389 protein-coding genes, 3 tRNA genes, 4 pseudogenes and 2 riboswitches (1 of these 398 running past the window's edge) are annotated in these 433,813 nt (G+C 67.4%); of the genes and pseudogenes, 160 read left to right on the top strand and 236 right to left on the bottom strand.

Annotated features, from left to right (window positions below; all coding sequences use genetic code 11):
- The 5 genes from ACE3OK_RS00205 to ACE3OK_RS00225 form a co-directional block, all read left to right on the top strand.
- Positions 1-268 carry the 3' portion of a hemerythrin domain-containing protein gene (locus tag ACE3OK_RS00205; protein WP_374247495.1) on the top strand. 143 nt of this gene lie to the left of the window's left edge, so 268 of the gene's 411 nt are visible here — the last part of the coding sequence; its start codon lies beyond the left edge, outside the window; its stop codon occupies positions 266-268.
- Between the two features lie 40 nt (positions 269-308).
- Positions 309-731, top strand: coding sequence for an Rnf electron transport complex subunit RnfB (gene rnfB / locus ACE3OK_RS00210; RefSeq protein WP_374247496.1), 423 nt, complete (start codon positions 309-311; stop codon positions 729-731).
- Positions 732-841: 110 nt separating this feature from the next.
- Complete coding sequence (gene uvrA / locus ACE3OK_RS00215; protein WP_374247497.1) at positions 842-3,736, top strand: excinuclease ABC subunit UvrA; 2,895 nt, start codon at positions 842-844, stop codon at positions 3,734-3,736.
- Positions 3,733-4,149: an acyl-CoA thioesterase gene (locus tag ACE3OK_RS00220; RefSeq protein WP_374247498.1), complete on the top strand. Its 417-nt coding sequence runs from the start codon at positions 3,733-3,735 to the stop codon at positions 4,147-4,149. Before uvrA ends, ACE3OK_RS00220 begins: the two co-directional genes overlap by 4 nt.
- 21 nt (positions 4,150-4,170) lie before the next feature.
- A complete protein-coding gene (locus ACE3OK_RS00225; protein ID WP_374247499.1) occupies positions 4,171-4,929 on the top strand; it encodes an enoyl-CoA hydratase/isomerase family protein in 759 nt (252 codons plus the stop codon).
- 29 nt (positions 4,930-4,958) lie between these two features.
- On the opposite strand, the gene arsC is transcribed toward ACE3OK_RS00225, so the two are convergent.
- From arsC to ACE3OK_RS00245, 4 genes and pseudogenes are all read right to left on the bottom strand, one after another.
- Positions 4,959-5,306, bottom strand: coding sequence for an arsenate reductase (glutaredoxin) (gene arsC / locus ACE3OK_RS00230; RefSeq protein ID WP_374247500.1), 348 nt, complete (start codon positions 5,304-5,306; stop codon positions 4,959-4,961).
- Positions 5,307-5,308: 2 nt separating this feature from the next.
- Positions 5,309-6,157, bottom strand: coding sequence for a sulfurtransferase (locus ACE3OK_RS00235; RefSeq protein WP_374247501.1), 849 nt, complete (start codon positions 6,155-6,157; stop codon positions 5,309-5,311).
- Positions 6,157-6,979 (bottom strand): annotated as a pseudogene (locus ACE3OK_RS00240) (CoA pyrophosphatase). The gene ACE3OK_RS00235 and the pseudogene ACE3OK_RS00240 overlap by 1 nt, the downstream one beginning before the upstream one ends.
- An 84-nt stretch (positions 6,980-7,063) precedes the next feature.
- Positions 7,064-7,792 carry an FKBP-type peptidyl-prolyl cis-trans isomerase N-terminal domain-containing protein gene (locus tag ACE3OK_RS00245; protein ID WP_374247502.1) on the bottom strand — a complete coding sequence of 243 codons (729 nt, stop codon included), beginning with the start codon at positions 7,790-7,792 and terminating at the stop codon, positions 7,064-7,066.
- Between the two features lie 209 nt (positions 7,793-8,001).
- Here ACE3OK_RS00245 and ACE3OK_RS00250 point away from each other — a divergent pair, with 209 nt between their 5' ends.
- Genes ACE3OK_RS00250 through nth form a run of 3 tightly spaced genes read left to right on the top strand, consistent with a single transcriptional unit; the run spans position 8,002 to position 9,896 of the window.
- The gene (locus ACE3OK_RS00250; protein ID WP_374247503.1) at positions 8,002-8,784 is read left to right on the top strand and encodes an enoyl-CoA hydratase/isomerase family protein; all 783 of its coding nucleotides are present in this window, start codon (positions 8,002-8,004) and stop codon (positions 8,782-8,784) included.
- A gap of 42 nt (positions 8,785-8,826) precedes the next feature.
- Positions 8,827-9,210 carry a hypothetical protein gene (locus ACE3OK_RS00255; RefSeq protein WP_374247504.1) on the top strand — a complete coding sequence of 128 codons (384 nt, stop codon included), beginning with the start codon at positions 8,827-8,829 and terminating at the stop codon, positions 9,208-9,210.
- A complete protein-coding gene (gene nth, locus ACE3OK_RS00260) occupies positions 9,207-9,896 on the top strand; it encodes an endonuclease III (RefSeq protein ID WP_374247505.1) in 690 nt (229 codons plus the stop codon). The genes ACE3OK_RS00255 and nth overlap by 4 nt, the downstream gene beginning before the upstream one ends.
- Before the next feature lie 71 nt (positions 9,897-9,967).
- On the opposite strand, the gene ACE3OK_RS00265 is transcribed toward nth, so the two are convergent.
- Positions 9,968-11,161 (bottom strand): porin, encoded by a 1,194-nt coding sequence (locus tag ACE3OK_RS00265; protein WP_374247506.1) that lies wholly within the window; start codon positions 11,159-11,161, stop codon positions 9,968-9,970.
- A 266-nt stretch (positions 11,162-11,427) separates the two neighbouring features.
- On the opposite strand from ACE3OK_RS00265, the gene pstS reads away from it, so the two are divergent.
- The 9 genes from pstS (at position 11,428) to rnt (ending at position 18,622) form a co-directional block, all read left to right on the top strand.
- On the top strand, positions 11,428-12,426 hold the full coding sequence (pstS, locus tag ACE3OK_RS00270) for a phosphate ABC transporter substrate-binding protein PstS (RefSeq protein WP_374247883.1): 999 nt from the start codon (positions 11,428-11,430) through the stop codon (positions 12,424-12,426).
- 63 nt (positions 12,427-12,489) lie between these two features.
- Positions 12,490-13,461, top strand: coding sequence for a phosphate ABC transporter permease subunit PstC (gene pstC / locus ACE3OK_RS00275; protein WP_374247507.1), 972 nt, complete (start codon positions 12,490-12,492; stop codon positions 13,459-13,461).
- The gene (gene pstA, locus ACE3OK_RS00280) at positions 13,458-14,321 is read left to right on the top strand and encodes a phosphate ABC transporter permease PstA (RefSeq protein ID WP_374247508.1); all 864 of its coding nucleotides are present in this window, start codon (positions 13,458-13,460) and stop codon (positions 14,319-14,321) included. The genes pstC and pstA overlap by 4 nt, the downstream gene beginning before the upstream one ends.
- Complete coding sequence (gene pstB / locus ACE3OK_RS00285; RefSeq protein ID WP_374247510.1) at positions 14,314-15,150, top strand: phosphate ABC transporter ATP-binding protein PstB; 837 nt, start codon at positions 14,314-14,316, stop codon at positions 15,148-15,150. Before pstA ends, pstB begins: the two co-directional genes overlap by 8 nt.
- A complete protein-coding gene (gene phoU / locus ACE3OK_RS00290; RefSeq protein ID WP_374247511.1) occupies positions 15,150-15,854 on the top strand; it encodes a phosphate signaling complex protein PhoU in 705 nt (234 codons plus the stop codon). The genes pstB and phoU overlap by 1 nt, the downstream gene beginning before the upstream one ends.
- A gap of 76 nt (positions 15,855-15,930) precedes the next feature.
- Positions 15,931-16,392 (top strand): EF-hand domain-containing protein, encoded by a 462-nt coding sequence (locus ACE3OK_RS00295; RefSeq protein WP_374247512.1) that lies wholly within the window; start codon positions 15,931-15,933, stop codon positions 16,390-16,392.
- A 6-nt stretch (positions 16,393-16,398) separates the two neighbouring features.
- Positions 16,399-17,223 carry a DUF692 domain-containing protein gene (locus ACE3OK_RS00300; protein WP_374247513.1) on the top strand — a complete coding sequence of 275 codons (825 nt, stop codon included), beginning with the start codon at positions 16,399-16,401 and terminating at the stop codon, positions 17,221-17,223.
- Positions 17,220-17,972 (top strand): DUF2063 domain-containing protein, encoded by a 753-nt coding sequence (locus ACE3OK_RS00305; protein ID WP_374247514.1) that lies wholly within the window; start codon positions 17,220-17,222, stop codon positions 17,970-17,972. Before ACE3OK_RS00300 ends, ACE3OK_RS00305 begins: the two co-directional genes overlap by 4 nt.
- Positions 17,969-18,622: a ribonuclease T gene (gene rnt, locus ACE3OK_RS00310; protein ID WP_374247515.1), complete on the top strand. Its 654-nt coding sequence runs from the start codon at positions 17,969-17,971 to the stop codon at positions 18,620-18,622. Before ACE3OK_RS00305 ends, rnt begins: the two co-directional genes overlap by 4 nt.
- Before the next feature lie 79 nt (positions 18,623-18,701).
- Here rnt and ACE3OK_RS00315 read toward each other — a convergent pair whose 3' ends face one another.
- The 3 genes from ACE3OK_RS00315 to rnr form a co-directional block, all read right to left on the bottom strand.
- Positions 18,702-18,965 (bottom strand): hypothetical protein, encoded by a 264-nt coding sequence (locus tag ACE3OK_RS00315; protein WP_374247516.1) that lies wholly within the window; start codon positions 18,963-18,965, stop codon positions 18,702-18,704.
- Positions 18,965-19,711, bottom strand: coding sequence for a 23S rRNA (guanosine(2251)-2'-O)-methyltransferase RlmB (gene rlmB, locus ACE3OK_RS00320; RefSeq protein WP_374247517.1), 747 nt, complete (start codon positions 19,709-19,711; stop codon positions 18,965-18,967). The genes ACE3OK_RS00315 and rlmB overlap by 1 nt, the downstream gene beginning before the upstream one ends.
- Positions 19,712-19,929: 218 nt before the next feature.
- Complete coding sequence (gene rnr / locus ACE3OK_RS00325; protein WP_374247518.1) at positions 19,930-22,353, bottom strand: ribonuclease R; 2,424 nt, start codon at positions 22,351-22,353, stop codon at positions 19,930-19,932.
- 108 nt (positions 22,354-22,461) lie between these two features.
- On the opposite strand from rnr, the gene ACE3OK_RS00330 reads away from it, so the two are divergent.
- Positions 22,462-22,546 (top strand) — tRNA-Leu (locus ACE3OK_RS00330).
- A gap of 130 nt (positions 22,547-22,676) precedes the next feature.
- Positions 22,677-23,672, top strand: a complete 996-nt coding sequence (corA, locus tag ACE3OK_RS00335) for a magnesium/cobalt transporter CorA (RefSeq protein ID WP_374247519.1) — start codon at positions 22,677-22,679, stop codon at positions 23,670-23,672.
- A gap of 17 nt (positions 23,673-23,689) precedes the next feature.
- Here corA and ACE3OK_RS00340 read toward each other — a convergent pair whose 3' ends face one another.
- The 3 genes from ACE3OK_RS00340 to ACE3OK_RS00350 are packed head-to-tail and all read right to left on the bottom strand — an operon-like array spanning position 23,690 to position 28,602.
- Positions 23,690-24,472, bottom strand: coding sequence for an FHA domain-containing protein (locus ACE3OK_RS00340; protein ID WP_374247520.1), 783 nt, complete (start codon positions 24,470-24,472; stop codon positions 23,690-23,692).
- A 39-nt stretch (positions 24,473-24,511) separates the two neighbouring features.
- On the bottom strand, positions 24,512-26,578 hold the full coding sequence (locus ACE3OK_RS00345; RefSeq protein ID WP_374247521.1) for a prolyl oligopeptidase family serine peptidase: 2,067 nt from the start codon (positions 26,576-26,578) through the stop codon (positions 24,512-24,514).
- A 38-nt stretch (positions 26,579-26,616) separates the two neighbouring features.
- Positions 26,617-28,602 carry an OPT family oligopeptide transporter gene (locus ACE3OK_RS00350; protein ID WP_374247522.1) on the bottom strand — a complete coding sequence of 662 codons (1,986 nt, stop codon included), beginning with the start codon at positions 28,600-28,602 and terminating at the stop codon, positions 26,617-26,619.
- A gap of 138 nt (positions 28,603-28,740) precedes the next feature.
- Here ACE3OK_RS00350 and ACE3OK_RS00355 point away from each other — a divergent pair, with 138 nt between their 5' ends.
- The gene (locus ACE3OK_RS00355; RefSeq protein ID WP_374247523.1) at positions 28,741-29,664 is read left to right on the top strand and encodes a peptidylprolyl isomerase; all 924 of its coding nucleotides are present in this window, start codon (positions 28,741-28,743) and stop codon (positions 29,662-29,664) included.
- A 70-nt stretch (positions 29,665-29,734) separates the two neighbouring features.
- On the opposite strand, the gene ACE3OK_RS00360 is transcribed toward ACE3OK_RS00355, so the two are convergent.
- The 3 genes from ACE3OK_RS00360 to ACE3OK_RS00370 all read right to left on the bottom strand — a co-directional run bounded on the left by ACE3OK_RS00360 (position 29,735) and on the right by ACE3OK_RS00370 (position 34,706).
- Complete coding sequence (locus ACE3OK_RS00360; protein WP_374247524.1) at positions 29,735-32,212, bottom strand: TonB-dependent receptor; 2,478 nt, start codon at positions 32,210-32,212, stop codon at positions 29,735-29,737.
- 86 nt (positions 32,213-32,298) lie between these two features.
- Positions 32,299-34,350 carry a sulfotransferase gene (locus ACE3OK_RS00365; RefSeq protein ID WP_374247525.1) on the bottom strand — a complete coding sequence of 684 codons (2,052 nt, stop codon included), beginning with the start codon at positions 34,348-34,350 and terminating at the stop codon, positions 32,299-32,301.
- Between the two features lie 2 nt (positions 34,351-34,352).
- Positions 34,353-34,706, bottom strand: a complete 354-nt coding sequence (locus ACE3OK_RS00370; protein ID WP_374247526.1) for a GFA family protein — start codon at positions 34,704-34,706, stop codon at positions 34,353-34,355.
- Between the two features lie 97 nt (positions 34,707-34,803).
- Between ACE3OK_RS00370 and ACE3OK_RS00375 the strand changes: the two genes are divergently transcribed.
- Genes ACE3OK_RS00375 through ACE3OK_RS00385 form a run of 3 tightly spaced genes read left to right on the top strand, consistent with a single transcriptional unit; the run spans position 34,804 to position 38,565 of the window.
- A complete protein-coding gene (locus ACE3OK_RS00375; protein WP_374247527.1) occupies positions 34,804-36,999 on the top strand; it encodes a M1 family metallopeptidase in 2,196 nt (731 codons plus the stop codon).
- A gap of 11 nt (positions 37,000-37,010) precedes the next feature.
- Positions 37,011-37,901 (top strand): hypothetical protein, encoded by an 891-nt coding sequence (locus tag ACE3OK_RS00380; protein ID WP_374247528.1) that lies wholly within the window; start codon positions 37,011-37,013, stop codon positions 37,899-37,901.
- Positions 37,902-37,959: 58 nt separating this feature from the next.
- Positions 37,960-38,565: a PleD family two-component system response regulator gene (locus tag ACE3OK_RS00385; protein WP_374247529.1), complete on the top strand. Its 606-nt coding sequence runs from the start codon at positions 37,960-37,962 to the stop codon at positions 38,563-38,565.
- Between the two features lie 46 nt (positions 38,566-38,611).
- Here ACE3OK_RS00385 and ACE3OK_RS00390 read toward each other — a convergent pair whose 3' ends face one another.
- Positions 38,612-39,256 carry a glycine zipper 2TM domain-containing protein gene (locus tag ACE3OK_RS00390; protein WP_374247530.1) on the bottom strand — a complete coding sequence of 215 codons (645 nt, stop codon included), beginning with the start codon at positions 39,254-39,256 and terminating at the stop codon, positions 38,612-38,614.
- Between the two features lie 278 nt (positions 39,257-39,534).
- Here ACE3OK_RS00390 and fusA point away from each other — a divergent pair, with 278 nt between their 5' ends.
- Positions 39,535-41,598 carry an elongation factor G gene (gene fusA / locus ACE3OK_RS00395; RefSeq protein WP_374247531.1) on the top strand — a complete coding sequence of 688 codons (2,064 nt, stop codon included), beginning with the start codon at positions 39,535-39,537 and terminating at the stop codon, positions 41,596-41,598.
- Positions 41,599-41,850: 252 nt separating this feature from the next.
- Positions 41,851-42,417, top strand: a complete 567-nt coding sequence (locus ACE3OK_RS00400; RefSeq protein WP_374247532.1) for a hypothetical protein — start codon at positions 41,851-41,853, stop codon at positions 42,415-42,417.
- Positions 42,418-42,426: 9 nt separating this feature from the next.
- Here the strand turns inward: ACE3OK_RS00400 and ACE3OK_RS00405 are convergent, their stop codons facing one another.
- Positions 42,427-42,891 (bottom strand): SET domain-containing protein, encoded by a 465-nt coding sequence (locus tag ACE3OK_RS00405; RefSeq protein WP_374247533.1) that lies wholly within the window; start codon positions 42,889-42,891, stop codon positions 42,427-42,429.
- A 77-nt stretch (positions 42,892-42,968) separates the two neighbouring features.
- The gene (locus ACE3OK_RS00410) at positions 42,969-43,220 is read right to left on the bottom strand and encodes a hypothetical protein (protein ID WP_374247534.1); all 252 of its coding nucleotides are present in this window, start codon (positions 43,218-43,220) and stop codon (positions 42,969-42,971) included.
- Positions 43,221-43,384: 164 nt separating this feature from the next.
- Here ACE3OK_RS00410 and ACE3OK_RS00415 point away from each other — a divergent pair, with 164 nt between their 5' ends.
- From ACE3OK_RS00415 to ACE3OK_RS00440, 6 genes are all read left to right on the top strand, one after another.
- The gene (locus tag ACE3OK_RS00415) at positions 43,385-44,338 is read left to right on the top strand and encodes an alpha/beta hydrolase (RefSeq protein ID WP_374247535.1); all 954 of its coding nucleotides are present in this window, start codon (positions 43,385-43,387) and stop codon (positions 44,336-44,338) included.
- Positions 44,339-44,401: 63 nt separating this feature from the next.
- Positions 44,402-44,851, top strand: coding sequence for an SUF system Fe-S cluster assembly regulator (locus ACE3OK_RS00420; RefSeq protein ID WP_374247536.1), 450 nt, complete (start codon positions 44,402-44,404; stop codon positions 44,849-44,851).
- 9 nt (positions 44,852-44,860) lie between these two features.
- The gene (gene sufB / locus ACE3OK_RS00425) at positions 44,861-46,306 is read left to right on the top strand and encodes a Fe-S cluster assembly protein SufB (protein ID WP_374247537.1); all 1,446 of its coding nucleotides are present in this window, start codon (positions 44,861-44,863) and stop codon (positions 46,304-46,306) included.
- A gap of 51 nt (positions 46,307-46,357) precedes the next feature.
- Positions 46,358-47,113 (top strand): Fe-S cluster assembly ATPase SufC, encoded by a 756-nt coding sequence (gene sufC, locus ACE3OK_RS00430; RefSeq protein ID WP_374247538.1) that lies wholly within the window; start codon positions 46,358-46,360, stop codon positions 47,111-47,113.
- Positions 47,110-48,363, top strand: a complete 1,254-nt coding sequence (gene sufD / locus ACE3OK_RS00435) for a Fe-S cluster assembly protein SufD (protein ID WP_374247539.1) — start codon at positions 47,110-47,112, stop codon at positions 48,361-48,363. The genes sufC and sufD overlap by 4 nt, the downstream gene beginning before the upstream one ends.
- A 32-nt stretch (positions 48,364-48,395) precedes the next feature.
- Complete coding sequence (locus tag ACE3OK_RS00440; protein ID WP_374247884.1) at positions 48,396-49,634, top strand: cysteine desulfurase; 1,239 nt, start codon at positions 48,396-48,398, stop codon at positions 49,632-49,634.
- 73 nt (positions 49,635-49,707) lie between these two features.
- On the opposite strand, the gene ACE3OK_RS00445 is transcribed toward ACE3OK_RS00440, so the two are convergent.
- From ACE3OK_RS00445 to pmbA, 4 genes are all read right to left on the bottom strand, one after another.
- A complete protein-coding gene (locus ACE3OK_RS00445; protein WP_374247540.1) occupies positions 49,708-50,049 on the bottom strand; it encodes a DUF4870 domain-containing protein in 342 nt (113 codons plus the stop codon).
- An 88-nt stretch (positions 50,050-50,137) separates the two neighbouring features.
- Positions 50,138-51,289, bottom strand: a complete 1,152-nt coding sequence (locus ACE3OK_RS00450) for a DUF1501 domain-containing protein (RefSeq protein WP_374247541.1) — start codon at positions 51,287-51,289, stop codon at positions 50,138-50,140.
- A 2-nt stretch (positions 51,290-51,291) separates the two neighbouring features.
- A complete protein-coding gene (locus tag ACE3OK_RS00455; protein WP_374247542.1) occupies positions 51,292-52,698 on the bottom strand; it encodes a DUF1800 family protein in 1,407 nt (468 codons plus the stop codon).
- A gap of 83 nt (positions 52,699-52,781) precedes the next feature.
- Positions 52,782-54,146 (bottom strand): metalloprotease PmbA, encoded by a 1,365-nt coding sequence (pmbA, locus tag ACE3OK_RS00460; protein WP_374247543.1) that lies wholly within the window; start codon positions 54,144-54,146, stop codon positions 52,782-52,784.
- A gap of 38 nt (positions 54,147-54,184) precedes the next feature.
- On the opposite strand from pmbA, the gene yjgA reads away from it, so the two are divergent.
- Positions 54,185-54,754, top strand: coding sequence for a ribosome biogenesis factor YjgA (gene yjgA, locus ACE3OK_RS00465; RefSeq protein WP_374247544.1), 570 nt, complete (start codon positions 54,185-54,187; stop codon positions 54,752-54,754).
- 113 nt (positions 54,755-54,867) lie between these two features.
- On the opposite strand, the gene tldD is transcribed toward yjgA, so the two are convergent.
- The 4 genes from tldD to ACE3OK_RS00485 are packed head-to-tail and all read right to left on the bottom strand — an operon-like array spanning position 54,868 to position 62,295.
- A complete protein-coding gene (gene tldD / locus ACE3OK_RS00470) occupies positions 54,868-56,307 on the bottom strand; it encodes a metalloprotease TldD (RefSeq protein ID WP_374247545.1) in 1,440 nt (479 codons plus the stop codon).
- A gap of 42 nt (positions 56,308-56,349) precedes the next feature.
- A complete protein-coding gene (locus ACE3OK_RS00475; protein WP_374247885.1) occupies positions 56,350-60,174 on the bottom strand; it encodes a YhdP family protein in 3,825 nt (1,274 codons plus the stop codon).
- A gap of 30 nt (positions 60,175-60,204) precedes the next feature.
- Positions 60,205-61,698 (bottom strand): ribonuclease G, encoded by a 1,494-nt coding sequence (rng, locus tag ACE3OK_RS00480; protein ID WP_374247546.1) that lies wholly within the window; start codon positions 61,696-61,698, stop codon positions 60,205-60,207.
- A gap of 12 nt (positions 61,699-61,710) precedes the next feature.
- Complete coding sequence (locus tag ACE3OK_RS00485) at positions 61,711-62,295, bottom strand: nucleoside triphosphate pyrophosphatase (protein ID WP_374247547.1); 585 nt, start codon at positions 62,293-62,295, stop codon at positions 61,711-61,713.
- A gap of 120 nt (positions 62,296-62,415) precedes the next feature.
- Here ACE3OK_RS00485 and ACE3OK_RS00490 point away from each other — a divergent pair, with 120 nt between their 5' ends.
- On the top strand, positions 62,416-63,147 hold the full coding sequence (locus ACE3OK_RS00490; RefSeq protein ID WP_374247549.1) for an SIMPL domain-containing protein: 732 nt from the start codon (positions 62,416-62,418) through the stop codon (positions 63,145-63,147).
- Positions 63,148-63,286: 139 nt separating this feature from the next.
- Here the strand turns inward: ACE3OK_RS00490 and ACE3OK_RS00495 are convergent, their stop codons facing one another.
- From ACE3OK_RS00495 to ACE3OK_RS00525, 7 genes are all read right to left on the bottom strand, one after another.
- Positions 63,287-64,324, bottom strand: a complete 1,038-nt coding sequence (locus tag ACE3OK_RS00495) for a sulfate/molybdate ABC transporter ATP-binding protein (protein ID WP_374247550.1) — start codon at positions 64,322-64,324, stop codon at positions 63,287-63,289.
- Positions 64,325-64,326: 2 nt separating this feature from the next.
- On the bottom strand, positions 64,327-65,193 hold the full coding sequence (gene cysW / locus ACE3OK_RS00500; protein ID WP_374247551.1) for a sulfate ABC transporter permease subunit CysW: 867 nt from the start codon (positions 65,191-65,193) through the stop codon (positions 64,327-64,329).
- Entirely contained in the window at positions 65,186-66,010 is an 825-nt protein-coding gene (cysT, locus tag ACE3OK_RS00505) for a sulfate ABC transporter permease subunit CysT (RefSeq protein ID WP_374247552.1), read from the bottom strand. The genes cysW and cysT overlap by 8 nt, the downstream gene beginning before the upstream one ends.
- Before the next feature lie 119 nt (positions 66,011-66,129).
- Positions 66,130-67,152 (bottom strand): sulfate ABC transporter substrate-binding protein, encoded by a 1,023-nt coding sequence (locus tag ACE3OK_RS00510; protein WP_374247553.1) that lies wholly within the window; start codon positions 67,150-67,152, stop codon positions 66,130-66,132.
- Positions 67,153-67,219: 67 nt separating this feature from the next.
- On the bottom strand, positions 67,220-68,638 hold the full coding sequence (locus tag ACE3OK_RS00515; protein ID WP_374247554.1) for an OprO/OprP family phosphate-selective porin: 1,419 nt from the start codon (positions 68,636-68,638) through the stop codon (positions 67,220-67,222).
- 107 nt (positions 68,639-68,745) lie between these two features.
- Complete coding sequence (locus ACE3OK_RS00520; protein ID WP_374247555.1) at positions 68,746-68,931, bottom strand: DUF2292 domain-containing protein; 186 nt, start codon at positions 68,929-68,931, stop codon at positions 68,746-68,748.
- A gap of 13 nt (positions 68,932-68,944) precedes the next feature.
- Positions 68,945-69,385, bottom strand: coding sequence for an Rrf2 family transcriptional regulator (locus ACE3OK_RS00525; protein ID WP_374247556.1), 441 nt, complete (start codon positions 69,383-69,385; stop codon positions 68,945-68,947).
- A 358-nt stretch (positions 69,386-69,743) separates the two neighbouring features.
- Here ACE3OK_RS00525 and ACE3OK_RS00530 point away from each other — a divergent pair, with 358 nt between their 5' ends.
- Positions 69,744-70,436: an energy transducer TonB gene (locus tag ACE3OK_RS00530; protein ID WP_374247557.1), complete on the top strand. Its 693-nt coding sequence runs from the start codon at positions 69,744-69,746 to the stop codon at positions 70,434-70,436.
- A 78-nt stretch (positions 70,437-70,514) separates the two neighbouring features.
- On the opposite strand, the gene ACE3OK_RS00535 is transcribed toward ACE3OK_RS00530, so the two are convergent.
- Positions 70,515-70,862 carry a ComEA family DNA-binding protein gene (locus ACE3OK_RS00535; RefSeq protein ID WP_374247558.1) on the bottom strand — a complete coding sequence of 116 codons (348 nt, stop codon included), beginning with the start codon at positions 70,860-70,862 and terminating at the stop codon, positions 70,515-70,517.
- 252 nt (positions 70,863-71,114) lie between these two features.
- On the opposite strand from ACE3OK_RS00535, the gene ACE3OK_RS00540 reads away from it, so the two are divergent.
- Genes ACE3OK_RS00540 through ACE3OK_RS00550 form a run of 3 tightly spaced genes read left to right on the top strand, consistent with a single transcriptional unit; the run spans position 71,115 to position 75,561 of the window.
- Positions 71,115-72,953 (top strand): assimilatory sulfite reductase (NADPH) flavoprotein subunit, encoded by a 1,839-nt coding sequence (locus tag ACE3OK_RS00540; protein ID WP_374247559.1) that lies wholly within the window; start codon positions 71,115-71,117, stop codon positions 72,951-72,953.
- 60 nt (positions 72,954-73,013) lie between these two features.
- Entirely contained in the window at positions 73,014-74,819 is a 1,806-nt protein-coding gene (gene cysI, locus ACE3OK_RS00545; RefSeq protein ID WP_374247560.1) for an assimilatory sulfite reductase (NADPH) hemoprotein subunit, read from the top strand.
- Between the two features lie 25 nt (positions 74,820-74,844).
- Positions 74,845-75,561, top strand: coding sequence for a phosphoadenylyl-sulfate reductase (locus ACE3OK_RS00550; RefSeq protein ID WP_374247561.1), 717 nt, complete (start codon positions 74,845-74,847; stop codon positions 75,559-75,561).
- A gap of 12 nt (positions 75,562-75,573) precedes the next feature.
- Here the strand turns inward: ACE3OK_RS00550 and ACE3OK_RS00555 are convergent, their stop codons facing one another.
- Complete coding sequence (locus ACE3OK_RS00555) at positions 75,574-76,542, bottom strand: LysR substrate-binding domain-containing protein (protein WP_374247562.1); 969 nt, start codon at positions 76,540-76,542, stop codon at positions 75,574-75,576.
- Positions 76,543-76,695: 153 nt separating this feature from the next.
- Between ACE3OK_RS00555 and cysG the strand changes: the two genes are divergently transcribed.
- Positions 76,696-78,153 carry a siroheme synthase CysG gene (gene cysG / locus ACE3OK_RS00560; RefSeq protein ID WP_374247563.1) on the top strand — a complete coding sequence of 486 codons (1,458 nt, stop codon included), beginning with the start codon at positions 76,696-76,698 and terminating at the stop codon, positions 78,151-78,153.
- Positions 78,154-78,184: 31 nt separating this feature from the next.
- Positions 78,185-79,144 (top strand): cysteine synthase A, encoded by a 960-nt coding sequence (gene cysK, locus ACE3OK_RS00565; RefSeq protein ID WP_374247564.1) that lies wholly within the window; start codon positions 78,185-78,187, stop codon positions 79,142-79,144.
- A gap of 208 nt (positions 79,145-79,352) precedes the next feature.
- Here the strand turns inward: cysK and ACE3OK_RS00570 are convergent, their stop codons facing one another.
- Positions 79,353-80,756 (bottom strand): mannose-1-phosphate guanylyltransferase/mannose-6-phosphate isomerase, encoded by a 1,404-nt coding sequence (locus ACE3OK_RS00570; protein WP_374247565.1) that lies wholly within the window; start codon positions 80,754-80,756, stop codon positions 79,353-79,355.
- 42 nt (positions 80,757-80,798) lie between these two features.
- Between ACE3OK_RS00570 and ACE3OK_RS00575 the strand changes: the two genes are divergently transcribed.
- Together ACE3OK_RS00575 and murU are read left to right on the top strand one after the other, a co-directional pair.
- Entirely contained in the window at positions 80,799-81,803 is a 1,005-nt protein-coding gene (locus ACE3OK_RS00575; protein WP_374247566.1) for an aminoglycoside phosphotransferase family protein, read from the top strand.
- A complete protein-coding gene (gene murU / locus ACE3OK_RS00580; protein ID WP_374247567.1) occupies positions 81,800-82,498 on the top strand; it encodes an N-acetylmuramate alpha-1-phosphate uridylyltransferase MurU in 699 nt (232 codons plus the stop codon). Before ACE3OK_RS00575 ends, murU begins: the two co-directional genes overlap by 4 nt.
- On the opposite strand, the gene hda is transcribed toward murU, so the two are convergent.
- The 3 genes from hda to ACE3OK_RS00595 are packed head-to-tail and all read right to left on the bottom strand — an operon-like array spanning position 82,495 to position 85,460.
- On the bottom strand, positions 82,495-83,202 hold the full coding sequence (gene hda / locus ACE3OK_RS00585) for a DnaA regulatory inactivator Hda (RefSeq protein WP_374247568.1): 708 nt from the start codon (positions 83,200-83,202) through the stop codon (positions 82,495-82,497). The two genes, murU and hda, sit on opposite strands and share 4 nt — an antisense overlap.
- A 3-nt stretch (positions 83,203-83,205) precedes the next feature.
- Positions 83,206-84,360, bottom strand: a complete 1,155-nt coding sequence (locus ACE3OK_RS00590; RefSeq protein WP_374247569.1) for an AI-2E family transporter — start codon at positions 84,358-84,360, stop codon at positions 83,206-83,208.
- Between the two features lie 2 nt (positions 84,361-84,362).
- A complete protein-coding gene (locus tag ACE3OK_RS00595; RefSeq protein WP_374247570.1) occupies positions 84,363-85,460 on the bottom strand; it encodes a DUF2066 domain-containing protein in 1,098 nt (365 codons plus the stop codon).
- Between the two features lie 133 nt (positions 85,461-85,593).
- Here ACE3OK_RS00595 and purM point away from each other — a divergent pair, with 133 nt between their 5' ends.
- The 3 genes from purM to ACE3OK_RS00610 are packed head-to-tail and all read left to right on the top strand — an operon-like array spanning position 85,594 to position 88,011.
- Positions 85,594-86,658: a phosphoribosylformylglycinamidine cyclo-ligase gene (gene purM / locus ACE3OK_RS00600; RefSeq protein WP_374247571.1), complete on the top strand. Its 1,065-nt coding sequence runs from the start codon at positions 85,594-85,596 to the stop codon at positions 86,656-86,658.
- Complete coding sequence (gene purN / locus ACE3OK_RS00605; RefSeq protein ID WP_374247572.1) at positions 86,658-87,302, top strand: phosphoribosylglycinamide formyltransferase; 645 nt, start codon at positions 86,658-86,660, stop codon at positions 87,300-87,302. The genes purM and purN overlap by 1 nt, the downstream gene beginning before the upstream one ends.
- A 34-nt stretch (positions 87,303-87,336) precedes the next feature.
- Entirely contained in the window at positions 87,337-88,011 is a 675-nt protein-coding gene (locus ACE3OK_RS00610; RefSeq protein WP_374247573.1) for a DUF3108 domain-containing protein, read from the top strand.
- A gap of 18 nt (positions 88,012-88,029) precedes the next feature.
- On the opposite strand, the gene ACE3OK_RS00615 is transcribed toward ACE3OK_RS00610, so the two are convergent.
- The 4 genes from ACE3OK_RS00615 to surE are packed head-to-tail and all read right to left on the bottom strand — an operon-like array spanning position 88,030 to position 90,891.
- On the bottom strand, positions 88,030-88,806 hold the full coding sequence (locus ACE3OK_RS00615) for a peptidoglycan DD-metalloendopeptidase family protein (protein ID WP_374247574.1): 777 nt from the start codon (positions 88,804-88,806) through the stop codon (positions 88,030-88,032).
- An 8-nt stretch (positions 88,807-88,814) separates the two neighbouring features.
- Positions 88,815-89,429: a YqaA family protein gene (locus tag ACE3OK_RS00620; protein ID WP_374247575.1), complete on the bottom strand. Its 615-nt coding sequence runs from the start codon at positions 89,427-89,429 to the stop codon at positions 88,815-88,817.
- On the bottom strand, positions 89,429-90,106 hold the full coding sequence (locus ACE3OK_RS00625; RefSeq protein WP_374247576.1) for a protein-L-isoaspartate(D-aspartate) O-methyltransferase: 678 nt from the start codon (positions 90,104-90,106) through the stop codon (positions 89,429-89,431). The genes ACE3OK_RS00620 and ACE3OK_RS00625 overlap by 1 nt, the downstream gene beginning before the upstream one ends.
- Positions 90,103-90,891 (bottom strand): 5'/3'-nucleotidase SurE, encoded by a 789-nt coding sequence (surE, locus tag ACE3OK_RS00630; RefSeq protein ID WP_374247577.1) that lies wholly within the window; start codon positions 90,889-90,891, stop codon positions 90,103-90,105. The genes ACE3OK_RS00625 and surE overlap by 4 nt, the downstream gene beginning before the upstream one ends.
- A 71-nt stretch (positions 90,892-90,962) precedes the next feature.
- Here surE and ACE3OK_RS00635 point away from each other — a divergent pair, with 71 nt between their 5' ends.
- Entirely contained in the window at positions 90,963-91,520 is a 558-nt protein-coding gene (locus ACE3OK_RS00635) for a Smr/MutS family protein (protein ID WP_374247578.1), read from the top strand.
- 39 nt (positions 91,521-91,559) lie between these two features.
- Here ACE3OK_RS00635 and truD read toward each other — a convergent pair whose 3' ends face one another.
- The 8 genes from truD to ACE3OK_RS00675 form a co-directional block, all read right to left on the bottom strand.
- The gene (gene truD, locus ACE3OK_RS00640) at positions 91,560-92,594 is read right to left on the bottom strand and encodes a tRNA pseudouridine(13) synthase TruD (protein ID WP_374247579.1); all 1,035 of its coding nucleotides are present in this window, start codon (positions 92,592-92,594) and stop codon (positions 91,560-91,562) included.
- On the bottom strand, positions 92,594-93,073 hold the full coding sequence (ispF, locus tag ACE3OK_RS00645; protein WP_374247581.1) for a 2-C-methyl-D-erythritol 2,4-cyclodiphosphate synthase: 480 nt from the start codon (positions 93,071-93,073) through the stop codon (positions 92,594-92,596). The genes truD and ispF overlap by 1 nt, the downstream gene beginning before the upstream one ends.
- A complete protein-coding gene (gene ispD / locus ACE3OK_RS00650) occupies positions 93,070-93,759 on the bottom strand; it encodes a 2-C-methyl-D-erythritol 4-phosphate cytidylyltransferase (RefSeq protein ID WP_374247582.1) in 690 nt (229 codons plus the stop codon). Before ispD ends, ispF begins: the two co-directional genes overlap by 4 nt.
- Entirely contained in the window at positions 93,756-94,112 is a 357-nt protein-coding gene (gene ftsB, locus ACE3OK_RS00655; protein ID WP_374247583.1) for a cell division protein FtsB, read from the bottom strand. The genes ispD and ftsB overlap by 4 nt, the downstream gene beginning before the upstream one ends.
- Before the next feature lie 12 nt (positions 94,113-94,124).
- On the bottom strand, positions 94,125-95,417 hold the full coding sequence (gene eno, locus ACE3OK_RS00660) for a phosphopyruvate hydratase (protein ID WP_374247584.1): 1,293 nt from the start codon (positions 95,415-95,417) through the stop codon (positions 94,125-94,127).
- Between the two features lie 21 nt (positions 95,418-95,438).
- Positions 95,439-96,272 (bottom strand): 3-deoxy-8-phosphooctulonate synthase, encoded by an 834-nt coding sequence (kdsA, locus tag ACE3OK_RS00665; RefSeq protein ID WP_374247585.1) that lies wholly within the window; start codon positions 96,270-96,272, stop codon positions 95,439-95,441.
- A gap of 8 nt (positions 96,273-96,280) precedes the next feature.
- Positions 96,281-97,942: a CTP synthase gene (locus tag ACE3OK_RS00670; RefSeq protein WP_374247586.1), complete on the bottom strand. Its 1,662-nt coding sequence runs from the start codon at positions 97,940-97,942 to the stop codon at positions 96,281-96,283.
- 126 nt (positions 97,943-98,068) lie between these two features.
- The gene (locus tag ACE3OK_RS00675) at positions 98,069-99,112 is read right to left on the bottom strand and encodes a glucokinase (RefSeq protein ID WP_374247587.1); all 1,044 of its coding nucleotides are present in this window, start codon (positions 99,110-99,112) and stop codon (positions 98,069-98,071) included.
- Between the two features lie 102 nt (positions 99,113-99,214).
- Here ACE3OK_RS00675 and parE point away from each other — a divergent pair, with 102 nt between their 5' ends.
- Entirely contained in the window at positions 99,215-101,104 is a 1,890-nt protein-coding gene (gene parE / locus ACE3OK_RS00680; protein WP_374247588.1) for a DNA topoisomerase IV subunit B, read from the top strand.
- 91 nt (positions 101,105-101,195) lie between these two features.
- Positions 101,196-103,157, top strand: coding sequence for an alpha/beta hydrolase family protein (locus ACE3OK_RS00685; protein WP_374247589.1), 1,962 nt, complete (start codon positions 101,196-101,198; stop codon positions 103,155-103,157).
- Between the two features lie 49 nt (positions 103,158-103,206).
- Here the strand turns inward: ACE3OK_RS00685 and ACE3OK_RS00690 are convergent, their stop codons facing one another.
- Both ACE3OK_RS00690 and ACE3OK_RS00695 read right to left on the bottom strand, forming a co-directional pair.
- Positions 103,207-104,478: an NAD(P)/FAD-dependent oxidoreductase gene (locus ACE3OK_RS00690; RefSeq protein ID WP_374247590.1), complete on the bottom strand. Its 1,272-nt coding sequence runs from the start codon at positions 104,476-104,478 to the stop codon at positions 103,207-103,209.
- An 83-nt stretch (positions 104,479-104,561) separates the two neighbouring features.
- The gene (locus ACE3OK_RS00695; protein ID WP_374247591.1) at positions 104,562-105,044 is read right to left on the bottom strand and encodes a peptidylprolyl isomerase; all 483 of its coding nucleotides are present in this window, start codon (positions 105,042-105,044) and stop codon (positions 104,562-104,564) included.
- Between the two features lie 62 nt (positions 105,045-105,106).
- Here ACE3OK_RS00695 and ACE3OK_RS00700 point away from each other — a divergent pair, with 62 nt between their 5' ends.
- On the top strand, positions 105,107-105,655 hold the full coding sequence (locus tag ACE3OK_RS00700) for a C40 family peptidase (RefSeq protein ID WP_374247592.1): 549 nt from the start codon (positions 105,107-105,109) through the stop codon (positions 105,653-105,655).
- Between the two features lie 154 nt (positions 105,656-105,809).
- A complete protein-coding gene (locus ACE3OK_RS00705) occupies positions 105,810-106,475 on the top strand; it encodes a C40 family peptidase (RefSeq protein WP_374247593.1) in 666 nt (221 codons plus the stop codon).
- A 64-nt stretch (positions 106,476-106,539) separates the two neighbouring features.
- Here ACE3OK_RS00705 and ACE3OK_RS00710 read toward each other — a convergent pair whose 3' ends face one another.
- The 11 genes from ACE3OK_RS00710 to ssb all read right to left on the bottom strand — a co-directional run bounded on the left by ACE3OK_RS00710 (position 106,540) and on the right by ssb (position 121,058).
- Entirely contained in the window at positions 106,540-107,037 is a 498-nt protein-coding gene (locus tag ACE3OK_RS00710) for an acyl-CoA thioesterase (protein ID WP_374247594.1), read from the bottom strand.
- Positions 107,038-107,216: 179 nt separating this feature from the next.
- A complete protein-coding gene (locus ACE3OK_RS00715; RefSeq protein WP_374247595.1) occupies positions 107,217-108,278 on the bottom strand; it encodes a hypothetical protein in 1,062 nt (353 codons plus the stop codon).
- 151 nt (positions 108,279-108,429) lie between these two features.
- Positions 108,430-109,044, bottom strand: a complete 615-nt coding sequence (locus ACE3OK_RS00720; RefSeq protein ID WP_374247596.1) for a hypothetical protein — start codon at positions 109,042-109,044, stop codon at positions 108,430-108,432.
- Between the two features lie 158 nt (positions 109,045-109,202).
- On the bottom strand, positions 109,203-110,405 hold the full coding sequence (locus ACE3OK_RS00725) for a GIY-YIG nuclease family protein (protein ID WP_374247597.1): 1,203 nt from the start codon (positions 110,403-110,405) through the stop codon (positions 109,203-109,205).
- On the bottom strand, positions 110,398-112,452 hold the full coding sequence (locus ACE3OK_RS00730; RefSeq protein ID WP_374247598.1) for a DEAD/DEAH box helicase: 2,055 nt from the start codon (positions 112,450-112,452) through the stop codon (positions 110,398-110,400). Before ACE3OK_RS00730 ends, ACE3OK_RS00725 begins: the two co-directional genes overlap by 8 nt.
- Positions 112,449-115,220, bottom strand: coding sequence for a class I SAM-dependent DNA methyltransferase (locus ACE3OK_RS00735; protein WP_374247599.1), 2,772 nt, complete (start codon positions 115,218-115,220; stop codon positions 112,449-112,451). Before ACE3OK_RS00735 ends, ACE3OK_RS00730 begins: the two co-directional genes overlap by 4 nt.
- Positions 115,217-115,660 (bottom strand): hypothetical protein, encoded by a 444-nt coding sequence (locus ACE3OK_RS00740; RefSeq protein WP_374247600.1) that lies wholly within the window; start codon positions 115,658-115,660, stop codon positions 115,217-115,219. The genes ACE3OK_RS00735 and ACE3OK_RS00740 overlap by 4 nt, the downstream gene beginning before the upstream one ends.
- Entirely contained in the window at positions 115,653-117,635 is a 1,983-nt protein-coding gene (locus ACE3OK_RS00745) for an integrase (protein WP_374247601.1), read from the bottom strand. Before ACE3OK_RS00745 ends, ACE3OK_RS00740 begins: the two co-directional genes overlap by 8 nt.
- Entirely contained in the window at positions 117,636-119,141 is a 1,506-nt protein-coding gene (locus tag ACE3OK_RS00750) for a site-specific integrase (protein WP_374247602.1), read from the bottom strand.
- Entirely contained in the window at positions 119,138-120,406 is a 1,269-nt protein-coding gene (locus tag ACE3OK_RS00755; protein WP_374247603.1) for a tyrosine-type recombinase/integrase, read from the bottom strand. Before ACE3OK_RS00755 ends, ACE3OK_RS00750 begins: the two co-directional genes overlap by 4 nt.
- 133 nt (positions 120,407-120,539) lie before the next feature.
- Positions 120,540-121,058, bottom strand: a complete 519-nt coding sequence (gene ssb, locus ACE3OK_RS00760) for a single-stranded DNA-binding protein (protein WP_374247604.1) — start codon at positions 121,056-121,058, stop codon at positions 120,540-120,542.
- 144 nt (positions 121,059-121,202) lie between these two features.
- Between ssb and ACE3OK_RS00765 the strand changes: the two genes are divergently transcribed.
- Positions 121,203-122,201 (top strand): polyprenyl synthetase family protein, encoded by a 999-nt coding sequence (locus tag ACE3OK_RS00765; protein WP_374247605.1) that lies wholly within the window; start codon positions 121,203-121,205, stop codon positions 122,199-122,201.
- A gap of 7 nt (positions 122,202-122,208) precedes the next feature.
- Here ACE3OK_RS00765 and ACE3OK_RS00770 read toward each other — a convergent pair whose 3' ends face one another.
- The 4 genes from ACE3OK_RS00770 to ACE3OK_RS00785 form a co-directional block, all read right to left on the bottom strand.
- Positions 122,209-122,991, bottom strand: coding sequence for a dienelactone hydrolase family protein (locus tag ACE3OK_RS00770; protein WP_374247606.1), 783 nt, complete (start codon positions 122,989-122,991; stop codon positions 122,209-122,211).
- A gap of 80 nt (positions 122,992-123,071) precedes the next feature.
- Entirely contained in the window at positions 123,072-124,484 is a 1,413-nt protein-coding gene (gene murD / locus ACE3OK_RS00775) for a UDP-N-acetylmuramoyl-L-alanine--D-glutamate ligase (protein WP_374247886.1), read from the bottom strand.
- Positions 124,485-124,488: 4 nt separating this feature from the next.
- The gene (gene murL / locus ACE3OK_RS00780; RefSeq protein ID WP_374247607.1) at positions 124,489-125,850 is read right to left on the bottom strand and encodes a UDP-N-acetyl-alpha-D-muramoyl-L-alanyl-L-glutamate epimerase; all 1,362 of its coding nucleotides are present in this window, start codon (positions 125,848-125,850) and stop codon (positions 124,489-124,491) included.
- On the bottom strand, positions 125,847-128,492 hold the full coding sequence (locus ACE3OK_RS00785; RefSeq protein WP_374247608.1) for a bifunctional aspartate kinase/diaminopimelate decarboxylase: 2,646 nt from the start codon (positions 128,490-128,492) through the stop codon (positions 125,847-125,849). Before ACE3OK_RS00785 ends, murL begins: the two co-directional genes overlap by 4 nt.
- Before the next feature lie 335 nt (positions 128,493-128,827).
- Here ACE3OK_RS00785 and ACE3OK_RS00790 point away from each other — a divergent pair, with 335 nt between their 5' ends.
- Together ACE3OK_RS00790 and ACE3OK_RS00795 are read left to right on the top strand one after the other, a co-directional pair.
- Complete coding sequence (locus tag ACE3OK_RS00790; RefSeq protein ID WP_374247609.1) at positions 128,828-129,328, top strand: RNA polymerase sigma factor; 501 nt, start codon at positions 128,828-128,830, stop codon at positions 129,326-129,328.
- Between the two features lie 20 nt (positions 129,329-129,348).
- Positions 129,349-130,008 (top strand): hypothetical protein, encoded by a 660-nt coding sequence (locus tag ACE3OK_RS00795; RefSeq protein WP_374247610.1) that lies wholly within the window; start codon positions 129,349-129,351, stop codon positions 130,006-130,008.
- 79 nt (positions 130,009-130,087) lie between these two features.
- On the opposite strand, the gene ACE3OK_RS00800 is transcribed toward ACE3OK_RS00795, so the two are convergent.
- Entirely contained in the window at positions 130,088-131,626 is a 1,539-nt protein-coding gene (locus tag ACE3OK_RS00800; RefSeq protein WP_374247887.1) for a serine hydrolase, read from the bottom strand.
- 219 nt (positions 131,627-131,845) lie between these two features.
- On the opposite strand from ACE3OK_RS00800, the gene ACE3OK_RS00805 reads away from it, so the two are divergent.
- The 4 genes from ACE3OK_RS00805 to ACE3OK_RS00820 all read left to right on the top strand — a co-directional run bounded on the left by ACE3OK_RS00805 (position 131,846) and on the right by ACE3OK_RS00820 (position 135,640).
- Entirely contained in the window at positions 131,846-132,805 is a 960-nt protein-coding gene (locus ACE3OK_RS00805; protein ID WP_374247611.1) for a DMT family transporter, read from the top strand.
- Between the two features lie 318 nt (positions 132,806-133,123).
- Entirely contained in the window at positions 133,124-134,767 is a 1,644-nt protein-coding gene (locus ACE3OK_RS00810) for an AAA family ATPase (RefSeq protein ID WP_374247612.1), read from the top strand.
- 5 nt (positions 134,768-134,772) lie between these two features.
- Entirely contained in the window at positions 134,773-135,390 is a 618-nt protein-coding gene (locus ACE3OK_RS00815; RefSeq protein ID WP_374247613.1) for a general secretion pathway protein GspB, read from the top strand.
- Between the two features lie 19 nt (positions 135,391-135,409).
- Positions 135,410-135,640 carry an RNA-binding S4 domain-containing protein gene (locus tag ACE3OK_RS00820; protein WP_374247614.1) on the top strand — a complete coding sequence of 77 codons (231 nt, stop codon included), beginning with the start codon at positions 135,410-135,412 and terminating at the stop codon, positions 135,638-135,640.
- Between the two features lie 6 nt (positions 135,641-135,646).
- Here ACE3OK_RS00820 and ACE3OK_RS00825 read toward each other — a convergent pair whose 3' ends face one another.
- Positions 135,647-136,720 (bottom strand): hypothetical protein, encoded by a 1,074-nt coding sequence (locus ACE3OK_RS00825; RefSeq protein WP_374247615.1) that lies wholly within the window; start codon positions 136,718-136,720, stop codon positions 135,647-135,649.
- 106 nt (positions 136,721-136,826) lie between these two features.
- On the opposite strand from ACE3OK_RS00825, the gene dbpA reads away from it, so the two are divergent.
- From dbpA to ACE3OK_RS00840, 3 genes are all read left to right on the top strand, one after another.
- Entirely contained in the window at positions 136,827-138,203 is a 1,377-nt protein-coding gene (dbpA, locus tag ACE3OK_RS00830) for an ATP-dependent RNA helicase DbpA (protein WP_374247888.1), read from the top strand.
- Positions 138,204-138,278: 75 nt separating this feature from the next.
- Entirely contained in the window at positions 138,279-139,343 is a 1,065-nt protein-coding gene (gene lipA, locus ACE3OK_RS00835; protein ID WP_374247616.1) for a lipoyl synthase, read from the top strand.
- 35 nt (positions 139,344-139,378) lie between these two features.
- Positions 139,379-139,762, top strand: coding sequence for a YbjQ family protein (locus tag ACE3OK_RS00840; RefSeq protein WP_374247617.1), 384 nt, complete (start codon positions 139,379-139,381; stop codon positions 139,760-139,762).
- Between the two features lie 223 nt (positions 139,763-139,985).
- Here ACE3OK_RS00840 and ACE3OK_RS00845 read toward each other — a convergent pair whose 3' ends face one another.
- The 8 genes from ACE3OK_RS00845 to ACE3OK_RS00880 form a co-directional block, all read right to left on the bottom strand.
- Positions 139,986-140,327 (bottom strand): type II toxin-antitoxin system RelE/ParE family toxin, encoded by a 342-nt coding sequence (locus ACE3OK_RS00845; protein WP_374247618.1) that lies wholly within the window; start codon positions 140,325-140,327, stop codon positions 139,986-139,988.
- The gene (locus tag ACE3OK_RS00850; RefSeq protein WP_374247619.1) at positions 140,327-140,602 is read right to left on the bottom strand and encodes a type II toxin-antitoxin system Phd/YefM family antitoxin; all 276 of its coding nucleotides are present in this window, start codon (positions 140,600-140,602) and stop codon (positions 140,327-140,329) included. Before ACE3OK_RS00850 ends, ACE3OK_RS00845 begins: the two co-directional genes overlap by 1 nt.
- Before the next feature lie 51 nt (positions 140,603-140,653).
- On the bottom strand, positions 140,654-141,859 hold the full coding sequence (locus ACE3OK_RS00855) for a DUF3322 domain-containing protein (protein ID WP_374247620.1): 1,206 nt from the start codon (positions 141,857-141,859) through the stop codon (positions 140,654-140,656).
- The gene (locus ACE3OK_RS00860) at positions 141,856-145,248 is read right to left on the bottom strand and encodes an ATP-binding protein (protein ID WP_374247621.1); all 3,393 of its coding nucleotides are present in this window, start codon (positions 145,246-145,248) and stop codon (positions 141,856-141,858) included. The genes ACE3OK_RS00855 and ACE3OK_RS00860 overlap by 4 nt, the downstream gene beginning before the upstream one ends.
- Entirely contained in the window at positions 145,241-145,849 is a 609-nt protein-coding gene (locus tag ACE3OK_RS00865) for a DUF4194 domain-containing protein (protein WP_374247622.1), read from the bottom strand. Before ACE3OK_RS00865 ends, ACE3OK_RS00860 begins: the two co-directional genes overlap by 8 nt.
- A 94-nt stretch (positions 145,850-145,943) precedes the next feature.
- Complete coding sequence (locus ACE3OK_RS00870) at positions 145,944-147,398, bottom strand: DUF3375 domain-containing protein (RefSeq protein WP_374247623.1); 1,455 nt, start codon at positions 147,396-147,398, stop codon at positions 145,944-145,946.
- Positions 147,399-147,413: 15 nt separating this feature from the next.
- A complete protein-coding gene (locus ACE3OK_RS00875) occupies positions 147,414-151,256 on the bottom strand; it encodes a restriction endonuclease subunit S (protein WP_374247624.1) in 3,843 nt (1,280 codons plus the stop codon).
- Positions 151,257-151,290: 34 nt separating this feature from the next.
- Positions 151,291-151,497 (bottom strand): helix-turn-helix domain-containing protein, encoded by a 207-nt coding sequence (locus ACE3OK_RS00880; RefSeq protein WP_374247625.1) that lies wholly within the window; start codon positions 151,495-151,497, stop codon positions 151,291-151,293.
- Between the two features lie 749 nt (positions 151,498-152,246).
- On the opposite strand from ACE3OK_RS00880, the gene ACE3OK_RS00885 reads away from it, so the two are divergent.
- The 8 genes from ACE3OK_RS00885 to ACE3OK_RS00920 all read left to right on the top strand — a co-directional run bounded on the left by ACE3OK_RS00885 (position 152,247) and on the right by ACE3OK_RS00920 (position 159,231).
- Positions 152,247-152,984, top strand: a complete 738-nt coding sequence (locus ACE3OK_RS00885; RefSeq protein ID WP_374247626.1) for a hypothetical protein — start codon at positions 152,247-152,249, stop codon at positions 152,982-152,984.
- Between the two features lie 119 nt (positions 152,985-153,103).
- Positions 153,104-153,301 carry a helix-turn-helix transcriptional regulator gene (locus ACE3OK_RS00890; RefSeq protein WP_374247627.1) on the top strand — a complete coding sequence of 66 codons (198 nt, stop codon included), beginning with the start codon at positions 153,104-153,106 and terminating at the stop codon, positions 153,299-153,301.
- Positions 153,302-153,315: 14 nt separating this feature from the next.
- The gene (locus tag ACE3OK_RS00895) at positions 153,316-155,142 is read left to right on the top strand and encodes a hypothetical protein (RefSeq protein ID WP_374247628.1); all 1,827 of its coding nucleotides are present in this window, start codon (positions 153,316-153,318) and stop codon (positions 155,140-155,142) included.
- A complete protein-coding gene (locus ACE3OK_RS00900) occupies positions 155,139-156,038 on the top strand; it encodes a hypothetical protein (protein WP_374247629.1) in 900 nt (299 codons plus the stop codon). Before ACE3OK_RS00895 ends, ACE3OK_RS00900 begins: the two co-directional genes overlap by 4 nt.
- Before the next feature lie 516 nt (positions 156,039-156,554).
- Positions 156,555-156,950, top strand: coding sequence for a hypothetical protein (locus tag ACE3OK_RS00905; RefSeq protein WP_374247630.1), 396 nt, complete (start codon positions 156,555-156,557; stop codon positions 156,948-156,950).
- Between the two features lie 72 nt (positions 156,951-157,022).
- Positions 157,023-157,475, top strand: a complete 453-nt coding sequence (locus ACE3OK_RS00910; protein WP_374247631.1) for a DUF2924 domain-containing protein — start codon at positions 157,023-157,025, stop codon at positions 157,473-157,475.
- A complete protein-coding gene (locus ACE3OK_RS00915) occupies positions 157,472-158,815 on the top strand; it encodes a recombinase family protein (protein ID WP_374247632.1) in 1,344 nt (447 codons plus the stop codon). The genes ACE3OK_RS00910 and ACE3OK_RS00915 overlap by 4 nt, the downstream gene beginning before the upstream one ends.
- Positions 158,812-159,231, top strand: a complete 420-nt coding sequence (locus tag ACE3OK_RS00920; RefSeq protein ID WP_374247633.1) for a site-specific recombinase resolvase — start codon at positions 158,812-158,814, stop codon at positions 159,229-159,231. The genes ACE3OK_RS00915 and ACE3OK_RS00920 overlap by 4 nt, the downstream gene beginning before the upstream one ends.
- A gap of 251 nt (positions 159,232-159,482) precedes the next feature.
- Here ACE3OK_RS00920 and ACE3OK_RS00925 read toward each other — a convergent pair.
- The 20 genes from ACE3OK_RS00925 to ACE3OK_RS01020 all read right to left on the bottom strand — a co-directional run bounded on the left by ACE3OK_RS00925 (position 159,483) and on the right by ACE3OK_RS01020 (position 176,749).
- Positions 159,483-159,558: transfer RNA gene (locus tag ACE3OK_RS00925), tRNA-Lys, on the bottom strand.
- 46 nt (positions 159,559-159,604) lie between these two features.
- Positions 159,605-160,294 carry a 7-cyano-7-deazaguanine synthase QueC gene (gene queC, locus ACE3OK_RS00930; RefSeq protein ID WP_374247634.1) on the bottom strand — a complete coding sequence of 230 codons (690 nt, stop codon included), beginning with the start codon at positions 160,292-160,294 and terminating at the stop codon, positions 159,605-159,607.
- Between the two features lie 3 nt (positions 160,295-160,297).
- Positions 160,298-160,984 carry a 7-carboxy-7-deazaguanine synthase QueE gene (gene queE, locus ACE3OK_RS00935; protein ID WP_374247635.1) on the bottom strand — a complete coding sequence of 229 codons (687 nt, stop codon included), beginning with the start codon at positions 160,982-160,984 and terminating at the stop codon, positions 160,298-160,300.
- 9 nt (positions 160,985-160,993) lie between these two features.
- Positions 160,994-161,779 carry a tol-pal system protein YbgF gene (gene ybgF, locus ACE3OK_RS00940; protein ID WP_374247636.1) on the bottom strand — a complete coding sequence of 262 codons (786 nt, stop codon included), beginning with the start codon at positions 161,777-161,779 and terminating at the stop codon, positions 160,994-160,996.
- Positions 161,779-162,300: a peptidoglycan-associated lipoprotein Pal gene (gene pal, locus ACE3OK_RS00945; protein ID WP_374247889.1), complete on the bottom strand. Its 522-nt coding sequence runs from the start codon at positions 162,298-162,300 to the stop codon at positions 161,779-161,781. Before pal ends, ybgF begins: the two co-directional genes overlap by 1 nt.
- A gap of 90 nt (positions 162,301-162,390) precedes the next feature.
- Complete coding sequence (gene tolB, locus ACE3OK_RS00950) at positions 162,391-163,701, bottom strand: Tol-Pal system beta propeller repeat protein TolB (RefSeq protein ID WP_374247637.1); 1,311 nt, start codon at positions 163,699-163,701, stop codon at positions 162,391-162,393.
- A gap of 95 nt (positions 163,702-163,796) precedes the next feature.
- Positions 163,797-164,681, bottom strand: a complete 885-nt coding sequence (locus ACE3OK_RS00955) for a cell envelope integrity protein TolA (protein WP_374247638.1) — start codon at positions 164,679-164,681, stop codon at positions 163,797-163,799.
- 9 nt (positions 164,682-164,690) lie between these two features.
- Positions 164,691-165,143, bottom strand: coding sequence for a protein TolR (tolR, locus tag ACE3OK_RS00960; RefSeq protein ID WP_374247639.1), 453 nt, complete (start codon positions 165,141-165,143; stop codon positions 164,691-164,693).
- 7 nt (positions 165,144-165,150) lie between these two features.
- Positions 165,151-165,939 carry a protein TolQ gene (gene tolQ / locus ACE3OK_RS00965; RefSeq protein WP_374247640.1) on the bottom strand — a complete coding sequence of 263 codons (789 nt, stop codon included), beginning with the start codon at positions 165,937-165,939 and terminating at the stop codon, positions 165,151-165,153.
- Positions 165,939-166,394 carry a tol-pal system-associated acyl-CoA thioesterase gene (gene ybgC, locus ACE3OK_RS00970; RefSeq protein ID WP_374247641.1) on the bottom strand — a complete coding sequence of 152 codons (456 nt, stop codon included), beginning with the start codon at positions 166,392-166,394 and terminating at the stop codon, positions 165,939-165,941. The genes tolQ and ybgC overlap by 1 nt, the downstream gene beginning before the upstream one ends.
- 22 nt (positions 166,395-166,416) lie before the next feature.
- Positions 166,417-167,439 (bottom strand): Holliday junction branch migration DNA helicase RuvB, encoded by a 1,023-nt coding sequence (gene ruvB / locus ACE3OK_RS00975; protein WP_374247642.1) that lies wholly within the window; start codon positions 167,437-167,439, stop codon positions 166,417-166,419.
- Positions 167,440-167,453: 14 nt separating this feature from the next.
- On the bottom strand, positions 167,454-169,379 hold the full coding sequence (locus ACE3OK_RS00980; protein WP_374247643.1) for a potassium transporter Kup: 1,926 nt from the start codon (positions 169,377-169,379) through the stop codon (positions 167,454-167,456).
- A gap of 30 nt (positions 169,380-169,409) precedes the next feature.
- Positions 169,410-169,994 (bottom strand): Holliday junction branch migration protein RuvA, encoded by a 585-nt coding sequence (gene ruvA / locus ACE3OK_RS00985; protein WP_374247644.1) that lies wholly within the window; start codon positions 169,992-169,994, stop codon positions 169,410-169,412.
- Positions 169,991-170,527, bottom strand: coding sequence for a crossover junction endodeoxyribonuclease RuvC (ruvC, locus tag ACE3OK_RS00990; RefSeq protein WP_374247645.1), 537 nt, complete (start codon positions 170,525-170,527; stop codon positions 169,991-169,993). Before ruvC ends, ruvA begins: the two co-directional genes overlap by 4 nt.
- Positions 170,528-170,554: 27 nt before the next feature.
- A complete protein-coding gene (locus tag ACE3OK_RS00995) occupies positions 170,555-171,280 on the bottom strand; it encodes a YebC/PmpR family DNA-binding transcriptional regulator (RefSeq protein ID WP_374247646.1) in 726 nt (241 codons plus the stop codon).
- Positions 171,281-171,313: 33 nt separating this feature from the next.
- Positions 171,314-171,949, bottom strand: a complete 636-nt coding sequence (locus ACE3OK_RS01000; RefSeq protein WP_374247647.1) for an esterase/lipase family protein — start codon at positions 171,947-171,949, stop codon at positions 171,314-171,316.
- On the bottom strand, positions 171,946-172,470 hold the full coding sequence (locus tag ACE3OK_RS01005) for an N-acetyltransferase family protein (protein WP_374247648.1): 525 nt from the start codon (positions 172,468-172,470) through the stop codon (positions 171,946-171,948). The genes ACE3OK_RS01000 and ACE3OK_RS01005 overlap by 4 nt, the downstream gene beginning before the upstream one ends.
- Complete coding sequence (aspS, locus tag ACE3OK_RS01010) at positions 172,467-174,227, bottom strand: aspartate--tRNA ligase (RefSeq protein ID WP_374247649.1); 1,761 nt, start codon at positions 174,225-174,227, stop codon at positions 172,467-172,469. Before aspS ends, ACE3OK_RS01005 begins: the two co-directional genes overlap by 4 nt.
- Positions 174,228-174,533: 306 nt before the next feature.
- On the bottom strand, positions 174,534-174,824 hold the full coding sequence (locus ACE3OK_RS01015) for an FmdB family zinc ribbon protein (RefSeq protein WP_374247650.1): 291 nt from the start codon (positions 174,822-174,824) through the stop codon (positions 174,534-174,536).
- 68 nt (positions 174,825-174,892) lie between these two features.
- Positions 174,893-176,749, bottom strand: coding sequence for an ABC-F family ATP-binding cassette domain-containing protein (locus ACE3OK_RS01020; RefSeq protein ID WP_374247651.1), 1,857 nt, complete (start codon positions 176,747-176,749; stop codon positions 174,893-174,895).
- Between the two features lie 140 nt (positions 176,750-176,889).
- Between ACE3OK_RS01020 and ACE3OK_RS01025 the strand changes: the two genes are divergently transcribed.
- Complete coding sequence (locus ACE3OK_RS01025; RefSeq protein ID WP_374247652.1) at positions 176,890-179,310, top strand: TonB-dependent receptor plug domain-containing protein; 2,421 nt, start codon at positions 176,890-176,892, stop codon at positions 179,308-179,310.
- 112 nt (positions 179,311-179,422) lie between these two features.
- Positions 179,423-181,120 (top strand): YbaL family putative K(+) efflux transporter, encoded by a 1,698-nt coding sequence (gene ybaL, locus ACE3OK_RS01030; RefSeq protein WP_374247653.1) that lies wholly within the window; start codon positions 179,423-179,425, stop codon positions 181,118-181,120.
- Between the two features lie 18 nt (positions 181,121-181,138).
- Here the strand turns inward: ybaL and ACE3OK_RS01035 are convergent, their stop codons facing one another.
- Together ACE3OK_RS01035 and clpB are read right to left on the bottom strand one after the other, a co-directional pair.
- A complete protein-coding gene (locus ACE3OK_RS01035) occupies positions 181,139-181,897 on the bottom strand; it encodes an ABC transporter substrate-binding protein (RefSeq protein ID WP_374247654.1) in 759 nt (252 codons plus the stop codon).
- 5 nt (positions 181,898-181,902) lie between these two features.
- Positions 181,903-184,485, bottom strand: coding sequence for an ATP-dependent chaperone ClpB (clpB, locus tag ACE3OK_RS01040; RefSeq protein WP_374247655.1), 2,583 nt, complete (start codon positions 184,483-184,485; stop codon positions 181,903-181,905).
- A gap of 137 nt (positions 184,486-184,622) precedes the next feature.
- On the opposite strand from clpB, the gene ACE3OK_RS01045 reads away from it, so the two are divergent.
- Entirely contained in the window at positions 184,623-185,930 is a 1,308-nt protein-coding gene (locus tag ACE3OK_RS01045; RefSeq protein WP_374247656.1) for a M20/M25/M40 family metallo-hydrolase, read from the top strand.
- Positions 185,931-185,937: 7 nt separating this feature from the next.
- On the opposite strand, the gene pgeF is transcribed toward ACE3OK_RS01045, so the two are convergent.
- Both pgeF and rluD read right to left on the bottom strand, forming a co-directional pair.
- Complete coding sequence (pgeF, locus tag ACE3OK_RS01050; RefSeq protein ID WP_374247657.1) at positions 185,938-186,693, bottom strand: peptidoglycan editing factor PgeF; 756 nt, start codon at positions 186,691-186,693, stop codon at positions 185,938-185,940.
- Positions 186,690-187,691, bottom strand: a complete 1,002-nt coding sequence (gene rluD / locus ACE3OK_RS01055; protein WP_374247658.1) for a 23S rRNA pseudouridine(1911/1915/1917) synthase RluD — start codon at positions 187,689-187,691, stop codon at positions 186,690-186,692. Before rluD ends, pgeF begins: the two co-directional genes overlap by 4 nt.
- Before the next feature lie 80 nt (positions 187,692-187,771).
- On the opposite strand from rluD, the gene ACE3OK_RS01060 reads away from it, so the two are divergent.
- Positions 187,772-188,614 (top strand): outer membrane protein assembly factor BamD, encoded by an 843-nt coding sequence (locus ACE3OK_RS01060; RefSeq protein ID WP_374247659.1) that lies wholly within the window; start codon positions 187,772-187,774, stop codon positions 188,612-188,614.
- 65 nt (positions 188,615-188,679) lie between these two features.
- Here the strand turns inward: ACE3OK_RS01060 and ACE3OK_RS01065 are convergent, their stop codons facing one another.
- Positions 188,680-190,314 (bottom strand): NAD+ synthase, encoded by a 1,635-nt coding sequence (locus tag ACE3OK_RS01065; protein ID WP_374247660.1) that lies wholly within the window; start codon positions 190,312-190,314, stop codon positions 188,680-188,682.
- Positions 190,315-190,500: 186 nt separating this feature from the next.
- Here ACE3OK_RS01065 and ppa point away from each other — a divergent pair, with 186 nt between their 5' ends.
- On the top strand, positions 190,501-191,049 hold the full coding sequence (ppa, locus tag ACE3OK_RS01070; RefSeq protein WP_374247662.1) for an inorganic diphosphatase: 549 nt from the start codon (positions 190,501-190,503) through the stop codon (positions 191,047-191,049).
- 48 nt (positions 191,050-191,097) lie between these two features.
- Here the strand turns inward: ppa and ACE3OK_RS01075 are convergent, their stop codons facing one another.
- The 13 genes from ACE3OK_RS01075 to ACE3OK_RS01135 form a co-directional block, all read right to left on the bottom strand.
- On the bottom strand, positions 191,098-191,679 hold the full coding sequence (locus tag ACE3OK_RS01075) for a DUF4136 domain-containing protein (RefSeq protein WP_374247663.1): 582 nt from the start codon (positions 191,677-191,679) through the stop codon (positions 191,098-191,100).
- A gap of 136 nt (positions 191,680-191,815) precedes the next feature.
- On the bottom strand, positions 191,816-192,241 hold the full coding sequence (locus ACE3OK_RS01080) for a F0F1 ATP synthase subunit epsilon (protein WP_374247664.1): 426 nt from the start codon (positions 192,239-192,241) through the stop codon (positions 191,816-191,818).
- A 9-nt stretch (positions 192,242-192,250) separates the two neighbouring features.
- Entirely contained in the window at positions 192,251-193,657 is a 1,407-nt protein-coding gene (gene atpD / locus ACE3OK_RS01085; protein WP_374247665.1) for a F0F1 ATP synthase subunit beta, read from the bottom strand.
- 53 nt (positions 193,658-193,710) lie between these two features.
- Complete coding sequence (atpG, locus tag ACE3OK_RS01090; protein WP_374247666.1) at positions 193,711-194,574, bottom strand: F0F1 ATP synthase subunit gamma; 864 nt, start codon at positions 194,572-194,574, stop codon at positions 193,711-193,713.
- 115 nt (positions 194,575-194,689) lie between these two features.
- A complete protein-coding gene (atpA, locus tag ACE3OK_RS01095) occupies positions 194,690-196,240 on the bottom strand; it encodes a F0F1 ATP synthase subunit alpha (RefSeq protein ID WP_374247890.1) in 1,551 nt (516 codons plus the stop codon).
- 60 nt (positions 196,241-196,300) lie between these two features.
- Positions 196,301-196,828 (bottom strand): F0F1 ATP synthase subunit delta, encoded by a 528-nt coding sequence (locus ACE3OK_RS01100; protein ID WP_374247667.1) that lies wholly within the window; start codon positions 196,826-196,828, stop codon positions 196,301-196,303.
- Positions 196,829-196,838: 10 nt separating this feature from the next.
- Entirely contained in the window at positions 196,839-197,312 is a 474-nt protein-coding gene (locus ACE3OK_RS01105) for a F0F1 ATP synthase subunit B (protein WP_374247668.1), read from the bottom strand.
- A gap of 128 nt (positions 197,313-197,440) precedes the next feature.
- A complete protein-coding gene (gene atpE / locus ACE3OK_RS01110; RefSeq protein ID WP_374247669.1) occupies positions 197,441-197,719 on the bottom strand; it encodes a F0F1 ATP synthase subunit C in 279 nt (92 codons plus the stop codon).
- 81 nt (positions 197,720-197,800) lie between these two features.
- Complete coding sequence (gene atpB, locus ACE3OK_RS01115) at positions 197,801-198,643, bottom strand: F0F1 ATP synthase subunit A (RefSeq protein WP_374247892.1); 843 nt, start codon at positions 198,641-198,643, stop codon at positions 197,801-197,803.
- An 11-nt stretch (positions 198,644-198,654) separates the two neighbouring features.
- Positions 198,655-199,050 carry an ATP synthase subunit I gene (locus tag ACE3OK_RS01120; RefSeq protein ID WP_374247670.1) on the bottom strand — a complete coding sequence of 132 codons (396 nt, stop codon included), beginning with the start codon at positions 199,048-199,050 and terminating at the stop codon, positions 198,655-198,657.
- A 271-nt stretch (positions 199,051-199,321) separates the two neighbouring features.
- Entirely contained in the window at positions 199,322-201,097 is a 1,776-nt protein-coding gene (lpdA, locus tag ACE3OK_RS01125; protein ID WP_374247671.1) for a dihydrolipoyl dehydrogenase, read from the bottom strand.
- A gap of 11 nt (positions 201,098-201,108) precedes the next feature.
- On the bottom strand, positions 201,109-202,476 hold the full coding sequence (aceF, locus tag ACE3OK_RS01130; RefSeq protein ID WP_374247672.1) for a dihydrolipoyllysine-residue acetyltransferase: 1,368 nt from the start codon (positions 202,474-202,476) through the stop codon (positions 201,109-201,111).
- A gap of 171 nt (positions 202,477-202,647) precedes the next feature.
- Positions 202,648-203,541 (bottom strand): DMT family transporter, encoded by an 894-nt coding sequence (locus tag ACE3OK_RS01135; RefSeq protein ID WP_374247673.1) that lies wholly within the window; start codon positions 203,539-203,541, stop codon positions 202,648-202,650.
- Positions 203,542-203,589: 48 nt separating this feature from the next.
- Here ACE3OK_RS01135 and ACE3OK_RS01140 point away from each other — a divergent pair, with 48 nt between their 5' ends.
- Positions 203,590-204,072, top strand: coding sequence for a YajQ family cyclic di-GMP-binding protein (locus ACE3OK_RS01140; protein ID WP_374247893.1), 483 nt, complete (start codon positions 203,590-203,592; stop codon positions 204,070-204,072).
- Positions 204,073-204,137: 65 nt separating this feature from the next.
- Here ACE3OK_RS01140 and ACE3OK_RS01145 read toward each other — a convergent pair whose 3' ends face one another.
- The 4 genes from ACE3OK_RS01145 to ACE3OK_RS01160 form a co-directional block, all read right to left on the bottom strand.
- The gene (locus tag ACE3OK_RS01145) at positions 204,138-205,001 is read right to left on the bottom strand and encodes a hypothetical protein (protein WP_374247674.1); all 864 of its coding nucleotides are present in this window, start codon (positions 204,999-205,001) and stop codon (positions 204,138-204,140) included.
- Between the two features lie 100 nt (positions 205,002-205,101).
- Positions 205,102-205,776 (bottom strand): HAD family hydrolase, encoded by a 675-nt coding sequence (locus ACE3OK_RS01150; protein ID WP_374247675.1) that lies wholly within the window; start codon positions 205,774-205,776, stop codon positions 205,102-205,104.
- A complete protein-coding gene (locus tag ACE3OK_RS01155; protein WP_374247676.1) occupies positions 205,773-206,483 on the bottom strand; it encodes a pseudouridine synthase in 711 nt (236 codons plus the stop codon). Before ACE3OK_RS01155 ends, ACE3OK_RS01150 begins: the two co-directional genes overlap by 4 nt.
- Complete coding sequence (locus ACE3OK_RS01160; RefSeq protein ID WP_374247677.1) at positions 206,480-207,520, bottom strand: class I SAM-dependent methyltransferase; 1,041 nt, start codon at positions 207,518-207,520, stop codon at positions 206,480-206,482. The genes ACE3OK_RS01155 and ACE3OK_RS01160 overlap by 4 nt, the downstream gene beginning before the upstream one ends.
- A gap of 146 nt (positions 207,521-207,666) precedes the next feature.
- Here ACE3OK_RS01160 and ACE3OK_RS01165 point away from each other — a divergent pair, with 146 nt between their 5' ends.
- Positions 207,667-208,191: a redoxin domain-containing protein gene (locus tag ACE3OK_RS01165; protein WP_374247678.1), complete on the top strand. Its 525-nt coding sequence runs from the start codon at positions 207,667-207,669 to the stop codon at positions 208,189-208,191.
- Between the two features lie 4 nt (positions 208,192-208,195).
- Here ACE3OK_RS01165 and ACE3OK_RS01170 read toward each other — a convergent pair whose 3' ends face one another.
- Positions 208,196-210,079, bottom strand: coding sequence for an ATP-binding cassette domain-containing protein (locus tag ACE3OK_RS01170; protein WP_374247679.1), 1,884 nt, complete (start codon positions 210,077-210,079; stop codon positions 208,196-208,198).
- A 195-nt stretch (positions 210,080-210,274) separates the two neighbouring features.
- Here ACE3OK_RS01170 and ACE3OK_RS01175 point away from each other — a divergent pair, with 195 nt between their 5' ends.
- Both ACE3OK_RS01175 and ACE3OK_RS01180 read left to right on the top strand, forming a co-directional pair.
- Positions 210,275-210,469, top strand: coding sequence for a hypothetical protein (locus ACE3OK_RS01175; protein ID WP_374247680.1), 195 nt, complete (start codon positions 210,275-210,277; stop codon positions 210,467-210,469).
- A 52-nt stretch (positions 210,470-210,521) separates the two neighbouring features.
- Positions 210,522-210,863: a PDZ domain-containing protein gene (locus ACE3OK_RS01180; RefSeq protein WP_374247681.1), complete on the top strand. Its 342-nt coding sequence runs from the start codon at positions 210,522-210,524 to the stop codon at positions 210,861-210,863.
- Here ACE3OK_RS01180 and ACE3OK_RS01185 read toward each other — a convergent pair.
- The 7 genes from ACE3OK_RS01185 to ACE3OK_RS01215 all read right to left on the bottom strand — a co-directional run bounded on the left by ACE3OK_RS01185 (position 210,814) and on the right by ACE3OK_RS01215 (position 216,051).
- Positions 210,814-211,479 carry an ACP phosphodiesterase gene (locus tag ACE3OK_RS01185; protein WP_374247682.1) on the bottom strand — a complete coding sequence of 222 codons (666 nt, stop codon included), beginning with the start codon at positions 211,477-211,479 and terminating at the stop codon, positions 210,814-210,816. The two genes, ACE3OK_RS01180 and ACE3OK_RS01185, sit on opposite strands and share 50 nt — an antisense overlap.
- A gap of 68 nt (positions 211,480-211,547) precedes the next feature.
- On the bottom strand, positions 211,548-211,916 hold the full coding sequence (locus ACE3OK_RS01190) for a hypothetical protein (RefSeq protein ID WP_374247683.1): 369 nt from the start codon (positions 211,914-211,916) through the stop codon (positions 211,548-211,550).
- A gap of 23 nt (positions 211,917-211,939) precedes the next feature.
- The gene (locus tag ACE3OK_RS01195; protein ID WP_374247684.1) at positions 211,940-212,728 is read right to left on the bottom strand and encodes a LytR/AlgR family response regulator transcription factor; all 789 of its coding nucleotides are present in this window, start codon (positions 212,726-212,728) and stop codon (positions 211,940-211,942) included.
- Complete coding sequence (locus tag ACE3OK_RS01200) at positions 212,721-213,968, bottom strand: sensor histidine kinase (protein WP_374247685.1); 1,248 nt, start codon at positions 213,966-213,968, stop codon at positions 212,721-212,723. Before ACE3OK_RS01200 ends, ACE3OK_RS01195 begins: the two co-directional genes overlap by 8 nt.
- 123 nt (positions 213,969-214,091) lie before the next feature.
- Positions 214,092-214,940: a DNA ligase gene (locus ACE3OK_RS01205; RefSeq protein WP_374247686.1), complete on the bottom strand. Its 849-nt coding sequence runs from the start codon at positions 214,938-214,940 to the stop codon at positions 214,092-214,094.
- Positions 214,941-215,144: 204 nt separating this feature from the next.
- The gene (locus tag ACE3OK_RS01210) at positions 215,145-215,708 is read right to left on the bottom strand and encodes a DUF3016 domain-containing protein (RefSeq protein WP_374247687.1); all 564 of its coding nucleotides are present in this window, start codon (positions 215,706-215,708) and stop codon (positions 215,145-215,147) included.
- A gap of 70 nt (positions 215,709-215,778) precedes the next feature.
- Positions 215,779-216,051, bottom strand: coding sequence for a DUF3297 family protein (locus ACE3OK_RS01215; RefSeq protein WP_374247688.1), 273 nt, complete (start codon positions 216,049-216,051; stop codon positions 215,779-215,781).
- Positions 216,052-216,168: 117 nt separating this feature from the next.
- Positions 216,169-216,247: riboswitch (S-adenosyl-L-homocysteine riboswitch) on the top strand.
- Positions 216,248-216,302: 55 nt separating this feature from the next.
- Between ACE3OK_RS01215 and ahcY the strand changes: the two genes are divergently transcribed.
- The 3 genes from ahcY (at position 216,303) to ACE3OK_RS01230 (ending at position 219,306) form a co-directional block, all read left to right on the top strand.
- Positions 216,303-217,751, top strand: coding sequence for an adenosylhomocysteinase (gene ahcY, locus ACE3OK_RS01220; RefSeq protein ID WP_374247689.1), 1,449 nt, complete (start codon positions 216,303-216,305; stop codon positions 217,749-217,751).
- 158 nt (positions 217,752-217,909) lie between these two features.
- Positions 217,910-218,734: a methylenetetrahydrofolate reductase [NAD(P)H] gene (gene metF / locus ACE3OK_RS01225; RefSeq protein ID WP_374247894.1), complete on the top strand. Its 825-nt coding sequence runs from the start codon at positions 217,910-217,912 to the stop codon at positions 218,732-218,734.
- A 38-nt stretch (positions 218,735-218,772) separates the two neighbouring features.
- Positions 218,773-219,306, top strand: coding sequence for a hypothetical protein (locus tag ACE3OK_RS01230; RefSeq protein ID WP_374247691.1), 534 nt, complete (start codon positions 218,773-218,775; stop codon positions 219,304-219,306).
- Between the two features lie 22 nt (positions 219,307-219,328).
- Here the strand turns inward: ACE3OK_RS01230 and ACE3OK_RS01235 are convergent, their stop codons facing one another.
- From ACE3OK_RS01235 to ACE3OK_RS01260, 6 genes are all read right to left on the bottom strand, one after another.
- Entirely contained in the window at positions 219,329-220,429 is a 1,101-nt protein-coding gene (locus tag ACE3OK_RS01235) for a branched-chain amino acid aminotransferase (RefSeq protein ID WP_374247692.1), read from the bottom strand.
- A gap of 47 nt (positions 220,430-220,476) precedes the next feature.
- Positions 220,477-221,787, bottom strand: a complete 1,311-nt coding sequence (locus ACE3OK_RS01240; RefSeq protein WP_374247693.1) for a sensor histidine kinase — start codon at positions 221,785-221,787, stop codon at positions 220,477-220,479.
- Positions 221,774-222,457 (bottom strand): response regulator transcription factor, encoded by a 684-nt coding sequence (locus tag ACE3OK_RS01245; RefSeq protein ID WP_374247694.1) that lies wholly within the window; start codon positions 222,455-222,457, stop codon positions 221,774-221,776. The genes ACE3OK_RS01240 and ACE3OK_RS01245 overlap by 14 nt, the downstream gene beginning before the upstream one ends.
- A gap of 216 nt (positions 222,458-222,673) precedes the next feature.
- Positions 222,674-223,588 (bottom strand): 30S ribosomal protein S6--L-glutamate ligase, encoded by a 915-nt coding sequence (gene rimK, locus ACE3OK_RS01250; protein WP_374247695.1) that lies wholly within the window; start codon positions 223,586-223,588, stop codon positions 222,674-222,676.
- A gap of 175 nt (positions 223,589-223,763) precedes the next feature.
- A tRNA-Gly gene (locus ACE3OK_RS01255) sits at positions 223,764-223,837 on the bottom strand.
- Positions 223,838-223,908: 71 nt separating this feature from the next.
- On the bottom strand, positions 223,909-225,810 hold the full coding sequence (locus ACE3OK_RS01260) for an autotransporter domain-containing protein (RefSeq protein ID WP_374247895.1): 1,902 nt from the start codon (positions 225,808-225,810) through the stop codon (positions 223,909-223,911).
- Positions 225,811-226,022: 212 nt separating this feature from the next.
- On the opposite strand from ACE3OK_RS01260, the gene trmB reads away from it, so the two are divergent.
- On the top strand, positions 226,023-226,772 hold the full coding sequence (gene trmB, locus ACE3OK_RS01265; protein WP_374247696.1) for a tRNA (guanosine(46)-N7)-methyltransferase TrmB: 750 nt from the start codon (positions 226,023-226,025) through the stop codon (positions 226,770-226,772).
- Between the two features lie 34 nt (positions 226,773-226,806).
- Positions 226,807-228,645: an SLC13 family permease gene (locus ACE3OK_RS01270; protein ID WP_374247697.1), complete on the top strand. Its 1,839-nt coding sequence runs from the start codon at positions 226,807-226,809 to the stop codon at positions 228,643-228,645.
- Here the strand turns inward: ACE3OK_RS01270 and ACE3OK_RS01275 are convergent.
- Positions 228,639-229,049, bottom strand: a complete 411-nt coding sequence (locus tag ACE3OK_RS01275; protein ID WP_374247698.1) for a Rieske (2Fe-2S) protein — start codon at positions 229,047-229,049, stop codon at positions 228,639-228,641. The two genes, ACE3OK_RS01270 and ACE3OK_RS01275, sit on opposite strands and share 7 nt — an antisense overlap.
- Before the next feature lie 38 nt (positions 229,050-229,087).
- Between ACE3OK_RS01275 and ACE3OK_RS01280 the strand changes: the two genes are divergently transcribed.
- From ACE3OK_RS01280 to ACE3OK_RS01295, 4 genes are all read left to right on the top strand, one after another.
- On the top strand, positions 229,088-229,378 hold the full coding sequence (locus ACE3OK_RS01280; protein ID WP_374247699.1) for a hypothetical protein: 291 nt from the start codon (positions 229,088-229,090) through the stop codon (positions 229,376-229,378).
- A 13-nt stretch (positions 229,379-229,391) separates the two neighbouring features.
- Complete coding sequence (locus tag ACE3OK_RS01285; protein WP_374247700.1) at positions 229,392-230,117, top strand: fumarylacetoacetate hydrolase family protein; 726 nt, start codon at positions 229,392-229,394, stop codon at positions 230,115-230,117.
- A gap of 31 nt (positions 230,118-230,148) precedes the next feature.
- Positions 230,149-230,562 (top strand): large-conductance mechanosensitive channel protein MscL, encoded by a 414-nt coding sequence (gene mscL / locus ACE3OK_RS01290; protein WP_374247702.1) that lies wholly within the window; start codon positions 230,149-230,151, stop codon positions 230,560-230,562.
- Between the two features lie 67 nt (positions 230,563-230,629).
- Positions 230,630-232,048, top strand: coding sequence for a M28 family peptidase (locus tag ACE3OK_RS01295; protein WP_374247703.1), 1,419 nt, complete (start codon positions 230,630-230,632; stop codon positions 232,046-232,048).
- Positions 232,049-232,068: 20 nt separating this feature from the next.
- On the opposite strand, the gene ACE3OK_RS01300 is transcribed toward ACE3OK_RS01295, so the two are convergent.
- The 4 genes from ACE3OK_RS01300 to hutU form a co-directional block, all read right to left on the bottom strand.
- Entirely contained in the window at positions 232,069-232,914 is an 846-nt protein-coding gene (locus tag ACE3OK_RS01300; RefSeq protein WP_374247704.1) for a TrmH family RNA methyltransferase, read from the bottom strand.
- 56 nt (positions 232,915-232,970) lie between these two features.
- Positions 232,971-236,105 (bottom strand): efflux RND transporter permease subunit, encoded by a 3,135-nt coding sequence (locus ACE3OK_RS01305; RefSeq protein ID WP_374247705.1) that lies wholly within the window; start codon positions 236,103-236,105, stop codon positions 232,971-232,973.
- A gap of 4 nt (positions 236,106-236,109) precedes the next feature.
- On the bottom strand, positions 236,110-237,186 hold the full coding sequence (locus ACE3OK_RS01310) for an efflux RND transporter periplasmic adaptor subunit (RefSeq protein ID WP_374247706.1): 1,077 nt from the start codon (positions 237,184-237,186) through the stop codon (positions 236,110-236,112).
- A 94-nt stretch (positions 237,187-237,280) separates the two neighbouring features.
- On the bottom strand, positions 237,281-238,951 hold the full coding sequence (gene hutU / locus ACE3OK_RS01315) for a urocanate hydratase (RefSeq protein WP_374247707.1): 1,671 nt from the start codon (positions 238,949-238,951) through the stop codon (positions 237,281-237,283).
- Positions 238,952-239,087: 136 nt separating this feature from the next.
- On the opposite strand from hutU, the gene ACE3OK_RS01320 reads away from it, so the two are divergent.
- The 3 genes from ACE3OK_RS01320 to ACE3OK_RS01330 are packed head-to-tail and all read left to right on the top strand — an operon-like array spanning position 239,088 to position 242,386.
- Complete coding sequence (locus tag ACE3OK_RS01320; RefSeq protein WP_374247708.1) at positions 239,088-239,669, top strand: TetR/AcrR family transcriptional regulator; 582 nt, start codon at positions 239,088-239,090, stop codon at positions 239,667-239,669.
- Positions 239,653-241,089, top strand: a complete 1,437-nt coding sequence (locus ACE3OK_RS01325) for a nitrilase-related carbon-nitrogen hydrolase (protein WP_374247709.1) — start codon at positions 239,653-239,655, stop codon at positions 241,087-241,089. The genes ACE3OK_RS01320 and ACE3OK_RS01325 overlap by 17 nt, the downstream gene beginning before the upstream one ends.
- Positions 241,090-241,144: 55 nt before the next feature.
- Positions 241,145-242,386 carry an ectonucleotide pyrophosphatase/phosphodiesterase gene (locus ACE3OK_RS01330; RefSeq protein ID WP_374247896.1) on the top strand — a complete coding sequence of 414 codons (1,242 nt, stop codon included), beginning with the start codon at positions 241,145-241,147 and terminating at the stop codon, positions 242,384-242,386.
- A gap of 1 nt (position 242,387) precedes the next feature.
- Here ACE3OK_RS01330 and hutG read toward each other — a convergent pair whose 3' ends face one another.
- Positions 242,388-243,338, bottom strand: coding sequence for a formimidoylglutamase (hutG, locus tag ACE3OK_RS01335; protein WP_374247710.1), 951 nt, complete (start codon positions 243,336-243,338; stop codon positions 242,388-242,390).
- A gap of 84 nt (positions 243,339-243,422) precedes the next feature.
- On the opposite strand from hutG, the gene hutI reads away from it, so the two are divergent.
- Positions 243,423-244,646: an imidazolonepropionase gene (gene hutI, locus ACE3OK_RS01340; RefSeq protein WP_374247712.1), complete on the top strand. Its 1,224-nt coding sequence runs from the start codon at positions 243,423-243,425 to the stop codon at positions 244,644-244,646.
- 17 nt (positions 244,647-244,663) lie between these two features.
- Positions 244,664-245,857 (top strand): dipeptidase, encoded by a 1,194-nt coding sequence (locus ACE3OK_RS01345; protein ID WP_374247713.1) that lies wholly within the window; start codon positions 244,664-244,666, stop codon positions 245,855-245,857.
- Between the two features lie 63 nt (positions 245,858-245,920).
- Here the strand turns inward: ACE3OK_RS01345 and ACE3OK_RS01350 are convergent, their stop codons facing one another.
- Both ACE3OK_RS01350 and ACE3OK_RS01355 read right to left on the bottom strand, forming a co-directional pair.
- Positions 245,921-246,091, bottom strand: coding sequence for a 30S ribosomal protein THX (locus ACE3OK_RS01350; protein ID WP_374247714.1), 171 nt, complete (start codon positions 246,089-246,091; stop codon positions 245,921-245,923).
- Positions 246,092-246,164: 73 nt separating this feature from the next.
- Positions 246,165-246,584 carry a MerC domain-containing protein gene (locus tag ACE3OK_RS01355; RefSeq protein ID WP_374247715.1) on the bottom strand — a complete coding sequence of 140 codons (420 nt, stop codon included), beginning with the start codon at positions 246,582-246,584 and terminating at the stop codon, positions 246,165-246,167.
- Between the two features lie 72 nt (positions 246,585-246,656).
- Between ACE3OK_RS01355 and ACE3OK_RS01360 the strand changes: the two genes are divergently transcribed.
- Positions 246,657-248,666 carry a TonB-dependent receptor gene (locus ACE3OK_RS01360; RefSeq protein WP_374247716.1) on the top strand — a complete coding sequence of 670 codons (2,010 nt, stop codon included), beginning with the start codon at positions 246,657-246,659 and terminating at the stop codon, positions 248,664-248,666.
- Between the two features lie 16 nt (positions 248,667-248,682).
- On the opposite strand, the gene ACE3OK_RS01365 is transcribed toward ACE3OK_RS01360, so the two are convergent.
- Both ACE3OK_RS01365 and gltX read right to left on the bottom strand, forming a co-directional pair.
- Positions 248,683-249,168, bottom strand: coding sequence for a transcriptional repressor (locus tag ACE3OK_RS01365; RefSeq protein WP_374247717.1), 486 nt, complete (start codon positions 249,166-249,168; stop codon positions 248,683-248,685).
- A 7-nt stretch (positions 249,169-249,175) separates the two neighbouring features.
- Positions 249,176-250,591: a glutamate--tRNA ligase gene (gltX, locus tag ACE3OK_RS01370; RefSeq protein ID WP_374247718.1), complete on the bottom strand. Its 1,416-nt coding sequence runs from the start codon at positions 250,589-250,591 to the stop codon at positions 249,176-249,178.
- Between the two features lie 81 nt (positions 250,592-250,672).
- On the opposite strand from gltX, the gene lpxH reads away from it, so the two are divergent.
- Entirely contained in the window at positions 250,673-251,395 is a 723-nt protein-coding gene (gene lpxH / locus ACE3OK_RS01375) for a UDP-2,3-diacylglucosamine diphosphatase (RefSeq protein ID WP_374247719.1), read from the top strand.
- Positions 251,396-251,488: 93 nt separating this feature from the next.
- Here the strand turns inward: lpxH and ACE3OK_RS01380 are convergent, their stop codons facing one another.
- The 9 genes from ACE3OK_RS01380 to ACE3OK_RS01420 all read right to left on the bottom strand — a co-directional run bounded on the left by ACE3OK_RS01380 (position 251,489) and on the right by ACE3OK_RS01420 (position 261,201).
- Positions 251,489-252,292 carry a ferritin-like domain-containing protein gene (locus ACE3OK_RS01380; RefSeq protein WP_374247720.1) on the bottom strand — a complete coding sequence of 268 codons (804 nt, stop codon included), beginning with the start codon at positions 252,290-252,292 and terminating at the stop codon, positions 251,489-251,491.
- Between the two features lie 112 nt (positions 252,293-252,404).
- Positions 252,405-253,874 carry an amidophosphoribosyltransferase gene (purF, locus tag ACE3OK_RS01385; RefSeq protein ID WP_374247721.1) on the bottom strand — a complete coding sequence of 490 codons (1,470 nt, stop codon included), beginning with the start codon at positions 253,872-253,874 and terminating at the stop codon, positions 252,405-252,407.
- 27 nt (positions 253,875-253,901) lie between these two features.
- Positions 253,902-254,921 carry an SPOR domain-containing protein gene (locus ACE3OK_RS01390; protein ID WP_374247722.1) on the bottom strand — a complete coding sequence of 340 codons (1,020 nt, stop codon included), beginning with the start codon at positions 254,919-254,921 and terminating at the stop codon, positions 253,902-253,904.
- A gap of 60 nt (positions 254,922-254,981) precedes the next feature.
- Complete coding sequence (gene folC, locus ACE3OK_RS01395) at positions 254,982-256,259, bottom strand: bifunctional tetrahydrofolate synthase/dihydrofolate synthase (RefSeq protein ID WP_374247723.1); 1,278 nt, start codon at positions 256,257-256,259, stop codon at positions 254,982-254,984.
- A gap of 10 nt (positions 256,260-256,269) precedes the next feature.
- Positions 256,270-256,914 carry a histidine phosphatase family protein gene (locus ACE3OK_RS01400; RefSeq protein WP_374247724.1) on the bottom strand — a complete coding sequence of 215 codons (645 nt, stop codon included), beginning with the start codon at positions 256,912-256,914 and terminating at the stop codon, positions 256,270-256,272.
- Between the two features lie 61 nt (positions 256,915-256,975).
- Positions 256,976-259,126 carry a S46 family peptidase gene (locus ACE3OK_RS01405; protein WP_374247897.1) on the bottom strand — a complete coding sequence of 717 codons (2,151 nt, stop codon included), beginning with the start codon at positions 259,124-259,126 and terminating at the stop codon, positions 256,976-256,978.
- A 117-nt stretch (positions 259,127-259,243) separates the two neighbouring features.
- Positions 259,244-260,203 (bottom strand): diguanylate cyclase domain-containing protein, encoded by a 960-nt coding sequence (locus ACE3OK_RS01410; RefSeq protein WP_374247725.1) that lies wholly within the window; start codon positions 260,201-260,203, stop codon positions 259,244-259,246.
- Positions 260,200-260,817: a hypothetical protein gene (locus tag ACE3OK_RS01415; RefSeq protein ID WP_374247726.1), complete on the bottom strand. Its 618-nt coding sequence runs from the start codon at positions 260,815-260,817 to the stop codon at positions 260,200-260,202. The genes ACE3OK_RS01410 and ACE3OK_RS01415 overlap by 4 nt, the downstream gene beginning before the upstream one ends.
- A gap of 3 nt (positions 260,818-260,820) precedes the next feature.
- On the bottom strand, positions 260,821-261,201 hold the full coding sequence (locus tag ACE3OK_RS01420) for a response regulator (protein ID WP_374247727.1): 381 nt from the start codon (positions 261,199-261,201) through the stop codon (positions 260,821-260,823).
- A gap of 197 nt (positions 261,202-261,398) precedes the next feature.
- Between ACE3OK_RS01420 and tdh the strand changes: the two genes are divergently transcribed.
- A complete protein-coding gene (gene tdh, locus ACE3OK_RS01425; protein WP_374247728.1) occupies positions 261,399-262,433 on the top strand; it encodes an L-threonine 3-dehydrogenase in 1,035 nt (344 codons plus the stop codon).
- Between the two features lie 69 nt (positions 262,434-262,502).
- Here the strand turns inward: tdh and ACE3OK_RS01430 are convergent, their stop codons facing one another.
- Positions 262,503-263,213, bottom strand: coding sequence for a TorF family putative porin (locus tag ACE3OK_RS01430; protein WP_374247729.1), 711 nt, complete (start codon positions 263,211-263,213; stop codon positions 262,503-262,505).
- A 164-nt stretch (positions 263,214-263,377) separates the two neighbouring features.
- On the opposite strand from ACE3OK_RS01430, the gene kbl reads away from it, so the two are divergent.
- Positions 263,378-264,592, top strand: a complete 1,215-nt coding sequence (gene kbl, locus ACE3OK_RS01435; protein WP_374247730.1) for a glycine C-acetyltransferase — start codon at positions 263,378-263,380, stop codon at positions 264,590-264,592.
- On the opposite strand, the gene ACE3OK_RS01440 is transcribed toward kbl, so the two are convergent.
- From ACE3OK_RS01440 to ACE3OK_RS01485, 10 genes are all read right to left on the bottom strand, one after another.
- Positions 264,579-264,911, bottom strand: a complete 333-nt coding sequence (locus ACE3OK_RS01440) for a hypothetical protein (protein ID WP_374247731.1) — start codon at positions 264,909-264,911, stop codon at positions 264,579-264,581. The genes kbl and ACE3OK_RS01440 overlap by 14 nt on opposite strands.
- A 1-nt stretch (position 264,912) precedes the next feature.
- Positions 264,913-265,725: a pseudouridine synthase gene (locus ACE3OK_RS01445; protein ID WP_374247898.1), complete on the bottom strand. Its 813-nt coding sequence runs from the start codon at positions 265,723-265,725 to the stop codon at positions 264,913-264,915.
- Positions 265,644-266,114: a hypothetical protein gene (locus tag ACE3OK_RS01450; RefSeq protein ID WP_374247732.1), complete on the bottom strand. Its 471-nt coding sequence runs from the start codon at positions 266,112-266,114 to the stop codon at positions 265,644-265,646. Before ACE3OK_RS01450 ends, ACE3OK_RS01445 begins: the two co-directional genes overlap by 82 nt.
- 197 nt (positions 266,115-266,311) lie before the next feature.
- Complete coding sequence (locus ACE3OK_RS01455; protein WP_374247733.1) at positions 266,312-267,316, bottom strand: class I fructose-bisphosphate aldolase; 1,005 nt, start codon at positions 267,314-267,316, stop codon at positions 266,312-266,314.
- A 121-nt stretch (positions 267,317-267,437) separates the two neighbouring features.
- Positions 267,438-268,916: a pyruvate kinase gene (gene pyk / locus ACE3OK_RS01460; protein WP_374247734.1), complete on the bottom strand. Its 1,479-nt coding sequence runs from the start codon at positions 268,914-268,916 to the stop codon at positions 267,438-267,440.
- A gap of 83 nt (positions 268,917-268,999) precedes the next feature.
- Positions 269,000-270,175 (bottom strand): phosphoglycerate kinase, encoded by a 1,176-nt coding sequence (locus tag ACE3OK_RS01465; protein WP_374247735.1) that lies wholly within the window; start codon positions 270,173-270,175, stop codon positions 269,000-269,002.
- Positions 270,176-270,264: 89 nt separating this feature from the next.
- Complete coding sequence (locus ACE3OK_RS01470) at positions 270,265-271,626, bottom strand: DUF3999 domain-containing protein (protein ID WP_374247736.1); 1,362 nt, start codon at positions 271,624-271,626, stop codon at positions 270,265-270,267.
- Complete coding sequence (locus tag ACE3OK_RS01475) at positions 271,623-274,319, bottom strand: DUF2339 domain-containing protein (protein WP_374247737.1); 2,697 nt, start codon at positions 274,317-274,319, stop codon at positions 271,623-271,625. The genes ACE3OK_RS01470 and ACE3OK_RS01475 overlap by 4 nt, the downstream gene beginning before the upstream one ends.
- Before the next feature lie 90 nt (positions 274,320-274,409).
- The gene (locus ACE3OK_RS01480) at positions 274,410-276,089 is read right to left on the bottom strand and encodes a diguanylate cyclase (protein ID WP_374247739.1); all 1,680 of its coding nucleotides are present in this window, start codon (positions 276,087-276,089) and stop codon (positions 274,410-274,412) included.
- 42 nt (positions 276,090-276,131) lie between these two features.
- Positions 276,132-276,593 carry a group III truncated hemoglobin gene (locus ACE3OK_RS01485; RefSeq protein WP_374247740.1) on the bottom strand — a complete coding sequence of 154 codons (462 nt, stop codon included), beginning with the start codon at positions 276,591-276,593 and terminating at the stop codon, positions 276,132-276,134.
- Positions 276,594-276,738: 145 nt separating this feature from the next.
- On the opposite strand from ACE3OK_RS01485, the gene fdxA reads away from it, so the two are divergent.
- Positions 276,739-277,077 (top strand): ferredoxin FdxA, encoded by a 339-nt coding sequence (gene fdxA / locus ACE3OK_RS01490; protein WP_374247741.1) that lies wholly within the window; start codon positions 276,739-276,741, stop codon positions 277,075-277,077.
- A 53-nt stretch (positions 277,078-277,130) separates the two neighbouring features.
- Here fdxA and gap read toward each other — a convergent pair whose 3' ends face one another.
- Positions 277,131-278,132 (bottom strand): type I glyceraldehyde-3-phosphate dehydrogenase, encoded by a 1,002-nt coding sequence (gene gap / locus ACE3OK_RS01495; RefSeq protein WP_374247742.1) that lies wholly within the window; start codon positions 278,130-278,132, stop codon positions 277,131-277,133.
- Positions 278,133-278,216: 84 nt separating this feature from the next.
- On the opposite strand from gap, the gene ACE3OK_RS01500 reads away from it, so the two are divergent.
- Positions 278,217-279,071, top strand: a complete 855-nt coding sequence (locus tag ACE3OK_RS01500; RefSeq protein WP_374247743.1) for a S1/P1 nuclease — start codon at positions 278,217-278,219, stop codon at positions 279,069-279,071.
- Between the two features lie 65 nt (positions 279,072-279,136).
- Here the strand turns inward: ACE3OK_RS01500 and ACE3OK_RS01505 are convergent, their stop codons facing one another.
- The 9 genes from ACE3OK_RS01505 to ACE3OK_RS01545 form a co-directional block, all read right to left on the bottom strand.
- Positions 279,137-280,465, bottom strand: a complete 1,329-nt coding sequence (locus ACE3OK_RS01505) for a TonB family protein (RefSeq protein WP_374247744.1) — start codon at positions 280,463-280,465, stop codon at positions 279,137-279,139.
- Positions 280,452-280,823 (bottom strand): BlaI/MecI/CopY family transcriptional regulator, encoded by a 372-nt coding sequence (locus ACE3OK_RS01510; protein WP_374247745.1) that lies wholly within the window; start codon positions 280,821-280,823, stop codon positions 280,452-280,454. The genes ACE3OK_RS01505 and ACE3OK_RS01510 overlap by 14 nt, the downstream gene beginning before the upstream one ends.
- 269 nt (positions 280,824-281,092) lie before the next feature.
- Positions 281,093-281,539, bottom strand: coding sequence for a copper chaperone PCu(A)C (locus ACE3OK_RS01515; RefSeq protein WP_374247746.1), 447 nt, complete (start codon positions 281,537-281,539; stop codon positions 281,093-281,095).
- An 80-nt stretch (positions 281,540-281,619) separates the two neighbouring features.
- Positions 281,620-283,701, bottom strand: coding sequence for a TonB-dependent copper receptor (locus ACE3OK_RS01520; RefSeq protein ID WP_374247747.1), 2,082 nt, complete (start codon positions 283,699-283,701; stop codon positions 281,620-281,622).
- Between the two features lie 57 nt (positions 283,702-283,758).
- A complete protein-coding gene (locus tag ACE3OK_RS01525; protein ID WP_374247748.1) occupies positions 283,759-284,139 on the bottom strand; it encodes a DUF2946 family protein in 381 nt (126 codons plus the stop codon).
- Positions 284,140-284,197: 58 nt separating this feature from the next.
- Complete coding sequence (gene tkt / locus ACE3OK_RS01530; RefSeq protein ID WP_374247749.1) at positions 284,198-286,183, bottom strand: transketolase; 1,986 nt, start codon at positions 286,181-286,183, stop codon at positions 284,198-284,200.
- A gap of 172 nt (positions 286,184-286,355) precedes the next feature.
- Positions 286,356-289,046, bottom strand: coding sequence for a pyruvate dehydrogenase (acetyl-transferring), homodimeric type (aceE, locus tag ACE3OK_RS01535; RefSeq protein WP_374247750.1), 2,691 nt, complete (start codon positions 289,044-289,046; stop codon positions 286,356-286,358).
- A 121-nt stretch (positions 289,047-289,167) separates the two neighbouring features.
- A complete protein-coding gene (locus ACE3OK_RS01540; RefSeq protein WP_374247751.1) occupies positions 289,168-291,219 on the bottom strand; it encodes a diguanylate cyclase in 2,052 nt (683 codons plus the stop codon).
- A gap of 45 nt (positions 291,220-291,264) precedes the next feature.
- The gene (locus ACE3OK_RS01545; protein WP_374247752.1) at positions 291,265-293,565 is read right to left on the bottom strand and encodes an NADP-dependent malic enzyme; all 2,301 of its coding nucleotides are present in this window, start codon (positions 293,563-293,565) and stop codon (positions 291,265-291,267) included.
- A gap of 54 nt (positions 293,566-293,619) precedes the next feature.
- On the opposite strand from ACE3OK_RS01545, the gene ACE3OK_RS01550 reads away from it, so the two are divergent.
- Positions 293,620-294,951, top strand: a complete 1,332-nt coding sequence (locus ACE3OK_RS01550) for a hypothetical protein (RefSeq protein ID WP_374247754.1) — start codon at positions 293,620-293,622, stop codon at positions 294,949-294,951.
- Between the two features lie 9 nt (positions 294,952-294,960).
- On the opposite strand, the gene ACE3OK_RS01555 is transcribed toward ACE3OK_RS01550, so the two are convergent.
- Together ACE3OK_RS01555 and rsgA are read right to left on the bottom strand one after the other, a co-directional pair.
- A complete protein-coding gene (locus ACE3OK_RS01555; RefSeq protein ID WP_374247755.1) occupies positions 294,961-296,214 on the bottom strand; it encodes a flavohemoglobin expression-modulating QEGLA motif protein in 1,254 nt (417 codons plus the stop codon).
- Between the two features lie 126 nt (positions 296,215-296,340).
- Positions 296,341-297,459 carry a ribosome small subunit-dependent GTPase A gene (gene rsgA / locus ACE3OK_RS01560; RefSeq protein ID WP_374247756.1) on the bottom strand — a complete coding sequence of 373 codons (1,119 nt, stop codon included), beginning with the start codon at positions 297,457-297,459 and terminating at the stop codon, positions 296,341-296,343.
- Positions 297,460-297,549: 90 nt separating this feature from the next.
- Between rsgA and ACE3OK_RS01565 the strand changes: the two genes are divergently transcribed.
- Together ACE3OK_RS01565 and grxD are read left to right on the top strand one after the other, a co-directional pair.
- Positions 297,550-298,809, top strand: coding sequence for a pyridoxal phosphate-dependent aminotransferase (locus ACE3OK_RS01565; protein ID WP_374247757.1), 1,260 nt, complete (start codon positions 297,550-297,552; stop codon positions 298,807-298,809).
- A gap of 87 nt (positions 298,810-298,896) precedes the next feature.
- A complete protein-coding gene (grxD, locus tag ACE3OK_RS01570) occupies positions 298,897-299,820 on the top strand; it encodes a Grx4 family monothiol glutaredoxin (RefSeq protein WP_374247758.1) in 924 nt (307 codons plus the stop codon).
- A gap of 70 nt (positions 299,821-299,890) precedes the next feature.
- On the opposite strand, the gene ACE3OK_RS01575 is transcribed toward grxD, so the two are convergent.
- Complete coding sequence (locus ACE3OK_RS01575; protein WP_374247759.1) at positions 299,891-300,667, bottom strand: AMP nucleosidase; 777 nt, start codon at positions 300,665-300,667, stop codon at positions 299,891-299,893.
- A 204-nt stretch (positions 300,668-300,871) separates the two neighbouring features.
- On the opposite strand from ACE3OK_RS01575, the gene ACE3OK_RS01580 reads away from it, so the two are divergent.
- The 3 genes from ACE3OK_RS01580 (at position 300,872) to ACE3OK_RS01590 (ending at position 302,916) form a co-directional block, all read left to right on the top strand.
- Positions 300,872-301,813: a DegV family protein gene (locus ACE3OK_RS01580; protein ID WP_374247760.1), complete on the top strand. Its 942-nt coding sequence runs from the start codon at positions 300,872-300,874 to the stop codon at positions 301,811-301,813.
- A 69-nt stretch (positions 301,814-301,882) separates the two neighbouring features.
- Positions 301,883-302,227, top strand: a complete 345-nt coding sequence (locus ACE3OK_RS01585) for a hypothetical protein (RefSeq protein WP_374247761.1) — start codon at positions 301,883-301,885, stop codon at positions 302,225-302,227.
- 29 nt (positions 302,228-302,256) lie between these two features.
- Positions 302,257-302,916 (top strand): ATP-binding protein, encoded by a 660-nt coding sequence (locus tag ACE3OK_RS01590; protein WP_374247762.1) that lies wholly within the window; start codon positions 302,257-302,259, stop codon positions 302,914-302,916.
- Positions 302,917-302,948: 32 nt separating this feature from the next.
- Here the strand turns inward: ACE3OK_RS01590 and fghA are convergent, their stop codons facing one another.
- Both fghA and ACE3OK_RS01600 read right to left on the bottom strand, forming a co-directional pair.
- A complete protein-coding gene (gene fghA, locus ACE3OK_RS01595; RefSeq protein ID WP_374247763.1) occupies positions 302,949-303,779 on the bottom strand; it encodes an S-formylglutathione hydrolase in 831 nt (276 codons plus the stop codon).
- A 13-nt stretch (positions 303,780-303,792) separates the two neighbouring features.
- Entirely contained in the window at positions 303,793-304,902 is a 1,110-nt protein-coding gene (locus tag ACE3OK_RS01600) for an S-(hydroxymethyl)glutathione dehydrogenase/class III alcohol dehydrogenase (protein WP_374247764.1), read from the bottom strand.
- Positions 304,903-305,009: 107 nt separating this feature from the next.
- On the opposite strand from ACE3OK_RS01600, the gene ACE3OK_RS01605 reads away from it, so the two are divergent.
- From ACE3OK_RS01605 to ACE3OK_RS01625, 5 genes are all read left to right on the top strand, one after another.
- Positions 305,010-306,872 (top strand): type I restriction-modification system subunit M, encoded by a 1,863-nt coding sequence (locus ACE3OK_RS01605; RefSeq protein ID WP_374247765.1) that lies wholly within the window; start codon positions 305,010-305,012, stop codon positions 306,870-306,872.
- Positions 306,862-308,118 carry a restriction endonuclease subunit S gene (locus ACE3OK_RS01610; RefSeq protein ID WP_374247766.1) on the top strand — a complete coding sequence of 419 codons (1,257 nt, stop codon included), beginning with the start codon at positions 306,862-306,864 and terminating at the stop codon, positions 308,116-308,118. The genes ACE3OK_RS01605 and ACE3OK_RS01610 overlap by 11 nt, the downstream gene beginning before the upstream one ends.
- On the top strand, positions 308,115-309,083 hold the full coding sequence (locus tag ACE3OK_RS01615) for an Abi family protein (RefSeq protein WP_374247767.1): 969 nt from the start codon (positions 308,115-308,117) through the stop codon (positions 309,081-309,083). Before ACE3OK_RS01610 ends, ACE3OK_RS01615 begins: the two co-directional genes overlap by 4 nt.
- Positions 309,084-309,286: 203 nt before the next feature.
- Positions 309,287-310,477 (top strand): Fic family protein, encoded by a 1,191-nt coding sequence (locus tag ACE3OK_RS01620; protein WP_374247768.1) that lies wholly within the window; start codon positions 309,287-309,289, stop codon positions 310,475-310,477.
- Positions 310,478-310,482: 5 nt separating this feature from the next.
- Positions 310,483-313,689 carry a type I restriction endonuclease subunit R gene (locus ACE3OK_RS01625; protein WP_374247769.1) on the top strand — a complete coding sequence of 1,069 codons (3,207 nt, stop codon included), beginning with the start codon at positions 310,483-310,485 and terminating at the stop codon, positions 313,687-313,689.
- Here the strand turns inward: ACE3OK_RS01625 and ppc are convergent, their stop codons facing one another.
- Positions 313,690-316,404: a phosphoenolpyruvate carboxylase gene (gene ppc / locus ACE3OK_RS01630; protein ID WP_374247770.1), complete on the bottom strand. Its 2,715-nt coding sequence runs from the start codon at positions 316,402-316,404 to the stop codon at positions 313,690-313,692.
- Between the two features lie 171 nt (positions 316,405-316,575).
- On the opposite strand from ppc, the gene ACE3OK_RS01635 reads away from it, so the two are divergent.
- Positions 316,576-316,983 carry a DUF3060 domain-containing protein gene (locus ACE3OK_RS01635; protein WP_374247771.1) on the top strand — a complete coding sequence of 136 codons (408 nt, stop codon included), beginning with the start codon at positions 316,576-316,578 and terminating at the stop codon, positions 316,981-316,983.
- A gap of 57 nt (positions 316,984-317,040) precedes the next feature.
- Here the strand turns inward: ACE3OK_RS01635 and ACE3OK_RS01640 are convergent, their stop codons facing one another.
- Positions 317,041-318,405, bottom strand: coding sequence for a glutamate--cysteine ligase (locus ACE3OK_RS01640; protein WP_374247772.1), 1,365 nt, complete (start codon positions 318,403-318,405; stop codon positions 317,041-317,043).
- A 101-nt stretch (positions 318,406-318,506) separates the two neighbouring features.
- Positions 318,507-319,118 carry a ribosome biogenesis GTP-binding protein YihA/YsxC gene (gene yihA / locus ACE3OK_RS01645; RefSeq protein WP_374247773.1) on the bottom strand — a complete coding sequence of 204 codons (612 nt, stop codon included), beginning with the start codon at positions 319,116-319,118 and terminating at the stop codon, positions 318,507-318,509.
- Between the two features lie 124 nt (positions 319,119-319,242).
- Here yihA and ACE3OK_RS01650 point away from each other — a divergent pair, with 124 nt between their 5' ends.
- The 5 genes from ACE3OK_RS01650 (at position 319,243) to ACE3OK_RS01670 (ending at position 324,513) form a co-directional block, all read left to right on the top strand.
- Entirely contained in the window at positions 319,243-320,010 is a 768-nt protein-coding gene (locus ACE3OK_RS01650) for a cytochrome c (RefSeq protein WP_374247774.1), read from the top strand.
- A gap of 74 nt (positions 320,011-320,084) precedes the next feature.
- Positions 320,085-320,798 carry a thiol:disulfide interchange protein DsbA/DsbL gene (locus tag ACE3OK_RS01655; RefSeq protein WP_374247775.1) on the top strand — a complete coding sequence of 238 codons (714 nt, stop codon included), beginning with the start codon at positions 320,085-320,087 and terminating at the stop codon, positions 320,796-320,798.
- A gap of 15 nt (positions 320,799-320,813) precedes the next feature.
- Positions 320,814-321,647 carry a thiol:disulfide interchange protein DsbA/DsbL gene (locus ACE3OK_RS01660; RefSeq protein ID WP_374247776.1) on the top strand — a complete coding sequence of 278 codons (834 nt, stop codon included), beginning with the start codon at positions 320,814-320,816 and terminating at the stop codon, positions 321,645-321,647.
- A gap of 13 nt (positions 321,648-321,660) precedes the next feature.
- On the top strand, positions 321,661-322,419 hold the full coding sequence (locus tag ACE3OK_RS01665; protein ID WP_374247777.1) for an endonuclease/exonuclease/phosphatase family protein: 759 nt from the start codon (positions 321,661-321,663) through the stop codon (positions 322,417-322,419).
- A 36-nt stretch (positions 322,420-322,455) separates the two neighbouring features.
- Positions 322,456-324,513: a transglycosylase SLT domain-containing protein gene (locus ACE3OK_RS01670; RefSeq protein WP_374247778.1), complete on the top strand. Its 2,058-nt coding sequence runs from the start codon at positions 322,456-322,458 to the stop codon at positions 324,511-324,513.
- A gap of 10 nt (positions 324,514-324,523) precedes the next feature.
- Here ACE3OK_RS01670 and murA read toward each other — a convergent pair whose 3' ends face one another.
- Both murA and ACE3OK_RS01680 read right to left on the bottom strand, forming a co-directional pair.
- A complete protein-coding gene (murA, locus tag ACE3OK_RS01675) occupies positions 324,524-325,795 on the bottom strand; it encodes a UDP-N-acetylglucosamine 1-carboxyvinyltransferase (RefSeq protein WP_374247779.1) in 1,272 nt (423 codons plus the stop codon).
- Positions 325,795-326,028: a BolA family protein gene (locus ACE3OK_RS01680; protein ID WP_374247780.1), complete on the bottom strand. Its 234-nt coding sequence runs from the start codon at positions 326,026-326,028 to the stop codon at positions 325,795-325,797. Before ACE3OK_RS01680 ends, murA begins: the two co-directional genes overlap by 1 nt.
- Before the next feature lie 64 nt (positions 326,029-326,092).
- Here ACE3OK_RS01680 and ACE3OK_RS01685 point away from each other — a divergent pair, with 64 nt between their 5' ends.
- The 13 genes from ACE3OK_RS01685 (at position 326,093) to mgtE (ending at position 337,118) form a co-directional block, all read left to right on the top strand.
- Complete coding sequence (locus tag ACE3OK_RS01685; RefSeq protein ID WP_374247781.1) at positions 326,093-327,079, top strand: KpsF/GutQ family sugar-phosphate isomerase; 987 nt, start codon at positions 326,093-326,095, stop codon at positions 327,077-327,079.
- On the top strand, positions 327,079-327,624 hold the full coding sequence (locus ACE3OK_RS01690; protein WP_374247783.1) for a KdsC family phosphatase: 546 nt from the start codon (positions 327,079-327,081) through the stop codon (positions 327,622-327,624). Before ACE3OK_RS01685 ends, ACE3OK_RS01690 begins: the two co-directional genes overlap by 1 nt.
- Complete coding sequence (gene lptC / locus ACE3OK_RS01695) at positions 327,617-328,192, top strand: LPS export ABC transporter periplasmic protein LptC (protein WP_374247784.1); 576 nt, start codon at positions 327,617-327,619, stop codon at positions 328,190-328,192. Before ACE3OK_RS01690 ends, lptC begins: the two co-directional genes overlap by 8 nt.
- 4 nt (positions 328,193-328,196) lie before the next feature.
- On the top strand, positions 328,197-328,682 hold the full coding sequence (gene lptA / locus ACE3OK_RS01700) for a lipopolysaccharide transport periplasmic protein LptA (RefSeq protein ID WP_374247785.1): 486 nt from the start codon (positions 328,197-328,199) through the stop codon (positions 328,680-328,682).
- Positions 328,682-329,401: an LPS export ABC transporter ATP-binding protein gene (lptB, locus tag ACE3OK_RS01705; protein WP_374247786.1), complete on the top strand. Its 720-nt coding sequence runs from the start codon at positions 328,682-328,684 to the stop codon at positions 329,399-329,401. Before lptA ends, lptB begins: the two co-directional genes overlap by 1 nt.
- 353 nt (positions 329,402-329,754) lie before the next feature.
- Positions 329,755-330,081, top strand: coding sequence for a ribosome hibernation-promoting factor, HPF/YfiA family (gene hpf, locus ACE3OK_RS01710; RefSeq protein WP_374247787.1), 327 nt, complete (start codon positions 329,755-329,757; stop codon positions 330,079-330,081).
- Between the two features lie 24 nt (positions 330,082-330,105).
- Positions 330,106-331,062 (top strand): HPr(Ser) kinase/phosphatase, encoded by a 957-nt coding sequence (gene hprK / locus ACE3OK_RS01715; protein WP_374247788.1) that lies wholly within the window; start codon positions 330,106-330,108, stop codon positions 331,060-331,062.
- A gap of 11 nt (positions 331,063-331,073) precedes the next feature.
- Positions 331,074-331,928, top strand: a complete 855-nt coding sequence (rapZ, locus tag ACE3OK_RS01720; protein WP_374247789.1) for an RNase adapter RapZ — start codon at positions 331,074-331,076, stop codon at positions 331,926-331,928.
- Positions 331,929-331,977: 49 nt separating this feature from the next.
- A complete protein-coding gene (locus ACE3OK_RS01725; protein WP_374247790.1) occupies positions 331,978-332,370 on the top strand; it encodes a PTS sugar transporter subunit IIA in 393 nt (130 codons plus the stop codon).
- Between the two features lie 27 nt (positions 332,371-332,397).
- The gene (locus ACE3OK_RS01730) at positions 332,398-332,667 is read left to right on the top strand and encodes an HPr family phosphocarrier protein (RefSeq protein WP_374247791.1); all 270 of its coding nucleotides are present in this window, start codon (positions 332,398-332,400) and stop codon (positions 332,665-332,667) included.
- Positions 332,667-334,397: a phosphoenolpyruvate--protein phosphotransferase gene (gene ptsP, locus ACE3OK_RS01735; RefSeq protein WP_374247792.1), complete on the top strand. Its 1,731-nt coding sequence runs from the start codon at positions 332,667-332,669 to the stop codon at positions 334,395-334,397. Before ACE3OK_RS01730 ends, ptsP begins: the two co-directional genes overlap by 1 nt.
- A 114-nt stretch (positions 334,398-334,511) precedes the next feature.
- On the top strand, positions 334,512-335,627 hold the full coding sequence (locus tag ACE3OK_RS01740; RefSeq protein ID WP_374247793.1) for an HD-GYP domain-containing protein: 1,116 nt from the start codon (positions 334,512-334,514) through the stop codon (positions 335,625-335,627).
- A 129-nt stretch (positions 335,628-335,756) separates the two neighbouring features.
- Positions 335,757-337,118, top strand: coding sequence for a magnesium transporter (gene mgtE / locus ACE3OK_RS01745; RefSeq protein WP_374247794.1), 1,362 nt, complete (start codon positions 335,757-335,759; stop codon positions 337,116-337,118).
- Here mgtE and ACE3OK_RS01750 read toward each other — a convergent pair.
- The 5 genes from ACE3OK_RS01750 to ACE3OK_RS01770 are packed head-to-tail and all read right to left on the bottom strand — an operon-like array spanning position 337,115 to position 341,350.
- On the bottom strand, positions 337,115-338,041 hold the full coding sequence (locus ACE3OK_RS01750) for an aspartate carbamoyltransferase catalytic subunit (RefSeq protein WP_374247795.1): 927 nt from the start codon (positions 338,039-338,041) through the stop codon (positions 337,115-337,117). The genes mgtE and ACE3OK_RS01750 overlap by 4 nt on opposite strands.
- 28 nt (positions 338,042-338,069) lie before the next feature.
- Positions 338,070-338,531 carry a Holliday junction resolvase RuvX gene (gene ruvX / locus ACE3OK_RS01755; protein ID WP_374247796.1) on the bottom strand — a complete coding sequence of 154 codons (462 nt, stop codon included), beginning with the start codon at positions 338,529-338,531 and terminating at the stop codon, positions 338,070-338,072.
- Between the two features lie 8 nt (positions 338,532-338,539).
- On the bottom strand, positions 338,540-339,109 hold the full coding sequence (locus ACE3OK_RS01760) for a YqgE/AlgH family protein (RefSeq protein ID WP_374247797.1): 570 nt from the start codon (positions 339,107-339,109) through the stop codon (positions 338,540-338,542).
- A gap of 57 nt (positions 339,110-339,166) precedes the next feature.
- Complete coding sequence (locus ACE3OK_RS01765) at positions 339,167-340,297, bottom strand: PilT/PilU family type 4a pilus ATPase (protein WP_374247798.1); 1,131 nt, start codon at positions 340,295-340,297, stop codon at positions 339,167-339,169.
- 15 nt (positions 340,298-340,312) lie between these two features.
- Positions 340,313-341,350 carry a type IV pilus twitching motility protein PilT gene (locus tag ACE3OK_RS01770; protein ID WP_374247799.1) on the bottom strand — a complete coding sequence of 346 codons (1,038 nt, stop codon included), beginning with the start codon at positions 341,348-341,350 and terminating at the stop codon, positions 340,313-340,315.
- A 113-nt stretch (positions 341,351-341,463) separates the two neighbouring features.
- Between ACE3OK_RS01770 and ACE3OK_RS01775 the strand changes: the two genes are divergently transcribed.
- Genes ACE3OK_RS01775 through ACE3OK_RS01785 form a run of 3 tightly spaced genes read left to right on the top strand, consistent with a single transcriptional unit; the run spans position 341,464 to position 343,484 of the window.
- Positions 341,464-342,180, top strand: coding sequence for a YggS family pyridoxal phosphate-dependent enzyme (locus tag ACE3OK_RS01775; RefSeq protein ID WP_374247800.1), 717 nt, complete (start codon positions 341,464-341,466; stop codon positions 342,178-342,180).
- On the top strand, positions 342,177-342,995 hold the full coding sequence (gene proC / locus ACE3OK_RS01780; protein ID WP_374247801.1) for a pyrroline-5-carboxylate reductase: 819 nt from the start codon (positions 342,177-342,179) through the stop codon (positions 342,993-342,995). The genes ACE3OK_RS01775 and proC overlap by 4 nt, the downstream gene beginning before the upstream one ends.
- Before the next feature lie 15 nt (positions 342,996-343,010).
- The gene (locus ACE3OK_RS01785; protein WP_374247802.1) at positions 343,011-343,484 is read left to right on the top strand and encodes a DUF4426 domain-containing protein; all 474 of its coding nucleotides are present in this window, start codon (positions 343,011-343,013) and stop codon (positions 343,482-343,484) included.
- Between the two features lie 5 nt (positions 343,485-343,489).
- Here the strand turns inward: ACE3OK_RS01785 and pdxH are convergent, their stop codons facing one another.
- Positions 343,490-344,086: a pyridoxamine 5'-phosphate oxidase gene (gene pdxH, locus ACE3OK_RS01790; RefSeq protein WP_374247803.1), complete on the bottom strand. Its 597-nt coding sequence runs from the start codon at positions 344,084-344,086 to the stop codon at positions 343,490-343,492.
- A 91-nt stretch (positions 344,087-344,177) separates the two neighbouring features.
- Here pdxH and ACE3OK_RS01795 point away from each other — a divergent pair.
- Both ACE3OK_RS01795 and aroB read left to right on the top strand, forming a co-directional pair.
- A pseudogene (locus tag ACE3OK_RS01795) lies at positions 344,178-344,636 on the top strand (shikimate kinase); the annotation flags it as partial.
- Positions 344,637-344,672: 36 nt separating this feature from the next.
- Positions 344,673-345,773 carry a 3-dehydroquinate synthase gene (aroB, locus tag ACE3OK_RS01800; protein WP_374247899.1) on the top strand — a complete coding sequence of 367 codons (1,101 nt, stop codon included), beginning with the start codon at positions 344,673-344,675 and terminating at the stop codon, positions 345,771-345,773.
- A gap of 22 nt (positions 345,774-345,795) precedes the next feature.
- Here the strand turns inward: aroB and ACE3OK_RS01805 are convergent, their stop codons facing one another.
- Both ACE3OK_RS01805 and ACE3OK_RS01810 read right to left on the bottom strand, forming a co-directional pair.
- Positions 345,796-346,410, bottom strand: coding sequence for a TylF/MycF/NovP-related O-methyltransferase (locus ACE3OK_RS01805; protein WP_374247804.1), 615 nt, complete (start codon positions 346,408-346,410; stop codon positions 345,796-345,798).
- A 174-nt stretch (positions 346,411-346,584) separates the two neighbouring features.
- Entirely contained in the window at positions 346,585-346,965 is a 381-nt protein-coding gene (locus ACE3OK_RS01810; protein WP_374247805.1) for a VOC family protein, read from the bottom strand.
- Positions 346,966-347,067: 102 nt separating this feature from the next.
- Here ACE3OK_RS01810 and ACE3OK_RS01815 point away from each other — a divergent pair, with 102 nt between their 5' ends.
- Both ACE3OK_RS01815 and hemE read left to right on the top strand, forming a co-directional pair.
- Positions 347,068-347,322 carry a hypothetical protein gene (locus ACE3OK_RS01815; protein ID WP_374247806.1) on the top strand — a complete coding sequence of 85 codons (255 nt, stop codon included), beginning with the start codon at positions 347,068-347,070 and terminating at the stop codon, positions 347,320-347,322.
- Positions 347,323-347,377: 55 nt separating this feature from the next.
- On the top strand, positions 347,378-348,439 hold the full coding sequence (gene hemE / locus ACE3OK_RS01820; RefSeq protein ID WP_374247807.1) for a uroporphyrinogen decarboxylase: 1,062 nt from the start codon (positions 347,378-347,380) through the stop codon (positions 348,437-348,439).
- A gap of 228 nt (positions 348,440-348,667) precedes the next feature.
- Here the strand turns inward: hemE and ACE3OK_RS01825 are convergent, their stop codons facing one another.
- Both ACE3OK_RS01825 and ACE3OK_RS01830 read right to left on the bottom strand, forming a co-directional pair.
- Positions 348,668-352,078 carry an ATP-binding protein gene (locus tag ACE3OK_RS01825; protein ID WP_374247808.1) on the bottom strand — a complete coding sequence of 1,137 codons (3,411 nt, stop codon included), beginning with the start codon at positions 352,076-352,078 and terminating at the stop codon, positions 348,668-348,670.
- Between the two features lie 166 nt (positions 352,079-352,244).
- Positions 352,245-352,469, bottom strand: a complete 225-nt coding sequence (locus ACE3OK_RS01830) for a glutaredoxin family protein (protein WP_374247809.1) — start codon at positions 352,467-352,469, stop codon at positions 352,245-352,247.
- Between the two features lie 69 nt (positions 352,470-352,538).
- On the opposite strand from ACE3OK_RS01830, the gene ACE3OK_RS01835 reads away from it, so the two are divergent.
- From ACE3OK_RS01835 to ACE3OK_RS01845, 3 genes are all read left to right on the top strand, one after another.
- Positions 352,539-353,936: an L-serine ammonia-lyase gene (locus ACE3OK_RS01835; RefSeq protein WP_374247810.1), complete on the top strand. Its 1,398-nt coding sequence runs from the start codon at positions 352,539-352,541 to the stop codon at positions 353,934-353,936.
- Between the two features lie 189 nt (positions 353,937-354,125).
- Entirely contained in the window at positions 354,126-357,185 is a 3,060-nt protein-coding gene (locus ACE3OK_RS01840) for a diguanylate cyclase (RefSeq protein WP_374247900.1), read from the top strand.
- 4 nt (positions 357,186-357,189) lie between these two features.
- Positions 357,190-359,376 (top strand): putative bifunctional diguanylate cyclase/phosphodiesterase, encoded by a 2,187-nt coding sequence (locus ACE3OK_RS01845; protein ID WP_374247811.1) that lies wholly within the window; start codon positions 357,190-357,192, stop codon positions 359,374-359,376.
- Here ACE3OK_RS01845 and ACE3OK_RS01850 read toward each other — a convergent pair.
- The 3 genes from ACE3OK_RS01850 to ACE3OK_RS01860 are packed head-to-tail and all read right to left on the bottom strand — an operon-like array spanning position 359,370 to position 362,769.
- Positions 359,370-360,443 (bottom strand): homoserine dehydrogenase, encoded by a 1,074-nt coding sequence (locus ACE3OK_RS01850; protein ID WP_374247812.1) that lies wholly within the window; start codon positions 360,441-360,443, stop codon positions 359,370-359,372. The two genes, ACE3OK_RS01845 and ACE3OK_RS01850, sit on opposite strands and share 7 nt — an antisense overlap.
- Complete coding sequence (gene metB, locus ACE3OK_RS01855; RefSeq protein WP_374247813.1) at positions 360,440-361,648, bottom strand: cystathionine gamma-synthase; 1,209 nt, start codon at positions 361,646-361,648, stop codon at positions 360,440-360,442. Before metB ends, ACE3OK_RS01850 begins: the two co-directional genes overlap by 4 nt.
- Complete coding sequence (locus ACE3OK_RS01860) at positions 361,645-362,769, bottom strand: homoserine O-succinyltransferase (protein ID WP_374247814.1); 1,125 nt, start codon at positions 362,767-362,769, stop codon at positions 361,645-361,647. Before ACE3OK_RS01860 ends, metB begins: the two co-directional genes overlap by 4 nt.
- 66 nt (positions 362,770-362,835) lie before the next feature.
- A riboswitch (SAM riboswitch) is annotated at positions 362,836-362,957 on the bottom strand.
- Positions 362,958-363,149: 192 nt separating this feature from the next.
- On the opposite strand from ACE3OK_RS01860, the gene ACE3OK_RS01865 reads away from it, so the two are divergent.
- On the top strand, positions 363,150-363,947 hold the full coding sequence (locus ACE3OK_RS01865) for a M23 family metallopeptidase (protein WP_374247815.1): 798 nt from the start codon (positions 363,150-363,152) through the stop codon (positions 363,945-363,947).
- Positions 363,948-363,950: 3 nt separating this feature from the next.
- Here ACE3OK_RS01865 and ACE3OK_RS01870 read toward each other — a convergent pair whose 3' ends face one another.
- The gene (locus ACE3OK_RS01870) at positions 363,951-365,060 is read right to left on the bottom strand and encodes an HDOD domain-containing protein (RefSeq protein WP_374247816.1); all 1,110 of its coding nucleotides are present in this window, start codon (positions 365,058-365,060) and stop codon (positions 363,951-363,953) included.
- A 146-nt stretch (positions 365,061-365,206) separates the two neighbouring features.
- On the opposite strand from ACE3OK_RS01870, the gene ACE3OK_RS01875 reads away from it, so the two are divergent.
- On the top strand, positions 365,207-366,805 hold the full coding sequence (locus tag ACE3OK_RS01875; RefSeq protein ID WP_374247817.1) for a peptide chain release factor 3: 1,599 nt from the start codon (positions 365,207-365,209) through the stop codon (positions 366,803-366,805).
- Here ACE3OK_RS01875 and ACE3OK_RS01880 read toward each other — a convergent pair whose 3' ends face one another.
- From ACE3OK_RS01880 to mtgA, 3 genes are read right to left on the bottom strand one after another with little or no spacing between them, the layout of a single operon-like run.
- Entirely contained in the window at positions 366,806-367,234 is a 429-nt protein-coding gene (locus tag ACE3OK_RS01880; RefSeq protein WP_374247818.1) for a CBS domain-containing protein, read from the bottom strand. It abuts the gene before it with no gap.
- A complete protein-coding gene (locus ACE3OK_RS01885) occupies positions 367,209-368,234 on the bottom strand; it encodes a glycosyltransferase family 2 protein (RefSeq protein ID WP_374247820.1) in 1,026 nt (341 codons plus the stop codon). The genes ACE3OK_RS01880 and ACE3OK_RS01885 overlap by 26 nt, the downstream gene beginning before the upstream one ends.
- A gap of 30 nt (positions 368,235-368,264) precedes the next feature.
- Positions 368,265-369,020 (bottom strand): monofunctional biosynthetic peptidoglycan transglycosylase, encoded by a 756-nt coding sequence (gene mtgA, locus ACE3OK_RS01890; RefSeq protein WP_374247821.1) that lies wholly within the window; start codon positions 369,018-369,020, stop codon positions 368,265-368,267.
- A 109-nt stretch (positions 369,021-369,129) separates the two neighbouring features.
- Between mtgA and ACE3OK_RS01895 the strand changes: the two genes are divergently transcribed.
- Both ACE3OK_RS01895 and ACE3OK_RS01900 read left to right on the top strand, forming a co-directional pair.
- The gene (locus tag ACE3OK_RS01895) at positions 369,130-370,032 is read left to right on the top strand and encodes an Hsp33 family molecular chaperone HslO (protein WP_374247822.1); all 903 of its coding nucleotides are present in this window, start codon (positions 369,130-369,132) and stop codon (positions 370,030-370,032) included.
- 134 nt (positions 370,033-370,166) lie between these two features.
- Complete coding sequence (locus ACE3OK_RS01900; RefSeq protein ID WP_374247823.1) at positions 370,167-371,027, top strand: hypothetical protein; 861 nt, start codon at positions 370,167-370,169, stop codon at positions 371,025-371,027.
- A 72-nt stretch (positions 371,028-371,099) separates the two neighbouring features.
- On the opposite strand, the gene ACE3OK_RS01905 is transcribed toward ACE3OK_RS01900, so the two are convergent.
- The 6 genes from ACE3OK_RS01905 to ACE3OK_RS01930 all read right to left on the bottom strand — a co-directional run bounded on the left by ACE3OK_RS01905 (position 371,100) and on the right by ACE3OK_RS01930 (position 378,883).
- Positions 371,100-371,987: a DUF4097 domain-containing protein gene (locus tag ACE3OK_RS01905; protein ID WP_374247824.1), complete on the bottom strand. Its 888-nt coding sequence runs from the start codon at positions 371,985-371,987 to the stop codon at positions 371,100-371,102.
- A gap of 9 nt (positions 371,988-371,996) precedes the next feature.
- Positions 371,997-372,488, bottom strand: a complete 492-nt coding sequence (locus ACE3OK_RS01910; protein WP_374247825.1) for a hypothetical protein — start codon at positions 372,486-372,488, stop codon at positions 371,997-371,999.
- Positions 372,485-373,066, bottom strand: a complete 582-nt coding sequence (locus tag ACE3OK_RS01915; RefSeq protein WP_374247826.1) for an RNA polymerase sigma factor — start codon at positions 373,064-373,066, stop codon at positions 372,485-372,487. Before ACE3OK_RS01915 ends, ACE3OK_RS01910 begins: the two co-directional genes overlap by 4 nt.
- Before the next feature lie 105 nt (positions 373,067-373,171).
- Positions 373,172-376,255, bottom strand: a complete 3,084-nt coding sequence (locus tag ACE3OK_RS01920; protein ID WP_374247827.1) for a TonB-dependent receptor plug domain-containing protein — start codon at positions 376,253-376,255, stop codon at positions 373,172-373,174.
- Between the two features lie 185 nt (positions 376,256-376,440).
- Complete coding sequence (locus tag ACE3OK_RS01925; RefSeq protein WP_374247828.1) at positions 376,441-378,240, bottom strand: phosphoenolpyruvate carboxykinase (GTP); 1,800 nt, start codon at positions 378,238-378,240, stop codon at positions 376,441-376,443.
- A 67-nt stretch (positions 378,241-378,307) separates the two neighbouring features.
- The gene (locus tag ACE3OK_RS01930; protein WP_374247829.1) at positions 378,308-378,883 is read right to left on the bottom strand and encodes a TetR/AcrR family transcriptional regulator; all 576 of its coding nucleotides are present in this window, start codon (positions 378,881-378,883) and stop codon (positions 378,308-378,310) included.
- 169 nt (positions 378,884-379,052) lie between these two features.
- Here ACE3OK_RS01930 and ACE3OK_RS01935 point away from each other — a divergent pair, with 169 nt between their 5' ends.
- Entirely contained in the window at positions 379,053-381,524 is a 2,472-nt protein-coding gene (locus ACE3OK_RS01935) for an acyl-CoA dehydrogenase (protein WP_374247830.1), read from the top strand.
- A gap of 49 nt (positions 381,525-381,573) precedes the next feature.
- Here ACE3OK_RS01935 and ACE3OK_RS01940 read toward each other — a convergent pair whose 3' ends face one another.
- On the bottom strand, positions 381,574-382,914 hold the full coding sequence (locus ACE3OK_RS01940) for an NTP/NDP exchange transporter (protein WP_374247831.1): 1,341 nt from the start codon (positions 382,912-382,914) through the stop codon (positions 381,574-381,576).
- A 121-nt stretch (positions 382,915-383,035) separates the two neighbouring features.
- Between ACE3OK_RS01940 and ACE3OK_RS01945 the strand changes: the two genes are divergently transcribed.
- The gene (locus ACE3OK_RS01945) at positions 383,036-384,628 is read left to right on the top strand and encodes a GMC family oxidoreductase (RefSeq protein WP_374247832.1); all 1,593 of its coding nucleotides are present in this window, start codon (positions 383,036-383,038) and stop codon (positions 384,626-384,628) included.
- A gap of 164 nt (positions 384,629-384,792) precedes the next feature.
- Complete coding sequence (locus tag ACE3OK_RS01950) at positions 384,793-386,151, top strand: serine hydrolase domain-containing protein (RefSeq protein WP_374247833.1); 1,359 nt, start codon at positions 384,793-384,795, stop codon at positions 386,149-386,151.
- Positions 386,152-386,324: 173 nt separating this feature from the next.
- On the opposite strand, the gene ACE3OK_RS01955 is transcribed toward ACE3OK_RS01950, so the two are convergent.
- From ACE3OK_RS01955 to ACE3OK_RS01975, 5 genes are all read right to left on the bottom strand, one after another.
- Positions 386,325-386,990 (bottom strand): histone H1-like repetitive region-containing protein, encoded by a 666-nt coding sequence (locus ACE3OK_RS01955; RefSeq protein WP_374247834.1) that lies wholly within the window; start codon positions 386,988-386,990, stop codon positions 386,325-386,327.
- Between the two features lie 523 nt (positions 386,991-387,513).
- On the bottom strand, positions 387,514-387,909 hold the full coding sequence (gene gcvH, locus ACE3OK_RS01960) for a glycine cleavage system protein GcvH (RefSeq protein WP_374247835.1): 396 nt from the start codon (positions 387,907-387,909) through the stop codon (positions 387,514-387,516).
- A gap of 67 nt (positions 387,910-387,976) precedes the next feature.
- A complete protein-coding gene (gene gcvT / locus ACE3OK_RS01965; protein WP_374247836.1) occupies positions 387,977-389,089 on the bottom strand; it encodes a glycine cleavage system aminomethyltransferase GcvT in 1,113 nt (370 codons plus the stop codon).
- Between the two features lie 87 nt (positions 389,090-389,176).
- Complete coding sequence (locus ACE3OK_RS01970; protein ID WP_374247837.1) at positions 389,177-389,608, bottom strand: NfeD family protein; 432 nt, start codon at positions 389,606-389,608, stop codon at positions 389,177-389,179.
- A 3-nt stretch (positions 389,609-389,611) separates the two neighbouring features.
- Positions 389,612-390,559 (bottom strand): SPFH domain-containing protein, encoded by a 948-nt coding sequence (locus ACE3OK_RS01975; protein ID WP_374247838.1) that lies wholly within the window; start codon positions 390,557-390,559, stop codon positions 389,612-389,614.
- Positions 390,560-390,718: 159 nt separating this feature from the next.
- Between ACE3OK_RS01975 and ACE3OK_RS01980 the strand changes: the two genes are divergently transcribed.
- From ACE3OK_RS01980 to recQ, 5 genes are all read left to right on the top strand, one after another.
- Entirely contained in the window at positions 390,719-391,816 is a 1,098-nt protein-coding gene (locus tag ACE3OK_RS01980; protein ID WP_374247839.1) for a GGDEF domain-containing protein, read from the top strand.
- A 95-nt stretch (positions 391,817-391,911) separates the two neighbouring features.
- Entirely contained in the window at positions 391,912-393,192 is a 1,281-nt protein-coding gene (locus ACE3OK_RS01985) for a nucleoside permease (protein WP_374247840.1), read from the top strand.
- A gap of 1 nt (position 393,193) precedes the next feature.
- Complete coding sequence (locus tag ACE3OK_RS01990) at positions 393,194-394,141, top strand: ribokinase (RefSeq protein ID WP_374247841.1); 948 nt, start codon at positions 393,194-393,196, stop codon at positions 394,139-394,141.
- A gap of 23 nt (positions 394,142-394,164) precedes the next feature.
- A complete protein-coding gene (gene dusB, locus ACE3OK_RS01995) occupies positions 394,165-395,163 on the top strand; it encodes a tRNA dihydrouridine synthase DusB (protein ID WP_374247842.1) in 999 nt (332 codons plus the stop codon).
- Positions 395,164-395,172: 9 nt separating this feature from the next.
- Positions 395,173-396,984: a DNA helicase RecQ gene (recQ, locus tag ACE3OK_RS02000; RefSeq protein WP_374247843.1), complete on the top strand. Its 1,812-nt coding sequence runs from the start codon at positions 395,173-395,175 to the stop codon at positions 396,982-396,984.
- Here the strand turns inward: recQ and ACE3OK_RS02005 are convergent.
- Entirely contained in the window at positions 396,942-397,988 is a 1,047-nt protein-coding gene (locus tag ACE3OK_RS02005; RefSeq protein ID WP_374247845.1) for a metal-dependent hydrolase, read from the bottom strand. The two genes, recQ and ACE3OK_RS02005, sit on opposite strands and share 43 nt — an antisense overlap.
- A 128-nt stretch (positions 397,989-398,116) precedes the next feature.
- Here ACE3OK_RS02005 and metK point away from each other — a divergent pair, with 128 nt between their 5' ends.
- Together metK and ACE3OK_RS02015 are read left to right on the top strand one after the other, a co-directional pair.
- A complete protein-coding gene (gene metK, locus ACE3OK_RS02010) occupies positions 398,117-399,328 on the top strand; it encodes a methionine adenosyltransferase (RefSeq protein ID WP_374247846.1) in 1,212 nt (403 codons plus the stop codon).
- A gap of 96 nt (positions 399,329-399,424) precedes the next feature.
- Positions 399,425-400,666, top strand: a complete 1,242-nt coding sequence (locus ACE3OK_RS02015; protein WP_374247847.1) for a multifunctional CCA addition/repair protein — start codon at positions 399,425-399,427, stop codon at positions 400,664-400,666.
- Here ACE3OK_RS02015 and ACE3OK_RS02020 read toward each other — a convergent pair.
- The 7 genes from ACE3OK_RS02020 to tsaD form a co-directional block, all read right to left on the bottom strand.
- Positions 400,656-401,708, bottom strand: coding sequence for an acyltransferase family protein (locus ACE3OK_RS02020; RefSeq protein ID WP_374247848.1), 1,053 nt, complete (start codon positions 401,706-401,708; stop codon positions 400,656-400,658). The two genes, ACE3OK_RS02015 and ACE3OK_RS02020, sit on opposite strands and share 11 nt — an antisense overlap.
- A 15-nt stretch (positions 401,709-401,723) precedes the next feature.
- A complete protein-coding gene (locus ACE3OK_RS02025) occupies positions 401,724-402,143 on the bottom strand; it encodes a VanZ family protein (protein WP_374247850.1) in 420 nt (139 codons plus the stop codon).
- On the bottom strand, positions 402,140-403,324 hold the full coding sequence (locus tag ACE3OK_RS02030) for a class I SAM-dependent methyltransferase (RefSeq protein ID WP_374247851.1): 1,185 nt from the start codon (positions 403,322-403,324) through the stop codon (positions 402,140-402,142). Before ACE3OK_RS02030 ends, ACE3OK_RS02025 begins: the two co-directional genes overlap by 4 nt.
- Positions 403,321-403,815 (bottom strand): 6-pyruvoyl tetrahydropterin synthase family protein, encoded by a 495-nt coding sequence (locus tag ACE3OK_RS02035; protein WP_374247852.1) that lies wholly within the window; start codon positions 403,813-403,815, stop codon positions 403,321-403,323. Before ACE3OK_RS02035 ends, ACE3OK_RS02030 begins: the two co-directional genes overlap by 4 nt.
- Positions 403,812-404,516 (bottom strand): SDR family oxidoreductase, encoded by a 705-nt coding sequence (locus ACE3OK_RS02040; protein WP_374247853.1) that lies wholly within the window; start codon positions 404,514-404,516, stop codon positions 403,812-403,814. Before ACE3OK_RS02040 ends, ACE3OK_RS02035 begins: the two co-directional genes overlap by 4 nt.
- Entirely contained in the window at positions 404,513-404,872 is a 360-nt protein-coding gene (gene folB, locus ACE3OK_RS02045) for a dihydroneopterin aldolase (RefSeq protein ID WP_374247854.1), read from the bottom strand. Before folB ends, ACE3OK_RS02040 begins: the two co-directional genes overlap by 4 nt.
- 91 nt (positions 404,873-404,963) lie before the next feature.
- Complete coding sequence (tsaD, locus tag ACE3OK_RS02050; protein WP_374247855.1) at positions 404,964-405,980, bottom strand: tRNA (adenosine(37)-N6)-threonylcarbamoyltransferase complex transferase subunit TsaD; 1,017 nt, start codon at positions 405,978-405,980, stop codon at positions 404,964-404,966.
- Positions 405,981-406,085: 105 nt separating this feature from the next.
- On the opposite strand from tsaD, the gene rpsU reads away from it, so the two are divergent.
- The 4 genes from rpsU (at position 406,086) to dnaG (ending at position 409,104) form a co-directional block, all read left to right on the top strand.
- The gene (gene rpsU / locus ACE3OK_RS02055) at positions 406,086-406,301 is read left to right on the top strand and encodes a 30S ribosomal protein S21 (protein ID WP_115647413.1); all 216 of its coding nucleotides are present in this window, start codon (positions 406,086-406,088) and stop codon (positions 406,299-406,301) included.
- Between the two features lie 89 nt (positions 406,302-406,390).
- Positions 406,391-406,834, top strand: a complete 444-nt coding sequence (locus ACE3OK_RS02060; RefSeq protein ID WP_374247856.1) for a GatB/YqeY domain-containing protein — start codon at positions 406,391-406,393, stop codon at positions 406,832-406,834.
- A gap of 3 nt (positions 406,835-406,837) precedes the next feature.
- A complete protein-coding gene (locus tag ACE3OK_RS02065; RefSeq protein ID WP_374247858.1) occupies positions 406,838-407,341 on the top strand; it encodes an N-acetyltransferase family protein in 504 nt (167 codons plus the stop codon).
- A 41-nt stretch (positions 407,342-407,382) separates the two neighbouring features.
- On the top strand, positions 407,383-409,104 hold the full coding sequence (gene dnaG, locus ACE3OK_RS02070) for a DNA primase (protein WP_374247859.1): 1,722 nt from the start codon (positions 407,383-407,385) through the stop codon (positions 409,102-409,104).
- A gap of 4 nt (positions 409,105-409,108) precedes the next feature.
- Here dnaG and ada read toward each other — a convergent pair.
- The 6 genes and pseudogenes from ada to ACE3OK_RS02100 all read right to left on the bottom strand — a co-directional run.
- A pseudogene (gene ada, locus ACE3OK_RS02075) lies at positions 409,109-410,023 on the bottom strand (bifunctional DNA-binding transcriptional regulator/O6-methylguanine-DNA methyltransferase Ada); the annotation flags it as partial.
- Complete coding sequence (gene alkB / locus ACE3OK_RS02080) at positions 410,004-410,648, bottom strand: DNA oxidative demethylase AlkB (RefSeq protein WP_374247860.1); 645 nt, start codon at positions 410,646-410,648, stop codon at positions 410,004-410,006. The gene alkB and the pseudogene ada, both read right to left, overlap by 20 nt.
- Positions 410,645-411,574, bottom strand: a complete 930-nt coding sequence (gene cyoE, locus ACE3OK_RS02085) for a heme o synthase (RefSeq protein ID WP_374247861.1) — start codon at positions 411,572-411,574, stop codon at positions 410,645-410,647. Before cyoE ends, alkB begins: the two co-directional genes overlap by 4 nt.
- A gap of 1 nt (position 411,575) precedes the next feature.
- On the bottom strand, positions 411,576-412,724 hold the full coding sequence (locus tag ACE3OK_RS02090) for a heme A synthase (protein ID WP_374247862.1): 1,149 nt from the start codon (positions 412,722-412,724) through the stop codon (positions 411,576-411,578).
- Positions 412,725-412,738: 14 nt separating this feature from the next.
- Positions 412,739-413,326, bottom strand: coding sequence for a hypothetical protein (locus ACE3OK_RS02095; RefSeq protein ID WP_374247863.1), 588 nt, complete (start codon positions 413,324-413,326; stop codon positions 412,739-412,741).
- The gene (locus ACE3OK_RS02100; protein WP_374247864.1) at positions 413,319-414,071 is read right to left on the bottom strand and encodes an SURF1 family protein; all 753 of its coding nucleotides are present in this window, start codon (positions 414,069-414,071) and stop codon (positions 413,319-413,321) included. Before ACE3OK_RS02100 ends, ACE3OK_RS02095 begins: the two co-directional genes overlap by 8 nt.
- Positions 414,072-414,141: 70 nt before the next feature.
- Here ACE3OK_RS02100 and ACE3OK_RS02105 point away from each other — a divergent pair, with 70 nt between their 5' ends.
- On the top strand, positions 414,142-414,372 hold the full coding sequence (locus tag ACE3OK_RS02105; RefSeq protein ID WP_374247865.1) for a twin transmembrane helix small protein: 231 nt from the start codon (positions 414,142-414,144) through the stop codon (positions 414,370-414,372).
- Between the two features lie 120 nt (positions 414,373-414,492).
- Here ACE3OK_RS02105 and ACE3OK_RS02110 read toward each other — a convergent pair whose 3' ends face one another.
- The 5 genes from ACE3OK_RS02110 to coxB are packed head-to-tail and all read right to left on the bottom strand — an operon-like array spanning position 414,493 to position 418,747.
- On the bottom strand, positions 414,493-415,383 hold the full coding sequence (locus ACE3OK_RS02110) for a cytochrome c oxidase subunit 3 (protein ID WP_374247866.1): 891 nt from the start codon (positions 415,381-415,383) through the stop codon (positions 414,493-414,495).
- 30 nt (positions 415,384-415,413) lie between these two features.
- Positions 415,414-415,995, bottom strand: coding sequence for a cytochrome c oxidase assembly protein (locus ACE3OK_RS02115; protein WP_374247867.1), 582 nt, complete (start codon positions 415,993-415,995; stop codon positions 415,414-415,416).
- A 2-nt stretch (positions 415,996-415,997) separates the two neighbouring features.
- Positions 415,998-416,138, bottom strand: a complete 141-nt coding sequence (locus ACE3OK_RS02120) for a hypothetical protein (protein WP_374247868.1) — start codon at positions 416,136-416,138, stop codon at positions 415,998-416,000.
- Positions 416,139-416,151: 13 nt separating this feature from the next.
- Positions 416,152-417,771, bottom strand: a complete 1,620-nt coding sequence (gene ctaD / locus ACE3OK_RS02125) for a cytochrome c oxidase subunit I (protein WP_374247869.1) — start codon at positions 417,769-417,771, stop codon at positions 416,152-416,154.
- 31 nt (positions 417,772-417,802) lie between these two features.
- Positions 417,803-418,747: a cytochrome c oxidase subunit II gene (gene coxB / locus ACE3OK_RS02130; protein ID WP_374247870.1), complete on the bottom strand. Its 945-nt coding sequence runs from the start codon at positions 418,745-418,747 to the stop codon at positions 417,803-417,805.
- 280 nt (positions 418,748-419,027) lie between these two features.
- Here coxB and putA point away from each other — a divergent pair, with 280 nt between their 5' ends.
- Positions 419,028-422,243, top strand: a complete 3,216-nt coding sequence (gene putA, locus ACE3OK_RS02135; protein ID WP_374247871.1) for a bifunctional proline dehydrogenase/L-glutamate gamma-semialdehyde dehydrogenase PutA — start codon at positions 419,028-419,030, stop codon at positions 422,241-422,243.
- Between the two features lie 118 nt (positions 422,244-422,361).
- Here the strand turns inward: putA and ACE3OK_RS02140 are convergent, their stop codons facing one another.
- The gene (locus tag ACE3OK_RS02140) at positions 422,362-423,723 is read right to left on the bottom strand and encodes an OmpP1/FadL family transporter (protein WP_374247872.1); all 1,362 of its coding nucleotides are present in this window, start codon (positions 423,721-423,723) and stop codon (positions 422,362-422,364) included.
- 207 nt (positions 423,724-423,930) lie between these two features.
- Here ACE3OK_RS02140 and ACE3OK_RS02145 point away from each other — a divergent pair, with 207 nt between their 5' ends.
- Positions 423,931-424,623, top strand: a complete 693-nt coding sequence (locus tag ACE3OK_RS02145) for a rhomboid family intramembrane serine protease (protein WP_374247873.1) — start codon at positions 423,931-423,933, stop codon at positions 424,621-424,623.
- Here the strand turns inward: ACE3OK_RS02145 and ACE3OK_RS02150 are convergent.
- From ACE3OK_RS02150 to gpmI, 3 genes and pseudogenes are all read right to left on the bottom strand, one after another.
- Positions 424,620-425,990, bottom strand: a pseudogene (locus ACE3OK_RS02150) (S41 family peptidase); the annotation flags it as partial. The gene ACE3OK_RS02145 and the pseudogene ACE3OK_RS02150 sit on opposite strands and share 4 nt — an antisense overlap.
- A gap of 111 nt (positions 425,991-426,101) precedes the next feature.
- The gene (locus ACE3OK_RS02155) at positions 426,102-427,310 is read right to left on the bottom strand and encodes a murein hydrolase activator EnvC (protein ID WP_374247874.1); all 1,209 of its coding nucleotides are present in this window, start codon (positions 427,308-427,310) and stop codon (positions 426,102-426,104) included.
- Complete coding sequence (gene gpmI, locus ACE3OK_RS02160; RefSeq protein ID WP_374247875.1) at positions 427,310-428,851, bottom strand: 2,3-bisphosphoglycerate-independent phosphoglycerate mutase; 1,542 nt, start codon at positions 428,849-428,851, stop codon at positions 427,310-427,312. Before gpmI ends, ACE3OK_RS02155 begins: the two co-directional genes overlap by 1 nt.
- A 117-nt stretch (positions 428,852-428,968) precedes the next feature.
- Between gpmI and ACE3OK_RS02165 the strand changes: the two genes are divergently transcribed.
- Genes ACE3OK_RS02165 through ACE3OK_RS02175 form a run of 3 tightly spaced genes read left to right on the top strand, consistent with a single transcriptional unit; the run spans position 428,969 to position 431,855 of the window.
- The gene (locus ACE3OK_RS02165) at positions 428,969-429,652 is read left to right on the top strand and encodes a hypothetical protein (RefSeq protein ID WP_374247877.1); all 684 of its coding nucleotides are present in this window, start codon (positions 428,969-428,971) and stop codon (positions 429,650-429,652) included.
- Positions 429,653-429,690: 38 nt separating this feature from the next.
- Positions 429,691-431,418, top strand: coding sequence for a M28 family metallopeptidase (locus ACE3OK_RS02170; protein ID WP_374247878.1), 1,728 nt, complete (start codon positions 429,691-429,693; stop codon positions 431,416-431,418).
- Positions 431,419-431,462: 44 nt separating this feature from the next.
- Complete coding sequence (locus ACE3OK_RS02175) at positions 431,463-431,855, top strand: MAPEG family protein (RefSeq protein ID WP_374247879.1); 393 nt, start codon at positions 431,463-431,465, stop codon at positions 431,853-431,855.
- Positions 431,856-431,993: 138 nt separating this feature from the next.
- On the opposite strand, the gene ACE3OK_RS02180 is transcribed toward ACE3OK_RS02175, so the two are convergent.
- Positions 431,994-433,613 (bottom strand): phytoene desaturase family protein, encoded by a 1,620-nt coding sequence (locus tag ACE3OK_RS02180; RefSeq protein WP_374247880.1) that lies wholly within the window; start codon positions 433,611-433,613, stop codon positions 431,994-431,996.
- Positions 433,614-433,813: the final 200 nt, after the last annotated feature.

Below are 433,813 nucleotides of genomic sequence, written 5' to 3' on the forward strand. Positions count from 1 at the left end.
GCACCTGGCCATCGAGGACAGGACCCTGTACCCGGCGCTGATGGCCGCCGTCGACCCCCGGATCGCCGCCACCGGCAAGCGCTACCAGCAGGAAATGGGCAACCTGGCCGAGATCTACACCGGCTTCGCCACCCGCTGGAACGCCGCCTTCAAGATCAGCGAAGACCCGGACGCATTCCGCCGCGAGGCGAACGATGTGTTCAAGGCCCTGCATGCGCGCATCCAGCGCGAGGAAAGCGAACTGCTGCCGCTGGTGGAAAGTCTCTGAAGCCCAGGCACCCGCGCAGCCGGCGGGAAACATCCCGCGCATGACCGCCACCCTTGCCGATCGCCTCGACCGCATCCTGCCGCAGACCCAGTGCGGGCAGTGCGGCTTCGACGGTTGCCGGCCCTACGCCGAGGCGATGGCGCGGGGCGATGCCGGGCCGGAACGCTGCCCGCCCGGTGGCGATGCCGGCGCCCGCGCACTGGCGAAGGTGCTGGGTGTCGCGCCGATTCCCTACGACCGCAACCGCGGCGAATGCAGGCCCGGCGAAGTGGCACTGATCGTCGAGACCGACTGCATCGGCTGCACCAAATGCATCCAGGCCTGCCCGGTGGACGCCATCGTCGGTGGCCCGAAGCACATGCATACCGTGCTGGCCGATTTGTGCACCGGCTGCGCACTGTGCGTGCCGGCCTGCCCGGTGGATTGCATCGTGATGACGGCCCCCGCCGCTGCCGCTGCCTGAACCTGAATGCCGCGCAGCGTGCATTTGCCCGCAACCCGCCGGCTGGCTAACCTTCCCGATTGGCCTGCACGCTGTCGCCGGCCGCCCCCATCCGCAGGACGACACGGCACATGGCGCTGGACACCATCCGCATTCGCGGCGCACGGACGCACAACCTCAAGAACATCGACCTGGACCTGCCGCGCGACAAGTTGATCGTGATCACCGGGCTGTCCGGTTCCGGCAAGTCGTCGCTGGCGTTCGACACCATCTATGCCGAGGGGCAGCGCCGCTACGTGGAATCGCTGTCGGCGTATGCGCGGCAGTTCCTCAGCGTGATGGACAAGCCCGATATCGACCATATCGAAGGGCTGTCACCGGCGATTTCCATCGAACAGAAATCCACCAGCCACAACCCGCGCTCGACGGTCGGCACCATCACCGAGATCCACGACTACATGCGCCTGCTGTATGCGCGCGTGGGCACGCCGCGCTGCCCGGACCACCACTTCCCGCTGGAAGCGCAGACGGTCAGCCAGATGGTGGACCAGGTGCTGGCGATGGAAGCCGACGAGGCGCTGGCCGAGCAGCGCTGGATGCTGCTGGCGCCGGTGGTACGCGAGCGCAAGGGCGAGCATGCGCAGGTGTTCGACCAACTGCGTGCGCAGGGCTACGTGCGGGTGCGGGTGGACGGCGTGCTGCACGAGATCGACGCGGTGCCGGCGCTGGCACTGCGCCAGAAGCACACCATCGAGGCGGTGATCGACCGCTTCAAGCCACGCGCGGACATCCGCCAGCGCTTGGCGGAGTCGTTCGAGACTGCGCTGAAGCTGGGCGACGGCATGGCCATCGTGCAATCGATGGACGAAGCCGGCCGCGACCCGCTGCTGTTCTCCTCGCGCTACTCCTGCCCGGTGTGCGATTACGCGCTGCCGCCGCTGGAACCGCGCCTGTTCTCGTTCAACTCCCCCGCCGGCGCCTGCCCCACCTGCGACGGGCTGGGCGTGGCGCAATTCTTCGACCCCGCCAAGGTGGTCACCCACCCGGAACTGTCGCTGGCGGCGGGTGCGATGCGCGGCTGGGATCGCCGCAATGCCTATTACTTCTCGATGATCACCTCGCTGGCCAAGCACTATGGCTTCAGCGTGGACATGCCGTGGCAGGAGCTGTCGCAACCGATCCGCGACATCCTGCTCAACGGCAGCGGCGACGAGGAAATCAGCCTCACCTACGTCAGCGAGACCGGCCGCAAGGTGCAGCGCAAGCATGCGTTCGAGGGCATCCTGCCGAACCTGGAACGCCGCTACCGCGACACCGAAAGCGCGGCGGTACGCGAAGAGCTGGCCAAGTACATCAGCGAGCGCACCTGCCCGGAATGCGCCGGCGCGCGCCTGAACAAGCAGGCCCGCAACGTGTTCGTGGCCGAGCGCCCGCTGCATGACATCGCGGTGCTGCCGATCGACGCCTGCCTGGCGTTCTTCGATGGCCTGTCCCTGCCGGGCTGGCGCGGCGAGATCGCCACCAAGATCGTCAAGGAAATCCGCGAACGGCTGGGCTTTTTGGTGGACGTGGGGCTGGATTACCTCACGCTGGAGCGCAAGGCCGATTCGCTGTCCGGCGGCGAGGCGCAGCGCATCCGCCTGGCGTCGCAGATCGGCGCGGGGCTGGTGGGCGTGATGTATGTGCTCGATGAACCTTCCATCGGCCTGCACCAGCGCGACAACGAACGCCTGCTGGGCACGCTGACGCGCCTGCGCGACCTGGGCAACACCGTGCTGGTGGTGGAGCACGACGAAGACGCGATCCGGCTGGCCGACCATATCGTGGACATCGGTCCCGGTGCCGGCGTGCACGGCGGCGAGGTCGTCGCGCAGGGCAGCTTCGAAGACGTGCTGAAAGCGCCGCGCTCGCTGACCGGGCAATACCTGTCCGGGGCGAAGGAAATCGCGGTTCCCGCGCACCGCAATCCGCCCAACAAGAAAATGCTGCTCAAGCTGAAAGGCGCATCGGGCAACAATTTGAAGCACGTCGATCTGGAAATCCCGTCGGGGTTGTTCACCTGCATCACAGGGGTGTCGGGCTCGGGCAAATCCACTCTCATCAACGACACCTTGTTTGCACTGGCCGCGAACGAGATCAACGGCGCATCGCATACCCCTGCACCGTACAAGGACATCACCGGGCTGGACCTGTTCGACAAGGTGGTGGACATCGACCAGAGCCCCATCGGCCGCACCCCACGCAGCAACCCCGCCACCTATACCGGGCTGTTCACGCCGCTGCGCGAACTGTTCGCGCAAGCGCCGGAAGCGCGTGCGCGCGGCTATTCGCCGGGACGCTTCAGCTTCAACGTGCGCGGTGGTCGCTGCGAGGCCTGCCAGGGCGACGGCCTGATCAAGGTGGAGATGCATTTCCTGCCGGATGTCTACGTGCCCTGCGATGTCTGCGCCGGCAAGCGCTACAACCGCGAGACACTGGAGATCCACTACAAGGGCCACAGCATCCACGACGTGCTGGAGCTGACGGTGGAAGCGGCGCTGGCGCTGTTCGAGCCGGTGCCGACGATCGCCCGGAAACTCGAAACGCTGATGGACGTGGGCCTGAGCTACATCAAGCTGGGCCAGAGCGCGACCACGCTGTCGGGCGGCGAGGCGCAACGGGTGAAGCTGTCGAAGGAGCTCAGTCGCCGCGATACCGGGCGCACCCTCTACATCCTCGACGAGCCCACCACCGGCCTGCACTTCCACGACATCGACGCGCTGCTGGCGGTGCTGCACAAGCTGCGCGACGACGGCAACACGGTGGTGGTGATCGAGCACAACCTCGATGTCATCAAGACCGCCGACTGGGTGATTGATCTGGGCCCGGAAGGCGGCCATCGCGGTGGCGAAATCCTGGTGGCGGGCACCCCCGAAACCGTGGCCGCGCACCCGCGTTCGCATACCGGGCGCTTCCTTGCACCTTTGCTCGAAAAACATCGGGCAGGATCAAGAGCCATCGCCGGCAAGAAACCAGGCAAGCCATGACTGCAAACGAACAGATATTCCGCATCCCCATCCCGCTGCGCTGGAGCGACATGGATGGCTTCCAGCACGTCAACAACGCGCGCTACCTGACGTTCCTGGAACAGGCGCGCATCGAATGGTTCGAAACCATCGACGAGCCGTGGGTGACCGAAACCGCCGCGCCGGTGGTGGCCTCGGCCACGCTCAACTTCAAGCGCCCGATCGAATACCCGGCCCGGCTGTTCGCGGAGCTGTTCACCGAGCGGCTGGGCAACAGCAGCGTGGTGATCGGCCACCGCATCGTCGCCGAAGACGGCACGCTGCATTGCGACGGCCACGTGGTGATGGTGTGGATCGACCGCCGCAGCGGCGCATCCACCGCCTTGCCGGAGTGCGTGCGCCGCGCCGCCGCGCAACTGGCGCAAGATAGCTGACCCGCCCTCCCGGAGCACGCCATGTCACTGGTCACCACCACCGTCTACGGCCGCATCCACGAACTGCGGCTGGCCCGCCCGCCGGTCAACGCGCTGAACCCGGAACTGAGCAATGCGCTGGCCCATGCCGTGCACCATGCCGTCGCGCAGGGCGCCGGCGGCATCGTACTGGCCGGCGGCCCGAAGGTGTTTTCCGGCGGCCTGGATGTCCCGTACCTGATGTCGCTGGGCGGCGATCAGGACGCCCTGTTGCACGCCTGGACCTGCTTCTTCTCCGCCGCGCGCGCCTTGGCCTCCAGCCCGGTACCGGTGGTGGCGGCGATGGCCGGCCACGCCCCTGCCGGCGGCTGCGTGCTGGCGCTGTGCTGCGATTACCGGATCATGGCCGACGGCCCGTTCCGCATCGGCCTGAACGAAACCCAGGTCGGGCTGGTGGCACCGGAGGGCATCCAATACCTGCTGCAGCGCGTGGTGGGCGTGCACCGCGGTGAGCGCCTGCTGGTGGCCGGGGCGATGCCGGAGGCACAGGAGGCATTGCGGCTGGGGCTGGTGGACGAGCTCACCGACATCGACGAAGTGCCGGTGCGCGCCCGCGTCTGGCTGGAAGAATTGCTGCGCTTGCCGCAGATGCCGATGCGGGAAACCCGCGCCATCGCCCGTCGCGACGTGGTGGCGGCACTGGAGGACGAGCGCATCGACCTGCCCCGCTTCGTCGGCCAATGGCTGCATCCCGACACCCAGGACGCCCTGCGCGCGATGCTGGCGCGGATCGGCAAGTAAGCCTGCGCCGCACCAGCGGCTCCGCCGCCCTACAACAGCTCCAGCACTTTCTCCGGCGGCCGGCACAGGCGCACGCCCTTGGGAGTGAACACGAACGGGCGATTGATCAAGATGGGCGTGGCCACCATCGCCTGCAACAAGGCCGCATCGGACAGCGACGGGTCCGCCAGGCCTTGCTGCGCATAGTCCGGTTCCTTGTCGCGGAGGGCCTCGCGCACGGACAAACCGGCATCGGCGATGGCCCGGCCCAGCTGCTCCACGCTGGGCGGCTGCTGGATGTAGTCGACGATGACCGGCTCGATGCCCGCTTCGCGCAGCAATGCCAGCGCCCCGCGCGAGTTGCTGCACGTGGGGCGATGCCAAAGGGTGACGGACATGCTCAAGAATCCCCGCGGGCGATCGGCCGCGCGGGGTCGGCGATCCAGCCGCTCCACGAACCGGTGAACAATTTCGCGCCGCGCAGCCCGGCGCGTTCCATCGCCAGCAGGTTGTGGCAGGCGGTGACGCCGGAGCCGCACATCGCCACCACGTCGGCAGCTGCATGCGTGCCCAGCAGCTCGCGGAACTCCGCGGCCAGCTGCATCGGCGATTTGAACTGCCCGTTCACCAGATTGGCGGCATACGGGCGATTGATCGCACCGGGGACGTGCCCCGCCACCCGATCCAACGGCTCTTCGTCGCCACGGAAGCGCGCCGGTGCGCGCGCATCGACCAGCAGCCCGCCGGCCGCGAGATGTGCTTCCACCGCCGCCGCATCGAACAGACGGGTGGCATCGAAATGGCCCACATAGCGCTGTGGCGCCGGGTTGCGCACCACCGACGAAGCCGGCAAGCCCAACGCCGTCCAGCGCAGCAGGCCGCCATCCAGCACGGCCGCCTTCTCGTGGCCCAGCGTCTTCAGCAGGAACCACAGCCGCGCCGCCATCGCGCCGTCGTCGCCGTCGTAAACCACCACCTGGGTGCCGGGCGCGATGCCCCAACGTCCCAGCTTGTTGCAGAACACGGCGGCATCCGGCCACGGGTGACGCCCCTGCCCCAACCGCGACATGTCGGACAGATCGCGCTCCAGATGCGCGTAGACGGCACCGGGGATATGCGACTGCCGCCAGCTTTGCTCACCCAGCGAGGGATCCAGCAGCGAAAACCGGCAATCCACGATCACCACGTCGGGGCGCTCCAGCGCCATCGCCAGGATGTCGGGTTGCACCAAAGTCGTCCATCCGGCCATCACACCCTCCCATGGTTTGCAGTTGCCAGCCGTTGCCGCAGGTTGAACAGGATCGAGGCGGTGGCCCCCCAGATTCTTTGCGGTGTGTAGCGGTATTGGAACACGCATCGCGTTTTCCCGCCAAACTGGATCACGGTTTGTTCCAGCTGCGCCGGATCCAGCAGCAACGACAGCGGTACTTCGAAAATGTCGGCCACCTCGCCCGGGGCCGGGCTTGGCACATAGTCCGGTGCCACCAGTGCCAGCACCGGCTGCACGCGAAAGCCGGTGATGGTGGCCAACGGGTCCAGATAGCCCAGGGGCTGCACCTGCGCAGGCACCAGGCCAACCTCTTCCACCGCCTCACGCACCGCCGCAGCCGCCGGGTTGGGGTCTTCCGGCTCGATCCGGCCCCCCGGGAAGCTCACCTGCCCGGCGTGGTGGCGCAGGTCGTCGGTACGGCGGGTCAGCAACACGCTGGCACCCGCCGGGTGCGGCACCACGCCCACCAGCACCGCGGCGGCCCGCATCGCGGCGACATCCACGCACCCCTCCAGCTCGGCCAGATTCCAGGGTGCGGCCACCGGCGGCAGCTCCAGGGCATGCGCCGCCGCCCGCAACCACGTCGCCAGCCCGTCAGCCTGCATCGGCACGCCCCCGCAACGCCGCGCGTGCCGGCAGCACCTGCTCCATGAACTGGCGGCGGGTGGCGGCGTCCAACGCCCTCCAGGCCGCGATCTCGTCGCCACTGCGATGACAGCCCAGGCACAGCCCCGCCGCATCCAGCGTGCAAACGCCGGTGCAAGGGCTGGGTACGTCGCGGCAAGACGGGGGCACGATCATCACGGCATCACCTGAAACGCGATGCGCCGGCAGGGCCGGCGCATCGTGGGTCCATCTCATCCGTGCACAGGCACGGATGGTGTATTACTTCACCGCACCAAGCTCGATCTGCATCGCCACCGCCTGCTGCGCGAACTGCTCGTTCTGGCCACCGCCCAGGCCCTTGCCCGGCGGAATCACCACTTCCCAGACCGAGCCTTGCTGCATCAGCGGCAGGGTTTCCTTCAACGCCGGGATCGGCGCCTCGCCCGCCTTGAACGCCGGCGGCGTCTGCACGCCGCTCAGCGGCACGCCCACGGCGGCCAGGAAGCTGCGGAAGGCAATCTGCACTTCGCTGGTGGCAGTGGCCTTGGCACCGGTGCCGGCCTTGGCCACGCGGTACATGATGCCGCTGGGCAGGGTAATCACACCTTGCTGGGTCTTGTACTTGGCCACGAAGTCCGCCGACTGCGCCTGGTTGTCGGCCAGCGCCTTGCGGAAGGCTTCCTGTGCCTTCTGCTCCATGCGCTGCTGGAAGCCGGCATAGGCCGTGCCCAGTTGCTGCTCGGTGTAGGCCGGCTGCTTCTTGGCGAAGGCATCCTGCACGCCGCGCACCACGGTGGCGATGTCGATGGGTTCGCCGGAGTTGGCAAGTTCCTGGCCCAGCTGCCAGCCGAAGGCGTAGCTGACGTGGGTCTTGTCGACTGCCGGGGCGGCAGCGGTCGGCGCAGCCGCCGGCCTTGCCGCAGGCGCTGCCGGCTTGTTCTGGGCCGAAGCGATGCCGGCGGTCAGGGTCAGGGCCGCCATGCTGGCAGCGATCGCACGCAACTTCATCCACAACCTCATTCGTTGATGGGGCCGCCGGGCGGCCCGCGGAAAAACCGGCGTTGTTGCCGGGAAAATGGCCTGCGGGGGTCGAACCCCGTCGGCAGGACGGGCTAGGATACTGGCCACGATCCACGACCGCCACCACAGCCCCTCCCTGCGACACGGGATGGCGTGGCAAGTTCCCTGCCCCCTCGAAACTCCTTTCCGGACCCACCATGACCGCCCCCCTGCTGCAGATCGACACCGCCCACGGCGTCCGCACCATCCGCATCAACCGCCCGGACAAACTCAACGCGCTCAATGCCGCCACCCTGGACGCGCTGGATGCCGCCTTCGCCGACGCCGATGCCGACGCCGCGGTACGCGCGGTGGTGCTGACCGGCGCCGGCCCGAAGGCATTCGTGGCCGGTGCCGACATCGCCGAAATGAACGGCCTCACGCCGGTGCAGGGTCGCGACTTCTCGTTGCGCGGCACCCGCATGATGCGTCGCGTGGAGAAGCTGTCGAAGCCGGTGATCGCGATGGTCAATGGCTTCGCCCTCGGCGGCGGGCTGGAACTGGCGATGTGCTGCCACCTGCGCATCGCCGCCGATACCGCCAAGGTCGGCCAGCCGGAAATCAACCTCGGCCTGATCCCGGGCTTCGGCGGCAGCCAGCGCCTGCTGCGCCTGTGCGGCCGCGCGGCGACGCTGGAGCTGTGCCTGACCGGCGCGCCGATCACTGCCGAACGCGCGCTGCAACTGGGCATCGTCAACCGCGTCGTCCCCGCCGCCGAACTGGAAGCGGAAACGATGAAGCTGGCCGCGCAGCTGGCCAGTGCCGCGCCGCTGGCGCTGCGCGGGATGCTGGACTGCGTGAACATCGGCGGCGAATGCGGCATCGAGGAAGGCCTGGAATACGAGTCCGCGCAATTCGGGCTGATGTTCGCCACCGAGGACATGCGCGAGGGGACTTCCGCGTTCCTCGAAAAGCGCAAGCCGGCATTTGCCGGGAAATGAGCCCCCGCCATTCCCGCCCCGCGCGGGCATGACGAGCCCCCCATGCAGCCGCCCTGTCCGATGTGTACCTGCACGCTGGAGCACCCGGCCCACGCCCTGCTGGCGGCGCTGCGCGATGACGACCTCGACGCCGCGCTGACGCTGGGCCTGCTCGAAGCGCAGCCGTGCCCGTGCTGCGTTCCGGAATGCAACCGCCTGCTGGCCGCAGCCCGCGACGCCCGCCGCCTGGCGCTGGCCGCGCGGCAGCGGCATCACGCCCGTGCCGCACGGCTGGCGCGCATCAAGGCCGAACGCGAGGCCGCCCGCCACCCGGCGCCGGCACCTGCGTCCGCCCCGACGGCGCAGCAGGCCACGCCGGCACTGCCCACGGCAGCGGCCGACGCATTGGCGCGCGCACTGGCGAAAGCCAAGGCACGCCACGCATGAGCTCGACGCCGAAACCGCGCGCGGCGCACGGCAGCAAGCTCACGCCCGCTGCAATCACCGCGCTGTTCACCCGCCTGCGCGATGCCAATCCGCATCCAACCACCGAACTCGACTACACCACGCCATTCGAGCTGCTGGTCGCGGTGGTGCTGTCGGCGCAGGCCACCGACGTCGGCGTCAACAAGGCCACCCGCAAGCTCTACCCCGTGGCCAACACGCCCGCGGCGATCCTGGCGCTGGGCGAGGACGGGTTGAAGGGCTACATCAACACGATCGGCCTGTTCAACGCGAAGGCGGCCAACGTCATCGCGCTGTGCCGGCTGCTGCTGGAGCAGCACGATGGCGAGGTGCCACGCACCCGCGAGGCGCTGGAAGCGCTGCCCGGCGTGGGCCGCAAGACCGCCAACGTGGTGCTGAACACCGCCTTCGGCGAACCCACCATCGCGGTGGACACGCACATCTTCCGCGTCTCCAACCGCACCGGGCTGGCGCCCGGCAAGGACGTGCGCACGGTCGAGGACAAGCTGGTCCGGCTGGTACCGGCGGAGTTCGCGCGCGATGCCCACCACTGGCTGATCCTGCACGGCCGCTACACCTGCAAGGCGCGCAAGCCGGACTGCCTGCACTGCCCGATCCACGACCTGTGCCGCTGGCCCGAGAAGGGCCCGTCGAGCTGGGCCAACTGAACCTGCACACATGAAAAAGCGGCGGACCGAAGTCCGCCGCCCCTGCCACTTCGTCTGGCTGCTTCCGGGGATCAGAAGCGGAACTCGCCCCACACGCCGAACTCGTCGGTCTTCAGGTCCTTGCTGCGCGTGGCGTTGCGCTGGTCGGTGTGCTTGTACACGGTGGCCAGCTTCAGGCCCGGGGCGATCGGGAATTCCACCCCGAGGTTGTAGTAGGTGTCCTGCAAGGTGGGGTCCAGCGTCCTGCTGAGATCGCTCTGGTCATAGCGGCCGAACAACGTCACCCCCTTGTCGTTCAGGCCCACGCTGCCCCACAGCGACCAGCCGCTGGCCTTGTCGCTGGCGGCGGTGAGCACGTTGTTCCAGTTGTTGGCCTGGAAATATTCGACGCCGACGCGGGTGTTGCCGGACATGTAGGCCGCCAGGAAGTCCACGCGGTTGGCGGTGTGCAGGGCATCCACGGTCTGCTTTTCCTTGCCCAGCGTGCCCGAATAGGCGCCGATGGCGACCACGGTCTTTTCGGTCGGTGCAAAGCTCAGCCGGCCTTCGAAATCCAGGCCCTGGCTGCGGCTGGGGTTCTTGTAGCCGTTGCCGTTCAGGGCCGACACCGCGTATTCCAGCGCGCCACCGGCAACCTTGCCGCCCACATGCAGGCCCCAGTCGGCCGAGGTGCCGAACTTCAGGCGGTCGGCAATGGTGTTCTCGATGTAGCGCATGCCGTAGTAGTTCTCGGCGAACGGCACCCACGGCAGGTCGGCGGCACCGGCGCGCAGCACGAAGGCATCGCTGGGCTTGTACTGCACGTAGGCTTTCTTCAGGTAGACCTCGGTGGACGAAAGCGCCGACGAATACTGGAAGTCGGTGGTCAGGTTCATCGACCACTGGTCGTTGAACTTGTGGTCCACGCCCAGGTAGAACCGCTTGATGTCGAAGGCGAAGCCGGACTTGTCGGTTTTCACGCCCTTGCTGCTGTCGGCGATGCTGGTCAGGTCGTAGTACAGGCGGCCACTGATGCGGGTGTCGTTGACCGTCTTCTTCAGTGCCGCCACGTCGTCCAGTTGCTCGTTGGTGCGGGCTTGCGCCACGTTCACTTCCGACTGGGCATCGCTGCGCTCTTCCAGGCTCTGGATTTGCGCCTGCAACGCGGCGATCTGGGCTTTCAGCTCCGCGATGTCATTGGCGGTGGGGGCGGACTGCGCGGACGCTTCAAAACTTGCGCTGGCGATGGCCAGGGCGATCGTGGCGGCCAGGAGGGTGCGACGCATGGTGTGGCTCCGGAGGGGATTGGGGATGTGAAAGGGCGACAAGGCAGCGGCGATGCCCTGGCCCGATGTCGGAAGTCAATTCCACAACCTGCATGTTGCAGTTTCATGTCGGCGGGATGGCGGGGGTGTTGCTTGCACGGCCGGCCGCCCGGCGACTGTCATGCCGATGTCATGAAAGCGACCTGCGGCTGTCACGAATGCGCGCTGCAATGTGCGGCGAATCGGGCGACCCCCGCCCATGTCAGGAGCCCTTCGTGTCCAAGCCCATGTTGTTCCGCTTCGCCATCCTCGCACTGGCCACCAGCCTCGCTGCCAACGCCGCTGCATCGGACGTCACCGGTGCCGGCGCGTCCTTCGTCTACCCGGCGATGTCCAAGTGGTCGTCCGACTACAAAGCCAGCACCGGCAAGCAGGTGAACTACCAGTCCATCGGTTCCGGCGGCGGGATCGCCCAGATCAAGGCCGGCACCGTGGATTTCGGGTCCAGCGACAAGCCGCTTGCGCCGGAGGAATTGGCGCGCTCGGGGCTGGCGCAGTTCCCGTCGGTCATCGGCGGCATCGTGCCCGCCTTCAACCTGCCCGGCATCGCCGCTGCCGCGATGAAGCTGGACCCGGACGTGCTGGCCGACATCTTCCTCGGCAAGATCACCCTGTGGAACGACCCACGCATCGTCGCCACCAACCCCAACCTGAACCTGCCGGCGCTGAAGATCACCGTGGTGCATCGCTCCGACGGCTCGGGCACCACCTTCAACTTCACCAACTACCTGTCCAAGGTCAGCCCGGCGTGGAAGGGACAAGTGGGCGAAGGCACCGTGGTGAAATGGCCGGCCGGCATCGGCGGCAAGGGCAACGAAGGCGTGTCGGCCTACGTCAAGCAGATTCGCGGCAGCATCGGCTACGTCGAACTGGCCTACGCACAGCAGAACCGGGTGCCGTACAGCCGGCTGAAGAACGCCGCCGGCAACTACGTCATCCCCGGCGACGACAGCTTTGCCGAAGCCGCCGCCAGTGCCAACTGGGCGTCGGCGAAGGACTTCAACCTGGTCATCACCAATGCCCCAGGCGCGAATGCGTGGCCGATCACCGCCACCAACTTCATGCTGGTGCACAAGGATTCCAAGCCGGGCACCCGCGCCGCCATCGACTTCTTCCGCTGGGTCTATGCCAACGGCGATGCCGCGGCCACCTCGCTGGGCTACGTGCCGCTGCCGAATTCGCTGGTGCAGCAAGTGCAGGCGTACTGGGCGCAGAACGTCAAGTAAGCCCATCGTCCGGCGGCGCATCCAAGCGCCGCCGGACCACCATGCCCGGCAGGCGCTTCCCACATGCTCGCAACTGAATTTTCCTTGCCAAACCACGCCCGCCGCGACCTCGCGGACGCGCGCCACGACCGCCAATTCCGCTGGCTGCTCACCGCATGCGCGGTATTCGTGCTGGTGACGCTGGCGGGTGCCGCCCTGTCGATGCTGTGGGGCGGCCGCAGCGTGCTGATGCACGAGGGCCTGGGATTCTTCTTTTCCACCGACTGGAACCCGGTGGAGAACAAATACGGCGCGCTGGTGCCGATCTACGGCACCCTGGTCACCGCGCTGATCGCGATGGTGATCGCGGTACCGGTGAGCTTCGGCATCGCCTTCTTCCTCACCGAAGTCGCGCCGCGCTGGCTGCGCGCGCCGGTGGGCACCGCCATCGAACTGCTGGCCGGCGTGCCTTCGATCATCTACGGCATGTGGGGCTTCTTCGTGCTGATGCCGGTGATGCGCGAGCAGCTGATCCCGTGGATGGACGCGCACCTGGGCCCGCTGCCGGTGATCGGCCCGCTGTTCCAGGGCCCGCCGATCGGCGCCGGCATGCTGACCTCCGGGCTGGTGCTGTCGATCATGGTGATTCCGTTCATCGCCTCGACCATGCGCGAGGTGTTCCTGACCGTGCCGGCACGGCTCAAGGAGTCGGCCTACGCGCTCGGCGCGACCAAGTGGGAAGTGAGCTGGGACATCGTCCTGCCCTATACCCGCTCGGCGGTGATCGGCGGCGTGTTCCTCGGCCTCGGCCGCGCGCTGGGCGAAACCATGGCAGTGGCCTTCGTGATCGGCAACAGCGTGACGTTCACGGCCTCGCTGCTGGAGCCGTCGACCACCATCGCCGCGCTGATTGCCAACGACTTCGGCGAGGCCACCGAAACCTACCGCGCGGCGCTGCTGCTGCTCGGCTTCGTGCTGTTCATCGTCACCTTCATCGTGCTGGCGCTGGCCCGGCTGATGCTGGCGAACCTCGCGCGCAAGGAGGGCAACCGGTGAACGCCCCGTCCGCTTCGCTGTACCGCCATCGCCGCATCAAGAACGCCGTGGCCATCGCCCTGGCCTGCGTGGCCGCACTGTTCGGGCTGGCCTTCCTGGGCTGGATCCTGTGGACGCTACTGGCCAAGGGCCTGGCGCACCTGAACCTGGCGCTGTTCACCCAGGACCAGCCGCCGCCGATGGAAGCCGGCGGCCTGCGCAATGCCATCGTCGGCAGCCTGCTGATGTGCGGCATGGGCGTGGCCATCGGCACCCCGCTGGGCATCGCCGCCGGCACCTGGCTGGCGGAGGTCGGCGGCCAGAGCAAGCTGGGCACCGCGGTGCGCTTCGTCAACGACATCCTGCTGTCGGCGCCCTCCATCGTGCTGGGCCTGTTCGTGTACGCGGCCTTCGTGATGACCACCGGCGGCAACTTCTCCGCCTTCGCCGGTGCGCTGGCGCTGGCCTTCATCGTGCTGCCGGTGGTGGTGCGCACCACCGACGAGATGCTGCGGCTGGTGCCGGTGCAGATGCGCGAGGCCGCGCTGTCGCTGGGCGTGCCGCAGTGGAAGGTGACGCTGCAGGTGCTTTACCGCAGCGCGCTGCCGGGCATCGTCACCGGCGTGCTGCTGGCGCTGGCCCGCATCAGCGGCGAAACCGCGCCGCTGCTGTTCACCGCGTTCGGCAACGAGTTCTTCAGCCTGAATCCCGCCGGTGCGATGAGTGCGCTGCCGCTGGCGATGTACAAGTTCGCCGGCTCCGGCTTCGGAAACTGGGAGCAGCTGGCCTGGGCCGGCGCGCTGCTGGTCACCTTGTTCGTGCTGGCCACCAGCCTGCTGGCCCGCTTCCTGCTCCTGCGCAAGCACGCCGCCCATGAATGACTTACGGACCCTCCCGATGCATGACGCCACCCTCGCCACCGTGCACGCCCTGCAAGACGCCGCGGCCCCCGCGTCGCCCGTGAAACTGTCCGCGCGCGGCCTGAACTTCTGGTACGACAAATTCCATGCGGTAAAGGACATCGACATGGATGTCCCGGAAAAGCGCGTGACCGCGCTGATCGGTCCGTCCGGCTGCGGCAAGTCCACCCTGCTGCGGGTGTTCAACCGCATCTACGCGCTGTACCCGAAGCTGCGTGCGGAAGGCCGCGTACTGCTGGACGGCGAGGACATCCTCGCTCCGACCTACCCGATGAACCGTCTGCGCAGCAAGGTGGGCATGGTGTTCCAGAAGCCGGTGCCGTTCCCGATGACCATCCACGAAAACGTGGCCTACGGCATCCGCCACCATGAAAGACTGAACAAGGCGGACATGGATCTGCGGGTGGAGCAAGCCCTGCGCCAGGCCGCGCTGTGGGACGAGGTCAAGGACAAGCTGAAGGACAGCGGGCTGGGGCTGTCCGGCGGCCAGCAGCAGCGGCTGTGCATCGCCCGTGCGGTGGCGCTCAAGCCCGACGTGCTGCTGCTGGACGAACCCACCTCGGCACTCGACCCGATCTCCACCGCCCGCATCGAACAGCTGGTGGAGGAGCTCAAGCAGGAATTCACCATCATGATCGTCACCCACAACATGCAGCAGGCCGCGCGCGTGTCCGACTACACCGCCTTCATGTACCTGGGCGATTTGATCGAGTACGGCGCCACCGAGGAGATTTTCTCCAACCCCGGCAAGCAACAGACCGAGGACTACATCACCGGGAGGTTCGGCTGATGAACGAGCAACACCACCACATCGTCAAGAGCCACGATGAAGAACAGACCGCCCTGCGCGACAGCCTGATCCGCATGGGGCAACTGGCCGCCAGCCAGTTGGACGCCGCACTGGATGCGGTCGCCCGCCGCGACGAGGCCGCCGCACGCCAGATCATCGCTGCCGACCACGGCATCGACATGCTGGAGCAGCAGATCAACCACGACGTGATCCGCCTGATCCAGCGCGGCCCGCTGGCCAGCGACCTGCGCGTGATCCTGGCCGCATTGCGGGTCGCCTCCGACATCGAGCGCGTCGGCGATTACGCCGCCAACATCGCCAAGCGTTCGCTGGCGCTCAACCTCGCCCCGCCGCTGCCGCACACCCGTGGCCTGGCCGCGCTGGGCGGGATGGCCGTGCAGCAATTGCGCGACGTGCTGGACGCCTACCGGACCCGCGACGGCGAGGCCGCGCTGCGCGTGCGCGAGCGCGATGCCGCACTGGACACCCTGTACACCGGGCTGTTCCGCGAGCTGCTGACCTACATGATGGAAGACCCGCGCGCGATCACGCCCTGCACGCACCTGCTGTTCATGGCCAAGAACATCGAACGCATCGGCGACCACGCCACCAATATCGCCGAGAACGTCTGGTTCATGCTGCATGGGGAATCGCCGCTGCCGGTCCGCGACAAGCGCGATGACAGCAATACCGCCGCCCCTTGAAGGGCGGCTGGCGACGCTGCACTGCAAGCGGTAGCATCGGCCCACCTTTCATGCGCTTTCACGCAAGGAGCCCGACATGTCGAAGAACCGCACCCCCATCGCGCTGGCCATCGGCGCCGCCGTCGCCACGGGCGCACTTGCCGCCGGCAGCCTGTTCACGATGGATGCGATGGCCCATGGCTACATGCAGGACAGCGGCAAGGCCAAGCCCGCCGCCAGCGAAGGCAAATGCGGCGAAGGCAAATGCGGGGCGGGGATGATGGCGGACAAGGCCGCCACCCCCCATGACAGCCAAAGCGACATGTCGCACGGCAAGCACGCACATGCGTTTGCCGACATCGACACCGACAAGGACGGCCGCATCTCGCGCACGGAATTCGCCGCCGCGCACGCCGGCAAGGACACGATGTTCCCGAAGGTCGACGGCAATGGCGACGGCTTCATCAGCAAGGAAGAATTCGACGCCCACCATGCCGCCATGGGCAAGGCCATGAGTGAAGGCAAGTGCGGCGAGGGCACGTGCGGCGGCAACATGTAATGCGGCATGGTTGAGCCGCTGCCCCAGCGCAGCGCGGGCCTCGGCTTGCGCCGCGCATTGCTGGACGAACTGATCGGGGCGCCTGCGGGCGCCTTCGATTTTCTGGAATGCGCGCCGGACAACTGGATCGGCGTCGGCGGCGTGCTGGGCGAGCAACTGGCCACGCTGTCGGCACGGCATCCACTGAGCTGCCATGGGCTGTCGCTGTCGCTGGGCGGCCCGGATCCACTGGACCACGCGTTCCTGCAGCAGACCCGCGCCTTCCTCGACCGCCACCGGGCGGTGCTCTACAGCGAACACCTGAGCTACTGCGCCGCCGGGGGTCATCTCTACGACCTGCTGCCGCTGCCGTTCACCGACGAAGCGGTACTGCACGTCGCCGCGCGCATCCACCAGGTGCAGGACGCGCTGGGCCGGCGCATCGCGGTGGAGAACGTCAGTTACTACGCCGCGCCCTTCCGCCAGCTTGCCGAAACCGACTTCCTCCAGGCGGTGCTGGCCGAAGCCGGCTGCGACCTGCTGCTGGACGTCAACAACGTCCACGTCAACGCGATCAACCACGGCTACGACGCGCGCGCCTTCATCGCGGCGCTGCCGACGCAGCGCATCGCCAGCTACCACGTCGCCGGCCACTTCGACGAGGCCGACGATCTCAAGATCGACACCCACGGCACGGCGGTGAAGGACGACGTGTGGGCGCTGCTCGGCTTCGCCTACGCCACCCACGGCGTGCGCCCCACCCTGCTGGAACGCGATTTCAACTTCCCGCCGCTAACCACGCTGCTGGCGGAAGTCGAACGCATCCGCGCGCTCCAGGCCGACGCGCCATGAGCGCGCTGCACGAGCAGTTGCACGCGCTGGCCGCGCACGTGCGCGACCCGGCCACGCACGCCGGTCCGCCTGGCATCGAAGACCGGCGACTGCAGGTCTATCGCGAACTGGTGGTCAACAACCTCGACGGGTTGCTGGCCGGCACCTTCCCGGTGATCCGCAAGACCTTGGGTGACGACGCGTGGCGCACGCTGCTGCGGACCTTCCTCGCCACCCACCGCAGCGAAACCCCGCTGTTCACCCGGCTGGGGCTGGAATTCGTCGCCTTCCTCGAAGCCCATGCCGACCCCGACCGGCCGTGGCTGGCCGAACTGGCGGAATACGAGTGGGCGGAGCTTGGCCTGCAATTGCACGATGCCACCCCCCGCACCGACGACCCGCAGGCCGACCTGCTGGATGGCATTCCGATGTTGTCACCGCTGGCATGGCCACGGGCATACCGCTGGCCGGTGGCAACCCTTGGCCCGGACCACCAACCCACCACCCCGCCGCCCACGCCCACGCTGGTGCTGCTGCATCGCATGCACGATGGCCAAGTGCGGTTTTCGCGGCTCTCCCCACTGCTGTTCGCATTGCTGCGGCACGCCGACGGCAACACCACGGCCAGCGCGCGCGCCCTGCTGGAATCGCTTGCACGCACGGCGGGCCATCCCGGGGCGAGGCCACTGTCGGCGGAAGCCATACCGATGCTGCAACGGCTGCGCAATGCCGGGGTGCTGGCCTGGCGCTCTGCTAACCTTTCCGGATGACAGCAACGCAACTTTCAATCCCGCGCGTCCCGATGGCGGAACGCTTCCGTGGCTACCTGCCGGTGGTGGTGGACGTGGAAACCGGCGGCTTCGACTGGAACAAGCACGCCCTGCTGGAGATCGCGGCAATCCCGATCGAACTGGATGCGGCCGGCCACTACGTGCCGGGTGACGTCGCGCACGCACACATCGCCCCCGCGCCCGGCACCAGCATCGACCCGAAGTCGCTGGAGGTCACCGGCATCAAGATCGGCCACCCGCTGCGCGGCGAGGTGGACGAGCGCAGCGGGCTGGACGCGATCTTCGCCCCGGTGCGCGCCGCGGTGAAGAAGCACGGCTGCCAGCGCGCCATCCTGGTGGGCCACAACGCCCACTTCGACCTCAACTTCCTCAACGCCGCGGTGGCGCGCGTGCAGCACAAGCGCAACCCGTTCCATCCGTTCAGCGTGTTCGACACGGTGACGATGGCCGGCCTGGCCTACGGCCAGACCGTGCTGGCACGCGCGGCGATGGCTGCCGGGCTTGGCTGGGATCCCAACGAAGCGCATTCGGCGGTGTACGACACGCAGCAGACCGCAAAATTGTTTTGCGCGATTGCCAACAACTGGCGCACGCAAGCCCCTCTCCCTCCGGGAGAGGGGTTGGGGTGAGGGTTCGGGGTGGCGACAACTTCGCCGAGCCCTCATCCGGCGCTTCGCGCCACCTTCTCCCGGAGGGAGAAGGCAGTAGCTACTCCCGCAGCAACTTCATTCTGAGCGTCCGCACGATGCCGTAGGCGCTGATTGCCATCCACACCGCCTCCAGCACGAACACCGACACGTTGAACTTGCCCAGCAGCGACACCAGCACACCACCGGAACCGAACAGGTTGAGCAGCTGGTAGACGATGCCGGTGCCGGACAGCTTGCCGGCCTGCAGCAGGAAGAACGCCACCAGCACCGCCAGCGTGCCGGCGATGCCCACCCAGTCGTACCACATCAGGTTCATCGCCATCACGCACCCCGCTGCCGCACGGCTTCGAACAGCGCCACGCCGCTGGCCACCGACACGTTGAGGCTCTCGAAACCGCCCGGCATCGGGATCTTCACCAGCCCATCGCAGTTCTCGCGGGTCAGCCGGCGCAGGCCCTCGCCTTCGCTGCCCATCACCAGCGCCACGTTGCCCTTGAGGTCGATGGCGTACAGCGACGCGTCCGCCTCGCCCGCCAGCCCGTAGATCCACACGCCCATTTTTTGCAGATCGCGCAGCGTGCGCGAGAGGTTGGTGACGCTGAAGATCGGCAGCGTGTCCGCCGCGCCGGCCGAGGTCTTGCGCACGGTGGCGTTGACCTGCACCGCCTTGTCCTTGGGGAAGATGACCGCCGTGGCACCGGCCGCCGCCGCGCTGCGCAGGCAGGCACCGAGGTTGTGCGGGTCCTGAACGCCGTCCAGCACCAGCAGCAGCGCGCGACCGTCGGCGGCTTCGATGAGGGCCGGCAGCTCGTGCTCGTCCCAGGTCTTGGCCGCCGCATAGCGCGCCACCGCGCCCTGGTGGCGCAGCCCGCCGGCCACGCCGTCCAGCGCCTGCTGGGCGACCCGGCGCACGTCGATGTCCTTGCGCCGGGCTTGCTGTTCGATTTCGATGATGCGCGGGTTCTTGCCGCCGGCTTCCAGCAGCACTTCACGCACGTTCTCGGCGTCGTGCTCCAGCGCGGAAGCCACCGCGTTCAGGCCGACGATCCATTGGGAGGCTTTGCTCATGCGGGTATTGTGCGGGACAAGCATCGGTCACGCACGCGGCGGCCGGCCGGGGCTTGCGAAAAGCCGGCCATGGATGGCCGGCGGCCGCGCCTCGAACAGGACGTTCGCAGAAGCGGTGCAGCAAGCCCCGACCGGTCGTCGCGTGCGGCGAGAAGCCTGTTTCACCCACCCGGCAAGCTTTCCAGCCCGCGCTGCACATCGCGTGCAGCGCGACGGCCTCAATACTTCTGCTTCACCCGCTTGGCCGGCTTGCCGCGTTCGGGCAGCGGCGGCAGGCCGGCGTCCTCTTCGGCCAGGCGGAAGTCGATCTTGCGTTCTTCCACGCTGGCCTTCAGCACCACGATGCGGACGCGATCGCCCAGCCGGAACGCGCGGCCGCGGCGCTCGCCGGTGAGCGTCTTGCGCACCGCATCGAACTGGTAGAAATCGCGCGGCAGCTGGGTCACATGCACCAGGCCATTGACCTTGGAATCGTCCAGCTCCACGAACAGGCCGAAGCTGGTGACGCCGCTGATCACGCCGTCGAATTCCTTGCCGACGTGGCTTTCCATCCACGCGGCGCGATAGCGTTCGTCCACTTCGCGCTGGGCTTCGTCGGCGCGGCGCGAACGCTCGGAACATTGCAGCGACAGCGTGGCCATCTCGTGCGGCGAATAGCGGTACGCGTCCTTGCGCCCACCACCCAGCATGTATTTGAGTGCGCGATGCACCAGCAGGTCCGCATAGCGCCGAATGGGCGAAGTGAAGTGCGCGTAGGCCGCGAGCGCCAGCCCGAAGTGGCCGATGTTGTCCGGCGCATACACCGCCAGCGATTGGCTGCGCAGGATCACCGACTCCAGCAGCGCCGCATCCGGGCGCTCGCGAATCTTCTCGAGCAGCACGCGGAAATCCTTCGGCTGCACCTTGCCCCACGGCGGCAGGCGCAGCGTGAACTCCTTCAGGAATTCCTCCAGGTCGGCGTACTTGGATTCCGGCGGCTTGTCGTGGTCGCGGAACGGCGCGGGGATGCCGGCGGCCAGCAAGTGCGTGGCGGCCTGCACGTTGGCGGCGATCATGCATTCTTCGATCAGTTTGTGCGCGTCGTTGCGCTGGAGCATGCCAGCCTGGGTGACGACGCCCTGCGCATCCAGCACGAAGCGCACTTCGCCGCTCTCGAACTCGATCGCACCCCGCTTGGCGCGGGCCTTGTCGAAGATCTTGTAGAGCTGATGCAGGCGTTGCACCTGCGGCAGCAACGGGCCGATTTTCGCCAGCGCGGCGGCGTGCTCGTCCTCGGGAATGCCGTCACCGACCGCATTCCACACATCGGTGTAGGTCAGGCGCGCATGCGAGTGCATTGTCGCTTCGTAAAAACGCGAGTTGGCCACGCTGCCATCGCGCTGCACCTGCATGTCGCAGACAAAACACAGCCGGTCCACCTGCGGGTTGAGCGAACAGATGCCATTGCTCAAGGTCTCCGGCAGCATCGGCACCACGAAACCGGGGAAATACACCGACGTGGCACGCAATTGCGCCTCCTCGTCCAATGGCGTTTCCGGTTGCACGTAATGCGAGACATCGGCAATCGCCACGATCAGGCGGAAGCCGTCGGCGTTCGGCTCGCACCACACCGCGTCGTCGAAATCCTTGGCGTCCTCGCCATCGATGGTGACCAACGGGATGCCGCGCAAATCGACACGCCCGGCAAGTTCGGCCGGCTGCACCTCCAGCGGCACCGCCGTGGCCTGCGCCAGCACCTCGGGCGGGAATTCATGCGGGATGTCGTGGCCGTGGATGGCCGCCTCCACCGCCTGCGAAGCGGTGAGCTTGTCGCCCAGCACCGCCAGCACGCGGCCGATCGGCGGACGGTGCGCGTCCTGCGGCGTGGTGATCTCGGCCACCACCAGCTGGCCCGGTTTGGCGCCGCCGCGCGCATCCTGCGGCAGCATCACGTTGCGCTGGATGCGCTTGTCGTCGGGCACCACATAGGCCACTCCCAGCTCCTCGGCATAGCGACCAAGCAAGCGGGTCAGGCGGCGCTCCAACACCTCGACGATGCTGGCCTCACCACGGCCGCGGTAATCCATGCCGGTGATACTGACCAGCACCCGGTCGCCGTGGCTGACCTTGCGCATCTCGTACGGCGGCAGGAACAGATCATCGCCGCCAGCCTCCGGGCGCAGGAAACCGAAACCGTCGGGATTGGCGATCACGCTGCCGGCCACCAGCTCGGCCTTGGTTGCCGGCACATAGCCGCCGCGCCGGTTCTGCAGCAACTGGCCGGCGCGCAGCATCGCGCCGAGGCGCTTCTGCAGGGCCTCGAAACGGTCCGGCGCAGTCAGCGCCAGCTTCTGCGCCAGCGCCTGGTCATCCATCGGCCCGTCCTGCGCAGCCAGCACCTGCAGGATCATTTCGCGGCTGGCGATGGGATGTTCGTAGCGCTGCGCCTCGCGGTGCGCATGCGGGTCCAGGCGCGGCGCCGTCGGGTGCGTGGCCACCGGCCTGCCCTTGCGCGGAGGCTGGCCCGCCGGGAGCTCCGGCAACCACCCCGGCGCTTTGCCTGCACGCTTGCGTGGCTGATCGCGCGTCGTGTTGCCCGCATCACCTGAAACCGGACCCTTGCCACCACGGCCCGCGCCGCGCTTGCTGGAAGTTTTTCTCATCACACGATGGTACAGGCCCGGCACCGATTGCACCCGGATCTGCAAATTTCCCTCACTCCCCTGTTGACAGCCACCCCGCATCTCAGGAAAATGCGCGGCTCACCACCTGCCCAGGTGGCGGAATTGGTAGACGCACTAGTTTCAGGTACTAGCGGGTAAAACCGTGGAGGTTCGAGTCCTCTCCTGGGCACCACAGTGGTTCCGAAGAAGCCCGCGCAAGCGGGCTTTTTTGTTGCCGGACATCGGGGGTGCCACGCGGCCCGCCCGCATCCCTTCGCTTGCACGCGCTTGCTGGTGGCGACCTGCGGGGGCACGATGGCGGGATGGACCCCACGCCCTCCCTGCCCGCCTGCATCGTCAACTGCGCCGCCTACGACCACAACGGCCACCGCCGCGACATCTCGCTGGATGCCATCAGCGATGTCCTGGCCGTGGACGATGGCAGCTTTGTCTGGGTGGGCTTGTACGAGCCCGAAGAGACACTGCTGGACACGTTGCAGGAAGAGTTCGGGCTGCACGATCTGGCCATCGAGGACGCCCACCACGCGCACCAGCGGCCGAAGCTGGAGAGTTACGAACACGCGCTGTTCATCGCCGCCCACACCGCCCAACACGTGGATGGGCATGTGCGCTTCGGCGAAACCCACATGTTCGTCGGCAGCCGCTTCCTGGTGACCGTGCGGCACGGTGCCTCGCTCAGCTTCGCCAGCGTGCGCCAGCGGCTGGAGCGCGAGCCGGCAACCCTGGCGCACGGCCCCAGCAGCGCCCTGCACGCGGTGCTCGATTTCATCGTCGACAACTACCAGCTGATCGCCACCGACCTGCAACGGGAGCTGGATGCGCTGGAACAGGACGTGTTCGCGGAAAGCTACAAGCGCGGCACCCTCCGCCGCCTGTACGAGCTGCGCAAGGAACTGACCCAGATGCGGATGGCGGTGGCACCGATGCAGGACGTGCTGGCGCAGTTGATGCGGTCCACCGCGCTGAGCATTCCGGCCGAGGTCAAACCGTATTTCCGCGACGTGCTCGACCACGCCGCGCGGGTGGGCGACACCATCGATACCCTGCGCGAAATGGTGGCGGCGGCGATGAACGTCAACCTGTCGCTGGTCACCGTGGCGCAGGGTGAAATCGTCAAGAAGCTGGCCGGCTGGGCCGGCCTGCTGGCCGCACCCACCCTGATCGCCAGCTGGTATGGCATGAACTTCGCGAACATGCCGGAACTGCACCACCGCTACGCCTACCCGGTGTTGATCGTGGTGGTGGTGGCGGTGTGCGTGGGCCTGTACCGCTACCTGCACAAGATCGACTGGCTGTGAGCCGGCGTACTGCCGGTTCAGCGCAAGGCCAGCACCACCCAGGCCACGGCCAGCACGGTGGCGGCCAACCCCGCCCACCACCATAGCGGCAGCCGGAAGCGCGCCGCGCCGCCGGCGGCCACCGGCTCCAGCTCCGAGCGGGTGGTGTCCAGCAGGCGGAAACGCACGGCATCGAAACCGATTTCGTCGCCATGGCCGGCCAATGCCGCCTGGATGCGGCGACCGTTGACGAAGGTACCATTGGTGGAGCCGAGGTCTTCCACGCGGATGCCCGCATCGGCCGGCAGCAGCCGCGCGTGCACACGCGACAACCCCGCCTCGTCCAGTTGCAGCGCGCACTCGGCGGCGCGACCGACGGTGGTGGTGCCGCCGATCGGGTAACTGCGGCCCAGGCCCGCACCGGACACGCAGCGCAACACGTAGCGCGGCACCACCGGGCGGACCGTGGTCAGCATGCCCGGGTCTTCATTGGCCACCGCCGGCAACGCATCGCCACGCGGTACCGCCGCCGGCACCACCGCCGCCATGCCGGCCAGTCGCGCCTGCACGCCATCGATGCCCACGCTGTCGCCGGGGCGCAGCGCGATCACCCCTTCCACCGCCCGGCCATTCACGCTGGTTTCGGCTCCGGGCAGCGTTTGCAGCATCACCCGGTTGTTGCCCACCACCAGCTCGCAATGCCGCGCCTGCACCCCCGGCCGGTCCAGCACCACGGTGCCGTCGGGGTCGGAACCGACCCGGTTGACGCCGGGATTGAGCAGCACCTGCGGATGTTCGCCACCGGGAAATACCAGTTTCATGCAGCCCTCGTCGTCAGTGGTGGAATGGGATGCCGCGCGTCATTGGCCGATGTGCTGCTTCAACCATGCGTTGACGGTGTCATGCCATTGCACGCTGTTCTGCGGTTTCAGCACCCAATGGTTCTCGTCCGGGAAATACAGGAACTTCGACTCCACGCCCTTGCGCTGCAGGGCGCTGAACAGCGCGATGCCCTGCTCTGCCGGGATGCGGAAGTCCTGCTGGCCGTGGATCACCAGCATCGGCACCTTGAAGTTGGCCACATGATTGGCCGGGTTGAATGTCTGGTAGCCCGCCGGGTTGTCGTAGGGCGTGCCGCCGTTCTCCCACTCGCTGAACCACAGTTCCTCGGTGGCATAGCCCATGGCCTGGTTCTCGAACACGCCGTCGTGGCTGACCAGGCACTTCCAGGGCTGGTTCCAGTTGCCGGCGATCCAGTTGACCATGAAGCCGCCGTAGCTGGCGCCCAGCGCGCAGGCCTTGTCGCCGTCGAGGAAGGCGTACTTCTGCTGCGCCGCCGCCCAGCCCTTCTGCAGGTCTTCCAGCGGGCGGTCGCCCCAGTGCCGGCTGATGGCATCGGTGAAGGCCTGGCCATACCCGGTGGAACCGTGGAAGTCGATCATCACCACGGCGTAACCCTGGCCCGCATAGGTCTGCGGGTTCCAGCGGTAGCTCCAGCCATCGCCGAAGCTGCCCTGCGGGCCGCCGTGGATCAGGAAGGCAACCGGGTACTTCTTGCCGGGCTCGAAGTTCCACGGCTTGACCACGTAACCATGCACGGTGTCGTCGTTCCAGCCCTTGAAGCTGAACTGTTCGTAGGCACCCCAGGCAACGTCGGGAAGCATGTCGGCGGCGCTGGGCGTGAGCTGGCGCAGCGGTGCCTTGGCATCGGTGCTGGTGGCGTACAGCACGTCGCCGGTACGCATCGAATTGCGCGCGAAGACCAGCGTGGGGCCGGCGAACTCGAACGCGCCCACCGTGCCATCGCCCAGCAGGCGGGTGGGTTTGCCGGTGGCGATGTCCACCGCGAACAGCGGGCGCTGCCCCATGTCTTCGGCGGTGGTGTAGAGCTGCTTGCCGTCGGCGGACAGGGCGATGCCATCGGCACTGCGGTCCCAGCCCGGGGCCAGCTCCCGACGCTTGCCGCTGGCCAGGTCCAGTGCCATCAGGCCGAAGCGGTCGGCCTCGAAACCGGGGCGCTTCATCGCGCGGTAGTACAGCGTCCGGCCATCCTTCGAGAACACCGGGCCGGCATCCCAGGCCTTGTTGTCGGCGGTGAGGTTGCGTGCCTTGCCGCCGTCGGCATTCACCAGCCAGATGTCGAAGTTGGTGCTCCACGGCTCTTCGCGATTGGATTGGCGCACGCTCATCGCCACCGTCTTGCCGTCCGGCGACCACGCGAAATCCGACAGGTCGCCGAACGGCTTGGACGGGATGTCGCCGTGGATGTCGCCACTGAGCAGGGTGGCCGAGGTGAGCATGGCATCACCGCCAAGCTTCGCCGCGAACACGCGGTTCAGGCGCCCGTCGGCCCAGGTGTCCCAGTGGCGGATGAACATGTGGTCGAACAGCACGCCGGTGTGCTTGCGCGCTTCGATCGCGTCCAACTGCTTTTTCGTGCAGGCCAGGTCGGCCTTGCACTCCGGGAACACCGCCAGCGCCAGCGCCACCTGCTTGCCGTCGGGCGAGAGCTTGTAGCCGTCGACGTCGACGGCGAAATCGGTCAGCCGCTTCGCCGCGCCGCCCAGCGCCGGCATCGCGTACAGCTGCATCGAGCCCGACTTGGCGCTGAGGAAGTACAGCGTCTTGCCATCCGGCGCAAACGCCGGTGAATTGACGTTCCAACCCTGTGGCGACACCTGCATGGGCGGCGCGTTGTCGCGGGTGACCAGATTGCGCACCCACAGCGTGGTGGCGGATTTGTTGGTGTCCTTGTCCACCACGCGCTTGGCGAACACCAGCACGCGCCCATCCGGCGACAGCGTGGGCGAGGAATAGCGGTCGAGGTAGATCATGTCCTGCGGGTTCAGGCCGTGGGTGGCGGCAGCGGCGGCGGCAGGCAGCGCCAGCGCGAGGGCCAGCGACAGGAGGGCGGGACGAAGATTCATGGCAACTCCAGGGAACACGGGGGACACGGAAATGACGCTCAACGGGCGGTGCGGCGCGCCAGCCCGCCCACCCAGCGATACAACAGGCACATCGCCAGCACGAAGGCCGCCCCGCCCACCCACTTGGAGGCGGTGTCGAACCCGTCGCCCACCAGCGCCAGCGGGAACAGGTTGAAGGCGACGATGCCGGCGATCAGCACGCCCACCAGCCCTTCGCCGACGATCATGCCGGACGCCAGCAACACACCAAGCTGCTTGGTGGCCTCGGGCTTGGGGTCGCGTTCGGCGCGATGGTCGAACCAGGCACCGGCCAACGCACCCACCACCACCATCAGGGTGGCCGAGGTCGGCAGGTAGATGCCCAGGCCCACCGCCAGTGGCGACAGGTGCGCCTTGCCGCCGGTGAGCCGGCGCAGAACGGCGTCCAGCACGATCAACACCACGCCGATGCCGCCGCCCAACTGGATCAGGCTCCAGTCGATGTTGTTCTGGATCACCCCCTGCGCCAGCGCCGAAATCAACCCGGCCTGCGGTGCCGCCAGCGCCTTCGCCGGGTCTGCCCCCGGCGCACCGGCAAAGCCGTAGGCCTGGTTCAACAGGTCCAGCACCGGCGGGATCACCGCCGCACCGGCCAGCACGCCGATCAGCAACGCCCACTGCTGCTTCGCCGGCGTGGCATCCACCAGTTGCCCGGTCTTGAGGTCCTGCAGGTTGTTGTTGGCGATCGCCGCGACGTTGAACACCACCGCGGTGACGAACAGCGCGAATGCCACCAGCCCTTTTTCATGCCCCGGTGCGAGCAGCGGCTTCACCCCCAGCACCAGCAACAACGCCGCGCCGATCACCACCAGGATGCCGATGCCCGACAGCGGGCTGTTCGACGAGCCGATCAGCCCCGCCATGTAGCCGCACACCGCCGACACCAGGAAGCTCATCACCACGCAGTACAGCAGGCCGCCAACCACTAGCAGCCACATCTGCGCGCCCAGCCCGCTGCTGTCGGCGAAATGGGCGAACAGCCATGCGATCGGCACGAAACTGGCCAACATGATCGCGCCGACCACGCCGATCGGGATGTCATGTTCGGTGCGCGGCAGTGATGCCAGGTTGCCGGCCTTGCGCACTTTCGATGCCGCCATCGCCGAAGCCAGCCCGTTCCACACCGGCTTGACCAGCTTCAGCAGGGTCCAGATCGCGGCCACCCCGATGGTGCCGGCGCCCAGGAAGCGCACCTGCTGGCTCCAGGTGGCACCGGCGATGGCTTCCGGGCCGCCCGCCAGGTCGGTGGCCAGCGCGGAGAAGTGCGGCACGCCCCAGCCCCAGCCGATCAGCGCGCCCAGCAACATGGCGATGCCCACCCACAGCCCCACCAGATGCCCGACCGCGAACAGTGCGGTGGAGAGTGCGAAATCGAAACCGCTGACGCCTTCACCGACCTTGAAGTACGCCTTCACGTCACTGGCGAACACCTTGGTGGCAACGATCACGGCGAACCCGGCGGAGACGATCGAGCCCCACACCACCGCGCGCAAACCGGCGCGACTGTCCGCCACCCCGCCGGCATCGTCGCCGCTGCCCACTTTCAGCACCTCGGCGCAGGCGATCCCTTCCGGATACGGCAGGTCGGAGCCGGTGACCAGCGCGCGCCGCAGCGGGATCGAATACATCACCCCCAGCACGCCGCCCAGCAGGCAGATCAGGAACGACTCCCAGAACGGGAAGCCGGTCCACCAGCCGATCATCACCAACCCCGGCAGCACGAAGATGATCGACGACAAGGTGCCCGCGGCGGATGCCACGGTCTGCACGATGTTGTTTTCCTGCAAGGTCGAGTCCTTGAACGCCCGCAGCAGCGCCATCGAGATCACCGCCGCCGGGATCGAGGTGGCGAAGGTCAGGCCCGCCTTCAACCCGAAATAGACGTTGGCTGCGGTGAACAGCACGGTGATGACGATGCCCAGCAGCACCCCGCGCAGGGTCAGTTCGAGGCGGGGTGCGTTGCTGATGCCGGGTTGCTCGCTCATGCCGTTTTCACCGAACCGTAAACCGCAACACGCTAAGGGCTGGGACGCGCCAAGTCCAGCCGCCCCGTGCCCGCATCCTCCGTACTCGTCCGGATGGCCGGTAACCGCTACGCTTGCGACACCACCAAGGAGAGCCCGATGCGCGCCAGCCTGCTTGCCACCGCCCTGTTCACCCTGCTTTCGGGCAGCCTGCCTGCGGCCAATCCCCCGCCTGCCAAGCAAAAATCCCCGCAAGCCATCCTGGATGCCGCACCGGCCAGCGCCTGGCGCACGCTGGACCCGGCCAACACCTTGTACATGGAACTGGCCGGCGGCCGCGTCATCATCGAGCTGGCCCCCGGCTTCGCGCCTGCGCACGTGGCCAACATCAAGACCATGGCCAGGGGCGGTTTCTGGGATGGCTTGAACATCTACCGCGCGCAGGACAATTTCGTGGTGCAGTTCGGCGACCCCGACGGCGAGGAAGCCGGCAAAGCCAAGCCCTATCCGGTGGGCACCCAAACCCATCTGCCCGCCGAATTCACCCGCAGCGCCAAGGGCGTGCACTTCGACCGCCTGCCCGACGTGGACGGCTGGGCCGCGCAGGTCGGTTTTGCCGACGGCATGCCTGCCGCACGCGACCCGAAGACCGGCAAGCTGTGGATCACGCATTGCTACGGCGTGCTGGGCGCGGGCCGCAACAACGCCCCCGACAGCAGCATCGGTGCCGAACTCTACGTCGTCATCGGCCAGGCCCCGCGCGCGCTGGACCACCAGCTCACCGTGGTGGGCCGGGTGGTGCAGGGCATGGAACTGCTCAGCGTGATCCCGCGCGGGCCGGCCCCGATGGGCTTCTATACCGACCCGGCACTGCGCACGCGAATTCTCTCGATCAAACTGGCCAGCGACGTGCCGGAAGCGCAGCGCACGCCGTTGCAGGTACTGCGCACCGACAGCCAGGCGTTCAAGGACGCCACCGAGGCGCGACGCAACCGCAAGGACGATTTCTACACCCAGCCGGCCGGCCACATCGACCTGTGCAACGTCACCCTGCCCGTCCGCGCGGCACCGGCGACGAAGTGACGCGGTGGCGGTGACGAAGAAGGCGGCCCGGGGGCCGCCTTCTTCATTGCAACGGACAGCGCGCGAAGGCTCAGAACTCGCGGCTGACGCGAACCCCCACGGTACGCGGCTGCGCGAACACCGTGTAGGACTGCATGCCGCAGGTCGCCGCCGGGCACTCGGCAAAGCGGCTCATCTGCGCGCGAGTGTTGAACACGTTTTTCAGGAACACGTCGAACGACCAGGCATCCTTGCGCCAACCGGCGGCCAAATCGGTGAGCGTGTAACCGTCCAGATCGCCAAACAGCGCATCTTCGGCCAGGCGCAGGTCCACCCGACGCTTGCCGGCATGCGACAACGACGCCTGCCAATAGGCTTCGCCGCCCTTCAGGTCGAAGGTATAGCGCGCATTGACCGAGCCCTTGAACCGCGGCGTGATCGGCAACAGGGTGCCGGCCGGCGCCTGCGGCCCGGTGACCACGTTGCCGTTCGGATCCAGCGTGCCATTCGGGCACACCGTTTCCGGCTTGCCATCGGGGCGCAACCACCCGCAGTAATTGGCCGTCAGCTTGGCGTCGTACCAGGCCATGCCGCCGGTGATCTGCAGGTTGTAGGTCGCCGCCCAATTCACGTCCATCTCGACGCCATTGATGCGGGCCTGGTTGGCGTTGCGGATTTCGGTCAACCCGTTCTGGCCCAGATAGGAGAACTGGAAATCCTTCCAGTCTTCGCGGAACAACGCGCCGTTGAAGGTCAGCGTGTTGCCCAGCAGCGAGGTCTTCCAGCCCAGCTCGTAGTTGGTCAGGAAGTCCGACTTGTAGGGCGGCAGGGTGCTCTTGCGGTTGATGCCGCCGGGGCGATAGCCCTGCGACCAGGTGGCATAGACCATCTTCTTGTCGTCGATCTTCCAGGTCAGGTTCACCCGGCCCAGCGAGTCGTGCTCGCGGGTCGATTTGTCGAGGTTGGTGCAAGGCGCGCCGTGGAATTGCTCGGGCGAGAAACACGCGCCCACGCCGGTACCGCTGCTGAAGCCGGTGCCGTAGCCGAAGAAGCCCTTCAGCGCATTGTTGGCACGGAAGGTGCGGATGCCGCCGGTCAGGGTCAGCTTGTCGGTGAGGTCATAGGCAAGCTCGCCGAACAGCGCCTCGTCGCGATCGGTGCGCCGCTGCGCCGTCAACCAGATGGTGCTGGGCCAGCCCGGCACCCCCACCGAGGCCGCCAACCCGTCGATCATCAGGCGCTGGAAGATGTCGTGGCTCTGCTGCTGCCAGAACAGGCCGGCGGTCAGGCGCAGGCGCTTGTCCTGCGGCGAGGTGATGCGCAATTCGTGGCTGGTGCGCGTGTAACCATCCTTCGCCTTGATGTGCTGCGCCGGGTTGACGAAAGCCCCGTTGTCATCCACGAAATACTGGCCGTAGCCATGCAGGGTGTCGTACCAGTAGCCGTAGTCGCTGTAATCGACCTCCGAATCCACGTCGCGCTTGAGGTGCGAGACCACGTAGGTCAGGTCGAAATTGCCCACCTTGCCTTCCACCGTCATCGCCGCCTGGTACCAGCGATCATCGGAGAACTCGGGGTAGAAATGCTTGACCGCCATGTCGGCGCTCGAGCTGTCGTAGCCCATCGCCGGGTTGCCCACGTTGGGGTCCACGCCGGCACTGCCATAAGCCTTCTGCTTCTGGGTGATCAGCTGCGGGGTCACCGTCCAGCGATCATTGATGTTGAACCGCAGCGCCGCACGCATGCCGTAGGTATCGGCGGTGTTGTAGTTCTTTTCCGCGAAGGCGGCATTGTCGGCGGTGATGCCCGAGGTGGGATAGGTACGGGTACCGTGGAGGTTGTCCACGTAACCGGCGTCATGCTTTTCCCAGCCCACTAGGCGCACCGCCGCGGTATTGGCGTGCACCGGCAGGTTGACGAAGCCTTCCAGCACATGGCCGACGCCGCCACCGTCGATGGCATTGGCCTCCACCGCGAACCCCGCGGAGAAACCGGTCGGATCCGGCTTCCGGGTGATGATGCGCACCGTGCCGGCCTGCGAACTGGCGCCGTACAGCGTGCCCTGCGGCCCGGCCAGCGCCTCGACGCGATCGATGTCGTACATGTGGATGTCCAGCGCGCCCGCGATCGTGGTGATGGGCTGCTCGTCCAGGTACATGCCCACGCTGGGCTGCGGGCCGGAATGGTTGCCATCGCCGCCGCTGGCCACGCCGCGCATGTAGACCTGCACGAACCCCGGCCCCGAGAACACGCCGCCGCCGGCGGTGCCGTAGCTCAGGCTGGGGATCAGCTTGGCGTAGTCGGTGAAGCTCTGGACGTTCTGCTGTTCCAGCTGGGTATTGCCCAGCACTTGCAGGCTGATCGGCACCGTCTGCAGGTTTTCCTCGCGCTTCTGCGCGGTCACCGTGACCGCATCCAGCGTGCGCGTTTCCTTGTCCTTGCCGGCCTGTGCGGCGTCCTGCGCCCACGCGGGCGCGGCAAGCACCAGCGCCACGGCGGCCGCCAGGGGCAGTTTGCGCAGCTGCTGTCGCAGTGCGTACGGGTGTTGGTTGTGCGTGATCGTGGACATGCTGGACTCCCCTCCAGGGAAACGACGTGTTTTTGTGTGGCGTTGCGGCTCGGCGGGCACCGGCCCTCCCCGGTGCATGCGTGTTTTTAACACCAAATCGGCAACACCGCTGCCGGTGGCACGGCGGGATAGTGCGCCAACACCGGCCCCAATGCCTCCTTGAGCGCCCCCAGCCACGGCTCGAAGCGCCGCCACTGGTCCACGCCCTCGCGGTTGATCGGCCGCCGTACCTGCTCCGAACTGGCGGTGCGCACTGCCCGGTTGTTTTCGAAAAACCGCAGGCACCGCGCATCGAACGCCAGCCCGCAATGGTCCAGCAACGCACGCACCTGCGCCTCGGTGTCCTCCACCATGTCCTCGTGGAAGACGCGGTGGATGCGCCCCGGCAGCACGGTGTCGAAATGCGCCATCAATGCCACGTAGTCGGCGTAGTAGTGGCCGAAATCGGCCAGGTCGTAGCTGAAGGCCTGGCCGCGGGCGAAATGCTGCTTGAAGTTGGAGAAGCCGCAAGCCAGCGGATGGCGGCGCGCATCGATGATCTTCGCGTTCGGCAGGATCGCGTGGATCAGGCCGACATGGGCGAAGTTGTTCGGCATCTTGTCGATGAACAGCGGCCTGCCCTCGCGCCGCTGCGGCTGCGCGCGACGCAGGTAGTCCTGGCCCAGGGCCGCCAGTTCCGCCGGCGGCAACCGCGCCAGCACGTCGTGGTAGGAGGTGGTTTCCGGATTGCCGTCGCGCTGCCGCAACTCGCGGGTGATGGCGATGATGGCCGGCAGCTCCATGGTGCCTTCCACCTGCGGATGGCTGGACAGGATCTGCTCGATCAGGGTGGAGCCGGCGCGCGGCATGCCCACCACGAAGATCGGATCGGGCGCGGCACAGCCACTGCCGGCCCGCGCCGCGAAAAATTCCGCCGAATACGTGCGCATGGCGCGACGGGTGCGCTCCCGCCCCATCGCCGCGTCGTAGGGCAATTGCCGACGCCGCAGGGCATTGCCGCGGGCGTAGTGGGCGAAGGCTTCGGCGTCCTCGCCGGCATCCTCCAGCGCCTTGCCCAGTGCGAATTCGAATTGCAGGCGCGCATCGTCGTCGAGGTCGACGCGCGCCAGTTGCGCGCGCATGGCGGCGATGTCGCCGGCATCGAAACGCACCGTCTTCAGGTTGGCCAGGCTCCACCACGCGCTGCCGAACCCCGGTTGCAGCGCGATGGCACGACGATAGGCAGCCACCGCGTCGGGGGTGCGACCGGCGGTTTTCAGCGCATGACCGTAGCCCAGCCAGACCGTCCATTGGGTCGGTGCCTGGGCGAGTACCGCCTCGTAATCGGCCAGCGCCGCATCGAAATCACCCAGCTTGCCCTGCACCACCGCATGCAGGTTGCGCAGCGCGGCGTTGTCCGGGTCCTGTGTCAGCAAGGTATCGAGTTCCGCCAACGCCTCGGCGTGACGGTTGCCGCGATTGAGCACGATGGCCAGGTGCTGCCGCGCCGCGGCAAACCCCGGCGCGCGCGCCAGCACCTGCTCCAGCAGCGCGATGGCCTCGTCGTTGCGGCCCAGCCGCGCCGCCAGTTCGGCCAGCATGCGCAGCGCGGCGACATCGGTGGGGTGCCGCGCCAGCCGCGCCCGCAGCCAGGTTTCCGCTGCGGGCACGTCGCCCTGCGCCAGGGCATCGGCGGCGCGCATCAGGTCCGGGTTGCGGGCGCTGGTCTGCACATGCCGCAGGTACGCGGCATTGGCAGCGTCTTCATCGCCGTCCTCGAAATGCAGGTCGGCCAGCGCCAGCCACGCATCGGCCGCCGCGGGCTGCAACCGCAGCGCGTGCTGCACGCTGGTTTTCGCGCTTGCACGCCGGCCCCGCCCGGCTTGCGCGCGCGCCAATGCCAGCCACGCCTGGGCCGCACCCGGCTGCGCCTGCACCAGCGGTTGCAGGATGCCTTCGGCGCGCTCGAATGCGCCCTGCGCATTGGCGGCCATGCCCTGGATCAGCACGGCCCCGGGATGGCCGGCCACCACCTCGAGCACGGCTTCGGCCTGTTCGGCGGCCAACGCCGGCTGCGTATCGAGCAGGCGCAGCGCATGCGCCAGTGCCGCATCCACCCCGGCCGTCGGTGCCGCCGGCATGGCGTCAGCGGACGGCATGCTCAAAGGCTGGCGCCGTCGAAAGCCACGACCTTCAACGTGGACAGCTCCACGTCATCGAGGCAACGCAGGTTCACCACCGCCATTGCCGCGCCGGTCTTGGGATTCATGCCTTCGCTGTACGGCGCCACCCCGCACACCGGGCAGAAATGGTGGCGGATGGCGTGGGTATTGAAGGTATAGGTGGCCACGTCGGCCTCCGGAGTTTCCAGGTGGAACGCCGCGTGCGGGAAAAACGCCAGCAACCCGCCGCGCCGGCGGCACAGGGAGCAATTGCAGTCGGCCGCCGTGGCGATCTCGCCTTCGACGGTGAACGCGATCCTGCCGCAATGGCAGCTTCCATGATGCAGAGCCATCTCATTTCCTCCGTCGAACCGTGACTTGCGGCATGTTGCCACGTCGTCGCCGTTCCCACATCGTTGGACAATTACGCCAGCCCCAGCCGGAGCCCCCATGCACAGCCACCGGGCGATTGCCGCCCTGTCCACCCTGCTCGCCCTGTCTCCGGTTCCGGCCTTCGCCGCAACGTCCGCCGCCATTGCCGCCCCCGCTGCCACCGGCTGCACGGCCATCCCGCTGGCCGGCCGCGATGCCGGCGCGGTGCGTACCGCCAGTGCCGCCAATGCCTGGGGCGGTGCCCGCAGCGGCAAGGAAGCCACCTTGTCCGATCGCGTGGTGCGCTACGCCATCGATGCGGAGCTTGATCCGGCCAAGCACACCATCACCGGCAAGCAACAGCTGACCTGGCGCAACCGCAGCGCGCAGCCGGTGTGCAGCATCTACGTGCACCTGTACCTCAACGGCTTCGATGGCCCCGGCAGCACCTTCATGAGCGAGCAGCGCGCCAGTGCCGGCGGCTTCCGCAGCAACGTCGCCACTGCCGATGGCGAATACGGCTACATCCGCCTCGACAAGGTGGCGCAGAACGGCGCGGCGGCGAAATGGACCTTCGTGCAGCCGGACAACGGCCCGAAAACCGACCGCAGCGTGGTGCGCATCGACCTGCCGCAGGCGGTGGCACCCGGTGCCAGCACCACGCTGGACATCGCCTTCTTCGACCAATTGCCGCGCGTGGTGGCGCGCACCGGCTATTACGGCAGCTTCCACCTGGTGGGCCAATGGTTCCCGAAGATCGGCGTGCTGGAGCTGCCGGGCGAGCGCGGGGCCACCGCGCCGCGCTGGAACGCCCACGAGTTCCACCTGCACAGCGAGTTCTACGCCGATTACGGCAGCTACGACGTGCGCATCACCGTGCCCAAGGGCTATACCGTGGGTGCCACCGGGCAACTGGCCGGCACGCCGGCAGAGCAGAACGGCAAGGTCACCCACCGCTACCTGCAGGACGACGTGCACGACTTCGCGTGGACGGCCGACAAGCGTTACGCGCCGCCGCTGGTCAAGACCTGGAACGGCCCCCTGGGCCCGGTGGAAGTGAAGGTGCTGTATCACCCGGAATATGCCAGCAATGCCGAACCGGTGGCGCAGGCCACCATCGACTCGCTGGCGTATTTCTCGAAGACCCTGGGTGCCTATCCGTACAAGACCGCCACTGCCGTGGTGCCGCCCTATGGCGCCAAGGAAGCCGGTGGGATGGAATATCCCACCTTCTTCACCGCCGACAACACCACCGAAGTGGCACCCGGCAGCCTGGGCCGCTGGATGCTGGATTTCGTCACCGTGCATGAGTTCGGCCACGGTTATTTCTACGGCATCCTGGGCTCCAACGAGTTCGAGGAACCCATGCTCGACGAGGGCATGAACGAGTACTGGGACCAGCGCATGATGTCCTCGCGCAACCAGCTGCTGAACCTCACCCGGCCGTGGCTGCACGCGTTCGGCATCGGCACCTCGCTGACCCCGTTCGACATGGAACGCATCAGCGCCAACCTGGCCGACCCGGCCGACCCGCTGGGCCGCAATTCCTGGGTGCGGCTGTCCGACGGCAGCTACAACACGGTGTATTCGCGCACCGCCACCACCATGCGCCAGATCGAGGCGCTGGTGGGGACACCGGCGATGGAACGGGGCATGCGGCTGTATTACGCGCGCTGGAAATTCCGCCACCCCTCGCTGGCCGACCTGCGCGACGCACTGGCCGAAGGCACCGGCAAGCCGGACATCGTGCATGCCGCGTTCGACGCCACCATCTACGGCACCGGCAAGACCGACGACCGCATCGACAGCCTGGCCAGCGATGAAGTGTTGCCGCTGCCCGGCTACCACGTGTACCGGGGCAAGCAGGTGCTGCTGAGCCGCGCCGCCATCGACAAGGCCATTGCCAAGCGCCGCAAGGACTGGAAGCAGGCGCACCCGAACGCGAAGGACGGCCAGGGTGCGTTCCCGTACCGGACGGTCGTGGTGGTGCGCCGCGATGCGGTCAAGCCGCCGCAGACCCTGCGCATTGCCTTCGCCGACGGCAGCCATCGGGATTTCCCGGTGACGTCGCAGTCCAGCTGGGAACGCTTCGTGCTGGTCACTCCGGTCAAGGCGGTTTCCGCGCAGCTGGACCCGGACCAGTTGCTGCGACTGGATGCCAACAAGCTCAACGACAGCCGCACGCTGGAACCGCAATCGCAGGCCTCGCGCCGCTGGTTCGGTGATTTCACGGCGATGCTGCAATCCTTCTTCACCCTGCTGGCCACGATCTGAGAGGCGCGCCCATGAATGCCAATACCCGCCCGCTTCGTGCCCGCAGCGCCGCCCCGCGCGCCCTGTTCACCGCCCTGCAATGGCGCCTGTTGCTGCTGTGGATCCTTGCCAGCCTGCTGTGCGCATTGCTGGCCGCCCTGCCGGTGAAAACCTGGCTGGGCAGCCTGCTGGATGTCTCCGTGCACGCCCCCGCCATGGCCGCAGGCCAAGCCCCGGCCTTGCTGCTGGATGGGCTGCTGGCGCGCACCGCCCCGATGCAGGTGCTGCTGCGCGGGGCCCAGGACGGTGCACTGTTGATGCTGCTGCTCTCGCCGCTGCTCACCGGGGCCACCGTGGTGGCCGCGCGCAGTCGCAGCGCGCCGGGTTTCGGCGAGTTGCTGCGCGGTGGCCTGAGCGAGTACGGGCCGCTGCTGCGACTGTTGCTGTGGTCGGCGTTGCCGATCGGACTGGCCCTGGTCGTGCTGTCGGCAGCCGTGGGCTTCAATGAAAAAATCCACGAACACGCGATCCTCGAGGCCGATCTCGAGCACGGCCGCAACATCGCCCTCGCCGTCGGTGGCTTGCTGGTGCTGCTGGCACATGCGGGGGTCGAGGCCGGGCGCGGTTGGCTGGCGGCCGATGCGCGCCTGCGCTCGGCGATCAAGGCCTGGTGGCGCGGCACCGGGCTGCTGGCCCGCCGCCCGCTGGCCGTGCTGTCGGCCTACCTGCTGCCCACCGTGCTCAGCCTGTTGCTGGCGGCTTTGCTGCTGGCCTTGCGCGGCCATGTCGGGGCATCCGGCATGGGCGGCTACCTGCTGGCCACGCTGCTGGGTTGCCTGATCGCCGGGGCCCTCGCCTGGGGCCGGGTGGCACGGCTGTTTGCGATGCGCGCGCTGGCCGAAGACGCCCACGGCCGGCGCTGATCCCGCCGGCCATTCAGGCTAAACTGCTTCCCGGGGCCAAACCGGGAAGTACCTCCACGTGTCCATCTTCGATCTGTTCAAGCGCAAGCGTCCTGCCCCTGCGGCAGCGGGGGTGCCTGCCGTGGCATCGCTTCGGGAGACGTCCGCCGGCACCCCGGAGGACGCACTCGCCGAGCTCGACGCGCACAACGGCAACGACCGTCGTGAAAAGGATCGCCGCAACGCGCGCCCCGGCACCCGCATCCTGGTGATCGACGACTCGCCCACCATCGTGGCCCTGCTCAAGCGCATGCTGCAGCAGAACCATTACGACGTCCTGGTGGCCTACGACGGTGAAAGCGGGCTGGAGATCGCCCGCCGCGAAGTGCCCGACCTGATTTTCCTGGACATCGTGCTGCCGGGCATCGACGGCTTCAACGCGTTGCGCACCCTGCGCCGCGACCCCGCCACCAAGGACGTGCCGATCATCATGATCAGCGGCAACGCGCAGGCCACCGAGCAGTTCTACGTGCAGCGCATCGGTGCCGACGATTTCATGAAGAAGCCGTTCTCGCGCCCCGAGGTGTTCAACCGCATCGAGCACTTGCTGGACGACACCGGCACCCCGCGCCATATCAGCCGCACGGCCGTGCGCGCCGAAGCCATCACGCGCCCGGCCGGCTGAACCGCGCCGGGACGCACGCACTGCATCCCGGCCGCGTCATCGCCCGCTACTCCGGCTGCACGTCCACGCGAACCCGGATGCGATCCCCCGGGTTGTAGCTCATGCGCCGGGTGTAGCGACGCCCGTTGTACTCGTAGGTGACGTCGTAGCCGCCGGCATTGCCGTCGTCATAGCCGGGGTAGCCCGAATAGCCATCGCGCACCGGCACCGGGTCGCACACGCGCACGGTGCCATTGCGGGTGTGGCTCTGGTTGTAGATCTCGCGCCCGGCCATCCCGCCCAGCATCGAGCCCACCGTGGTGGTCACGTAGGTGCCGCTGCCGCCGCCCATCTTGCTGCCCAACACCGCACCGGCGATGCCGCCGACGATGGTGGCGGCGGTGCGCCCGCCGTCGCTGCCGGCCCGGCGCTGGCCACCCGCGTAGCCGTAACCGTCATTGTCGTAATAGGTGCTGGCGGTGGTGGTGTCGTGGCAACGCTGGCCATAGCTTCCGGTATCGCGATAGCCGCCATCGGCCAGGACCGGGTCCACCCGGATCACCCGCGCGTAGTCGCGATAGACATCGCCGCCGGAATTGCCCGCATTGCCGTAATCGCCGCGTCCATAGCCGTCGTAGCTGGACTGGGCCAGCGCGCTGCTGCTGCCCAGGACCAGGCCCGCAGCCAGCAAGGTGATGACGAAACGCTTCATGATGGTCTCCCCGCAACCGGGAAATGGGAAAGGGTCCGGCGCACGCCCACACTGCGGCGCGCCGCTTGACGCAAAGCTGAATACCGGCCGCCACCGAACCCGTGTTCAGCCAACCGACAACTTCCCGCACCCGCATGTTGCAGCGCAAGACGACAACGGCCTTGGCTGCGCTATGGTGGAAGCCCGCCATGACCGCCCGCCGAGCGCCCGCCGCTTCGGCGCACCACGCGGACAGCCATGACGCCACGTCCATTCGCGCGCGAAGGAGGAACGGGCTCATGTCCTACAGCACACACCAGATCCGCAACGTGGCCCTGGCGGGCCACCCCGGCGCCGGCAAGACCACGTTGTTCGAAGCCCTGCTGCATGCCGGCGGCGCACTGCAGACGGCAGGCACGGTCGAACGCGGCAACACGGTTTCGGATTTCGACCCGATCGAAAAGGAACGCGGCCACTCCATCGATGCCGCCATCGCCAGCACCGACCACGCCGGCATCCACGTCAACCTGCTCGACACCCCCGGCTATCCCGACTTCCGCGGCCCCGCACTGGGCGCACTGGCGGCGGCGGATACCGTGGCGGTGGTGGTGGATGCCGATACCGGCATCGCCCACGGCACCCGCAGGATGCTGGAATACGCCCGCCAGCGCGGGCTGTGCCGGGCCATCGTGGTGAACAAGATCGACCACACCGGGCACGATGCCGCGGCCCTGCTGGATGCCCTGCGCGCCGAATTCGGCCCGGAGGTGCTGCCGGTCAACCTGCCCGCCGATGGCGGCACGCGCGTGATCGACTGCTTCGGCAGCCGCGACGGCAGCGCGGCCGATGAGAGCAGCGACCTCGGCCCGGTGGCGGACTGGCACCAGAAGATCCTCGACCAGGTGGTGGAAATCAACGAAACCGTGATGGACCACTTCCTCGACCTGGGCGAAGCAGGCCTGTCCGCCGCCGAACTGCACGACGCCTTCGAGCAATGCCTGCGCGAAGGCCACCTGGTGCCGGTGTGCTTCGTCTCCGCGCGCAGCGGCGCGGGCGTGCGCGAACTGCTGGACATCGCCGAACGCCTGTTCCCGCATCCCGGCGAGGCCAACCCGCCCCCCTTCATGAAGGGCCGCGGCCACGATGCCCGGCCGATCGCCGGCGCTCCCGACCCGGACGCGCACGTCATCGCCGACGTGTTCAAGATCGTCAACGACCCTTTCGTCGGCAAGCTCGGCATCTTCCGCGTCCACCAGGGCACGCTGAAAAAGGACATGCCACTGTTCGTCGACGACGGCAAGAAGCCGTTCAAGGTGGCGCACCTGTTCAAGCTCAAGGGCAAGGAGCACATCGAAATCGCGCAGGCGGTACCCGGCGACATCGCCGCGGTGGCCAAGGTCGACGAACTGCATTTCGATGCCGTGCTGCACGACTCGCACGACGAGGACCACATCCACCTGGCACCGATGCCCTTCCCGCGCCCGATGTTCGGGCTGGCGGTGGAACCGGCCAGCAAGGGCCAGGAACAGAAACTTGCCACCGCGTTGGCGCGGTTGTCCGAGGAAGACCCGGCATTCGTGGTGGAACACCACGCGGAAACCAACGAAACCGTGGTGCGCGGGCTGTCCGACCTGCACCTGCGGGTGATGCTGCAACGGCTGAAGGATCGCTTTGCGGTGGAAGTGAAATCCCACCCGCCGCGCATCGCCTATCGCGAAACCATCAGCGTCCGCGCCGACGGCCACCACCGGCACAAGAAGCAGACCGGCGGTGCCGGCCAGTTCGGCGAGGTGTTCCTGCGCGTCGAACCGCTGCCGCGCGGCCGCGGCTTCGAATTCGTCGATGAAGTGAAAGGCGGCACCATCCCCGGGCAATTCCTGCCGGCGGTGGAAAAGGGCGTGCGCCAGGTGCTGGCCGGTGGCGCGGTGGCCGGCTACCCGATGCAGGACGTGCGGGTGGTGGTCTTCGACGGCAAGCACCACCCGGTGGACAGCAAGGAAGTGGCGTTCGTGGCGGCCGGCAAACGCGCCTTCCTCGATGCCATCGGCAAGGCCCAGCCGCAACTGCTGGAACCCATCGTGGAACTCGAGGTCAGTGCGCCCGAGCAATTCATGGGCGACGTCAGCGGTGGCCTGGCGTCCAAGCGCGCCCGCATCAGCGGTACCGATGCACTGCGTGACGGCGACATCGTCATTCGCGCGCAGGTGCCGCTGTCGGAGCTGGAGGGCTATGCCGCCGAACTGAAATCAGCCACCGCCGGACGGGGCCGCTATGCGCTGGATTTCAGCCATTACGAACCGGTGCCTGCGCAGGTGCAGAAAAAACTGTCGGAAAACTGGAAGCCGCATCCGGAAGAGGATTGAGCCCCGCACGGATGCGTGCCGGCCGGCGCGCATCCGCCTCCGCTACCCGGCGACGCCTGCGATATCGTGGGCGTTTCCATCGCCCCACCGGCACCCCGCATGCACGCCAGGCCCCGGCGCCTCCTGCCCATCACGCTTGCCCTGCTGTCCGCCTGCTCGCGCGCACCCGCGCCGGTTCCGGCACCCGCTGCCCACGCCGCACCCACGGCCACGCCCGCCCCGCGGGCGATGCCTGCGCCGCCCCCCGTGCCGGTGCCCGCGCCTGCCAATGACTGGCTGCTGCCCGGCGAGTTGGGGCCGATGACCACCGAGGCCGAACTGGCGGCCCGTTACGGCAAGGACAACCTGCGCGAGGAAACCCTGCCGGGCGCGGAGGCAGAGCCCATTCCCGCGCTGGTGCTGTTCCCGGACGATGCCGGCAAGCGGCTGGAGCTGGTGCTGGATGCGCAGGACAAGGACGCCCCGATCCAGGAACTGCGCATCCGCGGTGCCGGCAACCAGTGGCACACCGCCGACGGCCTGCATCCGGGCATGACCCTGGCCGAACTGGTGGAACGCAATGGCGCGCCCATCACGTTCTACGGATTCGATTGGGATTACGGCGGCACCGTGCAGGACTGGCACGGCGGCAAGCTGGCGAACCCGCAAGGCGCGCGCCTGTTCCGTCGCGTGCGGCTGGCCGTGCGGGAGGGCGCGGGCGACATCGCCCGGCCCCTGGGCGATGCGGGCTATCGCAGCGACGATCCGCGCTGGCCCGGGCTGGACAAGAACCTGGTCATCGACGAACTGGGCATCAGCTGGCCAGGCGAAGGCGACTGACGGCGCGCTTCAACGCTTGGGCTTGAGCATCGTCCCGGTGCATGTCTTCGCGCCGCAGCGGCAGGCCCAGATCTTCTTCAGGCGCGGCGTGTGGCGCTCGGCCAGGGTGATGCCGTAATCGTAGGTCAGCTCCTCGCCGGGCTTGATCGTGCGGACGGCCTCGATGAACACGCGTGAGCGCTTCGGATCGGCATCGTTTTCCACCAGCACCGCCTCGCAGTTCGGCGCGCAGCTGTGGTTGATCCAACGGGCCGAATTGCCTTCGAAATTGGCATCGATCACCCAATCCTCATTCAGCGTGAACAGGAAGGTGTGGCCGCTTTCGATATCGCCACTGTCGCCGGCATCCACTTCGTCGTGGGTGCGCCGCCGGCCCTTGTATTCGATCAGGCGCTCGCCCTTGGCGATCGCGGCCACGGCGAACATGCCGTTGCCGTGGATGGTGGATTTGCGGGTGGCGATCTTCTTCGGCATCGGGGCAGCGAGCGTTCGGGAAAGCGCATTCTGGCGCAAGCGGAGGCCCGCGTCATCGCCACGGCCACATCCCCCTGTCAGCGCGAAAGCCACCAGAGGGCACCGCTCCAGTACAACGCCATGCCGACGCCGAACAGCGCCCAGAACAGCTTCTTCACGCTGCGCCCCACCCGCCACAGCATGAACAGCGCCCCCCCCACCAGCAGCCATCGCAGCAGCCGCGAGCGTTCCGCACCCGGCGCACTGGTGCTGACACGCTGCATCAGCTCGCCAGCCTGTGCCTGCAAGGTGTCGGCGAAGAATGTTTGCGGCTTGAAGTGGGTTTGCATGGCCTGCTCCTGCGTCCGGATTGGACGCCTCGCATTCTCCGCGGCGTCATCGCCGCCACCACGGCCAACCGTCAGGCATCGCACTTGACACCTGTCACCGATGGTCAACCGGCACCCGTGCAATGCGTTGACAGTGCCATCCCCGACACCACGGAATCCCCGCCATGCGAACCACGATCATCGGCCTTCTGGCGCTGTCCCTGCTCGCCAGCGCCGCCGCGCCTGCACCCGCCCAGCAACGCCTGCGCGAACGCCTCATGCAGCGCATGGAACAGCGTCGTGCGCAAGCGGGCCAGGAGGATCGTGGCCAAGCGTCCGGCTTGCCGGCCGGCACCCGCGTGCAGCGCGACATCGCCTACGGCAGCGACCCCAAGCAGCGCTACGACGCGTACCTGCCGGCGCACCTGCACGCGGATGCACCGATCGTGTTCATGGTGCACGGCGGCGGTTGGCGGCGCGGCGACAAGGCCATGGCCAACGTGGTGGACAACAAGGCCGCCTATTGGCTGGACAAGGGCTATGTGTTCGTCTCGGTGAACAACCGACTGGTGCCGGAGGCCGACCCGCTGGCGCAGGCCCGCGATGTCGCCGCCGCGCTGGCATCCGTGCAGCAGCACGCGCGGCAATGGAACGCCGACCCGGCACGGGTGGTATTGATGGGGCACTCGGCGGGCGCGCACCTGGTGGCGCTGCTCGGCAGTGCGCCCGACACCCTGCTGCGTGCGGCCGGGGCGCAGCGCCCGGTAGGCGTGGTGTCGCTGGACAGCGGCGCACTGGATGTACCGGCGCTGATGTCGCAACCGCGGCTGCCGCAGCTGTATCGGGATGCGTTCGGCAACGACCCGGCGTACTGGCGCGCAGCCTCGCCGCAACAACAACTGGACCGCAACGCCCTGCCCATGCTGCTGGTCTGCTCCAGCACGCGCAACGTCCCCACCTCGCCCTGTGCAGAGGCCCGCAAGTTCGACCAGCGCGCCCGCGACCTGGGGGTGCCGATGCAGGTGCTGCCCGAGGCGCTGCAACACGGCGAGATCAACGCCGACCTGGGCCTGCCTTCGGCCTACACCCGCAGCGTGTCGGACTGGATCGACCGCCGCTTGATGCAGGTCAGGCGCTGAAACTTGGCGGCGGCGGCGTCAAAACGTACAATTTCAGTCCAGATTCAACCCGCCTGCCCCACCATGCTCCGCGTCACCCGGCTCACCGATTACGCCACCGTCGTCCTGACCGTGCTTGCCGCGCGGCCCGATGCCGTGCTCAGCGCACCGGAACTGGCCGACCGCGCCGGGCTGGAGCCGCCCACCGTGGCCAAGCTGCTCAAGCCGCTGGCCGCCGCCGGGCTGGTGGCGGGCTTCCGTGGCGCCAACGGCGGCTACCGCCTCGCCCGCCCCCCCCAGGCCATCAGCCTGGTGGAAATCGTGGAAGCGATGGAGGGCCCGCTGGGCATGACCGAATGCAGCGTGCCCAGCGGCCAATGCGGCATCGAACACAGCTGCGGCGTGCGTGCCAATTGGCGCCGCATCAACGACGTGGTGGCCGAGGCACTGGCCGGCATTTCACTGGCGCAGATGCTGGAACCCCCGCAACGCCCTGCGCGCGGGCGCATCGCCGCCCGCCTGGCGACGGCTTGAGGACAATCCATGAGTGACCAACAAAACGCGCAGATCCACGAACAGCTGGGGCGCAAGTACGACGCCGGCTTCATCACCGACATCGAAACCGAATCGCTGCCACCGGGGCTGAGCGAGGACATCATCCGCGCGCTGTCGGCCAAGAAGCACGAGCCGGAATGGATGACTCAGTGGCGGCTGGAGGCCTACCGCCACTTCCTGACCATGAAGCAACCCGACTGGGCCAAGCTCAAGCTCGGCCCGATCGACTTGCAGGCACTGAGCTACTACAGCGCGCCCAAGGGCCCGAAGTACAAGTCGCTGGACGAAGTGCCGCAGGAACTCATCGACACCTACGACAAGCTGGGCGTGCCGCTGCACGAGCGCGCCAAGCTGGCCGGCGTGGCGGTGGACGCGGTGTTCGACTCGGTCAGCGTGGGCACCACCTTCAAGAAGGAACTGGCCGCGGTCGGGGTGATCTTCACCTCGATGAGCGACGCCATCCTCAACCACCCGGAGCTGGTGAAGAAGTACCTCGGCACGGTGGTGCCGGTGGGCGACAACTACTTCGCCGCGCTCAACTCGGCGGTGTTCTCCGACGGCAGCTTCGTGTTCATCCCCAAGGGCGTGCGCTGCCCGATGGAGCTCTCCACCTACTTCCGCATCAACGCCGGCCACACCGGCCAGTTCGAGCGCACCCTGATCATCTGCGAGGACAAGGGCCACGTGTCCTACCTCGAGGGCTGCACCGCGCCGATGCGCGACGAGAACCAGCTGCACGCCGCGGTGGTGGAACTGGTGGCGCTGGAAGACGCCGAGATCAAGTATTCGACCGTGCAGAACTGGTACCCCGGCGACGAAAACGGCGTCGGCGGCATCTACAACTTCGTCACCAAGCGCGCCGAATGCCGCGGCGCGCGCAGCAAGGTGACCTGGACGCAGGTGGAGACCGGCAGCGCGATCACCTGGAAATACCCCAGCTGCATCCTCACCGGCGACGACTCCACCGGCGAATTCCACAGCGTGGCGCTGACCCACCATTACCAGCAGGCCGACACCGGCACCAAGATGGTGCACATCGGCAAGCGCACCAAGTCGAAGATCGTCAGCAAGGGCATCAGCGCGGGGCGCGGCCAGAACACCTACCGCGGACTGGTGAAGGTCGCCGCCGGCGCCGACGGCGCGCGCAACCACACCCAGTGCGACAGCCTGCTGATCGGCAAGACCTGCGGCGCGCACACCTTCCCCTACATCGAGGTGAAGAACCCCAGCGCCACCGTCGAACACGAGGCGACCACCTCGAAGATCAGCGACGACCAGCTGTTCTACTGCCGCAGCCGCGGCATCGGCCAGGAGGACGCGGTGTCGATGATCGTCGACGGCTTCTGCAAGCAGGTGTTCCGCGAACTGCCGATGGAGTTCGCGGTGGAAGCCAAGAAGCTGCTGGACGTGACGCTGGAAGGCGCGGTCGGCTGATTTTCTCCATCCCCCTGGGGACGGACTCGAAAGAACCTATTGGAAACGCACATGCTCAAGATCACCGACCTCCACGCCAGCGTTGCCGGCAAGGACATCCTCAAGGGCCTCTCGCTCTCCGTTGCGGCGGGCGAGGTGCACGCCATCATGGGCCCCAACGGCGCCGGCAAGTCCACGCTGGGCAACATCCTGGCCGGACGCGACGGCTACGAGGTGACCGCCGGCACGATCGAGTTCGACGGCAAGCCGCTGCTGGAGCTGGAACCGGAAGAGCGCGCCGCCGCCGGCGTGTTCCTGGCCTTCCAGTACCCGGTGGAAATCCCCGGCGTGAACAACACCTACTTCCTGCGCGCCGCCTACAACGCGCAACGCAAGACCCGCGGGGAGCCCGAGCTGGACTCGATGCAGTTCCTCAAGAAGGTGCGCGAGAAACTCGCGGTGCTGCACCTGAAGGACGAGCTGCTGCATCGCGGCGTCAACGAAGGATTTTCCGGCGGCGAGAAGAAGCGCAACGAGATCTTCCAGCTGGCCCTGCTCGAACCGAAGCTGGCGATCCTCGACGAAACCGACTCCGGCCTCGACATCGACGCGCTGAAGGCGGTGGCCGACGGCGTCAACGCGCAACGCTCACCCGAGCGCGCCTTCCTCGTCATCACCCACTACCAGCGCCTGCTGGACTACATCAAGCCGGACGTGGTGCACGTGCTGGCCGGTGGCCGCATCGTCAGGACCGGCGGCCCGGAGCTGGCACTGGAACTGGAAGCACACGGCTACGACTTCCTCAAGGCCGGGGCCGTGCCCGCATGAGCGCGCTGCTGGATTCACTGGCCGCCGGTATCGACGCCGACGCCGATACCGGATGCCGCGCACTGCTGGACGCGGTGCTGCACGACGGGCTGCCGCAGCGCGCGGAACGCTGGAAGTACACCTCGCTGCGCGCACTGGAACGCCGCAGCTTCACGCCGGCGCAGGCGGTGGCCATCGAGGCCGCGCAGTTGGCCGCCATTCCCGCGCCGCGCATGGTGTTCGTCAATGGCCATTACGACACCGTGCTCAGCGACCTGGCCGGGCTCGTGGCCGGCATCGACGTGCGCCCGCTGTCGACCCTGCCGCACGCAGGTGCGCCGGTGGCCGCCGACGCGCTCCCGCACGATGCGCCGTTTGCGCGACTGAATGCCGCATTGGCGCGCGAAGGCGTGGCGGTTGAAGTCCATGCCGCCATGGCGATGGAAACGCCGCTGCACGTGGTGAGCGTCGGCGCCCCGCAGGACGGCGACGCCGCCTGGCACCTGCGCCACCGCATCGTGCTGCACGAGGGTGCGCGCCTCACCCTGGTCGAGCACGAGCTGGCCACCGGCGAGCACGCCCACCTCGGCAATGTGCTGCTGCAAGCAAGCGTGGCGCAAGGCGCACGCCTGGTGCACGTGCGCGTGCAGGACGCCGCCGCGCGCGCCAGCCTGTTTGCCCGCACCGATGTGCTGCTGGCGCAGCAAGCCGATTACCAGCGCATCGACCTGGAACTGGGCGCGGGGCTGTCGCGTCATGAACTGAATGTGCGGCTGGAAGGCGGCAACGCCTCGCTCACCGCCAACGGCGTGCTGCTGGCCGATGGTCGCCGCCACGTGGAGACACGGCTGGGCATCGATCACCTTGCCCGCGACAGCCGTTGCAATCTGACCTGGCGCGGGCTGGCCGGGCAGCGTGGACGGGTGGTGTTCCATGGCGGCATCGCCATCCACCCAGGTGCCGACGGCACCGAGGCGGCGCTGTCGAACAAGAACCTGCTGCTGTCGGCCGATGCCGAGATCGACACCCAGCCGGTGCTGGTGATCGATGCCGACGAAGTGAAGGCCGCGCACGGCGCCACGGTTGGCCAGCTTGATCCCACCGCGCTGTTCTACCTGCGTTCGCGCGGGCTGCCGGAAGCACAGGCGCGTGCCATGCTCACCGGCGCGTTCTGCCGCGAAGTGGTGGGCGGCATCGGCGACGGCCCCACCCGTGCGCTGGCCGACGCCGCACTGGACCGCGCGTTGGCGAGGCTGGGAGCGTGCGCGTGAACGGCGAAGGGCACCCCCTCCCCACCCCTCCCCTGCACGCAAGGGAGAAAGTGGACAACATCGACTGGGCGGCGGTGCGCGGCGACTTCCCGCTGCTGCAACGGCAGGTGCACGGCAAGCCGCTGATCTATTTCGATGCCGCCAATACCGGGCAGAAACCCGAGGCGGTGATCGCCGCCACCGACGATTTCTACCGGCGCCACAACGCCAACGTCAGCCGCGCGGTGCACGCGCTGGGCACCGAGGCCACCGAGGCCTACGAAGGCGCGCGCGGCAAGCTGGCGCGCTTCTTCAACATCCGCAGCGACGAATTGATCCTGTGCAGCGGCACCACCTTCGCCATCAACCTGGTGGCGTATTCGTGGGGCCTGCCGCGGCTCAAGGCCGGCGATGCCATCCTCGTCACCCGCATGGAGCACCACGCCAACATCGTGCCGTGGCAGCTGATCGCCCAGCGCACCGGCGCGACCATCAAGGTGGCGGAACTGCTGCCCGACGGCAGCCTCGACCTCGACGCGCTGCGCGCCGCGATGACGCCCGAGGTGAAGCTGCTGGCGCTGGCCCACGTCAGCAACGTGCTGGGCACCGTCAACCCGGTGGCCGAGATCTGCCGCGAGGCACGCAAGCGCGGGATCACGACGGTCATCGATGGCTCGCAGGCCGCGCCGCACATGCCGGTGGACATCGCCGCGGTCGGCTGCGATTTCTACGCCATCACCGGCCACAAGATGAGCGGGCCCACCGGCACCGGCGCGCTGTGGGCGCGCCGCGAACACCTCGATGCGATGCCGCCGTTCCTCGGCGGTGGCGAGATGATCAAGGAAGTGCGTTTCGACGGCACCGTGTTCAACGAGGGCCCGCACAAGTTCGAGGCCGGCACGCCCAACATCGCCGGCCACGTCGGCCTGGGCGCGGCGGTGGACTATCTATCCGCGCTCGGCATGCCCCGTATCGCGGCGCGCGAACAAGCGCTGCTGGCACACGCCACCGAAGAATTGCAGAAGATCGAAGGCCTGCGCATCTTCGGCAACGCCCCGCACAAGGCCGCGGTGATCAGCTTCGCGATCGCCGGCACGCACTCGCACGACCTCGCCACCCTGCTCGATCTGGAAGGCGTGGCGGTGCGCAGCGGCCAGCACTGCGCGCACCCGCTGCTGCAATGGCTGGGCGTGGGCACCACCTGCCGCGCCTCGCTGGCGTTCTACAACACCCACGCGGAAATCGACGCCTTCATCGTCGCCCTGCACAAGGTGCGCAGGCTGCTGGGCTGAACCGGCCACGCGCCGCAACGGAAAAAGGCCGGGTTGCCCCGGCCTTTTTCTCGTCTGCCACGCAGACGGCGGATTACTTCACCAGACGCAGCGCGAACGGGTAGCGGTAACTCTCGCCCTTGTTCACCGCGATCCCGGCGAGGATGCAGAAGATCAGGTTGGCCAGGATCACCAGCGGGATGATCAGGAAGCCGATCAGGATCGCCATCAGCACCGAGCCGGCCACGTAGGCGATCGCGATGGTGATCTGGAAATTCAGTGCCTCCACCGCCTGTGCGGTGAGCCACGCCTTGTCGGCCTTGTCCTTGTTGGTCAACCAGATGATCAGCGGAACGATGAAGCCCAGCAGGATGCCGGACAGGTGGGTGAGCATGGCAAGGTTGTGGTCTTCGGACGAAGAGGTGACGTCGTTCATTGCGGTGGTTTCCCGGGTCATCGCGCGGATGCGCAGTCGGGGAAGAGTACGCGATTTCGGCCCCGTTCCGGCCATCCATGGCGGCCTCTCATGCGCGCAGCAGACCCGGAAACGCCGGCACCGCCGCGCTGTCCGGAAACACGGTTCTCGCCAGCGTCGCCGCCGCCAGGTGCAGGTGGTCGTGCAGCACGCCCTTGAACAGCCCGCGCATGTCGGTGGTGGCCAGCACGTCGCGGCCCTCGTTGAGTTGCTGCTTGCCCAGCCCGGGCCATTGCCCCGCCACCTTCCCGCCATTGACCGCGCCGCCGGCCAGGAAGGACACGCCACCGGTGCCGTGGTCGGTGCCGCCGGTGCCGTTGATGGCGGCGGTGCGGCCGAACTCGGTGACCACCGCCACCACGGTATTGGCCCAGATGGGCTGCGCGCCGTCATGAAAGGCGCGGATTCCGGCATCCAGCTCGGCCAGTTTGCGGTCCAGCACACCCAGTTCGCCACCGTGGGTATCCCAGCCGGTGTCTTCGACGAAGCCGATCCGCGGGCCATCGGCGGCCGCCATGAACCGGGCGGCCGCCGCCATTGCCTGCGGCAGTCGCAATGACCCGCCGTTGCCGGCCCGCATGCCCTCCTTGCCGGTGTCGATCTCCGCAAAGGTGGAGGCCAGCGCCGGGTCGGCGGCGTACAGCAGCTGCAACTGCTGCCAGAGGATCGGGTCGATGCGGCCACCCAGCGGGGGCGACCAGGTCCCGACATCCCCCTGGCCGCGCATCGCCAGCGGCATCACCGCGGAGATCGCCAGCCCCTTGCCGCCTGGCAGCGCCGCCACGCAGCGGTTCAACCAGCCGGTGCCGCCGCCGCTGCCACTGTTGCCGTTTTCCACGCAATCCTGCGCTTCGAAATGCGAACGCTGCCGATACGGCGGGGCCACCGCCACCACCGGCAGCAGTTGTTGCTGCGCATGCAGCCCGGCCATGAAGCCAAGCGCGCCATGCAGGGCGAAATCGCTGTCCAGCCGCAGGCTCTGCGGCTGCCCCTTGCCGGCCACGAACTCCCCACGCAGCGCGGCATAGGCCGGGTCCCCCGGTACTTGCAGCGCGTGCAGCCCGTCCAGCCCGCCGCGCAGCAGCACCAGCAGGAAGCGGGTCGACGCATGGCCGGTGGCGGCCAGCGCGAACTTCGGCAGCGCTGCCAATGCCAGTGCACTGGCCCCCAGCCCCAGGAAACCGCGGCGATCGAGTTGCATGGTCAGCTCCTCCATTGGAAGGCAGGGCTGGCCAGCAGCAGCGCCACCCCTTGTTGCACGGATTCGGCACGCCGCAGCGCAGCGGCGGTTTGCGCATCCAGGCCGCTGCCCAGCGCCATGCCGCCCAACGCCAGCGGGGTGATGCCCTGGCTGTCCGGAAGCCGTTCCGCGATGGCCTGCGCCGCCTGCACGCGCTTGAACAGCGCATCCGGCCCACCCCAGTCGGCGGCCACGTCGCCAAACCCGGCCGGCGAACGCGGCTGGAACACCGGCTGGCCCAGTTGCGCCTGCAAACGTACCGCCATCGCCAGCACGTCCTGTCCCGACAAGCCGCAGGCACGCAGCGCGGACACGCAGAAATCATCCGGCGTCTTGAACTTGCGCGCGTCCGGCTGCCAGGCGGCATCGTCGTCCAGCATCGCCCGATACACCGTGGGCAAATGCCCCTCGCTGTCCAGCCACGCCTTCGCCATGCGCTGCACCAGCGTGGGCGGCGGCGCATCGGCGATGAAATGGCGTGCCAGTTGCAGCGAGACATGCCGGGCGGTGGCCGGATGCACGGCCAGCATGTGCAGGATGGCGACGCCCTGTTGCTCGCCCTCCTGCCCGAAGCGCCTGTGCAGCACCTGCCGCGCGCCCGGCTGGTGGGCGGCGGCACGGAAGGCGAACACCTCGCGCCCCGGTGCTTGCGGCGCGGCCAACCCCCAGCCGGTGATGGCGCGGGCGAACTCCACCACGTCGCCCTGGGTGTAGCCACCCTCCACGCCCAGCGTGTGCAGCTCCATGATTTCGCGCGCAAGATTTTCGTTGAGCCCGCGCGCGGAGGCACCGGGCTGGCGGCCGGCGCGTCGCCTTGAGGCCACCCCCAATCGGGAATCGGCCCCGATCGACTGCACGTTGTCGAGGTACACCAGCATCCCCGGATGCCGCGTCACCGCCAGCAGCAGGTCGACAAAGCGGCCACACAGCCGCGGGCGGATCGCCTCGCGTTCCATCGGCCCGGCAAACGGCGCGGCACGCCCCTTGTCCACCGAAATCGCGAAATGGTTCGACCAGAACCGCACCAGCCGTTCGCGGAAGCCGTCATCGCAACCCACCGCCACGCCCTGGCGCACCACCAGCTCGCGCTGCAGGGCCTGCCGTGCTTCCCGCTGCGCCGCTTTTTTCGCCGCCAGCAGCGCCGGGTCCGTGGCCGCGCCCCGGGCCTGGCCACGCTGCATCCGCAAGGCATGGAACGCATCCAGAGTGGCGCGGCTGTCGGGCAATTCCGCCAGCGCGGCGGGCAGCGGTGCAGGCTGCAACTGCGTCTGCAACCATCCGCGTGGATCGCTGCCGATGACCTGCCAGTCACCCGGGCGCGCGCCCAGCCCGAACCGGTTGGCCGCGCTGGCCGCCTGCATCGAAGTCATCGCATGTGCTCCAGTGGGAACACCCTGCCAACGCGCCCAGCCGGGTCGCGGTTGACTCCCGCCGGATTACGATTTCGTCATCTTCAGCCGGTGCCCGCCACCGTCATCCGGCCGATCAGGATCGACCCGGTGCGCACGTGCGAGCGCGTATCCACGTCGCTGCCCACCGTTTCGATGGCGGCGAACATGTCCTTCAGGTTGCCGGCAATGGTGATCCCGTCGACCGGATAGGCGATCTCGCCGTGTTCCACCCAGAACCCGGCGGCACCGCGCGAGTAATCGCCGGTGATGGCGTTCACGCCCTGTCCCATCAACTCGGTGACCAGCAGCCCGCGCCGCATGGCCTTGATTTGCGACGCCAGGTCGCCGGCGTTGGCCTTGACCTGGAGGTTGTGGACGCCACCGGCATTGGCGGTGGTGACCAGGCCCAGCTTGCGCGCCGAATAGCTGCCCAGAATGTAACGCTGGACGATGCCATCCTCCACCAGCATCGACCGACGGGTGGCCACACCATCGCTGTCGAAGGACGCGGAGCGGAACCCGCGCGGCAGGAACGGATCTTCCTCGATGGCGAACCAGCCGGGGAACACGCGGGTGCCGACGCTGTCCAGCAGGAAACTGGCACGCCGGTACAACGCGCCGCCGGAGACCGCGCCGATGTAGCCGCCCACCAGCGAGCGCGCCATCTCGGCATTGAACAGCACCGGTACCTGCCCGGTGGGCAACTGCCGCGGGTCCAGGCGCTCCAGCGTGCGCTGCGCGGCCTTGCGGCCGATGGCCTCGGGCGACGCCAGGTCGCCCTGCGCCAGCGCCACGTCGTACCAGCCATCGCGCTGCATCGCCTCGCCGCTGCCGGCGATCAACGTGCAACCGAGGCTGTAGGACGTGTGGCGTTCGGCGCCCAGAAACCCGTGCGAATTGGCATACACGCTGAGCGCGGCGGAGCAACTCATGGCGCCGCCATCGGAATTGCCGATGCGCGCATCCACGCCCCGCCCGGCGGCCTCGCAGGCCAATGCCAGGTCGATCGCCCGGTCGGCATCGAACGCGGCCGGATGCCAGCTGTCGAACTCGCGCAGGGTCTGCGCCATCAATGCCGCATCGGCCAGCCCCGCGCAGGGGTCCTCCTCGGTGTGGCGGGCGATCGCGCAGGCCTGCGCAACCGTGGCAGCCAGGCTGTCTTCGCGCACGTCGGCGGTACTGGCATTGCCCTTGCGCTGGCCGAAGTACACGGTGATGCCCACCCCGCGGTCGCGGGTGGCTTCCACGGTTTCCACCTCGCCCATGCGCACGTTGACGTTCAGTCCGGCATCCTCGTTGCACACCACCTCACACTGGCTGGCCCCGGCGGCGCGGGCGCGCTCCAGCAGCTGCCGGGCCACGACGGACAGCCGTGCCAGCCGTGCGTGGCTGTCGTCGGTGGAAAGGGCGATATCGGGAGAAGACATGGGCAATGGCTCGTTGTTCAATGGATTATCCTGTGCGAATGCGAGGACATGACGAAGAGACCGGTGAATTCCTGAGCCCCAGCCGCAGCGCGCAGCGCCGCGCGGCACTGGACGTTCTGGAACTGGGTGAGCAACTGGCGGCGCTGAGTACGGCGCAGCTGGGACGCTTGCCGATCCCGGAAGAGCTGCTGCCGCACATCCGCGACACCCAGCGCATCACCTCGCACGGGGCCCGCAAGCGGCAACAGGCCTTCCTGGCCAAGCAGATGCGCAAGCTGGACGACGCCGTGCTGGACGCGATCCGCGACGCGATGAGCAAGGACGGCGAAGCCGCGCGCCGCGAGACCGCCGCGCTGCATCGCGCCGAAGCGTTGCGCGATGCGCTGCTGGGCGACGACGGCGATGCCGCGCTGACCGACCTGCTGGCCGCGCATCCGCACGCCGACCGCCAGCAACTGCGCCAGCTGCTGCGCAACGTCCGCGAGGAGCGGACGAAAAACAAGCCGCCGCGCGCGTTCCGCGAGCTGTTCCGGGTGCTGCGGGAGTTGATGGCGGAAGCCGGCGACGCCACCGGCGACGATGACGCATCGCTGGACGACGACGCCTAATGCCGTCATTCCCGCGAAGGCGGGAATCCAAGGACGTTGCTTTTGCTTCCATCCAACCATGGAAAACAAAGTCCATGGATTCCCGCCTTCGCGGGAATGACGGGCAAAAGCACTCACGCCTGCGTCCCGCCCACCGTCAATTCCGAAATCAGCAAGGACGGCTGGCCCACGCCCACCGGCACGCTCTGGCCGTCCTTGCCGCAGATGCCGACGCCGTCGTCCAGCGCCAGGTCATGGCCGATCATCGCCACCTTCTGCATGGTTTCCGGGCCGTTGCCGATCAGGGTGGCACCCTTCACCGGCGCAGTGATTTTGCCGTCTTCGATCAGATAAGCCTCGGTCGCGGAGAACACGTATTTGCCGCTGGTGATGTCCACCTGGCCGCCGCCGAAGTTGACCGCGTACAGGCCTCTCGATACCGAGCGGATCATTTCCTCGGGGTCATGGCTGCCGGCGCGCATGTAGGTGTTGGTCATGCGCGGCAGCACCAGGCTGGCGAACGACTCGCGGCGGCCGTTGCCGGTGGGCGCCATGCCCATCAGGCGGGCGTTGTGGGTGTCCTGCATGTAACCGACCAGGATGCCGTCCTCGATCAACGTGATGCAGGACGTCGGCGTGCCTTCGTCGTCGATGTTGAGCGAACCGCGGCGGCCGGCCAGGGTGCCGTCGTCGACGATGGTCACGCCCTTTGACGCCACCCGCTGGCCGATGCGACCGGCGAAGGTGGAGGTGCCCTTGCGGTTGAAGTCGCCTTCCAGCCCGTGGCCCACCGCCTCGTGCAGCAGCACGCCCGGCCAGCCATGGCCCAGCACCACCGGCATGACACCGGCGGGGGCGTCAATGGCGTCCAGGTTCAGCAGCGCCTGTCGCAGCGCCTCGCGGGCGAATTTTTCCGGCTGGTCGTCAGCCAGCAGCTCGGCATACGAATAACGGCCACCGAAGCCGGCGAAACCCGATTCGCGGCGACCGCCGTGCTCCACGATCACCTGCACGTTCATCCGCACCAAGGGCCGCACGTCACCGGCCAGCACGCCGTCGCTGCGCGCCACCAGCACGGTGTCGACGCCGCCGGTGAGGCTCACCATCACCTGCCGCACGCGCGGGTCCAGCGCCCGCAACAGGCCATCGACGCGGCGCAGCGCTTCCACCTTGGCGGCGTTGTCCAGCCCGTCGATCGGGTCCAGCGCCGGATACAGCACATGGCCATGGCCACGCGCGATCGCCTGCGGCGGGTGTTCGCGGCCATCGCGGGCGATGGCGCGTGCAGACTGCGCGGAGGCCAGCAGCGCCGAGGCATCGAGCTCATCGGAATAGGCGAAGCCGGTCTTCTCGCCGGAGATCGCACGCACGCCCACGCCTTGCTCGATGCTGTGCGAACCGCTTTTGACGATGCCGTCCTCCATGCTCCAGGCCTCGCGGCGGGCATGCTGGAAATACAGGTCGCCGAAATCGATCCCCGGCCCCAGCAGCGCGGCAAACGTGCGCTCCAGCGCAGGGGTATCAAGGCCGGTGGGGGCCAGCAGGCGGGTTTCGGCGATGGATAGATGGGGCATGGGGGTGTCCTGGATGGGAATGTCGTGGCGATCCGCGCGCAATCAATCGCCCTGCCCGCGCTTCGCGTCGGCCTGCACCGATGCATCGCGGGCGATGGTTTCCACTTTCGGTGCCGACCACGGCCCGGTGACGTGGTAGGTCTTGGCGCCGATATTGCGCATCGGCTTGTCCAGCACCGCGTTGGCCACCGCGCCCACCGCAGCACCCACCGGGCCACCCGCCAGCGCGCCCACCGCCGTCAGCAGGCCGGCGGATTTCGGCATCACGTCCACGGTCTGGTCGAAACGCTGGTTGCGCAGGTCGGTATCCCCCCGCACGAGGAGGGTGGCAGCCGGGCCACGCACGGTGAGGTTGTCGGTATGCAGGCTGCCGCCGCCCAGGCGGGCATTGCCCTGGATGCGATCGAAGGCAAAGCCCTTGCTGAAGAAATCGCTGAAGTCCAGCGTCAGCCGGCGACGCAACTGGGCCACGCCCAGCAGGCCCAGCACGCGCCCGGCCCCCGGCTCCAGTTCCAGCAGGTGGCCATCGCGTGCATCCAGCGCCAGTGCGGCATCCAGCGTGACGGGATTGAAATCATCGGGGCCACCACGCCACGCCGCCTGCATGCCGAAGCGGCCCTTGCCGCCCGCCACCTGGCCGCCCATCCCCAGCCCGGCCAGCAGCTTGCCGATGTTGTCGCTGTCCACTTCCAGCTTGAGCTGGCTGCGCTCCGCCGCGCCGCGCCCGCTCCAACCGCCACTGGCGGACAGACGCTGCTTGCCGCCGCTGGTGGAGAACTCGTCCATGCGCAGCCCCCCGGGCACCGGGCTGCTGCGGAAACGCGCACTGCCCATGTCGACGCTGCCGAAGCGCAGGTCCGCCACGTCGAACTGCAAGGGCGGGATGCGCACCGGGTCGATGGCCAAGGCCCCGTTGGCCACCGTTGCGGGGGGTGCCGATGGCGTCGCCAGCGCCATGGCCGGCACGCCCCAGTACAAGCGGTCGAAACGCCCACTCACCAGCGCGCCCTCCTGTGCCGGCACCAGCAAGCTGCCGGCGATGCCATCGCCCTGCACCTGCACCGCGGTGCCATGCCCCACCGGTGCCATCTGCAAGCGTGCCGCAGTGAAATCCGTGCCCAGCAACCGCAAGGTTTGCGCCTGTACGTCGATGCGTTGCAGCGGCAGGTCATTGCCGCCGCGACTGCCGCCCACCAGGCTGATCCAGTCCAGCGCATCCAGCCGGCCCACCTGCCCGGTCACCACCAGGCCGCGCGCCGGTGGCGGGCCCGCCGCCTCGCCGCCCAGCTGCACGCGCAAGCCGGTCTGGCCATTGCTGCTGCGGCTGCGCAACGCCAGCACGTCGCCCAGCCTGGCGCTGATCTCGCCCCCTTCCGGCGGCAGGCGCAGGCTTACCTCGGCCGCCAGTGGTTGTGCGGCAGGCTTGTACAGGGGCGCGGGCAGGTCGATCGCAGTGCCCACCAGGTTCGAGCGCAATTGCAGGCTGGCCGGTGGGGTGGCCGTGCCGGCCGCACGCGGCACCGTCACCGCCACGCTCCAGGCCGAGCGACCGCCAACATGCGGCGCCAGCCAGTCCAGGTTGCCGGCCTTGCGCAGCAGGGCATCGATATCGGCCTGGGTCTGCAGCTGCGCCTCGAAGGCCTGCGCGGCGTCGCGCACGTGCGGCCCCGCACGCAGCGACAACACCCCGGGCGCACCTTCGCTGCGCACCTGCAAGCCCTCGGCCACGAAACCGCCACGGTCGAAGCGCGCCTGCCCATGCACCCGGTCGAAATCCAGGTTCCAGCGGGTTTCGCGCAGGCGCACGCCCGCCAGCGCCACGGTGCCATCGATCACCGGCGGCAACGGCTGGTCGTGATGCAGCGGCAACGCCATCTTGAACGTCGCCTGCGCCAACCCGCCCGCGCGCAAGGCATCCAGCGTGCTGGCGTATTCCTTGTGCAGCGGGCTTTTGCGCAACATCACCAGGAAGCTGGCGGCATCGCCGGCCGCCGCCGCATCCACGTCCAGTTCGGCCTGGCCGAAACGGGCGATGCCGGCCTGCAACCGCGTCACCGGCACACCCGCCAACTGGGCGCTGCCGTTCACGGTGAAGCCATCCGCCACGAAGCTGACATCGGCATGCATGCGCTCGGCCGCCGGCCACTCCGGCTGGAACTTCACGGTGCCGTTGTCGATCCGCGCATCGGCGCGGAACACGCCGGCACCGGCCATGCCGGGTTCGTTGCGGAACGGCCAATCATCCAGGTCCCCCGCCACCACCGCATGGATGTTGCGCAAGGTGCCGGCCTGCAACGCCGCATCCAGCCACGCCACCGTGGCCTTGGGCATCAGGTGGTGGATCCAGAACCCGTGCGCCATCGCCATCGGCGCATCGCCGATGTCGGCGGCGATGTCCAGGTGCGGGTGGGTGCCGTCGTTCTGGAAACCGATTCCCCCGCGCGCATGCACCTGCAACGGCCCGCCGGCGATCGCGAGCCCCGGGGTCTGGACGGTCCAGCCGGTACCCGCGCGCCACACCACCACCTCGCCATCGAGGGTGAACGCATGCGGCACGCCGAAGCCGGCCGGCCAATCGAACACCACCTGCGCGCGGTTGTCGAAACGCAGGCGCAGGCCGTCCTGGTCGGCCTGCAGCCACCCGCCCACGCCACGCATGCCGGGTGCATGCCCGACCGGGTCGAAGCGGAAGCCGCTGATGCGCGCGCGCGCGCGCAGCGCGCCACCGCGTTCGCCCTGCACCACCACGTCCTGCAGCAACGCATCCGGTGCCGCCACCAGCAACCAGCGCCGCGTGCCCGCTGGCAACACGTTGCCCATGCTGGCCAGCTGCAACAGCGGCGCGGCCTGGACCTGCCGGGCCCACAACCCGGGATGACGACCGCCCGCCACCGTCAAGCCATCCAGTACCTGCGGTTGCACGCCGTCGCCGAAGCGCAAGCGCGTGGCGCGTGCGCGCCAATCCTGCACGCTGCCGGCCCAGGCGGCATCCAGCGACAACGTGCCCAGCGCGCGCGTCACCGCCGGCTGGTCCGGGGCCGCAGCCGCGAGCAGGCGCACGCCCTCCAGATCGGCCACCGCACGCAACGCCACGACGCGGCGCGCATGCAACCGCGCCCAGGCCTGCGCCTTGCCCTGTCCCGCCAGCAGCGATGCACCGGCGAATTGGAGCTTGCCGGCCAATTGCGACAGGTCGGCATGGCCGGTGCCGGCGTACAACAGGCCGTTGCCTTGCCGGCGATCGAGGTCTGCCGCCACTTCGAAGGGCGCCGCGCCCGCATCCAGCCACGCCTTCGCACCGGCGCGCACGCGCGCGCCATCCACCTGCAAGCGCACATCGATGCGCGGGACGCGCACGTCCACGCCCAGCTCCGGCGCCAGCACGCGCAACCGCGCCTGTGCCAACTGCAATTCGCCCAGATGGGCCAGGTCGTCCAGCGGGTCGCCGCCGTTGGCTTGCCCCGGCAAGCCGCGCACATGCCACTGGCCGTTGGCCTGCCGCTGCAGGGTGAGGTCCAGCCCGCGCAGCCGCAGTTCGGTGAGCGAACGCCCGGGCAGCAGCCCGGCATAGGGGGAGACCAGCAATTCGGCATCGCCGATGGCCAGCGGCACCGGCCCATCGCCCACCCGCAGGTTGCGCAGCCGCAGCAACGGCCCGCGCCGGGTCCACGCGGTATCAAGGTGGTCGAACGCCACCTTGCGATGCGCGCGCGTGCTCAGCCAGTCGGCCACCTGCTGCGGCCGTTGCTGCAACATCGGCAGCATCTGGCTGGCCACCGTGGCCAGCAGTGCCACCACCACCAGCGCCAGCGCCAGTGCATACCACGCACCACGGCGCAGCAGGCGCAGGCGATGGCGCCAGGGCATGATCACGGGGACACCGCTCCCCACCGCGGATCAGAGCAGCACGACATCGAACTGCTCCTGCAGGTACTGCGCGTCGGCCTGGAAGCGGATCGACTTGCCGATGAACTCCTCCAGCTCGGCCACCGCGTTGGATTCCTCGTCGGTGATCCGCGCCACCACCTTCGGCGAGGCGATCACCAGCAGCCGCGCGGCGTCGAACTGGCGCACCGCGCGCACGATCTCGCGGAAGATTTCGTAGGTCACGGTCTCGCCGGTCTTCACCATCCCGCGCCCGCCGCACTCGTGGCAGGGCTCGCACAGCTGGCGTTCGAGCGACTCCACCGTGCGCTTGCGGGTCATTTCCACCAGGCCCAGCGGCGAGAAGTCGTACACGGTGGTCTTGGCGTGGTCCTTCGCCAGCGACTTCTCCAGCGTGCGCAGCACCTGCCGGCGGTGCTCGGCGTCGTGCATGTCGATGAAGTCGATGATGATGATGCCGCCGAGGTTGCGCAGCCGCAGCTGGCGCGCCACCGCCTGCGCCGCCTCCAGGTTGGTGCGGTACACGGTCTCCTCGAGGTTGCGCTGGCCGAGGAAACTGCCGGTGTTCACGTCCACCGTGGTCATCGCCTCGGTCTGGTCGATCACCAGGTAGCCGCCGGACTTCAGTGGCACCTGCTTGTCCAGCGCGCGCTGGATTTCGTCCTCGACGCCATACATGTCGAAGATCGGGCGCGCACCCGAGTAATGCTCGATCTTGTCGGCCAGCACCGGCATGTACTTGGCGGCGAATTCGCGCAGGTGCTCGCAGGTCTCGCGCGAATCCACCTTCACCTTGTCGACGTCGCGGCGGATCAGGTCGCGCACCGCGCGCAGCGGCAGGCTGAGGTCTTCGTAAACACGGGTACCGTGCTGTGCGCTGGCGGCATTGCGCTCGATCAGCGCCCACACCCGGCCCAGGTAGGCGATGTCCTCGGCCAACGCCTCGGCCGGCTGGCCTTCGGCATTGGTGCGCACGATGTAACCATGGCCGGCACCCGCGGCCGTCAGTTCCACCATCAGCGACTTCAGCCGCACGCGCTCCGCCTCGTCTTCGATCCGCGCGGACACGCCGATCACCTTCGAGCGCGGCAACAACACCAGGTAACGCGAGGGAATGCTGATCTGCGTGGTCAGCCGCGCGCCCTTGCTGCCGATCGGGTCCTTCACCACCTGCACCACGATCTCGGCACCATCGCGCAGCAGTTCGGTGATGGGAATCTGCACCTGCGGCGGCGGCGCGATCGGGGCGTCCTCGCCCTCGCCCACGTCCAGCGGGGCGGCGCGGAAGATGTCGTTGGCATGCAGGAAGGCGGCGCGCTCCAGGCCGATGTCCACGAACGCGGCCTGCATCCCCGGCATCACCCGCTGCACCTTGCCCTTGTAGACATTGCCCACCACCCCGCGCTGGCTGCCGCGCTCGATGTGCAATTCCTGCAGCATGCCGTTTTCCACCACCGCCACGCGGGTTTCACGCGGGGTGACGTTGACCAGCAGATCCTCACTCATGACGGCACGCACTCATGGCAACAGCCCGAACTGGCGCAGCAGGCCCGCGGTGGCATGCAGCGGCAACCCCATCACCCCGGAATAGCTGCCGTCCAGCCGCGCCACATGGGCCTCGAACCGGCCCTGGATGGCGTATGCGCCGGCCTTGCCGCGCCATTCCCCGCTGTCCAGGTAACGGTCGATGGCGGCATCGGACAAGGCCTCCACCGTCACCTGTGAGACAACCACCGCCTGCGCCTCGCGCGCGGCCGACAACACGCTGACCGCCGTGACCACCTGGTGGGTGCGCCCGGAAACACGGCGCAGCATGGCGGCGGCATCCACCGCATCGGCCGGCTTGCCGAACACCACATCGTCCAGCACCACCTCGGTGTCGGCCCCCAGCACGCAGACATGCCCCGCGGCGGCGTCCGGCGCGGCCACGACCTTCAGCAGGCCGGCACCGGCTTTCTCGCGCGCCACCCGGCACACGTAATCGACGGCCGGTTCGGTGGCACCCGGCTGTTCGGGGATGTCCAGGTCAAGGATGCCGAACTGCACCCCGAGGCGGGTCAGCAATTCGGCGCGGCGGGGGGATCGCGAGGCAAGATGCAGCATGCCGGCAGTCTAACCCGCAGTCGTCGGCGCACCCCAGCCCCTCGCCGCCGCCAACCCCGTTCCGGCTCACCGGGCGTTCACCCCCGGCAGGCAATCTTCCATCCCATTCCAACGGAGTCCATGATGATGCTGCGCCCCCTGTTGCTTGCCCTCGCCCTTGCCGCCAGCCTGCCCATGACCAGCCACGCCACGCCCGTCGAAACCGGTATCGCGACGCCCCCCACCCTGCTGTCGATCGCCGCGCATGCCGAGGCCAGCCGCGCCCCCGACGTGGCCCGCATCTCCACCGGCGTGATCACCCAGGCCGCCGATGCCAATGCCGCGCTGCGCGACAACGCCGTGCAGATGGACAAGGTGATGGCGGCATTGCGTGCCGCCGGGATCGCCGGCCGCGACGTGCAAACCAGCGGCATCAACCTCAGCCCGCAGTACAAATACGTCGAAAACCAGCCGCCGGCGATCGTCGGCTACCAGGCCAGCAACACGCTGGACGTGAGGGTGCGCGACCTTGGCAAGCTCGGCAAGGTGCTGGATACGCTGGTGGCGCAGGGGGCCAACCAGATCAACGGCCCCAGTTTCGACATCGACCAACCCGATGCTGCCTACGAAGAGGCGCGCATCGCCGCCGTGAAGAAGGCCCAGGCGCAGGCACAGACCTATGCCACCGCACTGGGCATGCGGGTGCTGCGCATCGCCAGCATCAGCGAAGGCGGTGCCAGCCAGCCGCAACCACAGCCGGTGCTGCGGATGATGGCCGCGGGGGCGCCCGCCGCCTACAAGGACACCGCCGTGGCCGCCGGCGAAAACACGGTCTCGGTGAGCGTGGAAATGGTGTTCGAGCTGGGGCGCTGAACGCCCGCAAGCACTCGAGTGCCGAAGCTTCCTGCCGGCCACCGGGGCCGGGCGCGCAAGAGAACGCCCGATCCACCTGGACCCCGGGCTTGGAAACGCCCCGCCCCTGCGGGGCGTTTCGGTATCGGGAACACGCCACTCAGGCGTCTGCGGCGAACACCCGATGGCGCGCGAGCCGCAGATGCACCGCTTCACCCACCGCGAGCGACAGCGCACCGGAATCGAACGCCTCCAGCTCCAGCGCCTGCCCGCCGGCATCGAGTTCCGCGGTGATGCGCCCGCCCAGCCGCTGCACACCGCGCACCCGCGCCGGCAGCGCGTCCGCACCGGGCTCCCCGACGGCGACATCGTGCGGGCGCAGGTACAGCCGCGCCGGACCATCGACCACGTCGGCGGCATCGAGCTCCAGCCCCGCCATGTGGAAGCGCCCGCCACCCACCTCCCCGTGCAACACGTTGGCGCGGCCGATGAACTCGAACACGTAGGGCGAAGCCGGCGCGCGGTAGATCTCGTCCGGCGTGCCAACCTGCTCCACCCTGCCGGCGCGCATCACCACCACCCGATCGGCCAGCTCCAGCGCCTCCTCCTGGTCGTGGGTGACGAACACCGTGGTCTGCCCGGTCTGATCGTGCAGCTTGCGCAGCCAGCGACGCAGTTCCACGCGCACTTTCGCATCGAGCGCGCCGAATGGCTCGTCCAGCAGCAGCACCGCCGGATCGATGGCCAGCGCGCGCGCCAGCGCAATGCGTTGCTTCTGCCCGCCGGAGAGCTGGTCGGGATAGCGCCCGCCGTGCTCCGGCAGTTGCACAAGCTGCAACAATTCCTGCACCCGCCGCGCGATCGTCGCCTTGTCGGGCCGCCGACTGCGCGGCCGGCTGTGCAGGCCGAAGGCGATGTTGTCGGCCACCGTCATGTGCCGGAACAAGGCGTAGTGCTGGAACACGAAGCCGACGTTGCGCTCGCGCAGACTCAGCCGGGTCGCATCGACCTCGCCGAACAGCACCCGCCCGTCATCGGCATGCAGCAACCCGGCGATCACCCGCAGCAGCGTGGTCTTGCCGGAGCCGGATGGGCCCAGCAGCGCCACCAGCTCGCCGGAGCGGATGTCGAGGTCCACGCCATCCAGCGCGGCCACGCCGGGATAGCGCTTGTGCAGGGAGGAAATCGTCAGTTGCATGGTCAATGCCGCCTGTGGGATTGCGCCAGGGCGTCGCCATGGCGTGCTTCAAGCCAGAACTTCAAGACCAGCGTGACCAGCGACAGCCCTGCCAGCAGCGAAGCCACCGCGAACGCGGCGGTGGCGTCGAACTCGTTGTAGAGGATCTCGATGTGCAGCGGCAACGTGTTGGTCATGCCGCGAACGTGCCCGGACACCACCGATACCGCGCCGAACTCGCCCATCGCCCGCGCGCCGCACAGCAGCACGCCGTACAGCAGGCCCCACTTGATGTTGGGCAGGGTCACGCGGCGGAACATCGTCCACGCGCCCGCGCCCAGCGAGCGCGCCGCCAGCTCCTCGTCCGCGCCCTGTTGCTGCATCAGCGGCACCAGCTCGCGCACCACGAACGGGAAGGTCACGAACAGCGTTGCCAGCACGATGCCGGGGCGCGCGAACAGGATCTTGATGTCATGCGCCTGCAACCACTCGTGGAACCAGCCGCCGCTGCCGAACAGCAGCACCAGGCAGAGGCCGGCGACCACCGGCGACACCGCGAACGGCAGGTCGATCAACGCCAGCAGCACGCGCTTGCCGCGGAAGGCAAAACGCGTCAGCGCCCACGCCGCCAGCACGCCGAAGCCGGCATTGACCGGAATCACGATGGCGGCAGTGAGCAGGGTCAGTTTCAGCGCGCTGCGCGCATCGGGCGTCGCCAGCGCCCGCCACCACGCCTGGAAGCCGTCACCGAATGCCGCCCCCAGCACCATCGCCAATGGCAGCAGCACCAGCAACCCCATCGCGGCGACGGCGGCGAGGATCAGCAGCAGTCGCAACCAGGCAGGCTCGCGTAGCGGATCGTGGAAGGACGCCTTCGCCTGCTCAGCCATCGCGACCTCCGCGCCCGAACAGCAGCGGGATCAGGTTGATCGCCAGCAGGCACAGGAACGAAGTGACCAGCAGCAGCGCGGCGATGGCGATCGCGCCGTCGTAGTCGTATTCCTCCAGCCGGATGGTGATCAGCAGCGGCGCGATCTCGGTCTTGTACGGCAGGTTGCCGGCAATGAAGATCACCGAGCCGTATTCCCCCAGCCCGCGCGCGAACGCCAGCGAAAACCCGGTCAGCCACGCCGGCAGCAGCTCCGGCAGCACCACCCGCCGCAGCGTGGTGAAGCGGCCCGCGCCGAGCGATGCGGCCGCCTCCTCCGGTTCGCGGCCCAGCGTCTCCAGCACCGGCTGCAGGCTGCGCACCACGAACGGCAGGCCGATGAACACCAGTGCCAGCACGATGCCCGGTGTCGCATAGGCGATCTTGATTCCGTGCGCCACCAGCAGCTTGCCAACCCAGCCGGACGGCGCGTAGATCGCGGTCAGGGCGATGCCGGCCACCGCCGTCGGCAAGGCGAACGGCAGGTCCACCAACGCATCCAGCAGACGGCGGCCGGGGTAGCGGTAGCGCACGATCACCCACGCCACCAGCGCGCCCACCAGCGCCGCCAGCAAGGCCGCCACGAACGCGGCGGCGAAGCTGAGCGTCAGCGCCGCCTGCACGCGCTCATCGCGGATCACGTGCAGCCAGCCGCGCGTACCCAGCCCGGCCGCACGCACCGCCAACGCCGCCAGCGGCAGCAGCACCACCACGCCCAGCCAGGCCATGCCCAGCCCGAGGCTCAGGCCGAACCCCGGCAGGGGATGCCTGTCGCGCATCCGCCTCGATGCAAATGCTGTTGCACTCACTGGAAGTCATCCATGCGCTTGGAGGCGCTCGAAAGGATCGCCATCCCCGCCTTCGCGGCAATGACGAGCAAAAAATTCCGCATCCGCGCTTACGGCTTGTAGATGCGGTCGAAGAAGCCGCCGTCGGAGAAATGCTCGGCCTGTGCCTTCTTCCAGCCGCCGAATGCGGCGGCGATGGTCACTTGCCGCACCGGCGGAAACTGCGCCAGCAGCTGCGCGGGCACGCCAGCGGGCTGCGATGGCCGGTAGAAGTTGCGCGCGGCGATCAATTGCCCCTGCGGCGAATACAGGTAGCGCAGATAGGCTTCCGCCAGCTTGCGGGTGCCGTGCCGGTCCACGTTCCTGTCCACCCACGCCACCGGCGGTTCGGCCTTGATGCTGATCGACGGCGCGACGACCTCGAACCTGCCGCGCAATTTCGGATCCTTGAGGGTCAACAGCGCCTCGTTCTCCCACGCGATCAGCACGTCGCCGATGCCGCGCTCGACGAAGGTGGTGGTCGCGCCGCGCGCGCCGGTGTCCAGCACCGGCACGTTCTTGAACAGCCGGGTCATGTACGCCATGACCTTGCCGCCGTCGCGGTATTCGCGCGACGCCCAGGTCCACGCCGCCAGGTAATTCCAGCGCGCGCCGCCCGAGGTCTTGGGATTGGGCGTGATGACGCCGACGCCAGGCTTCGCCAGGTCGCCCCAGTCCTTGATGCCCTTCGGGTTGCCCTTGCGCACCAGGAACACGATGGTCGAGGTGTAAGGCGCGCTGTTGTGCGGCAACCGCGACTGCCAGTTGGCGGGCAGCAGCTTGCCCTTCTCCGCCAGCGCATCGATGTCCGCCGCCAGCGCCAGGGTGACGATGTCGGCCTCCAGCCCGTCGATGACCGCGCGCGCCTGCTTGCCGGAGCCCCCATGCGAAGCGCGCAGGGTCACGGTTTCGCCGGTCTGCCGCTTCCATTCGGCGGCGAAGGATGCATTGAAGTCGGCGTACAGCTCGCGGGTCGGATCGTAGGAAACGTTGAGCAGTTCCTTGTCCTTCACCGAGGCGGCGGACGAAACCGACAGCGCGGCCAGCAGGCCGAGCAGGACACTTCCGAACGCCGTGCGGGGGGTGATGTTCATGCGTGCATTCTCACTGTTCGAAGGAGTCGCTTCGATAGCGATCGTTCAGGGGTCGATAACCGATGCATCAGAAGGCCAGTTGCGCGCGGGTGAAAAACACACGTTCATCCGGGCGATCGGTGCCGGTGGCCGCGCCGCCGTCGAAGATCGTCTCGACGTAATTTGCCGCCAGCTTGAAATTGCGGTTGAGGTACCAGTTGAGGGCGATGCCCCAACTGCTTGCCGCGCGCGCCGCCGTCGGGCTGGCGAACAACGGGAACGCGTGCTCGTCGATGGCCAGCCTGCCGTAACGGGCAGTCAGCTCCAGCGCGCCCCAGCCGTCCTGGCCGATGGCAAACGGCGAAGACGGCTGCTGCACGCCGCGGAAACTCGCATCCTCGCCGCTCACCACCCAGCCCGCGACGATCTGCCAGGCGCGGTGTTCCAGGGTAGCGCGCGTGCCCGCACCGGTGCCGCTGGCGACGCGCACGTCCTGCGCGCTGCCGATCCATTCGCCCAGCAGCCCGAACGGCCCGCGGTACCAGTAGCCCTGCACGGTCCTGCGCAGGCGCTGGCCGTCGGCAACGATATTGCTTGCATAGCCGAAGAACTGTTCCTGCCCCGGTGTGCGATAGCGCGGCAGAGCGTTGCTGCCGCTGCCGGAGGTATCGCCGACGCTGGCGGCGACACCCAGCCCCAGCGTGCCCGGATCGCCGCCGGCTTGCTTGAACGGCTCCCAGAACAGCCGGCCAACGTATTCGAATTCGCCGTCGGGATTGGCAGTGGCTGCGTCGCGCCCGTCGACCGCGCCGTTGAACGCGCCAATGCCGTAGCTGAGCGCGCCGCCCAGCAGGTCGCCCTGCAACTGCACGCCGAGGTCGCGGCCCGGCGCGAGTTCGGACGGCAGCCCCAACTCCACCTGCGCGGTGGCGGCGCTGGACTGCAGGCGCTCCAGCCCCAGCGGCGGCTTGGCCTTGCCGACGCGCAGGGTGGCACGCGGGTCGAAGCGCAGGTCGACGTAGGCGTCGTTGAGGGTGACGCTGTCGCCGGCGAACTGCGGATTGATGCGGAACGCCACCAGCTTGCCCCAGCTGCCTTCGAGGGTCGGCTCGACCCGGCGCAGCAGGAAGCCATCGTTGTGCGAGCCCCTGCCACTGAAGAAGCGGCCGTCGGCCTGCACCAGCACGCGCAGCTTCAGCTCCACCGCGCCATCGGCGGATTTGATCGACACGCCCTTGGCGCTGGCGGCCACCACCGGCGCGGACGCCGCTTTCGCTTCGGCCGCCTCGTCCTGCAATTCGAGTTTGCGTTCGATGATGCGCAAGCGTTGGTCAAGATTCGCGCCCTCGGTCGCTTCGCCCGGCACGATGCCGAGCCGCTGCTCCAGTGCAGCGATGCGCGCCAGAAGATCGTTGCCGGTGGGCTCGCCGGCGTGCGCCACCGGCATGGCGGCGACAAGGGCGAGGGCAAGCGCGCTCAGGCGGGCGCGCGGGAGCCGGGACCGCACCGGCGGAGGTTGGAACCACAAGAACGAGGACGGCATGGCTTCGAATCCTGCATGGAAGAGGGAAGGCATGCCTCCGGTTGTCCGGTCGGCACGGGAGGACGACGCGCTCAGCGTGCGTCGTGTTGGGGCTGGTCGAACCGGACTTTCTCGCTGCGGGTGATCTGCACGATGCGGGACTGGTGGACGACGACCTCGACCGTCCCGTAGGCGGTGTCGCGGATGGCACGCAGGACTGCCGCCTCCGGCGGTGATGCCTGCGCGCACATCGGCGTGGATTCGGGCGGTTGCTGCATGGCGGGACTCCGGTCAGTGGCGCATCCATGCTTCGTGGCGCGCGCGCTGCGTGAGCGCGGCGAGACTGCGGTGATCGAGCACGCCGCACAGCGCCTGCCGGGTTTCCCACATCAGCGCGCGCACCGCGCAGTTGTCGGGATCGGCGCAGTCCGCGCACGGTTCGTAGGCGGTCATGCTGGCGCAGCGCACCGGTGCCAACGGGCCGTCGATGGCACGGATCAGGTCGCCGACCATCACCTCACCCGCCGGCTTCGCCAGCGCATGCCCGCCTTGCGCGCCGCGCCGGCTGTCGACGAAGCCCGCGCGCCGCAGGTCGACCAGGATCGCCTCGAGGAACTTGACCGGGATATTGGCGCGCGCGGCGATCACGTGCGCCTGCAAACGCTCGCCGTCGGGCAGCGCCGCCAGTGCGCACATCGCGCGGAGTCCGTATTTGGCCTTGTTCGTCAACATTTCCTATCTTTTTTATAGGAACAGATCCCGGGCTGTCAACGGGCGTTCCGGCGATGGCCCCATGCCGTGCCGGCATCTGCCGCATCGGTCCTTGTGCGCCCGGCGCATCGCCAGCATCAGCGAAGGAGGTGCCAACCCGCCACAACCGCAACCGGTGCCGCAGAGGATGGCCGCGGGTGCGGGTGCGGGTATCGTCGCCTCCGGGGCGATGCGCTGAACGGCACGCAAACGCCGGACGCCGTCGGCATTGCCGATACCGCAGCGGCAGGCGCAAGTTGGTGGCGGGCATCGACCGGGCCTTGACCCCGTTTCCCGCGCCCGGCCGTTGCATGGATCACCCACCCGCAAGGAGGTTGCCATGGTTCACGCGCACGCTGCCCCACGCCCCGCCGGTTTCGTCCTGCACGCTCCCGCCGCCCGGCCGGATGTCACCCGCATCCTCACCCTGAGCAGCACCATGACCTTCAACCTGCTGGTGTTCGGCCTGTTGATGCTGCCGATGTCGGTACCGCTGCCGGACACTTCGCCGCCCGCACGCAACCCGGAGGTCCGCCAGATCCCGCGCCCGCCGCAGGTGGTGGAGATCGTCACCCAACCGTTGCCGCCGCGCCCGCCGCAGGCCAGCACGCCCGCCGTGCCGCACCCGCCGGTCGCCCCGGTGACGGCCACCCGCACGGAGGCCACCACCGCCACCAGCACTACCGCCGTGGAAACGCACTCTGACACCGTCATCCCGACCACCGACCTCACCCCGCCGGGCAATCCCGCCCCCACCCCCATGCAGCTGGCCTACCGCGCCGCACCGGCCCCCGCGTATCCACGCGCGGCCTTGCAGCGCGGATTGACGGGCACGGTGCTGCTGCAAGTGCTGGTGGATGAGAACGGCCACCCGCTGGACGTGCGCGTGGCCCGCAGCAGCGGCTACCGTGAACTGGACGAAGCGGCGCGCCTGCAAGTGCTCAAGCGCTGGAGCTTCCAGCCGGCCACCGAGGCCGGGCGCGCGGTGCAGGCGATCGGGCTGGTGCCGATCGAGTTCAACTTGCGCCACTGACGGCGCGCAACCGCAACGCCGCACGCACTGCGCCGCGCCGGACATTCCCGACGTGGCGCAGCGCAGGCGCGTCGCGCCTCAGCGCCGTGCCACCGGCCTGGGCTGCGCCACGGCCACCTGCGGGCGGGCCACCGCTGCCGGACGGGCGGCCACCGCGCCACCCAGGCTGATGCGATCGCGGTTCTTTTCCACCGTCTTCAGGCCCACGCCCTTGACGCCGACCAATTGCTCGGCGCTGCGGAAGGCACCGTGCGCCTTGCGGTAATCGACGATGGCCTGGGCCTTGGCCGGACCGATGTTGAGCAGCACCCGGTCGAGGGTGGCGGCATCGGCGGTATTGATGTTGACGGTTTCCCCGGCGATGGCGGCACCGGCCAGCGCGAAGGTCAGGACGAGCGAGGCCAGCAGGGTGTTCAGGCATTTCATGACAGGCTCCTTGGAGGTGAGTTGATCCGGTGACGCGGCTTGCGAACCGGCAGTGACAGGTTCGCCTCATCCACGCTTCGACGGGATCGGTGGGCACCGCACCCAAGGCCACGGGTTCGCCCCGCCGGCGGGTAGGAAAACCCCGCCAGCGGCCCGGATCGCATCGCAGCCCATGTCTGCATAACCGCGCATCCTTTCCCCGGCGGCCACGCAGTCCCTAGCCTGCGACGGCATCTTCCAGCCATTGCCGCCATGTCGCATCTTCCTGCCAGCCCATTGCCAACGCCCCTGACCGGCCCGCAGGCGCACCTGCTCACGCAATTTGCCGCCACCGCAGACCACGGTGCCTTGCTGTGGGCCTCCGGCTATCTGGCCGGCATCGCGCGTGCACCACTGCCGACGGAGCTGGCGCTGGCCACGGCCAGTGCCGCACCTGCCAGCGTGCGCCCGGCCACCATCATCTTCGGCAGCCAGACCGGCAATGCCAAGCGCGCGGCCGATGCCCTGCACGCGCAACTGGAAGCCGCCGGCCTGCCCGCGCGCCTGTTGCGCGCCGATGCTTACGCCACCCGCGAACTGGCCCACGAAACCGTGTTGTTCGTGGTCATCAGCACCCAGGGGGAAGGCGATCCGCCGGACGACGCGATCGGCTTCACCGAATTCCTGCTGGGCAAACGCGCACCGAAACTCCCGCAACTCAAGTACGCGGTGCTGGGGCTGGGCGATGCGTCCTACGCCGATTTCTGCGGCATCGCGCGCAAGCTGGATGCGCGGCTGGCCGAACTGGGCGGCACGCGCGTGCAGGCGCTGGGCGAGGCGGACCTGGACATCGACAGCGTGGCCGCGCCGTGGCGCGAACAAGCGCTTGCGCACGCCAGGACGCTGCTGAAGCCGGCATCCGCCCCGCATCTGGCCACGGTCACGCCGTTGCGCCCGCACGCCGCCCCGGCGTGGACGCACGAACATCCGTTCATCGCCAGCGTGTTGGCCAATCAACGCATCACCGGACGCGAGTTCAAGGGCACCGGGTTCCGGCGTTACGCTTTGGTGGACAAGGACGTTCGCCACCTGGAAGTGTCCCTGGAAGGCAGCGGCCTGCAGTACGAACCCGGCGATGCGCTGGGCATCGTGCATCGCAATCCCGCCACCGTGGTGGACGCCGTGCTGGACGCCACGCAGCTGGCGGGCGACGCGGCGGTCACGTTCGGCGGCCAGACCCTGCCGCTGGCGCAATGGCTGTCGGATCACCGCGAATTGACCCGGCTGGCCAGACCCGTGCTGGCGGCGCTGGCCGAGCGCGCGAACGCGCGCGAACTGGCGCAGCTGCTGGAACCCGGCAACAGCGGGCTGGCCCCGTTGCTGGGCGACCACCAGCTGATCGACGCGCTGCGCCGCTGGCCCGCCGCATGGGACGCGCAGGCGCTGGTGGCCGCGTTGCGCCCGCAGGCGCGCCGCCTGTATTCCATCGCCTCCAGCCGCAAGCGGGTGGGCGAGGAAGCCCATCTCACGCTCGACGTGCTGCGCTACCAGGCGCACGGCCATGACCACATCGGTGCCGCCAGCGGTTTCCTGTCGGCACTGGAAGAAGAGGCGGCGCTGCCGGTCTACATCGAGCCCAACGAACGCTTCCGCGTGCCGGCCGATGCCAGCCGCGACATCATCATGGTCGGCCCCGGCACCGGCGTGGCGCCCTTCCGAGGCTTCGTGCAGGAGCGTTCCGAAACCGGCGGCACCGGCCGCAATTGGCTGTTTTTCGGCGCCCGTCACTTCAATACCGAATTCCTCTACCAGACCGAGTGGCAGGAGGCGCTGGCCAAGGGCGAACTGCACCGGCTGGACCTTGCCTTCTCGCGCGACCAGGCCCAGCGCATCCACGTGCAGCAGCGCCTGCGCGAGCAGGGCCGCGCCGTCTTCGACTGGCTGCAAGGCGGCGCGCACCTGTACGTCTGCGGTGCGATCCAGATGGGCAAGGACGTGCATGCCGCACTGCTGGACATCGTCGCCGCGCACAACGGCGGCGATGCCGAGGCGGCAGCGGACTATCTGTCTGGCCTGCAGCGGGAGGGGCGCTATGCGCGGGATGTTTACTGACATGGCATTCCGAATGCCCGCACCCGTTCATGCCCGCCGCTCCCGCGAAGGCGGGAACCCATGGACGTGGCCCTGCTGTCGCCGCGAAAAGCAACGTCCCTGGACCCCCGCTTTCGCGGGGACGACAGCACAGAACAAGCCGATGAGACCACGCCCATGAGCCACCCTTCCGTCGAAAAAATCAAACTCGAAAGCCGTCGACTGCGCGGCACCCTGGTGGAGGGCTTGCATGACGCCAGCACCGGCTCACTGAACTTCGAAGACCAGCGCACCATCAAGTTCCACGGTAGCTACCAGCAGGACGACCGCGACCTGCGCGACGAACGCCGCCGGCAGAAGCTCGAACCCGCGCACCAGTTCATGATCCGCATCCGCGCGCCGGGCGGCGTGTTCACGCCAAAACAATGGCTGGGAATGGATGCCATCGCCACCACGTATGCCAATCATTCGCTGCGCGTGACCACCCGGCAGACTTTCCAGATCCATGGCGTGGTCAAGCGCGACCTGAAGCAGACGATGCAGGCGATCAACGCCGCCACCCTCGACACCATTTCCGCCTGCGGCGACGTCAACCGCAACGTGCTTGGGGCCAGCAACCCGCAGCGCTCACGGCTGCACGCACAGGTGCACGACTGGGCGCAGCGGCTGTCCGCGCGCTTCAAGCCGGCCACCCGCGCCTATTACGAAGTGTGGCTGGACGAGGAAAAAGTGGCGGAAAGCGGCGTCGAACACGAGCCGCTGTATGGCGATGCCTACCTGCCGCGCAAGTTCAAGATCGCCATTGCGGTGCCGCCGGACAATGACGTGGACGTGTTCGCCAACGACCTGGCGCTGATCGCGATCGTCGATGCGCACGGCGCGCTGGCAGGCTTCAACGTCGGCATCGGCGGCAGCATGGGCGCCAGCCATGGGATCAAAGCGCACTACCCGCGGGTGGCCAACGTGATCGGTTTCGTGACGCCAGGGCAGGTCTTCGCGATTGCCGAAGCCGCGATCAGCGTGCAGCGCGACCTGGGCGATCGCGAGGACCGCAAGCACGCGCGCTTCAAGTACACCATCGACGACCACGGCGTGGAAAAGATCGTGGCGCTGATGCAGGAGCGCGCCGGCTTCACCCTGCAACCCGCGCGCGCCTACCGCTTCGAACACAACGGCGACCGCTTCGGCTGGGTGGAAGGCGAGGACGGGCTGTGGCACCTGACCCTGTCGCTGCCGTCCGGCCGCATCGCCGATTTCGAGGATGGCCGCCCACTGCTGACCGGCCTGCGCGAGATCGCAAAAATCCACACGGGCGAATTCCGCCTGACCTGCAACCAGAACGTGATCGTCGCCGGGGTGCCAGCCGGCGCGCGCGCGCAGATCGACGCGCTGGTGGCGCAGTACGCGCTGGACGTGGAAAACCACGCGCCCAGCGCACTCGCGCGCAGCGCGGTGGCCTGCGTCGCCCTGCCCACCTGCGCGCTGGCGATGGCCGAAGCCGAACGCTACCTGCCCACGTTCCTGCGGGTGGTGCAGCCGCTGCTGGACAGACACGGCCTGCGCGAACAACCCATCGTGCTGCGCATTTCCGGCTGCCCCAACGGCTGCTCGCGGCCCTACCTGGCCGAGATCGCGCTGGTCGGCAAGGCGCCGGGGCGCTACAGCCTGTTTCTTGGCGGCGACCACCGCGGCACCCGCCTCAACACGCTGTACCGCGACAACATCGGCGAAGCGCAGATCGTCGAGGCGCTGGACCCGCTGCTGGGCCGCTACGCCGGCGAACGCGAACCCGGCGAACACTTCGGCGACTTCCTGCATCGCGTCGGCATCGTCGCGCTGCCGCCCTATCCCACCCACGTCCGCGTCGATCCGGCGGAAGCCGGTTGAACCCGTCTCACCACGACCTGCCCCGATGAGCCCACTTCACCCACACACGGTTTCCGTGGCTGCGCTGGCCGACATCAACGACCAGCTGGCAAGCCTGTCCGCCCCGCAGCGCATCGCCTGGGCGCTGCAACACCTGCCCGGCACGCATGCCCTGTCCACCAGCTTCGGAGTGCAGTCGGCGGTGACGCTGCACCTGTATGCCGGCATCCGGCCAGGCATCCCGGTCATCATGATCGATACCGGCTACCTGTTCCCGGAAACCTACCGCTATGCCGACCAGCTGACCGACCTGCTGGCCCTGAACCTGAAGGTGTTCCACCCGGGCATCGGCAATGCGTGGATGGAAGCCAGGCTGGGAAAACTGTGGGAAGCCGGCAGCGACGGCATCGCCCGCTACAACCAGTTGCGCAAGGTGGAACCGATGCAGCGCGCGCTGCGCGAGCTGGAGGTGCGCTGCTGGCACGCCGGCCTGCGCCGCGAGCAGGCGGCCACGCGCAAGGACATCGCCTTCCTCGAGCTCAAGGATGGGCGCTTCAAGTTCCATCCGATCGCCGACTGGTCGGACCTCGACATCGGCAGCTACATCCTCATGCACGACCTGCCCGAACACCCCCTGCTGCGCCAGGGCTACGTCTCGGTGGGCGACGTGCACACCACCCGCCCGTTGCAACCGGGCATGGATCCGGGCCAGACCCGCTTCTTCGGCCTGCGCCGCGAGTGCGGGCTGCACTTCGACCTGTGAAGGCGGGCCGCGTCAGTCCTGTGCCTGCCAGCGCGGTGGCTGCGGCCAACTGGGCAACTGGTTGCCTTCGAGGATGCGGCGCAGATCCTGGCGGTCGATCTGCGGTGCCAGGCCTTGCAGCAACTCCAGTGCGTATTCGCGCAGCACGCGGCCGCGCGGCACGATCGCCCAGGTGATGCACTCGGGCAATTCCGGCGGTGCCGGCACCACCCGCAAGTCATCGTCCTCGCGTACGTTCACCGCCATTTCCGCCAGCAGGCCCGCACCCAGGCCGGTGCGGACATAGGTCTTGATGAGGTTGGCATCACGCGCGGTCATCGCGATCTGCGGGGTGACGCCGGCGGCGGCGAACGCGCGCTGCAACGACGACTCCGGCAGCGTCGACGACTCGTAGGAAATCAGCGGATAGCGCGCCAGTTCGACCAGCGACGGCGCGCGCCCCAGATTCGCCAGGGGATGCGTCTTCTGCACCAGCAACACCCGCTGCCAGCGGAACAGCGGCACGCTCATGCCGTTGGCGGCGGGCTCGCTGCCCGCCGTGCTGATCAAGCCGAAATCGGCTTCGGCCAGTTTTTCCAGCACCTCGGCATCGCCCGCCGCGAACAGGTCCACGCTGACCTGCGGGTAACGCCGGGTCAACGTGGCGATGACGCTCGGCAACACGTAGCGCGCCTGCGTATGGGTGGTGGCCAGCAGCAGGCGGCCACGGAATTCACCGCGCTCGTTGGCAGCGTAGCTGCGGATGTTGGCGGCCTCGGCGAGGATCCGCCGCGCGTGCTCGATCACCTTCACCCCCGCCGGTGCCACGCCTTCCAGGCTGCGCCCGCGCCGCAGGAACAACTGGAAGCCCAGCTCATCCTCCAGCTGCTTGAGCTGCTTGGACAATCCGGGCTGGGTGGCATGCACTTTTTCCGCCGCCTGGGTGATGTTGAACCCGGAATCGGCAATGGCGACGAGGTAGCGGAGCTGGGTCAGGGTCATGGTGGCGGCACTCGTTATATCGCTATATCTGCATATAGCGATGAAGTATACAGGCTGGTGAGCGCATTTCCTCGCAAGGCTTATGCTTTTGCGGCATAAGCAGACATCCTGCCACCATTTCCCCCCGCCGGTCACGCCGCCTAGCGTGTCGGCATGCAAAACGCTGCTGCCCATGCCCTGTTCCCGCTGTTCCTCGACCTGCGCGGCCGCCGCGTGCTGGTGGTGGGCGGCGGCAGCGTGGCCGCACGCAAAGTCCCCGCGTTGCTGGAAGCCGGTGCCGAGGTGGTCGTGGGTGCGCCCGCCCTGGGCGAGGCGCTGGCCGCACTGGTGCAGCAGGGCCGGATCCAGCACCGGGCCGGCACGTTCACCCCGGGATGGCTGGATGCCGCGTGGCTGGTCATCGCCGCCACCAACGATGCACCCGTCAATCGCGCCATCGCGGCCGCGGCACAGGCACGGCGCATCTTCATCAACGTGGTGGACGATGCCGACCTCGCCAGCGCCCAGCTGCCGGCACGCGTGCAGCGCGGCCCGTTGCAGGTCGCGATCTCCAGCGGCGGCGCCTCTCCCATGCTGGCGCGGCATCTGCGCGAACAACTGGAAGCCCGCTTCGATGCCTCGTTGGGGTCACTGGCGCAACTCCTGGCCGAGCTGCGCACGCGCATCCGCAACCAACTGGCCGACCTGGGCCAGCGCCGCGCCTTCTTCGAACGGGTGCTGGCCGGCCCGGCGCAAGCCTTGCTGCGGCGCGGCGAGGCGCAAGCCGCACGGCATGCCATCGAAGCCGAGCTGCACGCCACCCCGCCGCCACGTACTGGCCGCGTCGCGCTGGTCGGTGCCGGCCCCGGCGACCCCGGCCTGCTGACCCTGCGCGCGCTGCGCCTGCTCAACGAGGCCGACGTGATCCTGCACGACCGGCTGGTGAGCGCGGACGTGCTGGCGCTGGCGCGCCGCGATGCGCTGCGCATCGACGTGGGCAAGCGCGTGGGTGGCGACCATGACGCCACCCAGCAGCGCATCCACGCCCTGCTGCTCGAACACGCCCGTGCCGGCCACCACGTGGTGCGGCTGAAGGGCGGCGATGCGTTCGTGTTCGGACGTGGCGGCGAAGAACTCGAAGCGCTGCGCGAGGCCGGCATCGACTATGAAGTGGTGCCCGGCATCACCGCCGCCACCGCTTGCGCGGCCTATGCCGGCATCCCGCTGACCCATCGCGAACACGCGCAATCCGTGCACCTGCTCACCGCGCAGGCCAAAGGCGGCGACGCCGACCACGACTGGCGCGCGCTGGCGAAACCCCACCAGACGCTGGTGTTCTACATGGGCGTGCAGGGGCTGGCGCAACTGCGTGACAGGCTCATCACCCACGGACGCGCAAGCTCCACTCCGGTGGCGCTGGTGGAAAACGGCAGTCACCCGCAGCAGCGGGTGATCGCCGGCACGCTGGCGCAGCTGCCGGAATTGGCGACTGCGCATGGCGTGCGCGCACCGGCCCTGCTGGTGGTGGGCGAGGTGGCGGCACTGGCCGCCCGCCTGCACTGGTTCGGGCCGCCGCCCCTCACGCTGGCCGACGCCCGATGTCCGGGCGCTGCCCTCGCCCACGCCGCCTGATCTCCCCGCCGCATTCCAAGGATCCATCGCAATGACCATCTACAACAGCATCACCGACGCCATCGGCAACACCCCCGTCATCAAGCTCAACCGGTTGGCCCCCAGCCACGCCACCGTCTACGTCAAGGCGGAATCGTTCAACCCCGGTGGCTCGGTCAAGGACCGGCTGGCGCTGGGCATCGTCCTCGACGCCGAGCGCCGCGGCGTGCTCAAGCCCGGCGACACCATTGTGGAAGCCACCTCCGGCAACACCGGCATCGCGCTGGCGATGATCGCCGCCGCGCGTGGCTACAAGTTCGTGGCGGTGATGACCGAAACCTTCTCGATCGAACGCCGCAAGGCCATGCGGGCCTACGGGGCCAAGGTCATCCTGACCCCCGCCGCCGCTCGCGGCACCGGCATGGTGCAGAAGGCCAGGGAGCTGGCGGAAAAACACGGCTGGTTCTGGGCCAGCCAGTTCACCAACCCGGCCAACCCGGCCTACCACCGCCAGACCACCGCGACGGAAATCCTGCGCGACTTCGCCGGCAAGCGGCTGGACGTCTTCGTCAGCGGCTGGGGCAGCGGCGGCACCCTGACCGGCGTGGGCGAGGTGCTCAAGCTGGCACGCCCGGACACCCGCATCATCGGCACCGAGCCGGCCGGCGCGGCGCTGCTGAAGGGCGACGAATGGAAGCCGCACAAGATCCAGGGCTGGACTCCGGATTTCGTGCCGGCGGTGATCAACCGCAATGCGTATGACGAACTGCGCACGGTCACCGACGAAGACGCCATCGCCACGGCGCGCCGGCTGGCCACCGAGGAAGGCATCTTCGTCGGCATCTCCGCCGGCGCCACCGCCGCCACTGCGCTGGCGCTGGCGCAGGACGCGCCGGAAGGCAGCGTGCTGCTGGCGATGCTGCCGGACACCGGCGAGCGCTATTTCTCCAGCCCGCTGTTCGCCGACATCAACGAGGGCAGCGACGACGAGTGGCTGGCCAGCCTGGGCTGAGCCAGCCGCACGCCGCAGCGCACGTACCCTCCCGCGATGCGGGAGGGCTCTCATTACAAGCCCCGCCTAGCCCCAGCCGCCTTCCTGCGGGCGCTGCCTGCAGCGAAATCAAGGAGGAGGCATTGGCCCCTGGCCAATGCCGGAGGACATTCGCGGAGGGCAGTGCCCGCAGGAAGGCGGCCGTGAGAAAACGTGGCCGCACACACCATCACGACCGCCCGTACACATCCTCGTAGCGGACGATGTCGTCCTCGCCCAGATAGTCGCCGGACTGCACCTCGATCAGCTCCAGCATCTCGCTGCCGGGATTCTCCAGCCGGTGCTTGGCGCCGATCGGGATATAGGTGCTCTGGTTGGCGAACAGCTCGAACACGTCGTTGTCGCGGGTCACCCGCGCGGTGCCGCGCACCACCACCCAATGCTCGGCGCGGCGCTCGTGCGACTGCAGCGACAGCCTAGCGCCCGGCTTGACCTTGATCCGCTTGACCTGGAACCCGTCGGCCATGTCGATGGAGTCGTAGCTGCCCCACGGCCGATGCACCTCGCGATGCAGCACCGCCTGCGAGCGCTGCCCGGCCTTCAGCCGCGCCACTACGTCCTTGACCTGCTGCACTTTGTCCTTGCGCGCCACCAGCACCGCGTCATCGGTTTCCACCACCACCAGATCGTCCACGCCCACCAACGCCACCAGCCGCCGCGCGTAGGCGTAGCTGTTGCGGCTGTCGATGGACACCACGTCGCCGTGGTGCGCGTTGCCGTCGGCGTCCTGCTCGCTCACCTCCCACAGCGCCGACCACGAACCGACATCGTTCCAGCCGATGTCCACCGGCAGCACGCAGGCGGCATCGGTCTTCTCCATCACCGCATAGTCGATGGAATCCGACGGACAGGCGGCGAACGCGGCCTTGTCCAGGCGGATGAAATCGCCATCGCGTGCGGCCGTATCGAACGCCGCACGCACCGCCGCCACGATGTCGGGGCGGAAGCGCTGCAACTCATCGAGGTAACGCGAGGCCCGCAGCAGGAACATGCCGCTGTTCCAGTAATAGCCGCCGTCGTCCAGGTAGCGCTGCGCGGTGGCGGCATCGGGCTTCTCGACGAAGCGCAGCACCTTGCGCACGCCATCACCGGGCGCCGCCTGGATGTAGCCGAAGCCGGTTTCCGGCGCGTCCGGCACGACCCCGAAGGTCACCAGCGCGCCCGCCTCGGCTGCCGGCATCGCTTGCCGCACGGCGGCACGGAAGGCCTCGCCATCGCGTACCACGTGGTCGGACGGCAGCACCAGCAGCAGCGGATCATCATCGCCGGCCAGCGCCTGCAGCGCCGCCGCCGCGATCGCCGGCGCGGTGTTGCGGCCCAGCGGCTCCAGCACGATGGCCGGGGTGGGGGCACCGATCTGGCGCAACTGTTCGGCGACCAGAAAACGATGATCTTCGCCAGCCACAACGATCGGCGCAGCATCGGCAATGGCCGCCACCCGCTGCCAGGTGGCCTGCAGCATGGTGGCGTCGCCCGCCAGCGGCAGGAACTGCTTGGGATAGGCCTCGCGCGAGAGCGGCCACAGGCGGGTACCGGAGCCGCCGGACAACAACACGGGCTGCAACGTCGCCATACCTGCCTCGCTGGAATCGAAGCGGCAGTTTACCCTTTGCACATGAGCAGCCCTGCAACCGACGACCGCGCCATCCTCCGCCTGCACTGGGCCCGCCACGCGCTGGGAAATGCCGATGCGGGGCTTGAACGGGCCTCCACCGACGCCGGCTTCCGCAGCTACTGGCGCAGCGTGGGCGCCACGCCGTCGCGGATCGTGATGGACTCGCCGCCGGACCGGGAAGACGTGCGCCCGTGGCTGCGCATCCGCGACCTGCTGGACGCCGGTGGCGTGCGCGTGCCGCAGGTGCTGGCGCGCGATGTCGACGCCGGCTTCCTGCTGCTGGAAGACCTCGGCGGCCCGACCGTGGCGCAGCTGATCAACGACACCAACGCCGATGCGCACATGGACGCCGCGATCACCCAGCTGCTGCGGCTGCAGTCGCTGGCGCTGCCGGCGGATGTCCCGGTGTTCGGCGAAGCCCTGCTGCAACGCGATGCCGGGCTGTTCGAGGACTGGTTCATCCGCCGCCACCTCGGCGTCGAGCTGGGCTGCGGCGACAGCGAGCGGCTGGAGCTGGTGCAGCACCGTCTGATGGACAACGCGCTGGCGCAGCCGCGCGTGCCGACGCATCGCGACTACATGCCGCGCAACCTGATGCCCGTCGAAGGCGGCCCGGCGGTGCTGGATTTCCAGGACCTGGTGCTGGGCCCGATCGCCTATGACCCCATCAGCCTGCTGCGCGACGCTTTCCTCAGCTGGCCGGAGCCGCGCGTCGACGGCTGGCTGCACCGCTACCACGCGCGCGCCGCCGAGGCGGGCCTGCCGGTGCCGGCGCTGGAGGTCTTCCTGCGCGACGCCGACTGGTGCGGCGTGCAGCGGCACCTCAAGATCCTCGGCATCTTCGCCCGCCTGCACCATCGCGACGGCAAGCCGCGCTACATCAAGGACGCGCCGCGCTTCCTCGGCTACCTCGACGCGGTGGTGCCGAAGTACCGCCAGCTCGATCCGCTGCGCGAGCTGCTGGAGCACACCATCAAGCCCGCGTTCGCAAGGATTTCGACATGAAGGCGCTGATCTTTGCCGCCGGCCTCGGCGAGCGCATGCGTCCGCTCACCGACATCACGCCGAAGCCGCTGCTGCGCGTCGGCGGCAAGCCACTGATCGAATGGCATCTGGAGAAGCTGGCGGCGCTGGGCACCCGCGACGTCATCGTCAACACCTCGTGGCTGGCAGATCAGTTCCCCGCAGCGCTGGGCGATGGCACGCGCTGGGGCCTGCGCATCCACTTCGCCTTCGAAGGCGATACCCCGCTGGAAACCGGCGGCGGCATGTGGAACGCACTGCCGCTGCTGGGCGAGGCGCCCTTCCTGCTGGTCAATGGCGACGTGTGGGCGGACGTCGATTTCGCCGCTCTGCCGAGCGAGCCGCGCGGACTGGCGCATCTGCTGATGGTGGATCGGCCGCCGCAGGCGACCCACGGTGATTTCGCGCTCGACGCCGACGGCTGCGTGCGCGCCGAGGGCGACCCCAAACTGACCTATGCCGGGATCGGCGTCTATCGCCCGCAGTTGCTGGACGGCTGGCGGGACGTGATCCACGCACCGCTGCTCGCCAACGGCAAACCGAAGTTCCCGCTGGCACCGCTGCTGCGCGCGCACATGGCCAGCGGCGCGATCACCGGCGAACACCATCGCGGGCGCTGGACCGATGTGGGCACGCCGGAGCGCTTGCAGCGGCTGGACGCGGAACTGCGCAGCTAACCCGGATCGGCTTCCAGTACCTGCCGCAAAAACGGCACGGTCAGCCGGCGCTGCGCGGCCAGCGAGGCGCGGTCCAGCCGTTCGAAGATCGCGGTCAGGCTGCCCAGGTCGCGGCTGGCCCGGCGCAGCAGCCACTCCAGCGCAGCCTCGTCGAACTCCAGCCCGCGTGCGGCGGCACGCTGGCGCAGCAGCTCGGCGCGGCCGCCATCGTCCAGCACCGGCAGCGCCCAGCGCGCGCATTGCGCCAGCCGCGAACGCAGGTCCGGCAGCACCAGCGGCAGCGCGTCCGGTACGGCGGAGGCGGCATACAGCAGGCCGCGCCCCGCATCGTGCAGGCGGTTGTGCAGGTCGAACAGCGCCACTTCGTCGTCGCGGTTGCCGGCGATGGCGTCCACGTCGTCCAGCGCCAGCAACCCGGCCAGTTCCAGCCCGTCCACCGCCGCTTGCACGCGCCCGCGCAGGCCGCGCAGCGACAGGTAGGCAGCCGGCCGGCCGGTTGCCTGGGCTTCCGCACAGCTGGCCAGCAACAAATGGGTCTTGCCGGTGGCGTGCACGCCGTGCAGATACACGCCACTGCGTGCGCGCGCCTGCGCCAGCGTGCGCAACTGCGCCAGCAATCCCGCCGGTGCCTGCACATAGCGGTTGAAACGCTGGTCCGGTGGCGCTCGCAGCGCCAGCGGCAGCTGCGGCCCGAGGCTGCTCATGGCTCAGGCCGCGTCGGGGCCGTCGATGGACGCATCACCCGACCCGCCGGCATCCAGCAGGATCGCCGGGGTATCGCCGGCATACAACCTGCTCTGACGATAGCGTGCCTGCGCATAGCGCAACAATACGTTCACCACCGCCGCCACCGGCAACGCCAGCAGCATGCCGAGGAACCCGAACAGGGTGCCGCCGGCCATCACCGCGAAGATCACCGCCATCGGGTGCAGGCCGATGCGATCGCCCACCAGCATCGGCGTCAGCACGAAGCTTTCGATCACCTGCCCCACGCCGAACACCAGCCCCACCCCGGCCAGATGCTGCCAGTCGCCGAATTGCACCAGCGCGGCGATGCCGCCGAACAGCACGATCGACGCCGGCCCCAGGTACGGCACGAAGGTCAGCAGGCCGGCGATCAGCCCGATCAGGATGCCCAGATCCAGCCCCACCAGCCACAACCCCAGCGCGTAGAGGATGCCCAGGATCAGCATCACCAGCAGCTGCCCGCGCATGAAGCCGCCCAGTACCTCGTTGGACTCCAGCGCCAGCCGGCGCACGGTGTCGATGTGATCGCGCGGCACCAGCAGGCCGATGCGCCCCACGATCAGGTCCCAGTCGCGCAGGAAGAAGAACGTCAGCACCGGCAGCAAGGCGATGTTCGCCACCCAGCCCATCAGCGCGAAACCCGACCGCGACAGGTAACCCAGCACGTTGGCCGCCACCCCGCCGGCACTTTGCCAGTGCTCCTGCAACAGCTTGAACAGGCGATCGGGGTCCAGCCAGGTCAGGAGTTGCAGACCGGTGCGGTGCTCCACCCACGGCAACGCCGTGCCCACCAGCCAGTCACGGTAATGCGGCAGCGACTGGATCAGGGTCAGCACCTGGTCTTCCAGCACCGGCACCAGCAGGATGGAGACGATCACCAGCACCAGCACCATCGCCCCGAACACCAGGATCACGGCGGTATTGCGGCGGATCTTGCGCGCCTCCAGCCGATCCACCATCGGGTCGCCCAGCCAGCCCAGGATCGCCGCGAACACGAACGGGCTGAGGATCGGTGCCAACAACCAGATCGCCCACGCCACCCCAACGCCCAGGGCCACCCACTGCACGCGCCGGTAGAAGGTGGCGATGGTGGCCAAATCTTCTTCGCGATGCATCCTCAGCCCCCCGTCAGGCGGAATGTCGTCGGCTGGCCAGCGTCCGCACTCTCCGTCACTGCTTCCAGCACCCCGCCACGCCCCACGTACTTGCCGAAGCTGGCAATCCCGGAGGCCAGCTCCAGGCTCAGTTCCATGCCGTCCGGCGTGGCCGCCACCGGCATCATGCGACGGACGATGGGCAGGTCGTCCAGATACCCGGCCAGCCGCAGGTAATCGTCGCTCCCCTGAATGCCAAGGATGCGCACCCGGTACACGCCCGGCGTGCCCCCGCTGCCGGCCCTGGCATAGCGCTTGAACAAGGCGTCGGCGGTACCATCGGCGCCCGCGGCCATCGCCCGCCGCGCATCGGCATTGCTGGTCTGCCAGCTCGACAAGACCTTGCCGTTGTCGACGAAGGTCCAATCCGCCGTCCAGCCGCCGGGGCTGCGCCGCAACTTGCCGATCAACTGCATCGGCGGGCTGTAGCGCCCGGACAGGGCGGCAATGGCCGCCCTGTCGCCACGCCAGATCGCCCCGACCGCCGCCTGTTCCGCGGCATTGCCCGCCGGCAGCCCCAGCGCGAACCCGCGCGCCTTGGCCTGGCCCAGGATCGCGCCGGCCGCGTTCACCTGCGCCAATGCCACCAGTCGCGGCCCGCTGCCGTCATCGATCGCCAGCCACAGCACCGGCTTGGGGCGCGGTTGCGGCCAACTGGGCAGGCCCAGCATTGCCACCAGGTCATCCACTTCGGGTTGCTTGAAGCGCGCCACCAGCATGGTCTGGAAGCTGGGGGCCCCGGTGGCGGCCACACCCTCGTCCTGCCGGTAATCGAAGCCGTCCAGATAGTCCTTGGCCTTCGCCAGTTCCTCGCGCACCCCGCCGCGCTGGAGGACGTCGCGGTCGCCGGTGACGTTCACCAGCACCTGCGCCAGCGCACGCGCCAGCGCCTTGTCACGCTCGCCGTCGGTCTGGTTGCGCACCACGACCTCCGCCGCGTATGCACCCTGCGCCACCGCCCGGTCGCCTTCGGTGCGCTGCGCATGCGCCACGCCGGGGCCCAGCAGCCCACCCACCAGCAGCGCCAACGCCAACATCCACCGAGCCATCGCTTGCGGCATCGCTTGCATCATCGTTCCTCGCCGGAAACCCCGGCCCACACTGCGGAATGGTGCCGCAGGCAGGCCGGCACGTCCATGACCGGGGCCGCCGGCTGCTAAAATCGCGGGTTCCCGCGCCTTCAGCGAGCTTGCCGTGACCGCCCAATCCAACTCCTCCCCTGGCCTGACCTACCGCGACGCCGGCGTCGACATCGATGCCGGCAACGCGGTGGTCGAGCGCATCAAGCCGCTGGTCCGCCGCACGATGCGCCCGGAAGTGCTGGGCGGAGTGGGCCTGTTCGGCGGCCTGTTCGACCTCGCCGGCCGCTACCGGGAGCCGGTGCTGGTGTCCGGCACCGACGGCGTCGGCACCAAATTGATTCTGGCCAAGCAACTGAACCGCCACGACAGCATCGGCCAGGACTTGGTGGCGATGTGCGTGAACGACGTGCTGGTGCAGGGCGCCGAGCCGCTGTTCTTCCTCGACTACTTCGCCACCGGCAAGCTGGACGTCGACACCACGGTGAACGTGGTCGCCGGTATTGCCAGGGGCTGCGAGATCGCCGGTTGCGCGCTGATCGGCGGCGAGACGGCGGAAATGCCCGACATGTACCCGCCCGGCGAATACGACCTGGCCGGCTTCACCGTCGGCGCGGTGGAAAAGTCGAAGCTCATCGACTCCAGCAAACTGCGCGCGGGCGACGTGCTGATCGGCATCGCCTCCAGCGGCCCGCACTCCAATGGCTACTCGCTGGTGCGCAGGATCCTCGAGCGCGCCGGCGTCACCCCCGACAACGGCCGGCTCGACCTCGACCTCGGCGGCGTCACCCTGGCCGACGCGCTGATGGCACCCACCCGCATCTACGTCAAGCCGGTGCTGGAGCTGCTGGCCAAGCACGACATCCACGCCATGGCCCACGTCACCGGCGGCGCGCTGGTGGAAAAGATCATCCGGGTGGTGCCGCCGGGCCTCGGGCTGGAGATCGACACCGCCAGTTGGCCGCTGCCGGCGGTGTTCGACTGGCTGCAGCGCGAAGGCAACGTGGCGCGCGAGGAAATGTGGCGCACCTTCAACTGCGGCATCGGCTACGTGCTGATGGTGCCGCCCGCCGCCGTCGCCGCGATCGGCGCCGATCTCGACCGCATAGGCCTGCCGCACTGGCAGATCGGCCAGGTGGTGGCGGCCCCGGGCGAGGGCGAACGGCTGCACATCCGCTGATGCCGGCCCGCCTCGCCATCCTCGCCTCCGGGCGCGGCAGCAACCTGCAAGCCATCCTGGATGCCATCCATGCAGGCACGCTGGATGCGCAGGTCGTCGGCGTGTTTTCCGACCGGCCCGACGCGCACGCCCTGCAGCGCGTGCCCGAGGCCCTGCGCTGGACGCGCAGGCCGAAGACGTTCGCAGATCGCGCCGCCTTCGATGCCGCCCTGGCCGATGCCATCGCCGCCGTGGCCCCCGACTGGGTCGTCTGTGCCGGCTACATGCGCATCCTGGGTGCGGAAATCGTGCAGCGCTTCGCCGACCGGATCCTCAACATCCATCCCTCGCTGCTGCCCCGGCACAAGGGCCTGCACACCCACCAGCGCGCACTGGACGCGGGCGATGCCGAACACGGCGCCAGCGTCCACTTCGTCAATGCCGAACTGGACGGTGGCGCGGTGATCGCGCAAGCCACGGTGCCGGTGCTGCCGGGCGATGACGCCGACACCCTTGCCGCGCGCGTGCTTGCCGTCGAACACCCGCTGTTCCTGCACGTGCTGCAACTGGCGGCCGCCGGCCGCTTGCGGGCATGCGACGGCCTGCCGCTGATCGATGGTCAGCGCCTGTTTACGCCACTGTCGCTACAGTTCCCGGCATCCTGACAGCGTTGCCTGCCGCCCACCAAGGGGCCTTGTGATGAATCCACTGCGCGCCACCCTCCTGCTCGCCACCCTGTTGCTGGCCACCACGCCGGCATGGGCGGTCAAACCGTTCGTGGCCGACTACGACGCCAGCTGGAAAGGGGTGCAGGCCAACGCCCGCATCACCCTGAACAACACCAGCGGGGACCGCTGGAATTACGAACTGAGCATCAGCAACCCACTGGGCAGCTCGCGCCAGCTCACCGTGTTCGAGGAACGCGGCGGCATGTTCCGGCCGCTGTCGGGCAGCGATGTCACCCAACTGCTGTTCAAGAAGTCGCAACGCGATGCCGTCTACGACTGGGGCCGGCACGAAGCACGCTGGAGCGGCGACGTGAAGCCGGACCGGATGGGCCCGATCAGGCTGCAGGACGGCGACATGGACGGGATGCTGATCAACCTCGCCATCGTGCGCGACGTGGCCGCGGGCAAGCCGCTGTCCTACCGGCTGGTCGACAACGGCACGGCGCATCCGCAGACATACCAGAACATGGGCAAGGACACCGTCACCATCGACGGCCAGCCGCGCACGGCCACCAAGGTGGCGCGCAACAGCGACGACAAGCAGGTCATCGTGTGGATCGTCGATGGCCTGCCCACGCCCGCGCGCATCCTGCAACGCCGCGACGGCAGGGATGAAATCGACCTGACCCTGCGCACGGTGCGCTGAAGCAGGACGCCCTGCCGGTTACTTCGCCGGCAGGTACTGCTGCGGGTCCACCGGCTTGCCGTTGTAGCGAATCTCGAAGTGCAGCACGTCACGGGTGGCGCCGCTGCGCCCCATCTCGGCGATCTGCTGGCCGGCCTTGACCAGCGCCCCCTCGTTCACCAGTCGCGCGCGGTTGTGCCCATACGCGGACAGCCACTGGTCGCTGTGCTTGATGATGACCAGCTCGCCATAGCCCACCAGCCCGGAACCGGAATACACCACCACGCCGTCGGCGGCGGCACGCACCGGCTGCCCGGCCTTGCCGGCGACATCGATCCCCTGGCGGGTGGGGTCGCCCGCCGCGAACGTGCCCACCACGTTGCCGTCGGCCGGCCAGCGCCATGCCAGCGTGCTGGCCACGACGGTCGGCACCGCCGGCACGACCGCTGGCGACGGCGTGGCCAGCGGCCGGGCGGCCGCGCTTGTCGACGCGGGCGGAGAGGCCGGCAGTTCACGCCGATCCGACGGATACAAACGCAGCGACTGCCCCGGGTAAATGGTGTACGGCGGCGGGATGTTGTTCCACAGGGCCAGGTCCAGCGCGGTGATGCCATGCTCGGTGGCGATGCGATAGACCGTCTGCCCCCGGGCCACCACCACCGTGGTGCCGTATTTCGGCTGCGAGACCCGCACCGGCGGCAAGGACGATGCCGCCATCCGCGCAGGACGCGGCGAACGCACCACCCGGCTGTGCCCGCATGCGGCCAACGTGCAACCAGCCACCCCCATCAGCAACAACAAGCGCGTGGTCTTCATGACCGCAATCATGCCGCAGGCCCCTGCAACACGAACCAACCGACCAGGCCGGCCAGCAACACCAGCGCGCCCCAGCCGATATGTTCTATCCAGCGATGCAATGCCCGTTCGGCACGCTCGCCGCCCAACCGGATCGCCAACGCCAGCAGGTAGACGCGCTTGCCGCGACCAATCAGCATGGCCAGCAGGAACGCCGGCATCGGCACGCCGACAATGCCGCTGGCCCAGGTGAACACCTTCATCGGGATCGGCGCGAACCCGCCCAGCACCAGCAGCCAGAAGGCTTTCCACGGCGATTGCGCCACCACCTCGCGCAGGTGGGCCACTTGTGCGTCGATCTTGTCCAGCCAGCCCAGCGCCGCCAGCGCCGGCTTCACCAGCTCGTAGGCGTAATGCCCCAGCAGATAGCCCACCACCGCGCCCAGCAGCGAGAACAGCAGGCTGATGGTGGCGAAGCGGAACCCGCGCCGGGGCTGCGCCAGGCACATCGGCCCCAACATCACCTCCGGCATGACCGGGAACACGATGGCCTCCACGAAGCTCAGCCCGCCCAGCAGCGCCGGCGCGCGCGGATGCTTCGACCATGCCAATGCACGCTGGTAAATCGGCCCGAACAGCTTCATCAATCGGTCATCCCCGACAACAGCGGCACGAACACCACCGCGCCCAGGTCTTCCTGCGCGATGCCGCCCTCGGCATCCTTGCGCAGGCACAGCAGCGCCTGCCCGCCGGACGCGCCCACCGGCGCCACCAGCACGCCCCCCGGTGCCAGCTGGGCAAGCAATGCGTCCACCAGCGCCGGGCCGGCGGCGGTGACGATGATGGCGTCGAACGGTGCCTCTTCCGGCCAACCGATGCGGCCATCGTCGTGCTTGCTGCGCACATGCAGGCCAAGCGCGCGAAAGCGCTTGCGGGCGGTGCGCAGCAGGTCGCCGATACGCTCGACGGTGAACACTTCCAGCCCCAGCGCAGCCAGCACCGCAGCCTGGTAGCCGGAGCCGGTGCCGACCTCCAGCACCCGCTTCGGCCCGTCGCGCAGCAGCGCCTCGGTCATCTTCGCCACCACCAGCGGCTGCGAGATGGTCTGCCCGTGGCCGATCGGCAACGCGTTGTTCTCGTAGGCGCGCGACGCCAGCGCCTCGTCCACGAACTGGTGGCGCGGCACGGTGCGGATCGCATTGAGCACGCGCTCATCGGCGATGCCTTCCCGGCGCAGGTCCTCGATCAGCCGGTCGCGCACGCGCTGGCCGGTCAGGCCCATGCCGACGTCGGCCGGTTGCAGGCGCATCCGCGCGATCATGCCCGCGCCTCCAGCGATGCGGCCAGCCCGCCCACCCAGCCGGCCACCTGTTCCAGCGCCTGGTAGCGGGTCAGGTCGACGTGCAGCGGGGTGATGGCGATGTGGCCGCTGCGCACGGCGTGGAAATCGGTACCGGGCCCGGCGTCCTGCTCGACGCCGGCGGCACCGATCCACCACCACTGGCGTCCGCGCGGGTCTTCCTGCTGCGTGCACGGCTCCGCACGGTGGCGGTGGCCAAGACGGCTGGTCTCGACGCCGCGGATCTCGTCCCACGGCAAATCCGGCACGTTGACATTGAGGATGGTGCTGGCCGGCAGTGGATCGGACCGCAGCCGGGCGATGATCTCCACCGCCGCGCGCGCCGCGCTTTCGTAATGTCGGCCCTTGTGGCCATCCGTCACCAGCGACACCGCCACCGAGGGCAGGCCCAGGAAGCGGCCTTCCATCGCCGCGGCCACGGTGCCGGAGTAGATGACGTCGTCGCCGAGGTTGGCGACATTGTTGATGCCGGACACCACGATGTCGGGTTCCAGCCCCAGCGCCTCCAGCATGCCGGTCACCGCCACGTGCACGCAGTCGGTGGGGGTGCCGTAGACCTTCCAGGTGCGCGCGTCGAGCTGCACCACCCGGATCGGCGCATCCAGCGTCAGCGAATTGCTGGCGCCGCTGCGATCGCGGTCGGGTGCCACCATCACCACCTCGTGGCCGGCATCGCGCAGGCCGTTGGCCAATGCGTGGATGCCCGGGGCGTCCACGCCATCATCGTTGCTGACCAGGACCCGCATCACGGCATCGGAACATTGTGCATGCAGCCATGATACCGGATGCCGGCACGCCGTCGCGGTACCCTTTGCGCATGCGCAAGCCGCCTTCCACCCCACCCGACGACCACGACGATGCCCGCTTGTTCCGCACCGCCATCGGTGCCGACGAAGGCAAGGTGCGCGCGTTGCCGCAGGCCGCCCCACCGCCGGCCGTACCCAAGCCGAAACCCGCCGCGAAGATGGCCCGCCGCGACGAGGACGCCGCGCGCGAGGAGTTCCGCCACATGCTGGTGTCCGCGCTGGAAGCCGGCGATGCGCTGCGCTACCGACGCGAGGAAATTCCGCCACGGGTGTTGAAGAAACTGGCGCGCGGCGAGTACGCGGCGCAGGAGGAACTCGACCTGCACGGCCTGCCCGCGCAGGCGGCCGAAGCGCTGCTGCGCGAGTTCCTGCGTGATTGCCGCGCGCACGGCCTGGGTTGCGTGCGGATCGTGCATGGCAAGGGCCGCAACTCCGAAGAACGGCTGCCGGTACTGAAGAACCTGGTGGACCGCCTGCTGCGCCAGCGCGCCGACGTGCTGGCGTTCCATTCGCCACCGGCCGCACAGGGCGGCACCGGGGCGGTGCTGGTGCTGCTGGACAAGCGCTGAGCGATCCTGCGCGGCCCTCCCCGCCTGGGCGGGAGGCCGTCAGTCCGTCGGCGACATCGCGTCCACGACATCGCCCAACTCGCGCAGCACGGTCGTGGCATAGCAGCCGGGCGGCAGCGTGAAGTGCAGTTCCAGCGCGTCGTCGTCGCGCCAGTGCCACGCCAGCTCGGCGGGACGCAACCGCAATGCGCGGCGCTCCTGCTTCAGGCCGGCCTTCTCCAACCCCCTGCACAGGCGTCCCGCGGTATCGCCGGCCAGCGCGGCCAGCTCGGTCGCGCGCGCGGCATCGGTACTGCGCAGCTCGCCCTCGCCCCACAGCGGGCCGCTGGGATGAATGTCGAACGTGTCCAGCCGCGTCTGCAGTTCCGGAGTCATTGGCTCGGGGCCGAACACGCTGCGGCTGCCGTCCAGCATCCACACTTCGCCATCCAGCGGCGCGTCCCAGTTGCCCGCCTCGACCCGCGCGGACAGCACCCGATTGAACAGCTCCGACCGTGCCGCCGACAGCAGCAGCGTGCGCTCCTCGCGTTTCACGCGCCGGCCGGCGAACATCGCCACCGCCTGCTGCACGTTGTCGCCCTTGCGGCCGAAGCGCTGTTCGCCGAAATAATTGGGAACCCCGCGCGCAGCGATCGCGGCCAGCCGCGCCTCGATGTCGGCACGCGTGCCTTGCACATCGCGCAGCACCAGCACGAAGCGGTTGCCGGCCAGCGCGCCGCGCGGCAGCTTGCGCGCATGCCAGGCGTGGTCCAGCACGCGCAGTGCGTCGGTGTCCAGAGCGGCGAGATCAGGCGCAACCCGCTTCGGCAGCCAGACCGAAAACCGCTGGCGGGTGACGGCGTGGCGGTCCTTCAAGCCCGCATAGCCGATCGCCGATTCGTCCACGCCCGCCCACTGCGCAATGGTCTTCGCGGCGAAGGCGGTATTCATGCCGCGCTTCTCGACGCTCAGCAGCAGGTGTTCGCCGGCACCGCTGGCCTCGAAGCCCGGCAGTTCCTCGACGAAGAAGTCTTCCGCGCTGCTGCGGATGCGCGCGGCCAGCGCCGGCGCGCCGTGGGCGCGTGCGACCGCCATCACGCACGCACCAGCAGGCACGCCGCCTGCGCCGCGATGCCCTCGCCGCGCCCGGTGAGGCCGAGCTTCTCGCTGGTGGTCGCCTTGACGCTGACCGCATCGACGGCGATGCCGAGGTCGGCGGCAATCGCTTCGCGCATCGCCTGCGCATGCGGGCCGACCTTGGGTGCCTCGCAGATCACGGTGATGTCGCAATTGCCCACCCGCCAGCCGCGTGCGCGGATCAGTGCATCGCAATGGCGCACGAAGGCGCGGCTGTCGGCATCCTTCCAGCGCGCATCCGACGGCGGGAAATGCGTGCCGATATCGCCCAGCGCCAGTGCACCGAGGAGGGCGTCGCACAGCGCGTGCAGCGCCACGTCGCCGTCGGAATGCGCCAGCACGCCACGTGCATGCGGAATGCGCACGCCACCCAGCATCACGTGGTCGCCCTCACCGAAAGCGTGTACGTCGAGCCCCTGGCCGATGCGGATGTTCATGTGTGCCTCGTCAGCAGGAATTCGACCAGCGCCAGGTCCGCCGGCGTGGTCACTTTGATGTTGTCTTCGCGACCTTCGACCAGGCGTGGGTGCAGGCCCAGCCGCTCGACCGCCATCGCTTCGTCGGTGACGGCAACGCCTTCGGCCTGTGCTGCCTCCAGCGCGCGCCGCAGCAGCGCACGGCGGAATGCCTGCGGGGTCAACGCACGCCACAGGCGCTCGCGCGGCTCGGTGGCCTCGATGCGGTCATCGACGCCGGCACGCTTGAGGGTATCGCGCACCGGTGCGGCGAGGATGGCGCCGTCGGCGCAGGCCGTCGCGGCGTCGACCAGCTTGCCGATGTCGTTCGCGCGCAGGTGGGGCCGCGCCGCGTCGTGCACCAGCAACAGCGTGTCTTCGGCGACGCCCGCCGGCAGCGCACGCAGCGCGGCCAGCACCGAATCGGCGCGTTCAAGGCCGCCCATGCAGGCCATCACCGGCTTGCCGTGCAGCGACGTCCAACCCGGCCAGTACGGATCGTCTTGCGCCAGCGCCACCACCGCACCGGCGGTACCAGGGTGCGCCAGCAGCGCGTCCAGCGCGTGCGCGATCAGCGGCTTGTCGGCAGCGCACAGGTACTGCTTGGGCATGTCGCCACCGAAGCGACGACCGCTGCCGGCAGCGGGCATCAGCACCCATGCGCTCATGGCGTGACCGCAGGCTCCGCCGCCGGCGTCGCGTCGGCGGCAGGCGGTGGCGCCGGCGCAGGGATGGCCGTCGCGTGGTCGATCACCCGGTAAAACGTCTCATCGGGTTTCACCAGGCCCAGCTCGCTGCGCGCGCGTTCTTCCACCGCCGCGCCACCACTTTTCAGGTCGGCCACTTCCGCCGCAAGCGCGTCGTTGCGTGCTTGCAGCTTGGCGTTTTCCACTTCCTGCGCAGCGACCTGCGCGCGCAGGGCCACCACTTCGTGCTGCCCGCCGTTGCCGTACCACAGCTTGTATTGCAGCGCCGCCAGCAGCAACGCCAATGCCAGCAACAGCACGCCGAAACGCTTCATCGCGCGCCGGGGTCAGCGCTTGAGCGACACGAAGGCATCACGGCCGGCATAGCGCGCGGCGCTGCCCAACTGCTGTTCGATGCGCAGCAATTGGTTGTACTTGGCCACGCGGTCGCTGCGGCACAGCGAGCCGGTCTTGATCTGGGTGGCGGTGGTCGCCACCGCAATATCGGCGATGGTGGTGTCTTCGGTTTCACCGGAGCGGTGCGAGACGATCGCCGCGTACTTCGCCGCGTCGGCCATCGCGATGGCTTCCAAGGTTTCACTGAGGGTGCCGATCTGGTTGACCTTGATCAGGATCGCATTGGCCACGCCGCGCTCGATGCCGTCCTTGAAGATGCGCGGATTGGTGACGAACAGGTCGTCGCCGACCAGCTGCACCTTGCCGCCCAGACGATCGGTGAGTTGCTTCCAGCCGTCCCAATCGTCCTCGGCCATGCCGTCTTCGATCGTGATGATCGGATACTGCGCGCACCAGTTGGCGAGGAAATCGACGAACTGTTCCGACGACAGGCGCTTGCCTTCGCCGGTGAGGTTGTACTTGCCGTTCTCGTAGAATTCGGTGGACGCCACGTCCAGGCCCAGCAGCACGTCCTCGCCGGCCTTGTAGCCGGCCTTGCCGATGGCTTCGAGGATGGTCTCCAGCGCCTCTTCATTGCTGCGCAGGTCGGGGGCAAAGCCGCCCTCGTCGCCCACCGCGGTGGACAGGCCGCGCGCCTTCAGCACCGACTTCAGCGCGTGGAAGATCTCGGTGCCGCTGCGCAGCGCTTCGCTGAACGAGTCGAAGCCCACCGGCAGCACCATGAACTCCTGCAGGTCGACGTTGTTGTCGGCGTGCGCGCCGCCGTTGATGATGTTCATCATCGGCACCGGCAGCACCGGCGACACCCCGCTCAAGCCGGACAGGTATTGCCACAGCGCCAGCTTCTTCGACGCCGCCACCGCGTGGGCTGCGGCCAGCGACACGCCCAGCAGCGCGTTCGCGCCCAGCCGGCCCTTGTTCTCGGTGCCGTCGAGGTCGATCAGGCGCTTGTCCAGCCCGGTCTGGTCGGCCGCATCGACGCCGCGCAGGGTTTCGGCAATCGTGCCATTGACGTGGCCCACTGCCTTCAGCACGCCCTTGCCCAGGTAGCGGGTCTTGTCGCCATCGCGCAACTCCACCGCCTCCTTGCTGCCGGTGGAGGCACCGGAGGGCACGGCCGCGCGGCCAAGGCTGCCGTCGGACAGGCAGACTTCCGCTTCCAGCGTGGGGTTGCCGCGACTGTCGAGGATCTCGCGGGCGTGGACGTGGGTGATCGTGGTCATCGTGAAGTCGTCATGGGGAAATTAAAGGGAGTTTTCCAGAAAACCGCTGCGCTTTGTGACCCTGTCCAATTCCAGCAGCGTTTCCAGCAGGGCTTCCATCTTGCCCAGCGGCCAGGCATTGGGGCCGTCGGACAGCGCCTTGCTCGGGTCGGGATGGGTTTCCATGAAGATGCCGGCCACGCCGACTGCAATCGCGGCACGCGCCAGCACCGGCACGAACTCGCGCTGGCCGCCGCTGGAGCTGCCCTGCCCGCCCGGCAGCTGCACCGAATGGGTGGCGTCGAACACCACCGGGCACCCCGTTTCGCGCATCACGCTGAGCGAGCGCATGTCGGAGACAAGGTTGTTGTAACCGAAGCTGGCACCGCGCTCGCAGACCATGATCTGCTGGTTGCCGGTGGATTTCGCCTTCTCCACCACCGGCTTCATGTCCCAGGGCGACAGGAACTGGCCTTTCTTGATGTTCACCGGCTTGCCGGTGGCGCAGACCTTGGTGATGAAGTCGGTCTGCCGCACCAGGAAGGCCGGCGTCTGCAGCACGTCGACCACCGAGGCCACTTCGTCCATCGGCGTGTATTCGTGCACGTCGGTCAGCACCGGCACGCCGACCTGCCGCTTCACCTCGGCCAGCACCCGCAGCCCCTCTTCCATGCCGGGGCCACGGAAGCTGTTGATGGAGGTGCGGTTGGCCTTGTCGAAGCTGGACTTGAAGATGAAGTTGATCCCGAGCTTGCCGGTGATCTCCTTCAATTGCCCCGCCACTGCGACCTGCAATTGCTCGGACTCGACCACGCACGGGCCGGCGATCAGGAACAACGGTTGGTCCAGGCCGACTTCGAAGCCGCAAAGTTTCATGGGTGCGCTCACTTCTGCTGGGCCGCCTTGCGTTCGCGGGCGGCGCGGATGAAACCGATGAACAGCGGATGCCCGCTGCGCGGGGTGGACAGGAATTCCGGGTGCGCCTGGCAAGCCAGGAACCACGGATGCGCGGCCTGCGGCAGCTCGATCATTTCCACCAGCAGATCGTCCATCGACTTGGCGGAGATCACCAGCCCGGCCTCCTCCAGCTGCACGCGGTAGCGGTTGTTGAATTCGTAGCGGTGGCGGTGGCGCTCGCCCACCACGTCCTTGCCGTACAGCGCGTGCGCCAGCGTCCCCGGCTTGATGCGCTGCTCCTGCAACCCCAGGCGCATGCTGCCACCGAGGTCGGAGTCTTCGTCGCGGCGCTCGATGTCGCCGCTCTGGGTGCGCCACTCGGTGATCAGGCCGATCACCGGATGCACCGCACCCTTGTCGTTTTCGGTGCTGTTGGCACCAGCCAACCCGGCCAGGTGGCGGGCCACGTCCACCACCGCCGCCTGCATGCCGTAGCAGATGCCGAAATACGGCAGCCCGGTTTCGCGTGCGTACTGCGCGGTCAGCACCTTGCCTTCGAAGCCGCGATCGCCGAACCCGCCCGGCACCAGCACGCCATCGACGCCGGCCAATACCTTGGCCGCGCCGTCGCGCTCCACGTCCTCGGCTTCCAGCCACTTCAGGTTGACGCGGGTGCGCTGGCGGATGCCGCCATGCTTGAGCGCCTCGCCCACCGACTTGTAGGCATCCTTGTGGTCGACGTATTTGCCGACCACCGCGATCGTCACTTCGTCCTGCGGATTCTGTGCCGCATCCACCACCGCGTCCCATTCGGACAGGTCCACCGGGCCGGCGGCCAGGCGCAGCTGGTCCACCACGATCTGGTCCAGCGCCTGCGCGTGGAACCAGCGCGGGATCTTGTGGATGTTGTCCAGGTCGATGGCCGACACCACTGCCTTCTCCGGCACGTTGGTGAACAGCGCGATCTTGCGGCGCTCGCCGTCCGGCAGCGGCTGCTCGCTGCGGCAGATCAGCACGTCCGGCTGGATGCCGATACTGCGCAGTTCCTTCACCGAATGCTGGGTGGGCTTGGTCTTCAGCTCCCCGGCGGCGGCGATGTAGGGCACCAGGGTCAGGTGCATGAACATCGCCTTGTCGGCGCCGCGCTCGGTGCGCAACTGGCGAATGGCCTCCAGGAACGGCAGCGATTCGATGTCGCCGACGGTGCCGCCGATCTCGACGATGCCGACGTCGAAGCCGCGGGTCGCGGCGTCGATGCAGGACTTGATCTGGTCGGTCACATGCGGGATCACCTGCACGGTGCCGCCCAGGTAGTCGCCGCGGCGCTCCTTGCGAATCACCGCCTCGTAGATCTTGCCGGTGGTGATGGAGTTCAGCCCGGACAGGCGGGTGTTGACGAAGCGCTCGTAGTGGCCGAGGTCGAGGTCGGTTTCCGCCCCGTCGTCGGTGACATACACCTCACCGTGCTGGAACGGGCTCATCGTGCCCGGGTCCACGTTGAGGTAGGGATCGAGCTTCATCATCGTGACCTTCAGGCCACGGGCTTCGAGGATCGCCGCAAGCGAGGCGGCGGCAATGCCCTTGCCAAGCGAGGACACCACGCCCCCGGTCACGAACAGAAGGGGCGTTTGGGAATCAGGGGAAGTCATGTCGGCAGCGCGGCGCTGGAAACCCGCATTCTAGCGGCAAGCGCGGCAAAACCACAGACCCCCGCATCAAAACCCCTTGATTCACAAGGGGAAACGACTTTCCAGACGGCGCTGGATGACGCGCCGTCAATCGACTTGGCGCGCCTTGTACCACGCCGCCGCGCCGATCAGGCCCAGCAGGCCGTGCTCGAGCGTGTATACCGGCACCTCGCGCAGGGTATCGGACAGCACGCCCTTGTCGAGGAAGCGCTGCATGAAGCCGCCCTGGCACAGGTAATGCCGCAGATGCCCGGTCAAGCCACCGGCAAGGCAGACGGAACGCGCGCGGAAGGTGGTGGCCAGGTCACCGGCAAAACTGCCGAACCAGCGGCAGAACAAGGCCACGCACTCGGCAGCCAGCAGATCATGGCCGGCATCGGCGGCATCCACCAAATCCGATGGTGCATGCCAGCGTGGCTGCACGCCGCGCAATTCGCAGCAGGCCTGGTACAGGTTCACGAGGCCCGGCCCGGAAAATACCCGCTCGCTGGCCACATGACCGAAGCGCGCCTGCAACAGGCGCACCACGTCCAGCTCGAACGGCGTGTTGCCGGCCAGCGCCGCATGCCCGGCCTCGCTGGGCTGCACCCCGGCACGCCCGCCCTGATCGACCACCAGCGCCGCCCCCAACCCGGTGCCAGGCCCCAGCAGCAGCACCGGCAACGGCAAACCACTGCCATCACCCGCGCCCACCACCTGCAAATCGGCCAACTGGATCTGCGGCAAGGCCCAGGCCACGGCCTCGAAATCGTTGATCAGGTGCAGATGCTCGATGCCGGCTTCGCGGCGGGTCGCAGTCAGCGACACGCTCCACGGCAAGTTGCTGTTGAGCAGCACGTCCCCTTGCAGGACACCGGCGATCGCCACCACGCAGGTCGCCGGGAAAGCGGCGGCGGCGGCGGCCGCATCCTCGCGAAACCGGCGCAGGATGGCGGCCAGATCGGGGAATTCCGCACAGGCATAGCGGCGGTGGAACCCCACCGTGATCGCATCCCCCGCGACATCCACCATCCCGATCCGGGCGAAGGTACCGCCCACATCGGCGGCGATCAGCTGCATCACGGCCGCGCCCGCGTCGGCACGGCCCACACCATCCACCACAAGAACCCCCTCGCCCGACTTGCCGGTCACGCCGGCACGACCCTGTGCCCGCATTGTACGGGCATGCGTGCAAAACCGGGCGCGAAACGACACACTGGCGGGCTTGAGCCCCCGGAATACCTGCCGCTTCGCATGAACACCCGCTACAACGCCGCCGACATCGAAGTCCTCTCCGGCCTGGACCCGGTCAAGCGCCGGCCCGGCATGTACACCGACACCAGCCGCCCGAACCACCTGGCACAGGAGGTCATCGACAACGCGGTGGACGAGGCGCTGGCCGGGCACGCCAGGAGCATCGGCGTCACCCTGTTTGCGGACGGCAGCTGCGAAGTGGCCGACGACGGCCGCGGCATGCCGGTGGACATCCACCCGGAAGAGAAGATCCCCGGCGTCGAACTGATCCTCACCCGCCTGCACGCGGGCGGCAAGTTCAACAACAAGAACTACACCTTCAGTGGCGGCCTGCACGGCGTGGGCGTCAGCGTGGTCAATGCGCTGTCGAACAAGGTCGACGTGTTCATCAAGCGCGACGGCAGCGAATACCACATGGCCTTCGCCGACGGCGACCGCATCTCGGCGCTGTCGGTGGTCGGCAGCGTGGGCAGGAAGAACACCGGCACGCGGCTGCGCTTCTGGCCGGACCCGAAGTACTTCGACACGCCCAAGTTCAACCTGCGCGCGCTCAAGCACCTGCTGCGCGCCAAGGCGGTGCTCTGCCCCGGCCTGACCGTCAGCCTGTTCGACGAGGCCAGCGGCGAGCGCCTGCAGTGGCATTACGAGGACGGCCTGCGCGACTACCTGAAGGGCGAACTGGACGGCCGCGAACTGCTGCCGCCGGAGCTGTTCGTGGGTAGCCTGAAGAAGGACACCGAGGTGGTGGACTGGGCGGTGGCCTGGCTGCCGGAAGGCGAGCTGGTGCAGGAAAGCTACGTCAACCTGATTCCCACCGCCCAGCACGGCACCCACGTCAACGGCCTGCGCAGCGGCTTCACCGACGCGCTGCGCGAGTTCTGCGACTTCCGCAACCTGCTGCCGCGCGGCGTCAAGCTGGCGCCGGAAGACGTGTGGGACCGGGTCGCCTTCGTGCTGTCGCTGAAGATGACCGACCCGCAGTTTTCCGGCCAGACCAAGGAACGCCTGTCCTCGCGGCAGGCGGCGGGTTTCGTCGAGGGCGCCGCGCACGACGCCTTCAGCCTGTGGCTCAACGCCAATACCGAGCTCGGCGAGAAGATCGCGCAGCTGGCGATCGAGCGCGCCTCGGCGCGCCTGAAAACCGAAAAGCAGATCGTCCGCAAGAAGGTCACGCAAGGCCCGGCCCTGCCCGGCAAGCTGGCCGACTGCATTTCGCAGGACCTCTCGCGCACCGAACTCTTCCTGGTCGAAGGCGACTCCGCCGGCGGCAGCGCCAGGCAAGCGCGCGACAAGGATTTCCAGGCCATCCTGCCACTGCGCGGCAAAATCTTGAACACTTGGGAAGTGGCTTCCGGGCAGGTGCTGGGTTCGCAGGAAGTGCACGACCTCGCCGTCGCCATCGGCTGCGACCCCGGCAAGGACGAGATCGACGGTCTGCGCTACGGCAAGATCGTGATCCTGGCCGACGCCGACAGTGACGGCCTGCATATCGCCACCCTGCTGTCAGCGCTGTTCCTGCGGCATTTCCCCACGCTGGTCGCCGCCGGCCACGTGTTCGTGGCGATGCCGCCGCTGTTCCGCGTGGACGTGGGCAAGCAGGTGTTCTACGCGCTGGACGAGGAAGAAAAGCGCCTGTTGCTGGAGAAGATCCAGCGCGAGAAGCTCAAGGGCCAGGTCCACGTCACCCGCTTCAAGGGCCTGGGCGAAATGAACCCGCAGCAGCTGCGCGAATCCACCATGCACGTGGACACCCGCCGGCTGGTGCAGCTCACCGTCGACGACGACACCGCCACCCGCTCGCTGATGAACATGCTGCTGGCGAAGAAGCGCGCCTCCGACCGCAAGAGCTGGCTGGAGCAGAAGGGCGACCTGGCGACGCTGGAGGTGTGAGGCCACATCCTTGCCGGTGCCGTATTGCCCCCAAAGCCTTGCACCCCTCACAATCCACACAAAATAAAATGGACTTGAAGGCACCCATCTAATGAAAACTGCCGCTTTTGGATTGACTTCTTTTTTTGCCCTTGCCGTTTCAAGCACAGTCGCGGCACAGACACCGGCCTACATGGATTTCGCAAAACACGCGACAATCACTGAAGTGACGATGGCCCCGGATGGCAAACACATTGCTTTGGCAGCACCTTCAGCAGACGGCATGGAAACGCAGCTGCAAATCGTCCCTCTGGACGGCAGCAAGGAAGTTCAAGCATTGCGCTTCGGCCGCCAACAGCACGTTACCGATCTCATCTGGAGCGCAAACGACCAAATCGTGGTTTCTCGCGCAAAACGTGACCCACTGAAAACCCGTCCAGACAGCTATGGCGAGCTCATGAGCTCGGATGTTCACGGCAAGACCCAGAACACCCTATTCGCCTTCGTCCGTGACTCCGGCCCCATCACCGGCCGCCGCAAGGACAAGGGCTTCGCCTCCGTCGCGATGGTGCTGGACAACGAACCTGGCAAGGTGCTGGTCGAATTTACCGCATGGCCAGACAGCGTGGACGACGAGGACCGCAGCACGACGATCTACAAGGTGGATACCCGCACCGGAAACCGAGAGCAGGTTGAATACAGCAAGGATCCCGCCACCTTCCAGTTCGATCATGATGGGCACGCCCGTCTGAAGATTACCTACGACAACGAAGACAATCCCATCTTGATGTATCGCCCCACGATTGGGGCGAACTGGCAAGCCGTGCCGAAAGCCCTGGCCGGCCGCACGATGAGCCTGCTCTATGTCGAGGCCGACAACAACACGGCCTACGCCAGCATCAGTGATGCCGACGAGCCGGTACAGCTTTACAAAGTCGATCTCGCCGCAGGCACCCGCACCAAACTCGCCGGGAAAGCTGATGAAGACATCTCGCGCGTAATGTTCGCCGGCCACGACGGTCCGCCTTTTGCCGTCCTCTATGACGAAGGCAAGCCCTCCGTCCAGTATCTGGACCCCGCCTCGAAGTGGGCCGGTATCCACGCCGGCCTGCTCAAGGCTTTCCCCGGGCAAATGGTGACCTTCATCAATTGGAGCAATGACGACAGCAAGCTTCTGTTTTCCGTCTGGGGGGATCGCAATCCCACTGCCTGGTATCTTCTGGACACTTCGAACGGCAACAAGATCCAATTGATTGATCGCTCGATGCCCTGGATCAAGCCAGAATCACTTGCACGCACGCTTCCGATCAGCTTCAAGACCCGCGACGGGCTGACCCTGCATGGTCTCCTCACGGTCCCGGCAGGCACGGCCACACATCCACTGGTTGTGATGCCCCACGGCGGTCCACATGGGATCTACGACTCCTGGGGATACAACCCTGACGCACAGTTCCTGGCAAGCCGTGGCTACTCGGTGCTCCAAATCAACTATCGCGGCTCTGGTGGTCGCGGCAGGCATTTCATGGAAATCGGATACCGTGAATGGGGCGGAAAAATGCAGGACGACCTCGCCGATGGGGTGCAGTGGACCATCGACAACAAGCTTGCAGATCCTGCCCGCATTTGCACGTATGGTGCCAGTTACGGCGGCTACGCCGCACTGATGCAAACAATCCGCTATCCCGACTTGTACAAATGCGCAATTGGTTATGTCGGCGTTTACGACCTGCACGTGATGAAAAAAGAGGGCGACGTCAAAGACACCGCATCGGGACGTCGCTACCTGGATCGAGTATTGGGTTCCGATGACGCACAATTAAGGGCGTGGTCTCCGGCGCAGAACACGAACCGGATCAAGGTCCCCGTCTTCATCGCACAAGGCATGGTTGATCGCCGCGTCCCCATGGAGCAGTTCAATGCGCTGAAGGACTCGTTCAAGTCGAGCGGAACCCCACTGGAGACGATGCTTGGCCCGGGAGAGGGCCACGGTTTCTACAAGCCAGAAAACCGTGCTGAACTGTACCGACGCATGGATGAGTTCCTTGGAAAATACATCGGCCCTGGCCAAAGGTGATTGCAGAAGCCTGCAATCACGCCTGAAAGGGGCATGACCCGACTCCAAATCACCCGAACCGCGCCGGATCGAACGGCGCGGTGGGGATGGCAGGGGCCCGGTCCAGCATCAGGTCGGCCAGCAGCTGGCCGCCGCCGGCGCTCATGCCCATCCCCATCATGCCGTGGCCAACCGACAGCCACAGGTGGGCGTGGCCGGGGGCACGTCCGATCAGGGGGATGTCGTCGCGGCTCATCGGTCGCCAGCCGCACCATTTTTCCTGCACCTCCGGGCCCACCGGTTCGTGCAGGAAGGCCCGGGCGCCGCGCTCCAGCGCATCCAGGCGGCGCATGTTGAGACTGTCGTCGTAACCGGAGAACTCCATCGTGCTGCCCAGCCGGTAGCCACCGCGCCAGTGGGTGACGCACACCGAGGGCTCGATCAGCACCAGCGGCCGCCGGGGCAGCACTGCCGGCGGGCTGTAGGTAATGGAATAGCCTTTGCCGGGCTGGATCGCCTTGCGCAGCCACGGCAAACCCACCGCACGGGCCAACTGCGGTGCCCAGGCACCGGTGGCCAGCACCACGTCGCGGGCACGAATGCGGCCGCGCGAGGTCTGCGCCAGCAGGCCATCACGCCCGTCCTCCAATGCCCGCAGGCGGCACCGCTCGAACACGTGGCAGCCACGCTCGCGTGCCACCCGCGCCAATTCGGCCACGTAATGATCCGGCCGTAGCGCGGCATCGCCGCGAAAGCGGATCGCACCGGCGATGCCCGGCTTGAGGGCCGGTTCCTGCGCCTCGCAGGCGGGGCCATCGAGGCATTCGACATCGATCCCCAAGGATCGCAGCAGGGGCACGTCGGCCAATTCGTGGTCCAGTGCCTGCTGGGTGCGGAAGATGTAATCCTCGCCGGTCTCGGCGAAGCCGCACGCCAGGCCGTACTGCGCCACCCACTGCTGGATGCGTTGGCGGGAATCCGCCAGCAGCGCGTATTTGGCGTGCGCGCTGGCGGCATAGGCGCGCGTGTTGCAACGGCGCGCGAAGCCCAGGAACCAGCGCAGCCGCGTGGGATCCAGGGTCGGCTTGACGTACAGCGGGGCATCCGGCGTGAACAGCCAACGCAGCACCCGGCGCAACGTGCCGGGCCCCGCCAGCGGGGGCGCATGGCTGGGGGTCAACGTGCCGCAATTGCCGTGCGAAGCGCCGCTGCCCACGGTCGCCGCATCGATCACGGTGACCTTGCGCCCGGCTTCCACCAGCGCCAGCGCCACCGCCAGCCCGGAGACCCCGGCACCGACGACAAGGCAATCCACATCGGCATCCACCGCCGCGTTACCCATCGCGCAAGCCCCCTCTCGCCCGCCGTACCACGTTGCTCCGGGTGGCGCGGCAAGCCACTGCCGCCGCGCCACCACGGGCCTGCTCAGTGCTGGTGGCCACCCTCGCCATGCACATGGCCATGCGCAAGCTCTTCCTCGGTCGCCTCGCGCACATCCACGATCTCGATGTCGAAGTCCAGCGACTTGCCGGCCATCGGGTGGTTCAGATCCACGTCCACCACGCTCATGCCCACCTTCTCGACGGTGACCGCGCGCGGGCCGAAATTGGTCTGCAACACCACCTGCATGCCCGGGGCCAGCTTCTGGTCGCCGAAATGCTTCTTGGGAATGCGCTGGGTCAAGCCTTCCTTGCGCTCGCCATAGGCGTCGGCAGGAGTCACGCTGGCGGTGAATGTCTCGCCCGCTTCGCGACCGTCCATTGCCGCTTCCAGGCCGGGGATGATCTGCCCGCGACCGAACAGGATGGCCAGCGGCGCACCCACGTCCCTGGAGCTTTCGATCTTTTCCTGGCCGGTTTCGGCCACGGCATAGTGGAAACGGACGACGCGGTCTTTCTCGATCTTCATGGCTTGCTTCCTGTCGGTGGGGCGCTTGCCGGAACGCATGGATGCGTCGACACTGCGCGGTGATGAAACCAGCCGACTGCAACCAGCGACCGGGCGCGCATTATCGACGCTATGCGGCATGGGCGCCATTGCTGGCCGTATTGGCCGGCTGCGGCGGGCCTGCCAACACCCGCAGCCCACCGCCCGCGGTCGCCACCCCGCGCGCCTGGCCAGTGCTCGCGCCGGCCGACCCCGCCAAGGCCAATGCCGTGTTGATGCGCGCCATCAGCCTGGTGGGCACCCCGTATCGCTATGGCGGCAACACCCCGGAAGGCGGGTTCGATTGCAGCGGTCTGGTGGACTACGTCTTCCGCGACATGTTGAACCTCCGCCTGCCCCGCACCACCCGCGCGCTGGCGGAACTGGAAGGCCCGCGCATCCAGCCGGAGCAACTGGTGGCGGGCGACCTGGTGTTCTTCGGCGACGCCGGCACGGTCAGCCACGTGGGCATCTATGTGGGGGAAGGTCGCTTCGTGCATGCACCCAGTACCGGCGGCACGGTACGGCTGGATCGGCTGGACGGCAGTTGGTGGCGCGGCCACTACAGCGGCGCGCGCAGGCTGCTGTTCTGACTGTTCGTGGCGGGAAAGCGCCACTCATTCATGTAAATGAACGGGCCTTCGGGGCCATTTCCCCGGCTCATGACGCTCCGCCTAACGTTTTCTGAACCCTTTCCCCGGCCATCCGGGGCATAGTCGCCCTTCGTTTCGGGATCATGATGACCGCGTGAAGACAGCCCACCTGCCCCACGGCCATACCACACAACGCAATCGCCGCAAGTTCCGGCTCCTGCTGGTCAGCCTCCTGTCGCTGGCCAGCCTGCCGTTGCTGGCTGCCAATCCCGCTTCCGGCAAAGCCCCCGAGGCCGCACCGGCCAGCGTGACCGCCCCGCCGGCAAGCCTGCCGGCACTGGCACCAGTCGCTCCCGCAGCCATCGCCACCCCGGATACCGCCCCGCTGGCCGCACAGCTGGAAGCCCTGCAAAAAGCCACCGCACCCGCCGGCACCACCTCGCTGGTCAAGACAGTGATGCAGCGTGCCTTCTCGCTGCTGGGCACCCCGTACCGCTACGGCGGCAACTCGCCGGAAGGCGGGTTCGATTGCAGCGGGTTGGTGGGCTACGTCTTCCGCACCATCGGCATCGACCTGCCGCGCGTCTCAGGAGCAATGGCCGGACAGGGCACCCCCGTTGCCAACCGCGATGCACTGGCCGAAGGCGACCTGGTGTTCTTCGGGCGTCGTGGCCACATCGACCACGTCGGCATCTACATCGGCAACGGCCAATTCCTGCACGCACCGCGCACCGGTCGCGACGTCACCGTGTCCAGCCTGACCAGTGGCTACTGGGCGCAGAAATTCATGGAAGCCCGGCGTTTGGCCAAGGGCGACTGAACGCCCGCAAGGGCCTTCATCGGAATCGCTGACGCCGCCTCCGGGCGGCGTCTTCGCATGCGGCTCAAGGTTGCGCTGCGCCGGTGCGATAACGGGCGACGGTCGATTCGATGCCCTTGCTGAGCTCCATCACCTTCAGCGCGTACTCGGACAGCCGCCGGTCTTCCTCGCTGTCCGGTGCCCATCCCGGAACGGCCAGCGGCTGGCCTTCGTCATCCACCGCCACGAACACGATCACGCAATGCGTGCACAACCGTGCCTGATCGGCATCCTGCATCGGGTCGCGGGCGCGCACATCCACGGCAAAGTGCATCGACGTCGTGCCGGTGTGGATCAGCGTGGCCTTCACGCTGACCAGATCGCCGATCCGGATCGGGGCGACGAAACGAATGCCGCCCACCGCCACGGTGACACTGTAATGCCCGCTCCAGCCCACGGCCGCGGCATAGCCGCACTGGTCGATCCAGCGCATCACCTGCCCGCCATGCACCTTGCCGCCGAAATTCACGTCCGACGGCTCGGCCAGGAACCGCATGGCCAATTGGCGTTGCTGCCCACTCATGCGGTTTTGCGCTTCAGAACGGTTGTGCGTACCACACTGACGTAAACAAAATTATATATCTTTGAAAAAACTAATCTTTCCTTGGACTTTTATCCTTAAACCGCGTCGATCCGTCAACTAAGGGACGATTTCGGCTGACCATAACGTCGAGTGTAAACAGCTCTTCGTCTTTGTTCGCTCTATCTTCTGCGGCCCGGCGGTCGCTCACGCCACGCTTGCGCGACCAACTCGGGGGTGATGGCGTCCCGAAGGACGCGTAGCGCGTTGTCAGAATACCGGGGGTGCTTCTGAGATCCAAACTCGAACACCATGACGTTGGCCGGATCTTCGTCTATATGCAGAAAATCACGGACAGCCTTGGCCTTGTTGATCGTCAATCCCAATTTTTCCGCCAACGCGCTGGGACTCCAGTGGTATTTCTTCTGGAGATCCACTTCACGGATGGCCGCCGCGCCCTCAGGGTCATCGCCGGACACGTAACGCACCGCAGGAGCATCAGCGGCTCGGGTTATTCGGACACGAATCGTCGGACCTTCACCTTCAACGTTCGTTGCCAAGGTCATCAGACGTGGGAACACCTGTTCCAGCGGAATGTTGTCTTTAATTGCCTCTTCGATTCGGTCCAAGTCTCGCTTGGATACCGCCACCTCTTCGCTGACGTGAGCCTCCATGGCAAGGAGCGCAGTAATTCGGCCCCTCGCTTCGTCTCGTGCTCTTCGGCCCGGAGCAAGCAGTTCTCGAATCTGCGCGTATTCTCTATTCACTAGCATCAAGAAATCAGGTAGAGGCTGGGTAGACAGGGGCAGCACCCGCACTGGCAGGTTGTCAGCGAGCGTGTCTTCAAAGTGCCCAGTCAGGATTTCGTCCAATACGGTGATCAATGCTCTCGCGTTGATGTAGAGAGCATCCTCTGGAACAACGATCATCCAGTGCTGGGCTTGGTCGCGCATCGCGTCGATGACGCGAATGGCCCCCGCCTGTGTAGCGTTCATCCATCCCTTGGATTGGGCAATGTTCAACGCCTTCTCGATGCCGATAGAGGTCCCCTTTTCCTTCTCGAAGACGTCCTGCCCCTTCTGAACCAGCAATGCCTTGACCAACATTTCGCAGGCGTGCTGAAGCATGAGCAGGACTGACTCCGGCCTTCCGTCGTCATCGTGGTTATTGAACGCTTCCAGCCCTCGCTTCAATGAAGCTATGGCCTTGGCTTTCAGTGTTCTGGCTTCCCTCTTGAGCTTCACAATTGCCCCAACTTTTTTTACTTGCGCCGGATTCTGAGGCGGCTAGAACTGCTCCAGCGTCGCCAACTTCGCCGCGTTGCGATCGCCGATGACGAGCTGTGGACGGGGAAACACTCCTCGGGCTGCACAGGATGACCGAGCCCCCCTGCGCTCAGGGGGACTGAACCGCTTCATCCACGAACCCATTCCAGTCAAATGGCAGCCGAATCAAGTCAGGAGATGAACTCGCGGTTACGGCACCCCACGCGGGATGAATGCCATTGTCAAAGAGGAATCGCACTTCGTCTTCGCCGCTGAAGGTCGTGCGGACAACAGCGGCGCTCAGCGCCAACATTGAGCCGGTGGACTCCATTCGGCTGTACACCTCATCGGGGGTCTTCATCTGCTGAATGAGGTGTGGTTCCATGTATTTAACATCGACCAGCCATGAGCGATGCATATAGCCCGGATCACTCATCGCCATCACGCGATCGAGGAGCTTTCCAACGGTCGTGCCGATTCTTATAGCAGGCATTCCGTGAGAGAAACTGCCCCAATCCGCAGCAGTGGGCTCGACCCGATGTGTCCAACAGAGCGCGTAGAACCTATTCACAACCGCCCCAAGATGGACAGGTTGTCCTGTTTGCTGATCGGTCACGATGACCGAGGCCAAAGGGTTCTCAAGCGGGTCTTTCCAGACATTCGCGCTGGCGAGTGGAAGTGTCAGACAACCATCCTTTAGGTCATCGTCGTAGTACCGCTGCTGGAAGATCCTATAGATCTTCATGCTTGGATCAAGGCCGAAGGAGTTCCGCCGCTGATACTGGTGATAAGTCTCGATATGCTGGGCATCTCTTCCCGCGAAGTCCAAGCATCTCACCTCCTTTTGAGCCTCCTCGAAACTATGGACCCAATCGCGAGCGGAGGCGGATGAAACGCCACTGCTCATGTGCGTTTGGCCTCAGAGGCTTTGACGAGACGCGCGGCTGCCGGATCGTAGGTGTATTGGGTGATTGTCCCGCTCTTGATGCGTTCCACAACTTCGTCAATGACGAAGACGGGGACAAGGAACCATTCCTGCGGCTGCACAGGATGGCCGAAGCGGTCATTGATAGTGATATTCAGACGCGCCGACGAAAACAACTTGTGAAACAGGTTCTCCATCCTCGTTCGGTTGATACCCGCGAGCTTGTAGGTAGCAACCACCTCGACCTTCGCCAGAAGATATGTGGCATCCCGCTCCGCATCAGCGATGCGGGTCTCTACCTTTCCGCCCGTCACGCCGATCTTGTGGATCAGGTCGCGGTGCTGCGCGACATAAGGATGATCGGACAGAGAGCGCAGAACATAGATCGTGCCGCTTTCAACGTCATCGGCTTCAAGCTCGCCACCAAAGGAGAGTTGCCCACTCTCGGGCGAGGCCAGCCGCCGCGCGGCGGGGTCGTTGTAGAACGCTCGCTGGAGCGAGCGCAGCAGCAGATTGCTTTCGGTGCCGTTGGAGAAGATGAGGCGCAGGCGGCGATCCACTTCCCCGGCGGTGGTTTTCAACGGCTCGCCGACCTCGGCGACGTAGAGAGTAAGGCCATCGAGAACGAAAAAGTCTCCGACTTCAATCGCACGGCGGCCCGCTTCGATGGGCTGGGACTGGCGCATACCGGTTTTGACTTCCGCTTGCACGCGCTGGAACAGGGGCCGGAAGGTCTCGAAGTCCTCGCACGGCTTGCGATCCGCGATCTCCTCGGCGGCTCGCTTGTCGGCGCTGGTGCGGACATGGCGTAGGACCGTGATGTCGTCCGCGTCGGCTACGCCCGCCAGCTCGGCGGCCAGGTGGTCGATGTCGATGGCTTCAACTGCCGAAGCGGCAACGGTCGGCGCCCCAGCAAGCAAGCCCTGATGGTCTAGCGGCTCAAGCAAGGCGCGGCAATCCGGGAGCGCGCGTAGACGGTCGAGCCGCACGGCATATAGGCGCTCGAATATGTCGCGGTCTTCGCCATGCTGCGGCGCACGCCCGTGCTGCTCTGTGAAGCGTTGGATTTCCTCGAAGCCAGCAATGACACGCTCCTCGCTGGCTGGGCGGCCATTTTTCTTCTCAGCCGGAGCGAACTCGGCAAGCTCCGCAGCGAGTTCGTCAAGATCGGAGTTACTCATAGCGTCCCTCCGCCTTGAAGCGCATGAAGGCGGCCGCGCCTTCGGCCATGCGTCGCTCCCAGGCATCCTGGGAATCAAGTGCAGGAATGCGTCCGCGCTCCTTCTTGAACTGGACGGCGCGCACGGCCATCTCCTTCGCCTCGTCCGGCGTCAGGCTCGTGCGCTTGGCCGAGATGGCCGCCGCGACCTGCTTCAAGCTGTCCTCGCTCATGGTCTTGGCAAGGATGGCGTAGGCTTCCCCGAAGGGGTTGATGCGGTCGATCAGGTCGATGTCCAACTCGCGCACGTCCATCGCGAAGCGGCGCACGCCGTCGATCAGGGCGGTGTTCGGCAACCCATCGCTCTCGCCTTCGGTGACAAGCCGCTTGGCCTGCTGCGTGAGGTTGAGGGCTGCGATGGCGTGCTGGCGCACGGCCTCCTGATCTTCGGCGTCAAGCTCGGGATACTTGTCCTTGATGATCTTGCCCATGCGAACCTGCGTCAGCTCCTCGGGCACCAGCTCCTCATCGAACAGGCCGCGCTCGATGGTGGGCTTGTCCTGCACGAAGGCCGCGATAACTTCGTTCAAGTCTTCCTGACAGATTCGCGCCGCCTCCTTGCTCTTGGGCTCGGCGAGGCCCTTGATCTCGATTTGGTACGCCCCTGTCTGCTCATTGACACCGACATTGCAGCGGTCCGGGTCATAGCCACCCTCGCCGTAGTTAAAGCCCGGCGCCGGGCCACTGTCGGGGTTCTTGGGCTTGAACTCGAAGCGCGGAGCAAGAACCTGCTCCATCAGCAGGCTTGCCGCGATGGCCTTCAACGTATCGTTGACGGCCTCGGTGACAGCTTCCTCGGCTGCATCCGGCTCGGCGATCAGGTTGGTGAATCTCGCGCGGGTCTTGCCGGGCGCGTCGCGGGTAGCTCGGCCGATGATCTGCACGATCTCGGTCAGGCTGGCGCGGTAACCCACGGTCAGGGCGTGTTCGCACCAAATCCAGTCGAAGCCTTCCTTCGCCATGCCCAGCGCGATGATGATGTCCACATGGTCCCGGTTGTTCTTCTGCGCCGGGTCTTTGAGTGCGGCGGACACGCGGTCACGCTTGGCAGGATCGTCATCGACGAGATCAGCGATCCGCAGTACGCGGCCATCGGGGCGCTTGACACGCTGGAAGCCGGTCGCAGGGTCGATGCCTTGCCATTCGCCCAGCGCCTCGATGATGTGCTCCACCTCACGCATCTTGTCCTTCGTGCTTTCACGCGAATTGACGTTGGGGATGTGGATGATGGTCTTCTCGGCGGGATCGAGGACATTAAGGATGTCATCAACGTAAGGCCCGCTGTAGAAGAAATAGCCGATATCGAGTTGCTTGAGGTACTCGTAGCCGTTGAGCTGCTCGTAGTAGGTGTAGGTGACGGTATCGAACTTCGACTCATCCTGCGGCGCGAGCACGGCCTCGGCGTCGCCACGGAAGTAGGAGCCGGTCATGGCGACAATGTGCGTCTTGCCCCGCGCGAAGAACTGCCCCAGGTGCAAGCCGAGCTTGTTGTCCGGGTTGGCCGAAACGTGGTGGAACTCATCGACCGCGATCAATCGGTCGTCGAACGCCTCCACGCCGTAGGCATCGACCGCGAAGCGGAAGGTCGCATGGGTGCAGACCAGCACCTTGTCGTCGCCTTCAAGGAATGCGCCCAGCGACTTGACCTTGCCGCCGTTGTCGTTGCCTGGCGCATTGCACAGGTTCCACTTGGGTTCGACCTGCCAGTCCGCCCAGAAGCCGTACTTGGACAGCGGTTCGTCGTTGAAGCTGGCACCGATGGACCTCTCCGGCACAACGATGATGGCCTGCTTCAAGCCTTGGTTCGTGAGCTTGTCGAGTGCCACGAACATCAGCGCACGGCTCTTGCCCGATGCGGGCGGCGACTTGATGAGCAGGTATTGCTCGCCCCGCTTCTCGTAGGCCCGCTCCTGCATGGGCCGCATCCCAAGCGCATTGGCTTTGGTCGACGCACCGTTGCGGGCGTAGGTGACGGAAACGGACGGTACGGACTTGATCTTGTCGCTCATGCGTTGGCTCCCGCTTTGCGCTTCTTGCCCTTGGCCGGTGCAGCCGAAGCGGTCATCTTGGTATAGAGGTCAAACAGCTTTTCCAGCCGCTCAGTGTCGTTCTTGAAGCGCCGACCGATGTAGATGCGCTCCAGCACTTCGTCGTTGCGCTCATGGGCGGCACGCAGGTCAGCGGGCATGTTCTCGGGGTCGTACAGGTCCGCGATGGTCGCGGGGAAGTGATGCTCCCGCGCCAGCAGGATGTCCTCCGCGCAGCGCGTGAGATCGGCCTTGTTTTTCTCGGTCAGTGTCGGCACTGGGAATGTGTGCCAGCCGAGAGTGTTTGAATAAGAAAAGTCCATTCTCATGCGGACGCATACAGTAGCAATCCAGACCAAATGCATACGGCTAGCCACGATACCGAGCAACCACGTTTCAGGCCTGTAGATCACCGCAGCCCGATCAGAAATTACTGTCGCATCATCGACAATCCCTACAGGCAGGTACGGGCGGCGTTCGGAAGAAACGCGAGGAACAATCAGCGCGCTCCCAGATCGATGAGGCGCGAAGACAAACCGATGGGGCGTGTCTGCATTCGCGTTCGCCTGCTGCCCCTTACTTTCGGCTCTGAGCTTTCGTACGTTCTCAAACCGCTCACAAATTTCGGACACTAAGCGTGCGTCATTAACTTCCTCATCTTCAACCCACAGGCAGAAGCGTGGCACGCCATTGATGAACTCAGTGGAGCCGACATACGCTCTTATAAACCGAGCAGCTTCGGGGCGTGCCGCAACAAGGCCCTCCTTCGTGGCCCTGTCCAATATCAGGTTACCGCCATCTGTAGGCTTGTTTCCGTAGTCCATCCGAGGCAAGCCATTTAAGGGTCTAGGAGCCTTTTCAACGATGATGTTTCCGACTGGAATCAGGTAAGGTCCGATGCTGTCTACGACGCGCTTTTCATCACCCTCAAAAAGAGTTTTCTTGCTCGAACGCGCGGATGCGATGCCAACAATAACTACAGTCACGCCCGCGTTTGCGGCCGCCAGATTGCTCCAGTGAAAGGGTCGGTAAGCGAAGGATATTTCCAGGCCTTGACCAAAGATCAGAGGCCATAGCATGGCGACTTGCTCGCCTTGACAAATCGACTTAGTGGCGACAAACGCACAGCAACAATCGGGTACGGCGTGAAGATAATCTGCAGCCTTCAAGTACCAAGCGGCGACATAGTCCAAGTCCTTGAAACTAGGCGCGCGACCAGAGAATAAGGCCGCCAAGTCGTCTTGCTGCTCCTTGTCTCTCCATCGACTGCCGAGATAGGGGGGATTGCCACAGATATACGTCTCGCCCCCCTCGTTCTCGAAGTCGATCTCGGCTTGATCTAGCGGCGTGCGAAAAAGATCATCGGCCTGCACCTTCACTCCGATACCAGCTGGCGGGAAAATGCTCAGCCAGTCCAGCCGCAGCGCGTTGCCGCAGGTGATCCAGTTCTCATTGCGCAGTGGCAGAAACTCGGCCAGGGCCAGCTTCTGGCCCCGATACAGCACATCGCACTGATACTCAGCAATGACCAGCGCAAGGCGGGCGATTTCCGCCGGGAAATCGCGTAGCTCGATCCCGCGAAAGTTGGTGACCGGGATTTCTGATGCACGATCCGGCTCGCCGCGCCGCCGGTTGATCTCGGCCTCGATGGCGCGCATTTCCTTGTAAGCGATGACCAGGAAGTTGCCCGAACCGCAGGCCGGGTCGAAGACCCTGATCTTGGCAATGCGTTTGCGCAGGTTGAGCAACATGCGGGCGTTATCATCCGCTTCCTCCAGCTTCTCCCGCAGGTCGTCGAGGAACAGCGGATTGAGGACCTTGAGGATGTTGGGGACACTGGTGTAGTGCATCCCCAGCTCGCCGCGCTCCTCGTCTTCGGCGACGGCCTGGATCATCGAACCGAAGATGTCGGGGTTGATCTTGGTCCAGTCCAACCCTCCGACGTGCAGCAGGTAGGACCGGGCGATCTTGCTGAACCGCGGCACCTCGTCGCCGCCGGAGAACAACTGCCCGTTGACGTAAGGGAAGTCTTCGGCCCACCGGGGAATCCTGGCGGCAGCCCGGTCGTCGCGCTTGGTGTTCATGGTGCGGAACAGCGTGGCGATGACCTCGTGCGTGTTGGACGAGTCCTTGGCGCTCATCTGCGCGACGGTTTCAGTGAAGCGGCCCTTGCCGACAAAGATGTCGGTGTCCTCAGCAAAGAAGCAGAAGATCAGCCGCGCCATGAACTTGTTCATGTCGTGGCGACGCTCCGCCGTGCCCCATTCCGGGTTGTCCTTCAGCAGTTCGACGTACAGGCGATTCAGGCGGCTGGTGGCCCGGATGTCGAAGGCGTTCTCGCTGATCTGGCGGACGGTGCTGATGCCCGCCAGCGGCAGGAAGAAGCCGAAGTGGTCCGGGAAGTCCTTGAAGGCGCAGGCAACGGTCTCTCCGCTGGTCAGGTCTTCGGCCTCGAAGTCCGTGCCGTCGGTGGCGAGGATGAACTTCGCCTTGGCCTTGGCCGTCGCCAGGCTGGCCTTGAGAGCGGCCAGCGTCTGCGTCACCCGCCCAGCGTCGCAGGTCAGGATGTGGATGTTGCTGGTTTGGAGAACACCACCGAGGTCGGACTTGTTCGACGCCCCCGCGCGCAGGCGCTTGATGGTCGTCGCCTTGTTGCCGAACGCTTCAAGGAAGGCATAGGGGAACTCTGCGGGGTCAAAGGGCTGCTCCGCGAGGTCGGTGATCGCCTGTTCGATTTCAACGGCGTTCATTGCCTTCTTCCCGGTGCGGCTTGCTTTGTCGGCCGCCGATCGACTGGCGGGAGGGGCCTATTCAGGAACGCCTCGTCCAAGCCACGCGTGTGCGCGTTGTAAGCCCAACGAACGAACTGCTCGAGAAGGCGATCATTTTCCTGCTGGAGGCGGTCGTTCTCTGCCTCGAGTCGGGAAATTCGTCCGGCCGGCACCCGAACCAGATCAGCCGGATCTCTTTGCTTCTTGCCCGGATTGGCGAGTCGTTCCTTGGTCTTTTCGAAAGCGAGGCGGATGCGCTCATGCCGGTGAAGAGCCTGCCTGGTGTACTTGCTTTGCAGGCGTGCTTGGACCTGTTCAATCAAAGCTTGCCACGACAAAACCCCGCTCCAACCATCCAGAATCTCGACGATGCGCTTGATGGCTTCGTCATCAAGGTTCTTTGCACGTCTCCTAGACATTTTCGATCACTCCTGCAGCTTTCTGCGCAGGCACGCTACGTCGGCCTGCTATCCCTAGGGGACCGCCTTGTCGGCCCAGTTGAACGCAAGTGCCATCGGGCACAGCAGGGTCGTCCATGATCCTGCACAACTGCGTCAGCCGCGCAACGCTGAGTCGGTGATGTTCCAACCAGCGATCGCTTCCGGCGTAGCCAGACGATCGCGCTTGTTCAGCGTGGTCGAGAAGACGTCTGGCCTCTGTAAGTCGCGTCCGTAACCTTTCCGTTTTCGCAGCGTCGCCTTTCACGCACACGAGATCCTGGCAGTTGAGGCAGTCACGGTGGAGCTCGCACGGCGACATCGTGTAGTCGTGCACGCAGAAGCCGATGTCGGTCGTGTGTGCCGTTGGAAAACGCAACCGGCCAAACTCATCCCGTGAGACCGGAAGGTTGACGGGGATCTCGGCCAATGGCCCGAACATCTGGCTCGAGTCGCCGACAGCGTTTCGCACCTTCTCGAGCATTTGCGTCGGCGTGACGTGGTCGTAGACAACGTTTTGTCGTACATCTTTCCGCCCGGACCACTTTGCAATGTCAAGTTGGCTCATTCCTCCCGCTTGCGCCAGTGTGTTCAAGTAGTGACGGAATCGGTGAGTGTTCACGCGAATCTCGGAGCCGTCCGCCTCTCGGAAACCAAACTTGCTGAAGATCGACTGAAAGCCATGCGCTACTCGTGAGCCGAGCCCATTGTTGATTCGTGTGCCCGACACACCTTCAATCAGGCAGTGATACGTAGCCCGCTGCTGGCCAAGCTCGTTCCGACGGACGACGAATAACGCTTCGCTGTATTTCAGCCCCGTCAGGGAATCGAGGATCGGAAAGTCATGTGGCAGGAGCCGCAGTACGGCCTTCTCAACAACTTCGAAGCGGACGCGACCAGTCGCGTCGATGGGTAGCTTGGCATACCGGCACCATGCTCGACCGTCGCCGACACCGATTACGTCCGCCACCTCGTCCAACGAAAGCGATTCCCTCCCTCGCAGGAACTCTAGTTCAGGCTTGAGGTAGATTGAGCCTGGGTTCTGCTCATACCAACGCGCCACCTCCCGGGCAGGTTCTGTTACTGCCCGGATCTTCGCAATTGCCTCTCGGATGACGCCCGACATACTTGGAACGACCCACTTCACCATTGGCTCAGCGCCCTTGCCCGGCCACCAGCGAAAGCCATAAGGAGTGGATTCACCTTCTTTGGCGAAGCCGTCGACCTCGCAGTCAACTGGAAGCGTCAGCACTTCTGCAATTCGATCCGGCGCACCGCACATTATCGCCGCCGCGCTGGAGACGATCACATCGGCGGGCTCCTTTGCCGCTCTGAAAATCATTGGCAATGCGTCAAGCGCCGCCTGAGACGGAAGCTTCGACCGCCGTCTTTTGTCAGCCTCCTCACCGACGCGTTCCGTATCAATGGGGCGAGGAATGAAGTTCACCCACCCGAGCCTCGTGCGAGTCATTCCATGGTCATCGAGAAAATCGGCAAGGAGCTCTAGCTGCTGACCGATCCGGTATGCAGAGGTCTCCGCGTATCGAGAGCCAACGAGCTGCGCTGCGCGATTGAAGGTGGAGGCATCGATGCCCGCCACGGATGACGTGCCCATCTCCTGTGCACTCGCGGCGACAGCCCTCAATGCAACGAGTCGCGTCGAGTAAGCCTTGGCGGGTCGAAGCCCGAACATGTACCGAAAATAGGCTTTGCCGAATGATCGAAACGGCTCAGCCAGGATTTGGTTCTCGTCATTCAGATTGGTGAACCTTGCTCGCTGCCGACCTTTGCCTCGCGCTCTCAAAGCAACGGCCTTGGTGACATCCCACTCGTCGCTCTCGAAATCGAGATCTGCACCGAAGATCGTGAGCTGACTCCGGCATAGCTCAATAAATGCCGAAACGTTCACCTCAGCGTCGATCTCCGCCTTTGGTTTGAAGACGATCAGGTCAGCCATTCATTGCACCCCGTCCGACGGGCTCTCCGTGCAGAGCCTGACAACCTCAGCTACTGCCAGAATCGTTCGGTCGTTCACCGATGCGATTCGCACATCGGTCTGTCCAACAAACCGCTCCCGTTCATCTAGCAGGTATTTAAGGACTGCTTCATGCGGGCCATCTCGCCAGGGCTGGAAGCTACGGCAGGTGTAGCAGGCGATCGGCGCCATGAGCCCGCAGAACCCATGCTTCCCACAGTTCCCCATAGGCTTCATCTCAGGGTGGATGTGAGGACCGCAGATGCGACTGGTCGGATCATCGCCACGCACAGCCTTCGATTCATCATCAATCAGCACCCCTGCGAATGCCTGAGCGAGGGGCGCCAGGTGCATCGCCACCGCACGATCGATCCGTTCCACGATCTGCGGGACTGCCTGCGTGTAGACACCGACATTCTGCGTGTCGTTGTGGTCGAGAAGTTCGGCGATGACCAGTTCGCCGTGACCCTCGATGGCGGCGCGTGTTCCGACAGTTCTGCGGAAGCGGGTTGGGGTGATGTGCAAAGGGGCCCCAGTGCGTTCCGAAACCACGGTCAAACTTCGCATGACCCTGATGAACGTTTCCGCGAGCGAATCTGAGGTCCGATGGAGACGGAAGCCGTGCGGCGCCTCCTTTCCATGCGCCCGGGCGGGAAACATGGGAATGTCGTTTCCGTTCGGGAACTCGTGCGCCAACTCACTTCGCAGCCTAGCGCAATGCCGATAAAGCGGCTCCCCGATTCGAGGTGACAGCAGGCGATCCTTGAACGCGTGCCTCGACGGAACATCCTGTTGTTTGGCACGCGGAATCCGCAGCAAGTACGACGTTGTTCCGTCCGGCGCTGTTATCGAATGAAGGTCACAGACCTTGAGCGCGGCGTATTGAATGGCTCGCTGGCCGAGAAGGACGAACAACTGCGCAAGTAGGTATTCGCTCTCGTCGATGAGCCCATCCTCGCGAGCGGCGCCGAGGGCAGCGCCGACCGCCAAGGTCTCGATGTCAGTCAGAGGCCCGTTCTTCGAGTCCAGAGTCAGGACGGCCTCACCCTTTTGGTTTCCTATCTTGCGCGTGGTCTTGAGGAGTGGAACGACGTCACTCGCGAGGCCTTGATAGCCAAGCGCGTTCCATTTGAGCAGCAGACCGCTGAGGGTGCCGAAGTACCAAGCGCGCCCCTTGGACAGCGACGATCGGTAGCTCAGGAGCATCGCACTGTCGATTCTGGAGATCGGATCAGGGAAGGCGCGAAGGAAGTGCTGAAGCCGCTCGAACAGATTCTTCAGATGCGAGCCGGACTTGTTCTCGGCATACCAGATCAGGACAGATTTCGCCGATTCACGGAAGCGTTGATCGCAGTTGAAGTCGGTGAAGTTCAAGCTCACGTTGATGGCGTTGTCACGGTATGCCCACAGGTCATCGTCGGCATCGAAGACACTTCCATCACGAGTACGGACAAGTCGCCTCTGTGCCTCCAGTCCTGCCTTTCTCATGCCTGCCCCTTCTTGCCAAGCATCTTCTCCTGGAGTTCGAGCGACACAAGCTTCGCCTGCTCACGTACGTGCCGTCGGGTATACGTCCCTGCGGTTCCCGAAGTCTCAGACCATCCCATCAGATACGACCGCGCCTTCCTTTCGGTGTCCTCCGGCACCTTGTTTTGGTCCATCTCCTCGGAGAATCGATCGTTCCACGTATGGCGAAGCACATGAGGGGACAGGTCGTCGGGAAGATCGGCGATCGTTGATCTCAGCACTCTGAAGATCTTCGCCAGAGCTGGCATCGACAGCGGTGCGCCGGTGTCGGTAGCCACGAATAGGTATTCGTGCAATCGCGCACCAGGAAGCGAGTTTCTGACGTTGATAACGTAGTGCCGAGTCGCATCCAAGTTCGCTGCCGACAAAGGCAACTCCCGTCCGCGAGTCTTGACCACCGGCTGATTCCGCCTCGGGTCGCCAGGATCGTCATGACGGCGTGAGATAGTGACGACCCCTCTACGGAAATCCACATCGGAGCAGCGCACGCTGAGCAACTCCCCCCTCCTCAACCCGAGGTCATACAACCAGTCGATCATCACGGCGTTTCGAGATCGCGTGTGGCCGTCAGCCCACGGGTTCTCTGGCGAGTCGGGGCGTGTTACCTCGCGAAGCCTTTGCCGATGGTGGGGGGCGAGCCCCTCTCTCACCTCCGAAACTCCACCACTGGGCATCCTGGCTTCGAGCGCAAGAGCAAAAGCGTCCACTGCTGCTCGAAGCTCGCTACGTTGATTCAGGCTGGTAGCACGGCGATCTAGCTGAAGCTCAGCAAGCCACCGCACATAGTCTCGAACACACTGAAGTCGCGTGGCAGTCACCGCGGCGTTGACGATCGTCGGGGCCTCGTTCCGCAGACGGCTCCTGGCGCCCTCCAAGCTGCGCAGATTGGCGGATTCATCATCCCGGCGGCCACTGCCCCCGGCATCAGAGATCGCTTCTAAGGGCCGCCTGCACGCTTGCACGAGCGCTTCAATCTCATGCAGCTTCAAAACCCCGCCTGCACTGAACCGCTCGATCAGGTCGATGCGCTCACGTTCGAGGAACGAAACAAAGAGCTGCAACGAACGCAGGGCATTGCCGATCGTGTTGGATGCGAGGTTCCTCATCCTCAACTCAGTCACCGCGAACAGCGTGGGGCTGAAGAGCGGAGTGCCCAGTTCATCGACGAGCACTGGCAACCGCTCCCCACTCGCGAACCGGATCACCTTCACTCGATACTCGCTCATCTATTGACGGACATTCATAGGTACTCCCTAGTACAGATACTAGACCAAGAACATGTACTAAGTCAACAAATGAAAAGCCCCGTAAGATCAATCTATACGGGGCTCTTAGTTACATTTATAGTATAGGTATACTCTAGAAGGGGATGTCGTCGTCGCCGAACGGCACGTCGTTGCCGCCGAAATCGGCCACCTTCGTCGTCGGGGCCGGCTCGCGCCGCTGCGCCGGGGCGCCGCGCTGCGGGCGCTCGCCACCGCCGTAGCCGCCGCCACTGCGCGGCTGGTAGCCGCCGCCCTCACCACCACCGCGCTGGCCGCCGCCTTCGCCGCCGAGCATCTGCATCTCGTCGGCCACGATGTCGGTGAAGTAGCGTTCCTGCCCATCCTGCCCGGTGAATTTGTCGTAGCGGATCGAGCCTTCGATGTAGACCTGGCGGCCCTTCTTCAGGTACTCGCCAGCGATCTCGCCCAGCTTGCCGAACAGCTTGACGCGGTGCCATTCGGTCTTTTCCTGCTGGTTGCCATCCTTGTCCTTGCGCACGCTGGTGGTGGCCACGCTCAACGTGGTGATCGCCATCCCGCCCTGGGTGTACTTCACTTCCGGGTCATTGCCCAGGTTGCCGACCAGAATGACCTTGTTGATGCCGCGTGCCATGGGATTCCTCGATTCGTTTCGCCCGGTTCAGGCGCTGCCATTGAAGTATACCGGCGTGCCGCCCGCAGCCGGCGGGTGCCGCATGGCAGGGTCGGGAAAACCCCCTTCTGCTTATAATTTCACCGTCATCCCACGGTTGCCGTCATGCCCGCCACCCAGCCTCCGCCCGCCCCCCTCGACCTTCCGGCCATCCAGGCCCTGGCTGCACCGGACATGGGCGCGCTGGATGCATTGATCCGCCGCCGACTGGCCTCCGACGTGGTGCTGATCAACCAGGTGGCCGAATACATCATCGGCGCCGGTGGCAAGCGGCTGCGGCCCATGCTGTTGTTGCTGGCGGCCGGCGCGCTGGGCCATGGTGGTGCCGACGCACACCAACTGGCGGCGGTGGTGGAGTTCATCCACACCTCCACCCTGCTGCACGACGACGTGGTCGACGAATCCGACCTGCGCCGCGGCCGCAAGACCGCCAACGCGGTCTGGGGCAACGCGGCCTCGGTGCTGGTGGGCGATTTCCTGTATTCGCGCAGCTTCCAGCTGATGGTGGAGCTGGAGCGGATGGACGTGCAGAAGATCCTCGCCGACACCACCAACACGATTGCCGAAGGCGAGGTGCTGCAACTGCTGCACGTGCGCAACCCGGATACCGACGAAGCCGCCTACCTGCGGGTGATCGAGCGCAAGACCGCGATCCTGTTCGCCGCCGCCACCCGCCTGGGCGCGCTGCTGGCGGGTGCGGATGCCGCCACCCAGCAGGCGCTGCACGACTACGGGCTGGCCCTGGGCTATGCCTTCCAGATCGCCGACGACGTGCTGGACTACGCGTCCGACGCCGCCACGATGGGCAAGAACCTGGGCGACGACCTCGCCGAGGGCAAGATGACCCTGCCGCTGATCCACGCGATGGCGCATAGCGACGCAGGCGTGTGCGCCGAGCTGCGGCGGATCGTCGAGCACGGCGACCTGGACGGGCTGGCCACGGTGCAGGCGGCGATCGCGCGCTGCGGCAGCCTGGACTACAGCCGCGCACGCGCGCTGGACTATGCCAGCGCGGCCGACGCCGCACTGGTCGCGCTGCCAGGCAATGCCTACGTGGAGGCGCTGCGCGGGCTGGCGCGCTATGCGGTCAGCCGCGACCACTGAGGGCGACTTACTCGCGCAGTGCAAAGCGTCCCGCAAAGAAGCCGTGCATCATTGCGTAAGCGCGGCGTGCGGCACGCGGGTCGTACTTGCAGCCGGGCTTGTTGGCGGTTTCCAGCGCAAAGCAGTGCACCGCGCCGCTGAAATTCACGAACTGCCAATCGGCTCCGGCGTTGTCCATTTCCTCTTCGAACGGCACGATCGCCGCCTTCTGGCTTTGGTCGGCCGCGCCGTTCAGCACCAGGATGGGCGTGTGGATGGAATCCGCCGCCGCCGGCAACTCGGTGTGCAGCCCACCGTGGAAGGTGACGATGCCAGCCAGCTTCACGCCGCTGCGCGCCAACTCCAGCACCGATGAACCACCGAAGCAGAAGCCGAACGCACCGATCCGGGTGGCATCCAGCGGCACGGCTGCGGCCTGCGCCTTGAACGCATCCAGCGCCGCCTGCATGCGCGCGCGCATCAGCATCGGCGACGGGTAGAGCTTCTTCACTTCGGCCAGCGCCTGCTTGTCGTCGGCCGGGCGCACGCCCTTGCCATACATGTCCACCACGAACACCACGTAGTCGTCACCGGCCTGCTGCTTCGCCTTGTCCAGCGCGGCCGGGGTGACGCCGTACCAGTCCGGCACCATCAGCAGGCCCGGGCGCTTGGCGGCCGAGGCATCGTCATAGACCACGTAGCCGCTGAAACGCTGCTGGCCCTGCGTCCATTCGACCGGTTTGGCCTGCATGGCGGCGAAGGCGGGGGCGGCGGCGAGCAGCAATCCGAAGGCAAGCAGGAGACGGCGCATGGCGGCTCTTCCAAAGGGAAAGGCGGCAGCATAGCCGCGCGGCATTCAGGTGTCGTGACGGGCCGGAAAAACGACGTGCCTCAGGCGATGCCCATGCCCTGGATGCCGGAAATCGCGTCCGGGTCGAAGCCGGCCAGCCGCGCAAAGTGGCGGCCGCGTTCGACGTAATTGCGGTACGGCCCGAAGCTGGGCGCACCGGGCGAGAGCAGCACCACGCCGCCGTCGGGCAGGGCCGCGCGCGCCTTGTCCATCGCATCGGCCAGATCGCACGCGGCTTCCAGCACGAAACCAGCCTGCGCGGCGACCGGCATCAACAGCGCGTGGATGCGCGGGCCATTCTGTGCAGCAAGGCCGTGGCCCATGGTGATCACCGCCCGCGGTGCGTGTTCACGCATGGCATCGGCAAATTCGTCCCACGGCAGGCCGCGGTCGTGGCCACCGACCAGCACCGCGACGTCGCGGCCGGCATACAGGTCGAGCGCCGCCTGCGTGGCCATTGGGGTGGTGCTGATGGAATCGTTGACGTAGAGATAGCCGTCCTTTTCGCCCAGCGGCTGCAGCCGATTGGGCAGCGGCTGGAAGCTGGCCGCGTGCGCGGCCAGTGCCGCCGCGTCGAGTCCGAACGCTTCCAGCGCGGTCAGCACCGCGCACAGGTTGCTGCGGTTGTGCCGGCCGGGCAGCGGCAGCGCGGCGGTGTCCATCACGAAAACATCGCCGCGATACAGCGCGTCCCCGCGCAGATGCCAGCCGCGTCCGTCGCCATACCAGTGGATGTTGCTGCCAGGCAGCTGCAACTTCGCCAGCAGCGGATCGGCGGCGTTGAGCACGGCGATGCACGGCTTCGCCTGCGTCACCAGCGCCAGCTTGTCGGCGATGTAGCGCGCCTCGCTGCCGTGCCAGTCCAGGTGCTCCGGGTGCAGGTTGGTGACGATGGCGATACGCGGGCGTGCGCCGGAAGCGGCAACATCGCCGGTCTGGTAGCTGGACAGCTCGATGGCCCACGCATCGGCATGGCCGTCCAGCAATTCCAGCAGCGGCACGCCGATGTTGCCGCACAGGGCGGTGCGCAGCCCCGCTGCACGCAGCAGGTGCGCCAGCAGGGAGGACGTGGTGCTCTTGCCCTTGGTGCCGGTCACGCAGATGGCATTGGCCACTTCGCCCGCGGCATCGGCGCGCTCGGCGAACCACAGCGCGGTGCCGCCGATGAAGCGGGTGCCCTGCTGCGCGGCATACACGGCTTCTGGCTTGTACGGGCTGATGCCGGGGGACTTCACCACCACGTCGAATGCGGCGAGGCGCTCGACCGTCGCGGCGTGTTCGATGGCCAGCAGCGGATCGCCCAGCGCCGCCACTTCCGCTGCCTCGGCTTCGCTGCAGAACAGCGTCAGCGGCAGCGCAGGCATACGCGCACGCAGAGCGCGGTAGGCAGCGCGGCCTTCATGGCCCCAGCCCCACAGCGCCACGCGGCGGCCGGACAGGTCGGCGATGCGCAGCCGCTCAGGCAGCGAAGCGGGCACGCAGGCGCTCCCACAGCGCGGCGGGGATGCGGTGCTCGTCGTCCAGTGCAAGCAGCGGTTCGATGGCCAGCGACGCCGGATCCAGCTGCGGCAGAATCTGCTTGGCGAAGCGCGCCACCACCGCGTCCTCGCGCCAGTCCGGACGCTGCGCCAGCAGCGCCATCGCCGCACGCGACTCGCGGCCTTCGCCCACGCATTCGAACGGCTTGTGGTCGCCGTACTCCAGCAGCGCATCGAAGCCGGGGACCTGTGCAGGATCGTCCAGCAGGTTGCGGCCGACGATGCCGACCAGCCGCAGCTTGGGCATGAACGGCGCCAGCGCGAGGAACACGAAATGGCACTTCGGGCAGACGCCGCACCAGCGGCTGGTGGGGCGTTCGCCGAGGATGTGGAAGTTGCGGTTGCAGCTGGAAAAATGCGCGTCGTAGCGGTCGGTCTTGGCGAACTGTCGCGCCACCGCGAGTTCCGACAATGGCCGCAGCAGCGAGTAGTAGTGCAGGTCGGCGGCGACGTGCGACTGCAGGTAGTCGCCGAACGCGGACTCGAACGCCCAGCCCTTCGACCACTGGTGGTTCACCTCGCCGGTGCCGGGGATCTGCGAGCCGTAGCTGGCCGACCGTTCGTTGGAGAACACCACCTGGTCCACGCCCAGCAGCACCGCGGCGAAGGCCATGATCGCCGAGTTCACCGCGGTCACCGGGATGTGGCCGTTCCATGCGCCCTGGCGGTTGTACTCGAACAGCTGCGGCGCCAACTGGCGGCCGATGTTGAGCGTGGGCAGGCCGGTGTGCGCGGCGCAGGCGGCGATCAGCTGCGAACCGCCGATCCACGTCACCGTCTGCGCGACGCCCTCGGCGCGCAGCGCCTCGATGCTGACCAGTGAATCCTTGCCGCCGCCGATGGCGACCAGCGCATGCTGGCGCAGGCCGAGCGCGGGCGCGGGCAGCGACGGCGCGGCGTCGGCCGGGAAGCGGATCCTGCCGCGCAGGTCCAGCCCGTTGCGGTAGGCGAATTCGCCCAGCCCGTTGCGGTAGACGGTTTCCAGCAGCGCGGCGGTGCCGGCGTCGATGGCGTAGCCGTCGATGCGGATGTCATCGGCTACCGCCGCCTTGTAGTAGCTCACGCCGGCGACCAGGTGCAGCAGTCGCAGCGCGCGCTGCGCCGCCTCGGCGCGGGCCGCGTCCAACACGAACGGCGCGCCCGGCACGGTGACGGTCTCGGTCAGCTCGGGGCCGTCGTCGAAGGCGTACACCAGTTGCGCCACGCCGGTCTGCGCATCGAAGGCGCAGCGGACGAAGCGGAACGTGCGGATGGCGTCGCGGTTGAAAATCCAGTCGGTCATGGTTGCTCGCTGTCCTGCTGCGCGGCGGAGTCCGCGTCCGGAAGGACGGCTTCCACCGGCAGCGCCCGCAGATTGTAGGCGCTGGCCATGCTGAAGCCGTAGGCGCCGGCGTCGGCGATCAGCATGACGTCGTCCGGGGCGGTGGCGGCGGGCAGCTTGACCCGGTGGCCGAACACGTCGCTGGACTCGCAGATCGGGCCGACCACGTCGAAATCGCGCAGCGCGCGGTCGCCTAGCCGCGACAGGTTGTGGATGTCGTGCCAGGCGTCGTACAGCGCCGGGCGGATCAGCGCGTTCATGCCGGCGTCCAGCCCGACCCGCAGCACCTCGTCCTTTTCCACCACCTGCGTCGCGCGCGCCAGCAGCACGCCGGCTTCGGCCACCAGGAAGCGGCCGGGCTCGATCGCCAGCTGGAAGGCCGGATGCACCGCCTTGATCGCGGCCAGTCCCGCCGCCCAGGTGTCGAGGTCGAACGGCTCGTCGTCGTCGGTGTAGGGAATCGGCAGGCCGCCGCCGATGTCCAGCACTTCCACGCTGCCGATGCGGCGGGCGAAGCCGGCCAGTTCGTCCACCACTTCCTGCCAGTGGCCGATGGTTTCGATGCCGCTGCCCAGGTGCGCGTGCAGGCCGGTGATGCGCACGTCCAGCGCGCGCGCCAGATCGACGAATTCATCTACCCGCTGCGCCGACAGCCCGAACTTGGCCTCCTTGCCGCCGGTGTTGACCTTCTCATGGTGGCCGTCGCCGTGGCCCAGGTCGATCCGAAGCCACAGCGCGCGGCCGCGGAACACCTCCGGCCAGCGCTGCAGCAGTTCGACGTTGTCCACCGTCACCGTGACCCCACGCGCCAACGCCACCTGGTATTCGCCGATGGGGGCGAAGCTGGGGGTGAACAGCACGCGTCGCGGGTCGAAACCGGGCAGCGCCGCGAACACGCGCTCGATTTCGCCCAGCGACACGCACTCCAGCCCGAAGCCTTCCTCCGCGAGCGTGCGCAGGATCTCCGGGTGCGGGTTGGCCTTGACCGCGAAATAGCGCCGATCCACCGCCGCGATCGCCTTCAGCTGCGCGGCGCGCGCGCGCACCGTGGGCAGGTGGTAGGCGTAGCGCGGCGTACCCGCCCGGGCCAGCCGCAGCAGGGCTTCACGCTCGGCCGGAGCCTGCCACCATGGCGCCGGCCGCGACCGGAACGTGCCTTCGATCTCGCGCCAGCGCGGGCCGAACACACCGGCCTCGTGCACCGGCATCGCGCCGGAGTCGATCAGCGCTTCGTGCAGCTTGGGCAGCATGCCGTCGGCAGCCGCCTCGTCGACCACGAAGGTCAGGTTGAGGTCGTTGGACGACTGCGAGATCAGGTGCACGTTCTCGCGCCCGAACATCGCCCACACGTCCTGCAGCTTGTGCAGCAGCGAGCGCATGCCGCGCCCGACCAGGGTGACCGCCGCACAGGGCGCGATGATCTTGACCCGGCAGACCTGCGCCAGGTCCGCCGACAGCCGCGCCAGCACATCGGTGGAGATCAGGTTTTCCGACGGGTCCAGCGACACCGTGACGTTGGTTTCGGCCGAACCGATCAGGTCCACCGACAGGCCGTGTTGCTTGAACAATGCGAACACGTCGGCAAGGAAGCCGACCTGCTGCCACATGCCGATGCCTTCCATCGACACCAGCACGATGCCGTTGCGGCGGCTGATCGCCTTCACCCCCGGCACCGGCGCGGCGGCATCGTCAATGCTGGTGCCGGGCAGATGCGGACGCTCGGTGTCGAGGATGGCCATCGGCACGCCGGCATTGCGGCAGGGCCGCAGCGAGCGCGGGTGCAGCACCTTGGCGCCGGTGGTGGCGATTTCCTGCGCCTCGTAATAGTCCAGCCGCGTCAGCAGGCGCGCGTCCGGCACCTCGCGCGGGTTGGCGCTGAACATGCCGGGCACGTCGGTCCAGATCTCCACCCGACGCGCGCCGAGCAGCGCGCCGAAATAGGCGGCGGACGTGTCCGAACCGCCGCGCCCGAGGATCGCGGTGCCGCCGTCCTGGTGCCGCGCGATGAAGCCCTGGGTGATCAGCAGCCGGGTGGATTGGGAGGTGAAGTGCACGCGCCAGTCGGCGCTGCCCTGCCAGCGACAGTTCACCGACAGCCGCTGCGCCCACGCGCTCTGGTTGGGTTGCGGCGGCAGCGCATCGAGCCAGTCGCGCGCATCCATCCAGCCGATGTCCAGCCCCTGCGAATGCAGGTAGGCCGCGCCGATGGTGGACGACAGCAACTCGCCATGCCCCAGCACTTCGGCCTGCCAGTCCAGCGTGCGCGTGGCCGCGCGCGGATCGGCCAGCAAGGCGTGCAGCGCGGCCAGCCGCCCGCCCAGCACCGCATCGACATCAAGGTCCAGCCCGGCCACGAATTCGCGGTGCCGAGCGTCGAGCTTCGCCACCCGCTCCGCGCTGTCGGCCGCGCCATCGGCAATGGCGGTGAGCTCGTTGGTGACGCCGGACAGCGCCGACACCACCACCAGCACCCGCGCATCGTGATCGCGTGCACGCGCGGCCGCCAGTTTCCCGATGGTGTCCCAGCGCGTGCGTTTCGAGACCGAAGTGCCCCCGAACTTGAGGACAAGCCAGCGATCGTCGGACACGGGGGAGGCGGACATGGGAGTGGTGTGATCGAGAAGAAGGATGGGGCCGCCAGCGGCGGGGTTTCCGCATTCTAGCGGCCCGTCGCGCACAAATGCCGCGCCGCAACATGGCGCGTCGTTATATGCAGCGGGTTGCTTGCATCGTCGGTCGGGGCAGAGCGCCCCGCCGGGGGTGGTGCGCGGCTCGGGGCCCGGCGCACTGGCCGCCGGGGGCCTGATCGCCGGCCCGGTCGGCGCGCCCGCACGATCGTTCGTTTGCCGCGGCGTGTGAGATGTTCCGCGCTGCCGCGAATTATGGCATCAAGAGGCGCGAAGACCGCGCCGGGGATTCCATGGCTACCATCGCTTCCATGACCACGCACGACGCCCGCGCCGCCTTCGGCGCGCTGTTGCAGCAGCACGCCGGGATCGTGTTCAAGATCGCCGGCAGCTATGCGCGCGGCGCCGAGGACCGCGCCGACCTTGCGCAGGAAATCGCCGCGCAGCTCTGGCACGCCTGGCCCAGGTACGACCCGGCGCGCAGCGTCAGCACCTGGATGTACCGCATCGCGCTGAACGTCGCGATCGGCCATCTGCGCCAGCAGGAACTGCGGCGGCGGCACGACGCCGTGCCGCTGGACGATGCCCTGCATGACGTGGCGGACGGCAATGCCCACGACCCGGAACAGGCACAGCAACTGCGCCTGCTGCAGGGCTTCATCGCCCGCCAGCCACCGCTGGACCGCGCGTTGCTGCTGCTCTACCTGGACGACCGCCCGCAGCGCGACATTGCCGAGATCCTCGGCATCAGTGAAAGCAATGTCTCCACCAAGATCGGGCGGCTGAAACAGCGCCTCCGCGACAGCTTCTGAACAACGGCACAAACACGACGATGGACACGACCATGGAACTCGACGACTTCAAATCCGCCTGGCAGGCGCTGGACGCACGGCTGGAACGCCACGAACGGTTGCAGCTCGACCTGCTGCGCGAACACCGGCTGCGCCAGGCCCGCCGCAACCTGCGCCCGCTGCATATCGGCCTGTTGTTCCAGGCGCTGCTGGGGATCGGGCTGGTGGTGCTGGGCGTGGCCTGCTGGAAGCGCAACCTCGACGTGCCCGGCCTGCTGGCGGTGGGCATCACCCTGCACGCCTTCGGCATCCTCAACATCGCCTTTGCCGGCATCCTCACCGGGCTGGCCACGGGCATTGATCTCGCCGCGCCGGTGCTGGCCATCCAGAAGCGCCTGCGCCTGCTGCTGCGGCTGCAGACGCTGAACTCGAACCTGTGCGGCGCGCCGTGGTGGATCCTGTGGGTGGTGGTGGTGATCGGCGTCGCCGGCCTGTCGCCGCACCCCGCCACGACGGACACGCCGGCCTGGATCTGGATCAGCCTGGGCCTGGGCGTGGTCGGCACGCTGGCAACCTGGGCGTGGGCGGCACGCGCCGCGCGCACACCCGACAGCCTGCATGCCCGCATCGACGACGGCACCGGCGGCATCCGCCGCAGCCTGCACCTGCTCGACGACCTCGAGCGCTTCGAACGCGACTGAGTTTCGGACTGACGCAACATCGCACGGAAACGGAAACGGCCGCGAGTGCGGCCGTTTCCCTGCGCGATGGAGCTTCGATTTACGGCGTCGCGACCGGCACCAGCCGCAGGTCCTGGAAGTCGAAACTGAAATCGGTCAGCGGCGACACCGGCTCCATCCGCACCTCGCGGATCGCGCCATCGGCATCCAGCGAGAAGTTGACGAAGGCATCGGCGTTCAGGCCACGGTCGCGCCAGCGCACGATGAAGCTGTCGTGCTGCCAGTGCTCGATGTCGCCCAGCAGCTCCGCGGTCTTGCCGAACTGCATCTCCAGCCCCTTCGCCCCCTGCCGGATCACGACGTCGCCGTACCACGGGTCGCGGTAGGTGCCGGCGTATTTCGCCAGCGGCAGCGAGGGCTTGCTGGCGGCGTCGCGCGCGGCGACGTGCTTCTGCCAGTCGGCGTCGGCGTTGCCCTGCGCCTTCGCGAACGCGGCGGCATAGCCCTTCAACCAGTCGTGGCCGGTGGTGCCCAGCATCATGTCCATCGCTTCGTAGGTGATCGCGTTGAACGCCACGCCCGCCTCGGCGCTGGTCAGCACCACCACGCCGATCTTCTCGTTCGGCAGCAGGGTCAGGCGCGACACCTGGCCCGGCCAGCCGCCGGTGTGCCAGACCAGCTTGTGGCCAGCGTAGTCGGACACCTGCCAGCCCTGCGCGTAGCCCATCGCGTTCGGCGTCGCCGCGGCCAGCTCGGGGATGGAAGGCTTGCCCACCGGGATCGGCGTCAGCACCGACCACATCTCGCGCTGGCGCTGCTCGGAGAACAGGCGCTTGCCGCCGCTGCCGGGGATCTCGCCGCCGGCCAGCTGGGCGTTCATCCACTTGCTCAGGTCGTGCACGCTGGAATAGATGCCGCCCGCGCCGGACACGTTGCGCCAGGTGGTCACGCCGACCGGGCGCAGGTCCTTGAAGTCGAACTTGGCGTTACCCACCGCCACGTTGTCGCCGGACTTGAGGTCGTCGGCGTTGAACCGGGTCTCGGTCATGCCCAGCGGCTGCCAGATGCGGGTCTGCAGGAACTGTCGGTACGACATGCCCGAGGCGTCCTCGATCACCAGGCTCGCCACCCCGAACAGGATGTTGTCGTAGGCGTACTGCTCGCGGAAGCCGCCGGTCAGCGGCACGTCCTTCAGCCGCTCGGCGACCTCGCGGCTGGAATACGTGGTAGTGGGCCAGTACAGCAGGTCGCCCGCGCCCAGGCTGAGGCCGCTGCGGTGCGCCAGCAGGTCGCGGATGCGCATCTCGCGGGTCACGTAGGCATCGCTCATGCGGAACCACGGCAGGTGGTCGATGACCCGGTCGGTGGTCTTCAGCTTGCCCTCGTCCTGCAGCATGTTCAGCGCCGCGGCGGTGAACGCCTTGGTGTTGGAGGCGATGGCGAACATCGTGTGTTCGTCCACCCTGGCCGGCTTGCCCAGCGCGCGCACGCCGTAGCCGCGCGCCAGCACCACCTGCCCGTCCTTGACGATGGCCACCGCCACGCCGGGCACGTCGAAGCGCTTTTGCACATCGGCCACAAACGCATCAAAGCGCGCCAGCCGCGCCGCATCGGGCAGTTGCGCGGCCAGTGGCGCCATGGTGTCGTCCACCCGAATCGGCGGGGCTTGCTGTGCCAGCACGGGGCTTGCCGCCCCCAGGGTCAACAACAGGGCAAGGGCAAGTGGGGCGATCCGCATGTCGAAGCGTCCTTCCGGTCGAAAGCGCCGAGTATGCCGGCCCGGATGACGCAGCGCGATGCGCCATCGGTCATGGCGGGAATCCCGCCGATTTTCAATCCCGCACGGGATAATGCGCGGATGCGAAACCCCGACACCACCCGCGCGCTCTGGCAGATCCACTTCTGCGTGCTGCTGTGGGGCTTCACCGCCATCCTCGGCAAGCTCATCACCCTGCCGGCGCTGCCGCTGGTGTGGTGGCGGATGCTTCTGGTCACCGCCACGCTGGCGCTGCTGCCGCGGGTCTGGCGCGGGCTGCGGGCAATGCCGGCGCGCACGCGCTGGGCCTATGCCGGGATCGGCGCGCTGGTGGCGCTGCACTGGCTGACCTTCTACGGTGCGATCAAGCTGGCCAACGCCTCGGTGGCGGCCACCTGCATTGCCTTCGCCACCCCGATGACCGCGCTGGCGGAGCCGCTGCTCACCCGTCAGCGCTTCCGCCCCGTCGACCTGGCACTGGGCGTGGCCTCGCTGCCGGGCATCTGGCTGGTGGTGGGCGGCGTGCCGGCGGGCATGCACGCCGGGATCGTGGTCGGCGTGGTGTCGGCGGTGTTCGTGGCGCTGTTCAGCAGCCTCAACAAGCGCATGGTGGAAGGCGGCGACGCGCTCACCGTCACCGCGCTGGAGTTGGGCGCGGGCACCCTGGCCCTGACCCTGCTGGCACCGTTGCTGCCACTGCTGCCATTGCTGGGTGGCAAGGCGTTCGCCGGCCCGCTGCTGGTGCCGCCGGCCGGCCTCGACATCCTGTGGTTGTTGCTGCTGTCGCTGGCCTGCACCCTGCTGCCGTTCGCGCTGTGCCTGGTGGCCCTGCGGCATGTGTCCGCCTTCACCGCGCAACTTTCGATCAACCTCGAACCCGTCTACGCCATCGCACTGGCGGCCGTGTTGTTCGGCGAACAGCAGGACCTGCGCCCCGCCTTCTACTTCGGCGTGGCCATCATCCTCGGCGTGGTCTTTGCCCAGGGCCTGCTGGCCAGCCGGCGCGCACCCGCCCATCCCGAACAGGTGGGCGTCAGCGAAACCCACCACGTCGCCGAGTGATGCCGCCCCAGTGATGCGCCGCCATCTGCCGGCTGCAACTGCGTGAGGTTGCCCGCGACACCGAAGCCATGGCGCAACGATAGGCCGCCTGAGGCGGCCCTATTTGGGGCGATCCACTCTGACCCTAGTTCCGCGTCACGGCGCGGGACTGCTGCGTTGAAATGTGCCGATGATTCAAGCCAGCATGCATTCGCATGCCCCCTTGGGCCGAACTCCGGCAGGTGCGGACTCTAGCACCCGCCACTTTCGCCCCACAACGACACGACAACTGGATACCCTTTCACGCCACCGGCACCATCCCGACGAGGATCGTGCGGCATGCGGTCGCACCAGACCGCCGGACATGGCACGCTAGCCCCCATGTATCTGCGCTATTACGGCCTGAACGAGCCGCCCTTTTCCATCACCCCGGACCCGCGCTTCGTGCATTTGAGCGAGCGCCACCGGGATGCCCTGGCGCATTTGCTGTTCGGCATCGACAAGGGCGGCGGCGGCGGGTTCGTGCAGCTCACCGGCGAGGTGGGCACCGGCAAGACCACGCTCAGCCGGTTGCTGCTGGAACAGTTGCCGGAGCATGCACGCATCGCGCTGGTGCTGAATCCGAAGCAGAACGCCACCGAGCTGCTGGAGACCATCTGCGAAGAGCTGCGCATCGACATCGAAGGCAAGCGCGGCAGCAGCAAGGCGCTGATCGATACGCTCAACGCGTTCCTGCTCGACGCCTATGCGCAGGGCTTGCGGGTGGTGGTGCTGATCGACGAGGCGCAGAACCTGCCGGCCGACACGTTGGAGCAGGTGCGCCTGCTCACCAACCTGGAAACCGATACCCAGAAACTGCTGCAGGTGCTGCTGCTGGGCCAGCCGGAGCTGCGCACCCTGTTGGCGCGCCCGGAGCTGCGCCAGCTGGCACAACGCATCACCGCGCGCTTCCACTTGCAGCCGCTGGATGCGCGCGAAACCGATGCCTACCTGCGGCACCGCTGGCGGGTGGCCGGCGGCACACGTTTTCCCTTCGATGCCAAGGCGGTGCAACGCCTGCACCGGCGTTCCGGCGGCGTGCCGCGCCTGCTCAACGTGATTGCCGAACGCGCGCTGCTGGCCGGCTATGCGCGCGACGCCATCAGCATCGATGCCGCGCTGATCGGGCTTGCCGCCGACGAGGTGCTGCCCCCCACGACGCCGCGCAAGCGTTGGCCGTGGCTGGTGACTGCCGCCGCCACCGCCTTGGCGGTGGCGATCGGCGTGCAGTTGCGTGACCACGCCGCAGCCGCGCTGGCCGCCCCTCCCGCACCTCCTTCCAGCACCGCCACGCCGCCGGCGGCGACTGCCGTGACGCCTGCCGCCGTGGCTACCGTGGCAGCCGCCGCCTTCGTCGCCCATATCCAAACCCTCGACACGTCTCCGGCACCGGCCTGGAAACAGCTGCTCGATCAGTGGGCCCTGCCCGCCAGCGCGATCACGCTGTCCTCCACCGGGACCTGCGCACCCACGCAGGTGGACCTGCATTGCGTGCAAGGCAGTGCACGGCTGGACACCTTGCTGGCGCTGGATCGCCCCATGCTGCTGCAACTGCATGCCGGGCAGGCACGCCCCTGGGTACTGCTGCTGGGGGCGGATGCGCGCAACGTGCGGCTGCGGCTGGGCAGCCGCGACCTGCAACTGGACCGCAGCACCCTGCTGGCGCACTGGGACGGCCGTTTTGCCGGCCTGTGGCGCGGCCCGGCGGTGCTGCGCGATGCCCCCGACACCGGCACCCGCGGCCCCGCCGTGGATTGGTTGTGGCTGCGCCTGTTGCCGCAGGCCGCCAGCGCCAACGCAACCTACGATGCCCGCCTGCGCGAAGCGGTACGCGCCTTCCAGACCGCCCGCGGCCTGCCGGCAGATGGGCACGCCGGCAACCTGACCCTGATGGCATTGGCCAATGGCCTGCCCGGCCCGCATTTGCTGCGGGTGTTGGAGTAAATGCGATGTCGTTGATCCTGGAAGCCCTGCGCAAATCCGAAGCCGAACGGCGGCGCGACAGCACGCCCGACGTGGCGATGGAATTGCCCCCCGCACCGGCCCGCCGCACGCGTCCGATTCCCTGGCTGGTGTGGCCGGTGGTCGTGGCCTTCCTCGGCCTGCTGGCATTGGCGGGCTGGATGGGCAAGCGTGCCGGCGAGCGCGACCGCATCGCGCCCCCGGCCACCACCGCGCCCGCACCCGTCATCGCGGCACCGGCCATCGCCACCCAGCCTGTTGCCCTGCCGCCCGCTGCCACGCCTCCGGCCACCGCCGACTTGCCGGCCGTGCAGCCACCTCCTGCCACGCCGTCCACGCTCCCCGCCGCAGTGCCGCCCGCCAGCACCGCACGTGCCGTACCGGCCGCCACCGGTGCCACGCCCGACATCGCCACCACTGCGCTGCCGCCGGTGAAGCTGAGCATGCACATGTGGGATGCCGACGCGGGCAAGCGCTTCGTCATCCTCGACGGTCAGCGCATGGGCGAAGGCGACCGCAACGGCACGCTGCAAGTCATCGCCATCGACCGCAAGGGCGTGGTGATCGAACGCGATGGCCAACGCGCCCACATTCCCCTGCCGTGACACCCTTGCCGTGACCCCCATGACCGCCATCGATTTCGAGCTCGACCCCCGCCACGCGTTCATCGAACTCAACCAACTGCTCAAGCTGGCCGGCCTGTGCGACTCCGGCGGTGCCGGCAAGCAACTCGTCGCCAGTGGCGCGGTGCACGTGGACGGCGCGGTGGAACTGCGCAAGACCGCGAAAATCCGCAGCGGACAGGTGGTGCGCGTGGGGGATACCGACATCCGGGTGCATGCCGGCCGCCCCTGAGCCTGCTTACGGGTGCGCCACCCGCTTGGCGGCGGGTGCGTCGGCACCCTCCGGGGGCGAGGCTTGCAGCGGCATCAGGATCGCGCCGTCCAGTTCGGCCATCGGGCTTTCCACCGGGCACTTCGGGTCGGGGAAGCCATAGCGGCCACGCAAACCCAACCCGCAGGCATTGATGTCGGCCACGTCCTGGCTGGCGGCATCCGCCGGCTGCATGCACTGCGCTTCATAGGCACGCCGGAACGCATCACGACGTTGCAGGAACTCGATCCCGCAACGACGCGCCAGGCGGATGCGGTCGAGGTCGTCCTCCACCGCATTGGCACCGGACAGGCCGAACTTTTCCAGCTCGTCATCGGTGAGAATGCGCAGGGTGCGGTTGGGCACCGTGGTCATCAGGTCGTAGACCTCGATGGATGCGCCGTTGCGCTCCAGATAATTGCGCAACTCATCGCTGAGCCGGCGCAACTCCTGCCCCAATTCCTTGCGCGAGGTAGCGGTCGACTTCACCCGGATCATCCGGTGCACGCCCACCGGGCCCACGATCACGCGCATGTCGCCGGCCGCCAGCAACAACACGCAGGCGCTGTGGCACACCGAATCGCCGCGCACCCAGATCGTCCAATCGTTCTCGCCGATGGCGTCACCGGCCCGCATCGCCGATTCCACGCTGCCGCCGCCGGAATCGATGTCGAGGATCCGCTTGCCGATGCCAAGCTCGCCCGCCACCTTGCCGGCGCGCTCCGCCAGTGCGGCGAAACTGGGGGTGATCTGGCCCTTGTAGCGCAGCCGCAGCAACCCGGTGGCACGGCAATCCTGCATCGCGGTGCGCAGGTCCAGATACGCCAGCGACAGCACCGGCCGGCCGTCGCCGTGCGGATAATCGGCACTGCAATCAATCGAGGCATCACCTGCCTCCAGCGGCATCGGCGACCAGTCGATCTCGGCCTGCGGCTTGCGTTGCACTTCCGGTGCCGGCGGCGCCATGACACCGGCATTGGCGCTGGTCTGGGCAGGCTCCGGCTGGCGGCCGCACGCCACCACCAGCACACACGCAAGGTAAAAGGCCCAACGAAACGACATCGGCGGCTTCAAGGCTGGAATTCCGGTGCAAGTCTAGTGTGCCGCCGGTGGGATGCCCACAACTTGGGATGAATCCGGGAATGAAATGCGATCATGGGCGATGACCATGCCCGCCACCTTCGCCGACCTCGCCCTTGCGCCCACCCTGCGCGCCGGCCTCGACGCACTCGGCTACACCACCCTCACGCCCATCCAGGCGCAGGCGCTGCCGGCCATCCTCGAAGGCCGCGACCTGGTCGCGCAGGCGCCCACCGGCAGCGGCAAGACCGCCGCGTTCGGGCTGGGCCTGCTGCAACGGATCGACCCCGCGGCCGGCGGCACGCAGGCGCTGGTGCTCTGCCCCACCCGCGAGCTGGCCGACCAGGTGGGCAAACAGCTGCGCAAACTGGCCACCGGCATTGCCAACCTCAAGCTGTCGGTGCTGTGCGGCGGCATCCCGCTGGCGCCGCAACTGGCCTCGCTGGCGCACGCGCCGCAGGTGGTGGTGGGCACGCCGGGACGGGTGCTGGAGCTGGTGCAGAAGGATGCGCTGGACCTGCGCGGGGTGCGCGTGCTGGTGCTGGACGAGGCCGACCGCATGCTGGACATGGGCTTCGACGAGCCGATCCGCGCGCTGGTCAAGCGCACCCCGAAAACGCGGCAAAGCCTGCTGTTCTCGGCCACCTACCCCGACGCCATCCGCGCGCTTGCCACCGCGATGCTGCGCGAGCCGCGGGAAGTCAGCGTCGGCGGCGGCGCCCAGCCCGGCACCATCGAAACGCATTTCTTCGAGGCCGAACCCGCCCGTCGCGCGCCGCAGCTGGCCGCACTGCTGCTGCAGTTCAACCCGGAATCCACCGTGGTGTTCTGCAACATGCGCAAGGACACCGAGGAAGTGGTGGGCTCGCTGGCGCACTACGGCTTCACCGCGCTGGCGCTGCACGGCGACATGGAACAGCGCGACCGCGAGGAGGTGCTGGTGCGCTTTTCCAACCGCAGCTGCAATGTGCTGGTGGCCAGTGACGTGGCCGCGCGCGGGCTGGACATCGACGACATCGGCGCGGTGGTGAACTACGAACTGCCTACGGATGCGGACACCTACCTGCACCGCATCGGCCGCACCGGCCGCGCCGGCCGCGACGGGCTGGCGTTGAGCCTGGTCGCGCCCGGCGAACGCAACCGCGCCGCGCTGATCGAGGAGCGCCAGGGAAACCCGATCCGCTTCGAACGCATCGCCGCGCTGGAAGGCAAGCCGCGCGGGGTGCCGCAGGCGGCGATGGCAACGCTGCGCATCGATGCCGGCCGTACCGACAAGCTGCGCCCCGGCGACATCGTCGGCGCACTCACCGGCGAGGCCGGGCTGGCGAAGGACGCGGTCGGCAAGATCGACGTCTATCCCACCCGCAGCTACGTGGCCATCGCCCGCAAACAGGCGGCACATGCGCTGGAGCGGCTGCGTGCCGGCAGGATCAAGGGCCGCAAGTTCCGGGTGCACCTGCTCTGACCCGTCTGCAGGCCATCACCGGCGGCTCCGTTACAATGGCCGCCCGTGCCCTGCCCCACGCAGGCGAGGTTCCCCATGAGCAATTCATCACCGTCCCGCCCCGCTTCCGGCAGCAAGATCGTCAGCCCGCAAGGCACGCTTGCAGTGCTGGACGGCATCAAGCCCAATGCCCTCAGCACCCTGCCCGACGCCGGCCCCAAGCCGCCGTGGCTGCGCGTGCGCCTGCCCAACGGCGCCAAATACCGCGAAGTCATGGATATCGTGACCTCGCACAAGCTCTCCACGGTCTGCGCCGAGTCCAAATGCCCCAACATCGCCGAATGCTGGGAACGCGGCACCGCCACCTTGATGCTGATGGGCTCGGTATGCACCCGTGCCTGCAAGTTCTGTTCGGTCAACACCGGCAATCCGAAGGGCTGGCTGGACCCGCTGGAGCCCGCGCACGTGGCCGACGCGGTGCGGTTGATGGGCCTGAAGTACGTGGTGCTCACCTCGGTGGATCGCGATGATCTGCCCGACCTGGGTGCCGGCCATTACGCCAACTGCATCCGTGCCATCCACCTGACCATGCCGGACACCGCCATCGAAGCCCTCACGCCCGACTTCCAGGGCGTGCATGCGCACGTGGCCACCGTGCTCGATGCCGGCCTGGCCACCTTCGCCCAGAACCTGGAGACGGTGAAGCGGCTCACCCATCCGGTGCGCGACCCCCGCGCCGGCTATGAGCAAACGCTGGACGTGCTGAAGTTCGCCAAGCGCCACGACCCCAACGTCATCACCAAGACCAGCCTGATGCTGGGCCTGGGCGAGACCGACGATGAAATCGAACAGGCGCTGGACGACATGCGCGCGGCCGACGTGGACGTGGTGACGATGGGCCAGTACATGCGCCCGACCAAAAACCACCTGCCGGTGGAGCGCTTCGTCAGCCCCGAGCAGTTCCATGCCTATCGCGAACTGGCGCTGTCCAAGGGCTTCCTCGAAGCCGTGTCCGGCCCGCTGGTGCGCTCCAGCTACCGCGCAGAGCGCGTGCTGGAACAAGACAACGTGGGCCTGGACGCGGCACCCGGCAAGCAACGCGAAGCGGTGCTCGACGCCATCCGCGAATCGGCGGCCACCATGCAATCGCTGCGCTGCTGAACCCGCACGCTGCCATCGATACACCGGAGCCGCCCATGTCCGACCCCTACAACTCCGCCCCGCCCCTGCGTGCCAGCCTGCTGCTGGACGACACCATGGTGACCACCGCACCGGAATTGCCCGGCCACCGCATCGTGCGCAACCTCGGCATCGTGCGCGGCATCACCGTGCGCTCGCGCTCGATCGTCGGCAACTTCTTCGGCGGCCTGCAATCCCTGCTTGGCGGCAACATCACCATCTACACCGAACTGTGCGAACAGGCGCGGCTGGAAACCTACCGCGACATGCTCCAGCACGCCCGCAAACTGGGGGCGAACGGCATCGTGGCGATGCGCTACGACGCCACCGAACTGATGACCGGCCTGACCGAAGTGTTGTGTTACGGCACCGCAGTGGTGGTGGAACCCCACGCGCATTGATGCGCTGATCGTGGGTTGGCCGGGAATCGATCCCAAGGCGAGCGGATCGAGTCCGATTCGGAGACCGACTGCTGCACAGATGGTGGGTTGGCTGGGAATCGAACCCAGGACCAGCGGATTGAGTCCGATTCGGAGACCGACTGCTGCATAGATGGTGGTGTGGAGTTTACAACCAAATCACTCGCTATTGGGGCCAATGAGCACTGCTGCGTGTTGCTGTGGTTCAAGCGCCAAGCAGCCGTCTTGCCAACACTGACTGCATATCGCGGCGGCCATCAGCAATCAGGTAGATGATGACCTGGCTGCCCGTGATGCGGTAAATCAAGCGGTACGGTTTGAAGAAGGTCTGGCGGTATTCTTTGATGCCAAGACCGACCAGTTCCTTCGGATAGCTGCCGCGTTCCGGGAATTTGGACAGACTCTCCACAACGCTCATCAACTCATCCAACACATAGTTGGCGTTGGCCACGCAGTCGAATTCGGCGATGTAGTCGTGGATGGCCTCTAAATCCTGCTCCGCACCCTCGGTAAGCAGGACTTCGAACTTGGCGGGCGTGCCAGCCATCAGACTGCGGCTCGCTTGGCGCGAAGGCGGGCAACAACGTCGGCCACGGGTTTGACCTTGCCAGCAGCCACGTCCTGATTGCCTAGCGCGAGGATTTTCAGCAAGGCTAGTGTTTCTTGCGTCTCTTCGAACGAGGCGACGTCCTGCAGCACAGCCTTGGCCTCACCGTTTTGGGTGATGACCATGGGTTCACGTTGCTCCGCGAGGTGCGTCAGAACCTCCGCAGCGTTGGCCTTGAGATAGCTGATCGGCTTGACCTGTGATGAGTAGCGCATGGCTGTGCCCTGGATTTGATTGAGACTTAATATAGTCTTTTTATAGTCTCATTACAAGGCACCCGAATCGGATGCCGTCATGCCATCAAGGTGTTGAAGGCGATGAGATAGCCAGTGGAAACCGATGTGCTCCTGTTCTAGACGCAGTCCAGCGCGAATGCGGTTGTCGCGCAGGTCGTCGTAGAGGGCTCTCTCCTCGGGGGTGAGCCGGTGCAAGTCCACGCGAAGAGGTTTGTCCTCGCTTCCCCAAATGGGAGCGTGCGCATCAAGCGTGGCCCTGTCCATCAAGAACGAAGTCACGTGCTCAAAGTGGCCGCGAAGCTGATCCAGAATGCCAAAGCCATGCGTGTCGATGTCACCCCAATAATGGATTGAGCAGTTATTTAGCCAATGACTGCGGGCCAGTGCATCCCATCCATACCCTGCACCAAAAATCACGATGGCATTGCAAACAGGTGGAAAGGCCAGGAAGTTGGTCTCGTTTTCTGTGATGAAGACACGCCGCACGCCGAGATCCAGTCGGCTAAAGCTATCGGCATCCAGCGTCACGTCGGGCGATGTCAAACCGGGGACGACCCGAATCGACGGATCAAGCACGCGGAAGCGAATGCGCGTCGGCTTTTCCAGAAAGCCGTATCGAGCAGAAAACTGGCTGATACCGGTTTTGCCAGAATCCACTGCATAGACTGGTAATGCCAGATCGAGCAACTCGGCCAGCACGCCACGATGTGCTTCGATGAATTTGCTGTTAACACCGGGCAAATCCACCTGCCGCAGATAAATGCCAGGACGTGGATGATCGACGAGCCACGCCACCACGGCCAGCAATCGAGGCCATTCGGCGGACAGCTCCAGCGCCTGCAGCGGGCGCTTCTCTAACCACGGCAGCAAGGCTGGATGGGTTTGCCGAGTAGTGGAAACCTGTGCCGAAAAGCGTTCCCAATCTTTCCGTTTACCTAACCAGGTCAACGCATCTTCTAGCGTCTCGACCCACACACAAGCCGGTAACTTTTGCGCGCCCTGGACACGGTGCCTGAGCTCCTGCCACTCCACGCGCACTGAGTTCGTTGCGGCCAATTCGGCGGCCCAATCGCGAACTTCGTTAAAATGATCTGTGATGTCCGCTGAAGTTGGGGACTTGAGGGAGATGCGCAAAGGAAAACGCACATTGCCCGTCACTGCGTCTCGCAGCAATTCGCCGCGCTCCCAAAGCCGCGCCAACTGGGCTTTCAATTCTTTGGGGCCAGTCCAAGTCACGGCTCAGACTCCTGCGCAGATTGGGCTGGCATCAAGGCCTTCTGTGCGCGGTATTCCTCGATGGACAGATTGCGCAGCTTCGATGCTCGTCCCCCTTCGTTATGGACGAAGCCGACGCTGGAGACATAGGGCTCGATGATGTGGATCTTCTGCAGAGGAGTCACGATCAACAGTTGCAGGTTGAGTTGCTGGAACAGCTTCAGTCCGTATTGGGCGGATTCATCAGAACCGCGCCCGAAGGCCTCATCAATGACCACGAAGCGGAAGGACCGAGAACGGACCTCCCCCCACTCCAAGCCAAACTGGTAGGCCAGACTGGCGGCCAGAATGGTGTACGCCAATTTCTCCTTTTGCCCGCCCGACTTGCCACCGGAGTCTGAGTAATGCTCGTGCTCGCTGTTGTCCTCACGCCAGCGCTCGCTGGCGGCGAACAGGAACCAGTTGCGCACATCGGTGACTTTCGCCGTCCAGCGGCGATCCTGTTCGGACAACCCTTCGCGCCCCCGGAAACGGTCGATGATCGCCTTGACCTGCAGGAATTTTGCCTCGGAATACTGGGCATCATCCGAACCTGTGACAGCGCCTTCGGTGCAGGCGCGTAATTCCTGTTGGAAGTCGCGGATCTCGGCGTCAGGGCTGGCCTGCGACTCCAGCACGATGTAGCGGCCAGGGTTGTAGTCGATCTCGCCCAGCGATTTGTTGATGTGGGCGATGCGCTCCTTGATGGTTTCGCGCTCGCGGGCCAACTGAGCATTGAAGTTCGCGATTTCGTTGATGGTGTTGACGTTGAGCAGTTCCTTGAAGCGCGAAACAAAACGCGGCAGATCGTCGCGGTTCAATTGCGTCAGCAGGTTTTCATACTCAAAGGCCGCTTCAAGGCTGGCATCCATCTCGGCCGTCTCCAGCTTGAATGTCTCCTTGAAGGAGGCCATGGCTTTGATGATCTTCTCCGCCAGACGTTTGAGCTTCAAGTCTTCGGCGTCGATCCTTGACTGCAGCCAAGTGCGCACGTCCTGCTCGCGGTTATCACAGGATTCAACCGTGAGTTGGTGTTCCCCCAATGCCTCGGCGCGCATGGCTTCGAGCTTTGCCAATAACGCATCGTCGATGACAAAACCATGAAGCCGCTCCATGGTTTGCTGCCGCAGGTCTTGCGCGTCAGAGCGCCGCTGCTCTACCTTGGCCCGCTTCTCGCGCGCAGCCTGCAAGGCTTCCACAGTCTCCTTCTGCTCTTTCTGCAAGGTGCGCAGGTTTTCGTTCAACTGTTTGAGTACATCCGATGCTGACTCCAGCCGGTTGCGTTCATCCACCAACTGTGCAATCTCGGTGGCAACGCTGGCCCAATCCTGCTCGTCGAACGCCGTAAACTCTTCGAGACGGGTCAGCGCATCAAGACGGCTGGCGAGCTCATCACGTTGTTTCTGGACAATACCGATTTCACTGCCAACCTCGCCGAGCCGCGCTTCCAGCTGGCGGCGCTTGGCCTCCAGTGCCGCGATCTTGGCACTATTGCTCCAGCCCAGTACATAGCGGCTGCGATCATCAATACGGTGACGGTCATCCTTTTCATGTCGGCCACTCGGGTCTTTGATCTGGCCCGCGCGGGTGATGGCGCGGGTCTCGCGACGGAATTGCTCTTGCGTGGCGCAACACGCGACGTCAAACCGATGGGCCAGTTCGCGTTCCAGCCAATCGTAGTGCGGCGAATCTGGCTTGATCGCCAACTTGCGGACCAAGGAATCACGGTGGAGGTCGGGCAGTTCAGCGGACTTGCGTGACCGAACATGAAAGTACACCAGGCGGCCACGCAGATGAGCACCATCCACCCATTCGGCTACGGCCTTGTAATGCGCATCCGGAACCAGTAGTGCCAGACCGAAGCCGCGCAGCAAACGTTCGGCAGCGCCTTCCCAATCGCGCTCATCTTCACGCACCTGAATCAATTCTCCAGCAAACGGCATTTCCTCCACGTTCAATCCTAGTGCCGCACACATCGTGGCGCGGATCTGGATTTGCTGGTCATCAATGTTGCTGCGGCGGCGCTTGAGGCTGTCGATCTCCAAAGTCTGTTGGTCGTGCTCTTGCTTGCCTTGGCGCAAAGTCACACCGTGTTCAGTGAGGGTGTTTTGCAGATCCGCATCGCGGTTGCGTGCATCCTCGCGCCAGTTTTGATACTTGCCGCGCTGCATGACGAAGGTGGTGGTATCGGTCGCAGGTGGCTCACCCAGTACGGCGGCCAGTTCACCATAGCGACTGGCCTTGGCTTTACGGGTATCCCGCAGCTGCTCTTTTTTTCGAATTTCGACGGCAAGGCGTTCCAGTCGGTCGCCGCCGTTGTCGTTGATGGCCTGTTTCAGTTCATCTATTTGCTGGCCTTGCGTCTCCTGCACAGCATCCAGTTTTTGTACTTGAGCATCCACACGCTCCCATTCTTCTGCCAGCGAGCCCAGCCGTTTATCGATAAGCCCAAGCTTCAGGCCCGCAAAGTGGGGCCTCAGACTATCCCGGCAGCCGCGCAGACGGTCGACCTCGGCTGCCAGCGCCTTGTGGCGGCCACAGTCATCAATCAGAGGCGTAAGGAATTCGACCTGCCGCTGGGTTTTCAGCACGGCCTGATGGGCGCGATTGAGATCATCGAAGTGGCCGATCAAGGCTTGCAGTCGCGGGCCAACCTCGAAGGGTTCAAGCATGTGGCTGCGCACGAAGTCTGTCAGGTTGCCCACGGACTTCATCGACACCGTCTGGTGAAACAACTCCAGCGCCTGATCGTTTTCAATGCCGAAGCGACGACGAAACCACGCCGCATAGGGTGGAAAGCTGTCGTGCAATTCAGCGCCAAGCCCGCGCAGCTTCTTTCGCAGTTGGGCAATGTCCGACCCGAAATGCGAAAAGTCAGTCGCAATAGATAGCGCACGTTCTGCGCCCAAGAAGAACCGCGCTGGTTGCCCCTGAGCCTCCTTCATCCAGAACACCTGCGCCAGCGTCACCGTCTGGTCGTAGCCCGCGTTGTGGAAAACACCCAAGATCACCGAGTAGTTGTTGTGGTCGCGCAGGCTCACCGGCTTGGCCGCGCCGGTAACTTCATTGCGCTCGGATTTGTAGTGCCCAAGCACGTAGGAACGCAGAGTTCTTTCCTTACTGTCAGCGCCGGCTGCCTTGTTGTAGGCGATCCGGTTGGCAGGCACCAGCAGAGTGGTAATGGCATCCACCAAGGTGGATTTTCCCGAGCCAATATCACCCGTCAGCAAGCCATTCTTGCCATCCAATTGCAGCGTCCACACCCGGCCGTCAAAGGTGCCCCAGTTGAATGCCTCCAGCCGCATAAGCCGAAAGCCCGACAACGTGTCATCGGCGCAGAAGTCCAGCCCCAGTGATTGCGGATCATTCATGGCCAGCACCTTCCTTGGTGTTGCTCACCCCCGCCAACTGAGACTGATACGTGGCCAGGCGCGTATCGAATTCGGCCAGCCATTGGGCGTCGACAAAGGCTTTCAGAATCCGCCGCACCTCGTAAGTGGCTGGCCCGACCGCCGTGCCACCGGCGGATTTGAGCTTCTGCAGAAAACCCAGTTCGACCACCTTGTTGATCGTGGTCTCGATCTGATCGATCAGTTTGGCTTCATTCGGGCCATCGGGCAGGAACACCCGCACCAGTTCCACGATGTCGTCGCGGGATAGCACCAGCCGTGTGTCTCCACCGCCTGCGTCGAACTCGGCCAGTTTCTTGCGCAACAGGGCAAGCAACAAACTCACGGCGAAGGACAGCGGGCGGCGCGCCACCAAGCGAGGCAACCGTGGAGATGGATCGTCGTCGGCCGGCTCAGGACGGCTTTTCAGAAAGGCATAGCCTTCTGCCTCATCGAGAACCAGATCAAGATTCAACACTGCCACGTAATCACGCACGCGTGCTTGCAGGTTCAGCAATGCTGCCCATTGGCGTTCATCGCCATCCCGGTAGAGCACGCCTTTGAGCAAGCCGATCAGCAACACTGACAAATCAGCGGCTGGAGTCACTATCGGGTGTGCAGTCGATGTTGTGTTCAATAATTCTTCTTCCATCCCTTGCCTCAGATCTTGTTCTTTTTCAGCGCATGAAGATCACGCGGGGCAGCCGCGCACAGCGGGTAATGGCTTGACCATCCGTTGCCACGGTCTGCCAGCGGATGGGTTCGGAGGTGTCTTCGTCCACCACGGTGTTGAATGCTTCACTGCCCAATTGCAGATAGGCCACCAACTCAGCCAGTCCCTGTTGCAAGGGCTGATTCGCCACCAGCTCACTCAAAGTAATTTGGGCGCGATCTTGCAAAGCGTGGCGGATATGGCGGGTAAGCCGCGCCTTGTCGACAACCACCTGATCGAACAATGCCGATGGGTCAATATCTTCATCACCCGTTTGCAAGGCCAGATCAGCAATCACCGGTTTAATGGCCGGTGTGAACAGGGGCCGCTCCATTGCCAGCTCTATATCGGCGCAGGACTCAGCCATTTCCATCACGTTGCCTGGTGGGGGAGCATCGCGTAGCGCCAGCGCCTTGCTCTCGATGCCGTGCAAGATATCCATGATGCGGCGGTTTTCCAGCCAGGCCTGGTCATCCAGAAAGCGGCGCAATTGCTGTGACAAGGCCGCGACAGTGCGCTGGGTATGCTCGCCCGCTTCCATCCAGTCGTAATGCACGCGGCGGGTGCGGGCATCCGGATTCAGGTCCGCCACCGCGGGCAGTGCGAGCACGCGATCCAGCAACTCGGTCAATTCTTCCTGCCGACGGCTGGACAGCAAAAAATCCCAGAAGGCGCGGAAACTCTTGCCCTGATCGGAATCGGCAATCGCATCGCGCTCACCCATGATGTCTTCCAGCAGCGCGCCCTTGCTGCCCTCCCACAGCGCGATGCGCTCGCGCACGCGCCGGTCCAACTGACGGAAGTTGTGCTCCACCTCGCGGAAGTCGGTGAGTAACTCGCGCGCTCCCTGCATGAACTGCTGGAAGCGATCTTTCACCGCCGTGTCGTCCAGCAACGGCACATCGCCTGAGAGCACCCGGGCGATCTCGGCGTCGATGTCATCACGCTTTTTGTGCAGTTCGGCAATGCGTTTGGCAGGGTCAGCCTCGCTGCCTTCACTCATTTGCTTGAGCAGGTCAAACAGCGTGAGCAGGCGCGATTCGGTGCCGACGAACTGCCGCTCGCTGAGCTGCGCCAGCCAGGCAATGGCCTTTTCGGTGGCGGGGGTCAAATCGAATTGTGCCTCGTCTGTGCCGGGGCGGTAGAACTTGCGCAGCCAGCCCTTGTCGGGTGCGGCCCAGTCGTTCAGGTACTCCAGCGCCGGTTTGGGAAAGGCGGTTTCGCCCAAGTGCAGGCGCAAGGCATACAACTCATCCTCCAACGCCTCCGCCAAATCCGCCGCTGCCATCACCCGCACATTCGGTGCCACGAACACCCGCTGCAGAAAACTCGCCACCAGCGGTGCATGATCCGAGCGCAACAGCCGCCACGCGGGGTGGTGGGTGCGCAGTGCATCGAGGGTGGCGAAGTCGAGGGACACCAGTCAGTCCACCCTTCAAAGATACTTCTGCAGGATGGCCTGCTTGCGGGCGGCAGCGCCGTCGATCACTGCTTGGGCTTCAGCAATCTGCTTTTCTATTGCATCGATATTTGCGACGAATTTCTTCTGCTCTGCGAGGGACGGCACCGGCACCTTGATATTGCGCATCTTCGTGGCATTGATGTTGTTCGTGCCGCCCGACTTCACTGCTAACGTGACCATCCCTTTGCGGAAGGTCTCTGAGTTCATGATGCAGCCTAAGTATCGCGGCAACACCTTGGAAGAGTCTGGAACAATTCTCACCAAATACGAGGCATAACAGTAATCGCCATCCAAATCGAACAACCCGACCTTGCCAATATGCTCAAGACTTCCGTTGGAGCGGATGAAAAGCAAATCGCCCTTGTTGAGCTTGTAATTGGCAAATTCCTCGGCGCTGATGTCGGCGTACTTCATGCTGCCGTTATCTACCATCCGGCCACGAATGACCTCGTTCATGCGGAAAATTCTGTAGCCGATGCCACCCTCGTTCATGGCTTCATTCAGACCGTATTGAACATTGGTGGCGAGCTTGTCGATTTCAAAAAATGGTGCAGCAGATTCGTATATTTCCGATATTGATTTGTCAATCTTGCCATTTAGCGAATCAAGCTGATTACGTGCAGCATTCTCAGATTCATCCACCACGCCACAATCTGACACTATCTGCTGCTGGACGCTTAGTGGTGGCAGAGGAATTTCAAAGTCAGCAATCGTTTTTCCATTGATCTCTTTGTACTTCGAGCCGGCAGGAACAAGATCAATCAAGACTGGGCGCAAGTAAACGAGAATCTGGTAAAGGTATTCAAAGTGCAATTTTGTCGGATCACAGACGAAGTTCTTGTACCCCTGATTGGTAGAGGTCGGAACCTTGTTGATGCAAACCTCGCCAATCGTTGCGCGACTTGAAAAAATGACTGTATTTATTGGCAACAACGTAGTGTGCTTCAGGCCCGCGGTTGTGATCTTTCTCTTGGTGTCGTGAAGGTACTTGGTTTTGGTGTCGACGAGCGTTGCCCAACAAATATCGCCACCATCCCAAAATGAAGCGTCTGAGGTACTCGGGGTGCCGCCATTCAGGATTTGCGCGACGTTCGCCAATTTTGCATTTGGCCATTTGCTGCTGACTGCCGTTTTGACCCTGTTTGGGGTGATCGACAATTGTTTCTCAAAAGTTACCCGCGAGAAGTCAAGCATGTCAGTCAGTGCTGCTGCTACTGCAAATGGCGCAAGCGATTCCGGTACCGAGAGGCTTCCATCAAAGTTCGCAGACACCAATGAGTTGAGCTTCGCACCATTATCCCGATTGGTTTCGTCATACAGTGGCGTGAGGTGCCGTCCGTGGGCATCCTTGATCAGCTTGATGCCCTCGTCGCCCTTGGCGGAACTCCACTCGTAGCCGAGAAATTGCTTGATCGCCTTGGTCTCGGTCGGGCAGCGGATGATAAGCACCGGGTTGGGCTGATCGCTGGCCATGACAAAGTGGTAAATCTTGTCCCGCTCAATGGCTTGCACAAAGGCCAGGTAGCGCTTGTTGACTTCGGCATCTTGATCTTCAGGCTTCAAGGCCTTGAACCATTTGGCCTTGTAGAGATTGGTGATCTCGGTGCTGGTGTTGAATTTCTCGAGGTAGACGGCCTCCAGATGGGCGGTCCAGGCCCCATCCGGATCGCCCTTGAGCAGGGTCTTGTAATCGTCCAGCGGCACATTGATGTGCGCCGCGTAGCGTGCAATCAGATGCTCATCTTTGTAGATGACCTGCTTGCGTTTGCTGGCATCGCAGCCCTTGAACCATTCTTCCACGCGTTCGCGGTAGTGCGCGGCGGTGTCCGGCGCGGTCTTCTTGCGCCGCAGGAACAGGGTGACGGTGTTGGTGCCAGTCTTGCCGAAAGTGCCGCTGCCGAATTCGGCAATGGCCACAATGTCGAAATACTGGAGCAGGATTTCGCGGGTGCGGATGTAAGCGCTGCCGCCGTTGGACAAGATGCTGGACGGCAGGATGATGGCGGCCACGCCATCGGCGCGCAGCAGCTGCTTGGCGCGCTCGATGAAGAAGGTTTCGATGCTGTTGGAGGTTTCGAGATCGTTGATGGTCTCGGTGAGGGTGTAGGCCTTGCGTTCTTCCTCGGGCAGCGTTTCCAGAAAGCCGCGCACGCTGTAGGGCGGGTTGGCCACCAGCAGATCAAAGCTGCCGTCCTTGATGTCTGGAAAGGCTTCGTGCTGGTTGATAAGGCCGTCGCCGTAGCAGATGTTGATCCCTTGCTGGCCGTACATGAAGGCCGACACCTTGGCGACCTTGGAGAGGCGGTATTCCTTCTCGATGCCGTACAGGGCCTTGTGGTACTCCGCCAGCTTTGCTGCAAACTGTTCTTCTGTCTGATCTTTTGGCTGATGTATTTTCACCAAGGGCTTGAGCTGCAACGCTAGCTCGGTGAGGAAGTGGCCTGCGCCGCAGGCGTAATCGATGGCCTTGGGCGGTGTGGCGCTGCGCTGGACGAGTGAGGCCAATGGCAGGCTCATCATGATGAATCGGCAGATGGGCATGGGCGTGAAAAACTGTCCCTCGCTCTGCTTGACCCCCTGGTCGAGAAAGCCCTCGAACATATCGCCCAAGAACTGGTTGTGGCCGTGGGGATCAGTCAAGCGGATGTCCTGCCACATTTGCAGGATCTTCAGCAGCACCTCGGCGTTTTGGTAAAACAGTTTTTCGTTGTGAACGTCGATCAACGAGAAATCATTGTTGGTGAAAAACTTCTGCTGAACGAACAGATTCCATACCGCGCGCTGCGTGGCGTCCGGGTTCTGCTTGATGAACCGAAGTGCGTTGTTGACGTCGCCCTGGTTGATGTAGGTGATATCTTCCCCGAGAAACTTGCCCATGCCCGCCTGATACAACTGCTGCAGCCGGTCCATCAGGTCGAAATGGGTGTCGTAGGCGACACCCTTCCAATAGAACTTCAGCTCGGATGGATTTTCGATTTCATCGACCAGTTTGCACAGAAACAAATTCACCAGCTTGTCGAAGGCATTTTCACGGCCCGATACATTGTGCTGGCGCAGGATGGTGGCGAACTCGTGGTATTTCTTCTGCTGATCGCTGGCCGAGATGGCGTGCAGGTCGGTCAGTGAATATTTGTCTTTACCGATGTGGTAGGGCTGAATGTTTTCTTCAAAAATTCCCTTGGTCGTGTAGTCGAGCTTGTAGGTGTCCCGCCAGACGGTATGGCGTTCTTTCACATCGGTGACTGACTTGAAGCTCTTGAACAACGGGTTGTCAGCCAGATACCTTTCGTTGTCGCGATGCGCAATGATGTGGCTGGTGTAACTGACCTTGCCTGCATCCAGGTCCGAGGTGTACAGGCACAGGAACTGGGTTTCACTGATTTGCTGCGCGTAACTGAATAACTGATCGCCGTCCTGCAGAGTTTTATTCCAGGCGCGCTTGAACTCGGTTCCCGCCGTTTTGCATTCGATGATCAGCAGAGGGCGACCGTCGTTGTCCTTGATCAAGATATCGGCACGCCCGCCACTGGCTCCACGTCCAAGTTTCCACTTGGGTTCCAGTTCGATGTGCTCAGGTTTGTAGCCCTTCTCCAGCAGTCGATGTACGCACTCGAGTACAACGAAATTTTCGTTGGCGTCGAAGTTGCACGTTTGCCGTTCATTGATGACCAGGCCCGCGGTTTCGGGATAAGTGATTTCCTTCTTGGTGAAGTTCACCTCGAGGATGGCTGCGCCGAACAGCTTGCGATGAATCGCACCCTTCTTCTCGAAACCGAGGGCATTGAGCAGGTCGGCCAAATTATCTTGCGTCAGCATTAGTTTCTTGTCCTGTTATTTTGGTGGCCTGCGTTCAAGAGGCGGATTGATCGCTGTGTGGCGCTTCATCCGCGCCGCCTGCGCGCACCCATTCATCCACTTCGGACAACTGGAACTTCCACAGTCGCCCTACACGGTGCGCAGGTAGCCCCTTGCGCTCACGCCAGCGATAAACGGTGTCCTTGGCAACGCCCAAATGCTGGGCGACATCCTCGGCGGTGACCCACGGTTCGGTGTTCATGGCATTGGCGCTCAATTGGTCTGTGTGAAAGTCGATGTAGATCGGTGAAAGTCTACCCGAATGGAGCATTTAAGACTATCGGCGCGCCGCAGGTGGCCTCCATTTCTTGGAGGTCATCGCGGCATGGGAAAGGGTGTCCAGTTTCTGGAGGCCCTTTTGCGTACTTGGAGTGCAAACCTGCGAACCCGGTACGCACCGAGGTTCGCACCCTCTGTGTTGGAGCCATCCCGCACACGCCCACGCTGACTGGGCTTTCGGCCCTCTTGCCCACACTACCAGGTGCGAACCGCAAACCCTGCAAACCTTGTTTTTGTGGCAGTCGGTAGCGCCATGCGGCGCTGTCGCCCCCCGTATTGGTTTTTGGCCGGGAAGGACCCATTTCGCCTGGGGCATTTATGTGTACACCGACCATAACAATAGGCGGTGATCGTCACCACCGTCACAACCATCACAGACGGGTGGCTGCGGTGACCATGGTGATGGTTGTGATGGTCGGTGCCTATTGTTTACACCGCAGCAAACGCAGATACCCATTGGCACGATCATCGCGCAGGAAATCGTAGTGACGGATCTGACAGGTTTGCTGATTTACCTTTCACGCGTGCGTGTGTGCACGTCATAGGGCATTTCCGGCAAACCCGTCATATCCGTCACTTGCCTCTGGCCACCGTCTTCGTTGGTTGGGCCGTTGCGAACCAGCGTGGATGAACATGGACGGTACTGGACCACCCTCGGTAGACTGACGGGTAATGAATCCGCATCTACTCACCCTGGCCCTGTCCACACCGCTCGAACAACTGCTGGAGTTGCCGAACGCGGTGCGCATTGCTGCGTGCGCGCGGGAGGATTTGCAGCATTTCAGTACCGAGCAGTTGCAGCGGATGTTGGCCGACATGGACGCCGTCATCACGGATGCGGTGGCGTTGGCGCAAATCAAGCACGGCAGCGAACGGGTCAGCCGTAGCGAGCAGCGCGATCTGGACTGGTTCATCGAAGTGACCAATCAACCGGAATGGTTGTCCCTGCGGTCAGCCACGGCAACGGATCGCGATTACTTCCGCCTCTTGGCGCTCTACAAGTTGGGCGTGGTGATCGAAGCCACGTCAGATACCCCGCCGGGGATCATCATCAGGCCGGCGGTAGAGTCGCTGATGGAAGCGCTCGAATCCTTGCTGCTGGCCGATCTGCTGCCGGAGTCCCCTTCAACGGTGCAGATCATCGAGGAAGCGTGGAAGGCAGGGCTCACGCCAGAGCCCATTGCCGCCGACGAGGTGCGCAAGGCGCAGAGCCATGCGGGCAGACAGGCCGCCGATGCTCGCCACGCCAGTAACCGGGCCGCCAAGCAAAAGGCCCTGGAACTGTTCGCCACGAACACCTACCGCACCAAGGAAGAGGCGTACCGCATCATCGGTGCGCAGGTCTGCAAAGCACCGGGCACGATCAAAAACTGGATCGCAGGCATCCAAAAGAACACGCCGCCCGAGTAATTCCACTGCGAACCTTCACGCTGCGCGCAGCGTGATCACTGTGCGCGTACCGTTTCTGTTTTTGCCTGAAACAGAGGTATTCAATAGCGAGCATCCCAAAACGACCACGGATGCTCGCCATGAACTTCACCCGCCCAACCCTGCCCGAAACCGGCTTCGTTCGGTTGCCGCAGATTCTGTCCCTGATCCCCATCAGCCGTTCGGCATGGTGGGCGGGCATCCGGGAAGGCAGATTTCCCCAAGGCATCAAACTCGGCAGCAAGACCACGGTCTGGCGCGCTGAGGACATTCGCAATCTCATCGAACGCTCGCGCTGAGCCGGGCGGTGACGATGAGCGCGTCCATCCCTTTCTCGGACGGAGTAGTAGAGAACGACCGTCACCACCATCACGACCATCACACGGTTGAGATGGATGCGGTGGCCACTCCGGCACCGACACCTGACACCGATCCCGTTGGCGTGATCGAGGCCGCACTGGTCCGGCTGGTCGATGACGTTGGCGTGCTGGCCGAAGAGGACGTGGTGCGCGCCTTCTCGATCCTCAAGGCTACCGATCTGCCCAGATACTTGCGCCTGCGCAATGCCGCCAAGAAAGCGAACCGTGATTGCTCGGTGACGGTGCTCGACAAACTGGTGCGCGACGAACTGCCCGGTAGCGATGACGATGCCAGCGCACTCGATGAACTGGTCGCCCTGGCCCGGGCTCAGTGCCAGTTGCACCACGATGCCGACCGTAATGCGGTGGCCGTCATCCCGATGCCCAGTCGGCGCGAGGTGTGGCGCGTGTATTCCTCCGGCTTTGAGGACTGGCTGCGTGCCGCCTACTGGCGTGCCAAGGAAATGGGCGTGCCGGAAACCACGATGAAATCGGCGCTGGCCACGCTGGCCGCCGCAGGCATCAACGATGGTGACCAGATTGAAATCCACGTTCGCGCAGCCCATTGCGACGACGGCTACCTGATCGATCTGGCCGATGAGCAGTGGCAGGCCATTCACGTCACGCCGCAGGGTTGGCGGGTGGTGAACGAGTCGCCGGTGTACTTCACCCGCACGCCCTCGATGCGCCCACTGCCGATGCCAGCCACCCACAGCGATGTCAGTTTGCTCTGGCAGCACACCAATATTCCGGCCAACCGCCGCGTGATGGTGCTGGCGTGGTTGCTTGACTGCTTCCGTCCGGACACCCCATTCCCAGTGCTGGAACTGGTCGGTGAACAGGGCTCGGCCAAGTCCACCACGCAATCCGTACTGCGCAGTCTGGTCGATCCCAACAAGGTGATGCTGCGCGGGCGGCCCAAGACGGTGGAAGACGTGTTCGTCGCCGCCGCCAACAACTGGCTGGTCAGCTACGAGAATCTCTCCGGCCTCACGCCCGAGCAGCAGGATGCCTTCTGCACCCTGGCTACGGGCGGCGGCTTTGCCTCGCGCCAGCTGTATACCAACGGCGAAGAGCACGTGATGGAGACCAAGCGCCCAGTGGTGCTCAACGGCATCGCCGTGGTCGCCACACGCCCCGACCTGATCGACCGGGTGATCCACGTCGATCTGCCGACTATTGCAACGGAAGCCCGGCGCGATGACGCCGACACGCACGCAGGCTGGGAGCGCGATCAAGCCACGGTGTTTGCCGGGCTGCTGGATCTGTTCTCAGCGGCCCTGTCCATCCTGCCCACGGTCAAGCTGACCCAGAAGCAGCGCATGGCCGATTACGAACGGCTGGGCGAGGCAGTGGCGCGCGCCTTGGGCTTTGCCGCCGGTGAATTCCAGCAGCGGTATGCCGAACTCGTGCGCGCAGGCATCGACCGTGCGCTGGAGAGCAATGCCGTCGCGCAGGCGCTCGACAAGTACATCGCGGATCGCATCCTGCCGATCAACTGGCAAGGCACTGCCGGTCAGCTCTACGACCTGCTGAACACCCACAGCATTCCCGACCGCAGCAGTTGGCCACGTTCTCCGAAGGGGTTGGCCGATCAGTTGCGCCGCATCGCCCCGGCCTACCGCGCCAAGGGAATCGACATCAGCCATCTCGGCCACAGCCGCGACGGTGCGCTCTGGCGCATCGCAGAAATCCGCAGTTCCAACACCACCCAGCACGCCACGCCGCCCGGCGTCTCCCATACCTCTGTGGGCGGCATTCGATATGGAGAACACAAATGAACGTCAACCCCTTCAACAAGAAGTCTGCAGCAGCGGCCAACCCGAAATCCGCCAAGGCCGCATCGCCCGTGAACGAAATCGGGGATGTCAGCGCCGTGGCGAAGATGTTTGAGCGCCTGCGCCAGCAGAACGCCCAATACGACCAGGCCATTGCGGCATTGATCGCGGCCAATCGCATCAGCAACGGCTGGGACAAACCCGCCGAACCCGAGATGACACTGACCATCCAGCGCGAGGTGCTGGTTGCCTTGGGCGATGCTGATGCACTGGCCAAATTCGATCAGGAACATCAGCACGCACTGGCGCAGGAACAAGCCGCCCGCGTGAAAGCCACGCAGCAGGTGCTGGAAGCGCCCACCCGCGTCAAGGCGCTGGAACAGTACCTCAACGATCTGGCCGGGCAGATGGTGGCCGGGATCGATGAGACCCTGATTGATCAGGAAATCCGCCGCATCTTCCAGCCCAGCGCACAGCGGATGCTCGATGCCGCCAAGACCTTCGTGCACGCTTGGTGCGAAATGCAGAGTGTGGAGGCGGTGCTGCTACAACGCGTGCGCCTGACCCACACCCGCGTGACGGGTGACACCTGTGCACGCTACGACCATGAGCTGATCGGTCAAACGCGTGATGGCGAGCTGCTGCCAACTTTGATTGCGGGCATCCCTTATGAAGAACTGCGTGATCTGAACAACCAGTTCACCCGCACCGACAACGAACTGGTCGCGGCACTGGACAACGCCCTGCGCAGTGCAGGCTTTGATGGCTGGGGAGTGAAGGTGTACCACCCCAAGGCCAAAGGCGATGAGCGCCGCATCTACGCGCCCGATCCCAATCCGCCCAAGAAGCATCTCGGTCATGGCTCCGGTTTGTCGACCGTCGTGCGTGTGGATGTGTGAGGGTGGTCGCCATGGAAATCCAGCCTTCACGTCAGCACCAACCAGATCGCTTCGGGCCGCTGTCGCCGCGTATCGCGCCCGGGCCAGGGGGGCTAGAGCGCCAGCCCATCCGACAGCAGTTATTGCCACCGGCAGCGCACGCCGCCATCACGCGCGATGACGGCATCGGTGTATTGCCTTCCATGTCGCAAACCTCGTGGAGCGAGGCATCGATCAACGCTCCGGGCAAGCCATCGACATCCATCGTGCGCAGGCCACGGCGGGTACGCGTCAAGTTGCCGTGGTGGTGGCGCTGGCTGTGTATGGCAGCGCGCATCGAGCGGCGCATTTCTCGCTGGTGGCATCGGCACATCCAGCGCCCACCACGTCGGCATCGCCGCCGGTGAAACGGGTCCTTCCTAGCGAAAAACCCATACGGGGGCGCAAGCGCGCGCCCTCGCTACAGACAGGCCACGCAACCGGGTTACCACCTGAGGTTACCGGTTACCGCCACATATCAAGGAGTACGCATTGAACATGAACACCATCCCCGGCCAGCCCTTGGCCTACTACGACCCGGAAGTCACCCAGCGTGCGCAAGGCTGGCTCAGCAGCGGAAAACCGCTGGTCTGGATTCCCATCCTGAACCAGGAGAACTTCCCCGATACGCCACCCGAAATCTTGCACTGGCTTGATTCACGGCAGGCCGCGTTGCACGTACCCATTGGCGACCCTGCAGACCTTTTGCTGATGCCGGAAGGCGTGACGGGGTGGTTGATGCCTGCTGACGAGGCGGACACCGACGTGGCCTGCGGCGTGTGGAACGGCGAGGTCTACATCTTGGGCGTGCGGGATGAACGTACCGGCAAACCGCAGACCTTGCTGGGCGAGCGTTTCGATGTGGCGACGGGTCAGGTCGATGACGGCCAGTAGAGCGCGGTTTGACTTGGCTTCTGCCAGCCACAGCGCGTTCATGCACCTGTCTCAACTCACGGAATCCCTGTTATGACTGATTCATGGAAAAACAAAAGCAGCATCGCCGCGCAACTTGCCGCCTTGCCAAATCTCCCGATGCCCGAGTTGTGGGCGCTGTGGGATCAGCACTTTCCCCGGCGGCCAATGCGTGTCGTGCGGCACTATCTGGAAGGGCGCTTGGCGTATCGCCTGCAAGAAAAAGCGCTGGGTGGCTTGCCTGCCGACGTCAAAGTCTATCTGGCCGATTGCGGCGAAAAGCATTCCAAGATCAAGACGGGGCGCGGGCCGGAAGTACGCTTATTGCCTGGCACGACTTTGATTCGGGAGTGGGATCGGCAGGAATACCGCGTCACGGTTCTGCCTGATGGCAGTTACGAATTGAATGGCCAACACTACCGCAGCCTGTCGGCGGCTGCTCGCGCCATCACTGGTACGCACTGGTCGGGACCGGCGTTCTTTGGCGTGAAGGGAGTCCAAAAATGAAATCCCTCGCTCCCAAACGCTGCGCCGTCTATTGCCGTGTCTCAACCGATGAACGCCTCGACCAATCCTTCAATTCGCTGGATGCGCAGAAAGATGCGGGCTTGGCTTACATCGTCAGCCAACGCGCGGAAGGATGGATTCCGGTGCCCGATGACTATATCGATCCGGGCTTCTCCGGCGGCAATATTGAGCGCCCGGCGCTGAAACGGCTGATGGCCGACATTGAGGCAGGCCGGATCGACATCGTGGTCGTCTACAAAATCGACCGGCTGACACGCAACCTCACCGACTTCGCCAAACTGATTGAGGTCTTTGAGCGGCGGCAGGTGTCCTTTGTTTCGGTCACCCAGCAGTTCAACACCACCACCTCGATGGGGCGGCTGATGCTCAACGTGCTGCTGTCCTTTGCGCAGTTCGAGCGTGAGGTCACCGGCGAGCGCATCCGCGACAAGATCGCTGCCAGCAAAGCCAAGGGCATGTGGATGGGAGGTTACACACCGCTTGGCTATCGCGTCGAGAATCGACGGTTGGTGATCGAGGAAGCCGAAGCGAAGCTGGTCCGGCACATCTTCAGTGAATTCGTGCGCTGCCGCTCGACCACCGATCTGGTCAAACAACTGGCGGCCCATGGGCAGACCACGCGCTCGGGCACAAAATTCAGCAAGCAGATGCTCTACAAGCTGCTGCACAACCGCGTCTATCTCGGCCACATCCTGCACAAGGAGAAAAGCTATCCCGGTCAGCACGAGGCGATTATCGATCAGGCTCAGTGGGACGCCGTGCACGCCATCCTCGCAGCAAACAATCGCCAGCGGCAATCGGAAACCTGGCAGCGCCGCCAGCCGGAATCCCTACTGCTTGGGCTGTTCTTCACGCAGGACGGCGAACGCTATCAGCCGTCGCACACGCGCAAGGCCAACGGCAAGTCCTACCGCTATTACGTGCCGATCCGCAAATTGCGCTTTGGCGCGGACGCTAGTGAAGCGGGTCGCGTACCGGCCGAACCCATCGAGCAACTCGTTCTGGCGCAGGTCCACGCTGTGCTGAAAGCTCCGGAGGCGGTACAGGCGGTATGGGATGCGGTCCGCACCCAGCATCCAGAAATCTCGGAGCCGGAGGTCGTGCTGCAATTGCGCGAGATCGGCGCGGTGTGGGAGCAACTGTTCCCGGAAGAACGGCGGCGCATCGTCCAGTTGTTGATCGAGCGCGTGACACTGGGCGACGCAGGCATCGAGATCACGTGGCGGGCGGCAGGTTGGCCGACACTGGCCGGTGAAATGCGCCCAGGCACCATTGGCGCGGAATTGCTGGAACTGGAGCAACAGGAGGCCCTGCTATGAAAATCCGGCAGAACGGCGCGGCGGTCCAGATGGAAGACAAGAAGATGACGACGCTGATCCCGGTGCGCATCAAATGGCACGGCGGGCGCAAGAGGGTGATTCCGGCGGCGACACTTGCGGATCAGCAACCGGAACACGACGCCTCAATGCTGGTGGCCTTGTCGCGGGCCTACCACTGGCAACGACTGCTTGATGCCGGAGTCGTCGACAGTGGTTCGGACATCGCCCGGCGCGAGGGTCTGCACCAGACCACGGTGAATGCGCTACTGCGCCTCACTCAGCTATCGCCGGTGCTGGTGCGGGACATTCTCTGCGGGCGGCAGCCGAAAACGCTGAGCATGCGCTGGCTGAAAACGCATGAGTTGCCGTGGAGCTGGGACGATCAGCAGCAGTTCTTCGGCGGGTTCGACGCGTAAATGAGTTTGATGGTCTACTGGTCGGCGGCATTGACGGACAACCACGGCCCGCAAACCCGCATGGATACAGGGTTTCGTGCTGCTACCAGGCACCAGTCAAACGGAGAAAAGAGAGGTTTGGGGCGCGGAATTCACCGGGAAACGCCCGTGTCGGCGGCAAGCGGAACACTGTAACACTGCCGCAACCCGCGCCAACACTGGCGTCTGCGGCAGATAAGGAAAAAGCCAGCGCAAGGCTGGCTTCTTCGAATTGGTGGGTTGGCTGGGAATCGAACCCAGGACCAGCGGATTAAAAGTCCGATGCTCTACCGACTGAGCTACCAACCCGTTGCTGCAGTACCCGGCGTTGCACCGGGGCGCGCATTCTAACCGATCATGGCCGCAAGTAGCGGGTGGGATCCTGGATTCCGGCATCGGCGAAACCTTGCGCACGCAGGCGGCAGGCATCGCAGTGGCCGCAGGCACGGCCGTCGGCATCGGCCTGGTAACAGCTCACCGTTTGCGAGAAATCCACGCCCAGGCGCAGGCCCTCGCGGGCGATGTCGGCCTTGGACATCCGCATCAGCGGCGCGTGCACGCGGAAGCGGCTGCCCTCCACGCCGGCCTTGGTGGCCAGGTTGGCCAGCGCCTCGAAGCCGGCGATGAATTCCGGACGGCAATCCGGATAGCCGGAGTAGTCCACCGCATTGACGCCGCAGAACAGGTCGGTGCTGCCCAGCACCTCCGCCCAGCCCAGCGCCACCGACAGCATGATGGTGTTGCGCGCCGGCACGTAGGTGGACGGGATGCCCTGCCCGATCACGTGGCCGTCGGCATCGGTGGGGACGTCAATGTCGTCGGTCAGTGCCGAGCCGCCGATGCTGCGCAGGTCGACGTTGACGGTCTTGTGGACGACTGCGCCAAGCGCTTGGGCCACGCGCGCGGCGGCGTCCAGCTCCGAGGTGTGGCGCTGGCCGTAGCGCACGCTCAGGGCATGCGGCGCGAAGCCGGCCTCCCTGGCGATGGCGAGTACGACGGCAGAATCCATGCCGCCGGACACCAATACGACTGCGGGTTTGTTCATGGCTTATCTCCCCGGCTCGTCGTTCCACAGCAGCTTGTGCAACTGCATCTGGAAGCGCACCGGCAGGCGGTCCGCGACGATCCAGTCGGCCAGCGTGCGGGCCGGCAGCTCGCTGGCGCTGGGCGAGAACAGCACGTCGCAGGTTGCGTGCAGGCGATGTTGGGCAAGCACGTCTTTCGCCCAATCGTAATCTGCACGCGAGCACAGCACGAACTTGACTTGGTCGTGCGCGGTCAGCAGCGGCAGGTTGCCCCACAGGTTGCGCGCCGCCTCGCCGGAGCCCGGCGTCTTGATGTCCAGCACGCGCGAGACCCGCGCATCGACGCCGGCGATGTCCAGCGCGCCCGAGGTTTCCAGCGACACCACGTAGCCGGCGTCGCACAGCTTTTCCAGCAGTGCCAGGCAACGCTTCTGCGCCAGCGGCTCGCCGCCGGTCACGCAGACATGGCGTGCGCCCAGGCGCGCCACTTCCGCCAGGATCGCGTCGATGCCCCACCACTGGCCGCCGTAGAACGAATAGGTGGTATCGCAATAAGTGCAGCGCAGGGGGCAGCCGGTCAGCCGCACGAATACAGTCGGCCAGCCGGCATCGCGGGCTTCGCCCTGCAAAGACAGGAAAATCTCGGTGAGCTTGAGGCGCTCGGGCGGGCCGGCCACCGACGCGGTGGCCGCATCGGTGACGGCGTTCATGGGCACATTTTAGCGGCTGCCGGACAGTTGCAGGGCGCGCAGGCGATCATCCGCAGTGCGTGCCACGTCGGTGCCCGGATAGCGCTGCAGCACTTGCCGCAGGGTGGCGCTGGCGGCCTCGAACTGGCGCTGCCCGTATTGCGACAGCCCCAGCTTCAGCAGCGCGCCGGGAGCCTTGTCATGGGTGGGATAGCGGTCCAGCAACAGCCGGAACTGCTCGCCCGCCAAGGCGTAGTTCTGGGTGACGTAGTAGCTCTCGCCCAGCCAGTAGATGGCATTGGGTGCCAGCTGCCCGCCCGGATACGCGGCCAGGAACTCGCGCAGGCGACGCGCGGATTCCACGTAGTCGCCACTCTTGAGCGCTTCGAAGGCATGCCCGTAGGCGCTTTGTTCGTCCATGCCCGCTGCCGTGGCCGGTGCCGCAACGGCCACCGGATTGCCGGCCGTCGGCGGGGCCGACGCCTGCGGTGCAGCCGATGCGGCGGGGGCCGCAGCGGATGCCGCCGGGGTCGTCCCGTCCAGCCGGTCGACGCGCCCGCTCAGGTCGAGATATTGGGCGCGCTGTGCTTTCTTCGCTTCGTCCAATTGCTGTTGCAGCATTTCCACCTGCCCGCGCAGGTCTTGCACGTCGGCACGCAACTGGCTGATCTGGTTGACCAGCTCGGTGCCGTTCTGTTCGCCGGCGGCATGCTGCTCAAGCGCGGCCACGCGGTCCGCGAGGCTGGCGCGCTGCGCGCTGGCCCACGGCGATGCCAGCAGCATCGCCATGGCCAGCAGGGAGGCGGAGACGCGCATCACTTGTCGGTGTAGACCAGTTCGACGCGGCGGTTCTTGCTCCAGCAACCTTCGTTGGATTCGGTGCACACCGGGCGTTCTTCGCCGTAGCTGATCACGCTCAGCTGGCTGCCGCTGCCGCCATTGGCCTGCAGTGCCGAGGACACCGCATTGCCGCGACGCTCGCCCAGGCCGAGGTTGTATTCGCGGCTGCCGCGCTCGTCGGCATTGCCTTCCAGGCGCAGGCGTGCGCTCGGGCGGTCACGCAGGTACTTGGCGTGGCAGTTCATGATGGCCTGGAACTCGGGCTTCAGCGCGTCCTGGTCCAGATCGAAGTACACCACGCGCTGGCGCAGGCAGGCGTCGGTATCCAGATCGGCCGGGGTGTACACGCCGGCACGCGGGGTTTCCGCCACCGGCGCGGTGGTCGAGTTTTCCACCGGATGACTGGCCGGCGGGGCTTCCTTGACCTTCTTGGTGCACCCCACGGCGACGACCGACACCAGCGCGGTAACGGTCAGGATGCGGGCGACGCGGGGAATGGAAACGGCCATGGGAGGTTCCTTGTGAAGTTGGGGGTGGCGCGGGTCAGCGGATGAGTCTAGCGGGTTGCGGTGTGAGCGCGGCGTGAGTCAATGCTTGCGGTACGGCGACCAGGCGGGCTCGCGCACGTCCGCTTCGCCCAAGGTCAGCCGCTGGCGTACGCGGCCATCGGCAGACACCGCGTAGAGCACGCCACGGCGTCCCTCGCGGGCGGCATACAGCAGCATCGCCCCGTTCGGCGCGAAGCTGGGCGATTCGTCCAGCGACCCCGGGGACAGCATGCTCCAGCGCGGGCTGCCGGTGCTCCGGTCCATCAGCGCGATGCGGTAGACGTTGCCCGCACCCTGCGCGGTGGCCAGCTTCTTGCCATCGAACGACAGCGACGGGCTGGCGTTGTAGCTGCCTTCGAACGTCACCCGGGTGGCGCTGCCACCGCTGGCCGGCATCTGGTAGATCTGCGGGCGGCCGCCGCGGTCCGACGTGAAATAGATGCTGGCACCGTCCGGGCTGAAGGTGGGCTCGGTGTCGATGCCGTAGTGATTGGTGAGCTGGGTAAGGTGACGGGAAGCCAGGTCCATCACGTAGATGTCGGGGTTGCCGCCCTTGGACAGGGTCAACGCCAGTTTGCTGCCATCCGGCGAGAAGCTCGGGGCGCCGTTGATGCCGCGGAAACTGGCCACTTTTTCGCGGGCGGCGCTGGCGATGTCCTGGATATAGACGGCCGAATTGCCGCTGTCGAAATCCACGTAGGCCAGTTTGCGCCCGTCCGGGCTCCAGGCCGGCGACATCAGCGGCTCATGCGAGTGGACCACTGCGCGCGGGTTGTAGCCATCGGCATCGGCCACCATCAGCGCATAGCGGGTATCGCGCCCCAGGCCGGTGGCGGTGACATAGGCAATCCGGGTCCAGAACGCGCCCGGCACGCCGAGGATCTTCTCGTACACCGCATCGCTGACCTGGTGGGCCACATCGCGCATGGCACCGGCCGGCGCAGTCAGTGCGAAGCCCAGCAAACGCTCCTGCTTGGCGACGTCGAACAGTTCGTATTCGGTGCGGTAGCCACCGCCGTCTGCAAGGCAGCGACCGACCAACAGGAAATCCTGCTTGAGCATGCGCCAGGTGGGGTAGGCCACTTCGCTGCCCTGCACCGGGCGCTCCGGCAGGCGCTCCGGTTCCAGCGTGCGGAACTGGCCGGACCGTGCCAGATCGGCGCGGATGACGCCGCCCACGTCGGTCTGGCCGCAATCACCGCCGAACGGCACCACCGCGATCGGCAGCGCCGCGGCATTGCCACCGACGATGTCGATTTCCAGTGCCTTGTCCTGCGCAAGCGCGGCCAGCGGCAATACCGCCAGCAGCAAGGCGGCGACACGGGGAAGCAAAGGATGGCGGGATGGCATGGCCGGGGGCGCGCTCCTGGGAAAGTGCACAGGGTGGCCCATCGCAATGGCACCAAGATGAACGATGGCGGACTGAAAGGTCACTGCGCGCACGCTCATCGATCCTCGGCCACGAAATTGAGGTCGACCTTGCGACTGAACACCGATTCGAAACCGGCATACGGCAGCGGGGCCGCCTTCAGCACGGCGGTTTCCACCGAACGCCGCCCCAATGCGTCGTACGGGCAGCCCGGGGAAATTTCCACGCTGGCAACGTCACCGCCCGGGATCTGGTGGATGGTGATGCGGCAACGCTGGCCCAACGCCACCGTCTCGGGGCGCGTCCATTGCCGCAGGATCGCCTGCTGCAAGGCGGCGGCGTATTTGGCGGCCAACCCGGGATCGGTACCGCGATTGCCCGGGGATGGCGGCGGCGCGGACGCCGGCCCCGGCGCGCGCGCATCCGCCAACTGCTGCGCGCGTTGTTCGGCCATGCTGCGCTCGCGGCTGGCCGCCTCGCGCAGCCTGCGGATTTCCTCCAGTTGCTTCAGCCGCTGGCGCTCCATCTCGGTTTGACGCTTGGCATCCAGCTCGGCCTGGTCGGGCTGGCGGCGCTGCTCATCCTGTTCCTTGCGGACGTTGGGCGGCGGCGGCAACACCGCGTCACGCTGCACCTTGTCCTGCTCCACCGGGGCCGGGTCCGGCACCGGTGGTGGCAATGTCCTGGACGGCGACGGCAGGTCATCCGGCAACGGCTTCGGCAACGGTTCCGGCCTGGCCACCGGCGGCGGTGCGATCGGCGCGCGTTGCAAGGTCCGCCGCATCGACGCACTCAGGTCGGAGACACTGGCCAGGTCGGCTTCGATGGGGTCGCCCTGCGCATTCGGCACCGCGCTGGTGCGCGTGAACCACAGCCCGGCGAACAGCAGCACGAACAGCAACGCATGCAGGCCCACGGCCTGCACGATCGCGATGGAGGTATCGGCGCGCGTCTGCTTCATGGCGCGGCGTCACTTGCCCGACTGCGGCGGGGACCCCATCAGGCTCACGCGCGTCACCTTCGCCTGGCTCTGCAATTTCCCCATCAGCGCATACACGGTCTGATAACTGACATCGCCATCGGCCGCCACAAAGACGGATTGCGCGGGATCGGCCTGCACGAAAGCGGCCACCTTGGCCAGCAGCCGCGCTTCATCCAGGGCCTGCGGGCGATTGACGCCTTCGTAGGCCAGCCCCAACGTGCCGTCCTTGTACACCGTCACCACCACCGGCTGCTTCTTTTTCTGTTCCAGCGACTTCGCGTTTGCCTGCGGCAGGTTCACGTCCACGCCGACGTTGAGCAGCGGCGCGGTGACCATGAAGATGATCAGCAGCACCAGCATCACGTCGATGTAGGGCACGACGTTGATTTCGGCCTTGAGCTTGCGCTTGCGATGCCGGCGGCTTGCGGTTGCGGATGCCATGCGCGCCTCAGTCGTCGCCGTGGGTCTGGCGCTGCAGGATCGAGGAGAACTCCTCGCCGAAGGTCTCGTAGCGCACCGCCATGCGCTCGGCGCGGGTGGCAAAGCGGTTGTAGGCCCACACCGCCGGGATCGCCGCGAACAGGCCCATCGCGGTGGCCACCAGCGCCTCGGAAATGCCCGGTGCCACCGTGGCAATCGTGGCTTCCTTCATCGAAGCCAGGCCCTGGAACGAAATCATGATGCCCCACACCGTGCCGAACAGGCCGACGTAGGGGCTGATGGAACCGACGTTGGCGAGGAATTCGAGGTTGCGTTCCAGCCCGTCCAGCTCGCGCGAGGTGGCGGCGCGCATGCCGCGCTGCGCGCCTTCCAGCTGCATCCGGGCATCCACGCCGCGGCGCTGGCGGATGCGGTTGAACTCGCGCATGCCGGCCTCGAAGATCGCCTCCAGCCCCTCGATGCTGCGATGGCGCTCATTGGCGGCGGCATGCAGCTTGGCCAGCTCGGTGCCGGACCAGAAGGTTTCCTCGAAGCGGTCGGCCTCCTGCTCGGCGCGGTCCAGTATCCGCTTCTTGCGCAGGATAATGACCCACGAGGCCAGCGACGCCAGCAGCAGCAACGCCATCACCAATTGCACCGGCAGGCTGGCGTGCAGCACCAGTTGCAGGATGTTCAAGCCATGGTCCACCGGCACCGTGGCCGCGGGGGCACCGGCATCGGCCAGTGCCGTGGCGGGGGCGGCGGCGGCATCCGGCAAGGCTTGCGGCAGGGATTGCAGCAGGACGGTCGGCGACATCAAGGAGTCTCCAGCAATGACTTGAAATGCGGCAGCAAGGACGCGGGCAGTGGCCGCGGGCGGAAATCGGAAGCGCGCAGCGTGGCGACTTTCACCGTCGCCCCGACCAGCAGCACGCCGTCGCGCTCGATGCGCTGCGCCAGCACCAGGCTGGCACCCCGGCATTCAAGCAGGCCCACGCTGACCGATAGCTGATCGTCCAACCGTGCCGGTGCGCGGAAATCCACCTCCATCGCCCGCACCACGAACACCAGGTCCCGCTCGCGCTTCATCGCCTCCTGGTGCAGGCCCAGCGATCGCAACCACTCGGTGCGCGCGCGCTCCAGGAACGCCAGATATTGCGCGTGGTACACCACCCCGCCGGCATCGGTGTCTTCCCAGTAGATGCGTACCGGAAAGCTGAAAGGGGCCCAAAGGGGATCAGCGTCGGTGTTCCGCCCGGAACGCCCTGTCATGCGCATGCCACGCCGGAAACACTCACTCCGACCCCCTTTCGTCCCCGGCCTTCGGCTTGAAGCCGAGGTGGCGGTACGCCTTCGCGGTCGCCATGCGACCGCGCGCGGTGCGCACCAGGAAGCCCTGCTGGATCAGGTACGGCTCGATCACGTCTTCCAGCGTGCCGCGCTCTTCGCTCAGCGCCGCGGCCAGCGATTCCACCCCGACCGGGCCGCCGTCGAAGGCGTCGATGATGATGCCGAGCATGCGCCGGTCGAGCTCGTCGAAGCCTTCCGGGTCGACCTTCAGCATGTCCATCGCCGCGCGCGCGGCATCGGCGTCGATTGCGCCGCTGCCCTTCACCTGCGCATAGTCGCGCACCCGCCGCAGCAGCCGGTTGGCGATGCGCGGGGTGCCGCGCGAACGCCGCGCCAGCTCGCCAGCGCCTTCGGCGTCGCAGGCGATGCCGAGGATCTGCGCGGAGCGGCGCACGATCCGTGCCAGCTCGTCGGCCGAGTAGAACTCCAGCCGCTGCACGATGCCGAAGCGGTCGCGCAGCGGCGCGGTCAGCAGGCCGGCGCGGGTGGTGGCGCCGATCAGGGTGAACGGCGGCAGGTCGAGCTTGATCGAGCGCGCGGCCGGGCCCTCGCCGATCATGATGTCGATCTGGCAGTCCTCCATCGCCGGGTAGAGGATCTCCTCGACCACCGGCGACAGGCGGTGGATCTCGTCCACGAACAGCACGTCGTGCGGCTGCAGGTTGGTCAGCAGCGCGGCCAGGTCGCCGGCCTTCTCGATCACCGGGCCGGACGTCACCCGCAGGTTCACGCCCAGCTCGTTGGCGATCACGTGCGAGAGCGTGGTCTTGCCGAGACCCGGAGGACCGAAGATCAGCACGTGGTCCAGCGCCTCGCCGCGGCCCTTGGCCGCCTCGATGTAGATCTGCATCTGCTCGCGCACCGGCTGCTGGCCGAGGTACTCGTCAAGCCGCTTCGGCCGGATGCTGGCTTCCAGCGCGTCGTCTTCGCGGGTGGCGCCGGGGGCGATGATGCGGGGGTCGGTCATGGGGGGATTATCGGCTAAATCTCCACTTGCGCGCCCAGCTCCACCAGCCGGTTGCCGGGGATGCGGAAGAAGTTGGTGGCGGGGGCGGCATTGCGGTGCAGGAACACGAACAGCTTGTCGCGCCAGATCGGCATGCCGCGATGGCGGCCGGCGACGATGCTCTCGCGGCTGACGAAATAGGTGGTGTCCATCGGGTTGAAGGTCAGCTCGCACTGGTCGCAGGAGCGCATCAGCGCCAGCGGCACGTCCGGGGTTTCCATGAACCCGTAGCGCACGGTGGCACGGTAGAAATCGTCGCCGCCGATGGATTCGATCTTCAGCCGCCGGTCCGCCGGCGCATACGGCACGTTCAGCGTCTCCACCGTCAGGAACACGTTGCGCGCATGCAGCACCTTGTTGTGCTTGAGGTTGTGCAGCAGCGCGTGCGGGGTGACATCGGGGCTGGCGGTGAGGAACACCGCCGTGCCCGGCACCCGCACCGGCGGTGCCAGCATCAACCCGGGCAGGAAGATGTCGAGCTTGATGCCTTCCTTGCGGATTTCGTCGCGCAGCAATTCGCGGCCACGACGCCAGGTGCGCATCATGGTGAACAGCAGGATGCCCAGCAGCACCGGGAACCACGCGCCCTGCAGCAATTTGGCACCGTTGGCGATGATGAAGCACAGGTCCAGCAACAGGAAGGCGGCACACATCAGCAGGATGCCGCGCCGCGCCCGCGGCCACAGGGTGCGCGTCACCAGCGCCAGCAGCAGGGTGTCGATCAGCATGGTGCCCGACACCGAGATGCCGTAGGCGGCGGCGAGGTTGGTGGAGCTCTGGAACGCAAGCACCAGGCTGAACACCAGCATCGCCAGCCCCCAGTTGATTCCCGGGATGTAGATCTGGCCGATGGTGTCGTGCGATGTGTGCTTGATCCGCATGCGCGGGATGTAGCCCAACTGCATCGCCTGGCGCGACACCGAGAACGCGCCGGTGATGACAGATTGCGAAGCGATGACCGCCGCCATCGTCGCCAGCACGATCATCGGGTACAGCGCCCATTCCGGCACCGCCTCGAAGAACGGGTTGGCCACCGCCTCCGGGTGCTTGAGCACGTTCGCGCCTTGGCCGAGGTAGTTGAGCACGAGGCAGGGCAGCACGAAGAAATACCAGGCGTGGCGGATCGGCGGTGCGCCGAAATGGCCCATGTCGGCATACAGCGCTTCACCGCCGGTCACCGCCAGCACCACCGCGCCGAAGATGAAGATGCCGTGCCAGCCGTGTTCGCTGAAGAAATGGAATGCCCACCACGGGTTGATCGCCTTCAGCACTTCCGGCGCTTCCAGCAGGTTCCACACCCCGATCGCGGCCAGCGACAGGAACCACAACATCATCACCGGGCCAAACACCTTGCCCACGCGCTCGGTGCCGAAGCGCTGCGCCGCGAACAACGCGGCCAGCACCACCAGGGTGATGGGCACGATGAAATGCTCCAGCCCGGGCGCGGCCACCTCCAGCCCTTCGACCGCCCCCATCACGGTGATGGCGGGGGTGATGACGCCATCGCCGAAGAACAGCGACGCACCGAAGATGCCGAGAATGCCGACCACGTAGGCCGAACGCGAACCGTGCCGCAACGTGCGCTGCACCAGCGCCATCAGCGCCATGATGCCGCCCTCGCCGTCGTTGTCGGCTCGCATGATGATGCTGACGTACTTCAACGTCACCACCATGTTCAGTGCCCAGAACGCCAGCGACAGCAGGCCGATCACGGTGTCGTGGTTGCTGGACAGCCCGTAGTGCGGGGTAAAGGCTTCCTTCAGCGTGTACAGCGGGCTGGTGCCGATGTCGCCGAACACCACGCCGATGGCACCGACCACCAACGCCAGGCCGGTGTTCTTGCCGGTGGGGGGGTGGCCGCCATGCGGTGCTGACTGGGGGGCCGTGCTGGGAGTGGGCATGGATGCGTATCTGAAAGGATGTGCGATGGCTCAGCGGAGCGCGGACTGGAGCGCCTTGCGGATGATGGCGGGGGCTTCGTCGCCCGCAGCAGCGGCCTTCCTGGCCATTTTCTCGGCATCGGCGGGCTTGTAGCCCAGCGCCTGCAAGGCGGTGATGGCTTCGGAGAGCGGATCACCCGGCATCTGGCTGCTGCCGGGCAGACCGCCACCCAATTCGGCAGCACGGTCGCGCAGCTCCAGCACCATGCGCTCGGCGGTCTTCTTGCCGATGCCGGGGATGCGGGTCAAGGCCGTGACATCGCCGGTTTGCACCAGCCGCGCGAAGTCTTCCACCGACGTGCCGGACAGCACCGCCAGCGCGATCTTCGCGCCGATACCGGACACTTTTTGCACGTCGCGGAACAGGCGGCGCTCGGCTTCGCGCAGGAAGCCGTACAGCGACACGCCGTCCTCCTTGTGCGCGTAGTGCGTGAACAGGAACACCTCGCGCCCGAGCTCCGGCAGGTCGTAGAAGGTGCTCATCGGCGCTTCCAGTTCGTAGCCCACGCCGTGCACGTCCACCACGATCCACGGCGGCGCCTTGTGAATGAGGATGCCCTTGAGTCGCCCGATCATCGCCGCCCCCTGCCCTTGCGTCCCCAGGCCGCACGCGCGGCCACGCCCAACCGCTGCGCGCTGGCGCGCACGTGCGCGTGGGTGATCGCCACCGCCAATGCGTCAGCGGCGTCGGCCTGCAACTTGCCGGAAAGCCCCAGCATCACCGCCACCATGTGCTGCACCTGTTGCTTGTCGGCACCGCCGCTGCCCACCAGTCCAAGCTTGATTTCCTTGGCCGCGTACTCGCTCACCGGCAGGTCACGCGCCACGCAGGCAGCAATGGCGGCACCACGCGCCTGCCCCAGCTTGAGCGCACTCATCGCGTTGTTGGACAAAAACACCTGTTCCACCGCCACTTCATCGGGCTGGAACTGCGCGATCAAGGCCCACAGCCCGTCCAGCAACTTGCGCAGGCGCAGCGGGAAGGTTTCGGCATCCAGCAGCACCAGGGGTTGGTGATGCACATGGCTCACCTTGCCGTCGGCGGCGACATCGATGATGCCCACGCCGGTACGCTGCGAACCGGGATCGATGCCCAGGATGCGGGTCACGGCACGGTCTCGCAGCGGTATCGGGGTTTACGCAGCGCCGCCGAAATCGGCGTTGGAATAGACGTTCTGCACGTCATCCATGTCTTCCAGCCAGCGCAGCAGCTTCTGCACCTGCTCGGCGGACTCGCCACTGACGGGGCTGTCGTTGTCGGCGCGCAGGGTGATTTCGGCGAAGCCCGGCGCAAGACCGGCGGCTTCCATCGCCGCCTTCACGCCAGCGAAGGCATCGGGCGGGGTCAGCACATCGATGGCACCGTCTTCGGGATACACCACCACGTCGTCGGCCCCTGCATCGATGGCTGCCTCGGTGATGGCGTCCTCGTTGGCCCCGGCATCGTAGCTGAGCACCCCCAGCTTCTTGAACATGAAAGCGACCGACCCCTCGGTCCCGAGATTGCCGCCGAACTTGGTGAACGCATGGCGGACATCGGCCACGGTGCGCACCTTGTTGTCGGTCAGGCAATCGACGATCACGGCGACACCGCCCGCGCCATAGCCTTCGTAGCGGATTTCCTCGTACGTGACGCCTTCCAGCTCGCCGGTGGCCTTCTTGATGGCACGCTCGATCACGTCCTTGGTCATGTTGACCGCCAGGCCCTTGTCCATCGCCGAACGCAACCGCGGGTTGGTGTGCGGGTCGCCCCCCCCACCGCGCGCCGCCACCGAAATTTCACGAATGATCTTGGTGAAAATCTTGCCGCGCTGCGCATCCTGCGCGTTCTTGCGGGCTTCGATGGAGGGGCCACGTCCCATGGGGTTTTCCAGACGGAGAAACGAAGCCGCGGATTATACGTCTGCCGGGCCGGTGGCGGGTTCGAATCGACCGTCGCGCAGGAATCGCAAGACCTGCCGCCGGGCCGCGGCCGACACCACCAGTCCGGTATGACTGGCCGCCACCACGCAGTGCGCGGCAATCCCCGGCAATCGTGTTTCGTCCACCGCCACGGTGCCGTCGTGCTCCCCGCCCAGATCCGCGAACAGGTGCCCCATTCCGCGCGGGGTGCGGCCGGCCACCACGCCAACCGTGGCCGCGCCCTGCCACGCGGGGACGCCATCTCGCAGCAGCGCCGCATTGCGACCCAGCAGGACGGCCCCCCAGCGGCGTGCCGCCAATCCGGCAGCGACCGCGCTGCCGCACAGCGGGGAACCCAGGCAGACCACCCGGGCCACACCGATATCCGGTGCGCGACGCAGGGCCTCCAGCGCAACCAGACCGCCCAGGCTGTGGCCCACGATGGCATCGACAGGGGCGACGCGCAGCCGCGCCTGCAACCGCGCGATCGCCTGCTCCGGCCCGCCGGCCAGGGTCGGATAGCCGAAGACCTCGGCCTCCAGGCCCTGTGCGCGCAAGCCACCCGCCAAAGGTGCCAACCACCAGCCCGGATTGAACAGGCCGTGCAGCAGCAGGACCCGCCGGGTCATGCCGGAACGGGCTTCCGCCGGTACATGAACTCGCGGTCGCGCTGTGCGCCGACGATGAATGCGTATTCGCCGGCGAAGGCGAAACCATGGCGCGCGTAGAAGCGCTGCGCGCCCAGATTCTCCGACCACACCGACAGCCACAGCGTACGCGGGCCGTCCTGCAGCAGCCACGCCATCGCCGCATCCATCAGCGCACGGCCGGTGCCGCTGTTCTGGGCATCGGCACGCAGGTACAGGCGCTTCAATTCACCGTCTTCGGGCCGTGCATCGGCATGCGGCAGCCCGCACGGGCCGGCCTGCGCGTAGCCGATGGCGCGGCCGTCCAGCTCGGCCAGCCACAGCGCGTAATCCGGGTTCGCCAGCGTCTTCGCATACGCTTCGACGCAGTGGCTTTCGTCGAGGAAGGCCTGCAGGTCTTCGGGCGTGTAGAGATGCCCGAAAGTCTCGACGAAGGTCGCCGTGCCCAGCTCCGCCAGCACGGCGGCGTCGGCAGGCGTGGCCCGGCGGATCGTGGCGCTCACGCCTGCGGCCGCACCTGCACGTGCACTTCGGCCAGCTGCGCGTCCGCGATCGGCGACGGCGCATCGGTCATCAGGCACTGTGCGCTGGTGGTCTTGGGGAAGGCGATGACGTCGCGGATCGACTCGGTGCCGGCCATCAGCGCGGCGATGCGGTCGATGCCGAAGGCGATGCCGCCGTGCGGCGGCGCGCCGTACTTCAGTGCGTCCAGCAGGAAGCCGAACTTGGCGCGCTGCTCGTCGGCGCCGATGCCCAGCAGGTCGAACACCGCCGCCTGCATCTGCGGGCGATGGATGCGGATCGAACCACCGCCGATCTCGTTGCCGTTGAGCACCATGTCGTAGCCGCGCGACACCGCGGTCCTCGCATTCGTGCGCAGGTCGTCGATCGAATCCACCGCCGGCGCGGTGAAGGGGTGATGCAGGGCAACAAAGCGCTGCTCCTCCTCGTCCCATTCGAACATCGGGAAGTCGGTGACCCACAGCGGCGCCCAGCCCTCGGCAACGAGGTTGAAGTCCTTGCCGGCCTTCAGCCGCACCGCGCCCATGAAGTCGGACACCTTGTTGTAGCTGCCCGCGCCGAAGAACACGATGTCGCCATTGCCGGCACCGACCTGCTTGAGCAGTGCGTCGAACGCGCCCTCGGCGAAGAACTTGGCGACCGGCGAATTGACCGCGCCGGCCTCGTCGATCTTCGCGTACGCGAGGCCCTTGGCGCCGTACTTGGCGGCATGCGCTGCGTATTCGTCGATCTGCTTGCGCGACAGCGCCGCGCCGCCGGGGATGCGCAGCGCGGCGACGCGGCCGTTTGGATCGTTGGCGGCGCCGGTGAACACCGCGAATTCGCAGTCCTTCACCAGTTCGGCCACGTCCACCAGCTCCAGCGCGATGCGCAGATCGGGTTTATCGGAGCCGTAGCGGCGCATTGCTTCCGCCCAGGTCATGCGCGGGAACTGCGCGGCCAGCTCGACGCCCACCACCTCGCGGAACACATGCCGCACCATGTCCTCGGTCAGGTCCTGCACATCGCGCTCGGCCACCCACGCGAATTCCATGTCGAGCTGGGTGAACTCCAGCTGCCGGTCGGCGCGCAGCGCCTCGTCGCGGAAGCAGCGGGCGATCTGGTAGTAGCGGTCGAAGCCCGCCATCATCAGGATCTGCTTGAACAGCTGCGGGCTCTGCGGAAGCGCGTAGAACTCGCCGGGGTGCATGCGCGCCGGCACCAGGAAGTCGCGCGCGCCTTCCGGGGTGGCCTTGGTCAGGATCGGGGTCTCGATGTCCTGGAAGCCGCGCGCGTCGAGGTAGTGGCGCAGCGCCGACACCAGCTTCGTCCGCGTGCGCATCTTGCGCTGCATCTCGGGACTGCGCAGGTCGAGGTAGCGGTACTTCAGGCGGATGTCCTCGCCCGGGTTCTCGTGGTGGTGGAACGGCAGCGGCTCGGCCTTGTTCAGCAGCTCGATGCGCGTGGCCACCACTTCCACCTGGCCGGTCTTGATCTTGTCGTTCACCGACTGGCGGCGGCGCACGGTGCCGGTGATGCGCAGGCAGTCCTCGTAGCCCACCGCCGCGGCGGCCGCCAGCATGTCGGCGTTGCCGTCGATGTCCGCCGGCTCGGCGACGACCTGCACGATGCCTTCGTGGTCGCGCAGGTCGATGAAGACGATCTGGCCCATGTTGCGGGCGACGTCGGCCCAGCCGCACAGGGTGACAGGTTCACCGATCAACGCTTCGTCGATCAGGCCGCAGAAATGGGTACGCATGGAAGCTCCGGGGAACGCAGGGGCGCGCGGGCGTCGGGCCTGCGCGAAGCCGGGCATTTTAGCCGATGGCGGGACGTGGAAAGGCGGGTATGGCGTGGGCGGGACAGGGATGGCGTCACAAGTCGCGGCCCGATATGCGCTTGGTTGCGCGGCCGCCCCTGCCCCGCCGGGGTGATTTTGGCAACGCTTGCCTCAGAGGAAAACGTCATTCCCGCGAAGGCGGGAATCCATGGACGTTGAGTTTTCGGGAAGAAAACCCTTGCCCCCGACTTCACGCGCGTGACGAGAGCTCTCCGTCGGGAACGCTTACGGTTTGCTTTCCGCCGCGGGCTTGGACGCTTCCGGCTTCGGCTCGGGCTTGCTCTCCGTCGGCTTGGCGGCGTCGCCGGCCAGGTTGCGCTTCTTGTCACCGTCCTTCTTGAAATCGGTTTCATACCAGCCACCACCGGCCAGCCGGAACTGGGGCGCGGTCAGTTGGCGGTGCACCTGGCCTTCGGCACCACAGGACGGGCACGTGGCCGGATCGGCGTCGGACAGCTTCTGCAATTTGTCGAAGTGGTGCCCACAGGCAGCGCAGGCAAAGGCGTAGATCGGCATTGGCGTATTTCCAGAGCGGCTTGCGGTGGCGATGTTGCGGCGCGGTGCCGTGATTTCAAGCAGGCCGGTCAATCATAAAGTGCCAGCAGCTCGGCCTCGGCCTGCTCCAGCTCCGTGCGCAACTGCAGCTGGGTGCGCCCCAGGTCCGCCACCTTGCCGGCATCGGCGTAGACCGCCGGGTCGGCCATCCGCGCTTCGCACTCGGCCAGCTTGCCCTCCAGCCGCGCCACACGCTCTTCCGCTTTCTGCAGCTTGTGCGGGTTGACCTTGGGCTTGCTTGCAACCGGGGCCGGGGCGGGTTTGGCGGGCTCTGGTGCCTTCTTCGGTGCGGGGGTCTTGGGGTTGTCGCTGCCGGGCCGCGAGCGCAGCCACGCGGCGTATTCGTCGAGGTCGCCGTCGAACGGCTCGACCTTGCCGGCCGCCACGCGCCAGTATTCGTCGCAGACCAGGCCGATCAGGTGGCGGTCGTGGCTGACCATCACGATGGCGCCGTCGAAATCGGACAGCGCCTCGGCCAGCGCCTCGCGCATGTCGAGGTCGAGATGATTGGTGGGCTCGTCCAGCAGCAGCACGTTGGGCCGGCGGTAGGCGATCAGGGCCAGCGCCAGCCGCGCCTTCTCGCCGCCGCTGAAGGTGTCGATCACCTCGAAGGCGCGGTCGCCGGGGAAATTCCATCGGCCCAGGAAGTCACGCAGCTCCTGGTTGGCCACGTCCGGCGCCAGCTTGCGCAGATGGTCCAGCGGCGTGGTACCGGCCACCAGCGACTCCACCGTGTGCTGGGCGAAGTAGCCGATGCGCAGGTCGGGGTGCGCCTTGCGCTCGCCGGACATCGGCGGCAGCTCGCCCACCAGGGTCTTCACCAGCGTGGACTTGCCGGCGCCGTTCGGCCCCAGCAGACCGATGCGGTCGCCCGCCTCGAGGCCGAAATTGGCGTTGGCCAGGATGCGCGCATCCGCGCCATAGCCGCAATCGACGTCGTGCAGCGACAGCAGCGAGTTGGGCAGCTTCAGCGGCACAGGCAGGGTGATGTGCAGCGCGCGCTCGGCGCGCACCGCCTCGGTGCCGGCCAGCTTGGCCAGCCGCTTGACCCGCGACTGCGCCTGCCTGGCCTTGCTGGCCTTGGCCTTGAAGCGGTCGATGAAGCTCTGCAGGTGGGCGCGCTCGGCCTGCTCCTTCTCGTGCGCGATCTGCTGCTGGCGCAGGTGCTCGGCACGCTGGCGCTCGAAATCGGTGTAGTTGCCGACGTACAGCTTCGCGGTGCCGTCGTGCAGGTGCAGGATGTGGGTGGTGACGTTGTCGAGGAACTCGCGGTCGTGGCTGATGACCAGCAGGGTGCCGTCATAGCGCTTCAGCCACTCTTCCAGCCAGACCACGGCGTCGAGGTCGAGGTGGTTGGTGGGTTCGTCCAGCAGCAGCAGGTCGCTCGGCGTCATCAGCGCGCGCGCCACGTTCAGGCGCACCCGCCAGCCGCCGGAGAAATCGGCCACCGGCTTTTCATGCACCTCGGCCGGGAAGCCCAGTCCGTGCAGCAGGCGCCCTGCGCGGGCGGTGCCGTCGTAGCCGTTCACCTCCTCCAGCCGATGGTGCGCCTCGGCCACCGCCTCCCAATCCTCGGCGGCGAAGGCGTTGGCTTCCATCTGGATGGCGGCGTGCACGGCCTCGTCGCCCGACAGCACGAAATCGATGGCCGGATCCGGCAGGTGCGGGGTTTCCTGCGCCACGCTGGCGATGCGCGCCTTGCCGGGCAGGTCAAGGTCGCCCTTGTCGGGCTCGACCTCGCGCATCAGCGCGGCGAACAAGGAGGACTTGCCGGCACCGTTGCGACCGATCACGCCCACCCGCCAACCGGCGTGCAAGGTCAGGTCGACGTTGGACAGGAGCAGGCGTTCGCCGCGGCGGAGGGCGAAATTGCGAAAGGAAATCATCGGCGGGGATTTTACCCCGCGCCGCGGCCGTATTTGGCGGCAATCCTCCCAAAATAGCGCGGCCGCCGTCATGGCGCCAGCGTTTGTCCTTCGATGAATGCCGTGTTAATACCCGGATACGCCTCCCCCTGGATACGGCCATGTTCCGTCCCGCCCCGCTCGCTTTCGCATCGACCTTCCTTCTGGCCGCCGCGTTGCCGGCACTGGCGCAGGAGGCCGGCAAGGACGCCCGCACGCTGGATACCCTGATCGTCACCGGCACCCGGGTCACCACGCGCACGGTGGCCGAATCGCAGTCACCGATCGACATCATCACCCCGGAAGCACTGCAAGCCACCGGCACCGCGGAACTGGCCACCGCGCTGGCACGCGCCCTGCCCTCGCTGAACTTTCCGCGTCCGGCGATGGCAGACGGCACCAGCGGCGTGCGCCCGGCGCAACTGCGCGGGCTGGCCCCGGACCAGGTGCTGATCCTGGTGAATGGCAAGCGCCGGCACATTTCCGCACTGGTGAACGTCAACGGCACCATCGGCCGCGGGTCCTCGGCCGTGGATCTGAACGCGATCCCGGTGGCGGCCATCGAGCGCGTCGAGGTGCTGCGCGACGGTGCCTCCGCGCAATACGGCTCCGATGCCATCGCAGGGGTGGTCAACATCGTGCTGAAGGGGGCCGGCAGCGGCGGCAGCATCGCGGCAAGTGGCGGGCAATACGGCAAGGGGGACGGCCAGCAGTGGCAGCTTGCCGGCGATGCCGGGGTGTCGTTCGGCGGCGATGCCGGCAGCCTGCACCTGGCCGCACAACTGGGCCACCAGGACATCACCAACCGTTCCGGCACCTACCAGGGTGGCAACCCGAATGCCGGCAACTTCCCGGGCGTGGGCGAGAAAGCCTTCATCATGGGCGACCCGGACGTGGACGCCGGGGCCGTGTCGGCCAACGCCAGCCTGAAACTCTCCGACGCCGCGCAGCTGTATGCCACCTTGTCAGGCAGCAACCGCGACATCACCTCGTTCGCGTTCTACCGATCGAAGAACCACAACGGCCAGGGCGCGCTGCTCGCGCAGGTCTATCCGAACGGCTACGTGCCGCAAATCCACCAGTATTCGCGCGACCGCAGCGTGGTGCTGGGCGCGAAGGGCACCAGTGACGGCGGCTGGAACTGGGACATCAGCTACGACTACGGCAACAACCACCTCGATTTCCGCACCCAGAACACCATCAACTACACGCTGGGCGTCAACAGCCCGCGCAGCTTCTACGACGGCGCGCTGCAATACACCCAGCACGTGGTGAACGCCGACTTTTCCAAGGCGGTGAACATCGGCCTGGAATACCCGGCCACGTTCTCGTTCGGTGCCGAGTACCGGCAGGAAACCTGGGAACAGATCGCCGGCGAGCCGAACTCCTACTACAACGGCAACGGCAACCCCGGCATCCTTCCCAATTCCGCCATCGGTGCGCAGGGATTCGCCGGGTTCGAACCGCGCCACGCCGGCAGCTACGACCGCCACGACTACGCCGTCTATGCGGGGCTGGAGGCCGACCTCAGCGGAAAATTCTCCGCCGGCGTGGCCGGGCGTTACGAGGACTATTCGGACTTCGGCAACCAGTTCTCCGGCAAGCTGTCCGGTCGCTACGTCTTCACCGATGCCGTGGCGCTGCGCGGCACCGTGGCCAGCGGCTTTCGCGCGCCGTCGCTGGCCCAGCAGCACTACCAGGCGGTGACCACCAACATCACCAACGGCGTGGCCTATGAAACCGCGACCTTCCCCGCATCGGGCGCGGCGGCACAGGCATTGGGCGCGGAGCCGCTGAAGGCGGAAACGTCGCTGTCCTACAGCCTGGGCCTGGTGCTGCAACCCACCGAGCGCCTGTACATCACCATCGATGCCTATCAAATCAACATCAACGACCACATCGTGCTCTCGTCCAACCTCAACATCGCCAACAATGCGGCGGCGCAGGCGCTGCTGGCCAACCTGGGCATCACCAACGTCACCAGCGCGCGCTATTTCAACAACGCCATCGACACCCGCACCCGCGGCATCGACATCATCGGCACCTGGGGCGTGCCACTGGCGTCCGGCAACCTGGACCTGAGCGCCAGCTACAACCACAACACCACCAAGGTGACACGCATCGCCCCCAACCCGGCGGCACTGGCCGCGCTGGGGGCGAACCTGGAACGCATGGGCCGCGACGAGCGCGGACGCATCGAGGAAGGCGCACCGCGCGACAAGCTGGCGTTGACCGCCAACTGGACGCTCGATCGCTGGAACCTCAGCGCCGGTGCCACCCACTACGGCGAGTTCACCGCACGCAACCCCGGCAACCCGGCGCAGGACCAGACCTACGGCGGCAGGTGGACACTGGATCTGGCGGCCAGCTTCCGCCCCACCCGGCACTGGTCACTGACGCTGGGTGCCGACAACGCACTCGACCAATACCCGGAGCAGAACACCTACGCCAACTCCACGTTCGGGATGCTCCCGTACAGCCTGTATTCGCCGTTCGGCTTCAATGGCGTCTATTACTACGGTCGCGTCGCCTACACATGGTGAGCTGAACGCCGCGTTCATTTCCATCCAGACGCCCCGGACCTCCGGGGCGTTTTCGCCTCCGGACCGTCATCCGTGCATGCGATGATCGAAAGCGTCATTCCGTGGAGCCCACATGCCGCATTCCCCCTCACTGATCGCCCTGCTGTGCATCGGCTTCGTGGCCGCCTTCGCATTGGGGCTGCTCGCACAACGGCTGCGACTGTCGCCACTGGTGGGCTATCTGCTTGCGGGCGTGGCCGCCGGGCCGTTCACCCCGGGCTTCGTGGGCGATGCGTCGCTGGCCCCGCAGCTGGCCGAGGTTGGCGTGATCCTGCTGATGTTCGGCGTGGGCCTGCATTTCTCGCTGCGCGATCTGCTGGACGTGCGCCGCATCGTGCTGCCCGGCGCACCCGCGCAGATCGCTGTCACCGCCCTGTTGGGGGCGGGCTTCGGCCTGTGGCTGGGCTGGACGGCGATTGCCGCGGTGGTGTTCGGCCTGTCGTTGTCGGTGGCCAGTACGGTCGTGGTGATGCGTGCGCTGGAAGAACACCGCCTGCTCGACACCCGGCGCGGGCGGATCGCCATCGGCTGGCTGGTGGTGCAGGACCTGGCGATGGTGCTGGCACTGGTGCTGCTGCCGGCGATCGCCGGCGCACTGGGCAGCGGCGGCTCACCCGACCCACTGCAGGTGGCCAAGGCATTGGGCTGGACGCTGCTGAAAGTGGCCGCCTTCGTCGCCTTCATGCTGGTGATTGGCCGCCGGTTGATCCCGCGCCTGCTGGAATACGTGGCCGGCCTTGGCTCGCGCGAGCTGTTCACGCTCGCCGTGCTGGCCATCGCCCTTGGGGTGGCGTTCGGCGCGGCGGCGATGTTCGACGTCAGCTTCGCCCTGGGCGCGTTCTTCGCCGGCATGCTGCTCAACGAATCGGAACTCAGCCACAAGGCGGCGGCGGATTCTCTACCGATGCGCGACGCCTTCGCAGTGCTGTTCTTCGTCTCGGTCGGGATGCTGTTCGACCCCTCGATCCTGCTGCGGCAGCCGTTGCTGGTGCTGGCCACGCTGGGCATCCTCATGGCGGGCAACATGCTGGGCGGTTACGCGCTGGTGCGCCTGCTGGGCCTGCCCAAGCTGACCGGGCTGACGCTTGCGGCTTGCCTTGCGCAGATCGGCGAGTTCTCCTTCATCCTTGCCGGGCTGGGCTTGTCGCAGCACCTGCTGCCGGCGGAAGCCCACGACCTGATCCTGGCCGGGGCCCTGCTGTCGATCGTGCTGAATCCGTTCCTGTTCGTCTGGCTGGGCAAATGGCAAGGCCGGCAGGAAGCCGCCGGGCTGGCCGCCAGCCCGCAATCGCAACCGCTGTCGGAAGTGCCGGCCGACATCAACGGCCACGCCATCGTCATCGGTTATGGTCGCGTGGGACGTGAATTGACCAAGCTGCTGCGCGAGCGCGGGGTGCCGCTGGTGCTGGTGGAAAACGACCCCGACCGTGTGGAGGCCGCGCGCCGCAACGGGCTGCTCACCGTGCGCGGCAACGCCGCCGCCGAAAACGTGATGGAAGCCGCGCACCCGGGCACCGCGCACCTGGCCATCCTGGCCATGCCGCAGGCGTTGGAGGCCGGCGAGATCATTTCCCGCCTGAAATCGATCAACCCCGCCATCAGCGTGCTGGCGCGCGCGCACAGCGAAGCGGAGGTCAAGCACCTGCTGGGACATGGTGCCGATGCCGCCGTGCTGGCCGAACGCGAACTGGCGTTTTCGCTGCGCGACATGGTGCTGGCCGCCCCTCCGTGGCGCGCACTGCGCAGCAAACCGCTGCCAGCACAGCCGTGATCGCTGCGGCCGGCGCACTCAGCCGGCCATGGCGATCGCTGCCCGCAAGCGCCGATAGCCTTCCACCAACCGCGGCCCGGGGCGGCCCAGGTACGCTTCGGAAATCGCATGGATGCGGCCATGCGCGACGGCAGGCACGTCCTGCCAGCCGTCGCGCCGGCGCACCACGTCCGCGCGGTAGTTCGCTTCCTTGACACCGCACCAGCTCATCACCACCACATCGGGCCTGGCCTCGCGCGCCCGTGAGGCTTCCAGCGGCAGGCTTTTGGCGTCCACCTCGCCCCACGGGTTGTGCCCGCCGGCGCGCTGGATCAGGTCGTTGACCCACGAATGCTTCGCCACCGCGATGACCGGCTTGGGCCACCACTCCACCAGCACCGTCGGACGCACACCGGCCTCGGCCACCGCCGGCATCGCCGCGTCCATCTCCGCCACCAGCGCCGCGCCGCGTGCCGGCACGCCCAGCGCGGCGGCGATCGCGCGAATGTCGGCATACACGTCGTCCAGCGATCGCGGATCGCAGACCAGCACCTGCAGCCCCGCCGCACGCAGTGCCTTCACCACTTTTTCGTGGCCGGGCACGGTGAGCGAGGTCAACACCAGATCGGGATGCAACGCCTGCACCGCCGCAATATCCAGATCCAGATCACGCCCGGTTTTGGGCAACCCGGCCACCGCTTCCGGCGGATAGTCGGAATCGGCATCCACCCCCACCAGCAGCTGCGCGCAGCCCAGCGCGCAGACGATTTCGGTGTTGGAACAGGTGTGCGAGAACACCCGCATCAGGTGGCGAACACCAGCTTCCCGCCTTCAGCATCGACGCGGACGGTGTCGCCGCTGCCGAACGCACCCGACAGGATCTGCTGCGCCAGCGGGTTCTCCAGCTGCTGCTGGATGGCGCGCTTGAGCGGACGGGCGCCGTACACCGGATCGAAGCCGACGTTGCCCAGCAGATCGTAGGCCTTGTCGGTCAGCGTGATGCGGATGCCGCGCTCGCCCAGCCGCTTCTCCAGGCCCTTCAGCTGGATCCGCGCGATGGCCTTGATCTGCGCCTTGTCCAGCGCATGGAAGACCACGATGTCGTCGAGGCGGTTGATGAATTCCGGCCGGAAGTGCGCCTGCACCACGCCCATCACCGCGGCCTTCATCTGGGTATAGGCCTCCGGCGAATCGTCGCCGTCCAGCGCCTGGATCTGGTGCGAGCCGAGGTTGGAGGTCATCACGATCACGGTGTTGCGGAAGTCCACCGTGCGGCCCTGGCCGTCGGTCAGGCGGCCGTCGTCCAGCACCTGCAGCAGGATGTTGAACACGTCCGGATGCGCCTTCTCCACCTCGTCCAGCAGGATCACGCTGTACGGGCGGCGACGCACCGCCTCGGTCAGGTAGCCGCCCTCTTCGTAGCCCACGTAGCCCGGAGGCGCGCCGACCAGCCGGCTCACCGCGTGCTTCTCCATGAACTCGCTCATGTCGATGCGCACCATCGCATCGCTGCTGTCGAACAGGAACTCCGCCAGCGCCTTGCACAGTTCGGTCTTGCCCACGCCGGTCGGGCCGAGGAACAGGAACGAGCCGGACGGCCGGTTGGGATCGGACAGGCCGGCGCGCGAGCGGCGCACCGCGTCGGACACCACCTTGATGGCCTCCTCCTGCCCCACCACGCGGGCGTGCAGCTGCGCCTCCATCTGCAGCAGCTTCTCGCGCTCGCCCTCCAGCATCTTGCTGACCGGGATGCCGGTCCAACGCGACACCACCTGCGCGATCTCCTCGGCGGTGACCTTGTCCTGCAGCAGGGTGAAGCCTTTCGTTTCAGCCTCCTGCGCAGCGGCCAACTGCTTTTCCAGCGCCGGGATGCGGCCGTACTGGATCTCGCTCATCGCGGCGAAGTCCTGCTTGCGCTGCGCGGCTTCCAGCTCCAGCCGCGCGGCCTCGATCTGCTCCTTGATCCGGGTCGCGCCCTGCAGGGTCGCCTTCTCGGCCTTCCACACTTCCTCGAGGTCGCTGTACTCGCGCTCCAGCGCGTCGATCTCGGTCTGCAGGTCCGCCAGCCGCTGCTTCGATTCGGCGTCTTTTTCCTTCTTCAGCGCCTCGCGCTGGATCTTCAGCTGGATCAGCCGGCGCTCCTTGCGGTCCATTTCTTCCGGCTTGGAATCGATCTCCATGCGGATGCGGCTGGCCGCCTCGTCCATCAGGTCGATGGCCTTGTCCGGCAGCTGGCGGTCGGCGATATAGCGGTGGGACAGCGTGGCCGCGGCGACGATGGCCGGGTCGGTGATCTCCACGCCGTGGTGCACGGCGTAGCGCTCCTTGAGGCCGCGCAGGATGGCGATGGTGTCCTCCACCGACGGCTCGCCCACGAACACCTTCTGGAAGCGGCGCTCCAGCGCGGCGTCCTTCTCCACGTACTTGCGGTATTCGTCCAGCGTGGTGGCACCGATGCAGTGCAGCTCGCCGCGGGCCAGCGCGGGCTTGAGCATGTTGCCGGCGTCCATGCTGCCCTCGGCCTTGCCGGCGCCGACCATGGTGTGCAGCTCGTCGATGAACAGGATGATCTGGCCCTCGTTCTTCGACAGGTCGTTGAGCACCGCCTTCAGGCGCTCCTCGAACTCGCCGCGGAACTTGGCGCCGGCGATCAGCGCGCCCATGTCCAGCGACAGCAGGCGTTTGCCGCGCAGCCCTTCCGGCACCTCGCCGTTGATGATGCGCTGGGCCAGGCCTTCCACGATCGCGGTCTTGCCCACGCCGGGTTCGCCGATCAGCACCGGGTTGTTCTTGGTGCGCCGCTGCAGCACCTGAATGGTGCGGCGGATCTCCTCGTCGCGCCCCACCACCGGATCGAGCTTGCCGCTCTCCGCGCGGGCGGTCATGTCGATGGTGTACTTCTCCAGCGCCTGGCGCGCGTCTTCCGCGTTCTCGTCGGTCACTTTCTCGCCTCCGCGCAGTTTGTCGATGGCCGCTTCCAGCTTCTGCCTGTTCGCGCCGGCAGCCTTCAGCGCCTTGCCGGCGTCGCCTCCGTCTTCAAGCGCGGCGAGCAGGAACAGCTCGCTGGCGATGTAGGCGTCGCCGCGCTGCTGGGCCAGCTTGTCGGTCACGTTGAGCAGGCGGATCAGGTCGTTGCCGGCCTGCACGTTGCCGGCCTGGCCGGTGACCTTGGGCAGCTTGTCCAGCGCCTCGGCCAACCGCTCGCGCAGCACCGGCACGTTGACGCCGGCCTGCGCCAGCAGCGGGCGCGTGCCACCGCCCTGCTGATCCAGCAGGGCCAGCAGCAGGTGGGCGGGCTCGATGATGGTGTGGTCGCGGCCCACGGCCAGCGACTGGGCGTCGGCGATGGCCTGCTGGAAACGCGAGGTGAGTTTGTCCATGCGCATGACGGGGATCCTGTGAGTCGGGGGCCACCGCGGCCCAATGTCCTCCACATGCGGTTGCAGCGCCGTGATTCAAGTCAAATCGCACAACCCGTTGAGACCGGGTTATGGTCGCCGCATCCCCTCCCGGAACCCGCCCGATGCTCCGCTCCTGCGTCCTGGCCTGCGGTCTGCTGCTCGCCCTGTCCACCCGCGCCACCCCCGCCTTGCCTGCCGCCGAACAACGCGCGATGGCCGCCATCCACGCCGGTACCGCGCAGGATATCGCCCTGCTGCAACGGCTGGTGGAACAAAACAGCGGCACCTTCAACCATGCCGGCGTGCAGGCCGTGGCCGGTTTGCTGCGGCCGCAGTTCGAGGCGCTGGGCTTCGCGGTGGAATGGAAGCCGATGGCGCAGACCGGCCGCGCCGGCCACCTGATCGCCCGCCACCCGGGCAACGGCAAAGGCAAACGCATCCTGCTGATCGGCCATCTGGACACCGTGTTCGAACCCGACAACCCGTACACGGGATTCCGGCGCGAGGGCAACCGCGCTTCCGGCCCCGGCGTGGGCGACGACAAGGGCGGGGTGGTGGTGATGCTGGCCGCCCTGCGCGGGCTGCACAGCGCAGGCACACTGCCGGATGCCGACATCGAAGTGGTGCTGACCGGTGACGAGGAGGACGTGGGCCAGCCGGTGGCAGTCGCACGCGCCGACCTGATCCAGGCCGGCAAGCGCGCCGACGTGGCGCTGGATTTCGAGAACCTGTCGCACCAGAACGGCCGCGAAATGGGGGCCATCGCGCGGCGCTCGTCGAACGAGTGGACGCTGGAAGTCCATGGCGAAACCGGCCACAGCGCCGGCATTTTTTCACCTGCCATGGGCGACGGCGCGGCCTTCGAGCTGGCGCGCATCCTGGCCGCGTTCCGCACCGAGCTGCCGGAGCCGAACCTGACCTTCAATGTCGGCCTGCTGGGCAGCGGGGAACAGGCCGCGTTCGCGACCGGCAACACCCGCATCGATGCCAGCGGCAAGGACAACATCGTGCCCGGCATCGCCCTGGCGCGCGGCGATTTCCGTACCCTCACGCCCGAACAAACCAAACGCGTGGCGGACAAGATGCGGGCGATCGTCGCGTCCGGCCACCTGCCGCGCACGACGGCGACGATCCGCATCGAGGAACACTACCCGGCCATGGCACCCACCGCCGGCAACCGCGCCCTGCTGGCGCAACTCAATGCGGTGAACCACGACCTGGGGTGGCCGGCATTGGCCGAAGCCGACCCGCTCAGCCGCGGGGCTGGCGACATTGCCTTCGTCGCCGCCGATGTCGATGGCCTGGTGGGGATGGGCATTTCCGGGGGTGATGCGCATGCCGCCGGCGAAAGCGTCGATCTGGATTCCATTCCGCGGCAAGCCACCCGCGCGGCCCTGCTGATGCTGCGGCTGGCGCAGATGCCGCGCTGACCCACCTTCAGCCCGTCAGCCAGGCCAGAGTGGCCATGCGCCCGCTGCGGCCATCGCGTCGATGCGAGAAAAAGCGGGCGGGATCGGAGAGGGTGCACAGGCCGCCGCCGTGGACGTCGGTCACGCCGGCATCGCGCAGGCGCTGTCGCGCCAGCATGTACAGGTCCACCTTCCAGTGGCCGGGCCGGGTGGGCACGAAGGCAGACCGCGCGCGCGCGTCGCGGGCGGTGAACGCCGTGTAGACCTCCGCGCCGATCTCGTACGCCTGCGGCCCGGCCGCAGGGCCCAGCCAGGCCACCACGTGCTCCGGCGATGTACGCATCGCCGCCACCGTGGCTTCCAGCACGCCGGCGCACAGGCCACGCCAGCCGGCATGGGCGGCGGCGACTTCGCTGCCGTCCTGCGCCGCCAGCACCACCGGCAGGCAGTCGGCGGTGAGGATGGCGAGCACGGTGCCGGGAATCGACGTAACGGAGGCGTCGGCTTCCGGCGCTTCCTCCTCCCCTGCAAGCAGGGGAGGAGCTGCAAAGCGAACCACCTCGACCCCATGCACCTGCTTCAACCAGCGTGGCGAAGACGGCAGCGCCAGCGCGGCTTCCAGCCGGCGGCGGTTCTCCGCCACGGCGTCGGCTTCGTCGCCGCAGCGCGCGCCGAGGTTGAACGCATCGAACGGCGGCCTTGATACGCCCAGTCCATGCCGCAGCGTGGTCAGCGCGCGTACGCCGGGCGGCACCGGCCAATCGGCATGGAGGAATGCGGTCATCGCCGCGCGCGCTCGGCCTCGGCATGCGCCGCGGCGTCTTCGCGCAACGCCTGCATGAGCTGCCGCATGTCCTCGGGCAGGGGGGCCTCGCAACGCACCGGCTCGCCGGTCACCGGATGCGCGAACTCCAGCACCTCGGCATGCAGCGCCTGCCGCTTGAACCCGCGCAGGGCCGCGATCAGGGCTTCCGATGCGCCCTTCGGCAGCTTCAGTGAACCGCCGTACAGAGGATCGCCGATGATCGGATGCTTCAAATGCGCCATGTGCACGCGGATCTGGTGGGTGCGGCCGGTTTCCAGCCGGCATTCCAGCGCGGTGTGGGCGCGGAAGCGTTCGCGCAGGCGGAAATGGGTCACCGCGTCCTTGCCATCCTCGCGCACCGCCATGCGCAGGCGGTCGCGCGGGTGGCGGTCGATCGCGGCATGGGCTGTCCCTCCCGATACCAGCGCGCCCACCACCACCGCCAGGTACTGCCGGTGCACCTCGCGCGCCGACAGCTGCGCCACCAGCGAGGTATGCGCCACGAGGGTGCGGGCCACCACCATCACGCCGCTGGTGTCCTTGTCGAGGCGATGGACGATGCCGGCACGCGGCAGCTTGTCCAGATCGGGGTCGCGGTGCAGCAGTGCGTTCACCAGGGTGCCGGCGGGATTGCCCGCGCCCGGATGCACCACCAGCCCGGCCGGCTTGTCGATCACGAAGACGTGCTCGTCCTCGTACAGCACGCTCAGCGGGATGTCCTCCGCCACCGCGTGGGTCTGCACGTCCTCGACCACGGTCAGGGCGATGGTCTCGCCGCCGCGCACCGGGTCGCGCGGGCGTGCGGGCGCGCCGTCCACGACAACATCGCCGGACTTGACCCAGGCCGACAGCCGCGAGCGGGAATATTCGGGGAACAATTCGGCCAGTACCGTGTCCAGCCGGCGGCCGGCACAGGTATCGGGGATCAGGGCGGTACGCGGGGCGGTCATGGGCATGGGGGCAAAAGTTCCGGCCATTCGCGGGGCCGTTGGGATTCGATTAAAGCGGGGGACTGCTATTATCCAGCCTTCATGCCTCTTGCGCCCGTTCGATGCCCATGACCCAGCGTTCCGCCCTGCTGCGCACCACCTTCGTGCTTGCGCTTGTCCTCCTTGTCTCCGGCTGCTCCAGCGTCAAGGGCATGTTCAAGGGTCACAAAGACAAGAACGAAGGCAAACCGGTGGCCGAGTTGTACAACAAGGCCCACCACCAGATGGAGCGCGGCAGCTGGAGCAATGCCAGCGAGACGTTCGGTCGCCTCGTCGCCCAGTATCCCTACGGCCCGTACACCGAGCAGGCATTGATGGAACAGGCTTATGCCCAGTACAAGTCGGGCAAGCATGAGGATGCGATCTCCACCATCGACCGCTTCATCCGTACCTACCCCACCCACAGGAACATCGCCTACTTCTACTACCTGCGCGGGCTGGCCAACATGGCCCGCAACACGGTGTTCATGGCGCGCACCTTCAAGCTGGATACCAGCACCCGCGACCTGGATGCGCCACAGCAGGCCTATGCCGACTTCAATACCGTCGCCACCCGCTACCCCAACAGCCGCTACGCCGGTGATGCCCGCCAGCGCATGGTGTTCCTGCGCAACCAGTTCGCCCGCTTCGAGCTGAATACCGGGCTGTACTACCTGCGCCGCGGCGCCTGGGTCTCGGCCGCCGAACGCGCCACCTATCTGCTGGAAACCTACCCGCAGAGTGAGTCCCAGAATGACGCCGTCGCCCTGCTCGGTGAAGCCTATACCCGCCTCGGCAACAACCAGCTGGCCAGCGACGCCCGCCGGGTATTGGAACAGAACGACCCGCAGCACCCGTGGCTGGCAGGGCATTGGCCGAAGTACCCCAACCGCCTGCGCCGCCTGAACCCGTTCAGCGCCGACGCACGCTGACCGGTACGAATTGATAAGGGGGTTCACTTCCGCATGCGGAAGTGAACCTGACCCCCTTTCATCACTTACTCCCGCCAGCCACTGCTGACCGGGTAGCGGCGCTCGCGCCCGAATGCGCGCCGGCTGACCTTCGGCCCCGGCGCAGCCTGATGGCGCTTCCATTCGCTGATGCGCACCAGCCGCAGCACGCGCTCCACGGTGGCGGCATCGAACCCGGCGGCGACGATCTCCGCGCCGGACTGCTCCAGATCCACATGCCGCAGCAGGATCGCATCCAGCACGTCGTAGGGCGGCAGTGAATCCTGGTCGAGCTGGTTCTCGCGCAGCTCCGCCGACGGCGGCCGGTCGATCACCGCCTGCGGGATGATGCGGTCGCCCACCGTGTTGCGCCAGCGCGCCAGCGCGAACACCTCGGTCTTGTAGAGATCCTTGATCGGCGCATAACCGCCGCACATGTCGCCATAGATGGTGGCGTAGCCCACCGCGTACTCGCTCTTGTTGCCGGTGGTCAGCAGCAGGCCGCCGAATTTGTTGGCCAGCGCCATCAACAGCCCGCCGCGCACGCGCGATTGCAGGTTTTCCTCGGTGACATCCACCGGCAAACCGGCGAAGGTGTCCGACAACGCATCCAGATAGCCCATGAACGGCTTTTCGATCGGCAGTGCCAGCAACTTCACACCCATCGCATCGCACTGCTCCTGCGCCAGGTCGTTGGACAGGCCGGCGGTATAACGCGACGGCAACCGCACCGCCGTCACGTGTTCCGCACCCAGCGCATCGGCGGCGATGGCCAGCACCAGCGCCGAATCGATGCCGCCACTCAGGCCCAGCCAGATTTTTTCGAAACCGTTTTTACGGCAATAGTCGCGGGTGCCGCGCACCGCCGCGCGCCACGCCAGCGCATCGCGGCTTTCGTCCCCATCCACCGTCCATTGCAGCGGCGTGAAGCGGCGTGATGCGGGGTCGAAGTCCACCACCAGCCACTGCTCGTCGAAGGCCACCGCCGCCGGATGCACCACGCCGTCGCCATCGGCCACCAGGGATGCGCCATCGAACACCAACGCATCCTGCCCGCCCACCAGGTTCAGATAGGCAATCCCGACCCCATGCGCGCGCGCGCGCTGCGCCAGCAGGGCATCACGTTCGGCATGCTTGTCGTGCTCAAAGGGCGATGCATTCGGCACCAGCACCAGTTGCGCACCGGCGGCCACGGTGGACGCGATGGGCTCTGCGAACCACAGGTCTTCGCAGACAACCAAACCCACCTGGATGCCGTTGACCTCGAATACGCAGTCCTCCCGGTCCGGGTCGACATCGAACCAGCGGCGCTCATCGAACACCGCGTAATTCGGCAGCTCGCGCTTGCGATACGTCGTTTCGATACCGCCATCGCGCAGCACGCTGGCGGCGTTGTAGACCACGCTGCCGGCCGACTGCGGCCAGCCCACCACCGCCACGATGCCGCGCGCCTGCGCCGCGATGCCGGTCATCGCGGCCTCGCAGGCGCGCAGGAACGCCGGCCGCAGCAGCAGGTCTTCCGGCGGGTAGCCAGACAGTGCCAGCTCGGGAAACAGCACCACGTCGGCGGCGTATTCGTCGCGCGCCAGGGCAATCATGTGGGCGATGCGCGCCGCGTTCCCGACCACGTCGCCCACCGGGAAATCGAACTGCGCCATCGCGATGCGGAGGGATGTGGTCATCTCGAATGCCATGCGCATGAATGACGTGCATTGTTGCCCGTCGAGCCCCGGCCAGCAATGCGCCCGACAACCACGGGCGTGCATGCAGAACCGCATATGCGCGCACTCTCCGGTAAAATGCGCGCACTCCCCCCTCATTCACTCGTCGCGCCCTGTGGGTGCGGCACGCACGTCGGAGCAACAAACATGGGTCTGGACCTCGTTCCCACCGGCAACAACCCGCCGGAAGAAATCAACGTCATCATCGAAATCCCCAAGGACGCCGAGCCGGTCAAGTACGAAGTGGACAAGGCCTCGGGCGCGATCTTCGTGGACCGCATCCTGTCCACCCCGATGCGCTACCCGTGCAACTACGGCTACGTGCCCTACACCGTCTGCGGTGATGGTGATCCGGCCGACGTGCTGGTGATCCTGCCGCTGCCGCTGGTGCCGGGCTCGGTGATCCGCTGCCGTCCGGTCGGTGTATTGAAGATGAGCGACGAGGCCGGCAGCGACGAGAAAATCCTGGCCGTTCCGGTGGACAAGGTGTTCAACGGCTACAGCCACATCAACGACATCGCCCAGGTCAGCAAGCACTGGCTGCAGCGCATCGGCCACTTCTTCGAGCACTACAAGGATCTGGAAGACGGCAAGTGGGTGAAGCTGGACGGTTGGGGCGGTGCCGACGAAGCGCGCAAGATCATCGTCGAGGCGATCGAACGCTACAACGCCAGCGAAAACAAGCCGAAGTTCTGACCAAGCCGCGGGCGTCTTGCGACATGCAGGACGCCCGCGGTGCCGGGCTCACTGTCCGGCACGATGCGGGTATTGGGCGAAGATCGCGCTGATGGCCTTGTCGATGTCGGCCAGCTTCTGTTCCGGTTTGCGCTTGCTGGCCTCCGGCGCGCTGGCCGAGCCGGTCCACACCATGCGGTTGCGCCGCCCATCCACCAGGTCCACGGTCAAGGTGCCTTCGCGATAGCGGCTCACCTGGGTTTCGTCGTACCACACCGGCACCGCCACGTAGCTGCGATGCCGATAGCTGTAGAAGTAATCCACATCCATGCGCGGCATGCTCCATACGGCGGTCTTGTCTTCCACCACACCCTGGAAGTTCACCAGCAGGTCCGCGCCCTTGTCCACGTAGCGATAACCGCGTGCCGCCATCTCGCGCTGCACGTCGGCGCGGATGCGTTCGGAGATCCAGCTGGAATAGCCGGCCTGCTCCATCGCGATCGGCTGGTAGAAACCCCACGTCGCGTACTGGCCGAAGCTGGCAGCGGGGTCGTGGTCGGTGCGCACGGTCGGGCCGGTCGCGCAAGCCGACAGTGTCAACGCGGCAGCCGCAAGCACGCTGGCGGCAAGGATACGGACAGGGCGCAACATGGTCATCTCCGGGCGAGGAATCCAAGCCGATCATCGCACCGGCGAGGATACGCAAGCTGAACGTTTCCGCCCCCCATGCAAAGCACAAGCCCCGCGCGTGGCGGGGCTTGCGTGTCCGGCGAAGGTGCCTTGCCGATCAGTGCTTGAGGTTCTTGCGCAACCGCTCGAGCGCCTGCAACTGCGCGGTGACTTCGGCCAGGCGTTGCTGCGCCTCGGCGATTTCCATTGCCTCACCGCGGCGGGCCAGGATGCGCTCGGCCTCGTCCTTGGCGGCACGCACCGCGGCTTCGTCGATATCCTCGGCACGTACCGCGGTATCGGCAAGCACGGTCACCACCGTCGGCTGCACTTCGAGGATGCCGCCGGAAATGGCGAAATCCAGCTTTTCGCCACCCGCGAGGGTGACGACGACCTTGCCCGGCTTCAGGCGGGTGATCAGCGGGGCGTGGCGGGGCGCGATACCCAGCTCGCCCAGCTCGCCGGTGGCCACGACCAGCTCGGCCTCGCCGTGGAAGATCTCGGCCTCGGCACTGACGATGTCGCAACGGATGGTGGCTGCCATGACGACTCCTTAAGCCGCGATCTTCTTGGCCTTCTCGACCGCTTCATCGATCGAGCCGACCATGTAGAACGCCTGCTCCGGCAGGTGGTCGTACTCGCCGTCCACGATGCCCTTGAAGCCGCGGATGGTGTCCTTCAGCGGCACGTACTTGCCCTTCGAACCGGTGAACACTTCGGCCACGGTGAACGGCTGGCTGAAGAAACGCTCGATCTTGCGCGCGCGGGCCACGGCCAGCTTGTCTTCTTCCGACAACTCGTCCATGCCCAGGATCGCGATGATGTCCTTCAGTTCCTTGTACTTCTGCAAGGTCTGCTGCACGCGGCGCGCGGTCTCGTAGTGCTCGTTGCCGATCACGTTCGGGTCCAGCTGGCGCGAGGTCGAGTCGAGCGGGTCCACCGCCGGGTAGATACCCAGCGAGGCGATGTTGCGGCTCAGCACCACGGTGGCATCGAGGTGGGCGAAGGTGGTCGCCGGCGACGGGTCGGTCAGGTCGTCCGCGGGCACGTACACGGCCTGAATCGAGGTGATCGAACCGGTCTTGGTGGAGGTGATGCGTTCCTGCAGCACGCCCATTTCCTCGGCCAGGGTCGGCTGGTAGCCCACCGCCGACGGCATGCGGCCCAGCAGCGCCGACACTTCGGTACCGGCCAGGGTGTAGCGGTAGATGTTGTCCACGAACAGCAGCACGTCGCGGCCTTCGTCACGGAAGTACTCGGCCATGGTCAGGCCGGTCAGCGCGACGCGCAGGCGGTTGCCCGGCGGCTCGTTCATCTGGCCGTACACCATCGCCACCTTGGACTTGGCGTGCTCGGCCACGTTGACGACGCCCGACTCCTGCATCTCGTGGTAGAAGTCGTTGCCCTCGCGGGTGCGCTCGCCCACGCCGGCGAACACCGACAGGCCGCTGTGCTCGGTGGCGATGTTGTTGATGAGCTCCATCATGTTGACGGTCTTGCCCACGCCGGCACCGCCGAACAGGCCGACCTTGCCGCCCTTCGCAAACGGGCACATCAGGTCGATCACCTTGATGCCGGTTTCCAGCAGCTCGGTGGTGCTGGCCTGATCTTCGTAGCTTGGCGCGGCGCGGTGGATTTCCCAGGTGGTGTCGCTGGCGACCGGGCCGGCTTCGTCGATCGGGTTGCCCAGCACGTCCATGATGCGGCCCAGCGTGCCGATGCCCACCGGCACCGAAATGGCGCGGCCGGTGTTCTCGGCGAGCAGGTTGCGCTTCAAGCCATCGGTGGAACCCAGTGCGATGCAACGCACCACGCCATCGCCCAGCTGCTGCTGCACTTCCAGCGTGATCTCGGTGTTCTGCACCTTCAGCGCGTCGTACACCTTCGGCACGCTTGCGCGCGGGAATTCGACGTCGACGACGGCGCCGATGATCTGTACGACCTTGCCCTGGTTGCTCATTTGGGTAGCTCCGGTTAACTCTTGAATGCTGTTGGGTGGCTTGCGCCCGTTCGTCAAACGGCAGCCGCGCCGCCGACGATTTCCGAAATTTCTTGCGTGATCGCCGCCTGCCGCGCCTTGTTGTAGACGAGGTTCAGGGTGTCGATCAGTTTGTTGGCGTTGTCGCTCGCGGCCTTCATCGCAACCATGCGTGCGGCATGTTCGGAGGCCACGTTTTCCATCACCGCCTGGTACACCAGCGACTCGATGTAGCGGGTCAGCACGTGCTCCAGAACGGTCTCCGCATCGGGCTCGTACAGGTAGTCCCACTCATGGCGGGCCACCTGCGCGTCCGATGCCGGCAACGGCAGCAACTGGTCGAAGGTGGCCTTCTGCGTCATGGTGTTGACGAAGTCGTTGTAGGCCAGGAACACCTTGTCGACGCTGCCGTCGGTGTAGGCATCCAGCATCACCTTGATGACGCCGACCAACTGTTCCACCTTCGGGGTGTCACCCAGATGGGTCACCGAGGCCAGCATGCCGACCTTGACCCGACGGAAGAACACCGAGGCCTTCTGGCCGATGGTGACCACGTCGACTTCGATGCCCTGCTCCTGCAGCGCCCGGAACTCGACCAGCAGCTTGCGGAACATGTTGTTGTTCAGGCCGCCGGCCAGGCCGCGGTCCGACGACACCACGATGTAGCCGACGCGCTTGATGTCGGCGCGCTGCACCAGATACGGGTGCCGATACTCGGAGTTCGCCTGCGCCAGGTGGCCGATCAGCTGCTTCATCGCCCGCGCGTACGGACGCGACTGCTTCATCCGCTCCTGCGCCTTGCGGATCTTGGAGGCCGAGACCATTTCGAGCGCGCGCGTCACCTTGCGGGTGTTCTGCACGCTCTTGATCTTCGTCTTGATTTCGCGTCCGCCTGCCATGTCTCTTTCCCGTTGAGCGGAGCATGCCCCGCTTCCCGATCATCCTGTAGAGCGGAGCGTGCCCCGCTGCTTTTGCGTGAAACGGAGCAAGCCCCGCCCTGCGGCATCGACTGCCTTACCAGCTGCCGGTCGCCTTGAAGTCCTCGATGCCCTTCTTGAACGCGGCTTCGATGTCATCGTTCCAGTCGCCGCTGGCATCGATATTGGCCACCAGCGCAGCGGCGGTGTTGGCGAAGTGCGCCTGCAGGCCGGCTTCGAACGCCAGGATCTTGCCGACCGGTACGTCGTCCATGTAGCCCTTGTCCACCGCGTAGATCGACAGCGCCTGTTCGGCCACCGACATCGGCGCGTACTGCTTCTGCTTCATCAGCTCGGTGACGCGTTGGCCGCGCTCCAGCTGCTTGCGGGTGGCGTCGTCCAGGTCGGAGGCGAACTGCGCGAACGCCGCCAGCTCGCGGTACTGCGCCAGCGCGATGCGGATGCCGCCCGACAGCTTCTTCATGATCTTGGTCTGCGCCGCGCCGCCCACGCGCGACACCGAGATACCGGCGTTCACGGCCGGGCGGATACCGGCGTTGAACAGGTCGGTTTCGAGGAAGATCTGGCCGTCGGTGATCGAGATCACGTTGGTCGGCACGAACGCCGACACGTCACCGGCCTGGGTCTCGATGATCGGCAGCGCGGTCAGCGAACCGGTCTTGCCCTTCACCGCGCCGTCGGTGAACTTCTCGACATAGTCCTCGGACACGCGCGCGGCGCGCTCCAGCAGGCGGCTGTGCAGGTAGAACACGTCGCCCGGGTAGGCTTCGCGGCCCGGTGGGCGGCGCAGCAGCAGCGAAATCTGGCGGTAGGCCACGGCCTGCTTGGACAGATCGTCGTAGATGATCAGCGCGTCTTCGCCGCGGTCGCGGAAGTACTCGCCCATCGCGCAGCCGGAGTAGGCGCTGATGTACTGCATCGCCGCCGATTCGGAGGCCGACGCGGCCACCACGGTGGTGTAGGCCATCGCGCCGTACTGCTCGAGCTTGCGCACGATGTTGGCGATCGTCGAATTCTTCTGGCCGATCGCCACGTAGATGCAGCGGATGCCGGAATGCTTCTGGTTGATGATCGCATCGATCGCCAGCGCGGTCTTGCCGGTCTGGCGGTCGCCGATGATCAGCTCGCGCTGGCCACGGCCGATCGGGATCATGCTGTCCACCGACTTGTAGCCGGTCTGCACCGGCTGGCTCACCGACTTGCGCCAGATCACGCCGGGGGCAATGGTTTCCACCGGCGAGCTGGTCTTGGCGTCGATCGGGCCCTTGCCGTCGATCGGCTCGCCCAGCGCATTGACCACGCGGCCCAGCAGCTCGGGGCCGGTCGGCACCGACAGGATCTGCCCGGTGGTGCGCGCGGTATCGCCTTCGCGCAGGTGTTCGTAATCACCCAGCACCACGGCGCCGACCGAGTCGCGCTCCAGGTTCAGCGCCAACGCGGTGGTGCCGCCCGGCAGTTCGATCATTTCGCCCTGCATCACGTCGGCCAGGCCGTGGATGCGCACGATGCCGTCGGACACCGAGGTCACGGTGCCTTCGTTGCGCGCCTCGGCGGCAAGCTTGACCTTCTCGATGCGGGTCTTGATCAGTTCGCTGATTTCGGACGGGTTGAGCGTGGTGGTGGCCATCTTGGTTTCCTTGGTGCCGGCGTCGCCGCCGACCGGATTCAATAAAAAATCACGAATGAATTAGTGCGCCAGCGCCGCCTGCAGGCGGCCCAGCTTGCCTTTCAGGGAGCCGTCGATGACGACATCGCCGGCATCGATCACCGCGCCACCCAGCAGGCTGGCATCCACCGCCGTCTGCACCTCGACCTCGCGACCGAAGCGCTTGCGCAGTGCCGCTTTCACGGTTTCCAGCTCGGCGTCCGACAGGTCGGTCGCGGACGTGACGCGCGCCTTGACCACGCGTTCGGCCTCGAAGCGCAGCTCGTCGAACAGGCCGGCGATTTCCGGCAGCAACGGCAGGCGACGGTTGTCGAACAGCAGACCGACGAAATTGGCGAACGTTTCACCTGCCGCATCCGGTGCCAACAGGGCCACCGCATCCGCCGGGGCCAGGCGCGGATTGCCCAGCAACCCCGCCACTTGCGGATCGGCGGCGAGACGGGCGGCGAACGCCAGTGCGTCCGACCACGCCGGCAACGCGCCGGCATCGCGCGCCACCGAGAAGGCAGCGCGGGCATAAGGACGGGCGAGGGTCAGGGCTTGGCTCACGGGCAGGTCCTCAGAGCTGGGCGGCCAGCTCGTCGATCAGCGCCTTCTGGTCGTTGGCGTTGATCTCGCGCTTGAGCAGCTTTTCGGCACCGCTGACGGCCAGGGCGGACACTTGCTTGCGCAGGTCTTCCTTGGCGCGGTTGGCGGCGGCAACGATGTCGGCTTCGGCCTGCGCCTTCTGGCGCGCGCCTTCGGCGACCGCGTCGGCCTTGGCCGCGTCGATCAACTGATTGGCGCGCTGGTGGGCCTGTTCGATGATCTCGTTGGCCTTGGCGCGGGCAGCCTTCAGCTCTTCGTTGACCTTGTCCTGTGCCTGCGCAAGGTTTTTCTGCGCGTTGTCGGCGGCGGCCAGGCCTTCTGCGATCTTCTGCTGGCGATCTTCGATCGCCTGCATCAGTGGCGGCCAGATGAACTTGACGGTGAACCAGATCAGGATCGCGAACGAAACCATCTGGCCCAGCAATGTCATGAAGGTCGGATTCATGTCGTACCTTGCGTGTCGAACAAGTGGGTATGACGCCACCTGTCAGGGCAACGCCACGGCGGCATGCCGCGGCGCGATGACTGCGGATGCGCACGCGATGACCGCGTGCGCACCGTGCACCAACCGGATCAGGCGCCGGCGGCGGCCTTGACGGCGGCCAGCAGCGGGTTGGCGAACGCGAACATCATCGCCACGCCCACGCCGATCAGGAACGCCGCGTCGATCAGGCCGGCGAGCAGGAACATGCGGCCCTGCAGCATCGGCACCAACTCCGGCTGGCGGGCGGCGGCTTCAAGGAACTTGCTGCCCATGACACCGATGCCGAGGGCGGCGCCGAGCGCACCCAGGCCGACGATGATGCCGATGGCGACGGCGGTGAAGGCCTGAACGTTGGCGAGTGCTTCCATGGTGGATCTCCGAGTTGCTTGCTTGCGGTGAAAAGAAAAGTGACGCGAGGGACGTGTGGAACGAAAACCTTGGAACGCGGATCAGTGATGCTCGTGCGCCATCGCCAGGTAGACGACGGTGAGCACCATGAAGATGAAGGCCTGCAGCAGGATGATCAGGATGTGGAAGATCGCCCACACCGACTGGAACACCACGCCCGGCAGGAAGGTAGCCCAGGACATGAACAGGCCGGCGATCAGCATGAACACCAATTCGCCCGCGTACATGTTGCCGAACAACCGCATGCCCAGGCTCACCGGCTTGGACAGGTACTCCACCAGGTTCAGGAACAGGTTCGGCCCGGCCAGCACCACCTTGCCGATCACGCCATGCGCATGGAACGGCGCGGTGAACAGCTCCTTGGTGAAGCCCCAGCCACCCTTGACCTTGATCGAGTAGAAGATGATCAGCAGGAACACGGTGATCGACAGCGCAAAGGTGGTATTGACGTCGGCGGTGGGCACCATGCGCAGGAAGGTGTGGTGCGCGGTTTCCTCGCCGGCGGCCGCGGTGATCAGCGCGGACGGAATATCCAGCGGCAGCAGGTCCATGGTGTTCATGAACACCACCCAGACGAAGATGGTCAGCGCCAGCGGGGCGATGAAGCGGCGATCGCCATGAAAGGTGTCCTTCACCTGCGAATCGACGAACTCGACCACCAACTCCACGAAAGCCTGCCCCTTGGAGGGCACGCCGGAGGTTGCCTTGCGGGCATAGGCCCACAGCCACAGGCAGGCGGACAGCCCCAGCACCAGCGCGATCACCCACGAGTCCAGGTGGAAGCCGGCATCGCCGGCCACGGTCGCGGTGTTGTGGGTGAGGTGATGGACGATGTAGCCGGTCAGGCCACCGCCGGTTTCGCCACCCTCGGGCGACAAGCCCATTGCTTCCAGGATCACGCGTTCGTCCTCGTCGTACTGCGCTGCGTCACGAATCTCATCGAAACCACGAAAGCCGCCGCGGCCAATGCCGCCCCGGCCAGCACCGGCACTGCCGGCAATGTCCAGACCGCCATCGCCAGATACAGCCCGGCGAGGACGACCGCCCACTTCACCGCCGTTCCCAGCAGCAGGCGAGCCAGTGCCACACCGGCACCCGCCACCCCACCGCCGAACGCCCCCCAGGCCGCCAACAGGCTGCCCAGCACCAGCGCCCCGCCACCGGCCAGTACCGCCAAGGCGGTGTCCGGGCCAAGCATCAAGCAGGCCACGGAGGTCGCCAGCACGGTGGCAGCCTGAAAGGCCACCACCCGCAGCGCCATCCGCCAACCCGCAGCAGCGGAGTTCAGCACGCGGATATTCCCAACAAAATCAGCCGGTTCCGGCCCGTTGCCGCAAGCATGGGGCAAACCACCCTGCGAAGCCGCCGAATTATAGCAGGCGTTATTTCCCCCCGGCAACCGTCAAAAGCTGGCAAGACCTCGATGGAACTCCCGCGCGCGCATGCGGTCACACCTTTCGCACCCGCTTCCTTCCTCGTCGATCCCCGGCGGGTGCCGAAGCCCCGGCCCTTCCCCGGCCGGGGCTTCCTTTTGGGCGATCCGCCGGGAAACAGGGACCGTTTTACCTTTTCTTCGGGATGTACAGGTCGGTGATGCTGCCGTCGTAGACCTCCGCCGCCATGCCCACCGACTCGCCCAGCGTGGGGTGCGGGTGGATGGTGTGGCCGATGTCGTGCACCTCGCAGCCCATCTCGATGGCCAGCGCGACCTCCGAGATCAGCTCGCCCGCGTGCACCCCCACGATCCCGCCACCGATCACGCGGTGGGTGGCCTCGTCGAACAGCAGCTTGGTGAAGCCCTCCGTGCGTGACAGGCCGATCGCACGCCCCGAGGCCGCCCACGGGAACTTGCCGACGCCGACCTTCAGCCCTTTGGCCTTCGCCTCGGTTTCGGTCACGCCGACCCACGCGATCTCCGGATCGGTATAGGCCACCGACGGGATCACCCGCGCCACCCATTCCTTCTTCTCGCCCGCCGCGACTTCCGCCGCGAGCTTGCCCTCGTGCGTGGCCTTGTGCGCCAGCATCGGCTGGCCGACCAGATCGCCGATGGCGAAGATGTGCCGGACATTCGTGCGCATCTGCGCATCCACCGGGATCAGCCCGCGCTCGCCGACGCGCACGCCGGCCTTGTCGGCATCGAGCTTGCCGCCGTTGGCGCTGCGGCCCACCGCCACCAGCACGCGGTCGAACAGCTTGCCGTCGGGAATGGACTCGCCCTCGAACGTGCAGGCGATGCCGTTCTTTTGCGCCTTGGCCTCGACCACCTTGGTCTTGAGATGGATCGCCACGCCCTGCTTTTTCAGGCGCTCGGACAGTGGCTTGACCAGATCGGCGTCGGCCCCAGGGATCAGCTGCGGCATGAACTCGACCACGGTGACTTCCGCACCCAGCGCGCGATAGACCGTCGCCATTTCCAGCCCGATGATGCCGCCGCCGACGACCAGCAGCTTTTTCGGCACCTCGGCGAGGTTCAGCGCATCGGTGGAGTCCATGATGCGCGGATCGCCCCACGGGAACGACGGCAGCTTCACCGGCTGGCTGCCCGCGGCGATGATGCAGTGGGCGAAGCGCAGCAACTGCGTCTTGCCGTCGGCATCGGCGATTTCCAGCTCGTTGGCGGAGACGAACTTCGCCACGCCCTGCACGGTGCGCACCTTGCGCTGCTTGGCCATGCCGGCCAGGCCCTTGGTGAGCTGGCCGACGACCTTGTCCTTGTACTCGCGCAGCTTGTCGATGCTGATCTTCGGCTTGCCGAAATCCACGCCGTAGTCGCTGGCGTGCGCGGCCTGCTCGATCACGTCGGCGGCGTGCAGCAATGCCTTCGACGGGATGCAGCCGACGTTGAGGCAGACACCGCCCAGGCTGGGGTAGCGCTCGACCAGTACGGTATCGAGGCCGAGGTCGGCGCTGCGGAACGCGGCGGTATAGCCCCCGGGACCGGCGCCGATCACCACCATGCCGCATTCGATGTCGGCCTGACGACCGGAGGCAGAAGCGGCCTGCGGTGCCGGAGCTGCCGCAGGCTTCGCCACAGCAGCAGGTGCCGGCGATGCCGCAGGCGCAGGTGCAGATGCCGCCGGCGCGGATTTTTCCGCCACTGCCGTCTCGATCACCGCGATCACCGCGCCTTCCGACACGCTATCGCCCAGCTTGACCTTGAACGCCTTGATGATGCCATCCACGCCCGCCGGCACTTCCATCGTGGCCTTGTCGGACTCCAGCGTGACCAAACCCTGATCTTTGCCGACGGTATCGCCCACCGCCGCCAGCACTTCGATCACCGGCACGCTGCCGTGGCCGCCAATATCGGGAACCTTGCATTCGAACTCAGCCATGCGCCTTCTCCTTACAGCATGGCCCGACGCAGGTCGGCCAGCAGTTGTCCCAGATAGGTGGTGAAGCGGGCCGCGGCAGCACCATCGATCACCCGGTGGTCATAGCTCAGCGACAGCGGCAGCATGAGCTTGGGCTGGAACGCCTTGCCGTCCCAGACCGGCTTGATCTCGGACTTGGACACGCCAAGGATCGCCACCTCCGGCGCATTGATGATCGGGGTGAACTTGGTGCCGCCGATGCCGCCCAGTGAGCTGATGGTGAAGCAGCCGCCCTGCATCTGCTCGGGCTTGAGCTTGCCGTCGCGCGCCAATGCGGCCAACTCGCCCATCTCGCGGGCGATCTGGGCCACGCCCTTCTGGTCGGCGTCGCGCAGCACCGGCACCACCAGCCCGTTCGGGGTGTCGGCGGCGAAACCGATGTGGAAATACTGCTTGAGGACGAGGTTGTCGCCGTCCAGCGAGGCGTTGAAAGTCGGGAATTTCTGCAACGCCGCCACGCAGGCCTTGATCAGGAAGGCCAGCATGGTCAGCTTGCCGGCCTTGCCCGCCGCAATCGCCTTGGCGCTTTCGTTGTTGAACGCCACGCGCAGTTCTTCCAGCGCGGTGATGTCGGCCTCGTCGTGCTGGGTGACGTGCGGAATCATCGCCCAGTTGCGCGCGAGGTTGGCCCCGGAAATCTTCTGGATGCGCGACAGCGGCCTGGTTTCGATGGCGCCGAACTTGGCGAAATCCACTTTCGGCCACGGGATGAGGTTGAGCCCGCCGCCAGCGCCGGAAGCCGCCACCGGCGCGGCGATGCCGCCGGCCAGCGCCGCCTTGACGAATTTCTGCACGTCTTCCCTGGAGATACGGCCGCCGCGCTCGCTGCCGCTGACCTGCGCAAGATCCACGCCCAGCTCGCGCGCGAACAGTCGCACCGCCGGGCTGGCGTAGGGCACCTTGGCCGGCAGCACCGCGTCGGCCTCGAAGCGCATCGGCGGGATGCCGGGCTGGCCGGGTTCGGCCACCGGCGCCAATGCCGGCACCGGGGCACCGCTTTCGACCAGCATCGGTGCCGGTGCCGGCGCGGCCTTTGGCGCTTCGGTGGCAGGTGCTGGCGCGGGGGCTGGTGCGGCCGGTGCGGCGACAGGCGCGGCATCGGCAGCTTCGATGATCGCCACCACCGCGTCCACGGACACGGCATCGCCCAGCTTGACCCTCAACTCCCTGATCACCCCGGCAAACGGCGCGGGCACTTCCATGGTCGCCTTGTCGGACTCCAGCGTCACCAGGCCCTGGTCCTTGGCCACGGTATCGCCGGACTTCACCAGCAGCTCGATGACCGGCACATCGCCATGCCCGCCGATATCGGGGACGCGCGCTTCCTTCAGTTCGGCCATGGCCGTCGCTCCTGAGACTGGAAAAACGCCATGGGAACACATCCCGATGCCCACCACAATCATGCGGAAGCAGGAATTTTCGTATTACCCGGATTTTTCAAGAAAACTGCAACAAACCTATCCTTCCACCGACTCACGAGCCGCAGCAAGCCCGTTCTACCCCCACCAAAATCAAGGATGTTCGGCTTCCAGATGCGCCCTGCCCTTCTCGCGACGCAGCAGATACAGGCCGCTGCCCATGATGATGGCGGCACCCAGCCAGGTGAAGGCGTCCGGCAACACACCCCACAGCGCCAGGTCCAACGCCACCCCCCAGACCAGCGCCGAGTATTCCAGGGGTGCGATCAACGACGCTTCTCCCTGCCGGAACGCCTCGGTGATCGCATATTGCCCCAGCGTGCCGACCACGCCGATCGCCGCCACCACGCCCACGTGCTCCGCACGCAGTGGCTGCCACGCCGGCCACGCCAGGATGCCTGCGCCCAGTGCCATCAGCGCCAGCAGCCACACCACCATGGCCTGGTTGGAGTCGCTGCGCGCCAGCACCCGCACCGTGATCGCCGAGACCGCGTACGCCAGTGCCGCTCCCAGCACGGCCACACCCGCCCATGACAGCATTCCCGCGCCGGTGGGGCGCAGCACCACCAACACGCCCAGCAAGCCCACCGCAATGGCCGTCCACCGCCGCGGCCCCACTTTTTCGCCCAGGAACGGCACCGAGAGCGCGGTGATCAGCAACGGGGCGACGAAAAAGATCGCGTATGCGGTGGACAGCGGCAGCCGCTTCAATGCGTACACGAAGCTGGCCATCATTCCCACGCCCAACACGCCGCGCAGCAGGTGCAGCGGCCAGCGCACCCGCAGCAACGATCGCCAACCCACCGTCCACACCGCCCAGCCCAGCACCAACGGCAACGAGGACACGCCGCGCAAGGCCGCCACCTGGAACGGCGGGTAATGCGCCGCCAGGGTCTTCAGCCCCGCATCCATCAGGGCGAACAGGGCGACGGCGGCCAGCATCAGCCAGACGGCGCGGGACGAAGACGCATGCGGATCGGACGGCATCCGGCCAGCATGCGGTACCCTGCGCGTTTCGTCACCCTGCCGATCGCCATGCCCTCTTTCGATATCGTCTCCGAAGTCGACACCCACGAACTCACCAACGCGGTGGACCAGGCCAGCCGCGAGCTGACCACCCGCTTCGATTTCAAGGGCGTGGATGCCACGTTCGTGCGCGAGGACAACGTCATCACCCAGTCCGCGCCCAGCGATTTCCAGCTGCAGCAGATGACCGACATCCTGCGCGCGCGGCTGATCGCGCGGAAGATCGACATGCGCTGCCTGGAGTTCGGCGACATCGACACCAACCTGGCCGGCGCGCGCCAGAAGATCACGGTGAAACAAGGCATCGAGCGCGAACTGGCGAAGAAGATCCAGGCCGCGCTCAAGGATGCCAAGCTGAAAGTGGACTCGCAGATCAACGGCGACAAGCTGCGCGTCACCGGCAAGAAGCGCGATGACCTGCAGGCGGCGATGGCGCTGCTGCGTGGGCAGGAATTCGAACTGCCGTTGCAGTTCGACAATTTCCGCGACTGAGCAACCCTCTTGCCATCAGGCCATGCGCGCCATCGACCGCGCGCATGGCCTGCAGCGTGCCGGCATCAATCGCCGACCATCCGCAACCCGATGATGAAGGTGCCATCTTCGACGTTGGACACCATCCCGGACACGTTCAAATGCACCGTGGTCGGGTTTTTCATGAACTTGTCGGCCAGCGCCGGCGTGAACCCGTAGCCGCTGATCAGGCTCTGCTTGCTGACAAGGCCGCCCCGGCACACCGCCGTGTGGCCGGCAGAGGTGGACAGGGGGTAGTTCGGCAGCACTACGTAGGGCGTGTCGTCGAACATCAGCGAGCTGGTGGTGAAGCTGCCGTTGAAGGGCTGTCCGGTGTTCGGGTTGATCAGGCCGGGGTCCTGCAGGACGGGGTTGTCGATCGTGGCCGTATAGATGGAACGCACCCTTGCCGCCACCGGCGCGGCCCCGCCATTGATCGTGAAATAGATCTGCTGCCGCTCCGCCAGCCAGTGGCACAACAAGGAATTGGCCGCCGATCCCGGCAACTGGATCTGCAACAGGTCGTTGTAGCGGAACGTGGTGGTGCCGGTGGGCGCGCTGATCGTCGTGCAGGGCATTGACGGATCGCCGCCGCTCCAGCTGTTGCAGTCCGTGGACACGCCGAAGACCGCCTGCTTGGCGCCCAGCCAACGTACATTGCGGCCGAAGGAATCCGCATCCCCCACATCCGCCGCGGTGACGCGGGCCGCGCCATTGCCGCCGCGTGCATTGCCGGAGATCGCAGCCGCCGCCGATGGCCGCGATGCCGGCACCGCGGCGGCGGCGGGCGGGGCCGGATTGACGGTGGCCACGGGTACGTCGCCAGACCACGGGTGGTTGGCGGCATAGGCCACCAGTCCCGTCAGCGCCAGGGCTGCGGCGAGGGCGACAAGCAGGGTCTTGCGTTGCATGGTCCGGTTTCCATGGGTGGGTGTACCGGAATAAAGCGCAGAAGGGGCGCAAAAGCGGACACGCGACCGATGCTCCGGCCGATGCGGCACCCGGCGGGCGTCACCAGCAGGCGCGCAGCAACGCCTGCACCTCGTCCAGCGACGCGACGATGCGGTGGCCCAGCGCGCGGGTGGCCGCGTCCGGAGCCAACAGGTCCGGCACCTGCACCGGCGTCATCCCGGCCGCCAGCGCGGCACGCACACCCGGCGGCGAATCCTCCAGCACCACGCAGTGCGCGGGTGCGACGCCCAGCCGCTGCGCCGCCAGCAGGTAGACATCCGGCGCCGGCTTGGGGTGCTCCACGTCGCTGCTGGTGCAGACCGCATCGAAATACGACAGCAGCCCCGCCGCCTGCAATTTGCGCAGGGCCAGCGGGTTGCGGGTGGAGGTCCCCACCGCGCGCGGCACACGCGCGGCAACCAGCCATCGCAGCAGCGGCACGATGCCGGGACGATGCGGCACCCCGGCATCCACCACCGCGTCGTACAACGTGCGTGCGCGCGCCTGCACGGCATCGCTGCCTGGCTTGCCGATCCGCGCCTCCAGCAGGGCGCGCGAATGCGCATCGCTGCCACCCACCATCTGCAGCCACAACGACTGCGGCAGGCGATGCGCCTGCTCGCGCGCTGCTTGCGCCAGGCAATCGGTGAACGCGCGCTCGCTGTCCAGCATCAACCCGTCCATGTCGAACAGCACCGCCGCCGGCTGGAACGGCAGCGCCGCGACTGCGCTCACGCCGCGTTCGTCGCAAACAGCAGGGCGCGCGCCGATTCGTCCAGTGCGTGCCAGTGCCCGGCCGGCAGGTCGCCCAGCGCCAGCCCGCCGATCCGTTCGCGGTGCAATGCGGCGACATGGTTGCCTGCCGCCGCGAACATCCGCCGCACCTGGTGGTAGCGGCCTTCGTGCAGGGTCAAGCGCGCGCTGCGTGGTGACAGCACGTCCAGCTGCGCCGGCAGCAACGGGGTTTTCTCGCCGTCCAGCAGCAGCGTGCCACTGGCGAACAACGCCGCCTCGTCGCCGCGCAGGTCGTCTGCCAGCGTCGCCACATAGACTTTCGGAAGGTTGGACCTGGGGGCGATGATCCGGTGCAGCAGCTGGCCGTCGTCGGTGAGCAGCAGCAAGCCGGAGGTGTCACGGTCCAGCCGGCCCACCGTTGAAAGCGCGGGGCTGCGCAGGCGGTAGCGCGGCGGCAGCAGGTCGAACACCACCCGCCCCGGGTCCTTGGTGGAACAGGTGTAACCGGTCGGCTTGTGCAGCACCAGCAGCAGGCCGGGCGGCGGATCGAGTGGCTCGCCGTCGATGCGCACGTCGTCGTGATCCAGTGGATCATCCGCGTACAGCACCTCGCCGGCGGCGTTGGTGATGCGGCCTTCGCGGAACAACCACTGCACCTCCCTGCGGCTGCCATAGCCGAGGTTGGCGATGTGCTTGACCAGTTTCATGCCTTCACCGCATGCACGATCTTGAAACCGCCGTTCTGCGCCACCTCGTGCAATCGCGCGAAACCCGCGCCCAGCGCTTCTTCATAAGGCAGATGGCGGTTGGCCACCAGCCACAGGCTGCCGCGCGGCCTGAGCGCGGCGGCGGCGGCGGCGATGAAGGCACGGCCGATGTCCGGGCGCTCGCCGCGGCCCAGCGCATGGAACGGCGGATTGCAGACGATGGCATCGAAGTGCGCGGCCACCCCGGACTCGACATCCTGCCAATGAAAATCGACGGGCACCCGGGCACCGGCGAGATTCTGCCGCGCCAAGGCCAATGCACGGTCATCCGCTTCGAACACATCCAGCGATGCCACCTGCGGGCATCGCGCCAGCACCTGCTGCGACAGGTAGCCCCAGCCGGCACCGAAATCGGCCACCTGCCCGCGCAGATCCGCTGGCAACGCCGCCGCCAGCATGCGTGACGCGGCATCCACGCGATCCCAGGCAAACACCCCGGGACGGCTGAGGAACCCGCCCCCCGGCACCTCCTCGCAGGCAACCCGGCGCGGCACATCCAGCGACCGCCAGCGCGCCACCAGCTCCGCATCGAATGCCGCATCCGGCCGCGTCCAGAACACCCGGCAGTGATGCTTGCTGAGCGTGGCCACGCCACCGGCCAGTTGCTTCAATTCGGCCTCGCGTGTCTTCGCGCCTTCGTCATTGGCCACCGCCGCCAACACCACGCCCCCCGCCGCCACCGCTGCACAGGCCTTGGCCAGCAGCGCCCGCGCCTCCTCGCGCTGGCGCGGCGGCAACACCAGCACCAGCGGAAACTGCGCACACGGCAGCGCATCTTCATCCAGCAACGTGATGCCCTGCCGTTGCAGCCGCGCCGCCTCCGGCCGGAACCCCTGCGTCGCCACGAAAGGCTTTCCCTGCACACCGCCGGACATCCGGGCACGCAGGAACAAGGCCCCGTCCGGCCAGTGCAACAGGCCTTGGGTGAACGGGTGCAGGAGGGCGTCGAGGGTGCTGTCGCGGGTCTGTAAACTCATCCGCGCAGTGTAGCGATGCGATGCCCGGCAGGCGATCAAGCGTCCCCGCGCCACCCGCCTCGGCCGTTGCATCCGCCATCGCATCCACATCGGGTTTGCGGAGACGAACAAGACTCCCGACCTTGTCACCCCCCAGGGAGAGCGTCATGACCGACCCCACCCGGATCGCCCCCGAACTGCTGGTATCACGATGGTTCAACACGCCCGTGCCGCTGTCGCTGGCCGCGTTGCGCGGCCGGGTGGTGGTGATCGAGGCGTTCCAGATGCTGTGCCCCGGCTGCGTCTCGCACGGGCTGCCGCAGGCGCAGCGGGTGCGGCAGGTGTTCGCGCGCGAAGACGTGGAAGTGATCGGCCTGCACACCGTGTTCGAACACCATGCGGCGATGACGCCGGTGGCGCTGGAGGCGTTCCTGCACGAGTACCGGATCGGCTTCCCGGTGGGCGTGGATGCACCGTCGGAGGCTGGCCCGATCCCGCGCACCATGGCCGCCTACGGCATGCGCGGCACCCCCACGCTGCTGCTGGTCGACCGTGCCGGCCGCCTGCGCCAGCACCACTTCGGGCAGGTGGAGGATCTGCTGCTGGGCGCGCAGATCGCGATGTTGGCGGCCGAACCGATGACGGCCATCGCCAGCGGCGCGGCCTGCGGCGTGGACGGCAACTGCGCCTGACGGCTCAGCCGTCCAACGCTTCCCAGCGGGCGTAGGCGGCGTCCAGTTCGGCCTGCTGCGCGGCCAGTTCCGCATTCGCGCGCTGCTGGGCGGCGGCGTCCTGTTTGTAGAAGGCGGCATCCTGCATGGCGGCGCTGCGCGCGGCGATGTCGGTTTCCAGCTGTTCGATTTTTGCCGGCAGCAGTTCCAGCTCGCGCTGGTCCTTGTAGCTGAGTTTCTTCTTCGCGGGCACTGGCGCTGGCGCTGACGCGGCTGGCGCGGTTGGCGTTGCCGGCACCGCAGGTGAAGCCGCGACCGATGCCTGCGCCTGCGGCGCGGGTCTTTGCCGCAGCCAGTCGGTGTAGCCGCCGACGTAGTCGCCCAGCCGGCCGTCGCCTTCCAGCGCCAGCGTGCTGGTCACCACGTTGTCGAGGAAATCGCGGTCGTGGCTGACCAGCAGCAGGGTGCCGGAGTAGTCCAGCAGCAGCTCCTCCAGCAGCTCGAGCGTTTCCACGTCGAGGTCGTTGGTGGGTTCATCCATCACCAGCAGGTTGGACGGCTGCGCGAACAGCCGTGCCAGCAGCAGGCGGTTGCGTTCGCCGCCGGACAAGCGGGTGATCGGCGCGCGCGCGCGCTCCGGCGAGAACAGGAATTCCTGCAGGTAGCCGATGATGTGCTTGCGGCTGCCGTTGATCTCCACGAAGTCGCGCCCGCCGGCCACGTTCTCCAGGGCGCTGCGGGTTTCGTCGAGCTGGCTGCGGTGCTGGTCGAAATAGGCGATCTGCAGGTTGGTGCCCATCGCCACGCTACCCGCATCCGGCGTGAGCTCGCCCAGCAGGATCTTCAGCAGGGTCGACTTGCCGGAGCCGTTGGGACCGATGATGCCGACCTTGTCGCCACGCAGGATCGTGGTGGAGGCGTCGCGCAGGATGACCCGGTCGCCGAAGGCAAGCGATACGTCGGTCATCTCGATGACCTTCTTGCCGGAGGCCTGCGCGCTGGCAGCCTCCATCTTCACCTTGCCGGTGAGTTCGCGGCGCGCGGCGCGCTCGCGGCGCATCGCCTTGAGCGCGGTCACGCGGCCTTCGTTGCGGGTGCGGCGGGCCTTGATGCCCTGCCGGATCCATACTTCCTCCTGCGCCAGCAGCTTGTCGAAGCGCGCGTTCTCCTGCGCCTGCGCGTGCAGGCGCTCCTCGCGCCGGCGCAGGTAGTTGTCGTAGTCGCCCGGCCAGCTGGTCACCTGGCCGCGGTCGATCTCGACGATGCGGGTGGCCAGCGCGCGCAGGAAGCTGCGGTCGTGGGTGACGAAGACAATGCTGCCGGCGAACGCCTTGAGGAAGCCTTCCAGCCAGTCGATCGCCTCGATGTCGAGGTGGTTGGTGGGCTCGTCCAGCAGCAGGATGTCGGGCGCGCGCACCAGTGCCTGCGCCAGCAGGACGCGCCGCTTCATGCCGCCGGACAGGGCGGCGAAATCGGCGTCGCCGGGCAGCTCCAGCCGCTCCAGCACTTGCGTGACCCGACGATCCAGGTCCCAGCCGTGCTGCGCTTCGATCTGCGCCTGCGCCGCCGCCATCGCATCCATGTCGCCGTCGTGCACGGCGTGGTGGAAGCGCGCCAGCAGCGCGCCCAGGTCGCCCAGCCCGGCGGCCACCACGTCGAACACGCTGCCGTGGGTGTCCTGCGGCACTTCCTGCGCCATCCGCGCCACCACCACGCCGCCTTGCACGCGCAACTCGCCGTCGTCGGGCTTGATGTCGCTGGCCATCAGCCGCATCAGGGTGGACTTGCCGGCACCGTTGCGGCCGACGATGCAGACCCGTTCGCCGGGCTCGATGGTGAGGTTGACCTGCTCGAGCAACAGCGGGCCGCCGACGCCGTAGTCGGCGTTCTGGAATTGGAGAAGAGGCATCCGCGTAGTTTACGTGGCCTTGCCGCCCGCACGACGCCAGCCCCATGGCCCGCCCCCAGCGGGGCCCACCCTGCCGTGGTGGCGTTCAACCTGAACAAATGCCGACAGCCGAGGCAGGCATGACTTCCGGCGCATGTCGAACTCTGATTGGTGTTGTACTTTACTAACACACCAATTCAGGAGGCAGTCATGAACATGTCCACGATCCGAATCGCCCCGTCCACCAGCATCAACGAGCGTCGCAAGGCCCCCCGCAGCCCGGCCGAGGCGAATTTCCAGCCGCGCCAGAGCGGCGAGCGCGAGTTCGGCATCGGCTATGGCCGCAGCAGCGGTTATGCCCGGGTTCGCAGCTATGTCAGCTCGCAGCCGGCCTTCTTCCGCTGCCGCTGACGCCCGAAAGCCGCTATCGTTCCACCCCTTCGTCCATCCAAGAAGCCCGCCAATGAAGAACACGCTGTTTGCCGCAACGGCTTTTGCCATGCTGGCCTTGCCGCTCACCAGCCATGCCGGCAATTGCAAGCTGGACATCAACCCGGTGACCAGTGGCTTTTTCCTCAATCCGACACTGGACAAGATGACCGTCCGCTCGATCCGATCGGTCAAGCCGGGGTTTGATTGCAAGCTGCAACAGGGTGACGAGATCGTGCAGATCAACACCCAGCCGATACGGGGCCAGAAAGCCAGGACCGTGCAGGCCTACTGGAAAAGCCTGAAGCAGGATCAGGCGGTGACCTTCAAGGTACTGCGCCACGGCAAGCCGATGACACTGGTGCTGGAAGACTGAGCGCGGCGGCTTCGCGGCAGGCGGATGGGGGCGGTGGATCGCGCATCCGCACTGCGGCCCGCAGGAGATCCGGGAAGAACACCTCGAACGTCGCCTGCACGTGCGCCTCGTCCGCGCGCAGCCGGTCGAGGCAGGCCGCCAGCCGGTCGCCATTGCGCGAAAGCCGGGTCGAGATGCCGCGCACCGCGGCGTCCACGCTCTCGCGCCGGGCATACGAGCCCAGCCAGTCATGCGCGGCCATGCGCGGTGCCAGCGCCGCCAGGCGTGGCGGCAGCATCGCCTGCCGCTCCGCCAGAATGCGATAGACCCGATCGGTGAAGGCGTCCAGCGGGGTCGCGTCCCAGCGCGCCCAGTCCCGCGCCAGGCAGTGGTCGAAATACACGTCCAGCACGATGCCGGCGTAGCGGCGCAGGTCGCCGAAGCGCGTGCGCGTGGCCACCACCGCGGGATGGTCGTCGGTGTAGCGGTCGATCCGCCGGTGCCGCACGATTTCCGCGCGCACCGCCGGCGGCCAATCCTCCAGGGCGCTCTGGCCGAACACGAAGTCGCCCAGCAGGGCGCCCAGTATCGCGTCGTCCGAGTGCCGCGCCAGCCAGGCGTGGGCGAGGTAGTTCATGCGCCGATGGTAGTCGGCGCGCCGGGCATCCGCGCGCGGGGCGCGGCCCCGGGACCGCGCGGTGGCGGTCAGCGGGTCGTGCGCGCGCCCACCGGCTGGCAGTCCGGTCCCAGCGCGGTGTCGTCGGTGCCCACGCACAGCCGGAACCCGCCCAGCCCGGCGATCTGGCGGCTGTCGCCGCGGGCCACCGCGAACCGCTGGATCGGCGCCAGCGCGCAGTCCTGACGGCTGCCGCAGGCATCGGGATACAGGGTGTAATGGCACCAGCCGCTGTCGCTGGCCCGGCAGTCGAAGCGGGCCACGCCGTCCTGCACGCGCGCCTTGCTGGCCAGCACGTCGTGGCCGCCGTCGGCGATGCGGTTGGTGTAGGTGGTGCCGCCCAGCGAGCAGCCGCCGAGGGCCAGCAGGAACTGCAGCAGCGCGACGAACTTGGTCATCCCGAGATCGAACATGGTGGGCCTCACATGTGCTTGAACAGGGCCATGAAGGGCTGGCTGACCACCAGCGTCTCCGGGCGGTGCCTGAGCCGGACCGTGCCGCGCCCGCTGTCGTCGCGGACGATCCCGGCGATGGCCTTGAGGTTGACGATGGTGGAGCGGTGGATCTGCTTGAACGTGTTGCCGTCGAGCCGCGGCAGCAGTTCGCGCAGGGAGCTGCGCAGCAGCGCCTCGCCTTCGGCGGTGACCACGGTGGTGTACTTCTGGTCGGCGCGGAAATACAGCACGTCGTCGACCAGCACCAGCCGTGTTTCACGACCGGCGCTGGCGGTCAGCCAGGTCAGCGGCTCCACCGCGCCGGCGGCCCTGGGCAGCGCGCCCAGCTTGTCCAGCAACGTCGCCAGCGCCGCCGCGTCGGGCTGCGCCTCGCGCGCCTGCAGGCGTTCCAGGGTGGCGGCGAGGCGCTCGGGCTTGACCGGCTTGAGCAGGTAGTCGACGGCGCCGTGTTCGAAGGCGTCGATGGCGTACTGGTCGTAGGCGGTGACGAACACGATGTGGGTGCGCGGACTGGCTTCGGTGGCGATGCGCGCCACCTCCAGCCCGGTCAGGCCGGGCATGCGGATGTCGAGGAAGGCGACGTCGGGCTGGTGCTCGGCCAGCGCTTCCACCGCGCTGGCACCGTCCTCGCATTCGGCCAGCACCTGCAGGCCAGGCCAGGCGCGCCGGAGTTCGGCCACCAGCGCCTGCCGCAGCAGGGCTTCGTCCTCGGCGACGACGCAGGTCCAGGGCCTGGCGGGCGCGGTCTCAGTCATGGCGGACTCCGTTGGATGGCACCGTGATGGTGGCGGCCACGCCGCTGGGGAAGTTGGCGATCACCGACAGGTTGGCCTCGCCGGCGTAGCGCAGGCGCAACCGCTCGCGCACGTTCTTCAGGCCGATGCCGGTGCCGCTGGTCTGGGTGTTGAAGCCTTCGCCGTCGTCGGCCACCGTCACCGCGATCTTGCCGTCGTCGTCGCGGCGTGCGCGGATCCACACGGTGCCGCCGCCGGTGCGGGGTTCCAGGCCGTGCTTGATCGCGTTCTCCACCAGCGTCTGCAGCATCATCGCCGGCAGCGGGGTGGCGCGCAGCGCCTGCTGCACGTCCACCTGCACGCCAAGCCGATCGCCCATGCGGATCTTGAGGATCTCCAGATAGGCCAGCGCGCGTTCCAACTCCATGCCCAGCGTGGACATGTCGTCCTCGGCGTTCGGCAGCGAGCGGCGCAGGTACTGGATCAGGTGGCCCAGCATCGCTTCGGCGCGGGCCGGGTCGCTGCGGGTGAGCAGCTGGGCGCTGGCCAGCGTGTTGTAGAGGAAGTGCGGTTCCACCTGCGCGTGAAGCAGGTGCAGCTTGGCCTCGGTGAGTTCCTTTTCGGTCGCGGTCTGCGCGGCGCTGGCCTGCTCGCTGCGGCGACGGTCGCCGATGCGGCGGGTGATCGCACGGGCGATGGCTTCGGCGTTCTCGAAGTTGGTGCCGTCGTCGACCAGGAACCAGTCGCTCCAGGCGGGGCTTTCCGGCTCGCAGATCAAGGTGACGCGGCCGCTGTCGCCGGCCGGTGTGACCGTGGCCTGCAGCTGGTTGTGGTCGGGCGCGAACCACAGCAGCGGGTTCCAGCGCCGCAGCGGCGGCTCGCCGTACAGGTGCGGGCGCGCGATCTTCGCCCGCACCTGCAGGCTGTCGCGCGCGGCCTGCACGCCCTCGGCGCCCGGCAGCCCGCGCACCGCGGCCTCGACCAGGTCGAAGGCTTCGCCGGCTTCCAGCGGGATTTCGATGACGCGCTTCTGGCGGTTGTCGAGCGTCTCGTTGTCCACGCGCCCGGCGATCAGCCGCACCCGGTGCAGGTGCGAGAACGCGCCGGCGATCACCAGCCCCATCGTGAACATCGAGAACAGGACGGCCGGGAACTCCAGCTGGCCGATCAACGGCAGGCTGGAGTAGACGCCGACCACCAGCATCACCGCGAGGCCCCAGGCAACGGTGATGCGCAGCAGGAAGAACAGTCGCTTGAACATGTCGGCAGGCGTGTGGGGAAGGTGGCAGCGAGCATAGCCGCGCGCCACGGCGATGGAAGCCGGCCTGCGACGAAGCCGCACCATGGCCGACGAAGCCGCAGCAGTCCGCCACCAGCGCTGCGATCAGTGGGGCGAGCGCACCCGCAGGTAGCGGGCGAAGCGCGGCGTGCCCTTGGCGGTCAGGCCGTCGTAGCGGTAGGTGACCACGCTGCCCGGTCGCGGTGGATGCAGGCGATCGGTGTCGGACAGCCCGCTGCCCAGCGCAAATGTCCGGCCGCGCGCGTCTTCCACCAGCAGGGCACCGACCAGCCCTGCGTATTTGCCGTTGCCGGGGCGGTAGCCGACCACCCGCGCTTCCGCATCGGCGGCCGGTTTGTACTTCAGCAGGTCGTCGCTGCGCCCGCCGCGATAGTGCGCATCCACGCGATGCAACACCAGGCCCTCCCCGCCACCGGCCACCACCGCGCGCAATCGCGCATCCAGCACGGCCCGGCTGTCCAATCGCTGCTGGGTGATGGCCAGCAGATGCGGCGCATGGGTGGATGCCACCAGCGCCTGCAGGCGCGCCGCGCGCTGGCCGAAGACGCCGGGATCGGCTGGCAGATCGAACGCCATGAAGCGCACCGACTTCCACGCGGCATCGTCCGGCCGCAGGGCACGCACCAGATCGCTGATCTGCTGGAACCGGCTGCGCGCAATCCACAGCTCGCCATCGAGCGCCTGCGCGGGCCAGCCGGCGGTGAACCAGGCGGGGGCACCGATGGGGTCGCCGTTGCGGGTCAGCAATTGCCGGCCATCCCAGCGGGCGCGCACGCCGTCGAGTTTTTCGCTGACCAGATAACCGGCCACGTCGATATCACCTTGCAGGCGCGTGGCCAGCATTGGCGCGGGGGCAAGCGTGGCCCAGGCGGGCGCGGGCGTGCAGCAGGCGGCTGGCAGCAACAGGGCAAGCAGGGCGGTGCGCAGGTCCATGGCGATTCCAATGCAGGCGGGAGGCCAGCATCCCGCCACCGCAGCGCCGTCGCCATCAGCGCACCTCCCGCATGCGCGTCGGATTTTCCTTGCCGCCCATGGCACCCGCCGGGTGCAGTACGCGCGGCATGCGACGCACGCCGGCCCGATGCGACGAAGCCGCCCGCAGGCGGCTTCGTGCGTGGCAAGGCGCGGACCCGGGGATCAGCGCCCGGCGACCGGATCGCGGAATTCCCGCCGCAGCCAACTGTCGATCATGCGTTTCTCGTAGCGCAGCGGATCGGAGTCGTTGAACGGCGCGGCATTGGTCAGGAAGGCAGGATCGGTGATCTTGCGCTCGCCTTCCGCCACCACCACACCACCGGCATCGGTCTGCCGGTATTTCACCGTCATCCGCGGCGGATAGATGTCGCGGATCATGCGTACGCCCTGGCGTTCGACGCCCTGCCAGGGCTCGTAGCGGCCTGCGCGCTGGATGTCGAGGATGGTCAACTCCAGGCGATCCCCGGCCGGCAATGTCTTGGTGGCCTGCTTGCGCATGTACTGCGCGAGCTGGACCAGCCATTCGCCTTCGGCGGCGGCCTGGCGATTGCCGCTGGCCTTGATCTCGGTGAACGTGGCCGGGTCGGCCCAGGCCACGCTGACCGGGCCGGATGCCGGCAGCGCAAGCGGGGCACCCGCCGACAGCATGTTGGCATTGCCGGTGGAGGCACAGCCGGCCAGTGCCAGCACCAACGCGAATGGGAGGACAAACGTCTTGCCGCGCATGTTCGGTCTCCGTGGTGGATGACCCCGAGTATCCACGCTTCGACTGGCCACCGGATGCACTGCCGGAAGCTCAGTCAGCCGGCGTTTCGGCTTCGCCGGCGGCATCCAGGAACCACGCTTCCACCTTGCCCTTGACCTTGATGGTCATCGGCATGCCGCGCCGGTCCAGCGAACGCCCGGCCTGCACCCGCACCCAGCCCTCGCTGATGCAGTATTCCTCGACGTTGTTGCGCTCGACGCCGTTGAAGCGGATGCCGATGCCGCGCTCCAGCAAGGCCTCGTCGTGGAATTTGCTGCGGACGTCGTTGGACAGGCGGTCGGGCGGAGTGTCGTGGTCGGTCATGGCGATGCGGCGGGTCCAGAAGGGGCCGACAGCATACCCGCATCCCCCCGCCGGCCTGAACCCGCCGGGCCTGCCGGGCCTGCCGGGCCTGCCGTCCGACACGCTACAATGCGCCACCGCCGAGGGGCGCTGCGATCGTACGGCCATGGGCCACGCGACCAGGCTCGGCATCGCTAGGCAACGGCGCCCGGTTTGCACTCACCCAGCCCTCCCCCGCATCCCGGGAGGCGGGCAAGAAACCGGAGAACCGCATGAACGCTGTTGCCAGAACCTTCTCGACCGAAGGGGATTACAAGGTCGCCGACATTGCCCTGGCCGATTGGGGCCGCAAGGAACTCGACATCGCCGAGCACGAGATGCCCGGCTTGATGGCGATCCGCCGCAAGTACGCGCCGCTGGCCCCGCTGAAGGGCGTGCGCGTCACCGGCAGCCTGCACATGACCATCCAGACCGCGGTGCTGATCGAGACGCTGAAGGACATCGGTGCCGACGTGCGCTGGGCGTCCTGCAACATCTTCAGCACCCAGGACCACGCCGCCGCCGCGATCGCCGCCACCGGCACCCCCGTGTTCGCGTGGAAGGGCGAGACGCTGGAGGAATACTGGGACTGCACGCTGGACGCGCTGACCTTCACCCTGCCCGACGGCACCCTGACCGGCCCGGAACTGGTGGTGGATGACGGCGGCGACGTCACCCTGCTGATCCACAAGGGCTACGAGCTGGAACAGGGCGACGACAGCTGGGTGAATTCCGCCTCGGGCAGCCATGAGGAACAGGTGATCAAGAACCTGCTCAAGCGCGTCGCCGGCGAGCGCCCGGGTTACTGGACGCGCGTGGTCAAGGATTGGAAGGGCGTCTCCGAGGAAACCACCACCGGCGTGCACCGCCTGTACCAATTGGCCGAAGCCGGCAAGCTGCTGGTGCCGGCGATCAACGTCAACGACTCGGTGACGAAATCCAAGTTCGACAACCTGTACGGCTGCCGCGAGTCGCTGGCCGACGGCCTGAAGCGCGCGATGGACGTGATGCTGGCTGGCAAGGTGGCGGTGGTCTGCGGCTACGGCGACGTGGGCAAGGGCTCGGCGGCCTCGCTGCGAGCCTACGGTGCGCGCGTCATCGTCACCGAAATCGACCCGATCTGCGCCCTGCAGGCGGCGATGGAAGGCTACGAAGTCACCACGGTGGAAGACACCCTGGGCCGCGCCGACATCTACGTCACCACCACCGGCAACAAGGACATCATCACCGTCGCGCACATGCAGGCGATGAAGGACCAGGCCATCGTCTGCAACATCGGCCACTTCGACAACGAGATCCAGGTGGATGCGATGAAGGCGCTGCCCGGCCTCACCCACACCAACATCAAGCCGCAGGTGGACAAGTACACCTTCGCGGGCGGCAACAGCATCTTCCTGCTGGCCGAAGGGCGGCTGGTCAACCTGGGCTGCGCCACCGGCCATCCCAGCTTCGTGATGAGCAACAGCTTCTCCAACCAGACCCTGGCGCAGATCGACCTGTGGGCGAACAAGGACTTCTACGATCCGAAGGTCTACATCCTGCCGAAGAAGCTGGACGAGGAAGTGGCGCGCCTGCATCTGGAAAAGATCGGCGTGAAGCTGACCAAGCTGACCAGCGCGCAGGCCGACTACCTCGGCGTGCCCGTGGAAGGCCCGTTCAAGCCGGAGCACTACCGCTACTGAGCACCGCCGGCATCATCGCCGGCAGCGCGGCACCGCAACATCACGACGGGCACCGCAAGGTGCCCGTTCTGCATTGCAGCGACATGCGCACCAGCTATTTCTTTTCATCCGCATAAAGCGATATAGTCCGCACACACCCTGCTTCCGTGCGTCCCGCCATGCTGCCGATCAGCTTCGAGTTCTACCCGCCCAAGACCGACGAGCAGCGCACCCAGTTCGACCGCACCGTGCGCAAGCTCAAGGGACTGGCACCGCAATTCATGTCGGTGACGTTCGGTGCCGGCGGCTCCACGCTCAGCCAGACCCCGGAAACCGTGCAGCGCCTGCGCGACACCCACGGCATGGCCGGCGTGCCGCACCTGACCTGCGTGGGCGGCAGCCGCGAGGAAATCCGCACCCTGCTGGGCCAGTACCGCACATTGGGATGCGACCGCATCGTGGCATTGCGCGGCGACCTGCCTTCGGGCATGGCACGCAGTGGCGACCTGCGTTACGCCAACGAGCTGGTGGCCTTCATCCGCGCCGAACACGGCGGACATTTCCACATCGAAGTGGCCGCCTACCCGGAAACCCATCCGCAGGCCGAAGACGCACTGGCCGACCTGCGCCGCTTCAAGGCCAAGCTCGATGCCGGTGCCAACAGCGCGATTACCCAGTACTTCTACAACGCCGACGCGTATTTCCGCTTCGTCGACGATGCGCGGGCATTGGGCGTGGATGCTCCGATCGTGCCCGGCATCATGCCGATCACCAATTTCACCCAGTTGCGACGGTTCTCGGAAGGCTGCGGTGCCGAGATTCCGCGCTGGGTCCAGCAGCGCGCACGCGCCTTCGGCGACGACGCCGAGGCCCTGCGCGAATTCGCCGCCGACGTGGTGGCGGGGCTGTGCCAGCGCCTGATCGCCGGGGGTGCACCGGCCCTGCATTTCTATACGCTCAACCTGGCGAAACCGGCCTTGACCGTGTTGCAACGGCTGGGTTGACGCTTTCGCCGGCACAGGCACCCGCGTACCCTGCGGGGATGTCGCGAATCGCCCTCCGCTGTTTCCTGCTCCTGGCTGGCATGGCCTGCTGGCAGGGGGCGCACGCGCAAGTGCATCGCTGCACGGCGGCGGACGGCACGCAGGTGTTCACTGACCGCAATTGCGCCGACATCGGGGCCAGCAACCGCCTGCCCCCGCCCGCCGCCCTCGGCAACACTCGCAATGCGCGGGCCGCGATTTGCCAGCGCGACACCACCCGCCTTGCGGAGGCCTTGGCCGCCGCGTTGCAGTCGGGCGATGCCAACCACATTGCAGCCCTGTATGACTGGGCCGGGATGGGCACGGCCTCCGCCAACCCGGTGCTGGACCAATTGCTGCGCATCACCACGCGCAGGCTGGTGGACGTGCAGCCGCTGCATGCCGCAAGCACGCCGGATGCAGGTGCAGCCGCCATGCCTGCCGGTGCCGTCATTGGCCTGCGCGTCGAGCAGGTATTGGCCGACGGGCGCACCCCCGCCCACACGACCTTCGGCCTGCACCGCCGGCTGGGTTGCTGGTGGCTGCACCTGTAACCGGCGCAGCCACCGCAGCCACTCAGCGCAGCTTGACCAGCCAGCCGTGGCGATCCGGCAGGCGGCCGTACTGGATGTCGGTCAGCTCCTTGCGGATCGCCATGGTGACTTCACCGGCCGGCGCGTTGATGTCACCCACCGTGAAGCCCTTGCCCTTGAGTTCGCCGATCGGGGTGACCACGGCGGCGGTGCCGCAGGCGAAGACTTCGGTGATGTCGCCGGAGGCCACGCCCTGCTTCCATTCGTCGATGCTCACCTTGCGCTCTTCCACCTGCAGGCCGCGATCACGTGCCAATTGCAGGATGCTGGAACGGGTGATGCCTTCCAGGATGCTGCCCGACAGCGCCGGGGTGACGATGCGGCCATCCTTGAACACCAGGAACACGTTCATGCCACCGAGTTCCTCCAGGTACCGGCCTTCCACCGGATCCAGGAACAGCACCTGCGAGCAGCCCTGCGCATAGGCCTCCTGCTGCGGCAACAGCGAGGCCGCGTAATTGCCACCGCACTTGGCCGCGCCGGTGCCGCCCTTGGCCGCGCGCGCATGGTCTTCGGACAGCCAGATCGACACGGGGGCCACACCCTTGGCGAAGTACGCGCCGGCCGGGCTGGCGATGACGTAGTAACCCGCCGCCTGTGCCGGACGCACGCCAAGGAAGGCCTCGGTGGCGATCATGAAGGGACGGAAATACAGGCTGCTTTCCGGTGCCGACGGCACCCAGGCATGGTCGATGGCCACCAGCTGGCGCAGCGATTCGACGAACTCGCCCACCGGCAGCTGCGGCAGCGCCAAACGCGCGGCCGAGCGTTGCAGGCGCGCGCCGTTGGCCTCGGGACGGAAGGTCCAGATCGAGCCATCGGCATGCCGATACGCCTTGATGCCTTCGAAGATTTCCTGCCCGTAATGCAGCACCGAGGCAGCCGGGTCCAGCGACAGCGGCCCGTAGGCGCAAACCCTGGCATCGTGCCAACCCTGCGCCTTGTCCCACTGGATCGCCACCATGTGGTCCGTGAAATACCGGCCGAAACCCAGCTCCCCGGCAAGGATCGCCGCGCGCTGCTCGGCGCTGCGGGCATGGTCGGAAGGGGCAACCTGGTAGGTCAGCGGTGCGTCGGCATTCATGGGGGAAACCCTTGGGAATCAGCTTCCTATTATGCCTGCCCCCACCGTCACCCGAACGTCAGCGTCGCCACCACGCCCTTCTCGGCCCCGGGTCGTACCTGCACATCCCAGTCGTACAGGGCACACAGGCGGCGCACGATCGACAACCCGATCCCGCCGCCTTGCGAATGTCCGGCATGGGTGCCGCGATAGCCGCGGGTGAAGAGCTTCGCGGCATCCTCCGCACTCAGCCCGGGCCCGGAATCGATCACATCCACCGCCTTGCGATGCACGCGCACCACCACCTCGCCACTGGCCGTGTACTTCACCGCATTGCCGATCAGGTTGCCCAATGCCACCGCCAGTGCCGAATCCGGCACGTCCAGTTGCACGTCGGCGGCCCCCTCCAGGCGCAGCTCGACGGGTTTGCCCCCCAACTGCGCACGATGGCTGTCCAATTGCTGCTGCGCCACCTTCGCCACGTTGCACTGGCCCACCGCGCGCTCGTTGCGCGACAGCAGCAACAGCGCGCTGATCAGGTCGGTGCATTGCTGTTCGGCGCGCTGGATGCGCGCCAGCCGCGTGCGCGTGCGTTCGTCCAGCTCGGGCCGCACCAGCAGCAGTTCCACCGCGCCGCGGATCACCGCCAGCGGGGTGCGCAGCTCGTGGCTGACGTCGGCGTTGAATTCGCGGTCGCGTTGCACCACCTCGGTCAGGCGCGCGGCGTAGTCGTCCAGCGCCTTCGCCAGTTCACCCACCTCGTCCTCGGGGAAATGCGGTGCCAGCGCCTCGGGGGCCGAGCTCGCCCCGGACCGGCGCAGCCGCTGCGCCAGATCGGACACCGGTGCCATGACCTTGGAGGCCGACCACCATCCCAGCAGCAACGCGAACACGCTGAAGGCCAGCACCGCACCCAGCAACCAGCGGGTCAGCAGGTCGGACGTGGCGGACGCATCGGTGATGTTGTAGCGCACCAGGCTGGTGAAAGGCTTGCCGTCCTGGCTCAGGCCGCGCCGCACGGCCACCTTGTAGACCTGCATTGCGCCGACGGCATCGGTTTCGCGGATTTCATGGATGCCGGGCGGCAAGTCGCGGTACAGCGGGTTGATCTTGTAGGCGTTGGCGTCGCTGAAGGTGCGCGCGTCGAACATCAGGAAATACGGCTGCCGGTCGGGCGCCGTCTCCACTTGCCGCACCAGGCTGGCCACCTCGCGTTGCAGCGTTTTTTCGATCAGCTGGTTTTCCAGCCGATTGCGCAAATGCAGCATCGCCAGCGCGAACAGCGCGGTCAACCCGAAGCCCAGCAGCGCGAACGACACGATGATGCGCGTCCGCAGCCGCCGGCGGCCGCGCGGGGCGGCCACTTCAACCATCGGCATCGGGGGCGGCGATCCGGTAGCCGATGCCGTGGCGGGTCTGGATCATCGGCTTGGCGAACGGCTTGTCCACCATTGCCCGCAGGCCGTGGATATGCACACGCAGGGAGTCGGAATCCGGCAACTCCTCGCCCCAGACCTTGCTTTCCAGGTCCTGCCGGGTCACCACCGCCGGAGCGGCCTCCATCAGTGCCTGCAGGATCTTCAGCGCGGTGGGATTGAGCTGGATGGGCTTGCCTTCGCGGTGCACTTCCAGGGTATCGAGGTTGTATTCCAGCTCGCCGACGTTGAGCACCCGCGCCGGCAGGCCGCGCCCGCGCCGCGCCAGTGCGTTGAGGCGCACGTTCACTTCCTGCAACGCGAACGGCTTGATCAGGTAGTCGTCGGCACCGGAATCGAAGCCGGCCAGCTTGTTGTCCAGCGAGTCACGCGCGGTCAGCATCAATACCGGGGTCTGCTTGCGCGCATCGGCGCGCAGTTTGCGACACACCTCCAGGCCGTCCATGCCGGGCAGGTTCAGGTCCAGCACGATGGCATCGAAGTCGTGCACCACCGCCAGATGCAGCCCGGTGATGCCGTCGGCGGCGAAATCCACGGTATGCCCGCATTCTTCGAGGTAATCGCCAAGGTTGGCGGCAATGTCGGTGTTGTCTTCGATGACGAGGATGCGCATGCCTGGTTCCGGTGGGCGGCGGGTGCCGGCTATGACCCCTGCGGGCGACGCCGGTTCCCCGCGATTCTTGCACAGGCTGCGCGGCAAAACGCCCGGGCCGCAGACAAACAACGGCCCGGGCGATGGCGCACCCGGGCCGAAACGTCACATTTGCCCTGCATGATCCGCCACGGGGGAAGTGCAGCGGGCCACGGGCACATGCTGGACCCGGTGCGATTAAGAATCCGTCAAATCCACGTTGCGCTTGTGTTGCCCCGCAACCACCACATGCGCCACGTACTCGATCACCGCGCCGGCGACATCGATCCCGGTGGCCGCTTCGATCCCTTCCAGCCCCGGCGAGGAATTGACCTCCAGCACCAGCGGCCCGCGCTTGCTGCGGATCATGTCCACCCCCGCCACCCCCAATCCGAGGATGCGCGCGGCACGCACCGCCATCGCCGCCTCGGCCTTGCTGGGACGCACCGGCTTGGCGCTGCCGCCACGATGCAGGTTGGAACGGAATTCGCCCGGCGCGGCCTGCCTGCGCATCGCCGCCACCACCCGGTCGCCGACCACGAAGCAGCGCAAGTCGGCCCCCTTCGCCTCGGCCACGAATTCCTGCACGATGAAATGCGCGTACAGCCCGCGCAGCGTCTCGATGGTGGCGCGCGAAGCCGACAGCTTTTCGGTCAGCATCACGCCCGCCCCCTGCGTCCCCTCGTTGAGCTTCACCACGTGCGGTGCCGGCCCCAGCATCGCCAGCAGGTCACTGGTGTCATCCGGGTTGTCGCCGAAGACGGTGGCCGGCAAGCCGATGCCTTCCGCCGCCAGCACCTGGTGGCAACGCAGCTTGTCGCGCGCGCGCGCGATCGCCGTGGCCGTGCTGGGCGTGTAGCTGCCCATCAGCTCGAACTGGCGCAATACCGCGCAGCCATAGCGCGTGATCGAGGTGCCGATGCGCGGCACCACCGCTGCATAGCCGGACACCGGCTTGCCCTTGTAGCGCATGTCGAAACCATCGCTGCTGATGCGCAGGTAACAGCGCAACGGATCCAGCACGCGCACCGTATGCCCGCGCTCGCGCGCCGCCTCCACCAGACGCCGGGTGGAATACAGCTTGCCGTTGCGGGAGAGGATGGCGAGTTTCATGGCGGCAGGGTCCGGCAGGGCGTGGTCACATCCGCCATCGGGCGATGGCCCGGCGGCAAGGAGTAGGCATCATGGTACCGGGCAATGCTGCCATCCCCACCGCGTGCGGACAAAGCGCCGAAGACAACGGGGCGGCCCCGAAGGAACCGCCCCGCGCGTGGATCACCGGAATGTCTGGAGCGGGTGATGGGAATCGAACCCACGCTAGCAGCTTGGGAAGCTGCAGTTCTACCATTGAACTACACCCGCATCGGGCGGCCAGTCTAAGGGGTTGGCCACCCGGGATGCAACGCGCGCCGGCGCGCGCGTTGCGGCCTGCTTCAGAACTTGCCGCCGACGGTCAGGAAGAAGCTGGCGTTGCTGCCGCCCTTCTGGCCGGTGGTGACGTTGGCACCGGTGGTGACGTCCATCCCGAACACCTGACTGCGGACGCCGAAGGCCAGCGTGCCGTAGGTGTCGTCGAAGGCCAGGCCCGGCACCGCGTAGGGCAGCGTGCCCGGCATCGACAGCGACTGCGCCCAGGCCTGCGCCGGTGCATCCTTGAACTCGCGGTCCCAGGTCAGGCGTGCGAACGGCTTGATGTGGTCGTTGATGGCATAGCTGGCCTGCCAGCCGACGCTGCCGACCAGCGAGTCGAACTTCTGCTCCGGGTAGGCCAGCGCGGTGGACAGGTTGCTGTTTTCGGCATAACCGTCGACGCGGATGTTCTGCGACAGCACGCTCAGCACCGGACCATGCTCCCAGCGGTTGTGCTTGAAGTTCCAGCCCATGCTGGCGCCGGCGGTGAGGTTGCGGCCATCAGGGGAACCGCTGTGCACGCGCACCGCCTGACCCAGGTTGACCTGCCGGTCCACCTTGTAGCCCAGCTTGGTCCAGCTCAGCTGGCCATTGGCCCACAGGCCGTCACCGGCCCAGCCGACGAAGCCGCCGATGCTGGCATCGGTCTGGCGGAACTCGCCGCGATCGAAGCCGAAGTCGATGTTCTGGCGGCCATAACCGGCGAACGCACCGTACAGCAGGTGACCGCTGCGCCAGCCGATGCCGAAGGACCCGGTGCCGCCCATGCCGTCGAAGCCGACGGAATCATTGAAGCGCTGCTGGTCGCCGCGGATGTCGGCCCACCATTGCATGCCATCGCCTGCCTGCGCCATGCCAGCCACCGCACCGTCCACCATGGTGGCGCGGGCGCGGCCGACCATCGCCGCCGAATGCGGCAACACCGCGATCGCACGCGGGCCGTCGATCATCGAAATCGCCAGGTCGGCCAATGCCTTGTGCGCGCCCGAGGTGGGATGCACGCCATCGGCAAACAGGTAGGTATTGGCACCGTTGGGCACCGTGGACAGCGGGTTGCAGAACAGCGAGGAATCCCCCGCCGGCGCGGGCTGGGTCAGGCAGGCCACGCCGGTGACGTTGGTCAGGCCGAACTGGGCCGGGTTGGCCACCACTTCCTGCAGGAAGTGGTAGGTATCCACGGGGATCACGTGCAGGCCGGCGCTGGCCAGGCCGGCATACAGCGCGCTGTTGTAGTTGGTGGACAGGCCATGCGCCAGCGCGATGCCGGGCGCCCCGCCGGCCGCGGCCGACGGCGTCAGCCCCATGTCGGGCAGGGTGGGCACCAGGATGTACTGGGCACCGGCGGTCTTCAACGCGCCGATCAGGCCAATCTGGGCGGTCACCGCCGGGGCGATCACGGCACTGGCAGCGGTCTGCCCGGCGGCATCGGCCTGCGTGGCGTTGCCGCCACCCAGCAACGCGCCCATGTAGGCGGTCTTGTAATCGGTGATCGCCTTGAACACGTCGTTGGCACCGCCCCAGATGGCGTACAGGGCGTTCGGGTCCACTTTGTTGCCGGCGGCCAGATAGGCCGCGTACTGGCTCGTCAGTGACGGCGTGTAGCCAAGCGCGCCCACGCTGTTGGCGGCAACGCGCGCACCGCCCACCGCCCAGTTGTTGCCGCTGGCCGGGGCCGGGGTGGCACCGGTGGCCTTCCAGGCCACGTTGGCGTTGCTGCCGAAGTAGTCGGCCATGTACTGCGACCAGACGTACCCGGGATTGGTGGTGAACTGGCCGGTCACCGCCTGCGAGGACGGCGGCAACAGCGGCCGGAAGAACCCGCCGTCGGTCAGGCTGTCACCGAAGAAAATGGTCTGGGTGAACGGCGATGGCGGGGCACTCTGCGCAAAGGCCGGCAGGGCGGCCAGGGCCAGGGCGGCGGTCAGCAGGCTCCGGCGGAACGGGATTTTCATGGGCATCCTCGGGGGTGACGTGGAAAGGAAACGACGGGCCTGGCCTGTTGCCGGCCAGCGCATCGCGGCATACGCCTGCGAATGGTCGCGCATCGTTTCATGAAATCATAACGTTCTCACGCTGCGCTGCGTCACGACAGCCGACAACCGGCGACAATGGCGGCCCCGACCCCGTTGGCAGACGCATGACCGACCCGTTTTCCAGCAGTGGCGCCAAGGTGCCGCCCAAACCGTTCACCGTGACCGATGGCGTGCGCAAGGTGCGCAGCTTCGTGCTGCGCCAGGGCCGCTTCACCGACGCCCAGCAACGCGCGTTCGACGACCTGTGGCCACGCTTCGGCCTGGACTACGCACCGACCGCGCGGGGCGATGCCCCGCGTGATTTCGACGCCGTGTTCGGGCGCAAGGCACCGCGCATCCTGGAAATCGGGTTCGGCAACGGCGAGGCACTGCGGTACTCCGCCCGCCGCGATCCGGCGCGTGACCACATCGGCATCGAGGTGCACGCGCCCGGCGTGGGCCGCCTGCTCAACGCGCTGGCGGAAGACGACGCGCGCAACGTGCGCCTCTACCACCATGATGCGGTGGAAGTGCTGGAAAACGAGATCGCCGACGGCAGCCTCGACGAAGTGCGCATCTACTTCCCCGATCCCTGGCACAAGAAGCGCCATCACAAGCGGCGGCTGGTGAACCCGGCCTTCGCCGCGCTGCTGGTGCGCAAGCTGGCCCCGGGCGGCCGCCTGCACCTGGCCACCGACTGGGAAAACTACGCCGAACAGATGTGGGACGTGCTCGACGCCAGCCCCGGCCTGGCCAACGTCGCCGGCCCGCGCGGCAGCGTGCCGCGCCCGGACTGGCGCCCGCAGACCCATTTCGAAACCCGTGGGCAGCGACTTGGCCACGGCGTGTGGGATTTGCTGTACAACCGCACCTGACCCGCTTCGCGCACGGACACACGCACAACCGCTGATGGACACCACGCTCGCCCTCACCAACGACATGCTGCTGGTGCTGGGGCTGGTGGTGTTCACCATGGCGATGTTCCTGTTCGAGCGCATCCGCGCCGACGTGGTCTCGCTGGTGGTGCTGGTGGCGCTGGGGTTGACCGGGCTGGTGGCGCCTGAAGACCTGTTCGGCGGGTTTTCCTCGGACGCGGTGATGAACGTCATCGCCACCATGATCCTGGGCGCGGGCCTGGATCGCACCGGCGCGCTGAACCGGCTGGCCGGCTGGCTGTTGCGGCGCGCGCACGGGCTGGAGCAGCGCCTGCTGCTGCTGGCCTCCACGGTGGCGGGGCTGAACTCGGCGATCATCCAGAACACCTCGGCCACCGCGCTGTACCTGCCGGTAGCCTCGCGCCTGACCGCACGCACCGGCATCAGCCTGTCGCGCCTGCTGATGCCGATGTCGGCGGCGATCATCATGGGTGGCAGCCTGACCATGGTGGGCAACTCGCCGCTGATCCTGCTCAACGACCTGCTGGTGTCGGCCAATGCCAGCATGCCGTCCGGCGCGGCCAGCCTGCAGCCATTGAAGATGTTCGCGCCGCTGCCGATCGGGTTGGCGCTGCTGGCCGCATCGCTGGCGTACTTCCACTTCTTCGGCCATCGCCTGCTGCGCGAGGATGGCGACGAGGCGGTGACGCCCGCGCGCACCGACAGCTATTTCGCCCGTGCCTACGGCATCGAAGGCGACATCCACGAACTCACCGTGACCGCCGACAGCCCGCTGGTGGGGATGAGCGTGAGCGACGCCGAATCGCAGGCGCGCGCGCCCCTGTTGCTGGCCCTGCAGACCGGCACCGAATCGCGGTTGGCACCGCCGGCCGACACCCGCATCTGGGTGGGCAGCGTGCTGGGGGTGATGGGCCAGCGGCAGCAGATCGCCGATTTCGCGCAACGCAACTTCCTGCGCCTGTCCACGCGCCTGCGCGCCTTCGGCGACCTGTTCAACCCCAGCCGCGCCGGCATTTCCGAAGCGGTGATCCCGCCGACATCCAGCTTCATCGGCAAACCGCAGGCGCAATTGCGGCTGCGCAACCAATACGGGCTGAGCCTGCTGGCGATCAACCGCGACAAGCAGGTGCTGCGCGAGGACGTGCGCAACATCCCGATCCGCGCCGGCGACATGCTGGTGCTGCACAGCATCTGGACCGACCTGGCCGAAGCCGCGCGCAGCCGCGACTTCGTGGTGGTCACCGACTACCCGAAGGACGAGCAGCGCCCGCACAAGTTCAAGATCGCGATGACGATCTTCGCCATCTCCATGCTGCTGGCGCTGTCCTCGCGCATCCCCACCTCGATCGCGCTGATGACCGGCGTCGCCGGCATGCTGGTGACCGGCGTGCTGAAGATGGACGAGGCCTACGCCGCCATCAACTGGAAAACGGTGTTCCTGATGGCCTGCCTGATCCCGCTGGGCTGGGCGATGGATTCCAGCGGCACCGCCGCGTGGCTGGCCGGGCACAGCATCGACCGCCTGCCGCAAGGGATGCCGCCGTGGCTGATCGAACTGGCACTGGCGCTGTTCACCACCGCGTTCTCGATGGTCATCAGCCATGTCGGCGCCACCATCGTGATGGTGCCGCTGGCCATCAACCTGGCACTGGCCGTGGACGGCAACCCCACCGCGTTCGCGCTGATCGTGGCGCTGTCGGCCTCCAACAACTTCGTCACCGCGTCCAACCCGTCGGTGTCGATGATCACCGGCCCGGCCGGCTACACCGCGCGCGACATGTGGCGCTCCGGCGGCCCGCTGACCCTGCTCTATACCACCATCATCGTGCTGATGATCAACCTGCTTTACTGAGCCGCGCCGGCCTTGGCCGCGGCCAGCCGCACCGCATCGCCGTCGCATTGCAACGCCACTTCCCGCAGGCACGCGCCACGGCACGGCCCGGCCACGCACTGGCCACCCGGCAGCGCGAAGGTGGCGCCATGCACCGCGCACACCAACTCGCCCTGCTTGCTGCGCAGGAACTGCCCCGGGCTCCAGTCCAGCCGCCGCCCGGCATGCGGACAGACGTTCAACCAGGCACTCACCTGCCCTGCGGCATCGCGATACAGGATCAGCGACTCGGGTTCGTCGGTCATCGTGACCGCGCGCTCATGCAGGCTGTCCAACGGCAATTCGCTCAAAGTCGCCAAAACGTCACCTGCGTTTAACGAACTGCTCACAACTGCCCCGTTGGTTCTGCCGATACTGCGCCGCATTGTGTCACGGTGACATGCACCACAGGACTTGCATCACGATGTCGATCTTCCATCATCACGCCTTCCGCAAATTCACCTCGTTGCTGCTGGGCGCACCGCGCCGGCCCCGGCATCCGCTGCTGCGGGTGCTGCTGGGGGTCGTGGGCGTCGCGCTGTTGCTGGTGCTGTTGTGCGTGGGTGTGTTCGTGGGTGCGGCGATGCTGGTGGGCGGCTTGGCCTGGCGGCTGTGGGTGCAGCGCGGCCAGCCGGTGCGCGTGCGCACCCGCAGCGACAGCATCGACGGCGATTTCCGCGTGGTCGGCAAGGCGCAACTGCCGCTGGCGCGCTGAGCGGCCCGGCCCGATGGACCTGATCCCCGCCGCCGCCACGCCGCGCATCCCCGTCCGTGATCTCGCCGGCATGCCACTGGGCAGCTTCCCGGTGCGACGCATCTACTGCGTGGGCCGCAACTTCGCCGACCATGCGCGCGAAATGGGGGCCGTGGCACCGGCGTCGAAAGCCGAGCGCGGCAGCCCCACGTTTTTCATGAAACCCGCCGATGCCATCGTCACCGATGGCGTGGTGCCCTATCCGCCCGGCACCCGGGATTTGCACCACGAAGTGGAACTGGTGGTGGCGCTGGGGGCCGATGCGCCCGCCGGCGTGCTGCCGCTGGAAGCCGCGCAGGCACTGGTGTTCGGCTACGGCGTGGGGCTGGATTTGACCCGGCGCGATTTGCAAGCCGCCGCCAAGGCCAAGGGCCTGCCTTGGGATACCGGCAAGGGCTTCGATCATTCCGCGCCGATCTCCACGCTGCTGCCGGCTGCCGCATTCGGCCCGGTGGCCGCGCAGCCCATCACGCTGGACATCAACGACCAGCGCCGGCAAGCCTCCACGCTGGATCAGCTGATCTGGGACGTGCCGGAGATCCTGCACGAACTGTCGAAGCTGTTCGCCCTGCGCGCCGGCGACCTGGTGTTCATGGGTACCCCCGCCGGCGTGGCGGCATTGCACCCGGGCGACCACTTCGATGCGCGCATCGGCGATGTGCTGCGCGTGCAGGGCCACATCGTGCCGACGGCAGGGTAAAGTCCTCCTTCCACCTGCAACGGAGCACCCGATGGGCATGATGCGTGAATTCCGCGAGTTCGCGATGCGCGGCAACGTGATCGACCTCGCCGTGGGCGTGGTGATTGGCGGCGCGTTCGGCAAAATTGTTTCTGCACTGGTGGACAAGGTGATCATGCCGCCGATCGGCCTGCTGATCGGCGGCGTGGATTTCTCCAAGCTGGCCTTCACCCTGAAGGCCGCCAGCGTGGATGCCGCCGGCAAGGACGTGCCCGCCGTGTTGCTGGGCTACGGCGAGTTCATCAATGCCATCCTGCAATTCCTGATCGTGGCGTTTGCCATCTTCATGGTGGTCAAGGCCATCAACAAGCTGCACAAGCCGGCGGAAGCCGCGCCGGCGGCGCCGGCCGAACCGTCCGAAGAGGTGCTGCTGCTGCGCGAGATCCGGGACGCGCTGAAGAAGTAACTTCCGGCACAGGAACACCCCAAGCCCCGGGCCTAGACTCGGGGCTTTCCCGTTCCGGACCCTGCCCATGCGCGCCACCGCCCTTGCCGCCGCCCTTGCCCTGCTGGTTTCCACGCCGCTGCTGGCCAGGCAGCCCACCCGCATCGGCGATGCCGCCATCACCCAGGCCACGCAACTACGCGATGCCGCGCTGGCCGACAAGACCGCGTGGCACGTCACCGAATCGCTGACCACCGAAGTGGGCCCGCGCATGGCCGGCAGCCCCGCCGACGCCCGTGCGGTGGAATGGGCGAAGGCCATGTTCAAGGCGCTGGGGTATGACAAGGTGTGGACCGAGCCGGTCACGTTCCCGAAGTGGGAGCGGCGCAGCGAATCGGCGCAGGTGCTGGGCGCGCACCCGCAGCCCTTGCATGTCACCGCATTGGGCGGCAGCCCCGGCGGCACGGTGGAGGCCGAGGTGGTGCGCTTCGCCACGCTGGAAGCGTTGGAAAGCGCCGCACCAGGCTCGTTGGCCGGCAAGATCGCCTTCGTCGACGTGCAGATGCCGCGCACCCCCACCGGCGAGGGCTACGGCCTGGGCTCGCATGTGCGCGGTGCAGGCCCGTCGGCGGCGGTGAAAGCCGGTGCGATCGGCTATTTGATGCGCTCGGCCGGCACCGATTTCCATCGCAACCCGCATACCGGCATCAGCCGCTTCCAGCCCGGCCTGACGCCCATCCCGATGGCGGCGCTGTCGCTGCCCGACGCCGACCAGTTGGCACGGCTGGCGGCGCTGGGCCCCACCCGCGTCAAGCTGGCGCTGGATTGCGGCTGGAATGGCGAGTACACCTCGCAGAATGTCATCGGTGAAATCACCGGCCGCAGCAAACCCGACGATGTGGTCGTCATCGGCGGCCATCTGGATTCCTGGGACCTGGGGACCGGCGCGATCGACGACGGGGCCGGCATCGGCATCAGCATGGCCGCCGGCCACCTGATCGGCCGGTTGCCGAAGGCGCAACGCCCGGCGCGCACGATCCGCGTCATCGCCTTCGCCAACGAAGAACAGGGCCTGTTCGGCGGCCGCGCCTATGCCGAGGCGCACAAGGCACGCATCACCCGCCACCAGATCGGCGCCGAAAGCGACCTCGGTGCCGGCCGCATCTATGCCTTCAACGCCAAGGTGCCCGACTACGCGAAGGATGCCGTGGCGCAGATCGCGCAGGTGCTGGCACCACTGGGCATCGCCCATCGCGAGGACACCGAAGGCTGCGGCCCCGACACCTCCCCGTTCAACGCCATCGGCATGGCCTGCGCCGGACTGGCGCAGGACGCCAGCAAGTATTTCGACTACCACCACACGCCGGACGACACCCTGGACAAGATCGACCCGGCCGAGCTGGCGCAGAACGTCGCCGCGTATGCGGCCTTCGCCTACCTGGCGGCCGATGCGCAGGGCGATTTCGGCAGTGCCCTGAAGGCACCGCCGGCCCCGCCGAAGAAGTAACCCGCACCGGCCTCAACCCTTCAACGGCGCAGTGCCCACTGCGCCAGCAACACGGCGGTGGCGGCGGCCACGTTCAGGCTTTCCACCGCGCCGCTGCCGGGGATCGACAGCCGCAGGTCGCAGGCTGCGGCCAGCGCCGGCGACATGCCCTCGCCTTCCGCACCCAGTACGTAGATCAGGCGCGGCGGCAAGGCGGTGGCGAACAGGTCGCCACCGCCGCGCACCACGGTGGCGGCCAGCTGAAAGCCGGCACCGCGCAACTGCGCCAGGCTGTTGTCCTCGCGGCCCAGCCGCACCAGCGGCACCGCTTCGGCACCGCCTTCGGCCACCCGCGCCGCCGCGCCCGACAGTGCCAGCGGCGCATGCTTGGGCAGCAGGATCGCGGCCACGCCGAAATGCGCCGCGCTGCGCAGGATCGCACCGAAATTGTGCGGGTTGCCCACCCCATCCAGCCACAACACGCAGTGCGGCCCGGCCGGCAGATCGCGCAGCCAGCTCGACAGCGGCACCGGCTCGGCCCGCAGCACGTCGGCCACCACGCCTTCGTGATGCGCACTGGCGGCAAGTTTCTGCAAATCGCCCGCATCCACCACGCGATAACCCACGCGCTGCGCCACGCACCATTTCAGCAGCGGCTGCAACTGCGGGATGCGCGATTCCAGCAGATACACCTTGCGAATCGCCTGCGGGCGCCTGGAAAACACCGCCTGCACGGCGTTCAGGCCATACAAGCGAACCTCGCCCGCACTCTCATGCCCATCGCCCTTCGCGGCAGAGGGGTTGGCATGGGAATGCTTGCCCGGCCCTTGCTTGCCCCACACCGGGGACGGGTTGGAAGGCGGGGAATGCTCGTTGCGTCGCGACATGGTTTCCAGACCTCATTGGCGTGCCGGCACCACCTTGCGGGCGGCGGTGCCGGCTGTCACGCATGCCCGCCGGCTTGCGGGGTTTGCGCTTCAAGCGTTTCCAGTGCATGCGCCAACGCTTCCGGCGAATGCGTGTACCTGGCCAGCAGTGCGTAGAACGCCGGCACCACGAACAGCGACAGCACGGTGGAGAAGCTCACGCCGAACACGATGACGATGCCGATGGTGGCACGGCTGGCCGACCCCGGGCCGCCAAACACCACCAGCGGCACTGCGCCCATCACCGTGGCGATGGACGTCATCAGGATCGGGCGCAGGCGGATCGCCGCCGCTTCCACGATGGCGTCGTGGATGCTGCGACCGGCGTCGCGCAACTGGTTGGCGAACTCCACGATCAGGATGCCGTTCTTCGCCGCCAGCCCCACCAGCATCACGATGCCGATCTGCGAGAACAGGTTCATGGTGCCGTGGGTCAGCCACAGGCCGATCAATGCACCCAGCACGCCCAGCGGCACGGTCAGCATGATGACCAGCGGGTGCAGGAAGCTTTCGAACTGCGCCGCCAGCGCCAGGTACACGATCAGCAGCGCCAGCGCGAAGGTGACCAGCACCTCGCCGCCGGACTGCTGCAATTCGCGCGACTCGCCCTTCCAGCTGATCTGCGCATAGTCCGGCAGCGATGCCCGCGCGGTCTGCTGCGCCCATGCCACCGCGTCGCCCAGCGGATAACCTTCGGCCAGGCGCGCGCTCAGGGTGATCGAGCGCAGCCGGTTGAAGCGGTTCAAGGTGCCGGGTTCGGCCACTTCCTTCAGCGTCACCAGATTCGACAAGGGCACCAGCACCCCGCCGCGCCCGCGCACTTGCAGGGACTCCAGTGCCGCCACCGAATCACGGCCGGTGCGGCCCGCCTGCAACAGCACGTCGTATTCCTCGCCGTTGTCGACGAACGTGGTGGCGCGGATGCCGCCCATCATGGTTTGCAGCGCCTGCCCCACTTGCGCGGCGGTGACGCCAAGATCGGCGGCACGCTGGCGGTCGATCACCACGCGCATCTGCGGGCGGGTTTCCTTGTAGTCCGAATCCGGGCCCATGAAGCCAGGGTTGTCGGCCATCTTCGCCAGCATGATGTCGCGCCACTGCGCCAGTTCCTTGTAGTCGGGGCCGCCCAGCACCAGCTGGAACGGCTGGCCGCGGGTGCGCACCAACCCGCCACCGGCCATCGTGCGCACCTTCACGCCGGTCAGCCCGGAAAATTTCTTCTCCAGTTCCGCCGCCAGCTCCAGCGTGCTTTTGTCACGCTGGTCCCACGGTTGCAGGAACACCATCGCGCGCCCGGTGTGCATTTCCTCGCTGGCGCCGAAACTGCCGGGCACACGCGGATTGGCGCGCAGGATGGATTTGTCGGGGCCGGTTTCGCGGGCCAGGATCGCTTCCACCTTCTTCATCTGGCCAACGGTGTAATCGAAGCCGGCACCTTCCGGGCCCTCCATCATCAATTGGAAGGAGCCACGGTCTTCCGTCGGCGCCAGCTCGCTGGGCAACAGCTTGAACAAGGCCAGCAGCGCCACCACCGCCGCCAGCATCAGGCCAGCGAACAGCCAGGTGCGGTGGACATTGCGACCCAGCAGCCCGCGATAGGCGTTGGCCAGCGTCATGAAACGCGCATTGAGCCACGCGCTGGCCCGGTTTTCATGCACGGCATGCGGGCCGGTGTGCGGGCGCAGCAGCTTGCTGGCCATCATCGGCGTCAGGGTCAGCGCCACGAACGCGGAAATCGCCACCGCCGCCGCCAGCGCCACCGACAGTTCGCGGAACAGCCGCCCGGTATTGCCCTGCAGGAAGCCCACCGGCAGGAATACCGCGATCAGCACCGCGGTGGTGGCCAGCACCGCGAACGCCACCTGCTTGGTGCCGCGGCGCGCGGCCACCAGCGCCGGCTCGCCCAGGTCGACGCGGCGCTGGATGTTCTCCACCACCACGATGGCATCGTCCACCACCAGCCCGATGCACAGCACCAGTGCCAGCAGGGTGAGCAGGTTGATCGAGAACCCGAATGCGTACAGCGCGATGAACGAGGCGACCACGCAGACCGGCACCGTCACCGCCGGGATCAGTGCCGCACGCACGCTGCCGAGGAACAGCCAGATCACCAGCAGCACCAGCACGATCGCTTCCACCAGCGTTTCATATACGCGCGCCACCGCCGCCGAAATGAAGGTGGTGCTGTCGTACGCCACGTAGATGTCGGTGCCCTTGGCGAGGGTCGGGCGAATGCGGTCGGCCTCGGCCTTGGCCGCCTCCGCCACGTCCAGGCTGTTGGCGGTGGAGGTCTTGACGATGCCGATACCCATCGCCGGCTCGCCGTTGCTGTGGTAATAGGCGCGGCGCTCCGCCGATTCCAGCGCCACCCGCGCCACGTCGCCGAGGTGCACCACGTAGCCGTCGCTGCCCTTGCCCAGCGGCATCTGCGCGAAGGCTTCGGGGGTGGTGTAGTCGCGCGCCACCCGCAGGATGAAATCGCGCTGGGTGGATTCGATGCGGCCCGCGCCCAGCTCCACGTTCTCGCTGCGCAGCGCGCTTTCGACGTCGGCGGCGGTCAAGCCGCGCGCGGCCAGCTTGTCGCCATCCAGCCAGACCCGCATCGCATAGCGCTGGCTGCCACCCAGAAACACCCGCGCCACGCCCTGCAAACTGGAGAAGCGGTCCACCAGGTAGCGTTGCGCGTAGTCCGACATCTGCATCTGGTCCATCGTGGTGGACCGCAGGTTGAACCAGATGATGGCGTCGGAATCGGCTTCCACCTTGCTGATCTCGGGCGCGTCCGCTTCCTCCGGCATGCGGTCGGCCACGCGGCTGACCGCGTTGCGCACGTCGTTGGCGGCGGCCTCGATGTCGCGCGACGCGTAGAACTCGATGCTGATCCGCGAACTGCCGTTCTGGCTGTTGGAATCGATGGTGTTGATGCCCTCGATGCCGGCCAGCGCATCCTCCAGCGGCTTGGTGATGCGGGTCTCCACCACCCCGGCGGAAGCGCCCGGATAGTCCACCTGCACCGAGACGATCGGCGGGTCGATGGCGGGCAGCTCGCGCAGGGTCAGGCGCAGGAACGACATGATGCCCAGCACCACCAGCAGCAGGCTCATCACCACGGCCAGCACCGGCCGCTTGATGGACAGGTCGGACAGCTTCATGACGTCACTTCACCCCGCCGCCGGCGGGCTGCTTGCCGCCTTCCACCACCTTCGCCCCCGGCTGCAACTTGCCGGTGCCTTCGATGACGATGCGGTCGCCGGCGTGCAGGCCATCCTGCACCATCACCTGCCCGGGAATGCGCCCGCCGACCTCGACATCGACCTTCTCCACCGAAGCATCCGGCTTCACCCGCCAGACGAAGGTCTCGGTGCCCACCTGCTGCACCGCCAATTCCGGCACCACGATGGCCGGGTGGATGCCGCGCACCAGCGCCACTTCCACCAGCATGCCGGGCTTGAGCAGGCGTTGCGGATTGGGGAAATCCCCGCGCACGGTGGCCGCACGGGTGGTGGCATCCAGCCGTGCCGACACGGTATCGACCTTGCCCTCGAACCCCTTGCCCGGATATGCGGCGGTCGTGCCTTGCAGGGCCTGTCCGGGCGCGATCCCGGCCAGTTCGGTTTCCGGCACCGGGAAATCCACATAGACCCGGGCGATGTCGTCCAGCGTGGCGATCACCGTTCCCGGCGTCACCAGCGCGCCGGGGCTGAGCTGGCGGATGCCCAGCACACCGGCAAACGGCGCGCGGATCACCCGGTCATTCAAATTGGCGCGTATCTGGTCGGCTTGCGCACGCGCGGCATCGCGGCTGGCACGGGCGGTATCCACCACGCCGCGGGCCACCAACTGCTGGCCCGCCAGTTGCGAGAGCCGCTGGAACTGGGCGTCGGCATCCCGGGCCTGTGCCTGTGCCGCGGCCAGCAAGGCCTGCTGCTGCTGCCCGCTCAGGGTCACCAGCGGCGCGCCCGCCGCCACCTCCTGGCCACTGTCGAAGTGCACCCGCTGCACGGTTTCGCTGACCTTGGCGGTCACCGTCACCGCCTCGTGGGCACGCACCGTGCCCAGCGCGTGCAGGCTGTCCTGCCAGTCCTGCAACGCCGCCGTGGCCACCACCGCCGGCACCGGTGGCTTGTCGCGGCCACCGGGGCCGGTGGCCTCCGGTTTTCCGGACTTCCCGCAGGCCGCCAGGGCCAGCGCAGCAACCAACGACACAAGGACACGGGGGCGAAACGGGGACATGGGGTGGCTCGATCCAGCGGACGGCCGAGTGTAGCCGGCGCCGTCAGCCGCTACCCGTGCCATCGGCTGGGAGCGGGCCATCCGTGCCGCCCGATCACAGCATCGGCAGCTTCAGGCCCTGCTCCCGGGCGCACTCCTGCGCGATCGCGTAGCCCGCGTCGGCATGGCGCATCACGCCGGTGCCGGGGTCGTTCCACAGCACGCGGGCGATGCGCTTGTCGGCCGCTTCGCTGCCATCGCAGACGATGACCACGCCGCTGTGCTGCGAGTACCCCATGCCGACGCCGCCACCGTGGTGCAGGCTGACCCACGTCGCGCCACCGGCGACGTTGAGCATGGCGTTGAGCAACGGCCAGTCGGAGACCGCATCGGTGCCGTCCTTCATCGCTTCGGTCTCGCGGTTCGGCGAGGCCACGCTGCCGGAATCCAGATGGTCGCGACCGATCACCACCGGCGCCTTCAGCTCGCCGTTGCGCACCATCTCGTTGAACGCCAGGCCCAGCTTGTGGCGCAGGCCCAGGCCCACCCAGCAGATGCGCGCCGGCAGGCCCTGGAAGCTGATCCGTTCGCGCGCCATGTCCAGCCAGTTGTGCAGGTGGGCATCATCCGGAATCAGCTCCTTGACCTTGGCATCGGTCTTGTAGATGTCCTCCGGATCGCCGCTCAGCGCGACCCAGCGGAACGGGCCGATGCCGCGGCAGAACAGCGGCCGCACGTAGGCCGGCACGAAGCCGGGGAAGTCGAAGGCGTTCTTGCAGCCTTCGTCGAACGCCATCTGGCGGATGTTGTTGCCGTAGTCCACGGTGGGCACGCCGGCGGCATGGAAGGCCAGCATCGCCTCCACGTGCACGCGCATCGACTGCTTCGCCGCGTCGCGCACCTTGTCGGGATTGGCGGTCTGCTCGGCCAGCCACTGCTCGACGCTCCAGCCGATCGGCAGGTAGCCGTGCACCGGGTCATGCGCGCTGGTCTGGTCGGTGACACAGTCCGGGCGCACGCCGCGCCGCACCAGCTCCGGCAGGATGTCGGCGGCATTGCCGAGCAGTGCGATGGACTTCGCCTCGCCCGCCTTCGTGTAGTGCTCGATGCGGGCCAGCGCGTCGTCGATGTCGGCGGCCTGCTCGTCGACGTAGCGGGTGCGCAGGCGGAAATCGATACTGCTCTGGCGGCATTCGATGGTGAGGCTGCACGCGCCGGCCAGCGAGGCCGCCAGCGGCTGCGCGCCGCCCATGCCGCCCAGGCCGGCGGTGAGGATCCAGCGGCCCTTCAGCGAGCCGCCGTAGTGCTGGCGCCCCATCTCCACGAAGGTCTCGTAGGTGCCCTGCACGATGCCCTGCGAGCCGATGTAGATCCACGAACCGGCCGTCATCTGGCCGTACATCATCAGGCCCTTCTTGTCGAGCTCGTTGAAGTGCTCCCATGTCGCCCAGTGCGGCACCAGGTTGGAGTTGGCGATCAGCACCCGCGGCGCGTCGGCATGGGTGGGGAACACGCCCACCGGCTTGCCGGACTGCACCAGCAGGGTCTCGTCGTCGCCCAGCGTCTTCAGCGTCTCGAGGATCCTGTCGTAGCAGTCCCAGTCGCGGGCGGCGCGGCCGATGCCGCCGTACACCACCAGGTCCTCCGGCCGCTCGGCCACTTCCGCGTCCAGGTTGTTCTGCAGCATGCGGAACGGCGCTTCGGTGAGCCAGCTCTTGCAGCTCAGCTGGTTGCCGCGCGGTGCGCGGATCTTGCGTGACGGATCGTGGCGGTTGCTGACGGTCATGGCGCGCTCCGGGGGCGAACGGGAATGGCGAAAAGTCTGCGCCGCATCCGCGCACGTCGCCAGCAGGAAAGCGTCCGATTGGCCGCATTCCGGCCCCTGCTTGCACGAATTCCGCCAACTTGTTTACACTGTAAACATGAAGCGCCCCGACACCACTGCCCGCATCCTCAATGCCGCCCGCGCGCTGTTCGAGCGCGAAGGCGCGGATGGCGTGAGCATGCGCAAGGTGGCCAACGCGGTCGGCCTCAGCGCAATGGCCATTTACCGCCACTTCGACAGCCGCGAGGCGTTGCTCAAGCGCATCAGCGATGACAGCTTCCACGAGATCGCCCGTCACTGGGACGCGCACCGCCACGGCAGCGACCCGATTACGCGCCTGCTGGCCACCCAGCGCATCTACCTCGATTACGCGCTTGCACACCCGCACTTGTTCGACCATGCGTTTTCGGTGCGCCGCGAGGACGCGCGCAAGTTCCCGGAAGATTTCCAGGCCCGCCTGTCACCCACCGCCAACGTGGTGCATGACGTGGTGGTGGAAGCATTGCAGCACGGCCTGCTGCGCGATGGCGACCCGTGGGACATCACCATGACGTTGTGGGCACACGCGCACGGACTGATCGCGCTGTACCGCGCGGGGCGCTTCAGCTTCGACGACAAGCAGTTTCGTGCGTTTTATGACACTTCGATGGAGCGACTGCTCGATGGCCTCAAATCCTGATCCCCTGCCGCGCTGGGCACTGCCGCTGGCCACGCTGGCCAGCGCCTTGGCATGGTGGTTCGGCAGTGGCCTGCACCCGCTGTGGTGGGCGGCATGGCTGGCGCCACTGCCCTTGCTGCTGTGCGCCGCACGCAGCCGCGCGCGTTGGATGGCCCTGGCCACATGCGTCGCTTTCGCCACCGGCGGGGCCCACATGTGGCGCTACCTGCACGACGTGATCGGGCTTCCACTGCCGGTGTGCCTGTCCGCCATCCTGCTGCCGGCCCTGCTGATGGTGCCTCCGGCGCTGTTGTGGCGCGCAGGGGCGCGGCGTGGCCACGCACTTGCCGCGCTGCTGGCGTTTCCTCTGGCCACCACCGGGCTGGCCTGGCTGGGTGCGGCGACATCACCGCACGGCACCTTCGGCCTGCTGGCCTACTCGCAATCGGACGCCTTGCCGGTGCTCCAGATCGCCGCGTTGACCGGCCCGTGGGGCGTGGGCTTCCTGGTCTGGCTGCTGCCGTCACTGCTGGCGCTGGCAGCGGCTCCCGGTCTCCGTGCAGGCAAGCGCGCCGGTGCAATGCTGGCCGGCGGCGTACTGCTGGTGGCAGCACTGGGCTACGGCACCTGGCGCCTGCATGCGGACGCGCCCGCCGCGCATATCCGCATCGGGCTGGTCAGCATCGGGGATTCGAAACAGGCGCAGACCGATCTGGGCGCAGCCGAAGGCCGGCACCTGCTGGCAGCCTATCTTACCGAAATGGAACGCCTGTCCATGCGCGGCGCGCAGGTCATCGTTGCTCCGGAATCCGCCCTGCTGGTGCGTGCGCAGGCCATCGCCCCGCTGCAGGCGCTGGCCACGCGCCGCAACGTGCGCATCCTCGTCGGCGCGGAAGACCACAGCGACCCGCAGCGCAAGCACAACGCCGCGCTGCTGTTCACGCCGGCACGGGTGCAACCGCAGGCCTATTTCAAGCGCCATCTGATCCCCGGCTTCGAGGATCGCTACACACCGGGCACCACGGATGCCGTGTTGCCCGGCAACCCGCGCATCGGCATGGCGATCTGCAAGGATCTGGACTTCACCACCACCGGCCTTGCGCACGGGCGGATGGGTACGCAGCTGCTGTTGGTGCCGGCCTGGGATTTCGGTGACGACGCATGGTTGCATGGGCGCATGGCCATTCTGCGCGGCGTGGAAAACGGGTTCGCCATCGCCCGCGTCGCCCGCGATGGCAACCTCACCCTCAGCGACAGCCGGGGCCGCGTGCTGGCACAGGCCTCCGCCGTCGGCCGCACCACGGCGACCACCCTGCTCGGCGACCTGCCCCTGCACGACACGCCAACCCCGTACTCGCGCATCGGGGATGTGTTTGGCCCACTGTCCCTGTGCCTGGCCGGCCTGCTGGGCATTGCCTTGCTGGTCCGCCGCCGGACATGACTGCGTGTGCAATCCCGCCCTACCTCGTACCGACATCCCATCGGGCTATCATCGCCTGATGCACGCTTTCTTCCGCCTCGGTGCACTGGCGCTGTCCCTGCTCGCTGGCGGCTGCGCCTCCGCCCCCGCCATCGCACCTGCCACCAGCGTGATCCTGGTGTCGGTGGATGGCCTGCGCCCCGTCGACGTCAACGCGGCGCAAATGCCCAACCTCGATGCACTGGGCAATGCCAACGTGCGTGCCGATGGCATGCAGCCGTCCTATCCGGCCCTCACCTTCCCCAACCACTACGCGCTGGTGACCGGCCTGCGCCCGGACCACAGCGGCATCGTGCACAACATGATGGCGGACGAAACACTGGGCCACTTCCGCACCAACAACCGCCGCGGCATGGACCAGCCCGGTTGGTGGAATGGCGTCCCGGTGTGGGCCAGCGCGGTGCGTGCGGGGCAGCCTGCGGCCGTGTTGTACTGGCCCGGCAACCAGGTGGAAGTGGCCGGCCGGCGCACATGGCAATGGCGTGCCTACCAGAAAAACACCCGCGCGAACGACAGCATCCGGCAGGTCCTGCAATGGCTGGATGCCGCGCCGGCCCTGCGCCCGCGCTTCATCGCCGTTTACCTGGACCAGGTGGACGAAGCCAGCCACACGCACGGCCCGGGCTCCGCACAGGCCGCAAGCGCCCGTCACGACGTGGATGCGGCGCTGGGCGACTTGGTCGCCGGCCTGCGACAACGCGGGCGGCTGGACGCGGTGAATCTGGTGGTCGTCTCCGACCACGGCTTCGACACCGTGCCGCCGGGGCAACTCCTGCCCACCGAAGCCATGGCACCCGCGGATGTGGCCACGGTGGTGAGCGATGGCCAGGTGGTCGAATTCACCCCGCGTCCGGGCAAGACCGCCGAGGCCGAGCAGCACCTGCTGGGGCGGCACGAACACTTCGCCTGCTGGCGCAAGCAGGCGTTGCCGGCGCACTGGCACTACGGCAGCAACCCGCGCATCCCGTCCATCGTGTGCCAGATGGATGCGGGTTGGGACGCCCTGGAACCGAGGAAATACGCGCTCCGCCAACAGGGCCCGGCCACCACGCGCGGCTCGCACGGGTTCGATCCGGCGCTGCCATCGATGCGCGCCACCTTCATCGCCGCCGGCCCCGCGTTTGTGCAGGGCGTGCGCTTGCCGGTGTTCGACAACGTCGACGTCTACCCGCTGTTGATGCGCCTGTTGCAGCTGCCGCCGGAACCCAACGACGGCGACATCGCACCGCTGCTGCCGGCGTTGCGCGTGCGCCCCTGAATCAGCAGCGCACGCGCATCGCCGCATGGGTGACGCGGTGGATCAGGCGCGCCGCCACCCGCGCGGTGACATTGTCGCGGTCCAGCGGCGGCGACAGTTCGGCCACGTCCATCAGCCGCAGCTTGCCGCTGGCGGCGATCACGTCCAGCAGCGGCTCCACCACTTCCATCGGCACCCCGCGTGCAGCCGGGGCGCTGACGCCCGGTGCCATCGCATGCGGCAGGCCGTCGATGTCGATGGTGAGATACACCACATCGACCTCGGCTAGTTTCGCCTTCAATTCGTCCAGCCGCGCCGGCAGCTCCCAAACGCCCAGTGCATCGTCGCAAACATAGTGCACGCCCAGTGCATCGGCGGTGTCGAACAACACCCGCGTGTTGGCCGCGGCGCTGATGCCATAGGCCAGGTACTGCAGCGGCAGGCCGATGCTGCGAGCGTGCTCGATGGCTTGCAGGAAAGGCGTCCCCGAACTGCCCTGCTCCTGCTTGCGCAAGTCGAAATGCGCGTCGATGTTGACGATGGCCACGCGCGGCCGCTGCAGCCCCAGCGATTGCGCCAGGCCTTGATAACTGGCGAAGGCGATTTCGTGGCCACCGCCCAGGCCCACCACGAAGTGACCGGCGTCCAGCAACGCGGCCATGGCGTCGGCATAGCGCGCCTGCGCACCCTCCAGGTCGCCATCGGTGCAGGCCACGGTGCCGGCGTCGTACAGCGGCACCTCGTCCAGCGTCGGCAGGTTGGACAGCATCCTGCGCAGTGCCGCCGGCCCTTCCGCAGCACCAACGCGACCATGGTTGCGGCGCACGCCTTCATCGCAGGCAAAGCCCAGCAACGCCACACCCGACGCGGCTCCGGCTTCCGGCGCGCGCACCCACTGGTGCCACCGCCGGGTGGAAGCATCCTCGGGTTGATCGACGCGCCCGCTCCAGCCATCCAGCCCACTGCCTGCCATGTTCACGCTCCTGCCTGTGCAGCGCGCATTGTAGCCAGCGCCGCCACGCATCCTGTCCTCACACTGCGCGCTTACAATCCGGACATGGACACGATCACTCGCTGGGACGGACTGCTGCTGGGCCCCTCGCTGGCCACGCTGGAGGGAGCCGCCGGTTACGGCACCATCGAAGATGGCGCACTGGCATGGAAGGACGGGCGGATTGCCTTTGTCGGCGCAGCCGCGCAACTGCCGGGCACGCCCACCGCATTGGCACACGAAGTGATCGAAGCGCGCGGCTGGGTCACCCCGGGGCTGGTCGATTGCCATACCCACGCGGTGTTCGCCGGCCACCGCGCCGCCGAATTCGAGATGCGGCTCAACGGTGCCAGCTACGAGCAGATCGCCCGGGCTGGCGGCGGCATCCTCTCCAGCGTGCGCGCGGTGCGTGCCACCAGCGAGGAACATCTGTTGCAGCAATCCATCCCGCGCGTGCATGCGCTGCTGCGCGACGGCGTCACCACGGTGGAGATCAAGTCCGGTTACGGGCTGGATTTCCCCAACGAACGCAAGCTGTTGCGGGTGGCGCGCCAGGCCGGGCAGCGACTGGGGCTGGATGTGCGCACCACCCTGCTGGCCGCGCACGCATTGCCACCCGAGTTCGCGGGGGATCCCGACGGCTACATCGACGCCGCCATCGGCTGGCTGCCGCAGTTGCATGCCGAAGGACTGGTGGACGCGGTGGACGCGTTCTGCGAGGGCATCGGTTTTTCCCCCGCGCAGACGCGGCGGATGTTCGCCGCCGCGCGCGCGCGCGACCTGCCGGTGAAACTGCACGCCGACCAACTCAGCGATCTCGGCGGCGCGGCGCTGGCGGCCGAATTCGACGGCCTGTCGGCCGATCATCTCGAGTACGCCAATGAAGACGGCGTGCGCGCGATGGCCGCGCATGGCACGGTGGCGGTGCTGCTGCCCGGGGCGTTCCACGTGTTGCGCGAGACGAAGCTGCCGCCGATCGACCTGCTGCGCGAGCACGGCGTGCCGATGGCGGTGGCCACCGACTGCAACCCCGGTACCGCGCCGCTGCTGTCGCTGCGGCAAGCGATGCAGCTGGCCTGCACGCATTTCCACCTGACCCCGGAGGAAGCCCTGCGCGGTGCCACCGTGCACGCCGCCCGCGCCCTGGGCCTGCACGATCGCGGCAGGTTGCGCGTGGGCATGCGCGCCGACATCGTGCACTGGCGCATCGACCATCCCGCCGAACTCTGCTATTGGTTGGGCGGCGACCTCGCCGAAGCCGTGCGGGTTGCCGGCACCCGTCTCGTCTGATTGCCCGGAGCCTTCACATGCGCCTGACCCTGCTTGCCACCTGCCTGCTGCTGGCCGGTTTCGCCCACGCCCAGGATGCCGCCACCCGGCTGGCCGATGACGCGGTGATCGTCGATACCCACATCGATGCCCCGACCGAGCTGCTGGACCACTGGGCAGACCTGGGTGGCGAGGTGAAGGGGCGCGAATTCGATTACGTGAAAGCCCGTCGCGGCGGGCTGGACGTGGCGTTCATGTCGATCTACACCTCTCCCGAGCAGGACGCCGCCGGCACCGCCTGGCAGACCGCCAACGCCATGATCGACGCGGTGGAAGCGCTGGCGCAGCGGCACCCCGGGAAATTCGCCCTGCTCACCTCCCCGCGCGACGTCGACCGCCTGCGCCAAGGGGGCCGCGTGCTGCTGCCGCTGGGCATGGAGAACGGCGCGCCGCTGGGCGATGACCTGGCCAACGTGCAGTTCTTCTTCGACCGCGGGGTGCGCTACATCACCCTGGCGCACAGCGCACCCAACCGCATCGCCGATTCCTCCTACTCCCCCGCCAAGACCTGGAACGGCCTGAGCCCGTTCGGCCGCCAGGTGGTGGCGGAGATGAACCGGGTCGGCATCATGGTGGATGTCTCGCACCTGGGTGACGCCTCGGCGCTGGAAGCCATCCGCATCAGCAAGGTGCCGGTGATCGCCAGCCATTCGGCCTTCCGCCACTTCACCCCCGGCTTCGAACGCAACATCAGCGACGCCATCGCCAAGGCGGTGGCCGCGTCCGGCGGCGTGGTGCAGGTGCCGTTCGGCACCATGTTCATCAGCCCGGAAAGCGCCGCCGACGGGCAGGCCTACTACGCCGCCCGGCAGGCGTTCGACCGCCGCAACGCCGAACTTCTGGCGCAGGGCCAGCCGGTGCTGGATCAGGCCGCGTTCCAGCGCGACTGGGCACCCAAACACCCGCCGCGCGGCAGCACGCTGGCGCAGGTGCTGGACGAAATCGACTACGGGGTGAAGCTGATCGGCATCGACCACGTCGGCATCGGCTCCGATTTCGATGGCGTGGGCGGCGAACTGGCCGAGGGCCTCAAGACGGTGGCCGATTACCCGCAGCTGGTGGCCGGGCTGCAACAGCGCGGCTACCGGGAGGCCGACATCCGCAAGCTGCTGGGTGGCAACCTGCTGCGCACCTGGCGGGCCATCGAGGCCGGGGCGCAACCGGCCCGCTGAGGGCCACCACAACGCGAAAGCCCCGCCGAGGCGGGGCTTTCGATGGCACCGGAACCCGTGGGATCAGGCGGCGGCTTTCTTGACCGCCTTCTTCGCCACGGCCTTGCCAGCGGCCTTCTTCGCCACCGGGGCGGCTGCGGCACCAGCGGCCTTGGTCACGGCCTTCGGTCGCGCATTGCCATAGCTGGCGTTGTAACGCTTGCCCTTGGCCGTCTTGCGGTCGCCCTTGCCCATCGTCGTACTCCTGGAATCGAATCGTTGTGAATGTGGATCGCGCCGCGCGCGAGGCCGGCGATTCTACCACGCCTCAGTGGACGCAGCGGACGCCGTGCCGGTGGCCATGCTGGTAGCCGTGGTTCAGCCGCAGGTTGACCAGATGCGCCAACCCCACCAGCGCACCGCCCGTGGTCATCACCAGCGCATGCGGCAACACCGAGTGATGCAAGGGGGCGTACAGGATCGCCGCCCACAACGCGGCCAGCCCCGGCACCAACAGCGCCAGCGCGCGCAGGATGCGGTGGCGGCGATAACTCCACGCCAGCACCGCCACCCCGAACAGACTGGCGAAGGTGATGAACACGGCTTCCACCCCGTCCCCCAGCCACAGTGCCACCCCGAACGCCGGCAATGCCGCGATCAGCAGCGGCAACACCGCGCAATGCAGCGCGCACACCAGCGAGCCGGTGGCACCGATGCGATCGAGCAATTGCAGGCGACGTGGCGACATGACCTTCGACCCGGGAACTTTCCGCAAGTGTAACTGTATAACATCACCTCTTCCACCCCACCGACGTTTCCGATGCGCGCTCCCCCTTGCCGCCGTACCCCCCTGTCCCTGTCCCTCGCACTGCTGCTACTGGCGCAGGCACATGCGCAGGAAGCCCCCCCGCCCGCCAGCGACGCGCGCCACCCTCCCGGCGGGCAGGACGCCGAGCACATCAAGGAAATCCATGGCCTGGTGGTGACCGGAAATGCCACGCGCGACACCGTCGCCACCCTCGCCAAGCCGACGGAAACCCTGTCCGGCGAGCGTCTTGACGAAGCACGCGCCGCCACCCTGGGCGACACCCTCGCCAGCCTGCCCGGCGTGCAAAGCACCAACTTCGGCCCCGCCGTGGGCCGGCCGATCCTGCGCGGCATGGAAGGCCCGCGCGTCAACGTCCTGACCGACGGCATGGCCACCCAGGATGTCTCCACCGTGAGCCAGGACCATGCCCCGGCGGTGGAACCCTTCCTGGCCGACCGCATCGACCTGCTGCGTGGCCCCGCCGCCCTGCTGTACGGCAGCGGCAGCATGGCCGGCGCGGTCAACCTAGCCGATGGCCGCATTCCCGAAGACGCCATCGACAACGGCTTCAGCGGCCGCGCCGAGACGCGCTTTTTCACCGGCAACCAGCACGGCACTACCAGCATGGCACGCATCGACGGCGGCACGGACCGCTACGCCCTGCACGCCGATGCGGTGTACCGGCACATGCCGGACATGCGCACGCCACTGGGCCGGCAATGGAACGCATGGATGCAGTCGCAGTCGGCCGCGCTGGGCGGCTCGCTGTTGGGGGACTGGGGCTATGCCGGCCTGTCGGCATCCCGGCTCGAAAATGCCTATGGCAACCCCGGCGAGCCCGATGTCCGCATCAAGCTGCGCCAGCAGCGGGTGGATGCCAAGGGTGCGCTGCGCGACCTGTGGGGAGACGGCAATGGCCTGCGTTTCGGGTTTTCCCACACCGGCTACCAACACACGGAATTCGAAGGCGACACGCCCGGCACCGTGTTCCGCAAGAACGCCAACGAAGGCCGGCTGGAAGCCAGCTTCGGCCATCCCGGCGGCTGGCAGGGCGTGTTGGGCATGCAGGCGGCACGCAGCGATTTCGCCGCCCTCGGCGAAGAGGCGTTCCTGCCCGCCACCCGTACCCGCAATGCCGCGGCTTTCGGGCTGGCACGCCGTACGCTGGGTGCGCTCCAACTGGACATGGGCGGGCGCATCGAGCACACCACCAGCACGCCGGCGAATGCCGCCAGCCACCACGCCACACCGGTCAGTGCGGCACTTGCCGGGAGCTGGGCGCTGAACGCGCACTGGAAACTGAGCGCGAACTTCGACCACGACGAGCGCGCACCCGGTGAGGAAGAGCTGTTCGCCAACGGCCCGCATATCGCCACCTTGGCCTATGAAGTGGGCAGCGCGCAGCTGCGCAAGGAAGCGGCCAACCAGTTCGAGCTGGGCCTGCATTTCCACTCCGGGCGGGTGGATGCCAAGCTGTCCGCGTATCGCAACCGCTATCGCGACTTCATCCACCTCGCCGACACCGGCACCACCTGGCATTGGGACGCGGAAGACCGCGACTTGCCGGTGCTGGCATGGGCGCAGCGTGACGCCCGGTTTCGCGGACTGGAAGCCGAAGTCAGCATGCATCTGGCCGAAAACGACAGCGGTGACTGGGATGTGCGTGTGTTTGGTGACCGCGTGCGCGCCACCTTCACCGATGGCAGCAATTTGCCGCGCATCGCACCGGCCCGCATCGGCAGCCAATTGCGCTGGAGCCACGCCGGCTGGCGGGCATCATTGGGGGCCACCCGTACCCAGCAGCAAGCCGATGTGGCGTTGAACGAAACTCCCACCGCCGGCTACACCTTGATGGATGCGCACCTCACCCGTCATTTCGATACCGGCAATCTGGGCTGGGAGGTGTTTGCCGATGGCAGCAACCTCACCCACCAACTCGCCCGCGTGCACACCTCGTTCCTCAAGGACGCGGTGGCCCTGCCGGGCCGCAGCGTGGCCTTCGGGGTGCGGGTGTTCTTCTGAGGCCTGCGCCCGACGCTCACGCGGCCTGTGCGCAGCGCGCGCACAGGCCATGCACTTCCAGCGTCTGCGCCTGCGGGGCAAAGCCCAGCGCGCGGGCGGCGGCATCCAGGGTGGCGACGATGCCGGCGTCCTCCAGTTCGGTCGCCGAGTGGCAGCGGTTGCAGATCAGGAACGGCACCGAATGCTGCGCGGCATTCGGATGGTGGCACGCCACGAAGGCGTTGATCGATTCCAGCTTGTGGATGAAGCCGTTGGCCAGCAGGAAGTCCAGCGCGCGGTACACCGTGGGCGGCGCGGCGCTGCCTTCGGCATCGCGCATCTGGTCCAGCAGGTCGTAGGCCTTGATCGGCCCGCGTGCCCGGGCGATCAGCTCCAGCACCCGCGTACGCGGTGCGGTGAGGCGCAGGCCACGATCACTGCACGCATGCTGCACCGCCCCCACGAACGCGGTGGCGTCGTGGACGTGGTGGTGCGGCTCGGTGCAAGCATGCGGCGCGCTCATGCGCGGATTATGCCGCCGAATCCCCACCCGGCAGCATGGCCAGCGCGGCGTCGATCCGCGCCAACGCCTCGTCGCGCCCGCACAGGTACACCGTCCAGCCGATGTCGGGGCTGACCACGCTGCCGGTGATCGCCACCCGCAGCGGCTGCGCGATCTTGCCCATGCCCAGCCCCAGCGCTTCGGCAGCGGCCTTCACCGCATCATGGATGAGCTCCGGCGTCCATTCCACCAGCGCCGCGAAACGCGCACGCACTTCGTCCAGCGGGCCACGGGCTTCGGGCTTGAACTGCTTGGCCACCGCCGCGTCGTCATACGCCGTCAACGGCTGGAACCACACGGCGGCTTTCTCCGCCATTTCCTTCAGCGTCTGTGCGCGCTCGCGCAGGGCAAGCACCAATTCTTCCGGCTTCGGCCCCTTGTCCAGGTCATAACCGGCGTGCCGCAGATGCCAGCGCAGGTGCCCGGCCACGGCTTCGGGGGCGTCGGTCTTCAAATACTGCTGGTTGAGCCAGCCCAGCTTGGCCGGGTCCATCCGTGCGGCCTTGGCGTTGACATCCGCCAAATCGAACAACGCCTGCATTTCCGCGACCGAGAAAATCTCCTGGTCGCCATGCGACCAGCCCAGCCGCGCCAGATAGTTGAGCAGCGCATGCGGCAAATACCCCATGTCGCGGTACTGCATCACGTCGGCCGCACCGGTGCGCTTGGACAGCTTGGCACCGTGTTCATCGAGGATCATCGGCAGGTGCGCGAAATGCGGCACCTTTGCGCCCAGCGCCCGGTAGATGTTGATCTGGCGCGGGGTGTTGTTGACGTGGTCGTCGCCGCGCACCACGTCGGTGATGCGCATGTCGATGTCGTCCACCACCACCGCGAAGTTGTAGGTGGCGTAGCCGTCGCTGCGGAAGATCACCAGGTCGTCCAGCTCGCTGTTGGCGATCTCGATGCGGCCCTTGACCTTGTCCTCCCAAGCCACCACGCCATCCACTGGATTCCTGAAACGGATGACCCGGTTCGGGTCGTCGCGCCAGCCCGCGTTGGCGTCGCGGTAGGCGCCGTTGTAGCGCGGCTTCTCGCCCGCGGCCGTCGCCGCCTCGCGCATCGCCTCGAGCTCTTCCTTGGTCTCGTAGGCGTAGTAGGCGTGGCCGGACGCGACCAGCTGCTCGGCGACTTCCCGGTAACGGTCGAGGCGGTGGGTCTGGTAGATCGGGCCCTCGTCGTAGTCCAGGCCCAGCCAGTCCATCGCCTGCAGGATGGCGTCGATGGCCGCCTGCGTGCTGCGCTCGCGGTCGGTGTCCTCGATGCGCAGGATGAACTGCCCGCCCTTGCGGCGCGCTTCCAGCCAGCAGTACAGCGCGGTGCGCGCGCCGCCGATGTGCAGGTAGCCGGTGGGGGACGGGGCGAAACGGGTGCGGACGGTCATGGGGTGCCACGGGGCTGTCGGTAGCCGGCGATTTTACCCCGACGCCCGCGGCGGGTCCGGGCGGGGTTCTACAATCGCGGGATGAGCACCCTGTTCGTGTCCGACCTGCACCTCGACCCCGACCGCCCGGAGATCACCGCGCTGTTCGGCCGCTTCCTCGACGGCGAGGCGCGTGGCGCCGACGCGCTGTACATCCTCGGCGACCTGTTCGAAGCCTGGGTGGGCGACGACGACCCTTCGGACGCCGGCGCGTTCGTCGCCGACCGCCTGCGCGCGCTCGCGGAATCAGGCGTCCCGACCTACTTCATCCGCGGCAACCGCGATTTCCTGCTCGGCGACGCTTATGCGGCGCGTGCCGGCATGACCCTGCTGGACGACCCCACCGTGGTCGACCTGTACGGCACCCCCACCCTGCTGCTGCACGGCGACCTGCTGTGCACCGACGACACCGTCTACCAGCAGTTCCGCGCGCAGACGCGCGACCCGCAGTGGCAGGCGCAGTTCCTCGCGCAGCCGCTGGCGGCGCGGCTGGCCTTCGCCGCGCAGGCCCGCGCGGCCAGCCAGGCCCGCTACGGCGAGCTGGTGGCCAAGGGCATGGCGGAAACCGTCGGCGACGTCGCATCGGCCACCGTGCAGGCGTGGTTCGAACGCTTCGGCGTCCGGCGCATGATCCACGGGCACACCCACCGCCCGGCGATCCACGATGAGGGCCACGGCCGCACCCGCATCGTGCTGGGCGACTGGTACGAGCAGGGCTCGGTGCTGCGGGTGGATGCGGGTGGGTTTGCGTTGGTGGCGCTGTAGGCCCCCCTCACACCAAGCCTCTCCTCCGCAGGCGGGGGAGAGGGGGCTGAAAGCGCCGCGCCCCAGTGCCACCGGGCCGTCCGCCTGAAAGTTTCAGTCGGCCGCGTCCAGCAAGCTCTCCAGCTCTTCCAGATCGAACCCCGCTTCCAGCCGCGCCTCGGTGTTGAACGGCTTGTGCAGCACGCCGCTGGCGTATTCGCGCAGCAGCGCGCGGAAGCGTGCGCGCGGTTCGATGCCGGTGCGTTCGCAGTGCCAGCGGTACCAGCGGCTGCCGGCGGCGACGTGGCCCACTTCCTCGCGCAGGATCAGCGCGAGGATGTCGGCGGTGGCGGCGTCGCCCAGCGAACGCAGCTTCACGATCATCCCCGGGGTGACGTCCAGCCCGCGCGCTTCCAGCACCCGCGGCACCAGCGCCATGCGGGCCAGGCCGTCGTGTGCGGTCTTCTCCGCCATCTCCCACAGGCCGTTGTGGGCGTCGAAATCGCCGTAGTCGTGGCCGAAGTCGCGCAGGCGTGCGCGCAGCAGGTTGAAGTGGCGCGCCTCGTCGTTCGACACCGAGACCCAGTCCGCATAGAACTCCGGCGGCATGCCGCGGAAGCGGTAGACCGCGTCCCAGGCCAGGTCCATCGCGTTGAACTCGATGTGCGCCACCGCGTGGATGAAGGCGGCGCGGCCCTCGTCGCTACCGAAGCCGCGGCGCGGCAGGTCGCGCGGGTGCACCAGCGTCGGGCGCGCGGGCCGGCCCGGCATGCGGATCGGTTCGGGCGGCGGCGCGCCGTCGGGGATCGCCAGTTCGCCGCGCGCGAACGCGGCGGCCATCGCCAGCGTCAGCGCGGGCTTGTCGTCCGGCGTGGCGGCGTCGAGGCAGGCGCGGGCGGCGTCGAACAGGCTTTTCATTTCGACAACGACAGAGTCACAGGGCGCATGTCGGGGAAGCGTTTCAACCGAGCGAGTATCGGGGAGCGAATTGAAACGCTTCCCCGGCATGCGCCCGGCAAGAAACCGACGCCTACGACGCTCTCCGCTTCTTCTTCGCCTCGTCCGACCGCAGCTGCTGCAGCCGCTCGAAGTAGTCGGCGTCGATCCCGGTCACGTATTCGCCGTTGAAGCACGAGCTGTCGAACTTGCGGCCCGGGAACTTCGGTCCGGCAACGGCGGCTTCCAGGTCGGACAGGTCCTGATAGATCAGCCAGTCGCAGCCCAGCAGCTGTTCGATTTCCTTCTCGCTGCGGCCGTGCGCGACCAGTTCCTCGCGCGACGGCATGTCGATGCCGTACACGTTGGGATGGCGGACCGGCGGCGCTGCCGAGGCCAGATAAACCTTCTTGGCGCCGGCGTCGCGGGCCATCTGCACGATCTGCTGCGACGTGGTGCCGCGGACGATCGAATCATCCACCAGCAGCACCACGCGGTTGCGGAACTCCAGCGGGATCGGGTTGAGCTTGCGCTTCACCGACTTCGCGCGCTCGCCCTGCCCCGGCATGATGAAGGTGCGGCCGACGTAGCGGTTCTTGATGAAGCCCTCGCGGTACTTCACGCCCAGCGTGTTGGCGATCTCCAGCGCGGAATCGCGGCTGGTGTCCGGGATCGGGATCACCACGTCGATGTCGTGGTCGGGCCGCTCGCGCAGGATCTTCTCGCCCAGCGTCACGCCCATGCGCATGCGCGCCTTGTGCACCGAGATTTCCTCGATCATCGAGTCCGGGCGCGCGAAGTACACGTACTCGAAGATGCAGGTGGCATGCGACGCGGCGGGCGCGCATTGGCGGGCGTGCAGCTGCCCTTCGTCGGTGATGACGATGCCCTCGCCCGGCGCGACGTCGCGCACGCGCTCGAAGCCCAGCACGTCCAGCGCCACCGATTCGGAGGCAACGATGTACTCGTCGCCACCCGCGCCGCTGCGCTTGCCCAGCACCAGCGGGCGGATGCCGTGCGGGTCGCGGAACGCGACCAGCCCCAGCCCCAGCACCGCGCAGACCACCGCGTAGCCGCCCTTGGCGCGGCGGTTCACGCCTTCCAGCGCGGCGAACACGGCGTCCGGCGTCAGCACCCTCTGGGTGTCCAGTTCGTGTGCGAACACATTGAGCAGGACTTCCGAGTCGGAGCCGGTGTTGACGTTGCGGCGGTCCTGTTCGAACACCTCGCGGCGCAGCGCCTCGGTGTTGATCAGATTGCCGTTGTGCGCCAGCGCGATGCCGAACGGCGAGTTGACGTAGAACGGTTGCGCCTCGTCGCTGCCTTCGCTGCCGGCGGTGGGGTAACGGCAATGCGCGATGCCGGTGTTGCCTTCCAACAGGGCCATCGCCTTGGCGTCGAACACGTCGCGCACCAGCCCGTTGCCGCGATGCACGCGCAACCGCGTACCGTGCGCGGTGGCGATGCCGGCGGCGTCCTGGCCGCGGTGCTGGAGCACGGTCAGGCCGTCATACAACAGCCCGGCCACTTCACTGTGGCCGACGATTCCGAGAATGCCGCACATGGGGAATGTTCCTGTGGAATTTGCGAATCAGGGGTGCGGACGCACCATGCCGTCCTTGCCCGCGTCCTTGAGTTTGGCCTTCAGCGCATCGGCCTCGGCGCGAGTCAGTACCGGCCCCACGCGCACGCGGGTCAGCGCGCCATGCGGGCCGGGAACGGTATCCGTGAACGCGTTGAACCCGGCCTTGCGCAGCGCATCACGCTGGGCAGTGGCATCGGTGGAAGAGGCGAAAGCCCCGATCTGCACCACGAAGCCGGTTCCGGCTGGATTGGCCGGCTTGGCCGGCGGCGGCTCGGCCTTGGGCATCTCCGGCTTGCCGGCCGCGGCGGGCTTGGCCGGCTCCGGTTTAGCGGCCGGCGGCACGGCGGGCTTGACCGGCTCCGGCTTGCTGGCCACCACCGGCTTGGCCGGTTCCGGCTTCGCTTCGGGCTTCGCTTCGGGCTTGGGCTCCGGCTTTGCCGGCACCGCCGCAACCGTTGCAGGCTCGGCGGCCACCGCCGCATCCAGCGTCACCACCTTGGCCACCACGTCGCCACGCACTTGCCCGGCGCGCAGGCGCGCGGACTCGGCGGTGGCCTGGTCGGCAAACGGCCCGATGCGCACCCGCTGGGCCTGCCGGCTGCCCAACGTGACGGCTTCGCGATACCCGGGCAAGCCGCTGGCACGCAGCGCGGCAAGGACCTTGTCGGCATCGGCCTCATTGGCGTAATTGCCGAAACTCACCGCAAAACCGCCTGCCGCCACCGCCGCGAGGGAAGCGCTGGCAGGGTCCGCCGAGGCGGCCGTCGGTGGACTTGCGGGCGCGGCATCCGGCAACGTGCCGGGCATGCCGGACACGCCATTGGCCGGTGCGGCGGCGGGTGCGGCCAGCGGCAAATCCTGGGTCACCATGCCATCGGCCGATTTCGGCTCCGCCGGCACCCGCAGGGACACGTCGGACACGCCGCTGTCCGGGGCGGGACCCTTGACCAGCATCGGCAGGAAGATCACGCCCAGTGCAATCAGCACGACCGCGCCGATCAGGCGCTGTTTCAGCGAAGCATCCATCGGGATTCCGTGGTGAAGGGCGCGGTGGGAGGGCGAATTATACCGGCGCGCGCGCCGCGGTCAGCCGGCGGCGTTCAGGTAGACCAGAGCTTGCGCGGCGGCATGGAACGAACCGAACACCAGCACCCGCCCACCGGCACCGGCGGCGGCCAGGGCGGCCGTCAATGCCGTTGCCACGTCGGCATGGCAACGGGCACCCTCGGCGGCGGTGCCGCGCAGGCGCTGCGCCAGTACCGCCACGTCGGTGCCGCGTTGGCCCGCGCCCAGCGACCCCGCCAGTTGCCAGGCGTCCACGCCGGCCGCCAGTGCCGCTACCACCCCGGGGGCGTCCTTGTCGGCCAAAGCGGCATACACCGCCTGGGTGGGCCGGCGCGGCTGCGCGTGCAACCACTCGGCCAGGGCACGCGCGGCCTGCGGGTTGTGGCCCACGTCCACCAACACTTCCACGCCATCGCGTTCGAAGCGCTGCAAGCGGCCCAGCACCAGCGCATTGGCCACGCCCTCCTCGATCGCGCCCCGCTCGATGCGCAGCTTGAGTGCGCGCAACGCAGCGATGGCGCAGGCGGCGTTGCGCAATTGCACCGGCGCCGCCAATGCCAGCATCGGCATCGGCAATTCGATCGAATACCCCACTTCGCGCCAGCGCCAGTGCTGCGCATCGATGGGCTCCGCGAAGAAATCATTGGCGATCCGCCACGCCGGCGCACCGATGGCATAGGCATGGCGCAACACGCTGGCGGGCGGATCGTCGTCGCCCAGCACCAGTGGCTTGAACGGACGGGCGATGCCGGCTTTTTCCCGCCCGATCGCTTCGATGTCATGACCCAGCCAGTCCTGGTGGTCCAGGTCGACGGTGGTGATGATGGCGGCGTCGGCGTCGACGATGTTCACCGCGTCCAGCCGCCCGCCCAGGCCCACTTCCAGTACCGCCAGGTCCAGCTGCGCGCGCTCGAACAACCACAACGCGCACAGCGTGCCGTATTCGAAATAGGTCAGCGGGGTGTCGCCGCGCGCGGCCTCCACCGCCTCGAAGCCTTCGACCAGCGCGGGGTCGTCCGCCTCCACGCCATCGATGTGCACGCGCTCGTTGTAGCGATGCAGGTGCGGCGAGGTGTAGGCACCCACCCGCAGCCCCTGCGCGCGGGCGATCGCCTCGACGAAGGCCACCGTGGCGCCTTTGCCGTTGGTGCCGCCCACCGTGACCACGCGCTGCGCCGGTCGCCCCAGCCGCATGCGCCCGGCCACCGCGCGCACGCGCTCGAGGCCCAAGGCGATGGCGGCGGGATGCTGGGCCTCGATGAAGGCCAGCCAATCGGAAAGCGTTCGCGTCATCGACATAGTGTGCCGCCTACAGCGCCCGATGTTTGGCCTCGCCGAAGAACGGCGTGTGATGCGCGCAGTCGTTCAGGCGCACCACTTCCAGCGCATCCACGTCATCGCCTTCGAGCAGGTTCAGCGTGGTCGGTGCTTGCCGGAAGGTCCACAGCCTGGCCAGCGGCAAGCCGAGGATGCGCGCCAGCAGCACGCGGTTGACGGCATCGTGGGCCACCACCAGCAGGGTATCGTCCGCGCCCAGGCCGGCGCAGGCCCGCGCCAGTGCCGACCAGGCGCGCTCCAGTACCATCTGCAGCGACTCGCCACCCGGCATCAGCACCGACTCGGGGGCATCCCGCCAGGCTTGCAGGCGCAGCGGGTCGCGCTGGGCGATCTCGCTGGCCAGCAGGCCTTCCCATTCGCCGTGGGCGATTTCCAGCAGGCCCGCATCGAAGCCCAGCATCGGCACGCGAGCCTCGCCCAGCGCCAATTGCGCGGTACGGGTGGCGCGCGCCAGCGGCGAGGCCACCGCGCGGTCGATGCGCACACCCTGCAAGCGTTGGCCCAGTGCCGCCGCCTGTGCCAGCCCGACGTCCGACAGCGGGATGTCCACCTGGCCCTGGTAGCGCCCCTCGGCATTCCACGGTGTTTCGCCGTGACGGGCAAGCAGGATCTTCATGCGCGGCAGCCTCGATTGGTGCGGCGCACAAGCCTAGCAGAGCCCGACCGGTGCTGCGTCTTCACTCCGCCGGCAACTGCATTTCCTGCAGCAGGTTCCGGGCCGGGTAGACCTTGGCCAGCAGCCAGCGCAGGTAGCGCATGTCCACGTGGATCGCGCGCTTGTAGCGCGGGTCGTACATCCAGCTGGCACTGACCGCTTCCCAGTTGGAATCGAAGTTCAAGCCGATCAGCTTGCCCTGCGCGTCCAGCACCGGCGAGCCGGAATTGCCACCGGTGGTATCGAGGTTGGTCAGGAAATCCACCGTCTGGGTGCGCAGCTCCGGGTCGGCGGTACTGCCGAAATCCCCCTTGGCAATGGCCTCCAGCAACGGCTTGGGCGCATTGAACGGCACCACGCCGGTGTGCTTTTCGACAATGCCGGCCACCGTGGTGAGCGGGCGATAGTCCACGCCATCGCGCGCCGACAGCGGGCTGACCTTGCCGAAGCTCACCCGCAAGGTGGAATTGGCATCCGGGTACACCGCCTTGCCCTGCGACGTGCGATAGGCAATCAAGGCCTGCATGTACGCCGGCCGCAGGCGCAGCAATTCACCGGCACGCTGCTTGGCTTCGGCCTCCAGCCGCAGCAGCGCCGGCTGCAGGGTGGCGGCGGCCCTCAGCAAGCTGTCGTCGGACGCAGCCAACGCGGCGGCATCCTGCTGCATCGCCGCCAGCCGCACGGCCTCGTCACCCAGCCGGGTGCCCGCGTACAGGGCCTCCAGCCGCTGCGCCGCCTCGGCCTCGCTGGCACCGAACACGGCATCGAACTCGGCCACCCGTTGCGCCTGCGGCAACGCGTAATAGCGCTGCAACGCGTAACGCAGGGTGGCCTTTTCCACGTCCGCATCAAAGCGCCGCTGCAACTGCTTCAGGCCGCCGGCGATCATCGCCTCGTCGCGCTGCTGGTAGCCGCTTTCACGCTGGGCGTCGGGCTTGCCGCGCTCCAGCGCCAGCCGTTGCAGTTGCACCGCCGCACCCAGCAAGCCCGGACGCAGGAAGGGCAGCACCAGGTCACGCGCACGGTTGGCTTCGCCGGCATCCAGTTGCTGCTGCAAGGCGCGGATGCCGGCCTGTTCGGCCTTGGTGCCCGGCTGCTTGCCCAGCCACGCCAGCATCGCCTTTTCGTCTTCGCCGCGCACGCGGATGGCATCGCTGCGGCGCAAGCCTTCCAGCTCGCCCTGCGCGCGCTTGAGGTTGTTCTTCAGCGAGGCCACGGTGGAGGCATACAGCACCACCTTGTCGGGGTGCCCGGCGGTCGCCTTGTCGATGGCCTGGATCATGCCGTCGAGCAACGCCACCCGGTTCGGCAGCAGCCAGTCGATCTGACTGGCGAATTCCGACGCGGTGCGATGCCGGAACGTCACCCCCGGGTAGCCGGCGATCATCGCGAAATCCCCCGCCTTCACCGGCGCGGTGGACACCGACAGGTGCGCCGGTGGCTGGTAGGGCACGTTGTCCTTCGCATAGGGCGCGGGCTTGCCGTCCTTGCCGACGTAAGCGCGATAGAAACTGAAGTCGCCGACATGGCGCGGCCACACGAAATTGTCGATCTCGTCGCCGTAGTTGCCGATCGACACCGGCGGTGCATACACCAGCCGCACGTCCTTCAATTCCAGTTGCTTGATCAGGTAGAACTCGCTGCCGTAGTACATGTCGGCCACGCTGCAACGGTGCCCAGCATCGGCCTCGCACTGCGCCACCGCCGCTTTCTTCGCCGCATCCACCGCATCGAAATACGCGCGCCCGGTCTTGCCCCTGGCATCGGCGAGGATGCGGTCGGTGATCTTGTCGAAGCCCACCGTCACGTAGATCCGTGCCGCCGGCCCGGCGGAGACTTCCTCGGCCGGCGTGCGGGCGATGAAGCCGTTTTCGATGAGGTTGTTCTCCGGGGTGGAGTTGAGCTGGATCGCCCCCATCGCGCAATGGTGGTTGGTCACCACCAGCCCCTGCGCGGAGACGAAGCTGGCGGTGCAACCGCCCAGCGACACCACCGCCGCCAGCGGCGCACGGGTAACGTCGGCAAGCGCGGCGGGGTCGCCTTCGAAGCCCGCCCCCCGCAAGGCGTTCGAAAGCTGCGGCAATTGCGCGGGCATCCACATGCCTTCGTCGGCCTGCGCCGCGCCGGCGGCAAGGGTCAGGGCCAGCGAGGCGGCCAGGGTACGGATTCGCATCATCGAAACTCCATGCACGGCAAACGGCTATTACACCATCCCGCAGGTCCGCCGACGCGTGACCATGGTCAGGGCCGGGGCCGGGACACGCACGCCACCGGCCTGCACGGGCACCGCTCAGTCCACTGCCACCCGGTTGCGGCCACCCTGTTTCGCGCGGTACAGGGCGGCATCGGCGGCCGCCATCAGGGCCTGCCCATCGGCATCCGTCTGCGGCACCCGGGTGCACACCCCCACGCTGATGGTCACGCAATTCGCCACCGGCGACTGCACATGCGGCTCGCCCAGCGCCTGCACGCTTTCGCGCAGCCGTTCGGCAATCGCACTGGCCATGGCGGCACCGATGCCGCTGGCCAGCATGATGAATTCCTCGCCGCCATAGCGGGCGAACACGTCGGTGGCCGCGCGCATCTGCGTCATCAGTGCCGCAGCCACGCGCTTGAGCACGCGGTCGCCTTCCAGGTGGCCGTAGTGGTCGTTGTATTGCTTGAAATAATCGATGTCGATCATGAACAGCGACAGCGGTTCATGACTGCGGCGGACGCGCTGCAACGCCAGCACGAAGCTTTCGTCGAAGAAGCGACGGTTGTGGATGCGGGTCAGGTCGTCGGTGACCACTTGCCGCTTCAATGCTTCGGAATGCGACAGCAGGATCCGTTCGCGCCGGATCGAATGGCTGGCATCGCTGACCTGGATCAGGCAGGCGCGGTTGCCGTCCATCGCCGCGACCGGCGTCATCACCACCGATTGCACCATCCTTGCCGGTGCCGCGTCGCCAGTGCCGGCAGGCTCCTGGAACAGCGGCAGCGGGGAACGATGCAGGGCGCTCGACAGCACCGCCGGCAGTCCGTATTCGATGACGTGACCCAGCCGCAGCCGGAACCCCGCCGGCAGTGGTTGCGGGAACAACGCCATGAAATCGGCATGGAGTGCGCGCCCGGCCTCGATGCCGCTGTGGCGCGCCATCCAGCGGTTCCACAACCGGACCTTGAGATCCGCATCCACCACCGCCAGCCCGAAGGCCAAGCTGTCGAACACGACATCGGCGGACACGGCCCCGGGCACCGCCTCGTTCATGCGATGCCACTGAGATAGCGCTGGATGTGCGACACCAGCTTGTTGAGGGATGTCGAGCTGAGCAGGAAGATCAGCCGCCCCGACGCATGGTGCTTCTCGATCAACAGATCGATGTGCAGCACCAGCACGTAGGTGTCGTCCTGCTCACCGGCGGCAAGCCGGGCGGAGATTTCCCGCGGCGACGACACCGCATAGGTCGGCAGGGAGCTGTTCAGGGTGATCCCCAGCATGTCGGCCATCGCCGACAGGCAGGCGTTGAGGATGATGTTGCCCAGCTCGCTCATGGCCTCCTGCTCGAACTCGGCCAGGTCCTCCAGGCTGATCTGCGACCCCATCATGTCGCGCACGATGCCCAGCGCGTGATCTTCGGCGAACAGCAGCACCGCCTCGGCATCGAACGGGCCGTCGAACACCTGGCTGACTGCCGCGAAGCGCGCATTGGCCATCGCCAGCACGCGCTCGTCGATCGCACGCGCACGCAGCACCTCGAGCGCGGGCACGGTCAGGCGCACCTCGTCGCCGACGATTTCCGACAGACTCAGCGCAGCGCGCCCGGCACCGACGTTGAAGATCTCGGTGAGCGCATCGATTTCGATGTCGGTCAGTACGGCCACGGCCTACCCCATGAAGTACTGCAACGCCTGCGCGATCGACTTTTCGGTCACCGGCTTGGGCACGAACACCGCCCCCAGTTGCTGCGCGCGGCCCTGCACGGCCTCCTGGATGTTGGCGGTGAAGATGGCGATGCGCACCTGCGGGTGCGCTTGCAGGATCGCGGCGGCGGCATCGGTGCCCAGCATCCCGGGCATGTTGACGTCCATCGTGCAGTAGTCGGGCACGCCGCGACCGACCTGCGCGATCGCCTCCTCGCCGGTACCTGCCTCGATCACCTGCCACTGCGGGCACGCTTCGAGGATGTGCGCCTTGATCACCATCCGCGACACCTTGCTGTCATCGACGACCAGCAACGTCTTGCGGGAATCCGACTGGATGGTCATGTACAAACATCTCCCTGTCTCTGCGGCTGCCTGCAACCCTGCCTTTACGGCCTTTCCACGCATTCCTGAAGCCCGTGGGCGACGCATCCGTCGTTCCTCATCGTCTTCCATGTGAACGCAGGTCCGTGGAAACCCCGGACGGGCACGTGGGTTCAGCCGCTATAATCACCTCCGGTTTCCCTGCATGTTCCCGGCCAATGACACAGACGATGAAGGCGCTGGTCAAGCGCGAAGCCGCCAAGGGCATCTGGATGGAGCAGGTGCCGGTGCCGGCACCCGGCCCCAACGAGGTCCTGATCAAGCTGGAAAAGACCGCGATCTGCGGCACCGACCTGCACATCTACCTGTGGGACGACTGGAGCCAGCGCACCATCCAGCCGGGGCTGACCATCGGCCACGAGTTCGTCGGCCGCATCGTGCAGCTGGGCTCGGCCGTGACCGGCTACGAGCTTGGCCAGCGCGTCTCGGCGGAGGGGCACATCGTCTGCGGCCATTGCCGCAACTGCCGCGGCGGGCGTCCGCACCTGTGCCCGAACACGGTGGGCATCGGCGTGAACCGCAACGGCGCGTTCGCCGAATACATGACCATGCCGGCCAGCAACCTGTGGCCGATCCCGGACCAGATCCCGTCCGAGCTGGCCGCGTTCTTCGATCCCTACGGCAACGCCGCGCACTGCGCGCTGGAGTTCGACGTGATCGGCGAGGACGTGCTGATCACCGGCGCCGGCCCGATCGGGATCATTGCCGCGGGCATCTGCAAGCACATCGGCGCGCGCAACGTCGTGGTCACCGACGTCAACGACTTCCGCCTCAAGCTGGCTGCGGACATGGGCGCCACCCGGGTGGTGAACGTGTCCAACACCTCGCTGAAGGACGTGATGGCCGACCTGCACATGGAAGGCTTCGACGTGGGCCTGGAGATGAGCGGCAACCCGCGCGCCTTCAACGACATGCTGGACTGCATGTACCACGGCGGCAAGATCGCGATGCTCGGCATCATGCCCAAGGGCGCGGGCTGCGACTGGGACAAGATCATCTTCAAGGGCCTGACCGTGCAGGGCATCTACGGCCGCAAGATGTACGAGACCTGGTACAAGATGACCCAGCTGGTGCTGTCCGGCTTCCCGCTGGGCAAGGTGCTGACCCACCAGCTGCCGATCGACGAGTTCCAGAAGGGTTTCGACCTGATGGAACAGGGCAAGGCCGGCAAGGTGGTACTGAGCTGGCTGTGACCGCAGCCCCTGGTGGGCACGAAAAAGGCGCCGGACGGCGCCTTTTTCGCATGCACGGCCGGGCCTGGCTCAGTGCGACCCGAACGACACGGTCAACAGCAGGCGGTTGTCGGCCAGGTTGCCGAAACTGCGCCGGCCGGCACCGTCGGTGCCGTAATAGCCCAGCGCCACGTCGGCGATGCCGATGGTCTTGCTGACGCTCACGTTCCAGTCGGTGTAGTCCTCCGCACCCACCGCCAGGTTGTCGTTGAAGGCGGTGCGGCCGATGTTGGCGGACAGGCTGAAGTCCTTCGGCAAAGGCCATTCCGCACCCGCCCCGTAATACATCGCGGTGGTGCCGGTGTTCCAGATGTCGTTGCTGTAGCCCAGCACCAGCTTCCAGCGCTCGTCGATGGTGGCGGTCGTCACCAGCTCGTTGTAGGCCAGGTCGCTGCCACCGGGGTAGTTGTAGTGGCTCAACAGCACATCCAGCGCCACCTTGTCACCGAGGCTGTGGCCGTAGCCGACGAACAGGTCGGCCTCGGTGTGCGGGCTGCCGGGGCCGAAATCGACGCCGGACAGGAACGTGCCCGCGTAAAACCCCGCCGGTGCCGTCCAGGTCAACGTGGCCTGCGCGGTGGGTTTTTCATTGGTCTGGGAAACGCCGCGGAACAGGTAGTCCGATACCAGGCTCGCGTTCCAGCTCAGCGACGACCCCGGCTCGTCTTCCGCGCTGGCAGGAAAGGACGCCGCAAGCAGCACCAGCACGCCTGCGGCCCAGATACCCGTTTTTTTGCCCATGTCGATTCCCTTGGTGAAATGTGAGTGCGCCGTAATGCATGCCCAGAGTGCTGTACCGCCTGCCCGCAGGGCAAGAGCAGGGGGCCATGCCGCCCCCCCCTGGGACTACTCCCCTATCGGGCCGCAGTCTAAAATCTTGAGTCTCCCCTGCCTCCAGGCCCGCCATGACCGCCACCGCGCCGACTTCCCCCCTGACCCAACGCTATGTCGAGGAGCTGGCCGCCATCCGTGCGCAGGGCCTGTTCAAATCCGAGCGCATCATCACCAGCCCGCAATCGGCCGAAATCACCCTGGCCGATGGCCGCAGCGTGCTGAACTTCTGCGCCAACAACTACCTGGGCCTGGCCGACCACCCGGACATCATCGCCGCCGCCAAGGACGCGCTGGACAGCCACGGTTTCGGCATGGCCTCGGTGCGTTTCATCTGCGGCACGCAGGACCTGCACAAGCAGCTGGAGCAGACCATCTCGGCGTTCTTCGGCAAGCAGGACACCATCCTGTACGCCGCCTGCTTCGATGCCAACGGCGGCCTGTTCGAGCCACTGCTGGACGAGACCGACGCGATCATTTCCGATGCCCTCAACCACGCCTCCATCATCGACGGCGTGCGCCTGTGCAAGGCCAAGCGCTACCGCTACGCCAACTGCGACATGGCCGATCTTGAAACCCAGCTCAAGCAAGCCAGGGCCGACGGCGCGCGCACCATCCTGATCACCACCGACGGCGTGTTCTCGATGGACGGCTTCATCGCCCCGCTGGATGACATCACCGCACTGGCGGCGAAGTACGGGGCGCTGGTACACATCGACGAATGCCACGCCACCGGCTTCCTGGGCGACAGCGGCCGCGGCAGCGCCGAAGTCAAAGGCGTGCTGGACAAGATCGACATCATCACCGGCACCCTCGGCAAGGCGATGGGCGGCGCGCTGGGCGGCTTCACCACCGGCCGCAGCGAAGTGATCGAAATGCTGCGCCAGCGCTCGCGGCCCTACCTGTTCTCCAACTCGCTGCCGCCGCACGTGGCCGCCGCCGGCACCAAGGCGTTCGAAATGCTGTCCTCGGCCGGCGAGCTGCGCGCGCGGCTGCGCGAAAACACCGCGTATTTCCGCGAACGCATGACTGCTGCCGGCTTCGACATCAAGCCCGGCGTGCATCCAATCTGCCCGGTGATGCTGTACGACGCGCCGCTGGCGCAGCGCTTCGCCGAACGCCTGCTGGAAGAAGGCATCTACGCCATCGGTTTCTTCTTCCCGGTGGTGGCCAAGGGCCAGGCGCGCATCCGCACCCAGATGAGCGCGGCGCATACCCGCCAGCACCTCGACCGCGCCATCGATGCCTTCATCCGCATCGGTCGCGAGCTGGGCGTCATCGGCGCCTGAATCGGGATTTGCGCGTGACCGGGTGGTCGCGCTGCACCGTCCGGCGTGCCTTTTCAGTCGTGGCCGCAGGCTGTACCTGCCCGCGTGCCACCCGGATGCCATTGGCCCGCATCCAGGCATCGAACTGGTCTGCGGTCATGGTCTGGCCATCGCGCTGCATCAGGAACCGATAACTGCCGCGCGCATCCCGGCCTGTGGCCGGCTGCACCGGCAGGGACACGGCCGGTGCCGATGCGGCCACTCGTGTTCCGGAGGATGCGCAGCCGGCCAGCACGGCCAGGCATCCCAGCAATGTTGCAACCCGGATCAAGCTCGGCATTTCAGTCCACCTCCTGCATGGCTTGCTGCAACAACCCGATTTCCGCATCCGTCAACGTGCGCCATTGCCCTTTCGGCAGATCGCCCAGAGCCAGCGGGCCGATCGCCACCCGCACCAGCCGCAGCACGCCGATGCCAAACGCTGCCAGCAAACGGCGGATCTGGCGGTTGCGCCCCTCGTCCAGCACGATTTCCAGCCACGCATGCTTGGCCCCCTGCCGCAACAGGGTGGCCGACACCACGCGCAACCACTCGTCCTCGACCTGCACGCCCGCCCGCAGCGCCGCCAACCGTTCTGCATCGGGCAGGCAGTCCACCTGCACGTGGTAGGTCTTGCCGGGCCCGGTGGCGGGATCGGTGATGCGCGCGGCCCACGCCGGGTCATTGCTGAACAGCAACAGGCCCTCGCTGGCCTTGTCCAGCCGGCCCACCGGCGCGATCCATCCCAATCCCGCGCCGTCGAAGCAGCGGTACACGGTGTCGCGCCCGTGCTCGTCATGGGCGGTGGTGACCAGCCCGCGCGGCTTGTTGAGCATCAGGTAGCGCGCGTCGACTGCGGCGACAGGCATATCGTCGATGGTGATGCGCGCCGCATGCAGGTCGGCGGGGCATTCCGGGTCACGCACGATGCGTCCGTCCAGGCGCACGCGCCCGGCGCGTATCCACGCCTCCGCCTCGCGACGCGAGCACAGGCCCCGCTTGGAAAGAATGCGCGCCAGCCCGTGGCGCGCGCTCACTTGTCCGGTTGCGCCGGGGCCGCCGGATCCTTGCGACCAACCACGCGCACGCCGCGCGCCTTCATCCACGCATCGAATTCGTCGGCGGTCATGCGCTTGCCGTTCTGGGTCATGTTGAAGCGCCAGGGCGTGTTGTCGTATGCCGTCTGCGGCTTGTAGGCCGCCGGATCGACGGCACCGGCCGCCAGCGCTGCCGGCCTGGCCACGGCGCGACAACCGTCGATGCGGATGCGCGCCAGCACGTTGTCCACCGACAGGGCCTCGTCGAAGGATTGCACCAGCACTCCGCTGGCACCCCCAAGCTGGGTGGTGGATGGCGTGAACTCGATCGCCACCGTCGACACCACCGACATGCGGACCGGCGTGGCCGCAAGCACGCCGGACTGGCAGGCATCGCCCCCCGCCCGTGCCAACAGCGGCATCGCCAACATCAACATGGCCCCGGCAACACGGCTTGCGGACAACATGACACCCCTCCCGACGAATGCGCACAGTGTAGGTGCGCCCGCCGGCAACGGCAATCGACGCCGGCATGACGCCGGGGGCCGCCGCCCGGCTTGTTGCGCAACCGCGACCGCTGCCTTCGCCGGAAACGACAACGCCGGCACGCAGCCGGCGTTGCTGTTCGCACCGTTGCCCGAAGGCAACGGCCCGGGCGCGTTCCTCAGCCCTGCCACTGCCCCAGCGCCGCCAGGCCGTTGGCCTTGGCACGCTCGAACACGGTCTGCTGGGCCTTGGCGTAGTTGCCGGTCATGTCGGCAGCCCACAGCTTCAGTGCGGCCTGCTGCATGGCGCGGCCATAGCTGAAGCTCAGCGGCCACGGGTTCGGGCCCATCTGGTTCATGGCGTTCAGGTGCGCGGTGGCGTCCTGGTCGCTCTGCCCACCCGACAGGAACACGATGCCCGGCAGGATCGCCGGCACCGCCGACTTCAGGCACATCAGGGTGGACTCGGCCACTTCCTCGACGCTGGCCTGCTCCTCGCAATTCTTGCCCGACACCACCATCGATGCCTTGAGGATGGTGCCTTCCAGCATCACGCTGTTGTTGTACAGCGCATCGAACAGCGAGCGCAGCACCACTTCGGTCACTTCGAAGCAGGTGCCGATGTCGTGGTCGCCGTCCATCAACACTTCCGGCTCGACCATCGGCACCAGGCCCTGCTCCTGGCACAGCGCCGCATAGCGCGCCAGCGCATGGCTGTTGGCCTCGATGCAGGTGCCGGACGGGATGTCCTCGCCGATGTTGATTACCGCGCGCCACTTGGCGAAGCGCGCACCGAGCTTGTAGTACTCCTTCAGGCGGTCGCGCAGGCCGTCCAGCCCTTCGGTGACCACCTCGCCGGGGAAGCCGGCCAGCGCCACCGGGCCCTTGTCCACCTTGATGCCGGGGATCATGCCGTGGTCCAGCATGTACTGGGCGAACGGCACGCCGTCACGGGTGGACTGGCGCAGGGTTTCGTCGAACAGGATCGCGCCCGACAGGTACTGGTTGGCATTCGGTGCGGTGAGCAGCAACTCGCGATAGGCGCGGCGGTTCTCCTCGGTGCACTCGATGCCCACGCCATCGAAGCGCTTCTTGCAGGTGGCGGAGGATTCGTCGATGGCGATGATGCCCTTGCCCGGGGCAACCATGGCGCGGGCGGTTTCGGCGAGTTGTTCGATGCTCATGGCGTGCGGCTCGGCTGGCGGAGGGAATCCGCGCATTATAGCCGGCCCGCCGACCGCCTTCCCGGCCGCAACCGCCGGCGAACGCAGGCCGGACGGGGGATCCGATGATGCGCGCGCGACGCTACAACTCTCCCAGCCCGGTCGCGTGCCCGTCGGTGCCGATTTCCAGCAGGCGCAGGGTGTTGGTGGCGCCCTTGGTTTCCATGTGCTCGCCGCTGGTGAACACCACGCGGTCGCCGGGAGCCAGCAGGCCGGCCTCCACCAGCAGGCGAATGCTGCCGCGTGCAGCCTGGCGCGGGGTCTGGCCGCGGCTGTCGTAGTCCATCGGGAACACGTCGCGCATCAGTGCCATGCGGCGGCGCGCGTTGGCATGGTGGGAGAAGGCGTAGATCGGCACCGCACTGCGGAACCGCGACAGGTAGCGGGCGGTGCCGCCGGATTCGGTCATCGCCACCACCGCGCGCACGCCGACGTGCTCGCACAGGAACATGGTGGCCATGGCGATGGCCTGGTCGGCACGCGCCAGGCCGCGCCGCGCCTGCTCGAAGTCGGTGTCGGCTTCGAATTGCTTTTCCGCGCCCATGCAGATGCGCGCCATCGCTTCCACCGCGCGCACCGGCCAATTGCCGGCGGCGGATTCCTGCGACAGCATCACCGCGTCGGTGCCGTCGATGACCGCGTTGGCCACGTCCAGCACCTCGGCGCGGGTGGGGACGGGGCTGTCCACCATCGATTGCAGCATCTGGGTGGCGGTGATGACGACCTTCTCGCGCGCCACCGACTCGCGGATGATCTTCTTTTGCAGGCCGGGCAATGCGGCGTCGCCGATTTCCACGCCCAGGTCCCCGCGCGCCACCATCACCACGTCGCTGGCATCGACGATTTCGGCGAGGTTCTCGATCGCCTCGGCACGCTCGATCTTCGCCACCAGTCCCGCCTTGCAGCCGTGCGCACGCGCCACCCGACGCGCCTCGTGCATGTCCTCGGCATTGCGGCAGAACGACACCGCGATGAAGTCCACGTCCATGCCGGCGGCAATGACGATCAGCTCGCGGTCCTTCTCGGTGATCGCACCCAGCGACAACCCGCCGCCCTGCTTGTTGAGGCCCTTGCGGTTGGACAGCACGCAGTCGTTGAGTACGGTGGTGACGATGCGCTCGCCTTCGATCGCGGTGACCTGCAATTGCACGATGCCGTCATCCAGCAGCAGCACATCGCCGGGCACCACGTCGCCGGGCAATTCCAGGTAACTCACGCCCACCTGGGTGGCATCGCCGGGCGGTGCATCGAGGCGGGCCACCAGGTCGAAACGCTGGCCGGCCTTGAGTTGCACCTTGCCTTCGGCAAAGGTTTCCACGCGGATCTTCGGCCCCGGCAAGTCGGCGAGGATGCCGACTTCACGGCCGATCTTCGCGGCCATCGCCCGCACCGCCTCGCCGCGCGCAATTTGTGCCGACGGATCGCCGTGCGAGAAATTCAGCCGCACCACATCCACCCCGGCACGCAGGATCGCCTCCAGCACCTCCGGCGGGTCGGTGGCCGGGCCCAGGGTGGCGACGATGCGGGTATGGCGACGTTGTTCGGAGAGGGCGGCAGTCATGAACGGCGTGATGACATCGTTGTCAGCGAGGAAGCCGCAACGCTACCACAGCCGTGTGCCGCGCACCCCCCTCCTGCAAACGTTTAAATCCCGCGTGCATCCAATGCCGCCACCGCCGGCAGGATCTTGCCTTCGAGGAACTCGAGGAACGCGCCACCGCCGGTGGAGATGTAGGACACCTGGTCGGCGATGCCGAACTTGTCGACCGCCGCCAGGGTGTCGCCGCCGCCGGCGATCGAGAACGCCTTCGACGCCGCGATCGCGCGCGCCACCGCCTCGGTGCCGGCGGCGAAGGCGTCGAACTCGAACACGCCAACGGGGCCGTTCCAGACCACGGTGCCGGCCTTGGCGATGATCTCGGCGTAGCGCGCGGCGGTGGCCGGGCCGATGTCGAGGATCATGTCGTCCGCGCCCACCGCGTCCACCGCCTTCACGGTGGCCGGCGCGTCGGCGGCGAACGCCGGGGCCACCACCACGTCGAGCGGCAGCGGGATGTCCGCGCCGCGTGCATGCGCGTCGGCCATGATCGCCTTCGCGGTATCGAGCAGGTCCAGCTCCACCAGCGACTTGCCGACGCCGTGGCCCAACGCGGCGATGAAGGTATTCGCAATCCCGCCGCCGACGATCAGCTGGTCGACCTTGCCGACCAGGCTGCCCAGCAGCTCGAGCTTGGTGGACACCTTGCTGCCGGCAACGATCGCCAGCAGCGGGCGGGCCGGGTTGGCCAGCGCCTTGTCCAGCGCATCGAGTTCCGCCATCAGCAGCGGGCCGCCGCAGGCGACCGGGGCGAAGCGGATGACGCCGTGGGTGGATGCCTGCGCGCGGTGCGCGGTGCCGAATGCATCCATCACGAACACGTCGCACAGCGCGGCGTACTGCTTCGACAGCGCCTCGTCGTCGGCCTTCTCGCCGACGTTCATGCGGCAGTTTTCCAGCAGCACCACCTGGCCAGGGGCCACGTCCACGCCCGCCAGGTAGTCCTTCACCAGCGGCACCTGAAAGCCCAGCAATTCGGACAACCGCGCGGCCACCGGGGCCAGCGAATCGGCCTCGCTCCACGCGCCTTCCTTCGGGCGGCCAAGGTGCGAGGTCACCAGCACCGCCGCGCCTTGCTCCAGCGCCCGCTTGAGGGTGGGAATCGAGGCGACGATGCGCAGGTCCGACGTCACCCGGCCATCGGCCACCGGCACGTTGAGGTCCTGGCGAATCAACACTCGCTTGCCGGCGAGATCGAGGTCGGTCATGCGCTGGATGGTCATGGTCGTGGGTCGGCTCAGGGGGAAGCGGCTATTGTCGCCGTGCGCCGGCAGGCTTTCAAACCACCGGCACCGACAGCGCGCCGGCTCCCTCAGTCCGGCGCTTGCGGCTGCCGCAACAGGCTGGCCGCAAAGCCCGCCACCAGCAGCGCGCCCGCGCCCAGCAGTGCCCACAGCAGCCACGTCTTCCAGTCGCGCGGCGGCGGCGGCGGTGTCAATGCGGCCTCCCCGGCCAGCGTCGCCGGTGCGCCCAGATAGGCGGGGGCGGGCTGCCAGTCCTGCCCACGCTGCGCGCGCAGTGCATCCACCAGCGCCGGCAACGGCACCGGTGTGCGGCGGGCGGCACCACTGCCGGCCACCACGGCATACGGTGGGGTGCCCTGCGCCAGGAACACCAGCACTTCCGGCCGGTAGCCCAGACGCAGTTGCGGCAGTTGCGCCGGCAGCGCACCCGCGCTGCGCAAACGCCAATAGTGGTCGCGCACCGGGGCACCGGCCAGCGGTTGTTCCGGCGAGGCACCGGGATGCTGCCCACCCACGCGCCATGCCACCCACGGCCCGGCCCGGTATTGCCACGGGGCGTCGGGCTGGTCGCGGCTTTCCAGCGTCCACTCGCCCACCGCGTTGTCACCGCCGGCCAGATCCGCCACCGTCACGGGGTAGCGGCCAGTGTTCCGGAATTCGATGACGTCCTTGCCCTGCGCACGGCCCTGGGTACCGGCCAGCGTCACCCATGCACGCGGCGGTTGCGCCACCGTCGATGCCAACCGCACGCGCACCCCGTGCACCGGCAGGGCCGGCGTGCCCGCCACCGGGATGAAGCGCAGGTAACGCCAGCTGCCGGCCAGCGGCACTTCGTTGCGCAGCAGTTGCCGCCCGTCATGCTGCAACTCCACCAGCGCCGCGCGCGCATGGAGCAACTGCCATGCCTGCAAGTCGTCGCTGGCATCGACACGATAGGCCGCCTCGCGCGCGACGCCGGGCGTCCATTCGACGGCCAGTGCGGCGACCGGCTCGCGGATGCTGCTGAGGTCGACCAGGAAGCCGCTGCCACCGTCGGCATTCGCTGGCGAAGATGAAGAGGGTGACGACTGCGCGTCCAGGTGCAGGATGCGGCCGTTGGCGTCGAACTGCGCGAACAGCCGCACCCCCGTTGCATCCCCTGCACCCGGGGCGGGCAGCGGGAACCACGGCACCGCCACCTGCGCAGCCGGGCGTGCCAGCGGCTGTTCGGGGCCGAACAGCGCCGCCGCCACCGGCTTGCCGTGCGCATCCACCACGTCGATGTCGCGCAGATCGGGCCACACGGCGGTGGCATACACCTGCGGCGACAGCGCCACCCGGTAGGCCCCCTCGTCACTGGCCGCCAACACCAGCGGCCAGCGCTTGGCATACGGCAGGCTGGCGGCCCCCGCCAATGCGGGCAGCAACAACATCCATCCCCACTTCTTCATGCCGGCACCTCCGCCGCAACGGCGTCCGCCTGGCGCGGCGGCGCCGGTGCCAGGTACCCCACCACGGTGCACATCAGGCCATAGGCGATGAAGGAGCCGATCCCCAGCAGGTTGCCGAGATGCTGACGATCCACCAGCACCAACTTCACCAGCACCACGCCCATCAGCACCGCACCGGCCAGCCACAACATGCGCTGTCCACGCCGCGACCCCATCACCCAGCCCAGCACGCCCAACACACTCCAGGTCACGCTGAGACTGGTCTGCGCCAGGCTGCCGGACAGCAGGCCATCGCCCCAGGGCTCGCCCCCCCAGTGGTGCACGGCGTGCAACACCACGGACGTGACCCACAGGAACGCCAGCCCCGCCAACAACGCGATGCGCGCCGGCGCCAGCGAGCCACCCGGCGGGCGCTGCCAGCGCAACAACAGGACCAGCACGGCCAGTTGCATCAACTCCAGCGGGTTGCACACCGGCAGCCACGGCAGCGGCGCGGCATCCCCCGGGTGCCACAGCGATACCAGCCACCACAGGCCGGACACCACGAACAGCAGCGTCAGCAACGGCCCGCGCCATGCGTCGAAGCGTGCCCCCAGCGGCAGCGACAGCCAGCGCCAATGGTGCAAGGCCACGGCAATGACGGCTGCCCACGGCAATACGGTGGCGGCCATCTGCCACCCGCCCTGCAAACCCGCCACATCGTCCGCCAGCCAATGCAGCAGCAGGCTTCCCAGCAACGGCAGGATCAGCCACCACGCAAACTGCGCCGCCAGCGCCGAACGCTGCCCGCCGTCGCGCAGGCAGGCCAGCGCACGCAGCCCCAGCAGCAGATACACCAGCCACGCCAGCCCGCCCATCCCCGCGAACGGTTGCCGGTGCACCTCGGTCTGCCAGAACATCAACGGTACCGCCGACACCAGCGCGGCCAGGCAGGTCCACCCCAATGCGGCTGCCGGCCTGCGCCGCTGCACTTCCGCCGCCAGCCAGCCACTCACCGCGGCGAACGCCAGCAAGGCATCCGGCAGGTGGCGCAGGGCAAGAAACTCACCCAGCTCGTGCACGCCATTGCCTACCCACCACGCCAGGCCCCAGGCGTAGTACACGATCGCCACATCCGCGCGGCGCGCGGACTGGTAGACCCAGGCGCTGGCGAAACCGGCCAATGCGATCAGCAACGCCCCCATGAACCCGGCATTGGCGAACATCCGCTGCGCACCGTCGCTGCCGGCCCACGCACCGGCATGGTCAAGGCCGATCAGCAACGCCATGGCCGCCACCATTTGCAGCCCGGCACCGCTGAATTGCGGCACGCGGCGCTGTTGGCGCACCCCCAGCCACGCCAGCCCCGCCCCTTCCAGCGCGAAGATGCTGGCGGTGGCCTGCGCCGACAACGCCAGCGGCACCGCCAGCGTGGCGAACCCCACCGCCAGCAAGGCATACGCCTGCAGCAACGCCGCAAACCCGCCACGCCGCCGCAACCACCACACCAGGGCCGCATACAGCACGCCCAGCCCCAAGGCGCACCCCGCCAGCGCCATGCGCGCACCTTCCAGCAGGCCGGCCTCCAGCGAGAACGCCACCAGCGGCATGCCGAACACCAGGCAGCCCTCGATGAAATCGCGACGTCCGGGCAACCGCTGACGGGCAAACAGGATCGGGATCAGCAGGTAGAGGACGAAGAACAGGCACAGGAACGGCTGCGTGCTGGCGAATTTCTCCGGTGCGTAATCCAGTGCGCCCCACGCCACGCCGATGCCGAAGGTGAACACGAACCCCAGCAGGTTGAGCAGGCGCCAGGCGCGGAACCACGCAATGGCGGCGATGGCGACGTTCAACACCGCGTAATACGAGAACAACGCCACGTGGTTGCCGCTGCCGGTGGACAGCCAGATGGGCGCCAGGAACCCGGCCAACAGCGCGAATACCGCCAGCGCCATCGCCCGTTGCAGCACCGCCAGCATGCCCGCGCCCGCCACCAGCACGATGCTGAGCGCGAACGCGGCGCCGGCCGGCACCAATGCGAACAACTTGAAGGCGGCGAACACCACCAGCAGCAGCACGCCGATGGCACCGCCCTGCAGGCTGAGCGCGAAGGTGCGGTTGCTGTCGCGCTTGCGCCAGGCGAACGCCAGTGCCGCCAACGCCGCCGCCGCCACGCCGGCCAGCTTCAATTCCGGCGGCAGCACCATCCAGCCTTGGTCGGCGGCGTATTTCAGCAGCGCCGCCACCCCCGCGAACAACACCAGCATGCCCACCTTCACCGGCACGTTGCCCACCGTGAACCAGCGCTTCACCGCACGCACCGCCACGTCGAGCATGTCCGGGCGGGCCGGGGCACGTGGCGGTGGCGTCGGCATGCGCGGTGGCGGCGCAGTGGCGCGGGCGGCGGCCGGCAGGTCCACGGCGGCGGCCACGGGGGGGGGCGGCACCGCATCGGGAACAGGTGCAGGGGCGGGGTTTGCCGGCACAGGTGCGGGCCACGGTGCCGCCACCGTCGCGTCCGTCTCCCCGCGTGGTGCCTGCGTCGCCTGGGGGGCGCGCGGCGACGCGGCAGCCGCCTGCCGCAAGGTGTCCATTGCCGCTTCCAGCCGGGCCACGCGCCGCTTCACCTCGGCCAGCGACACCAATGCCACGATCAACAGCACCGGCACCGCCAGCAGTGCCAACGCCAGCATCACGATCAAACCTTCCATGCCATTCCCTTGTTCGGTTGTACCCACGCAGCCTGCGGCCAGCCGGGGTTGGCGGGCCGCGGATTGTCCCCCATCGCCGCCGGATGCGGCTCAATCGCTGGAACGGTTCCTCCCTCCGGCCTTGGCCCGGTACAGGGCCGCATCCGCGCGCTTGAGCAGGTCTTCCAGGCAGGCATCGCCGGGCTGCTGCGTGGCCACGCCCACGCTGACCGTCAATCGCCCTTCCTCGGCATCGGCATGGGCGATGTCGGCATCGCGCACGCGCTGGCAGACGCGCTGCCCCACCCGCATCGCCTGCTCGGCACTGCTGTCGGGCAGGAACACGGTGAACTCCTCGCCCCCGGGCCGCGCCAGCACGTCATCCGGATGCAGCAGCGCGCTGCGCACGGCACCGGCGAACCGCCGCAGGGCGCCATCGCCTTCGGCATGGCCGTAGCGGTCGTTGTAGCGCTTGAAATGGTCGATATCCAATGCCAGCACCGACAGCGGCCGTGCGGTGGCGGATGCCTCCCGCCACAAGCGTTCTCCGGTTTCCACGAATCCGCGATAGTTCAGGCACCCGGTCAGCGCATCGGTACGGCTGAGCCGGTCCAGCTCGCCCACCGCCTGTCGCAGCGACGCCGTACGCTCGGCGATCACCTCCTCGCGCTGCTGCAACAGCCGCTGCACTTCGTCGAAGGCGGCGTTCATGCGGGCGGCAAGTTCGCCCATGCCCGTCGACAGCGGCCACAATTCCTCCGGCATGCCGGAAAGACTGACCGGTTCCAGCCGCCCGCCCAGGGCATACCCCCGCAAGCTGGCCAGCAAGCCGCCGATGCTGACGCGCAGGAGTTTGCGTTGCCGCAGGATCGCCCACACCACCCCGGCCAGGGTCACGGCCAGCATCCCCACCAACAACACCAGGCGCGGCAGCATCGGGGCCAGCAGCAGTTGCCGGGGTGCCACCAGCACCAGCGTCCAGCCATTGCGCATCGACACCGCATTCACGTAGGCCATGCCGCCATTGCGCAGCACGTCATCCAGCAACACCGTCCGCCCGGGGTATTCGGCCCCGCGCGCCATCCGTCGCAAGGCATCGCCGCGCGGCCCGGCGTCTTCCAGCACGCGCCAGCGCAGGCCCTGCCCCGCATAGACGACATGGTTGCCGCGATCCAGCAGCAGGAACTCCAGATTGCGCCGGGCCAGGCTTTCCGCGCTCACCCGGGCGATGGTGTCCACCGGGATCTCGGCTTGCAGCACGCCCTCGAAACGCCGCCCGCGCAGCATGGGTGCCGCCACCGCCACCACCGTCTCGCTGCCATAGACCGGTCGCCGGAACACATCGGACACGTTGGCGCGGTACTGGTCGCGCGCGACCTTGAACCAGTCTTCCCCCGCCATTGCGTGCACGTTGGTCGGCAAGGTGCGCCCGCGCGTGTCGCGCACCGCCAGCACCTGCCCCCGCGCGTCCACCAGTACCGCGCGCAGCATGGTGGGATAGACATACAGCAAGCGCGCCAGTTCGTTGTCGCGCGTGCTCGCATCGCCCTCGATGCGGTCCGCCAGCAGGCGCACGCCGGCCATCTGCGCGTCCAGGAAATCATCGATGAGGCTGGCATTCTGGCGCGCGTTGGCGTCAAGGCGCAGCAGCAATGCCTCGCGGTCGCTCTTCCACTGCCCCCACAACAGGGCTGCCCCCAGCAGCACGGTGGGCAGCAGCGCGGCCAGCACCAGGCCTTGCGCCAACCGGCGGCGCAGGCTCCACGTGGCGATGTCGGCAGCCGCTGTCATGCCAGCCTTCTACCATGACACCACCCGGCATGCACCGGTGCGTCAGGGTTGCGGGCCGCGCGGCAGGCGCTCGCGCGGTGCCCGCGGCGCGGCATCGGCCAGCACATCCAGCGCCACCGCGTCATGCCGCGGCTCCGGCAGGCCCAGTCCGTAGCGCAGGCTGCGGCCGATGCGCTGTGCGTATTCGTGCACCAGTTCGGCCTGCGCCGGGGCCAACACCGCATCGGCCGTCTGCCGCCACAGCGCCAGCCATTGCACGAAGTGGGCCGTGGTGATGCCTCGGTTGAAGTGCGCCGCCATCGGGTTGCCGCGGTAGCTGCCGGCACGCAGGATCACCGAACTCCAGAACGACGTCAGCAGCCGTTTGTGCGCCGGCCAGTCGTGAACGAAGGCGTTGAACACGGGGCCCAGGTCCGGATGCACCTGGATGGCATCGTAAAAGCGATCCACCAGCCGTTCGATCTGGGGGGCGTCGGGGACGGCGGTGGCTTCGGCGGCAGGCATGGGCATCGGCAGGTGGCGGTGGTGGGCGGCGTGTGCCGGCCATTATCCCCCCAGCCGCATCAAGCCATCCTCCACGCACCCTTGACCTGCATCAGCGCATCCCCGTCGACGGCGGCCCACAATCAAAGTCCCGCCTGCACGCGCCATGACCCACGTCGTCACCGAAAACTGCATCAACTGCAAGCACACCGACTGCGTCGAGGTGTGCCCGGTGGATTGCTTCCACGAAGGCCCCAACTTCCTGGTCATCGACCCGGAAAGCTGCATCGACTGCACCCTGTGCGTGGCCGAATGCCCGGTGGGTGCGATCTTCCCCGAGGACGACGTGCCCGCCGGGCAGGAGCACTTCCTCGCCATCAACGCCGAGCTGGCCCCGCAATGGCCGGTGCTCACGGCCAAGAAACCGGCACTGCCGGATGCCGGCGCATGGGACGGCGTGCCGGACAAGCTCAAGCTGCTGATCCGCAGCGCCACCGGCGGGTAGAAAGCAAAAACCCCGCACGCGGCGGGGTTTTGCAGGACAGGCGTGATGCCGGCTTACTTCGCCATCACCTTGACCATTTCCAGGCACTTGTTGCTGTAGCCCCATTCGTTGTCGTACCAGCTCACCAGCTTGACGAAGGTGTCGTCCATCGCGATGCCGGCCTCGGCGTCGAAGATGCTGGTGCGGGCATCGCCGCGGAAGTCGGTGGCGACCACCTTGTCCTCGGTGTAGCCGAGGATGCCCTTCAGCGGGCCTTCGCTCTGCGCCTTCATTTCCGCGCAGATCTCGGCGTAGGTGGCGGGCTTCTCCAGCTCCACTGTCAGGTCGACCACGGACACGTCGCTGGTGGGCACGCGGAAGCTCATGCCGGTGAGCTTCTTGTTGAGTTCCGGGATCACCACGCCAACCGCCTTGGCCGCGCCGGTGCTGGAGGGAATGATGTTCTCGAGGATGCCGCGGCCGCCGCGCCAGTCCTTGTTGGACGGGCCATCGACGGTCTTCTGGGTGGCGGTGGCGGCGTGCACGGTGGTCATCAGGCCACGCTTGATGCCCCACTTGTCGTGCAGCACCTTGGCCACCGGGGCCAGGCAGTTGGTGGTGCAGGAGGCATTGGAGATGATCGCCTCGCCGGCGTACTTGGCATGGTTGACGCCGTACACGAACATCGGGGTGGCGTCCTTCGACGGCGCCGACATCAGCACCTTCCTGGCACCGGCATCGAGGTGCTTCTGCGCCGCATCGGCCGACAGGAACAGGCCGGTGGACTCGATCACCACGTCGGCACCCACCGCGTCCCACTTCAGATTGGCCGGGTCGCGCTCGGCGGTCAGGCGGATGGTCTTGCCATTCACCACCAGATTGCCGTTCTCGACCTTCACGTCGCCGTCGAAGCGGCCGTGCACGGAGTCGTAGCGCAGCATGTAGGCCAGGTAATCCGGCTCCAGCAGGTCGTTGATGCCGACGATCTCGATATCGCCGCCGAAATTCTGCACGGCCGCGCGGAACACGCAGCGCCCGATGCGGCCGAAGCCGTTGATGCCGACCTTGATTGCCATTGCGGGAAGACTCCTGGGAAATTCGCGCCGAACCTGACGCGGGGGCTTATCATTTTAGCCCCTATCCAGTGCGCCGGCAGTGCCATGTCCAGAATCACCCGTTTCCTGCTCATTGCCGGCCTGTGCTGCCTGTTGCCCGCCACCACGTGGGCATGGGCGCGGTTGGGCCACGCATTGGTAGGCGAAATCGCCCAGCGCCACCTGACCCCCGCGACCCGGGCCGAAGTCGCCACCCTGCTGGCGGGCGAGCCCACCCCCACCCTGGCCGGGGTGGCCTCGTGGGCCGACGATCTGCGCGACACCGACCCGGCACGTTTCCGCGCCACCTCGCGCTGGCATTTCGTCAACGCCCGCGACAACAGCTGCCACCTGGTGCTGGCGCGCGACTGTCCCGACGGCAATTGCGTGGTCGGCACCCTGCAACGGCAACTGGCCATCCTGGGCGACCGCAATCAGCCGCTGGACGCCCGCCGCGAGGCCCTGAAATTCGTCGTGCACCTGGTGGGCGATGAACACCAGCCGCTGCACAACAACAACCGTCCGGATGCCGGCGGCAACCGTTACCAGATCAGCCTGCGCACTCCGATCCAACCGGAAGCCTATGCGCAGAAGAATTACGCCAACGGCATCATGGGCACCAACCTGCATTCGGTCTGGGACTACTACATCCTCGCCAGCCGGCGGATGCCGCTGGCCGGTTACGCCACCTTGCTGGACAAGCAGCCGCCGGCGAACCTGCCTCCGCTGGCCGACGGCGCACTGCAAGCCTGGTCGGAAGAATCCTGCGAGCTGATCGACGCCCACGCGCTGTACCCGGCCAACGACCAGCACAGCATGGGCCACGACTATCTCGACAAGATGCGCCCGTTGGCGGAAAGCCAGGTGGAGCTGGCCGGGTTGCGGCTGGCCCAGCTGCTGAACCAGACGCTGGGGAAGTAGGCCCGCCTGCTGCATGAATGCAAACGCCGGCGCAATGCCGGCGTTTGCATCTTTGCATCATCGCATCAACCCGCAGCTTGGTCGGCTGGTGCATCCAGCCTGAATTCCACGGGCACCCGCACCTGGCTTGCCACGCCTCTACCAGCTTCCATTGCAGGCTGGAATCGCCACTTGACTGCCGCATCCATGGCCGCTTGATCCAACTCCGCGTGCCCCGATGATTTGTCGACACGTACACCAACAACAGCGCCATCTGCCTTGAGATCAACCACCAGAACGACAACTCCAGTGGAGCCCTCCTTCAATGCTTGTTCGGGGTAGATCGGTGGTGCTGCCATCCTCGACTGCGCTTCCACCGTGCCCGGTTGAAGGGTTGTAACCCGCGTTGCCGATGTTGCCGCCTGCGGTGGCGGTGGCGGCGGCGGCGGAAGCGGAGCCAGTGCAGCGGGCGGCGGCGGTGGCAGCAGCATGGCGGGCGGAGACGGCAATACCGGCACCACCTGCGGTTGCGCCGCCCACGCGGCGAAGGCCATTCCGCAGCCCAGCAGGGCCACCAGTGCGGCACCGCTGTTGCGGCGTGCCGCTGACACGTTCACCTGACGAAGCATCACGATTCTCTCCTTGAGTGGATGACCGAAGCCGAAGTGACAGCCCAGTGGCACGGTTTGCAGTGCCAGTTGGGCATTGAGCAGGGCGTCGCCGTAGTGACGGCGCTGCTGCGGGTGGGCGGCGAGCACGGCGGCATCGCAGGCCAGTTCCTGGTCATGGCGCATCCGCGCCAGGGCGTAATGCAGCAGCGGGTTGCACCAGCACAGGCAGCGCAGCAGCGCGGCGGCGGCATTCGCCCAGTGGTCGCCACGCGCGATGTGGCGTTGTTCGTGGGCCAGTACCAGCGCCTGCTGGGCGGCATCGAAACGGGTTGCGAAGTCCACCGGCAGCACGACCTGCGGGCGCAGCAGGCCCAACGTGGCCGGCAGCCCGGCTTGTGCTGACTGCGCCACCCAGGCATCCCCCTGCGGCAGCAAACGGCCAAGCCCGCGCCGGAAGGCGACCTGCGCGCGCCACAGCCAGAGTGCACACGCCACCGTCCCCAGCATCCAGATGGCCAGCGCGGCGTCCTGCCAAGTGAGGCCCGCCACGGCAGGTGCGGCGGGCAAGGCCAGCGTGGCCGGCAGCGCCAGCACCCGTGCCACCGGCACCGCCTCGGTCACCACGGGGGTGGCCGGCAGCAAGGCCGCTGCCATCGCCGCCGGCACCAGCCACCACAGCGCATACGCCACCTGCGCACCGAACACCTTGCGCAGCGGCCGCCGCAACGCCAGCACCGGCACGATGGCGGCACCGCCGGCCAGGGTGACCCCGATCAATCCTTGCAGCAGTTCATGGCTTGCCATCGTCGATCTCCTCCAGCAGCTTGCGCAATTCGGCCACGTCCTTCCCGCTCAACTTCCGATGCGCGGAAAAATGCGCCACCAGCGGCGCGATGCGGCCATCGAACAGGCGATCCAGCAACCCGCGGCTTTCTTCCAGTACCCAGTCTTCGCGCTTGATCTGCGGCGCATACAAGTAGCGCCGGCCCTCCTTCTCGGCGCGGATCGCGCCCTTGTTGAGCAGGCGATTGAGCAAGGTCTTGATGGTGGCCTCCTGCCAGTCCTGGCGGCCGGCCAGCGCCTGCACCACCTCGTCCGCACCCAGCGGGCTGCGTGCCCAGAGCACGTCCATCACCACCGATTCGGCTTCGCTGATCTGCATTGTTTACATCCGTAATTTTTCTTCAGATTACAGATGTAAATGCCGCTGTCAAGGCCTGCCGTGCACGCCCCCCGACCAACGGCAGAAGGCTTGCCACCCGCAACGGCAGGGTGGCGTTGACGGCGAGCCCCTTCCCCCGTGACGAGGGAAGGGCTTTGCCGCCAGGGCCGCGCAATGACTTGCTTTGGTCCCTCTGCTTTGACGGGGGAGGGCCGGGGTGAGGGTGCACGTGGTGCAGGGAGACAAGAACCTCCCCATGCCTGCCGACCTCAGCCGCCGCCCGCGCCCATCGCCCGCACGACGAACGTGGCCGGCAACCGCCCGCCATGCTCGAACACCAGCGTCGCCTTGAACGTCTCACCCGTCACCAGCGCACGCCCCGGCCCGATCAGCATCAGGTGATAGCCACCGGGTTTGAGTTCGAGCCGGCCATGCGCCGGCAGCGGCAGGCCGTCGGTGATCCGGCGCATCCGCATCACGCCACCATCGTTGCGCATCTCGTGGATCTCGATGCGCTTGGCGATCGTGCTTTCGACGCCCAGCAAGCGATCCGGTGCGTCACCATCGTTGGTCACCGTCAGGTAGCCACCCGCCACCGGTGCCACGGCTGGCGTGGCGCGTGCCCACGCGTCCACCACATGCAGCGCACGCTGGCCGGCGATTGCGTTCATCGTCAGCAGGCCCAGCGCCACGCTTGCCATCCTCCATTGCTTCATTGCTTGCACCTCGCGTTCAGGCGCCACGCGGTGCCGCCGGTGGCATTTCAAGTTCACCACGAACGGCACCGGGATGTGGCCTACAGGGTGAAATTGAGCTTCAGCCAGAGATTGCGCCCCGGCTCGTTGATCCGTACCGGCATTGCCGGATAGCCGAAATCGGCGCTGCCGGCCAGGTTGAGGTGCTCGGCATAGGCGCGGTCGAACAGGTTGTCCATGCCGGCCGCAAGCTGCAGGCGCTCGCTGAGGCGATAGCCGGCATTGAGGGCAAGCGTGGCGAACCCCGCGCTGGGCCCGAGGTCGCGCCCCACCACGTTGCCCTGCCCGACGGCCACCCGGTCCTGGCGGGCGACGACGCGCAGCAGCGCGCCCGCGCTCCAGTGCCCGTTGTCCCAACCGGCGGTCAGGCGTCCCTCCAGCGGCGTCATCTGCGGCAACGGCGTGCCCGCCGTGGTGTTGGCACCCCACGCCCATGCAAGGCTGCCACCCACCGACCAGTCGGCGGCCAGCCGCAGGTCGACGCCGGCCTCCGCGCCATGGATGCGCGCATCCACGTTGGACGCCATGCTGGTCGCACCCATCATCCCGCCGGTCGGGTAGCGGAACAGGATGAAGTCGTCGATGCGGCCGGCGTAGGCCGAGACCCAGGCATCCATGCGCTTGCCGCGGTACTGCCCGCCGATGTCGAGCTGGGTGGTCTTCTCCGGCCGCACGCCGGCGAATGCATTCACCGTGCCCATCGGCCCCATGTTGGGCGAGATGAGTTCCCAGTAATCGGGCATGCGCGCGGTGTGGCCGACGCCGGCATACCAGCCGAATCCGCTGCCGGCGATGTCGTGCTCGAAGCGCACGAAGCCGGCAGGCAGGGTCTCGCTGCGGGTCAAGCCCAAGGTCGGGTTGGGCATCGCCATGCCGCCCATGCCCATCGCGCTGCGGGTGGCGCGCTGGTCGGTGGCGCGGGCACGGTCGCTGCGCAGGCCCGCCACCCACCGGCGGCCGGCGTCGAGCGTCCAGGTGCCTTCGGCGAACACGCCGGTGTTGCGCAGGGTCGCATCCGGCGACCAGGCCACCGTCTTGTAGGCATCGCGTCCCATCGCGTTGCGGGTGCGGTGGCGGCTGCGCTGGGCATCGATGCCCGTGGTCAGCACCACATCGCCCCAGCCCCACTCCGCCGCGATCCGACCACCGTCGGTGGTGCGATCGACGTTCGACGCCATCGGCATCGGCATCGGCCCCATCGGGTTCGGGTCGCGCAGGGTGTAGTTGTCCATCACGTGGTCGGCGTCGTTGCGGTACAGGCTGGCCTGCACCTTGCGCAGCGCGCCGTGGAAGGCCTTTTCGAAGCGCAGGCCCAGGCTTTCGCGCTTGAACTGCGCGCCGTCCATGCCCCGTCCGGCATAGCGCGCCTGGCCGTCGCCGATGCCGGCGGACACCTCCACCAGCGTGTCCGCATCCGGCGTCCAGCCCAGCGCAAGATCGGTGTTCCACTTCTTCCACGCCGTCGGCACGCGATCGCCGTGGCCGTCGCGGTAGTCGCCCGATTCGGATCGGTTGGCGGTCAGCCGCGCATAGCCCGTCGCGTTGCCGGCGGTGGCGTCCAGCAGCTGGTCGTTGCGGACGAAGCTGCCGCCCAGCAGGCTGCCCTGCACCCGCAGGCCGGGGGCATCGAACCGCGGCGTCTCGCGCTGGAAGCGCACCGTGCCGGCGGAGGCGCCCGGCCCCCACAGCACGGTCTGCGGGCCCTTCACCACGACCAGCGTGTCGTAGGTTTCCGGCGCCACGTAGGACAGCGGGTTGTCCATCCGCGCCGGACAGGCGCCGGGCATGCTGCCGTCGTTGGAAAGCAGGTTGAGGCGCGAGCCGAACATGCCGCGCAGCACCGGATCACCGTTGGTACCGCCGTTGCGCAGCGCGGTGAAGCCGGGAATGGTCTTGAGATAGTCGGCACCGTCGCTGGCCGGCACCGGCTGGCGCGGGAGCTTGGTGTCGGTGACGAAGGTCAGCGGCTGGGTGGGCGTGCCGATCACCACGACGCGATCGAGCGTCCTGGCATCGGACATGCCGTCGGTGGCAGCGGCGACAAAGGGAAACAGGGCGAGCGACAGCGCGCAGGCAAGCGCGCGGCGCGACGGCGCGGCCGTCGCGGAACGAAGGGGATGCATGTGGACTCCAAAGCACAAGTGGGGAAGGCGGACATCCGCCGGTGGAACGCTTGTGGTTCAGAGCAGGATCGGTGGCCCTCGCGCGCCCAGCCCCCGCAACCGTGGCGGCGCATGCGGGGCAGGCGATGTCGACGCCGGCAGCAGGCGCCGCCGCAGCGGCGGCAGGAACAACGCCAGCACCAGCAACACCGGTGCCAGCGCGGACAGCAAAGGACAGTAGCCGCAAACCCCATCCGGCATGTCGCCCATGGGTGCGCGCGACGGCGCCGGAACGCCGCCATCGCCACGCAGCAAGCCCGGCTTGGCCCATGCCAGGCCCTCGCCGGTACACATCGCCAGCACCGTCTGCGGCAACCGCGAGGCGCTGCTTTCCACCCACCGGCTGACCGTTGGCATCAGCGCCACCAGCAGGATGGCCAGCAGTGCAAGCCGGGCCATCCAACACCTGCATCGACGGGAGTTCGGAATCATCGCGAGGGGCAGACTACGCCGGTTTTCAGAGTGCGTTGCTGACCTCGATCAAGCGCTCGAGGGTGATGCCGAAATGCACGAACAACTTGTCCGCCGGGGCGCTGGCACCGAAGCTGTCGATGCCGACCACCGCGCCATCCAGGCCCACGTACTTGCGCCAGAAATCGGTGACGCCGGCTTCCACGGCCACGCGCTTGCGGCAGGCAGCGGGCAGCACGGATTCGCGGTACGCCGCGTCCTGCCGGTCGAACACGTCGGCGCAGGGCATCGACACCACGCGCACGCCGTCGCCCAACTGCGCGGCCGCCTGCATGGCCAGCCCGACCTCGCTGCCGGTGGCGATCAGGATGATCTCCGGCACGCCCACGCTGTCCTTCAGCACGTAGCCACCGCGCGCAATGGCGGCCACTTGCGCGTCGCTGCGCGGCTGGTGCGGCAGGTTCTGGCGGCTGAACACCAGGCAGGACGGGCCGTTGGCGCGGGTGATGGCCGCCTTCCACGCCACCGCCGATTCCACCGCATCGCAGGGACGCCACACGTCGTTGTGCGGGATGTAGCGCAGCGAGGCGATGTGCTCCACCGGCTGGTGGGTGGGGCCGTCCTCGCCGAGGCCGATCGAGTCGTGGGTGTAGACGTGGATGGCGCGAATATCCATCAACGCGCTCATCCGCACCGCATTGCGGGCGTAGTCGGAGAACACCAGGAAGGTGGCGTCGAACGGGAGGAAACCACCGTGCAGGGCCAGGCCATTGCTGATTGCGGTCATGCCGAATTCGCGCACGCCGGAATGGATGTAGTTGGCGTTGGCGTCCGTGCTGGCCACCGACTTGCAGCCCTTCCAGGTGGTCAGGTTGGAATGCGCCAGGTCGGCCGAGCCGCCCACCAGCTCCGGCAGCAGCGGCGCGAAGGCTTCGATGGCGTTCTGCGAGGCCTTGCGGCTGGCGATCACCGGGCCGTCCTGCTGCAGCTTGGCGATGAAGGCATCGGCGGCCGCCTCGAAACCCTGCGGCAGCGCGCCGGCCATGCGGCGCAGGAACTCGCCGGCCAATTCCGGGTGCGCCGCCTGGTACGCGGCGAACGCGGCATTCCAGCGCGCCTCGCTGCCGGCGCGATCACGCGCGCGCCAACCGTCGTAGATGGTTTGCGGGATCTCGAACTCGCCGAAGTTCCAGCCCAGCGCCGCGCGGGTGGCCGCCACTTCGTCCTTGCCCAGCGGCGCGCCGTGGCTGGATTCCTTGCCGGCCTTGGCCGGCGAGCCGAAACCAATCGTGGTGCGGCAGCAGATCAGCGTGGGCTTGTCCACGGAGGTCAGCGCGGCCTCGATCGCGGCCTTGATCGCGGCGGCATCATGCCCGTCCACGGCGCGGATCACGTTCCAGCCGTAGGCCTCGAACCGCTTCGGCGTGTCGTCGCTGAACCAGCCATCGGTGTTGCCGTCGATGCTGATCTTGTTGTCGTCCCAGAACGCGATGAGCTTGTGCAGGCCCCAGGTGCCGGCCAGCGACGCGGCCTCGTGGCTGATGCCTTCCATCAGGCAGCCGTCGCCCAGGAACACCCAGGTGCGGTGATCGACGATGGTGTGGCCGTCGCGGTTGAAGTGCTGCGCCAGCAGTTTTTCGCCCAACGCAAACCCCACCGCGTTGGCAATGCCCTGCCCCAGCGGCCCGGTGGTGGTTTCCACCCCCGGGCAAACATGATTTTCCGGGTGGCCGGCGGTCTTGCTGCCCAGCTGCCGGAACTGCTTCAAGTCCTCGATGGACAGGTCATAACCGCTCAGATGCAGCAACGCGTATTGCAGCATCGAGCCGTGGCCGTTGCTGAGAACGAAGCGGTCACGGTCGTGCCAGCCGGGATTGGCCGGATTGCACTTCAGGTAGTCGTTCCACAGCACCTCGGCGATGTCGGCCATGCCCATCGGCATGCCCGGATGCCCGGAATTGGCGGCCTGCACCGCGTCGATGGCAAGGAAACGGATGGCGTTGGCGAGTTCGCGGCGGGTGGGGGCAGTCATGGCAGAGGGCAAAGCGGAGGGAACGCCCATTGTCCCATGTCCGGACGGGGTGGGGGTGCGGCGGGCAGCAGACATGCCCCCCGCCCGTGCCGGACGCAGCCAACCCTTGCGTCACCCGCCATCGCTCCGGCCGGCCCTTGCAGGCCGACCGGGGATGCGCGCGCGGGTCAGGTCAGGCCAGCAGCGGGTTGGGTTTGTCGGCGTCGAGCTTGTAGAGCTTGAGCGCGCGGGTGACGTCCTTGGCGGTGAGCTTGCCGTCGGCGGCCAGCGCCGCGACCGCGGCATGGGCGACGTGGTAGCGGTCCACCTCGAAGTGGCGGCGCAGGTTCTCGCGGGTGTCGCTGCGGCCGTAGCCGTCGGTGCCCAGCACGCTGTAGCGCATCGGCACGTATTCGCGAACCTGGTCGGCGAAGGCGCGCACGTAGTCGGTGGCGGCGATCGCGGGGCCCTGGCGGCCCTCCAGCAACTGCGTGACCCACGGCTTGCGCGCAACCTTGGCTTCGGGGTGGAAGCGGTTCCAGCGTTCGGCATCCACGCCGTCGCGGGCCAGTTCGGTGAAGCTGGGGCAGGACCACAGGTCGGCCTTGATGCCGAAGTCCTTGTCCAGCAGTTCGGCGGCGGCAATCACTTCGCGCAGGATGGTGCCGCTGCCCAGCAGTTGCACGCGCAGCTCGCCCTTCTTGCCCTTGCCGGCATCCTGCAGCAGGTACATGCCCTTGATGATCCCCTCGGCGCTGCCTTCCGGCATTTCCGGGTGGGTGTAGTTCTCGTTCATCAGGGTGATGTAGTAGTACTCGTCGCGCTGCTCGGCCAGCATCCGCTGCATGCCGTGCTGGATGATGGTGATGACCTCGAAGGCGAACGTGGGGTCGTAGCTGCGCACGTTCGGGATCAGCGCCGCCTGCACGTGCGACTGCCCATCCTCGTGCTGCAGGCCCTCGCCGTTGAGCGTGGTGCGGCCGGCGGTGCCGCCCAGCACGAAGCCGCGCGCGCGCATGTCGCCGGCCTGCCAGGCAAAGTCGCCGAAGCGCTGGAAGCCGAACATCGAGTAGTAGATGTAGAACGGCAGCATCTGCAGGTCGGAGACGCTGTAGCTGGTGGCCAGCGCCATCCAGCTGGCGAACGCACCGGCCTCGGTGATGCCTTCCTGCAACACCTGCCCGGCCGCGTCCTCGCGGTAGAACATCAGCTGGTCGGCATCCACCGGCTTGTACTTCTGGCCCTGCGGGGCATAGATGCCGAGCTGGCGGAACAGGCCTTCCATGCCGAAGGTGCGTGCTTCGTCGGCCACGATCGGCACGCAGCGCGGGCCCACCTGCTTGTCGCGCAGCAGGATGTTGAGCATCTGCACGAACGCCATGGTGGTGCTGATCTCGCGCTCGCCGGTGGACTTCAGCAGGCGCTCGAAAGTGGCCAGCGGCGGCACTTCCAGCGGCTTGCTGGCCTGCTGCCGGCGCTGCGGCAAATGCCCGCCGAGGGCGGCGCGGCGATCGCGCATGTACTGGATTTCCGGCGATTTGTCGTCCGGGCGGAAGAACGGGATGGCGCCATCCTTCAGCTGCTCGTCGCTGATCGGCAACTGGAAGCGGTCGCGGAACGCGCGCACCGCGTCGTTGTCCAGCTTCTTGGTCTGGTGGGTGGGGTTGAGCGCCTCGCCGGCACTGCCCATGCCGTAGCCCTTCACGGTCTTGGCCAGGATCACGGTGGGCTGGCCGACGGTCTTCACCGCCGCGTCATAGGCCGCGTAGACCTTGTGCGGATCGTGGCCACCGCGGTTGAGGCGCCAGATGTCGTCGTCGCTCAGGCTGGACACCATCGCCAGCGTTTCCGGGGTCTTGCCGAAGAAGTGCTCGCGCGTGTAGGCGCCGCCGAACGCCTTGCAGTTCTGGTACTCGCCGTCGAGGGTGTCCATCATGATCTTGCGCAGCTGGCCGCCGCTGTCCTTGGCCAGCAGCGGGTCCCAGTAGCTGCCCCAGATGGTCTTGATGACGTTCCAGCCGGCGCCGCGGAACTGGCCTTCGAGGTCCTGGATGATCTTGCCGTTGCCGCGCACCGGGCCGTCCAGCCGCTGCAGGTTGCAGTTGATGACGAACACCAGGTTGTCCAGCCCTTCGCGCCCGGCAACACCAATGGCACCCAGCGATTCCGGCTCGTCGGTTTCGCCGTCGCCGAGGAAGCACCACACCTTGCGGCCGGTCTTCGGCAGCATGCCGCGCGCTTCCAGGTACTTCATGGCGCGCGCCTGGTAGATCGCGGCCAGCGGGCCCAGGCCCATGCTCACGGTGGGGGTCTGCCAGAAATCCGGCATCAGCCACGGGTGCGGGTAGCTGGAGATGCCACGGCCATCCACTTCCATCCGGAAGTTTTCCAGCTGGTCTTCGCTGATGCGGCCTTCGAGGAAGGCGCGCGCGTAGAAACCGGGGGCGCAATGGCCTTGCAGGAACAGCAGGTCACCGGGGTGGTCGCCGCTGGGGGCACGCCAGAAGTGGTTGAAGCCGACGTCGTACAGGGTGGCGGAGCTGGCGAAGCTGGCGATGTGCCCGCCCAGTGCGCCCGGCTTGCGGTTGGCGCGTACCACCATCGCCATCGCGTTCCAGCGGATGATCGAGCGGATCCGCCATTCCAGGTGCGCATCCCCGGGCATGTGCGGCTCCATGTGCACGGGAATGGTGTTGATGTAGGCGGTGGCGGGCGCGAACGGCATGTGCGCGCCGGCACGGCGGGTCAGTTCCACCATGCCTTCCAGCAACTGGTGCGCGCGCTGCGGGCCGTCGTGGTCGATGACCGCCTTCAGCGATTCGATCCACTCGCGCGACTCTTGCGGGTCGGGGTCGTTCTGCAGCATTTCGTTGAGCCAGTTCATCGCGCGCTCCATCACCTGAAAAGACGGTCAAACGGCGAGTCTAGCAAGGCCCGGGGAGAATTGATGCTGCATTGCAGCTCAATTTCAGTAATTACCCGGGTAATTATTAAAATGCCGATTTTCAGCCACCGACAACCTCGGGAATACCGTCCGCGGGAATCCCGAACTGCCGCTCGATGGTCGGGCCATGCACGACCTCCAGCCGCACGTGCCCGGCATGGCTGGCCGCCAGCAGGTCCTGGCCGAGGACGGCGATGTCCAGCGCGCCCCTCGCCGTCACCAGCATGGCCTGGTTGCGACCACTGGCCTTGGCGCGATACAGCGCCAAGTCCGCCACCTGGACCAGCGCTTCGATGTCGGTGATGCCGCCGAAAGGCGACAACAGGCAGCCTGCGGATACCGAGACGGTAATGGCCTGCCCGTCGATCGGCACCGGCGTGCAGGCAATCGCCTGCAACACGCGCCCGGCCAGCATCGGCAAGGCATCGGCGCGCGCGTTGGGCAGCAACAGCAGGAATTCCTCGCCGCCCCAACGCACCACCGCGTCATGCGCGCGCAACAGCCCTTGCAGGCGTTTGGCCACCTCCACCAGCACGCGATCGCCCGCCGCATGGCCGTGGGTATCGTTGACGCGCTTGAAGAAATCGATATCGAGCAGCATCACCCCCAGCGTCGGCATCGCCGCCGGCGCGGCGGCCAGCGCCGCCTGCGTATGCTGCCGCAGCAAGGCATGGCCCTGGCGGCGGTTGAACGCGCCGGTCAGGGCGTCGTGGGAGGATTGCTCGGCCAGCACCGCCACGTCATCGGACAGCCTGCGATTGGCCTGGCGCACCCGCGCCAACCATTGCACCAGCAGGACGGCAGCCAGCAGCAGCGCCAATGCCAGCACGATCCACATGGTGCGTTGCGAGGCCTGCGCCGCCAGCTGCGCTGCTTTCACCCGGTTGGCATCGGCCAGACGCTCGATTTCACGCTGGCGCGTTTGCGCCGAATACTTTTCCTGCAATTCCAGCACCGCACGATCGCGCATCTGCTGGGCAAGCTCCTCCTGCAAGGCGGTGATCGACTTCAGGGTTGCATAAGCCTCCCGATAGCGACCGGCAAGCTCGTAAATCCCCGCCAGTTCCTGGGTGGTGCCGATCACGTCGTTCAACGTACCGACCTTGCGCGACACGTCGATCGCCCCCTGCACATCGGCGATGCCGGCATCCAACTGCCCAAGATGGGCCTTGGCCACGCCGGCATTGGTGGCCGCGAATGCCCCCCCCAACGCATCGCCATCACTGGCCGCCAAGGCGGCCGCCTGCTGCGCGTAATCCAGTGCCTTGCGGTAATCCTGCGCCTGCAGCCAGTAATCGGACAGGTTCGACAACAGGATGATCCGCGTGGCGGAAAGCAAAGGGTCGTTGCCCGCGATCTCCAGCCCCCGCAGGTACGCTTGCAGCTGGAGCACCGGCTGCTTGCTGCCGGAGTAGGCAAACCCCAGGTTGAGCTGGATGTCGGCCATGATCCGGCGATAGCCAATGCGTTCGGCCAGTGCCATGGCATCGCGGGCCACCGCCTCCGCACGGGCGTAATCACCAAGGTAGGCGTTGAGCACCACCTGCATGTTCATCGCGTCGGCGAGGTCGGCGTTGTATCCCAGGCGGGTTGCCAGCTCGATTGCCGGCAGGATTTCCGCCACTCCCTGGGTGTACAGCCCCTGCGTGCGGTATTGCCCGGCGCGCAAGCGGTGGTAACGCAACTGCGCGGCGGCGTCGGCATGGCCGAAGTCACCGGCAAAACGCTCCAGGCTGCGGCCCGCAGCCACCACATCGCGGCGGGTCAAGTCCAGCTGGGCCTGCGCCAACAAGGCCTCATGTGCACAGGCCGTGCAGTGCTCGCGGGCGGCCATCGCGCCAAGCTGCCCGATGGCATCCTTCGCCAACGACACCAGTTCCGGCTTCTTGCTGCGGCTGGCGTAATCGGCCACCAGGTCGTAATACAGCTGCCGCTGCGACAGGGGCGCATCGGCAGCGGGCCGATCCTCGGCCGCCTGCATGCGCTGCACCGCCACCGCCGAAGACACGGCACCATGCGCATGCAGATCCTGCGCGATCACGGCCAGGCGTTCGCCGGCGTGCGCCAGCGGCGAGAGCAGAAGCAGCAGGGCAAGCAGGCCGATGCGGGTCATGCCCGCAGTATCCACGTATTGTGCGTGCCCGGCCATTGATCCATGTCATCCCCCACGCAGGCGCATTTCGCTGCGGATCTGCGCCTCCACGGCCACGATCGCGGTCATGTTCACCACCCGCCGCGAAGACGAGGCCGGGGTGAGGATATGCGCCGGCTGGTCCAGGCCCATCAGGATCGGGCCGATGGCCACCCCGCCGGTGGCCACGCGGATCAGGTTGTAGGCGATGTTGGCGGCATCCAGGTTGGGAAACACCAGCAGGTTGGCCTGCCCACTCAGGGTGGTGTTGGGGAAGATGCGCCGGCGCAGCGTCTCGTCCCACGCGGTATCGGCCATCATCTCGCCATCGATTTCGAGCTTGGGGGCGCGTTGGCGCACGATGTCCCACGCGCGCCGCATTTTCGCGGCGCTGGCGTCCTGGTGGCTGCCGTAATTGGAATGCGACAGCAGCGCCACCTTCGGTTCGATGCCGAACAGCTTGAGCCGGAACGCCGCCTGCAACGCGGCCTCGGCGATCTGTTCGGCGGACGGGTCCAGCTGCACGTGGGTATCGACGAAGAACCATGCCCCGGTATCGTTGATGACGGCGGTCATCGCGGCGGTGCCGGCCACGCCCTGGTCGAAGTCGAACACGCTGCGCAGGTAGCCCAGCTTCTTGTGGTAGCGGCCCACGATGCCGGTGATCAGGGCGTCGGCTTCGCCACGCTCCACCATCAACGCGGCGATCAGGGTGGGCCGCGAGCGCAGCAGGTTCTTGGCCGCGTCCGGGGTCACGCCGCGGCGTTCGGTCAGCGCGTGGTATTGGCGCCAGTAATCGTCGAAGCGTGGATCGTCGTTGATGTTGGTGAGCTCGAAGTCCACCCCCGCGCGCATGCGCAGGCCGAGTTTCTCGATGCGGCTTTCGATGACCTCGGGGCGGCCGATCAGCACCGGGAAGGCCAGCCCCTCATCCACCACCGTCTGCACCGCCTGCAACACCACGTACTCTTCGCCCTCGGCATACACCACGCGCTTGCGGTTGGCGCGCGCGCGCTCGTACACCGGCTTCATCATCAGGCTGGTGCGGTGGATGAACTGGCCCAGTTTCTCGGCATAGGCCGCCAGGTCCGGCAACGGGCGGGCGGCCACGCCGGATTCCATCGCTGCCTGCGCCACCGCCGGCGCCAGGCAGGTCAGCAGGCGCGGATCGAACGGCCGCGGGATCAGGTATTCGCGACCGAAGCGCGGCACTTCGCCACCGTAGGCGGTGCCGAGATCGGAGGCTTCCTTGCGCGCCAGCGCGGCGATCGCGCGCACGCAAGCCAGCTTCATCGCCTCGTTGATCTGGGTGGCACCCACGTCCAGCGCGCCACGGAAGATGTACGGGAAGCAGACCGCGTTGTTGACCTGGTTGGGGTAGTCACTGCGGCCGGTGGCGATGATCGCGTCCGGGCGCACCCGCTTGGCGTCCTCCGGCAGGATTTCCGGATACGGGTTGGCCAACGCCAGGATCACCGGATTGGGCGCCATCGCGGCCACCATCTCGGCCTTGAGGATGCCGCCGGCGGACAGCCCCAGGAACACGTCGGCACCTTCCACGATCTCGGCCAGGGTGCGCTTGTCGGTGGCGCGCGCGTAGCGCGCCTTGTCCGGGTCGAGATTGGGGCGACCGCTGTGGATCACGCCTTCGCGGTCGTACGCCAGGATGTGCTCCGGCTTCACACCCAGCGCCACCAGCATGTCCAGGCAGGCAATGCCGGCCGCACCGGCGCCGGTGGTGGCCAGTTTCACGTCCTCGATCTTCTTGCCCGCCACTTCCAGCGCGTTCAGCACCGCAGCGCCGACGATGATCGCGGTGCCGTGCTGGTCATCGTGGAACACCGGGATGTGCATGCGCTCGCGCAGCTTGCGCTCGACGATGAAGCATTCCGGCGCCTTGATGTCTTCCAGGTTGATGCCACCGAAGGTGGGCTCCAGGCTGGCGATGATGTCCACCAGCTTGTCGGGGTCACGTTCGTTGATTTCCAGGTCGAACACGTCGATGCCGGCGAATTTCTGGAACAGCACGCCCTTGCCTTCCATGACGGGCTTGCCGGCCAGCGGGCCGATGTCGCCCAAACCCAGTACTGCGGTGCCGTTGGAAATCACCGCCACCAGGTTGCCGCGTGCGGTGTAGTCGCTGGCTTTGGCCGGATCGGCGGCGATCTCTTCGCAGGCGAACGCCACACCCGGCGAGTAGGCCAGCGCCAGATCGCGCTGGGTCACCATCGGCTTGGTGGCGGTGACCTTGATCTTGCCCTTGGGCTCCATCCGGTGGTAATCGAGGGCGGCCTGTTTCAGATCGTCGCTGGCGGGGATATCGGACATCGGCACAAATCCGGACTGCGGATGCGTGATGATACCGCCTCCGGCCTCCGTGCCTTGCCGCATCGCCTCCTGGTGAACCCGCTGCGCCTCCCGACCCCCGCGCTGGTGACTGCGGCCTTCCTCGCCTGCGTGCTGTTGCTGCAATGGCCGCTGCTCTTCAACCCCGGCTATTTCAGCCATGACGAGTTGCAATGGGCTGTGTTTGCCACCGCCCACGCCCCGGCCGGATGGCGGCAGCCCGAGGTGTTCCAGTACCGCCCGCTGACCTTCACCCTCTGGATGGCCCTGTCGCGGGGCCTGTTCGCCACCCCGATGCTGTTCCACGCCGTGCTGGTGGCCTGGGGCACGGCCAATGCCGGCCTGTTGCTGCGGGTTGGGCGCGGTTTCGGCATGCGCGCCTGGCCGGCCCGGTTGGGGGCGCTGGTGTTCGCCTGCGGGCCGTTCGCGGCGCTGGTGCATGGCTGGGTGGGCTGCATCGCCGACCTGCTGTGGCTGACCTGCGCGCTGCTGCTGGCGCTGTGCGTGCAGCGCCTGCGCCAGCCGTGGTGGGCGGCACTGGCGGCACTGCTGCTGACCTCCTGCGCGCTGCTGGCGAAAGAGGCGGCCTTCGCGCTGCCGCCGCTGTTGCTGCTGGCCTGGTGGCTGGATGGCCGCCGGCGCACGTGGCTGGCGGCGCTGCTGGCGTCCACGCTGGCCTGTGCGCTGTATCTGGCGGTGCGCTGGCAAGCCCTGTTGCACGCGCCGCGGATGGGGGCGCAATACACGCTGGACATCGCCCACGTGCCGCTGCGCTGGCTGGAGTACCAGCTGTTCGCGCCGCTGCTGCCGGCGCTGGAGACCTACACCAGCCTGCAGTGGCCGGGGCTGGCGCTGCTGGCGGGGGCGCTGTGGCTGTGGCTGGTGCAGGCACTGTGCCGTGCCGGCCGGCGATGGGCGCTGCTGTTCCTGCTGGGGGGCGTTGCCGCCTTGCTGCCGGCATTGCCGCTGGCGGCCAGTTGGAACCAGTACGGTTACGGCTTCGCCGCACTGGGCAGCATGGTCGTGGCGGCGGCGTGGCCGCAGGCATCGCGATGGGCGCGCAGCGGCATCGTCCTGTTCGCCGTACTCACGCTTGCACATGGCGGGCTGGTGATGTGGCGCATCCGCGAGGTGGGCCGCCTCCAGGCGGTGTTCTCGCCGGCCCTGGCGCGCGCGGTGGCGCAGCACCCCGGCACGCTGGTGGTGCGCCCGGTTGCGGGGGCGAAGGCGTGGGTATTCCGCCGCCTGACCCACGATATCCCCGCCTATGACGGCGTGCCGATCGGTACCCGGGTACGGCTGGTGGAAGGCGATGCACCCGCCGACATGCAGATCGAGGCGGACGGCCAGCTGCGGCCGCTGCCCTGACGCCGCGCCTCAGATCTCGGGCACGGTGTCGGCGGCCACCACCTGTTCCAGCCGGATCTTGTTGGCGAACAGCGAAAACGCCAGCGACCCCGCCAGCCCGTTGGCGCGTGCCACCCACGGCGGCAACCAGCGCGGTTCCTGCAACACGCCGGCATCGAACAACGGCTCGAAGCGCTGCACGTCGCCCAGTGTCATCTTCCCCGCGAACAGCAGGCGACACAGGCGCAGCCGCCCGCGCTTGAGCGCCCAGCGGAAGAAGGTGTGCACGCCGATCAACCCGCGCAGATAAACGGTGTCCTTGGTGAACGCCGCGCCGCCACTGGTGGGCACGCCGCGAAACACGCGTTGCGCCGACGTGAAGCTCTCCACTTCGTTTTGCCCCGACGCCAGGAAATAGCGGAACACCTGGATGAAATCCGCACCCTCCAGCGCCATCGCCACCGCCTCGATGCGCAGGCTGACCCGCTTCATGCGTTCGATGTCGATGCTGCCGGTGATCTGTTCGGCGAACACCGCCAGGCCTTCCTGGGTCGCGGTGATGCGCGGCGAGGACAGTGCCAGGCTTGGCAGCACCGCCTGTTGCTGGCCATTGAGCGCGGTAAGCGAATGCACCAACGCTTCGTGCTGCAGCAACTGCTGGAAGTCGTAATCGGAAAACGCGGCACCTGCACGGAGGCGGATCTTGCTGGCCCCGGCAGCAGCCTTGGCGATCAGGTCCGGGTCCAGCTCCACGCCAACCACGCGGGCATCGAAGAAATCGTCCAGCGCAGACTGCAGGCGCAAGGCCAGCGCAGTGGCGGAAATCTCCACCTGTTCGGATGCCGCCAGCAACTCGCGGTCCAGCTCGTCGGCCACCAGCAGGAAATGGTTGGCCGCCGCGCGCGCACTGGTGCCGCCCGGCAAAGCCTGGTCCGGCGTACCGAACAGCGCCATCGACAGATCCGTGACCTGGCGGGTGCCGAGCTGCTCCAGCAATTCGGCCGCCAGCACCCAGCCCTGCGCGGATTCCACCAGGTACTGGCCCAGCGGATGCGACGGGTCGGCGGCCGCGGCCACCGCGGCCAATTCACGGCGCGCCTCGGAGAAATCATGCCGCGGGTACCGATAGTCCGGCAGCCGGGGGTTGCCGCGCGCCCAGCCGGCCAGAAAAGCCTGCTGCTCGCTGGCGGGCCAACTGGCCAGGCTCAGCAGGCGAATGCCCTTGGCCGCCTTGGCCATGCGCGCATCCAGCGCGGCGTGATGAGTGATGGCGGAGGTGCTCATGCCGTTGCCCCCTCCGCTGCCTGCAGGGGCGGGTTGGGGAGGGGCTGCCCTTCGCTTGCAAGCTCCGCGCACCGCATTGCGCACCCCCTCCCAACCGCCCCCCGTACCCGGCGGGAGGTCACAAACTCAATGCTTTCCATATTTCCCGTCCAGCCGCTTGCCGGGGGCCTTGCCCTGCACGCGCGCTTCGGCCTTCTGCGCCAAGCGCGTCGCCAGTTGGTTCGCCGCGCCCGCCACTTCGCCGCTGAGCTTGCCGAAATTGGCCACACGTTCGGCATCCAGTTCGCCGCGCTCCACAGCCGCGCGGACCGCGCAACCGGGTTCCTTCGCATGTTTGCAATCACGGAAGCGGCATTGCCCGGCCAGCGTCTCGACATCGGCGAAACTCTCCGCCACGTCCTCCTCGCCGGTAGGCTTGAGTTCGCGCATGCCGGGGGTATCGATCAGGCAGGCCCCCGACGCCAGCGCCAGCAGTGCGCGGTGGGTGGTGGTGTGGCGGCCGCGCGCGTCGTTTGCGCGCACCGCGCCGGTTTTCATCCTTTCGATGCCCAGCAGGGTGTTGGTCAGGGTCGATTTGCCCGCGCCGGAGCTACCCACCAGCACGACACTCTGGCCGGCAGCCAGCCACGGCGCCAATGCTTCGGCGGCGACGGCATCCTTCGCATTCAATGCCAGCACCGGCACCTGCAACGCACGCAACGCCTCCCGTGCCACCCCGACATCGGCACCCTCCTTGTCGGACTTGGTCAGCACGACCACGGGCTGCACGCCGCTGCCGGCCACCAGCAGCAGGTAGCGCTCGATCCGGCGCGGGTTGAAATCCCCGTCCAGCCCGCAGACCACGAACGCGGTGTCGATGTTGGCGGCGATCACCTGCTGGCGGTAATGCTCGCCGGCCGCGCCGCGCTTGATGGCGGAAAAACGCGGCAGCAGCGCGACGATCCGCAGCGACTTCGGTGCCAGGCCCTCCACCAGCACCCAGTCGCCCACCGCGGGGCGCGCTTCGGGGCTGATGTCGCCCCTGCGATAACTGCCGGCGCGTTGCCATTCCGGCAAGGATTCGACCGGATGCACCTCATCGATGGCTTCCGACACCCGGTAGCCGCTGCGGTGCTGCTCCACCACCCGCGCCGCCCGCGCCTGCGGATGCGCAGCCAGCAATGCATCCCAACCGGGCGGCAGGGGGGCAGATGCCCAGTGCCAGCCGATGGCGGAAAGGGCGGCAGCGGGCGTCATGGGCGGCATTCGGGGGATTCTAGCCCCGTCGGGAAGCGGCCATGCCGTGGTGCGCCAATTCCGCTAGTCTTGCACTCCCCCAGCCAGCAGCTTGCCCCGATGTCGTCGTTCAACCCCCGCAACAAGATCGCCACCCGCACCCGCCTCACCGAAGTCCGTTACGAAATCCGCGGCGAGCTGGCGCGTCGCGCGCGGGAGCTGGAAGGCCAGGGCCGCAAGCTCATCAAGCTCAACATCGGCAACCCCGGCGCGTTCGGGTTCCGTGCCCCGGAGCACCTGCAGGACGCCATCGCCGGGCGCATCGCCCGCACCGACCCCTACACCCACCAGCAGGGCCTGCCGGAAGCGCGCGAGGCCATCGCCGCGTTCCACAAGCAGCGCGGCACGCCGAACGCGGTGCCGGAGCGCGTGTTCGTGGGCAACGGCGTGTCCGAGCTGATCGACATCTCGCTGCGCGCACTGCTCAATCCCGGCGAGGAAGTGCTGGTGCCCTCGCCCGACTATCCGCTGTGGAGCGCCGCCACCATCCTCAACGACGGCCGCCCGGTCTACTACAAGTGCGACCGCGAGAACGGCTTCCTGCCCGATCCCGAGCAGATCGAATCGCTGGTGTCCTCGCGCACCCGCGCGATCGTGCTGATCAACCCGAACAACCCCACCGGCGCGAACTATCCGCGCGCGCTGCTGGAGCGCATCGTCGAGATCGCCCGGCGCTACCGGCTGCTGCTGCTGGTCGACGAGATCTACGACGGCATCCTCTACGACGACGCGGTGTTCCAGCCGGTCGCGCCGCTGGCCGGCGACCTGCCGTGCATGAGCTTCGGCGGGCTGTCGAAGGTGCATCGCGCCTGCGGCTGGCGCGTCGGCTGGGCGGTGCTGAGCGGCGAGCCGCTGGCCTGCGGCGACTTCCACCACGCGCTGGACCTGCTGGGCGCGCTGCGCCTGTGCGCCAACGTGCCGGGCCAGTTCGCCATCGAACAGGCGCTGCACGGCACCGACACCATCGGCGAACTGGTGCGCCCCGGCGGCCGCCTGTACGAAACCCGCCGCGCGCTGATCGACAGCTGCACCGCCAGCCAGCACCTGTCGCTGGTGCCGCCGGCCGGCGCGCTGTACGGCTTCCCGCGCGTGGTCGGCGATGCCGCGCGGGGCTTCGACGACCACGACTTCGCGCTGGAGATGCTGGAACAGGAGGACGTGCTGATCGTCCCCGGCACCAGCTTCAACGTGCCCTACCGCGACCATTTCCGCGTCACCCTGCTGCCGGAGGCACCGGTGCTGCGCGAGGTGTTCGCGCGCATCGACCGGGTGCTGGCACGCCGCGCCGACACCGCACGCGGGCGCACCGCCGTGGCCTGAAACGGCCCGCCTTGATGCGTGTCAGCAGTCCGTTCGCGGCGGGCAGGTAGAATTGCGGCCTCCATCGTCACGCCCGGAAGTTCCGTCATGTCGCTCGACCCCGCCCTGCGCGCCCGCATCGAATCCATCCTGTCCGCCAATCCGGTGGTGCTGTTCCTGAAAGGCAGCCCGGAGGCACCGCAGTGCGGCTTTTCGGCGAAAACCGCCGCCGCGATGGATGCCACCGGCGCCGACTACGCCCACGTCAACGTGCTGGCCGACCCGGAGATCCGCGAAGGCATCAAGGTCTACGGCGATTGGCCGACCATCCCGCAGTTGTACATCCGTGGCGAGCTGGTGGGTGGCTGCGACATCGTCACCCAGATGGCCGCCAGCGGCGAGCTGCACGCCGCGCTGGGCGTGCCGGCGCCCGACCGCACGCCGCCGGAGATCACCATCACCGCCGCCGCCGCCGACATGCTGAAGCAGGCGCTGGCCAATGCCGGCGAGGGCTATGCGCTGCAGATCGAAGTGGACAAGGGCTACAACGCGCGCCTGCAACTGGCGCCGAACGACGATGCCGCGATCGCCACCGAGTCGGCCGGCATCCGCGCCCAGTTCGACCTGCTCAGCGCGCAGCGCGCGCGCGGCATGACCATCGACTGGGCCGACGATGCCCGCGGCAAGGGCCTGGTGATCGACAACCCCAACGCCCCCGCCAAGGTCAAGCCGCTGACCCCCGCGCAGGCGCGCGAACGCGTGCAGGCCGGCACCCTGGTGCTGGTGGACGTGCGCCCGGCGGACGAACGCGCGCAGTCGGAAGTGCCGGTGGCACACCGCCACTTCGATGATGGCGTGGAAGAACTCGAAGCGTTGCCGAAGGACACCGCGCTGGCGTTCCTGTGCCATTCGGGCGGGCGCAGCGCACAGGCTGCGGAGCATTTCCGTGCGCTGGGCTTCAAGGAGTTGTACAACGTCGCCGGCGGCATCCTGGCCTGGGCCGATCTCGACCCGGCGGTGGCGCGCTACTGACCCGCTTGCGGCACCTGCTTGCGGCATCCCAGGCCCCGCCACGCGCGGGGCCGGGCGTTTGCAGGGGGTGTCACTCGTCGAACCTCAAATGCCGCACCGACTTGCCGTTGCGGCGGATCAACTTGAGCGCATCGATGCCAACCTTGATGTGGTTCTGCACGAACTCGGCCGACACCCGCGCATCGCTGGCCTCGGTCTTCACCCCTTCCGGGATCATCGGCTGGTCCGACACCAGCAACAGCGCGCCGCAGGGAATGCGGTTGGCGAAGCCTGCGGCGAAGATGGTGGCGGTTTCCATGTCGATCGCCATGCAGCGCATTGCCCGCAATTCTTCCTTGAAGGCTTCATCGTGCTCCCACACGCGGCGGTTGGTGGTGAACACGGTGCCGGTCCAGTAATCCAGTTCAAGGTCACGAATGCTGGTGGAAATCACCCGCTGCATGGCGAATGCGGGCAGCGCCGGCACCTGCGGCGGCAGGTAATCGTCGCTGGTGCCTTCGCCGCGAATCGCCGCGATCGGCAACACCAGGTCGCCCAGTTGGTTTTTTTTCTTCAGCCCGCCGCACTTGCCGAGGAACAGCACGGCCCTGGGCTCGATGGCCGACAGCAGATCCATCACCGTGGCCGCATTGGGGCTGCCCATGCCGAAGTTGATCAAGGTGATGCCATCGATGGTGGCACTGGGCATCGGCCGATCCAGCCCGACGACGGGCGCGCCGGTCATGTCGGAAAAATGCGCCAGATAGCCCCCGAAATTGGTCAACAGGATGTGCTGGCCGAAGCCGTCCAGCGGCACCCCGGTGTAGCGCGGCAGCCAGTTTTCAACGATCTCCTGCTTGCTTTTCATGCGTGCACGACCTGCGTCCCGGCGAAGTTCCCGCCCGCAGCGTACACCAGCGCCCGCGCCTGGCAGGGCACCCAGCCAACGGCAATGCTTCACTCTTTCTTCACGCCCATTTGCGGCATGAAGTACGCGGATTGAGGTCAAATCAGGTGCACGAACGCCGCAGTTGCGGTACGTTCGTCGGCGTACGGACAGGGGAGGCATGGCATGCGTATCGGAATCATCGCGGACTCGGCTTGCGATTTGCCGGGAGATTTCATCGAACGGGAACACATCACCATCTTGCCGGTCACGGTACAGATCGGGCAGGCGGTGCTGGCCGACGTACGCAACGAGGAGGCCACGATGAACTTCCTCAGTGGCGAAACCGGTGCCCGCGCCTTCGAAGCGGAAACCACGCCCTTCACCGTGCAACAGGTGCACGACCTGTTCCTGACCAAACTGGTGCACGACTACGACTACGTGTTCTGCATCACCACCACCCGCACCCGCAGCGGCATCCACGACAACGCGGTGCAGGCCAGCTACACCATCCTCAACGACTACAAGCCGGTGCGTGCCGCCTCCGGCAACAACACCCCGTTCATGCTGCGGGTGATCGACAGCCAGAACGTGTTCTCCGGCGTCGGCGTGCCGGTGGTGGAAGCCGCCCGCCTGCGCGCCGCGGGCGAATCCCCGCCGCGCATTCGCGCCACCCTCGAGAATCTGGCCAGCCATACCCACGCCTACATGGTGGCGCCCGACCTGAACTACCTGCGCAATCGCATCAAGAAGCGCGGCGATAAGAGCGTGAGCTTCCTCAGCGCCACCCTGGGCACGGCACTGGATATCAAGCCGATCCTCTATTGCAACAAGGGCGAAACCAGCCCGGTGGGCAAGGTCAAGGGCATGGCGAACGCATGCAAGCGGCTGTTCGATTTCACCGCCACGCGGGTGGAAGCCGGGCTGATGGCACCCACCCTGTGCCTGAGCTACGGCGGCAACCTGGACGACATGCGCAAGCTTCCCGGCTATGACCACTTGCGCGACGTCTGCAAGGCCCACAAGGTCGACATGTACGAAACCTTCATGGGCTTGTCCGGGCTGGTGAACGTGGGCAAGGGCGCATTGACGGTGGCTTATGCCGGCAACGAGCACCGCTTCGAATAAGCCTGCCCCGGGGTGACAGGCCGGTGCCGAAGCGGTTAGCCTGCAAGCTCCGGACGCGATGGATCGATCATGCCGACTCGCTACTACATTCGCTTGCCCGACCCCGCCCAGGCGCGCGGCATGGAAGCCGATCTGAGCTTCCGTTCGCAGGGTGCCGATGGCTTCGCCGAAGAACTGCAACAGGCGCTGCGCACCGCCACGCTGTTTGACCGCTGGAGTGCAAAGCAGGCCGACCCCGACGACGTTGACCCGGCGCTGGGGGCCACCGACACCGAGGCCATGGTCATCGGCAGGCAAAACGACCTGCACGTCGAACTGGAGGTCGTCACCCGCCTGCCTTCCACCCTGCTGCGCCAACGCATGGCCCTGCTGGCGGGGCACGGTTGGCAGTTGCGTGACGTGACCGCCGACTGAGCGCGCCGCGTTCCCCGGCCGTCCCCGCGTTGCTGTCCTGGAGCGGGGGCAAGGACGCCGCGTGGGCCCTGCACGCCCTGCGCACATGTGGCGAGGTCGAGGTGGTCGGTCTGCTGACCACGCTCACCGAAGGCTTTGATCGCGTGTCGATGCAGGGCATCCGCCGCGGCGTACTGCATGCGCAGGCCGGTGCCGCAGGCTTGCCGGTCATTGAAGCGTGGATTCCACACGCCGCCGACAACGATGCCTACGCCGCCAGCTTCACGCAGGCGCTGGCATCCGCACGCGAACGCTGGCCCGGGCTCGCACACATCGCCTACGGCGACCTGTTCCTGCCGGATATCCGTGCATGGCGCGAAGCGCTGTGCGCGCAGCTGGGCTGGACGCCGCTGTTCCCGCTGTTCGGCAGCGACACCGCACGGCTGGCGCGGGAGATGATGGAAAGCGGCCTGCGCGCGCACCTGTGCTGCGTGGATACCACCCGGCTCGATGCCGCATTCGCCGGCCGCGCCTTTGATGCCGCGCTGCTGGCCGAACTGCCACCGGGCATCGACCCTTGCGGCGAGCACGGCGAATTCCATACCTGCGTCTCCGCCGGGCCGATGTTCACCGCATCGCTGGCACTGCAACCCGGCGACACCGTGCTGCGCGATGCGCGCTTCGCCTATACCGACTTCACGCTGGCCTGACTGGAGCCGCCCCCGCAACGTCGCGGGCGATGTTATGCCTTCAACGCCGTGGCGTGATGGGCGATGTGCTCACCGATGAAACTGGCGATGAAGTAGTAGCTGTGGTCGTGGCCCGGCTGCATGCGCAGGTAGACCGGATACCCGGCCGCATCGGCCGCGTCCTTCAGCCGCCACGGCTGCAGCTGGGCATCGAGGAACTCGTCGGCCTCGCCCTGGTCGACCAGCACCGGCAGCTTTTCCGCCGCCGTCCCGATCAGCGCACAGGCGTCGTACTGCTTCCACGCCGCGCGGTCGTCGCCGAGGTAGGCGGAAAACGCCTTCTCGCCCCACGGCACGCTGGCCGGCGCGACGATCGGGGAAAACGCCGACACGCTGCGGTAGCGGCCGGGTTTCGACAACGCCACCACCAGCGCGCCGTGCCCGCCCATCGAATGCCCGCTGATCGCGCGCGCCGTAGTGACGGGGAAGTGCGCCTCGACCAGCGCCGGCAGCTCGTCGGCCACGTAGTCGAACATCCGGTAGTGCGCCGCCCACGGCGCCTGCGTGGCGTTGACGTAGAAGCCCGCGCCTTGGCCGAGGTCGTAGCCGTCCGCATCGGCCACGCCGTCGCCGCGCGGACTGGTGTCCGGGCAGACGATGGCGATGCAGTGCTCCGCCGCGTAGCGCTGCGCGCCCGCCTTGGTGATGAAGTTCTGCTCGGTGCAGGTCAGGCCCGACAGCCAGTACAGCACCGGCACCGGGCCGTCCTGCGCCTGCGGCGGCAGGTAGATCGCAAAGCTCATGTCGCAACCCAGCACCGCCGAGCGGTGCCGGTACACGTCCTGCCAGCCGCCGAAGCAGGCGCGGTGTTCGATGCGCTCCATCAGGCCATCCCCCTCAGAAATGCACCACCGAGCGGATCGACTTGCCGTCGTGCATCAGGTCGAAGGCGTCGTTGATCTGCTCCAGCCCCATCGTGTGGGTCACGAACGGCGCGAGCTGGATGTCGCCCGCCATTGCCTCCTCCACCATGCCCGGCAACTGGCTGCGGCCCTTCACGCCGCCGAAGGCGGTGCCCAGCCACTTGCGGCCGGTGACCAGCTGGAACGGGCGGGTGGAAATCTCCTGCCCCGCGCCGGCCACGCCGATGATCACGCTCTGGCCCCAGCCGCGGTGCGCGCATTCCAGCGCCGCACGCATCACGTTGACGTTGCCGATGCACTCGAAGCTGTGGTCCACGCCCCAGCCGGTCATCTCCACCACCACCTGCTGGATCGGCTTGTCGAAGTCCTTGGGGTTCACGCAGTCGGTGGCGCCCATGTCGCGCGCCATCGGGAACTTGTCGGGATTGGTGTCGATGGCGATGATCCGCCCCGCCTTCGCCCGCTTCGCGCCCTGGATGACGGCCAGGCCGATGCCGCCCAGGCCAAACACCGCGACCGAATCGCCTTCGGCCACCTTCGCCGTGTTCTTCACCGCGCCCAGGCCGGTGGTGACGCCGCAGCCGAGCAGGCAGACCTGCTCGTGGTTGGCCTCGGGGTTGATCTTCGCCAGCGAGACCTCGGCGACGACGGTGTACTCGCTGAAGGTGCTGCAGCCCATGTAGTGGTACAGCGGCTGGCCGTTGTAGCTGAAGCGGGTGGTGCCGTCCGGCATCACGCCCTTGCCCTGGGTGGCGCGCACCGCCGTGCACAGGTTGGTCTTGCCGCTCTTGCAGAACAGGCACTCGCCGCACTCCGCGGTGTACAGCGGGATGACGTGGTCGCCCGGCTTCACGCTGGTGACGCCCTCGCCCACCTCCACCACCACGCCCGCGCCTTCGTGGCCCAGCACGCAGGGGAACAGGCCCTCCGGGTCGTCGCCCGACAGCGTGAACGCGTCGGTGTGGCAGACGCCGGTGTGGGTGATCTTCACCAGCACTTCGCCGGCCTTGGGCGGGGCGACGTCGATCTCGACGATCTGCAGCGGCTGGCCAGCGGCGAAGGCCACGGCGGCGCGGGACTTCATGGGGAGGCTCCTGGAATGGCGTTGCCGCCATTGTAGGGCGGGCCGCGAGGCGGCTGGATGCGCTATCGTTTTTCGTTCTTGCGTAAGACACCCATTCGGAACAATCCGTGCCATCTACCGAACAGCAGACCAGGCGCTTCCTCGATACCCTTGCCGCGTTGGGCGGCAGCGCAGGCAACCAGCGCCTGCTCGAAACGCTGGGCTGGCAGGAAGACACCTACCAGCGCATCAAGCAGCAATTGCTCGACGCGGGCCGCATCCGGCCCGGACGCGGGCGTGGCGGCTCCGTCGCCCTGACGACGGCGCAAGCGCCCATCGCCGCCGATGCCCCCAAGTCCAAGCCCGCACCGGCCAAAGCCACACGCCCGGCTTCCACGCAAGCACCAGCCCCTGAGCTGGACTATGCCGACAAACTCTGGAAAACCGCCGACAAACTGCGCGGCAACATGGAACCCAGCGACTACAAGCATGTCGCGCTGGGCCTGATCTTCCTGAAGTACATCTCCGATGCCTTCGAGGCCCGCCACGCCCGGCTGCTGGCCGAAGACCCGCAGGCCGCCGAGGACAAGGACGAGTACCTCGCCGACAACATCTTCTGGGTACCGAAGCAGGCGCGCTGGTCGCACCTGCAGGCCAACGCCAGGCAGCCGACCATCGGCGCCCTGATCGACGACGCCATGCGCGTCATCGAAAAGGATAATCCGTCGCTGAAAAGCGTGCTGCCCAAGGACTACGCCCGCCCCGCGCTCAACAAGGTGATGCTGGGTGAACTGATCGACCTGATTTCCGGCATCGCCCTGAACCAGGGCAACGACAAATCGAAGGACGTGCTGGGCCGCGTCTACGAATACTTCCTCGGCCAGTTCGCCGGCGCGGAAGGCAAGCGCGGCGGCGAGTTCTACACCCCGCGCAGCGTGGTGCGCACGCTGGTGGAAATGCTGGAGCCCTACAGCGGGCGCGTCTACGACCCGTGCTGCGGCAGCGGCGGCATGTTCGTGCAGAGCGAGAAGTTCGTCGCCGAACACGGCGGACGTACCGGCGACATCGCCATCTACGGGCAGGAAAGCAACTACACCACGTGGCGGCTGGCGAAGATGAACCTCGCCGTGCGCGGCATCGACTCCAGGATTTTCTGGAACAACGAAGGCAGCTTCCACAAGGACGAATTCGCCACGCAGCGCACCAGCGACGGCTCGCTGATGAAGGCCGACTTCATCCTCGCCAACCCGCCGTTCAACATCTCCGACTGGGGCGGCGAGCGCCTGCGCGAGGACGTGCGCTGGCAGTTCGGCGTGCCGCCGGCCGGCAATGCCAACTATGCGTGGCTGCAACACATCGTCCACCACCTCGCACCGTTCGGCACCGCCGGCGTGGTGCTGGCGAACGGCTCGATGAGCTCGCAGCAGAGCGGCGAAGGCGACATCCGCAGGGCGATGGTCGAAGCCGACGTGGTGGACTGCATGGTCGCCCTGCCCGGCCAGTTGTTCTATTCCACCCAGATTCCCGCCTGCCTGTGGTTCCTTGCCCGCAACAAGTCCAATGGCCGCGCCGGCAAGCGCAAGCTGCGCGACCGCCGAGGCGAAGTGCTGTTCATCGACGCCCGCAAGATGGGCGTGCTGGTGGATCGCACCCGCCGCGAACTGACCGACGAGGACATCCACAGGATCGCCGACACCTACCACGCATGGCGGGCCGCATCGGGCGAGCTCGTATCGGAGCGTCGCGGGCGCTCGCCTTACGAGGACGCGCCCGGCTTCTGCAAGTCCGCCACGCTCGATGAAATCCGCAAGCACGGGCATGTGCTGACGCCGGGGCGCTATGTCGGCGCGGAAGAACAGGAGGACGATGGCGAGCCGTTCGAGGCGAAGATGCAGCGTCTTGTGACGCTGTGGCGCGAGCAGCAGACGGAAGCGATGAGGCTGGATACGACGATTGAAGCCAACCTGAAGGGGCTTGGGTATGGCGGGTGAGTGGAGTGAGGCTTCACTCGGCGAATTGTTCAAAGTGAAGCATGGCTTTGCTTTCAAGGGCGAATACTTCACCGATGAGCCGCAGGAAACCGTGTTGGTGACGCCGGGAAACTTTGCTATCGGCGGCGGCTTTCAGGATGGCAAGCGCAAGTATTATCGCGGCCCGGTTCCACAGGACTACGTACTAAAACCTGATCAGATCGTCGTCACGATGACGGATTTGAGTAAGGAGTCCGACACACTTGGCTACGCCGCAAGCGTGCCGCATGACGACATGGTTTGGCTGCATAACCAGCGCATCGGCTTATTGGAATTCAACCATGACATGCCAACTTCACCACGCTTCATTCAGTACTTGTTGCGCACGCATGAATACCGTTCATGGATCGTGGGTTCCGCCACAGGCACAACGGTCAAGCACACATCACCGGGGCGCATCGAAAGCTTCATAACCCGTATTCCGCCCATCGAAGAACAACGCGCCATCGCCCACATCCTCGGCACGCTAGACGACAAGATCGAACTCAACCGGCGCATGAACCAGACGCTGGAAGCCATGGCCCGCGCCCTGTTCAAGTCATGGTTCGTGGACTTCGACGGCGTACCCGCCGAGGACATGCAGGAATCGGAGCTGGGCTTGATCCCGAAGGGCTGGCGGGTGGCATCCCTCGACCAGATCGCCCACTACCTCAACGGACTGGCCTTGCAAAAGTTCCCGCCGGAAAGCGAAACCGAGTTCCTGCCCGTCATCAAGATCGCCCAACTGCGCGCAGGCCATACGAACGGCTCGGACAAGGCCAGCGCCCGGCTCAAGCCGGAGTACATCGTGGAAGATGGCGATGTGCTGTTTTCATGGTCGGGCTCACTGGAAGTCGAGGTATGGACAGGCGGACGCGGCGCCTTGAACCAGCACCTGTTCAAGGTGACATCACACGAAGTGCCCAAGTGGTTCTACTACCACGCCACACGCCAGCACCTGCAGGACTTTCGCGCCATCGCCGCAGGCAAGGCAACAACGATGGGCCACATCCAGCGCGGGCACCTCACTGCCGCCAAAGTCGCAGTGCCGCCGCCGGATGAAATGGCGAAGTTCGATGCCGTGATCGCGCCGCTGTTTGAGCAAACGATCAGCAATGCATTGCAGTCCGGAACTCTTGCCAACCTCCGCGACACCCTGCTCCCCAAGCTGATTTCCGGTGAGTTGCGGATGAAGAACACCGAATATCTGGAGAACGTTCTGGCATGACGCCCTTGAAACCATGGAAGTCTTTCGACGACCAGTTGACCGGCCTGAAAGCTCGCGGCCTGCATGTTGATGACGATGCAGCAGCATTGAGCTATCTGGCCCGCATCGGCTACTACAGGCTCAGCGGCTACTGGTATCCCCTGCGAGTCATCGACAAGGCCGCATCGGAAAGCGCAGGCAGACCCGTGAGGCTGGACGAGTTCATCGCCGGCAGCCGCTTCGAGGACGTGGTCAAGTTGTACGTGTTCGACAAGAAGCTACGCCTGCTGGCGCTGGATGCACTGGAGCGCATCGAGATGGCGGTGCGAGTGGATGTAGCCCACTTGCTAGGCCGGCAAGACCCATGCGCGCACGAGAACCCGGATTGCCTGCACGGCAACTTCTCGAAGCGGCTGATCCGTAATGGAAAGGATGCGGGAAAGACCTTGCATCGGGCGTGGCTGGAGAAGCATCAGCAGTTGCTGCACCGGGCGCGGCGCGAACCATTCGTGCAGCATCATCAAGAAGCATATGACGGCAGGCTGCCGATCTGGGTTGCGATTGAAGTGTGGGATTTCGGGCAGTTGTCCAAGCTATTTGCCGGCATGCGCTTTGAAGATCAGGCGGTCATTGCTGCCCGATATGGTGCTACGGATGGAAGGGCCTTCGCCAACTGGCTACGTACCCTGAACTTCATGCGCAATGTGGCCGCTCACCACAGCCGGATGTGGAACATCAATGTGCTGGAACCGTCACCCGTGCCTGAGGGTTGGCCGGCGATGCCAAATACGCGGACCTTCTTCTGCTTCTGCCTGATGCAACAACTACTGCGGACGATCTGTCCGCGCTCATCTTGGGGACGGCGTCTGGTGCAGTTGCTTGAGCAGGAGTTTCCGCAGATGCCCAACCGGGCCGTGACTCTGGCGGACATGGGGATATTCGAGGGGTGGAACTGGAACGGTTGGGAGCTGTGGCCGCAGAAATGAAAACCGACGCGTACACAAGAGTGCAGAGGCGCCGGTCGTATTGAGAGCAGGCTAGGCAGTACCAGCGTCTGGGTCAAGCTCTTCATTCCAAGGCTTTCGCCATATGCAAGGCTGCCAACCATACAGCCGGAAAATCAGCCTATGTGATAGTCTGGCTATCACATGAAACAACCAGCGTACCCTTGTCAAAGGCTGGCTATCGCATGACTCCATCTGACTCTACCCAGCGCGCAGGCCAGTACATCCGCCAGACAACCGGCTACCGTGCCTTCATCCCCGCACCCTTGCCGCCCCGCCCACCGCTTGCGCTGGATGCCGGACTCACCAGCCTGCTTTCTCAGGCCGACCGCGCCCTCGGGCGGCTGGACGGCTCGGTACTGACCCTGCCCAATCCGGATTTGTTCATCCTGATGTACGTCCGCAAGGAAGCGGTGCTGTCCAGCCAGATCGAAGGGACGCAAAGCTCACTGCAAGATCTGCTGGCGGCGGAAGCGTCTCTGTACGACGAGAACCGCCCGCAGGACGTGGAGGAGGTCATCAACTATGTGCGCGCCATGAAGCACGGGCTGGAACGCCTGCACGAACTACCCGTTTCCGTGCGGCTGGTGCGCGAGATACACGCCGAGCTGATGCAGGGTGTGCGCGGCAGTCGCCTGCATCCGGGTGAACTGCGCCAGAGTCAGAATTGGATCGGCCCACCCGGCTGCACACTCAACACTGCCTCCTTTGTGCCGCCACCGGCACACGAGGTGCCGCGTGCGTTGGGTGACTGGGAAAAGTTCCTGCATCAGGATGATGGCCTGCCGCCACTGGTGAAGATCGCGCTGGCGCATGTGCAGTTCGAGACCATCCACCCGTTCCTGGACGGCAATGGCCGCGTCGGCCGCTTGCTGATCACCTTCCTGCTGACCGAGTGCAATGTATTGCACAAGCCGGTCTTGTATCTGTCTCATTACTTCAAACAGTACAGGCAACAGTATTACGACCACTTGCAGGCCGTCCGCGACAAGGGAGAGTGGGAATCGTGGTTGGCGTTCTTCCTGCGGGGCGTGATCGAAGTGGCTGGCGAGGCAACGAATACCGCACGCCGCATCCAGTTGTTGCGCGAAGGCCACCGCAGCGCGATCACAGACCGGTTCGGACGCGCGGCGGGCAACGGCCACCGGGTGCTGGAAAAGCTGTTTGACCGGCCCATTCTTTCCGTACCGGATGTGCAGCAGTTGACGGGCACCACGCACGCCGCCGCCAATGCCCTGGTACGACGCATGGTGGAATTGGGCATTCTGGAAGAAATCACCGGTTACGCCCGTAACCGCCGTTTCCGCTACGGCCCCTACGTGCGGCTGTTCTCCGACGAGATGCCCGCCGATGGCGTGGCCGCACTGGAAGATTGACGAAGATGGCCTTCCTTTCCGAAGCCGAAATCGAGCAGGCCTTGCTTGAACAACTCAAGGGGCTGGGCTGGGCCACCACTTCGGACGAGGTCATCGGCCCGGACGGCGGCGCGCCGGAGCGCGACAGCCATGACGTGGTGGTGCTGCAAAAGCGGCTGGAAGATGCAGCGACACGGCTCAACCCGCATCTGCCACAACAGGCGCGAATGGAGGCACTGCGCAAGCTCACCCAGTCCGTGTTTCCCGCGCTGCTGGAGGAGAACCGCCGCATCCATGCGCTGCTGACCGAGGGCGTGGACGTCGAATACGACGGCGACGATGGCCTGCCGACAGCGGGCAAGGCGCGGCTGCTGGACTTCGACACTCCGGAAAACAACGATTGGCTGGCGGTGCAGCAGTTCGTGGTCATCAATGAACAGGTCAACCGCAGGCCGGACGTGGTGCTGTTCGTCAACGGCCTGCCGCTGGCGGTGATCGAATTGAAAGCACCGGGCAGCGCGGGGGCGAACCTCGTCGGCGCGTTCAACCAGTTGCAGACCTACAAGCAGCAGATTCCGGCGCTGTTCCATGCCAACGCGCTGCTGGTGACCTCGGACGGCCTCGCCGCGCGCGTGGGTTCGCTCTCCGCCGATCTGGAGCGCTTCATGCCGTGGCGCACCATCGATGGCAAGGAGGTCGCGCCCAAGGGCGCGCCGGAACTGGAAACGCTGGTGGAAGGCGTGTTCGAGCAGCGGCGCTTCCTCGATCTGCTGCGGCATTTCACGGTGTTCGGCAAGACGGATTCCGGGCTGCTGAAGATCGTGGCGGGCTATCACCAGTACCACGCCGTCAATCGCGCCATCGCATCGACGCTCCGCGCCGCTGACCCGCGACAGCGCATGGGCGACGATCCGGCGGACTATGGCCTGCCGAGTGTTGCATCGCAGGCACGCGGCGACCGCCGGGCGGGCGTGATCTGGCACACGCAAGGCTCCGGCAAGAGCTTCCTGATGGCGTTCTACGCCGGACGGCTGGTGAAGCACCCGGCGATGGAGAACCCGACGCTGGTGGTGCTGACCGACCGCAACGATCTGGACGACCAGCTGTTCGCCACCTTTGCGATGTGCCACGACCTGCTCCGGCAGACGCCGGTACAGGCCGGTAGCCGCGAGGATTTGCAGCAGTTGCTCAATCGCGCAGCCGGCGGCGTGATCTTCACCACCTTGCAGAAGTTCGACGAGGTGGCCGAGCCGCTGACCACGCGCCGCAACGTGGTGGTGATCGCCGACGAGGCACACCGATCGCAGTACGGGTTCCGCGCCAAGGTGGATGCGAAGACCGGCGAGGTGTCCTACGGCTTCGCCAAATACATGCGCGATGCCCTGCCCAACGCCTCGTTCATCGGCTTCACCGGCACGCCCATCGAGGCGACGGACGTGAACACGCCGGCCGTGTTCGGCAATTACATCGACGTGTACGACATCAGCCGCGCGGTGGAGGACGGCGCGACGGTGCCGATCTATTACGAGTCGCGGCTGGCGCGCATCGAATTGGACGAGGACGAGAAGCCGACGCTCGACGCCGAGGTCGAAGCGCTCACCGAGGACGAGGCGCAGGCCGAGCAGGAGAAGCTCAAGCGCAAATGGGCAACCGTCGAGACACTGGTCGGCAGCGAAAAGCGGCTTGCGCTGGTGGCGAAGGATCTGGTGGCGCACTTCGAGGCCCGGCTTGCGGCGCTGGACGGCAAGGCGATGGTGGTGTGCATGAGCCGCCGCATCTGCGTGGCGCTGTACGACGAAATCATCAAGCTGCGCCCGGACTGGCACAGCGACGACGACAGCGCCGGTGCGGTCAAGATCGTGATGACGGGCGCGGCCAGCGATCCGCCCGGCTGGCAGCAGCACATCGGCAACAAGAAGCGCCGTGACGATCTGGCGAAACGGGCCAAGAATCCGAAAGACCCGCTCAAGCTGGTGATCGTGCGCGACATGTGGCTGACCGGCTTCGATGCGCCGTGCATGCACACCATGTACATCGACAAGCCGATGCAGGGCCACGGCCTGATGCAGGCCATCGCCCGCGTGAACCGGGTGTTCCGCGACAAGCCGGCGGGCCTGATCGTGGATTACATCGGCATCGCGCAGAGCCTGAAATCGGCGCTGGCGCAGTATTCGGCGCGCGACCAGGAAACCACGGGCGTGGACGAGGCGCAGGCCGTGGCGGTGCTGCTGGAAAAGTACGAAGTGGTGCGCGACATGTATCACGGCTTCGACTACGCCAGCGCCATGAATGGCACGCCCCAGCAGCGACTGGTAATGATGGCCGGTGCCATCGAATGGATTCTCGACCGGCAGCAGCAATGGGCGGCGGCGGAAGCCACGAAGGACGGCAAGAAAGCCGCGCAGCGCCGCTATCAGGACGCGGTACTGGCGCTTTCGAAGGCGTATTCGCTGGCGTCTGCTTCGGATGAGGCGCGCGGCATCCGCGAGGAAGTGGGCTTCTTTCAGGCCATCCGCGCCGCCTTGGTGAAGTCGGCCACCGGCTCCGGTGTCACCTCGCAGGAACGCGACTTCGCCATCCAGCAGATCGTCAGCCGCGCCGTCGTTTCCACCGAGATCGTGGACATCCTGAAGGCGGCGGGCATCCAGTCGCCGGACATTTCCATCCTCTCGGACGAGTTCCTTGCCGAAGTGCAGCAGATGCAGAAGAAGAACCTTGCGCTGGAAGCCTTGCGCAAGCTCATCAACGACGGCATCCGTTCGCGCAGCAAGGCCAACATCGTCGAATCGAGGGCGTTCTCCGAGCGGCTGGAGGATGCCGTGGCGCGCTACCACGCCAACGCCATCACCACCGCCGAGGTGTTGCAGGAGCTGATCCGGCTGGCGAAGGACATTCGCGCGGCACGGCAGCGCGGCGAGGAGTCCGGTCTTAGCGATGAGGAAATCGCGTTCTACGACGCGCTGGCCGAGAACGATTCAGCGGTGCAGGCGATGGGCAACGACCAGCTCAAGGTCATCGCCCACGAGCTACTGGTCAGCCTGAAGGGCAATGTCTCGGTGGATTGGGCGCACCGCGATTCGGCGCGCGCCAAGATGCGCGTATTGGTCAAACGCATTCTGCGCAAGTACGGCTATCCGCCGGATTTGCAGGACATGGCGGTGCAGACGGTGCTGCGGCAGGCGGAGGCGCTGTCTTCCTGCTGGAGTACATCTAGCACCGGGATGCACGCCTGATCACCCGGTGTTCTGGATCCCCGCCGAGATGCCGTTCACGGTGGACACCAGCACCCGCAACAGCGCCTCGTCCTCGCGGCCGCTGTCGCGCCAGCGCCGCAGCAGTTCCACTTGCAACAGGCTGATCGGGTCGACATAGGGGTTGCGCAGGCGGATCGACAGGCGCAGGCGGTAATCGTCCGCCAGCAGCGCGTCGGCCTGCTTGAGCAACAGGATGGTGTCGCGGGTGCGCGCGAATTCTTCGGCGATCGGCGGGAACAGCACGTCGTGCAAGTCGCCGGACAGCCGCGAATAACCTTCGAAGATGTCGATGTCGGACTTGGCCAGCAGCATTTCGACGTCGCCCAGCAAGGCCGCGAAGAACGGCCAGTCGCGCACCATGGCCCGCATCGCCGACAGGCCGTGCACGTCGATCCCGTGGCGCAGTGCCGTGCCCACGCCATACCAGCCGGTCAGGCCGGAGCGGTTCTGCGACCACGAGAACACCCACGGGATCGCGCGCAGGTTGGCGATCCCGCCCTCGCGGCGGCGCGAGGGGCGCGAGCTGATGTGCAGGCGTTCGATCACGTCCACCGGGGTCGCTGCGCGGAAGTACGCGGGGAAGTCCGGGTGCTCGTGGACCAACGCGCGGTAGTGCGTGCGCGAGACCTGCGCCAGTTCCGCGGCGATCGCGCGCCAGCCGTCCTCGCGCGGTTCCGGCGGGCGCGGGCGCAGGCTGGCGCGCAGCACCGCGCCGGTCATCTGCTCCAGGTTGCGCAGCGCCAGCGCGCGGATCCCGTACTTGCGGTGGATCACCTCGCCCTGTTCGGTGAGGCGCAGGCGCCCGCCCACGCTGCCGCGCGGCGCAGCCATGATCGCGCGCTCGGTCTTGCCACCGCCGCGGCTGACCGAACCGCCGCGCCCGTGGAAGAACACCACCTGCACGCCGGCCGCGCGCGCCACCTCCAGCAGCTCCACCTGCGCCCGCTGCAGTGCCCAGCGCGAGGCCAGCACGCCGCCGTCCTTGGCGCTGTCGCTATAGCCCAGCATCACGATCTGGCGGTCGCCGCGGGCGGCGACATGGCGGCGGTAGAGCGGGTCCTCGAACAGCGCGCGCATGGTGTCGGGTGCCGCGGCCAGGTCATCCACCGTCTCGAACAGCGGCGCCACGTCCAGCGGCACCGCGCCATCGGTGACGCAGCCGGCAAGCCGCGCCAGCGCCAGCACTGCCAGCGCGTCCGCCGCGTTGCGCGCCATGCTGATGATGTAGGGGCCGAAGGCGTTCGCGCCCAGCCGCGCGCGCAGTTCGTGCACGGCGGCGAACACCGCCAGCGTGGACGTCGCCGCCGCGGCATCCGCGTTGGCAGGCGCCTCGCCGGCGATCAGCCCGTGCAGCCGCGCGATGCGTTCCGGCAGCGGCCGCTGCCCCCAGTCCGGGGCGTTCTCCAGGCCTGCCAGCGCCTGGTCGTGCACCGCCGAGTCCTGGCGCAGGTCCAGCGCCGCCATGTGGAACCCGAAGCTGCGCGCGCGCCAGAGGATCCGCTGCAGCGCGAAACGGCCGGCATGTTCCCCGCGGTTCCGGGCCAGGCTGGCATCGATCAGTTCAAGATCCGCGATGAACGCCACGGCATCCGGGTACGCCCCCTCGCCGCCCTGGCCGGTGGCCGCCAAGCGCGCGCGCATCGCCCACAGCAGCTGCCGATACGGCATGTCCGCCAGCCGCGGCCGCACCTTCACCGCGCCCTTGGGCAGCAGCGCGCGGTGTGCGGCGGCGCGCTGCTCGATCGCGGCGTCCACCCCGGCGTGGCCGTGGCTCTGGGTCAGGATGTCGCCCAGCACGCGCAGGTCGGCCTGGTAGCAGGCCAGCGCCTGCGCCCGCTGCGCGCCCAGCGCGCTGCGCACGGTGTCCGCGCCGACGTTGGGATTGCCGTCCATGTCGCCGCCCACCCAGGTGCCGAAGCGCAGCATCGGCGGCAGCGCGATGCGCTCGCCGTAGACCGCTTCCACCGCATCGGCGAAGGCTTCGTAGAACACCGGCAGCACCCGGTACAGCACGTTGCCGAGGTAGAAGCCGATGTGCTCGATCTCGTCCTTCACGCTGGGCCGCAGCGGCGGCGCTTCGTTGGTCTGCCAGGCGGTGGTCAGCGACTGGCGGATGCGCGCATCGTCGGCGCGGCGCTCCGGCGGCGTGCGGCTGCGGTCGATGTCGGCCACCAGCCGCTCCACCACGGTGGCTTCTTTCAGCAGCAGCGCGCGCCGCACCGCCTCGGTGGGATGCGCGGTGAACACCGGCTCCACGCACAGCCCGGCCAGCTGCGCACGCAGTTCGTCCACGGTGACGCCTTGCTCGCGCAGGCCGCGCAGCACCGCCTCCAACCCACCCGGCTGCGGCGCGCTGCCCTGCCGCTGGTAGTCGCGGCGGCGGCGGATGCGATGCACGCGCTCGGCCAGGTTGGTGGCGCTGAAGTAGGCGGCGAACGCGCGCACCAGCGGCTCGGCTTCGGCCAGCGTGACCTGCGCCAGCGGACCGGCCAGCGCGCCCATCGGCGCGCCCTGCTCGCGGCGGGCGATCGCGCTGCGCCGCAGCGCTTCCACCTGGTCGAGGAAACCGGGCGACACCTGCTCGCCCAGCATGTCGCCCACCATGGCGCCAAGCCGGCGCACATCGTCGCGCAGGAGGGTGTCGGTGTCAGCGAATTCGAGCTGCTCGCGCAGCGGCATGTCTGCGGGTCCCATTCCCGCAGGCTAACCCAGGAATACCGCACCGCAGCAATCGGTTTCGATTGACACCGTCACCACCACGCCGCATCCCCGCGGAGAGGCCTGCCGAAAATTCACCGCCGATTAATCGCCGGCTCCCCATCTTCCCCGACCGGGGAGGGATCATTCTTAAGGAGGGAGATCCGCGTGAAGGTTCGTTTCCTGTTGTGCTCATCCATCTTGGCCGCAGGCCTGCTGTCCCTGCCGGCCGCGGCCTCGGAGCGGGTCTGGAACCAGGTGTCCAGCCGCATCGATTACACCTGCAAGGCCGGCGAGGCCATCGCCATCGAAGGCGTCGGCAATATCGCGACGTTCAGCGGCAACTGCGGCAGCCTGCGCGTCGAAGGCGCCGGCAACGTGATCCGCGGCCAAGGGATCGACCACCTGCTGGTGGACGGTTCCAACAACCAGGTCGAGGCAGCCCGCTTCATCGATATCGACATCGAAGGCACCAATAACCGCATCGCATGGATGGATGCCAAGGCGGCATCGCCCAAGACCTTGCGCAACGACGGCACCGGAAACCTCATCCAGCGCCTCAAGCCCGGGAAGTAAGCGACACGGCCCAATCGCTATCGGCAACATCCAGCGGCAGGCCCAGGCCTGCCGCTTTCAATAGGAGAATTCGCAGAACACCGGATCCACGCTGCCGTTCCATTCGCCGCGGAACAGCGCCAGCTTGCGTTCGGCCGGGGTCTTGCCGGACTCCGCGATCTCCACCAGCGGATCAAGGAAGCCGGCTTCATCGCTGCCGCAGCCATCCGCACAGGCACGCCGGCGCAGCCCGGCCGCCGCGATCTTCACCGCCTCCCGCGCCAGGTCCTGCACCGTGCCGCCGCGGAACGGCAGGCCCAGCGCCTGCCTGGGCACGCCATCGCGCAGCGCGTGGCGCTCGGCCAGCGTGAAGTCCTTGACCAGGTCCCAGGCCGCGTCCAGCGCCGCGTCGTCATACAGCAGGCCCACCCAGAAGGCCGGCAGCGCGCAGATCCGGCTCCACGGGCCGCTGTCGGCACCGCGCATCTCCAGGAATTTCTTCAGCCGCACTTCCGGGAAGGCGGTGGTCATGTGGTCGTTCCAGTCGCGCAGGGTCGGCAGTGCGCCCGGCAGCACGTCGAGCTTGCCTTGCAGGAAATCGCGGAACGATTTGCCGCTGGCATCGTGGTAGATGCCATCGCGGTGACTGAAGTACATCGGCACGTCGAGCAGGTAATCCACGTAGCGCTGGTAGCCGAAGCCGTCCTCGAACACGAAGTCCAGCATGCCGGTGCGACCCGGGTCGGTGTCGGTCCAGATGTGCGAACGGTAGCTGAGGTAGCCGTTCGGCCGCCCTTCCGTGAACGGCGAATCGGCGAACAGCGCGGTGGCGATCGGCTGCAGCGCCAGCGAGACGCGGAACTTCTTCACCATGTCCGCTTCGCTGGCGTAGTCCAGGTTGACCTGCACCGTGCAGGTGCGGGTCATCATGTCCAGGCCGAGGTTGCCGACCTTGGGCATGTAGGCGCGCATGATCTTGTAGCGGTCCTTGGGCATCCACGGCATGTCCTCGCGCCGCCACTTGGGCTGGAAGCCCATGCCGAGGAAACCGAGCCCGAGCTCGTCGGCGACCTCGCGCACCTCGCGCAGGTGGCTGCCCACTTCCTTGCAGGTGTCGTGGATGGTCGGCAGCGGCGCGCCGGACAATTCCAGCTGACCGGCGGGCTCCAGCGTCACCGAGGCCATGCCTTTGGTCAGGGCGATGGTGCGGCCGTGTTCCTGATACGGTTGCCAGCCGAAACGGGTCAGGCCGTTGAGCAGGGCCTCGATGCCGCGCTCGCCCTCGAACGTGGGCGGGCGCAGGTCGTCCATCCGGAAGCCGAATTTCTCGTGCTCGGTGCCGATCCGCCAATCGGCGCGCGGCTTCTCGCCCGACGCCATGACCTCGGCCAGTTGTCGACCGTCGGTGATGGGGGTGTCGCTGGCGCTGCTGGGTCCGGACATCGACCTATTCCATCGAAAAGTCCGGGCAGATTAACCCCACGCAATTTCGCAACACAGCCGGGGACACAGCTTTCAGTGTTCCGGAAACGCGTGCAATCGACTTACAGCCCCAGCCAGCCGGCCACCACGCTGCGCAGTTCGTCCACGCCCAGTTTCGACTCGCCGGAGAACAATTGCACGCTGACGCTGTCGGCGTAATTGCGGGCCAGTTCCATGCGTACCGCTTGCAGGGTATTGCCGCCGGCGCCGCGCCCCAGCTTGTCGGCCTTGGTCAGGATGACGTGCGCGGGCAGCCCGCGGCGCATGGCATAGCCCAGCATCTGGCGGTCGTAGTCCTTCAGCGGATGGCGCACGTCCATCACCACCACCAACCCGCGCAGGGCGTCGCGGCTGCCGAAATAACCATCCAGGAAGGCCTGCCAGTGCGCCTGCAGTTCCTGCGGTACCTTGGCGTAGCCGTAGCCCGGCAGGTCCACCAGGTACTTGTTCTCGTGCGGCGGCAGGCCGAAGAACACCAACTGCTGGGTGCGACCGGGCGTCTTGGACACCCGCGCCAGCGCATTCTGCTGGCACAGGGCGTTCAGGGCGGAGGACTTGCCGGCATTGGAGCGGCCGGCGAAGGCCACCTCGAAACCGCCGTCGGGCGGCAATTGCCGGTAGTTGTGGGCGGCCAGCAGGTAGTGGGCGCGTGCGAACGGGTTGGGAGCAGCCATGTCCATAGCATGGCATGCTTGGGGGCGGCACCGGTGCGGTTTGACCGCATCCCGCCCGCCCACCATAATTTGCCGGTTCAGCAATCGTCGCGATTGCATCCCATTCGTGCCAGTGGAGTTCTGCATGCGTCCTGTCCATGCCCTTGCCGGTGTTGCCTGCCTCGCCCTCGCCGCGGTTGCCTACGCCCAAAGCACCGCCGTGGCCGCGCCCGACAATGCGCCGGTGCAGACCGCGCCGTTGCAGGAAAAACCCGCCAGCTGGGGCGATGCCCAGGCCGGGCAGAGCAAGGCCGGTGCCTGCGCCGCCTGCCACGGGCTGGATGGCAATGCCATGCAGCAGAACGCCCCCCGCATCGCCGGCATGCCGGAGCGCTACATCGCCGAACAGCTGCACCTGTTCAAGAGCGGCCAGCGCACCGCCGGGCTGGCCGGGGTGATGGCCCCGTTCGCCGGCATGCTCAACGCGCAGGACATGCGTGACGTCGGCGCGTGGTTCGCCAAGCAGAAAGCCGGCGCCGGCGTGGCCGACGACACCGTGATCGCCGCCGGCCCCAACAAGGACCTGAAGTTCTACCAGGTGGGCGAACGCCTGTTCCGCACCGGCGACAGCAGCCGCAACATCCCCGCCTGCATGGCCTGCCACGGCCCCTCGGGTGCCGGCAACCCCGGCCCGGCCTATCCGGCCCTGCACGGCCAGGATGCCGCCTACGTGGCCCGCCGCCTGGAGGAATACCGCGCCGGCACCAGCACCTACACCAACCCTGCGCACTTCAAGCTGATGGCCACGGTCAGCCACTCGCTGAGCGATGAGGAAATCAAGTCGCTGGCCAGCTACGTGCAGGGCCTGCATACCCGCACCCCCGGCACCACCAAGGAAAGCATCGCCCGCTGACGGCCGCTTCACCCTGCGTTCGCCCCGGCCCGGGCACCCTGTCCCGGCCCTCCTGATCGCTGGAACCTGACCAGATGCGCTTCCTGCTGCTTTCGCTCGCCCTGCTGCTGGCTACCGCCCTCGCCCCTGCCCATGCGCAGAAGGCGTTGCCGGGCCTGAGCGAGGGCGTGCAGTACACCTATATCGAAGACGGCCAACCCTACCAGACGCTGCCGCCGGGCATGGTGGAAGTGGCCGAGGTGTTCGCCTACACCTGCCCGCACTGCGCGCATTTCTCGCCGATGCTGGATGCATGGGGGCGGCAACTCCCCCCCCATGCCAGGCTGACGCTGGTGCCGTTCGTCAGCGGGCGCGACGATGCCTGGGCGCGCACCTTCTATGCCGCACAGGTGGCCAAGGCGCTGCCGGTGCTGCATCCGCGCCTGTTCGCTGCGGTGCATGAAACCGGCGACTTGCCGCGCACGGCCAGCCTCGAACAGATCACCACCTTCGCCACCCGCATCCCCGGGGTGAACGGGCCCGCGTTCCAGGCCGCCCTGCGCGACGAGCCCGGCCAGCTGGCGCGGCTACGGGCCGCATTCGAGTTCGAGCGCCGCAGCAACGTGGAAAACACCCCGACCCTGATCGTGGGTGGGCGCTACATGATCCTCGGCAACAGCTTCGAGGGCCTGCTGGCCAATGCCCGCCGCGTGGTTGATGCACTGGCACCCGCCAAGCCGGCCGCACGCGTCGCCCCGAAACCCGCCCCGAAACCCGCCGCAGCCAAGCCGGCTGCCGCCCGCCACTGACCCGACGGAATCGCCATGCACATCACCCGCCACGCCCTGCTGCTGCTCGCCCTGCTGTCCCTGGCCGCCTGCAAGAACGAGGCCCCGGCTCCGGTGACCGATGCCGCCACCGCCCCGACCAGCCAGGCCAAGGGAGCCAGCGCGGAAGACCCGCAAGCCGCCGCCGCTGCCGCCGCCACCCTGAAAGCCGCCGAGGAGGCCGCCGCCAAGGCACCGGCACTGAAGGAAGGCGTGGACTACGTGCTGATCCCGACCGGCCAGACCTTCGACACCCCGCCGGGCAAGGTCGAAGTCGTGGAGTATTTCGGCTACGTCTGCCCGTTCTGCGCCGCCGTGGAACCCACCGTGGCGGCCATGCGCAGGAAGCTGCCGGCAGACGTGCATTTCGTCACCGTCCCGGCGGCATTCGGCGGCACCTGGGACAACTACGCCAAGGCCTATTACGCCGCCGAGGCCATGGGCCTGCTGGACAAGACCCACGAAGCGATGTTCCGCGCCATCCACATCGACCAGACCCTGAAGGGCGAGCGCGGCATGGACGCCCCCGAAGACATCGCCGCCTTCTACGCCAACTACGGCGCGGACCCCAAGCAGTTCCTCGCCGGCATGCAGAGCTTCGCGGTGGCGGCGAAGATCAACCACGCCCGCCAGGCCATGACCGCGGCCTACGCCAATGGCGACCAGATGGGCACGCCCACCTTCGTGGTCAACGGCAAGTACCGGGTCAAGGGCAAGTCGATGGACGACATGTTCCGCATCCTCAACCAGTTGATGATGGCCGAACGCGCGAAGCTGGGCGCGACGGCACCGCCCGCTTCCGCGCCAGCCACGGCGACGCCGCAGGGCTGACCCGCACCCGGCCATGAGCCACCGCCGGCTGCGCCTGCTGAGCGCGAATATCCAGGCCGGCTCCAGCACGCGCGGCTACCACGACTACGTGGCGCGCAGCTGGTCGCACGTGCTGCCGGCGGGCAACAAGCGCGGCGCGCTGGACGCCATCGCCGAACTGGCCGGCCGCCACGACATCGTCGGCCTGCAGGAAGCCGATCCCGGCAGCCTGCGCTCGGGCTTCACCAACCAGACCCACTACCTGGCCGAGCGCGCCGGCTTCGCCTACTGGAGCCACCAGCCCAACCGCAGCGTGGCCGGCGTGGCCTCCAGCGCCAACGGCCTGCTCAGCCGGCTGGAACCGCGCCGGGTCGAAGACCACCCACTGCCGGGCCGGGTCAAGGGCCGCGGCGTGCTGCTGGCCCGCTTCGGCGACGACCCGGACGCCCTGTTGGTGGCCATCGCCCACCTCTCGCTGGGCAGCCAGTCGCGCCAGCGCCAGCTGGACTTCATCGCCGAGCTCATCGGTCGCCGCACGCACTCGGTCCTGATGGGCGATTTCAACTGCGACCCCGATTGCCGCGAGATGCAGGCGCTGTACCGCCATACCCGGCTGCAACCACCGTCGCAACCCCTGCCCACGTTCCCGGCATGGAAGCCGCAGCGCGCCATCGACCACATGCTGGTGACGCCCACGCTGCCGGTGGCGACGATGCAGGCGCTGCCCGCCGCGCACTCCGACCACCTGGCCTTGTCGGTCGCGCTGGACGTGCCGGAAGTGGCGCTGCGCTGAGCCGGTGATTCAGCCCGCCTCGGCTATAGTCCAGTGATGTCCAAGCTCTTTTCGCACCCCCTGCTGCTGGCCAGCCTGCTTGCCTCCACCAGCATCGCTGCACCTGCGCCTTCCACTTTGTTGCAACCGGCACCCACGCGCGTATCGGCACCCGATCCGGCACTGCGGGCCGCGCTGGAAGCGACGGCGCGCGGCCCGCTGGATGACCTCGTGCTGGCGGGCTTCAAGGGCCAGCCGCTGGCCGGCTGGCTGGAATTTGCATTCTTGCGCAGCCGCCTCGATCGCCTGCCGCTGGCACGCGGCAACCAGTTCCTTGCCGCCCACCCGGGCGAACCGGTGGCCGCCGCATTCCGTCCGGAATGGTTGAAGGCGCTGGCGCGTCGCAACGAATGGCCGGCCTTCCTCGCGCAATGGGACACCGGCATCGACGATGCAGGCTTGCGCTGCCTGCGCTTGCAGGCGCTGATGGCCAGCAACCGCGTCGATGCCGCATGGACGCAGCAGGCGCAGGCACTGTGGCGCAGCAGCGGCAATCCGTTGCCGGCGGCCTGCGATGGCCCGTTCGCGCTGCTGGCGGCGCAGGGCGGGCTGCCGGATGCGCTGCGTTGGGAGCGTTTCGACAAGGCGGTGGAGGCCGGGCAACCCGCCGTCATGCGCGCCATCGCCCAGGGCCTGCCCGCCGACGATGCGGCACTGGCGCACATGTATGCCGCATGGCTGGAAGCCCCGGGCAACAACGTGCAAGGTTGGCCCGCCACCGCCCGCAGCCGGCAGGTGGCGGCGGCGGCGCTGGCCCGGCTGGCCAAATCCGACCCCGACCGTGCCGAGGCGCTGCTGCCAGACGCAGCCACCGCCCTGGCCTTCGACGAGGCCGCCGATACCCGCGTGCGTTACGCCATCGCCCTGTGGTCGGCGGCCTCTTACCTGCCGTCTGCCGCGCGCCGGCTGGCGGCGGTGCCGGCCACCGCGTTCGACGACACCCTGCGCGAATGGCAGGTCCGCGAGGCACTGTCCCGCAGCGACTGGCCCGCCGTGCTGGCCGCCATCCGCCGCATGCCCGACAGCCAGCGCAACGATTCGCGCTGGCTGTACTTCGCCGCCCGCGCCAGCGCCCTGGCCGGCGATGCCACCGGTGCCAACGCCCTGTATGCGCAGGCCACGCGCAGCGCCGATTTCTATGGCTTCCTCGCCGCCGACCGCCTGGGCCAGGCCTATGCGCTCTGTCCCTGGCAACCCATGGCCACCCCCGCCGCCAAGCAGGCCATCGCCCGCGATCCCGGCCTGGTACGTGCACTGCAACTGGTGATGCTGGATCGCCGCGGCTGGGCCGGTCGCGAATGGAACGCCGCGCTGGCGCGCTTCACCGACGTGCAACGCCGACTGGCCGTGGAGGTGGCGCAGGACAACGGTTGGTTCGACCGCGGCGTGTTCGGGCTGGTGAATGCCAACGGCAAGCGTTTCCCCGACGAACAGCGGCTGTACACGCTGCGCTTTCCGTTGCACCACGACGCGACGATCCGTCGCGAAGCGGCGCGCAACCAGCTGGATCCGGCATGGGTTGCCGCGGAAATTCGCGCCGAATCGGTGTTCGATCCCAGCGCCCGTTCCGCGGCCGATGCCCGCGGACTGATGCAAGTCCTGCCCGCCACCGGTGCCGCCGTGGCGGCGAAAAACAAACTGCCCTGGCAGGGCGGCGACACCCTGTACGACGCCGACGCCAACATCGCCATCGGCAGCGCCTACCTGCGCGAACTGCTGGGTCGCTACGCCGGCAAGCCCTATCTGGTGATCGCCGCCTACAATGCCGGCCCCACTCCGGTGGCGCGCTGGCAAGCGCAGCGCCCCGCACTGGATGCGGATGTCTGGATCGAAACCATCGGCTACAAGGAAACCCGCGACTACGTGACCCGCGTGCTCAGTTTCAGCACCGTCTACGACTGGCGGCTGAGCGGCACCGCGATGCCGTTGACCGAGCGCATGCTGGGCATCGCCTCCGGCACCCGCAAAGGCTTCACCTGCCCGCGGCCGGAAGCGCCCACGGCCCCCGCAACGCCACCTGCCACGCCGGCCCGCACGCCGGCGGCACGGCGCTGAGGCCCATCCGTCACGCCACCCGACGCACCCGCGCGCCCAGCGCGGACAGCTTGGCTTCGATGTTCTCGTAGCCGCGGTCGAGGTGGTAGATGCGGTCGATGGTGGTCTCGCCGTCGGCCACCAGCCCGGCCAGGATCAGCGAGGCCGAGGCGCGCAGGTCGGTGGCCATCACCGGCGCGCCGCTGAGCTGGGCAACGCCGCGCACCACCGCGGTGTGCCCGTCCACGCGGATGTCCGCGCCCAGGCGCAGCAGCTCGTTGACGTGCATGAAGCGGTTTTCGAAGATCGTTTCGTTGATCACGCCCACGCCGTCGGCCACGCAGTCCAGCGCCATGAACTGCGCCTGCATGTCGGTGGGGAACGCCGGGTGCGGCGCGGTGGTGATGTTCACCGCGCGCGGTCGCTGGCCGTGCATGTCCACGGTGATGCGGTCGCCGGTATCGGCAGTGGATTCGATCGTGACTTCCGCGCCGGCTTCGCGCAGTTTGTCCAGCACCGCGTCCATGCTGTCGGCGCGCGCATGGGTGGCGGTGACGCGGCCGCCGGTCATCGCCGCGGCCACCAGGAAGGTGCCGCATTCGATGCGGTCGGCCACCACCGCGTGCGTGCAGCCCTGCAGCCGTTCCACGCCTTCGATGACGATCCGCGCCGAGCCGTGCCCGCTGATGCGGGCGCCCATCGCGTTGAGACACTCGGCCAGGTCGACGATTTCCGGCTCCATCGCCGCGTTTTCCAGCACAGTGGTGCCGTCCGCCAGCGCGGCGGCCATCAGCACGTTCTCGGTGGCCCCCACGCTGACCAGCTCGAACACGTGGCGCGCGCCCTTCAGGCGGCCGTTGCAGCGGGCCTTGATGAAGCCGTGGTCCACCACGATCTCGGCACCCAGTGCCTGCAAGCCCTTGATGTGCAGGTCCACCGGGCGCGAGCCGATGGCGCAGCCGCCGGGCAGCGACACCTCCGCCACGCCCTGCTTGGCCAGCAGCGGGCCCAGCACCAGCACCGAGGCGCGCATGGTCTTGACCAGCTCGTACGGCGCCACGTGGCTGTTCACGCTGCGCGGGTCGACGGTCATCACGTCGCCGGCATGGTCCACGCCGGCGCCCAGCCCGGCCAGCAGCTTGGCCGTGGTCAGCACGTCGTGCAGGCGCGGCACGTTGGTGATCCGCACCGGCGCGTCGGCCAGCAGGGTGGCGCACAGGATCGGCAGCACCGCGTTCTTGGCACCGGAGATGCGGACCTCGCCACACAGGCGACTGCCGCCTTCCACCACGATCTTCTGCATCAGGCGGCCGCCTCTTCGGGGGTCAGGGTCTTCAGTTGCAGGGCATGGATCTCGCGCCCCATCAGCGCCCCCAGGGTGGCGTTGACCATGCGGTGGCGGGCCAGCGGCAGCTTGCCGGCGAATGCCGCGCACACCACCACGGCTTCGAAATGCACGCCGTCGTCGCCCTGCACCTCGACGCGGGCACCGGGCAGGCCGGCTTCGATCAATTGGCGAATATGCTCGGTGTTCATGGGTAGGCGGGGCGACTCGCGATAAACTGAACGCACAAGTCTAGCGGAATCCCGCCTTCGCCCCATGAGCGCAAACCTGGACAATTTCGACTTCGCCGCCAGTGGCCGCCGCGTGTTTGCCCTCGAAGCCGAGGCGCTGGCCGTGGTGGCGGCGCGGGTGGACGCCGCATTCGCCGCCGCCTGCCGGACCATGCTGGCCTGCCGCGGCCGGGTGGTGTGCACCGGCATGGGCAAGTCCGGCCACGTGGCGCGCAAGATCGCCGCCACCCTGGCCTCCACCGGCACCCCGGCGTTCTACATGCACCCGGGCGAAGCCGCGCACGGCGACCTGGGCATGGTGACCGACGCCGACGTGGTGCTGGCGCTGTCCTATTCCGGCGAAAGCGACGAATTGCTGCTGCTGCTGCCGGCGCTGCGCCGCCAGGGCAACCCGGTGATCGCGATGACCGGCCGCCCCGGCTCCACGCTGGCGCGCGAGGCCGACCACCACCTCGACGTGGCGGTGCCGGTGGAAGCCTGCCCGCTGCAACTGGCCCCCACCTCCAGCACCACCGCCAGCCTGGCGATGGGCGATGCGCTGGCAGTGTCGCTGCTGGAGGCGCGTGGCTTCACCGCCGACGACTTCGCCCGCTCGCACCCGGCTGGCGCGCTGGGCCGGCGGCTGCTGCTGCGCATCGCCGACGTGATGCACGTCGGCGATGCGGTGCCGCGCGTCCCCCCCAGCGCCACCCTCAGCGAGGCGCTGGTGGAAATGGGCCGCAAGCGGCTGGGCATGACCGCGGTGGCGGACGCCGATGGCCGCCTGCTGGGCCTGTACACCGACGGCGACCTGCGACGCAGCCTGAACGATGCCAGCATCGACCTGCGCACCACCCGCATCGACGTGGTGATGTCGCGCGGACCGAAGACCATCACTGCCGACGCGCTGGCCAGCGAGGCTGCCCAGTTGATGGAAGCACACAAGATCCACGGCCTGCTGGTGACCGATGGCGACGGCCGGCTGGTGGGTGCACTGAACATCCACGACCTTTTGCTGGCGCGGGTGGTGTGATGACGCCGCCGGAGTATCCCGCCGACCTGCTTGCGCGCGCCGCACGCATCCGCCTGATCGGCTTCGATGTCGACGGCACCCTCACCGACGGCGGCCTGCTGCTGGACGCCGACGGCCGCGAAACCCGCCGCTTCGACGTGCAGGACGGCATGGGCCTGGTGTTGCTGGGCCGTGCCGGCATCACCGTGGCCCTGGTCACCGCGCGCCATGGCGAAGCGGTACGCACGCGCGGCAAGGAACTGGGCATCACCCGCCTGCACCTGGGCGAGCGCGACAAGCTGGCGCGGATGCAGGCCATCGCCACCGAGCTGGGGATCGGCATGGAGGCGGTGGCGTTCATGGGCGACGACCTGCCCGACCGCCCCGTGATGCTGGAAGCCGGGCTGGCGCTGGCCCCCGCCAACGCACACCCGTGGACCGCGCAAGCCGCGCACTGGATGACGCCGCGCCCGGGTGGCCACGGTGCCGTGCGCGACGCCTGCGACCTGCTGCTGCACGCGCAAGGCCACGTGGCCGCGCTGCTGGTGCCGCCCGCCCATGGCTGAGCACCCGCCGGTCCCGGGCTGGCGCAGCCTGCTCGGTGTCGCCCTGCTGCTGGGTGCGATCGCCAGCGGCTGGTCGGTCTGGCGGCACGCGCACCCGGGCAGCGACGGCCTGCTGGCAACCCGCTCCGACTACGTGCTGCGCAACTACGAGATCGTGGTGCTCAACCCGCAAGGCCGCGAATCCTTCACCCTGCGCGGCCCGGAACTGCTGCGCAACCCGGCTGACAAGACCATGCAGTTGGCCACCCCGCAATTCCTGGTGCCCGATCACAACGGCCACTACTGGGATGTGCGCGCGCAGCACGGCTTCGTGCCGGCAGGTGGCGAGCAACTGCAACTGCGTGGCAAGGTGCGCGCCGTCAGCCCGCCGCAAGCGCCCCCGCCCACCCTCATCGAAACCGAATGGTTGGCGCTGGACCTGCACCGCAACCGCGCCGCAACCGCCGCCGCCGTCACCGTCACCCGCCCCGGCCTTACAATGCGCGGCATGGGCCTGGAGGCGGATTTCGACCGCCAGCAGGTCTCCCTCCTTTCGCAGGTGCACGCCCGCTATGCCCCACAGCCCTAAGCCCATGCCCGCGCTGCTGGCCCTCGCCCTGCTGGCCGTCGCCGGCAGCACCATGGCGCGCACCACCGACCGCAAGCAGCCGATGGACATCGATGCCGGCCACCAGGTCTGCACCTCCGGCAAGGTGGTCACCTGCACCTTCACCCAGAAGGTGACGGTGACGCAGGGCTCGTTGCGCATCGACGCCGACAATGGCGTGATCGTGCAGGCCGACGGCAAGCCCAGCAACGCGCAATTCCACGGCGACGTGGACCTGCACCAGCAGATGGACGACGGCAGCCAGCTCAGCGCCCGCTCCGCCAACCTCGACTACGACCTGCGCAACGACATCATCGTGCTCACCGGCGCGGTCACCGTGCAGCAGAACCGCGGCACCCTGTCCGGCGAGCGCGTCAGCTACAACATCAAGACCGGGCAAATCGAAAGCGGCGGCAGCGGCCGGGTGAAGATGCGCATCATCCCCAAGGATGCCGAACCGGGGTCGCCCTGATGCTGGTCGCGGAAGGCTTGCGCAAGCGCTACCGCGCACGCGAAGTGGTGCGTGATTTCGGGCTGACCCTGCACCCGGGCGAAGTGGTGGGCCTGCTGGGCCCCAACGGCGCCGGCAAGACCACCTGCTTCTACATGATCGTGGGCCTGGTGCCCGCCGACGCCGGCCGCATCCTGCTGGACGGCAAGGACATCACCGACCTGCCGATGTACGCCCGCGCCAAACTGGGGCTGGGCTACCTTCCGCAAGAACCCTCGGTGTTCCGCAAGCTCAGCGTGGCCGACAACCTCCGGCTGGTGCTGGAACTGCGCGCGGATCTCGACGAGGACGGCCGCGAGCACGAACTCAACGCCCTGCTGGACGAATTGCAGATCGGCCACGTCACCGACCAACCCGGTGCCAGCCTGTCCGGCGGCGAGCGACGCCGGGTGGAAATCGCCCGCGCGCTGGCCGGCAAGCCGCGCATGATCCTGCTGGACGAACCTTTCGCGGGCGTCGACCCGATTTCGGTGAACGAGATCCAGCGCATCGTGCGCCACCTCAAGCAGCGCGGCATCGGCGTGCTCATCACCGACCACAACGTGCGCGAGACCCTGGGCATCTGCGACCGCGCCTGCATCCTCGCCGAAGGCGGGGTGCTGGCGCAGGGTACCCCCGCCGAACTGCTGGACAACCCGGACGTGCGCCGGGTCTACCTGGGCGAGGACTTCCGCCTCTGAGCCGGTTCGCCCGGCCTGCGTGCCGGCTTGCTCCGGATCAATTCTTCCGCCGTGCAAAGGGCTATGCTGGCTCGCATGAAGCCGCGCCCGTCCCCTGCGACGCCGCCACGCGCCACGATGCCGTCCTCGCACCGTTCGCTTCCCGGTGCACGCCGCACGCGCCCCGTCCAATCCCCGGAAACCGCCGCGCCACCCTTGCCGACGGCGCAGCTTGTCGATACGTTGCAGGTAACGGGTCTGCCGTCCACCACCAGTCCCGGCGACCTCACCCCAACATGCGCGCGTCGTCACCCGGCGCCGCACCACCGCCACGGGTACCCCCGCCCGAGGTCCATTGCAGCAAGGAGGTCAACATGCAGATCGAAACCTACGGCCAACAGATGGACGTCACGCCTGCCCTGCGCAGTTACGTGGAGAACCGGTTCGAACGCCTCGGCCGGCATTTCGAAGGTGATTGCGAAATCCGCGTCCAGCTTGGGCTGGAAAAACCCCACCACAAGGCGATCGCCACCATCAACGTCTCCGGCCGCACCCTGCATGGCGATGCCACCGGGCAGGACATGTACGCGGCCATCGACCTGCTGGTGGACAAGCTCGACCGGCAACTGGTCAAGCACAAGGAAAAACAGGTGGAACAGCGCCGCGGCGACGGGCTGGCCAAGAGCAGCCTCGTCGACTGACCCCCGCCCTCCCGGAACCTGTCCATGACCGCCGCCCGCATCACCGCCGCCGAATTGTTCGCCAGCCAGCAGGAACGGCTGGCCCTGCGCTGGCTGGCCGGGCAGGACACCGGCGGCGGGCGGGTGCTGGAAGCCGTGGACACGGTGGCCCGCCGGCCTTCGCTGGCGGGCTACCTCAACGCCATCTACCCGAACAAGGTGCAGATCCTCGGCTCCGAGGAACTGGAATGGCTGGACGGGCTGGACGCCCGCCAGCGCTGGGAGACCATCCACAAGATCATCGACTTCCGCCCGCTGGCGCTGGTCATCAGCAAGAACCAGTCGTGCCCGGAAGACCTGCGCCAGGCCGCCGCCGAAACCGAAACCCCGCTGTGGGTGTCGCCGCGCCGCGGGCATGAGCTGCTCAACCACCTGCAATACGTGCTCGCGCGCCGGCTGGCGCCGCGCGTGACCCTGCACGGCGTGTTCATGGAGATCTACTCCATCGGCGTGCTGATCACCGGCGAGTCCGGCTCCGGCAAGAGCGAGCTGGCACTGGAGCTGATCACCCGCGGCCACCGACTGGTGGCCGACGATGCCCCCGAATTCACCCAGATCGCCCCCGACGTGCTCGACGGCGCCTGCCCGGAACTGTTGCAGGACATGCTGGAACTGCGCGGCCTCGGCGTGCTCAACATCCGCCAGATGTTCGGCGACACCGCGGTCAAGCGGAACAAGTACCTGCGCATGATCGTGCACCTGAGCAAGCCCGCGCCCGACCCCGGCAGCAGCGGCATGGAGCGCCTCACCGGCGACCTCGGCACCCGCCGCGTGCTGGACCTGGACGTGCCGATGATCACCGTGCCGGTGATGGCCGGACGCAACCTCGCGGTGCTCACCGAAGCCGCCACCCGCATGCACATCCTGCGCAGCAAGGGCATCGACCCGGCCGCCGCGTTCATGGCCCGGCACAGCCACTTCCTCGAGCGCTCCAGCCCATGAGTGCGGGCAGCATGCCCACTCTGGTGGTGGTCAGCGGCATGTCCGGCTCGGGCAAATCCGGGGCGTTGCACACCCTGGAAGACCTCGGCTACTACTGCGTGGACAACCTGCCGGCGGAGCTGCTGCCCGAATTCGTGAGTCGCTTGCAGGCCAACGACAACGCCCCGGCGAAGGTGGCGGTGGTCATCGATGCGCGCAACCTCGGCGACCTGGCCGACGTTCCCGCGGCGCTCTCGCAGGTCGGCGCACTGGGGGCCAACCCGCGCCTGCTGTTCCTCGAAGCGCGCGACGAGGTGGTGCTGCGCCGCTACGCCGACACCCGCCGGCGGCACCCGCTCAGCCACCTCGGGCTGGCGCTGGCCGACGCCATTTCGCTCGACCGCCAGGCCCTGCGCCCGCTGCGGCAAATCGCCGATATCCTGCTGGAGACCAGCGAGCTCAACGTCCACCAGATGCGCCGGCGCATCCTTGCCGAATTCGGGCTGGATGGCGCCGGCCTGTCGCTGTTGTTCGAATCCTTCGCCTATCGCCACGGCGTGCCCGCCGAGGCCGACTTCGTCTTCGATGCACGGGTGCTGCCCAATCCGCACTGGGATGCGCGCCTGCGCCCGCTGTCCGGTCGCGATGCCGAGGTGCGCGACTTCCTCGACGGCGAGCCCGAAGTTGCCGCCTACGTGGCCCAGGTCGAAGGCTTCCTGGATGCCTGGCTGCCCAAACTGCGCACCGAAACCCGCAGCTACGTCACCGTCGCCTTCGGCTGCAGCGGCGGCCGTCACCGATCCGTCTACCTTGCCGAACGGCTGGCCCGCCATTGCCATTCCAACGGCTGGGCGGAAGTGGCCACCCACCACCGCGAACTGGACTGATCGCCACAACCGCATTCACGCCGTCGCCTGCGTCTGTTAAGTTTGCAGGATGTCCGTCGGCATCCTGCTCGTCACCCACGAAAGCATCGGCAGCGCCTTGCTGGCGGTGGCCGCGCGCCTGCTGCGCAACCTGCCACTGGCCTGCGAAGCCTTCGAGGTCCCGTTCGACGGCGATCCCGATGCCCTGCTGCCACGCGCCAGTGCCGCCATGCGCCGGGTGGATGGCGGGCACGGCGTGCTGGTGCTCACCGATCTGTACGGCGCCACCCCCGCCAACCTTGCCGCCCGGCTGGCGCGGCTGGGTACGCCGGTCAGGCGCGTCTCCGCCCTGAACCTGCCGATGCTGCTGCGGGTGCTGAACTATGCCGACCTCGAACTCGACGACCTGCCCGCCGTCGCCGCCGCGGGGGCCCGCAACGGAGCCATCATCGATGACGCCTGAGCGATCCGCAGGGCGCGGGGGCCGCGCATGATCCGCTGCGAACTGACCATCACCAACCGGCTGGGCCTGCATGCACGCGCCACCGCCAAGTTGGTGCAACTGCTGTCCGGCTTCCGCTGCCAGGCTTCGCTGGAAGCGCGCGGCCGCGAGGTCAATGCCAAGAGCATCATGGGCGTGATGCTGCTGGCCGCCGGCCCCGGCACCGAGGTGGTGCTGCGGGTGGATGGCGATGACGAGCAGGCCGCCGCCGACGCGGTGGCGGCACTGTTCGAGCGCCGCTTCGACGAGGACAGCTGATGCGCCAACTGCTCCCCGGCAACGCCGCCGCCCGCGGCAGCGCGCTGGGCCGGGCACGCGTGCGCCTGCCGCATGCGCTGGACATCGAGGAAACCCGCATCGATGCCGGCGACGTCGAATCCGAACTGGCGCGCTTCCACGAAGCGGTGGCCAGCGTGCGCGCCGAGATGCGCGACCTGCGCGACCGCCTGCACGGCGCGCTGGCGCAAGAGGTCGGTGAATTCCTCGACCTCCACGCCCTGTTGCTGGACGACCCCGAACTGCTGTCCGGCATCGCCACCCTGATCCGCACCGGCCTGTACTCCGCCGACTACGCCCTGCGCCTGCAACGCAACCGCATCGCCGCGGTGTTCGAAGGCATGGACGATGCCTACCTGCGCAGCCGCATCGACGACATCGACCAGGTCATCGGCCGCCTGCACGCCGCCCTCAACAGCCGCAAGGCCGCCGTGCAGGGCGTCTCCGGTGAAATCCTGGTCACCGACACCGTGGCCCCGGCGGAACTGGCGCAACTGCAACAGCAAGGCGTGATCGGCGTGGTCACCGCCGGCGGCAGCCCGCTTTCGCACAGCGCGATCCTGGCGCGCAGCCTGCACCTGCCGCTGGTGGTGGGTGCCGCACAGGCGCTGCTGAAGATCAACGACGGCGACGTGCTGGTGATCGACGGCGGCAGCGGGCTGGTGGTGCTGGAACCCAATGCCGACGATCTGCGTGCCCACCACACGCGCGTGGCCGAGGCGCGCCAGGAACGCCGCCAGCTCAACCGCCTGCGCCGCGAACCGACCCGTACCCTCGATGGCGTCGACATCAAGCTGTGGGCCAACGCCGAATCACGCGACGACGTCACCGAGGCGCACGCGCTGGGGGCGGCCGGCGTGGGCCTGTACCGCACCGAATTCCTGTTCCTCGGCAGCCACGAACTGCCCGACGAGGAAGCGCAGTTCCGCGCCTATCGCGACGCCGTGCTGGCGATGACCGGGCGCACCGTCACCATCCGCACGCTGGACCTGGGCGCCGACAAGGCCGACAAGACCGGGCTGGCACTGAAGAACGAGCCCAACCCGGCGCTGGGCCTGCGCGGGGTGCGGCTGTCACTGGCCCGCGCCGGCCTGCTGCATACCCAATTGCGCGCCATCGCCCGCGCCTCCGGCTACGGGCCGGTGCGGGTGCTGGTGCCGATGATCAGCGGTGGCGAGGAAATGCGCGCGGTGCGCGCGGTGCTGGACGAGGTGCTGGCCAGCCTGCGCGCGGACGGCCGCGAGACGGCGACCGACATCCCGTTGGGGGCCATGATCGAAGTCCCGTCGGCGGCGCTGTCACTGCCCAGCTTCATCGACTGCTGCGATTTCCTTTCCATCGGCACCAACGACCTGGTGCAGTACCTGCTGGCCGCCGACCGCACCCACGAAGCCCTGGAAAACCTGTATTCCCCCCTGCACCCCGCCGTCCTGCGGGTATTGCGCGACGTGGTGAAGGTGGCCGGCCGCCACGCCACGCCCGTCACCGTGTGCGGGGAAATGGCCGCCGACCCCGCCTGCGTTCCCTTGCTGCTGGCGCTGGGCCTGCAAGAGTTGAGCCTGCATCCGGCCACCTTGCTGGAGGTGCGCCGTTGCATCCGTGCCAGCACCCATGCCCGGCTGCGTGCGGCCGCGCCGGCGCTGCTGCGCGCCCACGACCGCGCCGGCATCGAAGCCTGGCTGCGTCGGCATGCCGCGGGGACACCGCAATGACCCTGCCAAGCCGTCATCTCTGGCAGACTAGTCCGACGTTGGCGGCCACTTCAGGCAACCTCCGCAGGAGTCGATAGTCCCGCAATGAACCCGGCACCGAACCGCTTGGATGCGATGCGCCCGCTCAGGGAGGATGACCTGCAGATCGGCCAGCCGTTGGCCATGTCCGTGTACGACCAGAACGGCGCCCTGCTGCTGTTGGCCGGCTTCGTGATCGAAAACGATGCCCAGATGGAAACGCTGATCGCCCGCGGCAGCCTGGTGCAATTGCCGGAACGGGCGTCGTCGCCGCCGCCCCGGCCCGGGTTGAAACCGCGCGCCACCATCGAGGCGATGAACCAGCTCCATCGTGATGTCGGCCTGCTGCACAAGCGGCTGCTGTCCGGTGCCGCCGCCGGAGTGCAGGAGCGCGTGGCGCAACTCACCGCCACCATCGAAGAACACCTCGCGCTGGATACCGACGCCACCCTGGCCTCGATGCAGTTGCAGCTGGACCCGGCCAACCATGCCGCGCGCCAGACCCATGCCGCCATCATCTGCGTGTTCGCCACCCGCGCGCTGGGCATGCCCGCCGCCACCGCGCGCGCGCTCGCCGGCGCGGCACTGACCTACGACCTCGCGCTGGGGCCGCTGGCCACCCAGCTGAACGGCCAGAGCGAACGCCTGAGCTACACCCAACTGGCGCAAGTCCGTGCCCATCCGGAAGTGGGCCTGCGCCTGCTGGAAAGCGCCGGCATCACCGATCCGGTGTGGATCGACGCGGTACTGCACCACCACGAACGCCTGGATGGCTCCGGTTATCCGCACGGCCTGCGCGCTGGTGCCATCCGCGACACCACCCGCCTGCTGGCGATCATCGACATCTACACCGCGATGCTGCGCCCGCGCGTCTACCGCGACGCGCTGCCGGCGCGAATGGCCCTGCGCAGCATCTTCCTGGAGCGCGGCAAGCAGGTTGACGAGGCGCTGGCGATGATGCTGGTGAAGGAACTGGGCGTGTATCCACCGGGGACGCTGGTGCGATTGGCCAACGACGAGGTGGGCATCGTGTTGCGCCGTGGCGACGACGCCGCGCATCCGCAAGTGGCACGGGTGATGACCTCCGAAGGCTTCCAGGCCAGCGAGTCGCTGCAACGCGACACCCGCCTGCCGGAGTTCCACATCGCCGATTCCGTGCCCTACGACCGCTTGCCCGGCATCGTCGCCAATGCCGCCAAATTGTGGGATTGAGCGCGGCAAAAACTTGCACCGGGGTGGGCAACGGCGGCGCCAACGGCGATAATGGGCGCATCATGAACATCTGATTCGGCGCCTGCGTGCACTGCCGCGCGACGTGCCTCCCTCCCGCCGGAAGCCCGCATGGCCGAAGCCGTCCGCCACGACAAGACCGCGCGCCAGCTGCGTCTGCTCAGCGACGCGCTGGACAGCGGCCGGCTGGGCCCGGTACGGCGGCTGGTCAACACCCTGTCGCCGGCCGAGATCGGCAACCTGCTGGAATCGCTGCCGCCCGGCAAGCGCAGCGTCGTCTGGGGACTGGTGGACGCGGAAGACGACGGCGAGGTGCTGGTGCACGTCGGCGACGAGGTGCGCGAAAGCCTGATCGCGGACATGGACCCGGACGAACTGGTCGCCGCCGCCGCCGACCTGGACATCGACGACCTGGCCGATCTGGTCGAGGATCTGCCGGACACGGTGATCGACGAAGTGTTGAAGTCGATGGACCGCGAGAACCGCGAGCGCCTGGAACAGGTGCTGTCGTATGCCGAAGACAGCGCCGGCCGCCTGATGAACCCGGACGTGGTGACGGTGCGCGCCGACACCACCATCGACGTGGTGCTGCGCTACCTGCGCCTGCGCGGCGAGCTGCCCGACCACACCGATCATATTTATGTGGTCAGCAAGCGCCACCAATACCTGGGCCGGATCGCCCTGCAGGCCTTGCTCACCCACGAACCCGGCACCCCCATCAACCAGTTGCTGGACGACGAGCAGCCGGCCATTGGCGTGGACGAAAGTTCGGACGAGGTGGCCCGCCAGTTCTCCGACCACGACTGGATCAGCGCGCCGGTGGTGGACGACAGCAACATCCTGCTGGGCCGCATCACGATTGACGATGTGGTCGACATCATCCGTGCGCAGGCCGAGCACCAGGTGATGTCCGCCGCCGGCCTCGACGAGGACGAGGACCTGTTCTCGCCGGTGCGGCGTGCTTTCCGCCGGCGCATGCTGTGGCTCACCATCAATCTCGCCACCGCCTTCCTGGCCTCCTCGGTGGTCAACCAGTTCCAGGCCACCATCGCCCATCTGGTGTCGCTGGCGGTGCTGATGCCGATCGTGGCCGGCATGGGCGGCAATGCCGGCACCCAAGTGCTGGCCCTGATGGTGCGCGGCCTCGCGCTGGGGCAGATCGGCGGCACCAACATCGGCGCGCTGGTCTGGAAGGAAGTACGCATCGCCATCATCAACGGCATCGGCATCGGCCTGCTGCTGGCGCTGATCGTGCTGCTGTGGTTCCACGACCCGATGTTGTCACTGGTGATCGGGCTGGCACTGACCATCAATTTCACCGCCGCCGCCCTCGGCGGCGTGTTCGTGCCGGTCACGGTCAAGCGCTTCGGCTTCGACCCGGCGCTGGCCGGCGGCGTCATCCTCACCACCGTCACCGACGTGATGGGCTTTTTGTCCTTCCTCGGCTTGGCGACGTTGCTGTTGCTGCACTAGGCCAGCAACACCTCCAACGCCGCCATCCGCACTGCCACGCCGTTGGCCACCTGGTTGAGTACCCGCGATTGCGGGCCGTCGGCCACGCCGTCGGTGATTTCCACGCCGCGGTTCATCGGCCCGGGATGCATGACGATGGCACCCGGCGCGGCGCGGCGCAGGCGGGTTTCGGTGAGGCCGTAGTCGCGGTGGTAATCCTCCAGCGAAGCCACCAGGCCTTCCACCATGCGCTCGCGCTGCAGGCGCAGCATCATCGCCGCATCCACGCCGTCCAGCGCGGCGTCGAAGTCGTGGCTGACCACGCAGCCGTGCAGGGTGTCGTCATCCGGCAACAAGGCCGCCGGGCCGCACACGCGAATCTCGCCGCAGCCCAGCGCGCGCAGCGCGTGCAGGTCGCTGCGGGCCACCCGTGAATGCTTCACGTCGCCGACGATCACCACTTTCAGCTTCGAGAAATCCTCACCCCTGGCCTGCCGCAGCGTGAGCATGTCCAGCAGGCCCTGGGTGGGATGGTGGCTGCGGCCGTCACCGGCGTTGAGGACGGCCACGCCGGGATGCGCCGCCGCGGCCAGCGCCGCCACCGCGCCGTCGCCCTTGTGGCGCACCACGAAGCCGCGCACGCCCATCGCCTGGATGGTGCGGAAGGTGTCGAGGTCGGTCTCGCCCTTGGTGGCGGACGAAGTGGAGGCATCGAAGTTGAGGATATGCGCGCCCAATCGCTGGGCGGCGAGCTGGAAGCTCAGGCGGGTGCGGGTGGACGGTTCGAAGAACAGCGTGCACACGGCCACGCCGGCCAGCGCGGCAGGCGCCTGCGCGCCCTCGGCGAAGGCCTGGGCGCGGCGCAACAGGGCATCGAGTTGCGATGCCGACAGGCGTTCCAGGTCGAGCAGGTGGCGCAGGTGGCCGGCGGCGGGCTGGGTCATGGGGGGATTCATCCGGTCAGGAAAAACATCAGGAAAGCCCGGCAGCGTCGCGCGGCGAGGACAGCCAGCGCTCGACGATGACGGCCGCGGCCACTGCATCCAGCACGTCGGCATCGCGACGTTTGCGGGTGCCGGCGGCGCGGGCGGCCGCAAAGCGGCGGGCAGCTTCCTGCGAGCTGTTGCGTTCGTCGATCATCAGCACCGGCAACCGGCAGCGCTGACGCAGGGTTTCGGCGAACGCGCGGGCGGCCTTGCGGATCGGTTGGTCGCCGCCGTCCAGGGTCATCGGATCGCCGACGATCAGGCCGTCGGGCCGCCACTCGCGCAGCAGCCGGTCGACGTGCGCCCAATCCGGTCCGCCGGCATGCACGTCGACCACCGCCACCGCGCTGGCATTGCCGGTCAGCGCGTTGCCGACCGCCACCCCGATCCGGCGCATGCCGACGTCGAAGCCCAGCACGGTGCCATCGGCGCGGATCAGTGACGTCACGCCTTCGTTCATGCGTGGCCGCTGTGGCTGGCGTGGTTGAGCAGGTCGACACCGATGCTGCCGGCCGCCGCCTGCCAGCGCTGCGACAACGGCAACTGGAACAGCACGTCGCGACGGCCCGGAACCAGCAGCCAGCTGTCGTCCACCAGTTCCTGCTCCAGCTGGCCAGCTCCCCAGCCCGCACACCCCAACGTCACCAGCGCCTGCTGCGGGCCTTCGCCGCGCGCCATCGCTTCCAGCACGTCGCGCGAGGTGGTCAGGTACAGACCCTCGCCTACTTCCAGGCTGGACTCCCAGGGGCGGTCACCCTCGTGCAGCACGAAGCCGCGCTCGGGATGCACCGGCCCGCCATGCAGCACCAGTTGCGCTTTCAGCGTCTCGTTGTCGCTGGCCACGCCCATCTGCTGCAACACTTCGCCAATGGTGTATTCCGATGGCCGGTTGACCACCACGCCCATCGCGCCGTCGTCATCGTGCTGGCAAATGAGGGTGACGCTGCGCTCGAAATTCGGATCACGCAGGGAAGGCAGGGCAATCAGCAGGTGGTTGCCGTAATTTTGCGCGCGCTCGTCGTCCATGCGCGCATTCTAGCGTGGCACGGCCCCGGGCCGCAGCGCCAGGGCGCGCCGCGCGGCTCAGCTGGCCTCGGCGATCATCACCCCATCCAGCCCCTGCGCCAGGGTGTGCGCATCGCCGCCTTGCGCCAGCTTGATGCGCAGACGCACCTCGTTGGCGGAGTCGGCGTAGCGCAGCGCGTCCTCGTAGCTGATCTCGCCGGCCTGGTAGAGCTCGAACAGGCTCTGGTCGAAGGTCTTCATGCCCATCTGCACGGATTCCTTCATCACTTCCTTGAGCTTGTGGATCTCGCCGTCGCGGATGTAGTCCTGCACCAACGGGGTGCCAAGCAGGATTTCCATCGCCACCCGCCGCGCCTTGCCGTCCGGGGTCGGGATCAGCTGCTGCGCGACCACGCCTTTCAGGTTCAGCGACAGGTCCATCAGCAACTGGCTGCGACGGTCTTCCGGGAAGAAGTTGATGATGCGGTCCATCGCCTGGTTGGCGTTGTTGGCATGCAGCGTGCACAGCACCAGGTGGCCGGTTTCGGCGAAGGCCACGGCATGGTCCATGCCCTCGCGGGTGCGCACCTCGCCGATCATGATCACGTCCGGCGCCTGGCGCAGGGTGTTCTTCAGCGCGTTCTCCCAGCTGTCGGTGTCGATGCCGACCTCGCGCTGGGTGATGATGCAGCCGTCGTGCTTGTGCACGAACTCGATCGGGTCCTCGATGGTGATGATGTGGCCGGTGGAATTGGCGTTGCGGTAGCCGATCATCGCCGCCAGCGAGGTGGATTTGCCGGTACCGGTGGCGCCCACGAAGATGATGATGCCGCGCTTGGTCATCGCCAGGGTTTTCACCACCGGCGGCAGGTTCAACTCTTCCACCGTGGGGATGCGGGTCTCGATGCGGCGCAGCACCATGCCGACCTGGTTGCGCTGGTAGAAGCAGGACACGCGGAAGCGGCCCACCCCGGCCACGCCGATCGCGAAGTTGCACTCGTGGGTCTTTTCGAATTCCTCACGCTGCTGCGGCGTCATCACGTTGAGCACGAGATCGCGGCTTTGCTGCGAGGTCAGCGGGTTCTGGGTGATCGGGCTGATCTTGCCGTTCACCTTCATCGACGGCGGCATGCCGGCGGTGATGAACAGATCCGACGCCTTCTGGTGCGCCATCAGCTTGAGGAACGAGGTGAAATCGATACTGCTCATGGCGACGCTCCGTGATTATTCGAACAACCGCTTGTCCTTGGCGTATTCGCGCGCCTGCTGGCGACTGACCATGCCGCGCTTGACCAGCTCCTGCAGGTGCTGGTCGAGGGTCTGCATGCCCTGGCCCTGGCCGGTCTGGATGGATGAATACATCTGCGCCACCTTGTCCTCGCGGATCAGGTTGCGGATGGCCGGGGTGCCGACCATGATCTCCCACGCGGCGGTACGGCCGCCGCCGACCTTCTTCAGCAGCGCCTGCGCGATCACCGCGCGCAGCGATTCCGACAGCATCGAACGCACCATCGACTTCTCGCCGGCGGGGAACACGTCGATGATGCGGTCGATGGTCTTGGCGGCCGAACTGGTATGCAGGGTGGCGAACACCAGGTGCCCGGTTTCCGCGGCGGTCAGCGCCAGGCGGATGGTTTCCAGGTCGCGCAACTCGCCCACCAGGATGATGTCCGGGTCTTCACGCAGCGCGCTGCGCAGCGCCTCGTTGAAGCCGTGGGTGTCGCGGTGCACCTCGCGCTGGTTGATCAGGCACTTCTGCGAGGTGTGCACGAATTCGATCGGATCCTCGACCGAGAGGATGTGGCCGTATTCGTTCTTGTTGATGTGGTCGATCATCGCCGCCAGCGTGGTCGACTTGCCCGAGCCGGTGGGCCCGGTGACCAGGATCAGGCCCTGCGGCTGCTCGATCAGTTCCTTGAAGATGCGCGGGCAGCCCAGGTCTTCCAGCGTCAGCACTTCCGAGGGAATGGTGCGGAACACCGCACCGGCACCGCGGTTCTGGTTGAACGCGTTGACGCGGAAGCGCGCCAGCCCGGGGATTTCGAAGCTGAAGTCGACTTCGAGGAACTCTTCGAAATCGCGCCGCTGCTTGTCCGACATGATGTCGTAGACCAGCGCGTGCACCTGCTTGTGGTCCAGTGCCGGAATGTTGATCCGGCGGACGTCGCCGTCGACGCGGATCATCGGAGGCAAGCCCGCCGACAGGTGCAGGTCCGAGGCCTTGTTCTTGACCGAAAATGCCAGAAGCTCAGCGATATCCATGCGTATTCCCCAACGCCTTCCGAAATGTGGCACCGCCGCGCATTTACCGCCCGGTGGCAACGATCGCACCCCGCAGGCAGTATGAGCGCCACCCGCACCCGCATTCAACCACCGTGAGCCACCTCGACGCTACCGCCGCGCTGCACGCGGCCTTGCTGCACATCGATAACGCAAGCCGTGCCGCCGGCAGGCCAGAAGCCCGCCTGCTGGCGGTCTCCAAGACCCGCGATGCCGCCGCCATCGCCGCCATGGCCGCCGCCGGGCAACGCGCATTCGGGGAAAACTACGTGCAGGAGGCGTTGCCGAAGATCGCCGCGCTGCGCGCGCTCGGGCTGGAATGGCACCTGATCGGCCACCTGCAATCCAACAAGGCCGACGCCGCGGCACGGGCATTCGACTGGGTGCAGACGGTGGATCGCGACAAGCTGGTGGCCGCGCTGGCCCGGCAGCGTCCGGCCGAACTGCCGCCACTCAACGTGCTCATCCAGGTCAACATCGACGATGAAGCCAGCAAGTCCGGGTGCCGGCCCGAAGCGGTGCCGGCACTGGCCGCCGCGATCGCCGCCGCGCCGCGCCTGCGCCTGCGCGGGCTGATGGCGATTCCGGCACCGGTGGAAGACCGCGCCCGGCGGCGCGCCGCGTTCCGCGCCATGGCCGACCTGTTCGCCGCGCTGGCCGCCCGCCATCCCGGCGTCGACACCCTGTCGATGGGGATGAGCGAGGACTACGTGGACGCGATCGAGGAAGGTGCGACCATGGTGCGCATCGGCAGCGCGCTGTTCGGCGCACGCCCTCCCAAACCCGTGACGCAAACGGAGCAAACCCCATGAATGAGTCGATCGCCTTCATCGGTGGCGGCAACATGGCCCGCAGCCTGATCGGCGGGCTGGTGGCACAGGGCCACGCGCCCGCCCGGATCCGCGTGGCCGAACCGTTGGATGCGCTGCGCGAGGCGTTGCAGGCCGATTTCGGCGTGACCACGTTCGACGCCGCCGCGACCGCCGCGGCAGGGGCCGCCACCTGGGTGCTGGCCACCAAACCGCAAGTCCTGCACGACGTCTGCGCCGGGCTGGCCGCACAGGCACAGGCCGCCCGGCCGCTGGTGGTCTCGATCGCCGCCGGCATCACCGCCCCGCAGATCGCCCGCTGGCTGGGGGGTGGCATCAAGGTGGTGCGGACGATGCCCAATACCCCTGCGCTGCTGGGTGCGGGCGTCACCGGCCTGTACGCCGATGCCGCCGTGACTGCCGAAGAACGCCGCTTCGCCGGCACCTTGCTGGCTGCCGCCGGCACCACCGTGTGGATCGAGGACGAAGCGCAGATGGATGCGGTGACCGCCGTGTCCGGCAGCGGCCCGGCCTACGTGTTCCTGCTGGCCGAGGCGATGGTGGCCGCAGGCCTCCGTGAAGGCCTGCCGGCGGCGGCGGCGCGCACGCTGGCGCTGCAAACCGTGCTGGGCGCGGCGCGCATGCTCACCGAGGCCGACGTCGAGCCGGCCGAACTGCGGCGCCGGGTCACGTCCCCCAATGGCACCACCCAGGCGGCGATCGAAACCTTCGAAGCCGGTGGTTTCCGCACGCTGGTGGAAGCCGCCATCCACGCCGCCCGCGTGCGCGGCGCCGAACTCTCCGCCGCCAACGACTGAAGCAGGAGCCCTGCCATGCGCCTTGCCGTCCTGTGCCTTGCCCTGGCCAGCTGCCTGCCGGCCGCCTGCAACCGAACCCCGGCACCGGCCGCAGCCAGCCGCAGCGATGCCGCCGCCGACAACGCCCGCATGACCCTGGGCGATGCCACCTTGCAGGCCTCCACCGTGGCCATCGCCGATCTCAATGCCGAGGTGGCGCGCCGTTACGGACTGGATCGCAGCCAGGACGGCGTGCTGCTGCTGGTCACCCTGCGCGATGCCGCCGGCAACGCCCTGGCACCGGGCGACCTGCACCTGGCCGCCACCGCGGCTGCGCTGGGTGACCCGCCGCACCCCATGCAACTGCAATCCATCCTGGTCGACGGCCTGACCGACTATGTCGGCGTGTTCCCCGCCAAGCCACCGGCCACGCTGCAGTTCCGGATCACCGCCGTGCGCAACGGCGCGCGCGCCGACATCACCACCAGCGCCGACCTGCAACCCCGCTGAATCCCTTACGGGTACAGCATCCGCTGCGTCCAGTGGCCACTGGCGTCGCGCTCGTGCAACTGCCGCTCGTGCAGGCGGAAGTTCGCCGCGTGCCAGAACTCCACCACCCGCGGCTGCACCCGGAACCCGCCCCAACGCGGTGGACGCGGCACCGCGCGGCCCTCGAACTCGGCCTCGAACTTCGCCAGCCGCGCCTCGAAAGTCTCGCGCGCATCCAGCGTTGCGGACTGCTGCGAGGCCCAGGCCCCGACCTGGCTGCCGCGCGGCCGGCTGGCGAAATAGGCATCCGCCTCGGCATCGCCGACGATCTCCACCGCGCCCTCGATCCGCACCTGCACGCCATTGCGCACGCGCGGCCAATGGAACAGCAGCGCCGCTTGCGGGTTGGCCTGCAATTCACGGCCCTTGCGCCCGTCCAGATGGGTGTAGAACACGAAGCCGCGCGCATCGTGCGCCTTGAGCAGCACGATGCGCGCGGACGGGCGACCGTCGGCATCCACCGTGGCCACCGTCATCGCGGTGCGGTCGGGCTCGCCGGCGGCTTGCGCCTCGGCGAACAGGGTGTCGAAGGTGGCAAGGATGTCGTCGGGAAGAATGTTCATGCCGTCATTGTCGCCCATCCGCACCGGCCGCGCACCCGGCTGTTAGCATGCTGCGATGCAAAATCCCCAGCCAATCGTCCTGATCGGCCCGATGGGCAGCGGCAAGAGCACGCTGGGACGCGCGCTGGCGGCGCGGCTGGCACTGCCGTTCGTGGACGTGGATGCGCGCATCGAGGCCGACGCCGGATGCGACATCGCGCAGTTGTTCGATACCGAGGGCGAAGCCGGTTTCCGCACCCGCGAGGCACGCGTGCTGGCGGCCAGCCTGCGCGAAGGCGCTGCGGTCATCGCCACCGGCGGCGGCGCGGTGTTGCTGGAGGCCAATCGCACCGCGATGCGCGCGGCCGGCACCGTGGTCTACCTGCACGTGGATGCCGCCACCCAGCAGGCGCGGCTGCACGGCGACACCCACCGCCCGCTTCTGCAAGCCGCCGACCCGGCGCAGACGCTGGCCCGCCTGCAAGCCCGGCGCGAACCGCTGTACCGCGCCACCGCGCACCTGCTGCTGGACACCACCACGCTGCTGCCGGAAGCGGCTGCGGCGACATTGGCGGAACGGCTTCACCTTTTTTTGCACAAGACGCACATGAACACCACCCCGCACACGGTCGACGTCGCCGCTGCCACGCCCTATCGCATCCATATCGGCCCCAATCTTCTGGATGACGGCAGCTGGCTGGCACGGACGCTGCGAGGCCGGCAGGCATTGCTCGTCAGCGACGCCAACGTCGCGCCGCTGTATGCCGGCCGCGTGGAGGCGGCCCTGCAGGCCGCCGGTCCCGGCCTGCGCATCGCCCGTCACGTGATCGCCGCCGGCGAAACGGAAAAGACACTGGCGAATTTCAGCGGCACGATCGACGCGCTGGCCGCACTCGGCGCCACCCGCGATGCCTGCGTGTTCGCGCTGGGTGGCGGCGTGGTCGGCGACCTGGCCGGCTTCGCCGCCGCCTGCTGGATGCGTGGCATCGACATCGTGCAACTGCCCACCACCCTGCTGGCGATGGTGGATTCCTCGGTCGGCGGCAAGACCGCAGTGGACATCCCGCAGGGCAAGAACCTGGTCGGTGCCTTCCACGTCCCGCGTGCGGTGCTGGCCGATACCGCCACCCTGCGCACGCTGCCAGCGCGCGAATTGCGCGCGGGGCTGGCCGAGGTCATCAAATACGGGGCGATCGTCGACGCCGATTTCCTGCACTGGCTGGACGCGCACCGCGATGCCCTGCTGGGTGGCGACGACGCCGCGCTGGCCCAGGCCATCGCCCGCAGTTGCGCACACAAGGCGGCAATCACCACCCGCGATCCGCTGGAACACGGCGACCGCGCCCTGCTCAACTTCGGCCACACCTTCGGCCACGCCATCGAGGCCGAGCAGGGCTACGGCGACGGCCTCAACCACGGCGAGGCGGTGGCGGTGGGCATGCTGCTGGCGGCACGCCTGTCGGCCACCCTGGGGCTGGCTTCGCGGGCCGACGCGGAGGCGCTGCGCACGCTGCTGCAGCGCTTCGAACTGCCGGTGGACGTGCCCGCCGGCCTCACCCCCGAAGCACTGCTGGCGCGGATGCGGCTGGACAAGAAAGCGCAGGCCAGTGGGCTGCGCTTCATCCTGTGGAACGGCCCGGGCGCGGCGCGGATCGTCGCCGACGTGGAGGAAGGCGCAGTGCTGGCGGTGCTGCGGGCAGAGGGCTGAACGCCCAAGCCAGGCGACAGTGTCAGGTCTTCATGTCAACGATGAAACCGGCACCGCTCCAGCCATAGCTCACGTAGTGCTCGAGGCCCCACGGCACGTCCTCGCGTCCGATCCATTCAAGTACTGCCCGACGCTCACCCTGGGCGTTCGATCCACGGAAGCAATTCCAGTCATCGAACAGGATCAAGGTGCCTGGCTGCAGCAACGGCGTCACGAAATCCAACACCTGCCGGGTTGATTCGTACAGATCGCAATCAATATGCACGATGGCCGCCGAGCCCGCAGGGAAGCTGGATTGCAACCATCCCGTAAGCGTGTCGGCGAACCATCCCTCGTAGAATTGGATGCGCGCCGGATTCCAAACGCCACGCCGCGCAAAATGTTCGATCACCGACTCGCGCGAATACGCGAAATCACCCTCCTTGAACTGCTCCGATCCCGTATCCAATCCTTCGAGGGCTGGCAATCCCTGAAACGAGTCGAATAGGTGGAAATGCGCTGGCGCCTTCCAGCCATACAACCGTGCGGCGCGAATCGCACTGACCGCCGAGCGGCCCGAGGCAACGCCGAACTCGAAGTAATCGCCTTCGATTTTTGACTCGCGCGCCCAGAACGCCGCGAGCGAATGAACGTCCACACGACCGAACCCTGATCTCAGCGATGGCCACGAGGCACGAAAGTGGAGTGGATCAAGCTCGTCTCTTCTTTCCATACGGGTCACTGGAATTGTCCTGTTCGAGGCGGGCGTCTCCGAAGCATACTGCTTCGTTCTTCGACCGTGGCTGGAGCAACCTAGAGGCTGGCCTACCGGTCACTGGCCGGAGGGCGGCTCCCACAGTTCGACCTTGTTGCCGTCCGGGTCCATCACCCATCCGAATTTGCCGTATTCGGAATCCTCGCGTCTGTCGAGCACCTCGCAGCCCTCCGCGCGCAGCGCCGCCAGCAGGGCGTCGAGATCGGCCACCCGGAAATTCACCATGAACGGCGCGGCGCTGGGGGCCATGACATCCGTATCCGCGGCGAACGGCGTCCACAGGGTCATGCCCGGCGCACTCTCCGGCCCGCCCCACGGGAACACCGCGCCCCCCCAATCGGTGACATCCACGCCCAGGTGTTCCCGGTACCAGGCGCCGAGGCGCGCGGGGTCCGGGGATTTGAAGAAAATGCCGCCAATGCCGGTTACGCGTTGCATGTCATCTCCCGAGGGTGGCCTTCCGGATCGGCGCATCGCGCCGGTTGCCTGCCGCAGCACCGGGCGCGCGTGCGCCGGCCCTGCACCTTACAATGCTGCCCCATGCGCCTGCTCCTGCAACAACGCCCCGACGGCCGCGAAGCCCCGCGCTTCGTGCAGCTCCAGCTCCAGCCCGACCTGCTGGGCGGCTGGGAGCTGCTGCGCGAATCCGGCCAGACGGGCGGCCGCAGCACCTTGCGCAAATCCCTGCACGCCGATCAGGCCAGTGCGCTGGCGGCACTGGAAAAAGAACGCGACACCCACCTGAAGAAGGGCTTCCTGCTGGTGTTCGCGCAGGGCGCGGACGCACCGCGATGACCCATTCCCGGCGTGCCTGCGCACGCGCAGGCACCCGCACCCCCGGAGAACTCCCTTGCCCACGCCCCTGAAAAACGATCGCTTCCTGCGTGCCCTGCGCCGCGAGCCGGTGGACGCCACCCCCGTCTGGCTGATGCGCCAGGCTGGCCGCTACCTGCCGGAATACCGCGCCACCCGCAAGGCGGCGGGCAGCTTCCTGAAGATGGCGCAGACCCCTGAACTGGCCTGCGAGGTCACCTTGCAGCCGCTGCGCCGGTTCGATCTGGATGCGGCGATCCTGTTTTCCGACATCCTCACCGTGCCCGATGCAATGGGGCTGGGTTTGTATTTCGTCGATGGCGAAGGCCCGAAGTTCGAGCGCCCGCTGCGCAGCGTCGCCGACATCGACAAGCTCGCGGTGCCGGACGTCGGCAGCAGCCTGCGCTACGTGACCGATGCGGTCAGCCTGATCCGCCGCGAACTGGACGGCCGCGTGCCGCTGATCGGTTTTTCCGGCAGCCCGTGGACGCTGGCCTGCTACATGGTGGAAGGCGGCGGCAGCAAGGAATGGGGCAAGGTCAAGGCGCTGGCGCTGAACGCGCCGGCGGCGATGCACAAGCTGCTGGGCGTGGTCACCGACGCGGTGATCGCCTACCTGTCGGCACAGCGCGATGCCGGCGCGCAGGCGCTGCAAGTGTTCGACACTTGGGGCGGCACGTTGTCACCGGCGATGTACCGCGAATTCTCGCTGCCGTACCTGGCCCGGATTGCCGCCGCATTCAAGGGCGGCGACGCCCCGCTGATCCTGTTCGGCAAGGGCAATGCCCCGCATCTGGATGCGTTGTTCGGCAGCGGTGCCGATGCCATCGGCGTGGACTGGACGGTGACCCTGGAGGACGCCGCGCGCCGCAACGCTGGCCGGGTGGCACTGCAAGGCAACATGGACCCGGCGATGCTGTACGGCAGCCCCGACGCGGTGCGCGCGCAGGTGCGCGCGGTGCTGGACAGCTACCGCGACGGCAACGGCGGCAGCCGCGAAGGCCACGTCTTCAACCTCGGCCACGGCATGTCGCCGGACATGAACCCCGATCACGTGGCGGCGCTGGTGGACGAGGTGCACGCCTACAGCGCGCGCTGACTCCAGCAAGTAGCAGTCAGGGAAGCTCTGGACAACCTGCTCTTGATCGTCATTCCCGCGAAGGCGGGAACCCATGGACTTGGGCTTTTAACAGGCTAACGTCCATGGATCCCCGCCTTCGCGGGGATGACGGCGGTTGTTTAAGCCGCCCGATAGCACCCGGCGTGGCCGGGTGCGCTGCCGCAACGAAGCTGGCATCGAACACCCCGATTGCGGAGGCCCCAAGCGTCAAGCCGCTTGCGCCAGCAGTGCCTCCAGCGCCTGTGCCAGCAGATCCCCGGTCACCGGCTTGCGCAGGAAGCCGGTGAACCCGGCTGCTTGTGCCTGCGCCTGCGCATCGGCATCGGCCCGCGCGGTGACGGCCAGCAGCGGCGCGGCAAAACCTTGCGCGCGCAGGCTGCGCGCCAACGCCAGGCCATCCATGCCGGGCAGGTCCAGGTCCAGCAAGGCGGCGTCGAAGTGGCCGGTGGCCGCTTCGGTCAACGCCCCCAGCCCGTGCGCGGCATGGGTGACCGCATGCCCGCGCGCGCGCAGCAAACCGGCGATGGCCTCGGCCACGATGGGATCGTCTTCCACCAGCAGCAAGCACCACCGCACCGCACCGTGCCGCGCGCGCGCGCCGGGTACCGCAGGCGCGGCCACCTGCTCGGGCGCACTGCCCGCCAACGGCAGGTCGACGATGAACCGGGTGCCCTTGCCGGGCTGGCTGTCCACCGTGATCCGCCCCCCCATCGCCGCCGCCAGCTCCTGTGAAATGGCCAGTCCCAGGCCGCTGCCACCGTAGCGGGCGGTGGTGCGCGGGCCATCGCCTTGTTCGAAACGACGGAACAGGCGTGCCTGTTGCTCCGCGTTGAGGCCGGGACCGGTGTCGGCCACCACGAAGCGCACGCCCTGCGGCGACAGCGCGAACGTCTCCAGCGAGACATGGCCGTTTTCGGTGAACTTCACCGCATTGCCGACCAGGTTCAACAGGATCTGCTGCACGCGGGTGGGGTCGCCATGCAGGCACTGCGGCACGTCGGCGGCGATGTCCTCGACGAACGCCAGCCCTTTGCGTTCGGCCACCGGTGCCATCAGCCCGGCCACCGCATCCAGCAACGGGCGCAGGGTGAAATCGACGTTCGCCAGCTCCAGCTTGCCGGCTTCGATGCGGGCCAGGTCCAGCGCGTCGTTGACCAGCCGCAGCAAGTGTTCGCCGGCGCGGCGGATGGCTTCGACATGGCCGCGCTGGCGCTCGTCGAGGTGGGTACCCTGCAACAGTTCGGCCATGCCCAGCACGCCGGTCATCGGCGTGCGCACCTCATGCCCCAGCGTGGCCAGGAACCGTGATTTCGCTTCCGATGCCTGTTCGGCCAGTTCGCGCTTGTGTTCCGCCAGCTGCCACGCATGCCGCCGGCGCAGGCGCTGCCGGTAGGCCCACGCCGACAGCGCGACCAGCACCAGGCCGGCCAGCGCATACCCCGCCAGCGCCCAGCCGCTGCGCCACCACGGCGGCGGCACCTCGAAATGCAGCACCTGCTCGGCGGCCACGTTGCCGCCGGCATCCTGCGCGCGCATGCGCAGCACGTAGCTGCCCGGTGCCAGCGCGGTGAAGGTGCGCTCGCCGCTGTTGCCCAGCGCCACCCAGCCGCGGTCGAACCCGTCCAGCCGCGCCCAGTAGCGATTGCCCGGCGGGTCGTCGAACGCCAGCAGGCGCGCACGGATGCGCACCTCGCGATCCTGCGGGTCCAGGCGCACGCCATCGCGCCCCGCCAATGCCTGCCAGCCGCCGTTGCGGCGTACCGCGATCTCGTCGAACCGCAGCACCGGCCGCACCGGCACCGGCTCGGCCGCATCGGTATCGAACAGCCGCAAGCCGCCATCGGCGGTGGCTGCCACCAGCACGCCGTCATCGCGCAGCAGCGCCGCCCGGTCGAGGTATTCCTCGCTGCTGGCATCGTCCTGCAAGCCCACATGCCGCAGGTTGCGCCGCAGCGGATCCCACCGATAGAGCCCGCGCGAGGTGGTCACCCAGATCCGATGGCGGGCATCCACCAGCAAGGCATCCGCCGCCACCGCCGGCATGCCGTGGCGGGTATCGACGTGCTCGCCGCGCCGCCAGCCATCGGCACCACGCCGGAATTGCTCCAGCCCGGTCATGCGCTGCACCCACAACACGTCGGCACCATCGAAGGCCAGCGCGAAGGCGCGCTCCTGGCCCATCTCCGGCACCGGCAGGAAGCGCAGCCGGGTGCCGTCGAAGCGCAGGATGCCGCCGCTGCCGGCCACCCAGGGGGCGTCGTCGGGGGCCAGTACCATGGCTTCGATGTCGGCCTCCCCCAGGCCACTGTCCGGCCCCGCCGGCAGGTTCAGCAGCACCTTGCCACTGCCGGGATCGCGCCGCTGCACGCCGCCACCCGCCGCCGCCAGCCACTGGCTGCCATCGCCGGCATTCAGCAACCAGCCCACCTGTCCCTGCGGCACCGGGTTGTCGGCATCCTCCGAGGTCCAGGCATCCACCCGGCCATCGTGGCCAATGCGCAGCAGCCCGCCGCGATGGGTGACCCACAATCGCCGGCCCGCATCCTCCGTGATCGCCACCGGCTTGACGTTGCGCAACTGCTCCAGCACCGCGTCTTCCAGCGGTGCGATCTGCCCCTGCGCATCCATGTGCTCGATCACGCCGCCCATGCCGCCCAGCCACACGCCGCCATCACGGGCCTTGCCCAGCGCGCGGTACATCGCGCCGCGCAATCCGTCTTCGCTGCCCTGGAACTGGGCCAGCTGCCGCCAGCCGGAACGCAGGTAGCCCAAGCCGCGCCCTTGCACCGGCACCCACAGCGCATCGCCATGTTCACGCAGCAAGGTGCCGATGGCGCGCGGGATGTCGGCCCCGCCCAGCGGCACCGGCACCGGCGGCGCGCTGCCGCGCTGCAACCACAAGCCACGCTGGCTGCCGATCCAGCGGTCGCCATCGCCCACGCTGCTGATCGACAGCATCGCATTGGGGCGCTGGAACATCGGTGCCCAGTCCGGCTGCTCCCAGCGTCCCGCGCGCAGATGCCACACCCCCTGTGCGCTGCCCACCCACACGCCGTCGGCCTGCGTGGTCAGGGAGTACACCAGCGCCGGGCCGTCCGCCGCCGGCAACGCCACCGCGACGAACGCATCCCCCTGCAAGCGGGCCAGCCCGGTGGTGGTGCCCGCCCACACCACGCCCTGTGCGTCCACCGCCAGCGACAGCACGGTATCGGAGGGCAGGCCCTGCGCCTTGCCGAAATGCCGCAGGCGGCCATCGCCCCCCACGCGCGTCACTCCGCCGCCGAAGGTCCCCAGCCAGACCGCATCGCCCTGCCGTGCCATCGCCCACACGTCATCGCTTTCCAGCGCCGGCTGGGTCTGCTTGCGATAGCGCGTGAACTGCCGCCGCGCCGGGTCCAGCACGCTGACGCCCTCGCCCTCCACTGCCACCCAGATGCGGTTGCGCGCGTCCACCAGCAATGCCTGCACGTTGTTGCCGGGCAGGCCATCGGCAGCCTCCGGGTCGCTTCGCCAGACCCGCATGCCAACGCCGTCATACCGCGCCAGGCCATCGGTGCTGCCAACCCACAGGTAGCCATCCGCATCACGCGCCAGCGCCTTGATTTCGGTCGACGGCAAACCCTGGGCTGGGCCAACGATGCGAAAGCGCGGCCGTTCCGGCACCCCGGCCAACGCGCAGGCACACCCCAGGCACAACAGCAGCAACCAGCAAAGACGATGCGGCATATCCCCTCCCCAGCCCGCATGCTGGCGGTGCCGGCCGGTGCTTGCAAGCAGGCGGGGTTCAGGCGTGCAGCAAGCGCTGCACCTGCTGCACGTCGAACGGCCACTCCAGCTCGACGCCCGCGTCATTGCGCAGCACCGGCACGCGCAGGCCATAGCGGGCCTCCAGCGCGTCGTCGTCATCGATGAAGACGGTTTCGAATTCGGGGGCGCGCGCTGCCGCCAGCACCGCCAGTGCCTGGTCGCACAGGTGGCAGTGATCGCGCTGGTAAAGCGTCAGGGCCATACGCGGGTGTCTTTCCTGCAAGCCTGGGCAGCCTAGAATAGACCTCCCCCACACATCGGCAGCCCCCCCATGGCCGTCTCCATCTTCGACCTCTACAAGATCGGCATCGGCCCCAGTTCCTCGCACACGGTGGGGCCAATGCGCGCCGCCGCCCGCTTCGTCCGCCACTGGCTGGTGGAAAACGGCGTGCTGGAACGCACCGTGCGCATCCGCGCCGAAGTGTTCGGCTCGCTGGCCCTCACCGGGCGCGGCCACGGCACCGACAAGGCGGTGTTGATGGGGCTGGAAGGCCACTGGCCGAACCAGATCGACCCCGACATCATCCCCGCCGCGCTGGAACGCATCCGTGCGGAGAAGAACATCCGCCTCGGCGGCCAACGCGCCATCGCATTCGACGAAAAACGCGACCTGGTGATGAACAAGCGCCAGAAACTGCCGTTCCACACCAACGGCATGCGCTTTTCCGCCTTCGATGCCGAGGGCGTCGAACTGGCCACCCGCGATTACTACTCGGTGGGCGGCGGCTTCGTGGTCAACCAGGACGAGGCGGCGGAAGACCGCATCGTGGCCGACACCACGCCGCTGCCGTATCCGTTCAACAGCGGCGCCGAACTGCTGGCGCAGTGCCAGCGCAGCGGCCTGAGCATCGCCCAGCTGATGTTCGAAAACGAAAAAGCCTGGCGCAGCGAGGACGAGATCCGCGCCAGCCTGCGCGAAATCTGGCAGGCCATGCAACGCTGCGTGGCGCGCGGCATTCGCGCCGAAGGCACCCTGCCTGGCGGGCTGCATGTCACCCGCCGCGCGCCGGCCCTGCACGCCGAACTGGCGGCGCGGCCGGAAGCGGCGATGCGCGACCCGCTGACCGTGCTCGACTGGGTGAACCTGTATGCGCTGGCGGTGAATGAAGAAAACGCCGCCGGTGGCCGCGTGGTCACCGCGCCCACCAACGGTGCGGCCGGCATCGTGCCGGCCGTGGCGCATTACTACGAGCGCTTCTGCGCCAGCGAAAAAGACGCCGTCGCACGCGAGGCCGGCCTCTTCACCTATCTGCTCACCGCCGCCGCGGTGGGCATCCTGTACAAGGAAAACGCCTCCATCAGCGGTGCCGAAGTCGGTTGCCAGGGCGAAGTGGGGGTGGCCTGTTCGATGGCCGCCGCCGGCCTCACCGCCGCGCTGGGCGGCAGCCCCGGGCAGATCGAGAACGCCGCCGAGATCGGCATGGAGCACAACCTGGGCCTGACCTGCGACCCGATCGGCGGGCTGGTGCAGATTCCCTGCATCGAACGCAACGCGATGGGCTCGGTGAAGGCGATCAACGCCAGCCGCATGGCCCTGCGCGGCGACGGCCAGCACAAGGTGTCGCTGGACAAGGTCATCAAGACCATGCGCGACACCGGCCGCGACATGCAGGACAAGTACAAGGAAACCAGCCGCGGCGGGCTGGCGGTGAACGTGATCGAGTGCTGACAACGGCCATCGCATCGCCCCCAGCCAAGGCGCGAACAGGGCGATATTTCGATGTAATCTGGCCGCGGGGGGTTAGCCGGGGGACGCGCGATCACACGACCCATCGCCAATTGCGGTAAGCACCGGAAGCAGCGCGCGTGGGCGCGACGCCTGCGCGGCGGCCTGCTGGCATTCGTCCTGCTCGTGCTGATGCTGCCCGCCGCCGCACTGGCACCCAACAAGCCCTTTCGCGATTACGTGCTCGACAACTGGGGCGTGGAGCAAGGCCTGCCGCAAATCACCGTCACCGCCATCACCCAGGATGGCGAAGGCTACTTGTGGTTGGGCAGCCAGACCGGCCTGGCCCGGTTCGATGGCGTGCATTTCCAGAATTTCGCACTGCGCGATGCACTGGGCCTGGACAGCGGCATCCAGGCACTGCTGGCCGACGACCACGGCCGCTTGTGGGTGGGCACCGCCCGCAGCCTGCTGGTGCTGGAAAACGGCAAGCTTCGCAACCTGACGCCCCCCGGTAAACCCGGCGAACCGCCGCCCCGGTTCCCGGTGGCGGCCCTGGCGTTCGTGGATGGCCAGGTCCTGGTGGCGGGGCCGGATGGCCTGTATGCCCCAACCACCGACGGCCTGCGCCGCGTGCGGCCACTGCCCGGCCCGGCCACCAGCCTGCTGACCGGTCCCGACGGGCTGTGGATCGGCAGCCGCGGGCAGGTGCTGCAACTGGTGGCCGGCCAACTGGAACCCCACCCGCTGCCCGACGGGATGGCCGACGTGGCCGTGAACGCGCTGGCGCATTTCGACGGCGAGGTGTACGCCAGCACCCGCAACGGCCTGCTGCGCCTGCATGACGGCCAATGGACGCCGGTTCCCGGGCGCGACGGCGATCGCGTACGCGCGGTGGAGGCCCTGGCCGCCGACCACGACGGCAACCTCTGGCTGGCCACCCCGCAGTATCTGGAGCGCCTGCGCAAGGGGCAGCCCGTGGAACGCCTGCAAAACACGGCGGGCAGCATTGCCATTCGTGCGATTTTCGAAGACCGCGACGGCAATCTCTGGCTGGGCAGCCAGACCGAGGGCATCACCCGGGCCTGGAGCGGCTACACCCGACGCCTGTCGCACCCCGATGGCCTGGCTTCGCCGCTGCTGTGGGCGGTTGCAAAAGCACCGGACGGTGGCATCTGGGTCGGCACCAGCGACGGCGTGGAAGTCTGGCGCGACGGCCGCTTCCAGCGCGTGGCCAGCGGCGCGCAATTGCCGCACCCGGAGGCCTACAGCCTGCTCCCCGAGGCGGGCCAGGTCTGGGTGGGCACCCGGGCCGGCGTGGCCCTGCTGCACCCGGGCCGCCCCGGCGCGGAACTGCCACCGGCGCTGCTGCCGCTGCGCAACGCGCAGATCAACGGCATCCTGCGCGACCACCTCGGCCAGCTCTGGTTCGCCACGTCCGAAGGCTTGTTCGAACTTGATGCCCACCAGCAACTGACCCGCTACGGCGCAGCCCAGGGCCTTCCGGATCCCCGTATCCGCATCGTCCGTGAAACCCGCGACGGCCACCTGCTGGCCGGTTCCTCGCAGGGGCTGTACGAATGGCGCGAGGGCCGCATGCAGGCGGTGGGGCGCACGCAGGGCCTGCCGGCGGACATCGCCGTGTCCGCATTCGTGGAACTGGCCGACGGGCGCTGGGTGCTGGGCAGCAGCAGCGGCGTGCCGCTGTGGATCTTCGATGGCCAGCGCTGGCGCGGCATCGGCGAAAACCGCGGCCTGCCCGCCAGCCTGCCCTTCCACCTCGACGAAATCGACGGCCAGCTCTGGGTGGCCGGGATGCAGGGCGTCTACCGGCTGCCGCTGGCGCAACTGGACCGCGCGCTGGCCGACCCGCGTGCCCGCCTGGCCCCGGAGCTGCTGATCAATTCCGGCTTCGACCGCCTCGGCGGGCAGCAGGACAAATGCTGCAACGGTTCGGGCAACAACCGGGGCCTGCTGTACCAGAACGAACTGTGGCTGCCCACCCGCGACGGGGCCCTGCTGGTGCAGACAGCCCTGCCGGACGCCCGCACGCCATGGCCGCTGCGCATCGAAACCGTGCAGACCGACGTTGGCACCCTCACGCCCGGCCGTACCCGCCTGCAACTGCCGCTGGATGCCCGCACCGTCCGGATCGCCTTCAGCCTGCCCGCCCTGCTGCCGGCACACCCGCCCCACCTGCGCTTCCGGCTGACCGGCTTCGACGAAGGCTGGCGCGAACTCGACGCCCCCAACCAGCGCAGCATCGGCTACGTCAACCTGCCGCCCGGCCAATACCGCTTCGAAGTGGCGGATTTCAGCCGCCCCAATCCCTTGGCGGACACCGCCACGCTGGAGCTGGAAGTACCGCCGCACCTGCGCGAAACCCTGGCGTTCCGGATGCTGGCGGTGCTGCTGCTGGGTGCGCTGGTATGGCTGGGCTACCTCGGCCTGCGCCTGCGCTACGCCCGCCAGCGCGCGGCGCTGGAGCTGCTGGTGCAGGAACGCACCCAGGACCTGCAAACCGCCAATGCGCGCCTGAAGGAACTCAGCTTCACCGATCCGCTGACCGGGCTGCACAACCGCCGCTACCTCAGTCAACAGATCCCGATCGACCTCAAGTTCTACGAACGCGATGCCGGCTATCTCGATGGCAGCGACGCGCTGGTGTTCGTGTTGCTGGACATCGACCACTTCAAGCTCATCAACGACACCTGGGGCCACGCCGCCGGCGACCGCGTGCTGGAGCAATTCGGGCAATTGCTGGGCGAGCTCAAGCGCAGCGGCGACTACGCCGCGCGCTGGGGTGGCGAGGAATTCCTGTTGGTGCTGCGGCCCTTGCCACGTGATGGCCTGGCACAGATCGGGCAGCGCCTGTGTGCGCGCATCGCCGCCCATCCCTTCGACCTCGGCGGAGGGCGGCACCATCGCCTCACCGCTTCGATTGGCCTGGTGGAATACCCCCTGCTGCACCAGCAGCCGCACCTGCTCGACTGGGAGCAGTTGGTCAGCCTGGCCGACCGCGCGCTGTACCGGGTGAAGACCTCCGGCCGCAATGGCTGGATGGCCTATCGCCCGCTGCCCGGCAACACCCTCACGCTGGACCCGGCGCTGGTCCGCGGCAACCCCGGCTGGCTGCTGGACAACGGGGTGCTGGAGATGTTCGGCGAAATCGGCCCCGACCCGCACGGCGGCACGTCCGGCGAACCCGCGCCCAAGCACCCGCCCAACCCGCCTCCCGAAGCGGGGCCCTGAGCACATGCGTGCCGTCGTCGCCACCGTCTCGCGCGGCTTGCTGCTGACGCTGCTGTACTTCGCAGGCGCCGCAGTCGCCATCCTGTATTTGCGCACGCCGGCCGACGTCACCCTGTTCTGGCCCGCCGCCGGGATCGGCTACGCGATGGTGCTGCGTTTCGGACTGTCGGCGGCATGGCCGATCGCCGTCGGCCAGCTCCTGCTGCACCTGTGGCTGGTGCCGGTACCGGCGCTCTTCCTGCCGTTTTCGGCCAGCAGCAATGCCATCGGCACCCTGCTTGCCTGCCTGTACGTGTTCCGCCGCCGGCCAAGACCGCAACTGCAATTGCGCACCGAAGACGGCCTGTTGCTGCTGCGCGGCGCGGTACTGCTGTGCGCCACCAGCGCGATCATCGGCAGCCTGGGCATGCTGCTGGCCGGCATGGTGCCACCCGCCGACCTGCCGCGCGCCTACCTGCAATGGGCACTCGGCGACCTGCTGGGCGCCACCACCATGACCCCCAGCGTCCTGTTGCTGCTGCGCACGCTGCAACGCGGCTACCTGCGCGCACCGCCGACGCCGCAGGCGCTGCGCGAGCGCCTGCTGTGGTGCGCGGTGATGCTGGCGGTGCTGACGGCCGGCGTGGCGATCGTGCGCAACGGCAGCATGTACCCGCTGGCGGCGGCCACCCTGCCGCTGGCCCTGCTGCTGTGGTCGGCGGCGCGGTATCCCGGCACCTTCACGGCGATGGCCACGATGCTGGTCAGCGTCGCCCTGGCGCTGGTCCTGGGGCTGGATGGGCTGCGCCGCCCGGAAACCGTGCAAGACACCACGCTGGTGGTGAGCGCGTTGGTGGTGATTTCCACCATCCCCATCCTGCTGTCGGCTTCCTACCGCGAACGCGAGGACGCGATGGCCGCATTGCACCTGCGTGCCACCCACGACCCCCTGACCGGGCTGCTCAACCGCGATGCCTTCGAAGAGCAGGCGCGGCAATGGCTGGCGCAGGCCGACACGCCGCTGTCGCTGCTGTACGTCGACCTCGACAACTTCAAGCTGGTCAACGATTCCGCCAGCCACGCCGCCGGCGATGCGATGCTGCGCCATGCCGCCAGGATGGTCCGCGACGCCTTCGGCGACCCCGCCCTGGTGGCGCACAGCGGTGGCGATGAATTCACCGTGCTGGTAGCACTGGATGCCGATGCCGCGGCGGTTCCCGGGCGGCACCTGCTGGCCGCGATCGAAGCCATGCGGGTGGCATGGCAGGGCAGCAACCTGCGCACCACCGCCAGCATCGGCCTGGCCGCCAGCGTGCCGCCGCATGTCAGCTTCGACGAATTGCTCTCGCAAGTGGACACCGCCTGCCACGAGGCCAAGGACCTGGGGGGCAACCGCTTGTTGGTGGCGGGACAGAACGCCGACAGCCTGCGCAACCGCAACCAGTTGATGCGGCTGGCCCTGAACGCGCGCGAGGTGCTGGACCAGCAGCGCTTCGAACTGTGGTGCCAGCCCATCATCGACCTGCGGGAACCCGGCACCGGCCAGGCGCATTTCGAAGTGCTGCTGCGTTGGCGCGACAGTGACGGGCAACTGCGCCCGCCCGCCAACCTGATCGCCGCCGCCGAGCGCTTCCGGCTGGGGCCGCGACTGGACCGCCACGTGCTGGACGCCCTGCTGGACTGGCTGGATGTGCACCCGGGACTGGTGCCGCGCATCGAACAATGCAACCTCAACCTCGGTGCCGCCACCCTGGTGGACGAGGAGTTCGCCGAGTACACCGCCGCGCGCCTGGCACGCAGCCCCTTGCAGCCGCGTCAGCTGTGCCTGGAAATCACCGAAACCAGCGTGGTGCGCGACCTTGCCCGCACTTGCCACTTCATCGCCCGGATGCGGGCGATGGGGTGCCGCTTCGCGCTGGACGACTTCGGCACCGGCTTCTGCTCGTTCGGGTACCTGCGCGACCTGCGGGTGGATTACCTCAAGATCGACGGCAGCTTCGTGCGCGACCTCACCGAGTCGCGGCTGTCGGAATCGGTGGTGCGCGCGATCACCGACATCGCCCATATCCTCGACATGCGCGCCGTCGGCGAGCATGCGGAAACCGACGCGCAACTGGAACAACTGCGCAAGCTGCACGTGGATTACGCGCAGGGATACGTGTTCCAGAAACCCATGCCGATCGCCGATTTCTTCGGCGTCACCGATCACTGAGCAGCGGCGGCCTGGATCGCCAGCGCATCATCCAGCAACCCCGCCGCCGTCACCCCGGCGCCGGCCCCCGGCCCCTGGATCACCAAGGGTTGTTCGGGATAGCGGTCGGACCAGATCGCCACCCGGTTGTCGGTACCGCCGCCACCGGCCAGCGCGTGCCCGGCGGGCAGGCTTTCCAGCCCCACGGTGGCCACACCGCCGGCTTGCAGGCGCGCCACGAAGCGCAGCTTTTCGCCGCGCTTGTAGGCCTCGGCAAACCGCTCGCGCAGGGGCGCATCCAGCTCCGGCAGGGCCGCATCCAGCGCATCGCGGGGGAGTGCTGCCAGTGCATCCGGCACCAGCGATGCCACCTGCACCTCGTCCTGCTCCAGCACCTGGCCGGCCGCCCGCGCCAGGATCAGCAATTTGCGCCGCACATCCTCGCCTGAAAGATCCTCGCGCGGGTCCGGCTCGGTATACCCGGCATCCCGCGCCTGCCGCACGAAGCCGGAAAACGGCTGCATCCCGTCATAGTGGTTGAACAGCCACGCCAGCGAGCCGGACAGCACCCCGGCGATGGCATGGATGCGGTCGCCACCGGCCTGCAAGGCACGGAGCGTGCGCAGCAACGGCAGCCCCGCGCCCACGGTGGCGCTGTCGCCATAGGCGGCCTGGCCGGCCGCGCGCGCGGACTGGATGGCCTGCCAGCGCGCCAGTGCGGTGCCCTGGCCCAGCTTGCAGGCGGTGACCACATGGATGCCGCGCGCCAGCCAGTGCGGGTGGCGGTCGGCCACCACCGCCGATGCGGTGGCGTCCAGCACGATGCGGGGGCCGTCGCCGGCCAGTGCCGCATCCACCGCCTCCAGCGTGCCGGGCTGCGCAGCCTGCTGGAACAGGCTGTCGCGGGTGCCCAGCGGCAGCCCGTCGGGATTGCCCCATGCAAGGCGCGAATTGGCGGCATGCACCAGCCGCAGGCGTTGCCCCAGCGGCGTACCGTGCCAACCGGCCAGGCGCGCCCACACCGCGCTGCCCACCGTGCCGGTACCCAGCAGCGCCACCCGTGCCGGCGGCGACACGGCAGCGCTCACGCCGACACCCGTTTGTGGTCGCCGGCCGCGCGTGCGCGCGCCAGCCCGGCCTGCACGTCGGCCAGCAGATCCTCGACATGCTCGATGCCCACCGACAGCCGCAACAGGCCATCGGTGATGCCGGCCACGGCGCGCGCCTCGGCACTCATCGCCGCATGGGTCATGGTGGCCGGATGCGCCACCAGGCTTTCCACCCCACCCAGCGATTCGGCCAGAGTGAAGCATTGCAGCCCGTCCACGAACGCCCGCACGGCTGCCTCTCCGCCGGCCAGCTCGAAGCTGAGCATCGCCCCGAAACCCTGCTGCTGGCGCGCCGCCAGCGCATGCCCCGGGTGGCTGGCCAGTCCCGGGTAATGCACGGCCCGCACCGCCGGGTGGCCGTCCAGCGCGGCGGCCAGTGCGGCGGCGTTGTCCTGGTGCACGCGCAGGCGCGCATCCAGCGTGCGCAAGCCGCGCAAGGTCAGGAAGCTGTCGAACGGCGCGCCGGTCAGGCCCAGGCAATTGGCCCACCACAGCAGGTGCTGGTGCTGGTCGGCGTCCTTCGCCACCACCGCGCCCCCCACCACGTCGCTGTGGCCATTGATGTACTTGGTGGTGGAATGCAGCACGAAGTCCGCCTCGAAATCGGCCACCGGCCGCTGCAACGCCGGCGACAGGAAGGTGTTGTCGGCCACCACCCGCGCGCCGACGGCGTGCGCGGCGGCGATCACGCGGCGTAGGTCGGTGATGCGCAGCAACGGGTTGGACGGGGTTTCGATCCACACCAGCTTCGGTTGCCGTGCCAATGCCGCGGCCAGGGCCTGCGCATCGGTCAGGTCACAGGTCACCAGCGTGAACGCACCCTTGTCCGCCAGCGCGTTGAACAACCGCCAGCTGCCGCCATAGCAGTCGTGCGGCACCACCAGCACGTCAGCCGGTTGCAGCAGCGCATGCAGCAACAGCGTCACCGCGCCCATGCCGGTGGCGGTCACCACCCCGCCGGCGCCGCCTTCCAGCTCCGCCAGCGCCTCGCCCAGCAAGTCGCGGGTCGGGTTGCCGCAGCGGGTGTAGTCGTACGCACGCTTCTGGTTGAAGCCGGCAAAACTGAAGGTGGAAGACAGCACCAGCGGCGGCGTCACCGCACCGAAGGCGGCATCGCGGTCGATACCGGCGCGCACCGCACGGGTGGCGGCACGGCGGGTGCTCTGCGGGGCGTCGCTGCTCATGCGGAAACTCCGGTGCAAACGAGGGTGGAAACGGGGGTAGAAACGGGAGATGCGGAATGCGTGGCAGCGCCGGACAGTTCGCCGGCCAGCAGCGCGTCGATGCGGTCGGTTTCCTTCAGGAAGGCATCGTGGCCGTACGGCGAGCGCAGCACGCGCAGGCGGCCGCGCGCGCCGAGGCCTTCGAGCAATTCCACCGCATCGGCCATCGGCACCAGCCGGTCGCCTTCCACCGCGATCACCGACACCGGCACGCCGACCTGGGCGGGATCGATGCGGTGCAGGTCGATGGATTCGGACAGCCGCAGCCAGGCGGTGGGCGAGACCCGGGCGACGAACTTGGCACCGGCGGCATCCAGATAGTCTTCCGCCGCCACCCGCACCTGGCCATTGCAGATTTCCGGCACCGCATCGAAGCGCTCGGCGAATTCCTCCGGTGTGCGGTAACTCAGCATCGCGAACTGGCGCGCCAGCGACAGCCCCTGCTCGTCGGCGCATTGCAGCCGCCCCAGCGCCACCGCCTTGCGTTGCAGCGCCCGCCACGCCGCCGCGTACGGATGCGGGCGGTGCACGCCGCTCACGGCCACCAGCTTGCGCAAGCGCCGCGGATGCCGCACCGCCATTTGCAGGCCCACCAGCGCCCCGTAGGAATAACCCACCCACGCCGCCAGCACCTCGATGCCCAGCGCATCCAGCAGCAACGCCACCGCATCGGCCTGGTCGGCGGTGTCGATGGGCACGTCCAGGCTGCCATCGGCGCCCACGTAATCGATCGCGAGGATGCGCATCTTCGCCGGGTCCAGCGTGCGGCCGGCATCCAGCAAGCCTTCGGCCCAGCCCGGTGCGGCATCCAGCGCATTGGCGGCCACGTGGCGGTGCGCGGAAATGCCGCCGGCCACGAACACCACCGGTGCAGCGGCCGGGCCCACCAGCTCGTAGTTCAGGCGCACCTTGCGGGTACCGGCATGCCGGCAGGCCAGCACCGCGTCGAGGCTGCCGCGGCGGGCATCGCCGGCGTCCGCCGCCACCGCACGCATCGTGGTCGTCGCCCGGGGGAGGGGAAGGCGGGAGGGATCGGTGCGTTCGGCAAGGTTCACGGCGGACTCCGGCGATGGACAGCCCATCGGAGTCGTGCGGGGATGCGGGAAGACCGAACGCGTCGGCGTCGCGAACCGCGGCGTGCGGCTTCGCAACCATCTTCCGGCAGACGCTCAGGTCCCCGCAGGATTTGGCACCTCGCCAACGCGCATGCGCGCGCCGTCTGGTTGCCCCGGCATCAAAGGGCCTGTCCCTCCGCCGGTCTCGATGGATGCGCGCAGTGTGGGCATGCCCTGCGGTTATGTCAATCGCTTTATCCGGATGAAGCGATTCTTATGACGATTTTTCATGGCGCATTGCGGGAAGCGCCGACCCGGAGCGTCATTCCCGCCGGCGGCACCATGCCGACGGTGGCGAGCTGCGGAACATCACGATGCCGCCGAACGCATCCGCGCATACTGCGCAGATGCACCGCCTGTCTTCCCTGCTGCTTGCCGGTCTGTGCGCCATGGCCATTCCGGCCTTTGCACAAACCCGGCAGGATGCGCCCGCCGCCATCGCCACCCTGCGGGTGGAAGCGGTGGACGGTGGTTATCTGGCGTGGGCCGACAATCGGCTGCCGGGGCCGGTCGAAGTGCGTCTGGAGAGCACCGACGGGCCGCTGGAAGGCAGTCAGCCGGCGCTGCCGGCACGGGCCAGCGTGCCGGCCCTGGGCAGCGTGGTGGTGGCGCGCCTGCCGATGACGCGGCACGGCGCAGGTCTGGCCAGGCTGCGCCTGCTGGGCACACCCGGCAGCTCCAATGCCCGCCCGCAGGAGGCGCTCTACCTGCTGCCGGTGGCGCAGGGAACGGCCCGGCTGGAGCAGGGTTTCGAAGGCAGCTTCAGCCATCAGGGCCCGGAAAACCGCTACGCACTGGATTTCGCCGTCCCCGAAGGCACCCCGGTCCTGGCTGCGCGTGCCGGGCGGGTGCTGCAGGTGGAAGACGGGTTCGACGGCCACGGCCTGAACTACGCCCGCGACGGCGGTCGTGCCAACTTCATCCGCATCCTGCACGCCGACGGCAGCATGGCGCTGTACGCGCACCTGCAGGCGCACGGCGCACGGGTGCGCCCCGGCCAGCAGGTGGAGGCCGGGCAAGCCATCGGGCTGTCCGGCAACACCGGCTACAGCACCGCGCCGCACCTGCACTTCGTGGTACAGGTCAACCGCAGCCTGCAACTGCTGTCGATTCCGTTCCGGCTGGCCAGCGACCCGACACCCTGAAGGTCAGCCTTCCCGGTCCTGCTCTTCGGCCTGTTCCGACGGCTCCACCAGTTCGCGCCATTGCGGCAGCTTGTCCAGCATGCCCACCGCACGCAGATAGTCTTCGTCCGGTGCGCTGCCGGCCACCAGGGACGTGGCCACATGCACCGCACCCGTCACCCAGAAACCGCCCGATTTCATCTGCCCGGGACGCTTCTGGTAGGCCACTGCCTCCACGATCGGCATCGGCAAACCCCACAGGCCCATCAGGTAGGCACCCGCTTCGGCGTAATCGGGGCCGTCTTCCCCGGCTTCCCCACTGGACACCCCCGGCAGCAGCCGTCCCACCTCGGCCAGCAGGCTGGCGGTGGCCGCCAGCTCGGCACTGGGGCCCGGCAACAACTTGCGGGCCAGGTTGGACGCACGCAGCGCGCGGTCCTGCATCTGCTCGCGCTGCTTGCTGTTGCCCGTTTGCGGGCCGCCGAACGCCTCGATGGTCAACACCATCCGCAGCAAGGTCTGATGGCCCAGCCGCACCACCGCCGCGCGCATGTCGCCGACCTCGCGGCCACCTGAAAAATAGGCGGAATTGCACAGCCGCAGCACCTTGGCGGCGATCGCCGGGTCTTGCGAGAGCGCCTGCGCAATCGCGTTGTTGTTGGCATCGGGATCGCGCAGCAGACGGGTCAATTGCAGGTACAGCCGCGGCGGCGGCGGCAGCGAGTTGATCCGCCCCAGCACGCGCTTGAGCTGCTCGTTGTCCAGCAGCTCCCGCAGGTCCACCACGCTTTCCACCGCGGCGACCAGCTCCCCCGGGTCCAGCGGCCGCCCCAGCACCCGGTGGGCGCCATCCAGGCCCTGCGCGATATCCAGCCCGGCCTCGTCGGGGGATTCGTCAAGCAACAGGATGCGCACCGCCTGCGGATACAGTGCGGCCACCCGTGCCAGCAACTCCGGCCCACCAATCGGCCCCGGGCGCAGCCCGCAGACGAACACGTCGAAAGGAGGCATGCCCGGCTCCACCGGCGCACCCGCCGGCAACCAGTCGATCTTCCAGTCCAGCCCGAAGTCGGCCAGCAGGCCATCGAACTCGGCGGCGCGCGCCGTATCCTCACCGATGATGACAATTCGCACTGATTCCCATCCCTCGCAGGCAAGACCCCATCATGGCAGGCGCAACCCGGGCACCGCCTCCTCGCCCCCTGTTGCTCCGTCGAACGCGAAAACCGGTGGCATCCGGCCCGCTGCGGCCATGCTGCCCCCAACGCTATAATTTGGCAATGTCAGAAGTCCCCTCAGAAGCCGCGCGCCGTCGCACCTTCGCCATCATCTCCCACCCCGACGCCGGCAAGACCACGCTGACCGAGAAGCTCTTGCTGTTCGGGGGCGCGATCCAGATGGCCGGTTCGGTCAAGGGCCGCAAGGCCGCCCGCCACGCGACGTCCGACTGGATGGCGCTGGAAAAGGAGCGCGGCATCTCCGTCACCAGCTCGGTGATGCAGTTCCCCTACGAGGGCCGCATCGTCAACCTGCTGGACACCCCCGGCCACGCCGACTTCGGCGAGGACACCTACCGCGTGCTCACCGCGGTGGACTCCGCGCTGATGGTGATCGACGTCGCCAAGGGCGTGGAGGAGCGCACGATCAAGCTGATGGAGGTGTGCCGCCTGCGCGACACCCCGATCATGACCTTCGTCAACAAGCTCGACCGCGAGGGCAAGGACCCGATCGAGCTGCTGGACGAAATCGAATCGGTGCTGGGCATCCAGTGCGCGCCGGTGACCTGGCCGATCGGCATGGGCAAGCGCCTGAAGGGCGTGGTGCATCTGGTCTCGGGCGAAGTGCACCTGTACGAACCGGGGCGCAACTTCACCCGCCAGGATTCCACCATTTTCCCGTCGCTGGACGATCCGGGCGTGGCCGCCGCCATTGGTGCCGATCTATTGAATGAAGTGCGCGAGCAGCTCGAACTGGTACAAGGTGCCTCGCATCCGTTCGATCAGGCCGAATATCTGGCCGGCAAGCAGTCGCCGGTGTTCTTCGGCTCCGGCGTCAACAACTTCGGCGTGCAGCCGCTGCTGGACTTCTTCGTCGAGCACGCGCCGCCGCCACGCGCACGCGCCACCACCACGCGCGACGTGGCCGCCAGCGAAGGCAAGCTCACCGGCTTCGTGTTCAAGATCCAGGCCAACATGGACCCGATGCACCGCGACCGCGTGGCCTTCATGCGCGTGTGCTCGGGCAAGTTCGAAGCCGGCATGAAAACCTTCCATGTGCGCAGCGGCAAGGAGGTCAAGCTCGCCAACGCGCTGACCTTCATGGCCTCCGACCGCGAGATCGCGGAGTCTGCCTACCCCGGCGACGTGATCGGCATCCACAACCACGGCACCATTTCCATCGGCGACACCTTCAGCGAGGGCGAGAAACTCACCTTCACCGGCATCCCCAGCTTCGCGCCGGAGCTGTTCCGCCGCGCCCGCCTGCGCGACCCGCTCAAGCTCAAGCAGTTGCAGAAGGGCCTGGCGCAGCTGAGCGAGGAAGGTGCCACCCAGTTCTTCAAACCGCTGCTGAGCAACGACCTGATCCTCGGCGCGGTCGGCGTGCTGCAATTCGACGTGGCCGCCTACCGGCTCAAGGACGAGTACGGGGTGGAAGCCATCTTCGAGCCGGTGCAGGTGGCCACCGCACGCTGGATCCGCTGCGCTGACGACAAGACGCTGGAAGAATTCCGCGACAAAAACGCCCTGAACCTGGCGCTGGATGCCGCTGGCGAACTGGTCTACCTGGCTCCCAGCCGGGTCAACCTGCAACTGGCGCAGGAACGCGCGCCGGCGGTGGAATTCCACGCCACCCGGGAAATCGCGCAGTCGGCGGCCTAGTTACGAGGCGATATACCGCTGCAACTGGTCGATGTCCTGCCGTTGCATCTCGATCACGGCTTTCACCAGGTCGCCGATCGACAGCACGCCCAGCACCTTGTCACCCTCCAGCACCGGCAGGTGGCGGATGCGGCTGTCGGTGACCAGTTGCATGCAGTGTTCGGTGCTGTCGCCGGGGGCCACCGTGCGCACCTGCGCGGTCATGATGTCGCGTACCGGGGTTTCCCTCGATGCGCGGCCCTGCAACACGATCTTGCGCGCGTAATCGCGCTCGGACAGGATGCCGACCAGCCGCGGCCCCTCCATCACCAGCAGCGCGCCGATGCTGCGCTCGGCCATCAGCCGGATGGCGTCGTAGACCGGGGCATCCGGGCCGATCGCGATGATTTCGGCCGGCTTCGCTTCAAGCAGTTGACGTACCGTGCGCATGGCAGCTCTCCTGGGGTTCGGGAAGCGGCTTCGAGGATAGCGCGTTTGCCGGTTGCCAGACATCCACCAGGTACAAGGGCCGCTGCTTGGATTCCTCGTACAGGCGGCCGAGATATTCCCCGATCAGGCCCAGCGCCATCAACTGCACGCCCCCGAGGAACAGGATCACCACCATCAGCGACGGCCAGCCGGCCACCGGGTTGCGCCACAACAAGGCCTGCACGATCACCACGCAGCCGTAGGCGAACGCCAGCAGCGCGGTGGCCAGCCCGAGGTAGGTGGCCAGCCGCAGTGGCGCGGTGGAGAAGCCGGTGATGCCTTCAAGGGCGAAGTTCCACAGCCGCCAGGTGTTGAACTTGCTGCGCCCGGCGGCGCGGGCATCGCGCTGGTAGGGAATGGCCGTGCTGTTGAAGCCGATCCAGCCGAACAGCCCCTTCATGAAACGGTGGCGCTCGCGCAGTTGCCGCAGCGCCGCCAACGCACGCGGCGACAGCAGCCGGAAATCGCCGGTGTCGCGCGGCACCGGGGTTTTCGACAACCGTCCGATCACCCGGTAGAAGCCATGCGCGGCCACGCGCTTGAACAGCCCATCGCCGGCACGGGCCATGCGGGTGCCGTGGATGTCGTCGTAACCTTCGCGCCATTTCGCCACGAATTGCGGCAACAGCTCCGGCGGGTCCTGGCCGTCGGCATCGAGGATCATGGCGGCACCTTGCCGCACCTGGTCCAGCCCGGCGGTGAGCGCCGCCTCCTTGCCGAAATTGCGCGACAACCGCAGCAGCGCCACCCGTGCGTCCTCCCGGGCGTAGCCTTGCATCAGCGCCCAGGTGGCATCGCGGCTGCCGTCGTCGACATACAGCAGCGACGCGTCCAGACCCGCGGCCGCCGCCATGTCCAGCGCCGCCAGCAGCCGTGGATGCAGGCTCGGCAACGCCTCCGCCTCGTTGCAGGCGGCGACCACCAGGGTCAGGCGACGGTGTTCCGGGTCAAACGCATCCATGCGCGAAGTATGCCAGCGCCACCGCCGCACTCAGTCCAGCGTACGCAGGTAGCCGGTGCCGCCGATCGCACCCATCTGCCGCTGGATGTTCTGTGCGCGCCGCTGCACATAGGCCCCGGGCCGGGCCGCGCTGTAGCGTTTCGGACTTGGCAGCACCGCCGCCAACCGGGCGGCCTCGGCAGGGCCCAGCCGCGCGGCATCCTTGCCGAAAAACTGCCGCGATGCCGCCTGCGCGCCGTAGACGCCATCACCGAACTCGGCGACGTTGGCGTACACCTCCAGGATGCGCCGCTTCGGCCACAGGGCCTCCAGCAATGCTGTGTACCAGACTTCCAGTCCCTTGCGCAGCCAGCGCGTGGGGCCCACGCCCTGCCACAGGAACAGGTTCTTGGCGGTTTGCTGGCTGATGGTGCTGGCACCGCGCAGGCGTCGCACCGGCGTGCCGCGCCGTTCCGCCCGCGCCTGCATCTTCTCGTTGTGCACCTGTGCCTTCTCGATTGCCGCGAAATCGAAACCGTGGTGCACGGCGAAACGCTGGTCCTCGGCCGCCACCAAGGCCAGCGGCAGGTTCGGCGAGATGCCGCGCAGGCTGCGGAAGTCGTACCGGATGCGGAAACCGGGATTGCCGCCCATCGCCGCATCCATCCAGCGCGCCACCATGAACGCCGACAGCGGCGGATCGACGAAGCGCAGCGCCAGCACCTGGGCCACGCTCAGCACGACGAACAGCAGCGGCAGCTTCCACCACCAGCCGCGCATGCGTTGCCGCCAGCGTCCCCGGCTCATGCCCGCACGCCTTGCGAACGGCACCCACACGCCCCATTTCCAGACATCATCATCCCCCGTCACGCGATGGCGCACATTATCCGCGCGCCCGCCCCACCACGGTACTGCCATGCCCCAGCCCCGCGACACCCAACTCCGGTTCCTGCTCCCCACCGCCGGCGTGCGCGGCGTTGCCGTGCACCTGGACGCCACCTGGCAGGCCATCGCCGCACGCAACCATTGCCCGCAGGCGGCTGCCGGGTTGCTGGGCGAGGCCTGCGCGGCGGCCGCCCTGCTGACCGGCCACGTCAAGGTGGACGGTCGTTTGTCGGTGCAACTGCGCAGCCCCGGTGCCATCGGCACGCTGTTTGCCGAATGCACCGCCACCGGCAGCCTGCGCGGCATCGTCCGCCTGCGCGAAGACGCCGGCCCGGTGGTCGCCGACCTGCGCGCCCTGGGTGCCGAATCGCTGCTGGCGATCACCATCGAAAATCCCTCCCTGCGCGGCGACGGCGAGCCGGTGCGCTACCAGGGTCTGGTGGCGTTGCAGGCGGAACATCTGGACGCCGCCCTCGAAGGTTATTTCCTGCAATCGGAACAACTGCCCACGCGCCTGCTGCTGGCCAGCGACGGCCAGCAAGCCACCGGCCTGCTGCTGCAGGCGCTGCCCGGTGACGGCGGCGATGACGACGGGTTCCGTCGCGCCAGCGCCCTGTTCGACACCCTGCAGGCCGACGAACTGCTGGCGCTTCCGCCTGCCGAGGTGGTGCATCGCCTGTTCCACGAGGAGGCTCCGGAACTGCTGGGTGAAAAACCGCTGCACTTCGGCTGCTCCTGCTCGCGCGCCCGGGTGGAAGCGATGCTGGTGTCGCTGGGCCGCGAGGAAGCCGACGCCGCCGTGGCCGCGAACCAGGGCACGGCGGCGGTGCACTGCGAATTCTGCGGCCAGGACTACAGCTTCGATGCCGCGCAAGTGGCGGCGGTGTTCGCGCAGGCCGCCGATGCCCACCCGGCTGCCGCCGGCCTGCAGTGACACCCGCCGGCTGGCAGGAAGCGAACTGGATCGCAATTTTCGCGCCGGAAGGTTGTTAAATAAACATAAACTAGATACGCTGACCGCCTGCCTCCGTGGAACTTTCATCCGTCCGGATCTGTCCACCTCTGCACATGACCCCACGCCTCCTGCCCCTCGCCGCTGCCGCACTCGCCCTGGCCTTCGCCAGCGGTGCCGTGCAGGCGCAAAGCAAGCAGGCACGGCGCAGCAACCCCAAGGTCGTGCCGGTGCTGAACAAGGCCGATGGCAAGCTGGAAGCGGTTCTGCTGCTGGAGCCCACCAGCGTGGGGGCCGGTACCCGTTGGCGCTTCGGCAGCACCACGCTGGAGACCACCTACGGCCTGCAAGCCGGGAACTCCCTGGCCCTGCTGTGCGATCGCCACAACGGTGCCATCCCGCTGATTGGCCAATTGGCAAGCAACTGCGTGCTGGCCTCTCTGGAAGACAAGCCCGGCAGTGGTAGCCGCCACACCAGCGCCGGCGTCAGCCTGGCCCGCAATGGCGGCAAGGTCGGCCTGTCCCTCGGCAGCGGCCGCGACACCCTGCCGGTATGGCTGGCACCCGGTCAGGCCGGCGGCGCACGCTACAGCCAGAATGATTTTTCCCTGCTGGCGGAGAAGACCATCGGTCGGGACGGCTTCGTCAGCGTGGGCGGCACGGTGGCCCGTGCCCGTCTGTTGCCTGCCGCCGACGTGCCGCAACTGGCCGACCAATGGAATACCCGCAGCCTCAGCATCGGCGGCGGCTACGGCACCTTCGGTGCCAACATCGTCGGCCGGGTGGTGAACGTGCCGGGCGAAAGCGATGTATGGAAAGGCCTCGGTCTCGGCCTGACTTGGCGCACACCGTGGAATGGCCAGCTCAGCGTGGGTGCCGACAACGTCGTCACCCGCGGCAAGAATCCGTTCGTGTCGAAGGGCGAACAGAGTGACGAGGGCGCGGTGCCCTACGTGCGCTACCAGCAAGACCTCTGATCCCGCCGACCGGCAGACAGCAAAAGGCCGCATCCAGGATGCGGCCTTTTGCTTGCGTGTCGCCGATATCGCTCAAGGCAGGCTCAGGCGTGCATCCCCGGAAAAGGTCTGCATCCGCACATCGCCCTTGCCGCTGCCATAGCGCACGTGAAAGCTGGATCCGGGGCCGAACTCTTCCTTGCGCACCTGCGCGCCGGGCGCGGACAGGTCCCCGCTGAAACTCTCGCCCGCCACTTGGGCGGACAAATCCGCAGGCAGGTGCAGGTGCATGTCGCCGCTGACGCTTTCCAGCCGAACCAGCCCGTCCTCCGCCAGGGCCGTGGTCAGATCCATGTCCCCGGACACGCTGTTGGCGTTCAGTTTGCGCACGCGCTCGCCCAACGTGGTCAGGCGCACATCGCCCGACACGCTCTCCAGCGTGATCTCGCCATTCAAGCGTCCCTGTGCCACCACGTCGCCACTGACCGTGGAAACACGCAGGTCCGGCGTGTTCAACGCGAACTGGATATCCCCACTCACCGACGTCAGCTTGCCTTGCCGGGGCGCACCATTGGCGGCGATGTCCCCACTCACGGACTCCAGCGCCATCTCGCGCGAGGCCATGCCCTGCACCTTGATGTCCGCCGACACGGTGCTCACCTCCAGATCGGCCAGCAGCGGCATCTGCACCAGCAGCGTGCTGGGCTCGGCATCACGCCCGCGCGACGGGTACCGCACCTTGATCCTCAGCACCCGGCTGTCGCCATCGAACACCAGCTGCTCGACGCCGGCCCCCAGCGTGCCGGTCAGCCTGACCTCCGGGCGGTTCCATGCCTGCACGTCCACCCGCCCCTTCACGTTTTCCACCTCCACCCGCCCGCGCGGCTCCAGCGGACGCGTCTGATCGATCGGCGTCCCGGCGAATGCCGGCAGGGTGGCAACGGACAGCAACAACGACAACAGCGCAGCACACTTGTTCATGACAACTCCTCAGGCAAACAGCGCACGCCGCGACAGGGCCAGTCGGCGCGCATAAATTTGGCGCAATTGCTCGCGCAATTGCGGGGAATCGGGGGCGCGATGCAGCGCCGAAAGTACCTGCGCGGCACCACGGTCCAACGCCTGCAAGCCAGGCTGCCAACTGGCCGCTGCCGTCTGGCCCTGCAGCTCGCGCAAAGCGTTCTGGTAGTGCAAGTTCAACAGTTGGACATCGCGCGGCAACGGCGTCACGGCCACTGCGCGAACCGTCGGCGACGGTGCCAGCGGCGCACCCGCATGCCAGCCCAGGCCGGCAGCCAGCAGCAAGGACGCGGCCAATGGCCACGGCCATGCCCGCGTCTGGCGGTGTGCCTGCGACCGCACCGGCACCTGCATGCGTGCCGCAATGCCCGGCCACAGGTCGCGCGTCGGCGCGATATCCCGATGCAATCCGCGCAACGCCATTTGCAGCGCCGCGTCACCCAGCCCTTGTTGCGTGCTCATGCCTCACCTCCCAGCCGCGTGCGCAGCAAGCCGCGCGCGCGATGCAATTGCGCCTTGGAACTGCCAACCGCCATGTCCAGCTCGGTGGCAATGGCCTCGTGCGTCCACCCTTCCACGTCATGCAACACCAGCACCGCCCGTGCGCGCGGCGGCAACGTCGCCACCGCCTGCTCCAGGTCCCGGCCCAGCATGGCGTGGCTGGCCGTGTCGAACGTTGCGGCGGCGTCCAACGCATCGTCCTCCTCGTGCCACGGCCGACTGCGCCGCGCACGCAACTCCATCAAGGCGGTGTTGACCGCCAGCCGATGCAACCAGGTGGTGACCGCGCTTTCAAAGCGGAACGTCGGCAGGGCCTGCCACGCCCGCACGAATGCCTCCTGGGTCAAATCCTCCGCACGCGCACCGGCCTGTCCCACCAACCGCACGATCACCCCATGCACGCGGCGGTGATGCCGGCGGTAAAGCTGCTCGAACGCGGACACGTCGGCGCAAGCCGCGCGTTGGGCCAGGGCCAGATCGGCATCGATGGCATCGTCGGCAACAAGTGGCTGCGGCAGCGGCATGGTGGACATCAGCATAGTGGGTGGGATGCCGATGGGGGGCGGAGGGTTGCATCAGGCATAAAAAAGATGCCGGCGCTTGCGCGCCGGCATCGAGGTGAAGCAACTGCCTGTTACGACCGATTAGAAGTCGTACTGCACCTGGAAACGCACATAGCGCGGGGTGCTCAGGAAGCGCGGGCTACCGAAGTTGTAGTAGTTCCGGTAGGAACCCGAAGCGGTGACGCCGAAATTGCTTTCGTAAACCTGCGTCGCCACAACCTTGTTGAACAGGTTCATCACGCTGACCTGCATGCTCAGGCCCGGCAGCATGCTCGGCTTGTAGATCACGTTCGGGCTGAAGGTGATGTTCCAGGGCGTACGACCCATCTGGCCCAGCGGGGTGATCTTGTTCGGGTTGGCCGGATCGCAAGCATGGAACACACCGGTGTAACCGTACTGCGTGCCGAAGCTGTTCAGGCCGCCACCCAAGCAGGAGATCGGCGAGCCGGACTGTGCCAGCAGGTTGAAGCCCATTTCCCATTCGGGGCTGAACTTGTAGCTGCCGTACAGCTTGAAGCTGTGGCGGTGATCGTTGAACAGGTAACCGGTGGCACCGTACATGATCTCCTTGAAGTCGAAATCGGAGGTCGTGCCGGTGTCGGACTGGCCGTTGGTGCTCTTGACCAAGCCCTCCGCGTTACCGTAAAGCTTGGACCAGGTGTACGAGGCACTGACCGACCACTTGTCGGTGCTCTTGTCGGCACTGAAGGTCACAGCCTTGTAGGTGCGCTCTGCGGACGGGCCCAGATCGGCGGCCTTGATGGTGATGTCACGCACGTGACCATCCACGTTCACGTCCAAACGCAGGGTCAGGTCCTTGCCGGGATTGTACAAATAGCAGCCCGGGATACCACCCGGTACAGTCCACTGGTTGGCCCAGTTGGAAACGCTGTAACCCGCAGCAACGGCGGCGTTGTACAGAGCACGCGAATCGCAGGTATCGTCGATCGCATTCACCATCTTGCGATAAGTGCCCTTCACGCCCAGCTGCCAACCATCCAGGAAAGCATTGCTGGAGTGCAGCAACTGCTGGTAGCCCAGGATGAATTCGTCCTGGGTGTACGGCTTCAAGCCCTTGCCTGCCACCGCATTCGGATCCGGCACGCTGCCGTCTTCGCCGTTATAGACGGAGTTGTACAAGCCGCCACGGTAGAAGGCCCCGCGACCCGGTGCGTGATTGGTAGGATCAAAAGTGCCGTCCCACACGTAGATGTTTTCGGTGTAGTAAGACTTCGATGCGGCGCGCAGGGAGACGTTGGCAGCAATCGGCAGTGCATACCGACCGACAGTACCGTACAGCTTGCTGTCGCCGTTCCCCATCACGTCCCAGGTGAAGCCGAAGCGCGGCTGCCAGATGTTGTTCTGCTTGACGAAGCTGGCACCGTTGCTGTTCTTGTTGTCGAACGAGTCATTGCGAATGCCCGCGTACAACATGAAGTTGTCGGTCACGCTCCAGTTGTCTTCAAGGTACCAGGACTTCTGCTTGATACCCACGGAGCCGCCGGTGGCGAAGTAGGTACGATCAATGATCGCAGTGTGATCCAGCGGGTTGGGGTCATTGGGCAGCTGCACCAATTGATCATCCGCATAGTTCAGGTACTGGATGTCCTGAATCGTGCCCTGATGCGACTTCCAGGTTTCATCGCTGTAACCGAAGCTGACCTTGTGGTTGCCCAGCTGCCACTCGAAATCGACGCGAGCTGCATCACGCTTGTTGGAACCACCGGTGATGCCTACCGAGGTCAATGACGAGCAGCCGATGATCCCAGGCACCGGCGCATCCGAACGGGCGTCATACACGTACGGGCAAGAAGGCGCTTGGTTGATATCGCCGTAGTAATAGTTAGCCGCACCTGCCGGGCTGACAGTCCAGTCCGAATTGGTGTTGTTCATGCTGCCCCATTGCAGGGACATGGTCAGGTTTTCGGTGAGATAACTGGTCCACTTGATGATGTCGGTGTGCCCGCCATTTTCAAGGAATTCCTCACCCGTGAAATTGGTCTTGGCAACCGTCGAATCCATCGCCGTGCCGCTGTACAACGCATTGAAATTGTTGTAGTGCGACTTGCGCTTGTTGTCGAAGCCGGTGTATTCGATGTGGTTGTTGTCGTTCAGATACCAATCGAGCTTCAACATCCAGTACGGCTGGGTGGAGTTGTAGTCGGAAGCAGTCGAAGTCTTCGCAGTCGAATACGGCGCGGTAGGACTGCCGCTGTAACCCCGGCCACGCACACCGAAGGACGACGAATCCGACTTGCTGTATGACATCAAGGCAAAGAAGAACAGCTTGTCCTTGACGATCGGGCCGCCGGCCCACAGGCTCAGGTTGCTGGACGAAGATGTGTTCTGCTTGTAAGTGCGCCAGATCGAGCCGTTCTTCAGGGCAACCGCGTCGGGCTGCTCGCGCAGGTTGTCCGGGGTCCAGGTGTAGCTGACGCCACCCTTGAACTCATTGGTACCGCGCTTGACGTTGACGCTGGTCACGCCGCCGGTCGAGAAGCCATAACGGGCACCGTAACCACCGGTCTGGATGTCCAGCTGGTCGATGGCCTGGAACGGCACTTCGGAGAACGACAGGCTGTCGTACAGGTTGGTGACATTGAAACCGTTGACGTAGTAGCTGTTTTCAGCCGCAGTGGCACCGCCGAACGAGGCATTGCCGAAGAAGCTGGAGCTGGCAGCGGTACCCGGGGTCAGCAGCGACACGCTGGTGACGTCACGCGCCACCGGCAGGGTGTTCAGCTGCTCGGCCACGAAGGTGGTGCGGGTTTCGGTGCTGCGCAGGTCGATGGCGTTGATCGAGCCACCCAACACAGTCACGGCCTCCAGCGTGGTGGCTGCGCCGGAAGAGGCGGTGCCGAAGCTGGCGTTGACGGTCTGACCTGCCACCACGTTGACGTGCGCGGTCTGGCCATCAGAGAGCGTCAGGTCGTAGCCGCCGATCGGCAGCGCAGGAATACGGAAGCGGCCCGCCGCGTCAACCGGGTATTCACGGGTCACGCCAGTGGTGGAGCTCTTGACAGTGACCTTGCCACCGCTGGCCGCAGGCACGTTGCCGGCGATGTCGCCCGCCGTGCTCTGCGCTTGCACGCCGCCGGCAAAGCACAGACCCAGCGCGATGGCAAGCGCGCTGCGAGTCAGGCCTTTGGAAAAATTAGAAGCCATGTGTGTAACCCCCATAGGGACGAATGTGACAGAGAAGGTACGAATACGCCGGACCCGGCTGGGCCTGACTCGCCGACTATAGAGCAGTCAACAATTCTTTAACAAGCCCCTCAGGGCGTATTCATGTAGCAAAACCCCCATTCAGTTTCGAGCGCAACCGGAATGGGGGGGCCAGCGGGGCGCGATCAGGATGCCTCGGTGGCCAGTTCCGCGGCGATCTTGCGTTGCTCATCCAGCAGGGCCTGCGGCAGACGCGGGCCGTACTCGGCGAGGTACTCGCCGATGCCGGCGAACTCGGCCTGCCAGCCGGCGCGGTCGAGGCCGAACAGCTTGGCGCGCGCCTCGTCGGACAGCGGCACGCCTGCCAGGTTGAGGTCGGCTTCCGACGGCAGGTGGCCGATCGGCGTCTCCACGGCACCGGCCTGCCCCTCCACGCGGCGGAGCATCCACTCCAGCACGCGCAGGTTGTCGCCGAAGCCCGGCCATAGGAACTTGCCGTCGTCGCCCTTGCGGAACCAGTTGACGTGGAAGACCTTGGGCAGCTTCGCGCCCGCCTTGTCGAAGCTCAGCCAATGGGCGAAGTAGTCGGCGAAGTTGTAGCCGCAGAACGGCTTCATCGCCATCGGGTCACGGCGCATCACGCCCACCGCGCCGGTAGCCGCAGCGGTGGTTTCCGAACCCATCGCCGCGCCCACCAGCACGCCGTGGGTCCAGTCGCGGGCTTCGAACACCAGCGGCACCAGCGAGGCACGACGGCCGCCGAACACGATCGCGGAAATCGGCACGCCCTGCGGGTCTTCGGACATCGCCGAGTACGAGGGGCACTGCTGCGCGCTGACGGTGAAGCGGGAGTTGGGATGCGCGGCCGGACGCACGCTGGCATCGTACGGCTGGCCCTGCCAGTCGGTGACCGGGGCGTGGCCGTTGTCGATGCCTTCCCACCACGGCTGGCCGTCGGCGGTAACGCCGACGTTGGTGAAGATGGTATTGGTCTGGATCGAAGCGAGTGCGTTCGGGTTGGACTTGTTCGAGGTGCCGGGCGCCACGCCGAAGAAGCCGGCTTCCGGGTTGATTGCGTACAGGCGGCCGTCCGGGCCCGGGCGCATCCAGCAGATGTCGTCGCCGATGGTCCAGATCTTCCAGCCGTCCTGGCGATAGCCTTCCGGCGGGATCAGCATGGCGAGGTTGGTCTTGCCGCAGGCGGACGGGAACGCGGCGGCGATGTAGTGGGTCTGGCCCTGCGGGTTCTCCACGCCGAGGATCAGCATGTGCTCGGCCAGCCAGCCCTCGCTGCGTGCCTGGTGGCTGGCGATGCGCAGCGCGTGGCACTTCTTGCCCAGCAGCGCGTTGCCGCCGTAGCCGGAGCCGTACGACTTGATCGCCAGTTCCTCCGGAAAATGCATGATGAAGCGGCGGTTGGGGTCAAGCTCGCCGATGGAGTGCAGCCCCTTCACGAACGTCCCGTCGCGCTCGATGCGCGCCAGCGCCGCGGCCCCCATGCGGGTCATGATCCGCATGTTGGCGACCACGTAGGGCGAGTCGGTGATCTCGACGCCGCAGCGCGACAGCGGTGAGTCGATGGGCCCCATGCAGTACGGGATGACGTACATCGTGCGGCCCTGCATGCAGCCGTCGAACAGCGCGTCGATCTCGGCGTGGGCCTCGTCCGGTGCCATCCAGTGGTTGTTCGGGCCGGCGTCCTCGTGGTGGGTGGTGCACACGTAGGTCAGGTGCTCGACGCGGGCGACATCGTCCGGATGCGAGCGGTGCAGGGTGCTGCCCGGATGGGTGTCCTGGTTGAGCAGGTGCAGGGTGCCGTCGGCCAGCATCTTGTCGACCAGCGCCGCGTTCTCGGCATCGCTGCCGTCGCACCAGTGGATGGCGGCCGGTCGGGTCAGCGCGGCAACACCGTCCACCCAGTCATTGAGGGCGGCCAACCGGCTGCCCGTCACGGCTCCAACGGAGCCCGTGATTTCTGCGTTCATTGCGTATCTCCCTGTGCCCTGGTGGGCTCGTTGTTGTTTTGGTGAAGCGGTTTCCTGCCGATGGCCGTCACGTCTTGGGGACGAGGGTGGTCATCATGTGTTCGATATAGCCTTCGAAGCCCTCGATGGGTTGGCGGGCCTTGAATTTCGGCAACTCCAGTTGCAGCACGCCGACGTACATCGCGTAGGTCATGCGCGCACGGTTGAGCGCGTCCTCCTGGCTGAGCCCGGCCTGCCGGAATGAAGTGAACAAGAAGCCCGTGCGGCGTTCCAGCACATGCCCCAGCACCGCATCCACCGCCGGCTGCCCGGCGGCCTTGAGCAGTTCGGTGTAGATGACGTGGGTCTTGTTGTGGTGCGCGATCAGCTGGAACAGGCTGCGCAGGCGCTCGGTGGCGTCGTGGATGGACTCCAGCGCCATGTAGGCGGCCTGCTCATCCCGCTCCCAGCGCTCCAGGGCGGCCTGCAGCAGGGCATCACGCGAGGGGAAATGCCAGTAGAAGCTGCCCTTGGTGACGCCAAGGCGACGCGCCAGCGGTTCCACCGCGACCGAGGCCACGCCGTGTTCGGCGATCTGGTCCAGTGCCTCTTTCGCCCAGTCATCGGCACTCAAACGCCCGCTGCGGGGGACGGTTTCTTTCATGGAGGATGATCGATCCATACGGTGGGGTCTTTCGCAGTATGCTGAGTTTTTGCTCTTTTTTGCGCAATTACAGTCCGGCACAGTATCCATACTGTAGCGTATGTCTGGTGCGGCGCCGAAGGTGACCGTTTCGACCTGCGCCGCCAGCCGCCTGACCGGGAGCCCCGCCATGAGCCTCGCCCTGCCTTTCCTCGCCCTGCTGCTTGCCAGCGTCTTCGCCGCCTACCATCGCCTGCGTCTGGCGCCCTGGGTCGCGCTTTCCGCCACCTTGCTGGTGGCCTGCTGGCTGCTGGGGGCCAGCCACACCGCCATGTGGGTGGCGGCAGGCATCGTCGCGCTGGCGAGCCTGCTGCTGGTGCCGGCACTCCGCAAGCCGCTGCTGACCGCACCGGCGTTGGGTTTCTTGCGCAAGGCGCTGCCGCCGCTGTCACAGACCGAACGCATCGCGCTGGAAACCGGCTCGGTCGGCTTCGAGGGCGACCTGTTTTCCGGCAAGCCGGACTGGAACAAGCTGCTGGCCTATCCGAAGCCGCAGCTGAGTGCGGAAGAGCAAGCCTTCCTCGACGGCCCGGTGGAAGAGCTGTGCAAGCGCATCAACGACTGGGAGATCACCCACGTCCACGCCGACCTGCCGCCGGAGTTGTGGGACTTCATCAAGCGCAACAAGTTCTTCGGGATGATCATTCCCAAGCAGTACGGTGGCCTGGGCTTCTCCGCGCTGGCCCACCACAAGGTGATCCAGAAGATCGCCTCGATCTCCAGCGTGGTCAGCGCCACCGTGGGCGTGCCCAACTCGCTGGGCCCGGGCGAACTGATCAACCATTACGGCACGCAGGACCAGAAGGACTACTACCTGCCGCGGCTGGCGATCGGCCAGGAAGTACCCTGTTTCGGCCTGACCGGCCCGTTCGCCGGCTCCGACGCCACCTCCATCCCCGACTTCGGCATCGTCTGCAAGGGCGAATGGAACGGCGCACACGTGCTGGGCCTGAAGCTGACCTTCGACAAGCGTTACATCACCCTGGCACCGGTCTCCACCCTGATCGGGCTGGCCTTCCGCATGTACGACCCGGACGGCCTGATCGGCGACACCCGCGACATCGGCATCACCCTGGCGCTGCTGCCGCGCGATACCGAGGGCGTCGACGTCGGCCGCCGCCACTTCCCGCTGAACTCGCCGTTCCAGAACGGCCCGGTGCGCGGCAAGGAAGTGTTCATCCCGCTCAGCCAGCTGATCGGCGGCGTGGACATGGCCGGCAAGGGCTGGAACATGCTCAACGAGTGCCTGGCCGTGGGCCGCTCGATCACCCTGCCCTCCACCGCCAGCGGCGGTGCCAAATCGGGGGCGGTGGTCACCGGCGCCTATGCGCGCATCCGCAAGCAGTTCGGGCTGTCGGTGGGCCGCTTCGAAGGCGTGGAGGAAGCACTGGCGCGGATCGGTGGCAAGGCCTATGCGATCAGTGCGCTGTCGCAGGCCACCGCCGCGGCGGTGGACCGCGGCGACGTGCCGTCGGTGCCGTCGGCGATCGCCAAATACCACTGCACCGCCGCCGGCCGCGACATTGCCAAGGACATCATGGATGTGATCGGCGGCAAGGGCATCATCCTCGGCCCGCACAACTTCGCCGGCCGCTCGTGGCAGGCCGCGCCGATCGCGATCACGGTGGAAGGCGCCAACATCATGACCCGCAGCCTGCTGATCTTCGGCCAGGGTTCGATCCTCTGCCATCCCTACATCCTCAAGGAAATGCGCGCCGCGCAGGACCCGGATGCCAAGGCCGGCCTGAACGCACTCGACGAAGCGTTGTACGCCCACATCGGTGGTGCGATGTCGAATGCGGTGCGGTCGCTGTGGTTCGGCCTCACCGGCGCGCGCCTGCAGTCCACCGCGGGCGATGCGTACACGAAGAAGTTCTTCCGCAAGCTCAACCGCTACGCCGCCAACCTGGCGCTGCTCACCGACGTGTCGCTGGGCGCGCTGGGTGGCCGGCTGAAGTTCAAGGAATCGCTGTCGGGCCGCCTCGGCGACGTGCTCAGCCACCTCTACATGATGGGTGCGGTGCTCAAGCGCCATCATGACGAAGGCTGCCCGGAAGCCGACAAGCCGCTGCTGGCCTGGGCCTTCCACAACAGCGCCTACGAGATCGAGCTTGCGCTGTCGCAGGCGCTGCGCAACTTCCCGATCAAGCCGCTGGGCTGGCTGCTGTGGCCGCTGGTGTTCCCGCTGGGCCGCCGCGCGGTGGCCCCGGGTGACCGCCTGTCGCACCGCGTCGCCAACGTGCTGATGAATCCTGGCGAAGCACGTGACCGACTGGCCGACGGCGTGTTCCTGACCCCCGGCGAACACAACCCGGGCGGCCGCATCAACAGCTATCTGGAAAAGGCGATCGCCGCGGAACCGGTGGAACGCAAGTTCCTCAAGGCGCTCAAGACCCGCGACATCGAGGCACTGGATTTCGCCGCGCAACTGGACGAAGGCGTGCGCGAAGGCTGGATCACGGCGGAGGAGCGCAGGCAACTGGAAGAATTGCGCACGCTCACCCTGGACACCATCACGGTGGACGACTTCGATACCCACGAGCTGCGTGCCGCCAGCTTCTACGATCAGCCGGCCCCCGTGGCGATGCGCGCGGCAGGTTGATCCCGCACCGGTGCAGCACCGCAACGGCGGGCCACACGGCCCGCCGTTGTCATGTGCGGCGATCGCCCTGCGGCAGCGCCTTTGCTTCGCCCACGACGCGCCACGCACCCAACGCGAACGCGCCGGCCACCAGCACGCCGACACCGAACACCGCTGCGGAACCGAACCCCGACAGCAGCTTGTGCACCCACACGAAGGTGAGGTCGCCGCCGCGGTAGATCACGGTGTCGATGGCCGCACCGGCCTTGTAGCGCCACTCGCGCGCCACCCGCGTGTAGATGGTTTCGCGGGCCGGCTTGTTCAAGGAAAACTCGCTGCTGCGGGTGACGACCTGCACCACCGCCACCAGCAGCGGCACAGGCAGGGCCGCCAGCACGGCGTAGCCCAGCAGGATGGCAAACGCCGGGATCAACAGCGCCGGGGCAATGCCGTAGCGCGACAACAGGCTGCGGGTGACACGCAGCTGGATCAACAGGGTCAGGACGTTCACCGCCAGGTCGATGCCGGCGTAATAGGCGGTGGCCGCCTTCGGGTCGGGATAGAACTGGCGCACGATCGCCGCCTGTTCGTTGTACAGCAGCGTGCCCACGCCCACCCCGAACACGCACAGCACCGCCATCCAGCGCAACAGCGGCTCGCGGGCCACCAACTGCAGGCCGGCCAGCACGCTGCCACCCATCGGCCTCTCGCCATCGCCCAGCTTGCGCGCAGCCTCGCGCCGCACGGCGTGACGCCGCAGCGGCAGCAGGCAGCCGACGCACAGCAGCAGGAAGCCGGCCGATACCAGCATCAAGTGCGCGATGCCGATGCGCTCCACCAGCGCGCGGGTCAGCATCGGCCCGAGGATCGCCCCCAGGGTGCCGGCCGCGCCGATGTAGCCGTAATAGCTGCGGGCCTCCGCATCCGTCCAGACATCGGCCATGAAGCTCCAGAACACCGCCACCGCGAACAGGTTGAACACCGTGATCCACAGGAAGAACGCCATCCCGCGCCCGGCCACGCCGCTGTCGAACATGGCGTAGAACCCCAGCAGGGTGATGATGAAGAACCCGTACACCGCCGGCAGGAACACCCGCCGCGGCCAGCGGCTGACCACCCAGCCATACACCGGCTGCAGCACCAGCATGATCAGGAAGGTGCAGGTGAACAGCACCTGCAGTTGCAGTTCTTTCAGCGCCACGCCGCGCGCGGTGAAGAACTCGATCATCGCCGGCGGAAACAGCGCACCGACATCGCTGGACGCGCCCATCGCCTCGCGCACCGGGCGCAGCAGGTAATAGCCGCACAACAGGCAGAAGAAATACAGGAACGACCACAGCAACGGGGGTGATTGCCGCAGCGCGGCCCGGAAGCGACCCCAGCGGGTGGAAGCAGCGGTGTGGTTGGTCATGCGTGCCAACAACGGCGGCGGCGATGCGCAACGGTACCCGCAGGCGCGGGGTTTGGCCACCGAGCATTTGCTCTAGCCATGGCGCATAGCGTCGGGAAAACGGGCGACGGGGGCATGGGCGTTGGACAGTACTTACGACTACATCATCATCGGCGCCGGCTCGGCCGGCTGCGTGCTGGCCAACCGCCTGAGCGAAGACCCGGCAGTGAAAGTGCTGTTGCTGGAAGCCGGCGGCCGCGACTGGCACCCGTTCATCCACATGCCGGCCGGGCTGGCCAAGATCGCCGGGCTGACCTCGATCAACTGGGACTACGCCACCGTGCCGCAACCACAACTGGGCGGGCGCGTGCTGTGGTGCCCGCGCGGCAAGGTACTGGGCGGTTCCAGCTCGATCAACGCGATGTGCTACATCCGCGGCGTGGCCACCGATTACGACTGCTGGGCGGCGCAAGGGGCCAGCGGCTGGCAGTGGGACAACGTGCTGCCGTACTTCCGCAAGGCCGAGGGCAACACCCGTGGCGGCGACGCCTTCCACGGTGCCGACGGCCCGCTCACCGTCTCCGACCTGCGTCACGTCAATCCGCTGACCCAGGTCTTCATCGACGCCGGCCAACAGACGGGGCTGCCCTTCAACCCGGACTTCAACGGTGCAGGGCAGGAGGGCGTGGGCCTGTACCAGGTCACCCAGCGCGATGGTGCGCGCTGTTCGACCGCCGTGGCCTATCTGGCACCGGCCAGGTCCCGCCCCAACCTCACCGTCTGCACCCAGGCCAATGCCAGTCGCATTACCTTCACCGGCACCCGCGCCAGCGGTGTGACCTGTGCGGTACGCGGTCAAGGCCATCATTTCGAAGCCCGCCACGAGGTGCTCCTGTGCGGCGGCGCGATCAACTCGCCGCAACTGCTGATGCTGTCCGGCATCGGTCCGGCCGACGACCTGCGCCGGCTGGGCATCGACGTGGTGCACGACGCGCCCGGCGTCGGCGCCAACCTGCAGGACCATCTCGACGTCACCACCCTGCAGCACTGCACGCAGCCGATCAGCTACGACCGCCTCAGCGAGGTGAAGACCGCGCTGCAGTATTTCCTCGGCGGCCACCGCGGCCCCGGCACCAGCAACGTGGCCGAGGGCGCGGGCTTCGTGCGCTCGCATCTCGCCCCCGACGCGCGCGCCGACATCCAGCTGCACTTCATCCCGGCGATGATCGACGACCACGGCCGCAACCGCCTGCCCGGCGACGGCTACACCCTGCACGCCTGCTTCCTGCGCCCGCGCAGCCGCGGCACGCTGCGACTGGCCAGCAGCCGCGCCGGCGACAAACCGCTGATCGACCCCAACTACCTCGGCGACCCCGAGGGCTTCGACATGAAGATGATGGTCGAGTGCGCGAAGCTGTCGCTGGACCTGCTGGCGCAGAAGGCGTTCGACCCGTATCGCGGCGCGCCGATCTTCCCGAAGGACACGCCGCGCAGCGAGGCCGCGTTCATCGACTTCGTGCGCACCCGCGCCGAGACGGTGTACCACCCCATCGGCACCTGCCGCATGGGCAACGACGCCACGGCGGTGGTCGACCCGCTGCTGCGCGTGCGCGGCGTGGAAGGCCTGCGCGTGGTCGATGCCTCGGTCATGCCGGAGCTGCCGGGCGGCAACACCAACGCCCCGACCATCATGATCGCGGAGCGGGCGGCGGACCTGATCCGCGCGGCCTCCTGATGCCCCTCAGCCTGCCGCACGATACCGGCCGCCCGGGACACGGCGACGGCCGGAATTGCGATCAAAATCAGAAAGTCCGGCATCAAACCTCCCCTTGTTCATGCAATGCTGGAAACTGGCGCTAGAATCGCGTGGTCGCGCAGCATACGCAGGAGGAACCGTCGATGAAAAAGCGCACCCTGCGGCACTCCTGGCGCATCGGGCTGGTGGCGGCGCTGCTGCCCCTGGCCTTGGGTTCCACTGCCCGTGACGCGGCCCCCGCGCACGGCGTTGTCACCCACCCCGATGCCGACGCCGCTGCCACGCTTCCTCAGCCAGTGCCCGATGCCGGGTCGGTGGCGTCCAGCGCCACCCCGCTGGCGGTGGCCCGCTATGAAGCCATCGCCACCGCACTGGTAGCCAATGGCCGCATCCCGGGCATGGCCATGGCCATCATCAAGGACGGCAAGATTCTCAGTGCGCGCGGCTACGGCGTCACCGACCTGCGCAATCCGCAGCCGGTGGATGCGCATACCGTGTTCCGGCTGGCCTCGCTGTCGAAATCGTTCGCCGCCACCATGACCGGCATCCTGGTCAACGATGGCGTGCTGCGCTGGGACAGCCGCCTCACCGACTACGTTCCCGACTTCCAGTTGTCGACGCCGGGGGCCGCCACGCAAATGACCGTGGCCGACTTGCTCAGCCACCGCACCGGCCTGACCCGCAACGCCTTCGACCGCGACCTGGAAGGCGATGCCGATTACCACAGCCTCACCCTGCGGATGGCCAACGCACCGATGACCTGCGCGCCGGGGCAGTGCTATGCCTACCAGAACGTGGCCTTCAGCCTGATCGGCGATGTCGTGTTCGCCACCACCGGCAAGTTCTACAGCGAGAGCGTGGCCAGCCGTATCTTCAAGCCGCTGGGCATGCACGATGCCAGCTACGGGCTGGAAGGGCTGGAGGCCAGTGCGCGCTGGGCGCACCCGCACGTGCGTGGGCGCGGCGGCTGGGTGTCGCTGATGCCCAAGCCCAATTACTACCGGGTGGCCCCCGCCGCCGGCGTCAACGCCAGCATCAGCGACATGGCGCAATGGCTGCTGGCACATGCGGGCCACCGTCCGGACGTGCTGCCCGCGCCACTGTTGGCCACCCTGCACGCACCGTTGGTGGAAACCCCGGCCGAACTGCGCGGCTCGTCCTGGCGGCACGACCGCCTGACCGCCGCCAGCTACGCGCTGGGCTGGCGCGACTACAGCTACTCCGGGCACAACGTGGTCTTCCACGGCGGTGCGGTGCAAGGCTATCGCGGCCTGATGGCGCTGCTGCCGGAGCAGGACCTGGGCGTGGTGATCCTGTGGAACAGCGAAAGCGCGCTGCCCAGCGGTCTGCTGCCCACCATCCTCGACGATGCGCTGGGCATCAGCGGCGGCAAGTGGCTGGACGACGACACCCTCGACGGCTCCGAGGAAGTGCTGTACGCCGAACGTGCAGCCCTGCCGGCAGGAACCCGCGCCACCAACGCCAAGGCCTCACCGCCCTGACCGCAGGCGCCTGCCTGCGGTGGCCCGGCTGACGCGCGGGCCTGAGCGCTGCCAACCACACCGCCGGGAGAACGCCGGCCGGACAAAAGAAACCCCTCCCGCCTGGGCAACGGGAAGGGTCTTCAGGATATTGCATGCGCCGGTTCGGGCGACACCCGAACCGGTCGCAGGTCTTACATCGCCGGAGCAGGAATCGCCGGCATTGCCACCGGCTTGGCCTTCTTGGCCACCGGCTTCTTCGCAGCAGGCTTCTTGGCCGCCGGCTTCTTGGCGGCAGGCTTCTTGGCAGCCGCTTTCTTCGCCACCGGCTTCTTCGCAGCCGCCTTCTTGGCGACCGGCTTCTTGGCAACCGCCTTCTTCGCTGCCGGCTTCTTGGCAACGGCCTTCTTCACCGCCTTCTTCGCCGCCGGCTTCTTGGCAACGGCCTTCTTCACCGCCTTCTTGGCGGCGGGCTTCTTGGCGGCAACCTTCTTCGCCACCGGCTTCTTCGCAGCGGCCTTCTTCACCGCCTTCTTGGCAACCTTCTTCGCCGCCGGCTTCTTGGCAGCGGCTTTCTTCGCAGCTTTCTTAACGGCCATGGTATGGCTCCTCGTCAATGGGTAAATCGGTAAAGCCCAGTTACGAAAGACGCCGCAGGTATCGGACCTGCGATCGACCGCCAACGCGCCAAGCGCGTCGGAACGGATGCGGTGCCGGCATGCGCGCAGCGCGCAAGGCCAGCCAGAACCATCGCCTGCCCAGCAAAAAACCTGCGGCGCGGAGCGCGGCAGGTTTCGTGCATGGCCACCACCGGGGAGAACGACACGCTTGCGCGGAAGTGACAGGTTGCCGGCATCCACCGTTGCGCACATCGGGCGGAGTTGCGTGCCGTGCTTCCGGTCGTCGCGTCGTGTGTGTCCACTTGCTCCCGCAGGAAATGTCTGCTGGGCGAAACCTAATCACGCTTTTTTCCAGTGTCAACAATCTTTCGCAAAGTTTTTCGCCGCACCCATCCGGCACGTCGTGGCGACATCCTGCAATGGCCGCGACACCGCGCTTCCTGCATCCCTGCAAAGACTGCATGCGTGCCGCGCACGGGTTCCCTGCAAGCAAGCATTGGCGCGGCTCGCAGCGATTCCAAAGACTCCGATGACGCACGCCGCATCGATGCGAAACGCCGACATGCGACGGATGCGCGCGCGCCATCGCGCAACGCGGGACGCTGCGGGCGCGGCGCGTGATTTCGCGTTGCACAAGCATGTTTGCGCGGAATTTGCGCAGGATTCCAGCATCGCGCGCCGTGCATCACCTGCATGTTCGACATGAAAAACCCGCGACGTTTCCGTCGCGGGTCGGGTGCAACGTGATGCGGGAACGACGCGCTCAGTGGTCGTCGTTTTCCAGCTGCTCGGCATAGTCGTCCGGGCCCAGCAGCTCATTGAGCTGGTCGGGGTCGGTGATTTCGATCACGAACAGCCAGCCGTCGCCATAAGCGTCTTCGTTGATGGTCTCGGGCTTGTCGACCAGCGCCGCATTGACTTCCAGCACCTTGCCGCTGACCGGCGCATAGACGTCGGAAGCCGCCTTCACCGACTCCACCACGGCACAGGCATTGCCGGCCTCGATACTGTCGCCGACGTTGGGCAACTCCACGTAGACAAGGTCGCCAAGCAGGCCCTGGGCGTGGTCGGAAATGCCGATGGTGGCCTTGCCGCCGCCTTCGACGCGAACCCATTCGTGGGATTTGAGGAATTTGAGGTCGCCGGGGATCTCGCTCATCGGGGTGACTCCTGTTGCGCGGTGCGTGGGGGGATGGGGGGAGTTTAACGAAGCGCGGGCGGAAAAATCAGATGCCCGGCTGGATGGTGTTGTCGCGGACGAACGGGAACTTCACCACGCGCACCGGGACTTCCTTGCCGCGGATGTCCACGCGCACGGCCCCTGGTTCGCCGGCGGGCACGCGGGCAAAAGCAATTGCCTTGCCGATGGTGGGCGAGAAGGTGCCGGACAGGATTTCACCCTCGCCGTTGGCGGTGAGCACTTTCTGGCCGTGGCGCAGCACGCCCTTTTCATCCATCACCAGGCCGATCATCTGGCGTGCGCTGCCGGCGGCCTGCTGTGCTTCCAGCACGCTGCGGCCGATGAAGTCGCGCGGCGATCCATCGACGTCATCCAGCACCACCGTCCAGCCCAGCGCGGCTTCCCACGGGCTGACGGTGTCGTCCATGTCCTGGCCGTACAGGTTCATGCCGGCTTCCAGCCGCAGCGTGTCGCGGGCACCCAGGCCCGCCGGCTTCACGCCTGCGGCCAGCAAGGCATTCCAGAACGCCACCGTCTGCGCTTCCGGCACGATCACCTCGAAGCCGTCTTCGCCGGTGTAGCCGGTGCGGGCCACGAACACGGTGATGCCGTCCAGCGTCTGCGCTTCGCGCGCGGAGAAGCGCACCAGCTTGGACACCGGCGCACGATCCTCCTCGCGCAACAAGCCCTGCACCTTGGCGCGGGCGTTCGGGCCCTGCACGGCGACCATGCCGAATTCCGGACGCTCGCGCACCTGCACGTCGAACGCCTGCGCCTGCGCGCTGATCCACGCAACGTCCTTCTCGCGGGTGGAGGCATTCACCACCAGCCGGAACCAGTCTTCCGACATGAAATAGATGATGAGGTCATCGACCACCCCGCCCTGCGGGTTGAGCATCGCGGTGTACAGCGCCTTGCCGGGCTTCTGCAGCTTGTCCACCGAGTTGGCGACCAGGTGGCGCAGGAAGGCGCGCACCTTGGCACCGTTGAGATCGACCACGGTCATGTGGCTGACGTCGAACATGCCGGCGTCGCGGCGCACCTGGTGGTGTTCGTCGATCTGGGAGCCGTAGTGGATCGGCATGTCCCAGCCGCCGAAGTCCACCATCTTGGCGCCAAGCGCGCGGTGGGTGTCGTTGAGGATGGTCTTGTGGGTCATCGGGGTGTGCCTGCGTGGGGGACGGGCATTATCCCAGAGCCGCGTGCCGTGCGGCGCACCCTACGCGCCGGTATGGAAACCGGCCGCTCAGGCCGGCTCCACGCGCAGGGTCATGGCATCGGCACCAACGATGCGCACATGGCTGCCCGCCGGCAGTTCCGGGCCGGCAACGTCCCAGTAGGCATCGGCGATCTGCACCCGGCCACGGCCGTCCACGATGGCGCGTTCCAGCGGCACCACCTGCCCCACCAGCGCGGCGGTGCGCTTGTTGAGCGCCGGCTGGTCGCTGGGGCGTTCGCGCCGGCGGAACCACGTGCGGTAAATCTGGATGGAGGCAAAGCCGAGCACCACGAACCCGGCCACCTGCGCCAGCACCGGGATCCCCGGCACCAGCCACGTCAGCAGGAAGACTGCCGCCGCCGCAAATCCCAGCCACAGCATGAACGCCCCCGGCGCGAGCACTTCCGCCGCGATCAACAGCAGCGCGAACGCCGCCCAGGCAAAGACATCCCAACGCATGGCTCAGCCCCCTTGCTTCACGGCCACCGGCCTGGGGGCGGATGCGCCGGCCAGTGATTCCTTGGCCAACTCGGCGATGCCGCCCAGCGAGCCGATGATGCCGGCCGACTCCATCGGCATCATCACGAATTTCTGGTTCGGGGCCTCGGCCAGGCTCTTGAACGCCTCGATGTATTTCTGCGCGATGAAGTAGTTGATCGCCTGCACGTTGCCGCTGGCAATCGCGTTGGACACCATTTCGGTGGCCTTGGCTTCCGCCTCGGCCAGGCGCTCGCGCGCCTCGGCCTGCCGGAATGCGGCCTCGCGCTCGCCTTCGGCCTCCAGGATCTTCGACTGCTTCTCGCCCTCGGCCTTGAGGATGGCGGCCTGCCGGAACCCTTCGGCTTCCAGGATGTTGGCACGCTTCTCGCGCTCGGCCTTCATCTGCCGCGCCATCGAGTCCACCAGGTCGCGCGGCGGCTGGATGTCCTTCAATTCGATGCGGTTGACCTTCAGGCCCCACGGGTGCGTGGCCTGATCCACCGCATGCAGCACCTTGGTGTTGATCTCGTCGCGCTTGGACAGCGACTCGTCCAGATCCAGCGAGCCGATCGCGGTGCGGATGTTGGTCATCACCAGGTTGAGGATGGCGATTTCCAGTTGCGCCACCTCGTAGGCCGCCTTGGCGGCGTCCAGCACCTGGAAATAGACCACGCCATCGACCTTCACCACCGCGTTGTCCTTGGTGATGACGTCCTGGCTGGGGACATCCATCACCTGCTCCATCATGTTGATCTTGCGGCCCACGCTGTACATGATCGGCACCAGGAAGTGCAGGCCCGGCGTCATGGTGTGGGTGTAGCGGCCGAAACGCTCCACCGTCCACTCGAACCCCTGCGGCACCATGCGCACGGTCTTGGCGACGGCGATGATGCCGACCAACAACAAAATCACTGCAAGTGCACCTGTCATTGCCCTTCCTCCCTGGTGAAGGGATGAGTATAGACACGCCGCCGCGGCAACTGCCGGGCACCGATTGAGCCATTCCCCGCGCGGCTCTATGCTGCGCCGTCATCCTTGGGGAAGCCCGTGGACATTTTCGGACCCGGATTGCGCGAATTCTGGCGGCGCATGCGCACGCCGCCGGATGCCTTGATGCTGGAACTGGGCGCCGGCGGCGAATTGCTGGTGGCGAAACTGCGGGCCGGGCTGTCGCTGGCCCTGCTGCTGTTGCCGCTGGTCAACCTCGCCACTGGCGAGTTCACCCCCGGCGAGGGCATCGCCGGCATGCTCGGGGTCATCGCCACCATCGCCCTGTCGCAAGTCTGGCTGGCGCTGGCGCGGCAGCCCCGGCGCTTCCGCTGGCTGCCATGGGTCACCTCCAGCTACGACGTGACCATGACCACCCTGGTGCTGGCACTGCTGGCACTGGGCTCGCCGGCCACCGGCATCAACAGCATGGTGGTGTGGGCTTTCTACCTGATCGCCATCGGCATGACCGCGTTGCGCAACGATGGCCGCCTGGTCCTGTCCACCGGCCTGCTGGCGATCCTGCAATACGGCCTGCTGGCCACCGCGATTTTCCAGCTGGTGCACGCGCCCGAGCAGTTGATGTCGGCCGATTACGGCACCGCGCGGATCTCGAACGTGCTGTCCCGCGTGCTGCTGCTGGCCATCGCCACCACGGTGACGGCCGCGATCGTCTATCGCATGCAGCGCCTGGTGGAGTTGTCCGGCACCGACGGCCTCACCGGCCTGCCCAACCGCACCCTGCTGGCCCATCGCTTCCCGGTGTTGATCGAAACCCTGCGGGAGGGCGGCGGCTCGCTGTCGCTGTGCCTGATCGACATCGACTATTTCCGCCGCATCAACGACGAGGCGGGCCACCTGGCCGGCGACCGCGCCCTGCGCCATGCAGCGGGCGTGCTGCGCGGCGGGCTGGAGGATGACGACTGGCTGGTGCGCCTGGGCGGCGAGGAATTCGTGCTGGTGATGCCGGTGCCCACCGGCCGCGCGTGGGAGCGCCTGGAAGCACTGCGCCGCGCCATGGCCACCTCGCCCTTCGCGCCCGAACTCGACGGCGACACCCTGCGGCTGACCTTCAGCGCCGGCATCGCCTGCTGGCCGCAGGACGGCAACGACCTCTCGCACCTGCTGCGGCGCGCCGACCTGCGCCTGCGACAGGCCAAACTGGAAGGCCGCAACCGGGTGGTGGCGCGCGAAACCTGAGCCTGGCCGCCTTGCACTGCGGCTTGCCGGCATCGCCTGCGCTGACCTACCCTGCGCCAAGCAGGCGCACCGCAGCGCCTCGCATTGGAGCCCGAGTGAACCTGAAACTGCGCCTGACCGTGATGAATTTCCTCCAGTTCTTCATCTGGGGGGCGTGGCTGATCACCATCGGCGCGTACTGGTTCCAGAACAAGCAATGGTCGGGAACGAGTTTTGGCGCGATCTTCTCCACCATGGGCATCAGCGCCTTGTTCATGCCGGCGCTGATGGGGGTGGTGGCCGACAAATGGATCAGCGCGCAGAAGCTCTACGGCCTGCTGCACATCGGCGGCGCACTGACACTGTCTTACGTGCCACAGGTGAACGACCCGCACACGATGTTCTGGGTGATGCTGATCACGATGATTTGCTACATGCCCACCATCTCGCTGGCGATCGCGGTGGCCTACAACGCGCTCAAGCGCGACGGCATGGACGTGGTGCGCGACTTCCCGCCGATCCGGGTGTGGGGCACGGTGGGCTTCATCGCGGCGCTGTGGACCACCAGCCTGCTGAAGCTGGAAACCTCGCCCGGGCAGTTCTACATCGCCGCCGTGGCCTCGCTGGCACTGGGCCTGTATGCCTTCACCCTGCCGCCCTGCCCGCCCACGCTGGGCAAGGACGCCGGCCACCGCACGCTGGTGGACGTGCTGGGCCTGTCGTCGCTGCGGCTGTTCCAGAACCGCAACATGGCGGTGTTTTTCGTGTTCGCGATGCTGCTGGGCGCGGCACTGCAACTCACCAATGCCTACGGCGACACCTTCCTGCACGACTTCGCCACCGTCGATGCCTACAAGGGCACGCTGGCGGTGCGCTATCCCGCCATCATCATGTCGATTTCGCAGATCAGCGAAACCCTGTTCATCCTCACCATCCCGTTCTTCCTCAAGCGCTTCGGGATCAAGACGGTGATGACGATCTCGATGCTGGCGTGGTTCCTGCGCTTCGGGTTGTTTGCCTATGGCAACCCCGGCGACGGGCTGTGGATGATCGTGGCCAGCTGCATCGTCTATGGCATGGCCTTCGATTTCTTCAACATTTCCGGCAGCCTGTTCGTGGAGCAGCAGGCCGACCCGCGCATCCGTGCCAGCGCACAGGGCCTGTTCATGCTGATGACCAACGGTGTCGGCGCGGTGCTGGGCAGCTCGCTGAGCGGCTGGATGATCGACAAATGGTTCACCGACGCCGCCGGCGCCAAGGACTGGCACGGCATCTGGTCCGCCTTCGCGCTGTACGCGCTGGCGATGGCGGTGCTGTTCGTGCCGCTGTTCAAGCACCGCCACGACCCGCACAAGGTCATCCCGGCGCACGGCGCAGCCGACGTGAGCAACCCCTGACATGGCGAGTGTGCACGTCGTCGGCTCGTTCAACGTCGACCACGTCTGGCGCGTGGCCACGCTGCCCGCGCCCGGTGCCACGCTGACCGGCAGTTATGCCACCGGCCCGGGCGGCAAGGGCTTCAACCAGGCGATGGCGGCACGCCGCGCAGGGGCCGCGACCGCTTTCACCTGCGCATTGGGCGAGGATGCCGGCGGGCAGTGGGCACGCACGCTGTGTGCCGCCGATGGCATCACCCTGCACGCCGCCGCCAGTCCCGCACCCACCGGGACCGCCGGCATCTATGTGGATGCGCAGGGCCGCAACTGCATCGTGATCGGCCCCGGGGCGAACGCCACGCTGACGCCCGGCTTCGTCGCCGGCGCACTGGCCGACGTGGCCGCCGATGCCGTGGTGCTGGCACAGCTGGAATCGCCGCTGGACGCGGTCGCGCAGGCGCTGGATGCCGGGCGCGCGGCCGGTGCGGCATGCCTGCTCAACCCGGCCCCCGCCAACGTCGCGATCGACGAAACCATGCTGGTGCGCGCCGACATCCTGACCCCGAACGAAACCGAATTCGCCGCCTTGCTGTTGCGCCATGTCGGCGAGCGGATCGACGCCGACGCGGTGGCCGGCCTCGACCAGCCGCGCCTGCACGCGCTGTGCCGCGAGTTGCTGCCACACGGCAGCGTCGTCGTGACACTGGGGGCCAGCGGCTGCTTCGTCTCGCACCCGGACCACCGCCCGCGCGGCGACACCAACGCCTGCTACCGCATCGCCGCCGAGCCGGCGCAGGTGGTGGATACCACCGGCGCCGGCGATGCCTTCAATGGCGCGCTGGCGGCCTCGCTGGCGCTGCGGCCGGGGCTGCCGTTCATCGAACACATCCGCTTCGCCGGCCACTATGCCGGCCGCTCCACCGAGCACGCCGGGGCCGCGCTGGCGATGCCGCTTCTGCCGGCAACCTGAGCCCGACCACTTACAATGCGCCGATGCAGATCGGCCGTTACCGCATCCATCCCAAGGTCATCCTCGCGCCCATGGCGGGGGTGACCGACAAGCCGTTCCGGCTGTTGTGCAAGCGCCTGGGGGCCGGCCTGGCGGTGTCGGAAATGACCATTTCCGACCCGCGCTTCTGGAATACCAGCAAATCGCGCACCCGCATGGACCACGCAGGCGAACCGGATCCGGTCAGCGTGCAGATCGCCGGCACCGACCCGGCCGCGCTGGCCGAGGCGGCGCGCTTCAACGTCGACCACGGCGCGCAGATCATCGACATCAACATGGGCTGCCCGGCCAAGAAGGTCTGCAACGTGCTGGCCGGCAGCGCGCTGATGCGCGACCCGCAACTGGTGGCGCGGATCGTCGCGGCAGTGGTGGCTGCGGTGGACGTGCCGGTGACGCTGAAGATCCGCACCGGCTGGAGCGCCGACAACCGCAACGCCGCGGAGATCGCCCGCCTCGCCGAAGACGCCGGCATCCAGGCGCTGGCCATCCACGGCCGCACCCGCGACCAGCACTACGCCGGGCAGGCCGAGTACGACACGATCGCGGACGTGAAATCCCGGCTGCGCATTCCCGTCATCGCCAACGGCGACATCGATTCGCCGCAGAAAGCCGCCTCCGTCCTCCGGTACACCGGCTGCGATGCGGTGATGCTGGGCCGCGCCGCACAAGGCAGGCCGTGGATTTTCGAACAGGTGGCGCAGTTCCTCGCCACCGGCACGCTGCTGCCCGAACCCGGCCCCGCACAGGTGCGCGACGTGCTGCTGGGCCACCTGCACGCCCTGCATGATTTCTACGGCGAAGAGATGGGCGTGCGCATCGCGCGCAAGCACCTGGGCTGGTATGCCAAAGATCGACCGGAGAACAGCGCCTTCCTCGCCGTGGTCAACCGCGCGCAGACCGCCGACGCGCAAGTGCGGCTGACCACCGACTATTTCGACGCACTTGCCGCCGGCATCGTGCCGTTGCTGCCGCAAGCGGCCTGATTGCAGCGCATGTCCCGAACCGCCCGCGACACCCTGCGCCATGTGTTCGGCCACGACCAGTTCCGTGGCGAGCAAGAACAGATCGTGAGCCACCTGTGCAACGGCGGTGACGCGCTGGTGTTGATGCCTACCGGCGGCGGCAAATCGCTGTGCTACCAGTTGCCGGCGCTGCTGCGGGAAGGCTGCGCCATCGTGGTGTCGCCATTGATCGCGCTGATGCAGGACCAGGTGGACGGCCTGCGCCAGCTGGGCGTGCGTGCCGCCTTCCTCAACTCCAGCCTGGATGCCGCCGATGCCGCACAGGTGGAACGTCGGTTTGCCGCAGGGGAACTGGACCTGCTGTACGTCGCCCCCGAACGCCTGCTGACGCCGCGCTTCCTGTCCCTGCTCGATCGCGCCGACGTGGCGCTGTTCGCGATCGACGAAGCGCACTGCGTGTCGCAGTGGGGCCACGACTTCCGCCCCGAATACCGCCAGCTCACCCTGCTGCACGAACGCTGGCCGGACATCCCGCGAATCGCGCTGACCGCCACTGCCGACGCACCCACCCGGCGCGAGATCGTGGAGCGGCTGGCGCTGGAGGATGCGCAACAATTCGTCAGTTCGTTCGACCGCCCCAACATCCACTACAGCGCAGTGCCGCGTGACGATGGCCGCCGCCAACTGCTGGCCTTCATTGACCGGCATCGTGATGAAAGCGGGATCGTGTATTGCCTGTCGCGCAAAAAAGTGGAGGCGGTGGCCGAATTCTTGGTGGCGCACGATATCCCCGCACTGGCCTATCACGCCGGGTTGGATGCCGCCACGCGGGCGCAACGGCAGCGCCGTTTTTTGCAGGAAGACGGTCTTGTAATGGTGGCCACGATCGCCTTCGGCATGGGCATTGACAAGCCCGACGTGCGCTTTGTGGCGCATCTGGATTTGCCGAAATCATTGGAAGGCTATTACCAGGAAACCGGCCGCGCCGGGCGCGACGGCGACCCCGCCGAGGCGTGGCTGGTCTATGGCATGGGCGATGCCGTGCTGTTGCGCAGGATGATCGAGGAAGGCGACGCCAGCGACGACCGCAAGCGGCTGGAGCACGGCAAGCTGGACGCACTGATTGGCTACGTCGAGTCCACCGCCTGCCGCCGCCAGACCCTGCTGGCGTATTTCGGCGAACCGCATGCCGGTGCCTGCGGCAACTGCGACAACTGCCTGGACCCGCCGCAGACCTGGGATGCCACCGAGGCCGCGCGCAAGGCGCTGTCCTGCGTCTATCGCAGTGGCCAGCGCTTCGGCGCGGCACACGTGGTCGACGTGCTGCGCGGCGCAGACACCGCCAAGGTGCGCCAGTTCGGACACCAGACGCTCAGTACCTACGGCATCGGCAGCGACCTCGACGCCCTCCAGTGGCGCGGCGTGTTCCGCCAACTGCTTGCCGCCGGCCTGCTGGAGGCCGACCTCGAGAGCCACGGCGCATTGCGCCTGACCGCGCTGGCCACCCCGCTGCTGCGCGGCGAACGCAGCCTGCATCTGCGCAAGCACCCGTCGCCATCCGGCAAGGCACGCAGCCGCGGCGACAAGCGCACCGCCACCACGTTCATCACCCTGCCGCACGCCGCCGAAGCGCGCTTCACCGCCCTGCGCCTGTGGCGCGCGGAAGCGGCACGTGCACAAGGCATTCCCGCCTACGTGATCTTCCACGACGCCACCTTGCGCAACATCGCACTGGAAGACCCGCGCGAACTGGACGACCTCGCCGGCATCGGCGGCGTCGGTGCCGCCAAGCTGGAACGTTACGGCCGCGACGTGCTGGCGGCGCTGGCGGCGGTGGATTGAGGCGGCGGTTGCCGCCAGATCCGGCGCCACATGTCCGGCAACTGCCTGCGCGCCTGCCAGGGCCAGCGCGCCTGTCGCGGCGGCATCGCCTGCCAGCCATCGCCCGCGCGCCGCGCCACCGCGAAATTGAAAGCGTAATCCGGCGCGCTGCCCATGCGCAGGTCGCTGAGGATCAACACCCCGTCACGCACCTGCGCTTTCTGGAAGCCGTGGTTGAACCACGCCAGCCGCCGCACCACGGGGAATGTCGCCACCGCGTGCATGGCCGCCACGTCCGACGCATGTGCCGTGAATCGCATCGGCCCGTGGTCGGCCACCAGCGAGCGCTCGCCGATGACGAAGCCGGTGGGTGTCATCGCCGTCACCTGCCACAGCAAGGTGTTGAACGGCATCGGCACCGAGAAGTGCGGTGCATCGGCCAGGCCCAGCGCCGCCAATTGCCGGTCGGCTTCGCGCTGCACCAACGCCTTCGCCAGCACGGACCAGCCCAGATAACCCACGCCCAACACCAGCCCCGCCAACAGCGCGCGCTGCCCCAGCGGTTTGTTGCCTGCCCACCACGCCAACACGCAGGCCAGCAGCCACGGCAGGGTGAACAACGGATCGACGATGAACAGGCTGCTCCACATCAACGGCGGGATGGGAAGCGGCCAGAGCAATTGCGTGCCGTAGACGGTGAAGCTGTCCAGCAGCGGGTGCGCCATCAGGCACGCGAAGATCGCCCACCACCAGCGCGTCGGCGCTTCCGCCACCCGTCCGCCGCGCCTGCGGAAGAACACCCACAACGCCCACGCGATGAACGGCAACACCAGCCACGAATGGGTGGCGGCGCGATGGCATGTCATTCGGACCACCGGATCGTCGCTGAGCAGCAGCGGCAGCACATCGAGGTCCGGCAACGTGTTCAAGGCTGCGCCGGCCAGCAAGGCCGCCCGCCGGTGCACACGCGGGGCAACGGCGGCCGCAATCACGCCGCCATAGAACAGATGGGTGAGAGAATCCATCCGCCGATCCTAGCCGAAGCCGGTTTCCTGAACGCCGGGATCACGCCGGCAAGTGCAAGATGCACGCCGGTGCGCATCGCTGTATCATGCGCACCCATCTTTCCATCCGAATGCAAGGATATAAAGCGATGTCCAGCTATCTGTTCACCTCCGAATCGGTCTCCGAAGGCCACCCGGACAAGATCGCCGACCAGATTTCCGATGCGGTGCTGGACGCGATCCTCGCGCAGGACAAGCACGCCCGCGTGGCCTGCGAGACGCTGGTGAAGACCGGTGCCGCCATCGTGGCCGGCGAAGTCACCACCAGCGCGTGGGTGGACATCGAGGCGCTGGCACGCAAAGTCATCAACGACATCGGCTACGACAATTCCAACGTCGGCTTCGACGGCCACACCTGCGCCATCATCAACATGCTCGGCAAGCAGTCGCCCGACATCAACCAGGGCGTGGACCGCAAGAAGCCGGAAGACCAGGGTGCCGGCGACCAGGGCCTGATGTTCGGCTACGCCTGCAACGAAGCGCCCGAGTTCATGCCGGCCCCGCTGTACTACAGCCACCGACTGGTGGAGCAGCAAGCCAAGGTGCGCAAGGCCGGCAAGCTGAAGTGGCTGCGCCCGGACGCCAAGTCGCAGGTCACCCTGCGCTACGACGGCAACACCGTACTGGGCCTCGACGCGGTGGTGCTGTCCACCCAGCATGACCCGGACATCAAGCAGAAGGACCTGATCGAGGCGGTGCGCACGCACATCCTCGCGCCGGTGCTGCCGAAGAAGTGGCTGGACGTGCTGCCGAAGAACAAGGTGCACATCAACCCGACCGGCAAGTTCGTGATCGGCGGCCCGGTGGGCGACTGCGGCCTGACCGGCCGCAAGATCATCGTCGACACCTACGGCGGCATGGCCCGCCACGGTGGCGGCGCGTTCTCCGGCAAGGACCCGTCGAAGGTCGACCGCTCGGCCGCCTACGCCGCGCGCTACGTGGCCAAGAACATCGTGGCCGCCGGCCTGGCCGACAAGTGCGAAGTGCAGGTGTCCTACGCCATCGGCGTGGCCCAGCCCACTTCCATTTCGGTGACGACCTTCGGCACCGGCAAGGTCGGCGACGACGTGATCGAGAAGCTGATCCGCGCGCACTTCGACCTGCGCCCGTATGCGATCACCCGCATGCTGGACCTGGAACACCCGATCTACCAGCTCACCGCCAGCTACGGTCACTTCGGCCGCAAGCCGAAGGAGATCGGCTACACCGACGGCGAAGGCAAGAAGCACAAGGCCACCGCCTTCTCGTGGGAGAAGACCGACAGGGCCGAGGCCCTGCGCAAGGCGGCGAAGCTGAAGTAAGCCACGCGGCAACCATGTGCACCCGGACGGGCCGCAGCGATGCGGCCCGTTTTCGTTGCAATGCCGGCCCGCGCCCGGATCAGGCATCATCCCGCCATGTCAAAACTACCGGATCCCGTCCGCACCTATCTCGTCGGCGGAGCCGTGCGCGATGCCCTGTTGGGCCTGCCGCCCGGTGACCGTGACTTCGTGGTGGTGGGTGCTTCCGTGCAGGACATGCAGGACGCCGGCTTCAAGCAGGTGGGGCGCGACTTCCCGGTGTTCCTGCACCCGGATTCCGGCGAGGAATACGCGCTGGCGCGCACCGAGCGCAAATCCGGCCGCGGCTACACCGGCTTCGTGGTGCATGCCGATCCGTCGGTGACGCTGGAGGAAGACCTGGCGCGCCGCGACTTCACCATCAATGCGATCGCGCAAGCCGCCGATGGCACGCTGGTCGATCCGTTCGGCGGCACCCGCGACCTGCAGGCGCAGGTGCTGCGGCACGTCGGCGCGGCGTTCGTCGAAGACCCGTTGCGGGTGCTGCGGGCGGCACGCTTCATGGCCCGCCTCGCCCCGCTCGGCTTCCACATCGCACCGGAAACGCTGGCATTGATGCGGCAGATGGCAGACAGCGGCGAACTGGCGGCGCTGGTGCCGGAACGCGTGTGGCAGGAACTGGCGAAGGCACTGCGCAGCGCCGCACCATCGGCCTTCCTGCGCAGCCTGCGCGCGGCCGGTGCCTTGCGCGCGGTGCTGCCGGAAGTGGATGCACTGTACGGCGTGCCACAACGCGCCGACTACCATCCGGAAGTGGATGCCGGGCTGCATGTCGAACTGGTCTGCGACAGGGCCGCAACGCTCGCGCCGGGCGACGACCTGATCGGCTACGCCGCCCTCTGCCACGACCTCGGCAAGGCATTGACGCCGGCCGATGCGTGGCCCCGACACGTCATGCACGAGCAGCGCGGGGTTGCACCCGTCAACACGCTGAGCCAGCGCTTGAAGGTCCCCAACGAACATCGCGACCTGGCCGTGATCGCCTGCCGCGAACATCTCAACGTGCATCGCATCGCCGAACTGAAAGCCGCCACCGTACACGACCTGATCGCCCGCTGCGACGGCTTCCGCAAACCGGCGCGCATCGACCAGCTTGCCCGCGTCTGCGAGGCCGACGCGCGCGGCCGCGCCGGCCATGCCGACAGCCCCTACCCGCAGGCGGAATGCTTGCGCCGCCTGCACGCGGCGGCAATGACGGTACGCGGCGCGGACATCAGCGCGCACGGCGTCACCGGCCCGGCGTTCGGCGAGGCACTGCGCAAGGCGCGAATCGTGGCGATTGCGACGCTCAAATCGTGACCCGCCAGCCCTTCTTTTCCATCCCCCACATCAGCCCCCACCACAGCGCCACGAAGGCCGTCGCCACCGCCAGCGAGGCCGGCTTGCCATCACCCAGCCACGCGGCGGCCTGCGCATAGGCGGTGCCGAACACGCCGAACTTCTCGAACAGGCAAGCCAGCAACCACGAGCCTGCATAGGCGGCGATGGCATTGATGCCCATGCTGCGGCCCCACGGCGGTGCACCGCACCGGTCGAACAGCGCATGGTACGACGCCAGCAGCACGGTGGACCAGCCGGCCGCATACACGGCATAGGAGGACGTCCACAGGTTCTTGTTCCACGGCATCAGCCACGCCCATGCCCAGCCCACCGCCAGCAAGGCCACGCCCGCACGCAGCAGGAAGGCCAACCCGCGTTCGCGCAGCCAGTGACCGGCACGCACGCCCAGCAGGGTGGTGGCCAGCGCCGGCAGCGTGCTCAGCAGGCCTTCCGGGTCATGCGCCTTGCCGGTGGCGACGTCGAACTGGTAGTTGTGCACGCCCGCCACCCACGTATCCACGCGACTGGCGAGGTTGTCCCACGGCAGATATCCGCCGCCGGCCACCAGCAGCGCCCAATAGCCCAGCAGCAGGCCGGCGATGACCCCCCATTGCCGGCGCGGCGTCAGCCACAACGCCAGCGTGGCCGCCGCGCCGTAGCACAGGCCGATGCGTTGCAGGACGCCCCAGATGCGGAAGTGTTCCTTGCCATAGCCCCACATCGCCACCGCATACAGCAACCACCCCACGGCGATCAGGCGCAGCGCGCGCGCCCACACCTTCGACAGCGGCGTGCCGGGTTTCAGGCCCAACGCGATCGACACGCCCACCACGTACAAGAAGGTGGGAAACACCAGGTCGGTGGGGGTGAAGCCGTTCCATTCGGAATGCTCCAGCGGCGCATACACATGCGCCCAACTGCCTGGGTAATTGACCAGCAACATCAGCGCCACCGCCCAGCCGCGCAGCACATCCACCGAAGGGAAGCGGCGCGGTGCCGCCGTGGTCGTCGCCTGCAGCATGGCCGCGCGCCTCCTTCAGCCGCCCGCCAACCGCCGGTCGATCCGCAGCAGCAGATCGCGCAGCGGGGTGAATGCGCTGCCCAGCCCCACCAGCACGCCGATGGCATTGGCCAGCGCATCGTGGCTGTCCATCGTGCGCCCCAGCCCCATCGCACCTTGCAGGAACTCCAGCCCGATGCCCATCAGCACCAGCAGCACGCAGACGAAGCCCCACGACAACCGCCGCGCGAACAACTGCACCGCGCTGGCCGCCAGCAACGCATATGCGGTGACGTGTTCCAGCTTGTCGTTCATGCCCACCGGCGGCAGGTCCTTGCCGGGCAGCAGCGACGTGATGACCACGATGGCAATCGCCAGCACCCACAGCGCCATCCATGTGCGCGGATGGCGGAACGGTTTGAGCGAACGCCCGAAGCGGCGCGACGACGCGCTCACAGGCGATGGCTCAAATCGCCCAGCAGGAACGCGGCATCCAGCTCCACCCCGCGCTGGAAGCCGATGGCCTGGAAGCGTTCACCCATCTCGCTGGGCAAGGTCAGGTGCTTGACCTGCTGGCGCAGGTTGTGGCGCGCGATGTCGTCCGCTGCCTGCGCCTCGGCGGCCTGCAAATGCGTCTGCAAGCCGTTGCCCAGCAGGAAGCTGGCCTGCGAGCAATAGCCGGAGAACTCGAAGCCGGCACCCACGCAGGCCTCGGCCACGGCGGTGAAATCCACCGATGCGGTGATGTCCTGCAAGCCGGGCCAGGCGAACACGTCATTGTCGACGTGATGCCGGCGGAACGCGCGCAAGGTCCCGTCGTCGCGCTCCGGCTGGTAATACTCGTCGCGCGCATGGCCGTAGTCGATGAACAGCAGCGCGCCATCCCGCAGCCCGCCCGCCACCGCCTGCATCCAGTACGGCAATTGCACCAGCACCTCGCTGCGATAGCCGTCGGGCAAGGGCGCGGGCAGGCGGCGTTGCAGGTGGTCCACCGCCGCCGCCAGCAGCGCGTCGGCCGGCTTGTCGGTGCGCGCGAAACGACCTTCGCCATCCAGCGCCACGTGTTCCTCCAGCACCGTCCCCGCGCGCAGCGCGAAGCGCGATGCCGGCAGGGCATCGATCACTTCGTTGGCGAACAGCACCCCGTTCCACGGCTCTGCAAGCGGCCCGTCCAGCCATTCCACCCGCGCCAGGAGTTCCGGCGACAGCCGCGCCTGCAGGCGTTCGCGCTGGCGCTGGCGCAGGTCGGCGCTGGGCTCCAGGATGGCGTAACGCGCCGGCAGCATGTCCTGCGCCTGCAACGCCAGCAGGCACTCCTCCGCGAATGCGCCGCTGCCACCGCCAAGCTCCAGGAACACCGCCCCCTTGCCCGCCTGCCGCAACGCCGGTGCCACCGCCGTGGCCACGCACGCGGCAAACAGCGGCGAACGTTCCGGCGCGGTGATGAAATCACCGGCCCTGCCGAACTTGTGCGCGCCGGCACTGTAGTAGCCCAGCCCCGGCGCATACAGCGCCAGCTCCATGAACTTCCAGAACGGCAGGCTGCCACCGGCGGCGATGATGTGCTCCTGGATCACTTCGCGCAGGTGCGCGCTGTGCTCCCGGGCATCCGCCGAGGGTTGCGGCAACGTGCTCATGGGTCCAGCCTGAGGCGGCGGCCGGCACTCTGGCCCGGGCCGGAAAACACCCGCACCTCGATCGCCCGGATGCGGTGGGCACGCAGGACATCGCGGTCGACCGTCAACCGGGTCAGGAAGTGCGCGGCAAACTCCTCCAGCGTCACGTTCTCGATCGGCAGCAGCAGCACGTCGCTGCGCAAGAACGGGATGCGCTGGCCGTTGAACACCGCGACCACGTGCCCGCCCTGTTCTTCGATCTGCAGATACGGCGAGCGCGTGGGCAGGATCATCCACTCGTTCAATTCGCGGCACAGCGCGATCACGGTGTCCTTGTAGATGCCGTAGTCGAAACACATGCCGTTGCCCAGCATCTGCGCCTCGATGTCCACCTCCACCCGGAAGTTGTGCCCGTGCAGGCGCTCGCGCTCGGTGGCGGAAAAAATGGTGAAGTGGGCCGCCGAGAACTTCATTGCCTGCTTGGCCAAGCGGATGACCACGGTATCGTTCATGCAAAATCCTTGCCGCTGATGTCGCCCAGCTGCGGACGCAGCACGATGTCTTCCACCACGCTGCGCGCCGACAGCGACCACGCCACCCACGCCATCTCGGCCACGTCCTCCGCCGGCATCAAGCGTTCCGGCGGCAGCGGCACGCCGGCCCAGGAATCGGTCAGGGTTGCGCCCGGCAGCAGCGCCGCCACGCGCACGCCATGCGGCTTCATTTCCTCGCGCAGGTTGCGCGAAAACCCGTACAGCGCGTGCTTGGCGATGCTGTAGCTGCCGCCGTTGGGATACGCCGCGATCGAAGCGGTGCTGCACACGTTCAGCACCATGCCGCTGCGGCGTTCGATCATCGGCGGCAGCAACCGCTTGGTGAGCCGGTACGCACCGAACAGATTGGCCTGCAGCATCGCCAGCAGCGCGCCGTCGTCCTCGCTGCTGATCGCACCGGGCTGGAACGCACCGGCATTGTTGACCAGCAGGTCCACCGCGCCATGCCGCGCCAATACCGCGTGCGCCAGCGCATCCACCTGCGCCGCATCGACACTGTCGCAGGCATGGCACTCCACCTGCGGCAAGGCCGCCTGCAGTGCATCCAGCCCGGCCTGTCCGCGGGCACTGGCAATCACCGTGCAGCCCTCGCGCGCAAAGCGCTCGACCAGCGCGCGCCCGATCCCGCGCGAGGCACCGGTCACCAGCACCACGCTCATGCAAAACTCCCGCGTTCGATCTGCACGCCCACCGCCGCGGCATGCGCCAGCGCATCGGGCTTGCGCAACTTCAACCGCACGCCTTTGGCCCCGAACTCGGCCAGGATCAAATCGGCGCAGCACTCGGCCAGCGTTTCCACCAGCATGAAGTCGGTCTGCGCGATGTATTCGGCCAGCCGCAGGCTGACGGCTTCGTAATCGAGTGCGTCGGCCAGGCTGTCGCTGCTGGCGGCGATGCGGTTGTCGAAGCGCATGTCGATGTCCAGCAGCAGCGGCTGGGGCGCGTGGCGTTCGCGATCGTGCACCCCGATCAGGGCATCGATGCGCAGGCCCTCGATGAAAACGATGTCGGTCATGGCGGGGTTCCGGTCGCGGAAGATGCAGGTACGGCGACGGGCAGGCGTCGGATGCACAGCTTAACGCGCGACCCGGCGGCCCGTTGCCGGTTCACACCACCGGCAACGTCGCCATGTCCCAGCGCGGCACCGCGCGGATCACGGCATCGTCGTGCTGGCCGGCGGCCAGGCGCAGTGCGCCGGCGAAGGCGATCATCGCGCCGTTGTCGGTGCACAGCGCGGGGCGCGGGAAGCAGGCGCGACCGCCGCGTTTTTCGCACATCGCAATGAGCTTTTCGCGCAGCCGCTTGTTGGCACCCACGCCGCCCGCCACGATCAGGGTGTCGGTACCGGCGGCGTCCAGCGCGCGGCCGCATTTGATGGCCAGCGTGTCCACCACCGCGTCCTCGAAGCCGCGGGCGATGTCGGCGCGGGTTTGTTCGGACTGGTCGCAGTCGCGCCACGCCAGCAAGACTTGAGTCTTCAAGCCACTGAAGGAAAAATCCAGCCCCGGGCGGTCGGTCATCGGCCGCGAGAATTTGAAGCGGCCCGGCACGCCCTGCTCGGCCAGTTTGGCCAGCTGCGGCCCGCCCGGATATGGCAGGCCCATCATCTTGGCGGTCTTGTCGAAGGCCTCGCCGGCGGCGTCGTCCAGGGTTTCGCCCAGCAGTCGGTATTGGCCAATCGCCTCCACCGCCACCAGTTGGGTATGCCCGCCGGACACCAGCAGCGCCACGAACGGCGGCTGCGGCGCATCGGCCTCGATCAGCGGTGCCAGCAAATGGCCTTCCATGTGATGCACACCGATCGCCGGCACGTCCAGCCCCCATGCCAGCGCGCGCGCGACGCCCGCACCCACCAGCAGCGCACCCACCAGGCCGGGGCCGGCGGTATAGGCCACGCCGTCGATGTCGGCAAGGCGCATCCCGGCCTCGCCCAGGGTCTGCCGGATCAGCGGCAGCAGCTTGCGCACGTGATCGCGGCTGGCAAGCTCCGGCACCACCCCGCCGTACTCGGCGTGCAGCGCGATCTGGCTGTAGACCGCATGGGCGCGCAGGCCGCCCGTGCCGGTGTCGTAGACGGCGACGCCGGTTTCGTCGCAGGAAGATTCGATGCCGAGGACGTTCATCCCGCTATCTTGCGCCAAAATCCGCTTGCACCGAAACCCGGGGGGCTGCTACCATGCGCGGCTCGCCCCATCCGATGGGCGACTTCCCAGAACCGAGATTTCCCGATGCCCAGCGTCAAAGTCCGCGAAAACGAACCCTTCGAGTTTGCCCTGCGCCGCTTCAAGCGCACCTGCGAAAAGGCCGGCGTGCTGGCTGAAACCCGCAAGCGCGAGTTCTACGAAAAGCCGACCCAGGAACGCAAGCGCAAGGCTGCCGCTGCCGTGAAGCGTCAGGCGCGCCGCAGCTCGCGCGACGTCACCAAGCGCCAGCGCATGTACTGAGCGCGGGGGCTGTCTGCGAAAGCCGGCACGTGCAAGCGTGGCCGGCTTTTCGCGTTTCTGCAATCCGATCTTCAGAAGAGACCCTGGCCATGAGCCTCAAACAGCAACTCACCGATGACATGAAGGCCGCGATGAAGGCGGGCGAGAAAGACCGCCTGGCGGTCATCCGCCTGATCAACGCCGCCATCAAGCAGAAGGAAGTCGACGAGCGCGTGGAGATGACCGACGCGCTGGTGCTGGCCGTGCTGGAGAAGATGGTCAAGCAGCGCAAGGACTCGATCACCCAGTTCGAGGCCGCCGCCCGCGAGGACCTCGCCGCGGTGGAGCGCTACGAAATGGGCGTGATCGAGACCTACCTGCCGGCCAGACTGGACGAAGCCGCCATCCTGGCCGCGATCGACAAGGCGATGGCCGCCACCGGCGCGGCCTCCGCCGCCGACATGGGCAAGCTGATGGGCGTGCTCAAGCCGCAGCTTGCCGGCCAGGCCGACATGGGCCTGGTGTCGAAGCTGGTGAAGCAGAAGCTGGCCTGAGCGATGGCCGCCACGCACCCGCTGCTGTCGATCCGCCCGGCCTGCACCGACGACGCGCCGCTGATCCGCCAGTTCATCGCCGAACTGGCCGACTACGAGCGGCTGGCCGATGCCGCCGTGGCCACCGACGACGACCTGCGCACGCAGTTGTTCGGCGACCACCCGGCTGCCGAAGTGCTGATCGGCGAGGTCGACGGCGAGCCCGCAGGCTTTGCGCTGTTCTTCCACAATTTCAGTACCTTCCTCGGCAAGCGCGGGCTGTACCTGGAAGACCTGTTCGTGCGGCCGCAGTATCGCGGCAGCGGCCTGGGCAAGCACCTGATGGCCGCCCTGGCGCGGCTCGCCGTGCAGCGCGGCTGCGGCCGCTTCGAATGGAGCGTGCTGGACTGGAACACGGCGGCCATCGGCTTCTACCGCACGCTGGGTGCGGTGGGCATGGACGGGTGGACCGTGCAGCGGCTGGAAGGCGACGCGCTGCACGTGCTGGCCGCCCGCGACGAGCTGTAGGCCGGGGGTCAGCGGAGCAAGCTCCGCTCTACACTAGCGCAATGGCCCGCATCCCCGACGCCTTCATCGATGAACTGCTCGCCCGCGCCGACATCGTCGAAGTGGTGGGCGCGCGCGTGCCGCTCAAGCGCCAGGGCCGCGAGTACGCCGCCTGCTGCCCGTTCCACGACGAGCGCTCGCCCAGCTTCACGGTGTCGCCGAACAAGCAGTTCTACCACTGCTTCGGTTGCGGCGCGCACGGCACCGCGCTGAGCTTCCTGATGCAATACGACCGCCTCGAATTCCTCGACGCGGTGGAAGAGCTGGCGCGGCGCGTGGGGCTGGAGGTTCCGCGCGACACCGCGCAACGCAATGCCAACCCCGAAACCCGCGACCTGTACGGCGCGATGGAGGCGGCCTCCACCTTCTTCCGCACCCAACTGGCGCACAGCGAGAAGGCGCGCGCCTACGTGGCCAAACGTGGCATCGCACCCGAAATCGTGGAGCGTTACGCGATCGGCTATGCGCCGGACGGCTTCTCCGCGCTGCGCGATGCGCTGGGTGCCGACCCGCAGCGGATGCAGTTGCTGGAGCGCGGCGGGCTGTTCTCGAAGAACGACCGGGGTGCGGTGTACGACAAGTTCCGCGACCGGTTGATGTTCCCGATCCTGGATCGCCGCGGGCGCACGATCGCCTTCGGCGGCCGCGTCATCAACCCCGAGGATTCGCCGAAATACCTCAACTCACCGGAAACCCCGCTGTTCCACAAGGGGCGCGAGCTGTACGGGCTGTGGCAGGCCAAACAGGCCAACGCCAAGCTCGAACGCCTGATCGTGGTGGAAGGCTACATGGACGTGGTGGCGCTGGCGCAATACGGCGTGTCGCAAGCGGTGGCCACGCTGGGCACCGCCACCACGCCCGACCACGCCGAACTGTTGTTCCGCAACGCGCCGGACGTGTACTTCTGCTTCGATGGCGACCGCGCCGGCCGTGCCGCGGCGTGGAAAGCCGTGGAGTCGGTGCTGCCGCGGATGAAGGACGGCCGCCAGGCGTTCTTCCTGTTCCTGCCCGATGGCGAGGACCCGGATTCGCTGGTGCGCCGCGAAGGCGTGGCCGGCTTCGACGCCCGCCTGCGCGATGCCACGCCGCTGTCGACGTTCTTCTTCGCGCACATGTCCCACGACGTGAACCTGGGGAACATCGATGGCAAGGCGCGCCTGGCCGAACGCTGCAAACCCCTGCTGGTGCAGATTCCCGATGGGGCCTTCGGCGATCTGATGCGCCAACGGCTGGCCGAACTCACCGGCATTGGCGGCACCGGTGGCCAACCGCCGCCGCCCTTGCGCCGCGCCGCACCGCCCGCACGCGGCACGCCCGCGCAAAAGCCCAGCCTGGTGCGCACCGCCATCACCCACCTGCTGCACCGTCCCGGCTTCGCTCTGGAGCTGCAGCCGCCGTACCGCTTCGCGGTTCTGCGCCAAGCCGGGATCGAGCTGCTGTCGGAGCTGGTGCTGCTGGTCCGCGAGCGCCCGGACATCGCCACCGGTGCGCTGCTGGAACATTTCGAAGGCCGCGACGAGCTGGCCGCGTTGCAGAAACTGGCGGTGCTCGACTTGCCCGGCGAAGAGCCCGACCTGCGCGCGGAGTTCCTCGACGCCATCACCCAACTGGAAAGACAGGTGTTGCAGCAGCGCATCGAGGTGTTGCAACAACGCTTCAGCGAACTGGACGCTGCGGAAAAACGCGAGTTGCTGGAACTGTTGCAGGCGCGGCGGCAACGTTGATGCGTCAGGTGCTGCCGCGTTCGCGCGCCAGCAGGTCCCGCTTGCGCGCGATGCCCCAGCGGTAGCCGGACAGCGCGCCATCGCTGCGTACCACGCGATGGCAGGGGATGGCCACGGCCAGCGTGTTGGCGGCGCAGGCCGACGCCACCGCGCGGCTGGCGGTGGGCATGCCGATGCGTTGCGCCAGTTGCCGGTAACTCACCGTTTCTCCGGCCGGAATCTTGCGCAGCGCCTCCCACACGCGTTGCTGGAACGCGGTACCGCGGATATCCAGCGGCAGGTCCAGGCCAAGGCGCGGTGCCTCGACGAAGCCCACCACCTGCGCCACCAACTGCTCGAACGCGGCATCGCCGCCCACCAGCTCCGCGTGCGGGAAGCGGTCCTGCAACTCGCGCAGCAAGGCGTCGGGATCATCGCCCAGTGCAATCGCGCACAAGCCGCGCCCGCTGCGTGCGACCAACAGCGCGCCCAGCGCGCATTGGGCAAGCGCGAACACGATGCGCGCATCCACGCCGCCCTTGCGGTATTGCGCCGGCTTCATGCCCAGCAAGGCATCGACGTTGTCGTAAAAACGGCTGCTGGCATTGAAGCCGGCATCGAAGGCGGCGGCCGTCACGCTGGCGCCCGGCAGCGACAGGGCGTCCCGCAGCAACTTGCCGCGATGCGCCTGTGCGTAGGCCTTCGGCGTCAGGCCGGTGATGGCCTTGAACAGGCGGTGGAAATGCGACGCGCTGAGGCCGGCGTCACGCGCCAATTCGGCCAGCGCGGGGGGCGCGTCGGCGCGCTCGATCCGCTGGCAGGCAGCGGCGATCCGGTCAACGTGCGGGCGGGCGGCAGCTTCGTTCATGGGTGCACTGTAGCCGGCGGGTGGGTGGCCGTCCTCCCGTTTCTTGCGGCCTTCAACGCACCTTGCGGAAGGTCAGGTTGATGCGCTGCGCACCCAGTTGCGGGTGCCGCCCCGGCATGACCGGCAACACGCCATGGAAGCGCATCCGGTCCACCCCCCCCCAGACCACCCCGTCGCCCTGCAGGGGCGGCACCCGCACCGGCTTGTCGCCGCGCGCCAGGCCACCGAACAGGAACGTCGCCGGCAGGCCCAGCGACACCGACACGATCGGTGCCACGCGATCGTCTTCATCGCGGTCCTGGTGCAGGCTCAAGCGGGTGCCGGGCGCGTAACGGTTGATCAGGCAGGCATCCGGCCGGTAATCGTCAAAGCCTGCGGCGGCGGCCGCATCGCGCGCCACTTGCAGGAAGCATGGCGGCAACACCGGCCACGGCTGCCCGGTCTGCGGGTCCAGTCGCGCATAACGATACCCGCGCCGGTCGCTGACCCAACCGAAGTCGCCGCAATTGCTCATCGCCACCTGCATCACATGCCCACCGGGCGTCACCGGATGGCGCAGCGGCGCAGTGGCGACGATGCCGGCAACGCCTTGCAGCAAGGCCTCCTCGAACGGCAATGCGGCACCGTGCAACACGCACGCCTGCGCGGCCAGGCGCGTGCGGCGGCCGTGCATGGACGCGGCGAACAAGTCGCTCACGGCGCGGGCGCGAACTCCAGCACCGGCGCCGGCTGCACCAGCGGCAGCAGCCAATGGTCGAGCAGCAGGAACGCGAACAAGGCCATCAGGTAGATGATCGAGTATTTGAAGGTGCGCATCGCGAAGAATTCATCCGGCGGGTCCAGCAACTTCCACGCATACCAAATGAACACGCCCCCCAGCACCAGTGCGCCACCGAGATAGAACAAGCCGCTCATGCGCGTGGCCCACGGCAGCACCGTCACCACCACCAGCAGCACGGTGTACAGCAGGATTTGCCAGCGCGTGTAGGTCACGCCGTGGGTCACCGGCAGCATCGGCACCAGCGCGCGTGCGTAGTCGGCACGGCGGAAAATGGCCAAGGCCCAGAAATGCGGCGGCGTCCACACGAAGATGATCAGCACCAGCAGCAATGCGTACTCCCAATCGTGCGCCCGCTGCATGCCGGTGACGGTGGCCCAACCCAGCAACGGCGGCACCGCGCCGGCCAGGCCGCCGATCACGATGTTCTGCGGCGTGGCGCGCTTGAGGAAGCCGGTGTAGATGATCGCGTAGCCGATCAACCCGGCGAAGGTCAGCACCGCGCAGACCAGGTTGACCCACAGCACGAGGATCGCCATCGATGCCACCCCCAGCACGCTGGCGAACACCAGCACCTGCAACGGGCGCAGCGTGCCGGTGGCCAACGGGCGTTCGGCGGTGCGTGCCATCAGCTTGTCGATGCGCGAATCCAGCAGGTGGTTGATCGCCGCCGCGCTGGCCGCCGCCATCCAGATGCCGATGCTGCCGGCCAGCAGGCGTGGCCACGGCCATGCATCCCCGGGCTGGATCGCCAGCAACATGCCGATGATCGCGGTGAACACGATCAAGGCCACGATCCGTGGCTTGGTCACCACCCAGTATTGCGATGCCGCGGATACCGCCATCTCAGGCCTCCGGCAGGCGCAGCCGCGCCAACAAGGTCACCAGCACGAACAACAGCGCGGTGGCACCGGCGTTGTGCAGCACCGCCACGTGCAGCGGCAGCGACAGCAACACGTTGGCCATGCCGAGGCCGAACTGGGCCAGCAGCAGCAGCCCCAGCAGCACTCCCCAGCCGCGCAGGCCGGGGTTGCGCAGCAAGCGCGCGGCCACCCCCATCAGGTGGCCGAACACCAGCACCGCCACGAGCCGGTGCGCCAGCTGGATCGCCACCCGCGCCGGGTTGTCGAGGATGCCGCCTTCGTAATCGACACCAATCCCGCGCCACAGCACGAAGCCTTCGGCGAAATCATGCTGCGGCCACCACGCCCCCGCACATTTCGGGAACTGCGGCCCGCAGGCCAGTGCCGCGTAATTGGCCGACGTCCAGCCACCCAACGCGATCTGCACGGCCAGCAGGCCCAGCCCCAGCCACAGCAGGCGTCGCAACTTGCGTGCATCGCCACTGAACAGCGGGATGTCGGTGGCCCGCCATGCCATCCAGGCCAGCAAGGCGAAGGTCGTCAAGCCGCCCAGCAGATGCCCCATCACCACGATGGGTTTGAGCAACCAGGTCACCGTCCACATGCCAAGCAGGGCCTGGAAGATGATGACCGCCAGGGTCAGGGTGGAGATGCGCGCCAGGTCCACGTTCGACCAGCGCAGTGCGCCCGCCAGCAGCAGGCCTTCGCCCAACACCGCCAGCATCGAGGCCGCCGCGTGCTGGCCGCGCATGTACAACGGAATGGCCACCGCCACCGCCAGTGACGCGCCCAGTACATGCAGCCAGCCCTGCGGACGCTTGCGGGTGGCCAGCAGCGCCAGGGCCAGCACCAGCACCCCCAGGCTGCCGGCGATCATGCGGTGGAACTGTTCCCGCCACGCCTTGTGCGGCATCACCGGGCGGATGGCGGTGGCCGCGTGATCGGTGATTTGCGCGGCATCGGTGGGCCACGCCACCTTGCCGTAGCAGGTGGGCCAGTCCGGGCAACTGAGGCCTGCGTTGGACAGGCGCACGAATGCACCGAACACGATCACGCAGGCGGCGAATGCCACCGCCAGCCAGGCGATGCGGTGGAAGTGGCGGAACAGCGGGGCGCGCGGGGTCATGGACATCGGCAATGAAGACTTCAATTGACTTTGAGCAGGCGTGCAAGGTCGGTGCGCAGGTCGCCCGGGTCGAAACCCGCGGCGTAGCGAAGCACCACGAAGCCGTTCGGGTCCACCAACCATACGGCATCGTCGCCCGGCTCCGCAGCCGTGCCCGCTGCCAGCCTCGCACGCAAGCCGGCATCCGCGCGCAGCAGGTGCACCTCGCGCATGCCCGCCAGCGATGCCGGTGCCGCTGCAGCCCACAGCACGTGCACGCGGTCGGCCTCACGGCCCATCAGGCGCCAGACCTTGTCCAGGTTTCCCAGCAATTGCGTGCATTGCACGCGGCGCGCGCCATCGCAGTCGCGTGGCATCGCCACGATGCGCCAGGTGCGCGGGCTGTCCTGCCAGCGATACACGCCCCCCGCGGCCAGCGTCGGCGCGTAGTGGCGGAGGTCGCCATAAGGCTGCAACAGTTCTCCCTTGTTCTTCATGCCCTGCGGCCGCCAGCCGGAGAAGCGCAGCACGCCTGCCGCCAGCATGCCGCCAAAAAACAGCACCAGCACAAGCAGCAGGACGCTGCGATTGCGGCGTGCCGCAGCCGGGTTCGAATGCATGTCACTCATCGCTTGTCTTCTTTCTCAAGGTCAACACCAAGGCCACCACCAGCACGGTCAGCGCCAGCCCGAACCATTGCACCGCATAGCCCAGGTGGCGCTCGGGCGTCAGCGTGTTGGGGAGGATATCCAGATCACGCGCGCCGGGGGCGCTCAACATTCCGCCATCTCCGGGCAGACGCTCGGGGTCCAGCCGCAACACCCGGGGGGCGATGCCCGCCGGCAGGCGCAGCGCCCGGGCGATGTCCGGCAAATCCATGCGCGCCACCAACCATGTGCCGTCACGCTGGCGCGCCAGCGCAGCACCGTGCACCAGACCTTCGGAGGGTGGCGGGGCCAGCAGTCCGCGCACCCGCTGGATGCCGTGCGCCCGACACCCCATCTCCGGCAGCGTGCGCGCGCCATCCAATGGCCACCACCCGGTATCCACCAGCACCGCCTGCGTGCCTGCCTCCGGCAGCAACACGCAATACCGGCGCACACCCACGCGGCCCTGGCGCTGCTGGTTGTCCAGCCACACAACCGCATCCGCCACCCATCCCTGCCCGGCCGACCAGTCAAACGCCTGTCGCCGCCGGTGGTCCGACGCCAGCCGCAAGGGTTGCGGGTGTGCATGATCCAGCGCCCGGGCGGCATCGGCCAGCAGCACCCGCTTCTCGTGCATCCGCGCCAATTGCCAGCGGCCCAGCGACGCAAAGCCCACCGCCAGCAGCAACGCCACCAGCCACCACCCCAGCAAGCGATGCGTGCGCATGCTCATTGCGACGTATCATCCGGCACCATGGTTGCGGAAATTCCGCACCCCACTGCGCACAAGGCATGCCATGAATGCGTCATTGAAGGTCCTGCTCATCGTCGGCTTCCTGATCCTCATCCTGTGGAACCTGGGCGCTGGCCTGTACTACATGCTGGTGGACAAGGGCAGCACCAAGCGCACCGTCAACTCGCTGACCAAACGCATCGTGCTGAGCATCGGCTTGATCCTGTTCGTCGCATTGGCGATCAAGCTGGGCTGGATCACCCCGCACGGCATCGGCCGGGCACCGGCGGGTTGACCTGGCAGCACCCCGCGCCAGGCCGGGTCGGGCCCGGCCATCGCGTCGTCGTGTCGCGCATGGCGTCATCAGCACAAAGGCCGGCATCGCCGGCCTTTGTCTTCTCGGCGGGTCGCCGGCTCAGAGCACGTACACGAACAGGAACAAGCCCAGCCACACCACATCCACGAAGTGCCAGTACCAGGCCACCGCTTCGAACGCGAAGTGATTGTCCTTGCTGAAGTGGCCCTTGGCGCAACGCAACCACATCACCGCCAGCATGATCGTGCCCAGGGTCACGTGCGCGCCGTGGAAACCGGTCAGCATGAAGAAGGTGGAGCCGTAAATGCCCGACCCCAGGGTCAGGTTGAGCGCGTGGTAGGCGTGGATGTACTCGGTGGACTGGAAGTACAGGAAGATGCCGCCCAGCAGCACGGTGGCACCCAGGAACAGCAGCAGCACGCCGCGCTTGCCCGCCTTCAGCGCGTGGTGGGCAATGGTGACGGTGACGCCGGAACTGAGCAGGATCAGCGTATTGAGCAGCGGCAGGCCCCACGCCGCGATGGTCTGGAAGCTGCCACCGATGTCGCGCGGGCCATTGCTGGGCCAACCCGCGCTGAAGCCCGGGTACAGCAACTCGTGGGTGATGCCGCCATGGCCTTCGCCGCTGAGCCACGGCAAGGCGAACTGGCGTGCATAGAACAGTGCGCCGAAGAAAGCGGCGAAGAAGAAGATTTCGGAGAAGATGAACCACACCATCCCCATCCGGAACGACACATCCACCTGCTTGTTGTAGTGGTTGGCCAGCGACTCGCGGATCACGTCGCCAAACCACTTGAACAGCACCGCCAGCAACCCGGCGATGCCGATGTAGAACACCGTGCGCCCCCAGCTGACGTCATTGAGCCAGTTGGCGAACCCCACCATGGTGACGAACATGGCAACCGAGGCGAACACCGGCCACTTGCTGCTGTGGGGGACGAAGTAGGTGTCCTGGGCGTGGCTGCCGGGAGCAGCGTGGGCATTGGCCATGGCGATTTCCGATCGGTGGTGTCTGGATGGTCAGGGGGCGGCGCGAACCGCCCCGGCTTGGCCCGCACCGGCCGCGAGCGCGGCGGTCTGGGTATCGTTCTTGAAGAAGGTGTACGACAAGGTGATGGTGGCGACGCCGTTGGGCAGTGCCGGATCGACGATGAACCGCACCGGCATGTCGCGCGACTCGCCGGCGGCCAGCGTTTGCGCGGTGAAGCAGAAGCATTCGGTCTTGCTGAAATACCCCGAAGCACGCGCCGGTGCCACCGACGGCACCGCATTGCCCACGATGGCGTGGTCGGACACGTTGCGGGCGAAGAACAGCGCCTGGTACTGGCGGCCCAGCTGCACCCGCATCGACTGCTGCTCCGGCGCGAACTTCCACGGCAGCTTGGAATTCACGCCGCCATCGAACTGCACCGTCACCCAACGCGCAGTCGGCGTGGCCTTGGCGTCAGCCGTGGCCGCGCTTGTCGGCCCCTGTTCCAGCCGCACCCCGAACACCTTCTGGCAGGCGATGCGGTACAGCGGCACCAGCGAGAAAGCGAAGACGAACGCGGCCAGCGCCACGCCCACCATCTTCCACACCCCATGCTCGCGGATGCCGGCCATGCTCAGTGCCGCCCCAGCGCGCCCGACAGGATGAACCCCACGTACACCGCCAGCGCGATCCCGGCGAACAGCCACGCGGTCCGCCGGGCGCGCTTGCGGCGCGCCTCGACATCGGGATCCACGGGGACGGGCGGATGACGCATTGCAGCTCCCGGATCAGTGTTCGACATCGCCATGGGCCAGATCCCCGGCGCGGATCACCGGCGGCTGCTCGAAGGTATGGTGCGGCGCCGGCGACGGCACCGTCCATTCCAGGCCGCGCGCGCCTTCCCATGCCCGCGCTTCCGCCTTGGCACCGTGCTTCTTGGAATGCAGCAGCACGAAGGCCATGAAGAACGGGGTCAGGAACATCCCGAACGCACCGATCGAGCTGACCAGGTTCCAGTCCGCGAACACCACGTTGTAGTCCGGGATGCGGCGCGGCATGCCGGCCAGCCCCAGGAAGTGCTGCGGGAAGAACAGCACGTTCACGAACACGATGGTCCACCAGAAATGGATCTTGGCCAGCGTCTCGTTGTACATGCGACCGGTCCACTTCGGCCACCAGTAGTAGATGGCGGCGATGATCGCGAACAGCGCACCGGTCACCAGCACGTAATGGAAGTGCGCCACCACGAAGTAGGTGTCGTGGTACTGGAAGTCGGCCGGCACCACCGCCACCATCAGCCCGGAGAAGCCGCCGATGGTGAACAGCACCACGAACGCGATCGCCCACAGCATCGGGGTTTCGAAGGTGAGCGAACCGCGCCACATGGTGGTGACCCAGTTGAACACCTTCACCCCGGTGGGAATGGAGATCAGCATGGTGGCGAACATGAAGTAGACCTCGCCACCCAGCGGCATGCCCACCACGAACATGTGGTGCGCCCACACGATGAACGACAGGAAGGCGATGGCGGCGGTGGCATACACCATCGCCTGGTAGCCGAACAGCGGCTTGCGGCTGAAGGTGGGGATGATCTCGGACACGATCCCGAACGCCGGCAGGATCATGATGTAGACCTCGGGATGCCCGAAGAACCAGAAGATGTGCTGGTACATCACCGGGTCGCCGCCGCCGGCCGCATTGAAGAAGCTGGTGTCGAAGAAGCGGTCGGTCAGCAGCATGGTCACCGCCCCGGCCAGCACCGGCATCACCGCGATCAGCAGGAACGCGGTGATCAGCCAGGTCCAGCAGAAGATCGGCATCTTCAGCAGGTCCATCCCCGGCGCACGCATGTTGAGGATGGTGGCGATGATGTTGATCGCACCCATGATCGAGCTGATGCCCATCAGGTGGATGGCGAAGATCGCGAACGCCAGGTTGCTGCCGCCCTGCAACGACAGCGGCGGGTACATCGTCCAACCGCCGGCCGGAGCGCCGCCCGGCAGGAAGAACGTGCCCAGCAGCAGGATGAAGGCGAACGGCATGATCCAGAACGACAGGTTGTTCATGCGCGGCAGCGCCATGTCCGGCGCGCCGATCTGCAATGGCACCATCCAGTTCGCCAAGCCGACGAAGGACGGCATGATCGCGCCGAAGATCATCACCAGCGCGTGCATCGTGGTCAGCTGGTTGAAGGTTTCCGGCTTGACGAATTGCAGGCCCGGCTCCATCAGCTCGGCACGGATGCCCACCGACAGCGCGGCGCCGACGATCGCCATGGTGAAGCTGAACACCAGATAGAGCGTGCCGATGTCCTTGTGGTTGGTGGAAAAGAACCAACGCTCGATGAAGCCCTGCGAATGGTGCCCGTGGTCGTGCTGGCCAACGGCGTCTGGATGGGTAGCGGACATGAAATGGGCCTTCTGGAATGCGGTGCGTGGATCAACCGGCCTGGACGGCGGCGGTCTGGACGGGTTGCGCTGCCGTGGCGGGTGCCACCGACGGGGCGGCTTCGGCCGGGGCAGGCGTCGCCGGGGCAGGCGCTGCCGGGACTGGGGCCGGGGCGTTCTTCGCCTTTTCCGCCGCCAGCCACTGCGCGAACTCGGCCTTGCTCACCGCCTTGACCACGATCGGCATGAACCCGTGGTCCTTGCCGCACAACTCGGCACACTGGCCGCGATAGATGCCCGGCTGCTCGATCCGGGCCCACGCCTCGTTGACGATGCCGGGCACGGCGTCCTGCTTCCAGCCCAGTGCCGGCACCCACCACGAATGGATCACGTCGTCGGCGGTCAGCACGAAGCGCACCTTGGTATCCACCGGCAGCACCAATACGTGATCCACGTTCAACAGGTAATGCGGGTCATCGGCCGCAGTCACCACCTTGCCGCTCTGGCGCAGGTCATCACTCTTGCGATCGAGGCGGCTGGTGAAGCTCACCCCGTCGCCCAGGTATTCGTACTTCCACATCCACTGATAGCCGGTCACTTTCACGGTCATCTGCGAATCGCGCACGTCGTACATGCGCAGCAGGCCGCTGGTGGCAGGGAACGCCAGCCCGATCAGGATCAGCACCGGGATCGCCGTCCACACCGCCTCCAGCCTGGTGCTATGGACGAAGCCGGTATCCGGCACCGCACCCTTCGACTTGCGGAACCGGAAGATGGCCACCGCCATCGCCCCGAACACCAGCACGCCGATCACCACGCAGACCCACAGCACGATCATGTGCGCGTCGTACGCCGCATGCGACGTGGGGGTCACGCCTTCGGCCATGTTGAGCTGCCAGCGATGCGGATCGGCGGCCGTCCGGGCCTGCGCCAGCAGCGGCAGTACCGCAGCCGCAAGCGCGGCCGGCACCAGTTGTTTGAAACGACGGGATGTCATCACGCCAAGCCCCACCTGTCCTGAAATTTGGATTCCGAAACGGATCGCCCCGGAGCGCACCCGCGAGGCCATGCGGCCCTTGCGGGCCCGTTCCGCCCCCTCGACGAACTGCCGCCACGGCGACACCCGTCTTGACCTGCATCAAGCGGTCAAAAGAAATCTGGCCGACATTGATCTGGATCAAAGATTACTGACGCAACGGCCTGACGGCAACCGGCACAGACTCAAACCGCGCCGGCGATCTACACTATGGCCCCCTGCAAACACGGCCCCCGGGCGCATGAGCACCCCCCCCTCCCCCGCCATTTCCACTCCCCACATCCTCTCGCCCGAGGTCATGCCGGTTCCGCCCGCGCCACGCGCAGCCGTCACCGCCGGCTGGATCCGCGACGAAGCCACCCATGTGCGCTGGCTGCTGGAACAAGCCCGCCTGCCCGCCGCCGACCGCGATGCCGCCCAGGCCGTGGCCGCCGATCTGGTGCGCCGGGTGCGCGCCCGCGCCAGGAACCAGGGCGTGGTGGAAGCCTTCATGCGGCAGTACGACCTGGGCAGCGAGGAAGGCGTGCTGCTGATGTGCGTGGCCGAAGCCCTGCTGCGCATCCCCGATCAGGGCACCGCCGACGCGCTGATCCGCGACAAATTGGGCGATGCCAATTGGAAGAAGCATCTGGGCCAATCCGATTCGGTGTTGGTCAACGCCTCCACCTGGGGCCTGATGCTGACCGGCAAGCTGGTCGACCTGGCCGACGACACCAAGCGCGACGTGCATGGCGCCTTCCAGCGCCTGGTGGGACGTGCCGGCGAACCGATGATCCGGCTGGCGGTTCGCCAGGCGATGAAGATCATGGGCCACCAGTTCGTGCTGGGCCGCACCATCGACGAGGCGCTGGCGCGTTCGCGCAAGGGCGACAACGCCAACTACCGCTATTCCTTCGACATGCTGGGCGAAGGCGCGCTGACCACCCGCGATGCACTGCGCTACCAAGAGGCTTACCTGGGCGCGATCCACGCCATCGGCCAGACCGGCCCCAACGGCAGCTTTGCCGGCAGCGACGTGTTCGCCGCGCCCAGCATCTCGGTCAAGCTCTCGGCCCTGCACCCGCGCTACGAGCACGCCAAGCGCGCACGCGTGCTGAACGAGCTGGGCGGCCGTCTGCTGGAACTGGCGCAACTGGCACGCCGTTACGGCATCGGCCTGACCATCGACGCCGAAGAAACCGACCGGCTGGAGCTGTCGCTGGATCTGATTTTCCAAGTCATGGCCGATGCCTCGCTGCAAGGCTGGAACGGCTTCGGCATCGTGGTGCAGGCCTACCAGAAGCGTGCCCCGTTCGTGATCGATTACATCGCGCAGATGGCCGGGCAACTGGGCCGTCGCATCCCGGTGCGGCTGGTGAAAGGCGCGTATTGGGATGCCGAGATCAAGCGTGCGCAGATGGACGGCCAGGCCGGCTATCCGTTGTTCACCCGCAAGCAGAACACCGACGTCAGCTACATCGCCAATGCCCGCCGCCTGCTGGAGCACGGCAACGCGGTCTACCCGATGTTCGCCACCCACAATGCGCAGACCATCGCCACCGTGCACCGCATGGCGCGGGCGATGCGCAGCCGCCGCGATTTCGAATTCCAGAAACTGCACGGCATGGGCGACGACCTGTATGCCGAGGTGATCCCGGCCGACCGCCTGGACGTGCCCTGCCGCGTGTACGCGCCGGTGGGCAGCCACGAAGACCTGCTGCCGTACCTGGTGCGCCGGCTGCTGGAAAACGGTGCCAATTCCAGTTTCGTCAACCGCATCACCGATGACACCATCCCGGTCGAAGAACTCATTCGCGACCCGGTGGACTTCGTGTCCGCGCTCGAACACATCCAGCATCCCCGCATCCCGCTGCCGGTCGACCTCTATCGCAGCCAACACCAATCCCGGAACAATTCCATGGGCCTGAACCTTGCCAACGACGACCAGCTGCGCGATCTCGCCGCTGCCCTCAACGCTTCAGGTGCCGGCAGCTGGAAGGCATCGGTGCTGGTGCCGGGCATCCAGCCCAGTGGCGAAACGCTCGCCGTGACCAACCCGGCCGACCGTCGCGAAACGGTGGGCCACTGGCAGGCCGCCGATGCCGCCAGCGTCGAGCAGGCCCTGCGCAATGCCGTGGCCGCCCAACCCGCCTGGGACGCCACGCCCGCCGCCTCGCGCGCGGCGCTGCTGGAGCATGCCGCCGACCTGCTGGAAGCGCGCATGCCGAGCTACATGGCGATGTGCATCAAGGAAGCCGGCAAGACCCTGGCCGACGGCATCGCCGAGGTCCGCGAGGCTGTGGATTTCCTGCGCTATTACGCGCTGCAGGCGCGCGAGCACTTCGCCCCGATCGCCCTGCCCGGTCCCACCGGCGAGGCCAATCAATTGCAGCTGGCCGGCCGCGGCGTGTTCGTCTGCATCAGCCCGTGGAACTTCCCGCTGGCGATCTTCCTGGGCCAGATCGCCGCCGCGCTGGCGGCCGGCAACAGCGTGATCGCCAAGCCGGCGGAACAGACCAACCTGATCGGCTTCGCCGCCGTGCAACTGCTGCACGAAGCCGGCATCCCGCAGGACGTCCTGCAGTACGTGCCGGGCGACGGCGCCACCGTCGGCGCGGCGCTGACCCGCGACCCGCGCGTGGCCGGCGTCTGCTTCACCGGCTCCACCGAGACCGCGCGCCTGATCAACCGTGCGCTGGCCAGCCGCGAGTCCGGCCCGATCGCCACCCTGATCGCCGAGACCGGCGGCCAGAACGCGATGATCGCCGACAGCTCGTCGCTGCCCGAACAGGTGGTCAAGGACGCGCTGGGTTCGGCCTTCACCTCGGCGGGCCAGCGCTGCTCGGCGGCGCGCGTGCTGCTGGTGCAGGACGACATCGCCGACAAGGTGATCGGCATGCTGGCCGGTGCGATGGCCGAACTCAGCGTCGGCGACCCCGGCCTGCCGTCCACCGACGTCGGCCCGGTGATCGACGAGGATGCCAAGGCGATCCTGGTCGCCCACGCCGCGCGCATGGACGCCGAGGCCAAGCCGATCGCCAAGGCCACGCTCGGCGCCGGTACCGAGCACGGCACGTTCTTCGCCCCCGCCGCGTGGGAACTGCCGTCGATCAACGCCCTCGACCGCGAGAAGTTCGGCCCGGCGCTGCACGTCGTGCGCTGGAAGGCCGACCAGCTGGACGCGGTGGTCGATGCGATCAACGCCACCGGCTACGGCCTGACCCTGGGCATCCACTCGCGCATCGACGCCACCATCGACCGCATCGTGGCGCGCGCCAAGGTCGGCAACATCTACGTCAACCGCAACCAGATCGGTGCGGTGGTCGGGGTGCAGCCGTTCGGCGGCCAGGGCCTGTCCGGCACCGGCCCGAAGGCCGGTGGCCCGCACTACCTGCCACGCTTCGCCACCGAGAAGACGGTCACCGTCAACACCACCGCCGCCGGCGGCAACGCCTCGCTGCTGACCCTGGGCGATTGAGCCGTGCCTGTTCCGCAAGGCGCAGCACGCGCCTTGCGGCGCTTCGCGACAGCAGCGTTCCGCAACGAAAAAGCCCCGCCGAAGCGGGGCTTTTCCTGTTGCAACTGACCCGCAAGGATCAGTAGCGATACTGCATCGACACGCCGAACAGATCCGCATGGCCGGCGAACTTGCCGACCAGGGTGGACGTGTTGCCGGACGCGATGTCCACGCCCAGCGCCACGGTCGGCGACTTGATCTCGATGCGCTGGTAGCCGGCATCCAGCGACAGGTTGTCGCTGACGTTCCAGCTGGCACCGATCGAGTACAGGGTGCGATCGTTGTCGGGCAGGCGCGGGGTGCGGTAGGCGTCGTGGGTGGGGGTCTTGTCGAAGCCGATGCCCGCACGCAGGGTGATGGCCGGGGACAGGTCGTACTCGCCGCCCAGCGAATAGAAGCTGGTGTTGCTCCAATGGAACGGCTCGCTGCCCACCACGGTGCCGCTGGCGCGCTTGATGGTCACGTCCTGCAGCGAATCCCAGCCGGTGTACTGGTAGTCGGCCAGCAGGCGGAAGTTCGGTGCCACCGCGTACTTCACGCTGACCGTGGTCACGCTGGGGGTGACCAGGCGGGCGCCGCCGGGGCCGTCGACGAAGCGCGGATCGGCGCCCAGCAGTGCCGGCACGCCCACGAAGTCCAGCGAGCCCTTCAGCTCATGCTTGATTTCGGAACGGTAGCTGACGCCGATGGCCAGGCTGTCGGAGGGGACGATCTGCGCGCCGACCACATAGCCGATGCCGTTGTCGCTGCCCTTCACGGTCAGGCTGCCATCCAGCTGCTGCGGCTTGAACGGATAGCTCGGGTTGAAGCAGTTGAGCGGGTTGCCGGAGCCGGCGCAGATCGCGGTGCCGAAATCGATGGCCTTGCTCAGGGTGGCTTCGCCACGCTCCCAGATCACGCCGGCGCCGATCGAGATGCCGTCGCTGAGCTTGAGAGCAGCCGACAGGGTCAGATCGACGGTCTTGACGTCGGATTCCAGCGCGCGATAGCGGCCCACCCAGTTCTTGTCGTAATTGGTCGAAAGGCCGAACGGTGCGCCCACGCTGGCACCCAGGGTCAGGCCTTCCAGCGCGCCATGCATCGGGAACACGGCCGCCATGTTCGGCACCAGGGTGGGGTCGCCCGGATCGCCGCCGTTGCCGCCGGACAGCGAGGCGGCCGGATTGCCGAGGATGCTGCCGCCGCCGGTGAACTTGGCGTTGAGGTCGATCACGGTCAGGTCGGCCTGGAAGGTGTTCTTGTCCAGGTTGACCATCGCGGCCGGGTTCAGGGACACCACGGCAGCGTCCTTGCCGACCATGCTGCCGGCGCTGGAACGGCCCAGGTTCTTCACGCTCTGCTCGCGCAGCTGGAAGCCGGAGGCCATGGCCTGGCCGGCCAGCAGGGTGCCGATGACGGCCAGTGCGAGTGCCGAAGCACGGATCTTGCGGTTGTTGCTCATCGAGTTTCTCCGGTGAGTGGGTAAGCTGTTTGGTTGTGGCCGTGTGCGAACGGCATGCAGAATGCCCGCTTCGCGTGTCGCCTCGTGCGCGCCACCGGAGTCTTCTGCCTGCGGCAGCCCTCCCCCCGACGTACGTCGCCGTATTGACTATACCGCACCTTTAACCGCGACATAACATTCCCGCCCACGCGATTGCCATCTTCGATCATGTTTGTCGGCATCCCTCCTCGCCAACGCCGCCGCGTCACCTGGGCCACACCGCTGCTGTTTTCGGCACTGTGGCTGGCCTACGTGGTGGTGGCGCTGCGCGCACCGGCAGGCCATGGCAGCAGCGCGCTGGACTGGGGCGTGCTCACCGGCGGGCTGGATTCGCTGGCCGACTGGCGGCAGGCGGTTGCCGATGGCAGCGTGTTGCGGCTGTTTTCCGCACTGTTCCTGCATGCGGACTGGATCCATCTGTTGGGCAATCTGGTGTTCCTGCTGATTTTCGGCCTGTCCGCAGAACGCGCGATGGGCGGCGGCCGCCTGCTGCTGCTGTTCCTGCTGGGGGGGGCCGTGTCCAATCTGGCCGCCGTGCTGGCCATCGGCAGCCCGGACCGGGTGGTGATCGGTGCCAGCGGGGCGGTCTCGGCTCTGATCGGTGCCTATCTGGCGCTGTTCCCGGGGGCCCGCCTGGGGGTGGTGCTGCCACTGGGCCTGTTCCTGCAATTCGTGCGGGTGCCGGCGTTCCTGCTGATCGGGCTGTGGGCGCTACTGCAACTGGTGTTCGCCTACAGCGGCCCCGCGTTCGGCACCGTGGCATGGCCGGCGCATATCGCCGGCTTCGTCTTCGGGATGCTGTACGCGCTGCTGGCACGCGCGGCGATTGCCCGCAGGCTGCGCCGCAGCCGCGGTTACTGAGCCTTGCCCGCCGCCGGCTTGCCGGCGGGTTGCACTCCCCCGGCCATGCGCTTGAGCACCAGCAGTGCGGCATCGACCGGCTTCGTTCCCGGCAGCACTTCCCCCGCATTGTCGCCTTCCTGCGCCCCCGACTCCGCCGCCAGATGTCCCGGCAACTCCGCTTCACTGATCGGTGCCGGCTTGCGCGCATCGCCTTCCGGATGCAGCACCTCGTCGGGCACGATGCCCAGCGCCTGGATGGAGTGCCCACTGGGGGTGTAGTAGCGCGCGGTGGTGAGCTTCACCGAATCGCCGTTGTCCAACGGCAGCAAGGTCTGCACGGACCCCTTGCCGAAGGTGCGACTCCCCACCACGCGGGCACGCTGGTTGTCGTGCAGCGCCCCGGCCAGCACCTCGGCGGCGCTGGCGGAACCGGCATCCACCAGCACCACCAGCGGCGCACCGTGCAGGCGATCGCCGGGGGTGGCGTCGTAGCGGCTGTTACCGATCGACTCGCGCCCGCGCGTGCTGACGATGTTGCCCGACGGCAACAATTCATCGGCAATCTGCACCGCCCCGATCAGCAGGCCGCCAGGGTTGCTGCGCAGATCCAGCACCAATCCGCGCAACGGTGCATCCTTTTGCAGGGCATCGAGCTGCTTGACGAAATCCGCGGCGGTGGGCGCCTGGAAACTGGAGATGCGGACATAGCCGAAGCCGGGTTCCAGCATGCGGGCACGCACGCTGGCGGCGCGGATGGTGTCGCGCAGCAGGGTCAGTTCGAATGGCGCGCGCACGCCCTCCCGCACCACCTTCACCACCACCTTGCTGCCGGCCTTGCCGCGCAGCGGGGTGGACGCATCGCCCTGCCCGGCCAACAGCGGCTTGCCGTCGATGGCGATGATGCGGTCGCCGCTGCGCAGGCCGGCGCGCTCGGCCGGGCTGTCGTCCAATGGCGAGATGACCCGCAACGCGCCATCAGGCAACTGTTGCAGTTCGACACCCACGCCGTCGTAGCTGCCACGGGTCTGCTCGTCGAAATCCTCGGCATCGGTTTTTTCGAGATAGGCGCTGTGGGGGTCGAGATCCAGCAGCAAGCCCTGTACCGCCGCCTGCATCAGCTTGCGGTCGTCCACCGGGTCCACGTAGGCCTGCCTGACCGCGTTGTAGACGGTCACGAAGCGACGGATTTCCTCCAGCGGCACCTTGGCCCCGGCCAACTCCACGGCATCGGGATCGTCGCTGGCGGCCGGTGCGTCCTGCGCGTCCTGCGCGTCCTGCGCGTCCTGCGCGGCGGGTGCGGCGGGTGCGGCGGGTGCGCTTTGCGCGAGCAGCGCGCCCGGCGCGAACGCGCACGCGATCAAGAGGGAAAGAAACCTGGCCCGCATGCGTTGCTCCAATGCTGGATACCCGAGGAGTCGAGTGTTGTCATCGACCTGCCGCGAAGGCGGCAGGTTCCTTCATCATGCCTGCGAAAACCCGCCGCCGGACAGGGGCCGTCATTGCCGCGTCAACCAGCCGGACGGGTTCACCGGCGCACCATTGCGGCGCAACTCGAAATACAGCGCCGGGCTGGCCTGGCCGCCGGAGCTGCCCACCGTGGCCAGCGTCTCGCCGCGCTTGACGACATCGCCCGCCTCGCGCAGCAGGGCGTCGTTGTGGGCGTACAGGCTCATGTAGCCATTGCCGTGGTCGACGATCAGGATGCTGCCGTAGCCGGTCATCCAGTCGGCGAACACCACCGTGCCATCGGCCACCGCCTTCACCGCCGTCCCGGCGGCGGCCGCGATCAGCACGCCATCGCTGCGGCGTCCGTCAGGCAGGCGGCCACCGAAACCGGCCAGCAGGTTGCCGGTCACCGGCCAGCTGAGCCCGCCCACGCGCACTGCCGGCGCGCTGGCCACCTGCGCACGCTTCGGTGCCGGCTTGCCGCTGGCCTTGGCTTGCCGCTCGGCTTCCGCGCGCGCGCGCGCGGCGTCCCGCGCCGCCCTGGCCGCCGCCGCACGCAGTTGCGCCAGCAGGGACTGCAACGCCTGCGCGTCCTGCCCCAGCGCTTTCTCCCGCGCGCTGCGGTCCCGGTACTGCCGTTCCAGTTCGGCCAGCACCCCGGCGCGTTGCTGGCGTGCCTGCTGCAACTGCACCAGTTGCGTGGCTTGCGCGCGATGCGCCGCATCGAGGGCGTTGCGGCGCTGGGCGATATCCGCCTCGAGCCCTTGCAGGCGGGTGATGTCGGCCGTGAGCTCGCGGATGCGCTCGACCTGGGCACGCTGCAAATAGCCCTGCAATTGCAGCGCGCGCGCGGCATCGGCTACCCGGTCCTGCGCCAGCAACGCCTTCAGTGGCGATGCCGTGCCCTGTGCCTGCGCGGCACGCAGCAACTGCGCCAGCTCGGCCTTGCGCGCGGCCAGGTCGTCGGCCCGGGTCGCGCGCTGCGCCTGCAAGCTCGCCAATGCCTCGCCATCGCGCTGGATCTGCTCACGGGTCTGCTGCAACACCCGCTGGGTGCTGCCTACCTGGACATCGGCATCACGCAGGCGGCGGCTGGCATCGCCGCGCTGGCCTTCCAGTTGCCGCCGCTGGGTGGCCACTTCGCGCAATTCCCCGCGCACCCGCTGCAATTGCTTTTCGGTATCCCGGGCATCCTGCGCGGGGGCCTGCCCGGCCATGAGCAGCAACAGACAGGCAAGGCTGGCGCGCTGCCATCGCATCAGGGGGCAGCCAACAGGCTTTCGCCACTCATTTCGACGGGCTTGGGCAGGCCCAGCAGGTCCAGCAACGTGGGTGCGACGTCGCGCAACGCCCCGCCTTCACGCAAATGCACGCCGGTGCGTTCGCCCACGTAGACCAGCGGCACCGGGCCCACCGTATGCGAGGTGTGCGGCTGGCCGGTTTCCGGGTCGCGCATCATTTCCAGATTGCCGTGGTCGGCGGTGACGAGCAGCGCGCCGCCAACGTCGCGCACGGCGTCGCTCACCGCGCCGATCGCCACGTCCACCGCCTCCGCCGCCCGGATCGCCGCCTCCAGGATGCCGGTGTGGCCCACCATGTCCGGGTTGGCGATGTTGCAGACGATGGCATCGAAGGTGCGCGCCCGGATCGCCGCCACCAGTTTTGCGGTCAATTCGGGGCAACTCATTTCCGGTTGCAGGTCGTAGGTGGCGACTTTGGGGCTGGGTACCAGAACCCGCTGCTCCCCGGCGAACAGGGCCTCGCGCCCACCGCTGAAGAAGAAGGTGACGTGCGCGTATTTTTCGGTTTCGGCGATGCGCAGCTGATGCAGGCCGGCAGAGGCCACCACTTCGCCGAAGGTCTGCCGCAGGTCGTCCGGCGCAAACGCCACCGCCGCCGGCAGCCTGGCATCGTATTCACTCAGGCACACGAACTTCGCCAATGCCGGACGCCGCGCCTGGAAACCCGAAAATGCCGGATCGACGAACGCTGCAGCAAGCTGGCGTGCGCGGTCGGCACGGAAGTTCATGAACACCACCGCATCGCCATCGCGCATCGGTTGCGCGCCGGCAATCACCGTGGGCATCACGAACTCATCGTTCTCGCCGCGCGCGTACGCGGCTTGCAGTGCGGCAAGGGCATCGGGCTGTGCATGCTCGGGCCCGGCCTCGACGATGGCATTCCAGCCTTGCTGCACACGCTCCCAGCGATTGTCCCGATCCATGGCGTAGTACCGCCCCCCCACGCTGGCGATCACGGCATTGCCCAGTCCATCGCACAACGCTTGCAATGCCCGCAGGCTGGTCTCGGCCGAGCGCGGCGGGGTATCGCGGCCATCGAGGAAGGCATGCACCGCCACCTGCGCCACGCCGGCCCGCTTGGCCAGTTCCAGCATCGCGAAGATGTGCCGCTCGTGGCTGTGCACGCCACCGGGCGACAGCAGGCCCATCACGTGCAGGGTGCCGCCGGTGGCCTTGACCGCGTCGCAGGCGGCGTCGAGTTCGGCGTTGGCGAAGAAACTGCCGTCTTCGATCGCGGCATCCACGCGGGTCAGGTCCTGGTAGACGATGCGTCCGGCCCCGAGGTTCATGTGCCCCACCTCGGAATTGCCCATCTGTCCGTCCGGCAGGCCGACGAAACGGCCTTCGGTATGGATCAGGGTGTGCGGGCAGGCCGCCAGCAGACGCCGCCAGTTCGGCAACTGGGCCAATGCCAGGGCATTGTCGACGGTTTCCTCGCGATGCCCCCAGCCATCGAGGATCAACAGGACGACGGGGGCGGGGCGGGGGGACGAAGGCATGGACACAGCGTTTCCTGCACGAGGCGCGGGAGGGGGAAACCGAATTGTAGCGGTGCCTAAACCCTGTGCCTGCCCCGCGCATCCCATCCACACCACAAACAGGGCCGGGAGGCCATGATGAATCGTTTGCTGCTCTGCACCCTGCTGCTGGCAAGCAGCGCCGCCGCAGCCGCCGCCCCGCAGTCCACGGGCGCACTACGCGACATCGACAAGGTCAACGGCCACATCAGCGCCGACGCCGGCCAGGCCTATGGCGACCTCGGCACCGTCAACGGCGGCATCAGCCTTGCGCAAGGTGCCAGCGCACGCGACGTGGGCACCGTGAACGGCGGCATCGAGGCCGGCCAAGGCGTGCATGCCCGCGATGTGTCCACCGTCAACGGCGGCATTCGCTTCGGTCGCCAGGCTCGCATCGACGGCGACATCGAAACCGTGAATGGCGGCATCTTCAGCGACCGCGACAGCCAGGTACGCGGCAACATCAGCACCGTCAACGGCGGTATCGGACTGGTGGGCACCGAAGTGGGTGGCCGCATCGACACCGTGAACGGCGACATCACGGTGGGTGCCGATTCGCGCGTGGCCGGCGGCATCAAGGTCAGCAAGCCGCAGGGCGGGCTGGCAAATCTGTTCGGCTCGCCCAAGGTGCCACGGGTGGTGATTGGCCCGAACGCCGTAGTCGATGGCGAGCTGGTCTTCGAGCGCAGCGTCAAGCTGTTCGTCCACGCCAGCGCCCGCATCGGCCCTGTGCGCGGAGCGGTGGCGCAGCGCTACGAGGGCAATGCGCCGCCGCGCGATTGAGCGGGCTAGAATCGGTGCAGCCCCGCCGGAATGCACCGATGCGCAACGCACTGCCGATCCTCGCCCTGCTGGTGCTGTGCGCCTGCTCTTCCCACCGGGCCGGCGATGCGGGCGCAGGCACCAGCGCCGCCACGGTGGGCAACCTGCACGCGGCAGCGGGAAACCACGCCTTCAGCCCGGCCATCACCCCGGGGGATTTTGCCGAGCACGTGCAGCAACTGGCATCGGACGCCTTCGCTGGGCGCGGCCCGGGTACCGTCGGCGAAGACCGCACGGTGGCGTACATCCGTTCGCAATTCGCCCGCATCGGGCTGCAACCGGGCAACGGTGCGGACTGGTTCCAGGCGGTACCGATGGTGGGCACCACCGCCAGTCCCTCCACCACGCTCAGCTTCACCGCTGGCGACACCGTGCTGCCGCTGGCGTTCGGCACCGAGATGGTGGTGGGAACGCGCAGCGGACAGGCACATGTCAACCTCAAGGACAGCCCGCTGGTGTTCGTCGGCTACGGCGTGGATGCCCCCGAGCGCGACTGGAACGACTACGCCGGCATCGACGTGCGGGGCAAGACCGTGGTGATACTGGTCAACGACCCCGGCTTCCACGCCAACGACCCACACCTGTTCGATGGCAGGCGGATGACCTGGTACGGCCGCTGGGTCTACAAATTCGAGGAGGCCGCACGCAAGGGGGCCGCCGCCGCCCTCATCATCCACGACACCGCCGGTGCCTCCTATGGCTGGGATGTGGTGAAAAGTTCATGGTCCGGCCCGCAATACGACCTGCCCCCGCAGGACGACCCGGCACCGCGACTGCAAGCGCAGGGCTGGATCACCGGCGATGCGGCCACCGCCCTGTTCAAGGCAGCAGGCCAGAACCTCGACGCGTTGCGGGCCGCCGCCAATCGCCCCGGCTTCCGTGCCGTGCCGCTGGATGCCACGGCATCGCTGTCGCTGGACAGCAAGGTGGTGCACACCCAATCCCGCAACGTGCTCGGCCTGCTGCCCGGCAGCGACCGCAGTGGCGAAACCCTGGTCTACATGGCCCATTGGGATCATCTGGGCACCCAGGCCAGCGACGCCGGCGCCGCGATCTACCACGGCGCGGTGGACAACGCCACCGGCGTTGCCGGCTTGCTGGAACTGGCGGAATCCCTGCGCAGTGCCCCCGTGCCCCCCCGGCGCTCGATCCTTTTCCTGGCGGTGACGCTGGAGGAATCCGGCCTGCTGGGTTCCCGTTATTACGTCGCCCACCCGGCCATCCCGCTGGACAAGACCGTGGCGGCAATCAATCTCGATGCCATGCTGCCGATCGGCAAGGCCCGCGACATGGTCGTGGTGGGGCGTGGCAGCTCGCAACTGGAGGATTTGCTCAAGCCGATCCTTGCCAGGCAGCAGCGCCACGTGGCGGATGAAGCCGATCCCGCTGCCGGTTATTACTTCCGCTCCGACCACTTCAACTTCGCCAAGGCCGGCGTGCCGGCGCTGTACATCGGCAGCGGCACCGACCTGCTCGATGGTGGCCGTGCGGCAGGAGAAGCGGCCACCCGCGGGTATACCTCCGAACGCTACCACCAGCCTGCCGATACCTATGCTGCCGGCAGCTGGAAGCTTGATGGCATCCTCCAGGACCTCGAAGCCTTGCGCGCCCTGGGTGACACCCTGGCCAACACCGGGCAGTGGCCCAATTGGTACGCGGGCAGCCCGTTCCGCGCCACGCGTGATGCGATGCGGCCCTCCGCAGCCCCCCGCCACGACCGCAAGTGACCATCCCGGCCCGACCCTTCCGCATCCAACCGCAGGAGCTCCGCATGTTCATCGCTTATTGCTGCATCCTCGTTGCCGCCTGCCTGCCCTATGGGTGGGCCGTCCTCGCCAAGACCAGCGCGCCTGGCTACAACAACAAGGACCCGCGCGGCTGGGTGGCGAAGCAGGACAGTTACCGGGTCCGCAACGCCTATGCCGCCCACCTCAATGCATTCGAGGCCTTCCCCGCGTTCGCCGCCGCCGTGCTGATGGCGCAGTTCGCGCAGGTCGATCCGCAGCGGGTGGCCTGGCTGGCGATGGCGTTCGTCGGCTTCCGCATCCTGCACGGCGTGTTCTACATCGGCGTGCAGCAGGCTTTGCGCAGCCTGTCATGGCTGGGCGGGTTCTGCTGCGTGCTGGGGCTGATGGCCATGGCTGCCATGAAAGTCGGCGGCTGAGCCCGGATTGCAGACGTAAAAAAGCCCGCTTCGACCGAAGTCTCAGCGGGCCTGCTCCCTCCCCCACGTCGGGACGCGGGGCGATCGTGAAGGAAACCTGAAGCAGTTGCACGCTGCACTGCAATATAAGCCGCGATGTCAGCGCGGACGCGGGCGGCGACGCAGGTCGACGAGGATTTCCCTGGCCGCATTGCGGCCGGGCAACCCGGTCACCCCACCGCCCGGATGGCTGCCCGAGCCGCACAGGTACAGGCCCGCGAACGCACCGCGGTAGCGGCCCTGCCCCAGCAACGGACGGGCACTGAACATCTGGTCGAGCCCCAGCGCGCCGTGGAAGATGTCGCCCCCCACCAGGCCAAAGCGGGATTCCAGATCAAGCGGGCTCAGCGCCTCGTGGCCCAGCACGCTGGCGGCGAAATTCGGGGCATAGGCATTCACCGTTTCGATCATCAATTTCGCCACGCTGTCCCGATGCGCATCCCACACGCCCTCGACCTGCGGATGCACGTGCTGGCAGAACAGGCTGGCCACATGCTTGCCGGGCGGCGCGAGGGTATCGTCCAGCGTCGAGGAAATCACCATCTCGACGATCGGCTGCCGAGCCCAGCCGGGATTGAACGCCCGTGACTTCGCATCGAAATACGCCTGTTCGAAATACTGCAACGACGGCCCGATCAGAATCCCGCTCTGGTGGTGCGGTTGCAACTTCCGGCCAGGCATCGAGGTGAAATCCGGCAACTCGGAAAGCGCGACATTCATGCGGAACGTGCCGGAGCCGCAACGGTAGCGTTGGATGCGTCGGCGGGTGTCGTCATCCAACTGCCCCGGGTCCACCAAGGCCCCGTACAGCAGTTTCGGGTTGAGGCTGCTGGCGATGGTGTCGGCACGCAGGCAGCGGCCATCGTGCAGCACCACGCCCACCGCCCTGCCATCCTCGACCAGCAGGCGCGAAACCTCGGCATCGGTGGCAATGTTCACGCCCCGCGCCTCGCATTCCTTGCGCATCGCCTGCGTGATCGCCCCCATGCCGCCGATGGCGTGCCCCCAGACACCCGGCTTGCCGTTCACCTCACCGAACAGGTGATGCAGCAGCACATAAGCACTGCCTGGCGTGTAAGGGCTGGCGAAATTGCCCACCACCGAATCCCAACCCAACACGGCCTTGAGCGGGGCGGATTCGAACCAATCGTCCAGCAACTCCCCCGCGGACTTGGTGAACAGGTCGAGCAGGTCGCGGCGGCCGCTCATGTCGAGCGTCCGCAATTGACGCGCCACCTGCACCGACTGAATCCAATCGGCAAGCACGAAACGGTCACTGACGTTTGGCGGCGTGCGCTGCATCAATTCGCGCAGGACAACGACGATGCGGGCCAGCATCGCATGGTACTCGGGCAGCCGCTGCGCATCCCGGGACGACCACCGCGCCACCTCCGCCAGCGTCTGCTCCCCACCCAGCCGGAAGCATTGCCCATCCGGCAGCGGCAGGAAATTCGCAAGCGGCCGTTCCACCACGCGCAGGCCATGCTCACGCAGGCGCAAGTCCCGGGCCACCTGCGGGTTCAGCAAGCTGACCGTATAGCTGGCAACGGAATTTCGAAAACCCGGGTGAAACTCCTCGGTCACCGCCGCGCCCCCCACCAGCGGGCGGCGCTCCAACACTTGCACCTTGAGCCCCGCCGCAGCCAGATAAGCGGCGCACACCAGGCCATTGTGGCCACCGCCCAGGATCAGAACATCGTTCGCACTGCTCTCACGCATGCCCGCTCCCCATCGGGTTGAGGTCCGATGATCCCAGTACGACGCGGAAATGGAAAGCCATGCCCTCCAACTACGCGAACCACGATCCGACAAAGACAAAACCCCGGACCAGAAGGTCCGGGGTTTTGCGGGATAAAGACCCTGGCGATGACCTACTCTTGCATGGCTAGAGCCACACTACCATCGGCGCAGCTGTGTTT

The organism is Thermomonas sp., assembly GCF_041905325.1.
GTDB lineage: Bacteria > Pseudomonadota > Gammaproteobacteria > Xanthomonadales > Xanthomonadaceae > Thermomonas.

What these genes read in the sequence shown, in the direction of transcription:
- rnfB (WP_374247496.1), top strand. Translation starts at nt 309, where the DNA reads ATGACCGCCACCCTTGCCGATCGCCTCGACCGCATCCTGCCGCAGACC.
- uvrA (WP_374247497.1), top strand. Translation starts at nt 842, where the DNA reads ATGGCGCTGGACACCATCCGCATTCGCGGCGCACGGACGCACAACCTC.
- ACE3OK_RS00220 (WP_374247498.1), top strand. Translation starts at nt 3,733, where the DNA reads ATGACTGCAAACGAACAGATATTCCGCATCCCCATCCCGCTGCGCTGG.
- ACE3OK_RS00225 (WP_374247499.1), top strand. Translation starts at nt 4,171, where the DNA reads ATGTCACTGGTCACCACCACCGTCTACGGCCGCATCCACGAACTGCGG.
- arsC (WP_374247500.1), bottom strand. Translation starts at nt 5,306, where the DNA reads ATGTCCGTCACCCTTTGGCATCGCCCCACGTGCAGCAACTCGCGCGGG.
- ACE3OK_RS00235 (WP_374247501.1), bottom strand. Translation starts at nt 6,157, where the DNA reads ATGGCCGGATGGACGACTTTGGTGCAACCCGACATCCTGGCGATGGCG.
- ACE3OK_RS00245 (WP_374247502.1), bottom strand. Translation starts at nt 7,792, where the DNA reads ATGAAGTTGCGTGCGATCGCTGCCAGCATGGCGGCCCTGACCCTGACC.
- ACE3OK_RS00250 (WP_374247503.1), top strand. Translation starts at nt 8,002, where the DNA reads ATGACCGCCCCCCTGCTGCAGATCGACACCGCCCACGGCGTCCGCACC.
- ACE3OK_RS00255 (WP_374247504.1), top strand. Translation starts at nt 8,827, where the DNA reads ATGCAGCCGCCCTGTCCGATGTGTACCTGCACGCTGGAGCACCCGGCC.
- nth (WP_374247505.1), top strand. Translation starts at nt 9,207, where the DNA reads ATGAGCTCGACGCCGAAACCGCGCGCGGCGCACGGCAGCAAGCTCACG.
- ACE3OK_RS00265 (WP_374247506.1), bottom strand. Translation starts at nt 11,161, where the DNA reads ATGCGTCGCACCCTCCTGGCCGCCACGATCGCCCTGGCCATCGCCAGC.
- pstS (WP_374247883.1), top strand. Translation starts at nt 11,428, where the DNA reads ATGTTGTTCCGCTTCGCCATCCTCGCACTGGCCACCAGCCTCGCTGCC.
- pstC (WP_374247507.1), top strand. Translation starts at nt 12,490, where the DNA reads ATGCTCGCAACTGAATTTTCCTTGCCAAACCACGCCCGCCGCGACCTC.
- pstB (WP_374247510.1), top strand. Translation starts at nt 14,314, where the DNA reads ATGAATGACTTACGGACCCTCCCGATGCATGACGCCACCCTCGCCACC.
- phoU (WP_374247511.1), top strand. Translation starts at nt 15,150, where the DNA reads ATGAACGAGCAACACCACCACATCGTCAAGAGCCACGATGAAGAACAG.
- ACE3OK_RS00295 (WP_374247512.1), top strand. Translation starts at nt 15,931, where the DNA reads ATGTCGAAGAACCGCACCCCCATCGCGCTGGCCATCGGCGCCGCCGTC.
- ACE3OK_RS00300 (WP_374247513.1), top strand. Translation starts at nt 16,399, where the DNA reads ATGGTTGAGCCGCTGCCCCAGCGCAGCGCGGGCCTCGGCTTGCGCCGC.
- ACE3OK_RS00305 (WP_374247514.1), top strand. Translation starts at nt 17,220, where the DNA reads ATGAGCGCGCTGCACGAGCAGTTGCACGCGCTGGCCGCGCACGTGCGC.
- rnt (WP_374247515.1), top strand. Translation starts at nt 17,969, where the DNA reads ATGACAGCAACGCAACTTTCAATCCCGCGCGTCCCGATGGCGGAACGC.
- ACE3OK_RS00315 (WP_374247516.1), bottom strand. Translation starts at nt 18,965, where the DNA reads ATGGCGATGAACCTGATGTGGTACGACTGGGTGGGCATCGCCGGCACG.
- rlmB (WP_374247517.1), bottom strand. Translation starts at nt 19,711, where the DNA reads ATGAGCAAAGCCTCCCAATGGATCGTCGGCCTGAACGCGGTGGCTTCC.
- rnr (WP_374247518.1), bottom strand. Translation starts at nt 22,353, where the DNA reads ATGAGAAAAACTTCCAGCAAGCGCGGCGCGGGCCGTGGTGGCAAGGGT.
- corA (WP_374247519.1), top strand. Translation starts at nt 22,677, where the DNA reads ATGGACCCCACGCCCTCCCTGCCCGCCTGCATCGTCAACTGCGCCGCC.
- ACE3OK_RS00340 (WP_374247520.1), bottom strand. Translation starts at nt 24,472, where the DNA reads ATGAAACTGGTATTTCCCGGTGGCGAACATCCGCAGGTGCTGCTCAAT.
- ACE3OK_RS00345 (WP_374247521.1), bottom strand. Translation starts at nt 26,578, where the DNA reads ATGAATCTTCGTCCCGCCCTCCTGTCGCTGGCCCTCGCGCTGGCGCTG.
- ACE3OK_RS00350 (WP_374247522.1), bottom strand. Translation starts at nt 28,602, where the DNA reads ATGAGCGAGCAACCCGGCATCAGCAACGCACCCCGCCTCGAACTGACC.
- ACE3OK_RS00355 (WP_374247523.1), top strand. Translation starts at nt 28,741, where the DNA reads ATGCGCGCCAGCCTGCTTGCCACCGCCCTGTTCACCCTGCTTTCGGGC.
- ACE3OK_RS00360 (WP_374247524.1), bottom strand. Translation starts at nt 32,212, where the DNA reads ATGTCCACGATCACGCACAACCAACACCCGTACGCACTGCGACAGCAG.
- ACE3OK_RS00365 (WP_374247525.1), bottom strand. Translation starts at nt 34,350, where the DNA reads ATGCCGTCCGCTGACGCCATGCCGGCGGCACCGACGGCCGGGGTGGAT.
- ACE3OK_RS00370 (WP_374247526.1), bottom strand. Translation starts at nt 34,706, where the DNA reads ATGGCTCTGCATCATGGAAGCTGCCATTGCGGCAGGATCGCGTTCACC.
- ACE3OK_RS00375 (WP_374247527.1), top strand. Translation starts at nt 34,804, where the DNA reads ATGCACAGCCACCGGGCGATTGCCGCCCTGTCCACCCTGCTCGCCCTG.
- ACE3OK_RS00380 (WP_374247528.1), top strand. Translation starts at nt 37,011, where the DNA reads ATGAATGCCAATACCCGCCCGCTTCGTGCCCGCAGCGCCGCCCCGCGC.
- ACE3OK_RS00390 (WP_374247530.1), bottom strand. Translation starts at nt 39,256, where the DNA reads ATGAAGCGTTTCGTCATCACCTTGCTGGCTGCGGGCCTGGTCCTGGGC.
- fusA (WP_374247531.1), top strand. Translation starts at nt 39,535, where the DNA reads ATGTCCTACAGCACACACCAGATCCGCAACGTGGCCCTGGCGGGCCAC.
- ACE3OK_RS00405 (WP_374247533.1), bottom strand. Translation starts at nt 42,891, where the DNA reads ATGCCGAAGAAGATCGCCACCCGCAAATCCACCATCCACGGCAACGGC.
- ACE3OK_RS00410 (WP_374247534.1), bottom strand. Translation starts at nt 43,220, where the DNA reads ATGCAAACCCACTTCAAGCCGCAAACATTCTTCGCCGACACCTTGCAG.
- ACE3OK_RS00415 (WP_374247535.1), top strand. Translation starts at nt 43,385, where the DNA reads ATGCGAACCACGATCATCGGCCTTCTGGCGCTGTCCCTGCTCGCCAGC.
- ACE3OK_RS00420 (WP_374247536.1), top strand. Translation starts at nt 44,402, where the DNA reads ATGCTCCGCGTCACCCGGCTCACCGATTACGCCACCGTCGTCCTGACC.
- sufB (WP_374247537.1), top strand. Translation starts at nt 44,861, where the DNA reads ATGAGTGACCAACAAAACGCGCAGATCCACGAACAGCTGGGGCGCAAG.
- sufC (WP_374247538.1), top strand. Translation starts at nt 46,358, where the DNA reads ATGCTCAAGATCACCGACCTCCACGCCAGCGTTGCCGGCAAGGACATC.
- sufD (WP_374247539.1), top strand. Translation starts at nt 47,110, where the DNA reads ATGAGCGCGCTGCTGGATTCACTGGCCGCCGGTATCGACGCCGACGCC.
- ACE3OK_RS00445 (WP_374247540.1), bottom strand. Translation starts at nt 50,049, where the DNA reads ATGAACGACGTCACCTCTTCGTCCGAAGACCACAACCTTGCCATGCTC.
- ACE3OK_RS00450 (WP_374247541.1), bottom strand. Translation starts at nt 51,289, where the DNA reads ATGCAACTCGATCGCCGCGGTTTCCTGGGGCTGGGGGCCAGTGCACTG.
- ACE3OK_RS00455 (WP_374247542.1), bottom strand. Translation starts at nt 52,698, where the DNA reads ATGACTTCGATGCAGGCGGCCAGCGCGGCCAACCGGTTCGGGCTGGGC.
- pmbA (WP_374247543.1), bottom strand. Translation starts at nt 54,146, where the DNA reads ATGTCTTCTCCCGATATCGCCCTTTCCACCGACGACAGCCACGCACGG.
- yjgA (WP_374247544.1), top strand. Translation starts at nt 54,185, where the DNA reads ATGCGAGGACATGACGAAGAGACCGGTGAATTCCTGAGCCCCAGCCGC.
- tldD (WP_374247545.1), bottom strand. Translation starts at nt 56,307, where the DNA reads ATGCCCCATCTATCCATCGCCGAAACCCGCCTGCTGGCCCCCACCGGC.
- ACE3OK_RS00475 (WP_374247885.1), bottom strand. Translation starts at nt 60,174, where the DNA reads ATGCCCTGGCGCCATCGCCTGCGCCTGCTGCGCCGTGGTGCGTGGTAT.
- rng (WP_374247546.1), bottom strand. Translation starts at nt 61,698, where the DNA reads ATGAGTGAGGATCTGCTGGTCAACGTCACCCCGCGTGAAACCCGCGTG.
- ACE3OK_RS00485 (WP_374247547.1), bottom strand. Translation starts at nt 62,295, where the DNA reads ATGCTGCATCTTGCCTCGCGATCCCCCCGCCGCGCCGAATTGCTGACC.
- ACE3OK_RS00490 (WP_374247549.1), top strand. Translation starts at nt 62,416, where the DNA reads ATGATGATGCTGCGCCCCCTGTTGCTTGCCCTCGCCCTTGCCGCCAGC.
- ACE3OK_RS00495 (WP_374247550.1), bottom strand. Translation starts at nt 64,324, where the DNA reads ATGCAACTGACGATTTCCTCCCTGCACAAGCGCTATCCCGGCGTGGCC.
- cysW (WP_374247551.1), bottom strand. Translation starts at nt 65,193, where the DNA reads ATGGCTGAGCAGGCGAAGGCGTCCTTCCACGATCCGCTACGCGAGCCT.
- cysT (WP_374247552.1), bottom strand. Translation starts at nt 66,010, where the DNA reads ATGCGCGACAGGCATCCCCTGCCGGGGTTCGGCCTGAGCCTCGGGCTG.
- ACE3OK_RS00510 (WP_374247553.1), bottom strand. Translation starts at nt 67,152, where the DNA reads ATGAACATCACCCCCCGCACGGCGTTCGGAAGTGTCCTGCTCGGCCTG.
- ACE3OK_RS00520 (WP_374247555.1), bottom strand. Translation starts at nt 68,931, where the DNA reads ATGCAGCAACCGCCCGAATCCACGCCGATGTGCGCGCAGGCATCACCG.
- ACE3OK_RS00525 (WP_374247556.1), bottom strand. Translation starts at nt 69,385, where the DNA reads ATGTTGACGAACAAGGCCAAATACGGACTCCGCGCGATGTGCGCACTG.
- ACE3OK_RS00530 (WP_374247557.1), top strand. Translation starts at nt 69,744, where the DNA reads ATGGTTCACGCGCACGCTGCCCCACGCCCCGCCGGTTTCGTCCTGCAC.
- ACE3OK_RS00535 (WP_374247558.1), bottom strand. Translation starts at nt 70,862, where the DNA reads ATGAAATGCCTGAACACCCTGCTGGCCTCGCTCGTCCTGACCTTCGCG.
- ACE3OK_RS00540 (WP_374247559.1), top strand. Translation starts at nt 71,115, where the DNA reads ATGTCGCATCTTCCTGCCAGCCCATTGCCAACGCCCCTGACCGGCCCG.
- cysI (WP_374247560.1), top strand. Translation starts at nt 73,014, where the DNA reads ATGGACGTGGCCCTGCTGTCGCCGCGAAAAGCAACGTCCCTGGACCCC.
- ACE3OK_RS00550 (WP_374247561.1), top strand. Translation starts at nt 74,845, where the DNA reads ATGAGCCCACTTCACCCACACACGGTTTCCGTGGCTGCGCTGGCCGAC.
- ACE3OK_RS00555 (WP_374247562.1), bottom strand. Translation starts at nt 76,542, where the DNA reads ATGACCCTGACCCAGCTCCGCTACCTCGTCGCCATTGCCGATTCCGGG.
- cysG (WP_374247563.1), top strand. Translation starts at nt 76,696, where the DNA reads ATGCAAAACGCTGCTGCCCATGCCCTGTTCCCGCTGTTCCTCGACCTG.
- cysK (WP_374247564.1), top strand. Translation starts at nt 78,185, where the DNA reads ATGACCATCTACAACAGCATCACCGACGCCATCGGCAACACCCCCGTC.
- ACE3OK_RS00570 (WP_374247565.1), bottom strand. Translation starts at nt 80,756, where the DNA reads ATGGCGACGTTGCAGCCCGTGTTGTTGTCCGGCGGCTCCGGTACCCGC.
- ACE3OK_RS00575 (WP_374247566.1), top strand. Translation starts at nt 80,799, where the DNA reads ATGAGCAGCCCTGCAACCGACGACCGCGCCATCCTCCGCCTGCACTGG.
- murU (WP_374247567.1), top strand. Translation starts at nt 81,800, where the DNA reads ATGAAGGCGCTGATCTTTGCCGCCGGCCTCGGCGAGCGCATGCGTCCG.
- hda (WP_374247568.1), bottom strand. Translation starts at nt 83,202, where the DNA reads ATGAGCAGCCTCGGGCCGCAGCTGCCGCTGGCGCTGCGAGCGCCACCG.
- ACE3OK_RS00590 (WP_374247569.1), bottom strand. Translation starts at nt 84,360, where the DNA reads ATGCATCGCGAAGAAGATTTGGCCACCATCGCCACCTTCTACCGGCGC.
- ACE3OK_RS00595 (WP_374247570.1), bottom strand. Translation starts at nt 85,460, where the DNA reads ATGCCGCAAGCGATGGCTCGGTGGATGTTGGCGTTGGCGCTGCTGGTG.
- purN (WP_374247572.1), top strand. Translation starts at nt 86,658, where the DNA reads ATGCCGGCCCGCCTCGCCATCCTCGCCTCCGGGCGCGGCAGCAACCTG.
- ACE3OK_RS00610 (WP_374247573.1), top strand. Translation starts at nt 87,337, where the DNA reads ATGAATCCACTGCGCGCCACCCTCCTGCTCGCCACCCTGTTGCTGGCC.
- ACE3OK_RS00615 (WP_374247574.1), bottom strand. Translation starts at nt 88,806, where the DNA reads ATGAAGACCACGCGCTTGTTGTTGCTGATGGGGGTGGCTGGTTGCACG.
- ACE3OK_RS00620 (WP_374247575.1), bottom strand. Translation starts at nt 89,429, where the DNA reads ATGAAGCTGTTCGGGCCGATTTACCAGCGTGCATTGGCATGGTCGAAG.
- ACE3OK_RS00625 (WP_374247576.1), bottom strand. Translation starts at nt 90,106, where the DNA reads ATGATCGCGCGGATGCGCCTGCAACCGGCCGACGTCGGCATGGGCCTG.
- surE (WP_374247577.1), bottom strand. Translation starts at nt 90,891, where the DNA reads ATGCGGGTCCTGGTCAGCAACGATGATGGCGTGGACGCCCCGGGCATC.
- ACE3OK_RS00635 (WP_374247578.1), top strand. Translation starts at nt 90,963, where the DNA reads ATGCGCAAGCCGCCTTCCACCCCACCCGACGACCACGACGATGCCCGC.
- truD (WP_374247579.1), bottom strand. Translation starts at nt 92,594, where the DNA reads ATGGCGGTCGCACGCGCCCACGGCGCGCCGGCGCTGGCCGCGCGCATC.
- ispF (WP_374247581.1), bottom strand. Translation starts at nt 93,073, where the DNA reads ATGAACATCCGCATCGGCCAGGGGCTCGACGTACACGCTTTCGGTGAG.
- ispD (WP_374247582.1), bottom strand. Translation starts at nt 93,759, where the DNA reads ATGAGCGCATGGGTGCTGATGCCCGCTGCCGGCAGCGGTCGTCGCTTC.
- ftsB (WP_374247583.1), bottom strand. Translation starts at nt 94,112, where the DNA reads ATGAAGCGTTTCGGCGTGCTGTTGCTGGCATTGGCGTTGCTGCTGGCG.
- eno (WP_374247584.1), bottom strand. Translation starts at nt 95,417, where the DNA reads ATGACCACGATCACCCACGTCCACGCCCGCGAGATCCTCGACAGTCGC.
- kdsA (WP_374247585.1), bottom strand. Translation starts at nt 96,272, where the DNA reads ATGAAACTTTGCGGCTTCGAAGTCGGCCTGGACCAACCGTTGTTCCTG.
- ACE3OK_RS00670 (WP_374247586.1), bottom strand. Translation starts at nt 97,942, where the DNA reads ATGACTTCCCCTGATTCCCAAACGCCCCTTCTGTTCGTGACCGGGGGC.
- parE (WP_374247588.1), top strand. Translation starts at nt 99,215, where the DNA reads ATGAACACCCGCTACAACGCCGCCGACATCGAAGTCCTCTCCGGCCTG.
- ACE3OK_RS00685 (WP_374247589.1), top strand. Translation starts at nt 101,196, where the DNA reads ATGAAAACTGCCGCTTTTGGATTGACTTCTTTTTTTGCCCTTGCCGTT.
- ACE3OK_RS00690 (WP_374247590.1), bottom strand. Translation starts at nt 104,478, where the DNA reads ATGGGTAACGCGGCGGTGGATGCCGATGTGGATTGCCTTGTCGTCGGT.
- ACE3OK_RS00695 (WP_374247591.1), bottom strand. Translation starts at nt 105,044, where the DNA reads ATGAAGATCGAGAAAGACCGCGTCGTCCGTTTCCACTATGCCGTGGCC.
- ACE3OK_RS00700 (WP_374247592.1), top strand. Translation starts at nt 105,107, where the DNA reads ATGAAACCAGCCGACTGCAACCAGCGACCGGGCGCGCATTATCGACGC.
- ACE3OK_RS00710 (WP_374247594.1), bottom strand. Translation starts at nt 107,037, where the DNA reads ATGAGTGGGCAGCAACGCCAATTGGCCATGCGGTTCCTGGCCGAGCCG.
- ACE3OK_RS00720 (WP_374247596.1), bottom strand. Translation starts at nt 109,044, where the DNA reads ATGAAGATCTATAGGATCTTCCAGCAGCGGTACTACGACGATGACCTA.
- ACE3OK_RS00725 (WP_374247597.1), bottom strand. Translation starts at nt 110,405, where the DNA reads ATGAGTAACTCCGATCTTGACGAACTCGCTGCGGAGCTTGCCGAGTTC.
- ACE3OK_RS00730 (WP_374247598.1), bottom strand. Translation starts at nt 112,452, where the DNA reads ATGAGCGACAAGATCAAGTCCGTACCGTCCGTTTCCGTCACCTACGCC.
- ACE3OK_RS00735 (WP_374247599.1), bottom strand. Translation starts at nt 115,220, where the DNA reads ATGAACGCCGTTGAAATCGAACAGGCGATCACCGACCTCGCGGAGCAG.
- ACE3OK_RS00740 (WP_374247600.1), bottom strand. Translation starts at nt 115,660, where the DNA reads ATGTCTAGGAGACGTGCAAAGAACCTTGATGACGAAGCCATCAAGCGC.
- ACE3OK_RS00745 (WP_374247601.1), bottom strand. Translation starts at nt 117,635, where the DNA reads ATGGCTGACCTGATCGTCTTCAAACCAAAGGCGGAGATCGACGCTGAG.
- ACE3OK_RS00750 (WP_374247602.1), bottom strand. Translation starts at nt 119,141, where the DNA reads ATGAGAAAGGCAGGACTGGAGGCACAGAGGCGACTTGTCCGTACTCGT.
- ACE3OK_RS00755 (WP_374247603.1), bottom strand. Translation starts at nt 120,406, where the DNA reads ATGAGCGAGTATCGAGTGAAGGTGATCCGGTTCGCGAGTGGGGAGCGG.
- ssb (WP_374247604.1), bottom strand. Translation starts at nt 121,058, where the DNA reads ATGGCACGCGGCATCAACAAGGTCATTCTGGTCGGCAACCTGGGCAAT.
- ACE3OK_RS00765 (WP_374247605.1), top strand. Translation starts at nt 121,203, where the DNA reads ATGCCCGCCACCCAGCCTCCGCCCGCCCCCCTCGACCTTCCGGCCATC.
- ACE3OK_RS00770 (WP_374247606.1), bottom strand. Translation starts at nt 122,991, where the DNA reads ATGCGCCGTCTCCTGCTTGCCTTCGGATTGCTGCTCGCCGCCGCCCCC.
- murL (WP_374247607.1), bottom strand. Translation starts at nt 125,850, where the DNA reads ATGACCGACTGGATTTTCAACCGCGACGCCATCCGCACGTTCCGCTTC.
- ACE3OK_RS00785 (WP_374247608.1), bottom strand. Translation starts at nt 128,492, where the DNA reads ATGTCCGCCTCCCCCGTGTCCGACGATCGCTGGCTTGTCCTCAAGTTC.
- ACE3OK_RS00790 (WP_374247609.1), top strand. Translation starts at nt 128,828, where the DNA reads ATGACCACGCACGACGCCCGCGCCGCCTTCGGCGCGCTGTTGCAGCAG.
- ACE3OK_RS00795 (WP_374247610.1), top strand. Translation starts at nt 129,349, where the DNA reads ATGGACACGACCATGGAACTCGACGACTTCAAATCCGCCTGGCAGGCG.
- ACE3OK_RS00800 (WP_374247887.1), bottom strand. Translation starts at nt 131,626, where the DNA reads ATGGCGCCACTGGCCGCGCAACTGCCCGATGCGGCGCGGCTGGCGCGC.
- ACE3OK_RS00805 (WP_374247611.1), top strand. Translation starts at nt 131,846, where the DNA reads ATGCGAAACCCCGACACCACCCGCGCGCTCTGGCAGATCCACTTCTGC.
- ACE3OK_RS00810 (WP_374247612.1), top strand. Translation starts at nt 133,124, where the DNA reads ATGCGGTCGCACCAGACCGCCGGACATGGCACGCTAGCCCCCATGTAT.
- ACE3OK_RS00815 (WP_374247613.1), top strand. Translation starts at nt 134,773, where the DNA reads ATGTCGTTGATCCTGGAAGCCCTGCGCAAATCCGAAGCCGAACGGCGG.
- ACE3OK_RS00820 (WP_374247614.1), top strand. Translation starts at nt 135,410, where the DNA reads ATGACCGCCATCGATTTCGAGCTCGACCCCCGCCACGCGTTCATCGAA.
- ACE3OK_RS00825 (WP_374247615.1), bottom strand. Translation starts at nt 136,720, where the DNA reads ATGTCGTTTCGTTGGGCCTTTTACCTTGCGTGTGTGCTGGTGGTGGCG.
- dbpA (WP_374247888.1), top strand. Translation starts at nt 136,827, where the DNA reads ATGCCCGCCACCTTCGCCGACCTCGCCCTTGCGCCCACCCTGCGCGCC.
- lipA (WP_374247616.1), top strand. Translation starts at nt 138,279, where the DNA reads ATGAGCAATTCATCACCGTCCCGCCCCGCTTCCGGCAGCAAGATCGTC.
- ACE3OK_RS00840 (WP_374247617.1), top strand. Translation starts at nt 139,379, where the DNA reads ATGTCCGACCCCTACAACTCCGCCCCGCCCCTGCGTGCCAGCCTGCTG.
- ACE3OK_RS00845 (WP_374247618.1), bottom strand. Translation starts at nt 140,327, where the DNA reads ATGGCTGGCACGCCCGCCAAGTTCGAAGTCCTGCTTACCGAGGGTGCG.
- ACE3OK_RS00850 (WP_374247619.1), bottom strand. Translation starts at nt 140,602, where the DNA reads ATGCGCTACTCATCACAGGTCAAGCCGATCAGCTATCTCAAGGCCAAC.
- ACE3OK_RS00860 (WP_374247621.1), bottom strand. Translation starts at nt 145,248, where the DNA reads ATGAATGATCCGCAATCACTGGGGCTGGACTTCTGCGCCGATGACACG.
- ACE3OK_RS00875 (WP_374247624.1), bottom strand. Translation starts at nt 151,256, where the DNA reads ATGCTGACGCAAGATAATTTGGCCGACCTGCTCAATGCCCTCGGTTTC.
- ACE3OK_RS00880 (WP_374247625.1), bottom strand. Translation starts at nt 151,497, where the DNA reads ATGAACACCGAACCGTGGGTCACCGCCGAGGATGTCGCCCAGCATTTG.
- ACE3OK_RS00885 (WP_374247626.1), top strand. Translation starts at nt 152,247, where the DNA reads ATGAATCCGCATCTACTCACCCTGGCCCTGTCCACACCGCTCGAACAA.
- ACE3OK_RS00890 (WP_374247627.1), top strand. Translation starts at nt 153,104, where the DNA reads ATGAACTTCACCCGCCCAACCCTGCCCGAAACCGGCTTCGTTCGGTTG.
- ACE3OK_RS00895 (WP_374247628.1), top strand. Translation starts at nt 153,316, where the DNA reads ATGAGCGCGTCCATCCCTTTCTCGGACGGAGTAGTAGAGAACGACCGT.
- ACE3OK_RS00900 (WP_374247629.1), top strand. Translation starts at nt 155,139, where the DNA reads ATGAACGTCAACCCCTTCAACAAGAAGTCTGCAGCAGCGGCCAACCCG.
- ACE3OK_RS00905 (WP_374247630.1), top strand. Translation starts at nt 156,555, where the DNA reads ATGAACACCATCCCCGGCCAGCCCTTGGCCTACTACGACCCGGAAGTC.
- ACE3OK_RS00910 (WP_374247631.1), top strand. Translation starts at nt 157,023, where the DNA reads ATGACTGATTCATGGAAAAACAAAAGCAGCATCGCCGCGCAACTTGCC.
- ACE3OK_RS00915 (WP_374247632.1), top strand. Translation starts at nt 157,472, where the DNA reads ATGAAATCCCTCGCTCCCAAACGCTGCGCCGTCTATTGCCGTGTCTCA.
- ACE3OK_RS00920 (WP_374247633.1), top strand. Translation starts at nt 158,812, where the DNA reads ATGAAAATCCGGCAGAACGGCGCGGCGGTCCAGATGGAAGACAAGAAG.
- queC (WP_374247634.1), bottom strand. Translation starts at nt 160,294, where the DNA reads ATGAACAAACCCGCAGTCGTATTGGTGTCCGGCGGCATGGATTCTGCC.
- queE (WP_374247635.1), bottom strand. Translation starts at nt 160,984, where the DNA reads ATGAACGCCGTCACCGATGCGGCCACCGCGTCGGTGGCCGGCCCGCCC.
- ybgF (WP_374247636.1), bottom strand. Translation starts at nt 161,779, where the DNA reads ATGCGCGTCTCCGCCTCCCTGCTGGCCATGGCGATGCTGCTGGCATCG.
- tolB (WP_374247637.1), bottom strand. Translation starts at nt 163,701, where the DNA reads ATGCCATCCCGCCATCCTTTGCTTCCCCGTGTCGCCGCCTTGCTGCTG.
- ACE3OK_RS00955 (WP_374247638.1), bottom strand. Translation starts at nt 164,681, where the DNA reads ATGAAGCAGACGCGCGCCGATACCTCCATCGCGATCGTGCAGGCCGTG.
- tolR (WP_374247639.1), bottom strand. Translation starts at nt 165,143, where the DNA reads ATGGCATCCGCAACCGCAAGCCGCCGGCATCGCAAGCGCAAGCTCAAG.
- tolQ (WP_374247640.1), bottom strand. Translation starts at nt 165,939, where the DNA reads ATGTCGCCGACCGTCCTGCTGCAATCCCTGCCGCAAGCCTTGCCGGAT.
- ybgC (WP_374247641.1), bottom strand. Translation starts at nt 166,394, where the DNA reads ATGACAGGGCGTTCCGGGCGGAACACCGACGCTGATCCCCTTTGGGCC.
- ruvB (WP_374247642.1), bottom strand. Translation starts at nt 167,439, where the DNA reads ATGACCGACCCCCGCATCATCGCCCCCGGCGCCACCCGCGAAGACGAC.
- ACE3OK_RS00980 (WP_374247643.1), bottom strand. Translation starts at nt 169,379, where the DNA reads ATGCCCACTCCCAGCACGGCCCCCCAGTCAGCACCGCATGGCGGCCAC.
- ruvA (WP_374247644.1), bottom strand. Translation starts at nt 169,994, where the DNA reads ATGATCGGGCGACTCAAGGGCATCCTCATTCACAAGGCGCCGCCGTGG.
- ACE3OK_RS00995 (WP_374247646.1), bottom strand. Translation starts at nt 171,280, where the DNA reads ATGGGACGTGGCCCCTCCATCGAAGCCCGCAAGAACGCGCAGGATGCG.
- ACE3OK_RS01000 (WP_374247647.1), bottom strand. Translation starts at nt 171,949, where the DNA reads ATGACCCGGCGGGTCCTGCTGCTGCACGGCCTGTTCAATCCGGGCTGG.
- aspS (WP_374247649.1), bottom strand. Translation starts at nt 174,227, where the DNA reads ATGCGTACCCATTTCTGCGGCCTGATCGACGAAGCGTTGATCGGTGAA.
- ACE3OK_RS01015 (WP_374247650.1), bottom strand. Translation starts at nt 174,824, where the DNA reads ATGCCGATCTACGCCTTTGCCTGCGCTGCCTGTGGGCACCACTTCGAC.
- ACE3OK_RS01020 (WP_374247651.1), bottom strand. Translation starts at nt 176,749, where the DNA reads ATGATTTCCTTTCGCAATTTCGCCCTCCGCCGCGGCGAACGCCTGCTC.
- ACE3OK_RS01025 (WP_374247652.1), top strand. Translation starts at nt 176,890, where the DNA reads ATGTTCCGTCCCGCCCCGCTCGCTTTCGCATCGACCTTCCTTCTGGCC.
- ybaL (WP_374247653.1), top strand. Translation starts at nt 179,423, where the DNA reads ATGCCGCATTCCCCCTCACTGATCGCCCTGCTGTGCATCGGCTTCGTG.
- clpB (WP_374247655.1), bottom strand. Translation starts at nt 184,485, where the DNA reads ATGCGCATGGACAAACTCACCTCGCGTTTCCAGCAGGCCATCGCCGAC.
- ACE3OK_RS01045 (WP_374247656.1), top strand. Translation starts at nt 184,623, where the DNA reads ATGCTCCGCTCCTGCGTCCTGGCCTGCGGTCTGCTGCTCGCCCTGTCC.
- pgeF (WP_374247657.1), bottom strand. Translation starts at nt 186,693, where the DNA reads ATGACCGCATTCCTCCATGCCGATTGGCCGGTGCCGCCCGGCGTACGC.
- rluD (WP_374247658.1), bottom strand. Translation starts at nt 187,691, where the DNA reads ATGGCCGGAACTTTTGCCCCCATGCCCATGACCGCCCCGCGTACCGCC.
- ACE3OK_RS01060 (WP_374247659.1), top strand. Translation starts at nt 187,772, where the DNA reads ATGACCCAGCGTTCCGCCCTGCTGCGCACCACCTTCGTGCTTGCGCTT.
- ACE3OK_RS01065 (WP_374247660.1), bottom strand. Translation starts at nt 190,314, where the DNA reads ATGACCACATCCCTCCGCATCGCGATGGCGCAGTTCGATTTCCCGGTG.
- ppa (WP_374247662.1), top strand. Translation starts at nt 190,501, where the DNA reads ATGGGTCTGGACCTCGTTCCCACCGGCAACAACCCGCCGGAAGAAATC.
- ACE3OK_RS01075 (WP_374247663.1), bottom strand. Translation starts at nt 191,679, where the DNA reads ATGTTGCGCCCTGTCCGTATCCTTGCCGCCAGCGTGCTTGCGGCTGCC.
- ACE3OK_RS01080 (WP_374247664.1), bottom strand. Translation starts at nt 192,241, where the DNA reads ATGGCAGCCACCATCCGTTGCGACATCGTCAGTGCCGAGGCCGAGATC.
- atpD (WP_374247665.1), bottom strand. Translation starts at nt 193,657, where the DNA reads ATGAGCAACCAGGGCAAGGTCGTACAGATCATCGGCGCCGTCGTCGAC.
- atpG (WP_374247666.1), bottom strand. Translation starts at nt 194,574, where the DNA reads ATGGCAGGCGGACGCGAAATCAAGACGAAGATCAAGAGCGTGCAGAAC.
- atpA (WP_374247890.1), bottom strand. Translation starts at nt 196,240, where the DNA reads ATGGCCACCACCACGCTCAACCCGTCCGAAATCAGCGAACTGATCAAG.
- ACE3OK_RS01105 (WP_374247668.1), bottom strand. Translation starts at nt 197,312, where the DNA reads ATGAATCCGACCTTCATGACATTGCTGGGCCAGATGGTTTCGTTCGCG.
- atpE (WP_374247669.1), bottom strand. Translation starts at nt 197,719, where the DNA reads ATGGAAGCACTCGCCAACGTTCAGGCCTTCACCGCCGTCGCCATCGGC.
- atpB (WP_374247892.1), bottom strand. Translation starts at nt 198,643, where the DNA reads ATGGGCTTGTCGCCCGAGGGTGGCGAAACCGGCGGTGGCCTGACCGGC.
- lpdA (WP_374247671.1), bottom strand. Translation starts at nt 201,097, where the DNA reads ATGGCTGAGTTCGAATGCAAGGTTCCCGATATTGGCGGCCACGGCAGC.
- aceF (WP_374247672.1), bottom strand. Translation starts at nt 202,476, where the DNA reads ATGGCCGAACTGAAGGAAGCGCGCGTCCCCGATATCGGCGGGCATGGC.
- ACE3OK_RS01135 (WP_374247673.1), bottom strand. Translation starts at nt 203,541, where the DNA reads ATGCCGTCCGATCCGCATGCGTCTTCGTCCCGCGCCGTCTGGCTGATG.
- ACE3OK_RS01140 (WP_374247893.1), top strand. Translation starts at nt 203,590, where the DNA reads ATGCCCTCTTTCGATATCGTCTCCGAAGTCGACACCCACGAACTCACC.
- ACE3OK_RS01145 (WP_374247674.1), bottom strand. Translation starts at nt 205,001, where the DNA reads ATGCAACGCAAGACCCTGCTTGTCGCCCTCGCCGCAGCCCTGGCGCTG.
- ACE3OK_RS01155 (WP_374247676.1), bottom strand. Translation starts at nt 206,483, where the DNA reads ATGAAACTGGTCAAGCACATCGCCAACCTCGGCTATGGCAGCCGCAGG.
- ACE3OK_RS01160 (WP_374247677.1), bottom strand. Translation starts at nt 207,520, where the DNA reads ATGAGTTTACAGACCCGCGACAGCACCCTCGACGCCCTCCTGCACCCG.
- ACE3OK_RS01165 (WP_374247678.1), top strand. Translation starts at nt 207,667, where the DNA reads ATGACCGACCCCACCCGGATCGCCCCCGAACTGCTGGTATCACGATGG.
- ACE3OK_RS01170 (WP_374247679.1), bottom strand. Translation starts at nt 210,079, where the DNA reads ATGCCTCTTCTCCAATTCCAGAACGCCGACTACGGCGTCGGCGGCCCG.
- ACE3OK_RS01175 (WP_374247680.1), top strand. Translation starts at nt 210,275, where the DNA reads ATGTCCACGATCCGAATCGCCCCGTCCACCAGCATCAACGAGCGTCGC.
- ACE3OK_RS01180 (WP_374247681.1), top strand. Translation starts at nt 210,522, where the DNA reads ATGAAGAACACGCTGTTTGCCGCAACGGCTTTTGCCATGCTGGCCTTG.
- ACE3OK_RS01185 (WP_374247682.1), bottom strand. Translation starts at nt 211,479, where the DNA reads ATGAACTACCTCGCCCACGCCTGGCTGGCGCGGCACTCGGACGACGCG.
- ACE3OK_RS01190 (WP_374247683.1), bottom strand. Translation starts at nt 211,916, where the DNA reads ATGACCAAGTTCGTCGCGCTGCTGCAGTTCCTGCTGGCCCTCGGCGGC.
- ACE3OK_RS01195 (WP_374247684.1), bottom strand. Translation starts at nt 212,728, where the DNA reads ATGACTGAGACCGCGCCCGCCAGGCCCTGGACCTGCGTCGTCGCCGAG.
- ACE3OK_RS01200 (WP_374247685.1), bottom strand. Translation starts at nt 213,968, where the DNA reads ATGTTCAAGCGACTGTTCTTCCTGCTGCGCATCACCGTTGCCTGGGGC.
- ACE3OK_RS01205 (WP_374247686.1), bottom strand. Translation starts at nt 214,940, where the DNA reads ATGGACCTGCGCACCGCCCTGCTTGCCCTGTTGCTGCCAGCCGCCTGC.
- ACE3OK_RS01210 (WP_374247687.1), bottom strand. Translation starts at nt 215,708, where the DNA reads ATGCGCGGCAAGACGTTTGTCCTCCCATTCGCGTTGGTGCTGGCACTG.
- ACE3OK_RS01215 (WP_374247688.1), bottom strand. Translation starts at nt 216,051, where the DNA reads ATGACCGACCACGACACTCCGCCCGACCGCCTGTCCAACGACGTCCGC.
- ahcY (WP_374247689.1), top strand. Translation starts at nt 216,303, where the DNA reads ATGAACGCTGTTGCCAGAACCTTCTCGACCGAAGGGGATTACAAGGTC.
- metF (WP_374247894.1), top strand. Translation starts at nt 217,910, where the DNA reads ATGCTGCCGATCAGCTTCGAGTTCTACCCGCCCAAGACCGACGAGCAG.
- ACE3OK_RS01230 (WP_374247691.1), top strand. Translation starts at nt 218,773, where the DNA reads ATGTCGCGAATCGCCCTCCGCTGTTTCCTGCTCCTGGCTGGCATGGCC.
- ACE3OK_RS01235 (WP_374247692.1), bottom strand. Translation starts at nt 220,429, where the DNA reads ATGAATGCCGACGCACCGCTGACCTACCAGGTTGCCCCTTCCGACCAT.
- ACE3OK_RS01240 (WP_374247693.1), bottom strand. Translation starts at nt 221,787, where the DNA reads ATGCCGATGGTTGAAGTGGCCGCCCCGCGCGGCCGCCGGCGGCTGCGG.
- ACE3OK_RS01245 (WP_374247694.1), bottom strand. Translation starts at nt 222,457, where the DNA reads ATGCGCATCCTCGTCATCGAAGACAACACCGACATTGCCGCCAACCTT.
- rimK (WP_374247695.1), bottom strand. Translation starts at nt 223,588, where the DNA reads ATGAAACTCGCCATCCTCTCCCGCAACGGCAAGCTGTATTCCACCCGG.
- trmB (WP_374247696.1), top strand. Translation starts at nt 226,023, where the DNA reads ATGACCGACCCGTTTTCCAGCAGTGGCGCCAAGGTGCCGCCCAAACCG.
- ACE3OK_RS01270 (WP_374247697.1), top strand. Translation starts at nt 226,807, where the DNA reads ATGGACACCACGCTCGCCCTCACCAACGACATGCTGCTGGTGCTGGGG.
- ACE3OK_RS01275 (WP_374247698.1), bottom strand. Translation starts at nt 229,049, where the DNA reads ATGCGGCGCAGTATCGGCAGAACCAACGGGGCAGTTGTGAGCAGTTCG.
- ACE3OK_RS01280 (WP_374247699.1), top strand. Translation starts at nt 229,088, where the DNA reads ATGTCGATCTTCCATCATCACGCCTTCCGCAAATTCACCTCGTTGCTG.
- ACE3OK_RS01285 (WP_374247700.1), top strand. Translation starts at nt 229,392, where the DNA reads ATGGACCTGATCCCCGCCGCCGCCACGCCGCGCATCCCCGTCCGTGAT.
- mscL (WP_374247702.1), top strand. Translation starts at nt 230,149, where the DNA reads ATGGGCATGATGCGTGAATTCCGCGAGTTCGCGATGCGCGGCAACGTG.
- ACE3OK_RS01295 (WP_374247703.1), top strand. Translation starts at nt 230,630, where the DNA reads ATGCGCGCCACCGCCCTTGCCGCCGCCCTTGCCCTGCTGGTTTCCACG.
- ACE3OK_RS01300 (WP_374247704.1), bottom strand. Translation starts at nt 232,914, where the DNA reads ATGTCGCGACGCAACGAGCATTCCCCGCCTTCCAACCCGTCCCCGGTG.
- ACE3OK_RS01305 (WP_374247705.1), bottom strand. Translation starts at nt 236,105, where the DNA reads ATGAAGCTGTCCGACCTGTCCATCAAGCGGCCGGTGCTGGCCGTGGTG.
- ACE3OK_RS01310 (WP_374247706.1), bottom strand. Translation starts at nt 237,186, where the DNA reads ATGTCCCCGTTTCGCCCCCGTGTCCTTGTGTCGTTGGTTGCTGCGCTG.
- hutU (WP_374247707.1), bottom strand. Translation starts at nt 238,951, where the DNA reads ATGACCGTCAGCAACCGCCACGATCCGTCACGCAAGATCCGCGCACCG.
- ACE3OK_RS01320 (WP_374247708.1), top strand. Translation starts at nt 239,088, where the DNA reads ATGAAGCGCCCCGACACCACTGCCCGCATCCTCAATGCCGCCCGCGCG.
- ACE3OK_RS01325 (WP_374247709.1), top strand. Translation starts at nt 239,653, where the DNA reads ATGGCCTCAAATCCTGATCCCCTGCCGCGCTGGGCACTGCCGCTGGCC.
- hutG (WP_374247710.1), bottom strand. Translation starts at nt 243,338, where the DNA reads ATGGCAGGCAGTGGGCTGGATGGCTGGAGCGGGCGCGTCGATCAACCC.
- hutI (WP_374247712.1), top strand. Translation starts at nt 243,423, where the DNA reads ATGGACACGATCACTCGCTGGGACGGACTGCTGCTGGGCCCCTCGCTG.
- ACE3OK_RS01345 (WP_374247713.1), top strand. Translation starts at nt 244,664, where the DNA reads ATGCGCCTGACCCTGCTTGCCACCTGCCTGCTGCTGGCCGGTTTCGCC.
- ACE3OK_RS01350 (WP_374247714.1), bottom strand. Translation starts at nt 246,091, where the DNA reads ATGGGCAAGGGCGACCGCAAGACGGCCAAGGGCAAGCGTTACAACGCC.
- ACE3OK_RS01355 (WP_374247715.1), bottom strand. Translation starts at nt 246,584, where the DNA reads ATGTCGCCACGTCGCCTGCAATTGCTCGATCGCATCGGTGCCACCGGC.
- ACE3OK_RS01360 (WP_374247716.1), top strand. Translation starts at nt 246,657, where the DNA reads ATGCGCGCTCCCCCTTGCCGCCGTACCCCCCTGTCCCTGTCCCTCGCA.
- ACE3OK_RS01365 (WP_374247717.1), bottom strand. Translation starts at nt 249,168, where the DNA reads ATGAGCGCGCCGCATGCTTGCACCGAGCCGCACCACCACGTCCACGAC.
- gltX (WP_374247718.1), bottom strand. Translation starts at nt 250,591, where the DNA reads ATGACCGTCCGCACCCGTTTCGCCCCGTCCCCCACCGGCTACCTGCAC.
- lpxH (WP_374247719.1), top strand. Translation starts at nt 250,673, where the DNA reads ATGAGCACCCTGTTCGTGTCCGACCTGCACCTCGACCCCGACCGCCCG.
- ACE3OK_RS01380 (WP_374247720.1), bottom strand. Translation starts at nt 252,292, where the DNA reads ATGAAAAGCCTGTTCGACGCCGCCCGCGCCTGCCTCGACGCCGCCACG.
- purF (WP_374247721.1), bottom strand. Translation starts at nt 253,874, where the DNA reads ATGTGCGGCATTCTCGGAATCGTCGGCCACAGTGAAGTGGCCGGGCTG.
- ACE3OK_RS01390 (WP_374247722.1), bottom strand. Translation starts at nt 254,921, where the DNA reads ATGGATGCTTCGCTGAAACAGCGCCTGATCGGCGCGGTCGTGCTGATT.
- folC (WP_374247723.1), bottom strand. Translation starts at nt 256,259, where the DNA reads ATGTCGATGACGCGAACGCTTTCCGATTGGCTGGCCTTCATCGAGGCC.
- ACE3OK_RS01400 (WP_374247724.1), bottom strand. Translation starts at nt 256,914, where the DNA reads ATGAAGATCCTGCTTGCCCGTCACGGCGAAACACCGTGGAATGCCGAG.
- ACE3OK_RS01405 (WP_374247897.1), bottom strand. Translation starts at nt 259,126, where the DNA reads ATGCGAATCCGTACCCTGGCCGCCTCGCTGGCCCTGACCCTTGCCGCC.
- ACE3OK_RS01410 (WP_374247725.1), bottom strand. Translation starts at nt 260,203, where the DNA reads ATGAACGAGGCGGTGCCCGGGGCCGTGTCCGCCGATGTCGTGTTCGAC.
- ACE3OK_RS01420 (WP_374247727.1), bottom strand. Translation starts at nt 261,201, where the DNA reads ATGACCATCCAGTCGGATTCCCGCAAGACGTTGCTGGTCGTCGATGAC.
- tdh (WP_374247728.1), top strand. Translation starts at nt 261,399, where the DNA reads ATGACACAGACGATGAAGGCGCTGGTCAAGCGCGAAGCCGCCAAGGGC.
- ACE3OK_RS01430 (WP_374247729.1), bottom strand. Translation starts at nt 263,213, where the DNA reads ATGGGCAAAAAAACGGGTATCTGGGCCGCAGGCGTGCTGGTGCTGCTT.
- kbl (WP_374247730.1), top strand. Translation starts at nt 263,378, where the DNA reads ATGACCGCCACCGCGCCGACTTCCCCCCTGACCCAACGCTATGTCGAG.
- ACE3OK_RS01440 (WP_374247731.1), bottom strand. Translation starts at nt 264,911, where the DNA reads ATGCCGAGCTTGATCCGGGTTGCAACATTGCTGGGATGCCTGGCCGTG.
- ACE3OK_RS01450 (WP_374247732.1), bottom strand. Translation starts at nt 266,114, where the DNA reads ATGTTGTCCGCAAGCCGTGTTGCCGGGGCCATGTTGATGTTGGCGATG.
- ACE3OK_RS01455 (WP_374247733.1), bottom strand. Translation starts at nt 267,316, where the DNA reads ATGAGCATCGAACAACTCGCCGAAACCGCCCGCGCCATGGTTGCCCCG.
- pyk (WP_374247734.1), bottom strand. Translation starts at nt 268,916, where the DNA reads ATGACTGCCGCCCTCTCCGAACAACGTCGCCATACCCGCATCGTCGCC.
- ACE3OK_RS01465 (WP_374247735.1), bottom strand. Translation starts at nt 270,175, where the DNA reads ATGACCATCCAGCGCATGACCGACCTCGATCTCGCCGGCAAGCGAGTG.
- ACE3OK_RS01470 (WP_374247736.1), bottom strand. Translation starts at nt 271,626, where the DNA reads ATGAAGAAGTGGGGATGGATGTTGTTGCTGCCCGCATTGGCGGGGGCC.
- ACE3OK_RS01475 (WP_374247737.1), bottom strand. Translation starts at nt 274,319, where the DNA reads ATGGAAGGTTTGATCGTGATGCTGGCGTTGGCACTGCTGGCGGTGCCG.
- ACE3OK_RS01480 (WP_374247739.1), bottom strand. Translation starts at nt 276,089, where the DNA reads ATGACAGCGGCTGCCGACATCGCCACGTGGAGCCTGCGCCGCCGGTTG.
- ACE3OK_RS01485 (WP_374247740.1), bottom strand. Translation starts at nt 276,593, where the DNA reads ATGCCTGCCGCCGAAGCCACCGCCGTCCCCGACGCCCCCCAGATCGAA.
- fdxA (WP_374247741.1), top strand. Translation starts at nt 276,739, where the DNA reads ATGACCCACGTCGTCACCGAAAACTGCATCAACTGCAAGCACACCGAC.
- gap (WP_374247742.1), bottom strand. Translation starts at nt 278,132, where the DNA reads ATGGCAATCAAGGTCGGCATCAACGGCTTCGGCCGCATCGGGCGCTGC.
- ACE3OK_RS01500 (WP_374247743.1), top strand. Translation starts at nt 278,217, where the DNA reads ATGTCCAGAATCACCCGTTTCCTGCTCATTGCCGGCCTGTGCTGCCTG.
- ACE3OK_RS01505 (WP_374247744.1), bottom strand. Translation starts at nt 280,465, where the DNA reads ATGGCAAGCCATGAACTGCTGCAAGGATTGATCGGGGTCACCCTGGCC.
- ACE3OK_RS01510 (WP_374247745.1), bottom strand. Translation starts at nt 280,823, where the DNA reads ATGCAGATCAGCGAAGCCGAATCGGTGGTGATGGACGTGCTCTGGGCA.
- ACE3OK_RS01515 (WP_374247746.1), bottom strand. Translation starts at nt 281,539, where the DNA reads ATGAAGCAATGGAGGATGGCAAGCGTGGCGCTGGGCCTGCTGACGATG.
- ACE3OK_RS01520 (WP_374247747.1), bottom strand. Translation starts at nt 283,701, where the DNA reads ATGCATCCCCTTCGTTCCGCGACGGCCGCGCCGTCGCGCCGCGCGCTT.
- ACE3OK_RS01525 (WP_374247748.1), bottom strand. Translation starts at nt 284,139, where the DNA reads ATGGCCCGGCTTGCACTGCTGGCCATCCTGCTGGTGGCGCTGATGCCA.
- tkt (WP_374247749.1), bottom strand. Translation starts at nt 286,183, where the DNA reads ATGACTGCCCCCACCCGCCGCGAACTCGCCAACGCCATCCGTTTCCTT.
- aceE (WP_374247750.1), bottom strand. Translation starts at nt 289,046, where the DNA reads ATGAACTGGCTCAACGAAATGCTGCAGAACGACCCCGACCCGCAAGAG.
- ACE3OK_RS01540 (WP_374247751.1), bottom strand. Translation starts at nt 291,219, where the DNA reads ATGACCCGCATCGGCCTGCTTGCCCTGCTGCTTCTGCTCTCGCCGCTG.
- ACE3OK_RS01545 (WP_374247752.1), bottom strand. Translation starts at nt 293,565, where the DNA reads ATGTCCGATATCCCCGCCAGCGACGATCTGAAACAGGCCGCCCTCGAT.
- ACE3OK_RS01555 (WP_374247755.1), bottom strand. Translation starts at nt 296,214, where the DNA reads ATGAGCACCTCCGCCATCACTCATCACGCCGCGCTGGATGCGCGCATG.
- rsgA (WP_374247756.1), bottom strand. Translation starts at nt 297,459, where the DNA reads ATGCCGCCCATGACGCCCGCTGCCGCCCTTTCCGCCATCGGCTGGCAC.
- ACE3OK_RS01565 (WP_374247757.1), top strand. Translation starts at nt 297,550, where the DNA reads ATGTCGTCGTTCAACCCCCGCAACAAGATCGCCACCCGCACCCGCCTC.
- grxD (WP_374247758.1), top strand. Translation starts at nt 298,897, where the DNA reads ATGTCGCTCGACCCCGCCCTGCGCGCCCGCATCGAATCCATCCTGTCC.
- ACE3OK_RS01575 (WP_374247759.1), bottom strand. Translation starts at nt 300,667, where the DNA reads ATGAAAAGCAAGCAGGAGATCGTTGAAAACTGGCTGCCGCGCTACACC.
- ACE3OK_RS01580 (WP_374247760.1), top strand. Translation starts at nt 300,872, where the DNA reads ATGCGTATCGGAATCATCGCGGACTCGGCTTGCGATTTGCCGGGAGAT.
- ACE3OK_RS01585 (WP_374247761.1), top strand. Translation starts at nt 301,883, where the DNA reads ATGCCGACTCGCTACTACATTCGCTTGCCCGACCCCGCCCAGGCGCGC.
- fghA (WP_374247763.1), bottom strand. Translation starts at nt 303,779, where the DNA reads ATGGAGCGCATCGAACACCGCGCCTGCTTCGGCGGCTGGCAGGACGTG.
- ACE3OK_RS01600 (WP_374247764.1), bottom strand. Translation starts at nt 304,902, where the DNA reads ATGAAGTCCCGCGCCGCCGTGGCCTTCGCCGCTGGCCAGCCGCTGCAG.
- ACE3OK_RS01610 (WP_374247766.1), top strand. Translation starts at nt 306,862, where the DNA reads ATGGCGGGTGAGTGGAGTGAGGCTTCACTCGGCGAATTGTTCAAAGTG.
- ACE3OK_RS01615 (WP_374247767.1), top strand. Translation starts at nt 308,115, where the DNA reads ATGACGCCCTTGAAACCATGGAAGTCTTTCGACGACCAGTTGACCGGC.
- ACE3OK_RS01620 (WP_374247768.1), top strand. Translation starts at nt 309,287, where the DNA reads ATGACTCCATCTGACTCTACCCAGCGCGCAGGCCAGTACATCCGCCAG.
- ACE3OK_RS01625 (WP_374247769.1), top strand. Translation starts at nt 310,483, where the DNA reads ATGGCCTTCCTTTCCGAAGCCGAAATCGAGCAGGCCTTGCTTGAACAA.
- ppc (WP_374247770.1), bottom strand. Translation starts at nt 316,404, where the DNA reads ATGGGACCCGCAGACATGCCGCTGCGCGAGCAGCTCGAATTCGCTGAC.
- ACE3OK_RS01640 (WP_374247772.1), bottom strand. Translation starts at nt 318,405, where the DNA reads ATGTCCGGACCCAGCAGCGCCAGCGACACCCCCATCACCGACGGTCGA.
- yihA (WP_374247773.1), bottom strand. Translation starts at nt 319,118, where the DNA reads ATGGCTGCTCCCAACCCGTTCGCACGCGCCCACTACCTGCTGGCCGCC.
- ACE3OK_RS01650 (WP_374247774.1), top strand. Translation starts at nt 319,243, where the DNA reads ATGCGTCCTGTCCATGCCCTTGCCGGTGTTGCCTGCCTCGCCCTCGCC.
- ACE3OK_RS01655 (WP_374247775.1), top strand. Translation starts at nt 320,085, where the DNA reads ATGCGCTTCCTGCTGCTTTCGCTCGCCCTGCTGCTGGCTACCGCCCTC.
- ACE3OK_RS01660 (WP_374247776.1), top strand. Translation starts at nt 320,814, where the DNA reads ATGCACATCACCCGCCACGCCCTGCTGCTGCTCGCCCTGCTGTCCCTG.
- ACE3OK_RS01665 (WP_374247777.1), top strand. Translation starts at nt 321,661, where the DNA reads ATGAGCCACCGCCGGCTGCGCCTGCTGAGCGCGAATATCCAGGCCGGC.
- ACE3OK_RS01670 (WP_374247778.1), top strand. Translation starts at nt 322,456, where the DNA reads ATGTCCAAGCTCTTTTCGCACCCCCTGCTGCTGGCCAGCCTGCTTGCC.
- murA (WP_374247779.1), bottom strand. Translation starts at nt 325,795, where the DNA reads ATGCAGAAGATCGTGGTGGAAGGCGGCAGTCGCCTGTGTGGCGAGGTC.
- ACE3OK_RS01680 (WP_374247780.1), bottom strand. Translation starts at nt 326,028, where the DNA reads ATGAACACCGAGCATATTCGCCAATTGATCGAAGCCGGCCTGCCCGGT.
- ACE3OK_RS01685 (WP_374247781.1), top strand. Translation starts at nt 326,093, where the DNA reads ATGAGCGCAAACCTGGACAATTTCGACTTCGCCGCCAGTGGCCGCCGC.
- ACE3OK_RS01690 (WP_374247783.1), top strand. Translation starts at nt 327,079, where the DNA reads ATGACGCCGCCGGAGTATCCCGCCGACCTGCTTGCGCGCGCCGCACGC.
- lptC (WP_374247784.1), top strand. Translation starts at nt 327,617, where the DNA reads ATGGCTGAGCACCCGCCGGTCCCGGGCTGGCGCAGCCTGCTCGGTGTC.
- lptA (WP_374247785.1), top strand. Translation starts at nt 328,197, where the DNA reads ATGCCCGCGCTGCTGGCCCTCGCCCTGCTGGCCGTCGCCGGCAGCACC.
- lptB (WP_374247786.1), top strand. Translation starts at nt 328,682, where the DNA reads ATGCTGGTCGCGGAAGGCTTGCGCAAGCGCTACCGCGCACGCGAAGTG.
- hpf (WP_374247787.1), top strand. Translation starts at nt 329,755, where the DNA reads ATGCAGATCGAAACCTACGGCCAACAGATGGACGTCACGCCTGCCCTG.
- hprK (WP_374247788.1), top strand. Translation starts at nt 330,106, where the DNA reads ATGACCGCCGCCCGCATCACCGCCGCCGAATTGTTCGCCAGCCAGCAG.
- rapZ (WP_374247789.1), top strand. Translation starts at nt 331,074, where the DNA reads ATGCCCACTCTGGTGGTGGTCAGCGGCATGTCCGGCTCGGGCAAATCC.
- ACE3OK_RS01725 (WP_374247790.1), top strand. Translation starts at nt 331,978, where the DNA reads ATGTCCGTCGGCATCCTGCTCGTCACCCACGAAAGCATCGGCAGCGCC.
- ACE3OK_RS01730 (WP_374247791.1), top strand. Translation starts at nt 332,398, where the DNA reads ATGATCCGCTGCGAACTGACCATCACCAACCGGCTGGGCCTGCATGCA.
- ptsP (WP_374247792.1), top strand. Translation starts at nt 332,667, where the DNA reads ATGCGCCAACTGCTCCCCGGCAACGCCGCCGCCCGCGGCAGCGCGCTG.
- ACE3OK_RS01740 (WP_374247793.1), top strand. Translation starts at nt 334,512, where the DNA reads ATGCGCCCGCTCAGGGAGGATGACCTGCAGATCGGCCAGCCGTTGGCC.
- mgtE (WP_374247794.1), top strand. Translation starts at nt 335,757, where the DNA reads ATGGCCGAAGCCGTCCGCCACGACAAGACCGCGCGCCAGCTGCGTCTG.
- ACE3OK_RS01750 (WP_374247795.1), bottom strand. Translation starts at nt 338,041, where the DNA reads ATGACCCAGCCCGCCGCCGGCCACCTGCGCCACCTGCTCGACCTGGAA.
- ACE3OK_RS01760 (WP_374247797.1), bottom strand. Translation starts at nt 339,109, where the DNA reads ATGGACGACGAGCGCGCGCAAAATTACGGCAACCACCTGCTGATTGCC.
- ACE3OK_RS01765 (WP_374247798.1), bottom strand. Translation starts at nt 340,297, where the DNA reads ATGAGCAGTATCGATTTCACCTCGTTCCTCAAGCTGATGGCGCACCAG.
- ACE3OK_RS01770 (WP_374247799.1), bottom strand. Translation starts at nt 341,350, where the DNA reads ATGGATATCGCTGAGCTTCTGGCATTTTCGGTCAAGAACAAGGCCTCG.
- proC (WP_374247801.1), top strand. Translation starts at nt 342,177, where the DNA reads ATGAATGAGTCGATCGCCTTCATCGGTGGCGGCAACATGGCCCGCAGC.
- ACE3OK_RS01785 (WP_374247802.1), top strand. Translation starts at nt 343,011, where the DNA reads ATGCGCCTTGCCGTCCTGTGCCTTGCCCTGGCCAGCTGCCTGCCGGCC.
- pdxH (WP_374247803.1), bottom strand. Translation starts at nt 344,086, where the DNA reads ATGAACATTCTTCCCGACGACATCCTTGCCACCTTCGACACCCTGTTC.
- aroB (WP_374247899.1), top strand. Translation starts at nt 344,673, where the DNA reads ATGAACACCACCCCGCACACGGTCGACGTCGCCGCTGCCACGCCCTAT.
- ACE3OK_RS01810 (WP_374247805.1), bottom strand. Translation starts at nt 346,965, where the DNA reads ATGCAACGCGTAACCGGCATTGGCGGCATTTTCTTCAAATCCCCGGAC.
- ACE3OK_RS01815 (WP_374247806.1), top strand. Translation starts at nt 347,068, where the DNA reads ATGCGCCTGCTCCTGCAACAACGCCCCGACGGCCGCGAAGCCCCGCGC.
- ACE3OK_RS01830 (WP_374247809.1), bottom strand. Translation starts at nt 352,469, where the DNA reads ATGGCCCTGACGCTTTACCAGCGCGATCACTGCCACCTGTGCGACCAG.
- ACE3OK_RS01835 (WP_374247810.1), top strand. Translation starts at nt 352,539, where the DNA reads ATGGCCGTCTCCATCTTCGACCTCTACAAGATCGGCATCGGCCCCAGT.
- ACE3OK_RS01840 (WP_374247900.1), top strand. Translation starts at nt 354,126, where the DNA reads ATGCTGCCCGCCGCCGCACTGGCACCCAACAAGCCCTTTCGCGATTAC.
- ACE3OK_RS01845 (WP_374247811.1), top strand. Translation starts at nt 357,190, where the DNA reads ATGCGTGCCGTCGTCGCCACCGTCTCGCGCGGCTTGCTGCTGACGCTG.
- metB (WP_374247813.1), bottom strand. Translation starts at nt 361,648, where the DNA reads ATGAGCAGCGACGCCCCGCAGAGCACCCGCCGTGCCGCCACCCGTGCG.
- ACE3OK_RS01860 (WP_374247814.1), bottom strand. Translation starts at nt 362,769, where the DNA reads ATGGGCTGTCCATCGCCGGAGTCCGCCGTGAACCTTGCCGAACGCACC.
- ACE3OK_RS01865 (WP_374247815.1), top strand. Translation starts at nt 363,150, where the DNA reads ATGCACCGCCTGTCTTCCCTGCTGCTTGCCGGTCTGTGCGCCATGGCC.
- ACE3OK_RS01875 (WP_374247817.1), top strand. Translation starts at nt 365,207, where the DNA reads ATGTCAGAAGTCCCCTCAGAAGCCGCGCGCCGTCGCACCTTCGCCATC.
- ACE3OK_RS01880 (WP_374247818.1), bottom strand. Translation starts at nt 367,234, where the DNA reads ATGCGCACGGTACGTCAACTGCTTGAAGCGAAGCCGGCCGAAATCATC.
- ACE3OK_RS01885 (WP_374247820.1), bottom strand. Translation starts at nt 368,234, where the DNA reads ATGGATGCGTTTGACCCGGAACACCGTCGCCTGACCCTGGTGGTCGCC.
- mtgA (WP_374247821.1), bottom strand. Translation starts at nt 369,020, where the DNA reads ATGAGCCGGGGACGCTGGCGGCAACGCATGCGCGGCTGGTGGTGGAAG.
- ACE3OK_RS01895 (WP_374247822.1), top strand. Translation starts at nt 369,130, where the DNA reads ATGCCCCAGCCCCGCGACACCCAACTCCGGTTCCTGCTCCCCACCGCC.
- ACE3OK_RS01900 (WP_374247823.1), top strand. Translation starts at nt 370,167, where the DNA reads ATGACCCCACGCCTCCTGCCCCTCGCCGCTGCCGCACTCGCCCTGGCC.
- ACE3OK_RS01905 (WP_374247824.1), bottom strand. Translation starts at nt 371,987, where the DNA reads ATGAACAAGTGTGCTGCGCTGTTGTCGTTGTTGCTGTCCGTTGCCACC.
- ACE3OK_RS01910 (WP_374247825.1), bottom strand. Translation starts at nt 372,488, where the DNA reads ATGAGCACGCAACAAGGGCTGGGTGACGCGGCGCTGCAAATGGCGTTG.
- ACE3OK_RS01915 (WP_374247826.1), bottom strand. Translation starts at nt 373,066, where the DNA reads ATGCTGATGTCCACCATGCCGCTGCCGCAGCCACTTGTTGCCGACGAT.
- ACE3OK_RS01920 (WP_374247827.1), bottom strand. Translation starts at nt 376,255, where the DNA reads ATGGCTTCTAATTTTTCCAAAGGCCTGACTCGCAGCGCGCTTGCCATC.
- ACE3OK_RS01925 (WP_374247828.1), bottom strand. Translation starts at nt 378,240, where the DNA reads ATGAACGCAGAAATCACGGGCTCCGTTGGAGCCGTGACGGGCAGCCGG.
- ACE3OK_RS01930 (WP_374247829.1), bottom strand. Translation starts at nt 378,883, where the DNA reads ATGAAAGAAACCGTCCCCCGCAGCGGGCGTTTGAGTGCCGATGACTGG.
- ACE3OK_RS01935 (WP_374247830.1), top strand. Translation starts at nt 379,053, where the DNA reads ATGAGCCTCGCCCTGCCTTTCCTCGCCCTGCTGCTTGCCAGCGTCTTC.
- ACE3OK_RS01940 (WP_374247831.1), bottom strand. Translation starts at nt 382,914, where the DNA reads ATGACCAACCACACCGCTGCTTCCACCCGCTGGGGTCGCTTCCGGGCC.
- ACE3OK_RS01950 (WP_374247833.1), top strand. Translation starts at nt 384,793, where the DNA reads ATGAAAAAGCGCACCCTGCGGCACTCCTGGCGCATCGGGCTGGTGGCG.
- gcvH (WP_374247835.1), bottom strand. Translation starts at nt 387,909, where the DNA reads ATGAGCGAGATCCCCGGCGACCTCAAATTCCTCAAATCCCACGAATGG.
- gcvT (WP_374247836.1), bottom strand. Translation starts at nt 389,089, where the DNA reads ATGACCCACAAGACCATCCTCAACGACACCCACCGCGCGCTTGGCGCC.
- ACE3OK_RS01970 (WP_374247837.1), bottom strand. Translation starts at nt 389,608, where the DNA reads ATGCGTTGGGATGTCTTTGCCTGGGCGGCGTTCGCGCTGCTGTTGATC.
- ACE3OK_RS01975 (WP_374247838.1), bottom strand. Translation starts at nt 390,559, where the DNA reads ATGACAGGTGCACTTGCAGTGATTTTGTTGTTGGTCGGCATCATCGCC.
- ACE3OK_RS01980 (WP_374247839.1), top strand. Translation starts at nt 390,719, where the DNA reads ATGCGCACGCCGCCGGATGCCTTGATGCTGGAACTGGGCGCCGGCGGC.
- ACE3OK_RS01990 (WP_374247841.1), top strand. Translation starts at nt 393,194, where the DNA reads ATGGCGAGTGTGCACGTCGTCGGCTCGTTCAACGTCGACCACGTCTGG.
- dusB (WP_374247842.1), top strand. Translation starts at nt 394,165, where the DNA reads ATGCAGATCGGCCGTTACCGCATCCATCCCAAGGTCATCCTCGCGCCC.
- recQ (WP_374247843.1), top strand. Translation starts at nt 395,173, where the DNA reads ATGTCCCGAACCGCCCGCGACACCCTGCGCCATGTGTTCGGCCACGAC.
- ACE3OK_RS02005 (WP_374247845.1), bottom strand. Translation starts at nt 397,988, where the DNA reads ATGGATTCTCTCACCCATCTGTTCTATGGCGGCGTGATTGCGGCCGCC.
- metK (WP_374247846.1), top strand. Translation starts at nt 398,117, where the DNA reads ATGTCCAGCTATCTGTTCACCTCCGAATCGGTCTCCGAAGGCCACCCG.
- ACE3OK_RS02015 (WP_374247847.1), top strand. Translation starts at nt 399,425, where the DNA reads ATGTCAAAACTACCGGATCCCGTCCGCACCTATCTCGTCGGCGGAGCC.
- ACE3OK_RS02020 (WP_374247848.1), bottom strand. Translation starts at nt 401,708, where the DNA reads ATGCTGCAGGCGACGACCACGGCGGCACCGCGCCGCTTCCCTTCGGTG.
- ACE3OK_RS02030 (WP_374247851.1), bottom strand. Translation starts at nt 403,324, where the DNA reads ATGAGCACGTTGCCGCAACCCTCGGCGGATGCCCGGGAGCACAGCGCG.
- ACE3OK_RS02035 (WP_374247852.1), bottom strand. Translation starts at nt 403,815, where the DNA reads ATGAACGATACCGTGGTCATCCGCTTGGCCAAGCAGGCAATGAAGTTC.
- ACE3OK_RS02040 (WP_374247853.1), bottom strand. Translation starts at nt 404,516, where the DNA reads ATGAGCGTGGTGCTGGTGACCGGTGCCTCGCGCGGGATCGGGCGCGCG.
- folB (WP_374247854.1), bottom strand. Translation starts at nt 404,872, where the DNA reads ATGACCGACATCGTTTTCATCGAGGGCCTGCGCATCGATGCCCTGATC.
- tsaD (WP_374247855.1), bottom strand. Translation starts at nt 405,980, where the DNA reads ATGAACGTCCTCGGCATCGAATCTTCCTGCGACGAAACCGGCGTCGCC.
- rpsU (WP_115647413.1), top strand. Translation starts at nt 406,086, where the DNA reads ATGCCCAGCGTCAAAGTCCGCGAAAACGAACCCTTCGAGTTTGCCCTG.
- ACE3OK_RS02060 (WP_374247856.1), top strand. Translation starts at nt 406,391, where the DNA reads ATGAGCCTCAAACAGCAACTCACCGATGACATGAAGGCCGCGATGAAG.
- ACE3OK_RS02065 (WP_374247858.1), top strand. Translation starts at nt 406,838, where the DNA reads ATGGCCGCCACGCACCCGCTGCTGTCGATCCGCCCGGCCTGCACCGAC.
- dnaG (WP_374247859.1), top strand. Translation starts at nt 407,383, where the DNA reads ATGGCCCGCATCCCCGACGCCTTCATCGATGAACTGCTCGCCCGCGCC.
- cyoE (WP_374247861.1), bottom strand. Translation starts at nt 411,574, where the DNA reads ATGGCGGTATCCGCGGCATCGCAATACTGGGTGGTGACCAAGCCACGG.
- ACE3OK_RS02090 (WP_374247862.1), bottom strand. Translation starts at nt 412,724, where the DNA reads ATGTCCATGACCCCGCGCGCCCCGCTGTTCCGCCACTTCCACCGCATC.
- ACE3OK_RS02095 (WP_374247863.1), bottom strand. Translation starts at nt 413,326, where the DNA reads ATGAGTGACATGCATTCGAACCCGGCTGCGGCACGCCGCAATCGCAGC.
- ACE3OK_RS02100 (WP_374247864.1), bottom strand. Translation starts at nt 414,071, where the DNA reads ATGCGCACGCATCGCTTGCTGGGGTGGTGGCTGGTGGCGTTGCTGCTG.
- ACE3OK_RS02105 (WP_374247865.1), top strand. Translation starts at nt 414,142, where the DNA reads ATGAATGCGTCATTGAAGGTCCTGCTCATCGTCGGCTTCCTGATCCTC.
- ACE3OK_RS02110 (WP_374247866.1), bottom strand. Translation starts at nt 415,383, where the DNA reads ATGGCCAATGCCCACGCTGCTCCCGGCAGCCACGCCCAGGACACCTAC.
- ACE3OK_RS02115 (WP_374247867.1), bottom strand. Translation starts at nt 415,995, where the DNA reads ATGGCCGGCATCCGCGAGCATGGGGTGTGGAAGATGGTGGGCGTGGCG.
- ACE3OK_RS02120 (WP_374247868.1), bottom strand. Translation starts at nt 416,138, where the DNA reads ATGCGTCATCCGCCCGTCCCCGTGGATCCCGATGTCGAGGCGCGCCGC.
- ctaD (WP_374247869.1), bottom strand. Translation starts at nt 417,771, where the DNA reads ATGTCCGCTACCCATCCAGACGCCGTTGGCCAGCACGACCACGGGCAC.
- coxB (WP_374247870.1), bottom strand. Translation starts at nt 418,747, where the DNA reads ATGACATCCCGTCGTTTCAAACAACTGGTGCCGGCCGCGCTTGCGGCT.
- putA (WP_374247871.1), top strand. Translation starts at nt 419,028, where the DNA reads ATGAGCACCCCCCCCTCCCCCGCCATTTCCACTCCCCACATCCTCTCG.
- ACE3OK_RS02140 (WP_374247872.1), bottom strand. Translation starts at nt 423,723, where the DNA reads ATGAGCAACAACCGCAAGATCCGTGCTTCGGCACTCGCACTGGCCGTC.
- ACE3OK_RS02145 (WP_374247873.1), top strand. Translation starts at nt 423,931, where the DNA reads ATGTTTGTCGGCATCCCTCCTCGCCAACGCCGCCGCGTCACCTGGGCC.
- ACE3OK_RS02155 (WP_374247874.1), bottom strand. Translation starts at nt 427,310, where the DNA reads ATGCGATGGCAGCGCGCCAGCCTTGCCTGTCTGTTGCTGCTCATGGCC.
- gpmI (WP_374247875.1), bottom strand. Translation starts at nt 428,851, where the DNA reads ATGCCTTCGTCCCCCCGCCCCGCCCCCGTCGTCCTGTTGATCCTCGAT.
- ACE3OK_RS02165 (WP_374247877.1), top strand. Translation starts at nt 428,969, where the DNA reads ATGAATCGTTTGCTGCTCTGCACCCTGCTGCTGGCAAGCAGCGCCGCC.
- ACE3OK_RS02170 (WP_374247878.1), top strand. Translation starts at nt 429,691, where the DNA reads ATGCGCAACGCACTGCCGATCCTCGCCCTGCTGGTGCTGTGCGCCTGC.
- ACE3OK_RS02175 (WP_374247879.1), top strand. Translation starts at nt 431,463, where the DNA reads ATGTTCATCGCTTATTGCTGCATCCTCGTTGCCGCCTGCCTGCCCTAT.
- ACE3OK_RS02180 (WP_374247880.1), bottom strand. Translation starts at nt 433,613, where the DNA reads ATGCGTGAGAGCAGTGCGAACGATGTTCTGATCCTGGGCGGTGGCCAC.